The organism is Paenibacillus sp. H1-7 (assembly GCF_022354825.1).
GTDB lineage: Bacteria > Bacillota > Bacilli > Paenibacillales > NBRC-103111 > Paenibacillus_S.
Genome location: NZ_CP031168.1, coordinates 1,325,317 through 1,786,689 on the forward strand (window position 1 = coordinate 1,325,317; position 461,373 = coordinate 1,786,689).

Genomic DNA, 461,373 nt, shown 5'->3' on the forward strand with positions numbered 1-461,373 from the left:
CATGTATGTGAATACGATTGCCGATCCTCGAATGGTGCAGGAGGTACGCAACCGGCTGGAATCCATCGATATCGACGGCATTCTGGAAAGCGGGTATATCGAAGAGCTCATTCAGGATAAGAAATATACTCCTTTTCCTACCCTGTATAATACCGAAAGGCCGGATGCGGTGGCTGCAGCCTTACTGGAGGGGAGAGCGGCCATCCTTGTCGACGGTACCCCTTTTGTCCTGCTGGTGCCCGCCCTGTTCGTCCATTTCTTCCAATCGGCCGAAGATTATTATCAAAGGGCCGATATCAGCAGCCTGCTGAGGGTTATCCGCTATTTGTCCTTCTTCATCGCGCTGCTGGCGCCGTCGTTTTATATCGCTATTACCACCTTCCATCAGGAGATGCTGCCGACCAATCTGCTCATCAATTTAGCCGCCCAGCGCGAGGGTGTTCCTTTTCCGGCCTTTATTGAGGCTCTGCTGATGGAAACGACATACGAAATATTGCGTGAAGCGGGAGTCCGGATGCCGAGGACGGTAGGGCAAGCCGTATCCATTGTCGGTACGCTGGTTATTGGGCAGGCGGCTGTGGAGGCGGGAGTCGTGTCGGCGGTTATGGTAATCCTCGTCTCGATTACGGCTATTTCGAGCTATGTGATCCCGGCCGTCAATATGTCGATTTCCGTACGCATGCTTCGGTTTTTCCTCATGGGCCTCGCCGCATCCTTCGGATTATACGGCATCTTGATCGGGATTCTTATAATGGTCGTCCATCTGTCGGCCATATCCTCATTCGGAGTCCCTTACATGAGCCCCTTCGGACCCTTTAACTTGCGGGATCAGAAGGATACGCTGTTCCGGCTTCCGTGGAGGCAGATGAAGAGACGTCCCCAGCTGTTAAGCCGTGACAACAGAACTCGCCAAAAGTAGTTCAAGAAGCAAGGAGGCTGCTCATGAAAAAGACTGGGCTGCTGCTGCTCCTGGGAGTGATGATCTTGCTTCTGAGCGGCTGCTGGAACCGCCGTGAGCTTAATACGCTTGGAATCCAGCTGGGAACGGCTATCGATAAGAGAGGGAACGAATTCCAGGTTGCCGTGCAGGTTGTAGAGCCGTCTGCCGTCGCCGCAAAAAAAGAAAGCGGGACCTATGCCCCCGTTGTTATGTATAAGACAACCGCTCCGACGGTTTTTGAGGCCTTCCGCAAATTGACGGAAATCAGTCCCCGGAAAATATATGCTTCTCACATCCGAGTGCTCGTTCTGGGAGAATCGCTGGCCCGGGAGGGCATAGGCAAGGTGCTGGATTTGCTGTCGCGGGATTCCGAGCCGAGGACGGATTTCTATATTATGGTGGCAAGAGATACAGAGGCGGAGCAGATTCTGAAAATATTGACGCCCTTGGAGAAAATCCCGTCCAACAAATTGTATGCCTCATTGGAAGCCTCCTCCCGTGCATGGGCGCCGACGACCACCTTTACTCTCGATCAGCTGATCAATGAGCTTGTCGGGCCGGGGATCAATCCCGTTTTATCGGGAATTGAAGTGCTTGGCGACCCGCAGCAGGGAGAGAAGAAACAAAATGTGGAGCAAATTCTTCCTGCGGCTCGATTGCGGTTCTCCAACCTGGCTGTGTTCAAAAGGGACAAGCTGGTCGGCTGGCTGAGCGAAGACGAGAGCAAGGGGTACAATTACATAATGGATAATGTGAAAAGCACAGTAGGGCATGTCAAATGTCCGGACGGCGGCAATGTCGTAATAGAGACACTCCGGACCAACAGCAAAATCAAAGTAGTGATGGAAGAGGGGCAACCGGTTATTGAAATCGTGATGAAAAATCAGTCCAGCGTCGGAGAGGTGGAATGCAAGATCAATCTGGAAGATCCGGAAACGATTCGTATGCTGGAAACCAAGACGGAGGACATCATTACTGAACGGATGAAGAAGGCGGTATCCGTCACGCAAACAAAATTCAAATCGGATATTTTCGGCTTTGGACAGGCGATTTACCGCTCAGAGCCCAAGACGTGGAAACGGCTGCAGGCCGACTGGTCTGAACACTTTACTCATTTGAAGGTCCGGTACAAGGTGGATGTCATTATCCGCAAGCTCGGTACGGTAGGAAATTCGTTCCTAAACGATATAAAGGAGTAGTCCGGCATGATATTAACTCTAGTCGTTATTGGTGTGGCGGTGGTGATTGCCGTCATGGAGCTTCCGGCGTTAATCCGGAAACGGATGCTGAAGGAAACCATTGTATTTACGTCGATGCTGGCGGCAGGTACCGTGCTCAGCGTAGCTGCCGTTCGGATAGCTAATCTCCCGAGCCCGTTGAATATTTTGAAGATCATCTACGGACCGCTAAGCAACCTGGTTTTTCATTAAACATAGAATAAGGTGAGCGCCCATGCTAGAGAACGGAAAAATCAGCATCCAGCAGATGGCTGTGCTTGTCATATTCGTAACGATCGGCGATACGATCCTGATCCTTCCTTCCATAACGGCATCGGCTGCCAAGCAGGACGCATGGCTTTCAGGAGTTGTTGGCTTGCTCGGGGGAGCTTTTGTCGTGTGGCTTTTTTTAAGATTGATCGGACTCAAGCCGAACGAGACGATCATTCAACTGAACCGTTCCCTGCTTGGGACCTGGCTTGGCGGTACCATGTCGGTGCTGTTCCTGTTGTATTATTTGTTTAACCTGTCTGCTATGACGAGAGAAATCAGCGATTTCGTCACGTCGCAGATGATGACGGAAACTCCTATCAGGGCAATTCATGTCATGATTATTTTTGTGCTGTTCTTCAGCTTGAGAAGCGGTCTGGAGTCTATTGGCAGGGCCGGGGAATTATTGATTCCCTGGTTTTCGTTCTTTTTTATTGCCCTGTTCGTGCTGCTGCTTCCGCAAATCGAGACGGACAAGCTTTTGCCTATAATGGGGGATGGAGTAAGGCCGGTTCTGACCGGCTCGATTTACGCCGTTGTCTATCCTTTTACGGAGACGGTGATTGTGTTTATGATGCTTATGCCGTATGTCAAGCAAGGGAGTCACATGCGAAAGGATTTTATGGTAGCATCCATGATCGGCGCCGTCTGTATCCTTGCAGTAGTCTTGATCAGCATTCTGATTCTCGGCGCGTATATTACCTCTCATCAAATATATCCGGCTTATGGGCTGGCCAAGAAGATCAGTATCGGCAACTTTCTGGAAAGATTGGAGGCTCTCCTAGCCATCGTTTGGATTATGTCCACCTATTTCAAATGCACCTTGTATTTATATGCACTTGTCATGGGCTCGGCCCAATTGCTAGGTTTGAAGGAGAGACGCTTTCTCGACCTTCCTTACGCCTTGATTCTATTTGGACTGGCCTCGCTTATCTCCCCGAACATCTCCTTCTACACCGACCTGCTTCAGCATTATTGGCCTTTTTGGGATTTGACCTATGCGGTGGCGGTACCGCTGCTGCTGCTCGCGGTTTTCTATATGAGAGGCATGCGGAAGCCGAGCTGAGGGCTATGTATAGATGGTTGAATAGCTGCCGTCCAAGTAAAACAAAACATCCCGATTTCGCTCTTAGACGATGTTCGGGATGTTCGTGCGGCGCGGTGAATCAGCCTTGAACGGCTTCATTCAGCTGCTTCTTGTATACCCATTTGGACAAGGTAATGCTGAACTCGTACAGGATCAGCAGCGGCACAATGACCAAAATGTCTGAAATAAAATCGGGCGGTGTGATCGTAATCGAGATTACGACGAGAATGAAGTAGGAAATTTTGCGCATTTTGGACAAGCGCAGCGGGTTCAGGATGCCGAGCTTGGTCAGGAACATGACGACGACCGGCATTTCGAACAGCAGTCCGAACGGCAGCGTCAGGTTCAGCATGAAGCGGAAATATTTGTCCGCCGTATACAGCGTCTGCACCTGTCCATGGGCCATTTCCTTCAGGAAGGACAATACCATGGGGAAGAGCACGAAGTAGCCGAAGCAGATACCGACTGCGAACAGGACAGCCAAAGCGGGAATGTAAGCGAGCGTGGCCCGCTGTTCCTCCGGCGTCAGCGCCGGCTTCACGAAGCCCCATATTTGTCCCCCTGCAACCGGGATCGTAACGGCAATGGCAACCACGCCCGAGATCATCAGGTATACCCACAAAATGTCGGTCGGTCCGAGTACGGTGAGCATACCGTCCATATCGCGGACGAGCCACGCGTAAATCGGCTTCGCATACAGGAAAGCGGCGATCAGGGCGACCAGGAAAGCGCCGAACGTAAGGATAAGCCGTCTGCGCATTTCCTCCAGATGCCCTGTAAGCTTCATATCTTTGTCATCCATCATTTTAAGTCTCCCGTGTAAAAGAAATAGCTCCCGGAGGAAACGGCTTAGTATACAGTCCGTCCGGCCGGGAGCCTTGCAAATCTACTGGGTTAGCGGCTTAATGAGCCGTTTTGTCAGCTGTAACCATCGGCTGCTTGTTGTCCGCCGCTGCGGCCGTTTGCGTTTGCGCTTGAGCAGCGTCTGTCTGGCGTTGAGCGGCTGCTGTCTGCTCCGGCGCCTTGTCAGCCTTGTCCTCTTCTCCGTTGATCAGACCGCGGGTCGCGCTCTTGAATTCGCTGAGTGTGCGGCCGAAGGCGCGTCCAAGCTCAGGGAGCTTGGAAGGCCCGAAGATGATAAGGGCAATAATCAGAATCAGGATGAGACCGGGAATTCCTATATTTCCGAAAGGCATAGCTGTCAACTCCTAATTAGAATTGAAATCCGGTAATGGCTACTACGGCAGGACGAGGCATAGTGTCGCCTGGACGGTGCGGCCACATGCTGGTAGGCTTGGCGGCGTCCGTCGTATTTTCGCCCGGGTGCTGTACGGCAAGGAAGAGTGTGCTTTCGTCCGGTGTAAACCAAGGACCTGTCATTTCCGCATCCAATGGAGCGGAAGCGAACTGCATCGCTACGCCCATGTTAGGGCCTGTAGTCGGAATGACGTACATTCCGTTGTTGCCGAATGCAGTGAACAAGCCTTTGTTCATGCTGCTGCTTGAAATGTCCGTTACAGTCCACAGGTTGCCGTTGCTGTCGAAGGTCAAGTTGTCCGGAGCGCTGAAGCCGCTTTGACGTCCGCCTGCAGCAAAAATTTCAAAGTCGAAATCAAGGGCGCCCAAATCTCCGTCTTTCTCGAAGAAGCGGGTAATGTGCCCGTGGATGTTGCCATGATTGTCGTTGTTCGTATGGGCTACGAAGAACGTGTTGTCGAAAGGACAAATTTCGATGTCCTCAGGACGGTCCGTAGGCGTTGCGCCCAGCAGCATCGCCGCTTCATGAGTATTGACGAGCACGTCGGCCTGGGATTGATACTTGGCGGCCAGCTCTTCTTTTTTGCCTTTTACGGTCGAAGGAACTTTGAATTTCTCGTCGTTCAGCAGCTTTTGAACGGCTTCGATCGTCAAAGCGATCCATTTGCCTTTTTTCATATCGGCAGCATACAGCGTGCCATCTTCCAGCAAGGCGGAGTTAGCGCGTCCGAGCGAAGCGTTGTACATTTCCTTGGACACGAACTTATAAATACAGGCGTCCTTCTTGTCGTCACCCATGTAAACTACGATGCGTCCGTCTTTGGCAAGACCCATAGCTGTATTTTCATGGTTGAAGCGGCCCAAGTAGGTATGCTTGCGGATTTCGAATGCGGAATCGAAAGGATCGACTTCGACTACCCAGCCGTAGTGCGTAGCGTCAAGGCCGGCTTGTGCGCTTTGCTCCTCGAAGTTCTCTTCACAGGTAAGCACCGTGTTCCACAGCGTCATACCGCCGGAGCAGTTAGCGAACGTTCCTTGCACGTTAGCGGCACCGTTGACCGCGTTCGAGCCTGCTGCCGGTCCTACAAGCTTGATTGGCGTCAAGCCGGTGATGCGGCGAGCGTATTTGGACGTCGGATCCATGTTCCATACTCCGTTGGCGTCGCGATACACTTCAATAATGGAGCCGCCTTGATTGTACAGTGCTTTTTGGATTTGCTCCGTCGAATATTTGCCGTTGGCGTCAGGTGCGCCGTGAACGAATACGTCGCTGGAATATTCATGGTTAACCCAGAGCAAGCCTTTTGTATTGGAGCCTTCCATCGGGAAATACAGCGTGAAGTCGTTGTTGAAGCCGAAGGTGTCGCCAGCTTCATTGATTTTGTCGCCAAAAGCGGCTACAACATCATATCGGAAGCCTTCCGGTAAGAGCAGCTGGTCTTCTTTGGAGTGCTCAATCGGCTTGAAAAATCCGGACACTTTATTCGATTGGTAACCGAACAAGTGATTGGCCGCAGCGGCGCTTGCTTTATTGTCCGTCAAAGAGCCGAGTCCTGCAGAAGCGGCTGCCAATGCGGCAGTACCTGTTCCAAGATAAGATAGAAACTTTCTTCTGTTCATCGTTTCCATTATGAGCTCGTCCACCTTTTTCATAGATTGATTGTAGCCTTGAGCCCAGTGTATAGCTGAAATGTAAGGGATATATTAAGGTCAGATGGAGATTTTGTAAATTCATGGCTGTTTCATGAGGAGAATGGAGAAGTTCAAATTAAAAACAACGAAAGATATAAAAAAACAATTTCTTTACATGTATTTTATAGTTAGTTTACAAATCGTTATTATAGTTAAGCTATCAACGATTTGAAGGAGAGGAAATTTAGAATGAAAAGGCCTTTAGCAATGATCGCAGCACTTGTAATGTCCGTATCGCTCGCAGCATGCGGAAGCGCACCGAACGCAGCAAAAACCGGAGAAGCCGGAGCGGCAAGCAATACGAATCCAACCTCGGCGGAGTCTGCCGTTGATACCAAAAGCAAGGATCTGACCGTGTATACCGCGCTGGAGGACGATCAAATCAAATCGTACCTTCAAACGTACAAGCAAAAGTACCCGGACATTAAACTTAATATCGTCCGCGATTCCACTGGCGTTATTACCGCCAAGCTGTTGGCCGAGAAGGACAACCCGCAAGCGGACGTCGTTTGGGGACTGGCTGCGACAAGCCTGCTCGTACTCGATCAGAACAGCATGCTGGAAGGCTACTCTCCTAAAGGGGTAGAGAAGATTCAAGCGGATTTCAAGGATAAAAACAGTCCGACGCGCTGGGTAGGCATCGATGCCTGGGAAACGGCGTTTGTCGTAAATAAGAAGGAAATGGAAAAAAGAAACCTGCCGATCCCGCAATCCTATGAGGACCTGATCAAGCCTGAATATAAAGGAATGATCACCATGCCTAATCCGGCTTCATCGGGTACCGGCTTCCTGACTGTATCCGGTCTCGTTTCCTTGATGGGTAAAGACAAGGCGTGGGACTACATGAACAAGCTTCACGAGAACGTTGCTATGTATGTTCATTCGGGCTCCAAGCCGGCCAAAATGGCAGGCACCGGCGAATACCCTATCGGTATCGCCTTCGGCTACCGCGGCATTCAGGAGAAAAAAGGCGGCGCACCGGTTGAAGTCGTGTTCCCGAAAGAAGGCTCCGGCTGGGATTTGGAAGCGAACGCTCTAATGAAGAAGAAGACGATCAAGCAATCCGCTAAAGATTTCCTGGATTGGGCGATTACCGACGATGCCATGAAGGAATACAGCAAAAACTATGCGATTCTCGCTGTGAAGAGCGACACGAACACTATACCGGAAGGCTACGACAAGGATCCGTTGAAGCAATTGATCAAGCTGGATTTGAACGAATCCGCGAAAAATCGTGATTCGGTATTGGCTGAATGGAATAAGCGCTACGATTCGAAGAGCGAAGCCAAAAAGTAATAGGGATGGCGGCATGCGCGGGACTAATGGTTCCGCGCATGTTTTGTATTTGGGCGATTTTTTGCCAAGGCAAGGGAACGCATCATTTCTCGGGATTGATAACAAGCTCAATATTTCATTTAGAAGAAAGAGAAACAATTAAAACCAAGTAAAAGCAATTAATAACATAAAATTAACCTTCATTTAACAGTCGGATAACAAAAGTACTTTATACTGAACCTTATAAGTACAAACGAAACACAGATTCCAACGAAATCAACAAGCCGGTAAGGAGGCTCTTATGTCACAGCCATATTTGTCCGTCAGGGGCATTCATAAAACGTTCGGATCTTTTACAGCACTGAATAACATCCATATCGATATTCTGAAAAATGAGTTTATTTGTCTTCTCGGTCCCAGCGGGTGCGGCAAGACGACGCTATTGCGCATTGTCGCCGGTCTGGAAACTCCAACGGAAGGAAGCATTACGGTAGGAGGCAAGGATATTACTCAGCTGCCGCCCTCGAAGCGCAATTTCGGCATGGTGTTCCAATCGTATGCGCTGTTTCCCAATTTGACCGCTTATCAAAATGTAGCTTACGGCCTGCAGGGGAAAAAGCTGTCGAAGCGCGAGATCGACGAGAAAGTGCGCGAGGCTCTGGCGCTGGTCGATCTGGAGCACGCACGCAACCAGTATCCGGCACAGCTGTCCGGAGGGCAGCAGCAAAGAATTGCGCTAGCCCGCGCGATCGTTCTGTCTCCCGACTTCCTGCTTCTGGACGAGCCGCTGTCAGCGCTCGACGCCAAGGTCCGCGAGAAGCTTCGTACCGAGATCCGGGAGCTGCAGGAGAAGCTCGGCATTACAACCATCATGGTCACGCATGATCAGGAGGAAGCATTGACGATGGCCGACCGGATCGTTGTCATGAAGAATGCCGAGGTGATGCAAATCGGTTCTCCGCAGGAAGTATACGAGCAGCCGAGCTCACCGTTCGTCGCCGATTTCATCGGTGCGATTAATTTCTTCAACAACAACAACGGCGCAGGGGTGCGCGTGGACGGCGGGCAGCCGTTGGCGGTTCGTCCCGAGCATATCCGCTTGGCTTCCCAAGGGTCCATTAACGGAATTCCGGCGATTGTAAAGCATATCGAATTCCGCGGCCCGTTTTACCGCGTCACACTGCAGATGGTTCCTTGGGAATCGCAGCTTGTTACGGTTGACGTATCGGCCCATGTAACGCATCAATTGAAGCTTGCCAAAAATACTGCGGTGACGCTGGAACTGCCGGAAGAAAAGTTCATCTCGTTTCCAAACGAAGCGCTGGTGAGCGTATAAAGGAGCACTTGCTATGACAGCAGCTATTCGAGCTATAAGACAAAAATGGAATTCCGGGCAGTCGGTACAAAGCCTGCTCATCGCGTTACTTGTGTTCTCGCTGTTGATCGGCATCCTGGTCCCGCTGTGCACCCTGTTCGCCAAAGCGTTCGTGGACCGCAGTGACGCCTTTGTCGGCATAGCCAATTTCATGAACTACTTTTCTACGCCGTCCCTTTCCAGGTCGCTCGGCAACACGGTGTTTATCTCCGTCATCTCGACCGCCATTGCAGCGACTCTCGCCTTTTTGTATGCGTACGGGATTACCAGAACGGGGATCCGCGGCAAAAGCTTTTTCAAATACGCGGCGATGCTGCCGCTGTTCGCTCCGACCATGATGCACGGGATTGCGCTGACGTATTTGTTCGGCAATCAGGGTCTTGTTACAACCGGATTTTTCGGTACCCTGCCGGGTATCAAAATTCCTTTGTACGGGCCGGTCGGCATCATCATTTCCGAGGTTATCTATTTGTTCCCGCAGGCGTTCATGATCTTCGCCGCCGCCTTAGCCATGACCGATTACCGGTTGTACGAAGCGGCCGAGACGCTCGGGGCGGGCAAGCTGCGGAAGTTCATGACGGTCACACTGCCGTCCGTGAAATACGGCTTGATCAGTGCCATTTTCGTCTGCTTCACGGCGAGCTTCACCGATTTCGGAGCGCCGCAAGCCGTCGGCGGCCAGTTCAATGTACTGGCTACGGATATTTACAAGCAAGTCATCGGGCAGCAAAACTTCTCGATGGGAGCGACCGTAGGGATTTTGCTCACCATCCCGGCGTTCATTGCCTTCGCCGTCGACCGGTTCGTCGACCGGAAGCAAAAGATGATGCTGTCCGCCAAATCGACGCCTTACCGTATCGGGCAAGGGCGCATGCGGGACATAGTGTACACGGTCATCTGCTGGCTGTGCGCGATTGCCATATTCATTCCGCTACTCACGACGGTATTCGCATCTTTGGTGAAAGTTTGGCCTTATGAGATTAGTCTGTCTCTGAAGCATTACGATTTTTCCAGAGTGGCCGCATCCGGTCTGGAGCCGTTTTACAACAGCTTGAAAGTAGCTTTTCTTACAGCCATTATCGGAACGGTCATCACGTTCGCCTTTGCTTACCTGATTGAGAAAACGAGACAGTTGAACGGCTTGCGCCAAGTCGGCTACTTCCTTTCCATCCTGCCGCTTGCACTGCCTGGCATGGTCATCGGTCTCGCCTATATATTCTTCTTCAACGACCCGGACAATCCGCTGAATGTCATGTACGGCACGATGGCGATCATTGTTTTGGCCAATGTGGTTCACTTCTACTCGGTTCCTTTTATTTCGGCCACAACTTCGCTCAAGAAGCTGGACAAAGAATTCGAGCTCGTCTCGGAATCGATGAGAGTACCGTTTTACAAGACGTTTTTCCGGGTAACGGTTCCGATGTCGCTGCCGGTCATTTTGGAGATTGCGATGTACTTCTTCGTCAACTCCATGGTTACCGTATCGGCTGTCGTGTTTCTTCGGTCGGCGGATTTTAACCTGGCCGCCGTATCCATTGTGAATATGGACGACGCGGGGGATGTGGCTGCCGCTGCCGCGATGTCGAGCCTGATTGTGCTGACGAACATTATCATCCGGGCTATCTATGAACTGGTAGTACACAAGGTCAGAAAAAAAACCGATGCTTGGCAAACCCAAAAATAAGGAGATCATGAACATGAAAATTCAAGGCGTTATTTTGGACTGGGCAGGAACGACAATCGATTACGGATGCTTTGCGCCGCTTGCGGCATTTATCAAAGCCTATGAAAATAAAGGCATTGCAGTTACGGCGGAAGAAGCAAGAAAGCCGATGGGAATGCTCAAACGAGATCATATGCAAGCTATCGGCGAAATGGATAACGTTGCGCGCCAATGGCAGGAGAAGTACGGGCGTCCAATCAACGATGCGGATCTGGACGAGATGTATGCGGATTTCGAGCAGCTGCTGTTCTCCGTTCTGAGGGATTACGCCAAGCCGATTCCCGGGGCGGTCGAGCTCGTAAGCAGACTTCGTCAGCAAGGGATCAAGGTCGGCTCCACGACGGGCTATACGATGGAAATGATGATGATCGTGGCCGAGGAAGCGAAGAAGAACGGCTATTCGCCGGATTGCCTCGTCACTCCGGATGAAGTGCCGGCAGGCCGCCCGTATCCTTGGATGTGCTACGAAAATGCCATTCGTCTCGACCTGTACCCGATGAAGCACGTGGTGAAGGCGGGAGACACGATCAGCGACGTTCGCGAAGGCATTAATGCCGGAGCCTGGAGCGTCGGTATCTTGAAGGGAAGCAACGAGCTCGGCATGACCGAAGCGGAAGTGCAGGCCGGGGACAGCGCCGAATTGGCGGCGAAGCTGGAAGAGATCAAGCAGCGTTATCTGGATGCAGGCGCGCATTATGTCATTGAAACGATCGGCGACCTGGATCAAGTAATCGAGCAAATCAACGACCGACTGGCTAAAGGAGATCGACCATAATGACTACGATGACCAAACAAAACCACTACTTGCTGCTCACTCCGGGACCGCTCACCACGACGTCGACCGTCAAAGAAGCGATGCTGACAGACTGGTGCACCTGGGACCAGGAATATAACGGCCTGGTCCAGCAAATCCGCTCGGAGCTCGTAGCTTTGGCGACGGCACAAGCAGGCGATTACACCAGCGTGCTGATGCAAGGAAGCGGCAGCTTCTGTGTCGAATCGGTTATCGGCTCGGTCATCCCGGCGGACGGCAAGCTGGCCGTTCTCGTCAATGGAGCCTATGGAGCACGGATCGCTCAAATGGCGGGGGTGCTCAATGTCGCCCTGAACGTGCTTGATTTCGGCGAAACGACGCAAGCGGACGCCGCTCAGCTTGAGGCGCTGCTGAAGCAGGACGAGGCGATTACCCACGTTGCGGTGGTGCACGGGGAGACAACAACCGGCATGCTGAATCAGATCCGCGAGATCGGCGAGGTAGCCAAGCGGTATGGCAAGACGTACATCGTCGATGCCATGAGTACTTTTGGAGGGATCGAGATGGATGTGGCGGAGCTGCAAATCGATTTCCTGATCAGCAGCAGCAACAAGTGCATCCAGGGTGTGCCGGGCTTCGGCTTTATTATCGCCAAGCGTGATGAGCTCGAGAAGTGCAAGGGACGCGCCCGTTCGTTATCCCTCGACTTGTTCGACCAATGGGATACGATGGAGCGGCAAAACGGGAAATGGCGCTTTACTTCGCCGACTCATGTCGTTCACGCGTTTTATCAGGCGATGCAGGAGCTTGCGGCCGAAGGCGGCATCACGAAGCGTCAGCAGCGTTACGAGAACAATCATCGGCTGCTTGTGGAAGGAATGGAGCGGCTCGGCTTCCGCACCCTGCTTCCGTCGGAGCTTCAATCGCCGATTATCACCTCGTTTTACTATCCGGACAGCCCGGCATTTTCGTTCGACACGTTCTATCAACGGATCAAGCAGGAAGGCTTCGTCCTGTATCCAGGCAAAATTACATCGGCCATGACGTTTAGAATCGGCAACATCGGCGACGTTCATGCAAGCGATATAGAGCGGCTTCTGGATGCAATCGAAAGAAACCGCTTCTGGAGCTAGACGCGATTTGCTTGTCGACATCTATCAATTTTTGCGGTGAATGGTATAATTGCACTAAGTTGATCTTATTTCTACGGAGGCATGATTCCAGTGTCATTAGTCGGAGAGGAACGGAAAGATTATATTCTTAATTTGCTGAATCTTGAAGGCAAGGTGAAGACCGGAGATTTGGTCGAGCGTCTGAAGGTTTCCTCGGAAACGATTCGCAGGTATCTGGAGGAGCTTGAGGAAGAGAACAAGCTGAAGCGTGTGTACGGCGGCGCGATCAAATACAATCTCGACCGGGAGGAAGCATCGCATTTCAAACGCGAGGTGACGCGCGCCGAAGAGAAGCGCCGCATCGGACGGGCTGCCGCAACGCTTGTCGAGGACAATGACGTCGTCTTCATCGACGATGGAACGACAACGCTGCAGATGATCCCTTATTTGCAAAATAAGAAAAATTTGACCGTCATGACGATATCCATCGCTGCCCTGTCTGCGCTGATCGAATACAAGAACAAGGAACTGTTCTCGGGCGAAATTTATTTTATCGGCGGCAAAGTCGATACGGTGCATTTCCGGACGACCGGATCGATAGCGGAGAAAATGGCTGCATCGTTCTATGCGGACAAAACCTTCATTACGATTGACGGCATTATGATGGGCAAAGGAATTACCGGCTTCGACGCGGAGCGGGGACAGCTGGCCCAGAAGCTGATGGAGCAGTCCAAGCAAACCATCGTGCTGACCGACCATTCCAAATTCGGTAACGTGCAATTTTATAAATTGGCGGATTTGAGGGAGATCGACATCATCATTAGCGATGTGAAGGCTCCTAAGGAATGGGAGTCGTATTTGGCGGATAAGGACGTTGTCTGGATTCACGCGGAATAAGCCTTAAGCGGCAGCGATACCTGCTGCCTGCAAGGAGCAAACTCACGGATAAAGGAATTCCCGGCCGTAACGGCTGCGGAATTCCTTTGTTTTTATTGGAGCGGATTCCTCAAGTATGATATGCTGATATCACATAGATAGAAATTAGAGGTGAAGGCAGAGCATGTCGGAACGGAATTCCGTAGAAGGAAAGGCAAGCCGCAAGACATTTCGAATCAGGCTGGACGAAATGGCCAATATACTGCGGGAGGAAATCTTATCGGGCAAAAGAGCGGTCGGAGAATTTCTGCCTTCGGAGCTCGATTTAACAAAGCAGTTTCATCTTAGCAACAAATCGGTGCGCAAAGCATTGGACATTCTTGTCGAGGAAGGGCTGATCGAGAAAATCCCCAAAGTAGGCAACCGAGTCGCCTCCAGCACGCAGGACAAGAAGACGGTAGTCCGCTTCGGCTATCATCCGAGCACCAATGAGGAAACGGGCTTAGCCGCAATGATATCCGAATTTCACGAGAAATATCCGCATATACGGGTCCAGCCTGTTGAAATTCCGGCGACAAATTTCCGCAACTCGGTAAAGGAGTATGTGGATGCCGATTTGCTCGATGTATTTACGATCAATCAAGGGAGCTTCCGGGAGTTTATCGAGAACAGCAACGTCAATTTGCTGGAGCCTTGCCAGCCGAATCCCGGCGTGTATCCGTTTCTCTCGCAAGCGTTCACCCATGAAGGGGAGCTTCTCGTTCAGCCGTTCTCGTTTTCGCCGGTTATTCTGTGCTATAACAAGGAGCACTTCGCGGAGCGGGGGCTGTCGGAGCCTTACAGCGGGTGGACGTGGGACGATCTGTTGGAGCATGCCGGGAAGCTGGCGGTGGAGAACGAACGGTTCGGATTTTACTTTCATCTGCTCTCGAACAACCGCTGGCCCCTGTTTCCGCTTCAGAGCGGAATGTCCTTTGAGCGCAACGGGCAAGGAAACTACGAGGTGTACGGCAGCAGGCTGGCGGACAGTCTGGAAATGTGCCGCAAAATCATTTATATGCCGGACGTATTCCCCACCATGCTGTCGGCCAGCAATGCGGATGCGGAGGAGCTGTTCCTGAACGGCAAAGTCTCCATGATCATGACGACGTATTTCGGGCTTAATGAGCTCAAGGGAGCAACGTTCGATTACGACATAGCACCGCTGCCCTACCTGTATGAAGCCAGGACTCTGCTCGTGGTGATCGGACTGGCAGTCAGCCGGAAATCCAAGGTCAAGGAAGCGGCGCGGCAGCTGGTCAACTTTTTGCAGTCTCATTCCTCCCAGAGCATGATGAGGCAAAATACGCTAAGCATTCCGGCGGACAAAAACGCGGTGGAATGGAGAGGGGAAGAGAGCTTGTACAGACCTTCCCGGTACAATATGTTCCGGGAAATCGTTCCGACCTACAGACTGCTTAACGATCTAAGTCTGGATTCAAAGCAGCTCGGCATCGTCTTGCGCGAAGCGAAGCTGTACTGGTCCAAGCTGCAGAACATTCAGGTGACCTGCCGGAATATTGAAGAAGCGTTGAATGAAGAACAGGCCTGACCATTTGCTCCAATGGAGTATCGGACGGTGCAGGGTTAACAGGATGCATACTGGAATCACGGCTCTCCGTCCACGGCGGATTCGGATGGTTTCCGGTTGCATCCTTTTTATATTGTAGAAATAAATTAGAATTTGAGTTAATTATCGTTGACAGGGTTTAAAATGACGATTTATAATCTAGATATAAATTACAAATAAGTCATCGTAGTGAAATCTCTACCCTAATTCTACAGGCGAGGAGTTATGGATCCTTATGAAGGCAATCGTCAATCATAGAGGGAATGTGAAGGTGGCGGATGAGCCTTTACCGGTGCTGCAGAGCAGATTCGTGCTCGTGAAATCCGTCTATTCCGCCATTAGTCCGGGAACGGAGCTGACCGCGATTCGACGTATGCCAGAGCAGCAGGCTTCGCTCGGCTACAGCGCAGCGGGAATCGCAGTGAAGGTCGGAGCGGAGGTGGAAGGCATCCGGGAGGGCCAGCAGGTGGCCTGCTACGGAGGGCCTTACGTGAAGCATGCGGAGTATTTGCTGGTACCGAAGCATCTGGTCGTGCCCGTTCCGGATACGGTATCTTTGCTGGATGCGTCAACGGCCGGGTTGGGAGCTATCGCCATCCACGCGCTAAGGCAGGCGGATTTGAGGTTCGGCGAGTCCGTTGTCATTATCGGACTGGGGATCTTGGGCCAGATCATTGCCAGAATCGCTCACGCCGCTTGTCTGAAGGTGATTGCCTGCGATTTGCTGCCGGAGCGGAGGGAAGCGCTGGCGGGAATAGAAGGGATTCGGGTTTGCAGCAGCGTGGACGATATTGCGAAGGAAGCTGCCGCGGCCACATCGGGTCTAGGCGCGGATTGCGTCATTCATTGCGCTGCCGGACGTCAGATGCAGCTAATGGATGAAAGCTTCGGCTGGATTCGCGACCGCGGCAAAATCCTCATCGTCGGCGATATGCATATGGAGTTCACTCGCAGCAAGATGTTCCATAAGGAAGCGCAAGTGCTGATTTCCCGGGCCGGAGGACCCGGCAGGTACGATCCGTTGTACGAAAGAGACGGATACGATTATCCGCCGGGGTATGTACGATGGACGGAGGAACGAAATTTGGCGGAGTATATTCGTTTGCTTACCGAACGGCGAATCGACGTCAGCCGGCTGATTACGGATCAGGTAGCGATTGGAGATGCCTGGAAAGTATATGAGAAGTACAAGAACAATCCGGCGGATGTGCTGGGAGCCGTAATCTCTTATTCGAGCGGTTCGTAAGGAAGGCAGCGCGGATGAAGCAAAGTTTATCGTTTGTATCATTTGTGAAAGCGATTACAACGTGACGTTGTCTATCATGCAAGCTCGAAAGGACGGTGAAGCCGACGATATGAACGGTTCGAACGACAGGGAAGCTCTTCCGGAAGCCGTTCCGGAAACGTTAGCCGTAAGTGAGGAAAGCGTCGAGTATGAGCTGAAGAACTTGGGGCCGCAGGTGCATACCGTCAACACGCACCGGTGCGTATTCGGCCATGACGCCTCAGGCCGGCTGTTCGCGTACTCCGCCATGGTCGGGATACCGGCAATCCTGCTCGTCATTGACGTTGCCGAAGAGAAGCTGGTTGCCCGGATCCCGATTGAAGCGGACATGGGCGGCACGGTGCGCGAATGCACTATTGTCCGCGGCCTAGCGGCGCAGCCGGACGGAACGGTGTACATAGCGGGAACGCCAAGCCATCTATTCAAATACGTGCCCGGAAACCGGCATGTGGACTATGTCGGCAAGGTGCCGGGCCAGCAGGTATTTGACATGAAGAGCGGTCCGCAAGGAGTTCTCATCGGCGGAACCTACAGCAAGAGCGAAGCCTTCGAATTCTATACGGCAAACGGGGATACGGTATGTCTGGGATCCGTTTTGCCGGGTGAGTCTTACGCATACTCCGTCGCATACGACCGTGACCGCAATGACGCTTATTTCGGCATAGGCGCACATGCTCATCTCGTGAAATACGACCGCGATACGAAGCGGATGACGGAAATTGCTTTGCCGGAGCGGTTTCAAGGGAATCCTTTTGTATTTGACCTGACCGCTGCGGGCGGCAAGCTGTTTATCCGGTTGTCATCCGGTACGACGATTGCGATGGACCTCGACACGCAATTATTCGATGAGACGGAGGGATCGGTTACCTCGCGGTTCATGTCGCCGGAATCTCCTTCCGGGGAACGGATTTACTATACCTGCGATTCCCGATTAGGGTATTACGATATGAATTCCAGAGAGTATGTTGTATTGGATGTGCAGACCGGAGGGAATGCGAATGGGTTTACATTCTCCCGGCTGACGGATCCCGCCTACCCGGGCGACACGTTAATCGGGGTGACTCGGGAGGGGAGGCTGTTTAAGTATAACCCGTCAACGGGACATTCGAAGGTTGTCAACCTTGAGGTTGCCGGCGTTCCTACGGAGCTGCAGACCGTGAAGGCGACAAGCGGCGGTCACGTGTATACAAGCGGCTACTTGTCCGGCGGAATCGCGCTGCATGACCCGGAAGCCGGAATGACGAAGGAATTCACCAACGAAACGATGGGAGACGGGCAGCAGCTGCCGGGATCGCAAACCGACCGGATCTACGAATTCAACAAGAAGCTGTATTTCGTCAACTACACGGGAATGAACGTATACGAATACGATCCGAGCATTCCTTGGGACCGGCTGGACTCTGCCTCTCCCAACCCGAGGCTGCTTTTCACCGCATCGGATATCGGCTATCAGGACCGGGGGCTCGCGGGGATGATGTTACAGGACGGCAGACTCGTTATCGGCACCGTTCCGAAATACGGGCATTTGGGCGGCGCACTGGTCATATACGATCTGACATCCGACCGGCGGGAGGTTTACTGGAACATAGTGGAGCAGCAGAGCGTAACTGCTGTGGCGTACAAGAACGGGCTCATCTACGGAGGTTCTTGCGTTTGGGGAGGACTTGGCGTTCATCCCTCTGCCGAGGAAGCGAAGCTTTTCATATGGGATGCGGCCGCGAAGCAAAAAATATTCGAAATCACCCCGGTCCCGGGTACCCGGGCTATTACGGAGCTGATTGAGGGGCCGGACGGAAATCTGTGGGGCTCGGCCGAAGGCTGGTTGTTCATCTTCGATCCTGCGGCTCGTCAGGTAGTGTATACGAAGCAGCTTATGCCGCGCCGCTATTCCAGCACGGTATGGCGCGATACCCAGTTCGCAGTCGGCACGGACGGCAATGTGTATGGCGTTCAAGCGAACCTGTTTTTCGTTATTGATGCCAAGACCAAGGAGATGAAGGTCATCCGGAGCGGAGGCAAGCGGAACTGGTTGTCCCGGGACCGCTTCGGACACTTTTATTTAACCGAGGGGGCCGATTTGCTGAGGATTTCCATTCCAGGGCTTGTTCGAAAGCCAGATGAGAGTGCTCGTTAAGCTGCCGGAATATGGTGCTGTCCTATTACACTTTGCCGTTGCGATTATCAGGCAGCAGCCCGCATCCGCAGCGCAAGTAAAATCATGGAGAGGTGGAGTTTCTATGAGTACGAAAGTGATCAACGTCGGGATTATCGGGCAAGGGAGAAGCGGCCGCAATATTCACGGCAACCTGCTTGCCAAAATACCCGGTTATTACCGGATTGCGGCGGTGGCGGATTCGCTGCCGGAGCGGCAGGAGCTGGCCAAGGCGGAATACGGCTGCAGTGCCTACTCTTCCTGGGAGGAAATGGTAAGGAATGAGGAGCTGGATTTGGTCGTTAATGCATCGCCCAGTCATCAGCATTTTCCGATCACATTGGAGCTGCTGGAACAAGGCTTGAATGTGCTATGCGAGAAGCCGCTAGCCAAAACTGAGGCGGAGGTCGACCGGCTGATCGAAGCTTCGGAGCGCCGAGGCGCTTTGCTGGCTGTCTTTCAGCAATCCCGCTATATGCCGGCATTTGTGCAGATCCGCAAGGTGATCGAATCCGGCGTGCTGGGACGGATCGTGCAGGTTGACTTCACCAACAACGGCTTCACGCGCCGATGGGATTGGCAGACGCTGCAAAGCAATAATGGGGGCAATTTGATGAATACGGGCCCGCACCCGGTCGATCAGGCGCTGCAGCTGTTCGGCACCGATATCATGCCGCAAATTACGTGCATTATGGACCGGGCAAATACGTTCGGCGATGCGGAGGATTACGTCAAGTTGATCCTGAGGGGACAAGGTAGACCGACTATCGATCTCGAAATTTCCTCCTGCAGCGCGTTTCCCCGCGATACGTTCATTGTTCAAGGCACGAACGGAGGGCTTCGCGGCAGCGGCAGCAAGCTGGAGTGGAAATATTTCAAGCCGGAGGAGGCGCCGGAGCAGAAGCTGCAGCACGAGCCGTTGTTTGATGCGAAAGGGCTGCCCGCCTACTGCAAAGAGGAGCTTACCTGGCACACGGACCGTTGGGAGCTGGCGCTGCCGGAAGGCACAACCTTGTTCGAACATATGACGGAGCAGCTGTACATGATGCTGTACCGAACGATCGTTGACGGCGCTCCGCTTGAAATTACGCCTCAGCAGGTGCGTCATCAAATGGCCGTCATGGAGGAGTGCCGTCGTCAAAATCCGCATGTGTACGGCAAGTAACGATGGAATGACAGGAGGATACATCGGGAGGTGGAACGCATGATTTGGGACCGATTAGGCGTAATAACGGATGAAGTGTCTCAGCATTTGGGCGAAGCGCTGGACTGGGCCGCCGCCAACGGCTTGAAGCATGTCGAGATCCGCATGATCGGCGGCCGGAATGTGATGGAGCTTAGCGACGAAGAGGCAGACGGGGTGAGGCGCGAGACGGAGGCACGCGGGCTGTTCGTGTCGTGTCTGGCCTCGCCGGTGTTCAAGTGCAGCCTCGATCCGGCAAGACCGGCAGCTGCCGGCGATACGTTCGGACAAGAGGAGCAGAGCGTCCAAGCGCACTTCGCGAAGGGATCGCCAAGCGGCTCGGCACGCACCGAATCCGCATTTTCTCCTTCTGGCGGGAGGCGAAGCCAACCTTGCACCGGGCGGAGATTGTGAGCAAGCTTAAGGCGGCGGCCGAGGCTGCGGAGCGGGAGCAAATCGTGCTGCTGCTGGAAAATGAGCCTGCTTGCAACGGTGGCTATGCCGATGAGGTGGCCGGACTTGTCCGTGCGGTGGACAGCGTTTATATGAAGGTGCTGTGGGATCCGGGCAACGAAGTCTACGGAGGGCGTTTCGCCTACCCGGACGGCTATCGTGAGGTGAAGGATGTGCTTGACCAGGTCCACTTAAAGGATGCCGTAATCCGCGAAGGCGGTGCGCCGGGCTGTGTGCCGATCGGCAGGGGAAACGTTCCTATTAGCGAGCAGATCCGTGCTCTGGAAGCCGACGGCTACCAAGGGCTGTATACGCTGGAGACGCACTATATCCCCGAAGGGGGAACCGCCAAGGATGGCACGGCCATGACGCTGGAAGGCTTGAGAGCCGTGCTGAAATAAAGATGCTAAGGATGAATTATAAGGAGTGATATTCATTGCAATCTTCGTCATCCCGGCCAATATCGATTGGTCTGATAGGTCTGGATACATCGCATGTCGTTCATTTCGCCAAGCTGCTTAACGATCCCGGTCAGCCGTACCATGTTCCGGGAGGAGCGGTTACGGCCGCATTTCCGGGGGGATCGCCGGATTTTGAGCTGAGCCATACCCGGGTGGACGGCTATACCGCCCAATTGCGCGACGAGCTCGGCGTGCAAATTCTCGATTCGCCCGAGGCTGTGGCGGAAGCATGCGACGCCATTATGCTGGAGTCGGTGGACGGCCGCGTCCATCTGCAGCAGTTCCGTGCGGTCGCACCGTTCCGCAAGCCGGTCTTTATCGATAAGCCGTTGACCGTCCGTGCGGACGAGGCGCAGGAAATCGCCGCTATTGCGGAGGCGAACGGCATAACGGTAATGAGCAGCTCCGCATTGCGCTATGCGGAAGGGCTGCAGTCTGCTCTGGCCCATCAAGAGCAGGGCGAGATCATAGGTGCCGATACTTACGGCCCGATGGCTCTGCAGGAGACACAGCCCGGTTATTTCTGGTACGGCATCCATTCGATCGAAATGCTGTATGCGCTTCTCGGTCCGGGCTGTGCCGAGGTTACGGTCAAGTCCAACGAGGACCACGACATCATTACCGCGCTGTGGAAGGACGGCAGGCTCGGCACGGTGCGCGGCAACCGCAAGGGCAACAACAAGTTCGGAGCGGTCCTTCATCGCAGCAAAGGCTCGGAATTCATCGACGTTTACGCGAATCCGAAGCCTTATTACGCGAGCTTGCTGGAGCGGATCATCGGCATGTTTCAGACCGGCATTCCCGACGTCTCCATGGCGGAAACCCTGGAAATCATCCGGTTTATCGAAGCGGCTAACGCAAGCCGGGCCAACGGTGCAGCCGTTCGGGTGGAGAGGTAACCGAACAAGTACCGGTACCCGTACCTCCTGAACCCGTCTGACAAATCGCATAGAGTCGGCGTCCACTGACCCGGTGACTCCAAGCTGTTATAAGAATGCGTATTGAAACGCAACGCCTTTCACCCTGCTTGCTATGGCATTTGTTCCTGTTATGGAATTTATCTTTAAGGAGGGTTTTGAATGAAAAAGCAATGGCTTGCACTGGTCTCGACGGCAGCGCTGATGCTTACTGCCGCATGTAACGGCGGCGGAGGAGGAGGGGCCAAGGAGGGGACCGGCACTTCACCCGAGGAAGCCAAGACCAAGGTGGAGGACCGCAAGGCGGAAATTACGTTTTATCTAACATCCAACAACATTACGGAAGATACGTTCAATCAAAGATACGGCAACAAGATCCGGGAGAGGTTCCCGAATTATACGATTAAGTACATTATGCAAACGAACAGCCAGACGCTTCCCGGACTGATCACGGCAGGAAGCGTGGTCGACATCATTATTACCTCGGACGCTTTCACTCCTATCTTCATTACACCCTATAATCTTCAATACGATCTTACCGACCTGATTAAGCAGAACAAAACGGATTTAACGCAATTCGAGCCATCAACCATCGAGCTGCAGCGCGCAATAGCGAACGGAGGCATCTGGGGGCTTCCGTTCGGCATCAATTCCGCGAGCTTGATGTATAATCGCGATATTTTCGATAAATTTGGGGTCCCTTACCCAAAAGCCGGCATGACCTGGGACCAGGTCTATGAGCTGGCCCGGACAATGACGCGCAGCGAAGGCGGGGTGCAATACAAAGGCCTCGTTATGTCCTTTCAGCATCTCTTGTATATGAACCAGCATTCCGCCGCCAATGTGGACGCCAAGACGAATAAAGTTGCCATGACAGACGAAAATTTCAGGAAAGCGTTCTTGAATTTGGCCCGTTTTTACCAGATTCCCGGCAATGAGCTTCCGGACAACAAGTACGCTCTCGCTTCACAAACGGATGCTTGGGGCAAGACGAAAACGGCGGCGATGTATGCTTCTTTGAGCGGCGCCCCGGCCGAGGACTCCGGGCTGAACTGGGACGTCGTGCCTCTCCCGTATTTAACCGAAAAGCCGGGGGTAGGTCCTCAGGCCACTACGCAATACGCTTATTTGACCAGCTTGAGCAAGGATAAGGAAGCGGCGTTTAAGGTCATTGAATATTTGGCGGCGCCCGAATATCAGAAGTGGAAGCTGGAGAACGGCATGGGCTTCTCCGCATTGAAGGATCCGTCGCTGAACGGCAGCTACGGCAAAGGCAACCCGTTCCTGGAAAGCCGGAATACGAAAGCGTTCCTCCCGGAGAAGTATGCACCGGCGACGATCAAGTCCAAGCAGCAAAGCGCAGCGGATAAAGAAAATTATGCGGCACTCGAGGCTTATCTGACCGGGACTGATGTCAATACGGCTCTGCGCGAGGCGGCGGAGCGGCTGCAAAAGATCATTGACACCGATTCAAAGTAACCAGCTGAGCATCTATTTGGCCGGAAGACCATCCTGATAGGGAGGTTACATAATGAAAATCTATGTAAGCGTAGATATGGAAGGGATCGCCGGGATTGCGCTGCCTGAGCAGCTGAAGCGGGGGGACTACTTTTATCAGGAGAGCCGTCAGCTGCTGACCCGGGAAACGAACGCGGTCGTCGAAGCGCTGCTCGAAGCCGGCGCGACGGAGATTATCGTGAAGGACGCGCACGCATCCGGCTTCAACTTCGTACCGGATCTGCTCCACCCGGGAGCAACCTATTGTATGGGGGCCACAAGGCTGTCCGAACGGTTCCCGGGCCTGGACTCCACGTTCGACGGAGCCTTCCTGATCGGCTACCACGGCATGGCCGGGACGGAGAGAGCGGTCCGCGACCATACTTTTTCATCCGCGTCGTATCAGTACTTGAAGCTGAACGGCAAGCTTGTCGGCGAAATCGCGATAGATGCGCACTTGTTCGGGCGTCACGGAGTCCCTGTCCTTCTCGTTACAGGCGATGACGCGACATGCCGTGAGGCGGAGGCGACGCTCGATGGCGTGGCCGTATATGAAACGAAGCGCGCGGTCGGCCGGCACGCTGCCTTGATGAAAGCGCCGCAGCAGGTTCGGCAGGAGCTGCGAGAAGCCGTTCAAAAGGCCATTTTGCAGCAGGACCGCTGCAAGCCTTATGTTATTGAAGGGCCGTACGAGCTCGTTGTACGGTATGCCAGCACGGATATTGCCGAGCGCAAAGGCGGCGACGGGGACCGTTCGGTGAAGCTGAATGGATACGAGGTGCTGTTTCAAGACGACGATTTGATCCGCGTTCTCGGCCGGGGCATGTAAGGTCAAGGAGAGGACGGAAATTCATTATTGTGCAGTGATCCTATAAGAGATGAGGGAATACGCGCATGAGTGTACGACAGTGGAAGGTTTGGATACGTTTAATGCTGGTTTCGGTTCTTCTCTCAGCGGTCGTATGGCCAGGTACCATGACGGCAAGCACTCTGAATCAGAGTGCGACGGGGAATCTTTTGATCAATCCGGGTTTTGAAGCGCCTGGCGACGAGAGCGAGCCTATCCCCGGCTGGAAGCTATACCGGAGCAATCCGGGGATCCGAGCGGAGGTGACCGGCACTCTGAGCGCGGAGGGAGCGAACAGCCTCATCGTGACGGACGATTCGACTCAAAGCGCCGCAGTTACCTATAGCGATCCGATCGATGTAGCCCCCGGCAATATCTTAAAATTGCGGTTCAAGGCGACGAATACGACGGGAACCGTGTATGTGGGCATCCGCACGTACAAAAATGCGGGAGACGATGTTGTCAGCGGCTCACTCAGCAACAAATATGTGACCTTAACGCCATCGGCTGCATGGAGCGAGTTTACCGTCGAAGCCAATGCGCCTGCAGGGGCGGCTTACGCCAAAGTGCTCATTTACACCCAAAATGCAGCGAAAGGATCGACGGTCGTGGACGATCTGAACTTCAGTATCGAGCAGGTAGTGACCATTCCTTACGAGCTGACCAATCTGGGGCCGTTCGTACATAATATCAACATTTCCCGAGCGATCTTCCATACGGAACCGTCGGGCAGAACGATAGCTTACGCCACGCTGTCAGGCATCCCGGCCAAGCTGCTGGTCATCGATGTCGATTCGGGATCCGTGCTGAAGCAAATCGCCGTGGAGGACAAAATCGGGAGCACAACCTATACGGGCGAGCATCTGAGAGGACTTGCCGTTCAACCTGACGGTACCGTTTACATGGCAGGTACGCCGACGAATTTGTTTAAATACATACCGGGTGAAGACGAAGTGCATTTTGTGAAAAAATTGCCCGGCTCCTCCGTGTTCGATTTGAAAAACGGCCCGGAAGGGGTGCTTATAGGCGGCTCCTATAACAAAAACGAGTTTTTCGAGTTTCATATCCCGACAGGCGTAGTGACCAACCTGGGCGGGGCGACGCCCGAGGAATTTTACGCTTATTCCGTAGCTTACGACGGTCTGAGGAACGATACATATATCGGGATCGGCTCTCATGCCCATTTGATCCGGTACGACAGGGATACCGGCCAGAAAACGGAAATTCAGCTTCCCGCCAAATATGCTTCAGCTCAGTTTGTTTGGGATATGAGCGTCGTTGAGGATAAGCTGTTCATGAGGCTGTCTCCGGGAGCGACGGTCGCCATGGATTTGCAGACCGGCCAATTCGATGAGAGCGATGCCGCGATCACCTCACGATTGATTTCGCCGAAGTCTCCCGACGAGAACAAGGTTTATTTTACCGCCTCCTCCGATCTCGGCTATTACGATTTCGGGACGAAACAGTATACGCTGCTTCCTATCGATACGCTGATCGACGCTAACGGCCTTGCGTTCGCCCGGCTGAGCGATCCGCAGTTTCCCGGCAATTCGCTCGTCGGCATCATGGAAGGCAGACTGTTCAAGTACAATCCGCAGACGGGGAAAATCAAAAACGAGCTGCTTCCTATCGACGGAGAACCGAGCGGACTGCATACCGCAGCCAAAGCGAACGATGGCGTTATCCATACGAGCGCTTTTTTATCGGGCGGGAACGCCATGTATGATCCTGTGACCGGAAACCGGCAAGAGTACTCCAGGCAGACGGTAGGAGTCGAGCAGACGGTACCCGGCACGCAAACCGACCGGATCTACAGCTATAAGGACAAAATTTATTACGTCGCCTATACCGGCATGAGGGTGTACGAGTACGATCAGTCGCTGCCTTGGAACCGTCAGGATCCGAATCATCCGAATCCGAAATATATATTTACCGCCTCGGATGTCGGGAATCAGGACCGCGGATTGGCAGGCGTCATTATGCCGGAGGAAGGAAAGCTCGTTATTGGAACGATCCCGAAATACGGCTTCCTTGGCGGGGCGCTTGTCATCTACGATCTCGAGACGCGGGAGCGGGAAGTGTACTGGAATGTGATCAACCAGCAGAGCGTCACGGCTGTAACCTATAAGGACGGTTTGATTTACGGCGGCTCGAACGTATGGGGAGGTCTCGGAATCAACCCTACGGAGACGGAAGCCAAGCTGTTTATTTGGGATGTCGAGAAGAAGGAAAAGGTGTTCGAAACGGTACCGGTGCCGGGCAAAAAAGGGATTACCGAGCTGATTGTCGGACCGGACGGCATGATTTGGGGATCGGCGGAAGGCGACTTGTTCATCTTCGATCCGGTAACGAGACAGGTCGTTCACAGGCAAAATTTGGTCTCACGCTCGTACAGTAGCGCGGCAGTTTGGCGCGATGCCCAATTTGAAATCGGCACCGACGGCAATGTGTACGGCGTGCAGGCCAGCCAGTTTTTCGTTATCGATGGAGTAACGAAGCAGAAGCAGGTCATCCGCAATGCCGGCAAAAACAACCGGCTGGCTCAGGACGACTTCGGTCATTTTTACTTGACCGAGGATGCGGATTTGCTCAAGGTTACCATCCCGGGATTGATCGCCCGGCCGATCGGGGCTCAGCTGGACGTCTCGGCAGCCAGCCTGACGCGCAATCAAACGGCGGATGCGGCTGTAACCGGGCTGCTGGATAAAGGGCGCACGATCCCGAAGCTCGAACGCAGAGATCCCCAATATTTCAGCGATAACCCCGATGTAGTGAGCTTCGAGAACGGCAAGCTGACCGCGAAAAATCCCGGTACGGCACAAGTGTGGTCGAAGGTAGTGATGGATGGAATTTCCGTCGAAACAAACCGGGTCACGATGAGTGTAACGTCCAGCGTATACACGCTGGAGAATGAGTTGACTGCATTCGTTCAGGCAGGAGAGCTTCAGCAGCCTCTGGCCAGCCAGCTTACGAATTCGTTGAAGCAATCGAAGCATTTTCTGGATAAAGCCGAGCAGGATAAAGCCGCCAAGCATCTGGAGGATTTCCTGAAGCATATGGAAAAACCGGCCATGGCGGATCAGGCTGCTCCCTCGTCGCGGGAAATTCTTGCAGCCGATGCCCGGTGGCTCATCGCGGCATGGCGAATGAAGTGACGAATGGGGAAAATGAAATATGCTCTTAAGATGGAGCTGACTCCTTGAAATATAGGGTCAGCTTTCTCTTTTTTGGCAAAACCGCCGTGAAAACTTGATTCGTTCCAGCCTTTTCCTTATGATAAAGTGACGAATGATTTATAGATAGATATCCTTCACCGGATGATCCAAACAGGAGACAACATGCTGCAAAAGAAGATCAAACAACCGTCGGCGGTACAAACCATCGTTATCGCTTATTTCATTATTATTTTCGTCGTTACCGTATTGCTGCTATTGCCCATCAGTCTCGAGAAAGGGGTGAAGCTGTCTTTTACCGACGCCTTGTTCATTTCCGCAAGTGCCGTGAGCGTGACCGGTCTTACAACCATCAGTACCGCGGAGACGTTCAGCGGTTTCGGCACCGTCGTGCTCATGATCGCCTTCCAGCTGGGCGGCATAGGGGTAATGACCATGGGCAGCTTCTACTGGATTTTGTTCGGCAAACCGATCGGACTGTCCCAGCGGAAAATGATGATGATCGATCAGAACCGGTATCAATTGTCGGGAATGGTCCAGCTGATGAAGCTTATCATCGGGATGACGCTGCTGTTCGAGGGAGTCGGCGCCCTGCTGTTCGGGCTCTATTTTTACTTTACCGGCTACTTTGACTCGCTGTATACCGCCATGTACCACGGATTGTTTCATTCCGTCTCGTCCTATACGAATGCAGGCTTCGACCTGTTCGGCAACTCGCTTATCGATTTCTCCGGCGATGTGTTCGTGCAGGGCTTGACCATGATCCTCATCGTGCTCGGAGCGATCGGTTTTCCGGTCATTGCGGAAATTCGCGAATATCTTTTCGGCGGCCACAAGCGGTTTCGGTTCACGCTGTATACCAAGATCACGACAACCACGTTTGCGATTCTGCTTTTTGCCGGAGCGGCGGGCATATGGATTACGGAGGGCTCGCATTATTTTGCCGGCATGCCATGGTACGAGCAAGGCATGAATTCGCTGTTCATGTCGGTGACATCGCGAAGCGCAGGGCTGTCGACATTGAATCCTGCGGATATGACGGATGCCAGCCAGCTGCTAATCTCGCTGCTCATGTTTATCGGGGCCAGTCCTTCCAGCATGGGCGGAGGGGTGCGGACGACCACGGTAGCGATTATCGTGCTGATGATCATTACCTTTATGCGCGGCAGAATGGAGATCCAGGCGTTCGGGCGCTCGGTGCGCAATGAGGATATGATGAAAAGCTTTATATTCTTCATTACCGGCCTAATTCTCGTCACAGGCGGAATCTTCGTCGTTCTGTTGGCGGAATCCCACCGGTTCAGCCTGACGGCTGTTATATTCGAAATTTGCTCGGCGTTCGGCACGTGCGGCTTATCTACAGGCATCACGGCAGACTTATCGATAGTGAGCAAAATCACGCTAATTGTTCTCATGTATATAGGAAGGATCGGGATGACACTGTTCTTAACGGCGTTTTCTTCGGGGAAAGCGAAGGCGGATCTGCATTATCCGGAGGAGAAGCTGATTATCGGGTAAACGGGGGGATGCAAGGCATCGGGGATGTGGAGACGACGTCGATCTTTACACCTCCTGCCTCGCATCTTTTTCTTGTTGTTTGGATTTGAACTGCAGCAGGAGAAGAAGCACGTCCAGTTCCTGACTAAGGGCAATCACTTCTTGATCGCAAAAATTTTGTTTCATGTTCACGAGCTCAACGAGTCTCGCCCTAAGCACTTCCACTTGTTCTGCCAAGTCCATGATCAATAAATCCCCTAACCTTCAAAAATCTTACATCTATTCTAACATGCTTTTGAGCCTTTTGGGAAATTCTTCACCTATTTATAGAAAAATTATAGTTGTTTGGGAATGATTCGTTGCAAAGTATACCTGTTTCTATGGTGTTGTACAAGAGGGAGGCAGCCAATGAGAAACGAAATCAACGATTATCTTCGTGCTTATGAGCAAATGAATGCTTTCAGCGGTACGGTTCTGGTAGCCCGTGATGGCAATATCGTCTTACATGAAGGGTATGGTATGGCCAATCACGAGCATGAGGTGGAGAACGACGTGAACACCGTATTCCGCATAGCCTCGATCAGCAAAATGATTACGGCGGCAGCGATTCTGCTGCTCCACGAGCGCGGTGCACTGGATATAGATAAGCCTGTCGGATCTTATTTGCCTGAATTCCCTGTTGACGGCAGGATGACCATACATCATTTGTTAACCCATTCATCAGGCCTGCCTAATCCTGTAGGACTTAATACTAAAGCAAATATGAAGCTGGAGCAGGTGATTCGAAAGTTCATGGACAACCCTCTTGAATTTATCCCGGGAGAGAGGTTTCGCTATGCAAATTCCGGGTATATCCTGCTCACCTATTTGATCGAAGAGGTATCCGGACTAAAATACGGTGAATTTTTGGATAGGTATATATTCGAACCGCTGGGAATGAACCGTTCCGGATACGAAACGGATCGGCGGATTGTTAAGCATAAAGCATCCGGGTATTCGGCATATGAAAACAGCATGGTTAATGGGGAGTTCATGGATATGTCGACTCAAGCCGGTGCAGCGGGCCTGTACTCTTCCGCCTATGATCTGTATGTGTGGGATCAAGCGCTGTATTCCGACCGGCTTCTAAGCCGGGAAAGCCGAATGCGCATGTTTACACCGTATCTGCATAACTACGGCTATGGGTGGCATATCGATCAGCAGGTTATTGGAGGAACTGCAAGAGATCGCATGCATCATGGCGGGCTTGGCGAGGGCTACTGTACCCGGATCACACGGTTTCCACGGGAGCGGGTATGCGTCGTGACGTTAAGCAATTTCCTTTTATCACCACTTGAAAGGATAAATCGGGACTTGGCATCTATCATGCTGGGAGAGCCGGTGAGCCAGCCCGTCCATCCTCAACTGTCGGATACGAAGCAACGGATGGATTACAGTTCATTTGCCGGGCTATATGAAGCGTTCATGCCCGTTCCGGTTGCGGTGGAAGCGGGGCGGCTATTTATTACGATATTCGGATTTAAGTTGGAGCTATTCCTGGTATCCGAAACTCCGGATCAAGCCGATTTTCATGCTGGAGCGGTTTATGTCCGCGTTTCTTTCCACAAAAACGGATCGGACAAAGTGACCGGAGCTACCGTTTATTGGCTTGGAGAAGACGGATATGAGGCGAGAAAGAGTGGCTAAATACCGTGTAGCGGAATGAAGGATAAGGGAGGGTATGACCACTGCATGCATGTTGGATTGATACCTGTGATGCTTGGTGCTTATGCAGTAGTCAGGACTTTACAACCGGCACTGGACCGCATTCCATCGTCTTGCAAATTCTGTTTCCTCAGGAACGATGCAGGCTTGCTTAACCCCGTTTAACGCAAAATTCATTCGGATTCGGTACGTTTCTTGATTTCCGTTCGTTTGAAAAGTCACATCCGCCATTCCGTCCATCCGTTCCCGGTCGTAAGGAACTTTCAGGTTTGAATACTGTACAACGGAAAAATCCTGCTCCTGCAGCGTTTCCATCCAATCGATCCACTCGGTCTGATCGGCCTTGTCGCGGTTCGTCGATGCTGCCGTGCTGGTGAAATCGTTTTGTTGCAGACTGGTCATATACCGTTCGGCATGGTGTTGATGGACGGGAATCAGTACCCAGCCAAGGACACGGATAGGGTCCAGGATGAATAGGAACAGAAGGAACAGTATTGAAGCGACTGTGAAAAAGAGAGTGTAAGTAACGGGGCGCTGCCGGGTCATATAGAATCCCTCCGCTAAACGATAGAATTGATTACTTAAGGATAGACGCCGGCAAATGGAAAATGTTTCTATTTAACAAAAAATCCCCCGTTCCTGAATGAACCTTCAAGAACGGGGGATTCGCCGTTTTCCGCTTTCCGTCGCGGATTAATGAGTCCGTCTGCGCGTCAAGTGAATAAAGGTGATGGCGAGAGCCAGCACAAGCACGGTCCCTTTGATAATATCAAAGGCGTAATAAGGCAGATTGAGCATCGTCAGCCCGTTCAACAGAACGCCGATCAGTACGGCGCCGAAGAACGTTCCGATGACGTTCGGCTTGCCTGCGCCGAAGACGGAGAAGCCGACGAATACCGCGGCTACCGATTCCATCAGGATCGGCGCTCCGGCGTCAATCTGGCCGGAGCCGACCCGCGCGGCGAAGAGAATGCCGCCGATAGCGGCGAACACGCCAGAAAGCACGTACGCCAGCGTGCGAACCCGGCTGACGGAAATACCGGAGAGGCGGGCGGCTTCCTTGTTGCCGCCGGTAACATACAGCTGGCGGCCCCAACGGGTGTAGGTCAAAAAGATGTGGACGACGATGACCGCCACGATCATCAGCAGCACGGGCACCGGGAGGCCGAACAGCTTGCCTTGTCCGATCCACAGGAACGACTCCAGAAATTTGCCGGGAGCCTTCGTGCCATCCTGCATTTGCATGTTATTGTAAATGGAAAATCCTTTGGTGTACGTCTTGTGAACCCCGCCGATAATATACATGACGGCCAATGTGGCAAGCAGATCGGGAATTCTCACCTTAACGATAAGGAGCGAGTTCAATAATCCGATGACCGCCCCGATCAGCAGAGGCACGGTCAGCACGACGATAAGCGGAAGCTGGTACCAAACCATCATGGTGGCGACGACGACTGTAGTAAGAGAGACGGTAGAGCCTACCGACAAGTCGAAGCCGTCGACAATTTGCGAAAAGGTCACTCCAATGGCAACGAACGTAACGATCGAGATGGAGCGCAGAATGTCCGTCATGTTGTCATAGGACAGGAAGTTTTCGTTGACGATAGAAAATACGATGATGACCGCCGCGATAATAATTAGCGCTCCGTACTTGTATGAATAGTCGAGCAGTTTCTCTTTCACTTAAACCACAGCCTCCCCTGCGCTAGCGTAATACAATATTTGCTCCTGCGTAGCTTCCTCCCGCCGCAGCTCCTTGACGATTTGCCCATAGCTCATGACAAGGATCCGGTCGGCGATGCCCAATATTTCTGAGATCTCGCAGGATAAATAAATGATGCCTTTGCCCTCCTGGGCAAGCCGCCCGATCAGGCGGAAGATGTCGCTCTTCGCTCCGACGTCGACGCCCTTGGTAGGCTCATCGAACAAATACACCTGAGCTTCGGTCGGAAGCCATTTGCCCACGGCGACCTTCTGCTGGTTGCCGCCGCTTAAATATTTGACCGTTTGTTCCATATTCGGAGGCTGAATGCCGAGCTGGCCGATCATATCCTTCGCGTTCGCGATTTCCTTCGACCGCTGCACGAAGCCGAAGGTGCTGAACAGCTTAAGGAGCGGAAGCGACAAATTGTGCTTTACCGTTTGCTCGACCAAAATGCCCTGCTTGCGTCGCTCTTCCGGAATCAGCGCGATGCCTTCGCGCACGGCATCCGTAGGGCTGCCGAGCTTAAGCCGCTTGCCCCGCATGGTGAGCTCGCCTTGATCCAGCGGATCGGCTCCGAACAAGACGCGGGACAGCTCGGTTTTGCCTGCGCCGACCAGGCCGACGACGCCGACGATCTCGCCGCGGTGAACGGTCAGATCGACCCCGCGCACTTTGGTCGAGAACGTAACGCCCTTAGCCTCCAGCAGAGGCTCGCCGATCGGTACCGTCACCTTCGGGAACTCTTCCTCGAACGTTCGGCCGAGCATTTGCTCGATCACGGCCTGCGTGTTCGTATCCGGGGCCGCTTGAGTCGAGATGCGCTTGCCGTCCCGCATGACGGTAATCCGGTCACAAATGCGGAACACTTCGTTCAGACGATGCGAGATGAAGATGCAGCCTACGCCCTCGGCCTTGAGCCGTTCCATGATTTTGAACAGCTGATCCGCTTCTTCATTGCTGAGAGGAGCCGTCGGCTCATCGAAAATAATAAATTTGGCGCTCTGTGCGAGAGCGCGGGCGATAAGCACGAGCTGCTTTTGCGAAATGCTCAGCTCCGCGACCTGACGCCGCACATCGATAGCCAGGCCGATGTCGTTAATGATTTTCTCGGCTTCCTTGTTCATCCGGCTCCAGTTGATCAGGCCCCGGCCTCGCTGCGTGAATCGGTCGAGCATAATGTTCTCTGCAACGGTAAGGTTTGCTACAAGCGCCGTATCGACTTCCTGATACACACATTGAATACCGCCATGCATGGCATCGAGCGGTTTGGTGATCTGGAGCGGCTCCCCGTCGATGCTGATTTGTCCTTCATCGGGAATATAGGCTCCGGAGAGCACCTTGATCAACGTGCTTTTGCCTGCGCCGTTAGCACCGAGCAGCGCATGAATTTCCCCGCCGCGAACTTCGAAATCCACCTGCTGCAGTGCCTTGACGCCGGGAAACGACTTCGATATCCGGCTCATTTGTAGTAGGGCAGTGGCGTTAGACATCGGGCATCACACTCCTTATTTCAATGGAAAATCCCATCGGTCATCACCGATGGGACGTAGAGCTATTATTTCTTCTCGGCTTGCTTCAGCCAGTCGGTATAGCCTTGCTGGCTGTTGCCCCAGCCCTTGACGTGCTCGCTCAGCTGAGCTGTAGAAATTTGCGTTGTAGGCAATTGATCGCGGGATACGAATACCGGGTCGAGAACGACTTTATCCGGCGTTTGATCGCCTTTGATTTTTTGGTAAGCGTAACGGACTTGAATGCGTCCGATATCTTTAGGATCTACGGCTGCGGAAGCAACCCAAGGATTTTTCGGATCTTGAATCATCTGCAGGTCTTCATCGCTCATGTCGATACCGTAAATTTTGATCTCGGTACGTCCGGCTTGCTGAATCGCGCGGGCAGCGCCTTTGGCGAATTCGTCCCAAGCAGCCCAAACCGCTGTAATATCGCCCTTGTTAGGATATTTCTTCAGGATCGCTTCCATTTGGGATTGCGTATCCAATGCAGTGTTCTGGGAAGCAGCGCCGAAAGCGGCGATTTCTTTAATATCTTTATTTTTATCGAGGAAATCTTTATAAGCTACTTGTCTGCGTTCCATCGGAGCGAATCCGGCTACCCAGATTTTCACGATGTTGCCTTTGCCGCCGATGTCTTTGCTAAGCTTGTCCAGCGTCATTTCAGCCATCTTCTGGTCGCCTTGCTCAAGCACCGTTACGCCGGCTGTCTTGATGTCCGCATCGAATGCAACGACCGGAATTTTTCTCTCCAGCGCTTTCTTAATGCCGGCATCCAGCGCTTCCGCCGTACCATGGTCGATCAGAATCGCATCGAACTTTTGGTTGATGGCTGCGTCCAGGTTGGAGGACATTTTGGCCAAGTCGCCGTCAGCCGTAAATACAGTCACTTTACCGCCGAGCTTCTCGGTTTGTTCCTTCACGCCCTCTATGTATTGCGCGGAAAAAGTACCGAGGTTAATTTGCATGATCAGGGCGATCTTTTTGTTCGCGAAAGCTCCGCCTGCACCTGCATTGTCAGCCGGTGCCGCGCCGTTCTGAGGCGTAGCTTCCGGTTTCGCTCCGCATGCCGCCAGGCCGATCGCAAGAATCAGCACGAACATGAGAGCTATGCTCTGTTTCCATCGTTTCATTCTAGTTTTTCCTCCCCCAAAATATTAAAAAATATAATTCCAATGCGTTTACTTGGTAATTGTATTTTATCACTACATTTTGCAAACGGTCAATAATATTTTACATAATGATTCGATTCCGTTCGACAAAACATGACAATTCTGAGAACGCATCAAGATTATATTTTATCATAGGCCGCGCGGATTGGGAATAACTAAACCATGCTCTCCATGGGGATGCCGCCGGTGTCGACAATTCTGGAAAATATGCCCTGATTAAGGAAAAAGAATTTATGGAAATCGACGAAATTTAGTGACAAATGTGTGACATAGGAATTAGAATAAAGCTAGGCATTTATGCTCCGAAGAGCATTTTTGCATGACCAAATGACTATTTCTTCCGGTGAGAAAACCTTTATCGAGGACCTTTCAAAGATGAGCGACCGCGTTCAATTGTAAGTTGCAGGAAATCCTATCCGCGTGACAGGTAACAACCCGTTTATTGCTTATGCCTTAGGCTCCAAGGGGAGGGACCCGACGATGTTCTGGAAAGCATTCCGATTTCGACGCCGCAGCGTGGTGCTTACCTGGCTGCTTTCATATTTGGCTGTTCTGCTGCTTCCTGTTGTTATCAGCATTATTGTTTACAATTCGTCGAGCCATACTTTGGAAAGCGAAATTCATCAGGCTAACGACGCTCAGCTGAAGCAAATCCGGGAAATGATGGATAACCAGTTCCAGTCGATGGAACGGCTGAGCTTTGAAATGATGTGGAACGTGAAAATACAGGATCTTCTGTACTCGAATAAGTACCGTTTTCCGAACGACCACCGGTATGACCTGTTTCAGGTTACGCAGGATTTGAAGCTGTACAAATCGTCCTATCCTTTTTTGGATAGCTTCTATATTTATTACGCGTCCGAAGATATGCTGCTTCTGCCCGGCGTGACGTGGAGCTCTACGCTTGGCTACCAGCAAATGCATCAAGGAGGCGGCGTTACCTACGAGCAGTGGAACCGGTTGATGAAGCAGATCGATTATAAAGGGTATGTCGCCATGCCTTGGCTCGGTGAAGACGGGATCTTAAAGAAAGCGGTTGCATTCGTGAAAAGCTATTCAACCGGCCCGGGCCAGGAGCCGCTTGGCACGAATGTCATCCTGCTGGACCAGTCGCGCATCCTGAAACCGATCTCCAACATGCAATTCTATAAGGAGGGGCAAGTCCTCATTTTGAATAAGAACAATGAGGTGCTTGTCTCGAGCACGGAGGGCGCATTGGCTCCTGAGTTTCCATATGACCGGCTCGAGGGCAATTCGGGACTGTTTTATTTTACGAAGGACGGGCAGAAGATGGAGGGGCTCTATATTCATTCGGCCCTCTCCGAGCTGAAGTACGTCTCCGTTATCCCAAGCAGGCTGTATTGGAAAAAGGCTGAGCAGGTGCGCAATTTGACGTACATGAGCATTCTGATCAGCCTGGCGGGCGGCATCGTCCTGACGTATTTCTTTTTGCGCAAAAACTATGTGCCGGTACGCCAGCTGATGCAGGCTGTCGCCGGCAATAACCATAACGGCGGAGCTGTCGGCGAGGGCGGCAACGAATTCCATTTCATCGAGCAGTCCATTCATAAAACGCTGCGCGAGATGGATAAATATACGGCACAGATGAAGCAGCAGCGTCATGTGCTGAGGTCTCATTTCATCGGCCGGCTGTTGAAAGGGAAGCTGGATACGTCGGTACCGCTCGACGAGGCGCTGACGGCATATCATATGCAGCCGCTGTCCGATGATTATGCGGTGATGCTGCTGTACTTGAAGGAACGCGGAGCATTCTTCGAGAGCATTCAGGGAATGGACATCGGAGACAAAGACATGCTGCTGCAGTTCATTGTTACGAACGTAGTAGAGGAGCTGGCCAATCAGAAGCACCGCGGGTATGCCGTGGAAATCGACGAGACGTTCGCCTGCCTCATTAACTTTCGTGCCGGGGACGGCGAGTCGCGCGAGGAGGAATTGCTCCGAATCGCGCGGGAGGCGCAGCAATTTTTGCTGGAAAGGTATCAAATCCATCTCACGCTGTCTATCAGCAGTGTACATTCATCGATGTCCGGCGTTTCGGAGGCCTATTCCGAAGCGCTCGTGGCTATGGAATATAAGCTCGTGATGGGGACCGACGAGATTCTCGCGTATCCTACGATCCGCAAGGAATCCGAAGCCGACGGGCCCGTAGGCTATTATTATCCTCTGGCCGTCGAGCAGCAATGGATGAACGCGATGAAGATCGGCGACTTGGACCGGGCCAAGGAGCTGCTGGACGATATAATCGCCCGCAACTTTAACGGCCATCCACCGCTGTCGATCCCGCTGGCCAAGTGCCTCCTGTTCAATCTGGCGAGCACGATGGTCAAGACGACGAATGAAATCGGAGACGGGCAGGGGCCGTTTTTACGGAACCACCCGAAATCGATTGAACAGCTGCTGAGCTGCGAGTCGGTGAAGGAAATGCAGGGGATGCTGACGGAAATGCTCGAGAAGGTATGCAGCTACACCTCGGACAAACGGCAGCAAAATATTCAACAGGCGCGGCAGGAAACGCTCAAAGGGCTTGTTGCGGAAGTGACGGCCTATATCGAGGAACATTACCATGATGCGAATTTGAACATCTCCATGATCGGAGAGCATATGGATATGAAGGCGACTTACGTTTCGAAGCTGTTCAAGGATCAGACCGGAGGCGGGCTGCTGGAGTTTATAAACAAAGTGAGGATTGAAAAGGCGAAATCGATGATCGTCGAGCAAAAGAAAAGCGTAACCGACGTCGCGGCGCTGGTCGGCTTTAACGATCCGAACGCGTTTATCCGTACGTTCAAGAAATATGAAGGCATTACGCCAGGCAAATATAAAGAAGCTATCCAAGCTTAAGCGGCAGCTTCTCAAGTTTACAAGTTTATAGCGCTTCCTGTTCTGCTGCGGCAGGCCGGGGGCGCTTATTCGGCTTCCGGGACGAGCCGGTGCAGCTGCTTGTCGAAGCGTTAGGCTCGCTGACATGAGCTCGAATTAGCCGGGAAATGGGCTCATTTTTGGATAAGTATCGACATCCTTTTACCATAATATAGGAGGGATTGGCTGTTTTGCCGATGGTTTTGGAGTTTTTGCATAGTCTGAAATTGCATATTGACGATGGAATGTGAAAAATTGCCGATATCATTTTGTAAGCGTTGTCATTATGATAAAGCTATGAGTCACCACTCATTAAACGAAGGATGCGGGAGGTCACGAGCGATGAAAAAAAGAAGCAAAATCATCCCTATCGTAACGATCACCACCATGATGAGCAGCTTGGCAATAGCTTGTTCCAATCAACCGGCAGCACCCGCCGACAGCGGCAAAGGTAACACCAGCACCCCGGCCGCGGCAACGACTTATCCTATGAAAACCGACAAGACGCTCACTTATTGGGCGGAATTGACCGGAAATGCGGTGGGTATTAAATCTTCATTAGGAGAGATGCCGTTTTTCCAGGAATGGCAAAAGAAAACCGGCGTACCGCTGAAATTTACTTCACCGGTTGCCAATCAGGCGAAGGAAGGCCTGAACGTGCTGCTCGCATCGGGCGAGCTTCCCGACATGATCGAATACAACTGGCTGAACTTCCCGGGCGGACCTGAGAAAGCGATCAAGGACGGCTATATTCTGAAGCTGAACGATCTTATTGATAAGCACGCTCCTAACTTGAAAAAGTACCTCAAGGAGCATCCGGAAGTCGACAAGATGGTCAAGACGGACGAAGGCAACTATTTCGCGTTCCCGTTCATCCGCGGCGACGAGTATTTGAAAGTGTTCCAAGGACCGATTGTTCGTAAAGACTGGCTCGACGAGCTAGGGCTGCCTGTTCCTACAACGATCGATGAATGGTATACCGTGCTGAAAGCATTCAAGGAAAAGAAAGGTGCCACTGCTCCGCTGTCGTTCTTCAGCGTGCCGCGTCCATTGGAGCAGGTTTATAACGGCGCGTTCATCGGAGCTTACGGCGTGAACCGTCTGTTCTATCAAGAAAACGGCCAAATCAAATTCGGCCCTGCAGAGCCGCAATATAAAGAGTTCCTTGCTACATTCCGCAAATGGTACGCCGAAGGTCTGATCGACAAAAACATCGCAACCGTAGACAGCAAAACGCTGGACGCGAATTTGGCTTCGAATGCCACAGGCGCTACCATCGGCAACACCGGCGGCGGTATCGGCAAATGGATGCCGATCTTGACGGCCAAAGATCCGAAAGCGAAGCTCGTAGCAGCTCCATATCCGGTATTGAAAAAAGGCGATACGCCACGTTTCGGTCAAAAGGACCCTGCCTTCGCACCAGGCGGCATGGTTGCCATTACGGCTAACTCCAAAAATGCCGAGCTAGCGGCCAAATTGCTCGACTACGGCTACAGCGAAGAAGGCCACATGTTCTTTAACTTCGGAACGGAAGGCGTCAGCTACAAAATGGAAAACGGCTATCCGAAATATACCGATCTGCTGATGAACAACCCGGACAAATTGGCGCCTGCCCAAGCGATGTCGCTTCATATCCGCGCCAACTACAACGGACCGTTCGTACAGGATAAACGATACATCGAGCAATATTTGACCATGCCTGAACAGAAGGACGCCATCACGATCTGGCAAAAAACCGACGTCGACAAATACGGTCTTCCTCCGATCACAGCTACACCTGCCGAGAGCACGGAGCTTGCGAAAATTATGACCGATGTCAACACGCTGGTCGACGAAATGACGCTCAAAATTATTCTTGGCAATGAGCCTCTGGAAAACTTCGACAAGTATATGGCGAAGCTGAAAACGCTGAATCTGGATCGCGCAATTCAAATTCAGAAAGCGGCTCTGGATCGTTATAACAAACGGTAAACGATGATTGCAGGTAAGCATCGGGGAAGCTTCGAGCTTCTCCGGTGCCCTACCCATAATTTTTACCGTCTGCGCCGATGCCGGCACCGTGCTACGTGACCTAACGGAAGGAGGGGAATGATATGGCCAAAACCATTGCTGCAGAAACGACGACGAAGACTGGCGCAGTGAATCGCGCAAGCTTTTCTTCCCGGTTTGTCAAAGATTTTTTGCTTAATAAATATTTGTATTTGATGATGGTGCCCGTTATTGTCTATTACGCCATATTCCATTACGCGCCGATGTATGGTGCGATCATTGCCTTCAAGGACTATAGTCCGATGAAAGGGATTTTAGGAAGCCCCTGGGTCGGATTGGATCACTTTCGCGATTTTTTCAGCAGCTATTATTTCTGGCGCATATTGAAAAACACCTTGATTATCAGCGCCTATCAAATTTGCTTTGAATTTCCCGCTCCCATCATTTTGGCTATTTTGATTAACGAGGTTCGCAACGCAGCATTCAAGAGGATCGTTCAATCGATCACGTACATGCCGTATTTCATCTCGCTCGTTGTAATTTGCGGGATGATTAAAGATTTTACGAACAGCGGAGGCATCGTCAATCAGCTGTTTGTTTATTTCGGCGGCGACGGACAGGCGATGCTGCAAAAGCCGGAAATGTTCCGGGGCATCTACGTGATTTCGGAAATATGGCAAAAAATCGGCTGGGAGTCGATCATTTATATCGCGGCGCTCATGAGCATCGATCAGGAGCAGTACGAAGCGGCCCGAATCGATGGGGCAAGCCGCTGGAAACAAATTTTGCATATTACGCTTCCGGGAATTATGCCGACCATCGCGATCATGTTTATTCTGCGCATGGGCAACCTGCTGAATGTCGGCTTTGAAAAGATCATCTTGCTGTACAATCCGATTACGTACGATACGGCGGATGTTATCTCCTCGTTCGTATACCGCAAAGGCTTGCTCGAGTTCGGCTGGAGCTACAGCTCCGCGGTCGGTTTGTTCAACTCCGTCATTAACCTGATCCTGTTGATAACCGCGAACTATGTAAGCCGCAGAGTGAACCAAAGCAGCCTTTGGTAAAGGAGGAGAATCGCTATGAAGAGAAATACCAATATCATGGAACGTGCGTTCGATTGGGGTATTCACGGTATTTTGCTGCTGCTGGTTGTTATTACGCTGTATCCGCTGCTGCACGTGGCCTTCTCGTCCTTAAGCGATGCGAATCAGATCGTTGCTCACAGAGGGATTCTGTGGAAGCCTCTAGGCTTCAGCGTGGAAGCTTACAAGAGCGTGTTCGACAACCCGGATATTTTGAAAGGATACCGCAATACGCTGTTTATCGTCGTGTTCGGCGTAGCGGTCAATTTGCTCGTGACGGCGCTCGGAGCCTACGTGCTGTCGCGCAGAAACGTCATGTGGAATAAAGTGTTCATCTTTGTTATCGTGCTGACAATGTTTTTCAACGGCGGCTTGATCCCGATGTATTTGATCGTCAAAAATGTCGGCCTGATCGATTCCCTGTGGGCGACGATTATTCCTTTTGCCGTCAATACGTTCAACCTGATCATTATGCGTACGGCGTTCATGTCGGTGCCGGAAAGTCTGGAGGAGTCGGCCAAGATCGACGGGGCGAATCATTTCACGATTTTGTTCAAAATCATTATTCCGCTCTCCATGCCGGTCATTGCGGTTATGATCCTGTATTATGCGGTAGAGAAGTGGAACGGCTGGTTTTATGCGTCGGTGTTTCTTAAGGATCGCGAGCTGTTCCCGCTGCAGCTGATACTGCGTGAAATTTTGCTGGCGAACTCGACTGACAGCATGTCCTCGGGTGCCGATGCGGCCGACAGGTTCCAAATCGGGGAGACGATCAAGTATGCAACCATCATGGTAGCCACGGTGCCGATCTTGTGCGTGTATCCGTTCGTGCAAAAATATTTTGTCAAAGGCGTCATGGTGGGTGCTTTGAAGGGCTAACGCTTGGTTTGAAAGCTCTCGATGCTCTAAATGGATCGCATAGTCTCCTTTTTGGTAAAAGAGGAGGGATGCGGTCTTTTTGCTGTGCGCAAAAAAATGCAGGCGAATTCATATCATCTGTGCAACCTTTGGAAAGCTTGCTCCGTCTAGAGGGTAACTCCGGAGTTGAAAATGGAAATGATACCAAATGGTACTTATAAAACATACGCTACGGGAAGGTGACATTGATGATGAAGAAGAAGTTTGTGACGCTTGTTTCTGCCGCAGCCTTGCTGTGCACGGTTTCGGCCGGTTCGGTTTATGCTTTCACCGATCTGGATTCTGCGGACAAGGAGCCGGTTAACGCGTTGAAGGATAGAGGAATCGTGAGCGGGATCGACAGCCAGCATTTTGCTCCCCGCGGCCAAATCAGCTTTGCCCAAAGCATCAGCATGATCGTGAAGGGGCTGGATTTGAATCTGGATTTGGTGAAATTCATCAAAAAGCCGGAGGCGTCCGACTATTTTACGAATGTTCCTAACGATGCGTGGTATGCGGAAGCCTTTATTATCGCCAAAGTGAACGGCCTCGATATTCCGAAGGACGTCGATCCTAACGCGAAGGTGACAAGGGAGCAATACGCGAATTTGCTGCTAACCGCCATGTACACGAAGGGCGATTTCCCGACCGTTAAAATGTTTATCGCTTTGGCGGACGAAGATCAAATCGATATCAAATATCAAGGCGACATTCAGCGTCTATATTTGCACAAGATCGACAAGCTCGGTGAAGACCGCAAAGCTTACCCGAAACGAGAAATTACGCGCGGCGAAGCGGCAACCTGGCTGTATAACGCGATCAAGCTTGTAGAAGCGCAAGCGCAGAACCCGCAGCCGCCTCAGCAGCAAAGCGACGTCAAAGTGAGCGTGGAGAAGGTCAACGAAGAGGTGAACAAGGTCGTATTGTCGCGTGAAATGCCGCATCCGGGCTACGGTCTGAAAATTACCGGCATCCAGTTCCAGGCTGACAATACGGCGGTCATTCAATACGAAGTAACTCCGCCGAATCCGGACATGATGTACCCGCAAGTCATCACCGAAGTGAAGGCTGAAACTTACGTTGCTTCCAAATATAAGCCGGTGGCGCAGCCTGTAGCCGTTACGCTGCCAGGCGTCATCGGAGGCGGAGCGTCCCCGTCGGATTCTATCGCTTCACCGGCATCGCCGGGCACGGGCGCAGTGGCTGAGTAATTTGCAGCGGCGAAGACGATTTGCCGCTTTGCAGCGCAGAAATATCTCGATAAAACACCCTCATCGGTTAGCCAAAGGCTTTAGAGCCTGTCGGATTGCCGAGTAGGGTGTTTTTCTTTGCCGCGCTCGTTTGGGATCGGCTTGCATGTGGTAAAATAAGCCTATGAAATGATTTCATAATGATTCGTCGAAGGGAGCTGCTTTTTATGGATAAAAAGGTTGTCGAGCTGGACGGGCTGCGTCTGGCTTATCAGGAAAAAGGCAAGGGACAAGCCGTTGTGCTGCTGCACGGCTTTTGCGGGAGCTCGGCTTACTGGAACGAGCTGCTGCCGTTGCTGCCGGAGACGAGCCGCTTCATCACCCCCGATCTGCGGGGGCATGGCGATTCGGGTGCGCCGGAGGGAACTTACACGATGGAGGCCATCGCCGACGATATCGCGCAGCTCATCGAGCGGCTGGAGCTGGGCCGTACGATCGTGCTCGGACATTCGCTCGGCGGCTATGCCGCGCTGGCGCTGGCGGAGCGCCGTCCGGAGCTGCTGGCCGGCTTCGGCTTGATCCATTCCACCGCTTATCCCGACAGCGAGGAGGGCAAGCAGGGACGTCTGAAGAGCATCCAGACGATCAAGGAAAAGGGGCTGCCGACGTTCATCGACGGCCTGATCCCGAAGCTGTTCGCGCCCGCTCACGTGCAGTCGATGCCTGAAGCGGTCCAGGAGGCCATCCGCATCGGCAATGGCACCAGCCCCGAGGGTGCGGTCAACACCCTCGAAGGGATGCGGACCCGCCCGGACCGCCGAGCGGTGCTGGAGCAGGCGCAAGTTCCCGTGCTGCTGCTCGCGGGCGAGCACGATCAAATCATTCCGGTCGAGCGCACGTTTACCGCTAGCGGCGACCGGATTATCCAGCGCACGGTGGCCGGCGCAGGCCACATGAGCATGATGGAGTCGCCGAGTGAGCTGGCGACTGCGGTAGTGAGCTTCGCAGCGGCCGTGAAATAGCGGCCGCAGAGAGCCCGTCCATACCCCCGAGTTTGAGGGGGAGGGGACGGGCTTGTTTTTGCCCGCGCGCCGGCTGCGCGGGCGATTGGGCCAGCACGGAGCGGCGCAGCCCGTGCTGTGGATCTTGTGTGCCGGGCATTGGCCGCCGGCGCGCGGCTTTGCCGCGCTGTAAGTCGGATTTTCCGACTTTCAGCGCCAGGAACTGCTCCGGCTTTATGCTGTAAGCCGGAAAAACCGCGTTACGGCCTCGGTAGGCGGCTCGTAAGCAGGATTTCCCAGGCTGTAAGCAGGTTTTTCCGCGTTACAGGGCAAGGTTCAGCCCAGCGGTGAGTCTGTAAGCCGGAAAAACCGCGTTACGGCCTCGGAATGCGGTCGTAAGCAGGATTTGCCACGCTGTAAGGAGGTTTTTCCGCGTTACAGGGCAAAGTTCAGCCCAGCGGTGAGTCTGTAAGCCGGAAAAACCCGTTACCGCCTCGGAGCGCACAACCTGAACGATGTTGAAAAACGTGTCAGATAGAAACAAGCTTTCCTTACGCTGTTTGCTACATAGAGAACTACGTTCTAACGCGCACGCCAAGCCATGATAGCGCTGAAAAGCAATATCTGTCGATAGAGCTACAGCGATTCAAGCATCCTTCTGTTTGTTCCCACCGTTGGCTGCAAACCCAAGATGCCGCCAACGAGAGCTGCACGACAAAATTCCATCGACAAATAAGAGCAAGAGCATTGCCGGGGAGAGGAATCGGTGTTACGATACAAAAAACTAACGTAGTTCAACAATCATAAGAAGGTGCTCGAAATGGTGTCGGGAAAGATAAGTCTTCAGCCGAATCAACGTTTTTTGCTGCGAAGTGTGTCCATTATTGTACTCGGTCTTTTCATCAATCAGCTGCTGCAAACGGTCGGGAGCATTATTTTGGCGCGCGTGCTGAATGACCCCGCTTTATTCGGAGAAGTGAATTTGCTGCTGCAAATTTTCGGCATGGTGACGTTATTTCTTAATGTAGGGTTCAATTCCGCCTTGGTGTACGGTTTTTCGACCAACCGGGAGGAAGCGGTGCAAAGCAAGTTCCGCACGGCATTGCTCGGAAGTCTGGTGTTCGGGATTGTCGTCAGCGCAGTACTGGCCGTATTGGCTCCGCTGCTGTCGCATACGTATCAGCTGCCGTCACTGCAAGGGGCCTTGATCATAAGCTCACTTATGCTGGTGTTCAACTCGGTTATTAATATCGGGGTGGCGTCGTTTTCCGGCAATCGGGAATTCGGGACGCAGGCGACGTTTATGGTTATTACGACTGTTTTTTCCACGCTGGGCATGGTGCTCGGGGTGCTGTGGCCGATCGCCGGAGATCTGCTGTGGGGCGTCTCGTTTTGGATGGGGGTAGGCTCCCTGCTTACGGCTATTTTCATTTGCTGGAAGGCGGAAAAGGTACACCGTCCGCGGTGGCTGGGAGAAATCCGGCTGACGCAGATGAGAGAAATGATGCGGTACGGCGTGCCAGGCTGGGCGGGCAATATCGCGAAAGCTTTCCAGCAGCCGTTTCTCGTAATGATCATAGGGGCAAGCTCGGTGGTTGCTGTCGGCCATTTGGCCAATGCCTTTCGTATTACCGGGTTTATCGGGATTGTCACCTGGGCGTTTATGATCGTTACGTTCCCCTTTGTAGCGGAAAGCTCCAAAGATTGGGAAGAAAGCCGCCGGCGCGGAACGCTGTGCGTCCGGTACAACAATCTGATTTTGTACCCGCTGACCCTTGCAATTTGTATGTATCCTAACGAAATCAACGGATTTTTGTTCGGCGAAGGCTATACGACCGGCGATTCCGCCACCTACATCCGACTGCTGGCGCTCGGTGTCTTTTTTTCGTCCGTCGGACGGCTCGGGGGGAATATATTGGCCGGGCTCGGCAAAACGAAGGCTAATTTCTGGGTCATGATCGTGGCGGGCATTTTCGTTATTGCCGTTGCGCCGTTCATTAACTCCAGCAACTCTGTGCTGGCCGTATGGATGTACACGGGCGGCTGGGCGGTTTCTGCGCTGTCGATGTTCTGGTTTTTTTATCTCGAAGGGTTCAAGCTCAACTGGTGGAAGGCGTACGGGGAGCCGGTTCTTCCGACTCTGGCCATGGCTGTTTGTATGGTGGCAGGCCGCTTGACAGGGCCGCTAAACAGCTGGTTCGTTCTATTGGGACTTGCCTGCGTGGTAGTACTGACGTTGTATATTGAATCCACCCGGTTCGATCATTCGCGACTTCGCTGGCTGCAAGGCAAGCAGGCGAAGACACGGCATGAACACCATTGATCGGGCAGGGGATCATCGAACAGATGGCCATCCATGTCGGGGCGGATCATCGTCATGCAGCATTGCCCCGGAAATAATCGAGCAGTACGGATAACGCCCAAAACCGGCGTTGAGCCGATGGAATGTGAGTGAAGCATATCAGCCTACAAAAGTTATTACAGCGTTCCCGATTAAGGGGCGCTGTTTTTTTGTCCACATGGGAACGTTTAAAAGTTCAGTAAAGTGATAAAGTGTAATGAGGAGCTTTCCAATTATCATATGCAGTCTTGCGACATTGCCCAGCTTAACGAAATCCGGTCTTGAAGCAGGGACATGGTAAATCGCAAAACTTGAATTGCCCGGCTGCTAGGTTAAAATGTATATTAATGGTACTTTGCAGCTGTCTGTCATGGATTCCAGTCTTAAAGCAGACGGAATCGGGCCAGCAGCCTAGGAGAGACGCCTAATGTTACCTTATGACGATCGGCGGAGCGAAAATGTAAGATGGAAAGATCACCAAAGCACCTTCACGAAAGGAGCGGCGGCGTCCGACAACGATTGCATAAGTATGACTCCGGCATGAATACGCAATCTGGACGGCTCATCGAACGGATATCGACCGATAGGATCCCGATGGACGCAGGCGGAACGGTTCGTGCGAAGAGTATAACTTGAGAGAGATAGAGTGTCCGGACGGTGAGCGCCGCTTCCGCTCGGGCAGCTCCGTAAATTCTAAGTCACTGGGGGCGTACATCATTTCTACCTGGATTTATTGCTTGCTCTTCACCATATGGTTTGCATGGATGTACCGTTACATGAAGCAATCGGCGGCAATGGGCGTGCATCAGGATGAGATAAAAAACGGCTGGCTGCAAGCCCGTTATCTATATCCCGCTATACTTTGCACCGGATTGGCGGTTCGCCTGGCCATCGCATATGGCGTATACGGCTACGATGTGGATGTGAATACGTTCAAAGCGTGGGCTGATCACGCCGCGTCCGCAGGAATCACGCGATTTTACACATCCGATCTATTTGTCGATTACCCCCCGGGGTATATTTATGTATTGTATGCTGTAGGCTGGCTTCGCAGCGCGCTGCAGCTTGCTTACGATTCGCCGTTATTTTTGCTGCTGTTGAAAAGCCCGGCCATCGCCGCCGATCTATTGACCTCGTATTTGCTGTTTCGCCTCGGCTCCCGCTATACGGCGGTCCCGATTGCTTTGGGGGCTTCACTGATCTATTTGTTCAATCCGGCGGTTATCGTCGACTCGGCCGCATGGGGACAGGCGGATTCCTTTTTCATGCTGTGGATGCTGCTTTGCTTTGAAGCTATCGTCAGCGGGAAGCTGAGACGAGCGTCCGTCTTCTATGCCATTGCGTTATTGATCAAACCGCAGGCGTTGTTGTTCGGCTTCATCCTGCTGGTTCTGTTTATACGCCGAGGCAGCTGGCGTACGCTGCTGCAGTGCTTAGGGTGCGGACTGGCGGTGTTCGCAGCGTTAGCGGCTCCTTTTCTCGTTCATAAAGAGCCTCTATGGCTGGTTAGCCTCTACTTCGGGACGTTATCGTCTTATCCGTACGCGAGCTTGAATGCTTTTAATGTGATGAGCCTGTTCGGGGGCAATTTTGTATCTATCACAGATCCCATGGTTTTCTTCACCTATCAGACATGGAGCATGATCCTGATGGCGCTTGTGCTGCTGTACGCCGCCTTTCTGTACTTCAAGAGCAGCAAGGACGAGACGCAGCTCCTTGTCATTGCCACCCTGCTAATAGCAGGAGCTTTCATGGTTATCGCCAAAATGCACGAGCGGTATTTGTTCTATGCACTGCCGCTTCTCGCTCAGGCCTTCCTTCATTCCAGAGACCGCCGGCTTCTCCTTCTGCTGTACGGCTTCAGTGTGACCACGTTCATCAATGTGAACGAGGTTTTGCGCAGCAGTTTTCAAGGCGTGTATCATCTGCCTTCAGACGATAGTTTGGTCAGAGCCGTTTCTTTCGTCAACGTGCTGCTTTTTATCGCTTTGAGCATCGTGGCGTGGAAGCTGATCATCCGCGGGGAGACAAAGGAGCTTGTGCCGACGGAAAAAGAAGCGGGCCGGGAGAGTGGAGCCGGACGAAATAAACCGCAGCAAAAGGAAGCAATGGGCCAATTCAAGGCCATTGGCGCAGCCATAGGACAAACCATAGGGGCAAGCGGTCAGATTAGCTCAGCCAAACAAGACACGGCGTCCCTGCGTTTCGGCTTGCAGTGGCTGCTGCCCCGATGGCATCCGCTGAACTGGTCGCGTAAGGATACGCTGCTGCTCGGTGCGCTCATCATAGTCTATACAGTGCTGGCGTTCTACCAGCTCGGTTCGACTCAGGCGCCTCAGACTGCATGGCAGGCTACACAGAGCGGGGAGCGGATCGTATTCCGTCTCGGACAGACGGTTGCGATCGACCGGATCAACAGTTTTTCCGGGATCGGGGACGGCAGTTTCACGTATGAGATCAGCGAGGACGGCCAGACATGGAGCGCACCGATTTCCGTAGCGAGCGATACGTTTAAGGCGTTCATGTGGCAGCCGACACCGGTTTCCATGACGGGCCGGTATGTTCGGCTGACGGTAGACAAGCCTCCGTTTGCACTGTACGAGGTTTCGGTCTATGCGTCGGATAAAGAGACCCCTGTACCGATTGAGTCTGTGCAGGGGGATCGGGTCGATCCGTCAACAGTTGGCGACTTGACGAATTTGACCGATGAATCGGAGACGAGCGCATACAGCGCTACCTTCATGAATGGCACCTATTTCGATGAAATTTATCATGCAAGAACCGCTTTCGAGCATCTGCACAAGCTTGAGCCTTACGAGTGGACGCATCCGCCGCTGGGCAAGCTGCTCATTTCCGTCGGCATCATGGTTTTCGGCATGAATCCGTTCGGCTGGCGCATCGTCGGCACGCTGTTCGGCATAGCGATGATTCCGATTATGTATTTGTTCGGCAAGCGAATGTTCGGCAGGAGCGAGTACGGCTTTGCCGCAGCGTTCCTGATGACTGTGGACGGACTGCATTTTGTCCAGACGAGGATAGCTACTATCGACGTATACGGCGTCTTTTTCATTCTGCTGATGTTTTACTTCATGTACCGCTGCTGCACGATGAATTTGTTTGATAACGGTTGGCGGAAGTTCCTTGTGCCGTTTGGCTTGTGCGGTCTATGCTTCGGGCTCGGTGCTGCATCAAAATGGATTGTCCTGTATGCAGGCTGCGGTCTGGCGGCCTTGTTCTTCCTCTGGCTGCTGCTTCATTACGCGGAGTATAGGCGAGCGGTCCGCGGTTTGAAGAATTCGGGATATCAGGCGGATGTAGGGTTGTTGGAGCATTGGCAGCACATCCGCGCGGTATTTCCGCACCGTGCGATCGTGACTTTAGCATGGGCGTGCGTGTTCTACCTGCTGGTTCCGGCGACTATTTATGTGCTGTCGTATGCTCCGTTTATGATGGTCCCGGGTCCGGGGCACGGATTCAAAGAGGTGCTGCTGTATCAAAAATATATGCTGGACTACCACAGCCAGCTGCAAGGGACGCATCCGTTCAGCTCTACGTGGTGGCAGTGGCCGGTCATGAGCAAGCCCGTCTGGTACTACGGAGCGGCGGACCTGGCGCCGGACACGATTTCCAGTATTGCGGCCATCGGCAATCCTTTGGTTTGGTGGGTCGGCTTTGCAGCCGTTATACTGCTGCTGGCTTCGTCGGTGTTTCGCTACCGTAATGCAGCAGCCGTCTTCCTGCTGATTGCCTTCTTCTCGCAGTACATTCCATGGATGTTCGTGCCGCGCATGACATTTATATATCACTATTTCGCTATGGTTCCGTTCTCGATCTTGGCTATCGTCTACTTCTGGCAAAAGATCCAAGATCGGCTGCCCGGTGCCGCCAAGTGGGGGTATGCGTATTTGGCTGCGGCGGCTGTCTGCTTCGCGATGTTTTACCCTGTGCTATCCGGAATAACGGTAAGCCGGACATACGCGGAGCACATGCTAAAATGGCTGCCGCAATGGATTTTTTTCTAGTGAAAAAGTCTTTCCTCCATGAGGGAAAGTTTACGCTTATTGAGAGCCCGATTTCCCCGGAGATGCTAAATGGGGGAGTTGGGTTATCTCTGCTTACGACGCCAGTTTTCCTATGGAAAACTCTTAAGCGACCGCCTCTGTTTACACAGAATAACCGCAAGACTGCAATGAATTTGCAGAAAGCCGGAGGGAGTAGACTATCGCGGCACCCTTACCGCTACTGCAGTTTTAAGAGTATCAGGTCCGATGGCATCTGTTATCATCCCTAGCATTTGTAAGGGTATTGTACTAGCCGTTGGAGGCAGGCTATCGGACAGAGGATCCGCTATTCCTTGGAATGAGGCCTCTTTTTCACTGCGATCGGACAGAGAGGCCGCTATTTGTTATTTTTTCATGCGAAATTAGTGCATTTTGGCGGAATAAAGGATCCGTAGTCCGATCACTATGTAAATAATGCCGTTTTTGGATAAATAACGGATCTGCGGTCCGAAAGATCCTTTTTTCAAATGATTCGTTCCAGAGTGCCAACAACAAAGCTTTTTGTTTTAAGAAACTACCGCTAGAAAGCGATATACAAAAAACAGCAGCGGCTGGAGGGAGGCATTATGCCTGGCGTCCCTGCACCATTTTCAATAGCATGGGCTTTCTAAACAAAACAACCTTTCCTCCATAAGGGGGGAAGGCTTTTTGGCTTGATTTTCATTTTGCGCGTTAAGGCACTTTCACGACAAACGGAACGGTGAACACCTTGCCCTCATGCTGGAACTGGCCCCATATTTTATAAATCCCGCTTTTCGGGAACGTGGTCATAAATTTCGCATCCGGTCCGGTCGCTTTTTCTTCTGTCGGATGCACGTGAAGATATTGCTCCGCATCCTCGGATAAAATGACGACATGACCGACTGCGCCCAAATATTGCTGCAAATTCGTAATCGGCTTTTTGGTGCCGCCGTCTTTGATGTTGAAGATCAAGTTCACTTCCTTGCCGGCTTGCAGCTTATCGAAAGCGAGGCTGATCTCCTTGCCGTCGACCGTCTTGGTCAAATTCCCGTCCGGCTGGATGGCGGCAGGCTTGGCGGCGTCACCCTGAATGGTTGTCCATTGGCTTTTGGTAGTGCCGCTTTGGCCGCTCGGGACGAAATCGGCGAACAGCTTGTAATCCCCGCCGGCTGGAAAAGGATTGGCAATGGTGAATAAGCCTTTCTCCTTGTAATCCGGGTGAATGTGGTTGAAATACGACAAGTCTTTGCTGACGATGATCAGATGCATCGTTTTCTCATGGTTAATATCGAACTTCTCGACCGGCTTGTTGGCGCTGTCCGTTACCTGAAGCGAAATCAGCGTATCTTTCCCTGCTTGCGGCTTATCGGGGGAGAAGGTGAAGGCTGCCTTGACATCGGCCTCTTTCGGAGCAGGGGCGGCGCCGTGTCCCGCGTGAGCGTTTTGCTCCGGCTTGCTGGCTGCATCCTGAGCCGTGCCGGCAGGAGCCGCTTTGCCGCAGGCCGTCAGCAATAATGCCGTGATTACTATGGCTGCCGCCGCTTTACGCATGGCAAAAGGACGAGGCGACGGAGTCGAAAGTTTGGGTTTATTCATTATTGGGTTCCTCCTTGCAGGTACCGTAATTTGTATTCTGATGCTTGCAGCATCGCGTTTCTCAAGTAGAAGTATAACCGCCGCTTGTGAAGATCTCGTGTAGCTCCCTGTGCAGCTCATACGGGAAAATAAATTCGTACCGTCGTGCCGCGTCCCGGCTCGCTATCGATTTGAATCGAACCGCGGTGCGCCTCCGTCAGCTTCTTGGCTATCGTCAGTCCGATGCCGCTGCCGCCGGATTTGCGGTCCCTCGACTTATCCGCGCGGTAAAACCGCTCGAACAAATAGGGCAAATCGTCCTTGCCGATACCTGGCCCGGTATCTTTTACCTGGATCAGGATCGTCTGCTTGTCACGTTTCACATCCACTTCAACATGTTTGCCCGGAGGCGTGTATTTTAACGCATTGGACAGCACATTCAGTAAAATTTGACTGACGCGCTGCCGGTCAACAGAAGCGATCCTAGGTTCATCCTGTTCTTGGAGCCGCAGCTCCAAACGGACGCCTTTGTGCTCGAAGGCGGCCCGGATCGTCTCGACGCATTGGGCTGCGATAGCATCCATTCGTTCCGGCTGCACGTTCAATTGAAAATGCGGCGAGTCCAGCTGTGTTAATTGCTCCAGATCGCCGACAAGGCGAATCATCCGTTCTATCTCTTCATGGCAGCCCCGAAGCCGTTCGGGCGAAGCGTCCCAAACTCCCTCGATCATAGCTTCCATATGGCTCTTCAAGGTAGCGAGCGGTGTGCGGAGCTCATGCGCGACGTCGGCCGTCATCATTTTGCGCAGCTGCTCCTGCTTTTCCAATTGCTCCGCCAAATGATTTAACGATTGCCCGAGATCGGAAATTTCGTCGTTACCATGAAGCTTCGTTCGTATCCGCAGGTCGCCGCCCGCCATGCTTACCGCGGCCGACTTCATTTCCAATAGCGGGGAAGTCAAACGCTTGGCGACATACAGGCTGACGATGGCTGCCATAACGATGCCGATCATCAGTACCCAGATGACGGACTGCACCAGCGCCTGTTCGAAATGAGCGTTCAGCTGGGCCGTATCCGGTGCGGTGCCGGCCTGATGCTGATACATCGCAAAGTGATAGTGCGTTTGCCAGATGAAGACGATGCTCGCCAGAAACAGAATACCGCAGGTAATTCCGATAAACGTTACGGCAAAGCGCGAATAGAGTCCTTTCATGGCCGGGCTCCCCCGTCAAAACGGTAGCCTACCCCATACACGGTCACGATGAACTGGGGTTGTTTCGGGTCCTTTTCGATTTTTTGGCGAAGGTTTTTAATATGCTGGTCAATCGTGCGCGAATCGCCTTCAAAGTCAAAGCCAAGCACTTTTTCCACCAACTCTTCTCTGGAAAAGTACCGGCCCGGATGTCTCGCCAGCACAAGGAGAAGCTTGTATTCGTTAGGCGTGACATTGATCTGTGTGCCCCGCTTGTAAATTTCATGCTGGGAGCAATCGATAACGAGCTCATCCTGCCCGAAGCTTATCCGTTCAGCAAGCAGCGAATCTTCCTGTGTTCGGCGAAAAATAGCTTTGACTCTGGCAACAAGCTCGCGAGGACTGAACGGCTTCAAGACGTAGTCGTCGGCTCCCAGTGTTAGACCTTGGATCCGGTCGTCCTCGGTAATTTTGGCCGTCAGCATGAGGATGGGAATGGGGGAGGTTTGACGGATGCGGCGGCACACTTCTTCGCCCGACAAATCGGGGAGCATCAGGTCCAATATGATCATCTCGGGCTCCGACGTGCCTAGAAGGTGCAGAGCTTCGGCTCCTGTAGCGGCTTCGATGGTCAAGAAGCCTTCCTGCTGCAAGTACGATACAACGACATCGCGTATTTTGTCCTCATCATCGACCACTAGAACGGTTTTGCTCAAATCCGGGTCCTCCTCAAACGGCACTGCGCAGCGTTTCTATGGAAATGCGGTCGATGAACCGCGCGAACTTCTCTTTTTTCTTGCCGTGCTCGCAGTAATAATCGATCAGCTTGCGGACGACCGGGATGAGCCGGTCTGCAGTGATGCCGGACAGAAACAGCGTGCCGACCGCCGCCTTCAATGATTTGGGCTCGCCTCCGACGTAGATGTCGTAGGTGTCTTTCATTTTGACGACGCCGATATCCTTGAGCAGCGGTTCGCTGGTGCCGAGCGCGCAGCCGGCGTAGCCGACCTTGAGCGGACTTGGCGCGGCAATGCCGGCGATGGCGTCGTTTAAGGCATTGGCTATGTCGAGCCCCGCCTCCTCGGCTCCTTTGCAGAAGTTACAGGCGATCAGGCTTTTCGTATAAAAGCCGGCAGGGTAGAGGAGCAGACCGGCGTCCCGCAGCTGCTGCTTGGCTTCCTCGGCCCGCTCCTCGTCCATTTCGACGTACAGCTGCTTGAACGTCGTTAATTCGATTTTGGCGTCGCTGCCGACGATGGCGCCGAGTGCCGCCAGCTGCTCGGGCTTGAACAGGCTGCCGCCTTGTTCAAAGCCCGGCGTTACGGCGAATTTGGTTGTTGGCATGGGATCACTCCTTAAGAGTTTTGCGAAGCAAAACTTGCATCGAAAGCATAGGTTGAGTTTTGCGAAGCAAAACTTGCATCGAAAGCATAGGTTGAGTTTTGCGAAGCAAAACTTGCATCGAAAGCATAGGCTTGAGTTTTTCATTGCAAGGGTACCCCGGTGGGGTACCTCTATAGTAATTCAACGACACAAAACTTATAATTTTACACGCTGCAGGCGGAGCGCATTGAGTACAACCGATACGGAGCTCAGTGCCATCGCGGCTCCGGCGACCCATGGCGCCAGCAAGCCAATGGCAGCGATAGGAATACCGAGCGAATTGTAGGCGAGCGCCCAGAACAAGTTTTGCTTGATGTTCGCCATCGTCTTTTTGCTCATAAAGATCGCATCAGGAATGCTTGTTAATTCGCCGCGCATCAGGGTCACGTCCGCAGCTTCCATCGCGATGTCCGTTCCTGTCCCGATGGCAAGGCCTACATCGGCAGTAGCAAGAGCGGGCGCGTCGTTGATGCCGTCCCCGACCATGGCAACATGCTTGCCTTCGGCCTGCAGCTTTTTCACTTCCGCGGCTTTCCCCTCAGGGAGCACTTCGGCAAGAACGCGATCAATGCCGACCTGATCCGCGATAGCACGTGCCGTCCGCTCATTGTCACCGGTCATCATGATGACCTCGATGCCCATTGCTTTCAAGCGGGAGATCGCTTCCTGCGACGTTTCTTTGATCGTATCGGCTACGGCCACCAATCCGGCAAACTGCCGGTCAACGGCAATAAGCATCGCGGTCTTGCCTTCGGATTCCCACTGTTCCATACGTTCGACAGCAGGGGAGTAGTCGATCGATTCGCGGGTCATCAGCTTGCGGGTGCCCACAAGCACTTCTTTGCCTGTTACGTTGGCGCGGATGCCGTAGCCGGGAATCGCTTCGAACTGCTCCGCTGCCGGCAGCTCGATCCCTTTTTCACGAATACCTTCCACAATGGCTTCCGCCAACGGATGCTCGGATTGCTTCTCGGAGCTGCCGACAATAGCCAGCACCTCTTGCTCGTTCATAACCGGAACCCATACATCGGTAAGGGACGGTTTGCCTTTCGTTACCGTTCCTGTTTTATCGAGAACGATCGTTTGCACTTTGTGCATCGATTCCAGGTGCTCGCCGCCTTTGAACAGGATGCCGAATTCCGCCGCGCGGCCGGAGCCGGCCATAATCGATGTCGGCGTAGCGAGACCTAGGGCGCAAGGGCAGGCGATGACGAGGACGGCGATAGCTTTTTCCAGAGCGCTTGCGAAATCGCCAGGTTCTACACCAAAGTACCAAATAAAGAATACGATAACGGCGATTCCAACGACGATAGGGACGAATACGCCGGAAATTTGGTCCGCCACACGTTGAATCGGAGCTTTGGAGCCTTGGGCGTCCTCGACGACTTTAATAATTTGCGCGAGGGCGGTTTCTTTGCCTACTTTGGTAGCTTTAATTTTCAAGCTGCCGTTCTTATTGACGGTTGCTCCGATAACCGAATCCCCTTGCTGCTTCTCGACAGGGAGGCTTTCGCCGGTCAGCATCGATTCATCAACCGAGGAGGTGCCGTCTACTACTTCTCCGTCCACCGGAATTTTTTCGCCCGGTTTCACCAGGACGATGTCGCCCACAAGCACTTCTTCTACCGGAATGCTCATTTCCTGGCCGTCACGGAGGACGAGCGCGGTTTTCGCTTGAAGTCCCATCAGCTTCTTGATCGCTTCCGAAGTGCGGCCTTTGGCAAGCACCTCGAACAGTTTACCCAGCAGGATCAGCGTGATCAGCACGGCACTTGTCTCGTAATACATTTCCGGCATTCCATGATGCCCGCCGTCAGGGCTGAATGCCCATTGCAGCGTCAAATACAAGCTGTAAAAGAATGCGGCGGAGGTGCCTAATGCGACAAGCACATCCATATTCGCGCTTTTATTGCGAAGCGCTTTGTACGCTCCGACATAAAACTGCCAGCCGATAATAAGCTGAACCGGAGCGGCTAATGCCAGCTGCACCCAAGGGTTCATGAGAAGCTCAGGCAAGTAGATCCAGGACGTGAAGGAGAAGTGGCTGACCATCGCCCACAGAAGAGGGAACGAGAGCAGGGCGGAAATCCACATTTTCCTTTTTTGCGCAGCGATTTCTTTGTGACGATGATCGCCGTCAGCCGCTTGATCTTGCTTCACTTGAGCGCCGTAGCCGATTTTCTTCACCCGGGCGATCATGTCCTCCACCGAAACCTCGGCGGAGGAATATTCGACATGGGCGGTCTCGAGCGCAAAGTTCACCGTAGCGGAGCTGACGCCGGGAAGCTTGTTTAGTACCTTTTCTATTTTGGCGGCGCAAGCGGCGCAGGTCATTCCGGTCAAGACGAAATCTACGGAATCTTTGACGGTACCGTAGCCTAGAGCCTCGATTTTTTGCTCCAGATTCGTTAGATCGACTTTATTCGGATCATAGGTTACCGATGCCCGTTCCAGTGCGAAATTGACATTGGCGTCGGCTACACCGTCTATTTTTTTCAATCCTTTTTCTATCCGGTTTGCGCAAGCGGCGCAGGTCATCCCCGATATTTGCATCGTTGTTTGTTGCTGCTGCTGTTCCATAGGTACTTACCCCTCCCACATACCCCTTGGGGGTATATTTTTCACAAAAAAAATTAAATGATGCAAATTGCTTTATACTACGTCGTATCCTTGATCTTCGATCGCTTCTTTAATGGCTTCTATCGAAAGGCTCTCTTCATTATATTGAACGGAAACGGATTTGGCAGCAAGGTCTACTTTGCCTTGGGCTCCGATTTCTTTCAAAGCTCCCTCGATCGAGTTTACGCAGTGTCCGCAGGACATTCCTTCCACTTTCAATACAATGTTCGTCATAGTTATCTTCTCCCTTGGTTATAAATTTCATCCTGACATGAATCGGATGTTACTTCATCAATTTGTTCATCGTGGCCAGCAGCTCGTCGATAACCTCATGATCACCGGACTGAAGCCGTTCCGCCACGCAGCTTTTCATATGGCCTTCCAGCAGCAGCTTCCCGACACTGTTCAACGCCGATTGAATCGCCGCGATCTGGTTCAGCACGTCGTCGCAGTAAGTATCTCTCTCTATCAAGCCTTTGACGCCGCGAACTTGACCTTCGATCCGGTTGAGGCGGGAAGCCAGGTTCGTCTTCAACTGCTCGGAATGGTGGCTGCTTCTATGGGAAGTGTGTGTATGTGTATCGCAGCAATTCATTGTCGTAGTTGTTGTTGTTGCTGTTTCCATGGTTATCATCACCTCGTGAATTTAATATACTATACCCCCATAGGGTATGTCAACGGTAATTTGGAAACTTTTTTAAAATGGGCTTGCTGCAAAGGCAAAGGAGTCCGGATCGCAAATATATACCCCTCTGGGGTACCATCGGATTTGCCTTAAATGGGTCCGGATCGGCGTCATGATGTAAAAGGAGGCAGGGTCATCGGTCGGCTGAATGCGAATGGGATTCCTGCGGCCGTTATTTCGTATGTTTTTTAAGATGGATGGAAATGGAAAGTTATGTTACGATATGAGGAATTTAGGGTGATGAAAATATCTGATCTTGCGAAAAGAAAGGAGCAACCCATCATGCCCATCGTATCCGGAAAGCTGCATAAAGAGATTCGAAAGACCGTAAGCATCGGTTACCAGCTGTTCTTACCTGCATCATATGAGGAGCAAATGGACAAGAAGTGGCCGGTCATTTTGTTTCTTCACGGCATCAAGAAGCGCGGCGAGGATATTCATATGCTGGATCATTACGGGCTTGGGTGGATGGCGGACAAGATACCCGGATTTGAATTCATCGTAATTTCTCCGCAATGTCCGTCTCTGTCTTCATGGCCGATGGAGCGGGATGCCGTTCTCACGCTAATGGATGAGGTATTTGAGACACACCGGGTTGATCGCGAGCGGATATATTTGACCGGCTTCAGCTTGGGAGGCCATGGGGCTTGGGATTTGGCCGCTTATGCACCGGAACGGTTCGCAGCGACAGCGCCAGCGGCAGGATGGTTCGATCCGGAAAAGGCCGTGCTGCTGAAATCGATGCCGATATGGGCGTTTCATGGCGAAAACGACGACGTCGTTGAGATAGCGAGGGACAGAGCAATCGTAGATGCACTAAAAGAGCGGGGCGGAAACGTCGTGTTTACGACCTATCCCGGCTTACAGCATCAAGTGATGGATGAAACGTACGGCAACCTGAAGCTGTACGAATGGATGCTCAAGCATACAATTAAGCGCATGTAGTCTTGGTCAATAACCTTACAATCTGCAGGGATCTTCCAGATGAGTCAACCAGGCAAGCAATCACATATGGATAAAAAAAACCATGTCCAAAATGCTTGAAGCATCAGGAACATGGTTTTCTTCTGTGGGGCAGCGAGATGTCCGTAGGACACCGCTAAGGCTGGCGCTGCACGTTCATCGGCCGAATGCGAAGGCCCAGGTAGATCAGGAATACAAGCATGATCAGCCCTTGAACCATGATCGCCATCGAGATCGAGACTCCCTGCTCAACGATCACGTAATACACGCAGGAGCCGACCAGCATTAATATGTTTTCAATAAAATTTTGTACTGCGATCGTCTTCCCCGGTCCGACCAGGCTCATGCCTTCCTCCTGCAGCACTGTGTTCATCGGAACGATAAAGACGCCGCCCATGAAACCGACCGCCAGCAGGAAGACCACGGCAACGGCTGTGTGATGAAACCAGGGAAAAAGAAAGATCAAGGCCAGCATCATGATCCCGTATCCGATAGATTTGTAGAAGATACGAAGCTGGATCAACCGTGGCGCAAGAAACGCTCCGATAATGATGCCGATGGAGGTGGTGGCGAGGATCAGAGATACGCTCATATCGTCAGGGCGAAACCCTAGCGCCACTGGGATCCAGGCCAGAACGGCGGTGCGCAGTACGGCGGAGCTCATCCAGAAGGCTCCGGTACCCACTAAGGTAAATTGGGTTTTCGGATGCTTCATCAAGATCGCCACACTGCTGAAAAAGTGCCTTGCCTCCGCTGCGAAACGAATGGTCGGGTCGCCTTGAGTCCGCGGGATGAGCAAAGTGATAGCCGTTGACAATGCGTACAGCACGGCACAGATGACGGTTGATTGCACCGTAGACGTAGCTGCGACAATAGCGCCCCCTCCGCCGATTCCGGTGAGAATGGCCAATATCGTATAAGCCTCGATTCGCGAGTTAGCCTTGAACAGCTCCTGCTCGGAGGTTGTCAGCTCGGGCAGGATGCCGTATTTGGCCGGAGAGTAGACGACAGCGCCGATCCCGACGGTAAAGTAGCACAGCATAAGAGACCAGATGCTGGAATGATCGACGATCAATAGCGATGTGATCCCGATCCATTTGATCACATTGCCGATGATAAGCACGACGGCTTTGGGCATTTTGTCGGCAAAGGGCCCGACCAGCGGTGCAAGTAAAATGTACGGAAGGAAAAAAGCAATCGTAACGAGCGCCAAAGATTCCGGCGAAAATCCGTTATGCGTGAGCAGGCTGGCAATGACGAGCAACGACATGTTATCGGCAAAGGCCGATAAAAATTGCGTGATATAAAGGGAGGTTAACGCTCTACGGTTTACGACACTGTCCCTGTTCATGCTTTTGTCTCCGTTTCTTCTTGAGATGAGCCGGATTCGGCCCGTTGTTTCAGCGCAACGTAGTCTGTTTTGCCGCTGCCGAGCAGCGGCAGCTTCTCGACGGCGACGATCCGGGACGGCAGCAGCAGCGGCGAATATCCGTTGGCCGCGATGTAGGACTTGAGCTGCGGCAGAACGTAGCCGTTCCCCGTAACGTACAGCACGATGCGCTCTCCTTTGCGCTGGTCCGCCACGCTGACGGCGGCCAGCTCCAACGCCGGATCATTGTAGCAGGCGGCGGCCGTTTCCTCGACAAGCTGCAGCGAGATCATCTCGCCTCCGACCTTGGCGAAGCGCTTCAGCCGCGCCTTGATCGAGAGAAAGCCGTCGGCGTCCTCCTCGACTACGTCGCCGCAATCGTACCAGACCGGGCAAGGGACGAACCCTTTGCCATGTATGAGATAGCCTTTCATGACGTTCGGCCCATGAATATGCAGGCTTCCGCCGGTTTCGATACCGGGAACCGGCACAATGCGGCTGCGGATGCCCGGCAGCAGGCGGCCGACCGTGCCTTCCTTGTACGCGAGCGGCGTGTTGATGGATACGACCGGAGACGCTTCGGTCGTGCCGTAGCCTTCCAGAATGCGGATGCCGAACTTGCGGCTCCACAAATCCCTCACTTCATCCTTCAGCTTCTCGGCTCCCGTCACCACATATCTCATGGAGTGAAAATCATACGGGTGCGCCGCCCTGCCGTATCCTGCGAGGAATGTTGAAGTGCCGAGCAGGATCGTGGCGCTGCGGTCGTACGCCACTTCCGGAACGACCCGGTAATGCAGCGGGCTCGGGTACAGCATCACCGGCATGCCGGTGAGCAGAGGGAGCAGCGTACCGACCGTCAGCCCGAAGCTGTGGAACATCGGCAGCGCGTTGAACATTTTATCCGACGCGGTGAAGTCGAATACGGTGCGGGCTTGCTGGATGTTCGCATACAGCTGCTCGTGACCGAGGACGACGCCCTTCGGCTTGCTTTCGCTGCCGGAGGTGAACAGGATGAAGTCGCGGAAACCTTGCACCGCTTGCTTGCCAGTCATCCAGTCGATGAGGCCGATGAGCTGATCGGTCCGGCTTACCTCATCCTTTACGTCCTCCAGATAGACGATGCGGCACTGCTTCGCCAAGGAGGCGACGGTCGATTCGAGCTTCGCCTTCTCGACGAATTGGCGCGAGGTCAGGACGGTGCGCAGTCCTGCGGTCTCGCAAGCGTCCCGGAGGCTTTGCTCTCCGGACGAGAAGTTCAGCATCGCGGGCGTGACGCCGATCCGCATCAGCGCGAACAGCGCGATCGCATGCGCGGCCGTGGTCGGCAGCATGACGCCCGCGGCGTCATGCCCTGCAAGCAGCGGCTGCAGCTTGCGAGCGAATACATAGGAAGCTAGCACGAGCTTCCTGTAGGTCAGCCTCTGCGAGAGATCCTCGCAGATGACGGTACCCCAGCCGCTGCGGGAAGCTTGCCGCAGCAGCTCGTCGAACAGGTTGACGTCCGACTTCAACCTGCTTTGCAGCAGCTGCTCTTGCAGCGCGAGCCGGATTTGATCGGCGGCAGCTTCCTTCTGCCGCTTCATGGACACGTTCGGCTTCGGATTAACGACGAACGCGTCGCCGATGGCAATGTCAATCTCGGGAAACCAGACCGTGCGGATTTTATGGCTGATGTACGAAAATTTCGAGCGTTCCGCTCCATTGATGGCGATAGGGATGAGGCGAGCTCCGGTCCGGAAGGCGATATAGCCGATCCCGCTGTATATTTTCATCAGGCCGCCGGTCGTTGTGACCCTTCCTTCCGGAAACAAGACGAGAGGAACGCCGCTTTGGACGGTTTTGACCATCGTTCTTACGGAGTAAGGGTTCAATGGGTCTACGGCTATATGGTTGCGCAGCCTGAGCGCCCAGCGGAACCGTCTGGCGATATTCGTATTGACGACAAAAGCGGCCTCTTCCGGCAAATAGAGCGCCAGGAGCACAGCGTCGAGCAGCGAGACATGGTTAGGCATCAGGATGGTCGGCTGGCGGAAGTCGAGCTTTTCCAGACCGGATATTTTCAATTTGAACAACAGGGTGGACAACGCTTTTAGAACAGCGACCAGGACGAGCATTCGAAATCGACTCCTCTTCGGTTGGACTAGCTTTAATACCAGGTGCTAATCGTTGTTACTTGTATTGTAGCTGTAAACCACGCCAAAGAAGAGTACTAACTTTGTATAGTACCCAGGCTGTTGATACATTGGCTTTACCCAAACATGCCAATGTGAGGCTAGAGGCTATCTCCAGGAGGAGCGTGCCCATCCGCTGGAGAGCGTGGCCCAAGTTGATTCGGACCGTAGATCCGCTATTTTACCCAAAATGGTTCTATTTGCAGGGTGATCGGACTACAGATCCTTTATTTCGCAAGAAACCGTCATTTTTACCGCTAAAATGAGCAAATAACGGACTCACGGTCCGATCGCCCCTCCAAAACAGCGTCATTTCAGGAAATAACGGATCTCCGGTCCGAAAGATTCCGCCGCCGGTCTGAAAGACTCCGCCTTCTGTCCGATAGATTCTGCTCCAGCCCAATGTCCGACGGGAACCCTTGTGCCAAAAGGTTTTGAACCAACAAGTAAAAAGGAATCGATAGCAGCAACCGGAGAGGGGGATTCCCCATCGTCTCTTGTTTGATGCGAAAGGATAACCGGGAGCTAGTGCCGCGCCAGTCATATAAGTACGTGCGTGCGAGAGGCGGTCACGACTGCCCGATGCGCCATCCATATGCTCGCTCAGCTTACCGTCGGCTCGACAACCGTCAGAGTGGGAACGGGGCTTTGCGTGTCCATGCTGATTACGGCGCCGATAGGAACCGTCGCCTTATACATGCCGTGAGCGGAGGCGAGACCGGTTAACAACGGCTTGCCCAGGGGAACGATGAATTCGCTGATGAGATCGCTATACGTCTTGCCGTAGGAGACGGGGCAGTTCGTGCACTCTCCCATGACGATGCCGACGCAGTCATTCAGCTTCCCTGCCAGCTTCAACCGGTTGATCATCCGGTACACTTTGTTGATGGGCTCATGCGTTTCCTCAAGAAACAATATTTTACCTCGGGTATCGATTTCATACGGAGTGCCTAACGTATCCAGCAAAGAGGAGAGGTTGCCGCCTACGAGGGGGGCGGTCACTTTACCGGGAACCAGGCCGGTGAGCGGGATGTCCGGAGGGTTTTGTATCGATTTCGGAACGGCGGTTGAAGACACCATGCCGAAAAATTGATTGAAATTGTAAGGCGGGGCCTCGGCGCGGAAATCGATCAGCATCAAGCCGGAGAACGTCAGCAGATTACTGAACAAATACAGCGTGTTCAGCAGCACCGTAATATCGCTATAACCGGTAACGATTTTCGGGTTTCTTGCGATCACCCTGTAATCCAGATATGGCAAGATTCCGGCAACGCCAACACCTCCGCGGGCCGGGAGGATCATTTTGACCTCCGGATTGATGATCATGTTCATAAAGTCGGCCGCCCGCTGCTGGTCCGTACCGGCAAGAAAGCCGTTGCTGGCGTACACGTAATTTCCAACGACAACCGTAAAGCCCATACTTCGCAGCATCGTGATGCCGTTGTTGATGTCGGCGGCGGGAAGCGGGCTGCCGAGCGTGACGAGGCCGATCGTATCTCCTTGCTGCAGAAGAGGCGGATGAATTGCCATTTTGCTGCTCCTCCCATCCAGGCACGTTTATATCATCTATATGCGGAGCAGCAGGGAAATACGATCATGCCGGAGCGCTAAAAGAGTACTGGAGTTCCAGAGTACGGGGTTTACCCCTATGCGCTTCCAGACTTCGTGTTGCGCTTGAGCGAGATCCTGATCAGCATGACGGCGGACAAAAGGAGCGGAATCGCGATTTGAAAGATCGGAAATACCTTCAAACTGGTCGTGAGTCCTAATGAAATGTGATAGGTGTAGTTGGGCTCCAATAAAGCAACGGCGAAAATGACGGCTCCCGTAGGCAGCACCCAGAGCTTATAGCGTTTGCCGGTTAAATGGGACAAGGCTTGAACTGCGCAATAATAGAAAGCGCTCATCTTAATAAACAGACCGACGTAAATGAGCAGCGTCACGAAAACATCGACTCGTTCAAACACGTCGGCTACGGAAATTAGCTGAGAAGCTTGCAGTAATGGAAGCGCGGCCATGCCCGCCAACGTCGGACCGAGAATGACTAAATTCAGTATATTGACAAACACAAGGAAGATGGCGACCAGAACGTAAGCCAAGACGGACGTTTTGACCACCACCTTTTTCTCTCGCACCATCTGCCAGAACATCAGGAAGACGATCATCTGTCCGAACGGGAAGGAGACAATATCCGGAAACGATGCCTTCAAAATGGGCAGCAGACCGTTCTCCATAACGGGACCGAGACGCTCGAAATGGACGAGATCCCCGAGAAACAAGAGGAGGAACAAAATACCGTAGCTGACCAAAATAACCGGAAGCAGAATCTCCGCGATCCGGAAAAATACCTCCACGCCTTGATACACCCCATAAGCTGCGATGAGAATAACAATCAGCATGATGACAACTATGGGTGTTTGCGACAAAATCGTTACCGATATCAGCTCGCCGAAATCCCTTACGTTGCGCATGGATTCGTAGCCGAAATAGACGAAATACGACGCACCAAAGATGGAGCCGATAAACCGCCCGAAGTATACGTTCAATATTTGGATCAAATCGCGTTCCGGCTCTTTGCTCTGAATCCACAGGAACAGGCAAAGAAGAAGCAAGCCTATCACGGCGCCCATCAGCATCGCAAGCCACGCATCCTGGCCTACCTTGCTTCCGAAGAAGAAGAGCGGCGTGCTGCCGATTTCGAACAATATGATCACGAAGGTAAGCTGTGTAGCGGATATTTGCTGCCGTGTCCCGTCGGTCATGAGCTTTAGTCACCTCCCAGCCATTCGTCCAGCAAGCGTCCGACCGGATAAAATGCCGCATGAATCGGGGCGATGATATTAAAGAAGGGCCATTGGTACAGCTTCGCCAGGCTTAAATAAGCGCACCATACGACGATGGCGGCAAAGCACCAGCTGTCCCGTTTGCTTCCATGGGCGAGCATTGGACGTATTCCCCGATAGAGGAAATAGGCGTATACTGCCAGCACAGCGGCCCCTCTCATGATAGGATCATCCTTCCTCGTCTTTTGTAATAGCTTTGAACGATTTGGTACTGAGACCGATGCGCGACATCGTAATGTGAACCTTCGTTTCGATTTCAATGTCCTGAAATGCCGAATCCCATTGGTTACGCATCGTTTTCCAGTCCTTCGGAAATTTCCGGTGGATAATGTCTGCAAAGCCCAATATATCTACATGCAGACGCCGTGTAGCCTTCCATGACGTTTCCACCATGGTTTTGATCTGATTTTGCAGCTGCTTCTCCAGCTGCTTCACAACATCAGGCTTATTAAGCTCAAGCGGACAATCGGTTTCGAGAAGCATGCCGTTGCCTTTGATATTGATCTCCATAACAAAGCGGCCGTTCACTTTTTTAGGCACAATCTTTGTCTTGGATGTATCCAATCGATACGAGGAGTTATAGTTTTGTCCATCCGACGGCTTGCAGGCAAACGGCAGGACCGACGATTTTACTTTATTCGTAATCAGAGACACTCCAAGGCTCTCGTTTCTCGTCAGCCACCCGGTGAGCTTCCCGTCCTTGATGACGCCGAGCCTGCCCAATTTCAACACGGAAGTGACGCTGGTGTGGCTTAAGTCGTTCATCGAATCGACCTTTTTCGTCCCGCTGATAATAATTTCGGGAATCACCGCCCCTTTGGATGCGCTCGTCATGCCCATAGCCAGCTCATACAGCATGATGCTTGGCAGTGTGGAGGAATAGCGGGCCTCAATAGCCATTATTTCTCTTAAGCCTTGTCCTGGAATTTTCTCCAAATGCATCATCTGCTGGAGGACATCTCGGGCGTTTTCGGTTGTAACGAGCACGTTGACGGTCTCTCTCGCGTCGGGATTGCGAAAATAAAGATCGACGATCTGATTCAATCCGCCGCTGCGGGCTACTTGCTCGCTGATAATGATCACGCTGTTGTGAGCGAAAAAGAGCCAGCGAGGGCTCTCGAAGTTGCTGTTGGAAACGGCTTCCCTGATCGTTTTGCCGCGGGAAGTATGGACGGCTATCGGAGATTGCGAAGTGCCGCCGCCAACGGTTCCGACACCGGACGAAATGGCGGACGGGATGACGACCTGGAACGTGATCATCCATTCGCCATTCTCGTAATCCATGGCTGTAGCCGACGTGATGGAAAGCTTGTTCAGTTCGGTACGGTTCCAGCAGGCCGTAAGGCATAAGCTTACAAGCGTAAGAACAAGGAGAATGGCTGGTTTGCGCATGCTGCTACCTCCCTTTGGCTCTTGGTGCCCGGATTCCGGCAGCCAAGCAGCAGAGCCAAATGAGAAGCGGGATGACGACGTTGAATGTTAATAGATCCGGTGACAGCGAAAAACGGTTGAAATGATTCGTTTCGGTCGTCTTCGGCCAGGACCAGAGGGTATACAGAGCAGTGAGCAGACCGATCGCAGGCAAGAAGGGCCTGGTATTCTTGATGCGGCAGGAATGGACGAAGCAGTGCCAGGAGCAAAACATGAAAATCGACATTTTGATATACATGGTGCTGATCCATAAGGAAATAAACAGAACGTCGATCCGTTCCATTAAATTGCCTAGCTTCAGGATCCCGACCATATTAAACGTCGGATACGCCAATATGGTGATTAGCTCGGGACCGAAAATGACGATGGCGGCGACTACGAACAGAAGCAGTTCGATCCCGGAAGCGATCACGCTCCATATCCCGATAAGAGAGGCATGCTCCGGATGTTTCAAATAAGGCAGCAATACGAGCAGTATGGCGACTTCCGACAGCCAGGCGGTCGGCGGAATGCTCCCATGAATGATACTTCGAATCGAATGCTCGCCTATAGGCAGAAGAAACGGAAGCTGCACTTTGTTCAAGAGCAAGATGATGGTGACCAGAATCGTCAAAAACGTAATGAGAGAAATGATCATATTGATTCTGGCTATAACCTCGATCCCGTGGTTCGCGGAATACAACATGACCAAAAGCGCAACTGTGATTATTGCGTAGGCGGGAGTCCGCGTCAGCACATTTTCCGACATAAAGTTAATAAACTGACGGATAATAATCGTTTCGTTCGTGAAATAGTAGAAGGCAAGAATGAGCCCGAACAGCGATCCGGCCAAGCGGCCTAACCGGCTGTCCAGCCAGTCTATCAGCAGCATTCCCGGATTCATACTGCATATCGCTCCAATGAGCCAGGCAATCAATACGGCTGCCGCAATAGCCAGCAGGATCGACAGCCAGGCGTCCTGGCCTGAGGATTCGACTACAATGCTGGGAACGGTCAATATGAAGGTAGGGGTAATGGAGCTCATGATCAGCATAATGCATTGAATGGAAGTTATTTTTTGTACCATAAGTTAGTTACCCTGCCTCCTTACAGAACGGATCTGCATCGTCTCGTTCCCTTTCCATAATCGTAGCCGATGTACCCTGTCAGCTGTTGTTGTCATCGGGTGGAGACGGCTTGTGCATCCTGGGCTGCCTGTTCTGGTTCTGCGATAAAAAGAGGGGACGCTTGACCATCGCCCACCAAGGCACGCGAATAAAAATATCTTTCAAATTACCCGGAATCAAAGGAGAAATAGGAGCCAAATACGGCGCTCCGAACGACCGCAAGCCAGCCAAATGAATAAGCACCACCATCAAGCCGGACATAATGCCGAACAGTCCGAGCGTTGCGGCCAGAAGCATCAAAGTAAACCGGATCAGCCTTGCCGCAGCCGACATATTTACGGAAGGAATAACGAAGCTGGCGATCGCCGTGAACGATACGACGATAACCATGGCGGCCGACACGAGCCCGGCCTGTACCGCCGCTTGCCCGAGCACCAAAGCCCCGACGATGGAGATCGCCGAGCCGATAACGCGCGGCATGCGGACTCCCGCTTCCCGCAGTACCTCGAACGTAATTTCCATCAGCATGGCCTCCAGCAGAGCGGGAAAAGGCACGCCTTCCCTTTGGGCGGCAAGACTGATGAGGAGAGTAGCGGGCAGCATCTCCTGATGGAACGTTGTCGTGGCAATATAGAGCGACGGGAGCAGCATGGCGACGATGAACGAGACGAAGCGGATGATTCTCAAGAATGACGCGATATCGTATCGCTGATAATAGTCCTCGCTGGACTGGAAAAATTTGAAAAAGGTAAAAGGAGCTATCAAGACAAAGGGCGTTCCGTCGACAATGATGACAATCTGCCCCTCCAGCAAAGCGGCTGCCGCGGTATCGGGCCGTTCCGTATTTTGTATGGTCGGGAACGGACTGAAGGTGGAGTCCTGGATCAGCTCCTCGATATAGCCGCTCTCCAGAATGCCGTCGATTTGAATCGCATCCAGCCGCTTATGAACCTCTTCCACATAGCGATTTTTTACAACACCCTTTAAATATAGGATAGCGACATTCGTATGCGTCTGCTTGCCGATCAATTTGGTATCGATGCGAAGATCGGGCGATTTGATCTTTCGCCGGATCAACGCCGTGTTGGTCCGCAAATTTTCGGTAAAGCCTTCCTTGGGACCGCGGATGACCGTCTGGGTGCTCGGCTCCTCGACACCGCGCATTTCTCCGCCGATCGTATCGGCCGAAATGGCCAGGCGGTTCCCTTGAACCATAACGATCGTCGCGCCATTAAACATGCAGATGAGAAGCGACTCCATATCTTCGATTTCACGAAGGCCGCCGACGGTTAATTTCCGGTTCAGGAGCGACTGGTAGAAGCCGGCTGCGTTCATGGGTGAACCGGCCTCCAACTCGATTTGCTGGAACAACTCCGCGATCATGTGCTGTAAGGCGACGGTATCTACCAGCCCGTCAATATAAGCCAGCGCAAGGCGCAGGTCCGGTCTTTGGGGATGGCTCAAATGTCGCAGGATTAGATCCGGACTGGCTTCCAGCCGGGTTCGAATCCATTCCACATTCGCGTCCAGATCCATGGATAGCAGAGGCATCTGCTGCGCCTGACCGCCGGTCGGAGAGGGATCGTTCCCCGGTTGTTGCTGCTGTTGCTGTTGTTGATGTATGCGACGATGAGTCAGCCACTTTCTGAAGATTCCCATAAGTACCTCATAATTGGTAAAACGATGTACCCTTACTATTACCAAAATTCGCTATTCCATGCATGGCTAGAGCGCTTGCTTCCTGGGGAAGGGTCAAGTGGGCACAAAAAAAGCCTGCGAAGATATTCTTCGTCAGGCTGATATTGGGTCGGCTATGTAAAGCTTAGTTCCCGCTCTCCACAGAGCTGTCCTTTCGTTTCCATAGCTGTCTTGGCACGTATCGGAGGACCGTTGTCGCAATAGCTGCCCCTGCAAGCTCAACGAGAGAAAGAACGAGCAGCAGTCCGCTTAAAGAAACGAGAACCGCGAGCGGAAGCGTCCAAATATGATCCGGCTGTGCGAAAAATGGAACAAGCGCAATGGCCAGAACGGGTGGTGCGTTCAGCTGAAGCTTGCGGATCAAAATAATCGTGATGAGTGTCGCTGCAAAAAACGAGAGCATTCCTGTATGAGATAAGTATAAGGCCGAGCTGACCACCGATGCCGCACAAGCGCCGGCAATGAGCTTGATGAAGTCTTTCAAGGAAAAGCTCCGGCTAATGAATAGATAAGAGAAAGCGCCGAGAGTAGGGTAGAAAATCATCTTGATATCCGGTATATGACGGGAAATCCAATAAATCAGCAGCAAATAAAAGCATATGACCCATGTTTTCAGATTCACGCGGTATTTCGTCCTTTACATGTGAAGTTGAAGCGGGCACCATCCTCGAGGCATCGGGGAAGCGCACAGCCATGGACCATGTTACTACGAGACGTCCCGTTCGTCAATCATTAGAATAATCAGGAATGCTGTTTTCGGTACCGTCCCGGCGGCACGCCGACGATTCGTTTGAACATGCGGATGAAATTCGAATAATCGTTAAAGCCCGACAGCTCGCAAGCATCGGTAACGTTATGGCCCTCGTACAGCAGCTTTTTCGCGCGGGCGATTCGCTTGAGCAGAATATATTCGTGAATCGTGCTTCCCGTGCTTTGACGGAACAGCCGGCTCAAATAGTAGCGGTTCATAAAAAATTGCTGCTCCAGCGCCTCCAGCGACAAATCATAATCCAAGTGGTGATCGATATAATCGAGAATGGGGGCCAGCTTCTCCGGTACGACCGATGCGGGCAGCGGAGATTGGTTGTGCCGGAACGCGCGGTTAAGCAGGACGAGCAGCTCGATCATATACGTGGCCAGCAGCAGATCCGATCCGTCCGCCGGCTGGCGGAACAGGCAGTCCATCTTGTGGAACAGGCTGAACAGCTCATCCTGCTGGTGGGGAAGCAGATGAATTTTATTTTGCTCGCCCAGCGGGCGGTTCACGAAGCAGTCCAGCAGGTCGAAGGAGAAGGCGGAGGTCAGCTGCCGAATCGTTTCCGGATCGAAATGAATGACGATGTTTTCGTAAGGCTCGTCCGAGCGGAAGGTTGCCTTGTGCAGCTCCCGGTTGTTCATGATGAGCAGGTCACCGTATGCGAGCGGATATACATTTTTCTCGATGAAATAGTGGACGTCGCCGGACAGAAAAAAATAAATTTCAAACCGGTCGTGAAGGTGAAAATCCATTTTGGGCGGCTGTTCGGTTCGCCGGTGGATGTAATGGATTCCTTTCATTTCGTGATGGATTCGCATCGGTGCCCACCTCCGGATAAAAAGTCAAAAAAAGCAATAAAAACGGCAATTGAAGCAAGGAATTTGTTTTTATTATACTTCATTATAAAATGGAAATGAAAGCGTGTCTCAGGATGCGCCTAATTACTACGAAATCAGGTGAAACCATGAAATCATTGGGAACAGCCGTTATCGGCTGCGGGTCTATCTCAAGCGTCCATTTGAAAGCGATCGCAGGTTTGGAGCTGGCAGAGCTTAAAGCAGTCGTCGACATTAATGAAGAATTGGCGAAAAAGACAGCCGAGACGTACGGCTGCGATTATTACACCGACTACAAAGAGATGCTGCAACGTGATGATATCCAGGTGGTCCACATTTGTACGGGTCACTATTTGCATGCCCCAATGACCGTGGATGCCCTGAAGGCGGGCAAGCATGTGTTGACGGAGAAGCCGATGGCGGAGAACAAAGCGTCAGCTCATACGATGCTCGACGCGGCGGAAGAGAATAAAGACGTGCAGCTCGGCGTTATTTTCCAAAACCGGTACAACCCTTCGTCCATCCGCATGAAGCAAGCGGTCGATTCGGGAGAATTCGGCAAGCTGCTGTGCATGAAAGGTCTTGTCACGTGGTCGCGGACTCCCGCATACTACGAGACGGAATGGAAAGGCAAATGGGCTACGGAAGGCGGGGGCGTGCTGATCAATCAGGCGATCCATACGCTGGACCTGCTGCATTGGCTCGGAGGAGACGTGGCCAGCATCAAAGGGAGTATTTCCAACGATTCGCTGGAAGGAGTCATCGAGGTGGAGGACACCGCTCACGCGCATATCGAATTCCGAAACGGCGTGAAGGCGATCTTCTACGCGACGAATGCTTACGGCAGAAGCACTCCGGTTGAGGTCGAGGTTATTTTCGAGAAGGCGACTCTGCAGCTGCGCGGCGATACGCTGTATTTGCTGCAAGGAGATACGAGCACCGTTCTGGCCGAGCCGGTCAAAAACGACTTGGGCGAGAAAGCGTACTGGGGCGTCAGCCATCAGTTCCAGATTCGAGATTTCTATGCGCATCTGCTCGAAGGCAAGCATTTCTGGATCGACGGACCGGAAGGCTACAAGGCGTTCCGCCTGGTTATGGATATTTATGAGTCCTCCAAGCTCGGACAAAGAATCAATTACACGGAATAACGAATGGTTCCGTTTCATACGAGACAGTCTGTTGGCGCAGTCCTGCGTCGGCAGGCTGTTTTTTTGTTGTTCAGGAAATGGTGCAAAGCTTTTTTTCCGGGCTTCTTAGCCGGTCATCGCTTTGCGAGACTGTTCAAGCTGAAATATCCATTCATTGCCTGCTCCATTCATGGAGACCGCTGCGCTCAAGGTTTCATACCTTAGTAGTACAAGCGGGAAAAAGGAGGAGGGGCGATAGAAGGTGATCGAAGAATATGTGCTGAACGTGTGCTTCCTGCTTACGTTCTTATTTGTGTACGCAAAATGGTTCATATGCCGCCCCCTCACCGCCGCTTCACCTTTCCCCGTCCGACAGAAGGCAGCCATCGTTATCGTTGTGTTTGGCGCACTGCTTTTTCCACTCGCTTGGATCGATTGGAGCGCGGATGATCCGCTTAGCATGGACTTGAACCATGCGCTTGCGGCGCTCGCCGCTCTAATCGGCGGCATGGCAAGCAGCGCGGCAGCGTGCTTAGCCGTTTTGCGCCGGATCGATGCGATCAGGAATCGGCTTATGCTGAATGAACACCGCATGCTGAGAGATATGGAGCTGGCGAGACGGATTCAGCAATCGGTGCTGCCTGCCGCCGCAGAGAGTGCTTGCATTACCATCAAGGGGCTCCACATTCCGTCCGGACAGGTGTCGGGAGACATGTACATGTGGCGGCTGGTTCAGGGCGATAAGGCGCTCATTATTTTGACCGATGTCATGGGTCATGGTGTCTCATCCTCCCTGGTCAGCATGTACATTCACGCTTATTTGCAGTCGATGCCGGAGAATGTGATCGATCCTGTCGATATCGTGAAGCAGCTGAACATGCGGTTATGCGGACTGTTCCAAACAGAAGCCGAAGGCGGAGGGGCTATGTATTGTACAGCCGTATGCTTGCTGGCGGATGCCCGGAGACGGCAGGTGGAATATGTGAATGCGGGCCATCCTTACGGCATGATGCTTAGCGACGGCGAATCGTTTGACGAGCTGGTACAAGGCGGGATGACGCTAGGCATTGATGCGAAGGCCGATTTTCAAAGGGGGACGGCCGCATTCAGACGCAATGCCCGGATCATTTTATTTACCGACGGCTTGTTCGAAGTGTACGGCGCGTCTCCCGCGGCAACGTCACAACGAATGAGAGAGCTGCTGGAAGCGTGCGGCGGTTTGGATACAGATTGTCTCATCAGGGAGCTGGCTAATGAACTGAGCCAAGGATCCCATATGCCTGACGATATATGCGTTATCGCACTGGATATAAAAGAAGCGTGATGATGGAGAAGTCCATAAGCCTATAGGGAGTAAAAGGAGTGAGTAACATGGTCTTCATGATGATTGAAAGCCAGCCGTCGCAGAAATTCATCGATTTATCGGATGAAATGACGGAGAGCTTTCTGAAGTATACGGGAGTAGCCCAATACCGCAAGCTGTGCTTTGCCGTCCATGAATTGGTCATCAACGCAGTCGAGGCTGCCATGCATCACCAGCATGTCCAGCTGCGCGAAGGCAGAGAAGGCACAGGGAGGGAAGACGGGAGGACTGGGGAGATGTCCGGCTGCACCGTATCCGTGCGGATGGAGCTGAACGAGGGGGACATCGTCATTACCATTACTAACAATGCATGCCGGCACGCAGGGCAGACGATCGGCAGAAGAAGTCAAATGAAGCTGGAGGAACTGCTGTATGAGGAAAGGGGGAGAGGGCTTCTCCTCGCTAAACGGTTGTCCGACCAGTTGACCTATGAGCAGGACGATAGCGGGAGGATGACGATTGAGCTTAGAAAGAAGGGAGGTAATCAATATGAAGGGACCTGCGTACAACCCGAAGGGCAAGGATAGGGAGCAGCTTCATATTAGCGAGACGTCCGTAGGAGCGTACCAGCATTTCATGCTGTCGGGGAAGCTGACGTACGGCAATGACGGCAAGGCCAAGGAATGGCTGGGACGCCTCGTGAAGCCGTGTGAAGGCTACATTTTGGATCTGACGGAACTTACATTAATTGACAGTACTGGGCTAGGCGTGCTCATTTATTTCAAGAAAAGCTTCGACAAGGGGCAAGGCCGGCTGGTCGTCATCCTGCGGGATGAGCTGATGAAAGAGCTCGCAGCCATCGCCAAGCTGCATTTGGTTATTCCGTTATGCTCCGATCTAGAGGAGGCCGTCCGGCTTCTGGACAGTAAAAGACAAGAAGAATAAATCGAACAGCCGAAAGGAGGGAGGGAGATGAATCTTTGGCATGCTTTGATTGAAAAAATAAGCAAGAAAGACATGATTTACGGCTTTATCGTCTTTGATCTGATCATTGTCGTTATTACCGTCATGTCGTGGAAGTTCGATACGGCAAGAGAGCTTATCGATCAGATTACGTTCGGTTCGGCTTTGACGACGATCATGCTGGCCGTAGTAGCTATGATCTATTCCTATATTCAGGCCTTCGAGGCGTCTACGCATAATACGCTAGTCCGGCAAGCGCTGAATCAAATCAGCGATAAAGTGGAGGAGTTCAGCAAGATGAAGGACGAGTTGATTACCCTCCGCCACGATACCAAAACGTACAACGAGCATATTCTGGAATCGCTGAACCGGTTCGTGGAGGAGGCGTCCACTCATGTAGATTCTATCTTTGAGGTGCTCCGCGAGCGGGGGCTGGACGTGCCGGAGGAAGTGGAGAAGGATATATCTCTTGCATACCGCGACAAGTTCAATAGCGAGCTGTCGGACATCCGGTCCCGGTTCTTGCTCGACAAGGAAAAGCGGCTGATCAGGGAGCTCATTGCTTTGATTCAGAACAGCTTTCAAAGCGGCTATGAAGTCACACTGCTGGAAATCGTCGACCTGCTTGTGTATAAAGGAGTGGAATTCGAGGGAACGGATCTGATCGACGCCTTGTCCGCACTGGAGAGGAGCGGGCTGGTGCGCTTGACCGATACGCAAAGAGGGAAGGCGATACAAATTATGTAGCATAAAAAAAGCAGCTCCCGTTAAGTCCCCGGTTGGAGGAGCGGGAGCTGCTTCTTCTGCTTCTGCTTAGGCAATGCTTCGACGTACAAGCCGATCGTTACGGCTGCTGAAGCTTGCCGTAGAAGTCCAGCACTTTTTCTTCGTACTCCTTGGGGTGTACGGCGTGGCCTTTGACATGGTCGGCCCCCGAAATTTGCCACATTTCGAACCGGTCCTTATGCTTGGCCCACATCGATTCGCTGTTTTGCAGCGGGATCGAGTGGTCGTCCGAGCTGTGAATGAACAATACCGGTCGTGGATAAATCCGATCGACCGCGGTCAGTGCGTCTACCTGGTCCGGATCAATGCCGGTAAGCGGAGGCAAAATGCCGAGAATAAGCGGCGTAAACGGAAAATTCGGCAAATTGGACCAGGTCGGCAAGTTTTCCTCCAAATAGCGGGTCAAATGATTGAATGGGCTGTCCGCTACAATGCCGGTTATCGCGCTCTCTTCGGCAGCCGCCGTCAATGCGGTGCTGGCCCCCATAGAGAAGCCGTGAACCGCTATCGGCTCCGGATGGTTCGCTTTCACCCAATCGACGGCGCCAAGCAGGTCGTACTTCTCGAGGTAGCCGACGGAGGTCAGCTCACCGCCCGATTCGCCGGAGTTGCGGAAGTCGAACATCAATACGTTGTATCCCTGGTCAACGAGCGATTTGGTCAGCTTCAGCGTATCCGCTCCCGTCTGGAGACGGTTCTTCCGGTAACCGTGCGCCATAATAATATTCATCTTGGCCGGTTCGGACGAGCTCGGGATAAACCACCCTTGCAGAGCAACGTCTTTCGTTCTGCTTTCAAATTCCACCTTCTCGAAGGCAAGGCCGTAACGGTCCGGCGTTTCATCCAGTGCAACGCGTGCCGGATGGGTCAGCTTCCAGCCGACATACACCGATATGCCGACACTGGCGATCAGGAGCAAAGCAAGCAGAACGGCTGTCGACCATAGTACTTTTTTAGTTAATCTGCCACGGGGACGAGAGGCTCTCGTAATGGCTGGAGTGGGTCGCATGCTGATATTCCTTTCCGATAATAAAATGAATAAGCATGATCCATTATACGATAACCTGTTCATGTGCAACAGAGTGGAATTTCATGAATCTTTATGGATACGCCTGGAACTAGCGGAACCGGTGGTACAGCCAGGAAACCGCAACGCCAAGCAGGAGCAGGCCCGCGGCCCATAAAGGATTCGGGAGCGAAAAGCAGAGCGGAACAGCCATAAGCAGCAGGATGGCCAAATGAATGCGGAACCGGACTGCTCCGGTCGAATGCTTCAGCATCCCTTCAGGTATCGGATAAATCCGGTGCCATATATGCTCCCGGTAATACCGCTTCAGGTCGGACAATTGCAGCGCGGCGAACAATCCGAACAACGCATAGACGATCGCTGCGGCCCAGTCATTTTGAATCCAGACGATGAGGATGATACCGACTACAGCGAGTCTCACAGTGATGCCGAGCAGCTCGGAGCGAAGCCATACCAGAGTATACAAATAATGGTACGAGGATCGCTGCCGGAACGGAATCATACGACGAAGCAGGCCCGGCAGCGGAATGCTTCTTGCTTTGCCTTGAACCTGCGGCACATCGACGAACCAGTTCAGCAGCCGGTAGATGCTCGCTTTATGTCTTCGCTCCATTTCTATCAACAGCGTCCAATGCACCGTATATTTGTGCGGAAGCCGGAGAACGGCCAAGTACAATATTGCGCCGGCGCCAGCGGTCAAGATGCCGTATGGAAGCTTCAGCGCCATCAGCGCGTAGGAGGCAAGCGCGGCGAACAGCCAGCGGAGCAGGATGAACCCTCTTCGCGTACCCGGCTCCTGGAGCTGCAGCTCCGTCCATTTGCCGTTCAATAGCGCCCATTTCAGCAGCAGCAGCACGGCCAGCAGCACAACGAACACAATGCCGTCCGCTTGCGTCATCCGGCCGTACAGCGGCCATACGAGCAGCCAGGCGGCGATGGTAACCGCCAGCTGGAACAGGAGGGCGCGGCGCATGGCCGTTTGCAGATAGATGCTCATGCCCCGCTCCTGCGGCAGCAGAAACAACGTATCCGCCTCCTGAAGGTAAGTCCGGACGCGGCCGCTAGCGAGCGCGAGGAACAGGACGGCTGCGCAAAGGGGCTGCCAAGGGAACTCCGGCGTCACCCATTGAAGAAACAGGCGGTAAGCAATGGAGAACAGCAAGAAAAACACGATCGCAGCCATGGAAGCGCCTTGAAATGCATAATGTGCATAAGGCCGGATTTCCTTAAGAAATTCGGCGGTTCGGCGTTGATACAATGCACTCATGTCCATCAGCGGGAACCGTCCCTTGTTACCAGCTCGCAGAACACGTCATCGAGCGGAGCGGAGGGCATTCCGGCTGCCGCGCGGAGCGTCTCGACAGGACCGGATACGATAAGCTTGCCTTGATGCATGACGAGAAACCGGTCGCAATACCGCTCGATGGTGGCCAGAATGTGGGAGCTGATGAGAATGGAAGCGCCGCTTTCTTTCACCTGAACCATCAGCTCCAGCAAGGAGCGCATGCTTAGCGGATCCAGCCCGAGAAACGGCTCGTCTATGATGTAGAGCTCAGGCTGCACCAGAAAAGCGCACATGATCATGACCTTTTGCCGCATCCCTTTGGACAAATGCGAGGCCATCCGTCCGGTCAGCTTGCTCATCTGAAACTGCTCGAGAAGCGGCTCAATCCTTTGCCGGTATGAGGCGGAATCGAGGCCGTAAGCCATGGCGGTCAGCTCCAGATGCTCCTGTACGGTTAATTCCTCGTATAGTAACGGGCTTTCTGGCACGTAAGCGAACGTTTGCCGGTATTGCTCTTGCGATTCGGCCAATTGCTTTCCCTTCAGCCGGATTTCCCCTTGATGCGGAAGCATCAGACCGAGAATGTGTTTGATCGTCGTACTTTTGCCTGCGCCGTTCAATCCGATAAGACCGACCATTTCCCCAGGCTGGACATGGAAGGATAAATCGTGAAGCACAGGCTGCTGGCGGCTGTAGCCTCCGGTGACGTGTTCCACTTCCAAAATCGGCTGCACCGGTATTCCCCCTTTGCAATTCTTTTCCTTCTAGACTAGCGGATTTTCCGTTCCTTTTCCAGTCGGGGGGATGTGAGGTATCTCCCTGATAGCCAAGAGTACCGCTGCTGCACAGGATTGATGGCCCAAAAATCGGCGGCATGCAACCTAATCGTCAATGAAGCGTTACAATAAGTAAGCGATGTCTCTATAATCGAAAATGGGGAGGCAGATGTGCGTTATGAAATCTTTTTCTTCCATAACAGGTCTCGTGTCGGGAATCGGTTCGATTGTGTTGTGGCTCGTTATGATTTTTTTCAATCCATATTCCAGCCCAGTCCATATAGATACTAAAGTGCTCACGTTCGTTATGATCGGCCTTCCGGCTTGCCTCGCTATCCTCGCGTCATTATTGGCTAGAGCCGCGCTAATGCTTGCCGCATTTATTTGGTCGCTGCCGGTCAGCTTGTATTTGCTGATGACCCCTGGCATTTTTTCCCTATTCGGGGTAACATGCGCATTGTATCTTATCAGCTTCATCGTGATGGTCTCCGTTAGAGCGCGTTGAAGGGCGGGGATGCAGGATTCGGATACAAAAAAAGAAACCCTCCGGCACCAACGTTTCCATTGGTTTTGGAGGGTCTTTGGCTTGGATGGATTATCGCTAAGAAGCTCTATCAGGCTTCCGACAGCTTGCCGCTTCCGATGAAGGCCGCTTCTTCGTCAGCCGCCGCCGGAGCCGCAGGTTCCTCTAAGCCGAACTGCTTCTCGCTCTTGGCAATGACGACGGTAGCTACGCTGTTCCCGATCAGGTTCGTAATTGCGCGCGCTTCGGACATAAAGCGGTCTACGCCGAGCAGGAGCGCCATCCCTTCGATTGGAATCACATTGCCCGGAACGGCAGCAAGCGTAGCGGCCAAGGTGATGAAGCCGGAGCCGGTTACGCCGGCGGCGCCTTTGGACGTTACCATCAGCACGCCGAGCACGGTCAAGATTTGCAGCCAGGTCAGCTCGACACCGTAAGCTTGAGCGATGAACAAGGCGGCCATGGATAGATAAATCGAGGTGCCGTCGAGATTAAACGAATACCCGGTCGGAACGACCAGCCCGACAACGGACTTGGAACAGCCGTACTTTTCGAGACGCTCCATCAAGCGCGGCAGCGCCGATTCGGAGGAGGAGGTACCGAGTACGAGCAGTATTTCTTCTTTAATGAACTTGAGCAGGTTGAAGATGCTGAAGCCGTATATTTTGGCAATCGTGCCTAGAATTAATACGACGAACAAGAACATCGTGATGTAGACCGAGCCCATCATTTTGCCGAGAGAGAACAGCGAGCCGATACCGAACTTGCCGATTGTATAGGCCATAGCGCCGCCTGCGGCAAGCGGAGAGAAGCGCATGATGATAGCAACGAGCCTGAAAAATACATCGTTCATTTTCTCGAAGAACGAAGTTAGCGGCTTCGCCTTCTCGCCAAGTCCGGCCATAGCCAGACCGAAGAGGACGGAGAAGAACAGTACCGGCAGCATATCTCCTTTGGCCAAGGCGCCGACAACGCTATCAGGAATAATGCTGACCAGGAAATCGACGAAGCCGTGCGGCGTTTCTGCAGCCTGCTTTGCATATTTGGCAACATCGGCGGCATTTTTGCCCACATTGCTGATGTCCATACCGGCGCCCGGCTTCACAATAAACATGACGGCGATGCCGATTGCCATGGCGAAGGTTGTAATAATCTCAAAGTAGAGGAGCGCTTTGCCGCCGATGCGGCCGATTTTTTTCATATCGCCCATATTCGCAAAGCCGATGACGATAGTAAAGAATACAATCGGAGCGATGACCATTTTGATCATTTTGACGAAAATATCGCCTAATACTTTCAGCTGAATGCCGGTAGCTGGGAAAAACTGACCGATCAATATCCCGATCACGATAGCGATTAACACTTGAACGGTCAAGTTTTTAAAATTGATTCTCACTTAAGATCCCTCTTTTCTTGTATGTTGTCATTACCCGGTCTCTTGAATTTTTCGTACCGCTTCCCTTGTTGGAAACGTATACTGCAATCGCTTTCAGCGAAGTGTTGAATGGAATGAACTCATGATATCGCTTTCAAAAAGGTTTGTGAATCTTTTGGCCGTATTGGTGGTTTTGGTCTTTTTGGTCGCAAAAGCAAATACTAATTAGGTGAGCGCAGCATGTGGAGGAACACTTGACTTTTATACCCCATGGGGGTATATTGAGTTTATAAAAGAGAGGAGCGATTGACAATGCAAACGATAACGCTGAAGGTAGAAGGAATGTCTTGCAATCATTGCGTCAGCTCCATTGAAGGCGCATTGAAGGAGCTCGGAGCAAGCGGAAACGTGAGCCTGCCGAATAAATCAGTGACCGTCGCTTTCGACGAAAAGAAGCTGAACGAGGCTGCCATCAGGGAAGCCATTGAAGATCAAGGGTACGATGTCGTGAAATAAGGTGAACGACAGGTTCCGCTGTATCAAGCCCTTTGCGGAATGAATTGAATAAAGGCGCGGGAAGAAAACGTTATGTTTTCGGACCTGCGCTTTTTTTGCATATATAGAATTTATAATCGGGGCTCCCCGCAAAGTATCTGATTAACTTTGAAGCCAAAGCTCTAACGGGGTTATTTAGCTGCTTATGGAAGCGGATGGTAGGTCGGATGACGGATTGGATTCGTATCGGAATGTCCGTCCAAGGGCTCGGATACGGGCAGAAGAGGAAGCAGCAGCGCAAAGCCGGTATAATAAGAGAAATGGCTTTTGATCATAGGGAAGCGGAGGACGGTTGAATTGAGCACTAATAAGGCGACGGTAGCGATATTTACTTTGGCCGGACTTGCAACCGCGCAGGGATTTATGGATGTATTTCGGGACGAGCTGTCCAGGCAGCTGCACAGCCGCGGATTGGCGGTATCGGCATCGGCCTCGCTCTATCCATACGGGGACTGGTCGCGCAGGGCCGCATATCAATTGCTTGAAATCGCCCGCGACTTGACGGATATCCACGAGAAGGTCTGGCGGTCCGTCGGAGCGGGAGCAGCGCGAGAGCAAATTATGCAGGCAGCGCAGGCCGGGCATACGGTGCTGCTCATCGGGCATAGCGGCGGAGGCGTAACCGCTGTTCAGATCGCGAGGCAGCTTATTTCGGCAGGACATAAGGCACCGCTCGTCGTGCAGATCGGTTCTCCCAAGTGCCCGGTTCCGGTCGTTTGGAAGGACCGTGTGCTGTATTTATCGTTGGTGGGGGAGGATGGCAGAAGAAGCGATCCCGTGACCAGGTTCGGGCGGTGGGGAGGTTGGGTTTCAGGGAGGAGCAGAGTCGCTCTCTGGAAACGAAATGCGTATGCTCCCGGCGCCATAATCGGCCTTCCGCTCATCGGAAGCCATCCGGATTATTTTCGCATGCAGCCTCCCTATGTGAATGAGGAAGGACGTTCCAATATGAATCAAACGGTGGGAGCCATTATGGAGTGGCTTGAGCGGAGGCTGTTCTGACTTGAGAGATGAACGATTAATTCAAATACATAGTAAGGGGAGGCTGCTCAATAGCGGCGGTGATAGATGCAGATGGCGGCTCGCTGATACACGTTTCCGGCACGGATTTTTGGTGAAAAAATGATTGGCCGGATGCCATAATCAGGCTTTACAGCACTCACGATGTAGAGTATGCTTAGGATATAATTCCATTATACAAAACGTAGTTTCATTGTATGAAATGAAATGGAGGTTAGGATATGGATATCAAAGAGCAGGTAAGGCTTCAATTCGGCTCCAATGCCGCCCATTATGTCAGCAGCCCGCTGCACGCAGCAGGAGCTGATTTGCAGTTGTTGGCTGACTGGATCAAAGCCGAAAACGCAAGCAGAGCGCTGGATATTGCCACCGGGGGCGGCCATGCTGCACTGGTTTTGGCCCAGCATGCCGCGGAAGTGACCGCGCTGGATATGACGGAGCCGATGCTGCAGGTAGCCGAATCGTTCCTGAACAGCCAGGGCTGCAATCAAATCCGCTACGTTCAAGGAGATGCCGAGGCGCTGCGCTTCGAAGCGGGGAGCTTCGATATCGCCGTTTGCCGCATCGCGGCGCACCATTTCCCGAATGTCGATGCTTTTGTGAAGGAGGCGGCAAGGGTATTGAGAGCGGATGGAAGCTTGATCCTGTTCGATAACGTATCCTCGGAGTGGGATGAGCTGGACGCTCTGTACAATGAGGTCGAGAAGCGACGGGATCCGAGCCATTATCGCGCCTGGAGAAAATCCGAGTGGATAACGAAGCTCGAGCTCGCCGGCTTCAAGATTGAGCAGCTGGTACAGTCCCGCAAAACGTTTTACTTCGATTCGTGGTGCGGTCGGATGAACGTACCGGAGACGACGAAGCGGGAATTGGAGGCCTATATGCTGAGCCAGCCGGAAGAGCTGCAGCGACAGCTTGGCATCCAGACGGAGCAAGGGAGCTTGCTCAGCTTTCAGGGCGATTATATGCTGCTGAAAGCGCGGAAAGCAATCTGAGTGGCGGCCGGTAGCATGTGAGCGAGCGGAGCACTTGTAACGCGGAAAAACCGCGTTACAGCGGAGCGCGTGTAAGGTGGAAAAACCGCCTTACAGAGGCGTGACGCGTCGGAAGGCGAGCTTGTAACGCGGAAAAACCGCGTTACACGGCGGATTGACAGGTCGACGAAGCAAGTGGAGCGTGTGTAAGGTGGAAAAACCGCCTTACAGAGGCGTGACGCCGCGGAAGGCGAGCTTGTAAAGCAGAAAAACCGCGTTACACGGCGGATTGACAGGTCAACGAAGCGAGTGGAGCGTTGTAAGGTGGAAAAACCGCCTTACAGAGATGTGACGCCGCGGAAGCCGAGCTTGTAAGTCGGAAAAACCGCGTTACACGGTGGATTGACAGGTCGACGAAGCGAGCGGAGCGCGTGTAAGGTGGAAAAACCGCCTTACAGAGGCATAGCGCCGTAGAAGGCGAGCTTGTAAAGCGGAAAAACCGCGTTACACGCCGCTTCACTCCACTGACAACACATACTTGTTCACCGGGCGGCCGACTCCGTACTGCAAATCAAGACGGACTTTGCCGCTCTTTTCCAAATATTCGAGATATCTGCGTGCCGTTACCCTCGCGATGCCCACGCCTTCAGCAACCTCTTCAGCCGATAAAGCACCGGGCTGGCGAGTAAGAAAAAGCAAAATTTGCCGCATTGTCACGGCCTGGAGCCCTTTGGGCAGCTGTTCCGCGGCAAGGATGGCTGCAGCTGCATCTGCAGGAGCGACACTCCCGGCAGCCTCAGCTGAATCGACTCCGCTGCTTGTTCGTGCCAGCATGCGGTCAAGCTCCGTCTGGGAGACGGGACCTTCCGAATTCAGCGCCAGCTTCATCGAGCGGTAATGCTCCAGCGCCTGCCGAACCCGTTCAAATTTAAACGGTTTCATAATATAGTCTACTGCCCCATAACGCAGCATCCGCTGTATCGTCTTCTGATCGTTCGCTGCGCTTATAACCATAACGTCTACGTGCAGCTGCTCGCGGCGAATCTGCGTCAATGTCTCCATTCCGTCCTGCTGCGGCATATAGATGTCGAGAATGGCCAGGTCAGGCTTCAGCTCCCTGATTTTCTCCATTCCTTCTACTCCTGTGCCTGCGACTCCCACGATACGAAATCCTTCGATCTGCTCAACGAACTGCCGGTTCACCTCCTGAACCATGGGATCGTCCTCAATCAATAATACTTCCAATGGATGATTGTCCATAAAATCACCTCCTAAAAAGCTTTGCTAAGCCTCTTCCAACTGCTCCTACCAAAATTTTAATAAATATATCTCTGAGCAGCTCTATATAGACACCAGTCCAACCATCTTTTTTATGTAAGCGTAAGATATGGTGTGCTAAAGTACCGGGGGTAAATGACGGTGTTCTTAGCCTAAGCCAGCTATCAGCCATCTGTAATAAGCAAGAAAGCAAGAAGTATCTCAAATCACTCCTATTGGAGCAAAGGAGGAATTGGCTTGCCTGTTAAATCGAAGGTCAAACCTAAGCGGGATAACAAGAAAATGATCTGCTATACCGCTCTTGGAGATTCCATTGCAGTGGGCGAAGGAGCTACGGATAACTACGGTTATGTCAACTATTTCAGGGACTTTTTGACGTCGCTCACCCATCGCCGCGTGAAATTATCAAACCGTGCCGTTGCAGGTTTTACAAGTCCGGACTTGCTCAAACAGCTTCGACAAGATGCCGCCACCCGGAGAGATACCATGAAAGCCAAATTGGTCACAATTAGTATCGGCGGCGGCAATTTGTTAAATTGCGGTCTTCAACCGGAGGCATCCTGCTTAGAGAATGGAGTCGCCGCTTTCGCCAAAGATTGGCCGCAAATCTTAAGGGAAATTCGGAAATCCATTAAATCCAAGGCAAAAATTATGGTTATGACCGTGTTCAATCCATTGCAATGCAATGACCCGAATTATAATACGGCGGATTCTTTCATTCAGCAAATAAATCAGGTCATAAGAAAAGAAGAACTGCGCACAAAATTCCGCTACAGTATCGTCGGCACTCATTCCGATTTTCAAGGACAATTTTCGGATGGACGCTGTAAGGTGTGTACATGGACGCATTTTTGCGAAACACCGCCAGATCCGCATCCTACGGACGCAGGACATTTAGAAATTGCCCGCTTACACGAGCTAAAGTTCCTTAAGATCTCTGCTAAGGCAAAAAGAAAACGGCGGCGATAATCACTCCGTCTGCTCCGACATCGGAAACGATATCAAAAAGCTCGCCCCCTCACCAGGAGCGGAGTCGATGCGGACCGTACCGCTTCCTTTCCGCACGATGCCGGCGATCAAATAGAGCCCGATTCCGCGGCCGCTGGATCCTTTGGTCGTAAAACCCTGCTCGAATATCCGCTCCTGAACCTCTGAATCCATACCCGGGCCGTTATCCTCGACCAGAATAGATAATACGTCATCGTCCTGCTCGATGCTTACAAAGATCCGCTTCTCCTCCAGCTGAATCTGCTGAAGCGCGTCGAACGCATTCTCCAGCAAATTGCCGATCAACACGACGAAATCGTGATGATCCAGCCGCGCGGGGAACTGTTCAAGATGGCTTTGACGGTCGATCTCGACCGTAATGCCGAGCTCCTGGCCGCGGCTGATCTTGCCGAGCAGCAGACCGGTCAAGCTGTCGTTTTTGAACCGCTGGCTCAAAAAGCGCGTCAGCTCTTCCTTTTGCTCTGTAATTTCAAACACATACTCCAAGGCCTTTTCTTTGTTCCCCAGCTGAATCAAGCCGCCTATCGTATGCAGTTTGTTCATGTATTCGTGGTTTTGCACACGGAGCGCGTCGACGAACGTCTTGACGCCCGTCAATTCCTCCGCCATATGGGTAACCTCGGTCCGATCCTGAAAGATCGCGACGGCCCCGACGGTTTGCCCTCCGACAGTGATCGGTACCCGGTTGCTCATGATGAGAGTGGCGCCGATGAGCAGCTCCTGATTATAGATCGGATGGTTCAGCTCCAAAATTTCCGGCAGCCTCGTATCCGGAAGCACGCTGCGGATGGGTAGGCCTATGACGTCACGGCCGGGATCGATTTTCATAATTTGTTTGGCTTTATCATTGAAAATAGTGACCATCTCGTCTTTGTCGATGGCGATAACGCCTTCATGCATCGCATGAAATGTCGCGGTGCGCTCGACGAACAAGCGGGCGATTTCGTGAGGCTCCAGCTCGAACATTTGCTTCTTGATATGCTGCGCCAGCTTCCAAGAGCACCAGATGCCGAACAGGAGCGACAGCAGCAGGATAATATATGCCTGCCCGCTCAGGTTCAGCAGCACCTGCCCGAGGCTCGGCAGCAGCTGGCCGACCACAACAACGCCGACCTGGACGTGGTCGGCGTTCATGACCGGCACGAAAGCGCGCAGCGCCGTGCCGAGCTCTCCCTTTGCCTTGGACACGTACGTGTGCTCGGCAAAGGCGGACCCCTCATCGGCACCGAGCGAGATGGTGCCGATCTTCCCATGAACCGGATGCGACAGCCTCACCCGGTTCATGTCCATCACAACGACGTAGGTCACGTCGTTGATGATGCGGATGCGCTCGGCGGCCTCCCGGATCGCCGCTGCGCCGGAGGCGGGCGTGTCGCCGAGCCCGCCCGTAACCTCGGGCAGCTGCGCAACGGTGCGCGCTGTGACGAGCAGTCGTCGGCCGAGCTCCGACTCGTTCAGGCCGATGATCGTTCCCACTAGAATGGTGCCGCCGATCAGCAGCGAGAATAGCACGATGCAAGAGGACAAGACGGCGATCTTGCCGGTAATTTTAAGACGCTGCAGCATCCCGGGCCCGAGGCCTCCTTCCGCCGATGTTTACGTCTATGATACAACACCGGAAGCGGAATCGGTAACCCTCTAGAGCTCGGTGCTCTTCTGCAGCTTTAGGAAGACCGAGGCTCGTTCCCATCAGCGGTACTATATAATCAACTATTCTTCGTCGCTGCTGTCTTTGCTGCTGCCGCTGCTCGTACCTGACTCATTGCTGCCGCTCGTACCTGATTTTTTGCTGGTGCTTGTTCCGGACAAAATACGGGTTTGCTCCTTTTGCTGAATTTTCAGCACTTCCTCGCGGGATTTTTGCAATTTTTTCAGCTGCTCCTTATCGGCCTTGCGCACCTTCTCGGCTTCCTCATATTCAGCCTGCTTGATTTGCTTATACATATTCATCTGCTGCCGAAGCTGCGTGTCGAGCGGCTGCTCCTGCTGCTTTTTGCTTTGGGCTTTTTGTTTTTTTTGCTCTTCTTTTTTATTGCCGCATGCCGTTAAGGACAACAGCAGCACGATACATAGCGACACCAGCATTCCTTGCCTCCAGGGTACAGCTTTTGCGGCCCGGCCGGCAGTCCTAGTCTTAAAAGGAAACAACCATGAAATCATATCCTGACAGCTCCTTTTTGTCGTAGTTTCCTTAGTTTGTCCTAAACTTGGCAATACATGAAATAGAAAATTTTGATTTTTTGTATACATTTGAATACAATTAAATAGACAAAATATATTATAGGAGGATTAAAATGGCCGAAACATACCGCAAGTCCAAAATAGAGCATTATCTGGATCGGCTGCTGGTTCGCAAGCAGGCTCTTATTCGACAGCTTGAGCTTCAGGGTTTGGAGCAATCAAAGGAGTTTATTTGCGGTCAGCTGTCGGCAACGGACATGATCATTTGGGAGATTGCGGTAGAATTTGATTTAACCGATCAACTTAATGAAGGAGGCAGATTGAATGTCAGTGAACGTTGCACAAAAAAATCAATCGGAACCCACAGTTCCGCAGCACTCCAGAATCAGCAGACTCCAGCTAATTAAGCGCACCTTCTTTATGCTCCTTGGTGCAGCCTTCGTATCCGTAGGGCTGGAAATATTCCTCGTGCCTAACAAAATTATCGACGGCGGCGTTGTAGGGATATCAATTATTTTGTCTCATTTAACGAAACTTCCGCTTGGTATTTTTTTATTGCTCATTAACTTGCCGTTTTTATTCCTGGGTTACAAGCAAATCGGAAAAACCTTCGCGTTATCGACGCTCATCAGCGTTCTGTTCATGTCGGTGGGGACGACGCTGCTGCATCCGGTTCCGCCCCTGACCATCGATCCGTTGCTTGCCGCGGTATTCGGAGGCATCATCGTAGGTATCGGGGTCGGTCTGGTTATCCGTTCCGGAGGCTCCTTGGACGGTACGGAGATCGTAGCCATTTTGTTCAATAAGAAAACGCCGTTTTCCGTCGGCGAAATCGTCATGTTTTTCAACTTCTTCATTTTGGGCAGCGCCGGCTTTGTGTTTGGCTGGGATCATGCCATGTACTCATTAATCGCTTATTATATCGCTTTTAAAATGATCGATATTACCATCGAAGGGTTCGACGAATCCAAATCGGTATGGATTATCAGCGACAATTACAGGGAAATCGGGGAAGCGCTGCTCAGCCGGTTGGGCCGCGGCGTTACTTACTTGAACGGTGAAGGCGGGTTTTCCGGTGGGGAAAAGCGGGTTATTTTCTGCGTCATTACCCGTCTCGAGGAAGCGAAGCTGAAATCCATTGTGGAGGAGCACGACTCCACCGCGTTCTTGGCTATCGGCAACATTCATGACGTCAAAGGCGGACGCTTCAAGAAAAAAGACATTCACTAGCCAGGCTGCTGGCAAGCCGTTCCACACGAATTTCTGCACGAATTACGGAAAGCGGGCGTCGACATGATGAGATCGTATTTAGGCATTGCGGCTATCGTCCTGTTGGGTTTGGCCGTTGCATTGATCGTCGGTTTTTATCCCGTACTATCGCAAACGCCGGTCGTCTATGACGATGAGCAGGAGGATTTCGATCAGCAAATCGTGATCAAGTTCAGTCACGTAGTAGCGGAGAATACGCCCAAAGGCTTGGCGGCGCAGGAATTCGCCCGTCTCGTGCAGGTGAAGACGAACGATCGCGTCAAGGTCGAAATTTATCCGAACGGGGTGCTGTTCTCGGAAGTCGATGAGATTCAGGCGCTTCAGCAGGGAAACGTGCAGATGATCGCTCCTTCGTTTCCGAACTTATCCGAATGGCTTCCATCCTGGATGGCGCTCGATTTGCCCTTTGCATTCCTCACCCATGATGCGGTTCAAGAGGCATTCGAAGGGAAAATCGGGATGACGCTGTTCGGCCAGCTGGAGAAGGTGAATATGGTCGGTATGGCTTATTGGGGCAATGGATTTAAGCAGATGACGAGCAATAAGGGACCCATCATCCTTCCTTCGGATTTGAAGGGGCAGCATTTTCGGACGATGCGTAGCAAGCTGCTGGATGCGGAGTTCCGGATGTTCGATATGAGAACGACAGAGATGCCGTTTAACCAGGTGTACCGCAGCTACGAAACCGGGATGGTCGACGGGGGAGAGAATTCGATCTCGAACATTTATACGAAAAAGTTTTACCAGGTACAAAAGTATATGACCATCAGCAATCACGGTTACTTAGGCTATGCGGTATTGATGAACAGGGATTTTTGGCAGAGGCTGCCGGCCGATTTGCAGCGGCAAATTCAGGAAGCGATGAAAGAGACGACGGAATGGGCGAACCTGAATGCGGTCCGAATGAACGAGAAGCAGCTGGAGGAAATGAAGAGCGAATCGCGTATCCAGATCTACACGCTGACACCCGAGGAACGGATGAAGTGGATGAAAGCGTGGGATCCTATCTACGATCAGTACGAGCCGGTCATTGGGACTGAATTGATCAAGCGAATCCGACTGCTGCAGCAAAAATACGGCGGATCAAGCTGAAAGGCCGCGGTTTCCGGGAGAATATGCCGGAGGCCGTCGGCTTTTTGTTTTGGAGTAAAAGACGAATATTAACATGTTGTTTGGGGTGTAATATTCGTTATTACAACAAAAATAAGAAATATTTATGAAGGTTATAAGCAGTTATTGATTGTAAATTACGAATTTTTGCGATATAGTACAGTTATCTCATCAACATTATTGGTATGACATTTTAATGATATATATGGGGGAGAAGCTGAATGCGCAGGCTAGAAGGAAAACGCATTGCGATAACAGGCCCGAGAAAAGCGGCTGAGCTTAGCGTAATTGTGGAGAAGCAGGGAGGTATCCCGCTCATACGGCCCGCGCAAGGGACCGTGGCGATCGAGAAGGAGAAGGTGGAGGCGGAGCTCCGGCAGCTGCTGGACGTTGGCGGTGACTGGATCATCTTCACTACCGGCGTAGGTACCGAAATGCTGTATAAGGTTGCCGAGGAGATGGGAGCTGCAGAAGCGTTCGTAGAGCAGCTCCGGCGGATGAATATTGCAGCGAGAGGGTATAAGACGGTCAACTATTTGAAAACTCTTGGACTGGCACCGACGGTACGAGACGATGACGGTACGACGGTCGGTATCCTTCGGGCGCTCCAGCCATACGATATGAAAGGGCGCCGGGTAGCCCTGCAATTATACGGAGATCATGCGCCGCGCTTGGTACAGTGGCTGAAAGAGCAGCAGGCCGATTACTATGAAATTTTGCCTTATTTGCATGTGCCGCCGGAATTGGAGGTTGTCGATACGCTTCTATCGGAAATTGTGCGAAGAGAAGTGGATGCTGTGACGTTTACGAGCACGCCCCAGGTACGTTTCCTGATGGCTTATGCCCGTGAGAAGGGGCTGGAGGAGCCGCTGCTGGCTGCATTCCGGGAAAGCACGGTTGCAGTGGCAGTCGGCAAGGTGACGGCGGAAGCGCTTCGGGACGAAGGGATTGAGCGCGTTGTCGCTCCGGAGGAAGAGCGGATGGGCAGCATGATCGTAGCTCTGGGCCATTATTATGAACAGTAGCCGTATCTAGGCGGCAGGTTTGGTCTACAATGAGGGGTATGGTATACTTTTCCTGAAAAAGTTACCCTACTCTTTTTTCATTTGGAGGCTTTATGAATACTATGTCAGTAGTACAGCTTCGCAACGTGACCAAACGGATCGGCTCCAAGACGATCGTCGACGGATTGTCCTTCGACGTCATGCCGGGGGAAGTATTCGGCTTCCTGGGACCTAACGGGGCTGGGAAAACGACGACGATCCGCATGATCGTCGGCCTGATGTCGCTCACCGAGGGCGAGGTACTGGTGCAGGGCTTCAGCATCCGCAAGCAGTTTGAAGAAGCAATGCGGCGCGTTGGAGCGATTGTGGAAAATCCGGAATTTTATAAATTTATGACGGGGTATCAAAATTTGCAGCATTTCGCCCGGATGATTCCGGGTATTACCGAGGAACGGCTCGAGGAAGTGATCGAGCTGGTCAAGCTGGAGCACCGCATTCACGATAAAGTGAAGACGTATTCGCTCGGGATGCGGCAGCGGTTGGGCGTAGCTCAGGCGATATTGCATCGCCCGGCCGTATTGATTCTGGACGAGCCCACCAACGGCCTCGATCCGGAAGGGATCCGCGAGCTGCGCGATTATTTGCGCCAGCTGTCGCAGCAGGAGGGCATCGCGGTAATAGTGTCGAGCCACCTGTTGTCTGAGATGGAGCTGATGTGCGATCGGGTCGCCATCATCCAGAACGGCAAGCTGCTCGACGTGCGCTCCTTCAAGGAGACGCCGTCGGGAGAGCAATTGTTGGAGGTTGTCCTTGACGTGGATCGCGTAAGTGCGGCGGCTCAAGCCGCGATTCGCCTGGTTGGCGATAGCGCGGTCATCGGACAGCATGAAGGAGCGGAAGCTGCAGGCGGTTCGTTGTCTGGTGCGGACGAAGCGGCGGCGAATACGGAAGGGACGTTAACGGTCCAATGCCGCAGCCGAGAAGAGATAGCGGAATTAAACGTGCAGTTGGTTGCCGCGGGCATTCGCGTGTACGGCATCCGGACCCGGAATAAGTCGCTGGAAGACCAGTTCCTGGAGGTTACAAGGGGGAATCAAATTGTCTAATTTTATTAGCCTTGTCCAAAATGAGCAAATGAAAATATACAGCCGGGTCCGTACATGGGTCATGTTCGGCATCATATTGCTGGTCGTTGTTGCTATGGCCTCTATGTTGAAATATGTAATAGGCTCCGGACTAAGTCACGCCTTTTCCTTCGTGGCCATGTCCAGCAGCATGAGCTGGCTTGTATTCCTTTTCAGCGTTATTGTAGCAGGTGATATCGTTGCCTCGGAATTTACATGGGGGACGATCAAGCTTCTGCTCATCCGTCCGGCGACAAGGTCCAAAATTTTGGCGGCCAAATACATCTCCGTCGTGCTTTTTCTCGTGACGCTGCTATTGTTCCTATTGATTATTTCGTACTTTGTCGGCTTGATCTTTTTCGGCTTGAGCGGATCTGTCAGCGACCAAGAGGCGTTTCCGAACATTATGCAGTCGTATAGTATTAAGTTTATCGATTTGCTGATGTACGTCACATTGGCCTTTATGATTTCCGCCGCTTTCCGAAGCAGCTCGCTTGCAATCGGCTTGTCGATATGTCTTATGTTTACGGCGAATACGATTGTGCTGGTGCTCTCCCAGTTCAAATACAGTTGGGTGAAATATATTCTGTTCGCCAATACGGATCTGTCCCCTTACTTGCTGGGTGGTCAGCCTCCGATTCCAGGGATGACGCTCGGGTTTTCCGTCACGATGATCGTGCTGTATTGGATCTTGTTCTATGTAGTTTCCTGGCTGCTGTTTACCAAACGGGATGTGGCGGGGTAGCCTTCCCATTTGGAAGACCGATGCATAGCGGTGTGCGATACGTCCGCTGCTGCGTCGGTTTTTTGCCGTCTCCAAAATCAGACGAAGCGTCAGTCACTTTCGTTCCTTCAGTATAAGCCTCGCTATTTTACGCGGCGACCCGGGTCTATGTGTTCTCCCGGAAACCGCATTTTTGCGGTGCCACATTTCTTGTTTTTTTGCATTCCATGTGTAGTAAGATCAATGGATAGAGAGGCTTGTTTATAAAAGCAGGAGTCGGCTTCCAGCTGCGATAATCAGCCATTGGAACGTGTTAAGACACTTGAAACCGAGCTTAAAAGACAAACGATGCCTTGCTCGCAGCTATTCCAAGGGAAGCGGACCGTGGTTCCGCTATTGCCGCCAAAATGCACCTAGGGCAATGCTGGACGGGGGCAGAACCTGGCCTCATCGTGGACCGCTTCAAAGAACGGAACCAGCTATTCCAAGGGAAACGGACCGTGGTTCCGCTATTGCCACCAAAATGCATAGAAATACGGTGCTATCGGACCGTGATTCCGTTATTTGGCTGAATTCTGCTACATTTGATGGGAAAATCACCCAATAGCTGATCCTATGTCCGATAGCACGCACGGAATGCCCCTTTTTGAGGAAATAACGGATGCTGTGTCCGTTACGCTTGAAGTAGTTGTTTGGAGTTTCGATCTCCATGGCAGACTGGATATGCAGACTCAGCAGAAAGTAATGTTGAATCCGACTACGCTATTGTATTAGATTCGGAACGAATCGAGTTCGTGAGCCTTTTGCGATCCAAGTCACAAGTGCTCAAGGCTTCTTCCAAAAAGGCTCCACGAAGGACTTCCGGCTGCCGAATTTATGCTCACGGAATAATGGTTGCCGGCTGCAGACTTAGGGGGTTAACCCGCAAAAACATAGTTTCCGCGCGGAAGCACAGCGCATAGGATGAATAGGAGGTTGATCGTGTTGAACGATTGGAATCGGGAAAAAGCAATCCGGCTCTCCAGTCAGCCGCCGCTAAGTTTATATGCCTCCAGAGCCTTCTTCTATGGGGCGGTGACAAGCGGATGACGGATAAAGTGATTTGGGTCGCCGTGCTGACCCTTGTTATTCATGCGGTGGAGACATTGTCTTATGCGCTCCGTTTGGCCGGAGTGCGGACAGGCAAGCTGGCCGTAGCTTTGTCCTTGACCGGAATTGTAGTCCTCTTGTCGCGGACGTCCAATCTCGTCCAAGGGCCGATGATGGGCAGCGTCATCGACCAGGCTAAGCGCGATCCGAGCGTATCGCTGGAGGCGCAAATGCACGTAATGATCGCCGGGGCGTCGCTTGGCACTTTGCTTGCGATCGTCCTGTTCCCGACGGCGGTGCGCATCTCGGCCAAAATGATTACGCGGCTCGAGGTTACCGGCTCGCTGCCGAAGCTCGTCCGCGATTCGGTGTCCATTCGCAGCCTGAAATATGCCGGCCGGCAGTTCAAGCTGCCGACCTGGTCGATGCTGTCTCGCTTGCGCGTCGGCGGTGTACCCAAACGGCTGATGCTGCTGAATATGCTCATTACCGGGATTTACACCGTCGGGGTGCTGTCCGCGCTCTACGCCTCCTTCCTGATGCCGGAGTACAGCATTGCCGCCTCCCAATCGTCGGGACTGGTCAACGGCATCGCCACGATTCTGATGACGATGCTTGTCGACCCGCAAATCGCACTGCTGACCGACAGGGCGATGAACGGGCAAGCGAGCATGAGCTCGATCAGCAAAATGTATGGCTGGCTCATGTTTTCCCGATTTTGCGGCACATGGCTTGCACAGCTCCTGCTTGTCCCGTGTACGCTTTTGATCCAATGGCTCGTCCCGCTTGTATCGCAATAATTCCAATACATAGCACGTCGTTGTTGCCGTTCTCTCCATCCAGGGGGGCGGCTTTTTTGACTAATTCATAAAAATGGATGCATTATATTAAGCTTTTATGAAAACCATTGTAAAAAAGGAAATAGGAAATTTATGTCGAATTTTAAGGAGTAAAGATAGTCATTTTATACCAGAGGAGAACGTCGTTACCTATGATCCAATTTCAAAATGTTTCAAAGGTGTACCCCAATGGAACCATTGGTCTGAAACATATTAACTTGACTATTCATCCGGGTGAATTCGTCGTCATAGTCGGGTTGTCGGGAGCGGGTAAATCGACGCTGCTGCGGTCCATGAACCGGTTGCATGAGATTACCGACGGTCAAATACTGATCGACGGCAGGTCGATTACGAATGCGCGCGGTGCCGAGCTTCGGCGGATGCGCCGCGATATCGGCATGATTTTCCAAAGCTTTAATCTCGTCAAGCGTGTCAGCGTATTGCGCAACGTATTGTCCGGCCGGGTCGGCTACCATTCGACGTTACGCACGCTGCTCAGGATGTTCCCGAAAGAGGATATCGAGCTGTGCATGAAGGCGCTGGAGCGGGTAAATATTCGCGAGAAAGCTTATTCCCGTGCGGATGAGCTGTCCGGCGGACAACAGCAGCGTGTCTCGATAGCCCGGGCGCTCGCACAGGAAGCGAAAATCATTTTGGCCGATGAGCCGGTAGCCTCGCTTGACCCGTTGACGACGAGACAAGTCATGGACGATTTGAAACGAATCAATCAGGATCTGGGCATTACGACTGTCGTGAATCTTCACTTTATCGACTTGGCAAGAGAATATGCCACAAGAATTATTGGTTTGCGCGCCGGTGAAGTCGTATTTGACGGTCCGGTGGCCGAGGCGACGGACGAGAAATTCTCCGAAATATACGGCAGGGCCATCAAGAAGGACGAGCTGCTTGGGAGGGAAGACTGATGTCATCCGAGCAAGGGCTTAAGCCGCTGCGCAAGCCATCCCATACCAAATCGTACATGTCGACGCTGCTGATTATCGTCTTGCTCTGGTGGAGCGCGGTTAAGACGAATGCAACGATCGACCAGCTGATCATCGGTTTACCTGAGATGGGCAAGCTGCTCGTCGAGATGGTACCGCCCGACTGGAGTTATATTGACGTCGTATGGAAGCCGATGATGCAGACGGTGCAGATGGCGGTCATCGGGACGACCGTCGGCGGTATAGTCGCTATTCCGGTAGCGCTGCTGGCAGCAGGCAACGTAACGCGTTCTCCCTGGATTTATCATCCGGCGCGGATTATTTTGAATCTAATTCGTACAATCCCGGAGCTGTTGTTTGCGGCTTTATTCGTAGCTATTTTCGGTATCGGGGCTATGCCGGGGATTTTGGCGCTCTCTTTCTTCTCGTTCGGTCTGATCGCGAAGCTGACCTTCGAATCGATCGAGGCAATCGATCCGGGGCCTTTGGAAGCAATGACGGCTGTCGGAGCTAACAAATGGCAGTGGATTCATTTTGGCGTCGTTCCCCAGGTTGCAGCTCAATATATGGCCTATTTTCTCTATACGTTCGAAGTCAATATACGGGCGGCAGCTGTACTTGGGCTGGTCGGAGCCGGCGGGATCGGATTGTTCCTCGACCGGACATTGCAGCAATTCCGTTACGATCGTGCGTCATTAATTATTGTATTGACGCTGGCTATCGTCCTGATTATCGACTATGTCAGCACGAAAGTAAGGGAGAGGCTGCTATGACAAATCCATCATTGAAAAAACCGTTCCGCATCCGGTTTTGGCTTGTAGCGATTATTATATTTGCCATTTATGCATGGTCGATTCTCGGCATTGAATTCGAAGGGCTTACCGAGAACGCAGGCCGGGATTTTGCGGCTATTTTACGGGGATTAACCCATCCGGACTGGGGATACGTATATCTACCCGAGGGAGAGGATTTACTTAGAGGGCTGCTGGATACGCTGGCGATCTCCATCCTGGGTACCTTTATTTCCGCTTTGCTGTGTATCCCGTTTGCATTTTGGGCGGCGAATAATATGAGCCGATTCCAATGGGTTTCAGGCTCGGGCAAGTTTCTGCTAAGCTTGATCCGTACGTTTCCGGAAATTATTATGGCGATTATCTTTATTAAAGCAGTTGGTCCGGGTTCCTATGCAGGGGTATTGGCTTTGGGACTTCACTCCATCGGGATGCTCGGCAAGCTGTATTCGGAAGCCATCGAGAGCTTGGATCTGGGGCCGACGGAAGCGTTGGTCGCGTGTGGAGGCAATCGGCTGCAGGTGCTCTGGTTTGCCGTTATGCCGCAAGTGCTGCCGCATTTCTTATCCTTTGCCATGTACCGGTTTGAGATTAACATCCGGTCCGCAGCGATTCTTGGTTTAATCGGTGCAGGCGGGATTGGTACGCCGCTTATTTTCGCTTTGGAAGCAAGGGCTTGGAACCGCGTCGGCATCATTTTGCTTGGGATTATCGTGATGGTTACGATCATCGACTACATTTCCGCGGCGATCCGCAAGCGGCTGGTGTAATCATCGATTGAGAGAACTGATCACTAGCAAAGAGAAGCAAAATCATACAAAGAAAACCGTCTCGTAAGCTGAATCGTGCCAATCACGGCACCCTATTCAGCAAGGGACGGTTTTTTAGTATAAGCGTACGGAAGTAGCTGCCTATCGGTCAGTGCCGGACTTTCGGGCGGAGATGTATCACAACCCAAAAATAAAGCCACCCTGTTTATGGGTGGCTTCAATATGTTTACTTTTGGCCGATCAATTTGGAATATTCACGAACGACGTCGAACTTCTTATCGTCGGATTTCATGTAGCCGCGGTGCGAGTATACGTCGAAAATGATTTTCGCGCCTTCCGGATCTTTACCGATATCGATGAACGCTTGCGCAATTTTATCTCTCCACGCTTGGTCCATATCGTTACGAACGGTAATTGTGTCGTTAGGGATCGGGGCAGTGAAAGCAAGCACCTTCGTTTTGGAGAATACGTCCGGTACATCCTTCACTACCGTGTTACGAGCGTCTTGGAAGATAGCGGCAGCGTCCACTTGGCCGTTAAGAACCGCGAGAACCCCTTTATCGTGCCCTTTTACTTCAATGCCGGTAACGTCCTTCTCAGGGTCAACGCCGGCTTTCTTCATTTCGCTTGCCGGCCATACGTAGCCTGCGGAAGAAGTAACGCCTTGCCAAGCGATTTTCTTGCCTTTCAAATCTTTAATATCTTTAATCGGCGAATCAGCTTTTACGATGATCATTGCTTTGTAGAAGTCCACGAGATCTTTCGTGTCTTTGCCTGTTGCATCCTCGATGCCGAAGCGTTGCGCTTGAAGCAGCAGGTCTGCCGCCTTCTTCTCGTCATGCGCCAGCACATAGGCGTTCGGAGGCAGGAAGCCTACGTCCACTTGCTTGGAGGCCATAGCTTCGATAACGGTGTTGTAGTTGGTCGATACGGATACTTTAACCGGAATGTTAAGCTTGTCCCCTAGCAGCTTCTCAAGCGGCTTAGCTTTTGCTTCCAGCGTTTCAGCGCTTTGGGAAGGAACGAATTGAACTCTCAATTCTTTAGGCACGAACCCTTTGGCAGCCGTTTCTTTCTTGTCTCCAGGCGCCGGAGCAGCCGGTGTAGGCTCGGGTTTCTTGGCACAGCCCGCTGCAATTCCCGCGGATAGCAACAGCGTTAAACTGATAGCTGTCATTTTTTTGAACATTCTTTTTGACCTCCAGTTAATATTGGAATTTATTTCTTTTTATACTATAGCACAGAATACATGGAGCAACAGTAAAAAAAATGTTAAGGAGCACCGCGAAGTTCATAAAAAATGTTAATTCTTTTGTAGTAATTGATTGCATGATTGTATTTTTGATATAGTGAAAACAATCTAAACTTGAAAAAAATGGCGAACGGAGCTGATTCCTGTCATGACGAACCGTCAAAGCTGCACGATCACAATTTTGGAGACAAGCGATCTTCACGGGTCGATGCTGCCTATCCAGTATGCGAACAATGCCCCGACCGAAAGCGGCTTTGCCAAAATAGCCCGGCTGATTGAACGGGAACGCAGCGTTAACGAGCATGTCCTTTTTATAGATAACGGCGATTTGATTCAAGGAACGCCTCTGGCTTATCATCATGCCAAGAAGAACGACAAGGCGCCGAATCCGATGATCGCCTGCCTGAACGAAATGAAGTGCGACGCGGCGGTAATAGGCAATCACGAATTCAATTACGGCCTTCCTTTTTTGCACAAAGCGATACAGGAGTCGAGCTTTCCGTGGCTCAGCGCCAACATTGTCGATGCCGAGAGCGGCGAGCCGTTTTTCGGGCGTCCCTACCGTATGATGGAGCTTCCGGAAGGAGTGCGGGTAGCGATATTGGGGCTGACGACACATTATATCCCGAATTGGGAGAAACCGGAGCATATTGCAGGCTTGCGGTTTGAGGACGCGTTCGAGTCGGCTAAGCGGTGGGTCGCCGACATCAGAGAGCAGGAACGGCCGGATGTCATGATTGTTTCCTATCATGGAGGCTTCGAGAGGGATTTGGCCACAGGAGAAGCGATAGAGCCGCTAACGCGCGAGAATGTCGGATATGCGCTTTGCGCCGATATCGAAGGGATAGACGTGCTATTAACCGGTCACCAGCATCGAACGATTGCCGATTGCTTCATCCATGGGGTGGCGGTGCTTCAGCCGGGGAGCCAAGGGTCCTTCCTCGGAAAAATGCAGCTTCGCCTGGAGAAAAAGGAGGAGCGCTGGGAGATTGTGCAAGTCGAATCCGGGCTGCTGTCGCCGGTTGGGATGGAGCCGGTCGAAGCCATTACGGAGCTCGTAGCCCCGCATGAGAAGCTGACGCAGGAGTGGCTGGATAGCCCGATCGGCAAGCTGCTTGGCGATATGAGGATTACGGATGCGATGCAGGTGAGACTGAAGGAGCACCCTCTGATCGAGTTCATCAACCGGGTGCAGATGGACTTGTCCGGAGCCCCTATATCCAATACGGCTCTGTTTGATAATGTGTCTCCGGGCTTTCCGTCCGATATTACGATGCGCGATATTGTATCGAACTACATTTATCCGAACACGCTTCAGGTGATTCGAATAAGCGGGCAGGATATCAAGGATGCGCTGGAGCGCTCAGCCTCTTATTTCGAAACGTACGACGGGGGAGATGTCAAGGTACATCCTTCCTTCAACGAGCCGAAGCCGCAGCATTACAACTACGATATGTGGGAAGGCATCGAGTATAAGCTCGATATTTCCCGGCCACCCAGCGAACGGGTCGTGTTCCTGCAATTTCAAGGCAAGCCGCTCGACAGGCAAGCCCAGTACGATGTCGTTATGAACAATTACCGTGCGGCCGGCGGCGGCAACTACACGATGTTTCAAGGGAAGCCGATCGTGAAGGATATCCCGACGGACATGGCGGAGCTGCTTGCTACTTATATTATGGAAAAGGGAACGATCGAAGCCGAGCTCAATTCGAACTGGGAAGTGATCTGGTAGGTCAAGGTTTACGGCTAACTCAGCCTGTGAAATGAAAAAAGCTGGTGCATTTAATGCGCCAGCTTTTTCATTGGAGTAGGGCGATTACTTGCGTCTTTTCAGAAGAGTTAATTCGCTATGAACTAAACGGTGGGACGGGTTAAGGTTTCCTCTCGCCGTTTTCCCAAAAACGCCAAGCAATGCGCTGCCAAGGACTCTAATTCTGACTTCAAATTGAAACACGCTGGAGTTCAGGTCGGTAGCTATGAAATTTGATGATCCTGGCGGGACAGTGAGAAGTCGGTTGCTAATCAGTCTTTTGCTTCCATTTAACTGGAATACTAGTACTCTTACTCTCACGTTCTTGGTGCGACTGTTGTTTAACACTTTTGTAAAGACCGTCGTTGAACGATTGTTTGCCTGGTTCTCAAGTGGACCGGTTGAATACACTTTGATGCATGCCATTGTACATCGCTCCTTCATTTTGATAGGTACAATACAAGAGATGCAAGAGGATGTCTCTTTGATTGGACAAAGCATCTGGTATTATCGCCGGAATATTAACTGTCCTTCGTATGCAAATGGCGGGTATCGGCAAAGCTAACCCATTCAAATATCCTGCCCTTACAGCGTATCTCCGTTATAGAGCACTCTGCGATCAAGTGGCTTTGCTCCGCAATAAAATGAGGATGTCTAAGATGCAATTCCTCCTCGCAGAACACATTGACCAAAAAATCGGTTATCAGCCCGCCGTGAGTTACGACGATCAAGTGATCCTCCGGATATCGCTCGGAAAGCTCCGACAGGCAGGAAGACAACCGTTCGCCTGCCTTCCTCGCAGAGTCGCCGACCGGCGGGGAGTAGTCGCGGTCCTGGGTGCACCGCTCCCACATCGCAACAAACGCCTCGAACGATTGTCCCGGCAAATCTCCCCAGTTAGCACGCTCCCGCAGACGACGATCCTCTGAAACGGTAAGGTTTGTTGCTTCAGCAATCAACGCAGCCGTTAGCTTCGCTCTTCTCAGCGGACTGCTGACGATATGCTGTATGGGCAATTGGCGAAATCGCTCAGCCGTCTTCCGTGCCTGCTGTACGCCCTCGAGGGTTAGACCGACGTCCTGTGACCCCTTTTCTTTTATGGCATGTCTGACAAGGTAAAAAGTTGTGCTCATTATACCGGCTCCCGTCTTTTTCATGATGTAGTTCCAAAACTAATTTGATTATTATTAAATTTAAAAATCATCTAACTAGATAATACACTATTTTCCAATTGCTTAAAAGCTCCTGTTCATTACGACTCCTCATGTAGTGAATAATCGACAAATAGATCGGAGATTTGACTATGTCCATCTATCGTCAAGATGTCGTATATTAAAAGACAAGCTATGTTTTAGCGTATATCTTAAGCCATTCCATATTGCAACAGTTGTAAACGCTCCCATCGGAAGGCAAAAGGTATGATCCACCGCGAGCCCGATATGAACAAGGAAGGGCTCCAAGCTTCCTTATTACAACAATCATGTGCGAAAGGTTGGGATTGATTATGCGTAAAAAGGTTTTTCGCGTTCTCCAGTGCGTTTGCGTGGGGACCATGCTGCTGCCTGCAGGCATGGCGGCCGCTTCGGAGTCGACCGCTCCGGTTCAAACGGCTGCTTTGGTAAGCGCTTCATCGGATGCTTCCGTGCAGCAGGACAATGTCGTTCGTGTCACAACAACGGCTGAATTGACAGCCGCCATCAGCGCTGCTGCGGCGGGAACGACGATTGTGCTTGCCGACGGGGTTTATTCACATACCGGCGCCTTCAGCATTAGCGGCAAGAACGGGACGGCGTCCGCCCCGATTACGATTAAGGCCGAAAACCAAGGCCAGGCTGAACTGACGGCACGCGCCGGGTTTAACATCAGCAATTCCTCTTATATCGTCATTCAGGGCTTCAAATTTACGGGAACGGCGATCGCCGTCAATATGAACAACAGCAACAACATCCGCGTTACCCGCAATACGTTCGCCATGGCCGTCGTTAATAATCCTGCAGGGTGGAAGTGGGTTCAGTTCGGGGGCAACAACAGCCATCATAACCGGATCGATCATAATGAGTTCGGCCCACGCGGAGATTTGGGTCAAATGATCGCCTTCCAGAACGGCGTCATGTCCCAATATGATGTAATCGAATACAACTACTTCCATGATGCGGCGCCTCAGACGACCAACGGAGGCGAGACGATTCGCGTAGGCTTGTCCGGATCGTCCATGAGCAACGGTTATACCACAATCCAATATAATTTGTTCGTCAACTTAGACAGCGATCCGGAAGTCATTTCCGTGAAAAGCGGCAACAATACGGTTCGCTACAACACGTTCATTAACAATAAAGGGCAAGTAACCGCCCGTCACGGACATGCGAACAGCTATTACGGCAACTATTTCTTCCGTGTCGATGGAAAGTCGGGCGTAGGCGGCTTGCGTATTTACGCGAATGATCAAAAAATTTACAACAACTATTTCGAGAATATATCCGGTGCGATTCATATCGACGGCGGCGATTACGATGCCGGGCCGGACGGCAGCAATTACGACTCCAGCGTGCTGGCGAAGCATTGGCGCGTGTACCGGGCTCAAGTGACGAACAATACGATGGTGAATGCATCCAACGGCATCGTTGTCGGGAAGAGCTATACGTACGCGCCGGTCGACAGCGTAGTAGCGAACAATTTGGTGGTAGGATCCGGCGGTCCGCTGTACAGCGAGGTTAAGACGTCGAACACGTTCTTCGAAGGAAATATCGGCTACGGCGGAACGCTGGACAACGTCACGCGGGCTACATACGAAATACGCGAAGCGGATCCGCTGTTCGTGACTCTAGGCGGCTTGCAAAAGCTGTCTGCCGGCAGTCCGGCAATCAATACAGGAACCGGCAGCTATCCGTTCCTGAACGAGGATATGGACGGTCAGCCCCGGGATGCAATAGACGTCGGCGCTGATGAGTATTCGGCGGCTCCGGCGCTCCGCCAGCCGCTTACTCCTGCCGATGTAGGTCCGAATGCCGTGACCGCGATCAAACCTCAAGCAGCGGGCAAAGACATCGCAGAATGGTATAACGGCAGCGTGAACGTTGCGCTCAGTGCGATGAACACGGAGCCTGGAACCAGGTCTATTGAATACCGGCTGAACGGCCAGCAGGCGTGGGCATCCTATACAGGACCGCTCTCCATTACTCAGGAAGGCAAGCATACGATTGCTTACCGGTATACCAACGAAGAGGGTCTCACGGAGCCTGAGGGCTCGGTGCAAATCCAAATCGATAAAACGAAGCCAACCTATCAATTGACATTGAACGGGAAGCCTTATGCATCGTCGTTAAGCTTTGCCGACACGGATACGCTGAACGTGCAGCTTCAGGCACAGGACGGATTGTCGGGACTGGCCAAGCAAAGCTTTACGATTCTTGAAGCCACCTACGAAACCCAGGCGACCATTCCGCTGACAGCCCGGATCGGCCAGCAATCGATAAACGTAGAAATTGCCGATAAGGCGGGTAATGTGACAGCACAAACTTTAAGCTTCCGGGTGACGCCGACTCTAGCTTCTTTATCGGGACTGGTCGAAGGGTATGCCGCTTCCGGAGAGTTGACAGGCTCTCTGGTTCCTCAACTGACGAACAGCCTGAAGCAGGCTCAGCATCATTATGAAAAAGGCTCCATCGAGCAGGCGATCCAATTCGTTGATGACAACTTCCTGAAGCATCTTAACAACAAGGACGATCAGATCACCGCCGCAGCCAAGCAAGTGCTGCAAAATTATGCGCAGGCTTTGGTCGCCTTCTGGTCCAAATAATAAAAAAAAGAGTCGTGCCGTTAGCGGTACGGCTCTTTTTCGTGTGCCGGCTGCCCGTGACAGCCAGAAGATGGCCTCTCTGATGTCCTTGGGCGTAATGTGCACTTCCCTACCATGAGGCTGGAGGAAGACATCGGTTCTTATCTGTTGCCCTAAGGATAGGGCAGCGGTCTATCAGACATCGGACAGAGAATCTGCTATTTGCTGATTTTCAAGTGGGAATTTTAGCGATTTAATACTTTACTTAATTAATGCATTAGTGTAATATCGAATTATCGTAATAAAGTACCAATGAAGGGGTGTTTTCACCAATGAGTCCAAACGAATCACAAGTACAAGCACGTCAAGCTCTGAAAAACTTGAAGCCGTATTCCCCGGGCAAGCCGACGTGGGAGGTGCAGCAGGAGCTCGGAATCGAGAAGGTCGTCAAGCTGGCGTCGAACGAAAATCCGCTTGGAGCCTCGCCTAAAGCCGTCGAAGCGCTCCTCGCCTACTTGCCGGAAATTCACCGTTATCCCGATGCGGCTACGAAAGGGCTGAACGAGGCTATCGCTGCGCAGCTGAATCTGCAATCCGATCAGCTTATTGTGACGAATGGAGCGGATGAGCTGATCAAGCTCGTCGCGGAAGCCTATCTCGATAAGGGCGATGAGATTGTAATTCCTCATCCGACATTCAGCGAATACGAGTTCGGCGGTCATTTGATGGGGGCTACGCCGGTCTTGGTTTCGTTTGACGATCAGTTCCGTTATGATGTGGATCGGCTGCTGGCAGCCGTAACGGAGCGGACGAAGATTGTATACTTATGCTCTCCTAATAATCCGACGGGGACTTACTTGCCGAAAGCCGATCTGCAGCGTCTCCTGGACCGTTTGCCGAAACGGGTGCTTGTAATGTTCGACGCCGCCTACAGCCATTACGCTTCGGCCGAAGATTATTCCGACGGGCTGGAGTACGTTCGGCAGGGATATCCTGTCATTGTGCTCCAGACGTTTTCGAAAATTTACGGGCTGGCCGGCATTCGGGTCGGCTTCGGCGCCGCGTCGCCGGACATTATCCGAACGATTTTGCAGGTGAAGGAGCCCTTTAACGTTAACGCGCTTGCGCAAGCTGCAGCTACAGCGGCCATTACAGACACGGAGCATGTGCAGAAATCCCGGAAGGTCAACGAGGAAGGCCGAGAGCAGCTGTATGAAGCATTCCGCAGGCTGGGGCTGAAATTTACGGAGAGCATGAGCAATTTCATCTTGCTCGAGCTCGGTCCCGATGCCGGTAATTTGTATCAGCGGCTTATGGCGCAAGGAGTCATTGTCCGGTATGGCACCGGCTGGGGATTGCCGGAGCATATTCGCGTTACCGTAGGAACAAGAGAGGAAAACGAGTTTTTGATCGAATGTCTGGAATCGCTTCTCGTCCAGCAAGCTTAAACAGCTAGGTGTGAGGAGAAAAAAGATTGATTTTTCCAAACATTTCTTCAAGTATAACCCGGTGTATAGTATGATTTAAGCATGTACTCTTTTGCTTATTTTCATATCTATAGGAGGAATGCAGGATGAGTTTAGTATTATGGCCTGACGGCACGCCGAATGCTTTGGGGAACGAAGCGGAGGATGTACCGACGCTCGTGCCTTACCTTGTGGAAGGCGCTGAGCCTTCCGCAGCGATAATTGTATGTCCTGGCGGGGGCTATGCGCGTAGAGCGCAGCATGAGGGGGAGCCGGTTGCCCAGTGGCTGAATTCGCTCGGCATCTCCGCGTTCGTCGTTCATTACCGGGTGGCGCCGTACCGTCATCCGAACCCGCTGTCCGATGCGCAGCGCGCCATTCGTACGGTGCGCAGCCGTGCCGCCGAATGGAACGTGGATCCCGGCCGCGTAGGTATTCTCGGCTTCTCTGCAGGCGGCCACGTCGCTTCTTCCGCCGGTACGCATTTTGATTCGGGACGCCCTGACGCGGAGGACCCGATCGAACGCCAAAGCAGCCGTCCGGATCTGCTCGTGCTTTGTTATCCAGTCATCAGCTTCGGCGAATATGCCCATAAGGGATCGCTTAACAACTTGTTGGGTGAAGAGCCGGATGCGGCGCTCGTTGAGCTGATGTCGAACGAAAAGCAGGTGACGGAGCTGACTCCGCCTACATTTTTGTGGCATACAGCGGACGATGCCTCCGTTCCGGTGGAGAACAGTCTGCTGTTTGCTTCGGCGCTCAGCCGCAACAAGGTTCCGTTCGAGCTCCATGTATTCGAGAGCGGCCGTCACGGATTGGGCTTGGCTGCCGAACAGCCCGGCGTCAAAGCATGGACGGATGTATGCGCGTCCTGGCTTTGTCAGCGCGGATTTTAGCCGACGAACCGCAGCTATGGCCGGGCCCGGCTGGAACCCGCCGGGGCGGACGATCGAATAGCCTTGGCTCGGGCGGGATTGCCGAGACGCAGACCGGCAATGACCCGCTGGCTTTTCCCGGGAGCTGGCAGCTGATAGCCGAACGCAGATACGGCTGTTTGACCCTGAAAATGGGAGAGGCCGTCGCTGCTGCAGGCCGGAGACCGGGTGCGCTTCGAGCGGTACCAGAAACAGAATTTATTTGTTTGTCTGTCCCCCTCAATAATTCCAAGGACGGTGCCTTTCACGGCACCGTCCTTTTTGACGATTGCGGCCTCTGCGGCCGGATGGAATACCTTCATCTTCCTCCCTTTTTGCCTATCTCCAAAATCTCCGCAGCTGCCCGGATCTGCTAGCAGAACGAATAATTTTCCAATGAATTGGCATAGTAACCGTATGTCGAATTCTGAGATGGAATGGGATGGTCTATGGGCTTTCTGAGAAAATGGCTCACAGGGCTTATGCATAAAAGCCCGATTCAACAGCAAATCCAACAGCAGCCACAGCCGAACCTGATTAGCGGCGACCTGTCCCAAAATGTACTGAGCATTCGGGATATTTTCCGCGATACTCCCGATCTCATTGTGCGTCATCTCATTATTAAACAGACCGGCCAAAGAGCCGCACTCGTTTATTTGGAAGGATTAACGGACAAAAATTCGATCACAAACAACGTCCTCGATCCCCTTCAGCTTCAAACGGGGAGCAGTACGTCCGATCTGCCCGTCACAGTCGGCTCCGTAACGGAAATTACCGGCATTAACGATATCGAGCATGCGATACTGCACGGCCTTAGCGTGCTTATTATCAATGAAAGCACCGTAGCATACAGCTATGATACGCAAGGATGGCCGCAAAGGGCGATAGAGGACCCGCAGATCGAATCCTCGCTGAAAGGCGGACATCAAGGGTTCGTCGAAACGGCTTCGCAAAATATTGCTCTTATTCGCCGTTACATTCCCGATCGCGAGCTGAAAATGAAAAGCATCATCGTCGGACGGAGAGGCAAAACATCCGTTACCATCATGTATTTGGAGGATGTGGCGCATCCTGAGGTACTGCAGGAGCTGTATGACCGGATCAAGCTGCTCGATGTCGATGCCATATTAAATTCGGGAGAGCTGGAAGGGTTTATCGAGGATAACCCGTTTTCGCCGTTCCCGCAATTTATCTCCACGGAGCGCCCCGATGCGGTTGCATCGCAAATTTTGCAAGGGAGACTCGCCATTGTCGTCGATCGCTCTCCTGCCGTCCTGGTAGGTCCGGCGTCGTTTACATCGTTCTTTCAAAGCGTTGACGATTACAGCACACGATGGCTGGTCGCATCGTTCAACCGACTAATGCGGTTTATGGCTTTTCTGCTTGCGATCTGTCTTCCTTCGTTATATATTGCGGCCATTTCGTTTAATTACGAGGTGATCCCCGTAAAGCTAATCTTGTCTATTGGCGAGTCGAGGGAGCGCGTTCCGTTTCCGCCTTTTGTAGAGGCATTGCTCATGGAGATCACGCTGGAGATGCTTAGAGAAGCAGGTGTCCGGCTTCCGTCGCCGATTGGCCAAACGGTCGGCATCGTTGGAGGTATCGTCATAGGGCAAGCGGCCGTGCAGGCAGGAATCGTAAGCAATATCATGGTTATCGTTGTAGCCTCAACGGCCATTGCTTCCTTTATTATTCCGAATTACGACATGGCTTCGGCGATCCGCCTGCTGCGCTTCCCGATGATGCTGATGGCGTGGATGTTCGGCATCGTAGGGATTGTCATCGGACTGATGACCCTGATCGGGCACCTGATTGCACTGGAATCGCTCGGGACGCCTTACGGCAGTCCTTTTGCGCCGGTCCGCTTTTCCGATCTGAAGGATACAATCTTTCGTTTTCCGATATGGAAAATGACGAAGCGTCCTGTTAGTGCGCGGGCTACGCAAATGAGGCGGCAAGGCTCTAATCGGCCTAGGGGTGACGGCAAATGAAAAAGTATGCTCACAACGAAGTTACTTTTTTGCAATATATTTTCCTCATTCACGGTGCGCAGGTAGGCGTCGGACAGCTGTCTCTGCCGCGTATACTGGCGGAAAAGGGCGGTACGGACGGCTGGATAGCGCTGCTGATCGGTTGGGCCATCTCCCTGACGGCAGGCCTGTGTTTGATTCAGGCGGCGAAACGGTATCCGCAAGGAACTTTACTCGATCTGATGACGCATTGCTTTGGCAAAGCCGTCGGCAAGCTGACAGCCGTCATCTTCGCCATGATCTACATTGTCGGGGCAGCAGCGAATATGGTAGCGGCGGCTCTCATTATCAAGAGTTGGATTTTGCCGAATACTCCGCTCTATATTATTTTGCTGCTGTTCGCCTTGCCGTCCTTTCTCATTGCTAGAAACGGCTTTCGGATATTGGGCCGCTATGCGGAGTTCGTGTTTTTCTCATCGCTTCCGGTCATGCTGTTTTTGCTGATCCCGTCGCTCGAAGGCAATTGGCTTTATTTGCTGCCGCTGTTCAAGGATGGCTGGGGGCCGATATTGACGGCTGTGCAGCCGACGGCCTATTCATTTTTGGGCTTTGAGGTGGCGTTCTTTTTCTATCCGTTTTTACAAAAAAAACAATGGGCCGCAGCCGGAATCGTCATTGCCAATACGTTGTCATTGATCGTATTTTTGTATATTACGCTTGTGTGCTTCTTATATTTCAGTCCGGATGAAATAACGAATTACAACCAGCCTACGATCAATGTGTTGAAGTCCATCGAATTCCGTTTTGTCGAAAGGCTTGAAATCGTCTTTTTGTCCGCTTACCTGTTCGCCATATCAACTACCTGGCTTCCTTTTATCAGCTGCTACAAGTACATTGTCGGGTGGTTGTTGAACAAGCAAAACGATTCCGTCTATGTTGCGCTATTCTTGCTTTCACTCGTTGCGTTCGCCTTCGCTTTCGATCCATCGTTTTCGACGAATGAGGAATGGATCAAAAGGATCAGCCAAGCCGGGTTGGTCTATGCATTGGCGTTACCCGTATGCCTTGCGGTCTACATAAAGCTGCGCGACCATGTTCAGAGGAGGCTCGGCAGATGAAGCGTTTCTTACCGATACTGCTCGGGCTTATTGCAGCGGCTATGCTCCTGGTTTCAGGCTGCGGCGACCGGCGCGATCTTGAGGATTTGACCGTGATCCTTATGACGGGAATAGATCTGGATGAAAAAGGAAATTTGCTCATCTATGAATCGAGCCCCGTATTCAGCCGGGAAGCCAAAGATAAGGAAGAGGAGTATGGTATCAAGGCATTGACACTCCGTCAAGCAAGGGTAAAGATGGATGCGGTTGTAAGCGCGCTATCGGTAGGAGGCAAAACTCAGCTGGTGCTGTTAAGCAAAAAGCTCCTGGAGCAGAAGGATTGGTTCCGGCTGTTCGATTCTTCCTTCCGCGATGCGAAAAACAGTATCAATGCAAGAGTGGTCGCAGTGGACGGTCCGGTAGCGGAAGTCATCAAATTTTATCCTAGAGACAAGCCTCGTCTTCCGCTCCATTTGGTGAAGCTGATAGATACGAGCGCGCGGAGAAACTTAACCGTCAAAACGACGATGCAGGAGCTTCAGCGGCAAATGACGGATAAAGGATTGACTCCCTACATAACGGAGATCCGCAAAGAGAAGGAGATTAAGCTGAACGGAACGGCTCTTCTGAATGAGCAGGGGAACTATGTTACGCGTCTTGAGCCTCAGGAAAATATGCTGCTGCGCATGCTGCAAGGGCAGGGCAAGGGGGAAATGCCAATGACGGTTTCTATCCCGGACATACAGAGTACAGGACCCATTAAACTGAATGAGCTCAGCTTCGCGGTACGGAAGGTATCGACGAAGGTGAAGACGGGCTGGCAGGAAGACCGGTTCTCGTTTCAACTGGCGGTGAACCTGTCGGTAGTGCTGACCGAGAAGGTGATTCCGCCGGGAGAGAAGCTGGATGAACAGGAGCTGGAGCGTATCATACAAGAACAGATGCAGTACCAGCTGACGGCTTTTGTTCATAAAATTCAGAAGCTGCGAATCGATCCGTTCGGGCTGGGCAATTATGCAAGAGCCTACCAATACGATCATTGGTCCAAGATAAAGGAGCGATGGGGCGAAGCGTTTGCCGAGTCCCGGGTCAACATTGCTTTGAAGGTGCGGATCAAGGATCTGGGGCCAATCAAGTAACACAGCATACCATGCAGCTAGATAGAGGTGGCTCATTTGAGGAAATACACTTATAACGAGATCACGTTCATGCAATATATAATGCTCATCCATGGCGCCCAGCTGGGTGTCGGTATTTTACAGCTTCCAAGGGAGCTGGCCGAAAAAGCCGGTACCGACGGCTGGATATCGATCATCTTGGGCTGGGCAATGTCGATTGTTGCAAGCTTGATCATTATTCGGATCATGCAAAAAAATCCTGACGCCACGCTGCTCGATGCATTAGGCGTCTATTTCGGGAAATGGGGAAAAATCGTCGGCGGCGTGATCCTGATCGCCTATTTCGGCTTCCTGACGTTCATCATTATGGCGAGATCGCTGCTGTTTATTAAAACATGGATATTGCCGAGAACTCCGGATGTTATGATTATGCTGCTGTTTGCCATTCCGACTTATCTTATCGCCAGAAACGGACTTCGCGTGCTGGGGCGGTACGCCGAGCTTACGTTTTATTTATTTCTTTCGATGGCATTTGTGTTTTTTATTCCATGGGGGGAAGCGCACTGGCATTATTTGCTCCCGGTCGTTAAAGAGGGGTGGAAGCCGATCCTGCTGGCCGCACAAACGACAGTCGTGTCCTTCCTCGGATTCGAGGTCGCCTTTTTTTTGTACCCCTTTTTGCAAAAAAAGCATTTGGCGCCGGCAGGAATTGTCATTGCCAACACGATATCGATGTGCATTTTTTTGTTAATTACCATATCGTGCTTCACCTTCTTCAGTCCGGAAGGAATCTTATGGTTCATGCAGCCTACGCTTAATCTGCTAAAAGTGGTGGAGTTTCAGTTCATTGAACGTTTGGAAATCGTGCTGCTGGCCTTTTATTTGTTTGTTGTGTTTCGCGTATGGGCCTCGTACTTGTTCTGGACCGTATATTGCACGACACAGCTGCGGGGAAAGGAGGACCATCGGCTGGATTTGAAGCTGTATTTACTCGGGATGGTGCTGTATCCTCTGATTTTTAATTTTACGTTCACCCAAAACGATAATTTGCAAAAATTATACGGTATGCTTGGCATTATATTCGCATTTGTGCTTCCGGTTGTTCTGTGGCTGTACACCTGCGGGTATGATTACGTCCAAAGAAGGAGAACGGGATGATGCGGCGTGTAGGGATGATCGTCTGTATGCTGGCCGCGCTAGTATTAACAGGCTGCAGCGACAGGTTGAATGTAGAGGACTTGACGCTGAGCTTGATGCTGGGAATTGATCTGGACAAGGATAATCAGCTGGTTTATTTTCTTTCGAGCCCAGTCTTCAACAAAGAAGCGGCCATCAAGTCGGAGGAGATTGCCGTCCATGCCGAGACGCTGTATCAAGCTAGAAGCAAGTTTGATTTGACGAGCACGGGACTCACGATTGGGGGCAAGATTCAGGTTCTGCTGCTCGGAAAGTCGCTGCTGCAGCATGAGGATTGGTTTCCCCTGATCGATATCGTTTACCGGAATGCCAAGGTTGCGGTCAATGCCAGAGTCGTCGTCGTAGACGGGCCGGTCGCGGACATTATCAACTTCCATCCGTCGGACAAGCCGCGTCTTTCCCTGCACATATTGAAGCTGATCGATACGGCGGATCAAAGAAATATTACGTTGAAAACGACGCTGCAGGAGCTGCACCGGCAAATGTTCGAGAAAGGCGTCACCCCTTCGATGTCGGAAATCAAAAAGGAGAAGGCCGTTGAAGTTATGGGGACGGCGCTGCTTAACGAACGGGGAAAGTATGTAGACAAGCTTATGCTGCAGGAAAGCGCGCTGCTGAAAATACTCCAGCATAAGGAGCTGGATGAAATGATGTTTACGATAGCGATTCCTGAGAAGGATGAGCTGGACGTGATTCCCGACAACAAGCTCACTCTTACTCCTAGCACAGTGAAGACACAGATTAAGCCGTCGTATTCGCAGGGGCGGTTTCGCTTCGATATTACGGTCAACATTCTTTATAGCTTGACGGAACGGCTGTTTCCATTTAATGTGAAGGAAGAAAGGCCGAAGCTGGAGCGATGGATTAATGAACAGATGGAGCAGCAATTCCAAAGTATATTTGACAAAATGCAGAAGCATCGAATCGATCCGGTAGGGCTCGGTCTCTATGCCAGAGCGTATAAATACCAGCATTGGAAAGAGGTTCAGGATCATTGGGGCGACGCCTTGGCCGACGCCGTTATTAACATCAAAGTCAAAACCGAAATCAAGAGCATGGGTCCGATAAAATAACAAATAAGTAGGCAGCGCAGGTGACGATCGTTGTCCGCCCGCCGAAGATGAAATTTATCCCTTGGATGAAAGTGGACAGGAGAGATTCATTATAATGATTCTTTCGCTTGAGAATCAGCTGTAAAAAGAAGTAAAATAAATTTCGTAGCAGGCCAGCTAACACTCAAAGAAAGGAGTGATCGCAGCAATGATTACGAAACCTGAGGTGGTCTCTGCGTAAGCAGAGGCTCCATAACAAAGGGGAGGCCTTCAAGCCTCCCTCTACTTTTCAAAAATCACGAATAGACACGATGAGCTAACATAAGGTATAATCAATTAGGAAGTAATTGGATCATGACACTTAGACGAAAGGAGTGGCTTCGATGAGCACAACAACTAATAAAGGGTTTTGGCTGAACTGAATAAGCATTTTCCCACCCTCACCTGACGTCATTGACATGAACCATGACATATAGTATGGCACCCAGGCACGAGTCGGTAGATCGTGTTTTTTTGTTTTCATGGATGACCCTAACGTTAAAACTCTTAGGAGGTGTAAAGATGAAAATGCTTATCTCTTTCACGGCGGCGCTTGCAACTAATGCACGGAAGGAGGATTTCATCGATGGGTTACAAAAACGGAAAGGATATTCTTCCCCCTAGCCTGCTTAAGCAGCTGCAGGACTACATCCAGGGCGAGATTATCTATATCCCGAAGAAGGAACAAACCCGCGCAGGCTGGGGTGAAAATAACGGTACACGGTTAACGATCCAGCGGCGCAATCACGAAATATATCGGCTCTACGAGAACGGTTCGAGCGTTCACGAGCTGATTCAACAATACCATCTGTCCGAGGACAGCATTCGCAAAATTATCGTAAAAACCCGTGTAGCCGTTGCCCGTCAGCTTTAAGCTGAGGGGGCGGTACATGGGTTCCATATAAACGAGCGGTCGATCCGCTATGAAAAAACCTCGCTGGAGGTTTTTTTCTTTTCCGCCGGGTCAGATGGACCGCCCATACCCTATGCATCGGCGACAGCCCAAGGTCGCTGTATTGCGTACGTGCCGTGCGTTCCAGGCTCTAGCAGGAGGGAGTCGCCGTCCGGACGCCGGGATCAGATCAGCTTGAAGCCGCTGATTAAGATGATGGCGGCCATAATCGTCCGCAGCGGTTTGGCGGGCAGCTTCGCGGATAATCCGCTGCCGACGAGGACGCCGGGAATGGAACCGGCCAGCAGATTAAAGGCCAAGCCGTAATCGATGTTCCCGAAGCCGGCATGCATCAGGCCCGCTGCGCTTACCAGAAGGAACGCATGGGCGATATCCGTGCCGACCAGCTCGGCGGCTCCCAAGCGGAAGAAGAACATCATCGCCAGTGCAAAAAGCGACCCCGAGCCGATTGAGGTCAGCCCGACGATAAAGCCTAGCAGGATGCCGATGCCGATCGTCATCCATCGTTTCTCCTCCATCGGCTTCTCCTGCCAGCGGTTGCTGTCGAGCCGTCCGATCCATTGCTTGGCGATGCTCAAAATGGCTACGATGATAAGGACGATGCCGAGCGTATGCTTCACGATTGTCTCTTGAATGCTATGCAGCGGCGGATACAGCTCAAGCAGCAAAATAGCCGCTACGGCGCTCGGGATACTGCCGAAGGCTAAATATTTGGTCAACGTAAAGTTGATCGTCTTTTGACGGTAATGCTGAAAACTCCCGAACAGCTTCGTTACAGAGTTATAAAATAAATCGGTGGCAACGGCAACGGTCGGCTGAATTCCTAACAACACGAGAAGAGGCGTCAGCAATGCCGCTCCTCCAACACCGGTTAACCCGACAAGAAGGCCGACGAACAGCCCCATAATAGCAATGCTCCAGTCCATGTATTCCACCCCATGCATTCGTATGCTCTGAAAGTCTATTTGCTTTATTATAAAACCAAGTAAGATTATCGGCAATATGTGTTTTTGGATTTTGCCATATTTTTTTCCAGAACTACTATATGAGGGCGAATGACCATAGGTGAATCACATTCATAGATGGATTCGTGCCGGGAACAACGCCAAATAACCCGCGGAAGCGTTACGCAGGAGGAAATGGCGTCAGAAAGCTGAATTAAGCGAAAGCCGGACTGAATTTGGACAAGCCTTGCCCACAAAAAAAACGGCTTCCGTGAAGCCGGTACAGGCTGTCGACAAAACCGGTTAACCCTGAAGTACCCGCCATTGAAAATCTCAATAGCTTCCAGAGAGGGATACCTCAACGGAGCTTGAAGATGAATTCAAGCTATGTTTACTCGACAAGCCCCCGGCTTCCTTCAAGCCGAAGCGGCTCTTATTCCTCCGGTTGACCGGATGCTTTGCGAAGCTCATTGGCCAAACGATGAAACTCGGCTTGAGCTTCTTCCGAATCGGTACAGCCGTAGGCGGCGGATAAAAACAAAATGATTTTGTTAGCGTCTTCCGGACTTAACATTCGGAGCATCTCCCTTCGGGATGGTATGATGGTTTGGTACAAGCTGTAGCAAATGCTTGATGTAGTGTATCCTATGCACGATGCCGGCTGCCGGCCACGGCGGCCGTGGTGTTCAGCAGCTGGTAAAGGGAGGTGAAGCGGATGATTTGCGTCTTTGTATATGGCACCTTGCTGACGGGCGAGGTCAATCATCATATCGCCGCTCCGTATTTGCGCCATGTGGAGCCGGGAGCGGTTTGCGGCAGGCTCTATGATTTCGGACCTTATCCCGGGCTTGTCCTGGAAGGGGAAGAGCGTATTGAAGGCGAGTGGTTTCAGTTGGATGACGAAGCGCTCGTTCATCTCGATGCGTTGGAGGAATACTACGGACCGGGCCAGTCGAACGACTACGAACGGGTATGGGTCCGTGATGCTCTGAGGCCGGAGCGGGAAGGCTGGATCTATGTATGGAACGACTCTCGTGGATGCGCTCCGATACGTGAAGGCTCATGGCGCGTCTATGTAAAGAAGAAGAGCTAACCTGGCGGTTAAGCTCTCCTAGATCGGCTCCAATCGTCCTGCTCCGATTTTTTTATAATTTCGATCATCCGGGAAACGACGGCTTGAACGTCCTCAACCCCATACACTTCCTGCAGCTGTTCATACGTTAAGTCAGCGTGCAGCAGGTTGCGCCGGACGGTCGTCTCTTTGTACCAGGCTTCGGTAACGGCGAACAGCCCGTCTTTTTGCAGCCATGCCTCATAATAGCAAATATCCTCTTTATTGTGCAGCTTCATCGTCATATAACAGGCCGAGATGGGGATTCGCGGATCGGAAATTCTTTGGTTGATCACCGAACCGGCAGCAACAGGCTGACCGAAGGAAACGTGTTTCGACACTTTTTTTATGATAGGGTCTAAATTATCCAAGGAAGCTTTCATCGCCTTTCCATAGTTCTAAATGACTAACTTTTCTAAATATTATCTAAAGATGATGAACGGATTTATTGTAACATAGTTCCTTGTGCGGATAAATCATCGTTTTTGATTTTGCCACAGGCTTGGGATCAAATTTTCCACCGAATGAGGTCGGAAAATGGTATAATGGAGCAAATTGTCAACGGACTTAAGGAGAATACTACGATGGCCAACTACCGTGTTTTATTAGCCGACGATGAGATGGCGCTGCGATTTTTACTAACGGAAACGTTATCCGATGAAGGATACGACATTACGGAGGCGGAAGACGGCAAAGAGGCGCTGAATGAAATTCAAAACCAACGTTACGATCTGATTATTCTTGACTATATGATGCCGGAATTGACCGGGGTGGAAGTATGCGAATGGCTGCGAAATCACGATAATCCGAATCGGCAGGTTCCGGTGATTCTGTTGACGGCCAAAGCGCTGGAAAAAGACCGCGAGCGGGCGAAGGCTGCCGGTGTCAGCACCTATATCGTGAAGCCGTTCAGTCCGCTCCAGCTGGTGGATACGGTTCAGAAGCTGATAGAAGAAGGGCAATAATCGAACTTCTTTATATATTGAAACGACTGGAAGTGAAAGGTTTGCGTCAATTAACACCTGAGGATCGCTTGCAAAAGGAAGCCAGACTGATGAAGGAGGGGCGTAAGCGCTATGTGGAAGAGCTGCGAAAGCAGCTGACGGAGCTGAGCGGGCTGCTGGCGGAAGAACAGACGGATCGCTTGCTCGACACGGCAAACCGGATCTACCGGATTGTGCATACGATAAAAGGAAGCGCACCGATGTTCGAGTTTACACGGATCGGAGCGGTGGCCGAAAAGCTGGTAAAGGACTGGGAATGGACGCAGGTATCCGGCGTATGGACAGCGGAGCATACGGCATCCCGGTTTTACCGGTCGGCACTGGAAGGAACGCCTTCCATAAGCCAGCTGAAGCGGGAGCTCGAGCTGTATCAGCAGGAGCTGGAGCTGGACGAGCATCAGGAGCAGTACGGGAAGCAAACGCTTGCCTCGTCGGGAAGCCGGCTGCTGATTATTGATGACGACGAGGTGCTTCGCGCTTATCTCGTCCGCAGGCTGAAGCTGGAGGGCTATGACGTTGACGACGCAGCGGATGTGGAGACAGGACAGAGGCTGCTTCGCGAGCATAACTACGATCTTATTACACTGGACCTCATGATGCATCCGCAGTCGGGGTACGAGCTGTTCGAATTCGTGAAGGAAGACCCGACCCTGAAATGGATCCCGTTAGTGGTGCTTTCAGGCAGAAATGATCTTCAGGACAAGGTACGCTGCTTCTATTTGGGAGCCGACGATTTCGTTACGAAGCCGTTCCAATATGAAGAATTGAGCGCCCGCATTTACAGCCTGCTGAAACGAACGAAAAATTTTGAACAAATGGCTTTTCGCGACCCGTTGACGGGGATTTATAACCGGCGGTTTTTCGATCATCAGATTCAGGTGGAGCTGCAGCGGACCCGCCGTTATCCGGCCCCGATCTCAATGGTGTTTATAGATATTGACCGGTTCAAAAAAATCAACGACACGTACGGCCACCATGTCGGCGATTTGGTGCTGCAGGGACTTGCCCACCTGCTGCAAAAGCATGTCCGGTCCACCGACTTGATCGCGCGCTTCGGCGGCGAAGAATTCGTCGTCGTGCTGCCCGGCAGCACGGAGCAGGATGCGGTCAAATCGATCGATGCGATATTGCAGCTTGCCCAGACGGAGCCTGTAGCGCAGTTTGAGGGGCAGCCTTTCTATATTACGTTCTCGGCCGGGGTGACCGGATGGAAGGAAGGCTTGACGGTTGAGGATTGGATCAAGCGCGCGGATGACGCGATGTATGCAGCCAAACAGAGCGGCCGCAACCGGGTGCTCCTGTACGCTCAAGAGATGGATCAAAGCGAGAGTACGCCGGCAGATACGGCGGAGCGGAACCTCACGGTGCTGATCGCCGATGACGACCGGATCCTGCGCTCGATTCTCGTTTCCAAGCTGCAGCATTTGCCGGTAACGTTCCTTGAAGCCGAAGACGGCGAGGAAGCGTTCCGTTTGATTACGGAGCAGCAGGTTCATCTGTGTATATTGGACGGAGTGATGCCGAATTTGGATGGCCTGGATATGCTGGAAAAATTGCACCGAGAGGTGGGCAAGCCTTCCGACCTGAACATTTTGATGCTGTCCGGACGCAATCGGGACGACGACTTGTCGAGAGGCCATGCACTAGGAGTCGACACGTTTATGCATAAGCCGTTTTCGATGGTTGAACTGGAGTTTAAAGTGAAGCAGCTGCTTCAGCTGACCTAAAATGAGCAAGACCCCCTGTTCCGATGGGAATCAGGGGGTCTTGCTATATGCGGAGCAGGGTTACCCCACAGTACTAAACTTGGAGTTGGGGGTACCCTGCTCGTATGCTTCTTACAGATCGTCCCAGTTCATGTTGGACGATTTGCTGTAGTTGGTTACTTTTTGCTCGAAGAAGTCGGTTTTCATGCTGTTCATGTTGCTGAACGTCTCGACCCATTTCATCGGATGATCGACGATCTCCGGATACAAAATATCGAGACCAAGCTTTCTCAGACGCTCGTTGGACAAATATTTGATGTACTGTTCGATAATTTCGTTGCTGAGGCCGTTGATATTGTTGTTCGTAATGTATTGGCCCCATTCGACTTCATGCTGCACCGCCGTCTTCATCATTTGGCGAAGCTCTTCAATGAGCTCATCCGTGAAGACTTCCGGATTTTCCTTGCGGATTTCCCGGAAAATATTTTGGAACAACGCCAGATGAGTCAGCTCGTCGCGCTGGATATATTTAATCTCGGATACGGTTCCGAGCATTTTGCCTTGACGTCCCAAGGCGTAGAAGAAGCTGAAGCCGCTGTAGAAGTAAATGCCTTCCAGAATATAGTTGGCCATGATCGTCTTCATCAGGTTCGGCGTAGAAGGATCCTCGATGAAGTTCTCGTACAAGTCGGTAATGAACCGGTTGCGGCGAAGCAAATGCTTGTCCTCGCGCCATTGATTGTAAATATCGTCGCGGACCTCGGCGGATACGACGCTATCCAAAATGTAAGAGTAGCTTTGGCTGTGCACCGCTTCCTGGAACGTTTGCACGGTCAGGCACAGGTTCACTTCGGGAGCCGTGATGTACTCGTTAATGTTTGGCAGGTTGGCCGTTTGGAGCGAGTCCAGGAAGATAAGGAAGCTGATGATTTTGTCGTAGCTTTGGCGCTCCTCCGGCGACAGGAACTTGTAGTCCTTCGCGTCTTGAGCCAGCGGAATTTCTTCCGGAATCCAGAAGTTGTTCATCATAGTACGGTACATTTTCGTAGCCCAATCGTACTTCACGTTGTTCAGCTCGATCAGGTTCGTCGTATTGCCGCCGATCATGCGGCGTTTGCCCCAGTCACGGTCACCGTGTTCGTTAAACAGTTTTTTCTTTTGCAATTGATCCATGGAAGGCTACCCCCTAAATCCCCCTGCAAGGGGGCCTCATGGGGCTTTGCCCCCTGGACCCCCTTATCTGTGGGAGTTACTTGTTTTCGGTTCTGAGCGCTTACGTGCCCCGGATATCGGCTCCGGCTTATAGCCTTCGCTTTGTATCCGGGGCACACGCTTCACGTTTGATGCGATGGTTCGTTCAGTGTCAGGTTAGTGGAGCTGGGCGCTTACGCAAGTGCTTGACTCATTTGCTCCGGCAAATGAGAAGGGGCACCTGCACGCTTAACGTCTTGAGGGTGAGCGCGAGAAGAGGGGCAGATCGCTTATGCTGCTGCCCCTAAAAACCGAACCCTCAGACAGATTGCTTCGCTCCTGCCCAACCCTTGATTCAGCTTTGCTGACAAAGACAGAATCCCTATATAAGTACTTCATTATCATGGTTAAAAAATGATGTGATTATGCCGAGCAGCTTACGCAATCTTCCACTTCAAGGCTTTTGTTCCGCACGTAGTAAACGGTTTTCAAGCCGTTCTTCCAAGCCGCCATGTACAGCTCCAGGAACTCTTTCGCAGACAGCTCTGGCGTAATATACAGGTTGAACGATTGAGCCTGGTCGATATGGCGCTGGCGGGCGCCTGCCGCTTTGATGCTCCAATGCTGGTCGATACGGTGAGCTTCCTTGTAGAACCACATCGTCTCGGCATTCAGATTCGGAGCGGTTTGCGGGATCACCGCATTTTTCTTCTCTTCCACGAAAAACTTGTTGAAGATAGGATCGATCCCCGCCGTAGAGCCTGCGATGAGCGAAGTGGAAGCGGTAGGAGCGATGGCGAACATCCAGCCGTTGCGGACGCCATGCTTGGCTACCTGCTCTTTCAGCTCCAGCCATTCCGGGCTGTTGTAGCCGCGCGCTTCGAAGTAAGCGCCGGTCTGCCATTCGCTGCCCTCGAACAGCTTGAATGCGCCTTTTTCCTTCGCAATTTCCATGGAGGCTTTGATTGCATAGAAGTTCATCCACTCATAAACCTCATCGGCTTTGGCTACATGCTCATCGGACTCCCATTGAATTTTCAGCTGGGCGAGCATTTGATGATAACCGCTGGAGCCGAGGCCGACAGCGCGATACTTTTTATTCGTAATTTCCGCTTGCGGAATCGGATAGTAGTTCAGATCGATTACGTTGTCCATCATGCGCATTTGGGTTGTTACTACGCGCTCGATGTCTTCTTTCGTATACACGCGTCCCAGGTTGGTGGAAGACAGGTTGCACACGACGAAATCGCCGCTCTTCACCTGGTTGGTAATAATGCCGTCCTCATGGTGAGTTTGGATCAGCTCGGTCGGGCTCATGTTCTGGCAAATTTCCGTGCACAGGTTGGAGCAGTAGACCATGCCCGCATGCTTGTTCGGGTTGGCGCGGTTCACCGTATCGCGGAAGAACAGGAACGGCGTACCGGTTTCGAACGAGCTTGTCATGATGCGCTTCATAATATCGATCGCCGGAATTTCCTCTTTGGAAATTTTGTCGTCGTTCACGCACTCCCAGTAGCGGCGCTCCCATTCTTCGCCCCAGCTGTCCTCGATGGAGTAGCCTTTTGCTTTGCGCACTTCATGAGGATCGAACAAATACCACGTTCCTCTTTCTTCTACGGTTTTCATGAACAGATCCGGAATGCATACGCCAGGGAAAATATCGTGGGCTTTCATCCGGTCGTCGCCGTTGTTCGTCTTCAGGTTGAGGAAATCGAGAATGTCTTTATGCCATACATCCAAGTATACGGCTACCGCACCGGAGCGAACGCCCAGCTGGTCAACGGCGATAGCAGTATTGTTATAGTTTTTAATCCATGGCACGACTCCGCCGGCAACGCCTTTGTATCCGCGAATATTGGATCCGCGGCTGCGGACCTTGCCGACATAAATGCCCATGCCGCCGCCGTGCTTGGAAACTTGAGCGAAGCTTTGGTCTACATTGTAGATGCCCCACAGGTTATCAGGCACCGTATCGATGAAGCAGCTCGACAGCTGGTGAAGCGGCTTGCGGGCATTGGCCAGCGTAGGCGTAGCAACGGTCATTTCCAGGCTGCTCAGCACATCGTAGAATTGCTTGGCCCATTTCAGCTTGTCCTCTTCCTTCATCGCCAAATGCATGGCGACACCCATGAACAGCTCTTGAGGCAGCTCGAGCACTTCCTTATCCAGGCCGCGGATCAAATAACGGTCGGATAAGGTCTTGAGTCCGATATAATTTAACAGATAGTCGCGTTCCGGTTTAATATAAGCACCCAGCTCTTGAATTTCTTCTTTGGAGTAATGCTCTACTATGTATTTGCCGTAAAGCCCCATATCCGTCAAGTAAGTGATAAGAGAGTACAGGTCGCCGTAGCCGAAATGTCCGTATTTGCGGTTCGTGCGGGCTTCCTTATACAAATCGTAGCTGAGCAGCTTTGCAGCGACGTACTGCCAGTTCGGTTGCTCCACGCTTGTCTTCTCCACAGCAACCTGGATCAGCAGACGTTGAATTTCTTTAGTGGAAATTCCGTTGCGGAACAGCGGCAGCAATGCGGTTTCCAGCTCCAGCGGATCGCACTCCGGGTACGTTTCGCAAGCGAAATCGATAACCTTTTTCATTTTGGAAAAAACAAGCTCTTCCTTGGTTCCGTCTCTCTTTACGATAATCATCTAAAACCTGCTCCTTTATAAGAAAAGATGGGAAATAAAAGCACATTGAAGAAGCATGCAGGCCTGCTCGAATGTGTCGAGCGCATGCCGTCCGTTGAAGTATGCTCTATGGTTGTTCATCGGTTCGTCGAATTACTGCGGCGCAAGCCGTAATGTCTATCATATCAGAAATCCGCGAATAATGTCATATGGAAATCATGTGTCCACAAGATCTAGTTGTCTTTGGAGATGTAAATTGAATTTAACTCAATATATGGTGTCTGTCAATCTATTAATTATTCGACAAAACGCACGTCAGCGAACGAGATTCGGACCATTTTTAGCGTTGAAATATAATGTAAGCAAGGTACACGGGGCTTCCCGGGCTTCAGGCTTCGTTCGCTCCTCAACGGATCACTTTTGATTGCTTTGCGAAAATGGTTCTTTATACCCAATTTGTGCTGAGTAGTGATATTATTTTAGATAATAGGCGGGTTACTAGGGGATAGAGCGAGAGGAGGATGAATCATGAAGGTCATTTTTTTGGATATCGATGGGGTGCTGGAGTTGCAATCTATTTTTGAAATCAACGGAGTTCGCCATGTGGTTGGAATGACTCCCCTTATTGAAGGTGTAATCCGCGGGCAAGAAATTCAGAGCTATATGGATCATGCCAAGGGTACGGAGTTGGAAGTTAGAGCAATTTGTTATCATAGACGATGAAGAAGAAATGGGGGACTTGTAGCCGTATTTACTTGAAACCGAGTTTCAAACAGGCATCACGAGCCTAATTAGAGATAAAGCCATAAAAAAACTGATATGAGAGAATATGGCTTGTCAGATGTCTTATCATCGTGGTATTATTATCCTTGTGTATTAAACACAAACATTTTAAGTGTGGAGCCGTGGTGTAGAGGCCTAACATGCCTGCCTGTCACGCAGGAGACCGCGGGTTCGAATCCCGTCGGCTCCGCCATTTATGCCCATTCGGAATATCTTTCATATACTTGGAGAACACGAGCAGATCTATTGTCTGCTCTTTTTGTATTCTTTAAGGAGCGTGTGAGGATGACTCGACGAGGAAGATTTGCCCCAACACCATCCGGATTGATGCATATCGGCAATGCGTTCACCGCCCTGGCTTCATGGCTGCAAATGCGGCAAGCCGGCGGCGAATTCGTGCTGCGAATCGAGGATATAGATATAGCCCGCTCGCGTCCCGAGTATGCCGAGAAGCTGCAGGACGATTTGCTGTGGTTCGGCATCGACTGGGATGAAGGTCCACGGATCGTCGGGAGCTGCGCGCCTTATGAGCAGAGCCTGCGGCAGCACTTGTACCGGGAAGCGCTGGATACGCTGCACAGTGCAGGGCGGCTGTACCCGTGCTATTGCAGCCGAAGCGAGCTCGCTTCGATAGGCAACGCCCCGCACGGCCTGGCATCGGAAGGCGCCGCATACCACGGCGGCTGCCGCTCGCTCTCGCCGGAGGAGCGGCAGGCGAGGGCAGCGAAGAAGACGCCCGCCCTCCGGTTCATCATGCCGACTCATGCGATTGGCTTCCATGATGTGCTCGCGGGACCGCATACTTATGCAGGAGATGCGCTTAGCGACTTTGTCGTCAAACGCGCGGACGGCATGTTCAGCTACCAGCTTGCCGTGACGGTCGACGATGCCGCCATGGGCATCACCGACGTGCTGCGTGGAGCCGACCTGCTGGACTCGACGCCAAGGCAGCTTGCGCTGTACGAAGCCCTCGGGCTGAAGGCGCCGAGTTTCGCCCATGTCCCGCTGCTGGTCGATGCAAGCGGCCAGCGGTTGTCCAAGCGCGATAAGGCGCTGACTCTTGCTTCCCTGCGCGACACAGGAGTCACACCCGAGCGGCTTGTCGGCGCGTTCGCCTATTTGGCGGGCTGGACGGACCGGCCGGAGCCGTTAACCGCCCGCGAGCTGATCCCGTGCTTCGGTCTCATCCGCACGGCTGCCGACGGATTGACGACCGATCAGGTTCAGCGTCTGCTTGCGGTCGGGTAAGCATTATCACCGGCAAAACAGAAAAGAGCCGCGGCAATTGCGCCACGGCTATTTTGTATGTCCTTCTTGGCTTGGCTCTGGCTCGTATCGATGAAAATAAGTGAATAGGCTAGCCTTCGATTCTTGGCTTCGCCGGATCGCAATTCGGATCGGGAATTAAACCAAGCTGGGCCAGCTTGGTAAGATAGTAACACTCCTCCCGCATCATATGGTCAGGAATAAGCGGACTTAAACTGTCAAGGACTTCGGCTGACAATTCCAGTTCCTCAAGCTCCTGCAAAAAGGCCACAAAAAGCTTCATTTCAATATTTACGTCCGTGTGGAACTTCCGAAAAGCAGGGAAATCTTGCAGCTGTGTTCTCATATAACCGGCCATCTCGATGCTTTTTAAATAAAACTGATTAAAATGAATCTCGAACTGTGCACTTTTTTCAAGCAACCGGCTCTCGACCGCATCCAAATTGCTTGAGATGGAGGCGGCATGACCGGATGCATCCAACAGCCATAGCAAGTCGTGATGAATGGCATCGTAACGAGGAACAGGCCTTCCGGATACCAGTTCATTCAGAATGCGCAAATATTCCTCCAACTCGTTAAGCATATGATTCATAAACGTTGGCGTCAGCCCAATGGTAAGTTTGCCGGCCAGCATTCGTTTTAGCAAATCTAATGTAAACATCCGGAGTTGATTGGTTAGAGCAAGAGCCTGCTGATTCAGCGTCGTCAGCTCTCCTTCGGTTAACGAGCGCCGGGAATACTCCAGCAATATGTCGAAGGATTGCTTGAATTGCTGTGCCGTCTGAATAGATTGCGTTTCCTTGGGAGAGAGTGCGTTCCAGATGAAGCTGCTGTGGTCTCCTAATATTTGCAGCCAAAAACGGTGCTCGAATAATGCATCCTGAACCATAGACATACCTCCTCCATGTTCAATGTAAAAGTATGAGGGTGCAAACGGATATATACCTTCTCAAGAGACCGAAAGTGGGCTGCCCAGATATTGCAGCTTCGGAAGGAATCTTCAAAGAAATGGCGAATATATGTTCTTATATACCTGTTGAGGAGGAATCATCGGATGAACAACGAAACGAAAGCCAGCTTAGCCAAAGCTTACGATGCGGATGCAGCGAAAAGAGCAGCTGTGGTTCCCGCCGAATGGAAGGTGCAGGAGAGGGAGCGGTTCATAAGCAAGCTGCGCGAGGAGGGGAAGACGGCCGTGCTGGAAATCGGTGTAGGGACGGGAAAGGACAGCGAATATTTCCGTTCCGAAGGGTTCAGCATCACCTGCATCGATTTGTCCGAAGAGATGGTGAAGCACTGCAAGGCCAAGGGGCTGGATGCGGCCGTAATGGATTTTTACAACCTCCAATTTCCTGACCGGTCCTTCGACGCCGTCTACGCCCTGAACTGCCTGCTGCATGTTCCGAAGGCGGAGCTGGGTCAAGTGCTCGACGAAATCAAAAGAGTAATGAAAGAAGACGGATTGCTGTACATGGGGGTGTACGGAGGCAAGGACTCGGAAGAAATATGGGAGGACGACTGGTGCGAGCCGAAGCGGCTGTTCAGCATGTATACGGACGAATCCGTCCAGGAGGCTGTCCGCGTTCATATGGATATCGAATATTTTCAGACGGTTCCGTTGGAAACGGGTAAGCCGCATTTTCAATCACTACACTTGAGAAAGGTTAAGTAAGCCCGCACCGGGACGTGCCACAGCTATAGGCCATGCAGTGGAATGCCTGTAGCTGTAGCGCACTTGAAACCTATTGCTCCATGCTAATGCTGTCACTTCCTGCGATTGAGGGGACAGCAGGCAGTCTCCTCGAGCACATCAAGCCCCTCATTGCCTTCTCTATGTGACTCCCTGCATCCATAATATTTGCGCTTCCTCCGCCTGTCTCTTCTTCCTGTCCCGAGTAAGCCACGATACAAGCCGTTTTCTCCTGTCTCTTGAACGTTTAATAGAAGGTCCCTTCCTTCAGCTCGAATTGGCCCCAAATCAGTCAGCACACAAGCTTGGGACAGCTCCTATCCGTCCACCGAACTTGATTAAGCAAACATAAATCTTGGATTGCCCTCCGAGAGTTTGACATTACGGTGAAAAGTTTGGTTAGGGTCTGCCGAGTATGCTACATTAAAGAAAAGTACATTGATTACGGCAAGCCAAATGGGATCCATGCCTGTAAACAAGAAGGGGGACCGAGTATGACTGAAAAAGATTCCCTTGTCCGGTTCGGTATTTCGATGCCGCAATCGTTAATAGAGCAGTTCGACGCCATGCTGGAGGAGCAAGGATACGACAACCGTTCCGAGGCGATTCGGGACTTGGTCAGGAAGGCGCTTCTGGCTCCGGCCCAGATTTGTCCCGAGCAGTATGCTGCAGGAACGATCGTGATGGTGTATGACCACCATGTGAGCGATTTGCCTATCGTGCTTACGGAGCTGCAGCATGACTATCACCAGGAAATCAATTCTTCGCTTCATATTCATTTGAATCATCAGCAATGTCTGGAGGTTATCGTCGTCCGGGGAGTCGTTCAACGGTTAAGAGAGCTTCAGCAGCGCATTCAAGTATTGAAAGGCGTTGCCTACGCCGAGCTATCCGTTACCCATTTCGACGTTAACGGCCAAGACGGCCATCATACGGACCATCATCACGGTCATACGCATACACATTCGCTTCCTCACTCACACACGCATGAGCATCAGCACGAAACTTCGCATCGGCATGCTGACGATGCTGACGCCAACAACGCCAACGGCAAATAAAATACGATCGATCGGATGGTAACGGAGGTATCCATGAGCAAAACGTACTATACATTGGAAGAAGCCAACGCCATGCTCCCTGTTGTCAAACAGGAATTGGAGAAGCTGCAGGAGATCAAGCGCCAGTTCCGCGACAAGTACGAGGAACTGTACCAATTGAAAGCTTTTCACAAGCAAAACAGCATGCTCGTAGAGGGAGATCCTTATTTTACGCTGGAATGCGAAATGGATTTTTTGCAGGTGGAAGGCAATACGATACTGCAGAGCTTTGAATTGAAGGGCGTGCAATTAAAAGATATAGACAGCGGACTCGTTGATTTTCCGTCGATCCGGGACGGGCAGGAAGTGCTTCTGTGCTGGCGTCAGGGAGAAGCGAGCATAGAGCATTATCACGGATTGTACGACGGCTTTGCCGGCAGAAAGCGGATTAAGGGAGAGTAGCTGCTCCCCGTAATGTTGAGGAGGATTTTACGTCCATGAGTAACACGTTCACAGCCGAGGGGAGTCGGCTACATAGGATACAGAGACAATGGTTCATTCGTTTGCTCTGCTGCTTGATTTTGCTTGCCGGAATGATTGGAGCTGTGTTTCCGCACGGAGTATCGGCACATGCGGGCTTGCTGCAGTCGGTTCCTGCCGCTAACGATGAATTGAAGGACCCGCCGGATAAGATCGTCCTGACTTTTAACGAAAGACTGGAAGAAGGCGTCTTCTATATAAAGGTGTTTGACAGCAGCAAGAAGCAGGTCACGAACGACAAGGCACAGATGAGCGCCGATCGCTTGAGTGTAGAGCTGAAGCTGCCGCAGCTCGGCAAAGGAAGCTATATCGTTACTTATCATGTCATCTCGGCGGACGGCCATCCGGTGGAAGGGACGTACTTGTTCGCGGTCGGGCAAAGCTTAAGTCAACAGCCGGTCGAATCGTCGCCGATCATGGAGCATATGCATCCGCAGGGCTCTGGTTTATCTACCGGTCTCGGCGTTGTAGACATTTTGCAGTATATTTCGCGGATTTTATATTACATCTTTATGCTCGCGTTTACCGGGTGGCTGCTGTGGATGCGTTTTGGCAAGAGCAGTCTGAACGCAAGCGCCGAGACCAAAGTCCGGGAGCGCGGTACCCAGCTGCAGCAGGGCTATTTACTCGCCTTTCTATTCTTCATGTTTACGCACTTGTTTGCTCTTATCGGCGACGGGGGAACAGACGCATTCATCACTACGATTACAAAGACCAGCATAGGGTATGTGTGGCTGGCGTCTCTTGCTCTGTCGCTGCTTAGCTTCGTTATGCTGCACCGTTCGATAGGATTGGATTTGCTGTGGGTCGTTCTCATCTGGCTGACCAAAAGCTTCAACGGTCACGCGGCAGCCTTTCAGCCGTTGAAGCAGACTATTCTGCTTGACGTGATCCACTTGGGTGCTGCGGCGATATGGGTAGGCGGCGTGCTGATGCTGCTTTATTTGTGGAGTACGGATAAAGCGGCGGGGAAAGCTTTCTTTCCGCGGTTTTCCGGCGCAGCCTTTGCATCCATCGTCCTGCTTACAGTGTCAGGAATATTGACGGCTTTCGTCTTTTTGCCGAATATCGAATATGTGCTGGAAACGAATTGGGGTAAGCTGCTGCTGGTCAAATCCGGACTTGTCGTCCTGGTAGTTCTGGCGGCAGGAACACTGCGATGGTTGTTCCGCAAACGCGAGGACAGCACCAAGAGCCTGCTGCGAATCGACGCCTTGCTGGCGCTGCTCATCGCCGGGATTGTAGGGGTATTCACCTATATGACGCCGCTTCCGGCCAATACGCCGCTGAACTGGCACGACATGGGCGAAACGATCCATATGACGACGCAAATTTCTCCGACTACACCTGGGGTGAATGATTTTACCGTCAAAGTATGGCTTCCGGAGAAGCTGGGCAAGCCGAAGCAGGTTATTTTGAAGCTTCAGGATGACAAAGCACCGGACATCGCGCCTCTAGAAGTGCCGCTGGTCTATACGGAGGATAACGTCGTAGAAGATAATTTCGGCGGCTTAAAAAAGCATACGTACAAAGCGCGCGGACCGTATTTGCCGTACCCGGGGTATTGGAATATCGAGGTGCGCGTCATGGACAGCAACGACGATGAAAAAGTATATAAAAAGCAAATTCGCGTATTTTAGCGAATAACAAATAACCCCAATCGGACTTTGATTAGATGTCCGGCTGGGGTTTTGCTATTTGTACGGCCAGGCTTATCCGTTAGCCGATTTGGCTCCTTGCAGCGGGGCGGGCTGCTCTTGAGCTTCCGTCTCCTTGGACGCCCGGTATGTGAAATAGAAGAAGACGCGGCTCACGGCAATGATGATGAAGCAGCCCCACAACGGGAGGAACGATATCAAGGCTCCGGCTATGAGCGCACCTACGGCGTTCCCCGCATTCATGACGAGCTGGAAATCGGAGAAGTAAGCCATCTCCTTGCGATGCTTGGAGGCTTCGTTCATCATGATCGTCTGCGATGCAACCTCATGAACGGCCAGACAAAACCCGACCCAGCCCTGGATGACGACAAGCAGCCAGAACGATTGAACAAACCCGTAAGGCAGCACGGCCAGAGCCATCCCGATAACCGCGGTGCCGTACACCTTAAGAAGGCCGAACCGTTCCATGCAGCGGCGGGCGACAGGCAGCAGCAGCGTCGAGACGATACCTGCGATGATGACGAAATAGGCGATTTGCGAGTTGGTCAGCTTCAGTACGTTGACATGATAAATGACGAACAGCGGAGCGACCATGGCGATCCCGACATTGTTCAGTCCCATCCACCACGTTTTTCGGTCGCATTCCTGAAGCGGCTTCATCCAAGTCAGGCGGATCGGCTTCTTTTCCCGCGGTGCCAGCTCTGCGATGAGCGACATGCCGGCGAAGGTAGCGAGACAGCCTACGAGCATCGAGAACACGTAGTTTTTCGGAAACATCCAGTCGAAAGCGTCCAAATAATAGCCGATGCCGAAGCTCCCGAAGGTGACGATCACAATGCCGATAATTTTATTATTGCTAAAAATTTTGGGGAATTCGTCCGGCGCGACCCATTTGCGCATAATAGCCGGCTGCTGCGCTCCCGTTATCATGACGGCTACGGCATTGATACACCAGAAAAACAGCAGGAACGGGATAGGATGTGACAGCAGTGCGGCAAAAGCCATGCAGAGGAAGGCCGCCTGGCGGACGTAGCCGCTAACGAGAAAAACGCCTCTGGTTACAGGCAGCTGTCGAGTAAGAAAGGCCAACGACAATGCGCAGAACAGAGGCGGAAGAGAGTTCGATAAGGCGATTTCAAAATTGCTCGCTCCGAGACGGGCGATAAGTACTTGGAGAAAAGTAAAGAAACTGACGCTTTTCATATTTTGCAGAGCCGCGTCCATGTAAATTCGTGTCGTAAGCTTCATCGGTTTCAAGACCTTTCCTTTAGCTGGCTGTGATGGGTGAACCCCGCTTTGATGCGTTCACGAACTAGCATACCGCAACCCTGCAACCGAATAACATGGACGGTTCTGTCTAAAAACATGGATTTTTTTGCTTTGCCTAAAGCCTACTCTTTCCAGCTTTGCTTGTGCAGGTCGGACACAAATTCCGCCGCCGCTGCGTTCGAGATGACCTGCTCAGGGCTCTTGCAGCCCGGAATGACCGACGTTACGGCGGGATGCTTCAAGCACCAGGCCAACGCCCACGTAGCCATGTCCATGCCTTCAGGCACTTCGTTCTCGCGGATGCGCGCCGTTTCCTCCAGCTTGGCGATCGTTTGCTCCTTGTCGTGGCGGTTGCGCACATCGTTATCCGGGAATACGGCGCCCGGCTTGTATTTGCCGCTCAAATAGCCGCTCGCCAGCGGAACGCGCGCCAATACGCCCAAATCCTGCTCCTCGCAGGAAGGAAAAACCCGCTCTTCAGGGCGGCGGTCGAGACGGTTATAGACGACCTGAATCGCTTGGGAATTGACTTTCGTCGAAGCCGCGGTCTGATGGAGGTTATCGTTGCTTCCGATCGATGTGCCCAGATGGCGGATTTTGCCCGCTTGCACCTGTTTGTCGAGCAGCGTCCACAGCTCGTCCTGATCGAACGCTTCGTCCGAGCCCGAATGGAACTGATACAGATCGATATAGTCGGTTTTCAAAGCCTTCAAGGACGCTTCCAGCTGGCTTAACACTTCCTGAGGCGACCAATGCTGCGTGCGCTCCTGATGACCGTGAAAATGATGCCCGAATTTCGTGGCAATAACCCAGTCCTCGCGGCGGTTGCGTGCAACATAGTTCCCGATCAAGGATTCCGATGTATGGTCGCCATAGCATTCAGCCGTGTCGATCAAGTTGATGCCGGAATCTTTGGCTTGATCGAGTATCGCGTCCGCTTCCTCCTGCGTGAACGCCTTACCCCATTCTCCTCCGAACTGCCACGTGCCGACCCCGATCACAGAAACCTTCATATTCGTTTTGCCTAATCTGCGGTATTTCACATGAATCCCTCCCCGGAAATGGTTGCCTATCTCTTTCATATTAACGATAACACCGCAACGATGTCAAAAGAGCCCATTTGAATTCTCACTATAAGATGGAATAAAATAGGGCAAGCGGAACCAAATTAGGTATAAGGCAATTTAGGAGGTACTACGGTATGATGAAATTATTTTTGCGAGGGCCAGTGCTCATCCTTATCATCGCGGCTTTGGCATTGACTGCCTGCAATAAAGGCAATTCGGCGAATACGGGGAATCCGGCTGATTCCAAGCCGAACGATGCCGCGGCAATGACTGCGACGACCCTCCAGGGCGATTCGCCTCATTGGCGTGTCAAGCTGAACTATACGCCCAAGGGGAACAACAAGTTTCAGGAAGTTGTGGTCATAGAAAATAAGCTGGACGAGAACCTCGAAGAAGTAACGGTAACCATTGTCCGCAAAAACGGGGAAACCCAGAAAAACGATCTAGCCGAACCGTCGGTCATGAAACCGGGAGCATCCTTCACTCTGCAAAATATAAACGAGGTCGCAAGCTGGAAGGATACGGACCAGGTCCAAGTCGAATGGAAAGCCGATGGTCGCAGAACCAAAGAATATTTGACGGTTGACAATAAAACTGCAGCCGCGCCTGCCAAGTAGCGGGATTGTAAAAATTTTATGTTGCTTTAATCTTTCTTTTGCCGAATTGGTGTAGAGTGGACAAAGAGACGGCAAAAGGAGCTGAAGAGATGCAACGAGTGAAACGGTGGATCAAAGAGTGGGTCCCTACCTTGGCAATCGCTGTGGTTGTCAGCTTTACGTTCAATACCTATGTGGCGCAAGGCATGAAAGTGCCGACAGGTTCGATGCTGCCTACAATCCAGCTGGAAGATAAAATATTGGTGGAGAAAATGGTCAAGCTGACCGATTTTCAATTCGGCGATGTCGTCGTATTTTACCCGCCTCTTCCGGATCAGGCCGATCAACGCTTCGTCAAGCGGTTAATCGGGTTGCCTGGAGATACGATTGAAATCAAGGACGGCACGCTGATCCGCAACGGGCAGAAGGTAGACGAGCCTTATGTGCAAGAGCCGATGAGCTACACGTTCGGTCCTGTAACGGTTCCTGAGGATAACTATTTCTTCCTGGGAGACAACCGAAACGATAGTCTCGATTCCCACCTATGGCCGACGCCGTTTGTGGACAAAAGCCAGCTTGTCGGGAAAGTACTGTTCCGCTACTACCCGTTCAATCATATAGGCAGCTTGGACTAACAGACGGTATGCGCAGACCGCGCGAATAAACGAAGCACTTCCTGCCGGTAAGAGCACCGCGGGGGGTGTTTTTTGGTATAATGAACCAGTATGATTGGTTAGAAGAAAGGCGTTATTAAGAGCGAGTTGCGAGGATGGGATGCATGGAGCCGAATCAAATACTTACGATCCAATCTTTGAAGTACGGGGATCGTCTGCACTATGAATGGAACACTCGGCTGTTGGAGAGGACCGGGGAGCATTTATTTGTGTTAAGCGAAGCCGGACGGCAGTTGAAGCATTACACCAGGGGCAAAACATTTACAATGAACAACTGGACGATTGAGTTCTTTTCCTTCCAGTCCTGGTTTACGGTCAGCGCGGAAGTGATTGATGGCCAAATCAAGCAATATTACTGCAACATCAACCAGCCGGCCAAGGCTAACGGGGATGTGGTCTCGTTTGTCGATCTCGATCTGGATCTTATTTATAGAAACGGAGAGTGGAAAGTGGTCGACGAGGACGAATTTGCGCTTCATTCGGTGCAGCTCGGTTACCCCGACGAGTTGATCCGCAGGGCCAGAGAAGAGCTGGAAAGCTTGCAGCGCCGGATTGCGGCCGAGCTGTTCCCGTTCGACGGCACGCTAGAGCGTTTTATTCCGCTGATCCCGGTGTAACAGGGGATTTTCCTCTGGACAATGCCGGGGGAGAGGAATATAATGGGAAGTATCCGCTGAAACGGCGGAAGCGCTTGCGCGGGTGTAGTTCAATGGCAGAACTCCAGCTTCCCAAGCTGGTGGCGTGGGTTCGATTCCCATCACCCGCTTATGAGAAAAACCCTTTTATATAAAGGGTTTTTCTTTTTTATCTATGCTAAGTGCAATCTGCTCACCCCCCGATGTAATAGGACGTATTGAATGATGCAGCTAAATTTATTGGAAAAAGTTGTTATTTTATAAGGATTTCATCATTAGCCTCAACCAAAAAGCAGAAGATGGGGACAATACTTCAATGAAGCTACTTCAATCCATCTTGTATTGCATGGAGTGACTCCATGACGGAATGCCCCATTCCAGGACACTCCAAAATGGACTCTTTGAATTGAGACCCGGAAGGCACCGTATCACTTATTTCTTCTGGAAGGGAAAGATTATCTTGCTGACGGAATTCCGCAAGAACACTAATCAGACAAGCAAGTTAGAATTGCAACGGGCATTGGATAGAATGAATGATTGGAAAAAATGAAATCCTTAAGGAAGAAGTTCTTGGTCGGATGAAGGGCATCGCAGGGGCCACTCCGATCCCGAAATTGAACGACAGGAGGTGATTCACATGGATAATTATCAAGGTCCAATCGATTTCAGCGAATTAAAAAAGAATATGACAGCTATCAACGATACCGACAAGGAAGTCTTAGCTCAGATGGCAAGACTAGTTAACGAGATCACCCGCAGAAGGAAAGTACCGGGTTAACTCAGGCCGAGGTTGCAAAACGCGCGGGAATTACGCAAGCTCAAGTTGCACGTTTGGAAATTCACACACGGTTCCATCCATGGAAACAGTCATGAAAGTAGCCTTCGCGCTCGGCTTGAAGATCGGTCTCGAAGAAGCGGCAGCTTCCCAATACGTGCATGCTTAATTTATCGTGAACTTCATCACCTTCTAAATCATAACCCCTCTATGGAGAGCCTGAACCGGCTCTCCTTTTTTTTGTTAATAATAAAGATAACATCAACTTGGAATGGAAAATTGGTGGATAACACCCTTTGTGCATTGTTCTTGGAAGGAGAGAAGATGGATTTGCATTGAGAAAAGTGGAATAACGTATACATAGCCGTTACTGTCCATACCGTTTTTCCGTCACTTTTACACCAATCAAACCAAGCTTACAACTTGGAACGATTGGCGTTTTTTTTTGCATTGTGCATGGTCCACATACCCAAATTTACTAAAAATATATATTCAATTAACAATGGACGAACAAAACGAAATTACAATACAAGAAAATGCTATATAAAACAATGAAATAAATAATATTTTAATTGTTTTACATTGTTTTCTTTGAGGGGGAATATCATCCATATCGTGATGGCAATAGCAGAACGAGCTGATAATTATGCAAAACAGGAGCACAACTACATGAAACAACGAAAGACAGTAAAATTACGGATATTTTCATTATTGCTAGCTTGGCTACTATTTTTTCTTCCTAGTGGGGCAACGGCCCACGGACCGTCTTTTGGGTATTCGCATATAACACTCCAAGAGGAAGGGATGCGCTACGAACTGCTGCTTCTGCCGGACGAAATGAGCCCGCTTCTAAATCTCGATGTAGATCAGGACGGTTCATTCACAATCGAGGAAGCCAAGCAAAAGGAATCCGAAATGAAGGAGTTTGTATCGCGAGGACTGTCCGTCAAAGCGGACGGAGCCGAGTTGCAAGCGAAGCTTGGATCTATGGAAATGATTGAACAAGGGTTAGGAATTCCGATGATTAAGCTGAATTTTGACTACAATTTTGGGAAGGAAGTCAAGGAGCTGGCCATCAAGTACAATCTCTTGTTCACGAACGTCAGTCCGACACATCACAACTTTGCTACGATTACTTCGCTGGACGGTTCGACGAGCGAGCATGATTTTGATAGAAGTCATCCAATGTTAAAGCTGTATATGGATCCTCATAGTCCACAAGCGATCGTTGATCGGATGATCAAGATACCTTCATGGATCTTGCTCGTTTCGCTGTTGCTGCTGATTGCAGCGATTCTACTGGCAGTCCGGGGATTGTATCTGAAAAAAATGAAAACAAAAAGGAGAAGAAAATAATGGAAGTAGCAATTCCGGATTGGCTGTTTACATTGGGAAGTTATATTGCCTATGGGATGGAGCATCTGTTCACAGGGTACGATCATCTGTTATTCCTATTAGGCTTGGTCATTGTGCGTCTGAAGTGGAGTGAATATTTGAAAATCATCACTTCCTTCACGGTCGGACACAGTATCACTTTGGCTTTGGCAGCACTCGGAATCGTCCAGATCCCCGGGGCCATCATTGAGCCTTTAATTGCACTAAGCATTGTTTTTGTGGCAGTAGAAAATATGCTGCGCAAAGAGCATAAATGGCGCTGGCTGATTACGGCATGCTTCGGACTTATTCATGGCTTCGGATTCGCGGGAGTGCTGGAGGGCAGATTTTCAGGGAATGTTGCTCTTCCGTTGTTCTCCTTTAATCTAGGCATTGAGCTGGGACAGCTGGCTATTTTCCTTGTTCTTTTGCCAATCATCACTAAAATCGGGCGCACCCGCTGGAATGCTCCTACGGTCTATGGCATATCGGGCATCATCGGTTTGTTCGGTATTTATTGGTTCCTCGAGCGCGTGGTATAAGGCTTCATCTTAGTAGACTTCCCCTTCTTGTTTGCCATACTGTTGACTGTCGGCCAGCAGCATTGACGCTGTCTGTCGTTGTCGCCGCCACGATTCCGGCGATACCGAATCAGTCTCTATGCCGGCAGTCACACAACTGACCCGTCCCCCATTTCCTAGTCGCTGTCGTCCCCAATTTATGCAAAGGATTGTTCGTTAATTGAACTCTTTTACAGCTTCTTTTCCTATGCGAATGCTTACAATGGTTTGTCCATCGGTTCTATCGCTGCCCTATAATTCGTACTCGACTCTACTTATATTTTTAGGTTTGTTTCGTGATGTTTACAAAATCATTAGATTGAATTAACATTCCGCAAACAAACCGCGAATAAAATGCAATTGAATACTGCAAGAAAACAACTAATCAATGTAAATAAATTGTGGTTTTGTGTTGTTTTGTTGAACGAGGGAGGAATGCCTATCTTAAATCGCACGGAACCTTGTACCTTTGTCTTCTTAGTCACTGTTCAGTAGGCAACATGTCTCAAGTACTCACCATTAAGGAGGGCTCTTTTTGTTAAAGGCCAAGAAATTAATATCCGCATTAATGGCATGCACGATTGCCAGTACAGTCGTTCACTCAGCTGGAGCTGGCTATGTCCCGGTCGCATTAGCCGCAGCTGCGGTGGACACGCCGGTTGCCTCTTCACCTGCAGGACGCTATGAGCAATCCGTCAGTGTTGCGTTAAGCTCCAATACGGCGGGTGCGGACATTTATTACACGTTGGACGGCACAATGCCTGACGAAACCAGCCTGAAGTATACCGGAACGCCGATCGTCCTCACGGAATCGACGAATGTTTCGGTGATCGCCTTGAAAGACGGCGTCTGGAGTAAGGCCGCTACTTACGGCTATATCATCAAATCAACCGAAAAACCGCTGCTCAAATTCGCTGCGATGTCAGATATCCATATTGGTCCCGGCACATCGGATCAGGATGCGAAAACACGCGGTAGATGGGCGAGCAATTTCGATGTCATTTCCTCCATCTTTCCTAATCCTGACGCGATTCTTATCGCCGGGGACGTCATCAATGACAACGGCAATGGCTTGGGACCGCATCACCAGTTTGCACGTGATGTTCTCCAAGAGCAATTAACGCGTAAAAATTGGACAAACCTGACTGTTCAAATTGCAATCGGCAACCATGACGCTAGCGTAGCCGAAGTGAAGCAATATTACCCGACGGATTGGTTTACGGATCAGACGAATGGCTACTACGAGAAAACGATCGGCGGCTATTCGTTTTTCTTCCTGAATGCAAACAATTATAACGGCGACACGGGACAAAGAAACTGGCTGAAGGGCAGACTCGCAGCATTGACGGCGGATCCGGCGAATCTAAATAAGCCGATCTTCATCACTTTGCATCATCCCGTTACCGGTACCGTCATGGACGGTCAGCAAGCGGCCAATCCGAACCTGTATACGGATTTGAAAGATTATCCGCAGGTGGTTGTTTTCTCCGGGCATTCGCATTTAAACATTAACGACGATCGTTCCATCTATCAGAAGGATTTCACTACCGTGAATGTTGGATCCATGTCCTATGTTGAGGTAGATCATGGCTACTCCGCTGTGACGGAAGAGGGCTTGATCGATGGGCGGTTCGAATTTCCTGTACAGCAATCGCAATTTGTCGAGGTGTACAAGGACCGCATCGAGATTGAGCGCATAGAGTATAACGGCGATGCAGGCTCGGTCTATGTTGGTGGCGTGTGGCAAGGAGCGGGCCAGCAGACTTCCTTTAGAAGCGCCGGCGCATTAGCGGGCAATAAATGGGTCGTGAAATTAGAAGGCGGCACCAAAGAAGAAATTAAAAGCAATTTCACGTATACGCAAACTAACCGCAACAAAACAGCGCCTCAATTCCCGGCAAATCCGGACCTGAAGGTGCTGCCAGGAACCAATAACGTGCCTGTGCTCTCCTTCAACCAGGCTAAGGACGATCAGTCCTTGCATCATTATGAAATTAAAGTGTACAACCAACGAACAGCTCAAGTAGTGAAATCGTACAATGTGTTGTCGGACTATTATTTTTCTCCGATTCCGAACGAAATGAATATCCCGATGACGGGGCTGAGCCCGGCAACGTCGTACGTCATAACCGTGGCGGCTGTTGATGCATACGGCAACAAAAGCGCGCCGTTGCAATCGTTCTATCGAACCGACGGCACGCCTCCGGAATTGACGCCGATCGATCCAAACACGATGTGGAACCAGCTCGTATCCGACATGAAATTCGACGGCAATCTGAATGAAGATGCTGCCGGCGTAACCGGCTTGGCTACGATGGCCGGCAATGTCACCTATATCGCTGGTAAATCCGGCCAAGCGGCCAGCATTGCGGCAGGCAATGCCAACTATATCGATCTTGGCGGCAGACCTGACTTAAACTTCGGCAATGGAGACTTTACGGTATCGTTCTGGCACACCGGCAATTTGGCAGGCGATCAGACGGTCCTCTCCAATAAAAACTGGAATTCCGGCAAGAATCCGGGATGGTATATCGGGCCTGCGACTGCGAACAACATGACGCTGAACATGGCTGACGGCACCAATCGTATCGATTATTCGGCTCAAGGTGTAGGAACCGAATGGCACTACTTTACGATCTCGGTAGACAGAACGAACAAGATGGCCACTACTTATGTAGACGGGGTCATGAAGGCAAACAAGGATCTCACTGCATTAGGCGCGTCCAGCATGGACACTCCGTATCACATCATCCTTGGTGCAGACGGCAACAAAGGCAACGGTGGAGCAACCGTGACACTGGACGATTTGAAAATATGGAAACGCGCCTTGACGGCGACGGAAGCCAAAGCGCTATCCGACTCATATCAGTCGACAACGCTGTACACCTTCAGTCAATTGACAACGCTGATTCAGGAATCGGAACAGTTCGCTGCCTATATTGCTGCAACAACCGGTTTGTCTCTTCCCGATCAAGCGAAAAACGAGCTGACGGCCCGGACAGCTTCCGCAAAAGCCTTGACTGCCGGCGATAGTGCGGCTGTGATCGATCAAGCTTATCTCGATTTGATGTGGGCTGTGCAAACGGCCAAGAATGCCGTTATGTACACGTTCATTCCAAAAACGTCGTTCTCGATTAACTCTTTCAGTACTGTAGATTTGGAAAACAATGTGGCAAGCAACATTTTGGACGGACAGGAATCTACCATCTGGCACTCCAAATGGGAGACCCCGGCTGCTCCATTCCCTCATTGGGTTATTATCGATATGGAGAGCACCTATAAATTAAACGGCATCCAGAGAAAGAGCCGGTTAAATCAAAGTGCGATGGAGTTTCCGAAAAATTTTGAGCTGTACGCCTCCGACAACCTGGCTGACTTTAACGATTCTGCATTCCTGAACAATGCGGCCAACAAAGCTACCGGCACATTTGGCAAAACATGGACAGGGACGGTTTACAAGGACTATGTCTCTTTAGACAAAACCGTGCAGGGACGCTACGTGAAATTTATTGTTACCGGAACCTATAATACGGACTTATCCAAAACGTTTACCAGCATGAGCGAAATTGATTTTACCGGCGATAAGGTTGCAAGCGGGAACGCGAGCCTATCGGATCTCCAAGTTAACAGCGTTTCACTTGAAGGCTTCAAGCCTGATAAGCTTGATTACTCTCTGAACGTTCCAAATACCGCGACGAACGCCAATGTTACGTATACGGCTTCCGAGCCTCAGGCTGTAGTCGTTGTTACAGGCAATTCCAACCTGCAGGTTGGCGATAACATCGTCCATGTGACGGTGACGGCGCCGAACGGAAACGTCAAAACGTATGTCATTAACGTGAACCGTGCCGACATGCCGCCTTCCTTAAGCGATCTGCGCGTGAACGGAGTTACGTTAAGCGGCTTCGCATGGGACAAGCTGGACTATTCATTGTCGGTGCCTTATGAAACTACAGTTGCAGCTGTAACTTATACGGCAACCCATACAACGGCAACGGTAGCGGTAACTGGCGGCGACAACCTGATTGTCGGTGCAAATCCGGTTACCGTCACGCTTACGGCGCCAGACCAGCCGATGAAGGTTTATACGATTCTCATAACCAGGAATCCAAAAGCGTCATCGTCCGACAGCTCCCTGCTTGATCTGCGAGTAAACGGAACGACGCTGGAAGGCTTCGCTTCCAACAGGCTGCAATATTCGTTGTCGGTACCTTATGAAACTACGGTTACACGAGTGACGTATACGACATCCGATCCGGCTGCATCGGTACAAATTCATGGCGGCGAGAATTTGGTTGTCGGCGACAATCCGGTTACCGTCACGGTTACAGCCCAAAACGGGACTAAGAGTGTATACGGCATTCTGATAACCAGACAATCTCAAGCACAGTCGTCCAATGCAAGCTTGAGCGATCTGCGCGTCAATGGGACTACATTGAGCGGGTTCGCACCGGACAAGCTGAGCTACTCGCTGGATGTTTCCTATAGCACAACCGTGGCAGAGGTGACTTATTCCACCGAGCATGCCTCAGCCAAAGTAACTATTACGGGTGACCGTAACCTGAGCGTCGGCTCCAATCGTTTCACTGTCCTTGTCACTGCAGAGGACGGCGCTACTAAGGAATATGTTATTGCAGTCAACCGCTATAATCATTCGTCGAGACCATCGGGAGGATCCGGGTCTTCTGCAACGCCGCCGGTGAAGCCGGAGCTGCCGGATAACGCAGCTGCCATCAAGGATGAGAGCTTGAAGTCCGACCTTACCACCGTGTCCGTTGAATTGACGGAAGGGAAAAATCAGGTTGCCATTCCGATGGCTCAGGCGGATCAGCTTAACGGACGTCCTCTGATCGTCCAGGCACCGAATGTGAAGCTGAGCGTTCCTGCCGAGCTGTTGAAATCCGTTAGCAGCTTGCTGCCGTCCGCTGACGACTCTGCTGTAATTACGGTGAAAATCGATCCGATCGCAGCAGCTCAAACAGACCGGTCATTGAAGGAAGCAAGCCGCAAAGATAACGCTGCTTATACGCTGGGCGGGCAGGTGTTCGAGCTATCGATCTTCGTGACCGACAAAGACGGCAAGCAGTATACAATGAATGAGTTAACGAAGCCTGTAACGATTACGTTCCCGATTCCTGCCGGAATGGATCCGAAGCTGGCGGGTATCTACGAGATTCAGAAGGACGGCAGCCTTGTATACCTGGGCGGAACGAACGTTAACGGAAATACCGCCATCGAAGTCGGGGTTAACCGGCTCGGCCAATACGCTGTGTTGTCCTTGGATAAATATTATAATGACGTAACCAATCAGCACTGGGCATTCTCGACGATTCGTGAGCTCTCCGCCAAACATATCGTAAATGGAGAGACAAACTCGAGCTTTGCACCGAACAAAGACGTTACCCGTGCCGAATTTGCGGCATTGCTCGTCCGGACGCTTGGCCTCACTTCCGATGTATCGGCTCCGTTCGGCGATGTAGCTGGGAACGCATGGTATGCCAAGGAAGTATCGGCAGCTTATAAAGCGGGTATCGTCACAGGCGATTCGCAGCAGACATTCGATCCGAATCGCAGCATTACCAGAGAAGAAATGGCTATTATGCTCGTCCGTGCTTATGAGCTTCGGACAGGAAAGAAACTGGATCAAGCCACTTCGGCAAGCTCCGATGCTTCGGAGATCAGCGACTGGGCACGGTCTTACGTGAACAGTGCGATGAAAGCAAAGCTGCTGTCGGGGCGCCAGGAAGGGCTGTTCGTACCGGCTGAGCACACGACACGTGCGGAAGCGGCTCAAGCGGTGTACAACTTACTGAAATAATAAATAACAAAAAGATCGCCAATCCCCTGTATGAACAGGCCGGATTGGCGATCTTCTTCATTTCCTCAGCTTCCGAAGTACGGATTGCCATATACATAAGGGCTTGTAGGCACCTGCTGCGTTTCAATCGATTTTGCTGCGATAGTCAACACGCTCTTGCCGTCGATATTGCGTTGTTCTATCGTTCCGAGAACGACCACGAACATATCGTTGTTCCATTGCTCGGGGTTATCGGCTTCCACCATAATGGCCATCGGTACGGAATCGGCGACACAGCATCGCATGGCGAATCTTCCTACGGCAAATTGATTTTCTTTCATGCTGTCGAGACGGTAAACATATCCTGCAATTTGTACCTTCTTGCCTAGAAATTGTTTCTGATACAAATCCATCGATGTTAGCGACTCGATATAAATATCATCGTTAATCATAATGAGAGGCTGGCTGTACATATCCGCTGCCTGCTTGGCGTAAGGCTTCGTATAATCATTGGATGGGAACATTGTGCCGCTAGTCCCCGTATCGCCTGTAACGTTATCGGCATTGACCAATATGCTCGAGGGGGTTAAATTCAATCCTTTTTTGGTAGCCATCTGACTTCCCAATACGGCATCGGGCATTGAAATTGCAAGAACAAGCGGAATGATCAAAGCCCCATACATGACAACCACGCCAGGCTTCCATTGATCGTGACTGTGGGACGAGCAGGAGCAGCTGACTGAGGCTTTCTTTCGAGACACATCTCGAACCGCCAAGTACAGCTGGTGCATGGCCAACATGTACATGCCTAAGGCGAGACCTTTCACCCATAGATCCATTCTGGGAGCTACGTAATAAATCAGCGCGTCCGAGCGGCCAAGCTGTACGATGAACAACACGAATGCCAGCAAGATTAGAGCTCGAACCATTCGATGAGCGAATACAGACCCTATCTTCATGCGTTTCCTTCCTCCAATCCATAATTACGAATACAGATGATCGAATGCGACTGTACTGAGCAGCACGATGACAGCCGATATGGCCATCACGGTCGCAACGGTTTTGAAGCGGAATACTTTCAGCAGCATCAAGGTGCTCTTGATGTCCAGCATGGCGCCGAATACGAGAAAAGCGAGCACGGAGCCCAAGCTGAAATCGGGAATGAAGGTAACGCCGACAAAGGAATCGGCTGTGGAGCAAATGGATAGGACATACGACAGCCCCATCATGAACAAATGCGGAGTCCAATTGCCTTCACTTAACGCAACAATCCACTCCTTGCTCACGACGGTTTGCAGCAAAGCCGTAACAGTGGCGCCCAATACCAAGTATTTGCCGACATCGAACATCTCAATGACCGCGTGCTCCAGCGTGTCATGAAATTTATTTTTCCAGGCCGGTTTCGGAGCTTTGACGGGAATTTGCCGCTTTGAGCCGGCGCTGGCTGCGGCGACATGCTCATGAGCATTGTTCAATGGAGTACGAAGCGCAGTATCCCTTACTCTCCAAGCCGCCCAAAGACCAATGACGGCTGCAACCGCAAAAGCCAGTGCGATTCGGGCGATAGCCATCTCCGGATGCGTGCGAAACGCAACGAACGTGGACGTAAACACGACCGGATTGATGATCGGCCCGGCCATCATAAATACGATGCCGATATAGGGCGGCATGCCTTTACGAATCAGCCGGTGCACGACAGGAATGATTCCGCATTCGCAAAGCGGAAAAAGGATTCCCAGCAGGCAGCCGAACAAAATGCCGGGAATCGTTTTTTTGGGGATCCACCGCTGAAGTGTCTGATCGCTAATCAGCGTTTGCAGCAAAGCGGAAATGATGATGCCAAGCAATACGAATGGAAACGATTCCAGTAAGATGCCGATCATCATGGCGCGAAAATCGCTAAGAAAACTCATCAACTCATCCTCCTAAAAACTAAACAATCACAACTAATTGTTAATATTTTAATTTGTTTGTTGTGCATTCAGTTTTAAGTTTAGCGGTCGAATGTTATATCCACATCATCTCATTATTAAGTAATTATGAAGACATGTGCCCATAACTTTTTCATTTTCTAATCCGTTGTAATACTTTCGCCATGTTCGCAAGCTCCAATAGATGGGATGATACGTATCGAAGGCCGACACGACCTTCGAATAAGGTAAGCTTCAGGCTATTGCCATCCTTCCTTCTACTCCTAACCTTGAACTGTAGGGTGGCAGCTCTCCTGAAGAGACCGTCAGGCTATCGCATCTCTTCCTTCTCTTATATTTGGTCAATTATTGTAGAGATGCGAATTTCCTGATTCCATCCGATAGGGAGAGGAGGCATCTAGGCGTAGTACAGCCTAGAGTCATTCAATGCGAAACGTTATTTATCTCAAAACGAAAAGAAAATTAATCGTGCAGCGCGGAAGCCACGTGCTTCCGCCTAAATATTTGGCTACCGCGATGAAGAATATAGAGTACCTGGGCTTCACGTTCTCCAAGCAGCTGATGGACGCGGTTCGGACCCTATCCATAGAAGAATTCGCAGCGCTATACGATCAACTTGTAACCGATCTGAAGGCGATGATAGGAGCCGATGTGATTTACAAGCCGATGTACCCGAATTTCCCGCTGCAAGTGATGCTGGCGAGTGAAGCGGAGCTGTATATCCATGCGATCATTCACTACATAACGTTGGCATTGCCGGATTATGAAGCTCTAGACAGGTTTCCGTTGCTGGATCAAGTCGGTTTGAGCATTATCGATCTGGGAAGCGAAGAGGATTATGTCCAAATGATCCGCGGTATCATCCAAGCGAATAGCTCCATCTCCCAGCAGGATAAAGAAAATGTGGAATGGGTAATCGCCAATCACGACAGCCTGGAAGCATTTCTCCCCGAAGCGATACCCTTGAAAGAGAATGTAGGCTTTGTTGTAGGAGCCTTGTTGAAATATGGTAAGGCAGAAACCCATCTGATCGGCAGCTACGTAAAGACCGCTACGGATGTACTTCGCTTGGCAACAGCGCTATCGGACGGGGACGTGAGCCTAGCGGCGAACACGAAGTTCCGAAAGTTCAAGCGTGCGGAAAGGCGATTGCTGTTGGGGCTGCTGGAGCAGTCCGGCTCCGCCATCGTGGAGGATATGCTGCGGAACAAGAACCGTTGGATCCGTCTGGGTGAAATTCTTCACCCATCGGAGTACCGAAACCAATATCCTCGCTGCAATGAGGCTTTTGATATCTTGCGCAACAATAAGCCATACGAGACGTTCGGAGCGAAGGTAGAGCTGTCGCTGCAGTATAAGGATGCGTGGCTCGCGGCGGATCTGCTGAAGCATCGCGCGGGAGAATTCGCGAGACGGCTGGATCATCTGCTAAGAATTACGAAGGAGCCTCTGTTGATGGTCTATGCGTTCGAGGATGTGGCCGATCAAGTCTCGACCCCCGTGCTGCTGCAGGTTATGACTCATTTCACCCATAGGAATGAGCGGCATGAATTGCGGACCTTCTTCCCCAAAGGAAATGTGGCCAAGGCGGTGGCTATTCCGAATACGCTGCCTGTGCTGGATCCTGAAGTTTGCGAGGCTGTCGTCGAAACATGTAAAAATACGCTGCTGAACCGCTTCTCCAAGCTGCCTCCGTTGGGACGAGTGTACGTAGACGAGAGCTTGAAACGGTTTGTCGTACCGTTCTCCCAGAGATCGGCGAGCAAGGCGCTGCGGACCATCGTCAGGGGCAGCCGCCTCGAGATGCCTCCGGGAAGCACGATCCGCTTTTTTACATGGTGGAAGGAAGGAATGGTCCGCGGCACGCATACGGGGCGGGTGGACATTGACTTGTCCGCCGTTATGTACGACAAGAAATGGAACTATATCGAGCATATTTCATATACGAATTTGCGCTCGGGCAAGTACAAGGCGGCCCATAGCGGCGACATCACCTCGGCTCCTTCCGGCGCGTGTGAGTTTATAGATATAGACATCGCTTCCGTCGTTCAATACGGGGGCCGCTACATCGTAGCTTCTCTGAATTCGTTTACCGAGCAGCCGTACTGCGATTTGCCGGAATGCTATGCAGGCTGGATGATGAGAAAATACCCGAATGAAGGCAAAATCTTCGAGCCTTCGACGGTTGTCGATAAAATCGACATAGCGGCAGATACGCAAATTTGCATTCCCGTCATTATGGATGTCGTGGAACGAACGGTCATTTGGACGGATCTCGCCCTGCGCAAGCATCCCGACTATTACAATAATATAGAGGGCAATCAGAAGGGAATGACCTTGATGGGGAAAGCGATGACGTCCTTAGTCAAGCCGACCCTGTATGATTTGTTTAAGCTGCACGCCGCTGCCCGTGGACAGGAGACGGAGCGGGAAGACGACGCGCAAACGGTCTTTTCGGTAAAGCGGGGAGTGACTCCTTTTGACACCGGGACGATCTTGTCGGAGTATGTGGTGTAGGGGATAAGCTGGAGACAATCAGTATAAACAACAATACGGTTGACATATTATGGATGAAGGTATACGATTTCCGTATTCCAACATTTCGGTGAAAGGGGTCAGATGAACATGCAATCCATTCCAATGCAGAGCACGCATCAAGCGAATGATCAACGTGATCTTGGCGCAACCATTTCACCCGCATATCGAATGGATACTTCATCGCCCCATACAGGTTTATGATGTCGTCGGCTTGCTGTACGTAAGGCAGCAGGTTAGCATATCGACATATACCCGGCCATGGACGCTTGAGTCCATGGTCTTTTTTGTATCCCGTAACGGCTGCTGATGGCTTCTCGTAATACTTTCACCATGTTCGTATAAGCTGTTATCGATCAAAATAAGGTAAGAATTATAGATCAAAGGAAGGTGCATTATGGCTATCGTTCAATTAAGGTCCGCCAATCCGAGCTTTTCATTCCTTATTAAGAAAAATCCAAGCTCCGGCGCACAAATTCGTTCCATCCGCAAGGGAATTGCCTACGGCTGGTATACGAATGACTCCGCATTCAACGTCTATTTCAAAGACGCGGACAATGACATTTCCTATAAGCAGCACGAGCAGGAGGAGTTTGAATATTTGAACGTTTCCCGTTACAACACTCCTCTGTTTCCGCTGAATGCGATCAATGAATTTTTCAACGCTGCTCTGAAGGCACACGACCCGAGAGATATCGAGGGATATGAGCACACGTTCTACATCCATATGATTCATATTGAGCGGCTGCAGTATATAGCATTTTTCGAAAAGCATATGGACGGCTTCACCTTCGAGCTTCAGCATCGGGCCCACAAAAGCTACTCGCTTACGGTAACGACAAAGCAAAGCCTATACCGGCTGCTGCATACGGTTAGCGTGCTGTGTTTGTTTCTCGCTGTCTTCGGCAACGAAAATATCGATATTTCGGACAGCATTTTGGATAAATACATCAAGAGCATCCAAATCATCGACGCGCCTTTCTACATTAGAAGCTTGTTTGTGAGAAACTTTCTGCCATCGAGAGAGCGGTTCAAGAAATACAAGGCGGAGCTGGAAAAAACACCCCGTTACGATATCCAGTTCGATTTTGGCGGAACGGCGATGCAGCGCAGAAATTATATCACGAACGCGCTGCCGTTCGATAAATCCATTTTGGATGTCGGTTGCGGTGAAGGGTTTTATGCCATTCCTTTTGCAGGAAAAATCGACGGCACTTACTATGCGGTAGATATTAATGAAGAAGTACTGCAGTCCATGCTGCACAAAGCCGGGGCCAAAGAGATCGATAACATTGTCGGGTTCCCGTCCGTGGATCGTTTTCTGGAAGAGTACAACGGGGAGCGGGTCGATGTGATTATGACCGAGGTTATCGAGCATATGAGCGAGGAAGAGGCCCAACAGCTGATTCGGCATATTTGCAGCCATGTCGATTTCGATCGGTTTGTTATTACGACACCGAACTTCGATTTCAATCCGTTTTACGAACTGAGCGGCTTCCGTCATGACGACCATAAATGGGAGATGAGGCAGGAGCCGTTCAGACAATGGCTGACGGAGATTATAGAGCAATTCGACCTGCAATGCGAGTTTGTGGCAATCGGGGACGGAGTGAACAATATTCAGACGACGCAAGGCGCTATTTTGAGGAAAAAGGGGGCATAACGATGGAAATTCGCACTCAAGTTCACACCATTTTTATGATGATCGGGGCGACGGAATGCGGCAAGACGACCTTTGCCAAGGAGGTTCTCATCCCCCAGCTGAAAAGCTCGGATGTAACCCATAACGCAGTAACCAACGTGCAGTATATTTCCTCCGACAGCCTCCGCCAGGAAATTCTCGGGCACGATTACGACAAGTACGATCAAGTGATGCTGGAAGCCAGCGAGCAGGCGTTCCATCTGTTGTTCGAGAAGCTGAGGATGGTCACTTCGTTCCCCGTTAATGCAGAGTTTGTTGTGATCGATACGACCGGGTTGGCCGAGGAGTTCAGAAGCAAGGTCAGAAGCATTGCTCACGAAAACAACTACAATCTCGAAGTGGTATTGTTCGACTACCGGAACCGGGTAGATTACTACGCCTCGGAGCGTTCGAAAAAAATCATCAGCAACCATCTGAACCGGCTTAGAAAAGAGGTTCTCGGATCGCTGTCGAGAGAAGGGTACGCGAAGGTTCACAAAATTCGCAGCAAAGATTTTTATGGCGTTGAAGAGGGGACTGCCAATCCGGACTACAAGGTCGTGGTCGAGAATATCGGGGAATATAGGTCGACGATGCTTCCGCAGGATCAGAAATATATCGTAGTCGGCGACGTCCATGAATGCGTGAACGAGCTGAAGGGGCTGCTCCTAAGCCATGGCTTTCAAATCGAGAGCGGTAAGCTACTGGCGGCGGGGAAGGTGAGAGATACGAAGATTGTGCTCGTAGGCGACTGGATCGACAAAGGGCGGCAAACGAGAGAAACGGTGGAATTTTTATACGTGAACCGGGAGCACTTCTTGTTCATTATGGGCAACCACGAAAATTTGGTTTATAAATATTTGAACGATGAAGTATCCGGCGTTGATCAGGAGCTGCTTCATACGTATTTCGACTCGATTCAGGTGCTGGCGGACGATCCGGACCTGTTGGACAAATTCAACGCATTGGTTCACCTATCCAAGCCGTTTTATCGGATGACGGGCGGTTCGGGGCCGACGTATTACATTACCCATGCGCCGTGCAAGAACAAGTACATCGGCAAGCTGGATGCGGGCTCCGTCCGCCATCAGCGCAATTTCCGGGTGGATCGTTCCATGCCGCTGGAGGAGCAGCTCTCGTTCTTGAAGCAAGAGGCGGTCAGCAATCATCCGTACCATATATTCGGACATATTGCGGCCCAAAGCGCGTTCCGATTGAAAAATAAGCTTCATATCGATACGGGCAGCGTTCACGGCAACCTTTTGACCTCAGTGAGCCTGTCCTCCTTCAAGCCTTTTTATAAGTCCCATAAGTCCAGCCGGGCTGTGATGACGGAGGAATTAACGACTTTGTTCAAGGGGGAGCGCAAGGTTTCGATTCAAGATTTGGGCGAGGAAGAAATGCGCCGGCTGCACTTCTGCTCCCGCAACAAAATTAATTTTATTTCCGGTACAATGTCCCCGGCCGATAAGGACGAGGCGGCTCAGGAGCTGGAATCGCTGAAAGCGGGACTGGATTATTTCAAACAGCACGGCGTGGATGAAGTGGTGCTCCAGCCGAAATATATGGGCTCGAGATGCAACGTGTATTTGCATAAGGATGTGGAGCAATGCTTTGCCGTCAGCCGAAACGGATACAAGATCCAGAGGGTGGACCTGACGGGCGTCTACCGCAAGCTGCTCGAGAGGTTCGGCGGCTACATGAATGAGAATCGGGTCGCCATGCTCATATTGGACGGAGAGCTTCTACCTTGGATGGCCTTGGGAGAAGGACTTATCGAGAGGCAGTTCAGGCCGATAGAAAAAGCTTTGGAAAGCGAGCTGGATTTCCTGAAGCAAAACGGCTTTGAAGAAGCATTCGGCAAGCTGGCCGGCGAATATGAGGCAAGCGGGTTCGAGAAGGATCAGTTCCATATGTCCAAAGAGGCGCTTAGCGACAAGTACGGAGCATACGTGTATCAAAACTATAAATATATGCATGATATTTTGGCCGCCTATGTTCCGCTCGATGTCCATAGGGAAGCCTATGCAATCTATAAGAAGCAGCTGGAGATCTATGCGGTAGAGGGCGAGCTTGAATACAAGCCGTTCGGGCTGTTGAAAATGATCTATGATAACGGGGAAGAAACCATTCCGAGCTGGTGTACGTCCGAGGTGTACGGGTTTGTATCCGGGGACGAAGCGTTGACGATTCGTCTATCCGATCCGGGCAGCTACGAGCAGGCGGAGCCATTCTTCAAACGATTGACGACAGACCAGCAAATGGAGGGCGTAGTGATCAAGCCGGAGATGATGAACGGCAAATCGGCTCCTCATATCAAAGTTCGAAACCCGGAATACTTGTCAATCATCTACGGCTACGATTACCGGTTTCCGCACAAATACCGCAAGCTGGTGAAGCAAAAGAACACGAGCCGGAAGCTGCGTACGTCGATGAACGAATACCGTCTGGGGCAAAAGATGCTGTCCGTACCTTTCGAGGCTATTTCGCCGGATCATACCGCGTACAAGGAAATAGCGGCAAGCTTGTTATTCGAGGTAGCTCAAGAACGGGAAATCGATCCGCGGCTGTAATACAATAGATTTAATATCAGAAAGAGAAGTGAACAATGAATTCGCAATGGGAAACAAGCTTAAGCAAGTTGTTGACCAAAATGCTCCGGCATACGCCGGAGGATTTCGGTCTTATATTGGATCCGATGGACGGGTCATGTCCGTTGGAAAAAGTAGTAACCGCCGTGCAAGCAGCAGGACCCAAATGGTCCTGGGTGCAGCGCGAGCATATAGAGCAAGTCGCCGCCCATTCGGATAAGCAGCGATTTGAAATCACCGAGGACCGCATTCGGGCAAGGTACGGGCACAGTCACGATAAAGTGCGCTACCCGGCCGCGACCCCGCCGGTCCGTTTATATCACGGGACGAACCTCATGGCGCTGTCGGCTATAATGCGTGAGGGAATACGACCGATGGGGCGGCAGTACGTGCATTTATCTGCCGGAACCCACTTCGCCTCCATGGCGGGAAGCCGAAGAGGGGAGCTCGTCCTGCTTGCCGTAGATACGGTCAGGGCGCAGCACGCCGGGGTAACCTTCTACTTCGCGGGCAACGAGGTATGGTTGGCCGGCTTCATCCCTCCTGAATGCTGCTCCGTATTCGAAACGCAAGAAAAGGGGAATGATTCCAATGAATAATCTGCCAATGAATAATCTAATTGATATCGGAGTCAATCTGATGCACCGCTCGTTTCACGAGGACCGCGACCAGGTCGTGGCCAGAGCGGAGTCAAGCGGGGTGTCGCCGCTTATTATTACAGGAACAAGCTTAAGAAACAGCATCGAAGCGGCGCGTTACGCGAGCCGCATGCCGGGCAAATGTTATGCTACTGCAGGCATTCATCCCCACGATGCGAAGAGCTGCAATGCAGAGACGATACCGAAGCTTAAGGAGCTGGCTGTCCTCCCCCAAGTCGTAGCGATCGGAGAGTGCGGTCTGGACTACAACCGCGATTTCTCCCCTCGGGATATTCAGCGCAAATGGTTCGCGAGCCAGCTTCAGCTGGCGCAGGAGCTGAATATGCCGGTGTTTTTGCACGAAAGAGACGCCTTTCCCGATTTTGCGGCGCTGCTTCGAGAGCATAAGCCGGCAAGAGCGGTGGTCCATTGCTTTACGGGCAATGAGAAGGAGCTTATGACCTATTTGGACATGGGTCTCTACATCGGCATTACCGGCTGGATTTGCGATGAGCGCCGGGGCAAGCATTTGAAGGCGCTTGTCAAACGGATCCCGCTGGACCGTCTTATGATCGAGACGGACGCTCCGTTCTTGACCCCGCGGGATTTGCCGGCTAAGCCTGCCGATGGGCGCAATGAGCCTGCATTTTTGCCGCATATACTGCAATCCGTCGCCGGATGCATCGGCAAGTCCGTTGAAGAAACGGCCCGGGCGACTACGGAGACGGCGAAACGTTTTTTTGGCATATAGGCATATATTTGAAGCGATCAAATATAGATTCGGAGTGGATAACAGTGGCATACCAAACGATAGACGGCGTTCGCGTATGGGGATCGCCGGACGAAGGGGCTTTGTCCCAAGCGGTTACATGCGCCAGGCATGGGAACGTTGTTCAAGCATTGCTGATGGCGGATCATCATAAAGGGTACAGCCAGCCGATAGGAGGCGTCGTAGTGTACGACGGCCAAATCTCGCCGTCCGGCGTAGGCTACGATATTGCCTGCGGCAATAAGGCGGTGAGAACGAAGCTTATGGCATCCGAGGTGAAGCCGCATATAGCTAAGCTGATGGATCGGATCGCCCGGACGATTTCGTTCGGCATCGGACGTGTGAACAGCGAGAGGGTGGATCACGAGCTGTTCGATGACCCGGACTGGTCGGTCTATGCAGCGGTAGGGCGCCAAGAGCACGACAAGCTGAAGTCACTGGCCCGGGATCAGCTCGGGACTGTCGGAAGCGGCAATCATTACGTCGACCTGTTCGAGGAAACGGTGACAGGGCGGCTGTGGATCGGCAACCACTTCGGCAGCCGCGGCTTCGGACATAAGACGGCAAGCGGATTTATCAATTTGGCGGCGGGACGCAATTTCCTGGGCAATGCGCCGGGAGAGAAGATGGATCAGCCTCCGGTGCTGCTGGAGCTTACAAGCGAGCTTGGGGATATGTACTACCGGGCGATGAAGCTGGCGGGCCGTTACGCCTACGCGGGCAGGGATTACGTCATCCGGCAGGTGCTGTCCATTCTGGAGGCCGAGGCGGATTTGGAGGTCCATAACCACCACAATTATGCCTGGAAAGAGACGCACAACGGCAAGGAAACGATCGTCGTCCGCAAAGGAGCCACGCCTTCGGAACCGGGGCAGCTTGGTTTTATCGGCGGCAGCATGGGCGATATTTCGGTGATCGTCAGAGGCAAGGATACGGACGAGAACCGTGAGGCGTTTTACAGCACGGTACATGGAGCGGGAAGGGTCATGAGCCGAACACAGGCAGCCGGGAAGATGAATTGGAAAACCCGCAGCCGAACAGGCGGCCAAATCTCCGAAGCCCAAATGAAGGAGGCGGTCAAAGCCTTCGGCGTCGAGCTTCGCGGAGCGGGAACGGATGAAAGCCCGTTCGTATACCGCAAGCTGCAGCAGGTGCTGGACGCTCATGCGGAGACGGTCGAGGTGCTGCATGTGCTGAAGCCGATCGGCGTCTGTATGGCCGGAGCGGATGAATTTGATCCATATAAGGATTGACGGCGCCCGATTGGAACAAGCTAAGGGATGCAAGCTTTTGGTAATATCTCTAACGTTTGGCGCAGGTGCATGATTTAATGCAGAGAGGAGCTGGAGCCGTGAGCAAGGATGACTTCGGCAATCGGATGAAGCAATACGAGGACGCCTACCGGATGTATTTGCCGCGGCGTCTTCCGGTCGTTCTCCGCATTGACGGCTGCCACTTTCACACGTTTACACGGGGATGAATAAGCCGTTCGATGCTCAGCTTACAAGCGCGTTATGGGAAACGTGCAAATATCTCGCAGCGCAAATGATGGGCTGCAAGCTGGTCTATCACCAAAGCGACGAAATTTCCATCCTGCTGACCAACTATGACAAGCTGACAACGCAATCGTGGTTTGATAATAACTTGCAAAAGATGGTGTCCGTATCCGCGTCGATGGCTGCCGCCAAATTTAATCAAGAGGTCGGGAAGTATTATCCCGGCAAGGAGCTTGCCGTATTCGACAGCAGAGCGTGGGTATTGCCGCACGATGAGGTTGCCAACTATTTTATATGGCGGCAGCAGGACGCGACGAAAAACAGCATCTCCATGATGAGTCAGGCTCATTTTCCGCAGAAGGAACTGCAAGGCCTCGACGGCAAGCAGCTGAAGGATAAGCTTTTTACGGAGAAAGGGGTGAACTGGAACGATCTTCCCGTCTGGCAAAAACGCGGAGTGTGCATTACGAAACAATATTACTCGAAGGGGACCGTGCAAAGGAGCAGATGGGATGCCGATCCGGACACCCCTATCTTCACTCAAGACAGAAACTACATCAACCAACATGTGTACCTGGATAAGGATGAGTGACGGTGGAGTGTGTCATTTTTATAGGAATTCAGGCTTCAGGCAAATCGACCTTCTATAAGGAGCGGTTTTTCGATTCTCACCTACGAATCAACCTGGATATGCTTAAGACGAGACACCGGGAGGCTATTTATATCGCCGCTTCGCTCCAGGCCAAGCAGCCTTTCGTACTGGATAACACGAACCCGACGGCGGAAGACAGGAGCCGCTATATAGCGCTCGCCAAGGAGCATAAGTTTCTTATAACAGGCTATTATTTCGAGCCGGATGTCGCCGAGTCCCTGCGAAGAAATGAACTGCGGTCCGGCAAAGGCAGAGTACCCGAGGTCGGCATCTTCAGCGTAAGAAAGCAGCTGCAATTTCCCGATTTTCAAGAAGGCTTTGATGCGCTTTATACGGTGGTATCCCAAAACGGTGAGTTTCAAGTTACGGAATGGCCCGTGCCTTAACTCCGATCGATCGTCCTGAGGGCATGAACGCCGAAAAGCCTCTCACCGAAGTGAAAGGCAATAATCGTGAGCATCATCTGGCATTAGTCTACTTCCGGCCCGCAGCATAGCTGATATGTAGGTGGAGAACCGCTTGGAACAGATGGCATGACCAGTTGGAGAGGAAGCGAAGATGGGCTTCAACCGTTGATCAAGGTAGGATGCGGAGAGTGCCGTCGAGGGGAAAATCGTGAGGAAGGGTTCGGGCTAATTCATAAAATGCTTAAGACGCATCAGTAAATCTATTAAGGCTCCCCCAATAAGAAAATAACTGATAACAAAGCTTAAAAGGACAAGAGATACGCTTTTGAAGATTTTACCAATAATTTCAACTCAGCTCCAATTCGAATCTAGTAACAAGAGAGTGCTAGACAGCACTTTGTATAAGTTACAATATCTAGAAGATTTTCGCAAGTTTTGCGCGCCGTCGCGCTCTCTGGTAACAAATGAGCCTTGCGGCAAGCGCTGCAAATCTAGACTTTATTTAAGCAAGATGGTTAAATAGAATAGATGATAGACTGCGGCTTCATAGACGATCAGACCCTATTAAACATACCTACTAAACATAGAGGATTATCGAATGAAAAATAAATTTGAGATCGATTCCGCCTGCTTGATTCTCGGCTTGCAGCTGGAGCTGGCGCTCAAGCACTTGGAGGAGCGGCAAATCGAATACCGGCAGCTCGATAACAAATATTATACCGATGAAAACGGACTAGAAGAGCTGGAGAAGCTCAAGCATACGAACGGTTAGGTGCTTTCGGCTTCAGCCGTTTGCATGCTCATGCGGCTCGGGAGGTTATCTTCGGGGAAAGAGGGGACGAAATGCTATTTTACATTTTCGCCGTCTTGGCTGCGGCTGTCGATCAAGGCTCCAAACTATGGATCCGTGCCCACATGGAAGTCGGCGCCTCGACTCCTGTCTGGGATTCCGTCCTTCATTTCACGCATTATGAGAACAGCGGCATGGCTCACAGCCTGTTTCAGGGATACGGGCGTCTTTTTGCCCTCTTCGCGGTATTGTTTATAGCCGGTGTGCTGTATTATCGAAAGAAGGGCGAGCTGAAGGGAAGGCTCATAGATATCAGCATGGGGTTCCTGGTCGGCGGAGCCGCAGGCAATGCAATAGACCGGATATTATTCGGCAAGGTGACCGATTTTCTGGAATTTACGTGGAGCCATGGGATTATGAATCTGGCTGACGTGGCCATCAATATCGGTGTATTGCTGTTTATTGCAAGTACTATAGCCGGTGTTGTCAAAAGCAAAATAACCGACGCGGCATAACGGCAAGCAAATAAGCAAACAGGAGATAACAAGGATGGATAACAAGAAGCAAGTTCAAGCGATGTTGACCGAAAATCCGGATATGGTATTCGATGAGGTGATCCAAATAACGATTGCCGGCCAAGACATTGCGTTTTGGCTGAAATTCGCTTCCGAATGGGGCGGAGTCCTCTATTTTATGGACGACAAGAACACGAAACAATTCGAGCAGGGAATCATCGGACAGGGAGAGTATGAATTTTCCCGTAGAACGTACCGGCTCGGTCTTATAAGGGTTACCGGTTTGTACGACAAGCTGACGGCGTGGTCCAAACAAAACGGCTCCGGCGGAGACTATACGTACGGCATGGACTCATTGGAATGTTATTTCATTCCGGCGTATTTGAAGGATTACAGCGGAGCCAATGCCGTAGTCAAAAAGCAGGGCGAAGCGTACATTCAGTCGATACAGCAGGCGTTGGGACAGCAAGACAAGCTGGAGGATAAGCTCGGGAGCATACAGGAGCTGGTGCACGAATACATTGCGAATATGCATCAGTATGTGAAGTGATAAAGGGGCTTAACCGCCCCGGCTGATTACACGGAGATGAGCTTGTTGCTCGTGATGCCTAGAAATTGGAACGCCTTGGTGATCATCTCGCTCGGATCTTCTCCGTAAAAATGCTTGGATATGTGGCTCATGCCAGTCCGCTGGCCCAATCGGTCGAGCTGATTTTTCATCAGCTTCGAATTGCATAACACCGCTACCTTGAGGCAGTGCGGGAGCATCCACTTCTGCAGCTCCTCGATCTTCTCGTTCGCCTCCGGCGTAAATACGAACGGCTGGCCGTCGGCTCTCATGCCCCGGTTATCAATCAGCAGCTTGATGTGGCCTTTGGAAAGATAAGTGCAGGCCAGCTTCAGGTCGAACGCGATCTTGTTCACATCCTCTACGCTCAAAACCCCTTTGATTTGCCACGAAATAACTTGCTCGTCAAAATCGATATTGTAGACGAATCGCTCGCTCAATGCTTTCTTGAACTCGCTTTTCAAATAAGCGGAATGCATGGAAAATCTCTCGTTGTCAAAAAAATAGCTCATGTCTACATCCAATGCATTGGTCAACTTGTAAATGTTCTCGAGAGAAACGTTCCGCTCTCCGCGCTCGACGCCGCCGATGTAGGAGCGGTCCAGTCCGGCACGCACCGCCAGCGCTTCCTGGGACATCCCTGCTTTAAGCCGAAGCTCTCTTACTCTTTGACCAAAATTGGACAAAATGTCCATACGACAGACCCCCAAACCCTTGTCGGAAAATGGTTTTCCGGCATTCTATCTGAACTATTATAATGCTCATTATAATAAAATCTACAGCTTTAATATACCATTTTTTATGAAATTTCGTCGAATTTCGTCGTTTATTTTAGCGAGACGTGAAAAAGAGCTGTCCCTTAAACAGATTGTGGCCGTTTGCGGGACAGCTCTTTATCCAAACCGTTGTTACCTTCGGATTAGAGCTACAGTTTAAAAGCGTGGATCGTATGCTGCAAATTATCCGCCAGCTTGGACAAATGGGACGCGGATGCAGAAATCTCCTCCATGGAGGCGAGCTGCTCTTCGGTAGCTTGAGCGACGTTCTGCGAATTTTCGCTTGCGCTCTTGGCCAGCGATGCCGTAGACATGACCGAGGCGGTAATCTGTTCGGTCGCCGCAGCCATTTGCTCGGATGTCGCGGATACCTCCTGCACCTCGTGATTAATAAGCTGAATATCGTTCAAAATGTGAACGAACATATCTCTCGTCGTTTCAGCCACCTCAATGCCTTCGGTAACCTCCTTCGTTACGGAGGTCATTGATTCGATAGCCTGCTTCGTTTCGTGCTGGATTTCATTGATTAAGGAAGCGATTCGCTCCGCTTGCGCGCTCGATTGGGCGGCAAGCTTCTTGACCTCGGCTGCGACAACGGCAAAGCCTTTGCCGTCTTCTCCGGCCCGGGCAGCTTCGATAGAAGCGTTCAGCGCGAGCAGGTTGGTCTGATTGGCAATTTCCGCAATCATCGACAGCATTTCTCCGATTTCCTCCGAACGTATGCCGAGGCGCTGGATGATGCCGGAGGTCGTCCCTGCGGACGATTGGATGGAGCTCATTTGCCGGACGACCCGCTCGATGGAACCGTTGCCTCTTTCCGCATGGCTCGAGGTTTCGATCGTTCTCTCGGACACGGCGGACGACGTTTCGGCGATGCGCCCGATGCCGACCGCCATTTCTTCCATAGCCCGGGCCGTTTCCTCGGTGCTCGCCAGCTGCTCGGCGGAGCCGTTAGACACCTCCTGCACGGATGCGGACACTTGTCTCGAAGATTCCGCGGTTTGCTCTGCACCGGCAGCCAGTTCCTCCGACATAGCCGCCACCTGCGACGACGTCTCGGCGGTCAGAGCGACGGTATGGCGCAAGTTGGCAACCATCGTCCCGGCAGCTGCTGCGAGATCGCCGAGCTCGTCCTTGCTGCGTGCGGTAACGGGCTGGACGCTCAGATCCCCTTCGGCAACCTGCACGATATGCCCGGTCACTTTCTTCAGAACGACAACGATCCTTAGATGCAGGATCCAGAGTACAATGCCGGCAATAAGCAGGCTCGCCGCCATAATGCAATAGATGAAGATGCCCCCGCCTTTATGGGTATCGGCCACTTCTTGTCCTGCGGCCAAAGCGCCGTCATGGTTGTTTTTTTTCATCTCGTTAAAGATCAGCTGCATGTCGTCATATTTCTTCTGGCTGTCATTAAGCAGCTCCACCGCCCGCGCCGCATTGTTGGCCCGGCTTGCTTCCAGGGTAAGCCGGTTCGTTTCTTTAAACGCGTTCCATGAGCTTTTTAGCTGCTCCATCTCTTTCTTTTCCTGATCCGTTGTTACCGTAGCTTCGTACACGCTCAGGTTCGTATCGAATTTATTGTACAGCTGCGTAATGCTGTTACTGAGCATGTCCATGCCCGCGCCGTCTTTCTCGTCCCTGTGTCTGTAAGTCAGGTTAAGCACATGCTCGGCCTCGAAATTCATTTCGTTGATCGATTCGACCCCAGGCAGCCAAATCGTCGTGATGGCGTCGACCCGTCCTTTCATGTAATCCATTGTCTTGACGGAAAAGTAACCTAAAACAAATAGTAAAACCAGAACAATGCCAAACCCGAGCATCAGCTTCTTGCCGACTGTGAATTTCATGACCGTCACCTCATAGTATAGTAGAAAGAAAGTTATCTATATTATTATTCGACAAATATCATGCTACAGTTTACAGTAATCTTATTGATTTAGGTTGATTATCGTATGGGTGAGGCTAGTAAAGGGAATGATGGTAAGAAGAAACCTTGGATGTCGGGCAGGCTTGAATCCCCGTTTTTCGGAACTTGGGCGCGCAAAAGGAAGATCCTACTTGCAACGGCACCGCAATTTTCATATAATAATTTAAAGTTGCATACAGCAAAAATGCTTTGACGGAGAAGAGTACGCAGTGCCTCTTTACAGGGAGGAGCCGCCGATAGACTGAGAGCGGTTCTACAGATACAGGCTGCCGAAGTTCGCTCCCGAGCAGTTCTCTGAAACCACGGATGGACCGCGGCAAGTAGGGGATTACCGGCCAGAACGCGATCGCGTTTGGAACCGTTACATTCAATGAAGTGAGAAGGCATGATCTCCGCCCGGCGTCGAATGCTGCGAGCGTGAGGTACATAGGTCCTTCTAACAAGGGTGGTACCACGGCTTTTTCGTCCCTTATCCGGGATGGAAAAGCCTTTTTTGCGTTGGAGCGACGCAAGGGCTGTGCAGGCCGGGTAAGACGGCGGCAGGCGGGATAATGCGGAACAACCGCGTTACAGAGCATAAGCAAATCTTTGAAGGAGGATGACAGATGAAAGAGCGTTTGGAAGCTTTGAAGGTTGAAGCGCTTCAGGAGCTGGAGCAAGTAACCAATCAACAGCAGCTGGCGGAAATGAGAATCAAATATTTGGGCAAAAAAGGTCCGTTGACCGAAATTTTGCGCGGCATGGGTGCGTTGAGCGCGGAGGAGCGTCCTATCATCGGCCAAGTGGCTAACGATGTGCGCGGCGCGATTGAAGCGGTCATCGAGAGAAAGCAGGAGGAGTATCAGGCGGCGGAGACCGAAGCGCGCCTTCGCGCCGAAACGATCGACGTAACCCTTCCGGGCAGACCGGCTCCGGTAGGCGCAACGCATCCGATCAACAAGGTCATTCAGCAGATCGAGGACATTTTTATCGGGATGGGCTACACGGTTGCGGAAGGACCGGAGGTTGAGCAGGACTACTACAACTTCGAAGCGTTGAACCTGCCGAAAAACCATCCGGCTCGCGACATGCAGGATTCGTTCTACATTACCGAAGAAATCTTGATGCGTACGCAAACCTCCCCTGTGCAGGTACGCACGATGGAGAAGATGAAAGGCGAAGTGCCGGTCAAAATCATTTGCCCGGGCAAAGTGTACCGCCGCGACGACGACGATGCGACCCACTCCCATATGTTTACGCAAATCGAGGGGCTTGTCATCGACCGCAACATCCGGATGAGCGACCTGAAGGGGACATTGCTGCAGTTCGTGCGCGAGCTGTTCGGCCAAAATACGCAAATTCGTCTGCGTCCGAGCTTTTTCCCGTTCACGGAGCCAAGCGTGGAAGTCGATGTTACCTGCGCCATGTGCGGCGGTTCGGGCTGCCGAGTATGTAAGCAAACCGGCTGGCTGGAAATTCTCGGTGCCGGTATGGTGCATCCGAACGTGCTGGAGAAGGGCGGCTACGATCCTGAGGAATACAGCGGCTTCGCTTTCGGCCTCGGCGTAGAGCGCGTTGCGATGCTGAAATATGACATTGAGGACATTCGTCATTTCTATACCAACGATCTGCGCTTCTTGAAGCAGTTCGCCCATTTGTAATCGAGAGGAGTGTTAACAGGACATGAAAGTATCTTATCAATGGTTGTCTGAATATGTGGACGTGAGCGGATATACGGCGGATGAGCTGGCGGAAAAATTGACGCGCAGCGGCATCGAAGTCGACATTGTAGAAAAGCGCAACAAAGGGGTGGAGAAAGTATTCGTAGGGTTCGTCAAAACCCGCGAGAAGCACCCGGATGCGGATAAATTAAGCGTTTGTACCGTTGACGTCGGTCAGGGCGAAGACCTGCAAATCGTATGCGGAGCAAAGAACGTGGACGCCGGTCAAAAGGTTCCTGTAGCCATCGTCGGCGCGAAGCTGCCGGACGGCTTGGTCATCAAGCGCGCGAAGCTGCGCGGCGTCGAGTCGCAGGGCATGATCTGCTCGGCCAAGGAGCTTGGCTTGAACGATAAGCTTCTGCCGAAAGAAATTCAGGAAGGCATACTCGTGCTGCCTGAGGATACGAAGGTCGGAGACAGCATTTTGGATGTGCTGGCGATTAACGACGAGGTGCTTGACTTCGACTTGACGCCGAACCGTTCCGACTGCTTGAGCATGCTGGGAGCGGCGTACGAAATCGGAGCGATCCTGGGCAGACCGGTGCTGCTGCCGGACGCCGAGAAGGGAATGGAAAGCCAAGGCTCCGCAGGTCAAGCGGCAAGCAGCATTTCCGTCGAGATTACGGCCAAGGAGCAATGCTCCCGCTATGCGGCGCGTTATATCGAGAACGTGAAGCTGGGACCGTCCCCGCTGTGGATGCAAAACCGTCTGATGGCGGCAGGCGTTCGCCCGATCAACAACATCGTAGACATTACCAACTACGTTATGCTCGAATACGGCCAACCGCTTCATGCATTCGATGCGGATAAGCTTGCCGGCGGCCATATCGACGTGCGGATGGCAAAAGAAGGCGAAACGATTGTTACGCTGGACGGCGTGGAGCGCAATCTGGAGCCGCACATGCTGCTCATTACGGACGGTACGAAGCCGGTGGCGCTTGCAGGCGTTATGGGCGGCGAAAACTCCGAAGTAACGGACGGTACCGTACGCATTTTGCTCGAATCGGCCAAATTTGACGGAGGAACCGTACGCAAAACGTCACGTCAATTGGGTCTTCGTTCCGAGGCTTCCCTGCGCTTCGAGAAAGAAGTGAATCCTGAGGCGGTTATTCCTGCATTGAACCGCGCTGCTTCCCTGATGGCGCAATATGCCGGAGGACAGATTGCGGCGGGCATCGTTGAGGCGTCGACACAGCAGACGAAGCCGGTCCGTATCGAGTTGAGCGTTACCCGCATCAATCAATATCTCGGAACCTCGCTGTCGGCGGAAGAGGTAAATGCGATTTTTGAACGACTGAACTTCGCGGTAGAGGCGCAAGGCGAGACGTTCACTGTCCATGTACCGAGCCGTCGCGGAGATATTACGCGCACGGTCGATCTGATCGAGGAAGTGGCCCGTTTGTACGGCTACGACAACATTCCGACGACGCTGATGAGCGGAGTCACGACTCCGGGCTCTCTGACGAAGGAGCAGACGATCCGCCGTTTGACACGCCAAGTTTTGTCCGGCAGCGGCTTGCACGAAACGATCACGTATTCGTTCACCCATCCGGATCTAATCGGCGAATTTCCGGGCGCTTACCCGCAGGCGAAGCCGATCGCTCTGTCCATGCCGATGAGCGAGGAGCGCAGCACCTTGCGTACGAGCCTCATTCCGCATTTGCTGGACGTGGCTGCATACAACGGCAACCGAAATACGGCCGATGTAGCCGTGTTCGAGATCGGCAAAGTGTTCGTTACGGATGAAAGCACGTTAACGAATCTTCCGCAGGAACGCATGCTGCTGGCCGCTTTGCTTACCGGCAAACGCCACGAGACTCACTGGACCGGCAAAGCCGGCGATGTGGATTTCTATGATTTGAAAGGCGTATTCGAGCGTCTAGTCAGCTTCCTCGGCATTCAAGGCATCGGCTATAAGGCGGCCCAACAGGAAGGCTTCCATCCTGGCCGTACCGCTCACATTACATTGGAGACGGCTGAAGGGACCAAAGTCATCGGTACGATCGGCCAGCTTCATCCGGCATTGCAGCAGAAGAAGGATCTGGCGGACACTTATGTGCTTGAGGTGGAGTTCACGGAGCTTGCGGCTGCGGCTGATGAGCAAATTACCCATAAGCTGCTGCCTCGTTTCCCGTCCATCGGACGCGATATTGCGGTCGTGGTCGGCCGTGAGGTGCAGGTTGGCGACCTGATCGCCAAAGTCCGCGAAGTGGCGGGCAGTCTGCTCGAATCGATCCAAGTGTTCGACATTTATACCGGAGACCGTCTGGGAGCCGACAAGAAGAGCGTTGCTCTTGCTCTCGTCTACCGCACTCCGGAGCGCACGCTCACGGATGAAGAAGTCAGCGAGCTGCATGCCAAAGTTGTATCTGCACTGGAACAAACGTTCGATGCGGAGCTTAGAAAATAGCATTTTTCCGTTAACCCGGAATTTGTCATAAAGTGCCTTGCATACAGAAGGAAAAAGGGTTCCCCGTATCGAAATATTATGAGATACGGGGAACTTTTTTTGATAATTGCGCATTCAAAAAAGTCAGGCTTTCATCACCAAGAAGATGGGGAACGGCTTTTTTTGAAAAAACGCAATAAGTTTTGCCTCTGTAACGTTCGAAAGGAGAGCTTGCTTGTGAACCCTGATGATAAAATCCGGATGACGGTAGACATATACGGCACCCCTTATAAGCTGGTTGCCAAAACAAGCGCAACCAACTTGAAGAGAGTCGTAATGCAAGTGAATGACCAGATGCACAAAATAGCCGCGGGCTCCCCGCGTTTGGATACACCGAAAATTGCCGTTTTGGCGGCAGTACATATGGCTGACGATTATTTCAAAATGCAGGACGATATGGAGCAGCTGCTCGAAAAGCAGAAGCAGCTGGAGAAATCCCGCGAAGAGCTTTCCCATCTGAAGGAGCGGCATGCGGTTGTTCTTCAGGAGCTCGAGGTCGAGCGGGAAAAGCTGACGGAGCTCGAATCCGGACGAAGCAAGCTGGAGGAGGAAGCGTCCCGGGCGCAGGCGGAGGCCGACAGACTGAAATCGGCGCTCAACCAGTCGGAGCAGGAACGGCAAAGGCTGCTGACGCAGGTCAAGGCCGAGAAGGACCGGAGCGGCGCCTTCGAGCAGCAGCTTGAGGAGCAGCGCAAGACGGTGGCGGAGCTTGAGGAGCTGAGCCGGATCCAGGAGGAGGAGCTTGCCGAGCAGGCCGAGCGCGCGCGGGCCGAACAGGATTCGCTGCAAGCGGCCGTAGAGCAGTTGAAGCTGGAACGCGAGCAGTTCGAAGCTCAAGTATCGGCCGAGATGGATCGTCTGAAGGCTCAGACGGCGGCGGAACGTGAGCGTCTCGAAGCTCAGCTCGAGAGCGAGCGCGAGCTGCATGCGTCGGAAGTGAAGAGCGGACAGGAGCGGCTCCAAGCGGAGCTGCAGGCCGAGCGCGAGAAGCTTCAAGCGCTGATTCAGGCGGAGCAGGAGCGCAGCGGAGACCTGGAGCAGCAGCTCGAGGAGCAGCGGAAGACGGTGGCGGAGCTCGAGGAGCTAAGCCGGATGCAGGAGGAAGAGCTGACGGAGCAAGCCGAGCAGGCGAAGGCGGAGGCAGCCCGCTTGCAGGAGTCCGTTGAGCAGCTTCAGCAGGAGCGCAGGCGTGTTGAGGCTCAGGCTGCAAGCGAGCGTGAGCGTCTCGAAGCCGAGCTCGAGAGCGAGCGTGGAAAGCACGCCGCCGATATCAAGGCGGAGCAGGATCGTCTGCAAGCCGAGCTGGAAGGCGAGCGCGAGAAGCTGCAAGTGCTGATCCAAGCAGAGCAGGAGCGCAGCGGAGGCTTGGAGCGGCTGTTGGCCGAGCAGCGGACGTCCGCAGCGGAGCTGGAGGAGCTGTTCCGCCTGCAGGAAGCCGAGCTGACGGCGCAAGCGGAGCGTGCCCGGTCCGAAGCTGCAAGGCTGCAGGAAGCGCTGGCGGAGCTGAAGCAAGAACGCGAGGAAGCGGAGCTGCAGGCCGTAGCAGAGCGCGAGCGGCTGGAAGCCGAACTGGCGGCCGAGCGTGAGAAGCACGAGGCGGAGCTGCAGCAGGCGCTGGAGCGTCAGAAGCAGGTGCTTGAGGAAGCGGAGCAGAAGGTCGCAGCAGAACGCGAGCGGCTCGAAGCCGAGCTGGCGGGCGAGCGTGAGAAGCACGAGGCGGAGCTGCAGCTGACGTGGGATCTGCAAAAGCAGGAGCGCGAGGAAGCGGAGCAGCAAGCGGCAGCAGAGCGCGAGCGTTTGGAGGCGCAGCTGGCGAGCGAACGCGAGAAGCATGAAGCGGAGCTGCAGCAGGCGCTGGAGCGTCAGAAGCAGGAGCGCGAGGAAGCGGAGCAGCAGGCGGCGGCCGAGCGCGAGCGACTGGAAGCCGAGCTGGCGAGCGAACGCGAGAAGCATGAGTCAGAGCTACAGCAGGCGCTGGAGCGTCAGAAGCAGGAGCGCGAGGAAGCGGAGCAGCAGGCGGCGGCCGAGCGCGAGCGACTGGAAGCCGAGCTGGCGAGCGAACGCGAGAAGCATGAGTCAGAGCTGCAGCAGGCACTGGAGCGTCAGAAGCAGGAACGCGAGGAAGCGGAAAGTCAAGCCGCCAAAGAGCGCGGACGCCTGGAAGCTCAGCTGGCGGGTGAGCGCGAGAAGCACGAAGAGGAGCTGCAGCTGACGTGGGATCTGCAGAAGCAGGAACGCGAGGAAGCGGAACGTCAAGCTGCCGAAGAGCGCGGACGTCTGGAAGCTCAACTGGCGGGTGAGCGCGAGAAGCACGAAGCGGAACTGCAGCAGGCGCTGGAGCGTCAGAAGCAGGAGCGCGAAGAAGCGGATCGTCAAGCCGCTGAAGAACGCGTGCGGCTCGAAACGCAGCTGCGCAGCGAGCACGATCGCATTGCTTCGCTGGAGCGGCAGCTGGAAGAGCAGCGCCAGGCAGCGGCGGATCTCGAAGAGTGGAGCCGGATGCAGGAGACCGAGCTGATCGCCCAGTCGCAGCGGGCTCAGAGCGAAGCAGCCGAGCTGCAAGCGGCGCTGGCCAAGCTGCGTGAGGAGCATCAGGAAGCGGCAGCGCAGGCAGCCGCTGCTCAGGAGCAGTCGCAAGCGGAGCTGGATCGTTTGGTGGCGGAGGCTGTTAGCGAACAAGAGCGTCTGGAGGCGCAGCTTGCCGGCGAGCGCGAACGTCTGGAAGCAATCGTAATGAGCGAACACGAGCGTGCCAACGGCTTGGAAGCACAGCTGCAGCAAGAGAAGCTGTCGGCTTCGGAACTGGAAGAGCTGAGCCGGATGCAAGAGGAGGAGCTGACGGAGCAAGTGAAGCAGCTTCAAGCCGAAGCGGCCGGGCTGCAGTCGGAGCTTGCGCAGCTGAAGCATACACTGGAGCAAGCTCGAGAGCAGTCGCGAGCGGAGCAGGAACGCTTGACGGCGGAAGCCGCAGGCGAGCAGGCGCGGCTTGAGGGAATGCTTCGCGAAGAACGCGAACGTCTGGAAGCACAAGCGATAGACGAGCGTGAGCGGGCAGGAGCTCTGGAGCTCCAGCTTCAGAAGGAGCGGGAGGCTTCCGGAGAGCTGATGGAGCTGAGCCGCATGCAGGAAGCCGAGCTGACATCCCGTGCGGAGAAGCTGCAGGCTGAAGCCGAGCGGCTGCAGCTGGCGGTCGACCAGCTGGAGCAGGAGCTCGAGCGCGGTCTCGAGGAGCAAAGCGAGCTGCAGGCCCAGCTGGAGCTCAAGGACAGCATGCTGAGCGAGCGGCAGCAGCTGCAGGAGCAATTCGAGCAGCAGCTGGACAAGCAGCGTCAGGAGCTGCAATCGCTGCAGGCGCAGCTGAACGAACAGAAGAGCGAGTCGATGCAGCTGCAACAGCAAGCGGAAGAGCAGCGGAAGCGGTACGAGGAGCTTGGATCGCTGAACGAGCAGCTGACCGTACAAATCGAGCTGCAGCAGCAGGCTTACGAGCTGCAGCTGGAGCAAAATCAGGTGCTGCAGAAGCAGCAGCGCGCCGAGCAGCGTCAGGCCGCTTTGCTCGAGCAGCAGCTGCACGAGCAGCAAGAGCTGCAAAGTCAGCTGCAATCGGAGCTTAGCCGTTGTGCCGAGGAAAGCGGGCTGCTGGAGTCGCGCTTGCAGGAGCAGCAGCAGCTTGCCGACAAGGCAGCGGCTGAACTGCAAGCCGCACTAGAGAAGCAAGCCGACCTGCAGCGCGAGCTGGACGGTCAGCGTGAAGAAACCCAGCTTCATGAGGAGCTGTACAATGAGCTGCAAGCTCAGCACAGCGAGCTGGAGCGTCAGCTTCGCGAGCAGGAGAAACGCAGCCTGGAGACGCTGCGAGCCGGCGAAGAGCTGGCCGCATCGCTGAAGGAACAGCTGGAGCAGCGGGAAGCTCAGCTTGCACAGCAGCAGCAGCAGCTGGCTGCGCTGCAGGAGGAAGAGCGTACACTGCTTGCGCAGTTCCGCGAGCAGCAGGCTTATCAGCTGCAGCTGCAGGAAAGCGCGAGCCAGTGGCAGCGCCGGTGCGAGGAGCTGACGGCGCAGTCAGACGAGCTGCGCAAGCGGAGCGCCGACCAGCGTGAAGAGCTGGAGCTGCAAGAAGAGCTGTACAAAGAGCTGGAAGGCGAGTTCAATGAAATGAAATCTCGCATGAAGCAGCAGGAGAACGACAGCCGCGAGCAGATCAGTCAGCTGGACGCACGGCGTCATGCTCTTCAGGAGCAGCTTCAAGGGCAGGCCGAGGCAGCCGCAGCTCTTGAGGTACAGGTGCAGAACGGCGCGGAGCGTCTCTCCGAGCTTGAGAAGCTTTATCTTGAACAGCTGGAGCGCAATGAAGTCTTGATCGGTGAGCAATCGCAGCAGCAGCGCCGCCTGGAAGAACTGGAGAGCAAGTACGGCCAGAGCGAGCGGCATAGCGGGGAGCTTGCCGGGGAATTAGAGCAGATCCGTTCCCGTTATTCGGCTCACGAAGAAGAGCTGCAGCTTCAGACCGAGCTCTATAACGAGCTGCAAGCTCAGTTCAAAGAGCAGGCTGATGAACATCGGGCACTTCAAGAAGAATATAACGATCACCGTGAACGGGCTCAGCGCGTCTACACCGAACTGCAGGAGCTGAAATCGGAGTACGAAAAGCTGCAGGTCGAATATAACGAGTGGATTGAGCTGGTGGTTGATAATGATTAACGCTGACGGGCGGGGCCTGATAATATGAATGGACTGGATTGGACGGCAGCGGCGCTTGTCGTAGCGGGAACGCTGCTCGGCTACTACCGCGGACTTGTTAGCCAAATCGTTTCCGTTGCGGGGCTTATTATTGCGTATGTTGTCGCTTTTTCCTTCTACAAGCAGACGGCACCCTGGATCGCCGGGGTGCTTTCCCTGCCGGCCTACGAATCGTATCAGAAATTCGAATTTCTGGTTAAAGGGCTTCGTCTGGACACCTATATGTACAACGCTATTGCGTTTGCCCTGCTTCTATTCGGTGTCAAGTTCGCCTTGAGCCTGATCGGCAGAGTGCTCAACTGGATCGCTCTGACGCCGGGCCTTAAGACGATTAACCAATGGAGCGGAGCGCTGCTTGGATTAGCCGAAGCGGCCGTGCTGCTTGTCGTCGCCGTGCAGGTAATGACCGTTATTCCGAACGATGCCGTGCAGCATTTGTTAAAAACCTCCAAATCGGCGCCCTATATATTAGAAGCGCTGCCTACGGTATCGGATAAGCTTCACGAGCTGTGGAACAAACAAACGGCCTCCGTTTAGCAGCAAGAACAAACAAAAAAGGAAACCTCCGGGACCCGCTTAAAAAAGCGGATTCGGAGGTTTTTTCCTTTGAGCCTTATGTTCATCTTAAGCTTCAACAATCAGCTTGGCTTTCATGTTAATATGACCGGATCCGCAAGGGACCGAGCAAATGATTTCATAAGTGCCTTCTTTGTCGGCTTTGAACGATTTGGTTAGATTGCTTCCATCTAGCTTCACGCTCAACCCTTTAATTTCGACGCCATGAAGTCCTTCTTTGTTTTCCAGAGTGACCTTGATGTCTTGGCCTTTTTTCACTTTATATTCAGCCTGGTCGAATTTATAGTTCGAAGCGACCAGCTTCACCTCGCTGGAAGCTCCGGATCCTGCTGTAGCCGCTGCTCCGTTGGATGTCGATACCGGCTTAGCCTCCTCTTTTTTGCCGCAAGCGGACAATGCGAACACCAAGCTGACAGCCAGTGCCAATACGATGATTTTTTTCATCTGCGTTCCCCTCCATAAAATCTGGTAAAAGTGTTTACACCCCAAATCATACAGGATACCTGCATGGAATGCAGTGACAAACAGGTGAATTATGGAAGGCAAATTCATGAACTTATTTGTTGCTTGTGGCTTTGATCACATCAGAAATCGGCTTTTTGTGCTGTAAAGGGCGGCACAACCAAAAAAATCAGCCATGCGGTAGAAACCGCCGACTGATTTTTCCGGCATGGTCAGGCTATGGAACATCCGATGACAATGGCTTGTACAGCATTTTCCTACCGATCGATTCGCCCTTTGCTTATTGACGCGCTGCTGTCAACTAGCGTTCACCGGCGCCTTGCTCAAAAGGGGTTTTAACCGGAATGAACAAGTCGATGATCCCGATAACCAAAGCAGCCAGAATTGCACCGATAAAGCTCGTCGATACCCCGCTGACGACAAATTGGGCCAGCCAGATGATGACAGCACTCGTGATAAAGCCTACGATGCCTCGTCCGAACGGCGTAATTTTTCTTCCGAATATGCCCTCGATGACCCAGGCTGCGATTGCGATAACCAGAGCCAGGAAAAAGGCGCTCCAGAAGCCGCCGACTTTAAAAGCCGGTACGATAAAGCTTACAAACATCAGCACCAAAGCGGATACGATAAACCTGACGATATGTCCAAGCAAATGCATCGCCGATACCTCCCTTAGATTTGGCGAACTTGCGTCCGCAGCGCTTAAGTTTTAATGCCATGCTGTTCGACGAGTTACTCGGTGCAACTAGTATTATTGCCTTCGGCTGTCTGATTATGTGCACGGGGGACCAGCCAGTTTTAGGGATTGGGAACCATCCGCTATAGTGTTGGGCAATTAAACATTCCGGAACGAACCGGTATAGTAGAAAATTAGCTAATCGTTGGGGCTTCGGATATAATATAATGAGGAATGTCTGCATCGGAACAGAAAGGAAGGACAGATTTGAACACCAAAATTTTAAAAACATTGGATTATTCCTCCATTTTAAATAAATGTGCACATCATGCGGCCACAGGGCTCGGCAAAGAACGGGTCGAGCAGCTGCTGCCAAGCGGCGATTTTGAAGAGGTCAAACGTCGTCTGAAGGCAACCGATGAGGCCGTGAACGTGAATCGTCTCAAAGGCGGGGCGCCTTTTGGAGGAATCCGGGATATTAAAACGGCGGTACACCGGGCACGCATCGGCGGCATGCTGAATCCGGCAGAGCTGTTTGATGTAGCCAACACCATTTTCGGCGGCCGGAGGCTGAAGCGGTTTTTGCATGATGTGCATGAGGACTATGCCATTGAATCGCTGCTGTTTTTGACGGAGCAAATTGCCGAGCTGAAGACGACGGAGGATAAAATCAAGCTGTGTATCGACGACAACGCCCAGGTAGTCGATTCCGCAAGCCCGGAGCTGGCGCGCATTCGCCAGGAACTGCGCACAAGCGAGACCCGAGCCCGCGACCGGCTGGAGCAGATGGTTCGGACGCCGTCCATTCAAAAAATGCTTCAGGATAATCTGGTTACGATCCGCAACGACCGGTATGTAATCCCGGTAAAGCAGGAATACCGCGGCCACTTCGGCGGTATGATTCACGATCAGTCTGCATCGGGAGCGACCTTGTTTATCGAGCCGGAAGCGGTAGTGCAGCTCAACAACAGGGTTCGCGAGCTGAAGCTGAAGGAAGAGACGGAGATCGAGAAAATACTTCGGATGCTGACGGTACTCGTAGCCGAGGTGGCGGATGAACTGCTCGGTAATGTGGACGCCTTGTCCGAGCTTGATTTCACCTTCGCTAAGGCGGGCCTGGCTCACGATATGAAAGCGACGCTGCCGATTCTCAACGATCGCGGCTTTATCAAGATCAAACGCGGACGCCATCCGCTCATTCCAATAGAATCGGTAGTACCGCTCGATATCGAGCTTGGTAACCGGTATACGACCATTATCGTTACTGGACCGAATACAGGCGGTAAAACCGTCTCGCTGAAAACGATCGGTCTGCTGTCCTTGATGGCGATGTCGGGATTGTTCGTCCCGGCCGAGGAAGGCAGCCAGCTGTGCGTCTTCGACGCGATTTATGCGGATATCGGAGACGAGCAAAGCATCGAGCAGAGCTTGAGTACATTCTCCAGCCATATGACGAATATCATTCGCATTTTGCGCGAAATGACGCCCAAGAGCCTCGTGCTCCTCGACGAGCTCGGAGCGGGCACGGATCCTGCCGAAGGGTCGGCTCTCGCCATCTCGCTGCTGGAGTATATCCACAAGATGGGCTGCCGCATCGTGGCTACTACGCACTACAGCGAGCTGAAGGCGTACGCCTTCGACCGGCAGGGCATCATCAACGCCAGCATGGAGTTCGACGTCCAAACGCTGAGTCCTACGTACCGCCTGCTTGTAGGCGTACCGGGACGAAGCAACGCGTTTGCGATTGCCGAGCGGCTGGGGCTGGCGAAATCGATCATCGACCATGCCCGCGGCCAGGTCGGTGAAGAAGACCAGCGCGTCGAATCGATGATTGCGACGCTCGAAGAAAACCGTTTGACCGCGGAAGCGGAGCGTCAAACGGCAGAACAGCTCCGCCGCGAGGTCGAGAGCTTGCGGGTGAAGCTCGAAGCGCAGCAGCAGCGCTTCGAGGAGCAGCGCGACCGCCTGTTCGAGAAGGCGGAGCGCGAAGCTCAGGACGCGGTCGCCAAGGCGCGCCGCGAGGCCGACGAGATTATCGCCGATCTGCGGCGAATGCAGCGGGAAGCGAACGAGGTGAAGGACCATCACCTGAGCGATGCCAAACGCAGGCTCGATCAGGCCGTGCCTGAGCTGCGCAAGAAGAAGGCCGGATCGCAGCCGGCTAAGCGCAATCCGGATAAGCTGGAGGCGGGCGACGAGGTACTCGTCACCAACCTGCGCCAAAAAGGCCATATCGTTGAAATCGTCAGCGATACGGAAGCGATGGTCCAGCTCGGCATCATGAAGATGAAGGTGCAGCTGGCCGATCTGGAGCTCGTCAAAGCCGCAGCGTCGGCTCCCAAAAAGCCTCAGCAAACGGCAGCCAGCTTAAAGCGGACGCGCGACGAGAATGCGCGGATGGAGCTTGATTTGCGCGGCTCCAATCTGGAGGATTCGCTTATCGAGGTCGACCGGTTTCTCGACGAATCGTATTTGGCCAATTTCGGCCAGGTGTATATTATTCACGGCAAAGGCACCGGCATTTTACGTACGGGAATACAAGAATTTTTGCGCAAGCATAAGCACGTCAAGAGCTATCGCATCGGCAATTACAATGAAGGCGGTACTGGGGTCACCGTAGCCGAATTGAAATGACAAAATTTTATATTTCATTGCGATGAAACTCTAGCGCCTGTTGCTTCGTATGAATATATGTAAACATCGATGTTACTGAATCAAGTTTAACCAGCTTTTTAAATACAGTGAAATTCATGGGAGGAATTTACTAATGGGAATCTTTAAACGGTTGAGAGATTTGACTATGGCTTCGATCAATGATCTGCTGGACAAAGCGGAAGACCCGGTGAAAATGCTGAATCAGTTCCTCCGCGATATGGAAGAGGATATTAACGAAGCGGAAGTGGCGGTTGCCAAGCAAATCGCCGTAGAGAAAAAGTTCAAGCAGCAATACGAAGAAGCTCAGGAAATGGTGCTGAAGCGTGAGGAGCAGGCTTTGAAGGCATTGGAGCAAGGCAACGAGGACTTGGCCCGCCGTGCCCTTCAGGATAAGAAAGAGCATCAGGTTCGTTTTGAAGAAATGAAAAAGCAATACGATGTGGCTAAAGGCAATGCCGACCGTCTGCGCAATCAGCTGTCGGAAATGAAAGACGAGTTCACGAAGCTGAAGAACAAGAAGGACCTGCTCGTAGCCCGTGCCGAAGCCGCTAAAGCTCAAAAGCAAATTAACCAGGCTATGTCCGGCTTCGGAACGGATAATGCAGCCAAAGGCTTCGACCGCATGTCCGAGAAAGTACTGCAAATGGAAGCTGAAGCGGAAGCAAGCAACGAGCTTCGCTCCAAGTCCCGCAGCTTGGACGACGAGCTGGATCAGCTCGGCAAGAACGACGGCGTGGATGATGAGCTGGCCGCGTTGAGAGCGAAGCTTGCTGCGAAGAAGGAATCTTAATCGCCATAGCGAAATAAAATAGAAATCGACGAGATGAGAGACTGGGCTTACTGCCTCAGTCTCTTCAACCGTTAATGCAGGTTGATTCCAATCCCCATGCTTTACCTTAAGGGAGGTGTCAATAATGAATGAAGAGGTGGATGTGTTGTTAAGTAATCCTTACGTGGAAACGTTAGCATTTTTCTCTGTGGCCGTAGTGGCCCTCATTGTATTTTTGGCTATTTTTGAGCTGGTGACCAAATACAAGGACTGGGAAGAAATCAAGAACGGCAACCTGTCGGTAGCAATGGCTACAGGCGGTAAAATTTTCGGGATATGTAACTTGTTCCGGTTTGCCATTTTGAACAATGACTCCGTTCTTCATTCGCTGATTTGGGCGGGATACGGCTTCGTACTGCTGCTGGTAGCCTATTTTATTTTCGAATTTTTAACGCCTTACTTTAAAATCGACGAGCAAATCCAGAAGGATAATAAAGCGGTCGGCTTTTTATCGATGGTGATTTCCATTTCTTTATCTTATGTAATCGGCGCTAGTGTAACCTAATTGGTAGGACCGGCTGTTCATTCGGGAGGCATGCAATGAAGTACTTATGGGGCAGTTTGTTGGCCTTGGCTCTTGTATTTTTTGTCTGGGGCACTTATTATTTTATAAAACACGGCTGATAAGCCGAAGCGGAGGAATGTACGGTGTCTCAATCGAACGAGCAAGTGTGCCCATGGTGCCAGACCGAAATAGTATGGGACCCGGAAATCGGGCCGGAAGATAGCTGTCCGCACTGCTTTAACGAGCTTGGCGATTACCGCAGCATCAAGTTGAATCTGGGCGAAGATGAGAGGGATTCATCCGACGAAGAGGACGAAGAACCCGACGATCTGGACGAGGAGCTTGGTGATTTCGAAGACGATTACGGTGATATTGACGGCATGGATGATTACGAGGAAGGGGTTCAGCGCGTCTTGGATACGCAGGAGGACACGCCGGAATGCCCGACCTGCCACAGCTTTATGCTGCTGGCTGGAGCCGGGACGCTCTCCGACAATTATACGCCTGTCGTTCCGCAATCGTTGAACCAGCCTCTGTTGAAGCCGAAATTCGGCACGAGAGTTTTTGTTTGCCCATCCTGCTTCAAGGTCGAGCATGTGCTATCCGAGGCGGACCGCATGGCGATGGTCGAGCTGTTGAAGGAGCACGGCAGCAAATAAAACACCTGCTTAACCCAAAAGGGAATTCTCATTCGAGAATTTCCTTTTTTTTCATTTGGTCATGTTTTTCTCAGTTAGGGGAAGGTTAACTAGTACGTCATAATCCTACATAACAGGTGAGAAGCATGCATTCTGGAGTAAAAGATTTTCCGCACAAATGGGTGCGAAGCAAAGACCAGCGTCCTTCGTGGCGTTACGACGATCGGGAGCATTCCCCGTCCGGCAAGAAAAAGGGAGCATTGACGGGGCAGACCCGTCTGCTATTAACCGTCCAAGGCTTGGTGGCGGCAGCCAATGCTTTGTCCGGCACCTTCGTGAACGTCTATTTGTGGAAAGCGCGGCAGGAATTCGCCTTAATCGGCTGGTTTACGTTAATCAACCATCTGGCGATGGCGCTAACCTTCTGGATTGCCGGCAAATGGGTGAAGGAGCATAACAAGATGAACTGCTTGCGCGCAGGCGTGGCGGTATCGGCTTTGTTTTATTTATTGGTGCTGTGGTTTGGAAGCTCGGCCGTCAATTATTATCTGCTGCTGGGAGTCATTCAAGGCGTGGCGTCCGGATTGTTCTGGCTTGCCTTCAATGTCGTTTACTTTGAAGTGACGGATCCCGGCAACCGGGACCGGTTTAACGGCTGGGCGGGGCTGCTCGGCTCGGGAGCGGGGATGATCGCTCCTTGGATATCAGGCTTTTTGATAGTCCATTTGAAGCAAACGAACGGATACCGGGTTATTTTTACGATTTCGCTCGCTGTTTTCATTTTGGGGGTCATCTGCAGCTTTTTTCTGAAAAAACGCAAATCCGTAGGGCACTACGAGTGGTTTCTTACGCTGAGGTGTCTGAGGGAAAAGGGTACGATGTGGAGAACCGTATTCATGGGGCTTGTCGCTCAAGGCTTTCGCGAAGGGGTATTCGGCTTTATGATCGGCCTGCTTGTGTTCGTTCATACCGGCAATGAGATGAAGCTGGGTAACTTCTCTCTCATCACTTCCGCCGTTTCCCTGGTCAGCTTCATGATCGCAGGCCGCCTGTTGAAGCCGAAATACCGAAGAGGCGCGATGCTGATCGGAGCCATTGCGATGGTTGCTGTCATATTGCCTTTCTTCTGGAAAGTAAATTTTCTGACATTACTCATCTTCGGGATTGGAGTCGGCGTGTTTTTCCCGCTTTATTCGATTCCGATGACTTCATCCGTATTTGACCTCATTGGCGGGAATGCCGACAGCGTAAGGCTAAGGGAAGAATATATCGTTATGCGCGAGCTCGCGCTTAATATCGGGCGAATATCGGGGACCGCCATCTTTATTCTTATCGTCACCCTAACTTCGGCGCCGTCCGCCATGAACTGGCTGCTGCTCGGAATAGGCAGTACTCCGCTTGCCGCGTGGTTTTTCATGCGCAGAGTTGCTGGAGGTAAGGCGGCTCAGGCGGGGAACAAAGCCTAGCTCCTTAAGCTATGCTTCCTTATTCGGGTAAGCCTGCATGACCGCGCATGACATGAGTGCGCAAGCCTCTCGCCTTGACAAAATGAAGACCGCCGTTACAATTAGGACGATAAGGTGTTGCGTTCAGCAGGACGGAAAGGTACGGAAGGGGATTGGCATAATGACGAAAAACAATCGGATGGTTAATAGTATTACGGAGCTTATCGGAGACACTCCTGCGGTACGGCTAGGCCGGATGACGGGCGAAAACGACGCGGATGTATATGTGAAGCTGGAGTATTTCAACCCAAGCGGCAGCGTGAAAGACCGCGCGGCTTTCAATCTGATTTTGCAGGCGGAGAAAGACGGCATCCTGAAGCCCGGAGCGACGATAATCGAGCCGACCAGCGGAAACACGGGAATCGGTCTCGCCATGAACGCCGCGGCCAAAGGGTACAAGGCGATTCTTGTCATGCCTGACAATATGACGAAGGAACGTATTAACATATTGAAAGCATACGGCGCTAACGTCGAGCTCACTCCGGCGGAGGAAAGAATGCCTGGGGCGATCCGCCGCGCTTTGGAGCTGAGAGACGAAATTCCGAACAGCTTCATTCCTCAGCAGTTCGAGAACAAGGCGAATCCGGATATTCACCGGACGACGACCGCTATGGAAATTATCGAGCAGATGGAAGGCAAGCTGGATGCGTTCGTGGCGACGTCCGGAACGGGCGGGACGATTACGGGCACCGGGGAAGTGCTGCGGGAGAACATCCCCGGCATTAAGATTTACGTCGTGGAGCCGAAAGGCTCACCGGTGCTGTCGGGCGGTAAGCCGGGTCCGCACAAGCTCGTTGGGACAAGCCCTGGCTTCGTACCGGAAATACTTAATACGAATGTATATGATGAAATTATTCAGGTTGCCGATGAGGATGCTCTGCGTACGACCCGGGAGCTGGGAAGCAAAGAAGGCATCCTTGTAGGGCCTTCTTCGGGAGCGTCGGTATGGACGGCTTTGCAAATTGCCAAGAAGCTCGGCAAAGGCAAGCGTGTCTTGTGCATTGCGCCGGATACCGGAGAACGTTATTTGAGCATGGGCATTTTCTCATAAGGGAAGCCTGTGAAACTCGAAATGGACTGTAAGCTTCCGCGGCGGAGTATCAGTGGTGAATCTCCCATTTGCGCTGCTGTTGTGGAATCCTCTGGAGCGAATGTACAGAAATGTTTGCCCGTCGAACTAGGGCTAGGCGAACCTATCGGACAGGAAATCCGCTATTTATTGGATTGATGCTGCTTTTGCAGTGCTATCGGACCGAGAGTCCGCTATTTGCAGATTTCACCCCAAAAAACAGTAGTTTTTGGTAATATAACGGATCTGTAGTCCGATCGCCCTGCAAATTGATCACTTTTTGATGGAATAGCGGATCTACGGTCCGATAACCCTGCTACAGAGCGTTAGGATGTAATGGCGACATACGGTCTGTACTTGGGGTCAGCTTAAAGTATTGGATGCCAGCATCCCTCGCCACCCTAACACAAAATTTGCTCAAAGCTCAGCGCCTCGTTCGAGGTGCTGTTTTTCTGTGAAACCCTATGTACGGAAAAAGCTGCAAGGGTACCCGCGGGGACCTACCTCCAGCGGCAGCCTGCGCTCTTCCGGGAGATCCCCTTTTAGCATTTTCAGATAAACTGGGTTACTCTATAGATAAGTTTTTCGTAGGAAAACTGGTTTCGCAAGCGGAGATACCGCACGTCCCCTTGGGTAAAATGGGGATCTCACAGCACAGCGCCTCGTCCGGGGCACTTTTTTGCATTGAAAAATCGGGACGTAAACATTATGTAAATATGCTGAATAAGTATTGAATAAAAATTCATGTACATGTATAATTATAAACATAAGAACTCAGTAGGAAGGTGATTGTTTTGATCATTGCATTGGATAATGTGCTTCCTGCACAAGGACAGCTACAGGAGCTTCTGGCTTCCGTCGAGGAGAATGGCAGCGAATCCGGACTTGTATATGAAACGTATTGCCAAAGCCGCTGCGTCGTCGCCGCTTACGATAAAGGACGTCTGGTCGGATTAGGCAGGCTGGCCGACGAGAGCGGAGCAGGTAATCATTATGAATTTACCGTGCTTCAGGATTACAAAAACAGGGATATTGAAGCCTACATGCGCAAGCTGCTTTCCATTCAACGCATCTGACTTGTAACAACAACATCCCCATAAAATACAGCCCCGGGCCGCCGTGTCCGCGGGCTTTTTTGCTTGCAGAGGGCGCGCTCCGGTTGAGGTTGCCGAGCACGGTGAATTTTATTTTGCAAAAAGTCTGCGGTTGGGTGTAATATGAAGTAATAATTTAGTTTGTATTTTTTTAGCGAAAATTTGAGAGCATGCTTAACGGGGATAGTTCTATACCGGGTTGTGTGCCGGGTTCCCTGCAGCAAAAGGAATGGGCATCTTGTTTTCGCTTCGCAGGGTATATTTGAGGAGGGTTAACCACCGATGGAACAGTTTAAAATGCGTATTATTGAGCTGCTTAAGGAAGACGCGAGAAGAACGCCTGCTTTAATTGCGACCATGCTGGGAGCCTCGGAGGCGGAAGTAACGGAAGCGATCAAACAGCTCGAGGAAGCGCACGTCATTATTAAGTATGCGCCTATCGTAAACTGGGCGAAGGTAGACAACGAGAAGGTTACGGCCTTGATCGAAGTACAAATTACACCGGAGCGCGGCCGCGGCTTCGACGCTATTGCGGAGCGCATTTACTTATATCCAGAAGTCAAATCCGTTTACCTCATGTCCGGAGCGTACGATTTGCTTGTCGAAATCGAAGGCAAAACGCTGAAAGAGGTCGCAGGCTTCGTGTCGAACAAATTGTCTCCGATCGATCGCGTGTTATCGACCAAAACGCATTTTATTTTAAAGAAATACAAGCAGGACGGCATCACTTTTGAAGACCATGAGGACGATCGCCGTATGTTAATTTCACCGTAAAGGATGAATAGCGATGATCAACCAACAGCAAGGAACCACTTCCAAATCCATGTCGGATTACTTGGCGCCATTAGTAAGAGAGATACCGCCTTCGGGCATCCGCAAGTTTTTTGATCTCGTCAGCGCGAGCAAGGACATTATTTCGCTCGGCGTCGGCGAGCCGGACTTCTGTACGCCATGGCATGTGCGTGAAGCTTGTGTGTATTCGTTGGAGCGCGGCAATACGAAGTATACGCCCAATGCAGGCATGCCCGAGCTGAGGGAAGCTATCGCCGAGTATTTGTACGATTCGTTCCATACGCCGTATGAGCCGGCAGATGAAATTCTCGTTACGGTTGGCGGCAGTGAAGCCATTGACTTGGCATTGCGGGCTTTGATCGTGCCAGGGGATGAAGTGCTCGTGCCGGAGCCGTGCTACATATCCTATTCACCGATTACACGGATCGGCGGAGGGATTCCGGTAGGTATTGAAACGTTCGCCAAGGATAACTTCAAGCTGACGCCGGAAGCGTTAAAAGCGAGCATCACACCGAAATCGAAGGTGCTGATCCTCTGTTATCCAAGCAATCCGACCGGCGGAATCATGACCTACGAGGATTGGCTGCCGATCGCCAAAATCGTGGAAGAGCACGATTTGATTGTTATTTCCGACGAGATTTATGCCGAGCTGACCTATGAGCAAAAGCACGTGAGCTTCGCATCGATTCCGGGAATGCGCGACCGGACGATTCTCGTCAGCGGCTTTTCCAAGGCGTTCGCCATGACGGGCTGGAGAATGGGCTATGCCTGCGGTCATAAGGATTTGATTTCGGCGATGCTCAAAATCCACCAGTATACGGTAATGTGTGCTCCGGCTATGGGTCAGGTGGCAGCTCTGGAAGCGTTGAAGAACGGGATGGAAGAAAAGGACCGCATGGTGGAGTCTTATAATCAGCGGCGCCGTCTGGTTGTGCAGGGCTTCCGTGAGATCGGTCTGGAGTGTCATGAGCCTCAAGGCGCATTTTATGCATTCCCTTCCATTGCGTCTACAGGCCTAAGCTCGGAGGATTTTGCCCAGCGTCTGTTGCATGAAGCGAAGGTTGCAGCCGTGCCTGGACACGTGTTCGGACTGGGCGGGGAGGGCTTTGTACGCTGTTCTTACGCCACTTCGGTCAACCAGCTGCTCGAAGCAATTGACAGAATAGGTAATTTTATCCGTAAATTATAGTTTCGACAAAAGTAGTCATTTCCAACCTCGTGAAAAACTGGTATCTTTAATAGTATAGAAGGTTCATGCCATTATTCTTGTATGAGACTTCTGAGTCTAAAGATATGCTTTTGAAGGGGGGATGAAAATGGCTTTTCCTGAATATCGGCTTAGGCAGTATATGGATATTAGCTGGATTCGAGAGAAAGATGATCGAGCCAAGTGGATTTTTGGAAAAAAGAAACAGTCTTCATCTGCCTTATCTTTAGAAGAAGAAATTTATAATCTGCGTTTGGAGCTGGAGCAGCTTGTTCAGCGTGAGAAAAGTCTGACGTCTCCGAACGTCGTAGAGATCAGCATGATGCTGGATAAAAAAATCAATGAATATATGAATCAATACAAGAGGAACCGGTGAGGTTCCTTTTTCGTTGCTTGCGAAACGGTAAGGCGAAAGCGATTTGTGCAACACATATTCCCTTCTTATCTTTTTTGATACAACCTCGACTTTTATGATATGATGAGGGCTAGAAATAGAGAGGAATTCTCGCGTAAAGATTGCATAAGGAGAGGGATCATGAGAGGCAAAATCATGCTTATGCTGATGCTGCTGGCAGTGCTTGCCGGCTGTGGCGGAGGGCCGAAGGCCGACGTACCGATGTTTATGATGGGGTCCAATGGCATTCCTGCCGAGGTGGGAGACAAGCTGCAGGCGGCATTGCAGACGAAAGTCGGAACGGCGCCGACCGTTAGCATCGTGACGACACCGATTTTTTCTATGGAGAAATTAATAGTGGAAATCGCTGCGGGGGAGAACGGCATCATTGTCGTGCCTACGGAGCAATTCAAGCAAATCGGCCAGCAGGGCGGCTATGTCAGTCTGGACAATGTGGCGAAGCAGGAGGATTTCCCTGACGGTGTGCTGGAATTGCCGGTAGACACCAAAGACGGGGCTGCGAAAAAAGAAAAGCATCTGTACGGGATTCCTTTGGAGCAGTCCAAATGGTTCACGGAGCTGAAGCTGAACGGCAAAGATTTGGTAGCTTTCGTCCCGGCCAATGCCAAAAATCAGGATAAAGTGATGCAAGTGATGAAGATCATCGCTCAAAAATAAGCAAGCGACATACAACAGTGATAGTTCAAGGTGCTACCAAGTATCGGATTCATAATTTCATAGATTCGAAGAGGTGCCTGCGAGCAGGAAGCTTGCTTGCGGGTTAAAAGGGAAGCCGGTGACAATCCGGCACGGTCCCGCCACTGTATTTGGAGTGACCCTCATGAAGCCACTGTACCCTGTCACGGGAATGGGAAGGCGAGGCGTCGCAAGATCCATAAGTCAGGAAACCTGCCTCGTTCGAATACCGACCGACCTTTTCGAGGAAAAAAGGAGCGTCACGCACAAACGGTTCTCGGTTGAGAGCCTGATTGCCGTTTGATAAGCCGTAAGCCCTCTGATTCCTTTTCCACAAATGAATCAGAGGGATTTTTTTGCTGCTTTCCAAGCCGGTTTCCGGTTTTTAGTTAATAGCAATACAATTGATAAGATTCCGGGGTCATCTCGGAAGAGAAAAGGGAGTTATATGGATATGACAAGCAATCATTCACGTAAAAGCACGAAAAAATGGCTGGCCGCCGTACTGGGCCTTGCGCTGGTATTCAGCGCCGCCGGCTGTGCGCCGAAGCAACCGCAGCAAACACAGCCTCCGGCAACCGGCAATTTGGTTGATCCTCCCAAGGCGGGCGGGAATCAAACCGGTCAGCCGGCCGCTCAAGCCAAAGCGACGGTATATCCGATCAAGGTGAAAGATGCGACAGGCAAAGAGTTTACCTTCGAGAAAGCGCCGTCCCGTATCGTATCGGTATCCCCGAGTGAGACGGAGACGCTGTTCGCCCTGGGCTTGGGAGATAAAGTGGTCGGGGTATCCGATTTCTGCGATTATCCGGCGGAAGCGAAGTCGAAGCCGAAGATGGGCAGCATCGTGAAGCCGAATGAAGAGGCGCTGATCGGTGCTAATGCCGATGTCGTGCTGACGGGCGTATCGATGAAGGTTCCTGTCGTGGAGCAGCTGAGAGGCTTGAAGGTCAACATGTTCAAGGTGGAGCCGAAGACGATCGACGACGTAATGAACAATATTATTATGTTCGGCCAAATCTTCGATAAGCAGGAGCAGGCGGAGAAGCTCGTCGCTTCGATGAAAGCGGATCGTCAGAAGGTGACGGATGCCGTGAAGGATTTGAAGCCGGAGCAGAAGAAAAAGGTGTTTATCGAGTTCTCTCCGGGCTGGACGGTAGGAAAAGGCGAGTTCATGGATGAGCTGATCACGCTGTCCGGCGGCATTAACGTATCTTCCGACGTCACGGGTTATGCCAAGCTTAACGAGGAGAAAGTGATTGCGGACAACCCGCAGGTCATTTTGTACCCGAAAAACCTGATCGACGAGCAATCGAAAAAATCGATGGATCAAATTATTAAGGAGCGCAGCAGCTGGGCTTCGATCGACGCCGTCAAAAACAACAAGCTGTCCGGGGTGGACAAGGACACGATCAGCCGTCCGGGGCCGCGCATTACGGCAGGTCTGCTGGAGGTTGCCAAGGGCATCTATCCGGAATTGGTGAAATAGGATGAAACGGAGGCTAACCGTTTGGGGAGGAGCGGGAATTCTGCTCCTTCTTCTTTCCGTGACGATCAGCTTGTCGATCGGTACGGTTCATGTGCCCATTGTGCACGTGTGGAAAATATTGCTGCATCACGTGCCGTGGATCGGCACATCCGTGCAGCCGGACTGGCAGCCGGCCTCCGAGCAGATCATCTGGCGCGTCCGATTCCCGCGCGTGCTGTTAGGGCTGCTCGTCGGAGCCTCACTCGGCATTGCGGGAGCCGCCTTCCAAGGAGTGCTGCGCAATCCGCTGGCCGACCCGTATACGCTCGGCGTTTCCTCGGGCGCTTCGGTCGGCGCGTCCTTTCTCATTTTGTTCGGCTTGCAGTTTGCGCTGCTGGGCATCTGGACGGTACCGGTAGTGGCGTTTTTCACAGGCGTCCTGTCGCTGGTGACTGTACTCTTGCTGGCCAGGACCGACGGTAAGCTGCGCATGGAGGCGTTAATTTTGTCCGGCGTCGTCATGCAGGCATTTCTCGGCTCTTTCGTGTCGCTGATGGTGTCCATGTCGAAGCAGGTCATTAATGAAATCGTGTTCTGGTTAATGGGCAGCCTTGCGCTTCGGGGCTGGTCGTTCTCGCTTGTACTGCTGCCCTATTTGGCAGCAGGCGCGCTGATTTTGCTCGGATATGGCCGAGCTATGAATTTGCTTGCGCTTGGGGAGCAGCAGGCGGCCTACCTGGGCATCCGTGTCGAGAGGACGAAGGTGGTTGTGCTCACATGCGCAACGCTGGTTACTGCGGCAGCCGTGTCCGTATCGGGCGTCGTAGGCTTCGTAGGACTGATCGTCCCGCATTTGCTGCGACTGCTGGTCGGGCCGGATTACCGGCTGCTGCTTCCTTTATCGATCATTGGCGGCGCTTTCTACGTATTGTGGGCGGATACGCTGGCCCGAACGCTGCTCAGTCCGACGGAAATTCCTTTAGGGGTAGTGACCGCATTTATGGGGGCGCCGTTTTTTGCTTATTTGCTGAAAAGAAACAAGCGGATATCCGGAGGCTAGTCGATCGGATATCGCTGACGGAGCTCGCAGCTCTGCACTGCGACTGATAAGTGAAGGGGGGCGTAAGGGATGCCGAACGAGATCATCGAGGCAGATGATGCCGGTCTAGCCTATAACGGGCAGACCGTATTGAAGCAAATCCGGTTCTCCGTACAGCAGGGGGAATGCTTCGGCATCATTGGGCCTAACGGCAGCGGCAAATCGACGCTGCTCAAGCTCATTGCCGGCATCGAGAAGCCGGCATCCGGCCAAGTGCTGCTGGAGGGCAAGCAGGCGCATTTGTATCCGCGCAAGCAGCTCGCGCAATGGGCCGCCGTGCTGCAGCAGGATGCGCTGCCGCCCCTTGGCTTCACGGTGCGTGAGATTATCGGGATGGGACGGTACCCGTTCCAAAATTGGCTTGGCGACGAGAAGGGAGCTTACGATGCGGAGCAGCTGATCGACGGCATCGTCGAGCGGCTGCAGCTGCAGGAGCTTCAGCACCGCAGCATCGACCGGCTGAGCGGCGGTGAGCGGCAGCGTGTGGCACTTGGCAAGGTCATGGCGCAGCAGCCGCGGCTTTTGCTGCTGGATGAGCCTACCACTTACCTGGATATCGGATACCAGGTGCAGATGATGGAATGGATCCGGTCGTGGCAGCAGGAATCCGGGTTGACGGTGGTAGCCGTCCTTCATGAGCTGAATTTGGCGTCGCAATATTGCGACCGGCTGATGATGCTGCAGGAAGGGCTGGTCGTCGGCATCGGGAGACCGGAGGAAGTGATCCGCAGCGAGCTGCTGGAGCAGGTGTATCGGACTCAGCCGATCGTGCTTAAGCATCCGGTATCGGGTGTACCGCAAATTTTGCTGCAGAGCGCCGCAGAGGGCGCTGTGTCTAATAAAGCTAGGGAGAGGAGTCATACGGATGTCTAAAGCGTCATTGTATCAGCTTGCGGGCGAAATAGGGCCGCTGCATTCATCAGCCATCGAGGCGGCGGGCCGTCACCTCGATCAATTGACCAAGCCGCCGGGGAGTCTCGGCAGGCTGGAGGAGGTAGCCCGGCAGCTGGCGGGCATTACAGGAGAGACCGTACCGTCCTTAGGGAAAAAGGCGGTTATCGTCATGGCAGGCGACCATGGAGTGTGCGAGGAAGGTGTGAGCGCATTTCCGGCGGAAGTAACGCCGCAGATGGTGCTTAACTTCCTGAACGGCGGAGCGGCCGTCAATGTATTGTCGCGGCATGCCGGAGCGGATGTCGTATGTGTCGACATCGGCGTTAATGCCGAGCTGGATCATCCGCAGCTCTATTCGCGCAAAGTGCGCAAAGGGACGCGCAACATGGCGAAGGAAGCGGCGATGACGGAGGAAGAGGCTCTGCAGGCGATTCAAGTCGGCATCGATCTCGTCAAAGAGCTCGTCGACGACGGCTATTCACTGTTCGCTACAGGCGAGATGGGGATAGGCAATACTACGGCGAGCTCCGCTCTGTTAGCCGTGCTTACAGGCACGGATATCGGGACTGCGGTCGGCCGGGGGACGGGCATCAACGACGAGAAGCTGCTTCATAAGCAAGCGGTCATTGAGCGCGCGATTAAGCTGAATCAGCCCGATGCGGACGATCCGATCGATGTGTTAGCCAAACTGGGGGGGCTGGAGATTGCCGGTCTCACCGGCGTCATTCTGGGGGCTGCGCTGCATCGCCGCCCTATCGTCATCGACGGCTTCATATCGTCGGCTGCGGCTCTGATTGCCAGCCGAATCGCTTCGCAGAGCGTATCGTATATGATTGCCTCGCATCTGTCGCAGGAAACGGGGCATGCGCGCTTGCTGGAAGCTGTAGGCTTGTCGCCGATGCTGCACATGGATATGCGGCTCGGAGAAGGGACCGGAGCCGTACTGGCTTTCCCGCTCATTGAAGCCTCGGTGAAGGTGATGAAGGAGATGGCTTCGTTCGCTTCGGCGGGGATATCCTCATCCGATCAATAAGTGAGAAGGAGGAGGACTTATGCTCGTTTTGGTAACGGGAGGAGCGCGCAGCGGCAAGAGCTCTTTTGCCGAGGCTTACGCTTCGAGTCTGGCCGGGGAGGGCGTTTACATCGCCACGGCCCAGGCGTATGATGAGGAAATGAAGGATCGGATCGCATTGCACAGACAGCAGCGGGATGAAGCCGGCTACCGATGGACCACCGTGGAGCAGCCGTATGAGCTTGCGGGGGTTCTGATGCAATGGGCGTTGAATAAGGAAACAGGCTCGGAAAAAGCTGCCGGCAGCCCGAAGGCTCCGGTAGTTCTGATCGATTGTCTCACCTTATGGCTGTCCAACTGGCTGCTCCGTTATGAGCAGGAGCCGGATGCGGAACAGCGTGTGAAGGGAGAGCTGGATCAGCTGGTTGCCGCCTGCCGGCGTTTCGCCGATAGCGGCCGTAATCTCGTATTGGTTACCAATGAAGTCGGGTACGGTCTTGTACCCGAGTACAAGCTGGGCCGGCAATTTCGCGATTTGTCGGGCATCATGAACCAGCGGCTGGCACGCGAGGCGGAGCAAGTATTCCTTGTGACAGCCGGCATTCCGATAGAACTCAAGAGCCGGGCTTTTCGCTTGTAGCGGCTTTCGGCAATAGAGCGGGCGGTGGACGAAGGTGTTGTTTTATTCCTGGCAGGAGACGGCATGGATGCTTGTCGCTGCCATTGTTATTGATTGGTGGGTCGGCGATCCGCGCTGGCCGACGCATCCGGTTATCCGGATCGGACAGTGGATTCGCTGGGTGGAATCGAAGCTGCACCCGTCAGGGAGCTCCCGCGACGGTTCTCCCGCATCGCAGCGTCTGCGCGGGGTGATGCTGACCGTTTCCACTCTGGCGGTAGCATTTGCAGCGATAGGGCTTCTGCTATGGGCGGCCAGAACAGTTCACCCGTGGCTCGGTTATGCGGTTAACACATGGTTCATCTCGACGACCATTGCCATCAAAGGGTTGAAGGACGCTGCGATGAAAGTGTTCATTCCTTTGTCGGAGGGACGGATGGAGGAGGCCCGTACCTACACAGGCTACATTGTAGGACGGGATACATCGCAGCTGGGCGAAGCTGAACTGACAAGGGCTACGGTGGAGACGGTAGCCGAAAATACGGTGGATGCAGTCGTATCTCCGCTGCTCTATGCTTTAGTAGGAGCGGCTCCGCTTGCTATGCTGTATCGTGCGGCGAATACGCTCGATTCCATGGTTGGCTATAAAAATGACAAATACTTATATTTCGGCTGGGCGTCAGCTCGCTGGGACGATGTAATGAACTGGATTCCGGCACGCTTGACCGGATTGCTGCTTGTGGCGGTCGCCGCCTGCCGGAAAGGCTGCTCGGCGGTTAGGGCAACCAAGGCGGTGTTCCGCTTTGCCCGTCTGCATCCGAGCCCGAACAGCGGCATCCCGGAATCGGCGGTTGCGGGAGCGCTCGGCATTGAGCTGGGCGGCACCAACGTATACCACGGCCGGACCAGCGAACGGGCCCGGATGGGCTGGCCGCTCCGGGAACGGCGGATGGACGATATTGTCCAGACCGTACGTCTGCTGTACGGCGTAAGCATTTTGATTGCGGGAGGGCTGTTGTGCGCACTTGGCTGGACTTTATGGTAAAAGGGTTGGCGGGCTGTGCCGCAGCCTTTCAATTTTTGACCCGGCTTCCCGTTCCGGTGACACTGCATTACGACGATGCGCTGTTTCGCCGAAGCGTCGTATTTTATCCGCTTGTCGGAACGGTTCTGGGTGTGCTGCTCGGCTGCGCCGGATTGCTGTTTCAAGGCTGGCTGTCTCCGGGCGTTACGGCGGCGATTATGCTCGTATGCTGGATCGCTATGACCGGAGGCTTGCATCTGGACGGATTGATGGACACGGCGGACGGCATTTTCAGCTACCGGTCGCGGGAGAAAATGCTGGAGATTATGAAGGACAGCCGGGTGGGAGCCATGGGAGTCATCGCCTGCGTCCTGCTGCTGCTGTGCAAATGGACGCTGCTCCAGCAATGGCTGCCTCTGAGCTGGGAAAGCACCTTGTTTGCCCTGCCGCTAGCCACATTGTGGAGCCGTTGGTATATGGTCGTTGCGATAGCTTGCTGGCCTTATGCCAGACAAGGGCAGGAAGGCGGAGGAGGGCTCGGATCGTTTTTTCGCGGGCTTGGAGCGAAGCATTTGGCGATCCATACGGCGGTTGCGCTGCTGCTGTCTTGGCTGCTGGTGGTTTGCATGAGGGAGGCTCCTTTTTCCGTACAAGGACTGTTAATCGTCGGCTTGGCCGTGCTGACCAGTGGGCTAGGAGGAGCTATGATCAGCCGGTTTCTCAGCAGCAAGCTGGGAGGTCTTACCGGCGATACTTACGGGGCGATGAACGAAGTGCTGGAGACGGTGCTGCTGCTGGTGCTGTACGGCGTTATCCGCTATGTGTGAGCTTCGTTCGGCAATTGTCCGAGCCCGAAGTAAAGGATGAAGGGATATGCATAATAACCTATACGAGAAAGGGGGATTCACTATGCTGGAACGGCACGGTCATGGAGGCGATCTGTGGACGGCGGCGGAAATGTTCGGGAAAAGCAAGGACGAATTTCTAGATTTCAGCTCGAATATGAACCCGCTGGGGCCGCCTGCGGCTGTCCAGACGATTTTGCGGGACCGCTGGCGCGACGTGATCGCTTATCCGGATCCTGCGGTTCGCGAGCTTATCGGCAAGCTGGCGGAGAAGTACAACATTCCGACGGAGTCGATTCTGGTAGGCAACGGAGCGGCGGAGCTGATCGATCTTGCAGTACGCGTCATTCGCCCGAAGGTGACGGGATTGGCGCGGCCGTCCTTCTCGGAGTACGAGGATGCCGTGAACAAAACGGGCGGAACCATCCGTGAAATCCGCTTGGATGAAGCACACGCATTTACGCTGCAGCTGCAGGAAGTACAGGAGGCGCTTGCCGATTCGGATCTTTTGTTTCTCGGCTCTCCGAACAATCCGACCGGTCGTCTGCTGCCGCAGGATGTAAGAGAGCTGCTTGCAAGAACGGACAAGCCGGTCATTTTGGACGAAGCATTTATTGATTTCTGTCCTAATGAACAGAATATTTCGTTAATCCGCCAAGCCGCTCGGTCCAGGCATTTAATGGTCATTCGTTCGATGACGAAGTTTTACTCGATCCCGGGACTGCGGCTTGGCTTCATCGTTGCCCATCCGGATCGCATTGAGGAGATGCGCGCCCAGCAAGTACATTGGAGCGTCAATACGCTGGCTCAATTGGTTGGAGCCGCCGTATTGGATGACGACGAGTTCGAACGGCGCACGCATGCTTGGCTTTCGGAGGAGCGCCCATGGCTCGTGGACAGACTGCAGTCGCTCGGCTTGATCGTAACGCCCAGCCAAACGAACTATTTGTTGTTTTCGCTTCGTGGTCTGGGACTTCAAGTCAAAGAGCTGCAGGCGGAAATGGGAAAGAGAGGCGTGCTTATCCGCGACGCATCGCTGTTTCCGGGGCTGGACGAGACTTATGTCCGGGTTGCCATTCGTTTGCGGGAGGACAACGAGCGGCTGGTTCGCGAGCTTCAGGCATCGATTCTGGAGCTGCTCGGGCGTGGTGACGGAAAGCCGTTGCATGTGGAAGCTTCGGTTGTTTCGCTTCCAACGGCGCCGCCGATCGTTCAAGCCTATCGTGAGGAAGCCGCAGGGGCAGGCGGGGCTTTGGCAATACAGAGTGGAACGGGCTCTATCGATTCTGTTAGCGGGACGGAGCGGAGCGCGGGCCTTTCCCCGGCTGTCGTCGGTGCTGAATCGTCACTAGCTGCAACGCTTATGGTGCAGGGAACGTCCTCGGATGCGGGCAAAAGCCTTATTACTACGGCGCTATGCCGTATTTTGCTGCAGGACGGCTTGAGCGTAGCTCCCTTCAAATCGCAGAACATGTCGCTCAATTCGTACGTGACTCCCGACGGCAAGGAGATTGGGCGCGCTCAAGGGATGCAGGCCGACGCCTGCCGTATTCCCGCGACTACCGATATGAATCCGATCCTACTGAAGCCGAAAAAAGATATGGTCTCCCAGGTGGTCGTGCACGGGAAGCCTTACCGCGATTTGGATGCACGGACGTATCGCGAGAAATATTTGGACGAAGCGGAGACCATCGTCAAGGATTCGCTGCGAAGACTAAGACAATCGCATGATGTCGTTGTGCTTGAAGGAGCGGGGAGCCCTGCGGAGGTCAACCTGAAAAGCCGCGATATCGTCAACATGCGGCTGGCCGGTTGGGCCGATGCGCCGGTTGTGCTGGTCGCCGACATTGATCGCGGCGGTGTATTTGCTTCCCTTGTCGGTACGCTGGACATTTTGAGCGAGGAAGAGCGGGACCGTGTAAAAGGCTTTATCATCAACAAATTCCGCGGCGATGTGACGCTGCTGCAGCCTGGGCTGGATTGGCTCGAGAATCGTACCGGCAAGCCGGTGCTCGGCGTCGTTCCTTATTTGCCTGATCTGGAGCTGGAGGATGAGGACTCGGCTTCGCTCGACCGCAAGCTGGCTACAGGCGTGCTGACTAGGGGAAGATCAGCTAGTGCAGCCGGCGTTATGGAGACGGAAAGTGCGTCCGCATCGACTCTGGATATTGCAGTGATCCGTCTGCCCCGGCTGTCCAACTTTACGGATATCGATCCGCTGCTGTATGAATCCGACGTCAGCTTGCGCTTTGTCCAGACGCCGGATGAGCTGGGACAGCCTGATGCCGTTCTGCTTCCCGGCAGTAAAAATACGGTCGACGACCTGCTCTTTTTGCGCCAGACCGGGCTGGAGCAAGCGCTGCTGAACCATGTAGGGCAAGGCGGCCGGATGGTCGGCATATGCGCAGGATATCAAATGATGGGCGAGCGGCTGCTCGATCCGGAGCTGGTTGAATCGGACCGTCCGGAAACGGCAGGACTGGGCCTTTTTCCAACCGAAACCGTGTTTACCTCAGACAAGCGTACCGTTCGTGCCGAAGGCTGGACGCAGCTGTACGGAAACCAGGAAGGCATCTCCCCTCAGGAGGAGCGTTACCCGATCCATGGCTACGAGATTCACATGGGCCGAACCCGCTTTCTGCAGCCTGTAGAGCACCCGTTTCAGCTGCTGGACCCCGATGGGGGTGCGGGCGTCCATGCGGATGGCGCCGTAACCGGAGACGGCAAGTGCTGGGGGACTTATGTGCACGGAATTTTGCATAACGACGATTTCCGCCGTGCGTGGCTGAACGAGCTCCGCCTTAGCAAGGGACTGGAGCCTGCTCCGGCGGAGCTGCGGTTTCAGGCAAGACGAGAGGCTGCGTTCGACCGGCTGGCGGATCACGTAAGAAGCCACTTGGATATGGAGCGTCTCTATGAGATGATGGGAGTACGAAATTGAAGGAGGAGAACGTGTGAGAATTTATACGCGAACCGGCGATGCCGGACAAACCGGGGTCATCGGAGGCCGAGTCGACAAGGATGACGTGCGGGTGGAGGCCTATGGCACGGTCGACGAGCTGAATTGTTTTGTCGGTCAAGCGATGGGATTCCTTGATCCGGCGATATTCGCCGATTTGTTGGCTGACTTGCTGGAAGTGCAGCACGAACTGTTTGACTGCGGGTCCGACCTGGCGCTGCTTAAGCAGGAGCTGCGGCCTTACAAGGTGACGGCGGAGATGGTCGACAGGCTGGAGACATGGATTGATAAATATGACGCGGAGACGCCGGACATTAAAAAGTTCATTTTGCCCGGAGGGGTTCAGGCTTCATCCGCTTTGCACGTTTGCAGGACGATCTGCCGCCGTGCCGAGCGCCGGGTGGTGACGCTTGCCAGAACCCAGCCGATCAACGAGCAGGTTCGCCGTTATTTGAACCGGCTGTCGGATTTCTTCTTTACGGTCGCACGGCTGGCCAACGTGAGAAGCGGCGTTCAGGATGTGGAGTATGCGCGCAGCGCCGAGGTGTTTCGCCGTAAATGAAGCCTTACTATGAACCGCTAGTCTATCATGTCTCGCCTGAAGAAGAAGGAATTCTGCTCAAGACGATTTTGCAGAGCAGGATGGGGCTGTCGCGCAAGCTGCTTTCCCGGCTGAAGCTGACGGAGCAGGGCATCACGGTCAACGGGCAGCGCAAGTATATCAGCGTGCGTGTCCAAGCGGGAGATGTCGTGGAGGTTCGGATGGAGCAGGAGCAGTCCGACGATATTTTGCCGCAGGACCTGCCCTTGACCATCCTGTACGAGGACGACCATCTGCTGGTCCTGAACAAGCCTGCAGGGATGATCGTTCATCCGACGCACGGTCATTACGTGAATACGCTGGCCAATGCCGTCGTCTACTATTGGCAGCAGCAAGGCTGGAATTACCGGTTCCGGCCGATCCACCGGCTCGATCAGGAGACGTCGGGCACACTTGCCGTAGCCAAAAATCCGTTCATCCATCAGCAGGTTTCCGAACAGATGCAGGCCCATGAAGTGAAAAAGGAGTATCTCGCGCTGGTTCACGGAGCTGTCGCCAGTGACGAAGGTACGGTGAACGAGCCCATCGATCGAGACCCGGAGCAGCCGCATCTCCGCATCGTAACGGAGAGCGGGTATTCGGCGGTAACGCATTACCGCGTCGAGCGCCGATTCCGCGAAGCGACGCTTGTGCGGCTGTGGCTTGAAACAGGAAGGACGCATCAAATCCGCGTACATATGAAGCATTTGGGCCATCCGCTGCTTGGCGACAAGCTGTATAAGCTGGAAGCGGGCGGGTTGGGCCGCAGCATGGAAAGCCCGTCCGATGATGATCCGGCCTGCAGCGGAAATAAAGCTCCCGACGGAGAGTTAGGCACGGCGGCTCAGGAGGATGCCTTCGGGCTGGAGCGCCATGCGTTACATGCCTGCTCCCTGGGCTTCGTCCACCCTGCTACCAAGCAGTGGATCGAGTTTCACGCGCCTTTGCCGGAAGATCTGGAGCAGTGCATTCGCCTGCTGCATGATCTTGGATGAGGAGACTTTGCGGAAGCTGCAAAGTGAGCTTGTCGAGAAGTAGTATAATCCGGTGGGGTATGCTCCTCCAGCCGCTGTTGAAGCCTGTGAAGCTGATTAAATTTAGTTGTAATTTCGCAGGTTTCAAAGACGGACGTAAACTCCTCCAGGGTTTCTCGATAGCCTGAGACTTTGCGGAAACCGCAAAGTCTTTTTTTCGTATATATAGAGACCCGCGCTTCCATATTGGGGTCAGCTTGACAATAGACCGGCTTTAGCCGAAAATTTAATGAAAACCATTGTGTTCCAGAAGGAGTAATGACCACCATGAGCAAAACCGTTACCGTATACCAATATCCCAAATGCGGCACGTGCCGAGACGCTATGAAATCGCTCAAAGCCAAAGGGCTGGAAATCGAGCCCATACACATATTTGATACGCCTCCCAGCGTACAGGAGCTGAAAAGAATGATAGCCGACAGCGGCCTCGACATAAAAAAATGGTTCAACACGTCGGGTGAAGTGTACAAGGAAATGCAGCTGAAGGATAAGCTGCCGCAAATGACCGACGAGCAAAAAGTCGAGCTGTTAGCCTCCAACGGAAGGCTTATCAAACGGCCAGTCGTTACGGACGGCACCAAGGTGACGGTCGGATACAAAGAAGAGCAGTACGAAGAGGCCTGGTGCCGCTAATGGACTGTAGGAAGGAGGGAATCACTGTTGCAGCCTAAAAATCAAAAGAAAAATCCGTTATGGATGATCGGCGCGGCCGCAGCCTTTATTCTTGCTCAGGGCAAATGGGTTCTGTCGCTACTGAAGATGGGGAAATTCGGCGGTGTCCTCTTGTCCATGCTGCTGTCTATCGGAGCGTATGCGTTATTGTTCCCATGGGGCTTCTCCGTCGGGTTTGTGCTGCTGATTCTGATCCACGAGCTAGGGCACGTTATCGCCGCCAAGCAAAGAGGGCTGCCGGTCAGCGCGCCGGTATTCATCCCGTTCGTAGGGGCGATGATCAATATGAAGCGCCATCCGAGAGATGCGGTCACGGAAGCTTATGTAGCGATCGGCGGACCGGTGCTTGGAACGGTAGGCGCACTTATCGTCTTTGGTCTCGGCATCTATTTCGATTATACCTCCGTCGGCAAGCTGTTCTATTCCCTGGCGCTATCGGGGTTTCTCATCAATCTGTTCAACCTTCTGCCGATCCATCCGTTGGACGGAGGTCGAATCGCCACCGCAGTTTCCCGCTGGTTATGGCTCGTAGGCCTGGTCGGGGGCCTCGTTCTTATCATTTATCATTTTAACCCGATCCTGCTGATCATCTGGGTTATGTTCGCTTACGATTTGTATAAAAAATTCGTCAAGCAGCGCAAGCACGGGGAGCAGCGTCTGATCAACGCAAGCTTCCTCATTCCGGCCGAGCCTTTGATTGAACAGGGCTATTTAATTCCCGGCGAAGAGCACAAACGGGATTTGCCGTTCGTGACGTACTCCGATTTGGATGGACAGCAGTATGTTCGCGTTGTCTGGGATAGCTTGAGCTTTCAAGGGACAATTCCGCTGATGCAGCAGGGAATCATAAGACGAACGCACGTTACTCGGCTGGAAAGGATTCAAAAAGAAGACGGCCTGCATCTGATGATTCACTGCCAGGTCGATTATGAGCCTTTCGAAAACGACAAATATTACGAAGTACCGAATGCGGCTCGCTGGAAATTCGGCATCGCTTACTTTGCTCTTGCGGGCTTCCTGTTCTACATGATGTCGCTCGTTCATAAAGTCGGCAACATCTAAATGCCCGGTGAATTGCCATGGAATGTTAAGCAGAAGTTCATTATATGAGAGAGGTTACACAACCGATGAAAAACTACCAATCCAAGCGGCTATCCCAGTTGGGATCCGCTATTTTTTCTGAAATGGCGCAGTGGAAGGAAGAGGTCAGAGCGAGCGGAATGGACGTCATCGATCTCGGGATCGGAAGCCCTGATCGTCCTCCGTCCGATAAGGTCATTCGCGCCATGGAGCAGGCGGTCCGCAAGCCGGAAGTATACGGATACCCGACCTCCGAAGGCAGCCCTGCTTTTAGGGAGGCCGTAGCCCACTGGTACAAGCACCGTTTCGAGGTCGAGCTGGACGCCGAATCGGAGATTGTCACCTTGATGGGATCGCAGGACGGACTTGCCCACCTGGCGATGGCTGTGTGCGATCCGGGTGACGTCGCTATGGTACCGGACCCCGGCTATCCGATCTATTCGGCCAGTCTGGTGCTTGCCGGCGTCGAAGCGTATTTTTTGCCGCTTAGAGAAGAGAACGGCTATTTGCCGAAATTGCAGGAAATACCCGGGGAAGTATTGCGCAAGGCCAAATTCATCCTGCTGAATTACCCGAGCAACCCGCTGTCGGCTGTCGCAACGCGGCCGTTCTTTGAAGAATTGGTTGCTTTTGCGAAGCGGCACGAGCTGTTGGTCGTCCATGACTTGGCCTATTCGGAAATGGCGTTCGACGGCTTTCGTCCCATGAGCATTTTGGAAGTCGAAGGGGCCAAAGAAGTAGCGGTTGAGTTTCATTCCTTGTCGAAAAGCTTCAATATGGCCGGCTGCCGAATCGCCTTTATGGTGGGGCAGAAGGAGGCCGTTCGCGCGCTTCGCGTTTTGAAGTCCAATATTGATTACGGTGTGTTTTTGGCAGTACAGGAAGCGGGAATTGCTGCATTGGAGGAGGATATGGAGCAGCGGGAGTCTGTGGCGGGCTTGTATGAGCGCAGACGCAATATCGTGATTGACGGCCTTGCAGCAGCCGGCTGGACCATTCCCAGGCCGAGGGCGACGATGTTCATTTGGGCGCGAATTCCCGAAGGCTGGACAGCTCGACAAATTTCCCGGGAAATCCTGTATAAAGCAGGCGTTGTCGTCATACCGGGAGATGCTTTCGGCAAAGAGGGGGAAGGCTACGTACGAATCGCCCTTGTCCAGGAAGAGGATCGATTGCGTGAGGCTGTGCGGCGCATCGGGGAGTTTTTGCAAACGGTGAAGCCTTCGAAGTGAAGCTTTGCGGACGTCCGATACAGTGATTAGTCCGAAAGGGATCTTGTAAATGCACGCCATGGTTTCTCATAAGATTAGTAAAGTGAAATGTTTAGGAGTCACGTGGGTGGCTCCTTTTGTTATATTTAAGACAGGTTAGAAATATGGAAACAAACTTTCTAAAGCAGAATCTATTCGATGATCACCGGTAATTGGATAAAGTTCGTATCGTGGATTCGCGAAACGGTTCCTCATTTCTGAGATTGACATGATGAAGGGATTCCGCAGTTTTATTGCGTAGCGCAACTCTCAGAGTAGAACAAGAGTGGGAATGGGTGTGGGTTGGAGGAGCGGCAGCGTCCGCCTTTGAAGCTCGTGTTCCTACCGCGACAAGCCTACAATTCAAAGGAACACGACTTCAACAGCGGCCGCAATCCCATACCCTATTCCCTCCCCACGCACAAACGTACATTTTACATTAAGGACGCCATGAGGTGCTAAAGCTACCACAATAGAATCGTTAACGTTCCGAGGTCATCGGATGTAAATTTCTATTTGGCGATAAAAGCTACCTTGAAACGTTATCGCTCCGCTGTGAAATGACCTGATAGATGCTTTTCTCCATGTTAAAAAAATGTTTCCAGACGTCGCAATTTTGCACTTCTGCTTGTCATTTATTTGAAATTTAAACGATTTTTCAAACATGCTAAGATAAAGCCAAGTCGTTATTTCAAAGGAGAGATATCTGATGTCCGCAAAGCTAAAAGTAGGCATTATCGGCTGTGGAGGCATTGCCAAAGGCAAGCATCTGCCAAGTCTTGTGAAGCTGGAGCAAGTGGAGCTTGTCGCTTTTTGTGACATTATTGAGGAACGGGCTCAACAAGCAGCCGATAAGTACGGTGTCGCCGGAGCCAAGGTGTATGACAACTATACGGAGCTATTGAGCGACCGTACAATCGACGTAATCCATGTATGTACCCCTAACGATTCCCATGCTGAAATATCCATCGCTGCTCTGGAAGCGGGCAAGCATGTCATGTGCGAGAAGCCTATGGCCAAGACGGCGGCAGATGCTCGCCGGATGGCCGATGCGGCGGAACGTACCGGCAAAAAGCTGACGATCGGCTACAACAACCGGTTCCGCTCGGACAGTATGTATTTGAAGCAAGTATGTGATTCAGGCGAGCTAGGGGATATTTACTATGCCAAAGCTCACGCTATCCGTCGACGTGCGGTACCGACCTGGGGCGTATTCCTCGACGGGGAGAAGCAAGGCGGAGGCCCGCTGATCGATATCGGGACGCATGCGCTCGATTTGACGCTGTGGCTGATGAACAACTATGAACCGAAAGCGGTTTTGGGCACAACGTTCCACAAGCTTTCGCAAAAAGAAAACGCTGCCAACGCATGGGGCCCATGGGATCCTAAGAAATTCACGGTCGAGGACTCCGCCTTCGGCATGATTACGATGAAGAACGGCGCGACCATCGTCTTGGAATCGAGCTGGGCGTTGAATACACTGGACGTCAAGGAAGCGAAAAGCACGCTGTGCGGCACCGAAGGCGGCGCGGATATGGAAGACGGACTGCGCATTAACGGTGAAAAGCACAGCCGGCTGTTTATGAATAAGGTGAGTCTGGATGCAGGCGGCGTCGATTTTTATGACGGGAAAAAGGAAAGCATGCAGGATACGGAAATTCGCCTCTGGATCGATGCGGTATTGAACGACAAGCAGCCGATCGTGACTCCGAAGCAAGCTTGCGTCGTGTCGGAAATCCTCGAAGCCATTTACAAATCCGCCGAGACCGGCGAAGCGGTTTATTTCGATTAAAAATCCATTGCAGCTTCGATACCGAAATGCATTATACTTGAATAGACGGAGGTACATATCATGATCAGAGTAGCGATGTTGAGCTTTTGGCACGTTCATGCCAATGACTATGCCCGCCAAGCCACCGAGCATCCCGGCACCGAGATTGTGGCCGTATGGGATGAAATTACCGAACGCGGCCGTAAGCAGGCTGAAGAGCGCGGTGTGCGGTTCTACGACGATTTGAACGAGCTGCTGGCGCAGGACGATATCGACGGTGTCATCGTCGATACTCCGACGAATATGCACCGGGACGTGATGGTAGCGGCCGCCCAGGCCGGTAAGCACATTTTCACCGAGAAGGTCGTTGCGACTACATTGAAGGAATGCAATGAGATTTTGGCGGCCGTCGAGGAAGCCGGGGTCAAGCTGACCGTATCGCTGCCTCGATTGAATGCGGACTACACGCTGGCGGTGCAAAACATTTTGCGCGAAGGCGTTCTTGGAGAAGTGACGCTGGTCCGCACCCGCTTATCCCACAACGGAGGCGTGCCTTCCGAGCGCGGTCAGCAAGGCTGGCTGCCGGCTCACTTTTTCGACAAAGAGCTGTGCGGAGGCGGAGCTATGATCGATTTGGGCTGCCATCCGATGTATTTGGCCCGGCTGTTCCTTGGGGTACCGGACACGGTTTCGGCGAACTACGGTTATGTTACCGGCCGGGAAGTGGAGGACAACGCGGTTACGGTGCTAAGGTACTCGAACGGTGCTTTGGCGGTAGTCGAAGCCGGCTTCGTAAACCGTCACTCTCCGTTTGTGATCGAGGTGCATGGCACGGAAGGAAGCTTGCTGTACTCCACTCATGACAACAAGCTGCTAGTTCGCAGCTCGAAGCTTGGGGATGAAGCGTCCAAGGAATGGCAGGTGCAGCAAGGGCTTCCGGAAAACCGCCCTTCCGCGTTCCATCAATGGGTTAGCCATATCGAGAACGGCACGAATGCCGATGAAAATATTGAACTCGCCCTGGATTTAACCCGATTAATGGAAGCGTCGAACCTGTCGGCAGGCAAGGGCGAGCCTATCAAGCTGGCCGATCTCGCGCAATAATGCTGTAATGAAGCTTCGGGGAAAGGCTGTTCTTGCCTTGCTGCGGCAGGCTTGGACGGTCTTCCCCATCTATGCTTTTGCTTAAGGAGTGTGGATGCATTTGGAGTGCTCATCGAGAGTTATTTCTAAACCTTATGCTTTTGAGCTGATGCTGGAGCAGCCTTCCGCACTGGACCGGCTGGACCTCGAATTCCGTTGGGGGAATTACGGGATCCGTATGCTGCGGTTTCATCATACGAGCTTTCCTCCAGGCCGCATTATTAATTTCCACAAGCATTCCGATTACGAATTTCATTATATTCCCCGGGGAAAAGGCACCGTTGTACTGGGCGACATTCCATACCCGCTGCAGGAAGGCATGCTTTACTTGACTGGACCGAACCTGCTTCATTATCAGGAAGCGGACCCGCAGGAGGCGATGGATGAGCTGTGCCTGCATCTGGATATCGTCAAGCTTGAGCCGGGACATTCTCCATCCAACGGCGCTGCAAGCACGGAGGACTGGGGGATGAAATGGGAGATTGCCGAAGCCGAAGCATGTATCCAGCAGCTTCAGTCTTTGCCTGCACGACCGGCCGCCGATCAATACCGCGCGATGGATTGCTTCTTGACAGCGTACCGGGCTTGGTATGAGAATCAGCCTGGGCTGTTTACGGTATTGAAGCAGTCGATCATTCAAATATTGCTCCGTACCGCACGCTCCTATGCGTCTGTTCCGCAATCGGATTTGCCTTCGCGGGACATGAAGCATTACCGTTATCAGCTTGCCGTTCAATTTATTAAAGATAACTATATGGAGCCATTGACCTTGGAGGTAGTAGCCGAACGGGTGCAGATCAGCCCGCGACAGCTGCAGCGAATTTTCCGCGATCATACCGGATCCACGTTCAGCGAATATATCGAGCAGGTGCGCTTGACCCACATCTGCAGCGAGCTCAGCCTAAGTACGGAAACGATCGACCAGATCGCCTTTCACAACGGCTTCTCCAGCTCCAACTACCTGCACTATGTTTTCAAAAAGAAATTCGGCATGACCCCCATGCAATACCGCCAGCAGCACCGGATCTTGTCTCCATCGACTTCTTAAGTCGTCTGCCTTTTCAGTTGTATGAACCTGAACAGAGAGCACCGCTTATACGCTAGGTGTCCGCAACGTTTCTTCAAGGCGGCTGGAGCGAATGAGGGGTGTTTTTCGCGTGAAACTCCCCCATAACCGGCGGAGCCGTGTTATACTGGATGGGAGATTAACGATTGGGAGAGATACATAGTGACTATACATACGGAACAATCGGGACCGGTTCTGCTGGTGGACGGGATGGCCTTATTATTTCGCGCTTTTTACGCGACTTCTTATAGCGGTTATATTATGAAAACAAGCGCCGGGCTGCCTACGAACGCCGTATTCGGGTTCGTAAAATACTTTTGGGATGCGGTCCAGACGTTCAAGCCTGAGCACGTTATTTGCTGCTGGGACATGGGGAGCAAGACGTTCCGCAGCGAGAAATTCGCCGACTATAAAGCGAACCGGGGCGACTGCCCCGAGGAATTGATTCCTCAATTCGACCTCGTCAAGGAGGTTGTCGAGAGCTTCGGCGTGCCTAACGTCGGATTAGTCGGCTACGAAGCGGACGATTGCATCGGGACGCTGGCAGGTACATACGGCAAGGAGCGGGACGTATACATATTGACCGGGGACCACGACATGCTGCAGCTTTTGCAGGAGCGCGTCAAGGTCGTCATTATGAAAAAAGGGCAGGGCAATTACGCCGTATATACTCCGGAGCTATTGATGGAGGAGAAGCAGCTGACGCCGGAGCAGTTCATTGATCTCAAAGGCTTGATGGGGGATACGGCGGACAATTATCCCGGAGTAAAAGGAATCGGGGAGAAAACGGCGCTGAAGCTGCTGCAGGAGTTCGGATCGGTAGAGGGCATTATCGAGAATATGGCGCTTCTTCCGAAAGGCGTCAGGGCGAAGATCGAAGCCGAGCTGGAGATGCTGCACCTGTCGCGGGATTTGGCCCGGATTCGGTGCGACGTTCCGGTGGAGTGCGAGCTGGCGGCAACCAGCTGGGAAGTGGACCGGCCCAAGGTGATCGCGAAATTCGAGGAGCTGGAATTCAAAGGCTTGTCGAAGCTGATCGGCTAACCGGCGTACATAACGGAATCGCAGGCGGGACCGCAGCTGTCGTTTTTGACGGACTGCGGTCTTTTTATCCGGCCTTTCCCTGCAGGCGCAGCTGGAAAGGAATAGCCAAGCGTCCCGTTTATCAGGTATACTAGTACACGTTAGCAATGTTTAGCAATTATTTATGAAAGCGCTAAAAAAGAGGAGGCACATTCGGATGAGCAATATCGGAGTATGGGAAAATGCAGAGCCGGGCGTGAAACGGAAAATTTTCGAGCCGGGCCAAACGATTATGATGATGGAAGTCCATTTTGAGCAAAATGCGGAGGGCTATCAGCACAGCCATCCTCATGAGCAGTTTTCCTATTGCCTCAAAGGAAAGCTTGAATTTACGGTCGACGGGGAAAAGAAAGTCATTTCGCAGGGCGAGACGATCTACATTCCAAGCGGTGCCAAGCACGGCTGCCAAGCGCTGGAACCAAGCATCCTGCTGGATACGTTCACACCGGTTCGCGAAGATCTAGTAAAGCGCTGATTCTTATCGGCCGCATACATGACAAAAGACCGCAACAAGCTGATCGATTCAGCCGGTTCGGTCTTTTTCTTTGTTCCACGCTTGGTGAAGCTGTCCGTTAAATATCGGTAAAGTTAATAGCACCGACGATTTGCGATAAAAAGTGAGTCAGCTCAACAGCTTCTTCTTCGGTCAATTTGTACACGTGCTCCAAATAGCCCTCTTCTTCCAGGTCGTCAGGGCCGATGACCGCTGTGCGTCCGGATTGAAGATCGGTAACGAGCTTCTTGCCGTAAAAACGGTTCGTATTCGTAATGGCGAGGTCAAACCGCCGCATCGATTCGCCTACAAAGCACACGAAGCGGGTCGTCGTATCCTCGCTGGAATCGTATAAATAGTCTAAATCTGACATGTCGGGTCACTCCGTTCGTTGTTAGTTCGTTACCATTATACATGAAGAGAGGAGTGCCGGCAAAAGGCGGATAACCTGCTCCCAATCGACATGGAAAGAAACTCTCTCGATTATAACATTTTCATTTCTCGACAAACATGATAGAATTTAAAGAATGATAGAACGACGAAAGTCTTCGCCTTATATCGATACTACTAAACTGGGAGGCCTTACCACATATGTCTAAACCAAAAATGAGAAGCGACATGATTAAAAAAGGTTTCGACCGCGCCCCGCACCGCAGCTTGCTGCGTGCAGCCGGTGTTAAAGAAGAGGATTTCGACAAGCCGTTTATCGCGGTATGTAACTCCTACATCGATATCGTTCCGGGTCACGTTCACCTGCAGGAATTCGGTAAAATCGTTAAAGACGCGATCCGCGAAGCAGGCGGCGTTCCTTTCGAGTTCAACACGATCGGCGTAGACGACGGTATCGCCATGGGACACATCGGAATGCGCTACTCGCTTCCAAGCCGTGAGATTATTGCGGATTCCCTGGAAACCGTAGTATCCGCTCACTGGTTTGACGGTATGGTTTGTATTCCGAACTGCGACAAAATTACTCCGGGTATGATGATGGGCGCACTGCGCGTGAACATCCCAACGATGTTCGTTTCCGGCGGACCTATGAAAGCCGGTAGAACGAGCGACGGCCGCGCGATTTCCCTGACCTCCGTATTTGAAGGCGTGGGCGCATACCAAGTAGGGAAAATCGACGAGAAAACCTTGACCGAGCTGGAGCAATACGGATGCCCGACATGCGGTTCCTGTTCGGGTATGTTCACAGCCAACTCCATGAACTGCTTGGCCGAAGGCCTTGGCTTGGCACTGCCTGGCAACGGAACGATCCTGGCTATTTCTCCTGAGCGCAGAGAGTTCGTTAAACGTTCCGCTACCCAATTGATGGAATTGATCAAACAAGACATCAAGCCTCGCGATATCGTGACCATAGACGCTATCGATAACGCATTTGCATTGGATATGGCTATGGGCGGATCTACGAATACTGTACTGCACACGTTGGCACTGGCTCATGAAGCCGGTTTTGAATATCCTATCGAGCGCATTAACGAAGTAGCTAACCGCGTACCGCACTTGGCCAAAATTGCTCCGGCTTCCGATTACCATATCGAAGACGTGCACAATGCCGGCGGCGTGAGCGCGATCATCAACGAGCTGTTGAAAAAGCCGGGCGCTTTGAACGGCGACTGCATCACCGTAACAGGCAAAACGCTTCGCGAAAACGTAGCGGGCTGCGAAATTTTGGACAAAGACGTTATCCATCCATTGGATAACCCGCACTCCGAGCGCGGCGGTCTGGCCGTATTGTTCGGTAACCTGGCGCCAAGAGGCTCCATCATCAAAGTCGGCGCGGTTGACAAATCCGTAGGCGGCTACCATAAAGGTCCTGCTATCTGCTTCGACTCGCAAGACGATGCTCTGTACGGTATCGCCAACGGCAAAGTGAAGGAAGGCCATGTCGTCGTAATCCGTTACGAAGGACCGAAGGGCGGACCGGGTATGCCGGAAATGCTGGCTCCTACTTCGCAAATCGTAGGTATGGGTCTTGGGGCAAAAGTCGGTCTGATCACAGACGGACGTTTCTCCGGCGCATCCCGCGGTATCAGCATCGGACATATTTCTCCGGAAGCGGCCGAAGGCGGACCGATCGCTTTCGTTGAGGATGGAGACATTATCGAGCTGGACTTGGAAAACCGTACGATCCAACTGATGATCTCCGACGAAGAGTTCGAGAAACGCAAAGCGAACTGGAAAGGCTTCGAGCCGAAAGTAACTTCCGGTTACTTGGCTCGCTACTCCAAGCTTGTTACGAATGCAAGCACCGGCGGAGTTATGAAAGTGTAAGTTAAGCCTTGATCATAGAACAGGCAGCGAGAGAATCATCTCTCCTGCCTGTTTTTGATTATCGCACCGCAGCTTACATGCCCTCTTCTTCGTCTGTGCGATTGTCTCCGCTGGAATCATGGGTCGGATGAGCTCCAGGATAACCGCGTGAAATTCCCGCATGAAGCTCCCTGTTTTCGTAAGTGAAGCTGTTGGGGGAATGCTGGGATTCTCTCCATGGGGAGCTTTTGCCTAGTGTCTCCTCATGCAGGTTGGCGCCGTAAGGCCCTTCCGGAAACTCTTCAGCCGTAAGATCGTTGCGCTGGGATTCGACGGTTTTCAAATCAGTGTATTTATGACGGTCTTCCTCGATAAAGCCATCTCTTTCCAAATCGTTGTCTGCCATTGCTACTAGCACCTCCGTGTATCCATCGTTGGTTTTAGAATGCCCCTACGCAGGTTTTAGCTATTCGGTGTTGCTTATGAGGAGTAATTATGCTAATATGGTAATAATTTCAATGTACAGAGGAAGCACCTCTTCTACCGTGTGTAGGAGGGGTGCTTTTTGCGTTGAAATACTAATTTCTAACTTTTCAGGAGGGGTGTCGAATGAAGGTATTATTTTTGCACAGCTTGGAGAAGAAGGTGGGGGAGGATCGTACCCGTCAAGCACAAGCATCCATCGGAGAGAATAAAGGGCAATGGGTAGCCGGATGGCAGGAAACGAAAGAAGACGGCAGGCTATCGCACGAAACCTGGTTTGAAGGAGCCGCTTGGGACGAGATGATCGTAGCGTTTCGCGAGAACTTGCTGGCCAAGCAGCTCGGTGGGTTCCTACCGATTTTCGATATGGGCTGGCTGGCCGAAGGCGGATCGTTCGACACCAAGACGGCTAAGCTTCAGCTGCTGCAATATTACAGTGAGAATAATCCTAACGAAGCAATGTACGAGGAGCTGCGGCAGTGGCGGTTGAAGCAGGCGAGCGCGGAGGGCAAATCGCCGTTCCTGGTTGCGACGAACCGTCTGCTGCGGATGATCAGCACCTTCCTGCCGCAGTCGGAGGAGGAATTGCTGCAGCTGCCGGGTTTTGGCTCCAATAAAGTTGCTTTGTACGGAGCAGAGCTGCTCCGGTATACGCAAAGTGTGGAGCGGAGCACGTCGTTCCCTCTTGGATGGGTTCAAGATCAGATCGATCCCGTACAATTTTATGCATGGCAGCAGCAGGAGAAGGAGAGAAAGCGCCAAGCGGAGCAGAATAAGCGGGAAGTGAAGCTCAAGCTGTTGGAAGCTATTACCGGGGGAGATAGTCTCGAACAACTGCGCGAGCAGCTGCAGCTGCAGCGCAGAGACCTGATGATATGGTTAGAGGAGTTGGACCGGGAAGGCTACGATTTGGAATCCTACATTGAGAAAGGGCTGCAGCAAGTGCCGAGCGAGGAGCTGAGCCTTGCTTGGACGGCATTTGAGCTGAAAGGGGACCGCTATTTGAAGCCGATTCTGCAAACGCTGTATAATCAGGACGAGCTGGAAGGGAAAGACATTGACCACGTCTATGAATGGCTGCGCCTGCTTCGGATGAAGTTCCGCAGGCATCAGATGAATAAGGAAGCCGCGGCGGCCGTGTAATAGAAATCGGCTTATAGGCAGCCTATTGACTAGTCGACATAGCAGGAAAGCAGCAAAGAGGACGGCCTCGATCCATTACCCGGCTTTCAGGTATTGCAATAGGAGAGTCCGTCCTAAGGTGTTCCCTTTCTAAACAGCAGATAAGCTGGTTAGTTAATGGGGTTGGCAAGCTTATGCTTAGCGCGAGTTATTTAACGACAAGTACCGGCAGTTTGGCATGCTGAACGATGTCATAGCTTACGCTGCCGAGCAGCAGTTCCTTGAAGGTGCCCAATCCGCGGCTGCCGACAATGATCAGATCGAAGCGGTGATTGTCGGCATATTCCAAAATCACTTTTGCAGGAGCGCCTCCTTCGAGCAAGGTCGCCGTTGCAAGCGGCAGATGGGAAATGCGATGCCTTACTTCATCGACAACGTCCTCCGCTGCCGCTTGAAGCTCCTCCTGAACAACGGCAGCGCCGGTAATAAAAGCGTCGCCAACAACGACATTCGTGAGTTGAGCTACGTGAACGACTTCAAGAATGGTGCTGTCCAGCATCGTTTTTATCGAGATGGCTTTATCCAGAGCATGTCTTGCCGTTTCCGAACCATCGTAAGCAAGCAGTATTTTGCGGAACATCTCAATCACCTCGGTTTCCTTATGGAATTATGGATTTATTACACCGGGGCCTTGGCCAGTGAAACGGTAAACGCAAAAAAAATCTTGCCCAAGGGATGATCTAACGCCCCTGAACAAGATTTGGTTGTATAAATCGAATATAACATGGCTGGTGTCACAGCCAATCTTTTTTACGAAATAATACAAACATCGACACGCCGACAATGCACAAAATAATGACGGTTGTGAGTCCGCCATATTCCCAGTGCAATCCGGGAATCGACTCGAAATTCATTCCGTAAACCCCGGTAATGAAGGTGAGCGGCATGAAGATCGTCGTTAATGCGGTAAACACGCGCATGATTTCGTTCGCCCGGTTCGATAGACTGGACTGATAAGCTTCTCGTAAGTTGCCCATCAAATCGCGGAACGTATCGAACGTTTCCTGAATCTTCACGGCGTTCTCATAAATATCGCCGAAATATTTTTTAAGCGGCTCGCTAATGAACCGCAGCTCTTTTTTGTTTAAAGTCGCTATCACTTCTTTTTGCGGAACGAGCACTTTTTTCAGCCAGAGGATTTCGCTTCGCAGACCGATGATTTCATTCAGGTGCGATTTCTTCGTGTGCATTAATATATCTTCTTCAAGCTTTTCGATCTTCGCTTCGATCCGATCTCCGACATACGTATAATTATCGACTACTAGATCGATCAAGTGATATAGGAACCGGTCGGGCGCAGTTACTTCTTCTTCCCACAAGACCGGCTTCAACGCGCGCAGCTCGTTAATTTTTTGCCGGGTTACCGTAATGATGTAATGCTTGCCGAGAAATATATTCAAGCCGCGAAGGAAAATTTCCTCATCGTCGAATCGAATGCTGTTAACGACAATGAAATAATGAGTATCGTACAGCTCGATTTTCGGACGCTGTTCCTCTTCGGCTAAACAATCCTCTACCGCCAATTCATGAAGATGAAATAAGGGCTGTAAAATCGTTAAATCGTCCACATCCGCATCAATCCAATAAAAACCGTGCTCAGGCGGTTCCATCGTTCGGGTAATATCCTCAATTATAGTAAAAATGCCGTCCTGTACCAAACGTGCTTTCATCTTATCCACCCCTTCACATGGCTTGTGAAGAGCTCATTGTTGCAGGAACAAGAGCACTTCTGTGAGCTCGTGAGGAATGCAGACGGAAGAAACGTCACTCGTATCGGTACGAACGGAATTCACCTGTGCAGTCGTATAGGAAAACGGCTATTTCACATCATGCAAAGGAAAGTCCGGCGCATGCGAACGAGCAGCGTAAGCCGTTGGCATTCCAAACGAAATATTCAGTTGTAATTGAACGTAGATACTACTCCTCGGGTCTCCGTCCATTCGTTTGGTGCACCCCTTTGCTAGTGTTGTCGAATTACTTGTCTAGTATAACTGTTCAATTGCAGTGTATCAAGCTGATTTGTACGATTTCATTCTACAAAAAATCTATAAATTCGGTGAAGAGATAGATGTTTTTTGGCATATGTTACAGTATGCGAGCATTGTGAATTGGTGTGCTGGCTGCTTTAGGCAAGTGCCTGAAACTCATAAATTTACCGTCTTGACGGTATTGTATTTTTCGTATAGAGTATGACTATAACATTAACTGAATATTTCAGCTTCAAACTCTTATCAAGAGCAGGTGGAGGGACTAGCCCGATGATACCCGGCAACCGACAAACCTTACGGCATTTCTTGTTCTGCGGAACAACGAAATGGAAGGGATGCACGGTGCTAAATCTTGCGGAAGCGTACAGCTTCTGAGAGATGAGAGAGGACATTTGTTGAAACGACAAGGCCTTTCTCGTGTGCGCGAAAAAGGCCTTTTTTAGTGCCTTTTTGCAGGAGTTTGCGCAAGGACAAAACACCTACAAAAAAGGAGTGACTTACTATGCCTATCAAAATTCCCGATCATTTGCCGGCAAGAGAAATCCTACTGAATGAGAACATCTTCGTGATGGATGAGACGGTGGCTTTCCACCAAGATATTCGTCCGCTGCGAATTGCCATATTGAATTTGATGCCTACAAAAGAAACGACAGAGACGCAAATCCTTCGTTTGATCGGCAATACGCCGCTTCAGGTGGAATTCGTCCTGCTGCATCCGAAGACGCATACGTCCAAAAACACATCGGCGGAGCATCTGGAGCAGTTTTATAAAACGTTCGACGATGTCCGCAACGAACGGTTTGACGGCTTGATCATCACCGGTGCGCCTGTAGAGCAGCTGGACTTCGAGGACGTCAACTACTGGGATGAGCTGCAGCAAATTATGGATTGGAGCCGCGATCACGTTACATCGACTTTGCATATATGTTGGGCCGCGCAAGCGGGCTTGTACCACCATTTCGGAGTTCCGAAATACGGCTTGGAGCAAAAGATGTTCGGCGTGTTCACGCATATCGTCAGTACGCAGAACGTTAAGCTGCTGCGGGGCTTCGACGAAATGTTCTTCGTACCGCAATCCCGTCATACGGAGGTACGCAAGGAAGATATCGAGAAGCATCCGGAGCTTGAAATATTGTCGGAATCTCCGGAAGCAGGAGTCTATCTTGTCGGAACGAAGGACGGCAAACAAATTTTCGTTACCGGGCATTCCGAATATGACGCTTGTACATTGAAATACGAGTATGACCGGGATATCAATAAAGGGATGGAGGTAGCCGTTCCGAAAAACTATTACCCGAATGACGATCCTACCAAACCGCCGCTCGTATCGTGGAGAGCGCATGCGAACCTGTTGTTTTCCAACTGGTTGAACTATTATGTATACCAAGAGACGCCGTTTGATTTGCACAAGGAGGAGTATTGTATATGAGTGAACAGCATAACCAGTTGAAAATCGAGAGCCGGTTAGCCCAGATCGGCTCTCAGGAAGAGCCGGTAACGGGAGCGGTCAGCTTCCCGATCTATCAAGCGACGGCGTTTCGTCACCCGAAGCTGGGTCAGAGCACAGGCTTTGACTATGCCCGCACGAAAAGCCCGACGCGCAAGGTGCTGGAGGATGCCATCGCAAGCCTGGAGTCCGGTGACGCCGGATTCGCCTGCAGCTCCGGCATGGCTGCGCTGCAAACAATCTTCGCTTTGTTCAGCCAAGGCGATCACCTGATCGTATCGCTTGATCTGTACGGAGGCACATACCGTCTTCTGGAGAAAATCATGTCGCGTTTCGGCGTAACCGCTACTTATGTAGATACGAACGATCTTGACGCTCTGGAATCGCACTATAAGCCGAATACGAAAGCGGTTCTGATCGAAACGCCGACGAATCCTCTGATGATGATTACCGATCTTGAGCTGGTTTGCAGCTGGGCCAAGAAAAAAGGCATTTTGACTATCGTGGACAATACGCTATTGACGCCGTTTTTCCAGCGTCCGATCGAGCTTGGCGCCGATATCGTCATTCACAGCGCGACCAAATACCTCGGCGGTCATAACGATGTGCTCGCCGGTCTTATTGTGACCAAGGGCCAGGAATTGTCCGAGCAAATGGCCTTTTTGCACAACTCCATCGGAGCCGTCTTGAATCCGCAGGATAGCTGGCTGCTGATGAGAGGGATGAAGACACTGGCTATCCGCATGGAGCGCCATCAATATAACGCTACGCGTATGGCAGAATTTTTGCTGAACCATCCGCAGGTGGAATCCGTATATTATCCGGCACTGGAAAGCCATCCGGGTTATGAGATTCAAAAGAAGCAATCGTCCGGCAACACCGGTATTTTCTCTTTCAAAATGAAAGATGCCCGTTATATCGAGCCGATTTTGAGACACATTCAGCTTATCGCTTTTGCAGAGAGCTTGGGCGGCGTAGAATCGTTGATGACTTATCCCGCCGTTCAGACACACGCAGATATTCCGGAGGAAATCCGCCGTCAGGTGGGAGTGGATGACCGACTGCTTCGTTATTCGGTCGGCATCGAGCATATCGACGATTTGATCGCCGACTTGTCGCGGGCTATCGACTTGGCACAAGCCGAAATAGAGGGGGCTTAGAAGCAGCTGATGGCAGAGCACAATCACAACAAGGATCAACAACAAAGTCGTCAATTTGCTACGAAGCTGATTCATTTTGGCGCGGAAATCGATCCGAGAACGGGCGCATCGAGCGTGCCGATCTATCAGGCATCGACGTTCCACCAGTTTTCGCTCGACGATCCGCAGCAATACGATTATACCCGTTCGGGGAATCCTACCCGGCAGGCGCTGGAGGATTATATTGCGCTGCTCGAAGGCGGCGTGCGCGGCTTTGCGTTCGCATCCGGCATGGCTGCGATATCCGCGGCGTTCATGCTTCTCTCGGCGGGCGATCACGTTATTTGTACCGAGGATGTATACGGCGGAACGTACCGTTTGCTCAGTACGATCATGAACCGTATGAATATCGAAACGACGTTCGTCGATATGACGGATTTGGATAAAGTGAAGGCGGCTCTCAAGCCGAATACGAAGGTAGTCTACATGGAGACACCGTCGAATCCGACTTTGAGAATTACGAACATTGCCGAAATTACAGCTTGGGCGAAAGGGCAGGGGCTGTTCACCGTACTGGACAATACGTTCATGACCCCGTATCATCAGCGACCGATTGAGCTCGGCGTAGATCTGGTGCTTCATAGCGCGACCAAATTTTTGGGCGGTCACAGCGATGTGACGGCAGGACTGGCCGTTGCAGCCAATGAAAGCCTCGGAGATCAGCTGAAGCAAATTCAGAACGGGCTCGGCACCATTCTTAGCATATATGATTCGTGGCTGCTTATGCGGGGAATGAAGACGCTGCAGGCGCGTATGGAGGCTCACGAGCTGAGCGCGCGCCGCTTGGCGGAATGGCTGTCCAATCATCCGAAGGTAGAGAAGGTCTACTATCCGGGATTGGCCAATCACCCGGGTCGCGAGATTCACGAGCGGCAATCGAAAGGATACGGCGCCGTCGTATCGTTTGATGTCGGCTCCGGCGAGCAAGCCAAGCAAGTGCTGGGGAAAGTGAAAATTCCTCTCGTAGCCGTAAGCTTAGGGGCTGTGGAGAGCATTCTCTCTTACCCCGCCATGATGTCACATGCCGCTATGCCGCGCGAAGTACGGCTGGAGAGAGGCATCACCGACGGCCTCGTGCGTTATTCGGTAGGTTTGGAAAGCATTGACGATATCATTGCCGATCTCGATCAGGCTCTTCGATCCTAACCCGCAGACGGTCAAGAGTGACTGTAGGGAGTCGTCCTGCATAGTGATCAACTTGTGTCAGGAGATTGTCAGAAATGAGGCGAGCCTCTAACTGGCAGTCTCTTTTTTGATGACTAGGCCCATCGTTTGTGGTACGATGATTTTATAGAGTTTTTTCGTATGCAAAATAAATTTTCGGAATTGCTAGAATAAAGGAGTGAGCACAGGATGAGTTCAATCGACCGCATCCTTGACAGTGCGCTGGCCGGAAACCGAATCAGTCTCGACGACTGTATTCAATTATATGAATCCGATGAAATTGAAAAGATGGGCCATGTCGCAAACCAAATTATGTTGAGGCACCATCCGGATCCAATAACAACATTTGTTATCGGCCGCAATATTAACTATACGAATATTTGCGACGTCTACTGCCGTTTTTGTGCGTTTTACCGTTCGCCGGGCTCGAATGAAGGCTATGTATTGCCGGATGAAACGATATTCCAGAAAATCCAGGAGACCTTGGATGTTAACGGAACCGAGATCCTGATGCAGGGCGGCACGAACCCGAATCTGCCGTTTACTTACTATACGAATTTGCTTCGCGAGATCAAGAAACGCTTCAATATTACGATGCATTCCTTCTCGCCTGCGGAAATTATGAAAATGAAGGAAGTTTCCGAAGGGCTGTCTCTAGAAGAGGTTATGCGCGAGCTGAAAGCAGCCGGACTGGATTCACTGCCTGGAGGCGGAGGCGAAATCCTCGATGACCGGACCCGCCGCAAAATCAGCCGATTGAAAGGCTCTTGGCGCGATTGGATGGACGTGATGCAGATGGCTCACAAAATCGGCATGTCCACCACCGCTACAATGGTTATCGGCTTCGGAGAGTCAATGGAGGAGCGGGCGCTCCACCTGCTGCGTGTTCGTGACGCACAGGACGAATGTATTGCGAACAAGTGGAATTCCCCAGGATTCCTTGCGTTTATTTCCTGGACGTTCCAGCCGGACAATACGAATATGAAGGCTGAGAAACTGGGCCCTGATGAATATTTGAAAAATGTTGCGATCAGCCGCATCATGCTGGACAACATCCCGAACTTCCAATCATCATGGGTGACTATGGGACCGGAGGTCGGCAAAAAGTCGCTGCACTTCGGCTGTAACGATTTCGGCAGCACGATGATCGAGGAAAATGTCGTATCCGCGGCAGGCACGACGCACAAAGTAAATATCGGCTCGACGCTGGACATCATTCGTCAGGCCGGCAAAATTCCGGCTCAACGCAACACGAGATACGAAATTTTGCGTGTGTTTGACGATGTGAACGTGAAGGTCGATAACGACTTTATTATGCAAAACTAATAAGAACGGCCCTGTAACTTTGATCAAAGTTCAGGGTCGTTTTTTTTGCTTGTCCTCCTCCTTCCCTCTTCTCAATTTTGCGTTATACGCCAATGATTCATGGGAAATTGTTGTTTGTATATATGCACATCCGTGACCATATATTAAAAAAGAGAAGTAAGGGAAGGAAGGAGTGAATGGAATGAAGCTGTTTGCTTTGACCCTGGTGAAAACGTCGGAATCTGCCGCACACCGGCTGTACACGGCAGTGGATCATACGGCCCGGTCCTTTCAGAAGCATACTGTGGCTACAACTCTCCATCGGTTAGATAATGGCTTTGTCATTCAGGCGGATGGAATTTTGCCGCATTTTCAATTGGATAAACGGACGGACGCACTGTATAAACAGGTGGCGGATGTATTGGCGGACTGGATTGTCCGCGAAGATGAAGAGCGTTTGATGCGGACTCTGATCACTCGTGATTTTGACTATACGAAGGAAGAGGATATTCGTGCAATCTTAAGCTACTGCTTGCCGATGCAGCAGACGGATATGGCGGACGAGTCGATGTCGCAAATGGCGGATCGCCGTAAGCAGATTATTGCGGAAGCGGCCTACACCTACTTGCAAGAAAATTCCGATATGCATTTGCAGGGCTTCATGAACTTCCGGCTGCGTCCTTATATTGAGGAGCTTCACGAAATGGCGGAGTATGCGATTGATGAATTTTTGATGGATCAGCAATACCAGGAGTTTATTTCCTTACTGAAATATTTTGTCTATATTCAAGAAGCCAAAATTCCGGCTGCGCATTTGTTACATAAGGGCGGAAATGACTTTTTGCTGCTGAACGACCGGATGGAGCCGATAGATACAAGCCAGAACGACGCTACGTTGACGGTGGAAATGCTGGAGAAGGACATTAACTTCGAGGATGTTATCGTTAGCACTTTGATTTCCGTGTCTCCGCAGCATATATTCATTCACACCCGCGACCCGGAGGTGCAGGTCATCAAGACGATTATGCAAATATTCGAAAACCGGGTTCAGCTGTGCGACTATTGCCGGGTATGCCACAATCTTGACCGAATCGCTGCAGCTGACTATAATAAAGGGTAAGGCAGTAATCAGAGACAACAATGATTGAACGTCCTGTACAGAGAGAGGAGCCGCAGGCTGTAAGCTCCTTCAGTTACGACAATCGTTTACCCCTTTGTAGCCGGGTTATGGAACGTCGGGCGGTGGTTAGCCGCATGTCTCCGATCAGTAAATAGCCCCGAGTCATTCCCGTTACCGGATGCTGTGAGGATCCGCGAGCCTTCGTAACGTGGATCGAACTAGGGTGGAACCACGAGACCAAGCGCACTCGTCCCTTTCGGGATGATGCGCTTTTTTATTTGTTTACATTTTCAGGAGGTTGAAAACTATGGCAGTGAAAGTAACGTTTCCCGACGGCGCGGTCAGGGAATACGAGCAAGGGACAACAATTGAAGAGGTAGCGGGCTCTATCAGCTCCGGATTGAAGAAAAATGCGGTTGTGGGCAAGGTCGACGGCAAGGTTGTCGATTTGAACACGGCTCTGGAGCAAGATGCAGCCCTGGAAATCGTTACGCTGGACAGCGAGGCCGGTTTGGAAGTGTACCGCCACAGCACGGCTCACTTGATGGCTCAAGCGATCAAGCGAATCTACGGCGAGAAAGCTGTGAAGCTGGGTATCGGTCCTGTTATCGAGGACGGATTTTATTATGACATCGATCTGGAGACGCCGATTACACCGGAGGATTTGACCAAAATCGAGAAGGAAATGGAGAAAATTACGCAGGAGAACTTGCCGATCCGCCGCAGAGTGGTGGGCCGGGAAGAAGCGATTCGTATTTTCACCGAGCTTGGAGATCCATTGAAGCTGGAGCTGATCCGCGATTTGCCGGAGGATTCCGTGCTGACGATTTACGATCAGGGTGAGTTTTTCGATTTGTGCAGAGGCCCGCATTTGCCTTCCACAGGCCGTATCAAAGCGTTCAAGCTGTTGAGCGTGGCGGGAGCTTACTGGCGCGGCGATTCGAAGAACAAGATGCTGCAGCGTATTTACGGCACGGCCTTCCCTAAAAAAGCGGAGCTGGACGAGCATCTCCATTTGCTCGAGGAAGCGAAGAAGCGCGACCACCGGAAGCTGGGTAAAGAGCTGCAAATGTTCACGTTCTCCCGTGAAGTCGGACAAGGACTTCCGCTGTGGCTGCCGCACGGGGCGAAAGTGCGCCGTACGATGGAGCGCTATATCGTTGATCTGGAGGAAAGACTCGGCTATCAGCACGTGTATACGCCGGTATTGGCCAATGTGGAGCTGTATAAGACTTCCGGCCACTGGGAGCACTATCAGGAGGATATGTTCCCTAAAATGATCATGGACAACGAGGAGCTCGTCCTTCGTCCAATGAACTGTCCGCACCATATGATGGTGTACAAAAGCGACATGCGCAGCTATCGGGACTTGCCGATCCGCGTAGCGGAGCTTGGAACGATGCACCGTTATGAAATGTCGGGAGCATTGACCGGCTTGCACCGTGTACGTGCGATGACCTTGAACGACGCGCACATTTTCTGCCGTCCGGATCAGATCAAGGAAGAGTTTGCCCGCGTTGTCAATCTGATTCGTCAGGTTTACGAGGACTTCGGCATCACGGAGTACCGCTTCCGTCTGTCGTATCGCGATCCGCAGGATACCGAGAAATATTTCCCGGACGATCAAATGTGGGAAATGTCCCAGCGCATGCTGCGTGAAGTAGTCGAGGAGCTTGGCTTGCCGTTCTATGAGGCCGAGGGCGAGGCGGCTTTCTACGGTCCGAAGCTGGACGTACAGATCAAAACGGCGTTGAAAAAAGAAGAAACGTTGTCCACGGCACAGCTGGACTTCCTGCTGCCTGAGCGCTTCCAATTGGAGTACGTTGGCGAAGACGGCCAAAAGCACCGTCCGGTCGTTATTCACCGCGGCATCATCTCCACGATGGAGCGGATGACGGCGTTCCTGCTGGAAAACTTCGCAGGCAATTTGCCGACTTGGCTGTCCCCGGTACAGGCCAAAGTTATTCCTGTATCCACAGCCTTCGAAGCTTATGCGAAGCAAGTGGAAGAGAAGCTGCAGCTTGCCGGCATTCGCGTAGAATCCGATCTTCGTAACGAGAAGCTCGGATATAAAATCCGCGAAGCACAGCTGGAGAAAATCCCTTACATGCTCGTCGTGGGCGAGAATGAGATGAACAGCTCGAGCGTGTCCGTCCGTAAGCGCGGCGCCGGAGATCTCGGCACGCAGAGCTTGGACAGCACGGTAGAATTGATTAGCGAAGCGATCCGTACGAAGCAGATCGACTAAGCGGCATTTAAAAACGGATAAATTCCTTTGGGGATTTATCCGTTATCCGTTTTTGCTTATAAAGAAACCCATGATATTGAAAATTCTGCAGATCCCCCGGTGGGGTACTTCCTTCCGGCCGTTGTTGTTATCAGGAATAATTTTTAACTTATCACACTTTCTAGAGGTCATTTCCCGATAACAAAGGCGGCCACTCCGTTCCTTCAGGAGATAGGATTGCAGCTATGCCCGCTTTTCGGGAGTTATGCCGAGTGGAGTGCTTGCTCCAAGCAGGCAAGAGTCCCAGCAATATAACAGGGAGCGGATGCTTCGCAAGGGAAGAATATAAGGGAATGGAACGTCCGGGAACGGGCGTTTTTTTTCTTGCATTGCTGCAGGTTCGATTAATGCATGGATATTGCTTTTGGACGAGGATTGTATAATCCTAGCATGTTTTGGACAGCCTCTTATATTAAGGGGAGGTTTTAAACCAAGTATGTTACCAAAAGCCGCAAGTCATGTGAAGTGGATCTGTTTCATTGCCGTTCTGTTAGGATTGTTCATGGCACTTGAACAAGAGCAGCAGTCGCTGGCTCAAGACAGTCTGGTCGATCATGGTCAGTGGAATGAGGCGTTACCGACATTGTCGCACCAAACGAATTCGAATCCAGGCAAGGCGCCGGGCAAGCAGCCCGATAACGGAGCAGCTAATCAGCAGGATGCGACAACAGTGTCGACTGTAAGACAGTCCGCAAATGTAAACAAGCAGAGCGACAAATATACGTTTCTACCGAATATGAAAAAAGACATTGCCAAATATACCGCTGTCGAAGTGGTCGCTACAGGGTATTATGCAGGCAAGGAGTCGACCGGTAAAAACCCCGGACATCCCGAGTACGGCGTTACGTTTTCCGGGATGAAGGTGCAGAGAGACCGGAATTCGTTTTCCACCATTGCAGCGGACCCGTCCGTGTTTCCTCTTGGAACGGTGCTGTGGATACCGGGCTACGGCTACGGAATCGTGGCAGATACGGGGAGTGCGATCAAGGGCAAACGCATCGATTTGTATTTTGAAACGAAGGATCAGGTATACTCCGAATGGGGCAAGAAAACACTGAACGTGTTTATCGTCAAAAAGGGCGACGGGAAAATTACGAAAGCCATTTGGAGCCAGCTGGAAAACGAGATTTTGTTTTAAACTTCCAACATAATTGCTGTTCACCCCACCCATAATAAGCTTGGAAGGGGAGGTGAATACATCATGGCTAAGAACAAAAAACAAAAGCAGCAAAACGATACGGAATTTTCCCAAGAGGTTGTTGCTAAAAACGTGAAGCAAGCTGGGCAAAACAATGCAAATGAAGGTGCCAACAACAGTTCCAAATACTAATTCAAACCGTTGAACGGTTGTAAGCTGGCGTATCATGATGCGCCGGCTTTTTGTTATGCTGCGAATGAAGAAGACGGGTTACCCGTATATAAATGTTTGGAAAGGTTACATAGAAAGCGGTATCAGCCCTAAAGATACCCTAATTATCATTTGCTTGCTGAAATTTATGGTTTTCAACTTGCTGCTTTTAGTGTAAAATATAAATATTGTTATAAATGTTAACATTAAAAGATAGGTGATGTCCCATGTTAAATGCTTCGTGGACGGAGAGTATGAAACCGGTGAATCAACGAAAAGCAGCTGAAATATACCCTTTTCTAGAGGCGTATATCGCCCGCAAGGAAGAGCAGATCGCCGAAATGGAGCAAGGCATCGAGCGTTATGAGAAAAAACGGCTCATGGAAGAACGCAGCTATCAGTCGATGTCAGCTTTTCGCAGGATGTTTGCCGGAAGAAAGCCGGATCATCATTTGGCCGTCGAATATATCCACTACGTGAAGAAGCCGATGGAACAGATCAGGCAGCTTCGGCTCGAATTGGAGAATGCGCGGACGATCATGAGCAGCAGCAAACCATCGGATTTTGTATCGATCAGCGACGATCTGGAAAAGGAAATCGGCATGTAGCTGTAAGCATGCGGCGGATTCGTTCAGTTGGCTTCGGTAGGCAACGGCTCTTGATAAAGCCGCTGCTGGCGGGGCTTTTTTTGTTGTCTTCTAGTATCCGTTCGACTGGAAGCGACAATCTTTTGCTTTACGACAAAAAACTCGCTATAATAATGTCAGTCCGGCGGCTGCAGGCTCAATCTCTAAAGGATAATTGAAATAGGAGGGATTCGATGAAGCGCCAAGTACTCATCGCAATATTTTGTCTTAGCTTAGTAGCAACTGCAACTGCTTGTTCCAAATCTGCCGATCAGGCTGGAACAGCCAATCCAGGGAATACATCCACCCCGTCGCAAACACAAACACCGTCGCCGACGCCATCCGCTACGCCTACACCTGCACCAGGAACGGGGAACGGTGGAGGTGCAACGCCAACGGAAACTCCAAAACCGACGCCAACTCCTGTGGTGGCACCGCAAGGATCTAAAGATCAGCCGGTTGTGAACAAGGATCAGTTCAAAAATGTTCAAATGGGCATGTCCTTTGCCGAAGTGGAAAAAACAATGGGCAAAATGGGCAAACTTATTAACGAGTCCAAAAACGATGACGGCAGCACGCCTGCACAAACTTATGAATATAAATTCGAGGATGGCAGCTCGGTTAAAGTGACTTTTATCAACGGTAAAGTAACTTCCAAATCAGGCTAATGCCGAAAAACTTAAAAGGGCCATTCTCCTCAACAGAGTGTCTGTTGAGGAGAATGGCCCTTTTTTTGCTTGTTTTTTGAGTGATTAAGGTTGGGAACGCGGGTATTTAGCGGCCTTTCAGCTTTTTCAGTTCAATGAAATCGTGCTCCTGGCTGTAGGCAGGGACGCCATGAATACCTACGTCCAGTCCGACAAGCTCTTCGTCCCGGCTTACCCGTACGGGTACTAAGCGATTAATAAGCTTCAAGCTTAACCATGTGATGAAAAAGCCCCATATTGAGACGGTTATCAAGCCGAGCAGCTGAACGCTTAGCAGATTCCAGCCTCCGCCGTACAGCAAGCCGCTGTAGCCTTGGCCTACTCCTTCTGCCAGCTCAGGCTGCGCGAACAAGCCTACGGCCAGGGTGCCGATGCTGCCGCTGACGCCATGAACGGCGAAAGCTCCGACCGGATCGTCGATTCGTTTGGACTCAAGAAACTCGGTTGCAAAAACCATGGCAATACCGCAAATCGCTCCGATCAATATGGCTGCCGCATCGCTTACGAAGGCACAACCGGCCGTAATTCCGACCAGTCCTGCCAGCGAGCCGTTGATAACCATCGGAGGGTCCGCTTTGCGGTAGCGCAGCATAGTGAACAGGATACATGACGCCCCGCCGGCGGCTGCAGCCAGCATAGTCGTGACGGCGATATGACCGATCGAGCTGTTTGTAGCGCTAAGGGTACTTCCCGAGTTGAAGCCGAACCAGCCGAACCACAAAATAAACGCTCCGACGGAAGCAAGCGGAAGATTCGAGGGCGGAACGATGTTCGGGGTCCCATTATCCGCAAATTTCCCGATTCGGGGACCGATGAACAGCGCTGCGGCCAGAGCCGAGAAGCCTCCCATCGCGTGAATGACGGCGGATCCCGCGAAATCGATCATTCCCATGCTCCCGAGCCATCCTCCGACACTCCAGACCCAATGGCCGGCAATAGGGTAAATAAGCCCTGTCATAGCAATCGTATATAAAATATAAGCATGGAAATTAATTCGCTCGGCTACCGCTCCGGAGACGATCGAAATGACGGCGATGACGAATGCGCATTGGAATAGCCAGTACGTATCATTGGAGATGGACAGACTAATGTGTGTTAGGTCTCCTCCCATCATAAAGCCGCTTGTGCCGATCAAACCGGAAACGTCTTTGCCGTACATGAGTCCAAAGCCGATAAAATAAAAGACAAGTGCTCCGAAGGTAATATCGACAAATACTTTCATAATGATACTGACGGCATTTTTTTGCCTTACAAAACCCGCTTCCAGCAAGGCAAAGCCGCCTTCCATCAACAATATCATCGCGGCCGTCAGCACTACCCAAATCGTATCCAGGCCACTAGACAAAGCGGTTAAATCCATCGTTTCAACTCCCTTACCCCATACGATATGATCCATTCACGCCACTCATTATACGGTTGCAATGATAGTTATGTCAACGAATTACGTAAGATATAGTAACATTATTTGAGCATTATTCGTTTTTGGGATTTGGGATAATTTTTGCAATAGGGGCTCATTCTATTACTAAAACATCTCAGGAGGCCTGACGGATGATTCCTTTGGATTCGAGCCTGGTAAACCGTGAAGAAGCGTTTGATCAGATGCGCAATTATTTACAGCCTTATCAATTTTCGCTTGGCGGCAATTGGGAGTATGATCATGGTTATTTTGACCGGGCGTTGGACGACGATAACAAAGTATGGCTCCGCCTTCCGTTTAATGTGACCCACGGCGTATTGGATGGGGATACGGACGCAACCGACGCGATTATCCGATTCGGAACGCCGTTTGTATTGAAGCACTTATATAATGAAGGGCTTGACCGGGAAGCACGTATCAATACGGTTGGAGCTCTGGTCGACCAATTCCAGGAGCCCGTCGATAAAGATGCTCCTGTTGGTGATCCTTGGGTGGATAAGGCGAAAAAGGTCTTGCGACAAGTAGAGGAGGGGTCAATCCCCAGTTAATCAATCCCCCCACCCCCCCCTTACTCTTAAGGGGGGCCCGGGCGCTGGCGCCCCTGGACCCCGCAAAAAGTTGGTGGAGGGAGAGGACGTTGGCGACTTCGAAGGTACATAGGTGGGAGGAACGCGTCGGTCCGGACCGCTTTGCTAAAGCAAAGGCTGTCCGGACACGCTTGCCAGTAGTGCGGGAACGGGCTGGGGCTGGAAGTGAAGCGGCACGGTTGGGATCGCGTTCGTCCAGAGGCTGCTTTGCTGCGCAAAGTTTGCTCTGGACACGCTTGACGTTGGAGCAAAAATTAAAACATGAAAACACAAAACCCTCGTTCGAAGGTCTGTTTAATAAGAAAGGCTTTGGTCTTCCCAACCAAAGTCTTTCTTATTAAATGCGCTTCTCTCTCGTCGGCTGATCAATCCCCCCACCCCCCCTTACTCTTAAGGGGGGCCCCGGGCGCTGGCGCCCCTGGACCCCGCAAAGGTTGGTGGAGGGAGAAGGCGTTGGCGACTTCGAAGTGACGTTGGGTGGGAGGAACGCGTCGGTCCGGACCGCTTTGCTAAAGCAAAGGCCGTCCGGACACGCTTGCCAGTAGTGCGGGAACGGGCTGGGGCTGGGAGTGAAGCGGCACGGTTGGGAGCGCGTTCGTCCAGATGCTGCTTTGCTGCGCAAAGTGAGCTCTGGACACGCTTGACGTTAGTGCAAACATTAAAACATGAAAACACAAAACCCTCGTTCGAAAGTCTATTTAATAAGAAAGGCTTTGGTCTTCCCGACCAAAGTCTTTCTTATTAAATGCGCTTCTCTCTCGCAAGAATATGCTTCTCTATCGTGCCGCGTACCTATGAGTACTAGCCCGTTCCCGCACTCATGGAAACGTGTACCCTTTCTCTTTGCGAGGCAAAGCGAAAGGGTACGGACGCGATCCCACCACTAGCCCCCACATCGAAGTAACCCAGCGTAACTCCAACTCCAACTTACGGGGTCCAGGGGCGTAGCGCCCGGGGGCCCCCCTTGAGAGCAAGGGGGGGGATGGGGGGATTGATTCTTATGGGGGGATTGATTTTAGTCTCAATTTATTTAATTTTAAGGTTTCTTTAAGGTTACTTAGGCAATATATAGTCAAGGATAGCAAGTAACAATAATTCGTTGAAGCCTTGTGAATGGGAGGGTTCTTATATGGAAGACAACAAAAAAGAGAATGATGATTTCTATCGCCGTCAGGATGGCGATTCCAATGATACAACGTCCCGGGAGACCAAAGCGGAGCCCGGCGAATCGAAGCAGGAGCGGCCTTCTTACTATTACTCTTACGGACCTTATAACTCAGCTATGAATAATGAGGAATCGGCAGCCGCACATAATGCGGGAAATACCCAAGAGGATGTAGCTGTTGAAATGACCCCTCCGAAGCCGGTTCGTACGTTCTCTTACAACGGATCGGACAACGGCGCACAGGATCCGATGAGAAACTGGCAGTTCGAGCAGCCGAAAAAACGGGGTTCTTCCCTTAAAAGCACATTTATCGCCTTTTTGGCCGGAGCTGTTGTAGTCGGAAGCTTGATGTTCGCCTCGGACCGAATGAATCTGTTCACTGGAACAAAAGGTGTTATGAACAGCGGAGCGGGATCGTCTTCGGCTTCATCCTCCGGCTCGACAGGCAGCGGAGCCGTCAAGCCGACCGCTCTAAGCATGGGCAGACCGGATAACATCGCACAAATTGCAGAGCAATCCGGACCGGCCGTAGTCAAGATCGAGACCAAGGTCAAATCCAAGGCGACGAGCCGCGGCAACTCCTTGTTCGACGATCCGTTCTTCCGTCAATTTTTCGGCGATGAAATGCCTAATCAGCAAAAACCGAAGAGCAACACGGACCAGCTGGTGCCGGGAGGTATGGGAACCGGGTTTATTTTTGAAAAATCCGGCTACATCTTGACGAACGAGCACGTAATCGACGGTGCGGACGAAATCTGGGTTACGGTGCAGGGCTTCGAGGAGCCGTTCAAAGCTACGTTGCTGGGCAACAGCTATGACCTCGACTTGGCCGCTCTGAAGATTGAGCCGAAGGACGGCAAAGAATTCCCATGGCTGCCGCTCGGCAAAGCGGAAGATACGAACGTCGGTGACTGGGTAGTGGCTATCGGTAACCCTTACGGCTTCGACCATACAGTAACTGTCGGGGTGCTGAGCGCCAAAGAACGTCCGATCTCGATTCCGGACAGCCAAGGAACCCGTAACTACAAGCATTTGCTGCAAACCGACGCTTCCATTAACCCGGGGAATTCCGGCGGACCGCTTCTTAACCTGAACGGGGAAGTTATCGGAATCAATACCGCGGTTAGCGCACAGGCGCAAGGGATCGGTTTTGCGATTCCGACCAGCACGATTTCGAGCGTCTTGGATAATTTGAAAAATAACGTGAAAATTCCGAAAGAACCGGCTCCATTCATTGGCGTGACGCTTGCTCCTATCGACAAGGAGTGGGTGAGCGAGCTGAAGCTGGAAAACACGGAAGGCGCGATCGTCTCCGATGTCGTTCGCAAGAGCCCTGCATTCAAAGCCGGCATCAGACCCTATGACGTCATTGTGGAAGTAAATGGGGTCAAGGCCAAAACGACAGCCGAAGTACAGTCTAAGATCCAGGCGTTGAAGGTGAACGAAAAAGCGACTTTGGGTGTTATGCGCGACGGCAAAAAAGAGTCGATCACAGTTACCATCGGTGATAAAAACGCAGAGACGACCGAATAACTATAGTAAATAGAAAAAGGTTAGAGCAAGGTACAAACAAGAAGTAGAGCGAATCGTTTCGTGAAGCTCTGCTTCTTTTTGTATCCGGAGGCACGAATTTGATACAATACGGATAAGGTGGTGTTGCGAATGAGAGAGAAAATACTGGTGATAGACGACGACGAAAAAATTACATCGATGCTGCGGCGCTCGCTTGCTTTTGAAGGCTATACGGTCTTTACGGCGAACCACGGCATGGATGGATTGAAGCAAATATTGGAGCACGACCCGGACGCGGTCATTCTGGATGTCATGATGCCGCAGCTGGACGGCTGGGAAGTCGTACGCCGTATTCGCGAGGGCGGAGCGAGCGTTCCTGTGCTGATGCTGACTGCTAAGGACGAGGTGGCGGATCGGGTGAAGGGTCTCGACATCGGGGCTGACGATTATTTGGTCAAGCCCTTCGCATTGGAGGAGCTTCTGGCGAGAGTACGCGTCCTTTTGCGGAGAAAGAGCGCCGAGAAGGCGGAGCAGGAAACGAACCGGCTTCAATACCAAGATGTATTCATGGATCTCGATACGCGCGAAGTATTCCGCGGAGGCCAGCTAATCGAATTGACGACCAAGGAGTTCGAGCTGCTGCACCTGTTTATGCAAAATCCGAAGCGGGTTCTATCCCGCGATTTGATCATGGAAAAAATATGGGGTTACGACTACAGCGGCGAGTCAAACGTGCTGGAGGTTTACATCGCGCTGCTGCGACAAAAAACGGAGGAGCATGGGCACAAACGGATGATCCAAACCGTTCGTGGCGCCGGGTACGTACTGAGAGGAGAGGGCTGACTTGTCCATACGTCTTCGACTTACTTTATGGTATACGGGCATATTGTCGGTCACGGTGCTTCTGTTCGGCTTCGGTCTGTACGGGCTTCTCTACTATAATAATTATGATTATTACAAAGAGGAGCTGCAGAAGCAGGCCGACAGTGTATACTCGAGAATTCAATCGGTTGTCCGCATCACTTCAGGCGGAATAAGCTGGGATTTTGTGCTTCAGGGGAGAGATTTGCTCCGCGGCTCGAATACGTTTTTTCAGGTGGATAATTTTGAGAATGGAAACCAGGACAAATCGACGAATTTGAAGGAACTCAATTTAACGATTCCGCCGCTTTCTGAAAAACAAAAGCAGCAAATGGTTGAGGACTCTTACTTGATTCGCAAAACCAAGATTGAAAATCTCGATTTTCTAGTATACAGCAGGCCGATTATGGTGCAAAAAGGAAACCAAAGTTATATGGGGGGCTCTTTTCAAGCGGCGGTTTATATTGAGTCGTCCGAGAAAATGTTCTCGCTGTTGCGAATTGTTTTAATGGCGGCTTCTCTTGTGACCATCATGCTGGCGGCTTCTGTTGGTTGGTTCTTAGCGCGAAAAGCGCTCCAGCCAATCGAACAGGTTATCATTGCAGCCGATCAGATTGAGAAGGGTGCTGACCTGGGAAATCGCATCAATTACGATGGTCCGGAAGATGAAATCGGCAGGTTAACCAACACCATTAATGGCATGCTGGGACGGCTGCAAACGACCTACTCGGAGTTGGAGGAGGCGTACCGAAGACAGCGGAGATTCGTGTCCGATGCATCGCACGAGCTTCGCACGCCGCTCACCACGATACGGGGCAATGTCGATCTGCTGGAAAAAATGTGGAAGCAGACGGCGGCTATCGGAGACGGTAAAAATAACGGTCAGCTGGAGATATCGTTGGAGGCTATGCATGATATTGCAGGTGAGGCGGAGCGCATGTCGCGGCTGGTTAATGATCTGCTGGCTTTGGCCAGAGCCGATGCAGGCTTCCAGATCGAGAAAAGTGAAATTGAGCTGAAGCCTATTGTAGAACAGGTCATCCGCAGAGCGCAGCTGCTCCCTCGTTCGGTGGAATGGGTGGCAGGCGATTTGTCGGCATTGGAAGGCGCGTATGTGAAAGGCAGCAGAGATTATTTGCAGCAGCTGATTTTTATTTTCGTGGAGAATGCTTTTAAGTATACGGAAAAAGGTTACGTCAAGCTGGACGCGCTGCGCATGAACGACCAGATCGGCATTCGGATCGAGGATACCGGTATTGGTATGGATAAGGAAGAGATCCCGCTTATTTTTGAGCGGTTTTATAGAGCAGACCCTTCCAGGGGGAAAACGTCGGGAACCGGCCTAGGCTTGTCCATCGCCAAATGGATTATCGACGAGCATTACGGCTCCATCGAGGTCAAGACCCGCAAAGAGGAAGGAAGCATCTTCATTATTTGGCTCCCTCTATTACCCGATTCGACATCAATCGTGAACAGGCATTCCATACAAGAAGGGAATCAGGTATAATAGAAGGGAAGGGCAGGTGCAAGGATGGACATTATTAAAATTTCCCCGCGGGGCTACTGCTACGGGGTTGTAGATGCGATGGCGCTGGCCACGCAGACGGCGAAGAATCTGGATCTGCCGCGGCCTGTATATATATTAGGTATGATCGTTCATAATGCTCATGTGACGGATTATTTCGATAAAGAAGGCGTTATTACGTTAGACGGTCCGAACCGTCTTGAAATTTTGCAGCAGGTGGAGTCGGGGACCGTCATTTTCACAGCCCACGGCGTTTCGCCGGAAGTACGGAGATTGGCGAGAGAGAAAGGGCTTACGGTTGTCGACGCCACTTGTCCGGATGTAACCAAGACGCATGTTTTGATTAAGGAAAAGACGGCGGATGGTTATCATGTCATCTACATCGGCAAAAAAGGCCATCCGGAGCCGGAAGGCGCCGTAGGCGTAGCCCCGGATCGGGTTCATCTGATCGAGAAGCTGGAAGAAATCGAGCAGTTGGAGTTGGATTCGTCCAAAATCATTATTACTAACCAGACGACCATGAGTCAGTGGGATATCAAGCATATAATGAATAAGCTGTTGGCGAAATTCCCGGGAGCGGAAATTCATAATGAAATTTGTCTTGCCACTCAGGTTCGCCAGGAGGCGGTAGCGGAGCAAGCGAAGGACGCCGATCTTGTACTTGTCGTGGGAGATCCGCGGAGCAACAATTCGAACCGTCTTGCGCAAGTTTCCGAAGAGATCGCGGGCGTTAAAGCGTATCGCATTGCCGATATTACGGAGCTGAAGCGGGAATGGCTGGAGCCGGTCCGGCGCGTTGCCGTAACCTCGGGCGCTTCGACTCCAACGCCGATTACAAAAGAGGTCATCCAATATTTGGAGCAGTATGATCCGAAGGATGCCACAACTTGGGAAATCAAACGAACCGTTAATTTGGATAAACTAATACCGTCGGTAAAGCAGAAGGCAGGAAACGAATAAACCACGATAGGATGAAGGAATTATGCAGCTTAAGAGTATGCCCGTAAGCAAGAAGCCGTTCCACGTCCGCAATATACTTCGTTGGCTGAAATATAAATACGTGCTGCTGACGCGTGCCAAAGGCGGACCGGGCATGGTAGCGATGGGTTTTTCCATCGGTCTTGCCATCGAAATGTTCACACTGCCTACTGTCGGCTTGGCGTTTTTTCTCATATTTCCGTTTGTCTACTTGCTGCGTGGCAGCATGGCTGCCGCTTTGATAGGATTTGTATTCGGCAAAGTCATTTACATCCCGATGACGTATTTTCATATGAAGGTCGGAGGACTTCTCATGCCAAGGGAGCTCCGCAAATTTTTGACGGATTACTTGCCTGATTGGATGGATACGTTCATCCGTTCGAATTTGAAGCTCTTACTCGGCGGCATGGTTGACGGCATTATTCTCGGATTGATCGTTTACTTCCCGATCCGCTGGGCACTGGAATTTTATGAAGCGAAACGCAAAGAAAAGCGGAAGCTAAGAAAAGCACAATTACTGATAAGCTCTGAGTCAACCCAGTAGAAAGAGATTTCTACTTGACGAGGAGCTTTTCTCGTTGTATAGTTACTTTAGCACTTAAAAGCGTATAAGCGTCGAAGCGTTTAAGCATGTACGAGTTTATCGGGAAGTTCATTATATACATCTAACTATTATAGGGAGTGACTATTATGATCGCCATCGTCTCTAATAAAGTATCCGAAGAACGAATCCAAGAAATCGTCCATCTTATCGAGAAGCAAGGTGTGCAGGCTCATTTGTCCAAAGGGGTGGACCGCACCGTCATCGGAATCATCGGTCAGGCGGATCCGAAGCTGGCTGAGCAGCTGCGCCAGATGTCCGGGGTCGAGCAAGTGGTGAAGATTTCGAAGTCCTACAAGCTGGCAAGCCGCGACTTCCATCCGGCGGATACGGTTATCAAGATTAAGGACGTAGAGATCGGAGGAGATCAGCTCGTCATTATGGGAGGACCATGCGCCGTGGAATCGCCGGAGCAGATCGACGAGATTGCCCGTCTGGTCAAGGCAGCGGGAGCTCAAGTGCTTCGCGGCGGAGCGTTCAAGCCGAGAACCGGTCCTTACAGCTTCCAGGGCGTAGGTGTGGAAGGATTGGTCATGATGGCCGAGGCCGGGAAGAAGCACGGGCTTCTGACCATTACCGAAGTCATGACGCCGGAATACGTAGATGTATGCGCGCAGTACGCGGATATCCTACAAGTCGGAACCCGAAACATGCAAAACTTCGATTTGCTGCGCAAGCTCGGAACGATCCAAACGCCGGTTTTGCTTAAGCGGGGTTTCAGTGCAACCTATGATGAATTCCTGAACGCAGCCGAGTACATCTTGGCGGGCGGCAATCCTAACGTGATGTTGTGTGAGCGCGGAATCCGAACATTCGAACCTTACACGAGAAATACGCTCGATCTGGCCGCCATCCCTGTGCTGCAATCGTTAAGCCATTTGCCGGTTATTTCCGATCCAAGCCACGGTACGGGCCGCAGAGAGCTGGTAGAGCCTATGAGTAAAGCGTCCGTAGCGGCCGGCGCTAACGGTTTGATCGTAGAAATGCATACCGATCCGGATAATTCGATGACAGGAGACGGCGTTCAATCGTTGTTCCCGGACCAATTCGCGAAGCTGATGGTAGATTTGGAGAAGCTGGCGCCGTTGTGCGGCAAACGTTTTGATACGAAAAAAGAGACTATTACCATCTAACCTTACAAAGAAATAAGGAAAAAACCAGACTTGATCTCTCGATACAGCGGGGATCAAGTCTATTTTTGTCGAAATTATGAACGGAAAACCAAGGATGTGTAAGAATACCTTACACATTCGTAAAAAATACCTTACATAAGTATTGACGATTATTAATGATTAGTTTTATAATAACACCATAATCATTAAAAAACTTGAACAATGTACGAACAAACCACGAAGAATGTTCGGAAATTAGGAGGTTGACGATTCAATGTCAGTTCAAAACGTGTTAAACATCATCAATGAAAAAGGCATCGAGTGGGTGGATTTTCGTTTTGTAGATCTTTCCGGTAGAGCCCATCATATTTCTTTGCCAGCAAATGAAGTTGACGAAGCTACATTTGAGAACGGGGTAGCTTTTGACGGGTCTTCCATCCCAGGCTTTAAAGGCATCGAAGAGTCTGACATGGTTATGCTTCCTGATACCGAGTCCGTATATGTGGATCCTTTCACAGCGCATCCTACATTGATCGTTATGTGTAACATCCATACTCCGGAAGGCGAGCGTTATGATCGCGACCCGCGCAGCATCGCTCAAAAAGCGGAAGAGTATCTGCAATCCGCTGGCGTAGGTACAACGGCATTCTTTGCTCCTGAATCCGAGTTCTTCATTTTCGACGAAGTTCGTTTCGAGAGCGGACAAAACAAAGCTTCTTATTTTGTAGATTCCGAAGAAGCTCACTGGAACTCCAACCGTAAAGAAGAAGGCGGCAACCTTGGTTTCAAAGTCGGCCACAAAGGCGGCTATGTACCGGTAGGTCCTACAGATACACAACAAGATATCCGCAGCGAAATGTGTCGTTTGCTGATGGAAGCCGGTCTTCGCATCGAGCGCCATCACCATGAAGTTGCTACAGCCGGTCAAGGTGAAATCAACTTCCGTTTCGACACATTGACTAAAACAGCTGATAACTTGATGAAATATAAATACATCGTGCAAAACACAGCTAGACAATACGGTAAAGTGGCAACCTTCATGCCAAAGCCATTGTTCGGCGATAACGGTAGCGGTATGCACGTTCACCAATCCATTTTTGACGGCGACAAGCCTTTGTTCTTCGAAAAAGGCGGCTATGCTAACCTGAGCGAGCTGGCTCTGAACTACATCGGCGGTATCTTGTACCATGCACCGGCTTTGATCGCGTTGACGAATCCGTCCACGAACTCCTTCAAACGTCTGGTTCCTGGTTACGAAGCTCCGGTTAACCTGGTGTTCTCCAAAGGTAACCGTTCCGCGGCCGTTCGTATTCCTGTTGCAGCAGTTACGCCTAAAGGCTGCCGCATTGAGTTCCGTACTCCGGACTCCACAGCTAACCCATACCTTGCTTTCGCAGCAATGCTGATGGCAGGTTTGGACGGCATCAAGAAGAAAATCGATCCTCGTGCATTGGGCTACGGTCCATTGGACAAAAACATTTACGACCTGTCGGATGCAGAAAAAGGCGAAATCCGCAGCGTACCTGGTACTTTGGATGAAGCTCTTAACGCTTTGGAAGCTGACTACGAGTTCTTGACTGAGGGCGGAGTATTTACTAAAGACTTCATAGACAACTACATCGGCTTGAAACGCGGCGAAGCAAAAGCAGTTTCCATCCGCATTCATCCGCACGAGTATTCCTTGTACTTTGACCTGTAAGATCGGTTCTGTTCGGACTCATCTATATATCCATTTGCGAAAAAACCCGGTTTCCGGGTTTTTTTGCCGTATTAGGACGATTTGGCGCCGATGTCGGCAAAAAACGTGCCGTCGACAAGCATCGGGACGGCAGAGGATACGTCGAGCCGGGTCGAATGCAGGACGTCCTGCTTATATCCGCGTGTCCGCAGCTCGCGGCCGCTGCCGCAATCCCAGATGAGCTCGCGAAGCCTGCCGACCGTACGCTCGAAGGCTGCGGCGCACAGCTCGGCTTCGGGAGAGCGGCTGCCGGACAGCCGGGCAAGGATCGCTCCGGCGCCGAGATAATCCTCGATGGCGGGCCTGAGCCGCTGCCCGGCACCGCTGTCGTCGTCCCATTGCTCCCCGCATGGGACAACGGTAACGCTAGCTCCAGGAGGCGAAGCTCTCCGGAGCTGATCCGCTGCCTGAGCGGCGGCTGCGGCATTCCGGAGACAGCCGATCAGCAGGGCGGAGGCGTCGGACGCTGCCGATGTGCAGGCAGCCCCGTTCGAGGAGCAGACGACGATCCGTCGTCCCCGGTCTGCAAGCTTGAACGACAGCGGCGATAGGGAATAGCCGCCTAGGGCTGCCGCTTCGGCCCGGCTTAGCGCCAGCTCAGCGCCGATCGCCTCTGCGTAAGCTTTGGCCTTGGCCAACGGCGGCGGGGACGGATATACAACAGCTCCATGTTCCAGAGCCGTTACAACCGTTGTTGAGAAGCTGAGAACATCGACAATGATCGTAATATCTTTGCGCTTGGCGGCTTCTATTGCTCCCCGCAGCCCCCATTCGACGCGGCAATCGTAGGGAGCTTGAGTGAAATCAGTCATAGGTTTTTCCTTCTGCCGGCGCGGCCAGGCGATGCCATTGCTGCATCGGATACATATACACGATTTTCGGGGAAATCCATTCGAACCCGAATTTGGAGTATAGCGACCGCGCTGCATCATTGTCCAGGTCGGTTTCCAGCTGCATACGATGCGCTCCATGTGCTTCGGCAATGGCAGCGGCTCGCTTCAGCAAAGCTTGTGCGACGCCTTGACGGCGGTGCTCGGGAGCTGTGAACAAGGCTTGGATGTGGAATATGGGTAAGCCCTTGGAAGTGGAGAAGCCCCAGCTGTAAGATAAAAAGCCGACATATCCGTCATCGGTCCTGGCAAGCAGGCAGCTTGCATTGGGAAACGACAGGAGCCGCTCCAGCGCTTCTATGGATTGGGATTGAGCGGAGTCATCCATAGGGTCCATTTGTCTGTAAAGAAGCAACAGCCGGCTTGCATCGTGCAGATTGTGGCGGTCAAGACCCACTATATGTACTTTCATTTTCGAGCCTCCTTTGATTGAATGTCTTTCATGGAAATTGTTACATGTTTTTCCGGAAAAATATAGACTTATATGGATCGGTTTGATATGATGTTGAATGGGGTGCGTTCGAAATTCAGGACTCCCTAGACTTATCTAAATGATCAAGATCGCTGCTGCGGATAAGCAGTGGACCGCTTTTTGAACGAGGCCTTAGAAGATTAGGCTGCAAGGTTCAAGCTAGCCGGTTTACATGCTTAGGTTCCGCCTCACGCGGTCTTTTTTTTATTTCAAAGAAAGCCGTCTCCGTCACCTTTTTGTAATAAATCCCTATTATAATGAAGCTATAACCTATCGATGATGGGAGAGGAACGAATGGGAGCGGAATGGACGGAACAAGCAGCCGTGCATCTGTTAAGCCGTGCTGCGTTTTTTGCCGGAAAACAAGATGTGAGCGCTTGCATGGAGCTGGGTAAGGAAGAAACGGTCCGCAGGCTGATAGCCGGACAATCTTTGACGGGAGCTGCCTACGAGCATCCTCCGATAGAGCAGGTTAAGGCGGACGGCAAGGAGCTGAAGCCGGATTCCATCACGGATCAGCAATCGTATTGGCTGCAGCGGATGGTTATGACGGAAGCTCCTTTAATAGAAAAAATGACGTTGTTCTGGCATGGGCATTTTGCCACGTCCTATCAGAAGGTGAAGGAAATCCCGCTCATGATCCGTCAAAATGAGCTTTTCCGCAGCCATGCTCTGGGAAGCTTCCGCGATTTGCTCGTTGCGGTCGGCAAAGACCCTGCAATGATGCTGTATCTGGATTCCAACAACAATAAGAAGGGCAAGCCCAATGAAAACTACGCCCGTGAGGTCATGGAGCTATTCTCCTTGGGACTCGGCAATTATACCGAGCAGGATATTAAGGAAGCGGCGAGAGCTTTTACGGGCTGGACGTACAGCAAGCAGACGGAGGAATTGAAATTTAATCCGAAAAATCACGATAACGGCAAAAAGACGATTCTCGGACATACAGGCAATTTCAATGAAACTAGCGTAATCGATGTATTTTACGAGCAGGAAGCATTGCCAAGGTTTATGGCTGCGAAGCTGCTGAAGTTTTTTGCGGTCAACGAGCCGTCGCCCGAATGGATCACTGAAGTGGCTGACGATTTCATACATTCCGCGAATGTGGGGGAAGTGCTGTCGAAGCTGTTTTTGTCGGATACGTTTTATGATCCTGCGGTACAGGGGAGCTTGATCAAGTCGCCGGTGGAATATGTAGTCGGCATGCTGAAGGCTTTGCGAATTCCGATGTCCAAGGGCTTCGCACAAGCAACGCGGAAAATGGGGCAGGAGCTGTACCTTCCTCCCGATGTAGCGGGATGGAGAGGCGGTACGACGTGGCTCATGACGACGTGTCTGCTCGCGCGGTACCAATTCGCCGAATCGGTAGCCAAGCGGGTGAACATTGCACAATTCAGCGGCAAGGATTACATAATGGAAGAAGGAGAGTCCGCTGACAACGGAGTCGGTCCATTCGCGCAAAATGTAGGCGTTTGGTCCTTAAGCGATCGGACACGGCAAGTTCTGGCCCAGTATGCGGAGGAGACGTTTGTCCACTCCAAGCAAAAAATGACGGGGATGAAGGGCTTGCTTCATCTGATTATGATCAGTCCGGAAGCACAGATGAAATAAGAAGGGAGCGAACGGAGCCATGAAGCTGACCAGGAGAGATTTTTTGTTAAAAGGCACGGCGCTGCTTGCAACGCTTGGTCTTGGCGGGCCGATGATTTTTGCCGAGAACGGTTCGCTGCTGAAGAGTGCAGCCGCCAGCCCCGAGCAAGACGTCGATTCTCCCGTGCTTGTCGTCATCCAGCTGTCGGGAGGCAATGACGGGATTAACACGCTGATCCCTTACGGTATGGGGGGCTACTTCGATGCTCGCCCAACGCTTAAAATTACGCAGAACGAGGTTCTGGCGATTAATAATGAAGTAGGCTTGCATCCGAGTCTGGCCATGCTGAACGAGCTGTACAAGAACGGCAAGCTTGCCATTATCCAGGGTGTCGGCTATCCGAAGCCGGATCATTCGCATTTTCGCTCGATGGAAATATGGCAGACGGCGGAGCCGGAGCAATTCATCCGTTCGGGCTGGCTGGCCCGGTATGTGGAGTCGTCGTTGTCCCAATCGGCCAATCCGCTCAAAGCATTACAAATCGGCAATAATGCGAACAAATCGTTCGCTTCGGAGAAGGTGAACGTTCCGGTCATCCAAACGGTGGAAACGTACAATATGTTCGATCCGAAGACGCCGAAAACGGAGCAAAACCGTTTGGCCAAAGCGTTCATGGATATGTACGATCCGAATCGCCAGGGGACGCAAATCAAAGTAACATGCGAGCGTGGATCGGACGCTTACCAGAGCGTTGAAGCGATTCATAATCTGACCAGCGGCTACCAAAATAAGGTGGAGTACCCGAAGTCCAATATCGCCCGGGATTTGCAGCTCGTCTCGAAGCTGTTATCCGGCCAATCGGGCACGCGGGTGTTTTATGTCGAGCTGGGAGGCTTCGACGACCACGCGCAGGAAAAGGAGCAGCATGCCAAGCTGCTGAAGCAGCTGGACGAAGCGGTAGGCACGTTCTACAAGGATCTGGAGGCCCAGGGGCTGCAGGATCGTGTAGTGACGATGGCCTTCTCGGAGTTCGGACGCAGAGTGAAGGAGAACGGCAACGGCGGCACAGACCATGGAACCGCTGCGCCAGTCCTGGTTCTGGGCGGGAAAGTAATGGGCGGGATGTACGGCGTCATGCCGAGCCTGACGAATTTGGACAACGGCGACTTGAAATATGAAGTCGACTTTCGGTCGGTTTATTATACGCTGGTCGAAAACTGGCTGAAGGGCGACGCCCGTACGGTGCTTAGGGGCAGCTTCGAGAAGCTGGCGTTTATTTAGGCCTGGAGGCACTGGAAAAAGCGGCGCTTGGGGGTGCCGCGAGCGGGCCGAGCTCAGCTGTAACGCTGAAAAACCGTCTTACAGCACGCGAGAAACGCCTGCGCCATACTGTAAGACGGAAAAACCGCGTTACAGCGCGGCATGAAGCACGTTCAGGCGCCCCTGCAGCACTGTAACACTGAAAAACCGTCTTACAGCACGCGAGAAACGCCTGCGCCATGCTGTAAGACGGAAAAACCGCGTTACAGCGCGGCATGAAGCACGTTCAGGCGCCCCTGCAGCACTGTAACGCTGAAAAACCGTCTTACAGCACGCGAGAAACGCCTGCGGCCATGCTGTAAGACGGAAAAACCGCGTTACAGAGCGGCATGAAGCACGTTCAGGCGCCCCTGCAGCTTAACGCAGAAAAACCGTCTTACAGCACGCGAGAAACGCCTAGGGCATGCTGTAAGACGGAAAAACCGCGTTACAGCGCGGCATGAAGCACGTTCAGGCGCCCCAGCTCAGCTGTAACGCTGAAAAACCGTCTTACAGCACGCGAGAAGCGCCTGCGCCATGCTGTAAGCCGGAAAAACCGCGTTACAGCGTGACATGAAGCACGTTCAGGTGCCCCAGCAGCACTGTAACGCTGAAAAACCGTCTTACAGCACGCGAGAAGCGCCTGCGCCATGCTGTAAGACGGAAAAACCGCGTTACAGCGCGGCTCTATGCGCGACCCACCACGCCGCTCCGCATTATCCCCCGAGCACGAAGGTGTCCAAGGCCTCGTACATAGGCTGGCGCCCCAAGTGAGTGCGGTACAAGATCACATGCTCCGCCATCCACTCGGAGGGAGTGGATAACGCATCTGCAGCGGCGTTCCGGAGCTCAGCCTCCGGGAACGCCGCTTCGCCTTTATATTTCCGCGCCATCGTAATATGCGGGCGAAACGGCCTGTCCTCCGGGGCAAAGCCGAGCGGGGCCACCGCCGTTTCTACTTTGGCATGCAAGGCGGCCAAAGCATTCATATCTCCGCGGACGCCCATCCACAAAATGCTCGGAGAAGACGGTCTTCCGAACGTCCCCAGCTCATTCAAACCTAGAGAAAATGGCTGGCTGCCAGCCGTGATTTCTCTTAGCTTTTCCCTGACTCGCTTGGCTGTTACCGGATCGGTGTCACCCAGAAATTTCAAAGTTAAATGCAGGTCGTGCGGATGCACCCATTTGCTGAAAGGCAGGGCCGACTGGAGAGTATTTCCCAGCTGCTGCAGTGCCGTCCGCTGCGCTCCTCCGACCGGAATGGCGATAAAAAGACGGTCTGTGCTCATAAGCCAAACCTCCTGTCGAATTGTCTTACTGGATAAGGTATCCGGCAGCTTGTGAAATATGTATCAATGATGTGAAGAATACGCATTTCTACTTGATGGATAGGGACAAACTTTGCTATCATAGCCATATCATATCAAAAGATGCTGATGCTAAAAACAAGGTGAAGGTGGAAACCATGACAAAACGCGCGTACAATTTTAACCCGGGTCCGGCGGCGCTTCCATTGGAAGTTCTCCAGCAGGCTCAAGAAACATTTGTGGAATATAACGGAATCGGTATGTCCCTGATGGAAATTTCCCATCGCAGCAAAGAGTACGAGGCTATCAACTCGGAAACGCAAAGCCTGCTGCTCGAGCTGTTGGGGTTGGAATCCGGTTACCAGGTGTTGTTCTTGGGCGGTGGCGCCAGCACGCAATTCGCTACCATTCCTTTGAATTTCTTGAAGCCGGGTAAAGTCGGCAGCTACATCATCACCGGAAGCTTTTCCGAGAAGGCTTATGAAGAAGGTAAAGTGGTCGGAGAAGCCGTTATCGCGGCATCCAATAAAGAGGGCAAGTGGAGAAGCCTGCCGAAGCAGGAAGACCTCCAAATCGACCCGAACGCTGCTTATGTGCATATGACTACGAACAATACGATCGAAGGCTCGCAGTTCTCTTACATTCCGGAAACGGGCAATATTCCGCTGATCGGCGATATGACGAGCGGCATCCTGAGCCGTCCGATCGACATGAAGAAATATGCAATGGCTTATGCAGGCGCACAAAAAAATCTGGGTCCTGCAGGCGTTACGGTAGCCGTAATTCGCGACGATTTGCTGGCGGAAGAGCCTAAGCACATCCCGACGATGCTGCGCTACACTACGCATGCGAAGAACAGCTCCCTGTACAACACACCTCCGGTACACTCGATCTACATGATGAACCTGGTTCTGAAATGGGTCAAGAACAACGGCGGCGTTGCAGCAATGGAGAAAAGCAACATCGAGAAAAGTAAGCTCGTTTACGATGTAATCGATGCAAGCGGCGGCTTCTACAACGGAAATATCGACAAGGACAGCCGTTCCATCATGAACATTACGTTCCGTTTGCCTAGCGAAGAGCTGGAGAAGAAATTCGTTAAAGAATCGGAGCAAAACAACTTTGTCGGCTTGGCCGGTCACCGCAGCGTAGGCGGCATCCGCGCTTCCGCGTACAACACAGTACCTTATGAAGCTTGCAAAGCATTGGCCGAGTTCATGGTCGATTTCCAACAACGCAACGGATAATACGTTTCACAGGGCAGTCCTCCCCGCAAAAGAGGGCTGTCTTTTTTTGCCCTAATGTTGCCGGGGGTGACGAACCTTGGAGGCCTGTCTTCTCCGGAAAAAATAAAAAATATGAGCACCGTCCTACTTACGGCACTCATATTTTATCGAAAGGTTCGGATTAAGCAAGAGATTCCTTCATCACAGGCTCGGTCAGCTTATAGCCGACGTTGCGGATGGTTACAATATATTCCGGATTGCGTGCGTTGTGCTCAATCTTATCGCGCAAGTGGCTGATATGAACATCGACGATGCGCGTATCTCCAAGGAAATGATAATCCCATACGCCGTGAAGAAGCTGTTGACGGCTTAACACTTTGCCTCGATGCTTGCACAAGAACAGCAGCAGGTCGAATTCCTTCGGAGTCAGCTCGATCGCTTCCCCGCGGATCGTCACTTCACGCTGGTCCGGCTGAATCTCGATTTGGCCGATAGTCAGAGGAACATTCTCTGCGCTGGAAGGCAGCGTTTGAATGCGGCGCAAAATAGCTTGAATCCGGGAGATAAGCTCTTGCGGACTGAAAGGCTTGGTCATATAATCGTCGGCTCCGTTGTCGAGGCCGGCGATCTTATCGGACAAGTCCTGCATTGCTGTCAGCATAATAATAGGTACTAGATTGTTTTGGCTGCGCAGCTTTCTGCACACTTGAATTCCGTCCATTTTGGGCAGCATCAGGTCTAGCACGATGACATCAGGGCGAAAATGTTGAATAGCCTGGAAAACCGCTTCGCCGTCATATACGCAATGTACCTCGAAGCCTACCAGCTTCAGGTTAAACTCTATCAGCATCGAAATGGAAGGTTCGTCGTCAACAACAAGAATTTTCTTCTTCATCGCTCGAATCTCCTTTTGTGTTAGCACGTGATATACTTATTATGACAAGGCTCTATCATCCGCATATTAAGAAAAGGTAAAACGAGTGTAAAATTATCGGTGCGGAAAACATTGTAATGTATTGTAAAATTTAAAGAGGTGACCTATCAACATGGCGTTTCATATCGTATTGGTAGAGCCGGAAATTCCGGCCAATACAGGCAACATTTCAAGAACATGCGCAGCGACAGGCACGGTGCTGCACCTCGTGAGGCCGCTTGGCTTCGATACGGACGACAAAACTCTAAAAAGAGCGGGGCTCGATTATTGGCATTCCGTGACCATCGAATATCACGATTCGTTTCAGGAAGTGAAGGACAAATATAAGGACGGCCGTTTCTTTTTTGCAACGACAAAAGCGGAAAAAGTTTACACTGAGTTTACATTCCGGGACGGGGATTTTTTCGTATTCGGCAAAGAGACCAAGGGGCTGGATCCTGAAATATTGGCCGCCCACCCTGGCCAGCTCATGCGCATGCCGATGACGAATACGGTGAGGTCGTTGAACCTTTCGAACTCCGCTGCGGTGATTTTATACGAAGGGTTAAGACAAACCGGCTTTCCGAATCTTTCCTAATTGTTAAATCATAACAAATCGTATGGGTATGGCAGGAATTTTAACACATGTAACGAATAGGTATAAAGACAGGCTGCAGATACGGTAGTTTTTCCCGGCGGCTTGCGTGATACTGTTCTTTTTTGGGTGGAAAGAGAGGTGAATTAATAATGAAGCCAGCAGGTGTAGTAAGAAAAGTCGATCAATTGGGCCGTATCGTGCTTCCGAAATCGCTGCGCAAACGTTATCAGATGAATGAAGGGGACCCTGTTGAAATATTAGTGAGCGGAGATCACATCATTTTGGAAAGATACCGTCCTCGGTGCGTATTTTGCAGCTCGATGGAGCAGGTAAGCGAATTCAAAGAACGTCATATTTGCGCTGAATGCTTGGGCGAGATGAACAGCTTGAAGCAAAAAGCATAGCATAGAGCGTACAGTATAACTTGGTATAAAAAGCAGAAAGCATCACGTGGTTCTCCTGTCGGGAGAGACGTGATGCTTTTTTTTACCACAATAGAAAGGACCTCGATAGAGGTTTCTCATCTTGAGTATTTAGTAAGGCCGAAGAAGAGGCGAGCCCATTCCTACAGACCTTTTGTCTTGTCATCGTTATATGATGCAGTTAACATCGCTACGATAAACAGAAGAAACACTAAATTGATAATCCAAAATGCTGCTGACATTTGCCGCACCCCCTGCCCCTTATTATAACCAATGATTGCCCAAAAAAATGTTACTGAATTGTGAACATTTATTTAAAAAACAAGAAATGCGTCGGCAAAGGCCGCAATCTTCCGTCCGAAGGACGATTAATGATTTGCCCTTCGTAAATCAGGCTGGAGGAGCCGCCTCCGTCCAAATTATAGGCGTCCTTCACGCCAAGCTGCACAAGCTTCTCCTGCAGCTCGGCCAGCGTCGCTCCGGAATTGCCCCGCTCGTCGTAGCCGTCGGTAACAAGGAACAGCAGCTGATCGTTCTTAAAGTTGCCGACGACGGTACGCGGCGCTCGTGCAGGCGAGGTTTGCCATTGCGGCGGAATCGCCTGTTTCTTGCCGTTTTGCAGCAATACAGGAACGAACGTGGCACCAAACGCCGGCTTGAGCTTGTCCAAGTCCTCCTGCCGCGAAAATCGTCCGCCGATCAGCTTCTGGTCGGTGCTTAAGCCGATGAAGGCCAAATCCTCGAAGGTCGGCTCGAAGCCGTATACGTATTTGCTGTTGTATACGGTCGTGCTCAGCGGGAACCGCTTGCCCGTCTTGTTATCATCGGCAAAACCGCCTGCGTTGATACCGGCGACCGCTCCGTAGCGTCTTGCGGCATCCAGCGTTGTCTCGCTGCCGCCTACCGCGTCTTTGCCGAGCACCATCTTCATCGCTTTGTCCGACTTCATATTAACCTTAAGCGCGTAGCCTTTATAGTTGGCATCACTGAAATTGTACAGCTTTAAATCGATATTGCCGCTGTTCGTTTGACGGGCAATCTTCCCTCCCAGCTTCGTGCTGATCCGAGAGTCGAAGATCGCATTCGGCTTGGTGGAAGCCGCATCCGCCGTTGCCACCATGGCTGTCATATCGGAGGCGCTTTGCTCGTACAGCTGGAAAAAGCGCTCGATCGTCGATTTCGTCTGTGCCGCGTCCACTTTGGCTTTGTCGAGCTGCTGCTCGGACTTTTGCAGCTCCGCCTGGATGGAAAATTCCGTTTTGGCGAGCCGTTTCACTTCCGGCAGCTGAACAGTTGGGGGAGAAAGCAGTAAATAGATCATGAGTCCGATAAATGGCGCACAGGCAAGAAGCAAAGTACGGTTGATAAGTTGTATACGATTTGTCATGTCGATATCTTCCTTATAAAGCTGTTATTGCAGTACATCCAGGTTTTTCTTCAGCTCGTCCAGCTTCTTCTTCACTTCGTTAAGCTGGGTGTACAGCTGGTTGCTGTTGTCGGTTTTGCTGTTCGCACTATCCTTAGTAAAAGCGAGCAGCTCGTTCAGAGAATCGATCTTTCCTTGCATTTTGGATAAATCGGCACTTACGCTTTCCTTGAGCTGCCCAATCTGCTTCTGATAATCCTCCTGCACGGCCTGCAGCTGCACCTCGGTCTGCTGAGCGATTTCAGCAGCGATTTGCTGGCGCAAGTAATCCGTGTACATTTTGGCGCCAAGCACTCCCATAGCTATAAGCAAGGTCCAGCCCATAAACAAGAAGAGATAGATTCGCTTTCTTCCTCTCATAGGCTTGGCGTTTCGCACCAAGGGCTGCTCGTAAACGGCAGGTTCAATGGGCGTGTTCATGGTTGATTCACCTTCCTGTATTTGTTCGGTGAGAGGCCAACCATCTTTTTAAACACTTTGCTGAAATATTTCTCATCGTCATACCCGACCATGCCGGCGACCTGAGCGATCCGCAGATTCGGATTCAACAGCAGCAGCTTCGCCTTCTCCACACGAATATCGCTTAAATAATCGGATAAGTTGACTTTAAACTCTTGTTTAAACTTACGGGAAATATATTCACGGCTTAAATAGAAATGATTGGCAATCTCTTGAAGCGTAATATCCTGATGATAATGGTTTTGAATATACTTTGCAATCTCATAAATGACATTGTTATCCTGGTGCTGATGCTTCAGCAAATGCTTGGATAGCTCCGTCAAGCCCTCTGTTAGCTCCTTTTGCCATTGGTTAATGGATAAGGAACCGCCATCGTCCGAAGGGATGGCCAGCGGGGAAGAGGCGTTCAAGAGCGATTTCAGCTCCGGCTGCCGATCCCCGAACCAGTCGACGAGCCAGCGGTTGCGGACGACATGGTATTCGTTCCACCACAGCTCGAGCTGCTCCGGCGTGATGATCTCCAAGGTACGAACCGCATTGATCCAGCCTTCGGCCGCTTTGGCTATTTGCTCCGGGCTGCCGCTTTGGACAGCGAGTCGGATTTGTTCTGCATAATCGGAAAAAGAGAGCATTGGCTGTACAGCGGGAGGCGTGTTGGCCGTCTGATATATCTGCTTGTCTTTGGCGAGCAGGTTTCGGCGCCTTAGCGCCGACTTCGCTTCCTTGTAAGCGGCGGGAAGGCCGGCAGGAAACGGCCTGGTATCGCTCAGCCCGATGTCGAAGCTGGCGCGGAGCGCCGCCGCCAATCCGCGCTGAATCTCCCGCAGAACGGTAAGGGGCTCCGAAGCACCGTATAGCAAGATGAGGATTTCACCCTCGGTGTTCATATAACGGAAAGCGACGCCGCTGCGGGTCCCGCGCAATATCTCATTACATATGTTCGTTATGGAGAAGAACAATAGGTCCGAATTGGCTTCGAACTTTTGCTTCAGCTCCTTGTTCATCGTATCCATGCTGATGACGGCCAGCCGGCATTGGTTCATGCTGCGGTCCATGCCGAATTCCTGGGCTAACGCCAGGGCGGATTGCTCGTAGGCTGACGGCTCGGTCACCAGATTGGATAAAATCTTCTCCCAATACACCGGACGAATTTGATTCATCTCAATATTGCTCTGCAATTGGCGATTCCGCTCGTTTTCCTCGCGATGCCACGCTTCTATGGCCTTTTCGACCGCATCGTGAAGCTGATCCGCATCGATGGGTTTCAATATGTAGTCAACGCCGCCGTGCTTGACTGTATGACGAAGCAGCTGGAAATCGTCGTGGCCGCTGATGACGATCGTTTTGCCGCAGGCGTAATGCCGATCCAGCCATTCCAACAGCTCCGGACCGCTTTTGACGGGCATCATCATGTCGGTAAAAATAATCTGGGGCCGGTGCTCCGTGATGAGAGCGATCGCTTCTTCTCCGTCCTGCGCCTCCAATATCGTATCTATATGGAAATGCTGCCAATCGACGAGCAGCTTGACGGCCTCGCGGACGTGCTTCTCATCGTCAACTATGATGGCTTTCATGAAGTTTCTCTTCCTTTGTCAGCAATTGTGTATAAAATGATGCGTAATTCCTAATCGCTATGCTCGGAATCCGGCAGGGCGAGCGGGATCGTCAGCGTAATCCGCACACCGGAAGGCTCGGCTGCCTCCAGCTTCATCAACGCTCCGGGATAGTAGAGCTGAAGCCTCGACGATACATTGACGAGCCCGATACTTTCCGTCGGGTCGACAGGCAGCTCCGGGCGCCGTCCAAGCCTCCGCTGAAGCTTGCTCAGCAGCTCCGGCTGGATGCCCTTGCCATTATCCTCGACGACGAGCTCTAGCTCGCCGTTACCGGTAATGGCGGCTGCTATGTACAAGGCGCCTGTTTTTTCGCTCGGATCGAAGCCGTGCTTGAAGTAATTTTCCACGAGCGGCTGCAGGATCATTTTGGGCACGTGGATATTCAACGTGTCCGGCGACACCTTGTAAGACACAGTCAGCTCGTTCTCGAACCGCTGCATTTGCAGCTCCAAATAAGATTTCACATGGTCGATCTCCTGCTTGAGCGGAACCTGCGTTTCGTTCGTATTCATGCTGTAGCGCATCATCTTGGCCAGCGATGAAAGCAGCGAATACACCTTGGGGGCCTGATGCTGAAGGGCCAGCGTTCCGATGGATTGAAGGCTGTTGTACAGAAAATGCGGATTGATCTGCGCCTGCAGCGCCTTCAGCTGGTTCGTCTTATTCGCGATATCCAGCTTATATTCGCTCATGATCAATTCGTTTATCGTCTGCATCATAATCCGGAAGCGGCGGGCCAAAATCCCGATTTCATCATTGCTGGATACTTGGATATCCACATGCATATTCCCGGTCTGAATTTTGTTAATGTAGCCGATCAAATTTTTGATCGGGGCCGTAAACCGGAACGAAATAAACAAAGTCGCGGTTATTACGATAACCAGGAACAAACTGGAAATAATTGTATTGATCATGGTCAACTCTCGGGCGTTCTTGTACAGGCTCTCATACGGAATCCGTTTGACCAAGGTCCAATCCATGTAAGGCGTTTCCATCCGCTCATACATATGCATGCCGGCAAACGATTTGCTTTTCCACTCGAAGCTGCCTTTTCCGTCCGGAAGCTCCCTTAGATAATTCACCCAATCTTCATTCAATACTTTACCCCAAAGCGAAGGATCGGAGCCGTAGACGACCGTTCCTTCCTTATCCAGAATATAAAGCTCCTCTTCACCCAATGTGTACAGCTGCTTGCTGATCGAAGCAATGACATCGATGCTGAAATCAATGGACAGGATGCCGAGCTCCTGCTGGGTCAGAGCGTTGCGGATGGACCGGTGAAGGGTGATCACGGTGGAGGGAGGCACGTAAAACAAGCTGCCCATCTTATAATCGTGGCTTAGATGCGTCGGCTCCAGCCGCACCACAGACGAGCCCATATCGGGATGATATTTATCCGAAGATCCTTCGTTACGGCCCGGGTTCCCCTGGGAAATAAGGAAGGAGCGGTTGCTGCTCGCAATATACAGGTACGTTTGCTTAATTTCCTTAATCGAATTGGCTATCGTCAGCATACCGCGGAAGATTTCGCTTGTGCTCAAATAGTCGGTATCCCCATCCTCGATAATCGAATAAAGCACCGCATCGTTATAGACGGACAGCGAATTCTGCTCAATTACCCGCAAATAATTGATAATGTTCGCCTTTCCCTGAAAGATGAGATTCGAGTTGTTCTTCACCGCTTCGTTAGTTATCGACTGCTTCGTAAAAAAGTAAGAAATCACAATTGAAGTACCGATCGGGATAATCGTAGCGACAAGGAGGAAGACGATTAATTTGTTGCGGATGCTGTTGCGGATCATGGACGTCCCCCTTATTTTGTCTCGGTTAATCTCCGATCAGGTTGGGTATATCATTATTGTAGCAAGGCACATCAATAAATTCCACCTGATGGGTCACGATAGTCGGTGTTGCCGATTGAAGGAAGTTTTTATACTGGGGGTATACTATCAAGAGGGGGAAAGATGCTTATGAAAGCAAAGCGTCGCTTGTCGGATTGGATGCTTCAGACGGTTTTTGTCGGTCCGGCGATCGTCTTTTTCTCCATTATCGTTATCGTACCGTTTCTGATGAGCATTTACTATTCGTTTACAGAATGGAACGGGGTTACCTCGACGGTCAAATGGATCGGATTCGATAACTTCAAACACATTATAATGGATGATGAAGACTTTCATAAATCGTTCTGGTTTACCGCCAGATTTACGGTAGCTCAGGTGATATTCGCCAATTTGCTCGGTTTTTCACTGGCATTGCTGCTGACACAGGCCTTGAAAACACGGAACGTGCTCCGCACGGTGTTTTTCCTGCCGAACGTTATCGGCGGCTTGCTGCTCGGCTTCATTTGGGAGTTTATTTTCGTCAAAGGCTTTGCAACGATCGGTGAATTGACGGGGATCGGCTTCTTCCAGCTTCCGTGGCTCGGGGACGCTCCGACCGCCTTCTGGGGACTTATCATTGTCAGCGTATGGCAGACGGCCGGTTATTTGATGGTCATCTACATCGCGGCATTGGCCAACGTGCCCAAAGATATTGTCGAGGCCGCCTACATAGACGGCGCGAGCAAATGGCAAACGCTACGCAGCATTACGTTTCCGCTTATTATGCCGGCTGTAACGGTTTGTTTGTTCCTGACGATTTCGTGGGCGTTCAAAATGTACGATCTTAACGTATCATTGACCAAAGGCGGACCGTTCAACTCGACTCAATCCGTCGCTCTGAACATTTATGAGGAAGCGTTCCGCAACAACCGGTACGGCCTCGGAACCGCCAAATCGTTCATTTTCTTCATTGTCGTTGCCATCATTACGATGATTCAAGTGGGGATCACCAAGAAGAAGGAGGTTGAAGTGTAATGGAAACGAAGCACACTTACAATCTTCGGCTGCTTTCTCTGGAAGTGTTAGGTATCGTGCTCGGATTGCTCTTTCTGGTGCCGTTTTACTTCGTTATCGTCAACTCGATGAAAACGTTCGGCGAGCTGCTGATCAACTCGGCCAACCTGCCGCAATCGCTCAATTTTGCTAACTATGCCAGAGTATGGGATATCATGAAGTTTCCGAAAGTGTTCTGGAACTCGCTATTGATCACGGTATTCAGCAACATCGGGCTAGTCGTGATCAGTTCTATGGCGGCTTACCGCCTTGTACGTGTACCCAACAAGTTCAACAATCTTGTGTTTCTGGCTTTTGTCGCTGCGATGGTTATTCCGTTCCAGTCGATTATGATTCCGCTTGTACGCGTAGCCAGCGAGGTTGGTTTGATGGACAGCATCCCGGGCTTGATCATTTGTTATTTCGGCTTCGGTGTATCGTTGAACGTATTTTTGTACCACGGCTTTATTAAATCGATCCCTCTTGAAATTGAGGAATCGGCTACAGTCGACGGCTGCTCGCCGTTCGGCGTCTTCTGGAAAATCGTTTTTCCGCTGCTTAAGCCTATGACCGTTACGATCGTTATCCTAAACAGCTTGTGGATATGGAACGACTTCCTCTTGCCGATGCTCGTTCTGAACAGCCCTGATTTGAGGACGATTCCACTAGCGACTTACTCTTTCTTCGGGCAGTATACGAAGCAGTGGGATTTGGCCTTGGCCGCACTGGTGCTCGGCGTCATTCCAATTGTCATCTTCTTCCTGGCGATGCAAAAACATATTATCGAGGGGATTACGGCAGGTTCCGTCAAAGGGTGATCCATGGTACATCCCGCAAGGGTGTAAATGCTTACATGCATCAACAGGTTACACCTTTTCGATCAATATAGTCCGTGTTCTGCGGGCAAACTATTTTTTACAATGATCATGTAAACAAAGAAGATGAAGGGGAGGCTTTCACATGAAGAAAAAAATCGGAATTATCGGTATGACCACCGTCATGCTGGCATCCCTCTTGGTTGGCTGCGCAAAAAGCGAACCGACTCCAGGGGCAGGAGGCACTACCGGAGGGAATGCAGGGAATAAGCAGGTAACGTTGAAAATGTTCCAATTTAAAGTGGAAATTGCCGAACCGCTGGCAAAATTGGCGGCGGAATACGAAAAAGCAAATCCGGGCGTTAAAATTCAAATCGATACAGTAGGCGGCGGCTCCGACTATGGCGCTGCATTGATGGCGAAGTTCAACTCGGGCGACAAGCCGGACATCTTCAACAACGGCGGCTTCTCCGATCTGGATAAATGGATCGAGCATCTGGAGGACTTGTCCGACCAGCCTTGGGTCAAAGATATGGTGACCGTTGCCAAGGAACCTATGACCAAAGACGGCAAGCTGTACGGCCAGCCGTTGAACCTGGAAGGCTACGGCTTCCTGTATAACAAAGACTTGTTCGCTCAAGCTGGAATTACCGAGCTGCCTAAGACACTGTCCCAGCTCGAAGCAGCCGCTCAAAAGCTGCAAGCTAAAGGCGTAACGCCGTTCGTGAACGGTTATGGCGAGTGGTGGGTGCTCGGCAACCACTTCGTGAACCTTCCGTTTGCTTACCAGCCGGATCCGAACGCATTTATCGACAGCTTGAATAAAGGAACAGGAAAAATTCAAGGCAATGCAACGTTCGATAACTGGGTGAAGCTGTTCGATCTGCAATTGAAATACGGCAACAAAAACCCGCTGCAAACCGACTACAAAACGCAAGTGACCGAGTTCGCTACGGGCAAAGCGGCTATGACGCAGCAGGGCAACTGGACACAGCTGCAAATTACGCAAACGAACCCTAACATTAAAGTAGGCTTCCTGCCGATGCCGATCAGCGAAGATGCGGCTGCCAACGACAAGCTGCCTGTAGGCGTGCCTAACAACTGGGTAATCAACAAAAACTCGCCGAATAAAGAAGAAGCGAAGAAGTTCCTTAACTGGATGGTTACTTCCGATATCGGTAAGAAATATATTACGGAAGAATTCAAGTTCATCCCTGCCTTTACGAACATCCCTGCCGATGAGAAAATTTTGGGACCGTTGGCGGCAGACATTATGAAGTACAGCAAAGACAACAAAACGCTCAGCTGGAACTGGTTCAAATTCCCTGGCGGAGAAGCTAGCAGCAAGAAGTTCGCCGCTACGATGCAGGCTTATGTTGCGAAGCAAAAAACGAAGGATCAAATGCTTGACGAGTTCCAAAAAACTTGGGAAAGCTTGAAGAAATAAGCTTGAAGTTCACTAATGCCCTCGGCGGTAAGCCGGGGGTTTTTGTTTTTTTATACCTTGTTTGTGAGGCTGGAGGAAACAGTTACAAAATGCGGCAATGAGGGATGATTAAAGTTCTTTGAAGTAGAAGACAGCACAACCGTGGAAACGAAGAGGAGATGGGCAGGGGGTGGAAAAGCGGCAGCGGCCGCCTTTGAAATCGCAGGTATACCTATAACATTATTAATTAATTCAAAAATCCTGCGATTTCAACAGCGGTTGGAACCCTCTGCCCATCCCTCCCGCGCACATACGATGGGGTTTGTACCAGCTTTTATTTATGTCTAAGAGTTACTATTTTACACCGAAGAGAGCATAAGGAAGCAATGGAGACGAAAAGCCATTCAAAGCAGGAATAGGGAATGTTAAATGAGGTAAATCCGTCCACAACCCTCTACATAGCTTAAAGCAGCCGGATTAAGCATTTAACATGGAGGGGAAGCGCTGTTACAATGGTTATGATTGCAGATAGGGAGACGCTGACGGGGGATGGGTCATGATAACTAAGCTTTATTCGGGTGGCAGGCAGTGGGTTCAAGCAAGAAGACGTTATTTACCTGAGGATAAGCGGTTATCTAGGGATGCGGTAGTGTCGTTGTTTATTCATTTTTGTTTCCAGTTCGGGGCTTCCATGTCGGGTATTTTCCTTACCCTCTATTTATGGCGTCTCACGGAAAGCCTGTGGATCAACGGGATGTACTATATTTTCAACTATGCGATCGCTCCGCTCGCGTTTGCACTCGGAGGGCTGATCATCAAGCGGAAAGACCGGATGGTTACGTACCGGATCGGGATCGCACTGATCGCCATATTTTATCTGCTGGTTGTATTTGCCCAGGAAAAAGTCGTCGACTACTATATTCTGTTCGGGATCTTCGCCGGTTCGGCCTCGTCATTTTATTGGGCGGGTTATTTGACTTTAATGTACGATGTGTCGACGGAGCAAAACAGGATACGCTATTTGGCGATCAATATGATCGTCTTCACGCTGGCGGGACTGATAGGGCCGGCGCTGGCCGGAATCATCATCCGATATAATGAAGGCTTGCAGGGCTATACGATCGTATTTTCCATCGCCTTCTTCATGTTTTTGATCGCGACGTTAGGGAGCTTCAAGATCAAGACAGCCGTGTCCCATCATAAGGCTTACTACTTGAAATTCGTCGGGCTGCTGATGAACAAGAATAAGCAATGGTCCAAATCACTGTTCGGATTTCTCGTATTGGGGCTGTTCCAAGGCATTATGCTCTTTTTGCCGAACATTTTGCTCTTTCAAATCGTCGGCAGGGAGGATCTTGTCGGATATTTGGGCGTGCTGTACGCAACCCTAAGCATTATAACGGGCTTCGTTCTGACGAAGTACGGCAGGGAAGACCGGACGAAGCTGTTCCTTATTGTTTCCACACTCGGCTTTATTATCGGTACCTTATTCATTATTTGGCAGTTATCGTTAATCTCCGTCGTTTTATTCATGGTGCTGTACTCCATCTGCGCACCGCTGCAAGGCAACACGATTACTTCGGTTTATTTCCGTATTATCGGGGCTCTTCCCTTAAAAGGGCAGCTTCGGGTGGAATCGGTCGTCATGCGGGAAACGTTCGTGAATGTAGGGCGCGTCATTTCGATATTTACGCTAATTTTGCTGACCAAATATGGCGGCAACGGCTTGCTGCCATGGGTGCTGTTCGGAGCATCGATCTCGCAGGCGGGACTGGTGTGGCTGCTGCAACGATCACCGGATATCGCTACTGAGAAACAAAATCAATAAATTATAAAAGGAAGGGATGCCGGCAGGCAATGCCCTTCCTATTTTTGTTCGTAAGTAGGGCCTGGGCGTCCCGTGAAGAAAAGCGCATCGCACTCAGGCGGAATGGTTACCCTAAGGGCATTACGTATTTTGAAAGGACGGTTGTGCCGGATGGCGATCGATACGGGGACCAAGTACGACTGTATTGTCATCGGAGGGGGAATTGCAGGGCTGCAGGGAGCTATTCAGCTCGGCAGATACAAGCATCGGACACTGATAATCGATAAAGGAGTCGGCCGTTCTACGCTGTGCAGAAGCTACCACAATGTGTTGGGTTGGCCGGATGGCGTATCGGGCACGGAATTGCGCAGGCTGGGAAGACAGCATGCGGAGCAGCTGGGCGTGCAGTTCATGGAGGACGAGGTCATTAGGCTGCTTCGATCGGAGGATGGCTTTGTTGCGGAGACGAAATCCGGCGGCGACAAGCTGGCAACCGCAACGATCCTGCTGGCTACCGGTATTATGGACCGCTATCCGAACCTTCCGGGGCTTGAGCGCTGCTTTGGCTTAACGGTATACGTTTGCCCGGATTGCGACGGCTACGAAGTCAGCGGCAAACAAACCATCGTCATGGGGGCGGGAAACGTAGGCGCTTCGATGGCGTTAACGCTCCGCTATTGGACGGAACAATTGACCTATATCAACCATGAGCCAGGCATATCCCGCATAAGCACCGATGTTCGAGAGCAGCTGGCCGATCAAGATATCATGCTTATTGAGCAGCCGATAACGGAAGTTCTAGCTTCGGAAGCGGGCGAATTTCAAGGCGCGCGGCTTCAAGACGGGCAAATGGTGAAGGGGGAACGAGGGTTTATTGCTTTCGGAGGAAATGAGGTGCAATCCGGTCTGGCGGCTCAGCTCGGGCTGGAGCGTCTGGAGAATCGGCACATCGTCACAGACCCCCGATCCAAAATGACCAATGTACCGGGGGTTTGGGCGGCAGGAGATGTAGGAGTGCATGCGGAGCAAGTGACGATTGCAATGGGTGAAGGCTCCCAGGCAGCCATTTGGATTCATAAGGAGCTGTTGAAGCGCGGGAGCAAGACGCTGCACAGCTGCGGAACGACTTAAGGAATGAGAATGAGATATAAGGCGATCGTCCGCCACTTTTTCTTGGCAGGATGCACCATCGGAAGCGGCTGGACTACCATTTTTCTAATCTGTATATCCATTGATCGATATGCTCCTCTCCATTGACGAACACACGCTTAAGCTTGAGCTTATCCTGCTCGTGGGTCGTAAACCCCTGCTCGATGGTGAAGGCGTAGCGGAACCCGTGCTTTTTTAACAGATTGAGTGTCGTTTGATTGAATTGACCGTATGGATAACAGAATACATCGGCGGTCGTACCGAGCTGCTCTTCGATTTGCCGTCTTGCTTCCGTCAACTGATACTCCTGATCGGCTTGCTTAAGCCGGTTCAAGTAAGGATGGTTTATGCCGTGAGGCTGGATATCCCAGCCGGCCTGATGCATTTCCTTGACCTGATCCCAGTTCAGGAACCATCCGTCGTCTACCATGCCAGGTGACATAAAAAGGGTGGCGTGAAAGCCAAGCTTTTTCAATACCGGCATTGCGTGCACGTAATTGTCGGCATAACCGTCGTCGAAAGTCAGCAGAACGGGCTTCGCAGGAGCGCGCTTCCTGCCTTCGAGAATGCCGATAAACTGTTCAAGCGTTAACGTCGTGTAGCCGTTGGCGTGCAAATAATTCATTTGAGCTTCGAATTTCTCGGGTGTGATGGTGGCGCGGTTGCCGGGGTCAACGGTGATGCTGTGATAATTGAGCACGGGGATGCGGGGCGGAGGCCCGTCAGGCTTGTCTTCCAGGTTATCTTCGACAACGGCTGCAGGAGCCTCCTGCTGCTGGAATACGGGCTCGGCTGTCTGGGCGGAAGCGGAAGTAAGCAGCATCGACCAGACGACGCAAATGACACCGAGCATGAAGGCAAGCAGGGTGAAGCCAACACGATACGTTTCGGTGCTGACGAAATGAGACCGCATACATAATGGAACCGGCTGACTCATAGACACAGACTCCTTTACTAAGAAATCTAGTACTCTATTTATATCCTGAGCTAGACCGCAATATGACTGTAAGCCGGAAAAAGAGGGACGGCCCGCCGGAGAGCTCCAGCGGAAAAACGCGTCAGACCGTATCGGGCGGGACGGCGGCGGAAACGGGAACAGGGAGCCGCTCGATGACATGAGCGTACGTTCGCAGCGCTTCTTCGCCTTGCGGGGTCAATCGGTAAATGCCTCGTTCTACCCGCTGAAACCAGCGGTAATAATTTTTTTGCAGCAGCCCTGCGGCATTGGGGATACCTGTCTGATCCCGCAGCTTGCGCGGACTCATAGGACCGTTTTGCAGAAGCAGCTGCGCCATGAAAAGGGCTTTTTCACGGTAGGAGGTGACCAGCTTGCGTTTGGTGCTGCCGCCTACATTGTAATCGGCGCGCCGTTCCTTGAACTCGCGGACGAACCGTTCCGTTGCCCGTTTATTATGGCGGGGCAGGACGGTGGGAAGCGGCGGAGGAGACAGCGGGTCTTCCTGAGCAGCTGCAGCGGCGGCTTCAGGGTCAGCCGGTTCATGAGCCGGAAGCAGGGCGGCGACAACAGCATCGGCCGTTAGTCCCGAAGGGGAAGCGGAAGCGGTAGTGGCCGGAGGATGGCATTCTACCAAGACCTTCGGTTTCCTCGTTTTATAAAATTGCACGGTGATCATGCCGACACCGAGCATTTGGCAAAGCTTGCGCAGCTCGGGCCAGGTGGCTCCGTGCGGGGCGCGGCCTTTGTTCGGAAGCTCGAAGGCCACATAAACGTAGCGGGTTAGCCGCAATCGGTTGATTCCTTGCAGCAGCAAGGGGATGGAGAAGTTTTTCTTCAGCTCTACAATGACCGGAGGCTCCTCATCGCGGATGGCAACCAGGTCGCAGTGGTGCACTTCGCCCCGAACGAGGTAGCCTAGCTGCTCGAAGTAGCTTTTGACCGGCGCATACAGCTCCGTTTCGGTTTTGATCGCCACAGTCGTTTGGACTCCTTTTATAAAAATCAGTTGATGAAGGTTTGTTTTTATTCAAATTCACTGTAATTATAGCATAATTTTGCTAGTATTATAGGTATAGATAAATGGAGGGGACCTACGATGATTGCTGATGCCGGACGGATAGAACCGTGGCTTGGAAAAAGATTTCAATGCTCTTGCGGGAGGGAGCACGAAGCTCCGATCCGCAAGGTGACGATAGAGCGCGGCGCCTTGACCGCGCTCCCTAAGTATGCCGAGGAGCGCGGGTACCGCGAGCTCCTGCTGGTAGCCGACCGGCGCACGCTGGATGCGGCAGGGAGGGAGCTCTTGCAGCTGTGCGAAGCCGCTCAGCTGCAAGCGCGATTGTGCGTGCTCGAGGACGACGAGCACGGGGAGCTTGCCGCCGACGAGCGCGTCATTGTGCAGCTGATGCTGCACGTGACGCCGTCGGCGCAGGCGATCGTGGCCGTCGGCTCGGGCACGATCCACGACGTCGTCCGGTTCGTCGCGCACCGGACGAACCGGACGTTTTGGTCCGTACCGACGGCCCCGTCGGTGGACGGCTTCGCCTCGGTAGGCGCGCCGCTGATCGTCGGCGGCTTCAAGCAGACGGTTCCGGCCTGCGCGCCGGAAGCGATCTTCGCCGACTTGGCGCTGCTGGCCAAGTCGCCGCAAGCCATGATCGCCGCAGGCTTCGGCGACATGCTGGGCAAGTACACGTCGCTCGCCGACTGGCAGCTCGGACGGATCCTGTTCGGCGAGCCGTACTGCGAGCTCGCCGCCGAGATGACCCGGCAAGGTCTCGCGCTGTGCGTCGACCATGCCGAAGACATCGCCGCCGGCACGGAGCTGGGCGTACGCAAGCTGATGGAGGGCCTGACACTGTCGGGCATCTCCATGCTGCTTGTCGGCAACTCGCGGCCGGCCTCCGGCGGAGAGCATCATCTCTCCCACTATTGGGAGATGCGGTTCATTCAAGAGCGGCGCCGGGCGCTGCTGCACGGCGCCAAGGTCGGTGTAGCGGCCGTGAAGATGGCCGCGCTGTACGAATCCGCCGCCGCGCTGTCGCAGGAAGCGGCGGCAGAAGCGATCGCCGCGCGGCAGGCTCGCGGCGATGTGCCGACTCTTGAGCGGATGCGCGCTCAAATCGCGGAGGGCTACGGCAGCATAGCGGAGCAGGTGCTGGCCGAGAATGGCCTCGGGGCGGCGTCGGAGTCCGCCCTGGACGACGAGCTCCCGCGCCGCATCGTGGAGCGCTGGGACGACATCCGCTCCGTCTGCCGGAGCGTGCCGTCCCCGCAAGAGCTCGCGGCTGCGCTACGGCGGGCCGGAGGACCGGCCGCCGTCGAGGAGCTCGGCGTAGAAGAGAAGCTATTGCGCGATAGCTTGCAATATGCGATGTATGTGCGTAACCGGTATACGATCATCCGGCTTGCGCAATGGCTATAACCGCGACCCGGCGGCGCGTCTGCCTTGCCTCGCCTTCAAAGCAGTAACGCGGATTTTTCGTCTTACAATCCGCGGATTCGCAAATCCGCCCCGCTGTAAGGCGGTTATTCCGCGTTACAGCAGGAGTAATCGGCCCGCATTCTTTGCTTTCAGAGCAGTAACGCGGATTTTCCGCCTTACAATCTGCGGATTCGCAAATCCGCCTGCTTTAAGGCGGTTTTTCCGCGTTACAGCAGGAGCCATCCGCCCGTATGCTTTGCTTTCAGAGCTGAAAAGCGGATATTCCGCTTTACAACCAGCAACCCCGCAAATCCGCCCCGCTGTAAGGCGTTTTTTCCGCGTTAAAGCAGGAGCCATCGGCTCGCATGCTTTGCTTTCAGAGCAGTAACGCGGATTTTCCGTCTTACAATCCGCGGATTCGCAAATCCGCCCCGCTGTAAGGCGGTTTTTCCGCGTTATAGCAGGAGTATCGGCCCGCATTCTTTGCTTTCAGAGCAGTAACGCGGATTTTCCGCCTTACAATCTGCGGATTCGCAAATCCGCCTGCTGTAAGGCGGTTTTTCCGCGCTACAGCAGGAGTAATCGGCCCGCATTCTTTGCTTTCAGAGCAGTAACGCGGATATTCCGCCTTACAGCCAGCAGCCCCGCAAATCCGCCTGCTGTAAGGCGGTTTTTCCGCGTTACAGCAGGAGCCATCCACCCGTATGCTTTGCTTTCAGAGGATATTCCGCCTTACAACCAGCGCCCCCACAAATCCGCCCGCTGTAAGCCGATATTTCCGCGTTAAAGCAGGAGCCTTCAGCCGCACGCCTTGTCCACAGAGCTGTAACGCGGATATTCCGCCTTACAGCTCAGCAGCCCCACAAATCCGCCCGCTGTAAGCCGATTTTTCCGCGCTACAGCAGGAGCTATCGGCCCGTACGCCTTGCCCTCCGACCTGTTCCGCGAATTTCCCGCCGTACAACCAGAGGCTTCCCATCCGCCCGGCTCGCTCTCCAAGCTGTAACGCACAGATTATCCGCCCTGCGTCTATATGGGTTACAAGTACCATCGGACAACGGCGGCAATCACCGTCCTTGACGACCTCACAAGGGGAGTCAGGTAGGGATTGCCGCCGTTGTTTTTTCAAATCGTCTTAAAATTTCGGTCAACTTATCCCTGTGCCCTGCATAATTATTTAATACACTTCGTTTCTTTGATGTTGTGACCGCAAATGCACCGTACGGAGGAGGTTAACACTCATGGATATATTTAAAAGGATATCTGATTACCGCACAGAAACCGACAGACTTGCTTGGTCCGGAACCTTTGCCGACTATATCGCCTTGGTACGCGAGAACCCGCATCTGGCGATGACGGCGCATGCACGTGTTTACGAAATGATCGCTTCGCAGGGGATCACGAACGATAACGGAAAGCGGAAGTACCACTTCTTCGAAAAGGAAATATTCGGTCTCGATACCGCTATTGAAAAGCTGGTCGAGGAATATTTTCATTCGGCGGCAAGACGCCTCGATGTGCGAAAGCGTATCCTCCTACTGATGGGTCCCGTCAGCGGCGGTAAATCGACGATCGTTACGCTTCTGAAGAAGGGGCTTGAACAGTTTTCGCGTACGGATAGGGGCGCGGTGTACGCCATCAAAGGATGCCCGATGCACGAAGAGCCGCTGCATTTGATACCGCAAGAGCTGCGTGCGGAAGTGGAGGAAGAATTCGGGATCAAAATCGAAGGCAATTTATGCCCATCCTGCCAGATGAGGCTCAAAACGGAATATAGCGGCCGCATCGAGGAAGTGCTGGTGGAGCGGGTGCTGCTCTCCGAGGATAGCCGCACCGGGATTGGTACGTTCAGCCCTTCTGATCCGAAGTCGCAGGATATCGCGGACTTGACGGGAAGCATCGACTTCTCGACGATTACGGAATACGGCTCCGAATCCGATCCGCGCGCTTACCGGTTCGATGGAGAGTTGAACAAAGCAAACCGCGGGTTGATGGAATTCCAGGAAATGCTGAAGTGCGACGAGAAGTTCCTGTGGAATCTGTTGTCGCTGACGCAGGAAGGCAACTTCAAAGCGGGCCGCTTCGCGCTCATATCGGCAGATGAGCTGATCATAGCTCACACGAACGAATCGGAGTACAAATCGTTCATTGCCAACAAGAAGAATGAGGCGCTGCAGTCGCGGATGATTGTTATGCCGATTCCTTACAACCTGAGAGTGTCCGAGGAAGAAAAGATTTATACGAAGCTGATCAGGCAGAGCGACATGTCGCATGTTCATATTGCGCCGCATTCCCTGCGCGCCGCTGCGATCTTCTCCATCCTGTCCCGTCTCAAAGAATCGAAGAAGCAGGGAATGGATCTCGTCAAAAAAATGCGGATGTACGACGGAGAAGAAGTGGAGGGCTTCAAGGAAGCGGATCTTAAGGAAATGCAGAACGAGTATTTGGATGAAGGCATGTCGGGTATTGATCCCCGTTATGTTATCAACCGGATTTCCAGCGCTTTGATCCGCCAGGGACTTGAATTTATCAACGCTCTGGATGTGCTGCGCGCGCTGAAGGACGGATTGGATCAGCATCCTTCGATTACGAAGGAAGAACGTGAGCGCTATTTGAACTTCATCTCCGTTGCGCGCAAGGAATACGACGAATTGGCCAAGAAAGAAGTGCAGAAAGCGTTCGTGTACTCCTTCGAGGAGTCGGCCAGAACGCTCTTTAACAACTACCTGGATAACATTGAAGCTTACTGCAACTGGGGTAAAATCAAAGATCCGCTGACCGGTGAAGAAATGGATCCGGACGAAAGACTGATGCGTTCCATCGAGGAGCAAATCGGTATTTCGGAAAATGCGAAAAAAGCGTTCCGCGAGGAAATTTTGATTCGTATGTCGTCCTACTCCCGCAAAGGTGCCCGTTTCAATTATAGCAGCCACGAGCGTCTGCGTGAAGCGATTGAGAAGAAGCTGTTTGCCGATTTGAAGGATATCGTGAAAATAACGACGTCTACCAAAACGCCGGACGAAACTCAGTTAAAACGGATTAATGAAGTAATCAAAAGGCTGGTCGAGGAGCATGGCTATACTACCGCATCGGCCAATGAGTTGCTGAGGTACGTTGGCAGTCTGCTAAACCGATAAACCCTCAGTAGCTCTGACCACCTTGCGTTGATCCCAAAAAAATAATGGAGTGAATCATGAGGGGCCATCCGTTCGATGGCTCTTATTGTTTTGGCTCTACTATCGTTACCCGTACTTAGTGTTCTCGGATACGACAAACCCCTTCCGTATTCAAATGAATGAAGGAAGGGGTTGTTTATCATGTGTCATAGTTAGCATCGATATCATCGTATGACCGGCATATAAATTTCGACGACGGTTCCTTTGGTCACTTCACTCTGGATCGCCATCCGTCCGCCGTGATTTTCAATGATTTTGAACGTGACCATCAGCCCGAGGCCGGTACCTTTCTCTTTTGTCGTATAAAACGGCTCGCCCAAGCGGGGAATGCGCTCCTCGGGTATTCCACAGCCCTGATCGATAAAGCGGATGAGCAGCTGATTCTCGTCCCAGAGGCCGATTTCAATCCGCAATTGTCCGCCGTCGGGCATCGACTCGATTGCGTTGTTCAATATGTTGATAAATACTTGCTTGATCTGGTTTTCATCGCACAGAATCGCAGGAAGCCCTTCCTCGGCATGGACGACGAGCTCGACGTTATGTATCATCGCCTGCGAGCCGATTAATGCGATCGTATTGTGAAGGATAGCCTCCGCCTGCTTCGGTTGAGAGCGAAGGGATTGCGGCTTGGCGATGACGAGAAATTCGCTTACGATAAAATTAATCCGTTCCAGCTCGTCCATCATGATGTCGAAATACGATTCGAAGCCGGATATTTTCGTCTGCATCAGCTGCACGAACCCTTTGAGCGAAGTAAGCGGATTGCGGATCTCATGAGCGACTCCGGCCGCCATTTGGCCGACAATCGAGAGCTTTTCCGAGCGAAGGAGCATTTCCTCCGCTTTTTTCCGTTCGCTGATATCTTTTCCGATCATATAAACGCCCTTCATTTGACCGTTCACGACGATCGGGACATTCAGCACGCTCAGCTCCACGGGATGACCGTCTTTATGGACGAAGGTAATCTCATAATGGTGGGTTTGTCCCTGCAGCGTATCATCGAACCGTTCCTGCCATCGTTCTACATGCTCGGGCACGATCAGATGGTGAATGGATTTATGGAGCAGCTCTTCCTCCGTATAACCGGTGATCCGGAAGGTAGCGGGGTTAGCGCTCGTGCAGTAGCCGTAGCCATCGAAGGAACAGATGGGATCGGGATTGTTCTGGAACAGGGATTTGTAGCGCTGCTCGCTTTGCTCGAGCTTCTTCTCCGCCTTTTTCTTCTCGTAAATTGCTTGAATCATGGCGTAAGAACGGGCAAAACGGCTGTCTTCCTCCTGGTCGAGGATCGTGTCGAAGATGTCATCCTGAAAGTCATCCGGATCGCTGCTTCTGTCCAGCTTTTTGACTTCGTACAGCATGTTTTTGACATTTGCGACATGATCTTTATGAATCCAGGCAACGGATGCGGTTTTGGAGCCGGCCGCCCCTTCCGGACTTAAATAGACGATGCCTTTTTTGACATCGTATTCGGTGACATGGTTCATGTTGACCACGTTCATTTGATCGATCAGCCGAAACCCGTCCTCGTACATCCATTCTTCGAATGCTTCCAGCGTCGGAGTCCAGTAATATTTATCGTTAATCGTATGAATGACGTATTCTTTATTCCTCAGGCACTCGATTTTAACGACATCATCGGAATGGATGAGGATAATATCCGAGCCCTTTTTTCCGTCTCTGGTTACGGGGATTTTTTGCATGCCCAAGATTCACCTGCCTGCCTACATCATATCATTTTACCATAATAGTTAAAGTGTCGGGGCACTGGGTCTGAGTAGGAGCTATAGTTGTGCGAACAACAGGTTAAGTCATCGGATTCATGCCTGCAACTGAGAATAGCTTAGAATATCCCCTACCGGAAAATTAACACAATGACTCCATTATAGCGCTTGTGGAAATGAGAAGTAAATGCATTTTTTAGCAAAAAAGGAACCGCCTTTGCAGGCGGTTGCGGAGCTTCCCTCGTCAAGCTTCATCTATATACTCATCCTGATCGCTGCCCCAAATAAAATCTTTCGTATAATCGATCCCCGGCTCGCTTGGCTGTTCCTTGCTGCTCAGCTGGGCGATTTCGGTGCTCAATTCTTGCTGATCTTTGGACGGGGTTTGATTGCGCTGATCGGCCATAGTATCCCTCCTTTCTTCCTGACTTGTATACTTTGCCGCCAAGGGCATTATTATTCGATGGCTTAGCCGTGGAGGTTCGAGGGAGGTGGCATGTGGTCTTGTTTTCGAAATGGCTTGAGAAAAAACACGGCGTACATCAAGGCAAACAGTGCTGCGGCTATCGCTTCCTCGGCAAGCAGGTAGTAAGGGTATGGGCCCAAAGCATCCAGGATGGAGGCGGTAGCCGGCTTGTGCATAAGAAACATGTAATTCGATCCGAGCTTCTGATTAATGATCCAGACGATACCGGCGAGTACGTTCAGAAAAATCATAGCGAATCCGACGGATCGCCAAGTTGGCTTGCAGCCCTCGACCCACGTCATATAAAGGGCGGAGAGAATGATGGCGCCATGGACGATGAAAAAATGAAGAAAGCGGAAGTGTGGGAACGGATAACCGAGGCTGGGCGTTAACATGGCCTGTAATGCGCCGCCGATTCCTGCAAAAAACAGCAGCTGATAAAGAAGTCGGCTGCGGGTGACCAGCATGATTGCAGACAGCATGAGCGTGATACTGCACAGCTCAAGGGGCAGCGTGCTCTTAACGTCCCAAGTCCGTTCAAGTGCGTACCACCCATACAGCAGAGCTTCAGGGACAAGGAGCATCACCAGGAGCAATCCGCGTACGGCGGTTTGCCGGGAACGGTTGGCTCGAATCGCGCTTCTGCCGAAATACAGGAGTACTGCGAGCGATACCAGGATAACGATTGCCGCCAGATGGGACGGCGAAAATAGAAGGAATGCCGCCGTGCGCTCGGCAGACCAAAATGAAGCATTCATTGCAATCCCCCCTCTTCTTTTTGTCAATTGATGGGATACATCTGTAGTGTAAGAGAGGGACGCTGCATGGGGACAGTACTAACTTTATGTAGTACCGGGTGATTCACGAACCAGGTTTGTGTGCTACAAACAAAAAAAGCACCCGTAAAAAGGGTGCTCGCTTTCGTATCGCTATTTTTGAAAAGACCTTATTCAACATCGTAACAAAAGCTGAAGAAACAGTATGAGCACAGCTTCCTGGAATTTCGCTTCGGAGATAGCTACAGTTATTTAAGGAACGATTCATTAGATAGCAATCGGATGAAGTTTTACAAGCTATATCATCATATTTCCTGCACAGCGGGCGGATTAAAGCTGCTGCATCGGGGATTTCCCGACAAGCAGGCGGCACAGCAAATCGTCGATTATAATTGCGCCAGCGCCTTGAAATTTGCCCGTTCCATCAATTAACCTGCGGTCCATTCCGGATTAAAAAAATGATGTTCGCCGGAGGCGAAATTTGATACAATTTTACTAGGCAAAATTGAAAGCGTTTGAAATGAAGCGCAGGCCTTTCGTTTTGTACAGCATGAAGGGAGCAGGATGACCGATAATGTCCCGCAATTTTAGAATGAAATGGCTGCGCTATGCTATTTCGGTACTTGTAATTTTTATGATGATAACCTCATACAACATCAAGGTGGAAGGGGAGTCGACCAATCCGCGCTTTGTGTTGATGAGGCTTGAAGATATCGGGCCGGGGGGACAGTACGGTTCGATGGAGCAGCTGGGGAAGCTGAGGGCGGTAATGGAATACTTGCGGGATCAGCACGTAGCATATCATCTCGCGGTGATTCCGCGCTGGCTTGATTTTCCGGCGGACGGCTCTCGCTACGATGTCTCCTTAGACCAGGCTGACAATCCCTATGTTGCCGCTTATCAGACCTTGCTGAGACAGGCGGTCAACGACGGCGCCGTTCTCGGGATGCACGGATACACGCATCAAGTCGGGTTGGTGCGGCGGGATGACGGTCACCATGAATCGGGAATCGGCAACGAGTTTAACGAGACCGACGAGGATTACACGCGTTCCGCTTCGTTTGCGGAGCCGCGGTTGAAGGCAGGGCTCGATATATTAAGCCGTGCCGGGCTGAAGCCGCAATTTTGGGAATCGCCGCACTATCGCTCGACGCCGCAGCAGGATGCGGTGTTCCGATCCTATTTCGGATTAAACTACCAGGCGGACGTGCAGGCCAACCGCAACGCTTCATCCGCGCAATATTTGAATCAACGAAACGCGAGCTACGGCGAGCCGAATATGGGAGCAGCTTACATCCCGACGCCGTATGACTATATTCCATATAATAAGGATGAGAAATTCATTCTGGACCGGCTGGGCCGGACGAACAATATTAATTCCTTTTTTTACCACCCCTTCCTGGAATTCAAGTATTTGATTCCTGTTCTGGACGAGGAAGGCGAGCAGGTTGTCCGGGACGGATTGCCGGAGTTCCGGTACCCCGATCAAAACCGCAGCGTACTGCAAAAGCTGATCGCCGGATTGAAGGAGAAGCGTTACGTGTTCTACTCCATACAGGATTACGTACCGTTCACTCCTTCCCACAGTTTGAAGCTGAAGGATGCAGCTGCAGCTGAGCAGCAAGGACCGAAAGGGCAGCAGGCGCAACCGCAGCCGTCCTGGCAGACGAAATGGATGTTCGGCGATATTACGGGAGACGGGCAGGCGGATGCGGTTAGCTGGGATTTGAAGAGCGGCTCCATTACGGTTGCCGCAGGTGCTTTCGGCGGGTTGCGCAACGAGCCTCAGGGCGCGCCTTCGGTTTGGGGGAATTTATCGTACGCGCCGGGCGCGGCAGCAGCATTGGGGAGCGCGAAGGGAGCGGACAGCGCGAGCCTCTGGGTCGCCCAGCCGAACGGCGTGCTGGAACGGTTCATCCCCGACGGCGGCCGGTTCCAGCTGGCCAATCATTGGCAGCTGGAGGCGAAGAGCTGGGCGAATTTGCAGGTGCTGCCTCAGGCCGGCGGCGACGTGGTAGTGACCGGGCTCTCGGCGGACCGGATGCAAGTGAACGGCTACTGTATATCCAAAGGCGAAGCGAAGCCGCTCAAGCCCTACAAGCTAAAAAGCGAGTGGAAGTACGAGCTGCAGCCGCATGCTATGGAGGATGGAAGCAAAGCGTTGTTTTTGACCAAACCGTCCACTATCGGCGGGTTGGAATTATCCTTCGACAAAGCGTCGCTGTCGTGGAAAGCGAAGCGAATGCAGCTGAACGTGCCGGACGAGGACGGCGACATGCGACTCGGCGATTTTAACGGAGACGGCCAGGAGGACGTGCTGAGGTACCATCCCGAATCATCCCGCTATACCGTATATTTGCGAAAGGGAGCGAACGAGTTTCAATTGCTGTCAACCTTCGGACCTTGGGGGAAGCCGGGGATGAAGCTGATCATTACCGATTTTGACGGGAACGGCAAAAGCGATCTCGGATTGTACGACCGTCAGGACGGATTCCTGGATACGGCGCTTTCATTTGAACACCAATAATCAAGCTAAAGCTTCTAAGAAACGGACTTATTTCTTTTATTCATTTTATACATTCAGCTTGGACCTGGCAGTATGCCGGGTTTTTCTTTTGTCAAACGATTTTTCCCTTGAAAGGGAAAGCTGAATCCATGACAATGTGGATGGTGCCTTGCTTGCAATCAATCAAAGGAGCAGCAGTGAACCACGGGTGAGATCAACCTGAATAGGGTCGGACACATAGACGCACGAGCCGGACTACACGATTTTTTAACTTTGTTTGCAGTACCGATCATTTACGATTTTATCGGATGAATGGCAGGTACGGAGTCAACAAACCGGAGGGGTAGATTCAAGTGAAGCTGTTGAAAACAAGCGTATGGGCCGCATTGCTGGCTATTGGGGTCGTATACGCCATGATAGGCTATTCCAATGAAAAAGAGCCTGAACAAAAGCCGCATGAGCCTGCCGTTGCTGTGGCTCCTTCTAAGGCTCCTACAGCGGTGCCCGGCGCTCTGCCGGCCAGCGGGGAAGCTGCTACAGACGGCTCCGTTATGCCGGAGCCTGTACCGTCGCCTACAGTGCCGGCGGAGAATCAAACGGCCGTATCCAAGCCGGTTATTTATCTCGATCCCGGCCATCAGCGCAAAGGCAATAACGAGCTAGAGCCGGTAGCTCCAGGCTCCAAAGCGATGAAGCCGAAAGTATCCGGCGGAACGACCGGCGTCTCTACGGGGAAGCCGGAATATGTGCTGAATCTCGAGGTGGCGGTGCTGTTGAAGCAGATGCTGGAGGAGCAAGGCATGGAGGTGCTGATGACACGGGAGGAGCACGACGTCGATATCAGCAACAAGCAGCGGGCCGAGCTGGCTAACGAAGCGAGCGCCCGGTTGGCGGTTAGGCTCCACGCCGACGGCAACGAGTCCCCAAAAGCGGAGGGCTTCTCCGTGCTGTACCCTCACCCGAGCGTCATACCCGATGAAGCCGTCCAGGCAAGCAGCCTCAAGGCGGCCGAGCTTATTCACGACGCTCTGAAGGAGAGTACGGGAGCGAAATCGCGAGGTATCGTACCGCGGCAGGATTTGAGCGGCTTTAACTGGTCGACCGTACCGGTGGTTCTCGTCGAGATGGGGTTCATGACGAACCCTGCGGAAGACGTGCGCATGTCGGATCCCGACTACCAGCGCAAGCTGGCGGAAGGAATGGCTCAAGGAATCGTTGCCTATATACAAACTTCTTGACCTGAAGCAACCTTTTGTCTATTCTTGTATTAATTGGATGAGTGATATAATGTCTTGGTGGTGTGAGTATTCATGACAGGGCAAATGATATTGATTGTAGAAGACGATCAGGAAATTCGCGAGATCATGCGAACGTATTTGGAAGCGCATCAATTCCGAGTCATTTGGACGGATCGGGGCGACGATGCCATTCGGCTCGTCCGGTCGGTACAGCCGGATCTGATATTGCTGGATGTGCTGCTTCCCGGCAAGGACGGGTTTGAAGTGTGCAAGGAAGTGCGGCTCATGTCTTCGGCGCCGATTATTTTTGTCAGCTGCAAGCAGGACGAGCAGGATAAGATTACCGGGCTCGCTCTCGGAGGCGACGATTATATAACGAAGCCGTTCAGTCCCAATGAGCTCGTTGCGCGAGTGAAGGCTAATTTGAGGCGGCCGCTTCTGAGCGGAGGCTACACCGACTCATCGTCGAAGCTGCGCTTTGGCGAGGTCGAGATCGATCCTGTCAGCCGAACGTTAATGGTAAGCGGGAATGAAATCATCTTATCCAAGAAGGAATTCGAGCTGCTGTATTTCTTGGCGACTCATCCCGGCCGAACGATCACTCACGAGGAGCTGTTCCGGGAAATATGGGGGCAGGAAATCCTTAACGATACAAGAACCATCATTGTTCATGTGAGCAATCTGCGCAAAAAAATCGAGAGTGACCCCGCCAACCCGAGACACATCATTAACGTTCACGGGGTCGGCTATAAATTTTATATATAACATCCTTCCTTCGGTCCTGCGCAGTGATGCGGATGGATCGAAGGATTTTTTTTCGAGCGGATATGACATAAAAACAAACAGCGGACTGCACAGAAAATAGTCCGTTTTTCACTGTGCTCCTTTTTCCAATGTAATATAATATAACATAAATATCTCATTCCACATTGGTGTTATTGTTCCATATTTAAAGCAGGATAGAGGAGATGAGCGGCGATGTCGTTATTAGAGAAAAAAGTCATCAGCATCGGAACCGTAAGCCAACTGAGCGGGTTATCAATAAGGCAAATCCGGTATTACGAGGAGAGAAAGCTCATTTTTCCCGAACGCACGAATGGGGGGACCCGATTGTACTCTTTCCGGGATGTGGAGAAGCTGGTTGAGATTGTGGAGCGGATGGAGGAAGGCTTTCAAACCTACGACATACAGCAGCTGGAGAAGCGGGCAGTGATGAAGCGGGAGAGCTGTTCGTGATTCCGCAGTCTTGATGCTTTGGCAGCCAATAATTGGGAAACTGCGTACGGGCTCATTCCGTCGCCTAAGAAGCCCCCTCGTCTTTGACGAAGGGGTTTTTGAGTCGGAAACCGGGATTGCGTATTTGGACCTGCTTGCCTATGATGATTTTGTATGCAATTTGTAAACGTAATGGAAGCGGAGGGACAATAAATGAAAGCGTTATTAGTCGGCGTAGGCGGATTCGGCTCCGGATGGTACCGAAGACTGCGGAATCAATACGGCGAGGTGGCGTTGGCGGTTGCCGACAGGGATGAGAGCCATCGCAGCAGGATCGAGGGGGACGGCGTTCCCTTTTATACATCCATTACGGAAGCCATTGAGCAGGAAAAGCCGGATGTGCTTCTGAACGTAACCCCGCGCCATGTGCACAAAGAAATCAACAGCATTGCGTTCGACTACAAGCTGCCGGTTTTCAGCGAGAAGCCGATTGCCGATAATTATGAGGATGCCAAGGCGATGGTAGAGCGGGCGGAGCAAGAGCAAATTCCTTATATGATCGCAGAAAATTACCGCAGATTTCCCGTAGTCCGTAAGCTGAAGCAGCTGCTCGTTGAAGGGACGATCGGCGACATTGTAACGGTGGATGGAGAATTTTACAGAAATCTGGATAAACCGATAGAGAATAAGCTGGATGTGCTGGAGGAGCTTGTCGTTCATCATTTCGATCTGGTGCGCTATTTGACCGGACGGGAAGTCGGCAAAGTGTTCGCAACCTACCGTCACCAGCTGCACATCGTTATGGATATGCAGGCGGGAATTATCGCGACGTTCACCTGTTCGACCCGTTCCAAGGGCAAGCATACGGAGTGGGCCGGCAATTGGCGGATCGAAGGGACCGAAGGCTGTCTCGAGCTCATCGACAGTCAGATCGTTTTGACGAAGGATGGAGAGACGACGCTGTTTAACGAGTTCAGCGATGTGGAGTCCCCCGGCGCTTTCAGCGAGTTCTTGCTTGCATTGGAAGAGGGAAGAGAGGCGGAGACGAGCGCGAAGGATTATTTGAAAAATCAGGCGCTGGCCCACTACACCCGGCAGTCGATCAGGGAAAATCAGATGGTGGACACGTCGTCGAGCTGGGGCTACGGCCCGATGATTGTACGCAATTTTCTTGAGACCGAGTTCAGCGCACCGGGTGTAAGCCATAACGGAAAAGGCTTGACGCTGGGAAAAAGGCTGTTCAGCAAAGCTGACTTCGACACGCCGATCATGTTCCTCGGCTATACGGAAATTCCTCCAGGAGCCTCTATTGGCTATCACGGCCATCGCGAGGATGAGGAAGTATACATCATCTTGGAAGGGACAGGCGTTATGACGGTCAACGGCGAGCAGAGACAGGTCAAGCCCGGGGATATCGTACTGAATAAGCCGTGGTGGAAGCATGGATTGGAGAATAACAGTGAAGAACCGCTTCGCGCTATTATTTTTGAAGTGAAGAAGGGATGAGGAGATGAGCACAGTGCCGCATTCATTGTCTATGATGGATTATCGGGAGCATGTTTCGCGCGGTGACCTGCATTACGAGAAGACCGTGAAGCGAAGCGAAGGCGGATTGCCGATAGGAACGGGGACGATGGGAAGTCTGGTGTGGACATCCCCGTCGGCCGTTAAGCTGCAAGTGAACCGGGTCGATGTGTATGCCAACGATTGCTCAACAAACAGCTTCAATGAGAGACATTCCGACTATGCTTACGGATGCGGCTTTGTCGATATCGATTTTGTCGATTACGGAGCCGATGTGTTTACAGACGATACGATACAGCAGCATTTGAGTCTCTATGACGCTACGGCCGCTATCCAAGGAAACGGGGTACAAATGGAAGCGTTTGCGAAGTCAGGCGGCGACGTGTTCGTCTTCTTGGTGGAGGACCGCAGAGCCGAGCCGCAAGGCATCAATGTAAAGCTGAAAATGCTTCGTCCCGCCGAAGTATTGACCAAGCACCATCTTGCGGTGTCCACACTGAAAATGGTGAACGATATGATCGTTCTGAAGCAGGTGTTCCGCGAGGGAGAGCATTTTTGCTGCTCGGCCGTTGCTATCTGCTTGTCAGGCAGAGACGCGTTAGCCCGCATGAACGATGAATTCGGCGGAAGAGAGCTTGTAGGCAGCTTCCGCAAACGCCCTGTGCTCGGGCAGCCTAACGAGACCGAAATGCGGCTGTGCGTCAAGCCGGGAGCGGGAGCCTTCGAGCTGTTCGTTGCCAGTGCAGCCTCGTTCGACACGGAGGAGGATGTCGTCGCCTTGGCGGTGGAGCGTGCGGAAGCGGCGAGAAGCCAGGGCTATGCCGCGATGCTGGCGGAACACAAGGCATGGTGGAATGAATACTGGAGCAAGTCGTATATTCGCTTGAGCAGTGAAGACGGGACGGCTGAGAAGGTGGAGGCGCATTATACGTACTTTTTGTACCTGATGGCTTCCAATTCCCGCGGCGGACAGTTTGCGCCGAACTTCGGCGGCATGCTCCTTAGTCCTCGCGGCGACCGCCGCCATTGGGGGGCGATGCAGTGGTGGAACAACCTGAATCTGTACTACAACGCGATACTTCCCTCAGGGCATTACGAGCTGATGGAGCCTTACTTCCATATGTACTCGAACATGTACGATTCGTGCGCCAGAGCAGCCGAGCAGCAATGGGGCAGCCAGGGGATTTTTATTCCCGAGGTCGTCTGGTTCAACGGATTGGACAATCTTCCCGACGATATTGCCGAGGAAATGAGAGAGCTGTATTTGCTTCGCAAGCCGTGGGAAGAGCGTTCCGAAAGATTCAAGCAGTACGCCTATTCCAAGCATCCGCACGAGAGCCGTTGGAATTGGAAGTCCTACGAGTCTTGGGAGGAAGGACATTTGGTGTACCCCGACAGGGGATACGGGCCGTACGGCTTCACCACGCACATGTTCGCCAATCAGGTCGGCATTGCCTTCCATTACTGGATGTACTATGAGTACACAAAGGATGAGAGCTGGCTGCGCGAACGGGCTTATCCGATGATCAAGGGCGCGGCGGAATTTTTCCGGCATTTCCCTAATTTGCGCAAAGAAGAAGACGGCTTGTACCATATTTACCATACGATCAACGATGAGAAATATATCGGCGGCAAAGATTCCATGGATGCGATGTCCGCTATGCACGGCATCTTGCCGGTGCTGCTGAAGGCGTCGGAGCTGCTCGGTGTAGACGCTGATTTGCGTCCTGTATGGCAGGAGCTCTACGACCATCTCGCTCCGATCCCGACGAGCGACAATCCGGAGGCGGTATTGCGGACGGAAGAAGGCGCACCCGGCGTCTGGGTTGGCGCGCTGGAGCCTGTGCTTGATAATAAAAGCGGCATCGATCTTCGTCCGGCCCGCTTTTGCAATCTGTGCACGCTGGCCACGGAGGATGAGAATCCTTCCATGTACGAAACCGGCGTTGCATCGCTTCAATTCCAGGAGGAGCGCTTGAACGGCGATTGGGGCCGAAGCGCCTCGGAAATGTCCGCATCGGCGCGCGTATTGGCCGGGATGGGCATGGCGGAGCCGTTTAAGGAGACCGTGCTGGCCCAGCTGGACTGCATTAATGCGGAGAGGGAATACTGCTATATTACCGAGACGGGTCACGTCAAATTTTTTGACAACCGGCTGACGGTTCGCGAGGGCGTGAATGCGATCAGCGCGCAGCGGCTCGGTAATGCGGCCGCGGCCTTGCAGCTGGCGCTATGCCAAAGCCAGCCTGGCGCTCCGGCTAAGGAGCCGGCGATTCGCGTCTTCCCGGCGTGCCCGAAAGGATGGGACGCCGAATTCGCGCTGTGGTGCCACGGCGGGTTTGTCGTAAGCTCGGCGATCCGGCAGGGCGACGTCACTCGCTTGAGCGTCAAGTCTACGCTTGGCGGCGTGTGCCGGATTCACAATCCGTGGAAGGGCGAGAACGTCGCGCTGCACCGCAAGGACGGCAGCTCTGGCAGTTCCAGGGGCTCCAGCAGCTCTGGCAGCCCGATGCGGATGAGCGGCTCCATGTTCGTCTTCGACACCGTCGCAGGCGGGGAATACGAACTGGTTCGGGTCTGACTTGGAGTTGGGGTCAGCTATGGCGGCAACGGTATTTTTGCAGGTATGAAAAACGGCTGCCCTCTTATTTAAGAGGGCAGCCGTTCGTGTTGGGGGAAGCCAGGCAGTTGCAGGTAACAGATCTGATGACATAGCCATTCACGATCTCCCGCAATTTCCAAATATTGTCCAGTGTCCTTTAGTACAAGCGTAGAGAACAAGCTGCCCAAGGACGAGGTGGCGGTCTATCGGACAGAGATTCCGCTAATCCTTGGAATGGGGCTTCTTTTGACGTACGATCGGACAGTGAATCCGCTAATTGCCCATTTTTCAAGCGAAAATAGTAGTTTTTGGCGAAATAAGGGATCTACAGTCCGATCGCATTGAAAATAGTACCATTTTTGGTGAAATAACGGATCTGTGGTCCGAACGGAAATAATCGTGCTCTTCAATAGGTTCGTATATGAGCTCTAGCAACGAAACTATGAAGAATGTGCTTTGCCTACAAGCTAAACGGCTACCCTTGGAAGGCAGCCGTTTATTCGTCATAATGTGCATTTTCACTTCTCACAGAACCTAGAAAATGCTCCAATCGAACTCAGTGGACAATGTCTCCAGCAGATGGACACCGGCCGTGCTGTTGCCCTTGGCATTCAATGCGGGTCCTACGACCCCGATGCCGTATTTGCCGGGAACGAGCGCCAAAATGCCGCCGGACACGCCGCTCTTGGCCGGTAGGCCGACGCGAATCGCGAATGCGCCAGATTCATTATACATGCCGCAGGTAATCATGAACGACTTGGCGATCTGCACGTATCGTCTCGGGATGAGTTGGCGGCCCGTAACAGGATCCGTGCCGTCAAACGCCAGAACTTGTGCCATCCGCGCGAGCTGCGTGCAGTTGACTTCAATCGAGCAGTGCTTGAAATACACTTCAAGCACTTCCTCTACATCTTCCTCGAGCACGCCGTTCGCTTTGAGGAAGTAGGCGAGAGAACGGTTGCGGTGAGCTGTGGCCGTCTCCGAGCGGTAAACCGCATCGTTGTAGCCGATCGTCGGATCGCCGGCCAGCTGGCGGAAGAACGTGAGGATGCGCTCGCTTTTTTCGGCAGGATCAGCTCCCGCAATCAGGGACGAGACCGCTATCGCACCTGCGTTAATGAGCGGATTGAACGGGATGCCGGGGTCGACCAGCTCGAGCTTCAGCATCGAGTTGAAGTTGTCGCCTGTCGGCTCCATGCCCACTTTGGCGAACACGCCGCTTTCTCCTTTATCCATTAAAGCGAGCAGCAGGGTGAACACTTTGGAAATGCTCTGCAGAGTAAACGGAAGAGCAACGTCTCCCGCTGTTATAATTCCTGAAGCGCCGTTCATTATTGCAATGCCCAGTGCGTTTCCCGGTGCGTGCGCCAATTCGGGAATATAGGCGGCTACACGACCTTGGGCTGTATAGGCGCGGCTATCCTCCAGACGACTCGGCAATTCTGTGACTATTCGGTTCCATTCTTCGGTTGCCATCGGGAATTCCTCCAATACAAATATCTCCTACTCTTTTTCGACAAGGATGCCTATCCTCCTCCTGTCTTATGCACATGAAAAGCGAATGGCCGGCATAAATTTTTTACAAAACGCGTTTTGCTGGTTGTTGGGTTGCAGCAGCGAAATAGGCCATTCGCAGGAGGTGCCAGATGGACTTCAACCGGTTATTGAACATACCGATGCAGCACTTTACGAAGTCCGTTCCTTTGATCAATTCGTTCGGACCAATGTTTCCGGCTCTACAAGACGACATTCTCGCGGAATTGCTCGAGATCAAGCCCGAGGAGCGCGTGCTGGACATCGGCGGGGGAGCGCATCCGTTCCGTCGCGCAGATACGGTGACGGAGCCTTTTCTTCATCAATCCTCACACAGGTCGGGGCAGAGCGTCGTTGATCATGTACGCTATGTAGAATGCTTTGCCGAGCAGCTGCCGTTCGATGACCAGTCGTTCGATTTCGCCATCGCACGCCAGGTGTTCGAGCATGTGAACTCGCCAGGGGATGCCTGCAAGGAAATGATGAGGGTAAGCCGAAGAGGCTTTATCGAAACCCCGCAAAAAAATTTCGAGCTGCTCCTCGGCCCGAACCCTTCACACAACTGGTTCGTCACACTTCAGGACGGCGTGCTCTTATTCGAACGCCGAATGTTCATCCGGCATCCGTTCCGGCATATCAGCTTCAGTGCGGTTCCGAGCTCATCGGAAGGCCAGCTGCTGCAGCATCTGGAATTTAAGAATGTGACGAACGTGCAATTTTATTGGGAGCATCAAATCCGCTATGATGTAATTGACAGCGAGGATGGCTTCGATTACCGCAATCAGGAGCACGCCGCTCAGGCTCATCTTGATACTGCGTTGTGTTCGCTCCTGCACCGGGGGATTTTTCTGGAGGCGCGTGAGCATGACGTCAGAGAAGCGGTACGGCTGAAGCCGGGCTGGGCATTGGCGCGTAACACGCTTGGCATTTTATTGTGGAAGCAGCGGAAACGGGTGCAGGCGATTGAGCAATTCGAGACTGCAAACGCCCTGGAGCCGAGAGAGGAGTACCGCCATAACGCCCTGATCGAGCCTTTGGGAGAGGTGGAGCCCATACTGGTCGATTTTGAGGATACGCTTGAAATGGATGAGCGGTTTTATGAACGGTTTTCCCGCAAGGGCTGCTTCCAGATCGCCGACTATTTGTATGGCCCTCACGTCAAGTAAGCGGGTCGGGGGCTCCTTACAAATCGCTGTAAGTTCATTGGAATAAGGAGAGTATGGCGATATAATCTAGTATAGAGAGAGCAATTTATGATATACTTTTCTAAGCAAAAAATATGATTAAGGAGTAAGATGATGGAAAAAACATTGATTTTCGGTCACAAAAATCCTGACACCGATTCGATTGGCTCTGCTCTTGTGTACGCAGATTTGAAAACCAAGCTGGGTGCCAACGTAGAAGCAGTCCGCCTGGGTAATGTCAGCAGCGAAACGCAGTTCGTGCTGGACTATTTTAAAGTAAGTGCTCCTCGCTTGGTGGAAACTGTGGCGAACGAAGTGAACACCGTGATTTTGGTCGATCACAACGAACGTCAACAGAGCGCAAGCGATATCGATAAAGTACGTGTTACCGAAGTTATAGACCATCACCGTATCGCGAACTTCGAAACAAGCGGCCCGCTGTATTACCGCGCCGAGCCGGTAGGCTGCACTACGACGATCCTGAACAAACTCTACAAAGAGAACGGCGTAGCGGTTACGAAAGAAATCGCAGGCTTGATGCTTTCCGCCATCATCTCCGATACATTGCTGTTGAAATCCCCGACTTGCACGGAGCAGGATGTGGCAGCTGCCAAAGAATTGGCTGCTATCGCCGGTGTAGAGCTCGAGACTTACGGATTGGCTATGCTGAAAGCCGGCGCCGATTTGAGCGACAAAACGATTCCGCAGCTGATCTCCCTCGACTCCAAAGAGTTCCAAATGGGAGCAAGCAAAGTCGAAATCGCGCAAGTGAACGCGGTTGACGTGAACGACGTATTGTCCCGTCAAGGCGAGCTGGAAGCCGCTCTTTCCACTATCATCGCCGACAAAGGCTTAGATCTGTTCTTGTTCGTCGTTACGGACATCTTAAACAACGATTCCATCGGGATTGCGCTTGGAAGCAAAGCTTCCGCAGTAGAGCAAGCTTACAATGTAACGCTGGCTGACAACAAAGCGGTGCTTAAAGGTGTCGTTTCCCGTAAATCGCAGATCGTACCTGTGTTGACCGATATTTTCACGAAGTAATAAAAATAACAGGCTGTACTCTTTGTTGAGTACAGCCTGTTTTGTTGAGTTTTACAAAAACTTCCGGTTATGCTTCTTCCCGTCGTAGGTGAATAGCACCTGCTTCGATTCCACCGTCGTTTCGAGGTGGACGGTTTTGCCCCACAGCTTTTGAATATAAGGGAGCGTCCGCTCCACATATTTCAAATCGAGCTCCAGCCCCTCGAAGGAGTGCTTCAGGTACAGCTCCCCATTTTTCTCGTAGTCCCCGTTCTCGACCACAATGTAAGGGAAGCCGCCGTTGACGCGGGAGTAGACGAGCTGATCGCGGATGTTGCTCCACGATTTGTCGGTAATTTTCCACTCGGGGCCCTTTTTCTCGAAAATGTATAGATCCAGATCGTCTACAAGCTGCTTGTTCAAGTAGTTGCGGATGAACGACAAATCCGAATCATATTCGCGAACGTCGAATATTTTGCGCCGTCCCGATCCGGGCTCGCGGCCGTAGCGTTCGCGCTCTTCTTCCGTCGGATTATTCCAGCGCTTCTCGATATCCTCGAATATTTTCAAGCCGAGGTAGTACGGATTCAAGCTGTGCCTCGACGGAACGACAACCGATGAATTCAGCTTGGCGAATTCGATGGTCTCATCCTCGGTCAAATCCATCTCCCGAAGAATTCTTTGATGCCAATACGAAGCCCAGCCTTCATTCATAATTTTGGTCTCCAGCTGCGGCCAGAAGTAGAGCATTTCGTCACGCAGCATCGTCATGATGTCTCGCTGCCAATCGGTCATGTACGGTGCGTGCTCCTCAATGAACAGCATGAGATCCTTTTCCGGCTTAGCCGGGAATTTGCGGTTTTCATCCTCCTTCGAAGGCTTTTTATCCATTGACGCCGTGTCCAAATCCCACAAATCCTCATATCCTAGCTTGCGGTCTTTTATGATCTCGCGTTCGGACGATTTTTCGTTGTTTCTGCCGTATCGGGAAGCATTGTAGGGAGCAGAGATCAGCGGATCGACATGCTCTTGAATGGCCAGCACCGCATCGATAAACTTCTCGACCTCTTCTCTTCCGTACAAGATTTCGTACTGCCGGACGCGCTCCGCTGTCGCCGACATGCTTTCCACCATGTTACGGTTCGTTTTGGAGAAGCGGATGTTGTTTTTGAAAAAATCGCAGTGCGCCAAGACGTGCGCAACAATCAGCTTATTTTGAATGAGCGAGTTGCCGTCGAGCAGGAACGCATAGCATGGATCGGAGTTGATGACCAGCTCGTAAATTTTGCTCAAGCCAAAGTCGTACTGCATTTTCATCTTGTGAAACGTTTTGCCGAAGCTCCAGTGGCTGAAGCGGGTAGGCATCCCGTAGGCGCCAAACGTATAGATGATGTCGGCGGGACATATTTCATATCGCATGGGGTAGTAGTCGAGACCGAATCCGCTGGCGATTTCGGATATTTCGGCAATGGCATATTCCAGATCCTTGATATAGTCGGCGTTCATCGTGCGATCCTCCCTTCGGACTTAGGAAAAAAGGTGCGAAGCGCCTTGTATACTTCGCCTTTCTCGCGAATGACGTAATGCACGAACTTCGGATCATGAATGTTGCGGTAAGCGGACATGAGCGTGCTGCTGCGGTTGTATTGGTTCACTTCGCCGTAGCCGAACATATTCGAACGCTTCACGAGCTCGGTGATGAGCTTGACGCACCGCTCGTTGTCGGAGGTCAGGTTATCGCCGTCGGAGAAATGGAAGGGATAAATGTTATAGCGAGCCGGAGAATACCGGCGATCGATCAGGTCGACTGCGAGCTGATAGGCGGAGGAGCAGATCGTCCCGCCGCTTTCTCCCTTGGTGAAAAACTCTTCTTCCGTCACTTCCTTCGCCTCCGTATGGTGGGCGATGAAGACGATTTCCACGTGCTCGTATTTCGTGCGCAAAAACCGCGTCATCCAGAAGAAGAAGCTGCGCGCGATATATTTCTCGAACGATCCCATAGATCCGGACGTATCCATCATGGCTATGATGAGCGCGTTGGATTGGGGAACGATGATTTCATCCCACGTTTTGAACCGCAGATCGTCAGGGCTGATTCCATGGATGCCCGGAATGCCGGCGCCTGCATTGCGGCGAAGATTTTCGAGTATCGTCCGCTTTTTATCGATGTTGGACATGATCCCTTTTTTGCGGATGTCATTGAAGATGATGTCCTTGGTCATCACATTGTCTTTTTCTTTTTGCTGCAAATTCGGCAGCTCCAGCTCCTCGAACAGCATCGACTGCAGCTCCTCCATTTGTACCTCTGCGTCGTAATAGTCGTCTCCCGGCTGGTCGCCGGCGCCTTCTCCTTTGCCCGGACCTTGGGAGGGGGTCGGGTCTACGCCGAGCACGTCGCCAACCTGGCTGTCGCCGTCACCCTGGCCTACATGCTTGCTTTTATTGTAATTGTAACGAAAACGGTATTCGTCCAAGCTGCGAATCGGTACTTTGATGATCTGCTTGCCGTCGGACATAATGATGCTTTCGTCCGTTACGAGGTCAGGCAGGTTTTGCTTAATCGCTTCACGTACTTTTTGCTGATGGCGGGTCTGGTCCTGATACCCTTTCCGATGCAGAGACCAGTCCTCGCGGGATACGGTAAATAAAGGTTCAGTCATGTCGGACACCTCCTGATATGGGTTGGTTCATGCATACTATGAAACGGGCGGTAACAAGACAACTAGGGAAAAAAAGTGCTTGTTACTAAATATATTCAAGTGAAGGGGGGATATGTGATAGGGACGGGCACCTATTTTTTTGAAATCGCATTCATGAGTTGGAAATTGCAGCTGCATAGCGGACAAGAAGCAACAAGGCACGACAGCGTTTCCGCCGCTTTGGCAGAAGCAAAATAATGGTATAAGGACGGTAAGCTCATAATTCGGTTATTATGATTAATTTTAGGAGGACGGCATGGACTTTATTTGTAAAATTGTGCTGGACGAGCTTACACCTGCGGTTTGGCGCCGATTTCAGTTTCATTCTGAAATTACCTTTCATCAGCAGCATCAATTGTTACAGACCGTTATGGAATGGGACGATTACCAACGTACGAGTTTGTCTTCGAGGCTGCAGGAGGCCAAACAGGCTACTGCCGATTTTGAACGGCTGACAGGCAACGACAAATACAGCTTGGAGCTCAAGCTGTTTATGTCGAGATGGGTGTTTCCTATACCAACATCTACGGCGAGATAGATGGACGATTTTACAACTGTATGCTCCAAATGTATGCTGAAGTGATCCGTACCGACGATACGGGCAAGCTGATTGAGGAGTATGACGAGCGGATAGCTGCGATTGTTGCCGGCACGGTAGGCATCGGATGGGGATTCCATGATGTGCTGGCTGAGTTGTATGAGCAAATTCGTTAGTGAACGGTTTCCTTTATGGGATTACGTGGGGGACAAGGGTACGGAATAGCAGCACATCGGTCCGGGAGGCAGACTATCGGACAGGAGATCCGTTATTTCCTGGAATTAAGCCGCTTTTGCAATGCTATCGGACAAGGAATCCGTTATTTGCTAATATTACCGTATAATGTAGTTTGTTTTGGCTAAATAACGGATCTGTAGTCCGATCGACCTGCGAATTGAGCCATTTTTGGCAAAATAACGGATCTGCGGTCCGCATCAACCAAGTAAATGCTTGTATCGCTTTTTCAGCGGCAATTTCCAGAAACGAAAGAGGCTTTAGCGTTAGCGCTCCTTCTGAGATGCCTTACCAACCTTACCGCGCATTCGTTCTGACCGGTTAGGTCGTGGCACTAGCGTGGAGCACCATCGAGTGGCCTTGCTAGACGATTTCTCCTTATGGCTCAACAGCACCTCTTACGAAAAAAAAGGGCCGCTCCCCAGCGGAACCACACGCCAGAAGAACAACCCTTTATGAGAACTCGCTACTTCAAAATCGTGCTTATTCCGCTTGCGCTTGAAGAACGATTTTCCAAGCCGTGCCGATTGGAGGCAGGCTTCTCGTCAAGACACCGTCGTAGAAACCGATCACTTTCGCGCCTTGAACGAGCGTCGCTTTATCGATCGCTTCACCTTTCAAATCCGTAAGGACGGATTGCTCCGACAGACGCAGCACAACCTCGGAAGGGGACGTTTCGGTTAATCCAGTGCCTTTGATCCGCACGCTAACCGCTCCTTTGTCGTCGGTACGCACTTCCTCGATCGTTCCGGCTGTTCCGATAACGTCCTTTGCTTCTGCTTTATCAAGCACCGTAATCTTGAATGTCGGCGTTTGCGGAGGCAAGCTTAATGTCGCGGCCAAGGAATGCTCAACTTCTACCTTCATGCCCAGAACAAGGTCGGTAAACTTCAGCGGCGCTCCGTCGGCAGTCTGGTACGCTGTTTCATCGGAAACGTTCAGTACGAGCCCGTCCATGGCCACGCCGTTGATCTGAACCGCCTTGTGCCCGTTCGCATCGCGAATCGCTGTAATGACGCCGGTTGCGTTCACATGCTGCTGCTTCTTCTGTTCCGTAATGGCAACCGTCCCTCCTTCGGTCACGACATTAGCTCTTAACACTTCCTGCACGAAGGAAGCCGGGATATACATGGTGTTGTCTACCAGGGCAGGCGCGGTGCCAAGCGGCTTGTACATTTTATTGATCGTATAACGGTCTTCCCCGTTCTTCACCTTCGTCCAAATGGCATCCTTGCTCAAATCAACGGACAAATCTTCCTGATTCCACGTCAAGGTGAAACCAAGTGCTTCTGCTACGGCGCGAAGAGGCAGCATTGCTTCCTTGCCGTCGTATAATTGAAACCCATGGAGGGCTGCCGCTTTACCGTTCACGGTAATTTGAATGTCCTTTTGAGCGGTTGGGGCTTGTGCTTGAACGGCTGCTGGCGCATCGTTAGGCGCGGCATAAGCTGCTCCACCGGTTAGCGCAACGGAAAGCGCCAGGAGGGCGACCCCTTGTTTGACTATATTGGATTTGTTCGTACGTTTCGTCATCATCTGATTCTCCTTTTGTAGGGTTACCTTATGTAATAAAGTCGATTACAGTATCTCTGACGGGATTTATGTGCATTTTGTTGCAGTTGGTTGCAAAAAAAAGACTTCCGCTCTTCATAGAGCGAAAGTCTCTCCTACAGACAACTTAATGTGCGACCTGGTTGTAGGTCATGATCCAGATCGATCCGGCCACGATCGTCAGCAAGATGATGATGCCGAGAATCAAGGCCATAATGTTCCAGCGGGCGTTCTCGCCTTCTTTCAAATGCATGAAGAACACAAGCTGAACCGCGAACTGCAATATCGCCATCAGCAAAATGATCGCAATGCGGGCCGTTTCGCTGAACATCCCGTTCAATATGACGACCAGCGGGATGATCGTCAGTACGATCGATAAGATAAAGCCGATGACATAAGATTTCAACGACCCGTGAGACCCGGAATGCGAATGCTGGCCGTGCGAGTTCGAATTTGCTTGACTCATCTTACATCACCCCCATCAAGTAAACGACCGTGAAGACGAAAATCCATACGACGTCAAGAAAGTGCCAGTACAAGCTGATAACGTCGACTTTACGCTTTGTTACCGGCGTTATGCCGCGTTTTTTCAACTGTAGCATCAGGCCGATCATCCAGAACAAGCCGAGGGAAACGTGCAATCCGTGCGTGCCGACCAAAGTATAGAACGCGGACAAAAATGCGCTCGTCTGCATCGTAGCCCCTTCGTGCACCATGTGCACGAATTCCATAATCTCCAGCGTTACGAAGGACGCGCCGAGCAAAACCGTAACGCCCAGCCAGGCGATGAGCTGCTTCACGTTGCCTTTATGCATGGCCAGAACGGCCAAACCGCTCGTGAAGCTGCTCGTGAGCAGGATGAACGTTTCGGCGATAATGCCGGGCATTTGGAACAGCTCTTCCGGCGTAGGGCCGCCGCTGGTATTGCCGCGAAGTACGATATAGGTGGCGAACAACGTGCCGAATAGGATACAGTCTGTAATCAGGAACAGCCAGAAGCCGAACGTTTTGAGCGATTCATGGTCATGATGCTCGTGCTCGTGATGATCGTGAGCATGTGTTGCTGCCGAATGTGCCATTACGCTTTCGCCCCCCTTAATGCAGCTTCCGTCTGCTTAATTTCATCTACCGGAATATAGTAGTCCGTGTCATACGAGAACGAACGGACGATCATGCAAATCAATACGCCGATCATAGCCGGAATTGCCAGCCACATCCAGCCCCATACGAAGCCGAAGCCGGCGAAAAACCATAGAGTCGACTTGACGAACGGAATCGCCGAGTTTTTCGGCATATGGATCGGTTCCAGCGGCGTCTCAGGTGCAGGCACGATCCCTTGCTCACGCTGCTGCTTTTGCTCCCACCATTCGTCTACATGATTCACCTGAGGCACTCGCGCAAAATTATACAGCGGTGCAGGGGAAGGGATGGACCATTCCAGCGTGCGTCCGTTCCAGGCATCGCCTGTAACGTCGCGTTGATTGTGTTTAATGCTGTAGGCGATTTGCCATACTTGGAAAATGAACCCGATTCCCATCAAGAAGCCGCCGACAGTGGATACCAGGTTCAGAGGCCCCCAGCCCATATCGAAATCGTACGTGTACGTACGGCGGGTCATTCCGTCGAGACCCAAGAAATACTGCGGCATGAAACATACATAGAAACCGATGTTCCACAGCCAGAACGCCCATTTGCCCAAATGCTCGTTGAGCTTGAAGCCGAACATTTTCGGCCACCAGTAGTACAACCCTGCGAAGTAACCGAACGCAACGCCGCCGATCAGCACCTGGTGGAAATGCGCTATCAGGAAGTAGCTGTTATGGAACTGAAAGTCTGCCGGAGCTACCGAGAGCAGAACCCCGGTCATCCCGCCGATAACGAAGCATGGAATAAAAGCGACGGTCCACAGCATCGGTGTCGGATAGGATACCCGGCCTCGGAACATGGTGAACAGCCAGTTAAATACCTTTACGCCTGTCGGTATGGCAATAAGCATGGTTGTAACCGCGAAGAAGGCCGCAACATTGGCCCCGGAGCCCATCGTGAAAAAGTGGTGAGCCCATGTAAAGAAGGAAAGAACAGCGATACTGATCATGGCGAATACCATGGACGAATAACCGAATAGCTTTTTCTTGGAGAAGGTTGCCACGATTTCCGAGAAAATACCGAACGCCGGAACGACGACGATATAAACCTCAGGGTGCCCCCACATCCATATCAAGTTAATGTACATCATCGGGTTGCCGCCGCCATCGAGCGTAAAGAAATGCGCACCGGCGAAGCGGTCCAGGAATAGTAAGGCAAGGGTTACGGTTAAAATAGGGAAAGCGAATATGATCATGATGCAGCTGGAGAATACCGACCAGGTGAACATCGGCATTTTCATCAGCTTCATGCCTGGCGCGCGCATTTTCAAGATAGTGACGATAAAGTTAATCCCTGTCGCCAAGCTTCCGATACCGGATACTTGAATGCCCCAAATATAAAAGTTTTGTCCGACGCCAGGGCTATGCGACAGCTCCGACAACGGCGGATAAGCCAGCCATCCTGCGTCCGGCGAGCCGCCGATAACGAAGGAGACGTTGAACAGCATCGCGCCCCAGAAAAACATCCAGAAGCTGAGCGAGTTCAGGAACGGGTAAGCGACGTCACGTGCCCCGATTTGCAGCGGAACGACGATGTTGAACAAGCCGAACATGAGCGGCATCGCCATGAACAAGATCATAATGACGCCGTGCGTAGTGAAGATCTGGTTATAGTGCTCCGCCTCCAGAAACTTCATGTCGGGCATGGCGAGCTGAAGCCGCATGAGCAGCGCGTCGACGCCGCCGCGGAACAGCATAAGGATGGAACATAAAATATACATGATACCGATACGCTTGTGGTCAACGGTTGTCAGCCATTCGCGCCACAGCCAGCCCCATTTTTTAAAATAGGAGAGCGCGAACACGATGGCGACCATGGCCAGCCCGATGCTGACTTGGGCTCCGAGAATCAGCGGATCGCCCGTTACGAAAAACCACGATGCAAAATCTTTTATACTATCCAGCATGTGTATGCCCCCTTTCGTTAGTGATGACCGGAATGCTGTTGGGGTGTCTCTTGTGTTTTTGCCCCTTGGCCGGCTTTATTGTTGGTGTCCGCTTTTGGCTGCTCTTGATGGGCAGGAGCGGAAGTTTGTCCGCTGGAGCCGTGATTGGCGTGGCCGCCGACACCGTATTTCGTAACGATTTTGTTAAACAATCCTTCCGGGAACGCGGAGAACAGCTGCTTGCCGGACACACCCGGTGTCGCGAGCTGGTTATAGCCATCCATGGTTAAAGGATTGGAGCTTTCCTTAATGTTGCGGACCCAATTGTTAAATTGTTCGTCCGATGTGGCATGCACCTGGAATTTCATGTCGTTAAAATGCTTGCCGCTGAAATTGGCGCCCGTACCGTAGTAAACTCCTTGCTCATCGGCTTGCAGGAACAAGGTCATGGCCATGCCGGACATGGTGTACATTTGACCGCCAAGCTGAGGAATCCAGAACGAGTTCATCGGCGCATCCGACGTCAGCTCGAATTTGATCGGCGTATCCTCCGGAATCGCAATATAGTTCACGGTAGCGATGCCTTGCTCAGGATAAGTGAAGAGCCATTTCCAGTCCAACGAAGTGGCTTGCACCACGATGGGCTTTTTGTCTGATTCAAGAGGCTTGGAAGGCTCCAGCGCATACGTTTCTCTTACCGTAACAACAGCCAATATGGCGATGATAACGATCGGAATTCCCCACCAAACAATCTCCATTGTCGTGCTGTGAGACCAGTTGGGTTTATAGGAAGCTTTATTGTCCGGCTTGTCGCGGTAGCGCCAAACAATAAAAGCGGTCAATACGAGCACAGGAACCAATATGATACCGCACAATATCGATGCAGTAATAATGAGATCTCTTTGCCCTGCTGCTATCGGCCCCTTCGGATCCATGACCATCAAGGATTGCCCGCAGCCCGACAAGAGCACAAGCATGGCAAGGAAGAGCAGCGGTGCCGCTATTCGAGCCGCTTTTTTCGTGATTCGCATACATTATCATCTCCAGCTCTCTTAGTAATGCCGAACGTTCGAAACGGTTGTGAATTATGGAACGTTCTTATCTATTTCATACGATAACAGATATTAAACGAGATTTCGCCGCTGTTAACAAATACGTCAACGTTTCGACTTTTTTCTGTAAAACAAAGTTCACGAAAAAGATGATTATTAATTTTTGGCAAACAAAAAACCCCTCTTAGACGCTGCTTAGAGGGGTTTTACGGTAAAACGTTGTCACATATCGGACAAGTTATGATTGGCTGTTGACATCGTCTGCCTCTTGCTTACGAGAATGAACGAGATGAATCGCCGTGCGGATGACATAAATATGAACGCTTCCGACCATGAAACCCAAACCTACCATTAAAGAGGTGTTCCGGTCGCTGAAATGATTCAAATTAAACAAACACATTAAAACGCCGATTCCAAGAATAACCCATGCGGCGGCGGTCATCCAGTTGACAAGACGCTGTACATCTCGCTCATTGTGACGTACGCTGCTTACGGATGCGGTCTTCGTCGTCATAATGATCACTTCCATTTCCTTTGTAAGTGTTTTCTTGTAACCAGTATAGCATACTTTGCCATGTTCGTTCAATAAATGTTCAATATTTGATCGAAATTCGGACAAAATTGGGTGAAGGTGACCCTCTTATATAAGAATTGGTATATTATGGATTTAATCATGAAATTTCCCCATAGTAATCATAAAAAATGACAACTATCTTTGAAACTAACGCCATGGAAGGCATGACCATCAAGGTGTATGATGGATGGGGACCTTATTATCAAATGGAAGAAGGGAACAACTCGCATGTTGACTCATGAAGCATTCATGGAAGAGATTATGGGGTTTGACGTACTGGATACACACACCCATTTGGTGGGGGACCGCCTTGGGGCAAGAGATTTTTGGGAAATCGCTCACTATTTCTGGCTGAACCGCGAAATGCAAGCGGCGGGGTATCCGGATCAAGCTATGGAGCTGCCCGAGGATGAGCGTATAGAGGCCTTTTTGACAGCATATCAAAAATCCCGCAACACGCTGATGAACTGGATTTTTACGAATATTTTCAAAAATCTGTACGGTATCGAAATCAAGGATGCGGATTCGATCCGGAGAGCCGACGCCGCTGTCCGCGCGACGAGCGCACAACCGGGCTGGGCGCAGCAGGTTGCCGATAAGCTGAACATTCGTGCGTTTGTGACGAATATTCCTGAGCACGCCGAGTTTCTGAATATGGATCGCAATGCCATTCTAATTCCGAGAATCGACGGCAAAATTTTCGAATGGACAAAGTCGGTGCATCAGGCGGAGCAGCGAGAGCAAGCTTTGGAGGAAGTGCGCGGCGCCGTATTCAAGCTGGTATCCGATATTAAGGAACGCGGCTGTCCGGGGATTATGACGACGCTGCCAGGCTATGACGCCAAAGCGAATGCGACGTATGCTCTGGAGGAAGCGACCCGTGACCAGCTTATGATGAAGGTGCTTCATGTTGTGTGCGAAGCGCTGGAGGAACACGGCTTGTTCTTGCAATTATTCCTTGGCGTAGAGCGCTCCTGGTGCAACACGGCCGTGCCTGTCAACGACCCGCTGCGCATCGTGAAGCTGAACGGGCTCTTTGAGCGTTACAAGATTCAATTCGAGCTGGTCGTAGCTTCCGAGCTTAACAATCTGGACGTTGTTCAGGCGGCATGGAACTACCCTAACGTCCATGTCGGGGGCATGTGGTGGTTCAACTTCCGTGCCAGCACTTACCGGGACATGATGCAGTACCGTCTGGAGGCGCTTCCGGCAATCAAGAGCTCGCTGATCGTTTCCGATGCCCGCTGCATCGAGTGGAGCTACGGCAAAATTTTGATGGTCAAGAAGCTGATCGCCGAGGTATTGTACCAGCAAATGCAGCTGGGCTGGATCGATTACGATACGGCTATTCAGGTGGCCAAAGACTGGCTGTACCATAGCGCGGCCGAGAGATACGGATTTACACTGAACTAATTCATTCATTTATGCAGCCGAAGGGGAGTATTGCGATGAAAGCGATTTTGGTAGGGTTTGGCGTGGCGGGATTTTCCTGGTACAAAAGATTGAGAGACCGAGGGCTTCTTGCGGCCGTCGTAGAAACGGATCCTGCAATGAAAGAGAAGATGGGAAGCGACAATTTCCCGTTCTATACATCGCTTGCCGAAGCATTGGACAAGGAGCAGGCCGATTTCCTCGTGAACGTAACTTCCCCGATGGCTCATACTGTAGTCAACAATGCGGCTTTCGACCGCAAGCTGCCGGTATTGTGCGAGAAGCCGATTTCCTTTGACTATGAGGAATCGATTCAAATCGTGCAGCGCGCCGAGAGGGAGAACATCTCGTTCATGATCGCCGAGAACTACCGCTGCAACGCAGGGATTCGCAAGCTGAAGCAGCTGCTCGAGCAAGGAGCGATTGGACGCATTTCTACTATAGATATACTGTTTTACCGTTATCATCATGTTCAGCGCAAATATACGGTAAGCCTGCTGGACGACATCGGCGTACACCATTTTGATATGATCCGTTATTTGAGCGGCGCCGAGGGACAAAGCGTTTATGCGGAGCTGTACAATCCGATCGGCGGCTGGGAAGAAGAAGGAGCCGTAATCAATACGAATGCGATTATCGATATGGAAGGCGGCATCAAGGTCAGCTATACCGCATCCATCGCTTCCAGAGGGAACCAGACTCCGTGGGCGGGCAATTGGCGTATTGAAGGAACGGAAGGGACGATCGAATACATCGATCAGGTCATTTACCATATTCGCGACGGCGTTACGACCAAGATCGACGATTATTCCGATGTCCAAGCTCCGGATACGTTGAAGGAATTTTTGGCCTCGCTCGAGGAGCAGAGGGAAGCGGAAACTAGCGGGTCCGATTATTTGAAAACCCAGACGCTGGTGCATTTCGCGAAAATATCGAGTACGGAAGGGCGAAAAGTGGAGATTAAGCATCCGAATTAGCAGCTCATTCTTCGTATCAGGCAATCATCGGGGGCTGCTGCAAGGGAACACCTTGCGGGCAGCTCCTTTTTTTCAAACTGCCGGTTCAGTATCGTACCGTTGCGGCATGAGAGGAGAGAGCGTCCATGCAGTTGCTTATTGTTGATGACGAACCGATTATCCGCTTGGGACTGGTGAAGATGGCGGAGGTGTATGCACCTGCCTTTACGGGAATCCGAACGGCGGAGAACGGACTTGACGCCCTGGACAAAATTCGTGCTCTTGAGCCTGACATCGTCTTGACGGATATCCGCATGCCCAAGATGGATGGCCTCGCATTATGCCAGAAAATCCATGATGAGTATTCGCACATCCAAACAGCCGTCCTATCCGGCTACAGCGATTTCGAATATGCGCAAAAGGCGATCAGCTACAGTGTGAAGCAGTACCTTCTAAAGCCGCTGGAAGTGACGGAGCTCCATGAGGTGTTGAACAACCTGGCGCAACAGTCTTCCTCGGGCTATATTTCGGTATCCCGCTATATGGAATGGATAGATCGGATGGAGCAGTCGATTTGGTCGATGAAGATGAGCGACCTGAACGCGGTGATGAAGCAGTGGCGGGAATACTGTCTCTCGTCCAATTTATCGTTAAGCCAGGTGAAGGAGCTGCTGGTGGATTGCATAACGATGTTGGTTAAGCGCTTTCAAGACAAGCAGCCGGGCAAGGAAAAAGAGTTTGTGTATCAGAGTATCCATGGGGAAAGCATCATGGCTGCTCTCGAACGTTTCGACGGCGTCCTGCACCAAATCGCCGAGCACTTGCTCATCTCCCGTAAAGGAAATTACCGTGACCCGATGGAGGAGGCCAAAGCCTATATCGACAGCAGGCTGTCCCAGGAAATATCGCTGGATCAGGTAGCCGCCATGATCGGCCTGACTCCGACTTATTTTAGCGCATTGTTCAAGAAAATGACTAACGAAACGTTCGTCCAGTATCGGATTAACCGGAGGATGGAGAAGGCGAAGGAGCTGTTGTCGGTCCCCCATATTCGAATTGTCGATGTGGCCTCGCTGGTCGGCTATGAGGATTACCCGCATTTCACGAAAACCTTCAAAAAGATCGTCGGCATCTCCCCGTCGGAATATCGAAGCCAGCAGGGGATCAAATGATGTGATAAACTGAAGAAAAAGGCAGGTGACATCCATTATGAAACTATTGGTTCTTGGGGGCACAGGCGTAATCAGCCGCGCCATTGTGGCGGAAGCTCTGGCAAGACAGCATGAAGTGGCGGTATTCAACCGCGGCAGCAAAAACCATTTGTTCTCGGGCGAAGTCGAATGCATCGTCGGCGATAAAGCGAACCGCGAGCAATTCCGCGAAGTGATGAAGGACAGGCAGTTCGACGCCGTGATCGACATGATTTCGTTTGACGCCAAGGACGCGCAGTCAACGGTCGAAACGTTCCAGGGCCGGTCGGGTCAAATCATCGTCTGCTCCAGCACGGCGGCTTACAAGAGGCCGTTTCGGACCGTTCCCACGTCGGAGGATGCCGAGCAATTGGTTGAAGATGCGGCGTTTCCTTATGCATTCCACAAAGCGGAAATGGAGCGGTATTTGCAGCAGGTCATCGAAGCGGGAGAGCTTCCCGTGACGATCATCCGGCCATCCTTGACTTACGGCATCGGGGCGGCGAACCTGGGAGTGCTGCGCCAAAACTATAACATCGTCCACCGTATCCGCAGCCGGAAGCCGCTTGTCATGTTCGGCGATGGTACGATTCCTTGGAGCTTCAGCTTCGCGCCGGACGTAGCCAAGGCTTTCGTAGGCGCCGCAGGCAATGAGCGGATGTACGGGCAGCATTATCATGCAACCAATGAAGATATCCATGTATGGCAGGATCTGTACTTGGAGTTCGGCAAGCTGCTCGGAATCGAGCCGGAGCTCGTTCACATCAGCTCGAGCATGCTGAAGGAGGCGAACCCCGATCTATTCGCTCATCTGTACTATGAGAAAAGCTACTCCGGCCTATTCGACAACAGCAAGCTGAAGCTGGATTTGCCGGGCTATCAGGCGTCGATCTCGCTGTCTTCGGGACTTGCGATGATGCTCGAATGGTATGAAAGGGAAGGGCATTCGGTCGATGAATCGAAGGATCGGCTGGAAGACCGGCTGACGGCATTTTACACCGATGCGTGCAGCCAGTTAAAGGGTTTGTTTTAAGGTATAATCGTTCAAGAAATGAATCCATGAATCATGATCATATAGTTGGGAAGCGGAGGGATTGTGAATGAAATACAGACAACTGGGCTCGACGGAATTGTCGGTAAGCGAGGTCAGCTTCGGCACTTGGGCTATAGGCGGATCTTGGGGCAAGAAGAACGACAGCGAATCGCTGCGCGCCTTGGATCGTGCGATGGAAGCAGGAGTCAACTTCTTCGATACGGCTGACGTGTATGGCGACGGCCATAGCGAGCAGCTTTTGGCGAAGGCGACGATAGGTAAGCAGGATTCCATCCATATTGCAACCAAATTTTGCAGAGCCGGAGATATTCACGATCCTTCGATTTATTCGGAAGCTTCGGTTCGAGCGTATTGCGAGCAAAGCTTGAAGCGTCTCGAGCGCGAACGCATCGACTTATATCAGATTCATTGTCCGCCAATTGCCATTTTGCGGGACGGATCGGTATTTGAAGTGCTGGATAAGCTTCGTGCGGAAGGGAAAATCAGAGAGTACGGAGTCAGCGTCGAGACGGTGGAGGAAGGGCTGCTCTGTCTGCAATATCCCGGAGTGAAGGCGCTTCAGGTTATCTATAATCTGTTCCGCCAGAAGCCGGAGCAGGAGCTGTTTCCGCAGGCGCATGCCCGGGGTGTCGGCATATTGGTCAGGCTGCCGCTGGCCAGCGGGCTGTTGACCGGCAAATTTTCGGAGACTGCGAAGTTTGATGCGGATGATCACCGTACATATAACCGGAACGGGGAGAGCTTCAATGTGGGCGAAACGTTTGCCGGACTTCCATTTGAAAAAGGCGTATCCTTGAGCCGCAGCCTGCATTGGATCGCAGAGGGCAGAGGCAATATGACCCGTGCGTCGTTGCGGTGGATTTTGGACAATCCGAATATCACGTGCGTCATTCCCGGCTTCAAAAATACCGCCCAGGTCGAAGACAACCTCGGCGCGCTGGAGGTGCCTTCATTTACCGACGCGGAACGCCAGCGGATAGAGCAATTTTATAAAAGAGAGGTTCATGAGCATATCCGCGGGGCTTACTGAGTAATAGCGCAAAATTGCAAAAGTGAATAGTTTCCGACAAATGCCGCTTTTTATAGGAGAAAAGCGGTTTTTTTTATATAATGTCATTGTCATGATTAAATATTATGGAACAGGATGGTGCATTCATGTTCAAGACCCCTATCGGGCGTTTCCGTGCTGTCGGGTTATATGAGGGAATTTCCTACCTCGTGCTTTTGGCAATCGCTATGCCGCTGAAATATTTTGCCGATTTTCCGCAAGCGGTTAAAGTCGTCGGCATGCTTCACGGCGTGTTGTTCGTCCTCTACATGCTGGCTCTGGCACATGTCATTTTGGTTCACCGCTGGAATATCGTGAAAATTTTCGGAGCCATTATCGCGTCGCTTGTACCGTTCGGAACGTTCGTGCTGGATGCCAAGCTGCGCAAGCAATCTTAATCTTAATCGTGTCTACCATGGACAAGCTGACGCTGTAGAGGTGTCGGCTTTTTGCTTTTTTCGGGTGTCGGGACGTTTACCTTAGTTTTATGCAAAATCATGTGAGCATTCTACATGGTATTTAACGTCCAACTCTCTTACAATAGAAAAGATGTACTTAATTAGATTTGCAAATGCAACAACTCTATATAGTTGGAAGGAGTCTCATCATGACCAGTTTACAGAAAGAATCGGCAGCTCGCTCAACCTTATGGTATGAGCAACCGGCTAGCAAGTGGCAGGAGGCTCTTCCTATCGGAAATGGGCGTCTTGGCGGGATGATTTATGGGACGGTAGCCCAGGAGAAAATTCAATTGAATGAGGATACCGTGTGGTACGGCGGTCCAAAAAAGGCGAACAACAAGGAAGCGCAGCAGCATTTGGCCGAAATTCGCCGGCTGTTGTTCGAAGGCAAGCAGCAGGAAGCGGAGCATCTGGCTCGTATGGCTCTTATGTCCGCCCCCAAATATTTGCACCCGTATCAGCCTTTGGGCGACTTGCTGTTTTATTTCTTGAATCATAACCAAAAAGCAGAACATTACCGCAGAGAGCTGGACTTGGAGACGGCTGCCGCTAGCGTTAGCTATCAAATAGACGGGTACGATTATAAAAGGGAATATTTCAGCAGCACGGTAGACGGCGTCATGGCGATCCGTCTGACCACGAATAACCCGGGCGGGCTTACGTTCAGCGTTCATTTCATGCGCAGACCGTTCGACGGCGGCTCCAAAAGTATCGGATCGGATACGATCATGATGCTTGGCGAATGCGGCAGGGACGGCGTTCAATTCCGTGCCGGGCTGAAGGCGATCGTAAATGGCGGTTCGGTCCGTACGATCGGCGACTTCCTGTCTGTGGAGCAGGCGAGTGAAGTAACACTGCTTCTGGCGGCCAATACGACGTTCCGCTATGACGATCCGGAGAAGCATTGTCTGGAGCAGCTGACGCAAGCAGCGCACAAATCGTACGAGCAGCTGAAGCGCGATCACGTAGCGGACTATTCGGCGAAGTTCGGCCGTGTCCGTCTGGAGCTGACTTCTCCATCCGATTCTGCAGCACAAGCGCTACCTACCGACGTTCGGCTGAACAAAGTTCAGGAAGGGAACGACGACTTGGGGCTTGTACAGCTGTTCTTTGATTTCGGAAGGTACTTGCTCTTATCCTGCTCCCGTCCGGGCAGCTTCGCGGCGAACCTGCAGGGCATTTGGAACGATAACTATACGCCGCCTTGGGAATCGAAGTTTACGATCAATATCAATACGGAAATGAACTACTGGCCGGCCGAGCTGACGAACTTAGCGGAATGCCACGAGCCTCTCTTCGATCTGATCGAGAGCATGCTTCCGAACGGCAGAGTGACGGCACGCGACGTCTATGGCTGTGACGGCTTCGTTGCCCACCACAACACGAACCTGTGGGGCGATACGCATGTTGAGGGCATTTTGGTAACGGCGTCCATCTGGCCGCTCGGAGCCGCCTGGCTGTCGCTTCATCTATGGGAGCATTACCGCTTCGGATTGGACCGCAGCTTCCTGGCCGAGCGCGCTTATCCGATTATGAAGGAAGCGGCCCAATTCCTGCTGCAATATATGGTCGAGGATCCGAAGGGACGCCTCGTAACGGGACCGTCCATCTCGCCGGAAAACAAGTTCATCCTTCCGGACGGGACTCAGGGCAACTTGTGCATGGGACCTGCCATGGATATGCAGATCGTGTACACGCTGTTTACGGCATGCACCGATGCGGCGAATGCGCTCGGTATCGACCAATCGTTCCGTGAAGAGCTCGCCACTGCATTGGAGCGGATTCCGAAGCCGACCATCGGCAAGCACGGACAAATTATGGAATGGCTCGAGGATTACGAGGAGCACGATCCGGGCCACCGCCACATCTCGCAGCTGTTCGCGCTGCATCCGGGCGAAATGATTCATGCCCGTCATACGCCTGAACTCGCAACGGCAGCCAGACGGACGCTGGAGCGCCGTCTATCTAACGGGGGCGGCCATACCGGCTGGAGCCGTGCATGGATTATCAATTTCTGGGCGAGACTCGGCGAAGGCGATACCGCTTACGAGAATGTGCGCGCATTGCTGGCGAAATCGACTTACCCGAACTTGTTCGACGCGCATCCGCCGTTCCAAATCGACGGCAATTTCGGCGGCACGGCGGGTATTGCCGAGATGCTGCTGCAGTCTCACGGCGGGGAGCTCGCGCTGCTGCCTGCGCTGCCGAAGGCTTGGGCCGAAGGCAAAATCAGCGGCTTGCGCGCCCGCGGTGGGTACGAGGTTGACCTGGAGTGGAAGCAGGGCGTACTGACTCAAGCGGTCATCCGCGCGAAGCATACGGGCACGGTGCGCATTTATGCGGGCCTGAAGCTGCAAGCGCAGAGCGAGGGACAGCCGGTCGCAGCGGCTTACCAGGGCGACCTGATGGAGCTGCCTGTAGAAGCGGGAGCTGTGTACGTGCTTACGCCTAGCGTTTAATATAGGAAGAAGACCTGCCGTATCTTCGGGATCGGCAGGTTATTTTTTTGCCATCCTGATACAGGAATATGGACCTACATATAATGAAATATGCGAATGTGTAACAAATTTCACGAAAAGGCAATCATGAAAAAGCAGGAATAATGGCGGATTGCGTCGAAAATTTGGGAAAGCCGTGTAAATCCAAAGGAGGATATTCGATGCAATATTCCATTGTCCAATCCGTTAAAATTGTTGATATGAACGACGAGATTATGTCCGAGGTGCTGTTCCATCATGGGGAGCATGAATTGCTCGCACTGGCCGTCGGTTCATCGGTCATTACATATCAGTTGGGGCTGCGCCAGTTTGAGGTCGTCTATGATAAGAGGGAAGGCAAGCAGCAGCGCGTCAAAATCGTCGACATCGAAACCGATCTGATGGCTAGCCCGGCCGCTACCCGGGTGTATCTGGAGTCTGTGACGCTGATCATCGGCCAACATGATGTGGGTCAAATTTACTAATTCCTTTTGCAAGTCTATGTATTCATTATAGAGTGCGGTATATCATATCCGGCTGTTATCGCTTGAGGCGAGGCCGGTTTTTTGTTGGAGATTTTAGGCTGGGGAATTGCGGTGTAGGCCTTCCTCGTGTCGATCGGCGTTTTAAGCCAATGCGGAGGTAAGTCCATTTTGTGAACCCGGGCGCAGCTAGTGGAATCAGGTTGTGAAATCCATTATGATGGAGGAAGCGATTAAATTACCGTTTGGGTTGTGCGGAGGTGAGTATGATGAATTCACGCTTTGTTGCGATTGGAGCGATTTGCGCCTTCTTATCCGTAGCTATCGGAGCGTTCGGTGCCCATGCGCTCAAAGAGAGCATGTCGGCCGAGATGATGGCCATTTATGAAACCGGTGTACAATATCATATGATGCATTCGCTCGGTATTATTGCCATTGGCCTGGCGGCTGCCTTTATGCCGGAGAACAAGGCATTGGTACGGGCAGGCTGGTCGCTCTTGATCGGGATCATCCTGTTCTCGGGCAGTCTGTATGTGCTGAGTATTACCGAAATTAAGCCGTTAGGGGCGATTACGCCGTTCGGAGGCGTCGCTTTCCTGTTCGGGTGGTTTAGTTTGGCTCAAGCCGCGTTCAAGTTTAAAAAGCAATAGGGATCGGCGATCCCGTTCTCATGCGGCTGCGCTGCATGCCATCGTCCCATACCGACGCATATTCTGCGTGCGGTATTTTTTTTGCCTCAATAAGCAAGACTTGGCGTCTCTTCCGTTGCGGTGCCGGTTACAGCATTGATATCATGAATCGAAATAAGCTTCGCCAGTACTTTAACCCATGGTTCCCGAAGCGGTTCCGTTCAGGCAGATTGCAGAGAGCAGTCTGTTTTTTTTGTTATAGCTACCAATTCTAAGGGACACAAAAAAACGCTCATCAGAGTGCAGATCAAGCATAAAATGTAATCTGGGACTGCAATCCATCCTTATGTATTAGTGCAGAGGGCGGAATGCGTGCGAAAAAGCGATGCTACAGCGTAAGATGGCGCGTTGGGAGCAGTGAGTGGCGAAAAATGGCAAAATGATGTCAAATATACATGAATATTGCGTTTTTTGTGATGAGATGCAGGAAAAAAGACCCTTGACGTAGAAACAAGTAATGAAATTCATTGTCGAAAAAACCGTGAATAGGGGGGCAATGATGAAAAAGGGAGCGGAATTATTACCGGTCGGGAAGTGGGCAGGGATTGCAGCCTGCGGTTATTTCCTAGTTTTTCTCTATGTCGCCTGGAGTATTGACGTTCCGCTTGTTTGGGCGTTGGGTGCCTTGACGCTTGGAATTTATATGGCAAATTTGGCTCTGAAGGTGCGATATTTCCGATCCTCGGTTTCCGTATCACGGGCTTTGGAAGAAAAAGAACGGGCCTTCGCCTCGTTGTTCGAGCATAACCCGAATGTCGTGTGCTTGATGGACCGCGAGGGCGTCATCATGAGAGTGAATGCGAACACGGATAAGCTTCTCGGTTATACGCGACAGGAGATTGAGGATAAGCCGTTCCGGCAATTTATTGCCGAGGAGTACGCGGACGTGACGATCGAAGCGCTCAATCAGGTGAAGCAGGGATTGCCGCAAACGTTCCGCACAGGCATTATGCACAAGGACGGCTTCCGGCTGGACCTGGAGACGACGGCCGCACCTATTATGGAAGGCGGTCTGCTGAGCGGGATGATCGTGATCGGGCAGGATACCACGGCGGCCAAGCGAACCGAAGAACGCATCCGCTATATGGCTTATTACGATGATATGACAGGCCTTCCGAACCGGAGACTGTTTACGTCGCAATTGGTTGAAGCCATGACGTCGGCTCATCGCCACGGCCATTTGCTGGCGGTATTTTATGTGGATATCGACAGGTTCAAAATGGTTAACGACTGCTTCGGGCACGATTACGGAGATATGCTGCTGCTGCAGCTGGCCGAACGCTTCACCCGATGCATATCGGAGAATGATTACCTGGCACGAACCGAGGGCGACGAATTCGCATTCCTTTTTAACAATTTGCAGCACCGGGATCAAGTCCGCGATTTGGCTATGCGGGTGTTTCAAATATTGGATGAACCCTTTCAGCTTGAGCAGTATCAGGTACATGTAACGGCGAGCATCGGAGTTGCCATTCTAACGGAGGATGAAACCGATGCGAGCTCCTTGATGACCTGCGCGGATATAGCCCTGACCCGGGCCAAGGAGAAAGGGAAGAACAACTTCCAGGTATTCCACACGGATATGAAGTCCATATCGATGAAGCGGCTGACGCTCGAGAGCGATTTAAGAAAAGCTCTGAACAAAAACGAATTTGTTCTGGTATATCAGCCGCAAATGGATATCAAAACCGGGGCTATCGTCGGTTTTGAAGCGCTATTGCGCTGGCATCATCCGGAGAAGGGAATCATTCCTCCGAATGAATTTATTCCGCTGAGCGAAGAGACCGGAATGATTGTGCCTATCGGAGAATGGGTTTTGCAGGAAGCATGCCGGCAAAACAAACTGTGGCAGAGTCAAGGCCACGTTCATGTCCCGGTGTCCGTCAATTTGTCGACCCGCCAATTCCTGCAGTCCAACCTGCGGGATAAAGTAGCCGAGGTGCTCGAGCGCACGGGACTGGATCCGGCCTATTTGGAGCTGGAAATAACGGAAAGCAGCACAATGGACGTCGATTACGCGACGTCGCTGCTGCTGGAGCTAAAGTCGATGGGCTTGAAAATCAGCATTGACGACTTCGGTACCGGCTACAGCTCCTTGTCCTATTTGAAACGATTTCCGATCGATAAATTAAAAATCGACCAGTCGTTCGTCCGTGACATTATGACGGATCCGAATGACGCGGCCATCGTCGCTTCCATTATTTCGATGACAAGACACATGAACCTTAGGGTTATTGCAGAAGGTGTCGAAACTGAGGAGCAGCTGGGCTTTTTACATAACAATCATTGCAATGAAATTCAAGGCTACTGGTTCAGCCCTCCGTTAAGCGCGGATAAGGCGGAAGAGCTGATGCTCCGTAAACGCCAAGTGAATACAGCAGGCTCCTTTCATAATATACATACATAATTCGCATACATAACAAAAAAGGCGGAAAACCGGCAAGGGGATGATGAATCCCGATGCGGCTTTCCGCCTTTTTCTAGCTCGTCCTATCGGCTGACGGCAAAATCGTCGATTTCATTAATTTTGAACAAATACACTTGCTTTTCGTCGACATGATAAACGCTCACATTCCCGTTCGACGGGTCGAAGTTGAGAATACGGCACGGAATGTTCAGCTTGACGCCTTTGCCCTTCACAACGGTAAGTCTAACCAGCGAGTTGCTTTGTTTATATTGTTGAAGTTGATCCCAGATGGCCTGATGAGGATCGGGTCCGGCTGTCGGATTTTCCGGCTGTGTGACTCCGCCTCCATCGGGAGGAACGGCGGCTTCTTTCGGCTGCCCGCCCGGCTTCGTCGCGGCTTCGGTCGGCCTCGGCTTACTGATCGTCTCACGCAGCACGGCCTCTATGTAGGTACCTAATTCAACCCCCTCTTTGATCTGATAGTCCTTTACCTCATCTACGTTTAGCAGGTGAAGCAGCTTCTCTAGGGCTCGCCCGTTCGTCTCGTCTTCAATGAGAATGTCTACGTTGAAAAGATATTTGCGTTTGCCGATTCGGTGTTGGTCCGCCTCCATAACTGCCCTCCTTAAGACCTAGTAATCCTCCCTAACTATACCACTTTTTATGGGAATAAAGTAGGGGATAATCGCTTTTTGTATCTTTTTTATAAAATTGACAGGATTCCCCCGAGCTTGAATCACCTGTATCGGAGCAGGCTCATATAATGAATTGCATGCTGAATGAAAAAAGGAGATGCTGACGATGATGCGCATGGAACCCGTAACGCTTGACGGCTTCACCGCATTGGCTATCGAGGTTAAGCTGCCCAAAACGACCCTCCTTGCGGTGACAACCGATAAGGGATATATAATGTGCGGAGCGCTTGACGTTGGGCTGTTGAATGAAAGATTGAAGGACCGCCGCATTATTGCTGCCAGAGCTACCGGGGTACGCACGATTGAAGAGCTGCTCGAGGCTCCGTTGGAATCGGTCACGTACGAAGCGGAGGAGCTTGGCATCGTTCCGGGAATGAAGGGAAGAGACGCCGTTATCAAAATGTTTTAAGGCGGCAATCCTTGTGATCTGGACAAAACCGTATTCAAGCAGCGTATCCCTACAGGATTCGGCTGCTTTTTGGTTTTTCGGGGGAGTTCACTTCTAGCGTTTACGTCAAGCCCGATGGATGTATAATAGTAGCTACATACGGAATGTTTCCGGCCGGGACGGTGTGAGCCAAGCATGTTTTATTTAATGGTAGATATGTTCGAAAGAGTGGGCTTTCTGATTGCCATGGCCTTTGTGTTCTCCCGAAGCAAATGGATGAGAAGCTATATGAGCTACCAGGGTGACAGAAGGAATCATTGGCGGTTTCTTATTTTCTTCAGCTTGTATTCTATTCTCGGCACGTATTCGGGAGTTACAGTGTCTCAATATGACTATAAGCCAGCGCCCTGGATCGGTTATGTATCCCCAACTGCAGCGATTGCCAACTCGCGCACGGTAGGCGTAGTCATTGCCGGGCTGCTCGGAGGCGTCAGGAGCGGCTTCATCGTCGGAGCCGTGGCCGGACTTCACCGGTACAGTCTGGGCGGCTTCGTCGCCGTTGCCTGCATGATCGCACCGATGCTGCAGGGGATTCTTGGAGGCTTGTGCCGCAACGCCTTGAAAAGAAGGTTCAGGAACATGTCGACCGTTCCATTGGCGTTTATCGTCGGCTTCGTCGCGGAAATGATGCAGATGGCGCTGATTCTCGCTTTGGCCAGGCCATGGGATGAGGCGTTCGGACTCGTCATGATGATCGGGATTCCGCAAACCTTGGCCAACAGCACCGGAGTGGCGATGTTTTTCATGGTATATAACACGATCCAGCTTGAGGAGGATCGGATAGGTAACGAGCACGCCCGTAAAGCGCTCCATATTGCCGATCTGACCATGCCGCAGTGGAAGCTCGGATTTCACGAGGCGGTGCGGTCGGTTACGGCGACATTGCACGAGGAGACGCGTGCGGTTGGCGCGTTATTTTACTCCGGCGGCAGCGATCAGGTGATGGAGGGACGCAAGACACCTTATTGGATCGATCTCCCGTTGGAAACGCAAGGGAACAAAACGATAGGCCATTTTCGCCTGTTCTACGAGCGGCAGCAGGACGACAGCCCGTCCAGGCGGAGAATGCTCGGATCGCTTGCGCAGCTGCTGTCACAGCAGTATGCGTCGGCGGAGGGGGAACGCCATGCGCAGCTGCTGGCGGATGCGGAGATCCGCTCGCTGCAGGCCCAGATGAGCCCGCACTTTATGTTTAACGTGCTGAACACCGTGAAATCCTTTATCAGGACAAGGCCGGAGGATGCCAGGCAGCTGATTACCCATTTGTCCAAATGGATGCGCAGCAACATGAACAACAGCAGCAGGACGCTGATTTCCATCCGCGACGAGCTGGATATGGTGAAGGCGTATTTGACGCTGACCAAAGCAAGGCTCGGCGATCAGCTGGAATTTGTAACGGACATAGACGAGAGAGCGTTAAACCGCCTCATTCCTCCTTTTACGATTCAGCCTCTTGTAGAAAATGCACTGGTCCACGGGTTAAAGCGAATCGAGCGAACCGGCGTTATTATTTTGCGTATATGGCAGGAGGAAGAGGGAGAGCAAGCCAAGGTGCACATTACGGTTGAAGATAACGGAGTAGGGATGCAGCAGGACAAGCTTCGGACTCAGGAGGAGCATGCCGGTCTCGCACTTGAGAATATTGAGCAAAGACTGAGATATCACTATGGCATAGAGCAGGCACTTAGCATTGAGAGCCGTCAGAACGAGGGAACGAAAATAAGCTTTTGGGTGAGGTGAACCGGATGGGATGGAAGATTGTCATTGCGGATGATGAAGCGCCGGCAAGAGAGGAGCTTAGCTTTCTGGTCGGTAACATGAGCGAAGTGGAGACGGTTGTCGTGGCGACCGGAGGAATGGATGCCATCAAAAAAGTGCGGGAGACCAAGCCCGATCTGCTGTTCCTCGATATGGACATGCCGGATTTGAACGGGCTGCAGGTAGCGGAGCTGGTCGGAGAGCTGGATCCGCGGGTGAAGGTAGTATTTTCTACCGCTTACGATCAATATGCGGTGAATGCCTTCAAGCTGAGGGCATTTCATTATATATTGAAGCCTTATGACGACGAAGATGTGGAAGCAGTATTTCGCGAGCTGCGCCAAGTAAGTCAGAAGGAATCTGGCGGTGGCGGCGACACTGGCGCCCTCCTCCGCGAGCAGGAGCGGCAAGGACAGCCTCAGCCGCAATCGGCTTGTGTGAAGCTTGCGTTGGAGCTAGAGGACGGAATCAAGTATGTTTCACCCAAAGATATCGTATACATCAGTAAGGAAGGCAAGCATGTCCAGGTGCATACCTGGGATCAGGCTTATGAGGTTGCTTATACGCTTCAGGATTTGGAAGGGAAGCTTGGGCCTTACGGGCTGTTCCGCTGTCACAAAAGCTATCTGGTGCAGCTCGAATCGATAGCGGAAATGAAGTCCTGGGTCAACGGCGCCTACAATCTCGTGATGAACGATGCGGTGCACAGCAAGGTTCCGGTGAGCCGGAACTATGTCAAGGAGCTGCGTTTGAAGCTCGAAATTTAGCATCTTAGAAAGCCTCCCCGACATGATGCGCCTAAGCGGTTTTCAGAGGATTGCTGCGAGGGTATACTACTTGCAAGCGCTATCATGAAAGCGTTACCGCATTCTTATGTTATCCTTGGGGGGATTCCTAATGGCAAAAAGCATCAAGTCCATTTTCATTTGGGGACTTATTTCCGTACTCGGAGCCATAGGCTTTGCAGTACTTGCATTGAATCGGGGAGAATCCATCAATGCGATGTGGCTAGTTGTAGCGGCGGTTGCCTGCTATGCGGTCGCCTACCGGTTTTACAGCAAGTTTCTGGCTAACAAAGTATTCGGATTGGACGATAACCGCAAGACGCCGGCCGAGCTGAAGAACGACGGCAAAGACTACGTTCCGACGAACAAATGGGTTTTGTTCGGCCATCATTTTGCGGCAATTGCCGGAGCGGGTCCGCTGGTCGGCCCGGTTTTGGCGGCGCAAATGGGCTATTTGCCCGGTACGCTGTGGATCGTTATCGGCGTTATTCTGGGCGGCGCCGTGCAGGACTTTGTCATTCTATTCGCATCCACCCGCCGGAACGGCAAATCGCTGGGTGAAATGATCAAGGATGAGCTGGGGCCGGTGACAGGTGCGATTGCCATGGTCGGCATTTTGGGCATCATGATTATCCTGCTCGCCGTGCTGGCGCTGGTTGTCGTGAAGGCTTTGATAGGAAGCCCTTGGGGGATGTTCACGATCGCCGCGACGATTCCTATCGCCGTGCTGATGGGCTTCTATATGCGGTACATTCGCCCGGGACGCGTAGCGGAAGCCTCCTTGATGGGAGTCGTGCTGCTGTTCGCCGCACTTATTGCCGGCAAATATGTGGCTGAGACGCCTGCGCTATCCGCGATGTTCAATTTCAGCGGCGAAACCATCGCCCTGATGATGATCGCCTACGGCTTCATCGCTTCGGCATTGCCGGTATGGCTGCTGCTGGCGCCGCGCGACTACTTGAGCACCTTCTTGAAAATCGGCACCATCGTCGGCTTGGCGCTAGGAATTCTGGTTGTTATGCCGGATCTGGCTATGCCTTCGACAACGAAATTTATCGACGGAACCGGCCCGGTATTCGCCGGCAACTTGTTCCCGTTCCTGTTCATTACGATAGCCTGCGGTGCCGTATCCGGGTTCCATGCACTCGTATCGTCCGGAACGACACCTAAGATGCTGGAGCGGGAATCCCACGCACGCCCGATCGGATACGGAGCGATGCTGATGGAATCGTTCGTAGCTATCATGGCGCTTATCGCTGCGTGCGTCATTACGCCGGGCACCTATTTTGCGATTAACAGCCCGGCGGCGGCTATCGGCACGGATGCGGTAAAAGCTGCCGCGACGATCACGTCCTGGGGCTTCACCATTACGCCGGACGATTTGACGACGATGGCCAAGGATGTCGGCGAAACGACGATTTTATCGCGAACCGGCGGAGCGCCTACGTTCGCTATCGGCATGGCTCATATTCTCTCCAATGTCATCGGAGGTAAAGCTTTGATGGCGTTCTGGTACCATTTTGCCATCCTGTTCGAGGCTTTGTTTATCCTCACGACGATAGACGCGGGGACACGGGTAGGACGGTTTATGGTGCAGGAAATATTGGGCAGCGTCATTAAACCGCTTGGCAATACAGAGTCTATGGCAGGCAACGTCATCGCGACGGCCATTTGTGTCGCCGGCTGGGGCTACTTCCTGTACCAAGGGGTTATTGACCCGCTGGGCGGAATCAACTCGCTCTGGGCGCTGTTCGGCATCGCCAACCAAATGCTTGCGGGCATGGCGCTGCTGCTGGGCTCCACCATCCTGCTCAAGATGGGTAAAAAAGCTTATGCATGGGTTACGCTGCTGCCTACGACATGGCTGCTCATCGTTACGATGAGCGCAGGCTGGCAGAAGCTGTTCCATCCGGCTGCCAAAATCGGTTTCCTCAGCCATGCCGCACAGTATAAAGATGCGCTTGCAGCCGGCAAGCTGCTCGCTCCGGCGGCGAATGCCGAGCAGATGAGGCAGATTATTACGAATGATTATTTGGACGCCGCCCTGTGCGCGCTGTTTATGATCATAGTAATCGCCGTACTGATCGCTTCCATCCGGGTATGGTTCCGGGTGCTGAACAATAAGCCTGCCCCGCTCGTGGAAGCCCCTTACGTGGCTCGCGCCGGCGAGGGCGGAGGCGGCAGGGAGGTGCCGAAATATGTTTGAGGCGGTCCGCGAAGTGCTGAAGTACCGCAATCAATTTCTGGATTTGCTGGTCGGCGTGCCGAACTATGAACGGTATGTCGAGCATATGAAAGAGTGTCATCCCGGCGAGCCGATCCCGTCGCGGGAGCAGTTTTTCCGGGAAGCTCAGGACGCGCGCTACAATGCCAAAGGAGGCAAAGTCTCGCGCTGCTGCTAGGGGAAATAAGTGTAGCCGCAACCTTCAGTAGAGGGCTGCGGCTTTTTACTGTAGTGGTGCTTACTTCTCTTGCTTCCGTTCCAGCGTGTAGTAAGTGTAAGGATACAGGCTTGTTTCCACGCGCTGCTCGTATGTAACGTCAAACTGCTGCCAATCGAACGCAGGGAAGTAAATGTTCCCTTCGAATTCATGATCGATGACGGTCAAATAGATTTTGTCCGCATAGGGCAGTGCTTCTGCATACAGCTGGCCGCCGCCCGCTATGAATACTTCGTTCTCTTCCTGAACCGTTTGCAGCGCATCCTGCAAAGAAGTAACGGTAGTACACCGCTCTGCCTCGATATGATGGCTTCGTGAGACGACAATCGTGTTACGGCCCGGGAGAGGCTTGCCGATGGAATCGTACGTTTTTCTCCCCATGATGATGGTGTGGCCTAGCGTCAGCTCTTTAAACCGTTTTTGCTCGCCCGGGATGGTCCAGGGGATGTCTTTGTCCTGACCGATCACATTATTTTTATCGACTGCCGCTATCAAAGAAATGATCATGATGCCTGCCTCCACAACAAATATAGATAACGTCAATCATACCATATAGTCGGTTATGGGCAAGACAAAGACGGGTTATTGAATGAAAAAAGCCCTTCATGCTGCCGTAACGGCAAGATGAGGGGCTTTCGTGTGCAATGCTCACGCAACGCTATTTTTTCAAATCGGCTATCGCTTTAACAACGCCTTCCTCTACTTCCCGGAAGCCCGTATTAATATCCTTCTGATTCAGCGCCATCGGGACCAACGGAGCCCGGAACGCTTTTTCCGCTTCCGCATCGTATAAAGTTTTGGGCGAAATCGGCGCAAACTTGTTGTAGAATACCGATTTTAAATTTTTATCCTTGGCATAGCCTTCCTGGCCAAACGCGTTCTGCACGGCCTTGTCGTTTAGTACGGTCATAATGCCTTTCTTGGACAGCTCCATCTGGAATTCCTGGGAGATGAGATATTTGATGACTTCCATAGCCCGTTCTTTTTGCTTACTAATGTTGGTGATGCTGAAGTAAGTCGGATACGATTGCGAGCCGACTCCCGGGAGATCCTTGAACGTAGGGTAAGCTACCATATCCCAATTCATGCTGGACAAATCTCTCTGCACGAACATATACGACTGGTATCCGTACATGGCCAGCGTCTGGTCTTTCGTGAATAAGGCGTCGGATTCCGGAAGGGCCTTCCTTGTTTCAATACTGGTTTTGAAGGCGTCCAGCTGGGCCGGTCTCAGAATAGCCGATTCGTAAATTGTTTTCCAGCGCGGATCGCTGATTGTCGCTTTCTCCGTCTTCGGATCGACGTAAGGCAAAGAGTAGGAGTTCAGCCGGAAATAATGAATGTTGGACATGCCGAACCCGAGATACTGCTTGCCGTTATCGCTTCGAGTAAGCTGCTTGTTCAGCTCCACGACGTCATCCCACGTCATGCCGTCCTTCGGATAAGGGACGCCGAGCCGATCGAAAATATCTTTGTTGTAGAACAGCGCCATATTGTTATTAGACACGGGCAGGCCGTACATCTTGCCGTTCGAGATCATTTTCATCGCATCGATGGTTGTAGGCTCGAATTGGCTTAAATCGATTTTGTTCGCCTGAATGAGCGGGGTCATATCGTATTGCAGCTCGTATTTGAGCAGCCCGCCGACGAATTGGCCTACCGACTCCCAGTAAATGTCAATTGGTGTATTGGCCGCAAGAAGCTCTTCGAGCGACTGGCCTTTCGTCTTTTGAAAATAGGTAATTTTCCAGTTCGGAAATTTTTTGCGGAGCGCATTGCCGAACCGTTCGTCGAAGCTCTCAGGGGAGTCGCCGCTGTTGGAGAATAAAACAATTTCGGCAGGCTCGTTCAAATTAACCGCCGTGCTCGGCGCCTGTGCTTCTGTAGCCGGCTTGTTATTAGAGCATCCTGCCAGCAAGCTTGTCACTAACAAAGAACCGATCAAAGTCCATTTTCCGTACATAGTTCACCTCGAATAAAATGTTATCGTAAATAGGAAGAGTGCATCTTACGCATCCAATTGATTGCGCAAGCTCTCGATCACTTTGGCATGGGACTCCCATGCCCGTCGTCCGCTCAGCATCTGATTCGGAAACTGCTCCTTAAAGTCCGCACATGACTGTTCCAAAATATTGATGATCATGCGCAGCTCATGCACGGATACGGCATCGGGGTCGTTCTGCAGCAGCCGGATGCCGAAATAAGCGGCCTTATACTGCCGGAACAGCTCCTCCCATGCTTGGAGCGCATGTAGAGCTTCACGCCAAGTCTCGGCCAATTTTCTGCCGCCCCGGTTCATCATGGATGACAGCCTGTTCATATAGAAGGACGTTTTCTCGTCTTCCGCCCGCAGCTGAAACACCCATTCCTTAGTCGGCCGGTCGCACAGCTGCTCCGCCAGTCGGTCCACAGGCGAACCGGTCCATACGGGCAAGCGATCGGCATTGCCGTCCTTCAGGTGCTTGCGCGCATAGTCGAATGTCGGCAAATTGGAATGATCGGCCAGCCACAGCTTCTGAGGAAACAGCATTCGGCGGACAATTTCCGTCGATAACCCGACCACTTCCCAAGCCCCCTCGAAATGCTCCTTCTCCCAATCGGCTATGATCTGGTCCAGCTTAATATCGGGGTTGGCGGCGAACCTGGAGAATACTTGAAGCTCCAATTGTCCCCACGGCGTATACACGGCACTGTTCCCGGCGTCGGCGTCGTACCGGTCTAGCCGGAGACAGAACGTTTCAATTCCGAGAGTCCGGGCGTGCCGTGCACGGCGGAGCAGCAGCTCCGGCTCGGCGAACGGGAGCACCGTCTGCATCTCGTATTCATGCCCGAGATCGAACTCGATCCATTGCGGCTTCGGGCGAACCTGACTGAGAACGGGATTGTCTGGGTAATAAGGATGCCAATCGTGGGGCACACATTTGCTCATGACTCCCACCTCATCCGGCAGGCTGCGGATCGCTTTGAGCATATCGGCGATTTCATGGTCCCGGTATACAAAATCGCGGACGGTCAGCTTGGCTCCGTGCTTGCTGCAGCTGTCGAGCAGCCATTGCACCAGCTGCTTCGTTTTATTCGCCGCTGCCTCCGGACCTGTATAGGAGGACAGCACATTTTTGTCCTTGTATACCTCAAATTGGGTTTCAGCAAAGGTTAGCACCAAGCCTTCGAGGCCGGGGAGAAGTTCCTGAAGGAACTCGGCATATTTTTGCTCCAAATGCGGCTGCAAATCGGGGTGCTCCAAATCCAGCATGCCGTCGGTAACGCAGGCAGCGGGCGGCCTGTACATTTCGTGCGTCCAGCACCATACGTCGAGCCGCTGAGCTTTGGCCAGGCTGACAATTTTCCGAACTTGAGCCAAACGGTCCGGATTCGTCATCACATCGTCCGCATGATGGACCAAATGATGGCTTAAATGGATTGCACTTACGCCTCCGTAACGCTCTGCGAGCTTCAAAGTATGTTTCATGTAACGTTCATTCAGCGTTAAAGGAAGATAATGCAAATTCATCTGGATTCAAGCTCACCACCTTATTGAAGTTGAAAGGGTTTTCAAATATACTTTATAATATCGCAATTATGCATTATATTCTTGCTAATAAATTGCTTAAAAGTCTCATAATTCACATATATTGCGAATATTGCATCGATATAGGGGGCAAGAAATGCAGGAATACAGGCTGTTTCAATACAATAACGAAGGCCGCACGCTTCATTTCAGTCACCTGCTGCGCAAAAGTCCATACGATCAGAAGAAAAGCCACGTTCATGAAAAGCATTATGAAATTTATTTTTTGCTTTCGGGAGAGCGCAATTATTTTATTCAGGACCGGGTACTGGCGGCGCAAAAGGGCGATCTCGTCATCGTCAATAAAAACGAGCTGCATCATACGGCAGACCGGGGAGAGCCCGGGCATGAGCGGCTTCTCATTAATTTCACGGACGAGTTTATCCGTCTGCAGGAGGGGGAAGGGCCGGCGCTGCTGCCGTTTCCGAACGGTTCGGGGGTGCTTAAGCTGAGCTGGGACGATCAGGCCGTCGTCAAAACTCTCATGTTCAAAATGATGGAGGAGCTGAAGACGGAGCCTGTAGGGTACTCTTTGTTTGTTCGGTCCTTGCTGACCGAGCTGCTGCTGTTGATTTGCCGCTGGGGTGACCGCAAGGAGACCGATTCGGATTCCCGGAAGCCGCTTCACGAGAAAATTTCGCAAATCGCGCGACACATCATGAAGCATTACAAAGAAGAGCTGTCGATTGCTGCGCTGTCCGAGCAGTTTTTTATAAGTCCGTACTATCTTTGCCGCATGTTCAAGAAGCTGACGGGAGTCGGCATCGTCGAGTACATTCAGATCGCGAGAGTAAAGGAAGCGCAGCGGCTGCTTGTCGAAACGGATGAGAAAATCATCGCTATTGCGGAAGCGGTGGGGTACGACAATTTGGGGCATTTTAACCGGATCTTTAAAAAAATCGCGTTTATCAGCCCTCTTCAGTACAGGAAGAAGATGAGGGCGAATAAGTAGCACTCCAGGTAAGCCATTTACAAATTCTTTTTATAATTAATCAATTCATTTTACATATGCCCATCATAATAGTTATCATATCCAGCCGATCCCTGATCATCCAGGGTTCGGCCGCTATTATGATTGGAGGCTAATTCGAATGATGTTTACAAGAAAACGACGACGATTTACCGGTTATTTAATGGCTGTTGTCATGCTGCTCTCTTTTTTGCAGCTGTACACGCCGGCTCTGGCCAGCACACTCCCGGCGACGACATACGGCCAAGTGACCGATATGCGCCAAATGGAGCTCGCTCCGGGAGCAACCTACACGTGGTACGACATGAACATCGACCGCGGAAAGGAAAAGATGCACTTCGTCGAATTCGATCCTAAGAACCCGAATCTTGAACTGCAAGCCGGTACCAAATCCGGAAAAGTGTACGGCATGCAAGGCGTCACGGCGATGGCTAATTACGCGGACAAGCCAGGTAACCGTGTTATCGCAGGCATCAATGGCGACTTTTATGATCTGACCGGTTATTCGACCGGTGTGCCGAACGGTTTGTTCATGGACGACGGGCGGATTTTGAACAGCTCCACCAGTTCGTTCGCCTTCGGATTAAAGAGCGACGGCACCTCCGTTTACGGTTCGCCCAGGCTGACCAAGACCGTGACCATCGGCGGTGTGCCGACGAATCTGACACATATTAACCGTTATAGGGAGAATAACCAGCTTGTCCTTTATACTTCGGATTATAATACTTCTACGATGACGACGAATCTTGGGGACGAAGTGGTTTTGGACGTGATTCAAGGAGAAGTGAAAAGCGGCCAGACGATGCTGCTTAAGGTGAACTCGATCCGTAAAGATCAAGGCAGCTCCCCCCTGGAACCGGGGAAAGTCGTACTGTCCGCATCAGGCACGGCCCGTTCGTTATTATCAGCCGTTCAGATCGGTGATGAAATTACAGCAAGCTTCGCATTGGACGGCGAATGGCAGGACGTGACGGTTGCTATCGGAGGACAGGGCCCGTTGATTAAAAACGGCGCAGTTCAGACTAACGTTGGGCCGGAGGGAGTCCATCCCCGTACGGCCATCGGTACAAAGTCGGACGGAACGGTAGTATTGTTTGAAATTGACGGACGTGCTCCCGGATTCAGCGAAGGTGTGGAGACGGTGGAGCTCGCCAACATTTTGAAGGATCTGGGCGTTGTGGATGCGATGAATCTGGACGGCGGCGGCTCCTCTACGTTTATAGCCAAGCTTCCGGGTGAAACGGCAAGGAAAATGTTGAACCGCGGCTCCGACGGTGGGGAGCGGCAAACCGGCAACGGTCTGCTGCTTGTTAATAAAGCGCCGGAAGGTCCGGCGGCGAAGCTGGTTGTCCAGCCGGGGATGGAACGTATTCTGGCCGGCTCCAGCTTGACGTTCAAATCCGCAGGGATCGATGCAGGCGGACATCCTGCGAATTATTCGGAAGCGGAAACATGGAACGCGGATTCGGCTATCGGAACCATTACATCAGGTGGGGTTTTTACTGCCGGAAATCAGCGAGGCTCCGGTAAAATACGCGTATCTGCAGGCTCTTTGCAAGGGGAAGCCGATATTGAGGTTGTAGATCAATTAACGGAGCTCAAATTCCCGGATGAAGTGAAGACATTTAATAGCGGTGCTGTCTCGACTTTGTCGGTTGCGGCTTTGCGAAACGGACAAGTCATTCAAGCAAGCAACGACAGCTTTGAATGGAGAGTCGAAGGACCGATCGGAACGATAGATGCGAACGGCACGTTCCGAGCCACCAGCGCCAACGATCAATCCGGAACGATCTATGTAAAGCATGGCAGCGTAGAAACATCTATGAAAGTAACGGTCGGCGTTCCTCCTGTCGTATTGGAAGACTTCGAGAACGGTCTGGGCAATTACATGGCCGCCGGAGCGGCATATACGTCCGTAAGCATAGATGAGGAGAAAAATCAGGATTTTGTACGCTTAGGCAATGCGTCTTTGAAGCTGTCGTATGATTTTAGAGGAAAGACCGGCACTTCCGGCGCCTATTTGCAAGCAAAATCGACGGCTACACGCATACAGGTTCCCGGCTATCCCGAGAAAATCGGCATGTGGGTTTACGGAGACGGGGAAGCGCACTGGCTAAGAGGCCAGATGCGGGACGGCAACAATGTTGCCTTTGCCATTGATTTTACAGATCAGACTGCCGGAGTCAATTGGAAAGGGTGGAAATACATTGAGGCCGCCGTTCCAAAAGGGAAAGCTACCCCGCTGACGATGGACATGCCTGTTCGATACATGGAGACGAGCAATACCAAGAAGACGGCAGGCGCTTTGTATATCGATGGAATTCGTGCAGTGTACGGACCGCTAACCGAGGATCGGACTCCTCCGATTATCAAAAACGAATTTCCGGAGGCTAATTCCGTCGTCAAAACCAATATTCCGCAAATTCGTGCAATTGGAGAAGATGACGGCTATGATCCTGTGAAGCATCCGGGAACGACATTGATCGATCCTAATACGATTCGGGTGTATATAGACGGAACGCTCGTAACCCATGGATTGTATCCGCCGGAAGGACGCATTACTTATAAACCGGCCACACCGTTGGATGATGGGATTCACCGTGTGAAGATGGCGGTACGCGACCTTGAGGGCAACCAAACGATAAAAGAATGGGATTTTATTGTCGATACCGGATCGGCTAAGTTCAAATATGCCACTCCTGCAGATGTGTACGCCGGACATTCCTATTCGGTTGAATTAACGGGGGAAAGAATCGCCCAGCTTCGCGCCGGCCATCTGGAATTCGCTTTTGATCCTTCCCGGACGACTCCATTGTCCGTTGTCAAAAGCGATAAGCTGAGCGATAGTCACATTCAGCAGCAGATCGATCCGGCTACCGGTAATGTGAGAGTGACTTTCTCCGATCTGGACTCGATCGCCGGGTTAACGGATAGCGATGTGCTTGCCCGCATCACATATCAGGTGAAGGGGGACGCCAGCGGAACGAACGTCATTGCCTTCCGCTCCAGCTCCATCCTGTTGACCGGGTCGGCAGAATATAAAAACTACGTCGGTGCTTCCATGCAATCCGCCGTCAAGCAGGAGCTTCGTTTAAGCTGGGATGATAATTACGCTCAAGGCTTGACTACAACCTTTACGGTTACCGACGAAGGCGGGGCACCGGTAGAAGGCGCCAAATTGTTAGCGAATGGTATCGAAGTTGGCGATGGTTCCCTTAGAACGGATTCTAGGGGTAAGCTGTCGACAAATCGTCTGACGGAGACGTTATCTACTTATTCCGTCCAAGCGGCGAAGGGAGAGCAGTACAGCCTTGTCAGCACATTTACGGTTTCAAAACCGGCCGGTTCAGCGATACCGAATAACATCAGTGTAACGATGGGAGCGGATCCGGCCGTGTCACGCGGATTCACATGGCACACGAATCTGGCAACGGACAAAACTGTCGTAGAAGTCGTGAAAGCATCCGAATTTACGGATTTCAGCCAGAGTAACGTGGTTCGTTTCAATGGCACGAGCTACTTGTTCAACACGCTGGATATCGGAACGATTCGTGTTCATAAGGCTACCGCAGATGCTTTGGAACCGGGAACGGCTTATGTATATCGCGTAGGCGATGGAGAAGGCAACTATAGTGCGCAAGGCAGCTTCAAGACAGCACCGCGCACCGGAGATCAAACCGAGTTTCTTGTCTTCGGAGATTCGCAGGCAGCGGATGCGGCAGGCTTCAAAATTTGGGGAGATACCTTGAAGCAGGCGATGACAGAGCGGCCTCAGGCGGAATTCATCGTCCACGTAGGCGATATGGTCGATAGCGGGTTCAAGGAGCAGGAATGGAACTGGTGGTTCGAAAAGGCGCAGCCTCAGCTGATGAGCACTACAGCTATTACCGTAGTGGGTAATCACGAGGTGATGGGAACCAAAGGCAACGGAGACTTCCTGGCCCATTTCAATCATCCGCAGAACGGTTCGGATAGCCAAAAGGGAACTAATTATTCATTTGATTATAAGAACATTCATATTGCTGTGCTTAACAGTGAATACGTTGATGGCTCCGGTCAAACGGAATGGCTGCGTAACGATCTGATGCACACGGACAAACCGTGGAAAATCGTATTTTTCCACCGCGGACCTTACGGCAGCATCTACGATACGGAGAATGTGAGGACTGCATGGACTCCTGTATTCGACGAATTCGGGGTCGATCTTGTTATGAACGGTCATGATCACATCTATCTTAGAACATACCCGATGAAAAACAACCAGAAGGCTGTAGACGGAAAGGGAACAAGCTATATTATTCCCGGCGCGACAGGCCCTAAGTTTTACGAGTTGACTCCGAGACCTTGGCAGATGGTTGTGGATGATGAAAATACACAGATGTTCAGCTCTGTCGTAATTGATGGTGAGAAGCTGAAAGTTGTAACTAAAACGATTGGCGGACGCGTTGTTGATACGTTCGAAATCTCGAAGCGCGACGAGATTGCTTCTATTGAATTAAAAGGAAGCAGCTCCTTGAAGGTGGGACAAACCGATAAGGCGGTGACGGAGGCTGTATACGACTCCGGCCGAAGAACGGTACTGAGTGAAGGCGTCACTTATACAAGCAGTGTGAGTAGTGTAGCAACGATCAATGGCGCTGGCGAAATTAGCGCCTTGGCAGCAGGCGAGACAGTGATCTCCGCAACCTACGGCGGCAAGAGCGCATCGTACAAGCTGATCGTATCGGCGGAAGAGCCTGTACTGACCGGTATTACGGTTGAAGGTCCTTCGATACTGAAGATCGGTGGAATGGGAACGGCAGTGACCCAAGCGGTCTATAGCGATGGAAGTAAAGTTCCTGTAAAGAAAGGCGTTACGTACGCCAGCAGCGTGAAGAGCGTTGCGACGATCGATGGAGCGGGCACAATTAACGCCGTGGCAGCAGGTGAGACAGTGATCTCCGCAACCTACGGCGGCAAGAGCGCATCGTACAAGCTGATCGTTTCGGCAGAAGAGCCTGAGCTGAGCAGTATTACGGTTGAAGGTCCTTCGAAATTGAAGATCGGCGGAACGGGAACGGCAGTGACCCAAGCGGTCTATAGCGATGGAAGTAAAGTTCCAGTAACGAAAGGCATCACGTACGCCAGCAGCGTGAAGAACGTGGCGACGATCGATGGAGCGGGCACAATTAACGCTCTGGCTGCAGGCGAGACGGTAATCTCCGCAACCTACGGCGGCAAGAGCGCATCGTACAAGCTGATCGTATCGGCGGAAGAGCCTGTACTGACCGGTATTACGGTTGAAGGTCCTTCGATACTGAAGATCGGTGGAATGGGAACGGCAGTGACCCAAGCGGTCTATAGCGATGGAAGTAAAGTTCCTGTAAAGAAAGGCGTTACGTACGCCAGCAGCGTGAAGAGCGTTGCGACGATCGATGGAGCGGGCACAATTAACGCCGTGGCAGCAGGTGAGACAGTGATCTCCGCAACCTACGGCGGCAAGAGCGCATCGTACAAGCTGATCGTTTCGGCAGAAGAGCCTGAGCTGAGCAGTATTACGGTTGAAGGTCCTTCGAAATTGAAGATCGGCGGAACGGGAACGGCAGTGACCCAAGCGGTCTATAGCGATGGAAGTAAAGTTCCAGTAACGAAAGGCATCACGTACGCCAGCAGCGTGAAGAACGTGGCGACGATCGATGGAGCGGGCACAATTAACGCTCTGGCTGCAGGCGAGACGGTAATCTCCGCAACCTATGGCGGCAAGAGCGCATCGTACAAGCTGATCGTATCGGCAGAAGAGCCTGTGCTGATCGGTATTACGGTTGAAGGTCCTTCGGCTCTTGTAATTGGTGAACGAGGAACGGCAGTAACCAATGCCGTTTATAGCGATGGATTAAGTGTTCCTTTAGTTCATGGTGTCAATTACGATAGCAGCATGAAAAACGTTGCCTCGGTTGATGAAGCAGGACGTATTCTAGCACTGGGTGTCGGTGAGACGGAGATATCAGCCAAGTACGGAGACAAGACGGCTTCTTATAAGCTGACGGTATCCATGCCGCGCAGATCGAATAGCTCAGGTTCCGGCTCATCAGCACCGGTAGTCAATGAGGGAAGCAAGCCGGGTCGAGTGGAAGTAACTTATGAGATTTTAAATGCCGGCAGCGATCAAAATCAGGTTGTAATCAAAGTATCGGATCCATTGAATGAGATCGTCCTTCCGGGAAATGCCGCAGAGCTGCTTCAAAATAAAGCTCTCCAGGTCCAAGGCATGAACCTGGTCATTACCATCCCTGCCAATGTACTAAAAGCCATTGCGGGTATGGTGCCGGCAGAGCAGCAGGGCGATAGTACCATTAGCTTGAGCGTGACCGCATTGGATGCATCCAATGCTAACGAGCTTCTTGCCAATGCACAGCTTCTTGCGGAAGCAGAGCTTAAAGCAGCCGGCGACGTGCTGGAATTCCGTTTGACGCTTACTACAAAGCAAGGCAAGACAGTGTCGCTCAGCAAGTTTGAAGAGCCTCTTACGATTTCTCTTCCTTTGAGTGCCGGTGCAAATACAGAGTTGGCAGGCATCTATTATATTGCCGACGACCAAACCATTGAATATATTCCCGGCTCGATGAAAGAGGGAATGGTTACAGCACCCATTAACCATTTTAGCAAGTACTCCGTGCTGGAATATAACAAAACGTTTGAAGATGTGAAACAGACCCACTGGGCGTGGGGAACCATCAGATCTCTTGCAGCGAAGCATCTGGTTCAAGGGATGACCGCGGATCAGTTCGCTCCGGACAAGACAGTGACCCGCGCAGAGTTTGCAGCCATGCTGGTTCGGCTGTTAGGAATTAAAGGGTCTGTAAACGGAACGGCCGCATTTGTAGATATAGCACCGGATCAGTGGTATGCAGAGCCGGTTAGACTTGCCGCTCAGGCAGGGATCGTTAATGGCATCGGCGAATCGAAGTTCGCGCCGAACGCTGAGATCAAACGTCAGGAAATGGCGGCAATGCTAATGCGCGCCTATGCGTACGCCAATGGAGGAGAAACAAAAGGTGCCGCAGACTCCCGTTTCGAGGATATGACGAACGCACCGGATTGGGCCAAGCAAGCCGTAGGTGCAGCAGCATCATTAGGACTGGTGAACGGGCGCTCGGATTCGCTGTTCCAACCACACGGTGAGGGGACGCGTGCAGAAAGCGCACAAATCATCTACAACTTGTACAAAATCATAGAACAAAAGAAATCAACGGAGCAGTAAAAGTAAATTGCTACATCATAGGAGCAGAAGAGAAGAGAGGACACGACCCTTCGTGTCTTCTCTTTTTACTTGAAAAACCCCACAATGAGGACGAACGCTTTTTTTACATCGTTCAAAAAGTTTCCAGCACAACCATCTGGTGGCATTCCAGCTTCGGTACCGTATAAGATACGCTGCCGTTAACCGCGTCAATCGGAAGCTCTTCCATTTGCGGCGCCAAATACGCACGCTTAACCGGCTTGTCGAGCTTCAGTGTCACACGGACATCATACAGGGGAACGATATCCTCGATCACCTCTACGCCGGAGCCCCGTTTGACCGGAGTAGCGTAAAGAAGATGGTTGACGTAACGCTGCTCGGATGGCTGCTCCATCAAGGTGACGATGCCCTGAGCCGGTAAAGTGGTGCTGAGCGTCTTGTCGGTAAGCAGCCGGTTCAAGGCGAACAATACGCTTTCCTTCAAGGCCAGGCTGCCTTTCCCGGCATAATCGGCAAACACGTTCCAGGCAAAATAAATACCGTTGCGGCTTTCCACCATGCCCGGCCCGTTATCCTGCTGTGCGCTAGGCGTATGCTGGTGCGAGCAGAAGGTGAACACATCGCGGTTAAAGTACGGATTCTCACGGTGCCCGAGGGACGTACCGTCCGTCAACTGAACCTGTTGGCCGTCGGAGTAAAAGACGAAGGCAGCGTTTTGCAAACTTGCCAGCTCGAAATGAGGGCGGAAAAAGCTCGGCTTGTAAGGATTCTCGCCTTCCCAGGCAACGCCAAGGTCGATCGCGAAGCCGTCTCCCGCCTCGTTCAAGCCGGAACGCCCGGTAGCGAGCACCTTGCCGCCTTGGGCGAAATAATCGTTCAGCTTGGCCGCAAGCTGCGGATTCACAACGACTTGGTCAGGCAAAATGACGACTTTGTATTTCGTCCAATCGTTCTCCGTATCCACGACGTCGAACAGGATTTTGCCTTCCAGCAGCATCCGAACAGCACCTGCGTCCGAGGTGCCGGAACGATCCTCGCGCTTCTCTTCTTTTTGGGAAGCGACGGCTTCCACCGAAAGCAAAGCGACGTCGGCTATGCTTCTTACATCCCTGCACCACGCCTCTTTCTCGGCGACCTCGCGGTAAGCGGCACCGATCAGCTCATAGGTGGCGGGATCCATCAAGCCTTCCGGATGGAGCTGATCGCCAATGGAGCAGCGGGCGCCGTTAGCGATGCTAAGCGACGTTTCGTACCTCAACGCATTCGGGTGCTTGTAGCCGCCGAATTCGCCCCAGGTCGTATGGAATTTGCCGGTCATGCCGAGATAATTCATGCCAAGCCCTTGCGCATAGCGTGCGGACAGCGGGAAGTGATCGTATCCCCAGCCTCCGGTCGGCAATGATTCCAGCTCCAGGTGCGAGTTCATGCCCGCCAAATCCCGGCGTCCGCGGCGAATGTGGCCGCCGTTATGGAATACCGGCAGTCCCGGCTTGATCGCGTCGATCGCTTCGCGGACTCTCGATGCATAGTTGGCATAGGTTCTCTCGCCCAGGGCAATAACGGCTTCCTTGTTGCGGGGGTCCTGGCCTGCGTCTCTAAGCGTCTGAACGCAAGTATGGCAGTAGCACTGGCGAACGCCGACAATATCCAGGAAAATGCCGTCGGCATCATAATTGCGTACGACTTCCTCGATTTGCCGGATGAGAATATCCAGATAAGGCGTATTCAAGCAGAACTGATGGTAGCCCGGCTTCATGAACCCGTCGACCCAGTTCGTATTGTCGTTAATATCGCGGATGAGCCATTCCGGATGGCGGCGGGTCAGCTTCTCGTCCAATCCGGCGGATATGTACACCGGCGTCTTGACGTCGATTTCGTGAGCGGCTTCGATCATCGCGCCGAGCAGGTCGAATTCAAGCTCAGGATGAATTTCATTCGCTTCCGTAGGGTGATACGCCCAGCCGTGGTGGCATTTGGAGAAGATGGTGATGGAATCTACACTGCCTTTTTTCAGCATGTCTTGGAATTGCTGCTTGGAAAATTGTCTTCCGATATGCGGAATGGCTTCTGAAGTATGAAAATCGAGATGGACCTGGCGAAAACGCATAAAAATAGACACGCTCCTTTGAATGCTTGTTGATTTCAGATCACTTAAAAAAGCGGTTACATTATACACTATAGAACGGAATGGAAGCTTGGCATAGGTAAGAGGCCGACCATTTATAGCACAATATCGACCAAATTCGATTGTATTTTGCCAGTCCGTCCACTACACTGGAGTAGCATCGTTTGGTTTGCAGGGAGAAAGGAGTGCCCAATGGATATTTTACAGCTATCGATTCCGCCGCTGCCGCAATTTTTAACGGCCGGACACTCCGTATGGAGGAGCGGGATGCAGCATTTTGAGCGGTGCTTCGAGGTGTACGATCTCGTTCTGGTTTGCAGCGGCGCTCTCTATATGACCGAGGATGAGACTCCCTATGAGGTGGAAGCTGGCGAGGTCCTGCTGCTGGAGCCAGGCAAAACGCACTACGGACACCGGTCTTGCACCGGGGACACGGAGCTGTATTGGCTTCATTTCAGGCACAGCCGCCCGGTGGCGCGCATGGCGGAGAAGCACATTCCTTGGTCGACGCTTGTCCGCAGAGGAACCGATTTGGATCTTGCGCCGGCGGAGCAGTATTTATTTTTGCCCAAGTACGGCAAGGTGGACATGAAGCCGCTTATTCCGACCTTGCAGGATATGCTGCAGCTGCGCGACAGCTTGACGCTGGAGCATGCGGTCGATTTGCAGGTCGCCATGGGACGTTTACTGTCTCAGCTGCAGTCGGGAGTGAAAGAGTATAGACGCTCCACCCGTTCTTATACCGTCGCAGAGCAAGTAAAGGATTATTTGCAGGAACGGTACATGGAGCCGTTTCGAGCGGAACGGATGGCGGAGGAGCTGCATTTTCATTTCGACTATGCCGCCCGCTGCTTGAAGAAGCATACGGGATTAACCCCGCTGCAGTATCATCATACGCTTCGCATGGACAGGGCCAAACGGCTGCTCATTCACAGCACGATTCCGATTCCCGAGGTCGCCGCGGAGGTAGGGTTCAGCGATTATAACTACTTCATCCGGCTGTTCCGCAAAACGGTAGGGATGACGCCCGGACTGTTCCGGCAAACGTCGAAAGGATACGTGTAATCCCCCTCGTACTCACACTGTGATGAGCATGAAACGAAATGAGAAAATAACAGGTAACAATTGGCTTTCCGCCTTGCAAGCGGGTATAATAAGCGTGAGCTGATGGGCGGTTAGGGTTAGTAATCATGTTGATGCACAGGGGGCGGACGACTTGGAAATTCAGAAAATATCGTCGCGTAAAATATATGAAGTCATTGCGGATCAAATTAAAGAGCAAATAGTGAGCGGCGCACTGCAGCCGGGTCAAAAGCTGCCTTCGGCAAAGGAGCTGTCCGAACGGTTTCAGGTCGGCAGATCTACCGTCAGAGAAGCGCTTAGCGCTTTGAAGGCTATGGGACTGGTGGAAATCCATCAAGGCGAAGGAAGCTATGTCCGTAGTATCGAGTCGCAGGATGTGGATCTTCCCGTATTCGATTCGCTGTTAATGAGCCGCGAGACGGTCGTGGAGCTGATTGAAGCGCGGAAGGCGCTCGAAATTTCCAATGCGGCACTGGCAGCGGAAAAGCGCACAGACGAGGATATGGCGAAATTTGAAGCGGTTTTGCGCAATATGGAAGATTTCCTGGGCAATGAAGAGGAGGGGGAGCGTTCCGATATGTTGTTCCACCTTACCTTGGCGCAGGCAACTCACAATTCCATCATGGAGCGGATGATCGATTCGATCTCGACGCAAATGCAAACCGCGATCCGCGAAACGAGACGGATTCAAATGTATTCAAGCAAAACGGTTTCCAGCCAGCTGCTGAAGGAGCATAAAGCGATTTATGAAGCGGTGCGCGACCGCGATCCGGCCCAGGCAGAGGAAGCGATGCGCAGACATCTGTTCCATGTCGAGCAGGTGCTGTTGAAGTTTTTGAAAAAGTGATGCGCAGTTTTATTTTTACGAGATACGCTATTCAATAACCAGGGAGCAGACCGCCGCGGCAGCTGCTCCCTTTATCGTCTGTGCTGATCCGAGCGACAGAAAGGATAGCTTATTCCCTTCACGAATAGTATAAAGACAGCTTTCTAGCCATTCGCAGAAGCCCCTACAGGTGATTTGAAGTTAGTGACCTTGTTAGCTATTGATGTACTTCTCGTTGATACCGTTTAACACCATACTCGAAAAGATGTAGGATACATAGAATCCGAAAGGGGAGCGGATGACGTTGTTAAGACCTGGAGAATTGAAGGACGATGATGTTTGGGACATGCTCAGTGCAAGCCGGGACGGGGATTTGGAACGAGTGAAGAGACTCGCTTCGCATCGGCCCGAATTGAACCACTGCGAATACAACTACACTCCGCCAATCCACTTCGCGGTTCGTGAAGGCCATCTGGACATTGTCCGTTACTTGCTGGAACAAGGAGCTGATCCTGCCTATCGTACTTATCCGTTTCAAGACTCGCTTCTTACAATGGCACAGGATCGCGGATATCATGAGATTGCAAATATTTTATTAAACACCCTGTCTAAGCGGTTTCCTGTCATGGAAGGCCTTTCCGAATTTTTGGAGGCCGCTCGAAAAGGCGATGCCGATAGGATTCGATTTGATTTGTCACGCAATCCCCAACTGGCTTTTGTCAGCAACGAAACCGGCGAAACGGCTCTTCATCAGGCTGTAAGGGGTGGTCATCCGGAGATCATGAAGGTCCTGCTCGATGCCGGTGCAGCCCCGGATGCGATGCGTTCCGACGGTATACGCCCCATTAACTGTGTTGTGGACCGAGGCAGCAAGCCAGCGCCGCTAGCAGGCGTTCTTGCCGGTATGCTGCTAGCAAGAGGGGCAGAATACAACATCTATCTTGCTGCAGCGCTTGGTGATGACCACTATGTACGAGAGGCGCTTCGGCGCGACCCGAATTCGGCTAATTTTGAGGACTCTTCACATCGACGGCCCATTTCGGCTGCTGCACGGCGTAATGACTTCGAGATGGTTAAGCTGCTGCTCGAGCACGGTGCGAACCCGAGCTTGCCGGAAGAGGGCGCACCTCTCGGACAGGCTCTTTGGAACGCGGTGTATCAGCGGCAGCATGAAATGGTGAAGCTGCTGCTTGAATATGATGCGAACCCGAATACTGCGCCGGAATCGAGCGGCAGCGTGTTGTTCCAGGCGCGTAAAGATCCCGAGCTAGCACGCCTTCTTCTTGAATATGGCGCAGTAGATACAACCAGCGATTTGGATCACTTCCATACCTTAGTGGAAGATAACAAGCTGGAAGAGGTTGAACAGATAATTGCAGCGAACCCAGAGCTGCTGCGGCAAGCAAGCGCTTTTTGGGGAGAGGGCATACTATGTGGACCGGCGCGCGATGGCAAACGAGAGATGCTCGCGCTGTTAATCCGTTATGGCGCACGTGTTCCTGACGTTACGAAGTGGGGACGGTACTATTATTTCAAGCACTACGAAATCGCTGCCTTTCTTCTGCACCATGGCATGAATCCGAATCACATGAATTGGCAGCATGTTACTCTTCTGCACGATATGGCGCAGGAGGGGGATGTGGAGAAGGCGAGCTTGCTCCTTGATTATGGTGCTGCTATGAATTCCGTCGACGAGGAGTATCGTTCTACTCCGCTTGGTTTCGCAGCCCGCTGGGGACACAAGGAGATGGTTGCAATGCTCCTCGAGCGCGGCGCCGATCCGAATAAGTCGGGCGCACCGTGGTCGACACCTCTTGCCTGGGCGCAGCTTAAAGGGGATAGTCATATTGAAGCCGAATTGCGGCGGGCCGGGGCTAGATGAGGCAGGAATGATTGATGGATGCGAATAGTCACTTGGGGCCAAGCAGAGCAAAAGAGGGGGATTCCGCTTGACTGCTGGCCGATGTCATTGGCAGCAACGATACTCCATTTATATTCGCTTTCATACTACAAAAGGCAGCCCCACACAGCTGCTTTAGATTTGTGTATAAAGCATCGGCTTTTTCTAAATTTTTGCTCAATGGAGCCGTAGGGCGGATGTGTCCCGGCAAGGACTTCACCCGGATTATTGCTGATCTCCGCCAAGATCATCACTTCCTCTCAAGGCTGCTGCTAAAGGATGGAAACATGCACTGGATTTGCTGCCATTCGACAAATAATCCTTTTCAAAAATCAACTTATCTGATAACCTGATAACATAACTATTACTTTATGAATAAAGGAAGGGAACCCTATGCGAGTCTCTTTATTTATTACTTGTTTGGCCGACCAGCTTTATCCCGAGGTGGGGGAAAGCGTTGTCAGATTGCTGCACCGGTACGGCTGTGAGGTAGATTTTCCGGATGCGCAAGTATGCTGTGGGCAGCCTGCCTTCAACAGCGGCTATCAGGATGAGGCAAGGGAAGTGGCACGCGGCTTGATCCGTGCTTTTGAACATAGCGATTATGTCGTTTCGCCGTCCGGCTCCTGTACAGGGATGGTTCACCACTATTATCCTCAATTGTTCGAGAGCGAACCCGAATGGAAGCGCAAGGCGGAAGAGCTGATCGCTAAAACGTACGAGTTTTCGCAATTTCTTGTGAATGTTCTCGGCGTAACGGATTTGGGAGCGGTATTTAACGAAAAGGTTACTTATCACGCATCTTGCCATGCGACGCGGTTTCTCGGCGTGAAGGATGAGCCGAACAAGCTGCTGACGGGAGTCAAGGGGCTGGAGTACATCGATCTTCCGAAAAAAGAAGATTGCTGCGGCTTCGGCGGTACGTTTGCGGTCAAAATGGCGGATATGTCCGAAGCAATGGTATGCGAGAAGGCAGGCCACGTATGCTCAACCGGAGCCAGCGTGCTCGTCGGTTCTGATATGGGCTGCTTGATGAATATCGGCGGCCGTCTGAACAAAGAGAACAAGCCGGTTCGCGTAATGCATTTGGCGCAGCTGCTGGAGGAAGGAGTGAAGAACGGTGAATCAGGTCGATGAGAAGCAATTGATCGGTACGGGGCTGAAGAAAAGAACGGAAGAAGCGCTGGCCGACGAATTTCTGCGCAAAGCGGTCGCTTTTACGACGGATAAGCTGAAAACCGCCAAGCTGAAGGCGATGGACGACTTCGGCCAATGGGAAGAATGGCGCGAGCGCGGCAAGCAGATCCGCAAGCATGTCGTTGATAATCTGGATTATTATTTGACCCAGTTTACCGATAATGTGTCCAAAGCGGGCGGGCACGTCTATTTTTGCCGTACGGCGGACGAAGCCGTCAAAGTCTTTATGGATTTGGCGGAGCAGCGCAAGGCGAAGCTTGTGGCCAAAGGGAAATCGATGGTGTCCGAGGAAATCCATCTGAATCATCATTTGGAGGAACGCGGCATCGAAGCGATCGAGACCGATTTGGGAGAATATATTCTTCAATTGGCGAAAGAAACGCCGTCTCACTTGATCATTCCAGCGATTCATAAAAACAAGCAGCAGATCGCCGAGCTGTTCAACAACGAATCCGGCGAGCAATTTCCGCCGGAAACGAAAATACTGGCCGGCTATGCCAAACAGCGGCTGCGCAATTATTTCCTGGAGGCGGACATCGGCCTGACCGGATGTAACTTCGGCGTTGCGGAGTCCGGTGCGATCACGCTGGTATCTAATGAAGGAAACGGCCGTATGGTGAGCACGATTCCAAAATCTCACGTTGTCATCATGGGGATGGAACGGCTGGTGCCTACGTACGACGACCTGGAGGTCGTACTGAACCTGCTGGCGCGCAGCGCGACCGGTCAGAAGCTGACGACGTACACGTCGATGATTACGGGACCGCGCCGCGAGGGCGAGCTCGACGGACCGGAGGAGCTCCATCTGATCGTCCTGGACAACGGACGCTCGGCGCAGCTCGGCGATCCGGTGTTCCAGGAGGTGCTGCACTGCATCCGATGTGCAGCCTGTTTGAACGCATGCCCCGTGTACCGTCACGTCGGCGGACACACCTACGGCAGCGTATACAGCGGCCCCATCGGGGCCGTATTGACGCCGCTGCTGCAGCAGGACATGAAGGAAGCGGGCCAGCTGGCCTACGCTTCCAGCCTGTGCGGGGCATGCTATGAGGCATGCCCGGTGAAGATTCCGCTGCACGATATGCTTGTGCAGCTGCGCGCCCGCAAGGTCAAGATGGGCTTGACCCCGCTGGCCGAGCGCGTTGCCTTCAAGTCGTTCCAGACGGCGTTCGGGAGCGTGACGTTGTACAAAATGGCGACGAAATCCGCCTATTATATGCAGAAGCCTTTTATCAGCAAAGGCTTCATCAAGAAAGGGCCGGGACCGATGTCCGGCTGGACGCAGTCGCGCTTCTTCCCGATGAAGCCGAAGCAGTCGTTCCGCGACCGCTGGGAAGCGCTGCAGCAGGAGCTGAAATCGGCGCCGGTCATCGCCAAAGCGCCGGATGCGCCGGTGAATAAGGGAGGTAAGCCGCATGAGCATTAATCCAGGACAAATTCACGGCCGCGACGCGTTCATCGCCAACATTTCGTCCCGGCTGGGACGCCAAGCGCCTTCAAGCACCCCTCCGGAGCGGCCGTTCCGCGGCGCACCGGATTTCTATAAACAAATCGAGCGAACCACCGACGAGAAAATCGAGCTGTTCATCCAGAACTGGACCGCCTTAACGGGAAAGGTTCTGGTAGTGGAGGAAGCCGAGGCCAAGGAGAGCATCGGGGCCTGGCTTAAGGAAGTAGCCGCGGAGCTGGGCGTGACGCATGTATCGCGCTGGGAGCACGACGGCCTGATCGGCCTCGGCCTTGACGAGGTGTTGGCTGAAGCGGGCGTCGAAGTCGTGCCGTGGAAAGCGACCGACGCTGCAGACGGAGAGACTGCGGCCGACGCCAGCTCCAACTGGGCCAAACGCAGCGAGCTGCTGAAGCGCACGGAGCGCTGCCAGCTCGGCATCATTTGGCCGGACTACGCCGTCGCCAACACGAGCACGCTTATGCTGCAATGCTCGCCGCAGCGCGGACGCTCGGTCAGCCTGCTGACCGATATCCTGTTCGCGGTGTTCCGCGCGGATCAGCTGGTGACGCGGATGGGCGAAGGCTTCAGCAGCATCACGCAAGGCAAGTCGGACGGAAGCCATTATGCGTCGTCCTTGAATTTGATCACGGGTCCTAGCCGAAGCGCGGACATCGAGAACGATCTTACGATCGGTATTCACGGACCGGGCAAGGTATATGCCGTGATTATTAAGTAATATCAAAGCAGAGCCGCTCCAGTGGATGGGAGCATGCTCTGCTTTTCGCTTTATTCGGGGGCGGTATAGCGGCCCGCAAGAAATTGGCTAAGGCTTGCAGTAGGCGTATCGTTTCGTTTCGTTGAGGCTGTTCTCTTGTTAGGCTGTAACGCGGAAAAACCGCTTTACAGCGGCGGTCGCACGCCTCGAGCCCAGCTGTAAGACGGAAAAACCGTGTTACAGAGTCTCGGAGAAGCAGCATCGTGCCTGAGCCACCGCTGTAACGCGGAAAATCCGCTTTACAGTGACGGTCGAGCGCCTCAAGCCCGACTGTAACACGGAAAAACCGCGTTACAGAAAAGAAGCAGCGTCGTGCCTGAGCCATCGCTGTAACGCAGAAAAACCGCTTTACAGTGGCGGTCGAGCGCCCCAAACCCGACTGTAACACGGAAAAACCGCGTTACATAGTCTCGGAGAAGCAGCATCGTGCCTGAGCCTTAGCTGTAATGCGGAAAAACCGCTTTACAGCGGCGGTCGCACGCCTCAAGCCCAGCTGCAAGACGGAAAAACCGCGTTACAGAAGCCCGGCATAGCAGCATCGTGCCTCAGCCTTAGCTGTAATCCGGAAAATCCGCTCTACAGCGGCAGTCGCACGCCTCAAGCCCGACTGTAACAAGGAAAAACCGCGTTACAGAGTCTCGGAGAAGCAGTATCGTGCCTGAGACACAGCTGTAACGCGGAAAATCCGCTTTACAGTAGCCATCGCACGCCCCAAGCCCAGCTGTAAGATGCAAAAGCCGCGTTACAGAAGCCCGGCATAGCATAATCGTGCCTGAGCCACAGCTGTAACGCGGAAAAACCGCTTTATAGCGGCGGTCGCACGCCCCAAGCCCAGCTGTAAGACGGAAAAACAGTGTTACAGAAGCCCGGCATAGCAGAATTGTGCCTCAGCCTTAGCTGTAACGCGGAAAATCCGCTCTACAGCGGCAGTCGCACGCCTCAAGCCCGACTGTAACAAGGAAAAACCGCGTTACAGAGTCTCGGAGAAGCAGCATCGTGCCTGAGCCACAGCTGTAACGCGGAAAATCCGGTCTACAGCGGCACGACTCCGCACATCAGCTCCACCCATAACCCGCCGCGATACAGCCCCGCCTTCAGCCAGCTCTAACGCCACAAACCTGCGCCACATCAGGCTTCCCGCGCGCTCCACCGCATCGCCGTGATCCGGCTTAAAATTCCGTTGACATATACGTTGACGCGTTGTACGATGAAGTTGTCAAATATACAAAACTGTGGTTTTGTATACTAAACCGCAACGACAATACATTCGATAATTTACTGCAGAGGTCGTTGCAGATCGTACTATTTCATAGAGGCAATGCTAGACTAGCACCGCTAGTTTTGGTTTTTGGACCCGCCAGGAGGACGCATGGACAAGAAATATTGGGTACCCGCCTTAGAGAAGGCGGACGTTATTCTTCAAGCGATTTCCGGGCAGCCTTCCAAGCTGAAGCTGATGGATTTGTCGAAGCTGTCGGGTATTAACAAGAGCTCCATGTTTTCGCTGCTGAATACGCTCGAAGCGCTGGAATGGGTCGTCCGCGAAGCGGAAGGCACGTACTCGCTCGGCTCGAAGCTCGGCTTTCTCGGAAACGTATACTTTAAGCAGTTCAGCTTGATCGACCGGTTCCGCAAGGAAGCATCGATTACGAAGCATACGATTCAAGAGACGATTCAGCTGGCGAGACTCGAGCAAAGCGATGTGCTCTATTTGGCCAAGGAGGAGATGCCTTCTCCGGTAAGACTGGCCTCCGAGCCCGGGATGAAGCTTCCTGCTCACGCAACGGCGCTTGGCAAGGTAATGCTCGCGGCGCTTGATTCTGACAAGGTGAAAGCCATGTATCCCGACGAGCAGCTTCACAACGGATTGACCCAGCATACAATCAAATCGAGAGACGAGCTGCTAGGGCAGCTGACTCAAATTCGTGCGGAGGGCTTCGCCTGCGATTTGCAGGAAGCGGTGATGGGCTTTTGCTGCGTAGCCGCTCCTGTGCTGGACGCCCAGGGGAACACCGTGGCGGCAATCAGCTGCTCGATGTTCCAGCATGAATGGGAGCAAAAGCGAAGTCAGGCGCAGAAGGAAATTTGCGCTTTGGCCGCGAGGCTGTCCCAAGGCACTTGTAATTAAACATTTTAGAAGGGTGTGTAGGCAATGAGATTGCAAGATAAGGTGACATTGATTACCGGTTCCGGTTCGGGTATCGGCAAAAGCTCCGCTTTGTTGTTCGCGAAAGAAGGAGCGACGGTTATCGTCAATGATTTGCTTGAGGAGAAAGGCCAGGAAACGGTGGAGGAAATCAAGCAAGCCGGCGGTAACGCTATGTTCCTTCAAGCGGATGTAACGAATCCGGATTCCGTAAAAGCCATGGTCGATCAAGCGATCGCCGCTTACGGCCGCATCGACGTACTGTTCAATAACGCAGGAGTCAGCGGCGTAGGCGCCATCCACGAAGTGGAGCCCGACGCTTGGGACCGCGTTATCAACATCAACATCCGCGGCGTGTTCCTGCCTTGTAAATATGTGCTTCCTCACATGATGGAGCGCCGCAACGGTTCGATTATCAACATGTCCTCCTGCATCGCCGAAATCGGTCTCGCACGCCGCGCATCGTATTCCGCTACGAAAGGCGCCGTCCTTTCTTTGACCAAATCGATGCAAGTCGACTACGCTCCTTACCAAATCCGCGTGAACGCATTGCTTCCGGGCACAATTTTGACGCCGTTCGTAGAGGATTACTTGAAAAAATCGTACACGAACCAGGAAGAAGCCTACGCTTCGCTGAAAACGCGCCAGCTGAGCGGCGACCTCGGCAGACCGGAGGACGTTGCGAAAGCGGCATTGTTCCTGGCATCCGACGATTCGAAGTTTATGATGGGCTCCCCGCTCTATATCGATGGCGGCGTTGTATTCGGCAAGAACGCCTAATATAAAAGAAGACTTTCGATTAGGGCCGGTTAACGTCCGCCGGTCTTAGCAATCCGCAATAAAATCCAACAATTTTAATTGGAGGTATGAACTCATGAAGCTTCTTACTTTTATCGAAAACGGCCAGCAAAAGCTTGGCGTAAAAACCGAACAAGGCGTAGTACATATTGCCGCTGCGCTGCAGGCTGTTCCTGCTGCTGCCGGTCAATCCGTGCCGCAAAATGTACATGAGGTGATCGAAGGCGGAGCAGCATCCGTAGCCGCGCTTCAAGCTTATGTCGACCAGGCGATTGCTGCTGCGGGCGGCGCATCCGGATACATTTTGAACGAATCCGATCTGAATCTCGGACCTGCCGTTACCCACCCTAACAAAATCATTTGCGTGGGGCTGAACTACCGCAAGCATGCGGAAGAAACGAACGCTCCGATTCCGCAATATCCGATTCTTTTCAACAAATTCAACAATACGCTGACGGGCCACCGTGCGGACGTTCCTTTGCCGGTGAAAGTATCGAGCAAGGTCGATTACGAAGCGGAGCTTGTTATCGTTATCGGTAAAACCGCGAAATACGTTTCCAAGGAGAATGCTTTGGATCACGTATTCGGCTATTGCAACGTGAATGACTTGTCCGCACGCGATCTGCAGATGCGCACGCAGCAATGGCTGCTCGGCAAGAGCTGCGACGGCTTCAGCCCGCTCGGACCTTACCTGGTTACAGCTGATGAAGTCGGCAACCCGAACGATTTGTCCATCCGCTGCATCGTGAACGGAGAAGTACGCCAAAACTCCAACACGGCGGACATGATTTTCCATTGCGACGAGATCGTAAGCTACATTTCCCAGCACATGACGCTGGTTCCTGGCGACATTATTTTGACAGGTACACCGGAAGGCGTTGTGCTCGGTTTGCCTGAGGACAAGCAAGTGTATTTGAAGGACGGCGACGTTGTAACGATCGAGATCGAGAAGCTGGGCTCCTTGACGAACAAAATGGTAGCGGAGCAGGCTTAACCGGAAGCCGGAAGCTGGACCACGCTCGTTAAGATATTGGAACCGACCGGTACCGGGTTAGAGGGGAGAAGGCGTACAAGCTTGTGGCTTACAAAAAGCCGCTCCCCAGCCGGCCGGAGGATGAGGTTCAATGGAACGTTTTATACAGCAAGTGAGCTTCGCTCATGCATTACTTTTAGGAGGTCTAGGAGAATGGCAGCACATCAAATCGAAGCAGGTGCCGACGCATTGGTTATGGATGCCCGGGATCATGTAGCAACGGCAATCAAGGATTTACAGCAAGGTCAGAAAATTACGTATCGCGTTCAAGATCAGGTTCAGGAAGTCGAGCTGCTCGACAATGTTCCATTCGGCCATAAAATCGCGATTGTAACCGTTCCGGAAGGTACGGATATTCGCAAATACGGTGAAGTTATCGGACGTACAACATCCGAGATCAAAGCAGGCCAGCATGTGCACGTTCACAATGTAGAAGGCATCCGCGGCCGCGGCGATCAAGCGGTAAAAGCATAAGCGTCAACTTAAGGGAGGATATAATCATGGATCACATGATGGGATATAGAAGACCGAACGGCGATGTTGGAATCCGCAATCATTTGCTCATTATTCCAACCGTTATTTGCGCCAACCAGGTGTGCAGCCGTATTAACCAAATGGTGCCGGACACGGTGGCCATCCCGCATCAGCACGGATGCAGCCAGATCGGCGCGGATAAAGAGCGTACGTTCGAAGTTTTGGCAGGTACGGGTAAAAACCCTAACGTAGGCGGAGTTATTATTATCAGCTTGGGCTGCGAGGTTATCGACCCTAACGAATTGGCCGACGCTATTCGCCCTACAGGCAAGCCGGTCGAAGTATTCGACATTCAATCGGTCGGCGGTTCCGTAAAAGCGATTCAATACGGTGCCGAGCTGGCTAGAAAAATGCGCGCCGAACTCGATGCCATGACACCAGAGCCGATTCCTTTCAACGAGCTGATCATCGGTGTAAAATGCGGCGGTTCCGACGCGACGTCCGGCTTGGCTTCCAACCCGGCTCTCGGTGCGGCTGCCGATACGCTCATTCAACAAGGCGGCGGCGTCGTTATCGGCGAAACTACGGAAATTATCGGGGCCGAGCATGTATTGGCATCCCGCTGCGCAACGCCTGAAACGGAAAAGCAGCTGTACCATATCGTTGACCGCTTCGAGAAAGAGGTTGAACGGATGGGCGCCGACATGCGTGGAGGAAACCCTAGCCCGGGCAACATCGCAGGCGGCTTGACGACGATCGAGGAGAAATCGCTTGGCTGTATCAGCAAATGCGGTAACGCTCCGATCCAAGGCATCGTCGAGTATGCGGAGCAGCTGCCTAAGCACGGCTTGTACTTCATGGACTCCCCTGGTAACGACATTGAATGCGTATCCGGTATGGCAGCAGGCGGTGCTCATCTCGTATGCTTCACAACCGGCCGCGGTACGCCTACGGGCTCCGCAGTTATTCCGGTTATCAAAATTACCGGCAACAAACGGATGTTCGAGCGCATGAGCGACAATATGGACGTGGATGTCAGCGACATGCTCGAAGGTACTTTGAGCCTCGAAGACGCGGGCGACAAAATTTGGCAGGAAATTCAAGAAGTTGCAAACGGCAAGCTGACCAAAGCGGAAGTGCTGGGACATACCGAATTCAGTATTAACCGGATCGGACCGAGCCTGTAAGACAAATATCGTAAGCGCAAGCGTTTATAGCAGCAGGAGGATTCACAGATGGCTAGACTACAAGGCAAGGTTGCCCTGGTAACAGGCGCAAGCCGCGGGATCGGAGAAGCAATTGCGATTCGTCTTGCGGAAGAAGGCGCTCATGTAGCGGTAAATTACACTTCCGACCGTTCCAAGGAGCTGGCGGAGAAGGTGAAGGAGCAGGTCGAAGCTCTGGGCTGCAAAGCGATCACCGTTCAAGCCGACGTTGGAAACAAAGCGCAAGTGGAAGCAATGTTCAAGCAAGTCGAGGAGCAGCTCGGGGACGTGGAAATTTTGGTCAACAATGCTGGAATTGCTCCGTTCGAGCCATTTATGAAAGTGACGGAAGAAACATGGGACCGAACTTTCAATACGAACGTGAAGTCGATTTTCGTCGCCTCCCAGCTGGCTGCGATGAAAATGATTCCGAAGCGTTACGGTAAAATCATCAACGTATTGTCAACGGCAAGTCTTGTCGTTACCAGTCCGGTCATTCCGCACTATCAATCGTCCAAAGCGGCAGCCAACATGCTGACCAAAGGGATGGCCATCGAGCTTGGCAAATATAACATCAACGTCAACGCGGTAGGGCCAAGCACAGTGGATACCGACATGTGCACGGACTTCCTGGCCGATCCGGGCATTCGCGCCAAGGAGATCGAAGCGAATCCGATGAAACGCCTTGGCACAGCCCGCCAAATCGGCGACGCGGTGGTCTTTCTGGCTTCCGACGAAGCTATGCAGATCAACGGTCATTTGCTGATGGTAGACGGCGGCCTGACAGTCAAAGCGGCGCAGCCGGAAGATCATATGGAGCATTAATAGTAAGGATGCTTACTAAAAAACAATAGCAAGTCCTTCGATTGTCGAAGGGCTTGTTTTTATTTCCCAATATACGGTTAATAGGTTTGACAACGAATCGACACAATCGACATGGTTCGACTTATTTGGACATAAAATCTAATAGTCTCCTAATATTTGCCTCAAACTTTCTAAAAGTTTATCTCCTATAGTAGAACTATGATCAGCAAACGAGGTGATTTTTATGAAAGACATTCAATTATTGCACAAAGGCAAAGTATACCACGGGCAAGTAGGCTATGATCAGCCGGAACTGATGGAAGTAACCGTAATGGAGGAGCCTCATCTTCCGGACGGTGATTCGGTTTTGTGCTTTGATTTTAAACGGCGCCAAACGATGCGAGTTTTGCATAACTTCCAATCGAAGGTAATACTTGCTCCTTCGGATTCGGAGCTATTCCATATAAAGGCAAGCTCAGGCAGCAAGGCGGAGGAATGGCTTGTCGAGGAGAGTGCTACGTTCACGAATTTTAAGCTCAACACCTATGGAACGATTACGGACGATTTTAAAATTTCCGCCGTACGGATTTCCGATGTCAGCCGGTTTGGTATTGGGTTTGAGGTGAATGATTTTTCCATTAAAATGCACCACGTTTATAACAGCATGATCATTTGCGACGAAGAATGCATTTATCCCAAGCTTATTGTGCGCTATGCCCACATTCTAGAGAAGACAATCCGCTACGGTGCGGAAATTCACAGCATTTCGTCCGGAGATCTTAACAAATTACGCTACTACGTAGCCATGCAGCAGTTCAAGCATACGATGCTGGTGTAAATAGATGATGCCAAAACCCAGGCAGCCTTTACGAAGGCGCCTGGGTTTTTTCTTGGGAGGAATTCGTAATATCCGCCTTCATCAGCGTCCATTGATGGTACCGCCACTTCCACAAGGAGACGGCGCTTGCGACGGTATCGTCCGGAGAGATGCCTCCGATGCTTTGGATGCCGTGCAGCTCGAAGGCTCCATCGTTATCAACGTCCATGGGCATAAGCTCGCTATATGATCCTGCGACAATGCTTTTAGGCTTTAGCAGCCTGCCGTTCCGGTAAAAGCCCGCTGCATTGTAACGAGCCTTGTGCTGCTGAATATCGAGCATATACGATTGCATCGTATCTCTGATCGTCAGCTGCAATTTGTACGTATCCTTGAGCGAGCCGGTGACGTTCAATGGAGATGGGAGCGGCAGACGAACCGGTAACCCGCTGCTTAAGGAATATAGTGAGACAGACGCAGCTGTCCGATCCATGCTCACTGTGCTCACAAAGAGGTCGTTCACTTTGTCGGCATTGAAATCTGCGAGCAGAAACCGCGGATCATAGCCTCCTTCCGTCATGATGGAGGTGAGGGCGGATTCAGATTCGGCACCACCGCGCAATATCCGGATTGTCAGACGATGATAATAACGGCTGTCAGCATCATGCCTGGATCCGATCAATGTGATCGTATCGGCAAGTCCGTCTCCCGTTACGTCGTTCTGCTCCGTTTGCAAAACGGTCGTACTGCCTCCGGAGGCGGATAACGGCTCTATTCCCGTCATGCGGAGATCAGCGGGCGGCGGAAAGGCTCCAGCTATCGGCAGGGAAACAGCGCACATTCCTGAACCGGCCAAAAGAAGCAGGCTGATAACCTGCAGAAGTCCTGCAGCCGTCTTGAAACGTTGCAATTGAGAGCAGCTCCTTCAAATGATGTTAAGATCTCCTCTCTAGTATGGATAATGTTGCTAACAATATTAGCATCCCGCAAAGTTATTATTGCATCTGCTTATAACACGTGTTATGTTGTTCCTAGAGGTGGATGGATATGGCAAAAAGAGTAACCAGCTTCGACGTCGCCAAGCTCGCCGGAGTATCGCGAAGCGTCGTTTCTGCGGTACTGAACGGAACGCCGGGTATCGGGGTTAGCGAGGAGAAGCGGCAGGCGGTATTGGATGCGATCCGGGAATTAAATTACCAGGTCGACGCGCAGGCTCGGGGAATGAAGACCGGCCGCAGCTACTGTCTCGCGGCTTATGGGAATGTGACGAATCCGATGTTTTTGCAGGTGCTGGAAGGAATGCAGGCGGCGTGCGCCGCACATGGCTATCACGTGCTGCTGTACCCGTCAGGGACCGCGCCCGGGCAGCGGATCGAAGGGATGCTGGACTTGTTTTTGCAGCGTCGTATTGATGGGATTGTGGCGCTGGATCGGCCCCATTTGGTCAATGAGGAATGGGTGAAGGCCGTGCGGGAATATCGGCTGCCTTATATCTCCGTAGAAGGGTATCCCGACGAGACGGACATTCCTTCGGTACTGATGGATTACGAAGAAAGCGTCCGTCGCGCGCTGGATTATATGTGGAGCCGGACCGGGCTTGCCCCCGTCTATTTGGAGCTCCATCACGGGACGCCGCTCGGCTATGGCGATCGCCAAAGAAGACAAGCTTACGTGGCGTGGATGACATCGCACGGGCTGCAGCCTCAAGTACTTTCCGAAATCGACGGCTCCTGGAACGAGCGGGCGGACTTTTGGCGGCAATGGGTCAAGGAACGACGGCTCGGCTCTGCAGCTGTATTGACGAACTGGTCGCGTGGTGCGGTATATGTAAGCCGTGCCGCTCAGCTGGAGGGCATCGGGGTAGGACGTCAGCTGCATGTCATGGCTTGCGACAATACGGAGAGGATCAACCAGCATATGTTTCCGGCAATCACGTCGATGGAGGTTCCTTACCGCGAGATGGGGGAGCTGGCGGCGGCCCGGCTGCTGGAATCTATCGACGGACGAAGGCCGGTGCAGGACAAGAACGGAATTTGGGTTACCGCCCAATTCGCAGAAAGAGAAAGCGTCGGGAGTAATTCGGACAGTTCGGAAGCAAACGTTTAAGAGGAAAATAATAATTTTTTTTCAGTGATTATAACACGTGTTATAAAAGGGGGATTGCGACGATGTTATTTACGTTGGAGAAGCTGGCCGCACGTTTGCAGGAGCTGGCGGAGTTTAGATATAGGGATAAAGTGCGGATTCCCGTGTTTGAAAGCTTGGAGGATCCCACAGGGACGGTTGGAGAACAGCCTGTGATGCCTTTGTCATTGAATGAAGCAGCGGGAACGATGCGCCTTGGGGACCGCTGGGAAGGAAGCGACCGCTATGTATGGCTCGCGGCTGAAGCGGCGGTTCCTGTGGAATGGAGCGGCCGCCAGCCCGTAGGCCGGTTTGACTTCGGGAAGACCGGAGGGGGCAACAATTCCGGCTTCGAATCCTTGTTGTACGTCGACGGCAAGCCGTACCAAGGTGTAGATACGAACCATCAGGAAGTGTTTCTTGATAAGGGAATCATCGGGAGAACCGTCCAGCTATGCTTCCGGCTATGGTCCGGCATGGGCGGGTATCGATCGGGCGCGGTGCAGGAGCACCAGCTGAAGCGGGCGGAGCTGTGCTGGCTGGACGCGGATGCTGACGATTTGTACTATACAGCCCGTGCCGCTTTGGACATCGTTCAACTGCTGAATGAGCACGCAGCCGAACGCGCGATGCTGCTGTCTGCCGTTAACGAAGCGTTCCTGCTGATCGATTGGTCCGCACCGGGATCGGAGCCGTTCTATGCATCGTTAGCGTCCGCTTCCGCTTTCCTGCGTGCCTCCGTTGCGGTACTGCCGAAGTATCATCCGGTAACGGTCCGCTGCATCGGGCACACGCATATTGACGTAGCCTGGCTCTGGAGGCTCAAGCATACGAGGGAAAAAGCGGCCCGCTCCTTTTCGACCGTGCTGCGCTTGATGGAGCGGTTTCCGGATTATATCTTTTTGCAGACAATGCCGCAGCTATACGACTATATCAAAACGGACTATCCCCAAATCTATGAGCAGATTAAGAAACGTGTACAGGAAGGCCGCTGGGAAGCGGGCGGCGGGATGTGGCTCGAGGCGGACTGCAACTTGACCTCGGGAGAGTCGCTTGTACGGCAGCTCTTGTACGGCACCCGTTTTTTGCGGGCGGAATTCGGTGTGGAATGCACCTACTTATGGCTGCCGGACGTCTTCGGCTACAGCTGGGCGCTACCGCAAATTTTGCGCAAGTCGGGCATCGATACGTTCATGACGACCAAAATAAGCTGGAATCAGTACAACCGGATGCCTCATGACACGTTCCGTTGGAGAGGCATTGACGGCACGGAGATTTTGACGCATTTTATTACAACGCCCGATACGGCAGGGGGATGGCTGTACACTTATAACGGCGACGTATCCGCCCGATCGGTGGCAGGCATTTGGGAGTCGTATCGCGACAAGTCGTTGAATCGCGAGCTTCTCCTGTCCTACGGGTATGGCGACGGCGGAGGCGGCGTCAATCGTGACATGCTGGAGCTGCGCAGAAGGCTGAACGAGCTGCCGGGCGTCCCTCATGTAACGACAGGACGTGTCGACGACTATTTTGTCCAGCTGCAGCAGACGGTGGCCGAATCCAAGGAATATGTGCATACATGGGACGGGGAGCTGTATTTGGAGCTTCACAGAGGCACTTACACGAGCCAAGCTTACAATAAACGAATGAACCGCAAGCTGGAGCTGCTTGCCCGTGAAGCGGAATGGATGGGAGTGTGGGGCGGCATTCAGCGGGCGGACTGGTCTGTCGTTGCCAATATGGAGCTGGAGGAATCCTGGAAAATCATCCTGCGCAACCAGTTCCATGATATTATTCCCGGCTCCTCGATTCACCAAGTGTATGAGGATTCAAGACTCGAATATGAGGAAGCGGAACGGTTATTGCAAAGAGCATGGCATCAGGCTGAAAAAGCGTTGACCGGGGCACCGGCGGCGGAGCCGGAGCCGGGAGTATACACGGTCTGGAACAGCGCAGGCTGGCAGCGGGACAGTCTCGTATATGTGAGCGATATGGATCTGCCCGGAAACGTGCAGCAAGGAAGCTGGGAAGACGGGGACGGTCAAGCGATTGCGAGTCAACGCGATGGTTCCGGTTCCGGATGGTGGGTTCGGGCAGCCGGCGTGCCTTCCTTGGGGAATGCGGCTATCCGGTTCGTGAGTCAAGGCGATGCCCATGCCGTGCCGGAGCCAGTTAGATCGTTCCGGAAGCTGGATAACGGCAGCGGGATCGAAACGCCGTATTACAAGCTGCACTGGAACGGGGACGGGCAGCTGACGTCGATTTGGGATGTGTCGGCGGGGCGCGAAGTGTTGGCGGAGGGAGCTTGCGGCAACATGTTGCAGGTGTTCGAAGATAAGCCGAAAGGCCGTCACGAGGCTTGGGATATCGATATTTTTTATCAGGAGAAAATGGAGGAAATCCGTGAGCTGCGATCGGTTGAGGTGGTAGAAACCGGTGCGATTCGCGCCGTAGTGCGGTTTGTATGGGGATATAAAGCATCCCAGGTGCGGCAGGACATGATCGTGTACGCAAACTCCCGGCGCATTGACTTTCATACGACCGTAGATTGGCACGAGCAGCGCAAGCTGCTGAAAGCCGCGTTCCCGGTAGAGGTACGTTCAACGGAAGCAACCTACGATATTCAATTCGGCAATGTGAAACGGCCTACTCACTGGAATACGAGCTGGGATTACGCGCGCTTCGAGGTTGTCGGTCATCAGTGGGCCGACTTGTCGGAGCGCGGATACGGAGTCAGTCTGATGAACGATTGCAAGTACGGCTATGACATCAAGGACAACCAAATGCGCCTGACGCTGCTGAAATCGGCCATGGTGCCCGATCCGCAGGCGGATCAAGGGCTTCACGAGTTTACATACTCGCTGCTTCCGCACACAGGGGATTGGCTTGATGGGGGTACGGTGCAGGAGGCATGGGACTTAAATGCCCCGTTAAACGTCAGTATCGGAAGCACGGAAGCGCTCGATTCATTATTCCGGATCGAAGGCGGCTATGTGCAAGTTGACGCGGTGAAGAAGGCGGAGGATGAGGAGCGGATTGTGCTCCGGTTCCACGAATACGGCGGGCAGCGGGGAACAGTCGAGCTGACTAGCGCCTATCCGATTGTGAGCTGGGAGGAGTGCGATCTGATGGAGCGTCCGATAACGGAGCCGTCCGGTGAGCCGACCATCAAGCTCCATATCAAGCCGTACGAAATTAAAACGGTTTTGATCGACTTGAAGCCTTAAAACCTTACCTAATAAAAGAACCACCTTCCGAGGAAAGGCGCTACTGCCATAAAAGCAGTGCGCTGTTCCTTGATAAGGTGGTTTTTTCGTTTTGCATAGTAAATTAACTAGGTTTATCCGTCAATTGCTTCACCAGTCGTTTGGCAGGCCCATTCGCTGTCTCGATGGTTTCGTATACGTTGATCACCATGTTGTTATCGAACTGCTCGGTCTTGATATCCGAGAAAGTAACCTTTTGGCTGCCGGTAATAAGCTTGCTCGTTCCGGTGAAGGTCATGGACTGGGATCCGAGCACACGTCCTAGCGAATCTACCAGCTCGAACTCCATTTTCGAGAAGTTTTGGTCCACGACGACCGTCTCTTTGCGGTTCACTTCCAGATCCAGGTTCAGCTCATAGACATAGCCGGATTTGTACATTGTCGCTATGCTGAAGGCATGGAACGTAACTTCGAACGGATAGAAGCTGATCACTTTATCGGACGATTCATTCTGCACGGCAACCTGGTACGATCCGATCGTCAGTTTGTTCGGCGCCGCCGACTTCGGATCGATAACGTTCAGAGCGAGGTTGGCTCCGGTTTCGTTCGTAGGCAGCAAATAAGAATAGCTTACGATGTAGCTGGTATTCGGCATAATCGTCGTTGCGGTGGACGTTTGCTTGACTCCCGCAAAGGACTGCCCGCTGCTGTTCACCAGCTCGGTGCCGATATTCGGCATGGCGAGCGTTCCGGAACCGCGGTTCGTAATTTTATATTTGCCGATGGCCGTTTTATATCCGAGATCCTCGTTTTCGTGCATATGCAGCTCGACCAACGAGATTTCCAGATTCTTGTCAATCAAGCCGTTAGACGATAGCGTAAAAGGGGAACCCAGAGTATAAGGGCTTGCCTGCTGAGAGGCGCTGACGGATTGCTGAATGCCCTTCAGCTCCACCATCATGACCGGATAGCTGCTTACGCTAACGGTACTGCTTGTCTTATTGGTGCTGGTAGTATTGCTGCTCCCCGTCGTGCTGCTGTTAGCGGATGTATTGGAGCCGCTCGTATTGCTGGAAGAGCCCGATGCTCCGGATGCATTACTGTTGGAGCTGTTGGAGCTATTCGAGTTGCTCGAGCTACCGGAATTGTTGGAATTGCTTGAACCGGAGCTGGAGCCTGAGCTGGATCCCGAGCCGGATGAACCGCTCGCTTCCATCAGCGCAAGCTTCACCGAGTTCGGATCGATTCCTTCCGGAATGACGACGGAATACGTATAGGCAGCGGTCTGGCCGGGAGAGATGTAGCCGCTTGCGACGGACAAATCCTGCACAGCCGCTCCCAGGCTTTCGTCGCCTATTTGATACGCCGCATCCAGATCAGGAATAGCTAAGATCGCCGAGCCGTCATTACGAACATTGACGGTAGTCTGGATCATCGTGCCGTCCGTTTGCTTGACGGCAATCGCTTTGGCTGCATTGAGCTTCAGCCCGTTGTCCGTGCCGTACATCGAATACGGCTGCTCCGAGCCGAGCGGTACAGCCGCCGTCATTCCGGACAAAGGCACGCTGCCCAGCACACGTTCTTCAGCGCTGTTGGAATAGTAGGCTTCGAGAGTCATAGACTCCGATTCAGCATTGCTCGGAACCGCCGTACGGATCTTCAGCTTCGTCAGCTTATTCGGCAGCAGCGTCTCCTGGGAGCCGCTCACCAAGGCTCCGCTATAGGTCATCGAATCCGTACCCTTCAGGCGGAATAACAGGCTGGAAGGAATCTGGAAATTCGATGAGCCCGTATTTCTTACGTATAAATCCGTATATAGATAGGTCGTGCCGTTCTGCGTCACTTTGTAGCTTTGGCCGAGACGCATGGCGACGAAAGCGTCCTGACTGTAATCCGAATCCACGTCCTTCATGGAGAGAAGCATCAGCTTGGAAGGGTCAAGCCCTCCGGATACGGCGGTGGAAACCGGCAGGTCCCCGATCGTTTGCATAAAGGAAGGGGCGCCTGAGTCCCATGAGAATAGGCGGACCTTCAGGTCCGATGCCGACAGGCCGGCAGCCGTCTGCGCGATGAAGCTGAAGGACTGGTCTTTCCCCGCATCGACGCGTGCGCTTTGCTTGCTTGTTAATTTGGCCGGGAAGCTGTTTCCTTGCCCGTCCACAACTTGTACGCCATAGCCGTTGAAGTCAACGGAGCCGCTGCTGCCGTTATGCATTTTCAGCGTAAACTGCAGGGCGGAGGAAGCCGATCCTGCGGTAAACACAGCGTTGTCGAGCGTAAAGTAAGTATCGGCGGCTACGAAGATGCCAGGCTGTCCGGCGGATGCGAGCGGCGCATGAACGAGAAGCGTGGTGCATACGGCGAGCGTTGCGAGCAGCGACGCCTTTTTTGTTTTTCTATTGTTGTGTTTCGATAATTTCCACGAGTTCAAAAAGGATCTCCTCCTATTTCGTTGTTGGTTAATCGGTGCGAAGAGCGTCGATAGGCCGGAGCTTGGAAGCTTTGTTAGCCGGATACAGGCCGAAGATCATGCCGACGCCGACGGAGAATAAAAACGAGTACACGCCTACTTCCAGCGACAGGACGGTCGGCTGCTTCGGATTGAAGTAAGGCCATGCCAGCGCCAAGCCGCATCCGAGCAAAAGGCCAATGATTCCGCCAAGACCGCTAATGACGGTGGCTTCAATAAGGAACTGCATGAGAATGTTCCTCCGTTTGGCTCCGATCGATTTGCGTATGCCGATTTCTCTCGTTCTTTCGCTGACCGTGACGAGCATGATGTTCATGATCCCGATGCCCCCGACTAGCAAGGAGATGCAGGCAACGCTAATCAGCTGGTTCGTCAGAGAGCTGGAAGCCTCGACTCTTGCTTTCATCAGCTCATCCTGGTTTGAAATCGTAAAGCCGGATTCGCTCTTGAATTTGTAGGTCAAATATTGCTTCATCGTCGCCTGAGCCTGGGACAGCTGTTCCTTCGTCGGCGCCTCCATATAGGTGGTGCGGATGTTGCCGAGCTTGAACGCTCTGCGAGCGGTCTCGAGCGGTACAAAGACCGAGTTGTCGAGAGAGATGCCTCCGCCCAGATTGGAGCCTTTCTCCTTGATGACGCCGATGATGGTAAATACGACGCCGTCGATATTAATGTCTTCGCCGATCGGATCGAGCGAGCCGAAATAGTCTGTCGCGACCGTGCTGCCAAGGACGGCTACGGGATTGCGGAATTCCATATCCGGATCGGATATGAAGCGGCCGGCATTCATCTCGCCCTTCATTAGCGGCAAATAATTCGCGTTCGTGCCGACGACGGTATATTTCTCCTGGCGCCGGTCGTATTTGATATTGGAGCCGCTCTTGACCATCGTCGGAGCGATTGTCTCTATCTCGGGGAGCAGCTCCAGCTCCATCAATTCTTTATAGTCGAGCTGGGTGGCACGGCCATTGCCCAGCGTGTTGACGACGAGCAGGTTCGTACCGAGACTCTCGTACTGCTTCTCGATCTGGGCGGATGTGCCCTGACCGATAGCGACCAGCGTGACGACCGAGCTGACGCCGATGATGACGCCGAGCATGGTAAGCATCGTACGCATCGGATTGTTGACGACGGTACGCATCGCCATGAGTAACAGTTCATACAGCTTCATACGGTCACCTCGGCTGGCTGCAGCTTCGGCGGTTCCTGGAGCAGAGGTCGCAGCCTCTCGTCTTTGACGATGATGCCGTCACGAACCGAAATGACACGGCGGGCATTTTCCGCAATGTGATTGTCATGGGTAATCAGCACGATGGTGTTCCCTTGATCGTTCAGCTTGATCATGAGCTCTAGCACTTCATTGCCCGTTCTCGAATCGAGCGCTCCGGTCGGCTCATCGGCGAGAAGCAGCGACGGGGAGAGCGATAGAGCTCTTGCGATGGCGACCCGCTGCTGCTGACCGCCTGACAGCTCGCTCGGCTTGTGATGCCCGCGCTGGCCCATACCGAGCAGCTCCAGCATTTCCTGTGCTTTTTCTCTGCGCGCTTTTTTGCTGACGCCGGCATAAATCATTGGCAGCTCGACGTTTTCCAGCGCGTTTAATCTTGGAAGCAGGTTGAACTGCTGAAATATAAATCCGATCTTTTTATTGCGAAATTCAGCCAACTGGTTGTCGCTCATTTTCTCGGTAGCTACTCCATCCAGCAAATAGGTGCCGGACGTGGGAACGTCCAGCAGGCCGATGGTATTCATCAGGGTCGATTTGCCCGAGCCGCTCGGCCCGACGATAGCGACAAAATCGCCGGTGGTCACGGTCAGCGAAATATCGTTCAAAATACGCAGCTTCTCTACCCCTCGCTCGTATTCTTTGCAAATTTGTTGTAAGTCGATGATGGGTTTCATTCCGGGTCCTCCTTTCCGCAACAGCCTCTAGCGGTTACCGCCGCCGCCGGCACCTCCGCCACCGCCTTGGAAGCCTCCGCCCCCGCCGCCGCTTGGCATTATGATCATACCGCCGCCTGCGCCGCCACCTGCACCTCCGCCATTTTGGAATTGCTGGCGAATCCGGTCGATGTCGGCTTGGGTTCCGTTTTGCTGGGATCTGCGGACAGGTACCGAGACCTTGTCGCCTTCCTTCAAGCCTTCGGTAACTTCGATAAAGGTTTTGTTGCGAATGCCGATCTTGATCTCATGCTTCTCTTCCTTCGTTCCGTCCGGGTTGACCAGCGTCACGTACCGTTTGCCTTGCTGCTGCTGCAGCGCTTCGATAGGAAGGAGCACGATGTCTTTTTTATCCTGAATGATGATTTCGGCGGTAGCCGTCATCCCGTTGCGAAGCTGTCCGTCGTTTTTGACCGAGATGCCGACATCGAAGAACGTAACGCCGTTCGTAGTCGTACCGACGGTGGACACCTGATTAACCTCGCCTTGGTATACTTTGTTCGAAATCGAGTCTACTTTGACCGTTGCCTTCATGCCGACCTTGACATTGGTCAAGTCAAGCTCATCGACCTGGATAGGCAGCTGCATATAGTCGAGGCTGGCTACGGCGCCAAGCTGTGTTTGGCCTTCGATCTTGGAGCCGGCCGGGTAGCTTGCCAGCACATTCGTTCTCTTATTGGCGAAATCGGTAGAGAAGACGCCGTCGAACGGAGCGGTAACGGTCAGCTGCTTCAGCTTATCCTGAAGATCGTTAATATTGATTTTTTGTCTTTCGATGGCCGCTTGCTTGTTCAAAATATCGTTTTGCAGCGAATCGTTAGTAATCGAGAGGAGGAGATCGCCTTTGTTTATGTAATTTCCCGTTTTGACAGGGAGTTCCCTGACAACGCCGCTTGCTCCCGATAACACGTTCTCAACCTTGATGAAGTCCAATGTCCCTTTGTCGTACGATTGAGCTGTTCTTCCTCCGAGAACGACGCTGCCCTTTACTTTCATCCCTGTGTTCAGCGTACCGTCGTTTTTCACGGTTACTTCGACATCCAGCAGCTTCGAGCCTGAGGAATCTCCTTTAGGCTGTTGGCCGATGGACTGCACGACAGCGGTTTTGGTCAAGTTAAATCCGTCTACGGCCAGATCGATCTGGTCACCTGTCTTGAGCTGAACCGCATCCTCCAGCAGGAAAGGAAGCTTGGTCGTCATCGAGGAAAGATCGGAGATCGTACCGACTCGTCCGTTCTTGCTAATATTGGAGCCGACATCGGTATTGGTAGGCAAAGTCAGCGTACCGCTGATCGGTGCATAAACTTTAAGATGATTCGTTTGCTCCTGCAGATCCGATAGATCCTTTTCCAGCTGCTGCAAATTCACCTGAGCCTCCTGCAGGTTGGCTTCCAGGCTAAGGTCGGACATTTCGAACAAAACGTCGCCTTTTTTGACCTGCTGGTTTCTTGTCAAATTCATCGTACGGATCGTTCCATCAACTGGGGCAATAATATTTTGCACATCCCGCGCTTCAAACTGTGACGTACCTGATACGGAAGAGGTAATGGCTCCTTTTTTAATTTCCGATACCTTTTCCTGGGCGGCAGCCGCGGGCTTTTTTGTCTCTTTGGACAAGTAATAGTAGGTGCCGCCTCCGGCCAAAGCTAGTCCGATAATGACGGCTATCCATTTTTTGCTGCTCAGTAAAGCCATTTCTTACTTCTCCTTTCATACGGTTCAGCGTATGCTTGCTGTTTTATTCACTTTAGCAACGGTTTGTGAAAGAAGTGTGAATCCAAGCTTAAAACAAGATTAATTGTTAAAAATAGCGAAGAAAGCGCATACATGAACCAATAAAGGAAAAAACGGGCGAATGTGCCCGTATTTCATTCATGGAGTGCAAAAATAGAAAACCTGACTCTCCTGTTGGAGAAGAGAATCAGGTTGTTCGTTTTTACTACATAGGAAAGTTTAAGCTCGGTAAAGCGATAAAGCGTACCGAAGATCTTTCCTATCGGCGATAAAACTTGCCATGCTTACGAAGCGAGTTTTGCTAAAGCAAAACTTAAGGTCGCTCATCCTCAAAGTACTCCGATAGGAGTGTTTTTCTCATTGCTCAGCGAACAGCTTCTGCAAATTTTCCTTAAAAGGCGCCCGTACGATGCCTTTCTCCGTTATGATTGCCGTCACGTACTCGTTAGGCGTCACGTCGAAAGCCGGGTTGTACACCTTGACTCCTTGCGGAGCCGTCCGTTTGCCGAAGCCTTGCGTAATCTCGTCTTCATGCCGCTCCTCGATCGGAATATCCGCTCCCGTAGGCGTGTTCAGGTCGATTGTGGAGATCGGGCAGGCGACGTAGAAAGGAATGCCGTGCGCTTTGGCCAGCACAGCGACGCTGTAGGTGCCGATCTTGTTGGCGACGTCGCCGTTCGCGGAGACGCGGTCCGTACCGACGATGACGGCCTGCACCCAGCCCTTGCTCATGATCGCGCCGGCCATGTTGTCGCAGATCAGCGTCACGTCGACGCCGGCCTGCTGCAGCTCCAGCGCCGTCAACCGCGCGCCCTGCAGCACCGGGCGCGTCTCATCGGCATACACCTTAAGGTGTATGCCGCGCTCCTGCGCCAAGTACATCGGCGCTGTCGCCGTGCCGTAGCGGGCGGTGGCCAGGCCGCCCGCGTTACAGTGCGTGAGGACGCCCATGCCGTCCTCGAACAAGGTCAGCGCGTGCTCGCCGATGAGGCGGCACGTCTCTTCATCCTCGCTCTGGATGAGCTTCGCTTCATCCAGGAGCGCCTGCTTCATCGCTTCCGGCTCGACAGCCGAGGAAGCGAGATCCTGGGCGCGCTGCTTCATCCGGTCCAGCGCCCAGAACAAATTGACCGCCGTCGGGCGCGACGTCGCGAGATAATCGCACTGCTTGACCGTTTCGGCAAGCAGCTGCTCGAGGCCTCCGCTCACGTGGCGGATGCCGAGGTACACCCCATAGGCCGCCGAGATGCCGATCGCCGGCGCCCCGCGTACCGCCATTTGCTTAATGGCGTCCCAAACCTGCTCCGAGGTGGTAAGCTCGAGGTAGACGATTTGGTCCGGCAGCAGGCGCTGATCCAGAAGATCCAGTTGGTTGTCCGCAGAATTCCAGCGGACCGACTGCAGCCAATCGGCTTGGGTCGGTTTGTTCTCCGATGTGCTCATGATTGTTGTCTCCTTTGGATATAGCATGAAAAATGCGTAAAACTTCAAATCGTAAAAGCGGGAACAGCGGGATCAAGAAGCTGAAGCCGACAGTCCCCGCTTGAAGGTGTCCTTGGGTTGCTTAGCGAACCGCTTTCCAGGCGATATCGATCAGCTCGTCGATAGACTTCGCTTTACGGTGATGCTTGATAAGCGACGTGCCGATCTGCAGGGCGATACGTTGTGCGCGTTCTTTGGCAGCGGCATCCTCCAGCTTGTTAATGTCCGCCACCTGAGCGAGACCGTGAACGCGGCGAACCGTCTTGCTGCCTGTATAGCCGAAGGTGTCTTGAAGCAGCTGCTGCATGTACCAGTCCTGATAGCCCGGCGTTTTGGACACGCGGTCAACTCCATGCTGATCCCACAAGCTGCGGAATTCGCGTTCGAACACTTGCCATGTATCGCGGATCGTTCCCGTCAAATATTCACGGTAGTCGGTTCGGGAGGCTTCGTCCTTGCTCCAGCCTTCTTGAGCGGCGAAGTTCAGCAGCAGGTTGGCGAACACGGCGCCGATATCGAAGCCCATAGGTCCGTAATAGGCGAACTCCGGATCGATCACCTTAGTGGAGTCCGGCTTGATGAAGATGCTTCCCGTATGCAAATCGCCATGCAGAAGCGCTTGCGCTTTGGTCAAAAAGCCGTTGCGCAAAATAGCCACTTCCAGGTGCAGCTCATGGTCGTTCCAGACCGCTTCCACCGCATCCTGAATAGCCGGAGGCACGTCATTCGTATCCGCGTTGCGGTACGGATCGTCAAATATAAGATCCTCCGTAATTTTGCACAAATCCGGGTTAATGAACTGCTGAACGCGGAGCTTTTTGTCCTGCTGGTTCATGCCCAAATCGGAAGTGTAGAACAGCGTATGGGCAAGAAAATGCCCGATATGTCCAGCGAACAGAGGATAGCGGTTGCCTTCGATCAATCCGCGGCGCATGATGACGTGATCGCTCAAATCTTCCATAACGGTCAGCGCCAAATCCTTTTCAAAGGTGAAAACATGCGGAACGAGATCAGGGCAGAGCGACTCCTGGATCATTAAAGCTTCGCTTTCGATTCTGGCGCGGTCGAGCGAGAGCGGCCAAGATTCCCCGACCACTTTGGCGTAAGGAAGCGCCTGTTTCAGGATAATGCTTTTGCCGGTGGACGGCTCTGTAATATGAAATACAAGGTTCAAGTTGCCGTCGCCGATTTCACGGCTCGTCAGCTCGCTTCCGGCTGTGAACAAATTCGGAATGCCTCTTGCGTATTCCACCGCTTCAGCTTCGGTCAATGCGTGATATGAAGACATGGATGGATTTCCTCCTTAGAATAGAATGAAGCAAAACTCGGCTTTCTCAGCCATTGTACATAGTCCGTTAAACTATCACCCCATAGTATAGCAAATTGTAGGCGGTTGGAATAGAGTTCGCTTCGGATAATTCACCGCAAATTCATCGGAATTATTTGTATTAGTTCTGCAGCCGTTTTTACAAAACCTTCACATCCCGATAATGTGCCCTTAATATGGCATCGTTACTATAATGGTAACTTGTCACTTCGGGAGGTTGACCGGCTTTGCAAATCGTGACCAAACTTTTATTCGCGGCTTTATCGCTATGTATCGTGCTGGCCCTCGGGATGCTATCGGAGCCTGCTCCGTCGCCTGTCGCGTCCAATCCCATGAAATCCAACCAGCAGCAATATGATAGAGTACATGAAGCACCGCTTATGGCGAAGCAAACGGGTACCGTTATAGATGGAAAATAAAGCCGTTGTACAGACGGCCTGATGCAGATGGATCATATAATCGGAAATTAGCAGAAGCACTCCTAGTGGGGCGCTTCTTTTTGTTGTCCGGATATTGGACAAATGATAAGACGGGAAATGGAAATAATTTCAAAACATAGAAGATGGAGGTTTACTCGTGGGGAACAAATTCATGCTTACCTTGCTTGTCGGATTAAGCGCGGCGCTGTGTTTGCCGGCAGCAGCTTCCGCAGATGTGATCAAGTATGACCTTCCTGCAAGGTCAAAGGAACAAATTAAAGCAAAATGGAGGGCATACAGCCCGAACCAGTTTCAAGGTGAGCCTTATGCTGAGAAGCCTGTGTTAACGGTTCCTTTCAAGGCCGGCCGCATAGCTCCTTCCTATTTGCAGGGCGGGGTGGCGAGAGCGAATTGGTACCGGTTTCTTAGCGGACTTCCGGAAGATTTGGAGCTGTCGGAAGAGCTGTCGGAGTCGGCTCAGCATGCAGCCGTAGTTACAGCTGCGACTTACGGCACAACCTTTCCTATAAAATACGCTCCCGATGAGATGAAAGACGGATTTTACAAAATGGCCAACCGGCTGGCCGACAGGAGCCAATTCATTTGGACTAACGACACGATGCCGAATCTGCTAGCAACCTCGGTTGACTATTATATGGATACTTCGGACATGTTGGCTAAAGAGCCTAATGCACAGAAAGTGACCTCAGGGGTTCCTTTGCAGATTTTGAATCCGAAATTAAAGAAAATAGGTTTGGGGCTTGCTCCGGGTGAAGGCTTCAGATCGTATTCCGTTCTCTTTCTAGAGGATGACAGCCGCAACGCGGACTTCCGATATTCCTATATTTCATATCCTTCGCCGGGACATTTTCCTGCCGATCTGTTCCGGAACGACCAATCTTGGGCCATCCTGCTGAACTCATCACTGTTTCAACGGCCCATCCGACTTAACATCGAGCTGAAACGTCATTCCGATCAAAAAACATGGACTTTGAGGGAAGGGACATTAATTCTGGATCAACAGCTAATTGACGAAGCGTCCGGTACACAGCGCATCATGTTCAAACCGCGAGACTTGGATCCGATAAAAGAGGATGATACATTTACCGTCAAGGTAACCGGTCTTACAAAAGCGGACAAGGACGAAGCGGAGCTTAGCTACGACGTTCAGTTTTTCTATATCAACCGCCCGGCAGGCGAGCAAAATCCAGAATCCGCGGAACCGCCGAAGCCGGATGAAGCCGGGAGTGGAGCATCCAAACCGGAAACAAGCGGCAATCCGGGCACTGCCAAGCCCGGACCTTCCGTGAACCCGCCTGCGCCTGTAACGTTCAGCGATACGAAAGGGCACTGGGCCGAGGAGACGATACGATGGGGTGCGGAGAATAAGGTTGTCGACGGGTATCCGGACGGCACATTTCGCCCTGACCTCCAAGTAAGCGAAGAGGATTTTCTAAGAATGCTCTTAAAAACGTCAGGCGATGGAAACAACTCTGTTGATGAGCGTACAGAGACGGACCGTCTGTATGAAATCGCTGTGAAGAACAAGCTTCCTGTGAATGGAGCGAATGATGGATTGGTTCGCAAAGCGGCCATTACGCGGGAGAAAGTCGCCGAGCTGATAGCGGCAGCTACCGGCAATCCGGCCTTGAAGGATGAAGCCGTTGTCTACGTGTTGGCAAAAGCCTATGCGACCGGGAGAAGAGGGGCCGATGTCGATGGGTATGCCGGGCAGGAGCCTTTGACAAGAGCCGAGGCGCTCCAGTTTATTAAAAATTTGCACGATCAGCGGTCACCGTAACTGGAGGCATCTTTATAATAAGCTTAAGCAAAAACCCTGGCGGTATGCCGCCAGGGTTTTTGCATTTAATACATTTTGCCGTTTCTGCGGTGCTCGACCAGGTCGATGGCACCCAGCACGACATGTGCGAGGCCGAATCCGGCGACTGCAGCGGCAGCCATCGGATATTTGCCTCTCAGCGCAACACCCGAAGCCGTAACGGCCGTACCCAAAACAGCAGGAATGATTCCTTCTCTCATTGTTCATCCTCCTAGTATGTGAGTTATGTGCACGCACCTTTAGAATCGGCTTTTTGTGTCGTTTTATGACTGCCAACTGTTGCTTGATATTGAACATCATTTTATAATAAGTGTTTTAGGGATTAAACTCGGAGTTTGAAGGAAAGGATGGGATAATGGTGCAGACAATCCCTGTTGCTTTGAAAGAATGGGCTGTCGCCATCGAAGCGCTTCGGAGCGGCCGTCAGATCCTGATCATGCGCAAGGGCGGTATCCGTGAGGAAACCAAAGATTTTCAGGTGGAGAGCGACAGCTTCTATTTATTTCCTACATATGAGCATCAGAAAAAGCAGCTGCTTCAGCCGGAGTATGAATCCGATCTGGACAAGACACTGGAGAACTGGAGCGCTGAGGATACGGAGGTGACCATCCGCTGTTACGCCGAGCTTGCGGAAGACATTCTCATTGAACATAAGGAACAATTGGACCGGCTGTCGGGACTTCATATATGGACGGACACCTTTGCCGAGGAAAGATTGAAATGGAAGCGGACCAAGCCGCTGCACTTGATGCTGCTGAGGGTTTACGAGCTGGACGAACCGGTCAGCCTTCCTATTAAACCTGATTATATCGGCTGCAAATCATGGATCGGGCTGGAGAGCGAGGCGTTAAGTCATACCGGACGGAAGCCGGTATTGGACGATGAGGCTTTCAGGAAGGCCGTGCAAAGCGTAAAATCGGCATTGTCCCAAAATGAATAAGAGTTAACTTTTTAAACAAAGATGTTTAAAAAATATGCCTTTTGGGACTTTATTGATTTGCTTCATTACGATATAATATAGTAACATTGAGAATCATTGATAATCAGTTTAGAATGATTATTAATAAAAAAGAATTACAATATTGAACGATTTATTTCAAAATGGAGGCAGAATAACAATGGCAAATGCACCGGAATTTATTATAGACGGTTTGAAAGCGACTGTCGAAGGCAAAGAGATTTTGAAAGGCTTGAGCCTGACGATCAAGGGCGGCGAAGTTCATGCGATCATGGGACCGAACGGTACAGGGAAAAGTACATTGGCCTCTACTATCATGGGCCATCCAAAATATGAAGTAACGGAAGGCGCAGTTTCTTTGAACGGTGAAGACGTGCTGGAGATGGCGGTTGACGAGAGAGCTAGAGCAGGCCTGTTCCTTGCTATGCAATACCCAAGCGAAATCGCCGGCGTAACGAACGCCGACTTCCTGCGCAGCGCTATCAATGCACGCCGCGGCGAAGGCAACGAAATCTCCTTGATCAAGTTCATCCGCCAAATGGAAGGCAAGATGAAAGAGCTGGAAATGAACCCTGAGTTCATGCACCGTTATTTGAATGAAGGCTTCTCCGGCGGGGAGAAAAAGCGTAACGAAATCTTGCAAATGATGTTGCTCGATCCAAGCATCGTTATTTTGGACGAGATCGACTCCGGTCTTGACATCGACGCATTGCGGATCGTTGCTACCGGCGTTAACGCTATGCGTTCCGAAGATCGCGGCTTCCTGATCATCACTCACTACCAGCGTTTGCTGAACTATATCACACCTGACTTCGTACACGTTATGATGCAAGGACGCATCGTGAAATCCGGCGGTCCTGAATTGGCTCAGCGTCTGGAGAACGAGGGCTACGACTGGATCAAGGAAGAGCTGGGCATTGTCGACGAGACGGTGGGACAGGAAGAAGAAGAATTCAAAGTTCCAATGAACACGACAGCTCCGAAATACTAATAAAATAATCGATGACGGAGGAATTACTCATGAGTACACAAACTATTCTTCCAATCGATCGGCAAGCCATCGTGGAGCTGTCCCAATCGAGACAAGAGCCTGAATGGATGACCAATCTTCGCGCCGAGGCGCTGGAGTTGGCAGGATCGTTGGAATTACCGAAGCTGGAAAAAACGCGAATCGACCGTTGGAATCTTCGTTCTTACGGAAGCTATAAGCAAGAAGCCGCATTAAGCAGTCTTGCGCAGCTTCCCGAATCGGCCAAAGTGCTGCTGCAGGACGAAAATGCAGAAAATTTGCTGGTGCAAAAAAACGCTGGCATAGTGTATCACAAAGCTTCCGAGCAGCTCGAGAAGCAAGGCGTCATTTTCACAAGTCTCGAAGAGGCTTTGACGAAGCATGCCGATTTGGTAAAACCTTATTTCGGAACGGTGGTAGGCAAAGACGAGAATTTGCTGACAGCTCTTCATACAGCGGTATGGAGCGGCGGCGTGTTCTTGTATGTGCCGAAGAACGTTCAGGTTGAGGTTCCGGTTCAAGCCTTGTTCTTGACCGACGACTCCGAAGCGAGCTTCTCTCCTCACGTGCTTATCGTGGCGGAACAAAACTCTTCGGTAACCTACGTTGATAATTTCGTGTCTGAAGGCGACCTGAATCAATTGGTGCTGAACGGCATTGCGGAAGTTGTTGTGAAGGCTGGGGCTACGGTTAACTTTGCATCCGTTCATAATTTGAACAACACCATTACGGACCTGACTTACCGTCGCGCCGTTGTGGAAAATGATGCAATGATTAATTGGGTTATCGGCGAAATGAACTACGGGAATGCTATGTCGGATACCACTTCGGTACTGAAGGGTAACGGCTCCAATTCCGATGCCAAGATCATTTGCGTAGGCACAAACGATCAGAAGCTGAACGTAACGACTCGCGCCGTTCATTTCGGCAAAAGCTCTACGAGCGGCATGATTACACGTGCGGTTATGCGTGATGAGTCGACAGCGATCATTAACGGGATTACGAAGATTGAGAAAGGGGCTACAGGCGCAAACGGCGAGCAAACGGAGAAGGTGCTTATGCTTAGCCCGAAAGCCCGCGGAGACGCCAATCCGATTCTTCTAATCGATGAAGATGACGTTAAGGCAGGACATGCTGCGAGCGTAGGGCAAGTGAACCCGGAACAAATTCACTATTTGATGTCCCGCGGTATTACCCGTGAGGAAGCTCAACGTCTAGTCATTTACGGCTTCCTGGCTCCAGTTGTTTCGGAAATTCCTATGGAGAAGGTTCAGTCCCAGCTGCAAAGCCTGGTAGAAAGGAAGCTCGGACAATGAATACGTCGGAGATAAGGAAACTATTCCCCATTTTGCATCAGGAAGTCAATGGTCATCCGTTAGTTTATTTGGATTCGGCGGCTACTTCGCAAAAACCGGTATCCGTAATTGAAGCGGTAAAGCATTACTACGAGTGGGATAACGCCAACGTGCATCGCGGTGTTCATACGCTCGGCTCCCGTGCTACGGATGCTTATGAAGGTGCCAGAGAGAAGGTTGCCAAATTTATCAATGCGAAGTCGGCGGAGGAAATTATTTTCACCCGCGGCACGACCAGCGCGCTGAATTTGGTGGCATCGAGCTTTGCACGCTCCGCATGCGGCGAGGGAGACGAAATCGTCCTTACTCCGATGGAGCACCACAGCAATCTCATACCATGGCAGCAAGCGGCCAAAGCGACCGGTGCTGTCTTGAAATATATTCCACTGCAGCCGGACGGATCCATCCGTCTGGAGGATGTGGAGCAAACTATTACCGACAAGACAAAAGTCGTGGCCATAACCTATGTTTCCAACGTTCTCGGAGTTATTAATCCGATCAAGGAGATCGCGGCTATCGCTCATCGTCACGGCGCCAAGCTGGTTGTCGACGGTGCGCAAAGCACGCCTCACAAGAAAGTGGACGTACAGGATCTGGATTGCGATTTCTATGCGTTGTCGGGTCACAAAATGTGCGCTCCTACAGGCATCGGCGCCTTGTACGGCAAAAAAGCGCTGCTTGAGCAAATGGAGCCTGTAGAGTTCGGCGGAGAAATGATCGATCATGTGGACTTGTATGAGTCGACATGGAAGGAGCTCCCTTGGAAGTTCGAAGGCGGCACTCCGATTATTGCCGGAGCGGTTGGACTTGGAGCGGCCATCGATTTTCTGGAGAGCATCGGTATGGACGAAATTTTCCGTCATGAGCAGCAGCTTACCGCTTACGCGATCGACCGCATGTCGCAAATCGAAGATTTAACGATTTACGGTCCTCGGACTAACCGTGCCGGAACCGTAACGTTTAATTTGGGGGATGTTCATCCTCACGATGTGGCGACGGTTCTCGATGCGGACGGTGTCGCTGTTCGTGCCGGACATCATTGCTGCCAGCCGTTGATGCGTTGGTTGAACGTATCGGCTACGGCCCGCGCCAGCTTCTATCTATACAATACAGAAGATGACATTGACCGGTTGGTGGCTTCACTAATCAAAACAAAGGAGTACTTCGGTCATGCAATTGGATGATTTATACCGCAGAGTCATTATGGATCATTATAAAAATCCGCGCAACCGCGGTACGTTCGATGATGAAGCCGTTACTATCGACTTGAACAATCCTACGTGCGGCGACAAAATTCAGCTGCAAATGCAGGTGGAGGACGGCAAGGTGAAAGCTGCCAAATTCGTCGGAGAAGGCTGCTCGATCAGCCTTTCCTCTGCTTCGATGATGACCGACGCCGTCAAGGGCAAAACGCTGGAAGAAGCTTTTGCTATGGCGGAGAAATTTTCCGGTCTGATGAAGGGCGAAGCCGTGGAGTTTGAATATGAAGATATCGAGGCTCTTTCCGGAGTGAATAAGTTTCCTGCCCGCATCAAGTGTGCTACACTGGCATGGAATGCGCTTCGCAAAGGGATCGAACAGGCAAATACGAAACAATAACATAATCGAAAGCCGGAACAGACTGCATAAGCAGTGCTGCTCCGGACTTTTCACTTAAGGAGGTTGGCGAACCATGGCTAAGAAAATGCCGGAAATGGAAGATTATAAATATGGCTTTCGCGACGAGCATAAAGCGGTATTCCAAACGGGAAAAGGGTTAACCCGCGAAATCGTTGCCGAAATTTCCAAAATGAAGGGCGAGCCGGAATGGATGCTCGATTTTCGCCTGAAATCGTTGGAGCAGTTCGAGAAAATGGCTATGCCTCGTTGGGGCGGCAATTTGGACGATCTGGATTTCAACGATATCCAGTACTATGTAAAGCCATCCGAGAAGCAAGGTAAGACGTGGGAAGAGGTTCCTACGGAAATTAAAGAAACGTTCGACAAGCTTGGTATTCCGGAAGCGGAGCAAAAGTTTTTGGCCGGCGTATCCGCGCAATACGAATCCGAGGTTGTTTACCACAGTATGCAAAAGGATCTTGAAGAGCAGGGCGTTATCTTCACCGATACCGATACGGCTCTTAGAGAATATCCTGAGCTGTTCAGAGAATATTTCGGAACGGTTGTTCCTCCAAGCGATAACAAGTTCGCGGCATTGAACAGCGCAGTATGGTCCGGAGGCAGCTTTATCTACGTGCCGAAAGGCGTCAAAGTGGAAATTCCGCTGCAAGCTTATTTCCGCATCAACTCCGAGAACATGGGTCAGTTCGAGCGTACGCTGATCATTACGGACGAAGACAGCTTCGTACACTATGTCGAAGGCTGTACAGCTCCTATTTACAGCACGAACTCGCTGCACAGTGCGGTCGTAGAGATCATTTGTAAGAAAAACTCCCGTGCCCGTTATACGACGATTCAAAACTGGGCGCCTAACATTTACAACCTCGTTACCAAGCGTGCGGTTGCCGAAGAAAATGCAACTATGGAATGGGTTGACGGCAATATCGGCTCCAAGCTGACGATGAAATATCCGGCTGTTGTGTTGAAAGGCCGCGGAGCTAAAGGCATGGTGCTTTCCATCGCTGTTGCCGGCCGTGGACAGCATCAGGATGCAGGCGCGAAGATGACGCACCTGGCGCCTGATACGACTTCCACGATCGTCTCCAAGTCGATCAGTAAGCACGGCGGTAAAGTAACGTACCGCGGCTTGGCTTCCTTCGGACGCAATTCCGCAGGCTCCAAAGCGAATATCAAGTGCGATACGCTGATCATGGATAAGGAATCCACTTCGGATACCATTCCTTACAACGAAATCATGAACGACAACATTACGTTGGAGCACGAAGCTACCGTATCCAAAGTATCCGAGGATCAGCTGTTCTATCTGATGAGCCGCGGTCTGACGGAAGCGGAAGCGACTCAAATGATCGTTATGGGCTTTATCGAGCCGTTCACGAAAGAGCTGCCGATGGAGTACGCGGTAGAGATGAACCGACTGATCAAGTTCGAGATGGAAGGCTCCATCGGTTAATAGCATTTGACATAAGCACGGCACTTTCCCTTGGGAGAGGCCGTGTTTTTTTGCAATTTTAGCGTGTTTTCCAGCTTTCACATGGTATAGGTCTGCCTCCGTTTCCTCATATTATGACGTGAGGATTAGGATGGGAGGACCACAGTCTGATGAGATTATACGGAAAAAAGCGGGCTCTAGGCATACTTGTCTTGTCATGTACGGCTGTTATGATAAGCGCGGCTGTCGCTGGATGTACTGCGCGGAAGGATGCCATCGAGCAGCCGCCGAAAAGCGCTTCTCTGCAATATACCGGCGACCGGACTGCGGCGGGGAATGAGGGGCGAATCGGCGAGTTTATCCCGGTACACATATGGGATGGGAAAGAGTATGTGACGGGGAACGACCTGGCACGTAGTTTGGCATATCGAACGCATTGGGATGCGATACATAGCAAATTTGCGATGGGAGATTATGATGCGGCTTTCGTATGGACGGTGGACTCGGTACAAGCGGAGAAGGGAGGCGGAATCGTAACCCTCGCCGAACCTCCCGTATTAATGAATTCACTGTTCTATATTCCGGTTTCGGCATTACCCCTTATGTTTCAAGATGAATTGAGCTTTGAACGCAAAGGCGAAGGGATCCTATTTCATTCAACGGAAGACACATCTGAGCAGAAAGCGGATACGCGGGAGGCGGCTTTGAATCCGGATTGGGATTTTGCTGACGATCCGGGCGATCCCTTCAAAGAAGCGGAGGAGAGCACGGTAATGGCCGGAGAGTGGGCGATTAGCGATCCGCTGCCTTCATCGGAAGCTGCAGAGGGGACAGAGAGAGCGGGCTATGCCCTAACCCCGTCTCGCCACATGGAAGGGAGCAGAGCCATTACTGCCGCTTCCCGGTTAACCAATATGAATGAGCTTGTTGCCGATGCGAAGCGGTATCTAGGGACAGGCTTTGCCTTCGCTGCCCCGCCCTATCCGGAATCCGGCCAATTTGACTGCTCCTCGTTTACTCAATACGTTTATGCACGTCATAGTCTTTCGTTGGCTGATTCCGCCAGGGGACAAGCGGTTCAAGGAGAGGAAGTGAGTAGAGAACGGTTAAGAAAAGGCGACTTGCTGTTTTTTCATGTACCGGGGCGATATCGGGCGGCTCATACGATCGGTCATGTAGGGATTTATGCCGGAAACGGGCAGATGCTCCACGCGGCGCCTTCTCCTGAGCAAGGTGTGCAAATCACGGACATTCGTACGCCATATTGGAAACAGACGTTTGTCAAGGCGGTAAGGGTGGCAAATCGGAAGTAAAACAACAATGAGCCTTGCTCCTTATGGAAGGAAAGGCTCATTATGCTTGTTAACGCATGTATATTTCCTGAATCTCCAGCTCGTGATGATCGGATAAATTGATAAATTGGTTATTGATTTGAATCAACGGTCTAAAAAAGTCGGTAGGATGAGTCATGATTATGATACCGCTTTCACCGGTGTTCAACAAAACTTTTTTCCCGATAAAATTCGGTATCATATGACGGATGAATACTTGGGTGATCTTCGCATCCAGCTTGCCGAAGCTCAACTGATGCAATTCTTTCAGCACTCGCAACAGATCCTGCTTTTGCTGATAAACTCTGTTGGAAATCATCGCACTGTAAATATCGGCGACGGCAACGATTTTGGAAAACGGATGAATGTCTTGGCTGCGCAGAGCGTTCGGATAGCCGGATCCGTCCAGACGTTCGTGATGCTGCAGGGCAACCAGGGCAATGGGCTCGGGAAGCTGCGACTTCATTATCATCTCGTAACCGTATTCGGTATGCCGTTTCACTTGAGAGAACTCGTCTGCCGTTAATCGGCCGGGCTTTTGGAGAAGATTATTGTCGATGCGGCTCTTCCCGATATCATGCAAGTATCCGGCTTTTCCTACGAATACCGCTTCTTCCTCCGATTTCCCCATCCATTTGGCAATGTAATATGAAATCATGCCAACCTGTACGCTATGCTGGTACGTATAGTCATCTTTATTGTTCAAGGTAAGCAGTAAGGATACGACGTCTTTTTCCTGCTCGATATGATTAGCCAGCGGAGCGAAGCTTTGATCGACAAGCTCTTTGCTGATTTTGCCCTCTTGCAGCATTTGTTGGAACAATAGCTTGATGCCGCCGACCGCTTCTTCATAGGTTCTTGCTGTTTCGTTCTCTTGCGGGATCGCAGCTGCGGGCTTCTCCTCGGGAGATTTACCGTCATAACGAAGCATAATATCTACATAGTCGATGTCGTGCCGCTGCAGTTTATCGATATCGTCCGCATTTAATACGGTATTTGCAGAAACGACCAGAAGCCCGTTCCAATTAAACACGTCTGAACCGGTGCGATCCCCGACCTTTAAATCCATAACTGAAAATCTCAAGCCGTTTCCTCCCAACTTTCTTCATCTGCTTAACGCGTTAAACAAAATAGTAATTTCATGTTACCAAGAATGCATTATATTGGCAACAGATAACCCGGGATTTTGTCGAAAAGATGGGAGGAAAGGCCCAGTTTTATAATGGGTTTAATCTATTTTATATCCGTTACATCCCGATATAACGGCTGTACAGACTTTTGGCCGCTACCGGGTCATCGGTGCCCTGAACCATCAGCCGACCGTCGGAAAACAAAACAAGGGTCAGCGTATCGGTAGGATGGAACTTCAGCAGGAACGGATTCAGCTCCACCCGGCCGAGCGGTCTCCATTTGTCCGCCCATTCGGACAATACGAAGGCTGCGGGTTCAACCGGCTGGATTTGCACCGAGTTTCTGCCGCACAAGGTTTGAATCGTATCCTCAGCCGCTTCCTGCTGCAGGTATTCGTACCTGCCCTGTCCGCACGCAGGACAGTCGGCTTTGCGGGCCTTGCTTACGTCGACCGCGGCGTGCTGGTTGTACCATAAGTCCCAGTGAACCATCTTGCGGTTCAATTGGGCGTGCGCTCCAACCAGCAGCTTGAACGCTTCGGTCGCCTGATGCGAGGCGACCGTATGAATGATCGGCCCGATGACGCCGGCCGTATCGCACGTTTCGGTCGTTCCCTGAGCAGGCGCCTGCCCGAACATGCAGCGCAGGCAGGGCGTTTCGCCGGGAACGACGGTCATGGAAACGCCGCGGGAGCTGACCGCGCCGCCGTAAATCCACGGGATGCCGTGCTTCAGGCTCACGTCATTGATCAGAAAGCGGACGGCGAAGTTGTCCGTGCCGTCCAGAATAAGATCGACATCCGTAAGCAGCGTCTCCGCGTTGGCGGGATGCAGGTCGGCCACCACCGGTTCCAGCGTAACCAGTGAATTGGCCTGCTGCAGCCTTCTGGCTGCGGCCATCGCTTTCGGCTCCGATGAAGCGGCATCGGCTTCGTCGTACAGCATTTGGCGCTGCAGGTTGCTCGCCTCCACGAAGTCGCGGTCGATCAACCGGACGAAGCCGACGCCGGCCCGTACCATATGGTTGGCCAGTACGGTGCCGAGAGCGCCCATCCCTACGATGGCCACCCGCGATTGCATAAGCTTGGCTTGGCCCTGCTCGCCGATCGGGGCGAAGAGCAGCTGGCGGGAGTAGCGTTCCATAGCTGCAGGGGCGTCAAAAGCGTGATGTTGTTCCGAATGCTCCATCTGTCTAGATTCTCCTTTATGTCAGGGGGTTCCACGGACCTAATTGATGTCCCTTCCATTCGGAACCGTCCTCCCAAATTTCTTTTTTCCATATCGGCACGATTTGCTTGAGCCGTTCGATGGCATACCGGCTTGCCTCGTATACCGCGTCGCGGTGAGGCGAAGACACAGCAATAACGACGCTGATCTCGCCGATATCGACTTTTCCCAGACGATGGGTAATGGCGCAGAGCGTGCCGTTCCAGCGCTCGGCAATTTCGCCGACGATTTGCTCCATCGTCTTGAGGGCCATCGGCTCGTAAGCTTCATATTCAAGCAGGCATGTCCGTTTGCCATGCGTCCATTCGCGCGTCGTGCCTGTAAAGGTCAAGGCTGCGCCATGATGGGGGTGCAGCACCTTCGACGTGACCGATTCGACGGAAATCGGATCATAGGTGATCTCGACGCGGGCAGGCTGGCCTCCCGAGACGGGAGGGATGATGGCGATCTCGTCCCGTTCGCCGATGATCTGATCGTCCGCAGCATAACTGTGGTTCACGGCCACGAAAGCTTGCTCGAGCGACCCTGCGGCTTGCGGGTACAGCTCCATAAGCCGCTGCTTAAGCAGCGGCGGCGTTAACGGAGTGGCAGCGTCCCACTCCATAGCAAGAACCGCTCCGCCCAATTGCTCGGCCAGACCGGCAAAAATGTACAGCTGCAGTTTCATTTTCTTCACTCCATCGTTTTATTACAGCATACCATAATTTTAGCGGAAAATGGTATAATAGAGGGCGGCTGGACAACGGAGGGAATGAATCCAATTTGGGACTGGAGGGATTATAATGAAAATTAATATCTACGACGATCTTATCGGCTACGAGCAATGTTCTGTAGCGGAGATGAGTGAGCTTGCCCCGGTGCATCTGTCATTGGACGAGCGGGTGCCGGGAGTGCCGGGACGGGCTTTCGAATTGAAATCGTGGCATCGGGCATGGAAGCAGCGGCATGAAACGGACGAGTCTCGCGAGCCTGTGATAATGAAGGTCGAGGCTGTTGACGAGTTTCAAGCTGCCATTCCGTGGGAGCAATTGAACAAGGCGGTGTTCCTGTACGAGCTGGACGGGAAGCCGCTGCAAAAAGGATTTCCAATACGTCTCTATGTACCGGATGGCAGCAGCGAATGCCTGAATGTAAAAAGCGTCGTGACTATCCGTTTTCTCTACGCAGGAGCTGCCGGGGAAGCGACATACGGTTTCAAAAACAGCGTGCCCATAGAGGACCTGAGGCGGAAAAAATAGACGGATACGTGCAGAGGGAGCTGGCTTTTCATGAGTACACCGCATTTGCGGCTGCGTATCCTTCATTCCAACGACATCCACAGCCACTTTGAGCAGATGCCCGGAATTGCGGCTGTGTTTCAGAAGCTGCGGGATGAGGCGGGGGAAGAACATACGCTTACGCTGGATATAGGCGATCATATGGACCGGATGCGGCCCGAAACGGAGGCAAGCGGAGGGAAGTTCAATCTCGAGATCATGGCGGCGACCGGCTATGAAGCCGTTACCTTGGGAAATAACGAGGGCTTGACCTTTACGCGCGAAGCGCTTGCCGAGCTGTACGGCGGACAGAACGGGCCGGCAGTATTGGTTTGCAATCTGCTCGACGCCGAGACGGGAGCCGTACCGTCCTGGGGAGCTCCGTATCATATTACGGAAAAAAGCGGGCTCCGAATCGGAATGATCGGCGCAACCGCTTATTACGACAAGTATTACCGGCTCCTCGGATGGGATATACTGCAGCCGCTTCCGGTTATAAAGAAGCTGGTACAACAGCTGAGACCGCAGGTTGACGTCATCATTGTCCTGTCACATCTCGGCTTGCGCCAGGACGAGCTTATAGCTGCGGAGGTAGACGGCATTGACGTCATTTTAGGCGGACACAGCCATCATTTGCTGGAGCAGCCGCTGCACATTAACGGAGCTCTCGTTTGCGGAGCGGGCAAGTTCGGCCAATACATCGGCGTTGTGGACATGGAATTTCATCCGGAGACTCGCAAAGCGGTAAGATCGACAGGGTATGTGCGCAAAGTGGACGGGCAGCGGACGGACCCTGTAGTGGCGGAAACCACTCGCCGGTTACAGGACACGGCACGTCGAATGCTGGACGAGGAGGTCGCTTATCTGGAGGAGCCGATCCATATGGACTGGAACCGGGAAGCGCCTCTCGGGAATATGCTGGCGGCCGTTCTGCGGAAGTGGACGGATGCCGATATCGGTATCGCGAATGCCGGTCAGCTCCTGGATCACCTCGGCAGCGGGAAAGTTACCGCGGGTAGGCTGCTGGACATTTGTCCATCGCCCGTCAACCCGTGCCGGATCACGATTACCGGAGAGCTGCTGTTGCAAGCGCTGGAGGAATCGCTGCTGCCGGAATTTCAGGAGAAACCGATCTACGGCTTTGGCTTTCGCGGCAAAGTGCTGGGCATGCTGAATGTGGACGGCCTGAGCATTCATTATGACGGTACGGCCCTGCCGTACAGCAAAATCAAGAGCGTATGGATCGGCGGAGAGCCGTTGGTACCGGACAGGACTTATAAAGTGGGGACGCTGGACATGTTTACTTTCGGCATCGGCTACTTGTCCCTTTCGAAGGGCACGGACGTGAAATATTTCCTGCCTGAATTTTTGCGGGACATCATTCGCGGGGAGCTGAACGATAAGTCGGCGATACGGGACGGTGAAATAAGAAGATGGATCCCCGCTCATGAAAAAGACTGTTGAGACATGAACTCAACAGTCTTTTTTTCTTCCCATTCAATGAGGGCGAGGCTGACTTATAAGCTATATATACAAATAGATGATGAACAGCGCAGCCAGAATGAAGCGGTAATAGGCGAAATAAGTCAGCTTCATTCGGGAGACGAGCTTGATGAACGTGACTACCGCCAACAGAGCAACAATAAAAGATACTATAAAACCTGTGATAAAAAAGCCGATAATATCTGGTGTAAACAATTTATATGCTTTGAGCAAAGATAGGCCGGACGCGGCGAACATGAGAGGGATCGCTAATATAAAAGTAAAATCCGCCGATGCCCCTCTGCTTACTCCGGACAGCATACCGCCGGCGATCGTAGCCCCTGAACGGGAGAAGCCGGGCCAAATGACGGCCAATATTTGATATAAGCCGATATAGAACGCTTGCCGGTAAGTAATGTCGTCGAGCTCCTGCGCCGTTTTCTTGGAATCGGATTTTTCCGCCAGGATCAGCAGCGCGCCTCCGACGATAAGGCTCAAGATGACCGTCTTCGGAGAAAACAAATGCTCTTCGATCCAATCGTTCACCAGAAGCCCTGCGATACCCGCAGGTAAAATCCCGATGAGGATGTGGAGCAGGTTAAGCTTGTTTTTGCCTGACCGAGCCGGATCCTTCTTCAGCCCGAAGAGCAGCAGAATCCGATTCCAGTAAATAACGACTACGGCCAAGATGGCGCCAAGCTGTATGACGACCTCGAATGTCTTCATAATGGCATCGTCCTCAGGAATGCCGAGCAGCGCTTGTGTCAGTATCAAATGTCCGGTAGAAGATACAGGCAAAAACTCGGTAAGTCCTTCTACGATGCCCATAATGATCGAAACCCAGTAACTTAACATAACTGCCTCCTGCTTCAATTAATGCGAACTTCTTTATTGTAGCTTGTTGCTGGATGTCCATCAATACTAACGTTGGGGCCGTTTTCAGGTGCTTTTGAGGCCTCATCCAAGAGCGATAATGTCGAAAAATGTAAATTAATTATTGCTCTTTTGCAAGTTATCCGATACATTAGGCATAGAATATTTCTTTACTTTGAAGAAAGAAGACGTGGTTGAATGCGGTTGCTTCCTCTTGGCTTGGTTCGTCCCGGAATGAAACTGGGAAGAAAAATATATAGTGAAGACGGCTTGACGTTATTGGGTGAACGTGTCGAATTATCGCAAAGATTGATCCAGCGCTTGAGCGAGCACGGAGTCGATTTTGTATACATCGACGATCCTAGAACGAATGATATTAGCATTCAGGATATGATCAGCGATGAGACCCGGCTTAAAGCGACCTCGGAAATCCGTTCCTCGTTCCGCAGGATGATGGAGGGCGCCGTTCTCCGCAGTACATCCAACCACCTCCATCTCGGCAAAACGTTCGGGAATGTCATGAAAATGATTATTGACGATCTGAGCGGGCACCAGGACGCGATGATCATGTTAACCAACATTTGCGTAATGGACGATTATTTGTTTCAGCATTCCTTGAATGTTTGCATCTATACGACCATGCTGGGAATGGAATATGGCTATAGCCGGGAAGAATTAATGACGTTAGGGCTCGGTGCGCTGCTTCACGACATCGGAAAGACGCAAGTCCCTTTGGAGCTCCTGCGCAAAAACAGCAAGCTGACGGATGATGAGTTCACAAGTATCAAAAGGCATACCGAGTACGGGTTCAGAATATTAAAGGATGAGCCGAACATTCCGCTGCTTGCAGCCCACTGCGCCTTCCAACATCACGAACGTCTAAACGGGAGCGGCTATCCGCGCGGCATCGTCGGAACCGACATTCACGAATATGCCCGCTGGATCGGGCTGGTCGATTCCTATGACGCGATGACGACGCACCGGGTATACCGCAAGGCGATGCTGCCTCATCAAGCGCTGGAAATATTATTTACCGGTACGGATACGCTGTACGAGAAGCAAAAGATCGAGCTGTTCCGCGATAAAATCGCCATTTATCCCATCGGCGTTTCCATTACGTTAAGCACGGGTGAAAGCGGCACGGTCGTCGGCCTGAACAAAATGTTCCCGCAAAGACCGATTGTGCGGATATTGAAGGATGAAGAAGGTCAGGAGCTGAAGGCGCCGTTCGACGTAGATTTATCCGAGAAGCTGTCCGTTATGGTAACAGGAGTTAACGATACCGTTTAATCGTTTCATATAGAGGAAGCACGAACCGGCCCGGGATCCCCGGGCTATTTTGCATGGGGGACGGATTTCCCCGGTTTGGTTTCATTTTCATGCGTCATACGATACAATAGGTGGTAAAAATACTTTATACAGTCAGGTGTGAAATTGAAGCATGATAGATAATCAGATTCCCGTACTACCAGCATTAACGCCCGAAAACGACCCTTGGGACCCCATTCGATCTCTGGAGCGGCACGGCAAGCATAAGCTGACCAGCGTCGAATTGACGGTGACCAATCTGTGCAACATGCGGTGCGAGCATTGTGCGGTAGGCGAGACACTGACGATGACCGAGGGACCGCGTATTCCTGTGGCGAAGATTCTGCAGCAGCTGGAGCAGGTGGAGCATCTGGAGACGATCAGCATAACCGGAGGAGAGCCAAGCTATCATACAGCAACGGTACGGGATTACATTGTTCCGATTTTGAAATATGCGCGGGAGCGAGGCGTCCGTTCCCAGATCAATTCGAATTTGACGCTGGATCTGGCGCGGTACGAACTGCTTGCCCCATATCTCGATGTAATGCATATATCCTTCAATTATTTGAATGCGGACGACTTTCATCAAGTCGGCTTCGTCCGTTCGGGAAGGCCGGTTTCGAGCGAAACGGCTGCGAAGATGTACGAACGGATGGTGGAAAATACGATTGCGCTCAGCAAAGGCGGCATGTTCGTCTCGGCCGAATCGATGATCAACTACCGGACGCATGAGAAGCTGTCCGAAATTCACCAGCTTATCGTGGAGATGGGCTGCAGAAGGCACGAGGTGCACCCGATGTATCCAAGCTCCTTTGCATCCAATTTGCCCGTTCTGTCGCTGGAGCATTTCCGCGCTGCCATTCACCGGCTGCTGGATACAAGAAACCGCGAGCTGTGGATGCTGTTCGGTACGCTTCCGTATTATTCGTGCAGCACGAGAGAAGAGGATCAGCGCATGATTCGGAGATTGCGTGAAGAACCTAATGTTACGGTACGCAACGATCCGGATGGACGCAACCGGCTGAACGTCAATCTGTTTACCGGCGATGTGTATGTAACGGACTTCTCCGATGTGCCGCCGCTCGGCAACATTCATACGGATACGCTGGAGCAAGTATTCGAACGGTGGGGCCGCCATCCGCTTAACGGATCGGTTAGCTGCCATTGCCCCGCGGCACGGTGCTGCGGACCGAATTTGCTGGTTGTGGATACGTACTACAAAGAGATTGATTTTACGAAACGCAAGGCGGTTATATAACGCAGGCTTTACCGGAAAGGGCTTCGTATTGAAGCGGCGGCACTTGACGATCGTTTCGGGATTGCCGCCGCTATCCTAGCTTGAATAAGAAGGGGTATGAGGTTCAGTGGGCTTAGAATGGGGTTTAATCTTACTCAACGTCCTGCTGGTGTTGGTGCTGGTGCTGCTGAACGGCTTCTTCGTCGCTGCCGAATTTGCATTGGTGAAGGTAAGAACGACAAGGCTTCAGCAGCTGCAAAATGAAGGAGTGGGCAAAGCCAAATACGCCCTGGCCGTTACACGAAAGCTCGACGCTTACTTGTCAGCGACCCAGCTTGGAATCACTTTAGCTTCGCTTGGTCTCGGCTGGGTCGGCGAACCGGCCATTTCCCATCTCATTGTCGACCCGATATTTGCCATGCTAGGCTGGAGCAACGAGTGGTTCAGCTCGGCTCTCTCGGTATTTATCGGCTTTGCGACGATCACGTTTTTGCATATCGTGCTGGGGGAGCTCGCTCCCAAATCGTTTGCGATCCAGAAGTCGGAAGTGGCCGCTCTCTGGCTGTCCGGCCCGCTGCTGTTGTTCTACAAGGTGTTTTTTCCTGCGATTTGGGTGCTGAACGGCGCCGCGAACCGGCTGCTCCGCCTGATCGGGGTCCAGCCTGCGAACGAGCACGATGCGGTGCATACGGAGGAAGAGATTCGGATATTAATGAATCAGAGTGCGCGAAGCGGGCATATCGACAAGGACGAAATGGCTTTGTTCGATAACATATTCGAATTTTCCGATCGGGTCGCGAGAGAAATCATGCTGCCGAGGATGGATATGGAGTGCTTGTACGCGGAGCGGACTTTTGAGGAAAATTTAAAGACCGTGTACCGGACGAAGCATACCCGTTATCCGGTTGCCCGTAAAGACAAGGATACGATACTCGGGTTCGTACATATAACCGACTTATTGACAGCCGATCCCGATGAGGTTCACGACTTGACCGCGTTTATAAGACCGGTGCTTATGGTGCCGGAATCGATGGAAATCAGCCATGTGCTGAAGCTGATGCAGCGCAAGCATTCGCAGCTTGTCATTGTGGTGGACGAGTACGGCGGAACGGCAGGGCTTTTGACGGCCGAAGATATTTTGGAAGAAATCGTGGGAGAAATGCATGATGAATTCGACGAGAATGAACGTCCGAGCATTGAGAAGAAGGGTGAAGCATATTCTGTAGACGGGCGCGTATTGCTCGAAGACCTCGATGAGCTCCTGACGCTCGGCATCGAAGACGAAGAGATCGACTCGATTGGCGGCTGGCTGTTCACGCAGCTGGAGGGAGCGGTATCGAAGGGGAAGAAGCTTCTGTACGGATCGTTCGAATTCGAAATTGCCGAAGTGCGGAGGCTCCGTATTATGAGGGTACTCATCCGCCGTCTGGAGCAGGAGAACATTGCGGATTACGAGCTTGAATAAAGGGTAAAGGGGAATTGCCCGGGTATGTCGTTAAGAACGATTCTGTTTTGCGCTATCGGCGTCGTATTGCTGTACGGGGTGTTCACGATCGGTTTTCCTTTTTTGCTGGCTATGCTCATCGCCATCTTTTTGGAGCCTTGCGTTCAATGGCTTATGAAGCTGGTTAAAGTGAAACGGATGTGGGCCGCCGCGCTGGTATGCACTTTGTTCACCGGATTGATGCTAGGCTTTCTTTATTTGATCGGGTTTAAAATGGTTTCGGAGCTGATACAGTTTTGGAAAAATGCTCCCGACTATCTGAACAACGCCAAGCTGTTCTTCGAGGATACTACGGCAAAGACGAGATTGCTGTACGATTCGCTGCCGGCCGGTATGGCGGAGCAGCTCGAAGCTTGGCTCGAGTCCGGAGTCAGCACGATTACCGACAATGTGAAAGGCATCGTTACGGCCGTATCGGCTTACTTCCTGAACATTGCGAAGACGATCCCGAATTTGTTCATTTTCTTCGTTGTCTTCATTATCGGACTGTACTTGATATCGATCGGCTTGCCGGGCTTGTACCAGTCATTCCTCAATTTGTTCGAGAAGCCGTCGCAGACGAAGGTCGTATCGGTGCTTAATGACCTGCGAAGAGCCATCCTCGGCTTTCTGTTCGCCCAAGTGCTGATCAGTCTGTTAACCTACATCGTAACGCTTATCGGACTGCTGTTCTTAAGAGTAGACTACCCGCTGGCTATCGCCCTGCTGATAGTGATAGTCGATGTGCTGCCGATTCTCGGAACGAGCGCGGTGCTCATCCCTTGGGCGTTGTACAGCATCCTTACGGGCAATATTCAGCTGGCGATCGGCCTGCTAGTGCTGCTGTTCTTCATCATGATCTTCCGCAAGCTGATCGAACCGAAAATTATCGGGGATGCGGTAGGCATTAACGCTCTGGCGGCATTGATGAGCATGTATATCGGCTTCAAGCTCATCGGCGTGGTCGGTCTAATTTTTGGACCGATCCTGATTATTGTGTATCAGGCGCTGAGGAGAGTCGGCTTGCTCAAAATCAACATCAAGCTGGATTAAGATAAACGCTTACACGATAATCCGTTCTTTCATTAGATAAGCAAGCCGTTGAAGCCGGACTCATGGAGTAGACCGCATACATTAAGCGCCAAGCCGCTTAAGCGGACAATTCCTGCGGAGCCCGGCTTAAGCGGCTTTTTTCATCCAATGTCAATAGCGTCTCGCACCGAGATATTTGGGGCCCCAATAGCTGTTATCGAGCTTCTGTGTGTAGACCCCCATCGATCTTGTAGCCGATATGAATTCGCCGTTGCCGGTATACATTCCGACGTGGGATACGACGCCGGGCTCGTTCAATCCGAAGAAGACCCAGTCTCCCGGCTGGAGGTTTGCGCGGCTCACCGCGGTTCCCATCCCGGCCATTTGTTCCGAGGACGTCCGCTCGAAGGAGAGGCCGAACTTTTGGAACATGAAATAAATGAATCCTGAGCAATCGAATCCCGAAGGTGTAGTGCCTCCCCATACGTAGGGGACACGTAAGTAGTTGTTCGCGTCTTTGACTATCTGCTGCTTCACGACGGCGCGCGACAACGCTTCTTGAGTTGCGGCGTTGGCTGTGCCGGTGACGGGCAAGCTGTAGGCTTGCTGAAAGCTGCGAACCGCTTGCGCGGTGATCGTTCCGAAATAAGAGGTAATGTTTGGATATGTAAAGTACCCTAGAGCTTTCAAATGGCTTTGCAGCGTACCGACGGCATTTCCCGACATGCCTTGGGATAGAGTGGCGGTTTGTGCTTCCGTTGCCGCGGATGCAGCGGCTTGAGCAGACAGGTTGTGCAAAGGCAGACTGGAAGTAACAAGGATCAGAGCGGCGGCGAGACTTTTTGTAAACGCTTTCTTCACGTTGTCAATATTCCCTCCTTGGCGGTTTTTCCTGCAATTTCGGGTATTGTTCTATTTTATACTCATAATGGACAGGGCCTCAATGTATAAATATTGGTAGCAGTTCAACATAAGAAGGAGGCATCCATGTGCACACTTCTCAAGTAAGAGTATGGTATCCGTATCGGGGTCCCTGTGACCCGTGTCCGCCGATTGTCGCCAAGACGTATTCCACGCCGCCGCAACTGTTTATGTGTTTTCAACCGATGAATTTGCCCCAATTTTCGCCGCAGGAAGCATTGAAGCTAGGCACGCTCTGGCCCGCGCTCTACAGTCCTTACGAACCGGGATGCTAGGAGAGGGGAGATGAATTGGTATGGATAAACATAAACAAATGCCGGAGCAGTATTACGCGCTGCTGCAGGAGCTGCAGGCGGTAGATTTCGTACTGGTGGAGCTAACTCTCTATCTCGACACTCATCCGCTCGACAGCAATGCATTGAATCAATACAATCATTGCACGCAACAACGAATGGAGCTGGCTCATGAATTCGAAATGCTGTACGGACCGCTCCAAAGCTTCGGCCGCAGCTTTTCTCAATATCCTTGGCAATGGAACGACACCCCCTGGCCTTGGCAGGTGTGACGAGACCGTATCAGCAAAAAGCGAAGGGAGAGGAGCAACGGCATGTGGATTTATGAGAAAAAGCTGCAGTACCCTGTCAAAGTCAGCAAGTGCGACCCTCGTATGGCGAAGCTGCTGTTGGAGCAATACGGTGGAGCGGACGGTGAGCTGGCCGCAGCGCTTCGCTACATGAACCAGAGATATACGATACCGGACAAAATTATTGGTTTGCTGACGGACATATCGACCGAAGAATTCGCTCACCTTGAGATGATTGCGACGATGGTGTATAAGTAAACCATGAGCTGATATCTACCTTATTCTCGGTACAATCTTTATGCTGAAGTCGTCTCCTGACTGGTGTTTCTCCTTCGTGTACTCCACTCTTGCCAAAATGGATTTGATGTTGTTATTCTTCTTCTGTTGGTCCTTTGATCGTTTATATGATGCCAAGGCTTGTTCGATCGTAGGGATGACATCCTTCTTCGTATGTTCCTTTTTCCGCATCTCCTCAAGTTGTACCTGTGATTGCTTTAATTGCTCCTGTTTCTGCTGGATCCTCTCTGATAAGTTTTTCGAACGCTCCAAGAAAGTTTCCTCATCATATATCTTCCGTTCCAGAAAATCAAAAAGTGAACTTTTCTGCGCTTCGAGCTGCTTTAACTCCTCTTGCAATGTTTTGGTTACTTGCTCGTATACATCAAAATTCGTTTCCTTAGCTTTACGTTTGCTCACACTTAGTTTATATTGCTTAAGCCACTCCCGGGCAGCCTCAATAATTCGATTTTCTACCAGGTCAAAGTTAGAGCCTTTGCAATCACAATATTTATTGTTGCATAATATTGAATAACCCTTTGTCCTTCTATATTTAGGGAAAGCTTTCAGAACCATCGCTTTTTCACACTTGCCGCAAAATATTAGCCCTGCCATAGGGTTTACAATTTTAAATTCATCACGAACTGGATTACTCAAATTATTCTTCAGCTTAAGCGCAGCCCGCTCAAAGGTTTCATCGTCAATGAGAGGTTCATGCTTCCCCTCGACATTAATCCATTCCTCTTTATCGCGCTGCTTGATGTTATATTTACGGTCGCCGCTGGATGATTTCTGCCGGTTTGACTTCTTCCACTGGATTCGGCCAATATAAACTTCGTTTCGCAACATCTGAAGAATTACATTAAAACCCCACTTGGTTGTTCCTCGATATGTAGGGATCCCCAACGCGTCCAATCTTCGAGCGATTTTCACACCACCCATATCTGTTAGCTCCCCATTCTCCTCCAAGCCGTTAACGTACCAATCGAAGATCATCTTAACGACATTGGCCTGTTCTGGATGAGGCTCTAGGAAACGCTCCCCGCGTTCATTATAAGCCAGCTGATAGCCGTATGGCGGACGAGTCCCGATGTAGTTTCCTTCACCAGCGGAAGATTCCCGGCCGCGCTGCAAACGTCTCTTAATTGTTTTGTACTCGCGGCGGCTCATGAACAATCCGAATTCAAAGTATTCCTCATCAAATTCATTGTTTGGGTCATAGGTCTTATTAGGCGTTACGATGAGCGTAGAGCTTTGTTTAAATGCCTGAGCAACCATACCCTGGTCAATGGTATCACCACGGGCCAGACGCTCTACCTCGACGACTAATACACCTTTCCATTTGCCATCCTCTACATCGCCCAAAAGCTTCATTACTTCCGGCCGATCAGATATACGATCACCGGAAACAATCTCTTGATAAATCTGGGTTATATTTATTTTAAGACGCTTAGCAAGCGCAAGAAGCAGCCGCTTATGTTTAGCCAGTGTTTCTCCTTCGCCACGGGCTTCTGCGTCTAAATCTGCCCTTGATTTACGCAGATATATACAGTATTCCCCTGATGGTACTTGCATGCTGATCCTCCTATATAATTAAAATCCAATTGGGACGGAATATCACGGGTTTATGTGGTAATCATAGGTATCGAGGTGATCCTATGGAGATTCCAGTTTATTGTACCACCAATAAGAAAACGACGACAATTCATTTAGAAGATATCCTTTTTATCAATGTAAATAATAATAAAATTACGATACAAACAAAAGATGGTATTTATCGTCCTCTAATTGCGCTAAAAGAATATGCCGAATTATTTAAGGAACACGGGTTTGAGAAGCTCGAAAATTCGACACTTGTCCATGTAGATAAAATTACAAGATTCGATAAATACAGCAAAATAGCCTTTTTCGACAATGATGGGCATCCGACGAAGGCTTGTTATGTATCCAGAAGAAACTTAAAGAAACTCAAGCATTTGAAAAAATAAAGACCATTTTCATAGTGTAGATGGCGTTTTTTAGGCATCATAATTCGACACACAAGATGTGACATCATGTGTTATTGTATGGATAGGCCTTAAAACTTCACTACATAGTGAAGTGTCGCCCCCAGAGTAGCGTAAAACATCTACTCTGTTGATGTGCCTACCCCATCTTGCTGCTAGATTGTTTCCAAGTGTAGAGATCGTCAATTGGAATCTCCAAAGCTTCTGCAATAGTTTTAGCAGTGGATAAAGTCATCTGTCTTCGATTATGGGAGTAATCGGATATTGCAGTTTCACTTATTCCAGTTAGAAATGACAATTCTCTGGCGGACAATCTTCTTTCCTTAAGTATAGAGGGTAGTAGGCACTTATCGGGACGATAGGCCATCTTTTACCCCTAACATTTGTCGAATAATGTAGATTAATATACCCATTGATGGGAACGGGTGTTCGTAATATAATTAAAAAACCAAACAAGAATCGGAGATGATGTAATGACTGGAGATAATAAACGTGAGATTGTACTAGATATTATTAAAAACCAGTGTTGCGTTAATGCCGAACAGAAGGATGTACTTGATTATGTTGTATTAGCTTTACAAGAAGCTGAATTAAAGTCCTCTGATCTTCGCAGCAGTCTCAAGTAACTGCTCAATGATTTTATAATCCTCTTCCTTTTCTAAATCAAACCCAAACTTTTCTGCCACTTTTATCATGGCCGCTGCTTTTCGCTCAGCAACTGTTTTTTCCTTAGTAGCGGCCGGAGTAGGATCATCAGTCTTTCCGAGAATAAAATCTACTGATACATCAAGTGCAGACGATAGAGAAGCTAGGTCATCATCTACAGGCTTAGAATATCCACGTTCCCAATTAGAAATAACTTGTTTTGATTTATTAACTAAGACAGCTAATTGCTCCTGTGTAATCCGTTTCTCCATTCGTTTCTTCTTAATTCTATCCCCTGTGGAACTCAAATTAATAACACACTCCCTCCTATTGAAAGTTTACCACCCAGTAACGGTATTCGATACATGAGTAACGGATTATGAGATATATATGAAAATAAGTGTTGACAGTAACGGAAAGCGTTAGTATAGTATTAGTAACGGATGACGTTACTAGATTGATAGAAAGGAGGAACAAATATGGTATATGAAAATGTTGAGCGCATCAGAAAATCAAAAGGCGTTACTAAGACTCATATGGCAAAAAAGCTAGGAATGACACTTCAAGGATATCGTCACATTACTTCTGGTAGCACCAGACTTGATGTGGAAAGATTGAAGGTAATTGCTGATATTCTAAATGTAGAAGTCGGTATTTTTTTTGACAATAAACTAACGGAATCCGTTATTAATAAATCTGCCTAAGGAGATGATCGAATGAAACAGTTAAAAGTTATAAGTCAAAGTGGTCAATTGCTTGTTGATAGCCGGGAAGTTGCTGAAATGACAGGTGTACGACACGCCGATCTTCTCGAAAAGATCAACGGTTATGTTCGATACTTAACCAACGGAGAATTCCGCTCGTTAGATTTCTTCATTGATAGCACATATCAGGACAGCAAAGGCGAACTTCGTCCATGTTTTCATCTCACTCGAAAAGGCTGCGATATGGTAGCTAACAAGATGACTGGCGAAAAAGGTGTCCTATTTACTGCCGAGTATGTAACACGTTTTGAACAAATGGAAAAGCATCTGCAAAGCAATGTTGTTCCTCTTGATGAACGTCGTCAGCGCATTGAAATGTTGAAGATGAGTATCGAACATGAGGAACGCATTGAGAACACAGAACGCCAGATCATGCAGGTTACTGAAAAGGTTATGGAATTAGAAGTCAAAGTTGATGAGCAAATCACCTTAGATAGCGGCGAACAACGAAAAGTTCAAAAGGCTATCGCAAGAAAAGTCTACGAGCTGGAATCTGATAAGAAGATCAGAAGTGAGTACTTCCAACAGATTCATCGCGAGATCAAGGACCGCTGGGCAGTAAGCAGCTACAAAGATGTTCGCCGGCATGAGATATCTGGACTGCTTAAGTATATCGATGCTTGGAAGCCGAGACAAATCGCTTAAAAACAAGGTTAGTCCCACTCAATCAATCGCATACACATTAAGCGGAGGGGATGCACATGAAGGATATGAAAATCGGAAACACCAAGATCGTCTTCGACACATCTTATGTAGATTCACTTACTGAAGAAGAAATCAAGATTAACCGGATCAACTTTTCTGAATCAGTATGGGCCTTGATGGATGATGAGATGGAAGAGGCGGTATAGCCTCCCCATGATGGACAAGCACTCATAACCATTAGCATATTATACCAAAATTAATTCAATTGATAAATTAACTTTATATGGAGGGATGTAGCATGAAAGCAAATGCTGCGAAAACTGAAAAGGAAATGTTCGCATGGTTGGCAACACAAGTATCGATCCTGCGTTACCGTCCCAAAAATCGCGTTTATCTCCGTCAATTGATCGCAAAGGTTCGTGCTTATAAAAACGATCCGCATCGAGCAGAGCTTCTGCAGAAATACGCTGACTTTATAGAACCTCATCGTAGTAATCCTAATTTTCATTCGGCTTCGTTTGCTGGATTCTTTCATGTAATAGGCGGTGAATCCGCATGAGGAAATGGATCGGAAAACCGTCACCAAAAAGCAAACACGTTGGCACAGGATGGTTTGGTGAGTTAAACAAATCGTGGGTGGATGAAACCTACAGATATGCAGTCATGTCCAGAACCATCCAAACTGAATGGGGAACAGTTGAGCATGTATGCATGAGAAACCTAGATAACACCGACATACCTTGGGCCGAGAAACAACTCATTAAAAATGAATTATTTGGCACTGATCGTACCGCAATTGAGGTTTTCCCTACTGATGCTGAATTGGTGGATGAAGCGAACATGTACCACATCTGGGTGCTTCCTAAAGGGTTTGTGTTGCCGTTCACTCTGAAAGAAGGTGTGATTGCATGAACCACCCCATAGTCACCCAAATCGAACGCTTCGGCTATCCATTCCCACTGAAGCATCCTGGCACACTTGGCCGATGCCACTGCGGCTGCGGCGAGCTGCTCACGACAGAAGATGCATACATCCGCTGGGATGATCAATACTTCACGGATCGCAGCTGTGTGATGAAGTATCTCAAAAATAACTTCGACTTGGAGGAAATCGGATGAGTGAGTACAGAGTCTTAACTGAATGCAATCGCAACTTTATATGGTCAGCTCCGGACCTGGATTGGCTCATGCGCGAATTGGTCCGCAAAGGCTACCGCGCCACACTGGTCATGGAAAACGCGGAGTATGAACGCGAACAAGACACGCTTCAAAAAGAATGGAACTGGAAAGCAGAACGCGAGATCGAAGGGGAGAAGACGGCATGAGTAGGGAGATAAGATTTCGGGCTTGGGACGTAACTGATCAGAAAATGTTATACAACTTGGATACATGGCACATCCATTCAGGCAAGGTGGAAATCGAAGCTGACAATTGGGATTGGTACAAGAAAGACCGAATCCTTTTACAATACACCGGCCTGACTGATTGTAAGGGAAATCCGATTTATGAAGGGGACGTTATTGAATACGACAATGAAAAATATCAAGTGTACTGGTCAGAAGATTGGGCTATGTATGCAGTTAAGGGATGCCAAATACAAGCGCTTATGCGTTATGCATCTTATGGTGAAGTAATCGGAAATGTACATCAACACCCTCACCTACTGGAGGCCAATGCATAAGTGTTTCAATCGATTGACGACATCATCACCTACTATAAAACCCCAATAAAGGAGCGAGACCAAATGTGGATCGATCTACAAGAGAACGCTTTGCTGCAGATGAAAGATGTTGGACTAGCTAAAGAAATATCGCGATTTTCCACGCTGGAGAATGCCAAGAGTTATTACAGCAAGCAAGAAGGTAAGTATGCCGGTTATGTGAATCCAAGCCCTACAACGGCAATGGCAACGCCTGTGGTGGTCTTGCAGCTGCAGAAGGGAAGGAGGTGAGTACAGATGAGCCAATCCATGCTTAAGCTCCTATGGGATGCTTTGCGGAAGAATCAGCTAGACATGATGCAGTATCCCTTAAACAGTCCGGAACGTTGGATATTAATCCAGGATAACCGGGAAATAGAGAAGGCCCTTACGTTTGCAGACGTAACGGCCCGATAGGTTAGAACTCTGGGAAGAATTCTTTGTAATGCCATTATAGCACATCGAAAGGACTGATTATAGATGCAGGTCAAGACAAGATGCTTGATCGAGTCTAAACGCCATCCAGGTAATTTCCTAAACCGAAAGTGTGATGGGCTAACGGCTGACTTTGATGCAGCGATTCGATTTCACGATGAAGGACAAGCCAGTGAATGGCTTCTAAATGGAATGTACGCTCCAGAAGATAAAGAAAATTACACATATACATTGATCGAGATAACCACAAAGAGAAAGGTGATGGAAAACGAATGTGCAACAAAAGTGAATCCATTAAAAATATAGCTGCTGCGCTTGTGAAATTTAACGGCGAAGTAAAAATGATCGAGAAAGACGCACAAAATCCTCATTTTAAAAATCAATACGCCTCATTGGACACAATCATTGACGAAGTAAGGCCTTTATTAGCCAAGCACGGATTGTCCGTTCTACAGTTTCCTGGAGGCGATGGCGAGAGGTTTACACTGCGATCTATGTTGCTCCACGAATCAGGTGAATGGATCGAATCGGAACCCATTATCATGCGTCCTGTTAAAAACGATCCACAAGGAATTGGAAGCTGCTCCACCTATGCGAGAAGATATAGCCTCTCTGCCATGCTTTCTCTCAATACTGGTGAAGATGACGATGGAAATGACGCTACACAACCTAATATTAACCGTCAGAATGGCACTACAAGCGGTCAATCATATCAGTCAAACCAGTATACTCAATCATCCCAAACGGCTGTTCAGAGACAGTCTAGTTCGTCCACAGGAGAGATGGCAACTGAAGGACAAGCCAAAATGTTGAATATCAGAACAAAAGAAATCGGGTGCTCATATGAACGAATCTCTGATTTTCTTGGGTATGAGGTAAAGGCTGGGGCAGAGATAAAGAAAGCAGACGTAAATAGAGTCCTTGAATTCATTTCATCGATTAAAGAGCAGATTGCTGCATCGTGAGGTGACAAATGAACCTAGCACATCAACCAGTTAGATCATATACCAAAGAACAGCAGCTTGCAGCAAAGCGTATAAAGCCTACACAGCGGCAAATGGGCGCGATAAGCCCTAAGGTCGATAAGCAACTAAAAGAGCGCTCACAAGGCGTATGCGAGCTTTGCACAGTGGATAGAGCAACACAACGAGCACACATAACCGGATGGAAGCAAATTGATCATAAAACAACCGTAGAGGACCTGCTGCATGTCTGCGTAGTCTGTCACAAATGGCTGGATGAAACGGTAGAAGGCATACAGTACAAGAAAACATTACGAGGGGATTAGATTCCCCTCTCTATAGGAGGAAGAACCATGAAAGTACAAATCGAAAATAACCTATACATCGAATCGGACACATACGGATACCAAGTAAAGCAATACAACGGCACACGGTTTGACGAGAAGCTGCAGAAGGAAGTCGATATCTCTGTGACTCTCGGCAACTACACCACGATCAAGGGCTGCGTTAAGCACATCATGAACATGAATATCAAGGAATCCACTGCGGTGACGCTGCCAGAGCTTCTACAAGCGGTTGAACGGATCGAGGAATACATTGAGTCGAAGATAGCGGTATAGAGCCTCAGATATGCTGCTACACAACATAATGAATGAGAGGTGCCCATTTAAAATGGTAAAAGATTGTCCTCATTGTGGTGAAGATATGCTAGAGCTTTTGGATGATGATGTGTTGGTTTGTACTAATTATCATGATTGCGGTTATCAAATTAATAAGTGCCCTGGGTGCGGTTGGCATATGGTGCCGCAGCAATCAGGAGACGAATCACCTGATTGGGAAGAATGTCAGAATCCAAATTGTGATTTTGATGAAGAACAGGTCTGAATAGGTACGTGGTATTAAGTAATTCGATGAATAGGGGTGTTCGTGGGATGGACGGAAAATGTAAAGAATGCGGAACCATGTTACCTTGTGCATGGGGAGGAATTTGCTCGGAATGTAATGGTGCTGTATCAGAATGCTTAGCTTGTCCTACGAAGTGCAGAGAACCCGAAGAAATGAAAAAAGTTCATGAATGGATGGAAAGAGTGGGCAAGGTAATTCAATGAATAGCTTTGAACTTGGGACGCATGCGGGATGTATAGCATGGGCTTACATAGCAAGCGTGTGCAGCTAGCCTACAGGGTGGGAGGGGTTAGCACAGTTATTTTAAATCAATGGCAACACAACATAATGTAATAGGGTGAGTTCATGAAAAAGGAAAAAGATTGCTTATCATGTAGCCATTCAATGAGCGTAATTGGCGACGAACACGATGAACTATTCTGCGTCTTAAAGCAAGAGAAGGTCGAAGAAGACGATGTTTGTGAGGATCATAACTGAAGTAATTCGTTGAGTAAATTTGTCCATAAGGAGCGTTCGTATGAAAGCAATTATAACGGTGACAGCAGAAATTGAAATTGATGTGCCTAATGAATATTATCCGCCTGAGTGTGACACAGACGAAAAACGACTCGCTTACGAAATAGAAAGCTATGACAATGGCGAGGGTGATATTATGCAATTACTTTCAACCGAGTCAAAAATGACAATTGTAGGTAAAGTAATTCGATGAATAGGGAGCGTGCATTGAATGGAGAAGAATAAACTTCTTGAATGGTTACGGACAGAAGCGGAAAAAGAAGGTAATCTATCCGAAAATCATCATAACGAAGGGTATCGGTTAATTCACGCAGGATTCGAGGGTGCCTATAAAATGCTAATTGAGAAAATCGATGCAGGAGACTTCGATACAACATTTTGAATATTGAAGGACATGGGAGATAAAAAAATGAAACTATTTCGTCGTCTCGAACAAGACGGTCATATTGTTGAAGAATTTTGGTGTTTCGGAAGAGGAGTTGTTTACGTGGATAAACGATGGTCTCCCCTATCTTTCGATGACGCTTGTGATCTTTTGGAGCAAAAAAGCAATGAACATTCGTGAATATTGAGGAACATGGGAGGGATAGCATGAACGAAGTTACCATATCACGCCTACCAGACTCGGTTATAGAAGAACTGGAAGATGAGGTATCAAAGTTAGCCGATGAGCATGACATCAGCCCTGACATAATCCGTACTTTAAATCTATTAATCATGGGATACCATGTGGCATGGGATGCGTTGGACGGACAGGATTTAATATGAGGAACACGGGAGGATCGCAGAATGAAACACATTGTAAATTACTCCGGTGGTGTTGGTAGCTGGGCCGCAGCTAAACGAGTGATCGATCAACATGGAGCTGAAAACACTATTCTGCTATTTACTGACACACTCATTGAAGATGCGGACCTATACCGGTTCCTCCAGGAGACGGCAGATAAATTTGGTACTGAGTTAGTTTGGTTAAAAGATGGCCGTGATCCATGGCAAGTGTTTAAGGATGTGCGATGGATCGGAAATAGCCGCATTGCGCAATGCTCCCACTTGCTAAAACAGAAGGTCGCTCGTGAGTGGATAGAAACTAACTACAAGCCCGATGAAGCCATCCTGTACGTAGGCATCGATTGGACGGAAATACACCGCATGGCCTCCATTGTGAAGCACTGGAAACCTTACGAGGTAAAAGCGCCAATGTGCGAGGCTCCATACATTGATAAACCGGATATGATGCGGTTACTACAGTCTGAAGGCATTCAGAGGCCGAGTCTTTACGACCAAGGGTTCAGTCACAATAATTGCGGCGGGTTCTGCGTTAGAGGCGGACAAGGCCACTTTATCAATCTCCTTAAACAGAATCGGGAATTGTATCTGTACCACGAAGGCAAAGAGCAAGAAATGCGGGAGTACCTTGGGCGCAATGACATATCGATATTGACACGAATCGTTGATGGGGAAGAACAGACATTAACGCTTCGAACATTGCGTGAAGAATGGGAAAGCGGCCTGGGGATGCAAATAGATTTGTTCGACATCGGCGGCTGCGCGTGCTTTGCACAATATGAAACAGCATGAAAGAGAATCACCAGGAGGGAAGAACGGATATGCAACACAAACTGACATGGTATCAGCACATATACGATTTGATCAGATACGGACCGATGGCGATACGACAATATCTTGAGGATCGGAAATTGAAGTAGGGAGGGGTTAGGGCGATGGCACGTCCCAGGAAAGAGGGAATGGAATACTTCCCTCATGATACAGATGCTTCGGGTGATGAAAAGATTGATGCAATGCGAGCACTATTTGGAAATAACGGGTATGCCTTCTACTTCATCCTTTGCGAACGGATTTACCGCACAAGTGTAGCTGAACTGGACGTGTCGAAGCCGGTTCTGCTGCTCCCCTTGATCAAGAAGCTCTTGGTCAGTAAGGAACAATTTGAAGAAATGCTTGTTGCGGCTTTTGAGCTCAACCTATTCAGCCGATCTGACTATGAACAACGAGGTGTCATAACAAGCAGTGGAATTAAAAAACGCTTCGATGATGTCAATCAGATGCGGAATAGATGGAGAAAAAGCAAGGAAAAGGCACCTCAACAAGAGGTTTTCCACGAAGAAAACGATGCAGAAAAACATGAGGAAAACGCCGAAGAAACTCGGGAAAGTAAAGTAAAGGAAAGTAAAGAAATATATATTGCGCATTTTGATAAGTTTTGGAGCATCTATCCTAACAAAAAAGGAAAAGCGGCTGCACTCAAAAAGTGGATCTCGTACAAAGACACGATTGATATAGAAAAGGTGCTCGAGGGGACATTCGCATACATTGAGTACTGTAAGGCAACGGAAAGAACGTATAAAGACGGATCAACATTCGTAAACAACAAATCATGGGAAGATGATTGGACCATTCCAGCAAACAGACGATACCGGCACACAGAAAAGAATGTAGTTCAAATCGATTTCAAACCTTCTGAGGAGGAACGCAGGTATGTTGCACAAGCTTTCGCCAAACAAGGAAACGGACTACCGGCTGCCTACAACGAGTGAGGAAGTGCTGGGGATACTCCTAAAGGATCCTTCCTTGTTGAAGGAGTATAAGCGAAAACTGAGCCCCGGAATGTTCAAAAACTATGAAACTCTATTCACCAAAATGATAGAGCTAGACGATCAGGACTCATTCACGTTTAAAGATATCATCCTATCCTTTCCTATCCAGGCACCACAGATTCATGAGCTCCGAAACAGCATTGCATCAACCGGACGGATCGGACAACTCATCGAGCAGCTGAAAGAAGAGTATCTAGCCGAACAAATCCACCATGTTATCTCTCGAGCGAACTACGAACTGATCACCGAAGGAAGGAGCCCCAACGAAGTTTTACCGGGGCTCCAAGAAAAAGTACAGATGCTGACCAACACCGAGTCCACTGATCTGCATGATTCTGAATCGGACGTCGAGCAGTTTTACCAGTGGGTGGACGAGGTTATGGAGGACCCAAGCAAGGCGTATGGGATGATGACCGGCATTGAGGACCTAGACGCTTTAACATCCGGATTCTATCGAGGTGATTTCATCGTGGTCGGAGCTCGGACAAGCATTGGTAAGTCGGCCTTCATGATTGAGATGGCATTACGACTTGCAAAAGCCGGTCGAACGGTTGCGATTTATTCGCTCGAGATGAGTAAGAGGCAAATATATCTTCGGATGCTGGCGAATCTAATGAGTTTGGACCTCGGGATGTTGAAGACCGGAAGAATCCCAGCAAATCGAAGGCAAGACATGAATGACTATAAAGCATTTCTGAAGTCGATTTATGTGGACGATACTCGAGCCGTTAGCGCGGATTACATAACAGACAGCATGAGAAGGGTAAAACGGACCAGAGGACTTGACGTTGTGATGGTGGATTATCTCCAGGATGTTAAGGAGCCCGGGGAGAGTAACGATAACGGCGGCAGCGCACTTGCTCGAGTGTGTAGGAAGCTTCGAAAAGGAGCCCAAGAGTTTGATTGCGCAATGTTTGGGCTCTCCCAGGTTACTCGAGGCGTAGAAGAACGCAAAGACAAACGACCGCTTGCTAGTGACCTAGCAGGATCCACGGGGATTGAAACGAGTGCTGATGTGATCGCTATGCTTTACCGGGATGATTACTACGACCCAGCTACAGAGAAAAAGAACGTGATGGAAATAAACTTCTGCAAGCAAAGAAACGGACAAGTGGGAAAGGTGGAGATGATCTATGCAAAGAAATTCCAGCAGCTTAGACCACTCGAGACTGGAAGATACTGAAACGTTTTTGAGTCAGATGTACCCACGACTAGTTATTAAAGCGCACGAGCAGGGAGATATTCAGGAGAATATGCGGGACCATCTGTTGACTCGAGGGATGTTCGAGTTGGATGAACTTGAAGAATGCTATAACGAATTGGTGAAATGCATTAAAAATAAACAGTTTTACCAACTTGTTGATCGAATCGAAAAGGCAGAAGTGGTTATAGAGCAAGAAAAGGATTTGTACAAGAAACAATTCTATATCAAAAAAATGAAAGAGCTCGCTGCGCAGCTCGAAGGGATGGGACCGGCATGAGAGTTTACTTTGAGGGTAAAACGCCACGGCAGCACACGCCAGTAACTAAAAGCGATCTGTATGAATCCGGTAAACCAGTTAACAGTGAGCCGGTTGTATCGAAGTGGTCCAAAGAAGAGATCGACCGCTATTTCAAAACAAAGTACCCCAATCTAAAGCCGCCACGGAACAGTGAAGGGCAGAAACTCAAACGCCCGATCCTTGGTGCCAAAACTGACAAAGAAAGCCAAAAAAGACGTAAAGGAGCGATGTGAAATGTACAGAGTAACAGCAAACAAAGGGTTTGTGAGTGAAAAGATGCCAATCCATCGTGCAGTTATCTACGCGTATGACCTTGAGAAGCTCGGTAACGTTGACGTGAGGGTGGTGCCAGCATGAGTATAGTGTACGCTAACCGAGGGATGGGCCTTGAAACGCTGATCGAACACGCAAACGCACAGTACGCGTCCAAAGGAATAGCTCAGATCCAGAAGATAGCAACACCATGGAAAGTGATTCGCAAAGGAAAGCAAATCGTTAGCGCTTTCCCCGAGAAGAAAAGCACCGTGGACTTTATCGGAGTTTACGGAAAGGGTAGGGCGTTGGCATTCGATGCAAAAAGCACTCAGAACAAGACGAGAATACCACTAGCAAACTTTGAAGATCATCAGATTAAATTTCTTTTACAGTGCTGCAGGATGGGTGGTTCAGCTTTTTATATCATCGAATTTAAAACACTCGGGGAGATTTACTACCTCCACATACTGGACTTTTTTGAATGGTACTCAAGGTTTCGGAATGAAAGTTTGACGCTTGAGTGGATACGAAGAAAAGGCATCAAGGTCGAATCCGGAAACGGAATAGTGCTTGATTATCTAAAATCAGTTGAGGAGTGGAGTGCATGAACGAAACCCTTGAACAAGAAAAAGAACGTCTGCAGAAACGTCTGGAGCTGCTTAATGTGAACTCAAGAGGCAGGGATAGGATCGTGGAACGAATCAAGGCGATCAATGACGAGCTGGGGATCAATCATAAACCGCCGCCAGACGAACGAGAAGGTGCCAAGGAACGGTTTTCTTCGACAAATAATACAATTGGTCGTCCGACAGTGAACGCGTCTTAGATGGGCTTGTACGAAGTAGGAAAAGTACGTGATATGTGTAAAAGGGTTGTAAATTAAGTGTGTAAAATAATTAAATATATCATAAACATTGGGTAAAAGTAAAATATCATAATGCACCGAATTACTAGATATGGTATAATTAAACTATAAAATTCTCGTGAAAACACCAGATAACGGAGGAATACGAATGAATACGAAAAATGAACTATTGCAAGAAATTGAGCAGTTGGAGAAAGAATTGCAAACGGTGGGTGACCGGAACGAACATATGCGGATTTCAAATTTGATCAACGAGAAACGGGAAGAATTAAGCAAACTGAGTTTGGAGCAAGCTCACGAAGAACGGGTAACAACGGCTGTCGGGCAATTCGATCAACTTCTTGCAAGTCTTAATCTTGGTGGCATGAGCCTTCGTGAAGTAATTGGCGGGGAAAGTGAATACCAGCTTGTGTCGATTGAGCTGAAGAAAGTATTTGCTACACAAGCGGACAACTTTAGTCAACAGATCAATGACTTACAAACGAAGCACGCCGACCAGGAGCGCGCATCACTGGACCGCGAAGAACAATTACAGCGTCAGAACGAGAACCTGCAATCCACGGTTCGCAAGCTGCAGGTTGAGACGGAAGAAAACGGCCGGCTATTGAGCCAAGAACGATTGGAACGAGCTCATGCAGAGCAAGCCCGTGATAACGCGGTCAAGCAGCTGGACGAACACAAAGCAGAAATCGATCGATTGAAAAGCCATATCGACGACTTGCGTAAGGAAATCGCTGTTGGGGCGAGCGCTGCAATCAAAGTGGTGGATACGGAAGAGGAAGAACGCGAGAAGAAAGCACTTGCCGAAAAGATCCGGAGAGAACGAACGGTTTACAATCGTGATTGGGTTGATCCTATCCGCAAGGATCGTTATAAGGCATATCTCGCAGTGAGTGGCGAAGAAATCACATACCCTTGGACAGAGCAAAGCAAATACTTTGTTATTCCAGAATCCGAGGTGCCGCAGTTTCGCCAACAATACGCCAGCGAACAACAGTCTGTTGAGCCGGTTCATGGAGTGGATAAAGAGCCCGTTCAAGGTAGTGACATAACGGGCGGACAGTTTCAAAAGCTCCCAGCCCCAGAAGTCGCAGCAATCTCGACAACCAGACAACAGTTGGATCAAGGAACACCACGCGATACTGGAGCAGTGGGATCGGATGAAGAAACGCCGGTTACAAGAAGAGAGTTTGAAGAACTTAAGGGCAGAGTAGAAGCGCTGGAGCTAGGGAAGGGAGCTGTGGCGTAATGGAAGACGGATACGATTTCGCAAGTGCCATAAAGGATGTTGATAGACAGATGCCAGCAGCGGCATATCAGATTAGGAAATATATCGATCGATTGAAACGACAAATTAATCAGCCTGCAACAACAGACGAAAATAGGGAAACAGAAAATAGTAATTCCTAGGCCGAAGGGCATCGATATCGACCGAATAGGCTCAGCTTGCGGGGGCCGAATACAATAATCCAACGCCTCGTTAAACAAAGCGAGGCTTTCTTATAGGGAGTGGTAGTAGTGAAATTATACGAGTTCACACGGAGTAAAAACGGCAAGAAAGTATATATCAGGGACAGTGCAATTACAGCGGTATCGTTTGACGATGGAGAAACGTCGATATTTACGGTGGGCGATCCTGTCCCATTTACAGTGAAAGAAAGCATCGGAGAAGTATTACGAACCATCACGGAAACTCCATAAAAGGAGCTAAGAGAATGAATGAAATCAACGATATTATCTACTCATCGCTAAACGAAGTATACGGAAACCAACTAAGAACCATAGTAGAGCGCGATGTAATAAACGAGGAAGATTACAGATGCATTTCATTTGATGCATGGTATCAAAACGGCGATAAGGTCGGAATTTACGCCTACTACTCATTTGTTGAACAAGGTGTATTCCATATTTACGAAAGTGCTGGCGAGAATCTAGGGATGGTCGAGCCAATGCGAGGATAGAACTGAAACGGGCGAGGTGAATGACGATGAGCAAGGATAAGGTTACAGAGTTGCTGAAGAACTACAAGAGTTACAAAGCAGCAATCGAAGACTACGAACGACCATATGGCGAGGATAACTACGGTAAGTACATGGTCGCAGCACCTTGCAGAACGGCAGGATACTCAGATATGCCAATGGGCGGGAGCTACGGACCAAGAGTGCCAAAGCTAACGGGCGACTGGTACTACGAGGATTTCAAGGAGTACGAGGAATATCAATATGTGGTGAGACGGATCGGCATTGCTCTTGATGCATTGAATACGGATGAAAGAACGGTCATTACGTTGAAGTGGCTGGATGATTTCACACTTGACGAAATATCTCAGCGCAAACGCTTCAGCCTACCAACGGTGAAAAGGATCCATCGTCGGGCACTGGAAAAGCTAGAAATCAGCCTGAAGTTCGTTAGGCCCCCAGGTTGGAAGCATACTGACGAAGATGGCGTGAAAATTTACGATAAAAACGCAAGTTGATACTTTATTGAACCCCAAATGATACGTTTTACCTGTTATATTTGTATCATGGAGAATAGTTCGTGACGTTCAGATGGCTGCTTGATCAGTCTGCCGTCAAACTCTCTCTAATGGCGACGAAGAAGCTCATTACCTGATGCAACCGGGTGATGCAGCTTCTTTTTGCTATACCCGAGGTGAAATATGGACATATGGGCGCTACAGTTAGATACCGTAAGCATCATGTCCATATGTATTGTGTATTGGGTGAAAGTGTATGACTGGGCTTATAAGGAGCGAGAAGAGGAATGACTGCTCTAGGAATATTCTTTTTTACGATGGCTGTCTTATTGGCAGCTTATTTTATTTCATACAAGGTGAGGTGAATGGTCATGGCAGAACTGACCGAAAAGCAAAAGCGATTCGCTGACTACTTCATCGAGTCAGGGAACGCCACTGAAGCAGCAATAAGAGCTGGTTATAGTGAGAAGACGGCACGGTTTATAGGTGCTGAAAACTTAACAAAACCCAACATTAGCGCGTATATAGACGAAATGTTAGGTAAGAAAGATAACGAACGCATTGCCAGCCAAGATGAAGTGCTTGAGTTCCTGACCAGTGTTATGCGCGGTGAAGTCATTGAACGGGTGCCGCTCCTTATTGGTCAGGGTATGCAGGAGCTCGTTGACAATGTGCCGCCGGTGCAAGTCCGGAAGAGTGCTGCTGAACTTCTTGGCAAACGATACAGGCTATTTACTGACAACTTGAACCTAGGAGGTACAGTAGGCGTTCAGGTGGTCGATGATATATGACGCGGTTATCCGGCTGTATCGCTCCATCATTCCATGAGATCCACAGAGACATTAAGCGAGACGGTCATACGCATTATTGGTTAGGTGGTGGTCGGGGCTCCACTAAATCATCATTTGTGGCAATTGAGATTGTGCTAGGCATGATGAAGGACCCGAACGCTAATTGTGTAGCGCTGCGTAAGGTAAAGGATACGCTGAAAGATTCCGTTTATGAACAGTTTCAATGGGCTATTGATGTTCTGGGAGTTACAGCGTTCTGGCATACCAGTGTTAGCCCGTTAGCTCTGACGTACACGCCTACAGGACAGAAGATCATATTCCGAGGCGCTGATAAGCCGAAAAAGATCAAGTCGATCAAGTTCCACCGAGGTTATTGCAAGTTTCTGTGGTATGAGGAAGTTGATGAGTTCACCGGCATGGAAGAGATCCGGATGATCAATCAGTCTCTTATGCGGGGCGGCAAGAAATTCACCGTGTTTTACTCTTACAACCCTCCGAAGTCGGCTAATAACTGGGTTAATACAGAAGTGCAACTGACGCGGCCTGATCGGTTAGCGCATCATAGTACCTATTTATCGGTACCGCGTGAATGGTTAGGGGAACAGTTCATTGTTGAGGCTGAACACCTTAAACTCACCAAACCAATGTCATATGAGCATGAATACCTTGGATCGGTTACTGGTACAGGTGGTGAAGTATTTGACAATGTGCAGCTTCGAAAGATCAGCAATGAGGAGATAGAAGACTTCTACAACATTCGCCGCGGTCTTGACTTTGGTTATGCAATAGATCCGCTAGCTTACGGTGTTATGCACTATGACCGCAAGTACAAGCGGCTTTATATATTCCATGAGCTGTACAAGGTTGGAATGTCCAACAGGGCTGCATACGAGCATATTTCCGCTGAGAACAAGAATAACGAAATGGTGAAGGCTGACTCTGCCGAGCCGAAAAGTATTCACGAGATGCGGCAATATGGGCTTAAGATCACTGGCGTTAAGAAGGGACCCGACTCCATTGAATACGGGATTAAATTTCTGCAGGATCTGGAGGCTATCATCATTGACGATACACGGTGTCCAGAGACGGCCCGGGAGTTTTTGACTTACGAGCTGGAAAAGGACGCTAACGGTAACTTTAAAGCCGGTTTCCCTGATAGGAACAACCATGCTATTGATATGGTTCGATACGCGATGAATGATGAGGCTATGCAGTTTAAGGACCGCAAGAAGCACGAGAGCGACCCAGACAACCCAACGCCGCAAGAGAAGCATCAGAAGGCAGTTAAGGCGCTCACTGGCGGCAAGCCAAACACAAAGGCGTATACAAGGTGGTGAGGATATGGAATACCTAATCGGGGCACTGGGAACAGTGTTCTTTTTATTATGCTTGTATGCGGCCTACAAAGCCGGTCAGAGGTCACGTAAACCCGTTCTGAGGGAAGTGGACGAGGAGCAAGTTAGAAAGGCTCAGCGGCTTCGTAGTGGCTTTGAACAGCTTATGGGATATGACGTGTCCAAGGCCATAGGAAAGAGGTGAATTAGTTGGCGAACATGACGAAAGACTGGGAACTCTACGAAGCCGGGAAGAATTACAACAACCGGATAGAACCGAACTATTATGACACGGTTAATGCGAATATTGACTTTTACTCGGGCAATCAGTGGCGTAACCTTCCAGATAGTGAAATGCCGAAGCCGGTGTTTAACATTATCAAGCGTGTTATCACGTTCTTTGTTGCGTCTCTAACCACAAGCAAGGTGCAGCTGCACTATGAGCCTCTGATGCTGGCTGATAACACACCTGATCTTGAGATTGACGCGGCAGACGTAGCGAATGCACAGACGGCAACGCTGTTCGATAAGTTCAAGATGGAGTTTAAGACACGTGATGCATTGTTCGATGGTGCAATTACTGGTGATTATTGCGCACACTTCTACTTCGACATGAATAAGCGACCATATAACTATGCTCCTGGTATTAAAGGTGAAATCTGTATGGAGTTGGTCGATGGGACAAATGTTTTCTTTGGTAACGCTAATAACTCTAGGACTGATCCGCAACCTTATATCATCATATCCGGTCGTGATACGGTGGAGAACCTTCGAGCTGAAGCTAGACGATACCGCGAAATGGCAAGGCAAGATGCGATGGATGAGCAAGATCAGCAAGAAAGCGACGATTTTGAAAACATCCAGCCTGATAAAGAATACGAGTATCAAGCAGGTGAGAACGGGGAGATCGAGGTAGAGTCAGACGAGTCCGGTAAGGCTCTGTATATCATTGTTTACCGTAAGACGAAGAAGAATGTTGAAACCGGAAGAGATGATCTCACTGACGAGCCGATAATAGAAGAGGTTAGCACCATCACAGCTTCCAAAAGCGTACGAGGTACGTATATCTACAAAGACATCGATACTGGACTAAGCCATTACCCAATCGCTTGGGCGAACTGGGAGAAACAGAAAAATACTTACCGTGGACGAGCGCTGGCAACTGGTCTGCTGCCTAACCAAATCTTTATCAACCGCATGTTCGCCATGGTCATGTATCACCTTATGATGACTGCATTTCCAAAGGCTGTATATAACGCTGATGCAATCGGTCTATGGGATAACGCTATAGGCGAGGCAATCCCTCTATCTGGCGTAGGCTTTGAAACGAACATCAAGAATGTAGCTGCCTACCTTGAGCCGGCGAATATGTCTAATCAGATTGTTCAGGTAATCGAGCTTGTAATGCAGTACACGAAAGAAACGATGGGCATATCTGACGCGGCTCTAGGGCAGATCGATCCTAAGAACACATCAGCCATTATCGCGGTACAGAAGTCTTCTGCTATTCCGTTGGAGAATCCGAAGGCGAACCTGTACGAGTGGGTTGAGGACATTGGTCAGATTCTATTCGATATGATGGGCACGTATTACGGTATGCGACCGATCGTAAGGGAAGTTGATGTGCCAGACCCGATGGGTGGTCCATCAAAGACGCAAAAAGTATCGCAGATGTTCGATTTCACCGTCTTCAAAGACATGTGGCTTGATGTGAAGGCTGATGTTGGAGAGTCGTCGTACTGGTCGCAGATCGCAGCGAATCAGACGCTTGATAACATGCTGGCACAAGGTCACATCGATATTGTGCAGTACCTGGAGCGTGTGCCTGATGAGTATATTCCGCAAAAGGATAATCTCATTGCACAGGTACAGCAGCGCATGATGCAAGCGCAAATGCAAGCACAGTTATAGCAAGAAATGTTGATGCAACAAGGAGCGCAGCCGCAACCAGTCGGTTAGCGCTTCTTTCTATTCTGCCCTGCCATATGGCGTTAAAACTGGGCCACGCCAACCATAGCGTGTGGAGGTATAGATGGATGAGGATATGATTCTGCCTGATGATTACGTTGATACCCAACCACAGGACAACGAACCAGATGTGGAATTGCAAGAATTCGAGCATTCTGATAGCGAAGAAACAGATCTAACGGGAGAGGATACCAAACCACCTGTGGAGGATGTGGATCCAAATCAGGAGCTTACAACACAGTCGCAAAAGGTCAAGATCAAGTTTAACCATGAAGAACGCGAGATTGACTTAGAAGAAGCGGCAGCACTTGCTCAAAAAGGTATGAATTACGATAAGGCTGTTGAACGAGCGAGAGCAGAAGCAGCACAACAAGCACGTGATGCTGTAATTGCGGACATGGGCATGACATGGAATGATAAGCCCATTACAACCGAATCCGAATACAAGCAAGCACTGGCAGAGCAAGACTTAATTAACAAATATAAGGACAGGGACCTTCCACCAGAGGTAATTCAAGAGTTGGTGGAGAGTAGACGCGACCGGGAAGAACGGCAGCGTGAGAAGGCCGCGAAGGAAGTAGAATCGAAGCAACAAGATGATTTTGACGACTTCTTCCGTTACTTTGAATCGGTCAATGAACGTAAATTCGATTCTGAGAAAGACAAATTACCGCAAGAAGTGGTTGATGCCGTGAATAACGGTCAATCGCTCAAATATGCGTACATGGAACACCACAATAAAGAGCTACGCAACCGGCTTAAGATCGCAAGTCAAAATCAAGCGAATGTCAGAAGAGCGCCGGTCGGAAGCATCACAGCTGGCGGCGGAACAATAACAGAATCGGAAGATCCATTTCTACTCGGATTCAATGAAGAATAACAAACAATTAGGAGAGTGTATAAATTATGGCAATCAATTTGGCGAGTAAGTATAGTTCTAAAGTAGATGAGCGTTTTACGCGTCGTTCCTTTACCCAATCTGGTATTAACCGTGAGTACGAATGGTCTGGGGTAGCAACGATTCATGTATACTCCATTCCAACTGTCCCAATGAATGATTATACTCGTTCTGGTCTGTCCCGTTACGGTACGCCGACTGAGTTGCAAGACACTAAACAAGATCTGACACTTACCAAGGACCGGGCGTTCACGTTCACCATCGATAAAGGGAATGCCGAGGAGCAAGTAGGAGTTAAAGAATCTGGTAAAGCCCTATCTCGACAAATTAATGAGGTAGTTATTCCAGAGGTAGACAAGTATCGCCTGTCGGTAATGGCAGCGGCTGCGGTTGCTGCAGGTGGTGCAAGTTCGGTAGAGGTCATTGACGCAACCAATGCGTACAAGGCGTTACTGCTTGCTGGCGAGTACATGAGTGATTACAACGTACCGCTACTCAAACGTGTAGCTTATGTCACCAATAGTTATTACTCGTTCCTCAAACTAGATAACTCCTTTATTAAAGCGTCTGAAATGGGTCAAAAAATGCTTGTGACTGGTCAGGTTGGTGAAGTTGATGGTGTGGCAATCGTGCCTATTCCAGCATCGTACCTACCAGCCAATACTGATTTCATCCTTGCACATCCAGCGGCGACCGTTGCAGCTGATAAGTTGACGGAGTATAAGACCCATGACAATCCTCCTGGAATCAACGGTAAGCTGGTTGAGGGGCGTGTCATTTATGATGCTTTCGTGCTTGAAAACAAAAAGCGTGCGCTGTATGTTCACAAAAATGCTTAATGAGGTGACAGTATGAAATATGAAGCGCCGAACGGAGAGGTACTGATTGCTCGTGATGCTTTACAAGCCAGTGCCTTCGAAAAGGCAGGATTGAGGCTGGTCGAAGAAAAACCGAAGCCGGCAAGAACATCAACCAAACAGTAACAACCATCCATAGTAGGCGGGGCATATGGCTTCGCCTACTTTTTTTGTATAAGGAGGTGTGAATTGTGACGCTCCAAGAGATATTGAGCATGATTAGCTTGAAATTCCCGCATAATTACGCGGATCCCGACATAATCACGATGGTCAATGACGTACAAAGGCGAATCTTCCGGACGATGTACAAGCCGGATACGGGAACAACGTATGATTTGCTTGCTGGCAACCCGTTTTATCCAATCTCATTTGCACCCGAGAGCATTATTGATGTGGTGGTAAATGGCAAAGAGTACCCTTATCAGAACATCAAATATAATTCTCAGGGCTGTTATTATTACGTGACAGAAATTGAAGGAGATCTCTCCATTGGCATATATCCAACACCTATAGCTGATGTAGTCGGAGGTTTGATGGTATTTCGCTATATTGAACCACGAACATTAGTCGATGTAGACGACATTCCCGACCTTGATCCGGTGTGGCATATGCTGATCGTCTTGAACGTTTGTGAGGAACTGGCTGGCATCGATTCAACCAGAAGTAACATGCAAAATATCTTTAATGCCGAGGTTAACAAATTGGAGAAGCAATTCTACCGATCCAGACCAGCAAGGCCGCATCGTATTCAAGATGTCTATGGAGTTGGGAGAGGTGCAGTATGAGGCAAGCATCTGAGCAGATTGCAAATCAATTATCAGCCTTTTATCCGGATTACAACAAGCTAAAAACCCTAGTCGATGTGGGATTTTTCCTTGAAAACTACGTTGTCGAAGGTGGCGTTGTCACCAAGAACATCCAGCGTAACGATAAAATCGACGTAACGGAAATCGTTGTATCCTTGGACAATGACGTTACACGCCGTGAGGGAACGAGCTTCCAAACGAAAATAGCTAATGTTACCTATTACCTGGACTATCAATCCGGTGACTTCAAATGGGGAACATCGCATCCGAGCGGATCCTATTTGCCGATTTCTGAAGTGACCACAGACAGCTTCAAGAATGTCTCTGTGATCACAGATAAGCGCGGTCCTGTCGGCGGGTTTAGGTTGTTATCTGACTATGGATTGACAAATATCATGCGCGTCCTCAGCGTAAAGGATTTCGGAGCAAAAGGAGATGGAGTTGCTGACGATACGGCTGCTATCCAAGCAGCTGTTATACAAGGCATACAAACAGGTTCTACGGTATGGTTCCCGACACCAGCCGTTAAATACAGGGTTACAGATACCATCTATTTCAGAAATACTGACTATCTATTCCCGACCAAGCTCATTGGTAATGGCGGTATGAATACCATCATCGAATTTGATAACAGTGTTGTGATGAAGAACTTATTCTTTATCGATACCAATGTAAACTACCTAGAGTTCAGGAGTTTAAATTTTATCGATAAAAACCCGCGGACATCAAGAGCATTTTATTTCCGCGATACAATAAATGAGGTTCCAATTGCACCATCCTGGAAGCATTCATTTCATGATTTTCGAATCAACGGGTTCAAAGAGGGGATTCGTTGGGATGGTGATAGTAACCCAACAAGTGACACGCACTTAGATGGTGGTATTTATCAGCAAGGTAAATTCAGAAACTGTGAAACGAGCTTAATATTCAACAATATCCAGGCGGTAAACCACTTGTTGTTGAACATTGATTTCGAGAATGACGACCCTCTGGATGCAACACAGAAATGGAAACAAATTAAATTCGAGCGCGGATCGTTTGTGAATCATGTAGGTGGTTCAGTATTCGGTTACGGACCGTACGTATTTTATGAGTACCCGACATCAAGTTATTTTCAAGCCACGCATCAATTCAGCTCTGTTGGGGTACGGATGGAAGCAAAAGGACTTGGGCCGTTTATTCACCACAGCGAGAACAGTACGATCACACTTTCCAACTTTTTTAGAATCGTCATTACGGACATGGGGATTATCAGCAATCAGCCAAGTTCAGCAATCATTGAATTAGCAAGGTTTGGCGGTCGTTCCTACGCCGAATTCAATAATGTACGTTCGACCGTTACCGCTGATGTCAAGGGGATTGTTACAGCGAATTTGACATCTAACGGACAGACAGGACAGATCAAAATAAATCGCTGCAGACTTGTTCGGTATGTAAGAGTGACTAACGAAAGTGGTTATGGATCAGGGCTGCCAAGTGCTAGTAGCTTAGTCACTATACCCGGTGACGTATCAACAACTACTGATGATTCGGTATTTACAACCGACTCCAATGGATATGATTCGCCAAAAATTAGTGAATCTTCGTACCTTCCAACAAACTGGAGTGTTAACAATGTCAAAACATTAACGCTTCAACCATCTAGTACGTCCGGATTTGGCGCAGGTACTAATCCTTCTACAGCAAAGGTCTTATTGCCTCCAAACGGAAGGCCGATGAAATTTAAGATTATACGAGATGCTGTCAATGTAGGCATAGCACTTACACTGAATCTCAAATTTACAGTATCCGGGGTTGATTATACCGTTGCTTCTATCGCGTTTGCATCGAATGAATATGGATACAAAGAAGCTTCGATCATCCCTCCTGCAGCCGCAATGACCTTTATTATCAATGACGGTGTTGCATGGGATGGGAAAATGACACTTGAGAAGACAGGCAGCTCGAACGGATTGTCAGGAATCATCATGATCGATTACATGTAAGTTGAGGGGGGATCAAATGGCACTCTCCATCCAAGAAATCATAAATGAAGCTGATTTACTCGTAGCTAATGGATTGTCAACGAATGACAAGGTGCCATGGCTGAATGCGATCAATCAGGAATTTTTCGATGTGGTTAAAATACCGCAAATAGCTCAGTTTACGCCGACTATTGGGACAAAAACATATACTTTGCTGACGACAATCAAGGAAAAAAACATCGACAAAGTAATGATTGGGCATTTGAAATATCGGTCCTTAAATTACGAGGATGTCCAGCCAAAACAAAACTGGTTTACGTACACAGAGTCAAATAGAACGTTGACGCTTTCTACGGCCCCTTCTAAGGCTGGGGATTCTGGAATAGTCCGCTACTATCGGTCTGCTACAACAACGTTCACAACGGGCAATCTTGGGGCTGTGCCAGACGCACCAGATGAATACCATTGGATTTATGTTCTTGGGCTGGCTGAGTACATCGCCAAGGCAATCGAGGAAGATGCGAAGGCAGCTAACTATGGTGGACAATATCGGAATGCGCTACAGGTGGCCGCACAGAACTACAAGGGTGGTGTTCAGAATGCCACGTAATATTGTCATGCCACAGCAAACATGGGTACCGACTAACCGGAATCCGATCATTCAGAGGGAGTTCAAGGGGATCGACAAGCGCGATCCTTTTTCTATTTCACCTGAGTTTTCCCCAGATTTGGTGAATATTAGTCTCGATCAGTATCCATCGTTAAGCGTACGGCCCGGGTACAGTGTATTAGGGTCAGCAATTGGGTCAAAAGTACTCGGGTTAGGCGTATGGAAAGACAGTGAGTTACACGCGGTGTTTAACGATGGCACATGGCGAAAGTGGACCGGATCCGCATGGTCAGCAGCGTTGGTGTCGGGACTTGATACATCGGCACCTTATTCATTCTGTAACTTCAAGGGAAACCTGGGTGATTTCAACCTAATCGCATGCAATGGTGTTGGTGTGCCAAGGCGATATGATGGGAGTACGGTTCAAAATCTAACAGGAGCACCATCAGGAGCTAACTTTATTGATGAGCATGATAACCGATTGTATGCAATCGTTAATGGCATTGAAATTCATTACTGCGAATTGTCGGTACCATCGAACTGGACCGTTATCGCTCAAAACGACAGCGACCCGGGCACTATCATTAAGGAGATCAATACCGGTAAGAAGATTGTCGGGCTCAAAGCTGGCACCGGTCATGTAACGGTCTATTTCCCAACCAGCATGCATGAGTTGTACGGCACGAGCCCTTCTGATTTCAGCATGGTTGAAGCTGCCAACGATATCGGAGCTATAAACAATAATTGTGCGGTCAATTTAGACGGTGTGACGTACTTTGTAGGCGACCGAGGGATATACGTCTATGCAGGAGGCGCAAGGCCTAATAAGCGATTCTCAGAGCGTGTACAGTGGTATATCGACAATATGAATCAGGCAGCTAAAAACACATGCTGCATTGGTACAGATGGACTTAAGCTATACGTCTCCATACCGATGAACAGTAGCACAGCACCAGACACCACGCTCGTGTATAATCCCATGTTTGACACCTGGGAAGTATGGGGCGGCATTTCCGCGTTATGTATGGCGAAGGTGGACCGATCGTTCTATTACGGTGAGTCAAACGGTCGAGTGTTGTTGCAAGGTGGTACAACGGATAACGGGGCTCAGATTGCTTCCAGATGGGTTACACACTTGTTTAGTAATAATTCTCTCGCACAGAGACTTCGCGTTCATCGCATATGGTCCGTTTCAGATATCCAGCCTGGGAGCAACATGAATATATTCCTTAGCAAGTCGGTAACGGGAGACTCGGATTGGAATCTTGTAGGCAGCGTAAACAGCCCGGTAAAGCGCCTGATCGTGCCACCAAGCATTGCTTCAAAAGCAAACTGGGCGAGATTGAAAATCGAGTGTTTGGGTCAAGTGGCATTACATGAGCTATCATGGGAACCGAAAACGGGGCCGTTAGCGTAGGAGGGATATTATGCCAGTAGTTAAATTACCTAGCATGGATGATGTTCAATACAACGGCAATATCCAGCAAGCATTCGATAATATAGTTAACGGTGTTGAACGCATCAGGAAAACGCAAGAATGGCTGATGAATGGGAATGTTAACTTTCAAAACATTCAAGCGAATGGTATTACAGCAAAAAATATTAGCGCCAACTCAATTGAAACTGATGCTCTGGTGGCTGGTGCGGTTACTGCTGATAAGATATCCGTTGAGGAATTGTCGGCGATTACGGCCGATCTGGGGCACATCACAGCCGGACTCATAGAAAGTATTGAGATAATCAGTAGTACCATTATTGGGTCGGAGATTATGACACGCAATTTCGGGCTCTACCCACGTGCTCAGATGAGCTCAACTCAAAATATGTTCACTGCCGAAGCATCGTCAAATGAATATATAAGGTTGGTATCTGATTATTTGGGACAAGTTTCCTTGTTAATCTCCAGTAACTCCATGTTTGGGCAAATTAGACCTTTTGGTAATATGATGTTTATTAATACGTCCTCTGGTTCGGGCGGTATACAAATAAGCTCTGGAGGGGATTTAGAGCTATATGCAGATATTTTAGACTCATCTGCATTTGTTGTTACAAATAAATGGAGTCGTTTTTATAGTGACGGCGATAACGAGACATTACAGGACGCGCTCGATCGATTACAGAATCAAATCAATAATCATGAATCTAGGATTAGAGATCTAGAACCATAATTGATGTATAATAATTCCAAAAGGGAAAAGGCGGAATATTATGCGTAAGTACATTATAGGTGCGGTAGTTGGGGCTTCTATTACTTTATCAATCAATGTCTCAGCGGCAGTTGATTCAATTATAGGAAAATCTGTTGAAGGAGAATTTTCCGTTGTACTTGATGGAAAAGAACTTGGCAGTAAAGCGGCTGTCGTTAATGGTACTTCTTATTTGCCGGTTAGAGCGGTAGGGGAAACAATGGGATTGAATGTTAGCTACCAGGATAACAAAGTGGTACTGAACGATAATCGTACGGAGGAGGCTAGACCATTGCTGATAAAAGAGAAAACTGCCCAAGATTACGACAAAGCTATTCAAATAAAGAAAAGACAGATTCCTGTCATTGAATTACAGATCAAAGAGCTTAGAGCGCTTCATCCAGAAGAAACGGATAAGATAAAACAATTTGAAGCAAAGTTACAGGAGTACAATGATGAAATAGCTGGTCTGGAGAAGCAGAAGGCCGAGATATCACAGCCATAACATATAAGGTCGTCCACCTGGACGGCTTTTTAATTTGCCTAAAGGAGTGAACCGTATGGCAGTCCAATACCGCAAACCCGTTGACGATGAAGTTCCATGGCAGCAACGCCTTGCCAACTATGCTCAAAATCGTACCGCAGGACAGGACGAATACAAACGAGCTTTAGAAGTATTCCGCGGCAAGAGTGCTGCAGGAGATACAGAAGGCGCTAACTCAGCAAAGACTTGGGCCGACCAAGTAAATACGGCTATCGGCGGAACCGGCTCCCAGTATGGAGACGATGTACGCAGCCAATTATCCAACTTGCAGCAGAGAGCACAAACGCCAAATGCTGAACTATCCGCATTACAGCAACAAATCAAGGAGCGAGTAAATCGTACACCTCAACAATTCTCATACGACAAGGATAACGACCCAGCGTACAAAGCAGCGCTTGAATCGGCGCGGCAGAACACGCAAACAGCGGCCGGCAACATTGCGGCTGATATGAATAAACGTGGGTTGCTTAACTCGACCATCACACAGGACCGGGGCAATCAAGCTGCAGCACAAGAGTATAACAGGGTGACTAACGAGGTGTTACCTCAACTCATCAACCAAGCATACCAACGTTATCAAGGTGATCGACAAGCCGAAAATCAGCAACTCAACAATATGCTGGCTTACACGGATTACCTAGATCGCTCGGGACAACAACAATTCCGGAATGATTTCGATTTGCTGAGTACTGCTAACAACCTCAATCAACAAGATCTGGATAATCAGTATCGTAGCGAGGTGCTTTCAGACAAGCAGAAACAGGACCGGATTAACCTTGCCAACTATTTAACGACAACATACGGTATTCAAGCAGATCCTAAGATGGATTCTCAGGTTGCGTATGACCAAGTTAAAGGTCTTACACCACTAGCTATGCAGGAGTATTTGCAACGTGCAGCAGTTCAAAATGCAGGACTTACAGGTCTATTTAATGGTCAAGAAACGATGGACGCAAGAAAGTTGGCTGCTGACATCGAGGATCGTAAAGCACAGTTGGATATTTCCCGTATGAATGCCGGAACGTCTGCGGCAAGCGCGGCTAACTCCGCAGGAAATGCAGCAGCTCGTTTGGCATTCGATCGAGAAAAATTCCAGTTTGACAAAGATCAAGCGTCCGGTCAATCCCAACGAAAACAAATGAGCCAAGCTTCTTATAGCGAGTTCCTTCAGGATTTGCCGCGAATTGATAGCATTGATGAAGGGAACCAGTTGATCAGTTTATACCGTCAACAGGGCGTGGATGAAGCGACGATAGCAAATATGCAAAAGGCGATAAACAGTAAATTTAAGGAGTGATCCTATGAGTCTGCTTGACGAACTGAGAAAGAATAATAAGCCCACTCCTGATACATCTTCTAAGCCAATGTCAATGTTGGATCAACTCCGCAACGAGAAGCAATCGATCGACTCAGCGCATCGTATGAATCAAGAAGATATGGTCCAGACGGAGATCATGCGGACGCAACAGCCATTAACACCATATGTAGAACCTAAACCAGAGTTGCCAGGGCGTGATATCCCGGTAGTGGGCTCCATTCTCAAGGCGGCAGACTTCATTGCATCTAATCCTATTTCTGAAGCTTTTGCAGAATACACAGTACCTGATGCGCCGTATTTGAATGATCCTAGTGGAAAGAATGCCAGAGAAGCATTTCTCGAGCGATCCGGTCAAGAACCTGCAACTGGAGCATCAAAATTTATCGGAGCTGCTGGGGCTCCTTTTTTTGTTCCAGGGGCAGGATTAGGAACCGGCAACGCAGCCACAGAAGCATCCCGTGCAGCGCTACAAAAGGTTGCGCCAAAACTAACCGGTACTGGTCAGACGGTGGCGCGCGAAGCTCTAACGGGCGGCCTCATTGGCGCAGGAGCCGAGTTTGCGCAGGGAAGTGGTGATTTGTCCGATGCTGCACTAACTGGTGCAATTGGTGCGGCAGGAGGTGCAGCTCTCCCATTAGCAGGACGAGCAATTCAGAACACAAAATTTGGTCAGGCAATTACGGACTATTTCACCCGTCCAAATGCTGCCACGCCAGAGGTTGAGCAACCTTTTACTGAGTTGCTTGCATTACCATCGCCGCGTGTTGAAGCTAGAATGAGTGCTGCATTAGAGCGCGGTAATCTCCCTGCCGGCAGTGATATCGTTGTTCCTGCAGCTGACATTCCGGCAAACGCATTACCGATGGGGAATTACATTCAGCCGCAACGCTTAAGAGTTGAGGATCCAACTACAGTACTTAACAGTGTAATGCAGCGAATTAAGCCTGAAGTTGAAGAAACGATCAATGCATTACGTCAATCAGGGCAACCGTTTGACGTGCCACAAATCGCTTTTGAGACAGCCAGAAAGTATGGGTATGACTTGCCATCACTGTTAGACGGTAAAGCGCCTAACGTGTCTCAGAGAGTCTCACGCGATGCATCTGCACGGGTGGCTGGCGTTTACCCTGATTCACTGCCTAATATCCAGCAACCAGAAGGATTTAACATATCAGCTCGAGGTCAGGCAGAAGGTCCAGTACTGAGAACTGGTCTACGTCAAACAAACCAACAGCGTATAACACGTCAACAAACCGTACCAGAAGCATCAGTAACTGCAGCACCGGTAAACGAGACACAAGCAATTCCGCGTATAACAGAAGCGCCACGAAGTATGGCCGGCAAGCCACCGATGCAAGAACGTGGTTTCGCAGAGACATTGCGCACATCTGAGAAAACGCCTGAAACGTTTTCCGACCGACTCAAATCAATGTACCGGCCTTTAACGAATGAACAAACGTTGGCTGGGGCGAACAAGCGGATCAATAAAGACGTTGAAGAAGCGACATCGTATGTCTTGGGCAATAGCCGTTTCAGCGCGGACAAAGCTACGACAGCCCAAAGGTTGATAGACCATTATAACAGCACTGGCAACATCCAGAGAGCCGTTGATATTGCTGAGAAAGTATCTGAGGAAGCTACACGCGCAGGACAAGCTATCCAAGCTTTGTCGATGTTTAACAGGCTATCTCCTGAGGGTGTTCTAGTGTATGCCCAACGGTTAGCACGCAAAACAAATGAAAATATACCGGTCACAGCCAAAGAAGTAAAGGTGACTCCGGATATGGCGGCACAAATCACCAATTTGGCTCAAGTCTCACAGAAAATGACCGGGGTTAAAGATCTGGCTAACGATGTGATGAGCATATTGGATAAAGCCAAAACAGGTGAGAAGCTTACTGCCACAGAAGCAGCGGAGTTACGCCGGTTCGTGGACGAATCGAAAAAGTTCATTCAGGAGACCACACGCAAGCCAAAACCACCTAGACCTCCTCGAGAGCCGAAAGAAAAACGCATTAGAGATAATGTTGTATCTTTCTTGGATGCACAAGAGCAAGCAGCTAAAGATCGTTTGCGAGCTCGAGGAATCCAAATTAGTTCCACGCCTCTCGATGTCTGGGCTGACTATGCAATGATTGGTGCTGCCAAGATGGCAAGGGGAGTAATTAAATTTTCCGATTGGTCGGAACAAATGGTGAAGGAGTTTGGCGAGGAAATCCGGCCGCAGTTACAGCAACTGTACGAAAGGTCTGTTGAGGCATATGAACAATCCACCAAGAAAGTCACAAAGCAGTCTGTAAGCGAAGCGGAAAAGCTGACTGAGAAGGTGATCAGGAGCAAGCAACTGACACCCGCTGACGCTGATTCTCTTCGATCTTTAGCAAAAAAATTATCGGACCTTTCAGGAGAACAAAAGCGCCTTGCATCTCAGGATCTTCAGGCTATATTGCAACAACTCGAGAAGCCGGGAACATTGAAGCAAATCAGCTCTATCCAGACCATGGGACAGCTGCTTAATCCGAAAACTCAAGTCCGAAATGCATTGGGCAATGAGTTATTTTACCGTGTTGAGCGATTGAATAAGATTATTGCTACTCCAATCGATATTGCACGTTCAAAGATTACTGGCGGCGACCGAACAGTAACATTCCGGACTAACAATCAAGGCGAATACTGGAACAATTGGATGCGAGGATTGAAAGCCGGCTGGAAGGGTGTAAATGTCAATGGTTTAGAGACGCAATACGACCTTGCAAGCCCTGCATTCAAGAGCAAGTATAATCCGTTGACTTACATGGAAAAGTCCCTAGGAGCCGCTTTAAAGTCGTTTGACACAGCAGCTTACATGAGGGCTTACAACAATACGATCGGTGAAATGGCTACGCTAAAAGCAATCAATGAAGGTCAAGGCAGCAACAAAGAATTAATTCAAAAATACATTCGCGAAGCAGATAGTAACGTTATGAAAATTGCCGACGAATACGGACGTTACGTAACTTTTCAGGATAATAACGCAATATCTAAAGGTTTGGTCGCTCTGAAGAAGGGGCTTAACTTCAAAAAGGATTTCGGTCTCGGTGATCTGGTGTTGAAGTATCCGAAGACACCGGGAGCAATCTTAATGAGGGCTTTGGAGTATTCGCCGGCCGGCTTTCTGAGAAGCGCTTCTATTTTGGCACGACCATGGTATAAAAAGGAGCCCGATACAGCCGAAGTAACACAGGCGCTTTCTAGAGCAATGATAGGTACTTTTGGTCTTACGGGTCTAGGATACTACCTCATGGATAACGGTGTAGTGACAGGTGAAGCCAGCAAGGACAAAGATATCCGTGATCTTCAGAAATCAGCCGGCCAAGGTCAGTATCAAGTGAATTTGTCTGCATTAAAGCGGCTTATTTTTAGTGGTTTTGACCCGTCGGAAGCCAAGTTGAAAGAGGGCGATTTGCTCTATACTTACGATTGGATGCAGCCAATTTCAATCGCATTATCGATTGGGGCTAACATCGGCAAGAATATGAACGAAGGAAAAGAAAAACTGTCTGGCCTGGCAGGAACTGTGTATAATAGCCTTGAAGGTGGTCTGGGTACTCTTACCGAACAATCCGTATTACAGGGCCTAAAACGTGCTGCAGAAGGCTATCCAGGACAAACGATCACCGATAAGATAACTGACATCATATCCGATATTCCAGCATCGTTTGTGCCTACAGCTTCCAATCAAATTAAGCAGTTAACGGACAATGCCACTCGAGAAACCTATTCACCAAATAAGCTCGAGCAATCCATCAATAAAGCCAAAGCGCGTATACCAGGAGTAGCGAACGATTTACCGCAGCGTTATGATACCCTTGGCCGACCAAAAGAGACATTCCAGGATAACAATGCGTTTAACGTACTGTTTAACCCCGGTTTCTCGAGCCGTTATGAACTATCACCGGAAGCGAAAATGGTAATCGATCTAATCAACGAAACTGGTGATGAGACATTAGCGCCGCGGGTTCCAAGCAAATCAATCAACATAGACGGTGTGAATGTAAAGCTCACAGGAGACCAATTTACTCGATATCAGCAGTTGCAAGGGGAAGAGACGCAGAAAGCAATAATCAAGCGTTATAAGCCGGATGCAACGCTTAAAAATAGATCAAAAACGATGAGTGATATTTTGTTTGATGCAGGAACGAAAACTCGTGATCAGCTAAAAAAAGAGATCAAATAGGGAGCCCACAAGGCTCCTTTTTATATTGGAGGTGAAACATGATCCAACTTGCCGTTGATTACTGCAGCAAATGCAATATGCCGGCTGACACATGCGGTCACAATCCACCACCAGAACAGACATATGAGGTCCTTGTACCGGAGGAAGTGAGCGAAAATGCTCATACTGGAGTTCATCGATTGGGTGTTAGACAATCCGGGTGATGCAACGATATGGACCATACTGGCATTTGTACTCCGTAAGATTGTTTTAAGTGAAATTGCCCGGGTAATCCAAATGGGACGAGACGAGGAGCTTATATGGACGAGAGAAAGAGTAGAAGAACTGGTAGGTCAAAAGTGGAGTGGACCACAGCCTATCTTGAAGCGAGCACGGATCCAGTACACCGTGAAATATTATTTATACTTACTGCAGGGCACCGGGTTGGTGTACCTGTTAAGGAGGAAGAAACCAATGCAAATCAGTAAAGCATGGTTGGCTAGTGTGATTGCTTATTTTGCCGGTCAAGTCGCACTAAAATATGGCCTAACATTTAAAGCGGAATGGGCTGATATGATAGCTGAATTCCTTATTAACTTTGGGTTACCGCTTATTATGGCTGCATTAAGCCCATTCTTAAAAAGAATTGGAGGGTTCAAGAGTGAATCTAAGTATATCCCAGAATCTAATAAATAGCCTTGGAGTACAACCGATTGTTGATTGGCGCCGCGAGCTGCCGGTGAATAAAAATTATACGTGGGCACAACTGACAGGCGGTCCAAGGAATCTCAGCGATATCACAACGATTGCTCTTCATCATGATGGTGTGGCTAAATCCGGCACTCTTGAAAGGACCGACCTACAACTGGCTACAACCATCGCTAACAATCACATTAAGTCCACGAATAATGAAAAAAAGGGGGATGCGGGTTTTCCGTATCACATCTGGATCCGCAATGGATTTGTGTATTACTGCGTGAATCTTGAGGATATGACGTATGGGATATCATCAAATAATGGGTATACCGTTCATATATGTGTCAGCGGTGATTACTACAATTATGACTCCCTGACGGAAAAGGACCGCAATGCTCTTTACGCTGCAATATACACCGTACAAAAGTCTCTACCGGCGTTCAAAGAGGTTAAATCTCATGGTGAGATTAATCCGACAGATTGCCCAGGATACGACATGAAGCGAGTAAGAAGCGACATGGTTACCGTTCAAAATAAAATGGCCTATATGGATACGCCTGATTACGCTAAAACAAGAGCATATTCCATTGCCAATCAAATTCTATTTTTCTATAACTTGGCGCAGGGTAAGAATCCTGATGGTACTCAAGCAACTCCGGGCAATATCGAGTGGGGTAAAAACGTTCTACTTGAGCTTGATCCATTTATGACAGAAAGAGGCCTCCTTTAACGGGTGGCCTCTATTCCCGAACCTTAATAATCCTTGTAAGAATTTACATTGTGAGATATATTGATCCTTGTATACAAAAACTGGGAGGATCATTTGACGTGTTAAACATCTACAACCGATTTCCGCTTATACTCATACTTTCATCATTCGGACCGTATCTGCTACTACAATTGGGATTGCGACTAGAACAATTAGTCGTATATCCGTTAGCATACCTAATGGTCATGGTTCTTCTCTTTAAGAAGGCTAAAATCGTGCAACCAGCAATGATAATGTTAATCTTATGGGGTTACAGCTTTTTTTATTTGCTGGTTAGAAGCCTTATGAACGAGGCAAGTATTACTAGTATGCTTAACGAAGTCGATAACTTTTTACTACCATGTGCAGTGTTGGTTATTTTTTCAGGATTCATCACTCAAACCGAAGAAAGATTAAAGGACAAAATCATATCTGCAAGTAAATTAGTCGTATCACTCCTCAGCATAAATGCATGCTGGACAATCTTGGGGATGGTTACTGATTTAACTGCCATCAATAAACTGTTTTGGGGTGGAGATACGGCAATTAATGCAGCTACGATGGGGAGATATTCCGGAATATTTAATCAGCCTGCAGAAGCCGGGACAATGTATTCTATAGGTATTGTACTCTGGCTTTACATAGTAGACGTAGTTGGGTTGAAGACACGTCACATTTTTTCATTGATGCTCATGATTATTGGTGGACTATTAACGGTTTCAAAAGTCTTTTTATTTGGCGGATTACTACTATTGTTAATCGGAGTTGTTCAAACAAAAACGATTAGGAAACGTATCCTTAAGCTCTTGTTTCTTTTCTCTGTACTTGCGGTAGCTCCGTTTTATTACTTAACACAAACATGGAGTGGTCTTAATTACCTCCTCCGATTCTTGGATTTTGAATCCAGTGAAAACATTGTTAATCTGTTATCAGCTGGGCGATACGGTGAGGGCTCCCAACAAAGTCGATTTTTCAGTGAGATATGGTCAGAAAATCCTCTGATCGGTAAAGGATTTGGTCATCTTGTTACGTACGACAGTGGATTTTTTCACTTTTTCGGCAATGGTGGCATAATAGCTCTCGTTATGTACGTCGTAATCTTGCTATTTTTCGTTAGCATGTCGCTCAAATTCGCGAAACTATTTAATAACTCTGAGTCGAAAATGTTCAGCCGATTGACAATGCTTATTATACTTGGAAGCTTCGGAGTGCCGGTTCTTACACTAAACAGAATATCTGTTGTTCTCTGGGTAATGGTCGGGCTGCTCCTTCAATATTATTGGGTGCAAAAGAAAGCGGTTAGCCCAGTCACTAGTACTGCAAAACACAAAGAAAAAAGAGGGTTTGCACCCCAGCAAATACATAGTTAAAAGAACATCAAAAAGCCCTGCAGATAATATGCAGGGCTTAAATTATTCCTTAATCCTCATACTTCCATCTTCATCGATCAACATAAAGTATACCCTTCCATCATTCCGGTGGAACTTGCATACATAAGTTTCCGCGTTCCTGCCCTCTCGCCCAAAGTACTCTAATTTCCCGTGTTTCTCCAGTGCTGCTTTAGCTTCGTCGTATGATTTGTATTTATGTGGTAGTGGTTTGTACATTCATTGATACCTACTATTTTGAGGTTTGTCTTACCGAGATTTTCTTGGGTCAAAGGGGTTGAAATTCTTTAATTCAGATAAATCATTTGTTGATGCCATTCGCACATGAGTAGCATGGAGTTTTGTTATGGCGTAGTCTCGAGCCTTATCCTCTGCTTCTTCTTCCGTGTCCGCTTCTACATTAATTGAGTGTTTGATGTATTTAGCAGAAATACCAACCCGGTAATCAAACTCAATTTCAAATTGTCTCATCTTCATTCCTCCTCAAATATTTCTACGTATTCCCATCCTGTAGCCTTAATCATTCGCAATACATATCCGTGTGAAGGCGTACCTCGACCGTTAGACCAATCGCTTATAAGTTGAGAAGATACAGGATTATCAAGACCTTGCGATATTTGTTGTGCCAACCAAGCCTGTGTTTTATTGTCTCGCTTCAACAGAAACCCAATATTACATTTCACCTTGACTTTCATTTGGACAACTCCCATGTATTCTCATCACCTCCTAATTATGCTTGTACCTTAAGTGTAGCACAAGTATTGGAAATATAGTACTGTAATAACAGTAATAAAAGACAAGTAATTGCCCATACTATATAACATCAAGACTAACGAGGTGATTGACATGGGCAAACAGAAACGCGAGTACATGATGAGTCCGTTTCGTCCGCATCTAGACGACGATATCCGAGACAAATACTTCTCCATCCCCGAAGGTAAACGATCCGACGCTCTACGCGATGCATTCCGGCTATGGTGCGGCATCGACAAGAAGATTGTGTTTGAAGCCACAGAAAAGCCCATCACAAAACCAACACGCCCACTCATCTTTAAGGGGGCGAAGCGCTAATGGAAATGGCCTTTACGATCCTTGGCATGGGTGCGGTGGATGCGGTCGTAACGCAGGTTCTGAGGGAAGCAAAGCAGCAGAACAAGGTAATATTCGTCCGCGTCAGTATGTACCTTACCGTGGCGCTTATGAGCTTACGCGAGGTGGTGGAGCTGTTCCATCATTGCAAGGTGGTGTTCGGCATATGATCCTTTTCACGCTGGGGGCTGCTATGGTCGTCGGTAGTGCGGTAGGCTGCATAGTAACGTATAAGAAGCCCGATACGGAGCGCGATAAGCTGCACACCTGTTTTGCCCGGGCGAAGCTGTATATCAAGAATAGAGCCGATGATCAGTGGGTTTACACGTATCCTTCGGTTAACAGTCATGAGCAGTTTAAAGAGCATGAGGAATATACATTCACGCTGCCGATTGGTCTGGATCCGGAACGCATCTATAAGTACTATTGGGTATTCAAACAGGGATTCGGGGAGAACATCGACCTGATCGGGGACACATCGAAATTCACGTTGAAGGTGTATAACAGCGGCATCCACCAGTTTGATTACAACCTGTTAGATATCCCGTTAGATGGGTACCGGTTGCCTATCGTCGTTGGCCGGTCACGAGAGGGCTGGGAAGTGTACGACATGGTGGATTACCCGCATTTACTGGTGGCTGGCGAAACGGGCAGCGGTAAGAGTACGCAGCTCCGATCTATCATCTCTACTCTGATACTGAGTAAGCATCCGGATGAGTTGCAACTGTATCTTGCCGATATGAAGCGATCTGAGTTCCATCTATTCCGCGGTATCGAGCATGTCCAGGAGGTAGTGACGGAGGTTAAGGACCTGAAGAGAGTACTATCCTTTATTGCCGAGGAAATGCAGCGTAGAGGCGATTTGTGCGATGAACACGAGGTAAGTCACATTGATGATCTACCAGACCAGTTGCCGTACATTATTCTTGCTATTGATGAGGTAGCTTTATTAAAGAAGGAAAAAGCGTGCATGGCGATGGTCGAGGATATATCCAGCATAGGCAGGGCATTAGGCGTGTTCCTGATCGTATCTATGCAGCGACCGGACCATCAAGTGTTAGATGGGAAGCTAAAACAAAACCTTACCGCTCGCATGGCGTTTAAACACGCCGATGGTATTAATAGTAGGATTACGATCGGATGCGAAGGAGCGGAGGATATCAAGGCAAGCGAACGCGGTTTAATGCTGTTTAAGCTGGATGGTATCAAGAGGGTGCAGGGGCCGTACTTGGACTTGGAAGAGGCAAAGAAACTTTTGGGCAAATAAAAAAGCCGCATAACGGATGCTTTCCGATTAAGCGACTCGGTGTGAGTGGGCGTTTTAGATTCTCATCAAACTACTCCGCCCTCGTGGCGTAGGCTATGCAACTATGGCAATCGCCCCGTCGTGGGGTACGTGTTCGGACTTTAACCGAATTCACCGCAGTCACACCTATATTATAACAGAACTGGAGGAACCTGTACATCATGAATTGGGTGTTAGACATACTAATCACTCACAAACGTCTACGTGGTCTAACCGAATCCCAACTATGGGAGTTGATCGAGAAGAGCGATGATATTGAATCACTTCGGACGATTAAAGAGCACCTAGAGCGCAGCAGTTTCAAATATGCTCACATTCAGAATGTGGCGCCGCAGATGATTGAACGATGTGTTGAGAAGGCCAAGGGATTGTTATGGATGCAGCAGCTGGATGAGGTGAAGGAGTTGTTTATGGAGAATGTTGGGGATCCGTTCAAGTAACTATATGTTGTCCACAGGTTGGGGATATTATTTATAATACATAAGGTAGATATCATTTAATGGTTAATAAGCTTACGAAGGATGCAACGAGGGAGCAGATTAAAGCGGCGGGACTCGACCCGCATTATGTAAGCCATGACCGGGCTTTATTTTACGAGAATGCTTCGGGCGTTCCATGGACGGCGGCCTATATTCAAGCGAAAGGCGATCCTATAGCGGATTTGTACGAGGATATTGCCGCAGAGGAAAAGGCGAGAGCCACCTACCAGTGGCTGATCGATATGACGGACGACGTGGACCTGCAGGACGGATTGAAGTTTTTGCGCGAGAGGGAAATCGTACATTCGCTGCGGTTCCGCGAAGCGGTCGAAATTTTGAAAACGGAGCAAGGCGCCAAAAAAGTATTTTAATAACCGAGACGGAGCCTGGTTATTGCCGAACAAGCTGTGTAACGATTGCTTTGACGCAGGCTTGTCGGCAAGCCAGGGTTCAATCCCCTTGATAACCTACTCAACCAGCATGCACTGCCTCACTCCTTCCTCCCAAGCAGCACATTAGCAAAGCCCTCCTTTAGAAAGTCTTCATTGGTATGCTCTATCGGATCATCCAGCCCTTATCGGCAACTCCACATACGGCAAACGGCAAAAGAAAGAGCAGCCCGCAGGCTGCCCATGGAAGGGGATTACCTAGAAAAATAGACGATAATGCCGATTACAATCACCACAAGAATAAGGATGAACCAAAAGCTTCTTGCTTGCGACCCGGACGATGACGGCTTGCTCTTGTCGGCTGCCGCAGGGTCCTCGACGGAAGTCAGGAACGTTCCGCAGTGTATTTACAAACAATCTCTCCTTCACTCATCTTTTCATTACACTTTGAACAAAATTTCACCATATGCATCACTCGCAATCTGATGGGATTTTGTTGAAAGAAAAGCGTTCGTCGTTCCTTACATATGTATGGTTCGCAGACCATTTCATCCATATCGAAAAGTGAACAAATCAGCTTGTTCGGATTTCGCAATCAGATCGGACACCCCTTCTGGATTTATTAAGAAAGTATGTTTGACTTTGGGGGGAAATCGTGTTTGTATAAAAAGGAAATGACCACAATCAGGAGGGGACAAGCTTTGCAACCAACATTACAAAAGCCGGAAGCCATGCTGTTCGATCTGGACGGCACGCTGTTCCAGACGGAAACATTGCTGCTGCCGGCATACCACGCGACCTTCGACCAGCTTCGGTCCGAAGGATTGTATACAGGGGCTACGCCGCCCGAGAGCGAAATATTAGGCAGCCTGGGGATGCTGCTTGAGCATATTTGGCAGCGGGTTATGCCGGGTGTCGATGTGCAGGTGCACCGCCGCGCCGACGAGCTGCTGCTGGACTATCAGATCCGGGGTCTGGAGCAAGGGGAAGGGAAAATGTACGACGGTGTCGCCGAAACGTTAGCGGCGCTTCGCGAGCAAGGAATCCGTTTGTTCGTCGCGAGCAACGGGCTGGAGGATTACGTCAAGCGAGTTATCGAGCATAAACAGCTTGCTCCTTTATTTGAGGGATTGTATAGTGCGGGAGAATTCCGGACCCGCTCTAAGGTAGATTTGGTCCGCATGCTGCTGGAGACATACGGCGTGAAGTCGGCATGGATGGTCGGAGACCGTTCCTCGGATGTCGAGGCCGGCAAGATGAACGGATTGCCCGTCATCGGCTGCGATTATGCGGGATTCCGCAAAGAGGGCGAACTGGAGCATGCGGATGTTCGGATCGGCCGGTTTAGCGATATTTTGACTTTGTATTAATCATAAACAAGGGGAATGCACAGCTTTCGGGAGCTTCCCGACATGCAAAAGAGCCTGGGTTTACAGGCTCTTTTTCGTTTGCTTTTTTTGCCGGTTATTGCTTGAAATCACGCTGTTTTAAGAAAAATCGGCATTATAGCATACCTAGTTTGATATTACAACTTAAGAATTATTCATTTGGGAAAAATCTCTACGATCCAGCCGGGGCGAAAGCCGCATGACTGCTGGTTTTCTTGGGTGTCGAAGTGTGTCGAATTAAGTCGTAATTCCAATTTTTAGAGGGTTCTGTTAGCCCGAAGTTTGTATTTATAATACACGTGACACTAATAAGAGGAGTGAGTTACATGAAAAAAGGAATGAAAACAAAACTTCTGGTATTGGTATTGGCTATGAGCATGCCTATTACAGGATTCGTACAAAGCGCCGATGCAGCTACTTCCGCTGATGCGAAAAGAGATAAAATCGTAAAAACTGCGTTGTCTCTTGAAAATAAAGTTCAATACGTGAACTGGAGAGACCGTCAAGAAGCGCATGCACCATATAAAACGGACTGCTCCGGATTTACCGCTTTGGTGTACAAGCTGGCCAATGTCGGCGTAACCCTCGTCAACCGGGACGACGACGCTCAAGCGAAGGTAGGTCAAAAGATCGCATGGGGCAACTTTAAAAAAGGCGACCTGATTTTCTTCGGTAAAATGGGAAGCTCCAAAACAATAAGCGATGTCGGCCATGTAGGGATTTATATCGGAGACGGCAAAATGATTCATAATCTGAATTCTTCCCGTGACGTTACCATCACGAACATTTATACAAACAGCTACTACAAATCCAGATTTACTGTCGCTAGACGCGTCATTAAATAGTATCCGGGTGCTGTAGCTAATATAGAGCAGCCTTCGATCCTTCCAACAGTCTGCGATTCCTCACGGAATTGCGATTATTGGAAGGTTTCTTCATTTTAAATCATTTTAAACTCCGGAGGATCGGAATACTTCGTAATATGGCGTTTCACATGCTGATACATCGCCTTCATTCTCTCCGTTTCGCCGCTGCTGGATCCTATCTTCTTCTCCACCGCTTTGCCGAGAGGGACAACACGGAAGCCGTTCTTGACCGATTTGACCCACGTCGGAATGAAGTCTGTATTCATGATCTCGATTCGTCCGTCGTCATGCTTGCGGACTTTGATTCTTGTGATAAGACCCGTTAGCGTATGGTCGTTCCGGTACAGTCTGGTGGAGATGAAGTTCCCTAAGGAATAAATAGCGAATCTTCTTCTGGTAACTCCCGTATGATCCTTCACTTCTTGCATAATGGCCGGCTGAATGACATGCGAGTGCGCGCCGAGAACGATATCCGCCCCGTATTTAAACAGGATGCGCACCCAGTTTCTTTGCTCGTCTATCGGCAATTTGCGGTATTCTCTTCCGAAATGCATACATACGATAATAAGATCGACGTTTCTTGCCTTCAGCCGCTTCAGATCCGCAATCATTTTATTCGTGTCGATCAGGTTGACGGCCCACGAATGATCCGATGGAACGGGCATGCGGTTGGTCCCTTTGGTATACGCCAAGAAACCGATTTTGATTCCCTTCACATTCTTGATCAGCAATTCTCTCGATTCGTTATATGAGCGATAAGTGCCTGTATGGGCGATTCCCTTCGCATCAAGCACTTTTAATGTCCGTTTCAGCCCGCTGATCCCGCAATCCACACAATGGTTGTTGGCAGTGCTGAGTACGTCAAAGCCGAGGTTTTTCAAAGTACCTGCGAATTGATCGGGGCAATTGAACAAAGGCCATTTCGTCTTGGGATTTCTGCGGGGCACAAGATAGTCTCCTATACCGGGTCCGGAAAAGGTAGTTTCCAGATTGCCGATAGTCAGATCGGCTTCCCGCAAATAAGGGGCCACGGGCTCAAATATTTCATCAAAGGAAAAGTTTTTGTCGCCGGAAACTTTAGCTGATCGAATAATTCTCGTTTTGATCAAAAAGTCCCCTACCGCGGCGATCGTAATTTCCGTACTCATGACTCATCTCCGTTCTTATGACTGTAGTCGTCTGCAGCGCTCTCCGTAGTATGGAACCGCATAATATCATATGACTTGGAGTCTTGTCCGGGTTAAGCCGCAGCGCCCAATTTTACCTCAGGCGATAACACAGCCCGTCCGGGCGGGCATAATAAACCTATGCCTATCACTCTTTGTCAAAGGGGAGAATACTATAAATCACGTCTTCCTAGGAGGTTAAGACGTGCTACCGCTGTTAATCATCACGGAGGAGATCCCACAGTGAAAGGAAATTTGCTGAAATATCCAGGTAGGAAATGGTCGAAGCATGAGTCGCTTTGGAATGAAGAAGGCCTTCGCCCCCATTTGCCGGTTACGGAACTGTTTACGCCCCAATCTTTCAAGAAAATGATAGAACAGCATCCCGTCGTGTTTCTCAAGCCCGATCTGGGAATGAGGGGACAAGGCATTGTGAAGGTATCACGCGTTAAGGAAGGCGAATGCACGATTCAGACCGCCTCGAAGACCTACAAGAGGAGAGGCGCATCATCTGCTGCCCGCAGACTCAAAAAGCTGATCGGAGGCAAGAGGTACATTGTGCAGCAAGGAATTGACCTGATACGGATCAAAGGCCGTCCGGTCGATTTCCGTATTCTCTTGCACAAGACGAACGGGAAGTGGAAGTTTTTTGGCATTATGGGAAAAGTGGCGGCCAAAAACCGGTTTGTGACGAACTACGCGCGCGGCGGGAAAGCAATTAGGCTGCAGGAAGCACTTTCGAAGGCGTTCGGTAATGAAAAATTGGGAGACGTTAACTGGGATGAACGGTTGAAAAGCTTGTCGCTTCAGCTTGCCGAAGCTTTACAAAAATACTATCCTAACGTGACCGAGCTGGGACTCGATGTCGCAATCGATGCCGATCAACGTATATGGCTGCTGGAGGCGAACACAAGGCCTCAATACCAATTATTCAGGCATCATGCTAACCGGGGGCTTTACGCCCGTATAGCCTCATCTGTACGCTCCGTAAGAGCCGCTAAACAGCAAAGGTAGGAGAGACCCGATAGCGATCCTGAGCGCACTTGACAGCCAGCTGGTATTCCAGCTGGCTCGAGCCGCGAATACATAAGCAAAAAAAGAAACGCCGTTTGGATTCAAACGACGTTTTTTCGTCTACGGATGGATATACTATTCCGTAACGACTTTAGTATATTTGCTGTTCGTTGTTATGTATACCGTCTTGCCATTCCATTTGACTTGATACCAATAGGAATTATATTGTTTAATCAGTTCGGCTTTTTGTCCCAATTGCAATCGACCTACCGCGTCGGAAGCGGAGCTTGCGGATGCTTTAAACGATACCCAGCCGTTTTTCGTTACAACATATTTCTTCTGCTCAGCCGGCGGCTTCGGAGTCGGTGTCGGCGTAGGTGTTGGTGTTGGTGTCGGTGTCGGAGTCGGTGTTGTCGTGCCTGGCTTCCATGCCGGAACCGTTTTTTGCGGAGGCAGCACATACGATTTCGGAATGACAGGTGCGTTGGCTGTTTTGCCGGCCATACCGGTAAATGCCGCTTCAGGAAGAACGCGTCTTGCGGAATGGAACTTCTCTCCCCACCAATAAGACCAGCTGTCGATGGTTCCTAAGCCTGTAGGGTTGCCGTCATCTCTCGTGCCGAGAACGACAGGTTGTCCATCGCGATTTTTACCCATATAAATGGCTACGTGGGTAATATGATCGCTCTGCTGCCAGGTCAAGATGTCGCCGATCTTCAAGTTGTCCACGCCGGTCAGCTGCCATTTGCCGTTCACTTGTTTCTTGCCGACGCCCGCTACTTTCGTTCCTACGGAATCGTAATTTGCGGAAGTGCCGGTAATATTGAAGCCGAAGTCTCCGAATACGAGCCGGGTGAACCCGGAGCAATCTTCATATCCGTATTTGCCGTAGGCATCGGTTCCATGTCCATATACAAAATATCCGTTTTCCATATACCAAATAGCTCTATCTACGATTTGATAAGCCAGCGTTCCTTCGGAACCCGCGTAATTTTTACGGAAATCAGCGACATTGTAAAGCTCGTCCTTGACGTAACTGTCAGCGTTAATGTACTTGTTATATTTGGCAATGGCACCCGAAGTAGAGTAACTCGCACTAGCGGAAGCTATTCCTGTTATCCCCAGGGACAAAGCCAACGTTAAACTGATGATCCTTTTCTTCACTTTACCATCTCCTTCACTGAGTTGCATAACCTCTCCTGAATTGGGTTACTTAGCCATCATAGCAAGATTTGCTAAAGCTTTTCACTGGTATATAGTGCCAACCAACGCGAAATTTCTTCAATTTGGAAATCGGTTTATGAAAATAATGGACGGAAAGGGTATCCCTAGCCAAACGAGGAAATGGCTAGTCCCTTTGTCGGCGCTGATTGAAGCCAGGTTATATCCTCTTGTATTTATGAAAAACGGGCCGGACCGACTGTAATAAATTAACAATGCTATGTATCCCATTCTGCGGCCTCGGGAGTTGGGGCTTATCAGGCAGAACGGGCTGTTCGTCATTCTTGACCTCATTTGGCTTTCAGCATATGTCTCGCGTTCTGATACGGCAGGCGGAAGCTTTGCTCCCAGGCATTTTGGCCGTACACCATCTTCATGATCGATTTGCCCGGCTTAATATTGACCTCCAACAGCCATAGACGCCCGCTCGAATCGACAGCGAGATCGATGCCAAGCTCCGATAGGCGGGTATTATAGGATTTCTCCATATAGGGCGGAATGTAAGAAGCCACCTCGGCGATCGATTTCGTTAATGCCTCGGCCTTCTCGTTATTGAATTGCTTTTTCAGATAACGCTCCACATCGTAAGCGTGTCCTCCGCTTTTAATATTGGAGGTGATAACGCCGCGCTTCCCTTCCCGCACAGCGGTCCCTGTAGTCTGCCATTTCCCTTCGCCGTTTTTTTGAGCGAGTGCACGGATGTCATATACGCTTCCCTCACTATTGCGAATGTCAATCCATTTTTGCATAATATGGCGGCCTCCGCGGCTCAGCACACCGTGCAGAAAGGAACTGAGGCGGGACAGCGGCAAATGGACCGTCTTCTTGTTGTTCTGCTCCACCTGGAAACGGTTTTTATCCATCGTGACCCTGATAATGCCTCTGCCGCCCCAGCCGTTGATAGGCTTCAGCATCACGCTGCGGTGCTTTTCCAAAAAGTCGGAGAATTGCGCGCTCGTTTGGACGCGTTCGGTCGGCAGGAGGTAAGGCTTCAGAAACGATGAAGCTACCAAGTGCTTTTGTATTTTGCTTTTGTTGCCCAAACCGTAAGCGGTGAATCGCAGCTCTTTATGTGCCTTGACCAAGCTCGCTTTACGCAGGGAGGATGGGGGATAGAAGCCGATATCCAGATTGATCTTCGGATACGATGCGTTCTTCTTCGACCAGCCGCCATCCCGATAGAGATAGCCCCGGATTTGCTTGCTGTGTAAATCGACGCCTTGAGGGGTATACAGCAGCACTCCGTCAAACGATTCCCCTATTGCTGCCCGGGCATGGCGGCGGAAATGGTCCGGGTTCTTGATTGCGTGCGTCATAATGCCCAATATTTCGCTCATACTTACTCTCCCGTCTATGTTGTTCCGTCCTAGTTCATTTGGTCCCGATGCCGTCGTTTCCAAGCAGGGGCCGCAACATATTATATGAGCAGGTCACTTGTCCCGCGTAATGGTGTCAGCCCAAATTTACCCGTCTTTATCCGTTAGCGGAAGCTGTGAATGTTAACTTGGCCATGGTACTCATTGGCTATGGCTCGAATAGTATAAATAACGTTAGTGACAGCTAATGGAAGGCTTGCACCCGCTGGTATTCACACGGAGGAGATTGAGTTGAAAGGAAATTTGCTTAAGTACCCCGGAAGAAAATGGTTGAAGCACGAGGCGCTGTGGAGCGAGCCTGAGCTTCGCACCTATTTGCCGGAAACCGAGCTGTTCTCGCCGCAATCGTTCAAGGAGATGGTCGGACGGCATTCCGTCCTGTTTCTCAAGCCGGACCTTGGCATGCAGGGGCAAGGCATCTTGAAGGTAACCCGCGGCGGTGAAGACGCATGCACCATCCAAACGGCTTCCCATACGTACAGGTTCACCAGTTTGCATACCGCGGCTACGAAGCTGGAACAACGATTCGGAGAGAAAAGGTATATTGTACAGCAAGGCATCGACCTGATTCGATTCAAAGGGAATCCGGTCGATTACCGTGTGCTTCTGCTTATAAGTGCTAATGAGAAATGGAAATTTTACGGCATTATGGGCAAGGTTGCCGCCAAAAACCAGTTTGTGACGAACTACAGCAGCGGAGGCAAGGCGATCGGGCTGCATCAGGCGCTGGCGCATACGCTTCGCGTTTCCAAGAAAGACGCTCCCAAATGGGATGAGCGGATCAAGGTGATGTCGTTCAAAATCGCTGAAGGGATGAAGCGGCATTTTCCCAACATCACCGAGCTGGGGCTGGATCTCGCCATTGATACGAAACAGCATATATGGCTGCTGGAGGCGAACACGAAGCCGCAATTTCAGCTGTTCCGGTTTCACTCCGATCCCCAGCTGTTCGGCAAAATCGCTAGCTCCATCCGTTCCCTCAGATCGACGGATGAGGCAAAAGAAGAGTCATAGATCCCATCCGTCATGCCGGATTCCTTCGGCATGACGCCGTAAAGGAGAGAGCCCCGCGATAGCATTTGCTGTCCGGGGCTCTCATCTATTCTGTCGCCATGAATCCGGCAGGGAGACTTCAGTGGCTCTCTGTCTCCCGCCGGACGGTCATGGCGTTTATCTTGCTTTGGAGGTGGAGTCTTTAGCCGCGTTTCGTTTCACGGCACCGCTGGATAAGCGGGGGGCTTTGGTCGGCTGTTTGGCTAAATGGATGCTGTATTGGATCAGGTTATCCAATGATTTTTTCCGTATATGGGGCTCGTCGAACTTCATCGGTTTGGAGTTGGCTTCGAAGAACCAGATTTGGCCGTTGTTATCCACGCCCAAATCCATAGACATTTCGCCCAGCATCGATTGGCTGGCTCGCTCTATTTGCTTGGCGATGATCAGAGCGGACTTCTTGGCGCGGTTTAATATTTTTTTGCTGCCCGCGGGACCGAATCCCGACTCCAACAGCTTGACGGGATCGTCGATGGAGCCGCCTCGCGGAACATGAGTCGTAATGCTCATTTTGCCCGCAAGTCTTGCGCCTACTCCGGCAATGGTCCAGCGGCCTTTGCTGTTTTTTTGTACGAGAACCCGTAGATCATACGGACGCTGCTTGTAGTTGGCCAAGGTGATGCCCTGCTGGATAATGTAATCCTGCGATCCCATCATTTCACGGATTTGGTTCCATAGTTGGGGAATGTTCGAATACCGGGAAATATGGCTTTTCGTTTTATCTTGAACGCTTAGCTCGTATCGGCGGGCTTTGGCGTTTTTTTCATAGATTCGGCTTACCTTCATGATCCCCTTGCCCGCTTTCCCGCGGATCGGCTTGAGATAAAGATTGGGATGCTTCAGCAGAAGCGATTCCAAATCCGCATTCGTTGTCAGCTTTTGGGTGGCCGGGATTAACGATTGCGTGTTCTTCGATTTGTTCAACCATTCGAATAAAGTCCACTTGTTGAAGAAGGTTGGATTGAAAAAACGGATTTTTCTATGCTTTATGCATGCCTGTAATACTTGCTGAACTTCGGGAAGCAGCTCGTATTTGCGGAACGGAATCCGGTTATAAATGACGTGCGGGAGAGGAAGCAGCTCTTTTCTCCACTTATTCGTTTGAGAGTTATACGTATACCCGATCGCCTGATTGCCCATCAGCTTGAATTCGGCTGTCGTCATTACGTAAACCAGAACTCCATATTCTTCGCCGGTATGAATCAAATCGATAAAATTTTCCTGATTTCCGCGAAAAACCCGTTTTTGATCGGCGTACGTGAGAATGGCCATCGTAGGACGTTGGTTTTCGTGTAGTTCGATGTCCACTCAGGTCTCCCTCCTTGCTCGAAATCGGCTAAGGTACTGGCAGTAGTCATGAATGTACTGCACAGATGCCTTACCTTCTCCTTTGAGTGCCGGATGCTTGAAGATGGAACGTCCAGGCTTGGAATTCGCTTCGAACATCCAGATCCGTTCGTTATGATCAATACCGAGGTCGAAGCCAAGCTCGCCCAGCGTATGACGATCGTTATCCTCTATCGTTTCAGCCAGCTTGATCGCCGCTTCCTTGGCGGAGGTCAATACTTGGTCCGCCCGGGCTCCGAATATTTGCTTCATCACCTGCTCCGGAGTCATCAGCTGCCCGCCGGTGCGCACGTGGGTCGTCACGCTGCCTTTGCCGGCTTTCTTGGCACCGATCCCCGCAACCACCCACTGGTTGCTGATGTTCTTGGTCAGGTGGAAGCGAAAATCGATCGGGCAATTGTCGATTTCGATCAGGCGAATGCCTTGCTGCGCCACATAATTGCTAAGCTTGGCATTACTGCTTCTCAAATGCTGCATCAAGCCGTCGAATTTGTTGAACCGGAGCAGCACATTGCGGTTGCCTTGCCGGTAACGCGCGTAATAGCCGCGTTTCGGATTGTACGTAAGACGGTAGATCCCGAAGCCCAGACTGCCCGCTGTCGGCTTCAAATATATAAATTTGTGTCTATCCAACATCTCTTTTATTTGGATTGAGGAAGGATTGATGTGCGATTCAGGCACATATTTGAACGCATCCGTTCCCTCGAGCAGATTGTAGATATCCCATTTCTCGAAAAAAGCCCAGTTGAATAGCGGGATGTTCCGTTTGACAAAGCGCTGTTTGAATTCGTTCATGGATGGCAGTTTCTCCGATTTGCGGCTCGGCAGCCGGTTATAGACAACATCCGGCAGAGGCACGGTTTTGCGGTACCAGCCGCCGTCCTTTCGCGCGAACGTCCCGGTTACCGTAGCTTGATCCCAGTTCACGTCGCGCGGGGAGAAGCCGAAGAAGAACGAGCGGCCGGAAGCGACGCGAACGAACTGACGGACAAATTCCGTGCGCGACCCGAAAGGGTTGGAGCTGTTCGATACGCTGGTCAATATTCCGATCAACGGACCAATGCGGATGTCCTTGCCGTTATTGCACATGATCAATGTCGAGTCCAAGCTTGGAATTTTGAGCTGGGACATGATAGCGAGCGGCACATACAAATGGCTGCCTGGTTTTTTCAACAGCTTGAAACCTGTGGAGGCGGTTTTATTGCCCAGGTGAAGGGTCACGGTTCTTGTTTTCGCCAGCTTGAGGGTTCTCGCCAATTCACTAGTCAAGTAGATGACTCTTTCCTGTCTCTGCGTCACATGAATCGTGCAAGTTGTCAAACTCATGGGTATCCTCCTAAAAAAGCTTTGCGACAGCAAAGCTATCTCCGTGGCAGCGCGAGCGTGCGCTGCGATCCGGAGGAAAGCTTACTTCGTAAGCGATGTTTCGTCATCGGGCCGGCTCTATTGGGATTTAGCCGGCCTTGGTGTGTTCTTAAGGCTGCGCGCCGGATTCAACGTCTCTCGCGAGCGGATCAGATAACGGGCATACAGCACCGGATTGGCCAATGCTTTATTCCTTGCCGCATCGTCATTAAGATGGGCGAAGATGGCCCGGCCCGGCTTGGAGTTGACCTCCAATATCCATATTTGCCCATCGGTATCGACTCCGAAGTCGATGCCGAGCTCTGCGAGCCGCCCGTGGCATTGCTCGAGCGCCTCCGGAATTTGCATGGACAGCCGTTCCAGCTGCTCCCGGATGATCTTGGCCTTTTCGGTTCCGAATTGGCCTTCGATGTAGGCGAAGGCGGGTTCGACCTGGCCGCCGCCGTGCAGGTTGGAGGTCAGGCTGCCGGATTGCCCCTTGCGGACCGCCATGCCGGTCATTTGCCAGCGGCCGTTGCCGTCCTTTTGCACAAGGGAGCGTACGTCGAACGCTTCGCCGGAGCTGCCGTGCAGCTGCAAATACTGCTGCAGCAAGTAATCGCGCTTTGCCGTGAAGCGGCGCAGCCAGCGGAGCAGCTCCGCCTTGTCGGCGAAGCTGCGCTTGATGCGGCGATTGCGCGCATCGCGCCCGCGCACGGTAAACGCCGTCGGGGCGGTTTCCGCGCTCTCGGGCGCGACGGAGTCAGCCGCATGCAGCCGTGCTGTCGAAGCGGAAGCGGCGGTGCGCTGCACGAGCAGCACGCCGCGGCCTTGCGATCCGGCTTGCGGCTTCATGAGCACCGTGCCGTGCTCCTGAAGCCATTCGGCCGCAGAGCGCACGCTGCGCATCACTTCCGTTTTCGGCAGGTGCATATCGAAACGGCCGTCTTTCTCCAGCATTTGCTGGACTTCCCATTTGCCCTTGAGGCCGCGCCCGAGAAAATGGATGGACGGAAAGAGCTGCAGCCTCCGGACCGTTTCGCGGTATTCCACATATTGGCCCCGATTCGTAAAAAAGCAGCGGTCGTACACGACGCTCGGCATAGGGCATTCATGCGGTCTCCACCTACGGGTATTTTTATCGTACACAAAGCCTGTGACCGTGCCCTCGGCCCAGCGGATGCCTTGCGGTGTAAATACAAATACAGTGAATCCCGATTTTGCGCCTATCAGGCACAGCTTTCGATAAAAGTCACGATTGTAAAAGGGGGGATTCCCTTCCGTATGAGTGGTCATGATGCCCAATGCGTGTCGGGACGTCGGTGCCATCATGAGATCACCTCGATTTTAAAATTTGGCCGCATAACGGGAATACTGAATGACTCTTTTCACGGATGGACGTATTTTTATTTCGTCCGATAAAGCGGCATTGTCTTCCTTGGACGGCTTCGAGTTGACTTCCAGCAGCCACACATTCCCCTGCGTATCCATCGCAAGGTCGATGCCCAGCTCGGCAAAATGCGCAGGGATATTCGTTTCAATGCCCTTGGCGATAGCTAAAGCCGCTTTGCGCAGCTTCAAGGAGCCGCCGGTGCCTGTTGGAGAGTTCGAGCGGGCGAGCGCTTCCTTCACCGTCGACAGGCTGCCTCCGCGAGCAAGATTGGAAACAAAGTGATGGTTTCCGGCAATTCGGGCTACGGTGGATGTGACGACCCATTGACCCAGCTCATTACGTTGGACTACAGCGCGGAAATCAACTGGATGTCCGTCTACGGAAATGAGATTCACGCCTTGCTGGATTTGATAGCGTCTTTGTTTGATTTTTCCGGCAAAAGCGGAGAAGAGCTGAGACAAATTCGCATAGGTTTGTTTACGGGCGCCGTTAACATTGGTAATATGACAAATATAGGATTGGCTGCTGGTTCTCGTGATCCGGATGATGCCTTTGCCAAGGCTGCCGGAAGCCGGCTTCAGAAATACAACGCGGTATTTGCCGCACATATCCTTCAAGGTTTGATAATTCCGCAGATGATGGGATTCCGGCAAATACTGATGCAGTGAGCTTTCCTTGTTCAATGCTTCGAAGACCTCGGTCTTATTTAAATATTTTTCGTTAAACAGGGCTGCATTGTGATGCGTTTTGACATGACGAAAAAACTGCTGGACGCTGGCCATGTTTTCCAACTTGCGGGACGTCAAGCGGTTATAAACGACATGAGGCATCGGAAAGGTATGCTTCGTCCATTTGCCGCCGGTCAAGCGCCATCCCTTTATTGTATCGCCTGAGTTTCCCAGTTCGTTCGGGGTAATGAAATAAACCGAAGAGCTGTAAAGCTTGCTGGCATCGGTTAACTCACGGCAAAACGCAGTGACGGTACCGAAAGGCTTTTCGCTGTTTCCGGCATAATATCTGCTGACCAAGACGCCGATTAACGGACCCAGATACAGGTAACGGACGTTGGATTTATACTGCACGCACAACGAATCGCCGTTAATCAGGCCCCATTGGGACGCAAGGGTAGCATCGAGCCGAAGGATGCCTGCAGTGGACGTCGGAACGACTCTGACTTCATGTCGTGCAGCACCGTAGCGCAGCATGACAGGCGAATTGGGATTGATTTTCCATTTCTTCATCAATGCATCGCTCAGCATGATAGTCCGTTCGTCCAATTGAGTGCTTGTGCTGGCACTTGAAACTACAATGTTGACCTTCGTTCTTTTCACTGTTGTAACTCCTTCCCAGTGCCGACTCGCATGACTAATCCAGTGAACTAATTCATCATATGAGGGCGTTTTGACCTTGGTGAAAAGAAACTGAATGCAGAGGCGCAAAAGGAACAGAAACGGCGTTGTTGTAAACGGTTACAACGGGCGGGCTATCCAACTGCCTAAGCTGGAAAAAGGAGAGGATCGGCAGGCTCCAACCTACAAATTGCGACAAACCGGAATACGGGCTCGTACTTGTGCGTCTCCGCTTTACTAATCGGGCTGTCCGGCAGGTTTTGTACATCGCACCGGAGCAGAAGTTGAGAAATGCAGGGGAAAATGGGTAATATATACGATATGAAAGTGAGAAAAGCGTCTATCGACGTCCTCGGAATCTAATAAATTCTATTGTAGTAAGGAAGACGCCATTACAAGGTTTGTTCGAGTTCAATCTGATTCTAAGTTTGCAAAGGAGAGTGTAGTATGAGACAGGCAATTGCTTCGCGTTTTCTAATTCTGCTGTCTGTGTTCCTGTTAATACTGTCTGCCGGCTGCGAGAGCCGGTCTACTACTGCTAATACATCGCCATCCGGCTCCAATACATCCGAACAAAAAGCAGGAGAGCCGACGGAGGATGCAGCTGGAAAGCCGCCTGCGGATAATGCGGCACCGGGAGCAACTGCGACACCTGCACCTACAGCACCTACAGCACCTGCAGCTCCAAAGGATGGCAATGCAGAAGGGGCGGCCAAACCGTCGCAAGCCGGTGAGCCGGCTGCCCAAGAGGCGGCGGTATCGGCGGTTCAGTTCATCAGTCCGACGGAGGGCTGGGCAGGCGGTCCGGGAGCCGTGCTGCATACGAAGGACGGAGGAGTAACCTGGGAGAAGCAATATGGAGGAAGCGGGAACGTCGAATCGTTCTCCTTCCTTAACAGCTCGACGGGCTGGGCATTGATGAGGCCGCTTCAGGGCAGCGGCAGCCCGGCTCAGGATGGCAAGCCCGCCCCGGCCGTCCTGCTTCATACGGTCAACGGCGGAGCCAAATGGACGGAGCTGACCAACTCGGCGCCCATAAGCAAATCTTTTCGTTTTATTTCGGAGAAGGAGGGCTTTAGCGGAAGCCGGTATACCTCGGACGGAGGAGCGACATGGACTTCGCTGCCCGTCCCGGCAAACATCAAAGGGGAGCCGTTCTACGTTTCGAAGGATCTGGGCTGGGCGGTTACGATGAAACAGCCCGATTATCAGATTCAGCTTACCAAGGATGGAGGCAAGACGTGGAAGACCGTCTGGACGCATGCAACCGTAAGCCAGGTGACCCAGGCCGTGATTCAGGCAACGAATGCGCAGGACGTGTGGGTGCTGCTAATCGGTGAAAGCGGCATGAGCCAGACATCGTATACGCTGCTGCACAGCAAGGATGAAGGCAAGGCATGGAAGACGGTTGTAGCCCATTCGACAGCCGGAGGCGGCCCTGCGCCAGGCTACAAGACAGAAGAGCAGGTCGGACCGAAAGGGCCGGGAACCAAGCCGGGCCAGCTTGTTGCGATCAATTCGGATACGGCGTATTTGTTCGGCGAGTGCCCGCCTTGCGGTGATTACGGCACCGTATCTGCTGGGTGGACCCGTGACGGAGGGACGACTTGGACGAACGGGGAGCAGCAGATTCCCGGATTGAACGCCCAGGCTTCGTTCATCAGCGACAAGCAGGGCTTTCTCCTCGCAGGCAGCTCCAACATGACTTCCACCCTGTATAAGACGGAGGATGGAGGGAAGAAGTGGACGGCCGTTCAGTCGTTCGGCAAGAAAGGCTCGTAACTTATAGGGACAGGTGCCTCAAAAAGAAACAACGTGCCGAGAGCTTCATGCTCTCGTGCACGTTGTTTTTGTGTTACCTTTGCTTCAGGAAACGTTCACGAATTCTTAAGAGAGAATTTTGCTCACAATCCCTGATTCGTCAAGCGAAGCACATCCATCAGAGGCACTCTCTGCCGGGCCGGATCGTAAATCAGGTAGCCGCTCTTAATATGATCGACGAACAGCACGCCGTTCAAATGATCGATCTCGTGCTGAATGCAGCGGGCGAGGTAATCTTTGCCTTCTAAGATGAAGGCTTCCCCATGCCGGTTCAAGCTCTTGATCTTGACGTAATTGGCCCGTTTCACAACACCCGAATGATGGGGATAAGACAAGCATGCTTCGGGACCGGTCTGCTCGCCGCTCATCTCCAATATTTCCGGATTGATCAGTTCAATCAGCCCGTCCCCGCAATCCATCACGACGACTCTTCTTAAAATGCCGATTTGCGGAGCGGCTAATCCGCTGCCGTTCGCGTCATACAGCGTATCGGCCATATCGTCGAGCAGCTTGATGATTTTCTCGTTCATTTCCGTAACGGGCTTAGCTTTTTTCCGTAAAATCGAATCCCCGAAAGGGACGATCGTCTTCACTGCCATCGTGTCCTTAGCCTCCTTGCGCTACATTTCCGTCAGGGGTAAACACCCATAAATCGTTCGGCGTGCAATCGAGCGCGGTGCACAAAGCATCGAGCGTCTCCGCCTTCATTTGCTTCGGCTGGCTGGTGAGCAGGGCGCTAATCGACGGCGCAGATAAACGGTAGCCTGCCTTTTCCTTCAGCAGCCGCGCCAGTGCGGCGCCGGTCCAAACGCCTTTTTGCGCCATCACTTGCCTGAGCATCCATACGAGCATGAAATCACCTTACTTTGCGGATGTTATTAGGTAAAAGCTAACAATATTAGGTAGTACCTAATATAGCATGTTCAAGTGCCGATGCCAAGGCGATGAATGCAAAAGAGGCGGATGCCCGGCCTTAAGGAAAAGCAGAACCCTCCGTCCGCAGGGAAGGAGGATTGAGGAGGGTTGAGCGACTTTCACGGAGTGCCGAAATGTTCGCCTGGGAGTCACCAGGAGGGTCTCATTTTAGCAAGTGTGGCAATTATGACAGGTGTTGCATGCATGGCAAGGATGGGAAGTCAATTGCTGCTGTTGCGCAGGTTAACGTTAAGCAATCGATGGTAGAGAATAATGCTGCCAACGCGATTTAGGGTGTCTGAGCTTCAACGGCAGCAATGGAAACTATTGGATTGGGGGGGCGGATGAGCCGAACTTCCGAGAAGTATTCCGGTTCGATGCAATAGACAACAGGCGCACCATCGGCAAGATGTCCTTATCACCAATCCGGCATCGCATACAACTTGCCCGCCTCTTCATCGTTTCATCCAGATGCAAGAGCAATACCGCCAAGCAATGTCGGCGCTTTGTAAAGCGGATCGGACACAGAATCCGTTATTTCTCTTAAAATCGCCTGAAATCGCTATGCATCGGACAGGAGATCCGTTATTCGCTAGAAAACAATGGATATTCGTTGTATTGATGGCTAATAACGGATCCTGTGTCCGAAAGCGGTGCGTTTAGACTCTTTTTTTGGTGCAATAGCGGAAGTACGGTCCGATAGGGGCTGTTGCGCATATAGCGTGAATACTTGCTGACAGGACCCGGAGCTTCTGCTGCAGGAAGACGTAAAATGCCTTAGCTTTTTAAGTGAGTAATGCATGCGCCACTATCAGGTCGAGCTGTACTCCATAGTCTCGACCGGCTTCATCCTGGACAGCACAACAAGAAGGCATACCAGCAATATAGCCAAGACAACAAGGAACCACAGCGTGAACGCGATCGAAGCATGCTCCATGAACCGCCCTGTCAGCCAAGAGAAAGCCGCACCGCCGATGCCGCTTGCCGCAATCAGCTTGCTCGTCGTTTGCTCCGTCAATCCGGGGAACAAAGAATTACTATAAATAAGTGCGATAGAGAATAGGCCGGACATGAACAAGCCGATCAGAAGAATCATGGCGAAAGCACCGATAAGGTCCTTCATTAAAGCCAGGCCGATCAGGAAAAGCACTGTTGCCGTTGCACACCAGAGCAGATAGCGCGAGTAGCCGTACTTTTCGGCCAAAAATCCGCACGCGAGCCTTCCGAGCACCATCGTTCCCCAGAACAGGCTGACGCTGAGCGAAGCGACGGCGGCGTCGATAGGCATCGATTCGAGCAGGATGGACGGAAGGAAATTGACAATGCTCATTTCCAGTCCGACATAAATGAAGAAAAGCGTTATGCAGCATAGAAGCACCGCCAGCCCGAATCCCCGGAGTTTGCGCGGAACAGATACGGTAACGCCCGCAGAAGGACGGCCTGCCGTTTGAAGCAAGGCTTGGTTCGATTGACTGAACCGGATCCATAATACCGCAAGGACGAGCGCAAACAGCACCGTGCCGAAAAAGGTCAGCTCCCAGCGCCCGATCGTAATGAGGAAGCTGATCAAAAGCGGCATCAGCAGGGCGCCGGCACCAAAAAACACCTCCAGCCGGCTCATAGCGACGGCTTTCTTGTCTTCGACAGCGTCGATAATGAGCGCGCCTACCGTCGATTCAATGATCCCGGAGCCGAAGCCGACAAGCGGCAGGCAGAGCAGGACAACGTGCCATGGCGGCAGAAAGCCGATGATCAGGTAACCGAGCAAAATAAAACATAGCGTCAGAGTCAGCATGGTGCCTCGGCCGAACTGCCGCGACAAGCGGGGCTGGAATACGACCCCGAGCAGAAAGCCGAAAAATTGCACGAAAATTAGGTTCCCTCCGTCCGCATAGTCACGCCCGTAATGAGCCATCAGCTCAGGCAATAACGCAGCGGCGATGACGGAGGTACAGCCGATCAGCAAATAGAAGCAGCAGCAAATCCAGACAAGCCGGTTCATAGAGCGGCCTTCTCCCCGAGCGGATCGTCTTCCGCGGCCTGCAGCGCCCAGGCGACGGCGTCGGCCACGCTTGCAGCTTCCCGGGCTGCCTTTGCCTTCAGCTCCGGATGGCTGTGTGCCATGGCGAAGCTGTTGGGCGTAACCGCGAACATCGGCACATCGTTGAAGGAGTCGCCGATACAGACCGTTTCCTCCGGAAGGATGCCGAGATGCTGCTGCAATGCGCGAAGTCCGGTCCCCTTCGAGACGTGTCTCGGCATGACATCCAGGCAGTCGACATCGGAAATATACGCATCGATCCGTTCGCCATAGGTGCCGAGCAGCTGCTTTTGCAGCACAAGAAGGTGCTCGATCTCGCCCAGATAGGTGATCTTGCCGCACATGAGCTCGCTGCCCATCGCTTCGATTGCATTGGGCATAATATGCAGCGGCGCCAGCAAATTGTCCTTTATATGAGCGTTCCTTTCGTTCAGCTCGGTGAGAACGTAATGATCGGGGGCGCACATTACCGTAACCAGCGGCATGGCTAATGCGACGGTGGCCAGCTCTCTGATCAGCGCCGTATCGAACGTATCCTGCTGCAGCAGCTTGCCGTTCGATGAGTGAACGTAGGCTCCGTTTTGCGAGACGGAGTGCACTTTAAGCTGCAGCTCTTCCATTACATGCACGATTTCCGGGTGCATGCGGCCGGAGGCAAAGCACAGCTGAATGCCGCTTTCCAGCGCCCGGTGCAGCGCAGCACGGTCCTTGTCGTGAATATGATGGCCTCTTTGCAGCAGCGTTCCGTCCAAATCGCTTACGATGAGCTTAATCATCATCCCTCATCTCCTTTTGCTATCAAAATATCGATTTCATGCCGGTGAAGAGCCTCTTTCATTTCTTCATTCGGCTCTTGGTCTGTAATAATGATATCTATTTGCTCCAAACCGGATATGCGGTTGAACTGGCGTTTACCGAATTTCGTCCGATCCGCCAATAAGATGACTTGATCCGCACGCCGCATCATTTCCCTGACGAGAAATCCTTCTTCCTCGTATGGGTTCGTCAGTCCGTCGGTCGTTATCGCACAGGTGCCGAGCAGCAGCTTGTGAACATGGTAGTCCTTCAGCATCTCGAGCGCCCTGGCGCCGTAGATGAGCCGATGCTCGGGGTGCAGCTTGCCGCCAAGCAGATGAACGTCGATGCCTTCTTTACGGTTCAAAATGCCGGCGATATCGATCGAATTGGTTACTACGACGTGTCCTTGCGTGCTGATGCTTTCGGCAGCGCTTTGTACGGTTGTCGACGCATCCAGCAGCAAATAGTCGCCGTCATGAATGAGCGTAGCGGCCAGCCGGCCTATCGCCTTTTTGGACTGAGTGGTCGCTTCGTCGCTCAGCCGGTCGCTATAGTTGGCGACCTTATTCGTGAGCGTGGGCAGTATGGCGCCTCCTCGAGTCCGTAAAATGCTTCCCTGCTCCTCCAGCTTGATAATATCTCTGCGTGCTGTATCTCTAGAGACGTCGAACAGCTCGCAAATGTTCTCGATACTGATGCGCTGATGCTGCTCCAAATGCTGGAGAATTCCGATTAACCGTTCCTCCTGGTACAATGCGTTCGCTCCTCTCTGCAGAAAGTTAATGCAACATGAATGTATTATAAGGCATTGTATGCTGAATACACAATAATTTTTAAGTGATTTTAAGTAAATCTACGCAATATTAAGTTTTTGTGTAATATTTGATTGAGTACCCCTTACTTATGTTACAATGCATGAAGATCATCTTACATATTAAACAGAGAGCAAGACAAAGAGGTACATAAGCTATATAACGGAAGGATAGGGAATCAGTTGGCTGTTAAAAAAGCAAAATTATTGGAGCTGGATATCGTCAGAGCGTTTGCCATCCTGGCTGTAATGATTATTCACAACAGCTCGGAGGCTACGGTTGAGCTTCCCGGGGGCAGCACCGCGCAACTTATTTACTTGTCTATCAACAAGCTGAGCAACTTCGCCGTTCCCGTATTTATTTTTCTTAGCGGGATGGTGTTGTTTTACCGATATTACGACGACTGGAGCGGGAAGCAAGCGTTTACGTTTTATTTGAAGCGCGTCAAGCAGGTGCTGTTTCCTTATTTGATTTGGTCGTTTTTTTACTACCTGTACAATCAGTGGGTGTTCGATCCGAAAGGGCTGCACGTCAATTGGGCCGAATTCGCCGATTTGCTGCCATGGGCTGATGCCTCGTACCACCTGTACTTTATGATCATTATCGTGCAGTTTTATCTGCTTTTTCCGCTTATGCTGTGGCTGAGCCGCGTTTCGTCGTTGTTCCGGAAATACCTGTTTCTTATCGGCATCGCCGTTCAATTGGGCTTTTACTCCTACAGCCATTGGGTAGAGCCGATCGCGAACACGCCGTCGCTATGCGTCACTTATTTCAGCTTGTTTGCGCTGGGCGGATCTCTCGGCATGAATTATGAAGCGTTCACGGCATGGATCAACAAGCATATCGGCTGGGTGCTGCCGGTCAGCATCCTGCTCGGGTGCAGCTTCATGGGCTTGTTCGTACTCGAACAAACCCAGAAACGAGTGTTCGACAATACGTGGTACGAAATTATTTTCAATTTGTATCCGATGATGGCGGGGATGAGCTTCATCTGGATAGGCAGGCTGCTGCTTAAATTTGCACCTGCCGTGTCCAAAGTACTGCTGTCGCTCGGAGCCGTATCGTACGGCGTATATTTGATGCATCCGGCCATTTTGACCTACTGGCGCACGCGGTTTATTCCCGAGGCCGGCAATTTGCCGCAGTACATCCTGTATACCGTCATCGCGTTTGTGCTGAGTCTCGGCATTCCATGGCTGCTTGTTTACGTGTATGGACAAGTTATGCGCAAGCTGCGGCGGCCGTCGCCTAAGGCCAAGCTTTCCAAGGGGAACGCATAAGGCTTGAAGCCAAGCCGGCACGAATTATGTGCGGACATGCTCCGCGTGAAAAAAAGACGCATTCATCCACGACGATATCGTGGTAAGGAGGCGTCTTTTTCGTATAGGACTTCCCTTCTTCTCAAAAACGGAAGCCAAGCCTTCCTGCATTATTTCAGAAAGCGGACATTCAGCTCGCCCGATCCCTGCGTATTGGCGGGAAGCTTCAGCGAGAACGCGTTGCGCTTCAGCAGCTGCTTGACTTGGGATGGACTCAGCCCGGGGCGCTTTTGCAGCACCTGGGCGACCGTACCTGCCGTGATCGGGGCGGCGAAGCTGGTGCCGGACATGCGGATATAGTTCGCGCCGACCTTGTTCTGCGGCAGCGTCTGGTCCAGGACGGAGCCCGGCACGTTGATGGACACGATATTGCTGCCCGGGGCAAGCAGATCCGGCTTCGTCAAGCCGCCGGCGGCAGGGCCACGGCTCGAATAGGCGGCCACCCGATCGTCCGACTGGCGAACGGATCCCTGGTCGTTCACGGCTCCAACCGTGATGGCGTCGGGACTTGTGCCGGGGGAGGAGATGGTCTCCCGTCCCGGTCCTTCGTTGCCTGCTGCGACAGTGACGACAATGCCGGCTTTGACCGCGGCGTTGATCGCCCTGCACAGCGGATCGTTGGCGCACGGCTCTAGTGCCGGCTTGCCGAGCGAGAGATTGAGCACGCGGATGCCGTACCGCTTGCGGTTGGCGACGCACCATTCGATGCCGCGGATAATTGTGGAATCGTAGCCGGACCCTTCGCTGTCGAGCACCTTGACGCCGATGATTTTGGCCTCGGGCGCCGGCCCTTTATAGGTGCCGCCGCTCGAGAAGCCGTTGCCCGCCGCATCGCCGGCTACATGCGTGCCATGGCCGTTATCGTCATAGGGCTTCGTCCGCCCGTTGACGAAATCCTTGAAGGCCGCGATCCGGTTGGCAGGCCTCGTCAAATCGGCTCTGGGCGCGACGCCCGTATCGAGGATGGCGATGCCGACGCCTTTTCCGGTGGCGCCGCTTTTTTGCGCTTCCGCAGCCCCTACGGCCGGGGTCGCCACATTCAGGTTGGTGCGGTTCCTTCGGTCCAAATAGACTTTGGTCACACGCTTATGAGCGCAAATCGTCTGCAGGGAGGCAGGGGATACGCGCACCGCCCATCCGCCGATCAGCTTGAGGCGCCCTTTGTTCCGGCATTTTCGCCCCAGCTTTTTTTGCAGCTGGTCTGCGCTCTTTTTATGCGTCTTTCCCGTGAATTGCACGATGACCGGCAGGAAGGCTTTGCTTTTCCGCTTACGCCTGCGCAGAACGGCCTGATACAACGACGGAGTCATTTCTCGCCTTTTTTTCAAATCGGGATTCACTCTCCTTCTATCATCACAATATGCGGAGAGCCGTTAATGCTCTATAGCCCGTCTGCCCACATTTTGCCCAATGAATCCGGGAGATTAGGATGAGGCATTTCCTGCCGGGAGGTGATATTTTCGATTTCCGCCTCATACACTGTATCGTACAAGTTGTAAGAGGGAGGGACTCGCGTCATGAAAGGAATGAAACACGTCATTTATTTGGGACTGGCTCTGGCCATGCTGTTTTATGCAGTGCCCAGGCTCGACCTGCACGCGGAATCGATGCTTCAGACCGTGTTCGGTATCGTGTGGATCGTCTTCTCGCTTGTCGTCATTGCGGCTCATCTGCACGAGCTGATCGGGGTGGACGAAGAGTCGAAGCAGGAGATGGCGAAGATCAAGAAGATGAAAAAATGGCAGCTGGAGCAAATGGTGCAGGGCAAGCGGAAGGTGCTTCAGTTCAAAAAATAACGAAAAGAAAAGAGCCGATCCCACGTAAGGGCATTCGGCTCTTTCGTCGATGAATCAGACCAGCAGGGAAATAACCAGCAATTCATACAGCACCAGCGGCAAAATGACATCGTTGTAGTAATTGTTGAACGGGCTGAAAAATCCGCGCACGTGGCCGGGCATCGGTCTCAAGTATACATGGACGGGATCGACATGCACGATATAGCCGTCATAGGTTTGGCCGTGGAGCGTTTGAACGCGTACAGGATGGTTTAAGTATTGATTGCACAGATTCGTAATATGTTCTTTATTGCTGTGCAGAGACTGGATGCTGGAATGATCCATCTGATACAAGGTTTGCAGCCGTACTTCTTCGGGTTGGTTATACACAGAAGGCACCTCCAATTCAATATACAGCATTCTATGCGTTTGCCCAGTTCCTGGTTCTTTGGGAATGGGCTTTTTTTTGTGCGGGGAAGCGATTATAATGAAAGATAATACAGATTGGTACAGAATGTCGAATTGGGGTGTAACAGATTAGATGGATGATACGATTCAGGCGATGCAGGATGCGGCAACCAAGCACGAGCAAATATTGAAACATATCGAGAGCCTCAAGATCGGGACGAAAATATCGGTGCGCAAAATTGCCGAAAAGCTGGAAGTGAGCGAAGGGACGGCTTATCGCGCGATTAAGGAAGCGGACAACCTGGGGCTGGTCAGCACGAAGGAGCGGGTCGGAACCGTCCGTGTGGAAAAAAAGCTGCGCGACAACATCGACAAGCTGACCTTTGCCGAAGTGGTCAACATGGTGGACGGAGAAGTGCTTGGAGGCGTCGGGGGACTCCACAAAACCTTGAACAAATTCGTCATAGGCGCCATGCAGCAGGATGCGATGATGCGGTATATCGATGCGGGCAGCCTGCTGATCGTCGGCAACCGGAGCAAGGCGCATTCGTGTGCGCTGGAGCAAGGGGCAGGCGTGCTTATTACAGGGGGATTCTCTACAAGCGAGGAAGTAAAGAAGCTGGCGGACCAGCTGGAGCTCCCGATCATTTCGAGCAGCTACGACACATTCACCGTGGCGTCCATGATCAATCGGGCTATTTACGACCGGCTGATCAAGAAGAAAATATTGCTGATCGAGGATATCGTTCCGTCGCCGATGCAGGTATACGTGCTGAAAGGGCACCATACGCTGAAGGATTGGCAGCAGCTTCATGAGCGGACGGGTCACGGGCGGTTTCCGGTCGTCGACGAATGGAACCGGGTCATTGGAATGATCACTTCGAAGGATTTGATCGGAGCGGAACCGGAGCAAACGATTGAAAAGCTGATGACCCGCAATCCGTTGACGGGAAGTCCTAATACGTCTGTAGCGTCAGCAGCTCATATGATGGTGTGGGAAGGGATCGATCTGCTTCCGGTTGTCGATGCGAATCGGAAGGTGCTTGCCGTCATCAGCCGCAAAGATGTGCTCAAGGCGATGCAGCATATACAACGGCAGCCGCAGAACGGGCAAACGTTCGAGGATTTGATCTGGTCGGGCTTCAGCGAGGAGCGGACGAAGGAAGGGCAGATCACGTTCCGGGGCACGGTTACCCCGCAGATGATCAACCGGCTCGGCACGCTGTCCGAGGGAGTGCTCACCATTCTTGCCATACAAGCGGCCTATCATGTCGTGCAGGACGTGAAGAACGGAGAGCTCGTGATGGACAACATGTCTTCGTATTTCATCAAGCCGGTGCAAATTGACAGCGAAATCCAAATCGTGCCGAAAATGATCGAGCTGAGCCGCAAGTTCGGTAAAATCGATGTGGAAATTTACCACTCGCAGTCGTTAATCGCCAAGGCCATGCTGACGACCCAATTCATCGACCAGGCTTAATACCGGCCTGTTCGACCGGCGGGCAGCGGGTGCAGCGACACCTCATGGTCTGATGAATTAGGTGTGAAACGCGCTTGCAAGACCCTATGTCGCAAGCACGAGTCTCGCTATTGGCGCGTAAAGTAGCTGTGATTGCGCAAGCCTGCGAACAGGTTGAACATGCCGAGCAGGAAGCAGACGACTCCGAATACGCGACGGGTGTTGGAGTCGGTGAAGAAGAACAGCTGGCTCACCGCGATAATAATCAGCATGATGCCCATGGCGATATTCATTCTCGATGCGTACAGCCCTCTCAGCTTCGGATCCTGGCTTCTGCGGGACTTGAAGCTGTAGAACAGGGAGACGAGAAGAGTGAGAACGATAACCACGGGCAGTATTTTTTGAATCCATTCCATAATAACGGGCACATCCTTTAAACTAGTCGTTCGATCTCATCTAACTTTACCGATTTTCCCATGGAAAAGCAATGAAAGCGAGACGCCTTTTTCTTATAAGGAGCATGCCTCTTTATCAAAATCACATCACCGGTTTCTTGAACACCTCGGCGGTGACCCATACTTTCAGCTCGGTATGGATCAGCAGCATCGTCTTTATGTTAACGACATAATCTTTGTCGAGAATGTTGTGATATGTTTTTTTGGACAGCAGGCGCTGGTATACGTGCGGAGTTTCGGCGAAGGTGGCGATTTTCTGTCCTTTGATCACGCTTAATTCGTTGCGGACACGCTTTTCGAGCTCCTGCATGGTTACCTTATCCAACGGATTCAAGTCGCCGGGCTCGACGACGATATCGATTTGGTTGATCGTGCTCTGCTGGTTTCTCGTTTTTTTGAAATCGTTCAAATCCGTCAGCAGCTGCTCATTCTCTGCCTGAAGCTCCCGATTTTTAATGATGACGGTATTCAAATGATGATGGTACAAGCTCAGGAACAGAGCGCTTCCGATGATGATTCCCGAAATTACCAGTCCCGTCGATTTCAACAGTCCCGTGTAATGCTCAAAGGGTGGAACCTTCAACTCGTGCCGCCTCCTCTGCAGATCCATTGGATTAAGGCGGTGCCGGACTGCGCCCCGATGAAGGCAAAGACGATCAGCAAGATTTGTTTGATCGCAGGAGAAATGAAGCCTCCGGCCAGATTGCTCTCAATGACGCGCAGCGGATCGATCGTGCCGCCTACGGCAGCTACGAGCGCCCAGATTTTGATCTGCTCGGAGATAAGCAGCATTCGCTGTGTAGGCGGTTCCATCATCAGTACGGCGGCAATTCCCCCCAGCATCGTGCCCCCGAGCACGACTCCGAACGCTACGAAAAAATCGAACACACATTTCGTCAAAAAGCTGACCATTCCAGAATGCCTCCTTTTTCCACTGCGTGAACCTTTGACAACCCTACTTGTCTAATCTATGGTACAAGTGTTCGCATTATGATAAAATAAAAAGAAAGTTTTTCGGCAAAGGGAGGCGGCCTTAGGTGAGTGACTTCGTCCACCTGCATGTACATAGCGAATACAGTCTGCTGGACGGCGCGGCGCGCATCGACGATCTGGTTGGACAAGCGGCCGGGCTCGGCATGAAGGCGCTGGCACTGACCGATCATGGCGTCATGTACGGCGCCATACCTTTTTATAAAGCCTGCAAGCAGCACGGCGTCAAGCCGATTATAGGCTGCGAGGTTTACTATACGGCCGGGTCGATCCGAGACAAAGGAACAAGGCAGGAGCAGCCGATCTACCATTTGATCCTGCTTGCCAAGAACGAGACCGGCTACCGCAATTTGATGAAGCTGTGCTCCATCGGGCATTTGCAGGGCTATCATTACAAGCCGCGCATCGACGCGCATCATTTGGCACAGCATGCGGAGGGGCTTATATGCACCAGCTCGTGCCTTGGCAGCGAGGTATCGCAGCATTTGCTGCACGGACGGTACGAGGAGGCCAAGGCGGCGGCAAACCGGTACCGCGACATGTTCGGAGACGATTTCTTCCTGGAGCTTCAGGACCATGGTCTGATGGAGCAAAAGAAAGTGATGCAGAGCATGATCCAGCTGAGCGCCGAGACCGGCATCCCGCTTATCGCAACGAACGACGTTCACTACGTGAGAGAGCAGGACGCTCAGGTTCAAGATATACTGCTGTGCATCGGCACGGGCAAAACCGTCGACGATACGGAGCGGCTGAAATTCCCTTCGACCCAGCTGTATTTGAAAAGCGACGAGGAAATGAAGCGGTTGTTCCTGCATGTTCCGCAGGCTATCAAAAATACGCGGATCGTGGCGGAACGCTGCAATCTGGAGCTCGAATTCGGCCGTTCGATTTTGCCGCAATTTGAGCCGATTCCCGATCATGCGACAGCAGGGAGCTATCTTGCCGAGCTATGCCGGGAGGGGCTTGTGTCGCGGTACTCGCAACTGCCTCAATGGGAGGATGCAAGCTATCGGAGCCGTCTCGACGAGAGACTGGATTACGAGCTTTCCGTCATCGAGCGGATGGGCTACTCCGACTACTTTTTGATCGTGTGGGATTTCATCCGTTTCGCGCATGAGAAGGGCATCGTCACCGGGCCGGGAAGGGGATCGTCGGCGGGAAGCCTTGTCGCCTACGTGCTGCGGATTACGGATGTGGATCCGATCCGGTATCATTTGCTGTTTGAGCGGTTTTTGAATCCGGAGCGGGTATCGATGCCGGATATCGATATTGACTTTAACGACGTGCGGCGCGACGAGGTGATCGATTACGTCGTAGGGAAGTACGGCCATGAACGGGTGGCGCAGATCATAACGTTCGGAACGATGGCGGCCAAAGCGGCCGTACGCGATGTCGGGCGGGTGCTGAACCTGCCGTATAACGAGGTGGACCGCGCGGCCAAAATGATCCCGCATCAGCTCGGGATGACGCTGGCGGAAGCCATCGAGGCGAACCCCGATCTGAAGGCGCTGGCGGCTCGACAGCCCAAAACCGAAGAGCTGCTGCAGCTGGCGATGAAGGTGGAGGGCATGCCGCGCCATGCTTCCACTCACGCTGCGGGGGTAGTCATATCGCGCGAGCCGCTGACGCAGTACGTGCCGCTGCAGGAGGGCAATGAGCAGACGGCGCTTACGCAATACCCGATGGAGCATCTCGAGTCGATAGGCTTGCTGAAGATGGACTTCCTCGGCTTGAGAACGCTGTCCATTATCGAACGGACGCTGCAATGGGTCAAGGAACAGACGGGAGCCGACATCGACTTCCACAAGCTGCCGATGGACGACCCGGCGACTTATGAGCTCCTGAGCAGAGGGGATACCACCGGCGTATTCCAGCTGGAGTCTCCGGGGATGAGGAGAGTGCTCAAGGATCTCAAGCCTAGCGAATTCGAGGATATTATTTCGGTAAACGCGTTGTACCGGCCGGGTCCGATGGAATTTATCCCGCGTTACATTCAAGGCAAGCACGGGCGAATCCAGGTGGAGTATCCGCATCCGGACCTGGAGCCGATACTGCGCGATACGTACGGCATTATCGTCTACCAGGAGCAAATCATGCAGATTGCTTCCAAAATGGCGGGCTTCAGCCTGGGCGAAGCCGACTTGCTCCGGCGCGCCGTCAGCAAGAAGAAGCGCGAAGTATTGGACGAGGAGCGCGCCCATTTCGTCAAGGGCAGCGTGTCGCAGGGCTATACGGAAGCCGATGCGAACAAGGTGTACGATATGATCGTCCGCTTCGCCGATTACGGCTTCCCGCGCGCGCATGCGACGGCTTACGGGGTGCTGGCGTTCCAGACCGCCTACCTGAAGGCGCACTACCCCGTGCAGTTCATGGCGTCGATGCTGACGGCGGTGATGGGCAGCCACAACAAAGTGGCTGAATACGTCGACGAATGCCGCCGGATGGGCATCGCCGTGCTGCCGCCGGACGTGAACGAGAGCGGCGTCATCTTTACGCCTGTGGCGAACAGCGGAGGCGCCGGCTCGAAGGCCGCCGGGCAGCAGGACGCCATCGCCTCCGCTGCGGAGGCGGGCCGCGAAGGCAGCGCAACGGCTTCGGCGGCTGCGTCTGCCACGGCGCCAACGGCTGCGGCCGAGGCCACGACATCCGGCGCGGGCGCGGCGATCCGCTTCGGCCTAGGGGCGGTGAAGAACGTCGGCACGCATGCGATCGATTCGATCATGCAGCAGCGCGGCGGCGAAGCCGGCCCGTACGAGAGCCTGATCGACCTTTGCCGGCGTGTCGACCTGCGCGTGTGCAACAAGCGCGTGCTCGAATCGCTCATCCAGAGCGGGGCGACGGATACGCTGCCGGGCCACCGCGCCCAGCAGCTCGCGATGCTCGAAGCCACGATGGAGGCTGCCGTCAAATGGCGCAAGGAGCGCGACGATCTGCAGCTGCACTTGTTCGGCTTTGTCGAAGAAGTGAACTGGGAGGTCGAATATCCCGATATTCGGCCGTTCACGATGACGCAGCAGCTGGAGCTGGAGAAGGAGCTGCTCGGGCTGTACATTTCCGGCAGCCCGCTTGACGATTACGAGGAAGCGCTCCGTGCGCTGGACCACGATCCGCTGCATTATTTGCCGGAGCTGCCCGATCACAGCGAAGTCATCGTGGCAGGCATGGTAGTGACGAGCAAGACCATCGTCACCAAGAAAGGGCAGCCGATGGCGTTCATGGAGCTGGAGGACCGCGTCGCCAAGGTTGAGGTCGTCCTGTTTCCCGAGGTATGGAAGCAGTTTGCGCCGCTGGTGCAAAAGGGCAAACCGCTGCTCGTGAGAGCCAAGCTGCAGCATGGGGACGAGGACGTGAAGCTGCTGGCGGATCAGGTATTTGCCCTCGGCGATCCGGATCTCGCTAAGAAAGCGGCCCGGCGCCCGGCTGTGAAGGATACGGCGCGCAGCCAGCCTACCGCAGCCGCACAGGGCGGCGGCAAATCGGCGGTGCCGGTCACGGCTGCTGCCGTGCAGAGCGCTCCGAAGGCCGCTTCACCCGTGCAGCAGCGCAGAGAGCCGGCTCCATCCGGCAGCCAGGCGTCTGCAGGGACGAGACAGGCGCGGGAGCAAAGGGTGTACGTCAAAATATCGGCCGATCACGAACAGCCCCACGTGCTTGCGCGCCTCAAGGAGATGCTTCTGGATCACGAAGGTCCGCTCCCGGTCATTCTCTACTACGAGAAAAGCCAGAAGACGCTCCGGCTGAGCGACCAATTCAAAGTGAAGCCTTCTCCGAAGCTGTTTCAAGCAATGGAAGAACTGCTAGGTAAAGAAACCGTAAAAGTGAAATAATCAACGCCTCCTAAGCATACATTTAGTAACCCGGATCGTCTTTGGCATCGAATACGATTTCCCATGATCGTAAGCAACGGCAGCGGCTGCTTCCAAAGACGCCGTTCGTTGTCTTAACAGCTTGTCCTGACACTTACTAGGATGAGTTGGCACGAGTCCAGGGACATTGACTCCGGTTAGTAGATGGATTCCAGAGGAGGCGTTGTTTCATGTCGCATCAGCACATTGTCGAATGGTTGGAAAAACGGGGCGTAACGATCGAACGCATCGCCGATATCGTATGGAAGCTGCAGCTTCCGTACAATCCTCAATTGAAAAAAGAAGCCTGCGTCGACAGCGTGCTGGCCATCCTGAAGAAGCGCGAGGTTCAATATTCGTTATGTACAGGTATCGCACTGGATGAATTGGCTGAGAAAAAGCTGCTTCCCGAGCCGCTTCAATCGATAATGGAGCGGGACGAATCGCTGTATGGCGTCGACGAGACGCTGGCTCTCGGAATCGTTCATGTATACGGTATGATCGGTTTGACCAGCTTCGGCTATTTGGATAAGGAAAAGATCGGCATCATTCGCGAGCTGAACGACAATAAATCCCATATTCACGTATTTCTCGACGATCTCGTGGCAGGGTTGGCTGCGGCTGCGTCTGCCCGAATCGCCCACAAGCATCAGGACCGGCTCGACATGGAAGCGGCGGCATCAAGCGGCACTGACAAACCGGAGCCGGCTGCATCCGGAGATGAAGATGTCCAAGACGCAGCACCCTAACCGTTCGTTTCAGCCAATAATCGCACGAAAAAGCCCGAACATGGCACGGTTATATCTTCTGGTTGTCCGTTATAGCGCGGCGTAATAGGAGAAAGTTCGACCGGATTCGAATCGATCCGGAAGGCGCGCCATACCGCCCGCGAGGACGCTTGCAACCCTTTCTTGCGGGAAAAAGTGAAGATATGATATCATTAGTGCATTATGTTCGGGAGGTCTTTTTTCATGTGGACCGTTATATATATAGCTCCTACTACAAAAATTGCAGACAGAATCAAGCAGAAACTGACGGAAGAGGGCTTTCTTGTTCAGGTACGGGCCATTAACATGACGAAAAATCAATTTGAAATCTTAGTCCCGGAAGGTGAACTGGAAGAAGTTCAAGATGTGTTGAATTCCATACTGCATAGATCTTAAGCTCCGGAAGGACCGCATTTGAACATCAACCGCAAGCGAGGTGTAAACGTGTCATTTATAGATTTGTTTCAGAAGAAGAGAAAATATGCAACAATTCCTAGCGCAAACCGTACAGTTACCCAATCCGGTGACGGCGGAGAAATCATCCCCGAGGATAAGCCGAAGAGAGAAATTCCCGAAGGCTTAATGAATAAATGTCCTCGATGCGCTGCGATTCAGTTTACAAAGGAATTGGACAAAAACTTGAAGGTATGTACCTCCTGCGGGTATCACTTCAAACTTAGCGCGGTCGAACGCATTCAGATGGTGATGGATGAGGGCCGCTTTTTTGAATACGACGCCGAACTGGCTTCGGAGGATCCTTTGGGGTTTCCGGATTACGTAGGGAAATACCGCAAAGCGGTAGATGCCACCGGCATGAACGACGCTGTAATTACAGGCGAAGGAACGATTGGCGGATTTCCGGTCGTTGTAGCCTGCATGAGCTTCGATTTCATGGGCGGATCGCTCGGATCGGTTGTCGGCGAGAAGATTACGAACGCAATCGAGCATGCTATGCAAAAGCAATATCCGCTGATCATCTTTTCGACATCGGGCGGCGCAAGAATGCAGGAGAGTATTCTCAGCTTGATGCAGATGGCCAAGACGAGTGCTGCCGTAGCCCGTTTCAACGAGCAGGGCGGACTCTATATATCCGTAATTACCGATCCGACGTTCGGCGGGGTATCGGCAAGCTTTGCAATGCTTGGTGATTATATTATCGCGGAACCGGGTGCCGCCTTTGGTTTTACAGGTAAACGGGTTATTGAGCAAACGATCCGCCAGAAGCTTCCGGATAATTTCCAGACGGCGGAATTTAACTTAAATCATGGACAAGTAGATATGGTCGTAGTACGCAAAGAGATCAAGAACACGCTGACCCGACTGCTGGATCTGCATGTTGTAAAGGGGGATTTGGCAAATGGCCGGTGAATTGCCCTTTGAACAGCCGCTTCTCGAGCTGAAAGCGAAGATAGAGGAGCTGCGCAAGTTCGGGACGGAGAAACAAATCGATTTTACGGATGAAATCGCAAAGCTGGAGCAGCGCTACGAGCAGCTGGCCGCCGAGCTGTACAGCAATATGACGACGGCGGAGAAAATGCAGCTGGCCCGCCATCCGCAAAGGCCGACGACGCTGGATTACATTCAGCATATTTTTACGGACTTCATGGAGCTGCACGGCGATCGTCACTATGGAGATGATTTGGCGATTGTAGGCGGACTGGCGAGATTGAATGGCATTCCCGTTACAGTTGTAGGCCACCAGAAGGGGAAAGATACGAAGGATAATATCGCCCGCCACTTCGGTATGCCGCATCCGGAAGGATTCCGCAAAGGACTGCGCTTGATGCAGCAGGCCAACAAGTTCAAACGCCCGATCATCACGTTTATCGATACCCCGGGAGCTTATCCGGGCGGTGCGGCGGAAGAGCGGGGACAGAGTGAAGCGATCGCCAGAAACTTGATGGAGATGGCTTCCTTCGGCGTGCCGATCCTTTGCGTGGTTGTCGGCGAAGGCGGCAGCGGCGGCGCATTGGCCCTCGGGGTCGGAAACCGCGTGTTCATGCTGGAAAATGCGATTTATTCCGTTAGTACGCCGGAAGCTGCATCCTCGATTTTGTACAAGGATGCCTCGAAAGCAGGCGAAACGGCGGCCGCTATGAAAATTACGGCGGAGCACATCCATGCCCTCGGCGTCATAGATGAAGTGATTCCGGAGCCGCGCGGCGGAGCCCATCGTGATCTTGCCCGACAGGCAGAGGTCATTAAAGAAACCTTAACGAAACATTTGCAGGAATTGCTTCTTCTCTCAGAGAAGGATTTAATAGAAGATCGCTATAACAAATTCAGAAAAATCGGTAGGTTCACTTACATTCAGGAGGGTAATCACAATCATGCGTAAAACGAAAATTGTATGTACGATCGGACCGGTGAGCGAATCGCTCGACATGTTCAAGAAGCTCATTAATGCCGGGATGAACGTGTGCAGGCTCAATTTCTCCCACGGAGACTTCGAGGAGCATGGCAACCGGATCCGCAACGTGCGTCAAGCATGTGCAGAGCTCGGCAAGAACGTGGCAATTTTGCTCGACACGAAAGGTCCTGAGATCCGTACTGGCAAATTGAAGGACGACCAGAAGGTCGAGTTGGTTCAAGATAACTTTATTACTCTTACAACTGAGGATGTGCTAGGCGACGCCGAGCGTGTACACATTACTTATAAAGATTTGCCGAAGGACGTAAAAATTGGCTCAACGATTTTGATCGACGACGGTTTGATCGGTCTGGAAGTCGTTGACTTGACTAGCAACGAAATCAAATGCCGAATCGTTAACGGCGGTTTGCTGGGCGGAAAGAAAGGCGTTAACGTGCCGGGCGTGAAGATCAACCTGCCGGGCATTACGGAAAAGGACGCTAACGATATTATTTTCGGTATCGAGCAGGGAGTGGACTTCATCGCTGCTTCGTTCGTGCGCAAAGCGAGCGACGTCATTGAAATCCGTGAAATTCTGGAACGTCACAATGCCAACCACATTCAGATTATTTCCAAAATCGAGAACCAGGAAGGCGTAGAGAACCTGGACGAAATTTTGGAAGTGTCCGACGGCCTGATGGTTGCTCGCGGAGACTTGGGCGTAGAAATCCCGGCGGAAGATGTGCCTATCGTGCAAAAAGCGATGATCAAAAAATGTAACCAAGCCGGCAAACCGGTTATTACGGCTACGATGATGCTTGACTCTATGCAGCGCAATCCGCGCCCTACCCGTGCGGAAGCAAGCGACGTGGCGAACGCGATTTTCGACGGAACCGACGCGGTCATGCTGTCCGGCGAAACGGCGGCAGGGAAATACCCTATCGAGTCCGTAATGACGATGGCCAAAATCGCCGAGCGTGCGGAGACGGCTCTTGAGCACCGCGAAATTTTCATCCGTCAAAGCAATGCGCAGCAAAAAACCGTTACGGAAGCAATCAGCCAAGCTGTTGCCAACTCCGCCCTGGATTTGGACGCAAAAGCGATTTTGACGGCTACCGAGAGCGGTTATACGGCGCGTATGGTGTCCAAATACCGTCCGAAAGCGCCTATCATCGCGGTTACGCCTAACGAGCAAGTGCTGCGCCGCCTGTCGCTTGTATGGGGCGTTGTTCCGGTTAAGGGAGAGCACTGCCTAACGACGGACGAGCTGTTCGAGCATGCAGTGGACAGCAGCGTGAAAGCAGGCCATGTCAGCCTTGGTGATACCGTTGTTATTACGGCTGGCGTACCTGTAGGCCGCTCTGGAACGACGAACCTGATCAAGGTGCATCAAATCGGCGAAATGATCGCTAAAGGCCAAGGTATCGGCACGCAGATCGCTACAGGCAAAGTCGTAGCGGCTAATACGGCGGAAGAAGCGAACGCGAAAGCGGTCGAGGGCTGTATCCTTGTTACGGGAACAACGGATAAGGAGTACATGCCTGCCATTCAGAAAGCGGCGGCTCTGATTACCGAAACCGGCGGGATTACTTCTCACGCAGCGGTTGTAGGGATCAGCTTGAGCAAGCCTGTTATCGTTGGCGTCGAGGGCGCATTGACTTTGATCAAGGACGGCGCTGAAGTGTCGATTTATCCGGAAGTGGGCGTTATTTACTCCGGTCGTGCCCGCGTATTGTAATATAAACGGGGCGTGAATGGTTTTTGAATCTTGTAGTTGAAAATGCGAACAGTGAGTAAGGGAATGTACCGGAAAGTTTACGTGCTGCCTTTGAACATGGATTTCCCCCTGAAACTGCTCATTGAAAGAAATCCATGTTCAACAGCAGCTGGAGGTACATCCCTTCTCACGGAAGCCTAGTTTTCAACCATTTCTTTTTGAAACCATACACGCCCCATCCCCCAGAGTGAAGTCGACGTTCCTACATCGGTTTCACTCTTTTTTCATCCTACGGGCAATACTAGAATCAGGAGGGACAACATGTGGCTGCATCATCGTGGTTTGAGCATCAGCTAAGAGTACGTTACCAGGAGACCGACCAAATGGGCGTCGTCTACCATGCCAACTATTTAAACTGGTTTGAAATCGGCCGTACAGAGCTTATACGGTCACTAGGGATGCCTTATCAGAAGATTGAGGAGCTAGGCCTTCTGCTGCCGGTAATCGAGGCGGAGATGAAGTTTAAGCTGCCTGCGAAATATGACGACTTTATCACGATACGGACTCGTATTGAAGATTTTACCCATTTGCGTCTGCAATTCACATCGGAAATTTGGCGCGAAGAGGAGCTGCTCGTCAGCGGCGGCACCCGTCACGTCTGGCTAAACCGGGAGTGGAAGCCCGCGAGAATCGATAGAGCGGCACCGGAACTGTTCGCTCTTCTTCAAAAAGAAACGACGAATAAGGAATAGATACGGCGTCTTTACATAAAATTTACAAAGTTAATAATCTCCGATGACAATGTCGAACTACCATGAAATAAGTAGAATGTAAACGATATGGCGTCTGAAGCAAAAGAAGATTCATTTTCGCATCCGGACGAAATTGATGGAGGTTACGTAACGATATGAAAGAGATGACGCCGAGAGAAAGAGAAGCATCATCGAATTATTTGAATCGCGATTTAAGCTGGATTGAATTTAATTGGCGCGTGCTGGAAGAAGCGCAGGACCCTGAAACGCCGCTGCTCGAAAGAATGAAGTTTCTTTCGATCGTATCGTCCAATCTGGACGAGTTCATGAGTGTCCGCGTGGCGGGCGTGAAGGATCAGATCAAAGCGGGATATATTAAAAAAGATTTTACAGGTTATACCCCTGCAGGCTTATTCAAGCGAATTATGAAGCGTTCGTCAAAAATGGTTGCCGATCAGTATAAAACATTTCGGGATATTTCCCGGCAGCTGACCAAAGAAGGCATTATATTTACAGATTATGAAGATCTGAATCTTACTCAGCGCAAAGCGATGGACGAGTATTATCATGAAATTATTTTTCCGGTATTGACTCCGATGGCGGTCGACCAGAGCCGTCCTTTTCCGCTAGTTCATACCCAGGCGCTATATTTGGCGGTCGTACTGATGAAGGAGGGAGACGATCCCGAGGATGAGCCTTACTTCGCCATCGTCCAGGTTCCGTCGAATTTAGCCCGTTATATTGAGGTACCTGCCCGTACCAACAGTAAAAAGCATGAATACGTGCTGCTGGAGGAGCTGATCGAGCACCACATCCAGACACTGTTCTCCGGGTATATCCCTATCGCCGTTCATGGCTTCAGGCTTACGCGCAATGCCGACCTGACGCTGAACGAAGAAGGAGCGGAGGATTTGCTCGAGGAGATCGAGAAGGAGCTGCGCCGCAGAAGATGGGGCTCTCCGGTTCGTCTTGAAGTGCAGAAGGGGATACATCCGTATGCTCTGGATCAATTGCAGGACGAGTTTGAAATCGTTGACAACATTTTTGAAATCGACGGTCCTTTGGACTTGACCTACTTTATGAAGCTGTCAGGCTCCCTTAAAGGCTACGATTACCTTCGTTACAAGCCTATTGAGCCGAAATATCCTGCCGAGCTTTTGGAGTCCGACGATATGTTCGGTAAGCTGCGGGAGCAGGACGTGCTCGTGTACCACCCTTTTGAATCGTTCGATGCGATAACGGACTTTATATGCAATGCGGCTTATGATCCTCAAGTATTGGCGATCAAAATGACTCTGTACCGTGTCAGCGGCAACTCCCCGTTAATTCTGGCTCTAGCCCGTGCGGCAGAGTCCGGCAAGCAGGTCACGGTAGTCGTAGAGCTCAAAGCCAGGTTCGACGAAGAGCGGAATATCGCTTGGGCGAGAAAGCTGGAGCAGGCCGGATGTCACGTCGTGTACGGATTGGTCGGCTTGAAGACGCATGCCAAGATCACGCTGGTCGTCCGCCAAGAGCCGGATGGATTGCGACGGTATGTGCATGTCGGGACAGGCAATTATAACGATAATACCGCCAAATTGTATACGGATATCGGGCTGTTCACATCGCATTCCGTCATAGGCGAGGACGCCTCCGCCTTGTTCAACGAGGTGACGGGCTATTCGGCTCCGCACAATTGGAAGGCGTTCGGGGTTGCCCCTAACGACATGAAGGATAAGCTGTATGATAAAATCCGACGCGAGGCCGAGCACGCTTTGCAGGGCAAGCCGGCGCGGATTATCGCGAAGTTTAACTCCTTGTCCAATCAGCAAATGGTTGACGAGCTGTACGAAGCCTCCAAGGCCGGAGTCAAAATCGACCTCATCGTCCGCGGCGTCTGCTGCTTGCGTCCCGGTGTGCCGGGCTTAAGCGAGAACATACGGATCCTGAGCATCGTAGACCGTTTTCTGGAGCATTCGCGAATTTTTTATTTCGAGAACGACGGGGATCGGGAAATTTATATTGCCAGCGCGGACTGGATGACGCGGAATTTGACACGCCGCATTGAGCTGATGTGTCCTGTGTTCGATAAGGATATTCAGGAGTCGCTCATCCGCATATTGGAGCTGAGCCTCAACGATAACGTCAAGGCCCGGATTCTCCAATCGAACGGAATGTATCAGCGGGTCTCCAATGAGGAGAAGCCGCTAAGAAGCCAGTTTGAAGCGATGAAGATCAGTTCGTGGAAAACGAGGAAGCATCAAGAAGTGTAAGCTTGAGACCCCATATTTTCTTAAAATCTTTATTCAAGGCGGCGATCTCATTATATTCGATAGAGGGATCGTTTTGCGTTTGTACCGTAATGTCCAGCTCTTTATCCAGTGTGACGGCTGCGCTCCGGACCGGAAGCACCTGTGTTTCCGAGCTATCCATAGCAATGGCGAGCTGAAGCAGGCTGCCCAGCTTTACGATGACATCGATGTCCGTCTCAAGCAAAACATCCTTGAATTGAGCGTACAGCTGCTGAACCCTGCTCTTGGCCTTGTAGGAGGCGATGGCGGCGCACAGCACCGTTTCGCGGTGGGTCAGACCATCCAGCCGGCTGTGGGCAATCATATAGAACGAATGCTTGGAGAATTGGTAGTACGTCATGGAAACGCCGATCCGGTACAATAAAGCCGCGATATGCAGACATAGCCGGACTCTTGCGTCATAGCCGTGAGTCTGCTGCAGGGCATCGAACAACGTCAATGCGCTGGAGGCAACCTGCTCCAAATGAGCCATCGGAGAGCAGGAATGCAGAGCGAGCATATTGCGCGCGCTTCTCTCCGGCATATTCAACCCGATGGCGGAGTTATCCGTTAAATAGGCTTCTTGAAACAGCCCGTCCCGCAGCCCTGCACCGCTAATAACGTAGTGGCTGCAGCCGCTTTCCTTGAACAGAGTATCGAGGATCGTCAAGCCCGGCACGATAATGTCGAAACGGTCTTTGGACAAGCCGTCCACTTTCTTTCTTTTTTCCGCCGGGAGGGAGGGAAGCCAGCTCATCAATTCCGCCATTTCCTCTGCGGACATCGGATAATTGTGCGTGAGAGGCAGAGAATATTTGTGCTTCTTCTGGTTGATCTTGCACAAGCTGCGGATGGTACCGCCAAGGCCGATCATCGGGAGCCCGGGGTGCTCCGTAATCCAGCGCTCGCCGCCAATAGCTTCACGGACCATTTGCCGGATCGACAGCAGCTTCTCTTCGGAGAAATCGCCGTCCGCCGAAAACCGCCGCGTCGTGTTCACCGCACCGAAAGGGAAGGAGACGCTGCGGACGAGCTTACGCTGCCGGAATAAGGAGACCTCGGTGCTGCCGCCGCCGATATCGATCAATATCCCGTCGGGAATATCGAGTGAATGGATCATACCGAGAAAGCCGATGCGGGCTTCGTCTTCCCCAGAGAGCAGCTCTACCCGGATTCCGCTGTATTCCTGCAGCTCGCTTATAATTTGCTGCGAGTTGGCGGCATTGCGGATAGCCGCTGTGGCAGCGGCGCGAATCTCTTCCACCTGGTTAGCGGTGCAGATCCGCTGAAACTGCTTCAGTATAGCAACGATGGACTGGATGTCCTCGCGGCTTAGCGTATTGTCGCTGTTTATTCTTTGACTCAACCGTGCCGATTGCTTAAACTCGCCGATGACTCTATATGCTTGAAGGGAATTGATTTCGTAGATAACAAGTCGAATCGAGTTAGAGCCGATATCGATGATGCCGATTCTGCGGTTGCTTGACATGGTATTCCCCCAGTACTCTTGTGAATTTCAAAAATGTAAATTTCAAATATCATTATTTTACCATCGTTTTGCATAACCGCAAACTTTTCAGTATAATTTAACAGTTCATAACAAACAATTCTTATTATGCTGATAATGAACTTTTATGTCCGAATTTGTTCACTTTGATCGCCAAATCATTTATAGTAGTAATATGAAAATTTTTCATTGCTGGTTCGTCGTGCTCATTCGCACACGTTCGCAATGATCTTTGCATGATCAGACGGCGTTTTGGCTTAAATACAAGTACTGCTGTCGGATTGATGGGTATCCGCATGTTTTTTTCTGAATCATGTTTTATGATATAGTAGTTATATGAACTTGAACGTAAAGGAGAGATTTGCTTTGACTGCAACCAAAGGTTTAGAAGGTATTGTCGCTACGACTTCCTCCATTAGCTCCATTATTGACGGAGTTCTCACTTATCGTGGGATTAACATTGACGATCTGGCTGAAAACGCAACATTTGAAGAGGTTGCCTATTTGCTCTGGTACGGTAAATTGCCTAACCGTTCCGAATTGGCTCAGCTGGTGAACGATCTTAACACCTATGCTCCGGTGCCAAGCCAAGTGATAGATCAAATCAAATTATATCCTAAAGACACCAACTCGATGGCAGCTCTTCGTACGGCCGTGTCCAGTCTGGCGCTGTACGATAGCGAAGCTAACGATATGACACCTGAAGCGAACCTGCGCAAAGCAATCAAATTGCAAGCGCAGCTTCCTACGATTATTGCTGCTTTTGCACGCATCCGCAAAGGCGAAGAGCCGATCGCACCTAAAAGCGATGCTTCCTCCGTTGCTGAAAACTTCCTGTTTATGCTGACCGGCAAACAGCCGGAGAAAGTAGCTATCGAAGCATTGGATAATGCTTTGGTACTTCATGCGGACCACGAGCTGAACGCTTCGACTTTTGCAGCACGCGTTACGGTAGCAACCTTGTCCGATATCTATTCCGGCGTTACTTCCGCTATCGGCGCTTTGAAAGGACCACTTCACGGCGGTGCAAACGAAGCGGTTATGGCAATGCTGGAAGAAATCGGAACTGCCGACAACGCCGAGAGCTACATCAATACCAAGCTTGAGAACAAAGAAAAAATCATGGGCTTCGGACATCGGGTTTACAAAAACGGCGACCCTCGCGCGAAGCACCTGCAAAAAATGTCCCAAGAGCTTGGCAAAATTACCGGCAACATGAACTGGTATAATATGTCCATCAAAATCGAAGAGCTTGTAACCGGTCAAAAAGGTTTGAAGCCTAACGTTGACTTCTACTCCGCTTCCGTGTACACTTCGCTTGAGATTCCGCGCGACTTGTTTACGCCGATTTTTGCTATCAGCCGTACATCCGGATGGACAGCTCATATCCTTGAGCAGTACGAGAACAACCGCTTGATCCGTCCTCGTGCCGAATACACAGGTCAGTCCAACCAAAAATACGTTCCGATTGAAAATCGTTAATCGATTTATCAATAGAGATTGAAGCAACCATCGCAGCGGGTTGTTGCAGCGCAGCACCCCGATCCGTTCCGGGTCGGGACGAGCGCCGCGGCTCCCGTTCAATTTTGTGTGTACTCTTCACATTCTCACTACTATTTTTAAGGAGGCAAACAAAGATCATGGCTCAATTCGAAAACTACGCACTACCAACAGAGGGCGAAAAAATTTCTATCGTTGACGGCAAGCTGAACGTTCCTAACAACCCTATCATCCCTTTCATCGAAGGTGACGGAACGGGTCCTGATATCTGGGCAGCTTCCAAGCGCGTTCTGGACGCAGCGGTAGAAAAAGCATATAAAGGCGAAAAGAAAATCGCTTGGTACGAAGTATTTGCCGGCGAAAAAGCATTCAACAAATACAACAACTGGCTTCCTAGCGACACTTTGACAGCGATCCGCGAATACATCGTTGCTATCAAAGGACCTTTGACAACTCCGGTTGGCGGCGGTATCCGTTCCCTGAACGTTGCTCTGCGCCAAGAGCTTGACTTGTATGTTTGCTCCCGTCCGGTTCGTTATTTCAACGGCGTTCCGTCTCCGGTAAAACGTCCTGAGCTGGTTGACATGGTTATTTTCCGTGAAAACACAGAGGACATCTACGCTGGTATCGAGTGGGAAGCTGGTTCCGCTGAAGTGAAGAAGGTTCTGGAGTTTCTGCAAAATGAAATGGGCGTTAAGAAAATCCGTTTCCCTGAAACTTCCGGTATCGGCGTAAAACCTGTATCCTCCGAAGGATCCAAGCGTTTGATCCGTTCCGCTATCGAATATGCAATCCAACACGGCCGCAAATCCGTTACCTTGGTACATAAAGGTAATATCATGAAGTTCACCGAAGGTGCTTTCAAAAACTGGGGTTACGAGCTGGCTGAGCAAGAGTTCGGCGACAAAACCTTCACATGGGCACAATACGACAAAATCAAAGCGGAGCAAGGTACCGATGCAGCTAACCAAGCTCAAAAAGAAGCTGAAGCCGCTGGCAAAATCATCGTAAAAGATGCTATCGCCGACATCGCTTTGCAACAAGTATTGACTCGTCCTACCGATTTCGACGTTATCGCTACATTGAACCTGAACGGCGACTACTTGTCCGACGCTTTGGCTGCTCAAGTAGGCGGTATCGGTATCGCACCGGGCGCTAACATCAACTACGTAACAGGACATGCTATCTTCGAAGCAACTCACGGTACAGCTCCGAAATATGCAGGCTTGGACGTAGTAAACCCTGGTTCCGTTATTTTGTCCGGCGTTATGATGCTTGAGCACCTGGGTTGGCAAGAAGCGGCTGACCTGATCTACAAAGGTATGGAAACAGCTATCAACAACAAAACTGTTACTTATGACTTCGCACGTTTGATGGAAGGCGCTACGGAAGTTAAATGCTCCGAGTTCGCTAACCAAATCATCAAGCACATGGCTTAATAGAAGCTCCGACCCCCTAGTCCCCCTTGTAAAGGGAGACTAGGGGGTTATGTTTACCCTAGATAATCAACCCCCTAAATCCCCCTTACAAAGGGGGACCCCAGGGGTTACGCCCCCTGGACGAAAGGTTGTCTTAGGAGTTACTGAGTGGCTTCGAAGAGGCGGGGGATATAGGAACGCGTCCGTCACGAGAGCTTGAGCTAACGCCAAGCATCTCGCGACACGCTTCCATATTGGTGTTCTTACGTTTTCCAGAGGCGATAGATATCTGCTTGATCGAGGGAAAGGCTATTGTTTTTTGTGTGTTTCGAAAGGAAATCAGGGATCGAGTTCGGCAAATGATTGTTGTAAAATTTCTTCTTCTCTTCGGACATATTTGGAAGTGTGTTCCAGTCTTGTGTTATAATCAAAGAATACAGGTTCTACAGCGGCCGGAGGGATATCCGTTCGCACGTTAGGTTACACTTTCTACTATGCAACCAGAGCAAGCTTTTACAAATCAGCCACAACTACCAGAATCCCGATAATTCGCGTTAAGACACGCAAACTACTAATTACACTTTCAGGAGGCGTATCATGGGAATCCAACGTAAAAAGATTACCGTTGTCGGCGCCGGCTTCACCGGTGCCACTACCGCTTTGATGCTAGCGCAAAAAGAGCTGGGAGATGTCGTGCTTCTCGATATTCCTCAATTGGAGAACCCTACGAAGGGGAAAGCATTGGACATGATGGAAGCTTCCCCGGTTCAAGGCTTTGACAGCAACATCGTAGGCACTTCGAGCTACGACGATGCGGCTAATTCCGATATCGTCATCATCACAGCCGGTATCGCACGGAAGCCGGGCATGAGCCGTGACGATCTCGTCAACACGAATGCAGGTATTGTGAAATCCGTTTGTGAAAACGTGAAGAAGACGTCCCCGGACTCGATCGTTATCATCTTGAGCAACCCGGTTGACGCAATGACTTACGTTGCTTTCCAAACGTTGGGCTTCCCGAAGAACCGCGTCATCGGCCAATCCGGCGTATTGGATACCGCACGCTATTGCACATTCATCGCGCAGGAGCTGAACGTATCCGTCGAGGACGTTCGCGGCTTCGTGCTCGGCGGACACGGCGACGATATGGTTCCATTGGTTCGTTACTCCAACGTTGGAGGTATTCCTATCGAGAAGCTGATCCCTGCCGATCGGATCGAGGCCATCGTACAGCGTACACGTACAGGCGGCGGCGAAATCGTGAACCTGCTGGGTAACGGCAGCGCGTACTACGCTCCTGCAGCTTCCCTCGTTCAAATGACGGAAGCGATCATTAAAGACAAGAAACGCATCATTCCATCCATCGCCTTGCTTGAAGGAGAGTACGGGTACCAGAATCTGTTCATGGGCGTTCCTACGCTGCTGGGCGGCAACGGGATCGAGAAAATCTTCGAGCTGGAGCTGCTTCCTGAAGAGAAAGCGGCGCTGGACAAATCCGCTGAATCCGTACGCAATGTAATTAAAGTCGTAACAGGCTAACGATTATTGCGCACAAGCAACCATACAACACCAAGCAACCGGTCAAGGCTCAGTCGAGCTCGACCGGTTGTTTTTCTATCCCATAAGAACATGATCATCATCGTAGGACGGATCCAAAAATTTGCCCCCAAAAAGCCGTAGTAAGACGATGATCCGATGTTGCGTCCTCTGGATAATGATGTTAAAATCAAAAATGACTGACGAATCAGTCATAAAAGATGCTGCACAGGATAGGGGGAATCCAGCGGTGGGAGAGGATAAGAAGTTGAACATGATTGAAGCCGCTCTGAAGCTGTTTGAAGAGCAGGGATATCATCAGACCAAAGTTTCGGACATCGTTCGCGAGGCGGGCGTAGCGCAAGGAACGTTTTATTTATATTTTCAGAACAAAGAGGATATGTTCCGCAGTATCGCCTCGGCGTGCCTGGATGAGATTTCGGCTGCTCTCAAGCATAATCACGAGCACATGTGCGAGAACAATGAAGTCTACTACTGGATGATTCACAGGGCGCTGACGGTGTACTACCATAACCGGACTATTTTGACGATCATGTACCGGCATGGCGTAGCTTCCGAGGAAATGAAGGACATTTCCGAAGCCTTTTACCGTGAAATGATGCTGATCATTAAAGAGCATTTGAAGGAGTGGGGCGGTCTGCCCAACTATTCCGAGGAGCAGCTGGAAATTGCGGCTTATTCCAAGATCGGCATGGTAGAGATGGTTGCTTACCAATGGTTTGTCTTGAAAAAGGCGGGACCCGAGCATATCCAGAGGCTGGCGGAAGTCATTGTCGAGCTGGACTGCAAGGACGGGGAGCAGATGGATGTGAAGGGCGAATGATCGCGAAGCTGATCCGATACCGCAAGGTTACGCTGCTGTTCTTCCTGATGGCTATTCTGATGGGGATTGTCAACATATACACCTTGAAGCAGCGGGAAAATCCGGAGATCGATCTTACCGTTGCGCTTGTGAAGACGATCTACCCGGGCGCATCTCCCGAGAAGGTGGAGCAATTCGTTACCCGTCCGTTGGAAGAGAAAATCAAAGAGATGAGCGATATTTCGATATTGAGCTCCACATCCATGGCCAATGTCTCGGTCATTAACGTCGAAGTACGTGCAGATACCGATATTAAGCGGGCTTGGGACACGCTCAAGCAGAAGGTGCAATCGGCGGAAAGCGAGCTGCCCGACGAAGCGGAAAAGCCTGAAGTCAACGACGATCTAAGCAAAATCGCCGAGCAAATTTTGCATTTTTCCGTAGAGTCGCCAGAGCAGCTGGAGCCGCTCAGGCCGACCATGGAAATTTGGAAAAAGCAGCTGTCCACCATCAGCGGGGTAAGCAATGTAGAGATCGTTGGGCTGCCGGATCAAGAGGTGGCCGTTATTTTGGATACGGCCAAGATGGATACGCTCCATTTGCCTTGGGGTGTCGCAGCGCAGGCGCTGCTCAACGGTCATGACCGGGTGCCGATCGGAACGGTCGATAAGGACAGCAAGTCCTATTATGTGAATCTGAGCGGAGAATGGAAGTCCGCTGAGGACATAGCCAATATCGAGCTGCTGGGGCTCCCGGGCGGCAAAGCGCTGAAGCTGAAGGATATAGCGGATGTGAAGCTTCGTCCGAAGAAATCCGAGGTCAGCATTTTACATAACGGAAAGCCGACGCTGGACCTGGTCATCAATGCGGAGAAAGGGGCGGATATTCCGTCTCTGCAGAAGCGGATCGATGCCAAGGTCGCTGAGCTGCAGCCGCAGCTTCCGCAGCATGTGCAAATGTCCTCTTTATTTACGCAAAAAGAAAGCCTGGATCATTTGTTCAAGGAGCTGGGGCAAGAGCTCTTGATCGGCATTGCGGTCGTTATTGTCGTCTGCTCGCTCGGACTGACGTTCGGAACCTCGCTGATCGTTGCCTTGGCTATCCCGATATCGATAACCGTAGGCTTCATACCGGTCGAGGCGATGGGAGTCGACTTGAACCAAATCACGATCGTTGCCATTGTCATCGTGCTCGGCATCCTTGTCGACGACGCGATTGTCGTCAACGATAACATTCAGCGCCGTCTGCAGCTGGGAGACGATCCGGCCAAAGCGTCGCTGGAAGGAAGCCGCGACGTGGCCATCTCGATTTTGACGGCTACGATCGCTACAGCCGCCGCCTTTTTGCCGCTGTATTTCCTTAAGGGCAATATCGGCAGCTTCATCCGTCCGCTCCCGATTGTCATATCGCTGACATTGGCCGCCTCTATGGCGATGTCGCTCACGATCATTCCGATTTTCCGCCAATGGGTCGGAGAGCGGATTCTGAAGCGCGGAGGCTCGTTCAGCGGAGGCAAAGCGGCACCGGGCTTGCTTGGACAGCCGATCCAGCGGTTGAGCCAATATTACGGGAGGCAAATTCATAAGTTTTTGCGCCGCCCGCTGTTAACCGGGATAGTTGCGCTGCTTATCGGAACGAGCAGCTTCGGCCTGCTGCCGCTCCTGGGGGTACAATATTTCCCTCCGGCGGAAAAAGACGAGATGCTGATCGATTTCAAGCTTCCGACAAGCAGAGTGTTCGCCGAGACGGAATATACGATGGCCAAGGCGGCGGATTGGATACGTCAGCAGGAAGGGGTTGTATTCGTATCGGCTTATTCCGGGCGATCCACCCCGAGGTTCTATTACTCGGAATCGGATTATTCGGGGACGGGAGTCGGCCAGCTGTTCGTCAAAATCAATCCGAAAGTGATACGAACGAAGGAGGTCATTTCCGTCTGGCGCCAGGAGCTCAAAACGATGTTTCCCGCTGACGTAGAAATTACGCCGCGGGAGCTCGAACAGGGGCCGCCCGTCGGAGCACCCATTGCCGTCCGGATTAGCGGGGACGATTTGACTCAGCTGCGTATGCTGGCTGACGATGTCAAAGGGATATTGAGCGGCATTCCGGGAACAGTCAGCATTACCGACGACGTCGGTACGGACATGAATACAATCGAGATTGAAGCCGATCCCGACAAGCTGAGATTATTCGGGGTCAACGATAAGGATTTGTCTCAGACGCTCCGCATTGCTACGGAAGGTCTCAAAATTACGACAATGCAGCAGGGCAAGGAATTGCTGGATGTCTCGTTATATGCCAAGCAGCGTACGGCAGATCCGGTGGATACAATGAGTAAAATGTATGTCCCGACGCAGACCGGAGGCACGGTAACGGTACAGGAGCTGGGCGATATCCGCAGCAGCAAAATGATGAAGCAAATTCATCACCGCAATCAGACAAGAACGATCATTGTCCGCAGCTATGCGGAAGAACGGCTTCCCGATGAAATCGTGAAGGATTTGAAGCTGGAGATGAGCCAATATAAGCTGCCGGCAGGCTACACGGTGGAATTCGGCGGGGAGAACGAGGAGCGCAACGATGCATTTGCTTCTATAGGCAAGCTGTCGATCATCGTCGTACTGCTTATTTATATTATTATGGTCATGCAATTTCAGTCGCTGTCCATACCGGTTCTCATCTTGTCTACCGTGTACCTGGCGGCAGGCGGTGCGGTAATCGGTCTGTTCCTCACGAACTCTCCTATCGGGTTCATGGCCTTGATGGGATTGGTCAGCTTGGCTGGTATCGTAGTGCGTAACGGCATTATTCTCGTGGAGTTTATCGAGCAGGCGCGGGAGGAAGGACTGCCGTTGTATGAAGCCGTAGCCGAGGCGGGCAAAGCGAGATTGCGGCCGATATTGCTGACGATGGCAACGGCCATCGGAGGACTATTGCCCATGACGATTATGGGCGGCAATCTATGGCGGCCGATGGGGATCACGATTATTTCCGGTCTCATTTATTCCACTTTATTGACGCTTATCGTCGTGCCGTCGCTGTTCGTTATCTTGGCGCGGTTTCGCGACAAGCGTGCCGCCAAGAAAGGGGCTTCCGGTCATCATCATTCCAACGGACATAAAGGAACAGGGGCAGCAGAGCAAGCTTAAAAAGTGTTATGGCGCCTTCCATTATTTTCTTTCATCGACTCGATTCTAGTAGTATACTGAAAAGAAATAGAGGTCAGAGGAATGGGAGGCAGCCCCGTGATCCAAGTATTCGTATATTTGCACGTGCTTTCTGCAATTCTTATGGGTGTATACTTGATGTTCCCGTTTCTTTCCATGCGGATTCAGGCATTGACGGGATCGGCGCAATTCGGGTTCTTAAGCGTTCTGTTCGCGGCGAACCGGGCAGGACAGCTGGCCTTGGTCATCGCTTTGCTGTCCGGCGGATATCTGGTCAGCAAGCAGCCATACAGCGTCGTCTGGATGGTGCTCGCTGTAGTATTGTTCCTTGCGCTTGGCGGTGTTACCGGAGCGCTCGGCAGCGCAATGCGCAAGGCGCTGGACGATCCGTCCGGCAGCAAGATCCAGGACCAAATCGGAAAAATCAAATCGACGAGCGTAGTCTCAGGTATCTTGTTTTTCCTCATCGTCACCTTGATGAAATTTCCGTTTTATGCAGGCTGATCTGCGGAGTACAACGATAAAGCTCGGAGACTGTGTATCGTCTCCGAGCTTTTTTCCGTCCGTATGAGATTGCGCCTATTCCTCCGACAGCTCATCCAGCGTCTTCTCCAGGCTTGGGGCCAGATGCTGAAGGAAGTAGTCCACCTCCGGCATGTTCAGCTTGCTAATGGATTGCTCGATCTGCTTCTTGGCGCTGCCGAATTCCTTATTGCCCGCCGACAGCTCCGTAACGCATTTCAAGTAGGCGTCGAGCAGGTCGGCCGCTTTGACATACCGCTTCAGCTCCGGATCGAGCCCCGCTGCTTTGGTATCGATTAGCGGCTCGTATGCCGGGCGCAGCTTGGGCGGAATCATGTCCAGCAGCCGTTCGGCCGCCATTTGTTCAATGTCACGGAAATTGGACAAAATCTTCGGGTTGTGATGCTTGACCGGCGTGGGGATGTCTCCCGTGAATACTTCCGTCGCATCGTGGAACAGCGCCATGCTGACGATCCGGTCCGTCGGCAGCTGCCGGTTAAATTCCGTATTCGCAATCGTGCACAGGACGTGCGTTAGCAACGCGACATGAAACGAATGCTCGGCAACATTCTCCTTGACGATATTGCGCATGAGGCTCCAACGCTCGATATAACGCAAACGATACATATAAGCGAAAAAATGACTGTCCATTCCACTCATCCTATCCTGGTTACTTCTTTACCGCAGGCGACTGGCGTACGGCATAGCTCTGTACAGTAGGATTATACACGATTTGCGCCCCGATGACCGTTTCAAGATCCTTGATGCCGATGAGCACCTTGTTATTCTTTGTGTATAACGGCTTCTGCAGCGTAACGGTGGCTGTACCGTTCGTTAGACCGGCTCCATTGACCTTTCCCTGCCATTGAGCGCTTCCGTACAGAATCGTTACGGCCCCGCCGCTGACGGTAGCTTTGCCTCCCAGCTGACTCAACGTTTCCGCCAGAGGAACCTCTGCCGAAGGATTGCTTGCAGCAACGATGCGCCGCAGGATGGAATTGTGCAGCACCTCGGGGGTAATCATGCTATTGCCCGCATTGATGCGCGGTATTTGCATCGGATCGATATCCCGCGTCGCCATTTCCGGCACAATCGTAAAGGCGTACTTCATGCCTCCTTGACCGACGTAGTCGATCGCTCGGGCATCGAAATAGCCGAATGGATAAGCATATGAATCGATCGGCTCGGGATACAGCTCGCTAAGCCTAGCTACGCAGGCCTGCGTATCGCCGATGACGCGCTGCTTGTATTCCTCGTCGGTCTCTTTCTTTCCGTTCGTTACCATTCTTCCTATTAATGCGGGGCTTCCGTCCGGCAGCTTATAGTGGAAGTTGTTCGTATGGCATTGAGCGTCGATGAAATTCGTATCGCTCGTCATCTCTACGATCTCGTCCCGCGAAAGGGACGGAATGTAGCTGGCCAGCGGATTTTCCAGATCGTTCGTGATGACGAAGTTGACCGCCGGAATTCGCATGCTTTTTAGTACGGGATAAGCATTGATATAAAAGCTTTCGTATCCGTCGTCGAAGGTGACAAGGACTGCGTTGTGCGGGACGGATGCGCCCTGCATGAAATCCTTGAATTGGCGGAGTGTAATAAATTGGTAGCCCTTGCTTTTCAAATAAGTTAGCTGGTCTTCAAAAAGCTTCGTCGTGATCGTTCCCCCGCTTTTGGCATCGTCATCCACATGGTGGTACATGATCACCGCAACCTGATCCTTGTATAGGACATTAGTCTTGGCTGCCTGCAGGGAAGGAAGAATCACGGTAAGCCCGAGAATGCACAGGGCGAGCGCCTTCGTAACGAGTTTGCTCATAGTTCCCGCCGCTCCTTGTCGTATAGTCGTAAACTCCCAGATGATGTCTATATGTATTCGATTACGCAGGGGAAAATCCTGCTTCGCCATACGGCTGCAAAATAATATCTTTTGAGAGTAGACGAGTGCCTGACGGAGCCTTTAACAGACACAATGTTGAGCATATTTATCGGTTTTTGAACATGGCGGAATGTGCTATTATAGTAGTAGTGCAATTACTAGATTTGAAGCAGGGCCTAATCTGAAAGGAGATTTTATTCATGCAGCATTTTCAGGAAAGTGTGTATAAACTGATCGTAGAGACATCGACCAACCTGCCGGCTGACGTTCGACGGGCTATTCAATCTGCCCAGGACCGTGAAGACGCGGGAACGCGTTCGGCTATCTCGCTGTCCACGATCGCTAATAACATCGATATGGCGGAATGCAACGTTTCTCCTATTTGTCAGGATACAGGAATGCCGACTTTTATCATTCACTGCCCGGTAGGCGCGAACCAAATCATCATGAGAAAGCAAATCTTGGAAGCTGTTGCTCAAGCGACCAAAGACAGCAAGCTGCGTTCGAACTCCGTAGATTCGTTAACCGGAGCCAACTCGGGCGACAACCTGGGACCGGGAACGCCGGTCATTCACTTCGAGCAGTGGGAGAAGGACGATGTCGAAGTGAAGCTGATTCTTAAAGGCGGCGGCTGTGAGAACAAAAACATTCAATACAGCCTTCCAACCGAGCTTGAAGGTCTTGGCAAAGCAGGCCGCGATCTCGACGGGATCCGCAAATGCATCCTGCATGCGGTATATCAGGCGCAAGGCCAGGGCTGCAGCGCAGGCTTTATCGGCGTAGGCATCGGCGGCGACCGGACCAGCGGCTACGAATTGGCGAAGCACCAGCTGTTCCGCAGAGTCGACGACGTGAATCCGAACGAGGAATTGCGCAAGCTTGAGGATTACGTTTTGGAGAAAGCAAACACATTGGGTATCGGTACCATGGGCTTCGGCGGCCAAGTATCGCTGCTGGGCTGTAAGGTGGGCGTGATGAACCGTTTGCCGGCCAGCTTCTTCGTATCCGTTGCTTACAACTGCTGGGCGTTCCGCAGACAAGGCGTTCTGCTCGATTCGAACAGCGGCAGCATTAAGGAATGGGTATATCCGAACGGCGATGCCGTATCGATGAAGCAGGAAGCGACAGGTTCAGAAACGTCCGAGCGCCGTGAAGTGGTACTGCAAACGCCGGTAACGGAAGAACAAATCCGTCAGCTGCGCGTAGGCGATGTCGTTATCATCAACGGACCGATGTACACCGGCCGCGATGCCCTGCATAAATATTTGATGGATCACGATGCTCCGATCGATCTGAACGGTGCTGCGATTTATCATTGCGGACCGGTTATGGCGAAGGACGAGTCCGGCGAATGGCACGTTAAGGCGGCAGGCCCGACGACAAGCAGCCGCGAGGAGCCTTACCAAGGCACGATCATCAAGAAGTTCGGCATTCGCATGGTCATCGGTAAAGGCGGAATGGGAGCCAAAACGCTGGCAGCGCTGCAAGAGCACGGAGCGGTTTATTTGAATGCCATCGGCGGCGCGGCTCAATATTATGCGCAATGCTTCAAGAAAGTGAACGGCGTAGACTTCATGGAGTTCGGAACGCCGGAAGCAATGTGGCATCTGCAAACCGAAGGCTTCGCGGCTATCGTAACGATGGACTCCCACGGCAACAGCTTGCATGCGGACGTAGACAAAAATTCGCTGGAGAAGCTTTCCCTGCTTAAAGAGACGGTATTTGCCTAAGATGAGATTATACGGCTTGAAGCTTAATGCGATTATAGAAAAATATTTATCCCTCATTGTCCCGGTATCTCTGATACTTGGGTTTCTTTTTTCTGCCCAGCTAAAAGGATGGACGGCGTGGGCGCCGTACTTGTTCGCCTACCTGACGTTCGTCATGGCGACCGGCTGCAGCTGGAAGCAGATCAAGCAGGCGTTCCGCATGCCGGTTCCGATGCTGCTCATCTTTACGGCGGCGCACATTGTTGCGCCCGTCGTCTCTTATTCGCTCGGAAGCGCATTTTTCGGAGCGCAGTCGCCGTATGTGGTCGGTTTCGTCCTGTTTACCGTCATCCCGCTCGGGGTGTCGTCGGTCATTTGGGTCGGGCTGTCGAAGGGCAATATTCCGCTGGCGCTGTCCATGATCGTTGTGGACTCGGCGCTAAGCCCGTTCGTCATTCCATTAGCGGTGTCGTTGTTCTTCGGGGCTGAGGTCGAATTCGATCACGTCAAAGTTATGCTCGATTTGGTTAAAATAATCGTAGTGCCGACCATCATCGGTGTGATTGTCAATGAGCTGTCGCGGCAGCGGTTCAAGGAATGGTCGGCTCCGGTGTGCGGGCCGAGCTCCAAAATCGCCATGATCACCGTGGTAGCGATCAATGCGGCAGCCATTCAGCCTTATGTCATAGAGATGAAGCGGGATATGATCGTCGTGATCCCTCTCGTCGTGCTGATGGTCATATTCTGCTACTTGATCGGCTTTGCGTCCATGTTTATTTTGAAGCGGCACGAGCTCGTCATTACGGTTGCCTATTCATCGGGCATGCGCAATATTTCACTTGGTCTCGTACTGGCGCTTGCTTACTTCGAACCGTTGACGGCGGTGCCGGTCGTCCTCTCGATTCTCATTCAACAGCCGTTCGCCACTTTGAACTACTGGTGCCTGAAGAAGATGGCGCAATCCCGCCTTTACAAAAAATTAACTGGCATTCCTCCTGCAGAGACGCTAGGCTATTGAGTAGACTGTCTTTTTTACCACAATAGAATTTATAAAATTCCGAGATCATTGGGATGTAAAATTCTATTTGGCGATAAAACCTGTTGGGCAGCGAGCACCTCAAACGGAGGGACAAAAGGTCATTATGCAAAAATTTCGGGCAAGGCTAACTTTGATTTTTATTATCTTGATAGGCGCTTCGGTGCTGGCAGCCGGGTTATTCTCCGCCCGAACGCTGAGGGAATCCCATATTGAAGCATTGAAAACGAATATGGAGCGGGAGCTCAAAGTCATTTTGGTCTCGATGGAATGGAAACAGACGGGTACGGAAACGGAGCAAGTCCGCTATTTTACGGACCAAGCTGTGCGCCTTAAGGAATCTGCCGATGCCAGAGTCACCTATATTCGGGCCGACGGGAAAGTGATGGGGGATTCCGACCACAGCGTGGAGGATATGGAGAATCACCTGAACCGCAAAGAAGTGGTTGAAGCTGCGCAAACCGGGCAATTCGGTTCCGATATGCGCTACAGCACGACGGTACAGCGCAATATGCTTTATGTCGTTGTACCTGTAAAAGACGGCGCCGCGATCCAAGGCTTCGTACGTTTGGCCATGAGTCTGGAAGATGTGGAAGCTTCCATTCGTCAAGTATGGTACGTCATTCTGACGGGTCTGGTCACCGTGTTCGTTATCGCCGGATTAATCAGCTACCGTATCGCTTACGGGCTGACACGCCCGATTGAGATGATCACGAGAGTGGCGCACCAGATTACGAACATGAATTACAAGGCACGGGTACATGTGCTGAAAAAAGACGAGGTCGGCCAGCTCGGGCTTGCCATCAACGGGATGGCGGACAGCCTGCAGCTGCAGATGAACCGGATTATTGAGGACGAGAGCCGCCTGAAGAGCGTCCTTGAAAATATGATCAGCGGCGTCATGATGATTGACCGCGAAGGCAAAATCGTGCTGCTTAACCGTTCCGCCGAAGATATTCTCGGCTTCTCGACCCAGGAGCTGCTGGGCAAAAAATTCGACGAAGCGAAGCAGCAGTATGAATTCACGCAATTAATCCAGGAATGCATTGATTCTAAAGAGCATATTCGGGACGAGATGATCTTCTATTATCCTTCCGAGCGTATATTGGAGATAAACTTAAGCCCTTTGTCTATTGCCGAAGATGAATGGGCCGGCGTGCTGATCGTGCTTCACGATATTACGGCCGTCCGCAGGCTGGAGAGGATGCGCAGCGAGTTCGTGGCCAACGTGTCACACGAGCTGAAGACGCCGATCGCCGCAGTGAAAGGGTTTGCCGAAACGCTGCTGGCCGGCGCAATGAACGATAAGGAGACGGCGAAATCGTTTTTGCAGATTATTTTTGACGAGAGTGAGCGGTTGAACCGTTTGATCGGGGATATTCTCGAGCTGTCGAAAATCGAATCGAAGCGCATCCCGCTGCAGTTCTCTCCTGTCGATCTTCACACCTTCGTAGGCAATTGCATCCATGTGATGAATACGGAGGCGAAGAAGAAATCGATCGATCTGGATATGCAGGTGGATGAGGATATGTATATGGAAGCGGATGAAGACCGCTTGCGGCAAATTTTGATCAATCTGCTGTCCAACGGCATTAACTACACGCCGGAAGGCGGCAAGGTGAGAGTGAAGGTCGAGCCGATCATCGAAGGTTCGTCATCGGGGATGGAATATGACAAAATCCGCTTCACGATCTCGGACACGGGGATTGGCATCCCGAAGAAGGATTTGCCGCGGATTTTCGAACGGTTTTATCGCGTAGACAAAGCGCGCTCCCGCAGTTCAGGCGGAACCGGTCTCGGCTTGTCCATCGTCAAGCATCTTGTGGAGCTTCACAGAGGCACCATCCGGGTTGACAGTGAAGTCGGGATGGGGACGAAGTTTATTATCGAGCTTCCGGTTATCCATTAAAGCGGGTTATTTTTGAACACGTGCCTGCTCGCTTAGGCAGTCAGCACAATAATGCCTTATGGAATGATGTATTGCTTCCATAAGGTTTTGTTGTGCAATAATTTTAACGTTTTCATTAAGTTTTAAAAAAATTTACATTTTGCCAACAAAACCGTGCTATGATAAGCTTGTCATACTAGAAACGAATACGGGGGATTCCCATGTCGCAAAAAATCTTGGTCATTGAAGATGAGCCTACGTTAGCAAGATTGTTATCTTATAATTTGTCTCAGGACGGTTACGAAACGAAGGTAGTCGATCACGGCAGCGAAGGCTTGCAAACGGCGCTTCAGCAAAGCTTTGATCTGATTATTTTAGATATTATGCTTCCAGGATTGAACGGCTTCGAAATATTGTCCAAGCTTCGCCAGAAAGGTAACAAAACGCCGGTTATCATCCTGACGGCGCGCAATGCGGAGGAAGAGGTCGTGCAAGGCTTGAAGTACGGTGCCGACGACTACATTACCAAGCCGTTCGGCGTCGCGGAGCTATTGGCGCGGGTATCGGCCGTATTGCGCAGAACGATGTCCGAAGAGCAGCTTCAGGATAAGAGCACGACGGGAGAGAAGGTCATTACCGCCGGAGATTTGTTCATTTATCCGGAGAAATATGAAGTCATGCTGAACGGAGAATCGATCCCGCTCAGACCGAAAGAGTTCGAGGTGCTGCTGTACCTTGTTCAGCGTCCGGGGGTTGTAGTAACGCGAGATGATTTGATGAACATTGTATGGGGCTTCGACTACATCGGCGGTCAGCGTACGGTGGACGTTCACGTGAGCTCGCTCCGCAAGAAGCTGGAGATGAACCAGCAGAGTGTACAGATTGAATCGATCCGCGGCGTAGGGTACAAGCTGGTTACGTCCGTAGGCAAAAAAGCATAATTATCAACAAGAGAAGCACCATTGCGATGGCTTGCTTCTTTTTTATTTCCATTTCCCGGG

Annotated in this window: 410 protein-coding genes, 2 tRNA genes, 5 pseudogenes and 2 riboswitches (1 of these 419 only partly in view); of the genes and pseudogenes, 296 read left to right on the forward strand and 121 right to left on the reverse strand. The window is 51.4% G+C overall.

Features of this window, described 5'->3' with window-relative positions:
* The 4 genes in view from DVH26_RS06060 to DVH26_RS06075 are tightly spaced (at most 23 nt apart) and all read left to right on the forward strand, a layout consistent with a single transcriptional unit that may run on beyond the window.
* Positions 1 to 919, forward strand: the 3' portion of a protein-coding gene (locus DVH26_RS06060; RefSeq protein ID WP_239632223.1) for a spore germination protein. Its footprint begins 581 nt before the window's first position; 919 of the gene's 1,500 nt are visible here — the last part of the coding sequence; its start codon lies off the left edge, out of view; the stop codon is at positions 917 to 919.
* Between the two features lie 23 nt (positions 920 to 942).
* Positions 943 to 2,139, forward strand: a complete 1,197-nt coding sequence (locus tag DVH26_RS06065) for a Ger(x)C family spore germination protein (protein ID WP_239632225.1) — start codon at positions 943 to 945, stop codon at positions 2,137 to 2,139.
* 6 nt (positions 2,140 to 2,145) lie between these two features.
* On the forward strand, positions 2,146 to 2,370 hold the full coding sequence (locus DVH26_RS06070; protein ID WP_239632228.1) for a hypothetical protein: 225 nt from the start codon (positions 2,146 to 2,148) through the stop codon (positions 2,368 to 2,370).
* A gap of 22 nt (positions 2,371 to 2,392) precedes the next feature.
* On the forward strand, positions 2,393 to 3,493 hold the full coding sequence (locus tag DVH26_RS06075; protein WP_239632230.1) for a GerAB/ArcD/ProY family transporter: 1,101 nt from the start codon (positions 2,393 to 2,395) through the stop codon (positions 3,491 to 3,493).
* A gap of 100 nt (positions 3,494 to 3,593) precedes the next feature.
* Here DVH26_RS06075 and tatC read toward each other — a convergent pair whose 3' ends face one another.
* From tatC to DVH26_RS06090, 3 genes are all read right to left on the reverse strand, one after another.
* Positions 3,594 to 4,316 carry a twin-arginine translocase subunit TatC gene (tatC, locus tag DVH26_RS06080; RefSeq protein WP_239635291.1) on the reverse strand — a complete coding sequence of 241 codons (723 nt, stop codon included), beginning with the start codon at positions 4,314 to 4,316 and terminating at the stop codon, positions 3,594 to 3,596.
* 100 nt (positions 4,317 to 4,416) lie between these two features.
* Positions 4,417 to 4,710 (reverse strand): twin-arginine translocase TatA/TatE family subunit, encoded by a 294-nt coding sequence (tatA, locus tag DVH26_RS06085; protein WP_239632232.1) that lies wholly within the window; start codon positions 4,708 to 4,710, stop codon positions 4,417 to 4,419.
* A gap of 16 nt (positions 4,711 to 4,726) precedes the next feature.
* Positions 4,727 to 6,400 (reverse strand): PhoX family protein, encoded by a 1,674-nt coding sequence (locus tag DVH26_RS06090; RefSeq protein ID WP_239632235.1) that lies wholly within the window; start codon positions 6,398 to 6,400, stop codon positions 4,727 to 4,729.
* 252 nt (positions 6,401 to 6,652) lie between these two features.
* Here DVH26_RS06090 and DVH26_RS06095 point away from each other — a divergent pair, with 252 nt between their 5' ends.
* The 17 genes from DVH26_RS06095 (at position 6,653) to DVH26_RS06175 (ending at position 28,673) form a co-directional block, all read left to right on the forward strand.
* The gene (locus DVH26_RS06095) at positions 6,653 to 7,759 is read left to right on the forward strand and encodes a putative 2-aminoethylphosphonate ABC transporter substrate-binding protein (RefSeq protein ID WP_239632237.1); all 1,107 of its coding nucleotides are present in this window, start codon (positions 6,653 to 6,655) and stop codon (positions 7,757 to 7,759) included.
* 280 nt (positions 7,760 to 8,039) lie between these two features.
* On the forward strand, positions 8,040 to 9,074 hold the full coding sequence (locus DVH26_RS06100; RefSeq protein WP_239632240.1) for a putative 2-aminoethylphosphonate ABC transporter ATP-binding protein: 1,035 nt from the start codon (positions 8,040 to 8,042) through the stop codon (positions 9,072 to 9,074).
* 13 nt (positions 9,075 to 9,087) lie between these two features.
* Positions 9,088 to 10,797, forward strand: coding sequence for a putative 2-aminoethylphosphonate ABC transporter permease subunit (locus DVH26_RS06105; protein ID WP_239632243.1), 1,710 nt, complete (start codon positions 9,088 to 9,090; stop codon positions 10,795 to 10,797).
* 13 nt (positions 10,798 to 10,810) lie between these two features.
* The gene (phnX, locus tag DVH26_RS06110) at positions 10,811 to 11,611 is read left to right on the forward strand and encodes a phosphonoacetaldehyde hydrolase (protein WP_239632245.1); all 801 of its coding nucleotides are present in this window, start codon (positions 10,811 to 10,813) and stop codon (positions 11,609 to 11,611) included.
* Between the two features lie 8 nt (positions 11,612 to 11,619).
* The gene (phnW, locus tag DVH26_RS06115) at positions 11,620 to 12,723 is read left to right on the forward strand and encodes a 2-aminoethylphosphonate--pyruvate transaminase (RefSeq protein WP_239635292.1); all 1,104 of its coding nucleotides are present in this window, start codon (positions 11,620 to 11,622) and stop codon (positions 12,721 to 12,723) included.
* A 90-nt stretch (positions 12,724 to 12,813) separates the two neighbouring features.
* The gene (locus DVH26_RS06120) at positions 12,814 to 13,599 is read left to right on the forward strand and encodes a DeoR/GlpR family DNA-binding transcription regulator (RefSeq protein ID WP_239632247.1); all 786 of its coding nucleotides are present in this window, start codon (positions 12,814 to 12,816) and stop codon (positions 13,597 to 13,599) included.
* 163 nt (positions 13,600 to 13,762) lie between these two features.
* Positions 13,763 to 15,169 (forward strand): extracellular solute-binding protein, encoded by a 1,407-nt coding sequence (locus DVH26_RS06125; RefSeq protein WP_239632257.1) that lies wholly within the window; start codon positions 13,763 to 13,765, stop codon positions 15,167 to 15,169.
* Between the two features lie 253 nt (positions 15,170 to 15,422).
* On the forward strand, positions 15,423 to 16,433 hold the full coding sequence (locus DVH26_RS06130) for a zinc-dependent alcohol dehydrogenase (protein ID WP_239632260.1): 1,011 nt from the start codon (positions 15,423 to 15,425) through the stop codon (positions 16,431 to 16,433).
* A 76-nt stretch (positions 16,434 to 16,509) separates the two neighbouring features.
* Positions 16,510 to 18,606: a ligand-binding sensor domain-containing protein gene (locus tag DVH26_RS06135; protein ID WP_239632261.1), complete on the forward strand. Its 2,097-nt coding sequence runs from the start codon at positions 16,510 to 16,512 to the stop codon at positions 18,604 to 18,606.
* 103 nt (positions 18,607 to 18,709) lie between these two features.
* Positions 18,710 to 19,789, forward strand: coding sequence for a Gfo/Idh/MocA family protein (locus DVH26_RS06140; protein ID WP_239632264.1), 1,080 nt, complete (start codon positions 18,710 to 18,712; stop codon positions 19,787 to 19,789).
* A 39-nt stretch (positions 19,790 to 19,828) separates the two neighbouring features.
* Positions 19,829 to 20,221 (forward strand): hypothetical protein, encoded by a 393-nt coding sequence (locus tag DVH26_RS06145; RefSeq protein WP_239632266.1) that lies wholly within the window; start codon positions 19,829 to 19,831, stop codon positions 20,219 to 20,221.
* Complete coding sequence (locus tag DVH26_RS06150; protein WP_239635293.1) at positions 20,167 to 20,661, forward strand: sugar phosphate isomerase/epimerase family protein; 495 nt, start codon at positions 20,167 to 20,169, stop codon at positions 20,659 to 20,661. The genes DVH26_RS06145 and DVH26_RS06150 overlap by 55 nt, the downstream gene beginning before the upstream one ends.
* Positions 20,662 to 20,696: 35 nt before the next feature.
* Entirely contained in the window at positions 20,697 to 21,620 is a 924-nt protein-coding gene (locus DVH26_RS06155) for a Gfo/Idh/MocA family oxidoreductase (RefSeq protein ID WP_239632269.1), read from the forward strand.
* Positions 21,621 to 21,800: 180 nt separating this feature from the next.
* Positions 21,801 to 23,117, forward strand: coding sequence for an ABC transporter substrate-binding protein (locus tag DVH26_RS06160; RefSeq protein ID WP_239632271.1), 1,317 nt, complete (start codon positions 21,801 to 21,803; stop codon positions 23,115 to 23,117).
* 52 nt (positions 23,118 to 23,169) lie between these two features.
* Entirely contained in the window at positions 23,170 to 23,964 is a 795-nt protein-coding gene (locus DVH26_RS06165) for a M55 family metallopeptidase (RefSeq protein WP_239632273.1), read from the forward strand.
* 65 nt (positions 23,965 to 24,029) lie between these two features.
* A complete protein-coding gene (locus DVH26_RS06170) occupies positions 24,030 to 27,137 on the forward strand; it encodes an FIMAH domain-containing protein (RefSeq protein ID WP_239632282.1) in 3,108 nt (1,035 codons plus the stop codon).
* Positions 27,138 to 27,320: 183 nt separating this feature from the next.
* Positions 27,321 to 28,673, forward strand: coding sequence for a TrkH family potassium uptake protein (locus DVH26_RS06175; protein WP_239632284.1), 1,353 nt, complete (start codon positions 27,321 to 27,323; stop codon positions 28,671 to 28,673).
* A gap of 45 nt (positions 28,674 to 28,718) precedes the next feature.
* Here DVH26_RS06175 and DVH26_RS06180 read toward each other — a convergent pair whose 3' ends face one another.
* The gene (locus DVH26_RS06180; RefSeq protein ID WP_239632287.1) at positions 28,719 to 28,895 is read right to left on the reverse strand and encodes an aspartyl-phosphate phosphatase Spo0E family protein; all 177 of its coding nucleotides are present in this window, start codon (positions 28,893 to 28,895) and stop codon (positions 28,719 to 28,721) included.
* A gap of 165 nt (positions 28,896 to 29,060) precedes the next feature.
* Here DVH26_RS06180 and DVH26_RS06185 point away from each other — a divergent pair, with 165 nt between their 5' ends.
* A complete protein-coding gene (locus DVH26_RS06185; RefSeq protein ID WP_239632289.1) occupies positions 29,061 to 30,338 on the forward strand; it encodes a serine hydrolase domain-containing protein in 1,278 nt (425 codons plus the stop codon).
* Positions 30,339 to 30,437: 99 nt separating this feature from the next.
* On the opposite strand, the gene DVH26_RS06190 is transcribed toward DVH26_RS06185, so the two are convergent.
* The 4 genes from DVH26_RS06190 to DVH26_RS06205 all read right to left on the reverse strand — a co-directional run bounded on the left by DVH26_RS06190 (position 30,438) and on the right by DVH26_RS06205 (position 34,702).
* Positions 30,438 to 30,902 (reverse strand): hypothetical protein, encoded by a 465-nt coding sequence (locus DVH26_RS06190; protein ID WP_239632291.1) that lies wholly within the window; start codon positions 30,900 to 30,902, stop codon positions 30,438 to 30,440.
* A gap of 147 nt (positions 30,903 to 31,049) precedes the next feature.
* A complete protein-coding gene (locus tag DVH26_RS06195; protein ID WP_239632293.1) occupies positions 31,050 to 32,039 on the reverse strand; it encodes an ABC transporter permease in 990 nt (329 codons plus the stop codon).
* Positions 32,040 to 33,551 (reverse strand): sugar ABC transporter ATP-binding protein, encoded by a 1,512-nt coding sequence (locus DVH26_RS06200; RefSeq protein WP_239632295.1) that lies wholly within the window; start codon positions 33,549 to 33,551, stop codon positions 32,040 to 32,042.
* A 65-nt stretch (positions 33,552 to 33,616) separates the two neighbouring features.
* Positions 33,617 to 34,702 carry a sugar ABC transporter substrate-binding protein gene (locus tag DVH26_RS06205; RefSeq protein ID WP_239632297.1) on the reverse strand — a complete coding sequence of 362 codons (1,086 nt, stop codon included), beginning with the start codon at positions 34,700 to 34,702 and terminating at the stop codon, positions 33,617 to 33,619.
* Between the two features lie 519 nt (positions 34,703 to 35,221).
* On the opposite strand from DVH26_RS06205, the gene DVH26_RS06210 reads away from it, so the two are divergent.
* The 8 genes from DVH26_RS06210 to DVH26_RS06245 all read left to right on the forward strand — a co-directional run bounded on the left by DVH26_RS06210 (position 35,222) and on the right by DVH26_RS06245 (position 50,149).
* Positions 35,222 to 37,603: an AraC family transcriptional regulator gene (locus tag DVH26_RS06210; protein ID WP_239632300.1), complete on the forward strand. Its 2,382-nt coding sequence runs from the start codon at positions 35,222 to 35,224 to the stop codon at positions 37,601 to 37,603.
* A 360-nt stretch (positions 37,604 to 37,963) separates the two neighbouring features.
* On the forward strand, positions 37,964 to 39,592 hold the full coding sequence (locus tag DVH26_RS06215; protein WP_239632302.1) for a type 2 periplasmic-binding domain-containing protein: 1,629 nt from the start codon (positions 37,964 to 37,966) through the stop codon (positions 39,590 to 39,592).
* Between the two features lie 122 nt (positions 39,593 to 39,714).
* Complete coding sequence (locus DVH26_RS06220) at positions 39,715 to 40,680, forward strand: ABC transporter permease (protein ID WP_239632304.1); 966 nt, start codon at positions 39,715 to 39,717, stop codon at positions 40,678 to 40,680.
* A gap of 15 nt (positions 40,681 to 40,695) precedes the next feature.
* Positions 40,696 to 41,577, forward strand: coding sequence for a carbohydrate ABC transporter permease (locus DVH26_RS06225; RefSeq protein WP_239632306.1), 882 nt, complete (start codon positions 40,696 to 40,698; stop codon positions 41,575 to 41,577).
* A 227-nt stretch (positions 41,578 to 41,804) separates the two neighbouring features.
* Positions 41,805 to 42,806 carry an S-layer homology domain-containing protein gene (locus DVH26_RS06230; RefSeq protein ID WP_239632308.1) on the forward strand — a complete coding sequence of 334 codons (1,002 nt, stop codon included), beginning with the start codon at positions 41,805 to 41,807 and terminating at the stop codon, positions 42,804 to 42,806.
* 206 nt (positions 42,807 to 43,012) lie between these two features.
* Positions 43,013 to 43,807, forward strand: coding sequence for an alpha/beta fold hydrolase (locus DVH26_RS06235; RefSeq protein WP_239632310.1), 795 nt, complete (start codon positions 43,013 to 43,015; stop codon positions 43,805 to 43,807).
* 799 nt (positions 43,808 to 44,606) lie between these two features.
* On the forward strand, positions 44,607 to 46,109 hold the full coding sequence (locus tag DVH26_RS06240; RefSeq protein WP_239632312.1) for an oligosaccharide flippase family protein: 1,503 nt from the start codon (positions 44,607 to 44,609) through the stop codon (positions 46,107 to 46,109).
* A 794-nt stretch (positions 46,110 to 46,903) separates the two neighbouring features.
* A complete protein-coding gene (locus DVH26_RS06245; RefSeq protein WP_239632314.1) occupies positions 46,904 to 50,149 on the forward strand; it encodes a glycosyltransferase family 39 protein in 3,246 nt (1,081 codons plus the stop codon).
* 711 nt (positions 50,150 to 50,860) lie between these two features.
* On the opposite strand, the gene DVH26_RS06250 is transcribed toward DVH26_RS06245, so the two are convergent.
* The 7 genes from DVH26_RS06250 to DVH26_RS06280 form a co-directional block, all read right to left on the reverse strand.
* Positions 50,861 to 51,745: a hypothetical protein gene (locus tag DVH26_RS06250; protein WP_345774041.1), complete on the reverse strand. Its 885-nt coding sequence runs from the start codon at positions 51,743 to 51,745 to the stop codon at positions 50,861 to 50,863.
* Positions 51,746 to 51,861: 116 nt separating this feature from the next.
* Positions 51,862 to 52,938, reverse strand: a complete 1,077-nt coding sequence (locus DVH26_RS06255; RefSeq protein WP_239632317.1) for a sensor histidine kinase — start codon at positions 52,936 to 52,938, stop codon at positions 51,862 to 51,864.
* Positions 52,935 to 53,633 carry a response regulator transcription factor gene (locus tag DVH26_RS06260; RefSeq protein WP_239632319.1) on the reverse strand — a complete coding sequence of 233 codons (699 nt, stop codon included), beginning with the start codon at positions 53,631 to 53,633 and terminating at the stop codon, positions 52,935 to 52,937. The genes DVH26_RS06255 and DVH26_RS06260 overlap by 4 nt, the downstream gene beginning before the upstream one ends.
* Before the next feature lie 13 nt (positions 53,634 to 53,646).
* Positions 53,647 to 54,261: an NAD(P)/FAD-dependent oxidoreductase gene (locus DVH26_RS06265; protein ID WP_239632321.1), complete on the reverse strand. Its 615-nt coding sequence runs from the start codon at positions 54,259 to 54,261 to the stop codon at positions 53,647 to 53,649.
* A gap of 195 nt (positions 54,262 to 54,456) precedes the next feature.
* Complete coding sequence (locus DVH26_RS06270) at positions 54,457 to 56,880, reverse strand: heavy metal translocating P-type ATPase (protein ID WP_239632322.1); 2,424 nt, start codon at positions 56,878 to 56,880, stop codon at positions 54,457 to 54,459.
* Between the two features lie 72 nt (positions 56,881 to 56,952).
* Positions 56,953 to 57,153 carry a cation transporter gene (locus DVH26_RS06275; RefSeq protein WP_239632324.1) on the reverse strand — a complete coding sequence of 67 codons (201 nt, stop codon included), beginning with the start codon at positions 57,151 to 57,153 and terminating at the stop codon, positions 56,953 to 56,955.
* A gap of 49 nt (positions 57,154 to 57,202) precedes the next feature.
* Positions 57,203 to 57,514, reverse strand: a complete 312-nt coding sequence (locus DVH26_RS06280; protein ID WP_239635295.1) for a metal-sensitive transcriptional regulator — start codon at positions 57,512 to 57,514, stop codon at positions 57,203 to 57,205.
* Between the two features lie 372 nt (positions 57,515 to 57,886).
* Between DVH26_RS06280 and DVH26_RS06285 the strand changes: the two genes are divergently transcribed.
* Positions 57,887 to 58,549 carry a carboxylesterase family protein gene (locus tag DVH26_RS06285; RefSeq protein ID WP_239632326.1) on the forward strand — a complete coding sequence of 221 codons (663 nt, stop codon included), beginning with the start codon at positions 57,887 to 57,889 and terminating at the stop codon, positions 58,547 to 58,549.
* A 154-nt stretch (positions 58,550 to 58,703) separates the two neighbouring features.
* On the opposite strand, the gene lplT is transcribed toward DVH26_RS06285, so the two are convergent.
* The 10 genes from lplT to DVH26_RS06335 all read right to left on the reverse strand — a co-directional run bounded on the left by lplT (position 58,704) and on the right by DVH26_RS06335 (position 70,763).
* Entirely contained in the window at positions 58,704 to 59,918 is a 1,215-nt protein-coding gene (gene lplT, locus DVH26_RS06290) for a lysophospholipid transporter LplT (protein WP_239632328.1), read from the reverse strand.
* A complete protein-coding gene (locus tag DVH26_RS06295) occupies positions 59,915 to 62,053 on the reverse strand; it encodes an AMP-binding protein (protein ID WP_239632330.1) in 2,139 nt (712 codons plus the stop codon). Before DVH26_RS06295 ends, lplT begins: the two co-directional genes overlap by 4 nt.
* Before the next feature lie 660 nt (positions 62,054 to 62,713).
* A complete protein-coding gene (locus DVH26_RS06300; protein ID WP_239632333.1) occupies positions 62,714 to 63,640 on the reverse strand; it encodes a S66 peptidase family protein in 927 nt (308 codons plus the stop codon).
* 116 nt (positions 63,641 to 63,756) lie between these two features.
* Positions 63,757 to 64,872 (reverse strand): GerAB/ArcD/ProY family transporter, encoded by a 1,116-nt coding sequence (locus DVH26_RS06305; protein ID WP_239632335.1) that lies wholly within the window; start codon positions 64,870 to 64,872, stop codon positions 63,757 to 63,759.
* A 5-nt stretch (positions 64,873 to 64,877) separates the two neighbouring features.
* On the reverse strand, positions 64,878 to 65,114 hold the full coding sequence (locus DVH26_RS06310) for a hypothetical protein (RefSeq protein ID WP_239632337.1): 237 nt from the start codon (positions 65,112 to 65,114) through the stop codon (positions 64,878 to 64,880).
* A 7-nt stretch (positions 65,115 to 65,121) separates the two neighbouring features.
* The gene (locus DVH26_RS06315; protein WP_239632339.1) at positions 65,122 to 66,345 is read right to left on the reverse strand and encodes a Ger(x)C family spore germination protein; all 1,224 of its coding nucleotides are present in this window, start codon (positions 66,343 to 66,345) and stop codon (positions 65,122 to 65,124) included.
* Positions 66,346 to 66,349: 4 nt separating this feature from the next.
* Positions 66,350 to 67,450: a GerAB/ArcD/ProY family transporter gene (locus DVH26_RS06320; protein WP_239632341.1), complete on the reverse strand. Its 1,101-nt coding sequence runs from the start codon at positions 67,448 to 67,450 to the stop codon at positions 66,350 to 66,352.
* A gap of 79 nt (positions 67,451 to 67,529) precedes the next feature.
* The gene (locus tag DVH26_RS06325) at positions 67,530 to 69,149 is read right to left on the reverse strand and encodes a spore germination protein (RefSeq protein WP_239632342.1); all 1,620 of its coding nucleotides are present in this window, start codon (positions 69,147 to 69,149) and stop codon (positions 67,530 to 67,532) included.
* A 163-nt stretch (positions 69,150 to 69,312) separates the two neighbouring features.
* Positions 69,313 to 69,810, reverse strand: a complete 498-nt coding sequence (locus DVH26_RS06330; protein ID WP_239632344.1) for a hypothetical protein — start codon at positions 69,808 to 69,810, stop codon at positions 69,313 to 69,315.
* 119 nt (positions 69,811 to 69,929) lie between these two features.
* The gene (locus DVH26_RS06335; protein ID WP_239632346.1) at positions 69,930 to 70,763 is read right to left on the reverse strand and encodes an AraC family transcriptional regulator; all 834 of its coding nucleotides are present in this window, start codon (positions 70,761 to 70,763) and stop codon (positions 69,930 to 69,932) included.
* A gap of 146 nt (positions 70,764 to 70,909) precedes the next feature.
* Between DVH26_RS06335 and DVH26_RS06340 the strand changes: the two genes are divergently transcribed.
* The 5 genes from DVH26_RS06340 (at position 70,910) to DVH26_RS06360 (ending at position 74,921) form a co-directional block, all read left to right on the forward strand.
* Entirely contained in the window at positions 70,910 to 71,929 is a 1,020-nt protein-coding gene (locus tag DVH26_RS06340; protein ID WP_239632348.1) for a Gfo/Idh/MocA family protein, read from the forward strand.
* A gap of 241 nt (positions 71,930 to 72,170) precedes the next feature.
* The gene (locus DVH26_RS06345) at positions 72,171 to 73,232 is read left to right on the forward strand and encodes a PP2C family protein-serine/threonine phosphatase (protein WP_239632350.1); all 1,062 of its coding nucleotides are present in this window, start codon (positions 72,171 to 72,173) and stop codon (positions 73,230 to 73,232) included.
* A 47-nt stretch (positions 73,233 to 73,279) separates the two neighbouring features.
* Positions 73,280 to 73,798 carry an ATP-binding protein gene (locus DVH26_RS06350; protein ID WP_239635296.1) on the forward strand — a complete coding sequence of 173 codons (519 nt, stop codon included), beginning with the start codon at positions 73,280 to 73,282 and terminating at the stop codon, positions 73,796 to 73,798.
* Complete coding sequence (locus DVH26_RS06355; RefSeq protein WP_239632353.1) at positions 73,761 to 74,156, forward strand: STAS domain-containing protein; 396 nt, start codon at positions 73,761 to 73,763, stop codon at positions 74,154 to 74,156. The genes DVH26_RS06350 and DVH26_RS06355 overlap by 38 nt, the downstream gene beginning before the upstream one ends.
* Positions 74,157 to 74,183: 27 nt before the next feature.
* Positions 74,184 to 74,921, forward strand: a complete 738-nt coding sequence (locus DVH26_RS06360) for a hypothetical protein (RefSeq protein ID WP_239632355.1) — start codon at positions 74,184 to 74,186, stop codon at positions 74,919 to 74,921.
* A gap of 97 nt (positions 74,922 to 75,018) precedes the next feature.
* Here the strand turns inward: DVH26_RS06360 and DVH26_RS06365 are convergent, their stop codons facing one another.
* The 5 genes from DVH26_RS06365 to DVH26_RS06385 all read right to left on the reverse strand — a co-directional run bounded on the left by DVH26_RS06365 (position 75,019) and on the right by DVH26_RS06385 (position 79,967).
* A complete protein-coding gene (locus DVH26_RS06365; RefSeq protein ID WP_239632357.1) occupies positions 75,019 to 75,969 on the reverse strand; it encodes an alpha/beta hydrolase in 951 nt (316 codons plus the stop codon).
* 109 nt (positions 75,970 to 76,078) lie between these two features.
* Complete coding sequence (locus DVH26_RS06370) at positions 76,079 to 77,260, reverse strand: ABC transporter permease (protein ID WP_239632359.1); 1,182 nt, start codon at positions 77,258 to 77,260, stop codon at positions 76,079 to 76,081.
* On the reverse strand, positions 77,260 to 78,012 hold the full coding sequence (locus tag DVH26_RS06375) for an ABC transporter ATP-binding protein (protein ID WP_275590481.1): 753 nt from the start codon (positions 78,010 to 78,012) through the stop codon (positions 77,260 to 77,262). Before DVH26_RS06375 ends, DVH26_RS06370 begins: the two co-directional genes overlap by 1 nt.
* Positions 78,013 to 78,171: 159 nt before the next feature.
* Positions 78,172 to 78,525, reverse strand: a complete 354-nt coding sequence (locus tag DVH26_RS06380; RefSeq protein WP_239632363.1) for a hypothetical protein — start codon at positions 78,523 to 78,525, stop codon at positions 78,172 to 78,174.
* A gap of 137 nt (positions 78,526 to 78,662) precedes the next feature.
* Positions 78,663 to 79,967 (reverse strand): dicarboxylate/amino acid:cation symporter, encoded by a 1,305-nt coding sequence (locus tag DVH26_RS06385; protein ID WP_239632365.1) that lies wholly within the window; start codon positions 79,965 to 79,967, stop codon positions 78,663 to 78,665.
* Between the two features lie 291 nt (positions 79,968 to 80,258).
* Here DVH26_RS06385 and DVH26_RS06390 point away from each other — a divergent pair, with 291 nt between their 5' ends.
* From DVH26_RS06390 to DVH26_RS06400, 4 genes are all read left to right on the forward strand, one after another.
* Positions 80,259 to 80,462, forward strand: coding sequence for a copper ion binding protein (locus tag DVH26_RS06390; protein WP_239632367.1), 204 nt, complete (start codon positions 80,259 to 80,261; stop codon positions 80,460 to 80,462).
* A gap of 206 nt (positions 80,463 to 80,668) precedes the next feature.
* Positions 80,669 to 80,797 (forward strand): hypothetical protein, encoded by a 129-nt coding sequence (locus DVH26_RS37060; protein ID WP_275590455.1) that lies wholly within the window; start codon positions 80,669 to 80,671, stop codon positions 80,795 to 80,797.
* A gap of 1 nt (position 80,798) precedes the next feature.
* Positions 80,799 to 81,503, forward strand: coding sequence for a hypothetical protein (locus tag DVH26_RS06395; protein WP_239632369.1), 705 nt, complete (start codon positions 80,799 to 80,801; stop codon positions 81,501 to 81,503).
* A gap of 239 nt (positions 81,504 to 81,742) precedes the next feature.
* Complete coding sequence (locus tag DVH26_RS06400; protein ID WP_239632371.1) at positions 81,743 to 82,516, forward strand: class I SAM-dependent methyltransferase; 774 nt, start codon at positions 81,743 to 81,745, stop codon at positions 82,514 to 82,516.
* A gap of 495 nt (positions 82,517 to 83,011) precedes the next feature.
* Here the strand turns inward: DVH26_RS06400 and DVH26_RS06405 are convergent, their stop codons facing one another.
* Positions 83,012 to 83,755, reverse strand: a complete 744-nt coding sequence (locus tag DVH26_RS06405; RefSeq protein ID WP_239632372.1) for a response regulator — start codon at positions 83,753 to 83,755, stop codon at positions 83,012 to 83,014.
* Between the two features lie 255 nt (positions 83,756 to 84,010).
* On the opposite strand from DVH26_RS06405, the gene DVH26_RS06410 reads away from it, so the two are divergent.
* Positions 84,011 to 84,742 carry a GDSL-type esterase/lipase family protein gene (locus tag DVH26_RS06410; RefSeq protein ID WP_239632374.1) on the forward strand — a complete coding sequence of 244 codons (732 nt, stop codon included), beginning with the start codon at positions 84,011 to 84,013 and terminating at the stop codon, positions 84,740 to 84,742.
* Here DVH26_RS06410 and DVH26_RS06415 read toward each other — a convergent pair whose 3' ends face one another.
* Together DVH26_RS06415 and DVH26_RS06420 are read right to left on the reverse strand one after the other, a co-directional pair.
* On the reverse strand, positions 84,743 to 86,347 hold the full coding sequence (locus DVH26_RS06415) for an ATP-binding protein (RefSeq protein ID WP_239632376.1): 1,605 nt from the start codon (positions 86,345 to 86,347) through the stop codon (positions 84,743 to 84,745).
* 144 nt (positions 86,348 to 86,491) lie between these two features.
* Positions 86,492 to 86,866, reverse strand: coding sequence for an EMC3/TMCO1 family protein (locus DVH26_RS06420; RefSeq protein ID WP_239632378.1), 375 nt, complete (start codon positions 86,864 to 86,866; stop codon positions 86,492 to 86,494).
* Positions 86,867 to 87,075: 209 nt separating this feature from the next.
* On the opposite strand from DVH26_RS06420, the gene DVH26_RS06425 reads away from it, so the two are divergent.
* From DVH26_RS06425 to phnE (DVH26_RS06470), 10 genes are all read left to right on the forward strand, one after another.
* Entirely contained in the window at positions 87,076 to 87,369 is a 294-nt protein-coding gene (locus DVH26_RS06425; protein ID WP_239632380.1) for a hypothetical protein, read from the forward strand.
* Between the two features lie 13 nt (positions 87,370 to 87,382).
* Positions 87,383 to 88,192, forward strand: coding sequence for a YitT family protein (locus DVH26_RS06430; protein WP_379456870.1), 810 nt, complete (start codon positions 87,383 to 87,385; stop codon positions 88,190 to 88,192).
* Between the two features lie 63 nt (positions 88,193 to 88,255).
* Positions 88,256 to 89,323 carry a DctP family TRAP transporter solute-binding subunit gene (locus tag DVH26_RS06435; protein WP_345774043.1) on the forward strand — a complete coding sequence of 356 codons (1,068 nt, stop codon included), beginning with the start codon at positions 88,256 to 88,258 and terminating at the stop codon, positions 89,321 to 89,323.
* 239 nt (positions 89,324 to 89,562) lie between these two features.
* Complete coding sequence (locus DVH26_RS06440) at positions 89,563 to 90,366, forward strand: uroporphyrinogen-III synthase (protein WP_239632385.1); 804 nt, start codon at positions 89,563 to 89,565, stop codon at positions 90,364 to 90,366.
* Between the two features lie 92 nt (positions 90,367 to 90,458).
* Positions 90,459 to 91,451 (forward strand): ABC transporter ATP-binding protein, encoded by a 993-nt coding sequence (locus DVH26_RS06445; protein ID WP_239632387.1) that lies wholly within the window; start codon positions 90,459 to 90,461, stop codon positions 91,449 to 91,451.
* On the forward strand, positions 91,444 to 92,214 hold the full coding sequence (locus DVH26_RS06450) for an ABC transporter permease (RefSeq protein ID WP_239632390.1): 771 nt from the start codon (positions 91,444 to 91,446) through the stop codon (positions 92,212 to 92,214). The genes DVH26_RS06445 and DVH26_RS06450 overlap by 8 nt, the downstream gene beginning before the upstream one ends.
* A gap of 1,064 nt (positions 92,215 to 93,278) precedes the next feature.
* A complete protein-coding gene (locus tag DVH26_RS06455) occupies positions 93,279 to 94,082 on the forward strand; it encodes a lipid II flippase Amj family protein (protein ID WP_239632392.1) in 804 nt (267 codons plus the stop codon).
* Positions 94,083 to 94,273: 191 nt separating this feature from the next.
* Positions 94,274 to 95,044, forward strand: coding sequence for a phosphonate ABC transporter ATP-binding protein (gene phnC, locus DVH26_RS06460; RefSeq protein WP_239632394.1), 771 nt, complete (start codon positions 94,274 to 94,276; stop codon positions 95,042 to 95,044).
* Positions 95,044 to 95,835: a phosphonate ABC transporter, permease protein PhnE gene (gene phnE / locus DVH26_RS06465; RefSeq protein ID WP_239632397.1), complete on the forward strand. Its 792-nt coding sequence runs from the start codon at positions 95,044 to 95,046 to the stop codon at positions 95,833 to 95,835. Before phnC ends, phnE (DVH26_RS06465) begins: the two co-directional genes overlap by 1 nt.
* Complete coding sequence (gene phnE, locus DVH26_RS06470; protein ID WP_239632399.1) at positions 95,832 to 96,623, forward strand: phosphonate ABC transporter, permease protein PhnE; 792 nt, start codon at positions 95,832 to 95,834, stop codon at positions 96,621 to 96,623. The genes phnE (DVH26_RS06465) and phnE (DVH26_RS06470) overlap by 4 nt, the downstream gene beginning before the upstream one ends.
* Before the next feature lie 226 nt (positions 96,624 to 96,849).
* On the opposite strand, the gene DVH26_RS06475 is transcribed toward phnE (DVH26_RS06470), so the two are convergent.
* Complete coding sequence (locus tag DVH26_RS06475) at positions 96,850 to 97,812, reverse strand: phosphate/phosphite/phosphonate ABC transporter substrate-binding protein (RefSeq protein WP_239632401.1); 963 nt, start codon at positions 97,810 to 97,812, stop codon at positions 96,850 to 96,852.
* 211 nt (positions 97,813 to 98,023) lie between these two features.
* On the opposite strand from DVH26_RS06475, the gene DVH26_RS06480 reads away from it, so the two are divergent.
* The gene (locus tag DVH26_RS06480) at positions 98,024 to 99,607 is read left to right on the forward strand and encodes a bifunctional metallophosphatase/5'-nucleotidase (protein ID WP_239632404.1); all 1,584 of its coding nucleotides are present in this window, start codon (positions 98,024 to 98,026) and stop codon (positions 99,605 to 99,607) included.
* A 539-nt stretch (positions 99,608 to 100,146) separates the two neighbouring features.
* Here DVH26_RS06480 and DVH26_RS06485 read toward each other — a convergent pair.
* Positions 100,147 to 100,758, reverse strand: coding sequence for a histidine phosphatase family protein (locus tag DVH26_RS06485; RefSeq protein WP_239632406.1), 612 nt, complete (start codon positions 100,756 to 100,758; stop codon positions 100,147 to 100,149).
* Positions 100,759 to 101,129: 371 nt separating this feature from the next.
* Here DVH26_RS06485 and DVH26_RS06490 point away from each other — a divergent pair, with 371 nt between their 5' ends.
* From DVH26_RS06490 to DVH26_RS06500, 3 genes are all read left to right on the forward strand, one after another.
* A complete protein-coding gene (locus DVH26_RS06490) occupies positions 101,130 to 103,421 on the forward strand; it encodes a polysaccharide lyase 6 family protein (protein WP_239632408.1) in 2,292 nt (763 codons plus the stop codon).
* Positions 103,422 to 103,732: 311 nt separating this feature from the next.
* Complete coding sequence (hisC, locus tag DVH26_RS06495; RefSeq protein WP_239632411.1) at positions 103,733 to 104,848, forward strand: histidinol-phosphate transaminase; 1,116 nt, start codon at positions 103,733 to 103,735, stop codon at positions 104,846 to 104,848.
* Positions 104,849 to 104,973: 125 nt separating this feature from the next.
* Positions 104,974 to 105,762 (forward strand): alpha/beta hydrolase, encoded by a 789-nt coding sequence (locus tag DVH26_RS06500; protein WP_239632413.1) that lies wholly within the window; start codon positions 104,974 to 104,976, stop codon positions 105,760 to 105,762.
* Positions 105,763 to 105,776: 14 nt separating this feature from the next.
* On the opposite strand, the gene DVH26_RS06505 is transcribed toward DVH26_RS06500, so the two are convergent.
* Positions 105,777 to 106,103: a hypothetical protein gene (locus tag DVH26_RS06505; RefSeq protein ID WP_239632415.1), complete on the reverse strand. Its 327-nt coding sequence runs from the start codon at positions 106,101 to 106,103 to the stop codon at positions 105,777 to 105,779.
* Positions 106,104 to 106,229: 126 nt separating this feature from the next.
* On the opposite strand from DVH26_RS06505, the gene DVH26_RS06510 reads away from it, so the two are divergent.
* The 6 genes from DVH26_RS06510 to DVH26_RS06535 all read left to right on the forward strand — a co-directional run bounded on the left by DVH26_RS06510 (position 106,230) and on the right by DVH26_RS06535 (position 113,127).
* Positions 106,230 to 107,771: a spore germination protein gene (locus DVH26_RS06510; protein ID WP_481857575.1), complete on the forward strand. Its 1,542-nt coding sequence runs from the start codon at positions 106,230 to 106,232 to the stop codon at positions 107,769 to 107,771.
* A complete protein-coding gene (locus tag DVH26_RS06515) occupies positions 107,768 to 108,868 on the forward strand; it encodes a GerAB/ArcD/ProY family transporter (RefSeq protein WP_239632417.1) in 1,101 nt (366 codons plus the stop codon). The genes DVH26_RS06510 and DVH26_RS06515 overlap by 4 nt, the downstream gene beginning before the upstream one ends.
* Positions 108,865 to 109,986, forward strand: a complete 1,122-nt coding sequence (locus DVH26_RS06520; RefSeq protein ID WP_239632420.1) for a Ger(x)C family spore germination protein — start codon at positions 108,865 to 108,867, stop codon at positions 109,984 to 109,986. Before DVH26_RS06515 ends, DVH26_RS06520 begins: the two co-directional genes overlap by 4 nt.
* Before the next feature lie 36 nt (positions 109,987 to 110,022).
* Positions 110,023 to 111,123, forward strand: coding sequence for a GerAB/ArcD/ProY family transporter (locus tag DVH26_RS06525; protein WP_239632422.1), 1,101 nt, complete (start codon positions 110,023 to 110,025; stop codon positions 111,121 to 111,123).
* Entirely contained in the window at positions 111,120 to 112,235 is a 1,116-nt protein-coding gene (locus tag DVH26_RS06530; RefSeq protein WP_239632424.1) for a Ger(x)C family spore germination protein, read from the forward strand. Before DVH26_RS06525 ends, DVH26_RS06530 begins: the two co-directional genes overlap by 4 nt.
* Positions 112,236 to 112,839: 604 nt before the next feature.
* Positions 112,840 to 113,127: a CD3324 family protein gene (locus tag DVH26_RS06535; protein WP_239632427.1), complete on the forward strand. Its 288-nt coding sequence runs from the start codon at positions 112,840 to 112,842 to the stop codon at positions 113,125 to 113,127.
* 203 nt (positions 113,128 to 113,330) lie between these two features.
* Here DVH26_RS06535 and DVH26_RS06540 read toward each other — a convergent pair whose 3' ends face one another.
* Both DVH26_RS06540 and DVH26_RS06545 read right to left on the reverse strand, forming a co-directional pair.
* Entirely contained in the window at positions 113,331 to 114,092 is a 762-nt protein-coding gene (locus DVH26_RS06540) for a sulfite exporter TauE/SafE family protein (RefSeq protein WP_239632430.1), read from the reverse strand.
* Between the two features lie 451 nt (positions 114,093 to 114,543).
* Positions 114,544 to 114,684, reverse strand: coding sequence for an N-acetylmuramoyl-L-alanine amidase (locus DVH26_RS06545; RefSeq protein WP_239632432.1), 141 nt, complete (start codon positions 114,682 to 114,684; stop codon positions 114,544 to 114,546).
* Between the two features lie 141 nt (positions 114,685 to 114,825).
* On the opposite strand from DVH26_RS06545, the gene DVH26_RS06550 reads away from it, so the two are divergent.
* Complete coding sequence (locus DVH26_RS06550; RefSeq protein WP_239632434.1) at positions 114,826 to 115,203, forward strand: gamma-glutamylcyclotransferase family protein; 378 nt, start codon at positions 114,826 to 114,828, stop codon at positions 115,201 to 115,203.
* An 8-nt stretch (positions 115,204 to 115,211) separates the two neighbouring features.
* Here DVH26_RS06550 and DVH26_RS06555 read toward each other — a convergent pair whose 3' ends face one another.
* Positions 115,212 to 115,592, reverse strand: coding sequence for a hypothetical protein (locus DVH26_RS06555; RefSeq protein ID WP_239632436.1), 381 nt, complete (start codon positions 115,590 to 115,592; stop codon positions 115,212 to 115,214).
* A gap of 213 nt (positions 115,593 to 115,805) precedes the next feature.
* Here DVH26_RS06555 and DVH26_RS06560 point away from each other — a divergent pair, with 213 nt between their 5' ends.
* Entirely contained in the window at positions 115,806 to 116,186 is a 381-nt protein-coding gene (locus tag DVH26_RS06560) for a response regulator (protein WP_239632438.1), read from the forward strand.
* A gap of 41 nt (positions 116,187 to 116,227) precedes the next feature.
* A complete protein-coding gene (locus tag DVH26_RS06565; protein WP_239632440.1) occupies positions 116,228 to 117,952 on the forward strand; it encodes a diguanylate cyclase in 1,725 nt (574 codons plus the stop codon).
* A gap of 111 nt (positions 117,953 to 118,063) precedes the next feature.
* On the opposite strand, the gene DVH26_RS06570 is transcribed toward DVH26_RS06565, so the two are convergent.
* Positions 118,064 to 119,104: a ribonucleotide-diphosphate reductase subunit beta gene (locus DVH26_RS06570; protein WP_239632442.1), complete on the reverse strand. Its 1,041-nt coding sequence runs from the start codon at positions 119,102 to 119,104 to the stop codon at positions 118,064 to 118,066.
* Between the two features lie 441 nt (positions 119,105 to 119,545).
* Positions 119,546 to 121,771, reverse strand: a complete 2,226-nt coding sequence (locus DVH26_RS06575) for a ribonucleoside-diphosphate reductase subunit alpha (RefSeq protein WP_239632445.1) — start codon at positions 121,769 to 121,771, stop codon at positions 119,546 to 119,548.
* A gap of 507 nt (positions 121,772 to 122,278) precedes the next feature.
* On the opposite strand from DVH26_RS06575, the gene DVH26_RS06580 reads away from it, so the two are divergent.
* The 3 genes from DVH26_RS06580 to gluQRS all read left to right on the forward strand — a co-directional run bounded on the left by DVH26_RS06580 (position 122,279) and on the right by gluQRS (position 123,781).
* Positions 122,279 to 122,473 carry a hypothetical protein gene (locus DVH26_RS06580; protein WP_239632447.1) on the forward strand — a complete coding sequence of 65 codons (195 nt, stop codon included), beginning with the start codon at positions 122,279 to 122,281 and terminating at the stop codon, positions 122,471 to 122,473.
* Between the two features lie 176 nt (positions 122,474 to 122,649).
* Positions 122,650 to 122,726: transfer RNA gene (locus tag DVH26_RS06585), tRNA-Asp, on the forward strand.
* 92 nt (positions 122,727 to 122,818) lie between these two features.
* On the forward strand, positions 122,819 to 123,781 hold the full coding sequence (gene gluQRS / locus DVH26_RS06590; protein WP_239632449.1) for a tRNA glutamyl-Q(34) synthetase GluQRS: 963 nt from the start codon (positions 122,819 to 122,821) through the stop codon (positions 123,779 to 123,781).
* 109 nt (positions 123,782 to 123,890) lie between these two features.
* On the opposite strand, the gene DVH26_RS06595 is transcribed toward gluQRS, so the two are convergent.
* On the reverse strand, positions 123,891 to 124,688 hold the full coding sequence (locus tag DVH26_RS06595) for a DUF2935 domain-containing protein (RefSeq protein WP_239632451.1): 798 nt from the start codon (positions 124,686 to 124,688) through the stop codon (positions 123,891 to 123,893).
* 165 nt (positions 124,689 to 124,853) lie between these two features.
* Between DVH26_RS06595 and DVH26_RS06600 the strand changes: the two genes are divergently transcribed.
* From DVH26_RS06600 to DVH26_RS06615, 4 genes are all read left to right on the forward strand, one after another.
* Positions 124,854 to 125,471 carry a class I SAM-dependent methyltransferase gene (locus DVH26_RS06600; RefSeq protein WP_239632452.1) on the forward strand — a complete coding sequence of 206 codons (618 nt, stop codon included), beginning with the start codon at positions 124,854 to 124,856 and terminating at the stop codon, positions 125,469 to 125,471.
* Between the two features lie 512 nt (positions 125,472 to 125,983).
* Positions 125,984 to 126,547: a nickel-responsive transcriptional regulator NikR gene (nikR, locus tag DVH26_RS06605; RefSeq protein WP_239632454.1), complete on the forward strand. Its 564-nt coding sequence runs from the start codon at positions 125,984 to 125,986 to the stop codon at positions 126,545 to 126,547.
* 33 nt (positions 126,548 to 126,580) lie between these two features.
* Positions 126,581 to 126,988, forward strand: coding sequence for a DUF2203 domain-containing protein (locus DVH26_RS06610; protein ID WP_239632456.1), 408 nt, complete (start codon positions 126,581 to 126,583; stop codon positions 126,986 to 126,988).
* Between the two features lie 35 nt (positions 126,989 to 127,023).
* The gene (locus DVH26_RS06615) at positions 127,024 to 128,706 is read left to right on the forward strand and encodes a copper resistance CopC/CopD family protein (RefSeq protein WP_239632458.1); all 1,683 of its coding nucleotides are present in this window, start codon (positions 127,024 to 127,026) and stop codon (positions 128,704 to 128,706) included.
* Between the two features lie 72 nt (positions 128,707 to 128,778).
* Here DVH26_RS06615 and DVH26_RS06620 read toward each other — a convergent pair whose 3' ends face one another.
* Both DVH26_RS06620 and DVH26_RS06625 read right to left on the reverse strand, forming a co-directional pair.
* Positions 128,779 to 129,972, reverse strand: coding sequence for an MFS transporter (locus DVH26_RS06620; protein WP_239632460.1), 1,194 nt, complete (start codon positions 129,970 to 129,972; stop codon positions 128,779 to 128,781).
* Between the two features lie 143 nt (positions 129,973 to 130,115).
* The gene (locus DVH26_RS06625) at positions 130,116 to 131,036 is read right to left on the reverse strand and encodes an aldo/keto reductase (protein WP_239632462.1); all 921 of its coding nucleotides are present in this window, start codon (positions 131,034 to 131,036) and stop codon (positions 130,116 to 130,118) included.
* Between the two features lie 158 nt (positions 131,037 to 131,194).
* Here DVH26_RS06625 and DVH26_RS06630 point away from each other — a divergent pair, with 158 nt between their 5' ends.
* The 10 genes and pseudogenes from DVH26_RS06630 (at position 131,195) to DVH26_RS06665 (ending at position 141,492) form a co-directional block, all read left to right on the forward strand.
* On the forward strand, positions 131,195 to 131,677 hold the full coding sequence (locus tag DVH26_RS06630) for a hypothetical protein (protein WP_239632464.1): 483 nt from the start codon (positions 131,195 to 131,197) through the stop codon (positions 131,675 to 131,677).
* A gap of 89 nt (positions 131,678 to 131,766) precedes the next feature.
* A complete protein-coding gene (gene lepB / locus DVH26_RS06635) occupies positions 131,767 to 132,291 on the forward strand; it encodes a signal peptidase I (protein WP_239632466.1) in 525 nt (174 codons plus the stop codon).
* Between the two features lie 143 nt (positions 132,292 to 132,434).
* Positions 132,435 to 132,947 (forward strand): DUF402 domain-containing protein, encoded by a 513-nt coding sequence (locus DVH26_RS06640; protein WP_239632468.1) that lies wholly within the window; start codon positions 132,435 to 132,437, stop codon positions 132,945 to 132,947.
* A gap of 78 nt (positions 132,948 to 133,025) precedes the next feature.
* Positions 133,026 to 133,096: transfer RNA gene (locus DVH26_RS06645), tRNA-Gly, on the forward strand.
* Positions 133,097 to 133,332: 236 nt separating this feature from the next.
* Positions 133,333 to 133,515 (forward strand): type II toxin-antitoxin system RelE/ParE family toxin, encoded by a 183-nt coding sequence (locus DVH26_RS37210; RefSeq protein WP_481857576.1) that lies wholly within the window; start codon positions 133,333 to 133,335, stop codon positions 133,513 to 133,515.
* Between the two features lie 87 nt (positions 133,516 to 133,602).
* Positions 133,603 to 133,743: a hypothetical protein gene (locus DVH26_RS06650; protein ID WP_239632471.1), complete on the forward strand. Its 141-nt coding sequence runs from the start codon at positions 133,603 to 133,605 to the stop codon at positions 133,741 to 133,743.
* 23 nt (positions 133,744 to 133,766) lie between these two features.
* A pseudogene (locus DVH26_RS37215) lies at positions 133,767 to 133,838 on the forward strand (hypothetical protein); the annotation flags it as partial.
* A 571-nt stretch (positions 133,839 to 134,409) separates the two neighbouring features.
* The gene (locus DVH26_RS06655; protein ID WP_239632473.1) at positions 134,410 to 135,096 is read left to right on the forward strand and encodes a hypothetical protein; all 687 of its coding nucleotides are present in this window, start codon (positions 134,410 to 134,412) and stop codon (positions 135,094 to 135,096) included.
* Positions 135,096 to 135,656, forward strand: a complete 561-nt coding sequence (locus DVH26_RS06660; RefSeq protein ID WP_239632475.1) for a HupE/UreJ family protein — start codon at positions 135,096 to 135,098, stop codon at positions 135,654 to 135,656. The genes DVH26_RS06655 and DVH26_RS06660 overlap by 1 nt, the downstream gene beginning before the upstream one ends.
* Positions 135,657 to 136,209: 553 nt before the next feature.
* Positions 136,210 to 141,492, forward strand: coding sequence for a cadherin-like beta sandwich domain-containing protein (locus DVH26_RS06665; protein WP_239632478.1), 5,283 nt, complete (start codon positions 136,210 to 136,212; stop codon positions 141,490 to 141,492).
* Between the two features lie 65 nt (positions 141,493 to 141,557).
* Here DVH26_RS06665 and DVH26_RS06670 read toward each other — a convergent pair whose 3' ends face one another.
* Positions 141,558 to 142,430 carry a TIGR03943 family putative permease subunit gene (locus DVH26_RS06670; protein ID WP_239632480.1) on the reverse strand — a complete coding sequence of 291 codons (873 nt, stop codon included), beginning with the start codon at positions 142,428 to 142,430 and terminating at the stop codon, positions 141,558 to 141,560.
* A 24-nt stretch (positions 142,431 to 142,454) separates the two neighbouring features.
* Positions 142,455 to 143,384: a permease gene (locus tag DVH26_RS06675; RefSeq protein WP_239632482.1), complete on the reverse strand. Its 930-nt coding sequence runs from the start codon at positions 143,382 to 143,384 to the stop codon at positions 142,455 to 142,457.
* A gap of 444 nt (positions 143,385 to 143,828) precedes the next feature.
* Between DVH26_RS06675 and DVH26_RS06680 the strand changes: the two genes are divergently transcribed.
* The 11 genes and pseudogenes from DVH26_RS06680 (at position 143,829) to DVH26_RS06730 (ending at position 156,026) form a co-directional block, all read left to right on the forward strand.
* Positions 143,829 to 145,919: a TerD family protein gene (locus DVH26_RS06680; protein WP_239632485.1), complete on the forward strand. Its 2,091-nt coding sequence runs from the start codon at positions 143,829 to 143,831 to the stop codon at positions 145,917 to 145,919.
* Positions 145,920 to 146,334: 415 nt separating this feature from the next.
* Complete coding sequence (locus DVH26_RS06685) at positions 146,335 to 147,600, forward strand: class I SAM-dependent methyltransferase (RefSeq protein WP_239632488.1); 1,266 nt, start codon at positions 146,335 to 146,337, stop codon at positions 147,598 to 147,600.
* 2 nt (positions 147,601 to 147,602) lie between these two features.
* On the forward strand, positions 147,603 to 150,191 hold the full coding sequence (locus tag DVH26_RS06690; protein ID WP_239632490.1) for a metallophosphoesterase: 2,589 nt from the start codon (positions 147,603 to 147,605) through the stop codon (positions 150,189 to 150,191).
* Between the two features lie 35 nt (positions 150,192 to 150,226).
* Positions 150,227 to 150,808, forward strand: a complete 582-nt coding sequence (locus tag DVH26_RS06695; RefSeq protein ID WP_239632492.1) for an RNA 2'-phosphotransferase — start codon at positions 150,227 to 150,229, stop codon at positions 150,806 to 150,808.
* Positions 150,801 to 151,598, forward strand: a complete 798-nt coding sequence (locus DVH26_RS06700; RefSeq protein ID WP_239632494.1) for a TatD family hydrolase — start codon at positions 150,801 to 150,803, stop codon at positions 151,596 to 151,598. The genes DVH26_RS06695 and DVH26_RS06700 overlap by 8 nt, the downstream gene beginning before the upstream one ends.
* A gap of 44 nt (positions 151,599 to 151,642) precedes the next feature.
* On the forward strand, positions 151,643 to 152,869 hold the full coding sequence (locus tag DVH26_RS06705; protein WP_239632496.1) for an RtcB family protein: 1,227 nt from the start codon (positions 151,643 to 151,645) through the stop codon (positions 152,867 to 152,869).
* 98 nt (positions 152,870 to 152,967) lie between these two features.
* Positions 152,968 to 153,704, forward strand: a pseudogene (locus DVH26_RS06710) (tRNA(His) guanylyltransferase Thg1 family protein).
* Positions 153,705 to 153,706: 2 nt separating this feature from the next.
* Entirely contained in the window at positions 153,707 to 154,150 is a 444-nt protein-coding gene (locus tag DVH26_RS06715) for an ATP-binding protein (RefSeq protein ID WP_239632498.1), read from the forward strand.
* A gap of 619 nt (positions 154,151 to 154,769) precedes the next feature.
* Positions 154,770 to 154,943, forward strand: a complete 174-nt coding sequence (locus tag DVH26_RS06720) for a hypothetical protein (protein WP_239632500.1) — start codon at positions 154,770 to 154,772, stop codon at positions 154,941 to 154,943.
* A 71-nt stretch (positions 154,944 to 155,014) separates the two neighbouring features.
* On the forward strand, positions 155,015 to 155,476 hold the full coding sequence (gene lspA, locus DVH26_RS06725; protein ID WP_239632502.1) for a signal peptidase II: 462 nt from the start codon (positions 155,015 to 155,017) through the stop codon (positions 155,474 to 155,476).
* Between the two features lie 34 nt (positions 155,477 to 155,510).
* Positions 155,511 to 156,026: a hypothetical protein gene (locus DVH26_RS06730; RefSeq protein ID WP_239632504.1), complete on the forward strand. Its 516-nt coding sequence runs from the start codon at positions 155,511 to 155,513 to the stop codon at positions 156,024 to 156,026.
* A gap of 26 nt (positions 156,027 to 156,052) precedes the next feature.
* On the opposite strand, the gene DVH26_RS06735 is transcribed toward DVH26_RS06730, so the two are convergent.
* Together DVH26_RS06735 and DVH26_RS06740 are read right to left on the reverse strand one after the other, a co-directional pair.
* A complete protein-coding gene (locus DVH26_RS06735; RefSeq protein ID WP_239632506.1) occupies positions 156,053 to 156,739 on the reverse strand; it encodes a helix-turn-helix domain-containing protein in 687 nt (228 codons plus the stop codon).
* Between the two features lie 230 nt (positions 156,740 to 156,969).
* On the reverse strand, positions 156,970 to 158,670 hold the full coding sequence (locus DVH26_RS06740; protein WP_239632508.1) for a methyl-accepting chemotaxis protein: 1,701 nt from the start codon (positions 158,668 to 158,670) through the stop codon (positions 156,970 to 156,972).
* Between the two features lie 685 nt (positions 158,671 to 159,355).
* Between DVH26_RS06740 and pheS the strand changes: the two genes are divergently transcribed.
* The 4 genes from pheS to DVH26_RS06760 all read left to right on the forward strand — a co-directional run bounded on the left by pheS (position 159,356) and on the right by DVH26_RS06760 (position 168,176).
* Positions 159,356 to 160,390, forward strand: a complete 1,035-nt coding sequence (gene pheS / locus DVH26_RS06745) for a phenylalanine--tRNA ligase subunit alpha (RefSeq protein ID WP_239632509.1) — start codon at positions 159,356 to 159,358, stop codon at positions 160,388 to 160,390.
* A 22-nt stretch (positions 160,391 to 160,412) separates the two neighbouring features.
* Complete coding sequence (gene pheT, locus DVH26_RS06750) at positions 160,413 to 162,860, forward strand: phenylalanine--tRNA ligase subunit beta (protein WP_239632511.1); 2,448 nt, start codon at positions 160,413 to 160,415, stop codon at positions 162,858 to 162,860.
* 216 nt (positions 162,861 to 163,076) lie between these two features.
* On the forward strand, positions 163,077 to 167,600 hold the full coding sequence (locus tag DVH26_RS06755; RefSeq protein WP_239632513.1) for a hypothetical protein: 4,524 nt from the start codon (positions 163,077 to 163,079) through the stop codon (positions 167,598 to 167,600).
* A 24-nt stretch (positions 167,601 to 167,624) separates the two neighbouring features.
* Positions 167,625 to 168,176 (forward strand): CvpA family protein, encoded by a 552-nt coding sequence (locus tag DVH26_RS06760; protein ID WP_239632515.1) that lies wholly within the window; start codon positions 167,625 to 167,627, stop codon positions 168,174 to 168,176.
* Between the two features lie 87 nt (positions 168,177 to 168,263).
* Here DVH26_RS06760 and DVH26_RS06765 read toward each other — a convergent pair whose 3' ends face one another.
* Together DVH26_RS06765 and DVH26_RS06770 are read right to left on the reverse strand one after the other, a co-directional pair.
* On the reverse strand, positions 168,264 to 168,659 hold the full coding sequence (locus DVH26_RS06765) for a cytochrome c oxidase subunit II (RefSeq protein WP_239632517.1): 396 nt from the start codon (positions 168,657 to 168,659) through the stop codon (positions 168,264 to 168,266).
* A gap of 319 nt (positions 168,660 to 168,978) precedes the next feature.
* The gene (locus DVH26_RS06770) at positions 168,979 to 169,335 is read right to left on the reverse strand and encodes a phage holin family protein (protein ID WP_239632519.1); all 357 of its coding nucleotides are present in this window, start codon (positions 169,333 to 169,335) and stop codon (positions 168,979 to 168,981) included.
* Positions 169,336 to 169,620: 285 nt separating this feature from the next.
* On the opposite strand from DVH26_RS06770, the gene DVH26_RS06775 reads away from it, so the two are divergent.
* From DVH26_RS06775 to DVH26_RS06920, 30 genes and pseudogenes are all read left to right on the forward strand, one after another.
* Positions 169,621 to 171,987: an endonuclease MutS2 gene (locus DVH26_RS06775; protein ID WP_345774044.1), complete on the forward strand. Its 2,367-nt coding sequence runs from the start codon at positions 169,621 to 169,623 to the stop codon at positions 171,985 to 171,987.
* A 133-nt stretch (positions 171,988 to 172,120) separates the two neighbouring features.
* Positions 172,121 to 172,798 carry a PspA/IM30 family protein gene (locus DVH26_RS06780; RefSeq protein ID WP_239632523.1) on the forward strand — a complete coding sequence of 226 codons (678 nt, stop codon included), beginning with the start codon at positions 172,121 to 172,123 and terminating at the stop codon, positions 172,796 to 172,798.
* A gap of 124 nt (positions 172,799 to 172,922) precedes the next feature.
* Positions 172,923 to 173,342 carry a DUF350 domain-containing protein gene (locus DVH26_RS06785; protein WP_239632525.1) on the forward strand — a complete coding sequence of 140 codons (420 nt, stop codon included), beginning with the start codon at positions 172,923 to 172,925 and terminating at the stop codon, positions 173,340 to 173,342.
* 143 nt (positions 173,343 to 173,485) lie between these two features.
* On the forward strand, positions 173,486 to 174,001 hold the full coding sequence (locus DVH26_RS06790; protein ID WP_239632527.1) for a hypothetical protein: 516 nt from the start codon (positions 173,486 to 173,488) through the stop codon (positions 173,999 to 174,001).
* Positions 174,002 to 174,126: 125 nt separating this feature from the next.
* Positions 174,127 to 175,446: an MFS transporter gene (locus tag DVH26_RS06795; protein ID WP_239632529.1), complete on the forward strand. Its 1,320-nt coding sequence runs from the start codon at positions 174,127 to 174,129 to the stop codon at positions 175,444 to 175,446.
* A 160-nt stretch (positions 175,447 to 175,606) separates the two neighbouring features.
* A complete protein-coding gene (gene cysK, locus DVH26_RS06800; RefSeq protein WP_239632531.1) occupies positions 175,607 to 176,536 on the forward strand; it encodes a cysteine synthase A in 930 nt (309 codons plus the stop codon).
* An 812-nt stretch (positions 176,537 to 177,348) separates the two neighbouring features.
* Positions 177,349 to 177,630 (forward strand): hypothetical protein, encoded by a 282-nt coding sequence (locus DVH26_RS06805; protein WP_239632533.1) that lies wholly within the window; start codon positions 177,349 to 177,351, stop codon positions 177,628 to 177,630.
* Between the two features lie 300 nt (positions 177,631 to 177,930).
* Positions 177,931 to 178,422 (forward strand): Lrp/AsnC family transcriptional regulator, encoded by a 492-nt coding sequence (locus DVH26_RS06810; protein ID WP_239632535.1) that lies wholly within the window; start codon positions 177,931 to 177,933, stop codon positions 178,420 to 178,422.
* Between the two features lie 13 nt (positions 178,423 to 178,435).
* Positions 178,436 to 179,629: an aminotransferase class I/II-fold pyridoxal phosphate-dependent enzyme gene (locus tag DVH26_RS06815; protein ID WP_275590456.1), complete on the forward strand. Its 1,194-nt coding sequence runs from the start codon at positions 178,436 to 178,438 to the stop codon at positions 179,627 to 179,629.
* A gap of 127 nt (positions 179,630 to 179,756) precedes the next feature.
* Positions 179,757 to 180,023 carry an aspartyl-phosphate phosphatase Spo0E family protein gene (locus DVH26_RS06820; RefSeq protein ID WP_239632537.1) on the forward strand — a complete coding sequence of 89 codons (267 nt, stop codon included), beginning with the start codon at positions 179,757 to 179,759 and terminating at the stop codon, positions 180,021 to 180,023.
* Between the two features lie 159 nt (positions 180,024 to 180,182).
* Positions 180,183 to 180,719, forward strand: coding sequence for a hypothetical protein (locus DVH26_RS06825; RefSeq protein ID WP_239632539.1), 537 nt, complete (start codon positions 180,183 to 180,185; stop codon positions 180,717 to 180,719).
* 54 nt (positions 180,720 to 180,773) lie between these two features.
* Positions 180,774 to 180,972, forward strand: a riboswitch (cobalamin riboswitch).
* A gap of 219 nt (positions 180,973 to 181,191) precedes the next feature.
* Complete coding sequence (locus tag DVH26_RS06830; RefSeq protein WP_239632541.1) at positions 181,192 to 182,226, forward strand: ABC transporter substrate-binding protein; 1,035 nt, start codon at positions 181,192 to 181,194, stop codon at positions 182,224 to 182,226.
* 1 nt (position 182,227) lies between these two features.
* Positions 182,228 to 183,265, forward strand: coding sequence for a FecCD family ABC transporter permease (locus DVH26_RS06835; protein ID WP_239632543.1), 1,038 nt, complete (start codon positions 182,228 to 182,230; stop codon positions 183,263 to 183,265).
* 69 nt (positions 183,266 to 183,334) lie between these two features.
* A complete protein-coding gene (locus DVH26_RS06840; protein ID WP_239632545.1) occupies positions 183,335 to 184,177 on the forward strand; it encodes an ABC transporter ATP-binding protein in 843 nt (280 codons plus the stop codon).
* Positions 184,170 to 185,231: a nicotinate-nucleotide--dimethylbenzimidazole phosphoribosyltransferase gene (gene cobT / locus DVH26_RS06845; protein WP_239632547.1), complete on the forward strand. Its 1,062-nt coding sequence runs from the start codon at positions 184,170 to 184,172 to the stop codon at positions 185,229 to 185,231. Before DVH26_RS06840 ends, cobT begins: the two co-directional genes overlap by 8 nt.
* A 19-nt stretch (positions 185,232 to 185,250) precedes the next feature.
* On the forward strand, positions 185,251 to 185,850 hold the full coding sequence (gene cobU / locus DVH26_RS06850) for a bifunctional adenosylcobinamide kinase/adenosylcobinamide-phosphate guanylyltransferase (protein WP_239632549.1): 600 nt from the start codon (positions 185,251 to 185,253) through the stop codon (positions 185,848 to 185,850).
* Positions 185,851 to 185,884: 34 nt separating this feature from the next.
* Complete coding sequence (gene cbiB / locus DVH26_RS06855) at positions 185,885 to 186,874, forward strand: adenosylcobinamide-phosphate synthase CbiB (RefSeq protein WP_239632551.1); 990 nt, start codon at positions 185,885 to 185,887, stop codon at positions 186,872 to 186,874.
* Positions 186,847 to 187,680, forward strand: a complete 834-nt coding sequence (gene cobS / locus DVH26_RS06860; RefSeq protein ID WP_239632553.1) for an adenosylcobinamide-GDP ribazoletransferase — start codon at positions 186,847 to 186,849, stop codon at positions 187,678 to 187,680. Before cbiB ends, cobS begins: the two co-directional genes overlap by 28 nt.
* Before the next feature lie 130 nt (positions 187,681 to 187,810).
* Positions 187,811 to 188,755: pseudogene (locus DVH26_RS37220) on the forward strand (pyridoxal phosphate-dependent aminotransferase); the annotation flags it as partial.
* Between the two features lie 306 nt (positions 188,756 to 189,061).
* On the forward strand, positions 189,062 to 190,639 hold the full coding sequence (locus DVH26_RS37225; protein ID WP_239635300.1) for a cobyric acid synthase: 1,578 nt from the start codon (positions 189,062 to 189,064) through the stop codon (positions 190,637 to 190,639).
* Between the two features lie 13 nt (positions 190,640 to 190,652).
* Complete coding sequence (locus tag DVH26_RS06875; RefSeq protein WP_239632555.1) at positions 190,653 to 191,219, forward strand: cob(I)yrinic acid a,c-diamide adenosyltransferase; 567 nt, start codon at positions 190,653 to 190,655, stop codon at positions 191,217 to 191,219.
* On the forward strand, positions 191,216 to 192,232 hold the full coding sequence (locus DVH26_RS06880; RefSeq protein ID WP_239632557.1) for an RluA family pseudouridine synthase: 1,017 nt from the start codon (positions 191,216 to 191,218) through the stop codon (positions 192,230 to 192,232). The genes DVH26_RS06875 and DVH26_RS06880 overlap by 4 nt, the downstream gene beginning before the upstream one ends.
* Positions 192,233 to 192,538: 306 nt before the next feature.
* A complete protein-coding gene (locus tag DVH26_RS06885; protein WP_239632559.1) occupies positions 192,539 to 192,904 on the forward strand; it encodes an arsenate reductase family protein in 366 nt (121 codons plus the stop codon).
* A gap of 63 nt (positions 192,905 to 192,967) precedes the next feature.
* The gene (locus DVH26_RS06890) at positions 192,968 to 194,005 is read left to right on the forward strand and encodes a site-2 protease family protein (protein WP_239635301.1); all 1,038 of its coding nucleotides are present in this window, start codon (positions 192,968 to 192,970) and stop codon (positions 194,003 to 194,005) included.
* A gap of 65 nt (positions 194,006 to 194,070) precedes the next feature.
* Positions 194,071 to 195,255: an aminotransferase class I/II-fold pyridoxal phosphate-dependent enzyme gene (locus tag DVH26_RS06895; protein ID WP_239635302.1), complete on the forward strand. Its 1,185-nt coding sequence runs from the start codon at positions 194,071 to 194,073 to the stop codon at positions 195,253 to 195,255.
* 727 nt (positions 195,256 to 195,982) lie between these two features.
* A complete protein-coding gene (locus DVH26_RS06900) occupies positions 195,983 to 197,065 on the forward strand; it encodes a Gfo/Idh/MocA family protein (protein WP_239632561.1) in 1,083 nt (360 codons plus the stop codon).
* 60 nt (positions 197,066 to 197,125) lie between these two features.
* Entirely contained in the window at positions 197,126 to 198,148 is a 1,023-nt protein-coding gene (locus DVH26_RS06905; RefSeq protein ID WP_239632563.1) for a Gfo/Idh/MocA family protein, read from the forward strand.
* Between the two features lie 148 nt (positions 198,149 to 198,296).
* Positions 198,297 to 199,235, forward strand: coding sequence for an AraC family transcriptional regulator (locus tag DVH26_RS06910; protein ID WP_481857599.1), 939 nt, complete (start codon positions 198,297 to 198,299; stop codon positions 199,233 to 199,235).
* 228 nt (positions 199,236 to 199,463) lie between these two features.
* Positions 199,464 to 200,297: a 5'-3' exonuclease gene (locus tag DVH26_RS06915; protein ID WP_239635303.1), complete on the forward strand. Its 834-nt coding sequence runs from the start codon at positions 199,464 to 199,466 to the stop codon at positions 200,295 to 200,297.
* Positions 200,298 to 200,493: 196 nt separating this feature from the next.
* Positions 200,494 to 200,811, forward strand: a complete 318-nt coding sequence (locus tag DVH26_RS06920) for a cupin domain-containing protein (RefSeq protein WP_239632568.1) — start codon at positions 200,494 to 200,496, stop codon at positions 200,809 to 200,811.
* 97 nt (positions 200,812 to 200,908) lie between these two features.
* Here the strand turns inward: DVH26_RS06920 and DVH26_RS06925 are convergent, their stop codons facing one another.
* A complete protein-coding gene (locus DVH26_RS06925; RefSeq protein WP_239632570.1) occupies positions 200,909 to 201,202 on the reverse strand; it encodes a DUF3055 domain-containing protein in 294 nt (97 codons plus the stop codon).
* Between the two features lie 218 nt (positions 201,203 to 201,420).
* Between DVH26_RS06925 and ilvD the strand changes: the two genes are divergently transcribed.
* Positions 201,421 to 203,106 (forward strand): dihydroxy-acid dehydratase, encoded by a 1,686-nt coding sequence (gene ilvD, locus DVH26_RS06930; protein ID WP_239632572.1) that lies wholly within the window; start codon positions 201,421 to 201,423, stop codon positions 203,104 to 203,106.
* 73 nt (positions 203,107 to 203,179) lie between these two features.
* Here ilvD and DVH26_RS06935 read toward each other — a convergent pair whose 3' ends face one another.
* Positions 203,180 to 203,491 carry a hypothetical protein gene (locus DVH26_RS06935; protein WP_239632575.1) on the reverse strand — a complete coding sequence of 104 codons (312 nt, stop codon included), beginning with the start codon at positions 203,489 to 203,491 and terminating at the stop codon, positions 203,180 to 203,182.
* A 203-nt stretch (positions 203,492 to 203,694) separates the two neighbouring features.
* Here DVH26_RS06935 and DVH26_RS06940 point away from each other — a divergent pair, with 203 nt between their 5' ends.
* Positions 203,695 to 204,711, forward strand: coding sequence for an HRDC domain-containing protein (locus DVH26_RS06940; RefSeq protein ID WP_239632577.1), 1,017 nt, complete (start codon positions 203,695 to 203,697; stop codon positions 204,709 to 204,711).
* Positions 204,712 to 204,898: 187 nt separating this feature from the next.
* Here DVH26_RS06940 and DVH26_RS06945 read toward each other — a convergent pair whose 3' ends face one another.
* Both DVH26_RS06945 and corA read right to left on the reverse strand, forming a co-directional pair.
* Positions 204,899 to 205,330, reverse strand: coding sequence for a universal stress protein (locus DVH26_RS06945; protein WP_239632579.1), 432 nt, complete (start codon positions 205,328 to 205,330; stop codon positions 204,899 to 204,901).
* A gap of 154 nt (positions 205,331 to 205,484) precedes the next feature.
* Entirely contained in the window at positions 205,485 to 206,420 is a 936-nt protein-coding gene (gene corA / locus DVH26_RS06950; protein WP_239632581.1) for a magnesium/cobalt transporter CorA, read from the reverse strand.
* 555 nt (positions 206,421 to 206,975) lie between these two features.
* A riboswitch (SAM riboswitch) is annotated at positions 206,976 to 207,123 on the forward strand.
* A gap of 117 nt (positions 207,124 to 207,240) precedes the next feature.
* On the opposite strand from corA, the gene metA reads away from it, so the two are divergent.
* From metA to DVH26_RS06995, 10 genes are all read left to right on the forward strand, one after another.
* A complete protein-coding gene (gene metA / locus DVH26_RS06955; RefSeq protein WP_239632583.1) occupies positions 207,241 to 208,167 on the forward strand; it encodes a homoserine O-acetyltransferase MetA in 927 nt (308 codons plus the stop codon).
* On the forward strand, positions 208,164 to 209,345 hold the full coding sequence (locus DVH26_RS06960) for an aminotransferase class I/II-fold pyridoxal phosphate-dependent enzyme (protein ID WP_239632585.1): 1,182 nt from the start codon (positions 208,164 to 208,166) through the stop codon (positions 209,343 to 209,345). Before metA ends, DVH26_RS06960 begins: the two co-directional genes overlap by 4 nt.
* Positions 209,346 to 209,354: 9 nt before the next feature.
* Positions 209,355 to 210,530: a trans-sulfuration enzyme family protein gene (locus tag DVH26_RS06965; protein WP_239632587.1), complete on the forward strand. Its 1,176-nt coding sequence runs from the start codon at positions 209,355 to 209,357 to the stop codon at positions 210,528 to 210,530.
* Positions 210,531 to 210,737: 207 nt separating this feature from the next.
* A complete protein-coding gene (gene mqnC / locus DVH26_RS06970) occupies positions 210,738 to 211,874 on the forward strand; it encodes a cyclic dehypoxanthinyl futalosine synthase (RefSeq protein WP_239632590.1) in 1,137 nt (378 codons plus the stop codon).
* 181 nt (positions 211,875 to 212,055) lie between these two features.
* The gene (locus DVH26_RS06975) at positions 212,056 to 212,973 is read left to right on the forward strand and encodes a putative sporulation protein YtxC (protein WP_239632592.1); all 918 of its coding nucleotides are present in this window, start codon (positions 212,056 to 212,058) and stop codon (positions 212,971 to 212,973) included.
* 307 nt (positions 212,974 to 213,280) lie between these two features.
* Entirely contained in the window at positions 213,281 to 215,221 is a 1,941-nt protein-coding gene (gene thrS, locus DVH26_RS06980) for a threonine--tRNA ligase (protein WP_239632595.1), read from the forward strand.
* A 475-nt stretch (positions 215,222 to 215,696) separates the two neighbouring features.
* Positions 215,697 to 216,398 carry a 3D domain-containing protein gene (locus DVH26_RS06985; RefSeq protein ID WP_239632597.1) on the forward strand — a complete coding sequence of 234 codons (702 nt, stop codon included), beginning with the start codon at positions 215,697 to 215,699 and terminating at the stop codon, positions 216,396 to 216,398.
* A 63-nt stretch (positions 216,399 to 216,461) separates the two neighbouring features.
* Complete coding sequence (locus tag DVH26_RS37065; RefSeq protein WP_275590457.1) at positions 216,462 to 216,590, forward strand: hypothetical protein; 129 nt, start codon at positions 216,462 to 216,464, stop codon at positions 216,588 to 216,590.
* Positions 216,591 to 216,862: 272 nt separating this feature from the next.
* The gene (locus DVH26_RS06990; RefSeq protein WP_379454354.1) at positions 216,863 to 217,216 is read left to right on the forward strand and encodes a hypothetical protein; all 354 of its coding nucleotides are present in this window, start codon (positions 216,863 to 216,865) and stop codon (positions 217,214 to 217,216) included.
* Positions 217,217 to 217,428: 212 nt separating this feature from the next.
* Complete coding sequence (locus DVH26_RS06995) at positions 217,429 to 217,902, forward strand: hypothetical protein (protein ID WP_239632601.1); 474 nt, start codon at positions 217,429 to 217,431, stop codon at positions 217,900 to 217,902.
* 106 nt (positions 217,903 to 218,008) lie between these two features.
* Here the strand turns inward: DVH26_RS06995 and DVH26_RS07000 are convergent, their stop codons facing one another.
* Positions 218,009 to 219,301 carry an ammonium transporter gene (locus tag DVH26_RS07000; RefSeq protein ID WP_239632604.1) on the reverse strand — a complete coding sequence of 431 codons (1,293 nt, stop codon included), beginning with the start codon at positions 219,299 to 219,301 and terminating at the stop codon, positions 218,009 to 218,011.
* Positions 219,302 to 219,492: 191 nt separating this feature from the next.
* Here DVH26_RS07000 and DVH26_RS07005 point away from each other — a divergent pair, with 191 nt between their 5' ends.
* The 8 genes from DVH26_RS07005 (at position 219,493) to glnA (ending at position 229,401) form a co-directional block, all read left to right on the forward strand.
* Complete coding sequence (locus tag DVH26_RS07005; RefSeq protein ID WP_239632607.1) at positions 219,493 to 219,909, forward strand: YugN-like family protein; 417 nt, start codon at positions 219,493 to 219,495, stop codon at positions 219,907 to 219,909.
* A gap of 1,168 nt (positions 219,910 to 221,077) precedes the next feature.
* The gene (locus tag DVH26_RS07010; RefSeq protein WP_239632609.1) at positions 221,078 to 222,646 is read left to right on the forward strand and encodes a S1C family serine protease; all 1,569 of its coding nucleotides are present in this window, start codon (positions 221,078 to 221,080) and stop codon (positions 222,644 to 222,646) included.
* A 129-nt stretch (positions 222,647 to 222,775) separates the two neighbouring features.
* Positions 222,776 to 223,468 carry a response regulator transcription factor gene (locus DVH26_RS07015; protein WP_239632612.1) on the forward strand — a complete coding sequence of 231 codons (693 nt, stop codon included), beginning with the start codon at positions 222,776 to 222,778 and terminating at the stop codon, positions 223,466 to 223,468.
* Position 223,469: 1 nt separating this feature from the next.
* Entirely contained in the window at positions 223,470 to 224,993 is a 1,524-nt protein-coding gene (locus DVH26_RS07020; RefSeq protein WP_239632615.1) for a sensor histidine kinase, read from the forward strand.
* A gap of 24 nt (positions 224,994 to 225,017) precedes the next feature.
* The gene (locus tag DVH26_RS07025; RefSeq protein ID WP_239632617.1) at positions 225,018 to 225,971 is read left to right on the forward strand and encodes a 4-hydroxy-3-methylbut-2-enyl diphosphate reductase; all 954 of its coding nucleotides are present in this window, start codon (positions 225,018 to 225,020) and stop codon (positions 225,969 to 225,971) included.
* A gap of 22 nt (positions 225,972 to 225,993) precedes the next feature.
* Positions 225,994 to 226,533, forward strand: a complete 540-nt coding sequence (locus DVH26_RS07030) for a DUF2062 domain-containing protein (RefSeq protein WP_239632619.1) — start codon at positions 225,994 to 225,996, stop codon at positions 226,531 to 226,533.
* Positions 226,534 to 226,679: 146 nt separating this feature from the next.
* Positions 226,680 to 227,723, forward strand: coding sequence for a 3-deoxy-7-phosphoheptulonate synthase (aroF, locus tag DVH26_RS07035; RefSeq protein ID WP_239632621.1), 1,044 nt, complete (start codon positions 226,680 to 226,682; stop codon positions 227,721 to 227,723).
* Positions 227,724 to 227,976: 253 nt separating this feature from the next.
* Positions 227,977 to 229,401 (forward strand): type I glutamate--ammonia ligase, encoded by a 1,425-nt coding sequence (glnA, locus tag DVH26_RS07040; protein ID WP_239632623.1) that lies wholly within the window; start codon positions 227,977 to 227,979, stop codon positions 229,399 to 229,401.
* A 71-nt stretch (positions 229,402 to 229,472) separates the two neighbouring features.
* On the opposite strand, the gene DVH26_RS07045 is transcribed toward glnA, so the two are convergent.
* Positions 229,473 to 230,252 (reverse strand): 2-phosphosulfolactate phosphatase, encoded by a 780-nt coding sequence (locus DVH26_RS07045; RefSeq protein WP_239632625.1) that lies wholly within the window; start codon positions 230,250 to 230,252, stop codon positions 229,473 to 229,475.
* The gene (locus tag DVH26_RS07050; RefSeq protein WP_239632627.1) at positions 230,245 to 230,742 is read right to left on the reverse strand and encodes a GNAT family N-acetyltransferase; all 498 of its coding nucleotides are present in this window, start codon (positions 230,740 to 230,742) and stop codon (positions 230,245 to 230,247) included. The genes DVH26_RS07045 and DVH26_RS07050 overlap by 8 nt, the downstream gene beginning before the upstream one ends.
* Positions 230,743 to 231,096: 354 nt before the next feature.
* Here DVH26_RS07050 and DVH26_RS07055 point away from each other — a divergent pair, with 354 nt between their 5' ends.
* A complete protein-coding gene (locus tag DVH26_RS07055; RefSeq protein WP_239632629.1) occupies positions 231,097 to 232,413 on the forward strand; it encodes a DUF1800 domain-containing protein in 1,317 nt (438 codons plus the stop codon).
* Between the two features lie 19 nt (positions 232,414 to 232,432).
* Positions 232,433 to 233,674 (forward strand): DUF1501 domain-containing protein, encoded by a 1,242-nt coding sequence (locus tag DVH26_RS07060; protein ID WP_239632632.1) that lies wholly within the window; start codon positions 232,433 to 232,435, stop codon positions 233,672 to 233,674.
* A 734-nt stretch (positions 233,675 to 234,408) separates the two neighbouring features.
* Here the strand turns inward: DVH26_RS07060 and thpR are convergent.
* The gene (gene thpR, locus DVH26_RS07065; protein ID WP_239632634.1) at positions 234,409 to 234,981 is read right to left on the reverse strand and encodes an RNA 2',3'-cyclic phosphodiesterase; all 573 of its coding nucleotides are present in this window, start codon (positions 234,979 to 234,981) and stop codon (positions 234,409 to 234,411) included.
* 176 nt (positions 234,982 to 235,157) lie between these two features.
* On the opposite strand from thpR, the gene serC reads away from it, so the two are divergent.
* The gene (gene serC, locus DVH26_RS07070; protein WP_239632637.1) at positions 235,158 to 236,246 is read left to right on the forward strand and encodes a 3-phosphoserine/phosphohydroxythreonine transaminase; all 1,089 of its coding nucleotides are present in this window, start codon (positions 235,158 to 235,160) and stop codon (positions 236,244 to 236,246) included.
* 160 nt (positions 236,247 to 236,406) lie between these two features.
* Here the strand turns inward: serC and DVH26_RS07075 are convergent, their stop codons facing one another.
* A complete protein-coding gene (locus DVH26_RS07075; RefSeq protein ID WP_239632640.1) occupies positions 236,407 to 237,120 on the reverse strand; it encodes a response regulator transcription factor in 714 nt (237 codons plus the stop codon).
* Positions 237,121 to 237,271: 151 nt separating this feature from the next.
* Here DVH26_RS07075 and trmL point away from each other — a divergent pair, with 151 nt between their 5' ends.
* Positions 237,272 to 237,736 (forward strand): tRNA (uridine(34)/cytosine(34)/5-carboxymethylaminomethyluridine(34)-2'-O)-methyltransferase TrmL, encoded by a 465-nt coding sequence (gene trmL / locus DVH26_RS07080; RefSeq protein WP_239632643.1) that lies wholly within the window; start codon positions 237,272 to 237,274, stop codon positions 237,734 to 237,736.
* 149 nt (positions 237,737 to 237,885) lie between these two features.
* Entirely contained in the window at positions 237,886 to 238,140 is a 255-nt protein-coding gene (locus DVH26_RS07085) for an AbrB/MazE/SpoVT family DNA-binding domain-containing protein (protein ID WP_239632645.1), read from the forward strand.
* 328 nt (positions 238,141 to 238,468) lie between these two features.
* Here DVH26_RS07085 and DVH26_RS07090 read toward each other — a convergent pair whose 3' ends face one another.
* Genes DVH26_RS07090 through DVH26_RS07105 form a run of 4 tightly spaced genes read right to left on the reverse strand, consistent with a single transcriptional unit; the run spans position 238,469 to position 243,461 of the window.
* Positions 238,469 to 239,545: a phosphodiester glycosidase family protein gene (locus DVH26_RS07090; protein ID WP_239632647.1), complete on the reverse strand. Its 1,077-nt coding sequence runs from the start codon at positions 239,543 to 239,545 to the stop codon at positions 238,469 to 238,471.
* Between the two features lie 24 nt (positions 239,546 to 239,569).
* A complete protein-coding gene (locus tag DVH26_RS07095) occupies positions 239,570 to 240,004 on the reverse strand; it encodes a hypothetical protein (protein WP_239632650.1) in 435 nt (144 codons plus the stop codon).
* On the reverse strand, positions 240,001 to 241,617 hold the full coding sequence (locus DVH26_RS07100) for a response regulator transcription factor (RefSeq protein ID WP_239632652.1): 1,617 nt from the start codon (positions 241,615 to 241,617) through the stop codon (positions 240,001 to 240,003). Before DVH26_RS07100 ends, DVH26_RS07095 begins: the two co-directional genes overlap by 4 nt.
* 50 nt (positions 241,618 to 241,667) lie before the next feature.
* Positions 241,668 to 243,461: a cache domain-containing sensor histidine kinase gene (locus DVH26_RS07105; RefSeq protein WP_239632654.1), complete on the reverse strand. Its 1,794-nt coding sequence runs from the start codon at positions 243,459 to 243,461 to the stop codon at positions 241,668 to 241,670.
* A gap of 168 nt (positions 243,462 to 243,629) precedes the next feature.
* Here DVH26_RS07105 and DVH26_RS07110 point away from each other — a divergent pair, with 168 nt between their 5' ends.
* The 5 genes from DVH26_RS07110 to DVH26_RS07130 all read left to right on the forward strand — a co-directional run bounded on the left by DVH26_RS07110 (position 243,630) and on the right by DVH26_RS07130 (position 249,711).
* A complete protein-coding gene (locus tag DVH26_RS07110; RefSeq protein WP_239632656.1) occupies positions 243,630 to 244,514 on the forward strand; it encodes a carbohydrate ABC transporter permease in 885 nt (294 codons plus the stop codon).
* Positions 244,514 to 245,350, forward strand: coding sequence for a carbohydrate ABC transporter permease (locus DVH26_RS07115; protein ID WP_239632658.1), 837 nt, complete (start codon positions 244,514 to 244,516; stop codon positions 245,348 to 245,350). The genes DVH26_RS07110 and DVH26_RS07115 overlap by 1 nt, the downstream gene beginning before the upstream one ends.
* 142 nt (positions 245,351 to 245,492) lie before the next feature.
* Positions 245,493 to 246,794 carry an ABC transporter substrate-binding protein gene (locus DVH26_RS07120; RefSeq protein ID WP_239632660.1) on the forward strand — a complete coding sequence of 434 codons (1,302 nt, stop codon included), beginning with the start codon at positions 245,493 to 245,495 and terminating at the stop codon, positions 246,792 to 246,794.
* 535 nt (positions 246,795 to 247,329) lie between these two features.
* Positions 247,330 to 248,601: an MFS transporter gene (locus DVH26_RS07125; RefSeq protein ID WP_239632663.1), complete on the forward strand. Its 1,272-nt coding sequence runs from the start codon at positions 247,330 to 247,332 to the stop codon at positions 248,599 to 248,601.
* A 150-nt stretch (positions 248,602 to 248,751) separates the two neighbouring features.
* Entirely contained in the window at positions 248,752 to 249,711 is a 960-nt protein-coding gene (locus DVH26_RS07130; protein WP_239632665.1) for an NAD(P)/FAD-dependent oxidoreductase, read from the forward strand.
* Positions 249,712 to 249,784: 73 nt separating this feature from the next.
* Here the strand turns inward: DVH26_RS07130 and DVH26_RS07135 are convergent, their stop codons facing one another.
* Both DVH26_RS07135 and DVH26_RS07140 read right to left on the reverse strand, forming a co-directional pair.
* A complete protein-coding gene (locus DVH26_RS07135) occupies positions 249,785 to 250,666 on the reverse strand; it encodes a polysaccharide deacetylase family protein (protein ID WP_239632667.1) in 882 nt (293 codons plus the stop codon).
* 121 nt (positions 250,667 to 250,787) lie between these two features.
* Positions 250,788 to 251,663 (reverse strand): DUF2161 family putative PD-(D/E)XK-type phosphodiesterase, encoded by an 876-nt coding sequence (locus tag DVH26_RS07140; protein WP_239632670.1) that lies wholly within the window; start codon positions 251,661 to 251,663, stop codon positions 250,788 to 250,790.
* Positions 251,664 to 251,783: 120 nt separating this feature from the next.
* On the opposite strand from DVH26_RS07140, the gene DVH26_RS07145 reads away from it, so the two are divergent.
* Positions 251,784 to 253,112 carry a sn-glycerol-1-phosphate dehydrogenase gene (locus DVH26_RS07145; protein ID WP_239632673.1) on the forward strand — a complete coding sequence of 443 codons (1,329 nt, stop codon included), beginning with the start codon at positions 251,784 to 251,786 and terminating at the stop codon, positions 253,110 to 253,112.
* A gap of 798 nt (positions 253,113 to 253,910) precedes the next feature.
* Here the strand turns inward: DVH26_RS07145 and DVH26_RS07150 are convergent.
* A complete protein-coding gene (locus DVH26_RS07150; protein WP_239632675.1) occupies positions 253,911 to 254,123 on the reverse strand; it encodes a hypothetical protein in 213 nt (70 codons plus the stop codon).
* A gap of 230 nt (positions 254,124 to 254,353) precedes the next feature.
* Between DVH26_RS07150 and DVH26_RS07155 the strand changes: the two genes are divergently transcribed.
* Complete coding sequence (locus tag DVH26_RS07155) at positions 254,354 to 256,249, forward strand: PrkA family serine protein kinase (RefSeq protein WP_239632678.1); 1,896 nt, start codon at positions 254,354 to 254,356, stop codon at positions 256,247 to 256,249.
* Between the two features lie 203 nt (positions 256,250 to 256,452).
* Here the strand turns inward: DVH26_RS07155 and DVH26_RS07160 are convergent, their stop codons facing one another.
* The 3 genes from DVH26_RS07160 to DVH26_RS07170 all read right to left on the reverse strand — a co-directional run bounded on the left by DVH26_RS07160 (position 256,453) and on the right by DVH26_RS07170 (position 259,236).
* The gene (locus DVH26_RS07160) at positions 256,453 to 257,991 is read right to left on the reverse strand and encodes a PAS domain-containing sensor histidine kinase (protein WP_239632680.1); all 1,539 of its coding nucleotides are present in this window, start codon (positions 257,989 to 257,991) and stop codon (positions 256,453 to 256,455) included.
* A gap of 265 nt (positions 257,992 to 258,256) precedes the next feature.
* Entirely contained in the window at positions 258,257 to 258,418 is a 162-nt protein-coding gene (locus DVH26_RS07165) for a hypothetical protein (RefSeq protein ID WP_239632682.1), read from the reverse strand.
* A 62-nt stretch (positions 258,419 to 258,480) separates the two neighbouring features.
* Positions 258,481 to 259,236 carry a YwaF family protein gene (locus DVH26_RS07170; protein ID WP_239632684.1) on the reverse strand — a complete coding sequence of 252 codons (756 nt, stop codon included), beginning with the start codon at positions 259,234 to 259,236 and terminating at the stop codon, positions 258,481 to 258,483.
* Between the two features lie 300 nt (positions 259,237 to 259,536).
* Between DVH26_RS07170 and DVH26_RS07175 the strand changes: the two genes are divergently transcribed.
* The 7 genes from DVH26_RS07175 (at position 259,537) to DVH26_RS07205 (ending at position 268,318) form a co-directional block, all read left to right on the forward strand.
* Positions 259,537 to 259,686 carry a hypothetical protein gene (locus DVH26_RS07175; protein WP_239632687.1) on the forward strand — a complete coding sequence of 50 codons (150 nt, stop codon included), beginning with the start codon at positions 259,537 to 259,539 and terminating at the stop codon, positions 259,684 to 259,686.
* 142 nt (positions 259,687 to 259,828) lie between these two features.
* A complete protein-coding gene (locus tag DVH26_RS07180) occupies positions 259,829 to 261,781 on the forward strand; it encodes a DUF2334 domain-containing protein (protein ID WP_239632689.1) in 1,953 nt (650 codons plus the stop codon).
* A gap of 332 nt (positions 261,782 to 262,113) precedes the next feature.
* Positions 262,114 to 262,998 carry an N-acetylmuramoyl-L-alanine amidase family protein gene (locus DVH26_RS07185; protein ID WP_239632691.1) on the forward strand — a complete coding sequence of 295 codons (885 nt, stop codon included), beginning with the start codon at positions 262,114 to 262,116 and terminating at the stop codon, positions 262,996 to 262,998.
* Positions 262,999 to 263,070: 72 nt separating this feature from the next.
* Positions 263,071 to 263,763 carry a response regulator transcription factor gene (locus DVH26_RS07190; RefSeq protein ID WP_239632693.1) on the forward strand — a complete coding sequence of 231 codons (693 nt, stop codon included), beginning with the start codon at positions 263,071 to 263,073 and terminating at the stop codon, positions 263,761 to 263,763.
* Between the two features lie 213 nt (positions 263,764 to 263,976).
* Positions 263,977 to 264,234 carry a MerR family transcriptional regulator gene (locus DVH26_RS07195; RefSeq protein WP_239632695.1) on the forward strand — a complete coding sequence of 86 codons (258 nt, stop codon included), beginning with the start codon at positions 263,977 to 263,979 and terminating at the stop codon, positions 264,232 to 264,234.
* A gap of 192 nt (positions 264,235 to 264,426) precedes the next feature.
* Complete coding sequence (locus DVH26_RS07200) at positions 264,427 to 265,719, forward strand: cupin domain-containing protein (RefSeq protein WP_239632697.1); 1,293 nt, start codon at positions 264,427 to 264,429, stop codon at positions 265,717 to 265,719.
* 4 nt (positions 265,720 to 265,723) lie between these two features.
* Positions 265,724 to 268,318 carry a glycosyl hydrolase family 95 catalytic domain-containing protein gene (locus tag DVH26_RS07205; RefSeq protein ID WP_239632699.1) on the forward strand — a complete coding sequence of 865 codons (2,595 nt, stop codon included), beginning with the start codon at positions 265,724 to 265,726 and terminating at the stop codon, positions 268,316 to 268,318.
* Positions 268,319 to 268,873: 555 nt separating this feature from the next.
* Here the strand turns inward: DVH26_RS07205 and glsA are convergent.
* Positions 268,874 to 269,815 (reverse strand): glutaminase A, encoded by a 942-nt coding sequence (gene glsA / locus DVH26_RS07210; RefSeq protein ID WP_239632701.1) that lies wholly within the window; start codon positions 269,813 to 269,815, stop codon positions 268,874 to 268,876.
* A gap of 170 nt (positions 269,816 to 269,985) precedes the next feature.
* Here glsA and DVH26_RS07215 point away from each other — a divergent pair, with 170 nt between their 5' ends.
* Positions 269,986 to 271,038, forward strand: coding sequence for a class I SAM-dependent methyltransferase (locus tag DVH26_RS07215; protein WP_239632703.1), 1,053 nt, complete (start codon positions 269,986 to 269,988; stop codon positions 271,036 to 271,038).
* Between the two features lie 132 nt (positions 271,039 to 271,170).
* The gene (locus DVH26_RS07220; RefSeq protein WP_239635304.1) at positions 271,171 to 272,100 is read left to right on the forward strand and encodes a manganese-dependent inorganic pyrophosphatase; all 930 of its coding nucleotides are present in this window, start codon (positions 271,171 to 271,173) and stop codon (positions 272,098 to 272,100) included.
* 51 nt (positions 272,101 to 272,151) lie between these two features.
* Here the strand turns inward: DVH26_RS07220 and DVH26_RS07225 are convergent, their stop codons facing one another.
* Positions 272,152 to 273,585 carry a SpoVR family protein gene (locus DVH26_RS07225; RefSeq protein ID WP_239632705.1) on the reverse strand — a complete coding sequence of 478 codons (1,434 nt, stop codon included), beginning with the start codon at positions 273,583 to 273,585 and terminating at the stop codon, positions 272,152 to 272,154.
* Entirely contained in the window at positions 273,582 to 274,739 is a 1,158-nt protein-coding gene (gene yhbH, locus DVH26_RS07230; RefSeq protein ID WP_239632707.1) for a sporulation protein YhbH, read from the reverse strand. Before yhbH ends, DVH26_RS07225 begins: the two co-directional genes overlap by 4 nt.
* A gap of 295 nt (positions 274,740 to 275,034) precedes the next feature.
* Between yhbH and DVH26_RS07235 the strand changes: the two genes are divergently transcribed.
* Positions 275,035 to 275,316 carry an IS1096 element passenger TnpR family protein gene (locus DVH26_RS07235; RefSeq protein WP_239632709.1) on the forward strand — a complete coding sequence of 94 codons (282 nt, stop codon included), beginning with the start codon at positions 275,035 to 275,037 and terminating at the stop codon, positions 275,314 to 275,316.
* 20 nt (positions 275,317 to 275,336) lie between these two features.
* Positions 275,337 to 275,492 carry a hypothetical protein gene (locus DVH26_RS07240; protein ID WP_239632711.1) on the forward strand — a complete coding sequence of 52 codons (156 nt, stop codon included), beginning with the start codon at positions 275,337 to 275,339 and terminating at the stop codon, positions 275,490 to 275,492.
* Positions 275,493 to 276,033: 541 nt separating this feature from the next.
* Here the strand turns inward: DVH26_RS07240 and DVH26_RS07245 are convergent.
* From DVH26_RS07245 to DVH26_RS07270, 6 genes are all read right to left on the reverse strand, one after another.
* A complete protein-coding gene (locus tag DVH26_RS07245) occupies positions 276,034 to 277,086 on the reverse strand; it encodes a copper amine oxidase N-terminal domain-containing protein (protein WP_239632713.1) in 1,053 nt (350 codons plus the stop codon).
* 142 nt (positions 277,087 to 277,228) lie between these two features.
* On the reverse strand, positions 277,229 to 277,567 hold the full coding sequence (gene cyoD / locus DVH26_RS07250) for a cytochrome o ubiquinol oxidase subunit IV (protein ID WP_239632716.1): 339 nt from the start codon (positions 277,565 to 277,567) through the stop codon (positions 277,229 to 277,231).
* Position 277,568: 1 nt separating this feature from the next.
* Positions 277,569 to 278,180, reverse strand: coding sequence for a cytochrome o ubiquinol oxidase subunit III (gene cyoC / locus DVH26_RS07255; protein ID WP_239632718.1), 612 nt, complete (start codon positions 278,178 to 278,180; stop codon positions 277,569 to 277,571).
* Positions 278,180 to 280,153, reverse strand: coding sequence for a cbb3-type cytochrome c oxidase subunit I (locus tag DVH26_RS07260; protein ID WP_239632720.1), 1,974 nt, complete (start codon positions 280,151 to 280,153; stop codon positions 278,180 to 278,182). The genes cyoC and DVH26_RS07260 overlap by 1 nt, the downstream gene beginning before the upstream one ends.
* Before the next feature lie 17 nt (positions 280,154 to 280,170).
* Positions 280,171 to 281,163, reverse strand: a complete 993-nt coding sequence (gene cyoA, locus DVH26_RS07265; RefSeq protein ID WP_239632723.1) for a ubiquinol oxidase subunit II — start codon at positions 281,161 to 281,163, stop codon at positions 280,171 to 280,173.
* Positions 281,164 to 281,422: 259 nt separating this feature from the next.
* Complete coding sequence (locus DVH26_RS07270) at positions 281,423 to 281,698, reverse strand: hypothetical protein (RefSeq protein ID WP_239632725.1); 276 nt, start codon at positions 281,696 to 281,698, stop codon at positions 281,423 to 281,425.
* Between the two features lie 288 nt (positions 281,699 to 281,986).
* Here DVH26_RS07270 and DVH26_RS07275 point away from each other — a divergent pair, with 288 nt between their 5' ends.
* From DVH26_RS07275 to DVH26_RS07320, 10 genes are all read left to right on the forward strand, one after another.
* Positions 281,987 to 283,171: a glucuronate isomerase gene (locus DVH26_RS07275; protein WP_239632727.1), complete on the forward strand. Its 1,185-nt coding sequence runs from the start codon at positions 281,987 to 281,989 to the stop codon at positions 283,169 to 283,171.
* A gap of 35 nt (positions 283,172 to 283,206) precedes the next feature.
* Positions 283,207 to 284,166, forward strand: a complete 960-nt coding sequence (locus DVH26_RS07280) for a Gfo/Idh/MocA family protein (RefSeq protein WP_239632729.1) — start codon at positions 283,207 to 283,209, stop codon at positions 284,164 to 284,166.
* Between the two features lie 125 nt (positions 284,167 to 284,291).
* The gene (locus DVH26_RS07285) at positions 284,292 to 285,317 is read left to right on the forward strand and encodes a response regulator transcription factor (protein ID WP_239632732.1); all 1,026 of its coding nucleotides are present in this window, start codon (positions 284,292 to 284,294) and stop codon (positions 285,315 to 285,317) included.
* Positions 285,318 to 285,354: 37 nt separating this feature from the next.
* Positions 285,355 to 286,368: an NAD-dependent epimerase/dehydratase family protein gene (locus tag DVH26_RS07290; RefSeq protein WP_239632734.1), complete on the forward strand. Its 1,014-nt coding sequence runs from the start codon at positions 285,355 to 285,357 to the stop codon at positions 286,366 to 286,368.
* Positions 286,369 to 286,435: 67 nt separating this feature from the next.
* Positions 286,436 to 287,419, forward strand: a complete 984-nt coding sequence (locus DVH26_RS07295; protein WP_239632736.1) for an aldo/keto reductase — start codon at positions 286,436 to 286,438, stop codon at positions 287,417 to 287,419.
* 125 nt (positions 287,420 to 287,544) lie between these two features.
* Positions 287,545 to 287,835, forward strand: coding sequence for a DUF3817 domain-containing protein (locus DVH26_RS07300; protein WP_239632738.1), 291 nt, complete (start codon positions 287,545 to 287,547; stop codon positions 287,833 to 287,835).
* Between the two features lie 209 nt (positions 287,836 to 288,044).
* A complete protein-coding gene (locus DVH26_RS07305) occupies positions 288,045 to 290,357 on the forward strand; it encodes a glycoside hydrolase family 95 protein (protein ID WP_239632740.1) in 2,313 nt (770 codons plus the stop codon).
* A 200-nt stretch (positions 290,358 to 290,557) separates the two neighbouring features.
* The gene (locus tag DVH26_RS07310) at positions 290,558 to 290,860 is read left to right on the forward strand and encodes a hypothetical protein (protein ID WP_239632742.1); all 303 of its coding nucleotides are present in this window, start codon (positions 290,558 to 290,560) and stop codon (positions 290,858 to 290,860) included.
* A 266-nt stretch (positions 290,861 to 291,126) separates the two neighbouring features.
* On the forward strand, positions 291,127 to 291,507 hold the full coding sequence (locus DVH26_RS07315; protein WP_239635305.1) for a DUF423 domain-containing protein: 381 nt from the start codon (positions 291,127 to 291,129) through the stop codon (positions 291,505 to 291,507).
* Between the two features lie 535 nt (positions 291,508 to 292,042).
* On the forward strand, positions 292,043 to 293,953 hold the full coding sequence (locus DVH26_RS07320; RefSeq protein WP_239632744.1) for a putative bifunctional diguanylate cyclase/phosphodiesterase: 1,911 nt from the start codon (positions 292,043 to 292,045) through the stop codon (positions 293,951 to 293,953).
* Positions 293,954 to 294,036: 83 nt separating this feature from the next.
* Here DVH26_RS07320 and DVH26_RS07325 read toward each other — a convergent pair whose 3' ends face one another.
* Positions 294,037 to 294,567: a hypothetical protein gene (locus DVH26_RS07325; protein ID WP_239632746.1), complete on the reverse strand. Its 531-nt coding sequence runs from the start codon at positions 294,565 to 294,567 to the stop codon at positions 294,037 to 294,039.
* Positions 294,568 to 294,754: 187 nt separating this feature from the next.
* On the opposite strand from DVH26_RS07325, the gene DVH26_RS07330 reads away from it, so the two are divergent.
* The 5 genes from DVH26_RS07330 (at position 294,755) to DVH26_RS07350 (ending at position 300,041) form a co-directional block, all read left to right on the forward strand.
* Entirely contained in the window at positions 294,755 to 295,057 is a 303-nt protein-coding gene (locus tag DVH26_RS07330; protein WP_239632748.1) for a YunC family protein, read from the forward strand.
* Between the two features lie 174 nt (positions 295,058 to 295,231).
* Entirely contained in the window at positions 295,232 to 296,836 is a 1,605-nt protein-coding gene (locus DVH26_RS07335; RefSeq protein ID WP_239632750.1) for a LytS/YhcK type 5TM receptor domain-containing protein, read from the forward strand.
* 5 nt (positions 296,837 to 296,841) lie between these two features.
* Positions 296,842 to 297,621: a LytR/AlgR family response regulator transcription factor gene (locus DVH26_RS07340; protein WP_239632752.1), complete on the forward strand. Its 780-nt coding sequence runs from the start codon at positions 296,842 to 296,844 to the stop codon at positions 297,619 to 297,621.
* Positions 297,622 to 297,751: 130 nt separating this feature from the next.
* Positions 297,752 to 299,845 (forward strand): carbon starvation CstA family protein, encoded by a 2,094-nt coding sequence (locus DVH26_RS07345; RefSeq protein ID WP_239632754.1) that lies wholly within the window; start codon positions 297,752 to 297,754, stop codon positions 299,843 to 299,845.
* Positions 299,838 to 300,041, forward strand: a complete 204-nt coding sequence (locus tag DVH26_RS07350; protein WP_239632756.1) for a YbdD/YjiX family protein — start codon at positions 299,838 to 299,840, stop codon at positions 300,039 to 300,041. The genes DVH26_RS07345 and DVH26_RS07350 overlap by 8 nt, the downstream gene beginning before the upstream one ends.
* Before the next feature lie 60 nt (positions 300,042 to 300,101).
* On the opposite strand, the gene DVH26_RS07355 is transcribed toward DVH26_RS07350, so the two are convergent.
* From DVH26_RS07355 to DVH26_RS07365, 3 genes are all read right to left on the reverse strand, one after another.
* Positions 300,102 to 300,587: a dihydrofolate reductase gene (locus DVH26_RS07355; RefSeq protein ID WP_239632758.1), complete on the reverse strand. Its 486-nt coding sequence runs from the start codon at positions 300,585 to 300,587 to the stop codon at positions 300,102 to 300,104.
* Between the two features lie 151 nt (positions 300,588 to 300,738).
* Positions 300,739 to 302,043, reverse strand: coding sequence for an ABC transporter substrate-binding protein (locus tag DVH26_RS07360; protein ID WP_239632760.1), 1,305 nt, complete (start codon positions 302,041 to 302,043; stop codon positions 300,739 to 300,741).
* A gap of 45 nt (positions 302,044 to 302,088) precedes the next feature.
* On the reverse strand, positions 302,089 to 303,549 hold the full coding sequence (locus DVH26_RS07365) for a hypothetical protein (protein WP_239632762.1): 1,461 nt from the start codon (positions 303,547 to 303,549) through the stop codon (positions 302,089 to 302,091).
* Between the two features lie 196 nt (positions 303,550 to 303,745).
* Between DVH26_RS07365 and DVH26_RS07370 the strand changes: the two genes are divergently transcribed.
* Together DVH26_RS07370 and DVH26_RS07375 are read left to right on the forward strand one after the other, a co-directional pair.
* Positions 303,746 to 304,600, forward strand: coding sequence for a helix-turn-helix transcriptional regulator (locus DVH26_RS07370; protein ID WP_239632764.1), 855 nt, complete (start codon positions 303,746 to 303,748; stop codon positions 304,598 to 304,600).
* A gap of 139 nt (positions 304,601 to 304,739) precedes the next feature.
* The gene (locus DVH26_RS07375) at positions 304,740 to 311,858 is read left to right on the forward strand and encodes a phosphodiester glycosidase family protein (protein ID WP_239632766.1); all 7,119 of its coding nucleotides are present in this window, start codon (positions 304,740 to 304,742) and stop codon (positions 311,856 to 311,858) included.
* 112 nt (positions 311,859 to 311,970) lie between these two features.
* Here the strand turns inward: DVH26_RS07375 and DVH26_RS07380 are convergent, their stop codons facing one another.
* A complete protein-coding gene (locus DVH26_RS07380; protein WP_239632768.1) occupies positions 311,971 to 313,944 on the reverse strand; it encodes a beta-galactosidase trimerization domain-containing protein in 1,974 nt (657 codons plus the stop codon).
* A gap of 210 nt (positions 313,945 to 314,154) precedes the next feature.
* On the opposite strand from DVH26_RS07380, the gene DVH26_RS07385 reads away from it, so the two are divergent.
* From DVH26_RS07385 to DVH26_RS07445, 13 genes are all read left to right on the forward strand, one after another.
* Complete coding sequence (locus DVH26_RS07385) at positions 314,155 to 315,027, forward strand: helix-turn-helix transcriptional regulator (protein WP_239632770.1); 873 nt, start codon at positions 314,155 to 314,157, stop codon at positions 315,025 to 315,027.
* 151 nt (positions 315,028 to 315,178) lie between these two features.
* A complete protein-coding gene (locus DVH26_RS07390; RefSeq protein ID WP_239632773.1) occupies positions 315,179 to 315,892 on the forward strand; it encodes a FadR/GntR family transcriptional regulator in 714 nt (237 codons plus the stop codon).
* A 277-nt stretch (positions 315,893 to 316,169) separates the two neighbouring features.
* Positions 316,170 to 317,753: an ankyrin repeat domain-containing protein gene (locus DVH26_RS07395; protein ID WP_239632775.1), complete on the forward strand. Its 1,584-nt coding sequence runs from the start codon at positions 316,170 to 316,172 to the stop codon at positions 317,751 to 317,753.
* Positions 317,754 to 318,164: 411 nt separating this feature from the next.
* Positions 318,165 to 318,908: a (Fe-S)-binding protein gene (locus tag DVH26_RS07400; RefSeq protein WP_239632777.1), complete on the forward strand. Its 744-nt coding sequence runs from the start codon at positions 318,165 to 318,167 to the stop codon at positions 318,906 to 318,908.
* A complete protein-coding gene (locus DVH26_RS07405; protein WP_239632779.1) occupies positions 318,892 to 320,394 on the forward strand; it encodes a LutB/LldF family L-lactate oxidation iron-sulfur protein in 1,503 nt (500 codons plus the stop codon). Before DVH26_RS07400 ends, DVH26_RS07405 begins: the two co-directional genes overlap by 17 nt.
* Positions 320,384 to 321,154, forward strand: coding sequence for a LutC/YkgG family protein (locus tag DVH26_RS07410; RefSeq protein ID WP_239632781.1), 771 nt, complete (start codon positions 320,384 to 320,386; stop codon positions 321,152 to 321,154). Before DVH26_RS07405 ends, DVH26_RS07410 begins: the two co-directional genes overlap by 11 nt.
* A 1,408-nt stretch (positions 321,155 to 322,562) precedes the next feature.
* On the forward strand, positions 322,563 to 323,321 hold the full coding sequence (locus DVH26_RS07415; RefSeq protein ID WP_239632784.1) for an IclR family transcriptional regulator: 759 nt from the start codon (positions 322,563 to 322,565) through the stop codon (positions 323,319 to 323,321).
* Between the two features lie 24 nt (positions 323,322 to 323,345).
* Positions 323,346 to 324,119, forward strand: a complete 774-nt coding sequence (locus DVH26_RS07420) for an SDR family NAD(P)-dependent oxidoreductase (protein WP_239632786.1) — start codon at positions 323,346 to 323,348, stop codon at positions 324,117 to 324,119.
* Positions 324,120 to 324,213: 94 nt separating this feature from the next.
* On the forward strand, positions 324,214 to 325,131 hold the full coding sequence (locus tag DVH26_RS07425) for a fumarylacetoacetate hydrolase family protein (RefSeq protein WP_239632788.1): 918 nt from the start codon (positions 324,214 to 324,216) through the stop codon (positions 325,129 to 325,131).
* Between the two features lie 192 nt (positions 325,132 to 325,323).
* Entirely contained in the window at positions 325,324 to 325,644 is a 321-nt protein-coding gene (locus DVH26_RS07430; protein ID WP_239632789.1) for a UxaA family hydrolase, read from the forward strand.
* A 26-nt stretch (positions 325,645 to 325,670) separates the two neighbouring features.
* Positions 325,671 to 326,831, forward strand: a complete 1,161-nt coding sequence (locus DVH26_RS07435) for a UxaA family hydrolase (protein ID WP_239632791.1) — start codon at positions 325,671 to 325,673, stop codon at positions 326,829 to 326,831.
* Between the two features lie 48 nt (positions 326,832 to 326,879).
* The gene (locus tag DVH26_RS07440) at positions 326,880 to 327,674 is read left to right on the forward strand and encodes an SDR family NAD(P)-dependent oxidoreductase (RefSeq protein WP_239632793.1); all 795 of its coding nucleotides are present in this window, start codon (positions 326,880 to 326,882) and stop codon (positions 327,672 to 327,674) included.
* A 223-nt stretch (positions 327,675 to 327,897) separates the two neighbouring features.
* A complete protein-coding gene (locus tag DVH26_RS07445) occupies positions 327,898 to 328,491 on the forward strand; it encodes a hypothetical protein (RefSeq protein ID WP_239632795.1) in 594 nt (197 codons plus the stop codon).
* Between the two features lie 28 nt (positions 328,492 to 328,519).
* Here the strand turns inward: DVH26_RS07445 and DVH26_RS07450 are convergent, their stop codons facing one another.
* Complete coding sequence (locus DVH26_RS07450) at positions 328,520 to 329,380, reverse strand: hypothetical protein (RefSeq protein WP_239632798.1); 861 nt, start codon at positions 329,378 to 329,380, stop codon at positions 328,520 to 328,522.
* Positions 329,381 to 329,517: 137 nt separating this feature from the next.
* Between DVH26_RS07450 and DVH26_RS07455 the strand changes: the two genes are divergently transcribed.
* Positions 329,518 to 330,576, forward strand: coding sequence for a LacI family DNA-binding transcriptional regulator (locus DVH26_RS07455; RefSeq protein ID WP_239632800.1), 1,059 nt, complete (start codon positions 329,518 to 329,520; stop codon positions 330,574 to 330,576).
* A 62-nt stretch (positions 330,577 to 330,638) separates the two neighbouring features.
* Complete coding sequence (locus tag DVH26_RS07460; RefSeq protein ID WP_239632802.1) at positions 330,639 to 333,821, forward strand: alpha-mannosidase; 3,183 nt, start codon at positions 330,639 to 330,641, stop codon at positions 333,819 to 333,821.
* A gap of 103 nt (positions 333,822 to 333,924) precedes the next feature.
* On the opposite strand, the gene DVH26_RS07465 is transcribed toward DVH26_RS07460, so the two are convergent.
* From DVH26_RS07465 to mtnK, 6 genes are all read right to left on the reverse strand, one after another.
* Positions 333,925 to 336,231: a hypothetical protein gene (locus DVH26_RS07465; protein WP_239632804.1), complete on the reverse strand. Its 2,307-nt coding sequence runs from the start codon at positions 336,229 to 336,231 to the stop codon at positions 333,925 to 333,927.
* Between the two features lie 28 nt (positions 336,232 to 336,259).
* Positions 336,260 to 337,441 (reverse strand): ABC transporter permease, encoded by a 1,182-nt coding sequence (locus DVH26_RS07470; protein WP_239632806.1) that lies wholly within the window; start codon positions 337,439 to 337,441, stop codon positions 336,260 to 336,262.
* Complete coding sequence (locus tag DVH26_RS07475) at positions 337,438 to 338,172, reverse strand: ABC transporter ATP-binding protein (RefSeq protein WP_275590458.1); 735 nt, start codon at positions 338,170 to 338,172, stop codon at positions 337,438 to 337,440. Before DVH26_RS07475 ends, DVH26_RS07470 begins: the two co-directional genes overlap by 4 nt.
* 27 nt (positions 338,173 to 338,199) lie before the next feature.
* On the reverse strand, positions 338,200 to 339,906 hold the full coding sequence (locus DVH26_RS07480; protein ID WP_239632808.1) for an efflux RND transporter periplasmic adaptor subunit: 1,707 nt from the start codon (positions 339,904 to 339,906) through the stop codon (positions 338,200 to 338,202).
* Between the two features lie 396 nt (positions 339,907 to 340,302).
* Positions 340,303 to 341,388: an S-methyl-5-thioribose-1-phosphate isomerase gene (mtnA, locus tag DVH26_RS07485; protein ID WP_239632811.1), complete on the reverse strand. Its 1,086-nt coding sequence runs from the start codon at positions 341,386 to 341,388 to the stop codon at positions 340,303 to 340,305.
* A gap of 121 nt (positions 341,389 to 341,509) precedes the next feature.
* Positions 341,510 to 342,715 carry an S-methyl-5-thioribose kinase gene (gene mtnK / locus DVH26_RS07490; protein ID WP_239632813.1) on the reverse strand — a complete coding sequence of 402 codons (1,206 nt, stop codon included), beginning with the start codon at positions 342,713 to 342,715 and terminating at the stop codon, positions 341,510 to 341,512.
* A 266-nt stretch (positions 342,716 to 342,981) separates the two neighbouring features.
* Between mtnK and DVH26_RS07495 the strand changes: the two genes are divergently transcribed.
* Positions 342,982 to 343,173, forward strand: a complete 192-nt coding sequence (locus DVH26_RS07495) for a hypothetical protein (RefSeq protein WP_239632822.1) — start codon at positions 342,982 to 342,984, stop codon at positions 343,171 to 343,173.
* Between the two features lie 157 nt (positions 343,174 to 343,330).
* Positions 343,331 to 344,974, forward strand: a complete 1,644-nt coding sequence (locus tag DVH26_RS07500; protein ID WP_239632824.1) for an S-layer homology domain-containing protein — start codon at positions 343,331 to 343,333, stop codon at positions 344,972 to 344,974.
* 65 nt (positions 344,975 to 345,039) lie between these two features.
* Here the strand turns inward: DVH26_RS07500 and DVH26_RS07505 are convergent, their stop codons facing one another.
* Complete coding sequence (locus DVH26_RS07505) at positions 345,040 to 345,213, reverse strand: asparagine synthase (protein ID WP_239632826.1); 174 nt, start codon at positions 345,211 to 345,213, stop codon at positions 345,040 to 345,042.
* A 155-nt stretch (positions 345,214 to 345,368) separates the two neighbouring features.
* Here DVH26_RS07505 and DVH26_RS07510 point away from each other — a divergent pair, with 155 nt between their 5' ends.
* The 7 genes from DVH26_RS07510 to DVH26_RS07540 all read left to right on the forward strand — a co-directional run bounded on the left by DVH26_RS07510 (position 345,369) and on the right by DVH26_RS07540 (position 352,697).
* Complete coding sequence (locus tag DVH26_RS07510) at positions 345,369 to 345,953, forward strand: DUF1802 family protein (protein WP_239632828.1); 585 nt, start codon at positions 345,369 to 345,371, stop codon at positions 345,951 to 345,953.
* Positions 345,954 to 346,131: 178 nt separating this feature from the next.
* Positions 346,132 to 346,962: a Fe-S cluster assembly ATPase SufC gene (sufC, locus tag DVH26_RS07515; protein WP_239632830.1), complete on the forward strand. Its 831-nt coding sequence runs from the start codon at positions 346,132 to 346,134 to the stop codon at positions 346,960 to 346,962.
* Positions 346,963 to 346,991: 29 nt separating this feature from the next.
* Positions 346,992 to 348,296 (forward strand): Fe-S cluster assembly protein SufD, encoded by a 1,305-nt coding sequence (sufD, locus tag DVH26_RS07520; RefSeq protein ID WP_239632832.1) that lies wholly within the window; start codon positions 346,992 to 346,994, stop codon positions 348,294 to 348,296.
* Positions 348,293 to 349,519 carry a cysteine desulfurase gene (locus DVH26_RS07525; protein WP_239632834.1) on the forward strand — a complete coding sequence of 409 codons (1,227 nt, stop codon included), beginning with the start codon at positions 348,293 to 348,295 and terminating at the stop codon, positions 349,517 to 349,519. Before sufD ends, DVH26_RS07525 begins: the two co-directional genes overlap by 4 nt.
* Positions 349,506 to 349,934: a Fe-S cluster assembly sulfur transfer protein SufU gene (gene sufU / locus DVH26_RS07530; RefSeq protein WP_239632836.1), complete on the forward strand. Its 429-nt coding sequence runs from the start codon at positions 349,506 to 349,508 to the stop codon at positions 349,932 to 349,934. Before DVH26_RS07525 ends, sufU begins: the two co-directional genes overlap by 14 nt.
* A 73-nt stretch (positions 349,935 to 350,007) precedes the next feature.
* Positions 350,008 to 351,405, forward strand: coding sequence for a Fe-S cluster assembly protein SufB (gene sufB / locus DVH26_RS07535; protein WP_239632838.1), 1,398 nt, complete (start codon positions 350,008 to 350,010; stop codon positions 351,403 to 351,405).
* Between the two features lie 149 nt (positions 351,406 to 351,554).
* Entirely contained in the window at positions 351,555 to 352,697 is a 1,143-nt protein-coding gene (locus DVH26_RS07540) for a C40 family peptidase (RefSeq protein ID WP_239632841.1), read from the forward strand.
* A 49-nt stretch (positions 352,698 to 352,746) separates the two neighbouring features.
* On the opposite strand, the gene DVH26_RS07545 is transcribed toward DVH26_RS07540, so the two are convergent.
* The 3 genes from DVH26_RS07545 to DVH26_RS37070 all read right to left on the reverse strand — a co-directional run bounded on the left by DVH26_RS07545 (position 352,747) and on the right by DVH26_RS37070 (position 355,739).
* Complete coding sequence (locus DVH26_RS07545) at positions 352,747 to 353,799, reverse strand: HD-GYP domain-containing protein (protein WP_239632843.1); 1,053 nt, start codon at positions 353,797 to 353,799, stop codon at positions 352,747 to 352,749.
* A gap of 163 nt (positions 353,800 to 353,962) precedes the next feature.
* Complete coding sequence (locus DVH26_RS07550) at positions 353,963 to 355,033, reverse strand: ThiF family adenylyltransferase (protein WP_481857578.1); 1,071 nt, start codon at positions 355,031 to 355,033, stop codon at positions 353,963 to 353,965.
* Positions 355,034 to 355,049: 16 nt separating this feature from the next.
* The gene (locus DVH26_RS37070; RefSeq protein ID WP_275590459.1) at positions 355,050 to 355,739 is read right to left on the reverse strand and encodes a molybdenum cofactor biosynthesis protein MoaE; all 690 of its coding nucleotides are present in this window, start codon (positions 355,737 to 355,739) and stop codon (positions 355,050 to 355,052) included.
* Positions 355,740 to 355,854: 115 nt separating this feature from the next.
* On the opposite strand from DVH26_RS37070, the gene DVH26_RS07565 reads away from it, so the two are divergent.
* Together DVH26_RS07565 and DVH26_RS07570 are read left to right on the forward strand one after the other, a co-directional pair.
* Positions 355,855 to 356,310, forward strand: a complete 456-nt coding sequence (locus DVH26_RS07565; RefSeq protein WP_239632845.1) for a hypothetical protein — start codon at positions 355,855 to 355,857, stop codon at positions 356,308 to 356,310.
* Positions 356,311 to 356,340: 30 nt separating this feature from the next.
* Positions 356,341 to 357,792 (forward strand): bifunctional metallophosphatase/5'-nucleotidase, encoded by a 1,452-nt coding sequence (locus DVH26_RS07570; protein ID WP_239632848.1) that lies wholly within the window; start codon positions 356,341 to 356,343, stop codon positions 357,790 to 357,792.
* A 60-nt stretch (positions 357,793 to 357,852) separates the two neighbouring features.
* Here the strand turns inward: DVH26_RS07570 and DVH26_RS07575 are convergent, their stop codons facing one another.
* Complete coding sequence (locus DVH26_RS07575) at positions 357,853 to 358,665, reverse strand: undecaprenyl-diphosphate phosphatase (protein ID WP_239632850.1); 813 nt, start codon at positions 358,663 to 358,665, stop codon at positions 357,853 to 357,855.
* Between the two features lie 216 nt (positions 358,666 to 358,881).
* Here DVH26_RS07575 and DVH26_RS07580 point away from each other — a divergent pair, with 216 nt between their 5' ends.
* The 4 genes from DVH26_RS07580 (at position 358,882) to ytvI (ending at position 363,764) form a co-directional block, all read left to right on the forward strand.
* Entirely contained in the window at positions 358,882 to 359,973 is a 1,092-nt protein-coding gene (locus DVH26_RS07580; RefSeq protein WP_239632852.1) for an HD-GYP domain-containing protein, read from the forward strand.
* A gap of 151 nt (positions 359,974 to 360,124) precedes the next feature.
* Positions 360,125 to 361,249, forward strand: a complete 1,125-nt coding sequence (gene yfkAB, locus DVH26_RS07585) for a radical SAM/CxCxxxxC motif protein YfkAB (protein WP_239632854.1) — start codon at positions 360,125 to 360,127, stop codon at positions 361,247 to 361,249.
* Between the two features lie 106 nt (positions 361,250 to 361,355).
* A complete protein-coding gene (locus DVH26_RS07590; RefSeq protein WP_239632856.1) occupies positions 361,356 to 362,693 on the forward strand; it encodes a hemolysin family protein in 1,338 nt (445 codons plus the stop codon).
* 24 nt (positions 362,694 to 362,717) lie between these two features.
* Positions 362,718 to 363,764 (forward strand): sporulation integral membrane protein YtvI, encoded by a 1,047-nt coding sequence (gene ytvI, locus DVH26_RS07595; RefSeq protein WP_239632858.1) that lies wholly within the window; start codon positions 362,718 to 362,720, stop codon positions 363,762 to 363,764.
* Between the two features lie 150 nt (positions 363,765 to 363,914).
* On the opposite strand, the gene DVH26_RS07600 is transcribed toward ytvI, so the two are convergent.
* On the reverse strand, positions 363,915 to 364,604 hold the full coding sequence (locus tag DVH26_RS07600) for a C40 family peptidase (protein ID WP_239632860.1): 690 nt from the start codon (positions 364,602 to 364,604) through the stop codon (positions 363,915 to 363,917).
* A 128-nt stretch (positions 364,605 to 364,732) separates the two neighbouring features.
* Here DVH26_RS07600 and DVH26_RS07605 point away from each other — a divergent pair, with 128 nt between their 5' ends.
* The 3 genes and pseudogenes from DVH26_RS07605 to DVH26_RS07615 form a co-directional block, all read left to right on the forward strand.
* Positions 364,733 to 364,939 carry a spore coat associated protein CotJA gene (locus tag DVH26_RS07605; protein WP_239632862.1) on the forward strand — a complete coding sequence of 69 codons (207 nt, stop codon included), beginning with the start codon at positions 364,733 to 364,735 and terminating at the stop codon, positions 364,937 to 364,939.
* A gap of 20 nt (positions 364,940 to 364,959) precedes the next feature.
* Positions 364,960 to 365,229 (forward strand): spore coat protein CotJB, encoded by a 270-nt coding sequence (locus DVH26_RS07610; protein WP_275590460.1) that lies wholly within the window; start codon positions 364,960 to 364,962, stop codon positions 365,227 to 365,229.
* A 42-nt stretch (positions 365,230 to 365,271) separates the two neighbouring features.
* Positions 365,272 to 365,502: pseudogene (locus tag DVH26_RS07615) on the forward strand (manganese catalase family protein); the annotation flags it as partial.
* Between the two features lie 18 nt (positions 365,503 to 365,520).
* Here the strand turns inward: DVH26_RS07615 and DVH26_RS07620 are convergent.
* Positions 365,521 to 367,098 (reverse strand): recombinase family protein, encoded by a 1,578-nt coding sequence (locus tag DVH26_RS07620; RefSeq protein WP_239632865.1) that lies wholly within the window; start codon positions 367,096 to 367,098, stop codon positions 365,521 to 365,523.
* Between the two features lie 83 nt (positions 367,099 to 367,181).
* Between DVH26_RS07620 and DVH26_RS07625 the strand changes: the two genes are divergently transcribed.
* Positions 367,182 to 367,511 carry a LytTR family transcriptional regulator DNA-binding domain-containing protein gene (locus tag DVH26_RS07625; protein WP_239632867.1) on the forward strand — a complete coding sequence of 110 codons (330 nt, stop codon included), beginning with the start codon at positions 367,182 to 367,184 and terminating at the stop codon, positions 367,509 to 367,511.
* Between the two features lie 157 nt (positions 367,512 to 367,668).
* On the opposite strand, the gene DVH26_RS07630 is transcribed toward DVH26_RS07625, so the two are convergent.
* Positions 367,669 to 367,896, reverse strand: coding sequence for a helix-turn-helix domain-containing protein (locus DVH26_RS07630; protein WP_239632869.1), 228 nt, complete (start codon positions 367,894 to 367,896; stop codon positions 367,669 to 367,671).
* Positions 367,897 to 368,119: 223 nt separating this feature from the next.
* Positions 368,120 to 368,446: a helix-turn-helix domain-containing protein gene (locus DVH26_RS07635; protein ID WP_239632872.1), complete on the reverse strand. Its 327-nt coding sequence runs from the start codon at positions 368,444 to 368,446 to the stop codon at positions 368,120 to 368,122.
* A 207-nt stretch (positions 368,447 to 368,653) separates the two neighbouring features.
* Here DVH26_RS07635 and DVH26_RS07640 point away from each other — a divergent pair, with 207 nt between their 5' ends.
* The 45 genes from DVH26_RS07640 (at position 368,654) to DVH26_RS07860 (ending at position 402,098) form a co-directional block, all read left to right on the forward strand.
* Positions 368,654 to 368,878: a helix-turn-helix domain-containing protein gene (locus tag DVH26_RS07640; RefSeq protein ID WP_239632874.1), complete on the forward strand. Its 225-nt coding sequence runs from the start codon at positions 368,654 to 368,656 to the stop codon at positions 368,876 to 368,878.
* 12 nt (positions 368,879 to 368,890) lie between these two features.
* Positions 368,891 to 369,583: a Rha family transcriptional regulator gene (locus tag DVH26_RS07645; RefSeq protein WP_239632876.1), complete on the forward strand. Its 693-nt coding sequence runs from the start codon at positions 368,891 to 368,893 to the stop codon at positions 369,581 to 369,583.
* A 56-nt stretch (positions 369,584 to 369,639) separates the two neighbouring features.
* Positions 369,640 to 369,789: a hypothetical protein gene (locus tag DVH26_RS07650; RefSeq protein ID WP_239632880.1), complete on the forward strand. Its 150-nt coding sequence runs from the start codon at positions 369,640 to 369,642 to the stop codon at positions 369,787 to 369,789.
* A 92-nt stretch (positions 369,790 to 369,881) separates the two neighbouring features.
* Complete coding sequence (locus DVH26_RS07655) at positions 369,882 to 370,142, forward strand: hypothetical protein (RefSeq protein ID WP_239632882.1); 261 nt, start codon at positions 369,882 to 369,884, stop codon at positions 370,140 to 370,142.
* Complete coding sequence (locus DVH26_RS07660; protein ID WP_239632884.1) at positions 370,139 to 370,495, forward strand: DUF7694 domain-containing protein; 357 nt, start codon at positions 370,139 to 370,141, stop codon at positions 370,493 to 370,495. The genes DVH26_RS07655 and DVH26_RS07660 overlap by 4 nt, the downstream gene beginning before the upstream one ends.
* Positions 370,492 to 370,701 carry a hypothetical protein gene (locus DVH26_RS07665; RefSeq protein ID WP_239632885.1) on the forward strand — a complete coding sequence of 70 codons (210 nt, stop codon included), beginning with the start codon at positions 370,492 to 370,494 and terminating at the stop codon, positions 370,699 to 370,701. The genes DVH26_RS07660 and DVH26_RS07665 overlap by 4 nt, the downstream gene beginning before the upstream one ends.
* Complete coding sequence (locus tag DVH26_RS07670; protein ID WP_239632887.1) at positions 370,698 to 370,907, forward strand: hypothetical protein; 210 nt, start codon at positions 370,698 to 370,700, stop codon at positions 370,905 to 370,907. The genes DVH26_RS07665 and DVH26_RS07670 overlap by 4 nt, the downstream gene beginning before the upstream one ends.
* Positions 370,904 to 371,263 carry a YopX family protein gene (locus DVH26_RS07675; RefSeq protein WP_239632889.1) on the forward strand — a complete coding sequence of 120 codons (360 nt, stop codon included), beginning with the start codon at positions 370,904 to 370,906 and terminating at the stop codon, positions 371,261 to 371,263. Before DVH26_RS07670 ends, DVH26_RS07675 begins: the two co-directional genes overlap by 4 nt.
* 63 nt (positions 371,264 to 371,326) lie before the next feature.
* Complete coding sequence (locus DVH26_RS07680) at positions 371,327 to 371,533, forward strand: hypothetical protein (protein ID WP_239632891.1); 207 nt, start codon at positions 371,327 to 371,329, stop codon at positions 371,531 to 371,533.
* Positions 371,534 to 371,539: 6 nt separating this feature from the next.
* A complete protein-coding gene (locus tag DVH26_RS07685) occupies positions 371,540 to 371,698 on the forward strand; it encodes a hypothetical protein (RefSeq protein WP_239632893.1) in 159 nt (52 codons plus the stop codon).
* Positions 371,699 to 371,988: 290 nt separating this feature from the next.
* Positions 371,989 to 372,681, forward strand: coding sequence for an ERF family protein (locus tag DVH26_RS07690; RefSeq protein ID WP_239632895.1), 693 nt, complete (start codon positions 371,989 to 371,991; stop codon positions 372,679 to 372,681).
* Positions 372,682 to 373,031: 350 nt separating this feature from the next.
* The gene (locus DVH26_RS07700; RefSeq protein ID WP_239632899.1) at positions 373,032 to 373,298 is read left to right on the forward strand and encodes an FKBP-type peptidyl-prolyl cis-trans isomerase; all 267 of its coding nucleotides are present in this window, start codon (positions 373,032 to 373,034) and stop codon (positions 373,296 to 373,298) included.
* 52 nt (positions 373,299 to 373,350) lie between these two features.
* Entirely contained in the window at positions 373,351 to 373,563 is a 213-nt protein-coding gene (locus DVH26_RS07705) for a hypothetical protein (RefSeq protein ID WP_239632902.1), read from the forward strand.
* A 538-nt stretch (positions 373,564 to 374,101) separates the two neighbouring features.
* Positions 374,102 to 374,293 carry a hypothetical protein gene (locus DVH26_RS07710; RefSeq protein WP_239632904.1) on the forward strand — a complete coding sequence of 64 codons (192 nt, stop codon included), beginning with the start codon at positions 374,102 to 374,104 and terminating at the stop codon, positions 374,291 to 374,293.
* An 18-nt stretch (positions 374,294 to 374,311) separates the two neighbouring features.
* Positions 374,312 to 374,482, forward strand: a complete 171-nt coding sequence (locus DVH26_RS07715) for a hypothetical protein (protein ID WP_239632906.1) — start codon at positions 374,312 to 374,314, stop codon at positions 374,480 to 374,482.
* Between the two features lie 209 nt (positions 374,483 to 374,691).
* Positions 374,692 to 374,868 (forward strand): hypothetical protein, encoded by a 177-nt coding sequence (locus DVH26_RS07720; RefSeq protein WP_239632908.1) that lies wholly within the window; start codon positions 374,692 to 374,694, stop codon positions 374,866 to 374,868.
* 21 nt (positions 374,869 to 374,889) lie between these two features.
* On the forward strand, positions 374,890 to 375,678 hold the full coding sequence (locus tag DVH26_RS07725; protein ID WP_239632910.1) for an adenine nucleotide alpha hydrolase family protein: 789 nt from the start codon (positions 374,890 to 374,892) through the stop codon (positions 375,676 to 375,678).
* Between the two features lie 143 nt (positions 375,679 to 375,821).
* Positions 375,822 to 376,655 (forward strand): DUF4373 domain-containing protein, encoded by an 834-nt coding sequence (locus DVH26_RS07730; RefSeq protein WP_239632912.1) that lies wholly within the window; start codon positions 375,822 to 375,824, stop codon positions 376,653 to 376,655.
* On the forward strand, positions 376,597 to 377,898 hold the full coding sequence (locus DVH26_RS07735) for a replicative DNA helicase (protein ID WP_239632915.1): 1,302 nt from the start codon (positions 376,597 to 376,599) through the stop codon (positions 377,896 to 377,898). The genes DVH26_RS07730 and DVH26_RS07735 overlap by 59 nt, the downstream gene beginning before the upstream one ends.
* A gap of 106 nt (positions 377,899 to 378,004) precedes the next feature.
* Positions 378,005 to 378,196 carry a hypothetical protein gene (locus DVH26_RS07740; protein WP_239632916.1) on the forward strand — a complete coding sequence of 64 codons (192 nt, stop codon included), beginning with the start codon at positions 378,005 to 378,007 and terminating at the stop codon, positions 378,194 to 378,196.
* A complete protein-coding gene (locus DVH26_RS07745; protein ID WP_239632918.1) occupies positions 378,193 to 378,450 on the forward strand; it encodes a hypothetical protein in 258 nt (85 codons plus the stop codon). Before DVH26_RS07740 ends, DVH26_RS07745 begins: the two co-directional genes overlap by 4 nt.
* Positions 378,451 to 378,570: 120 nt before the next feature.
* A complete protein-coding gene (recU, locus tag DVH26_RS07750; RefSeq protein ID WP_239632920.1) occupies positions 378,571 to 379,080 on the forward strand; it encodes a Holliday junction resolvase RecU in 510 nt (169 codons plus the stop codon).
* Complete coding sequence (locus DVH26_RS07755; protein ID WP_239632922.1) at positions 379,077 to 379,298, forward strand: hypothetical protein; 222 nt, start codon at positions 379,077 to 379,079, stop codon at positions 379,296 to 379,298. The genes recU and DVH26_RS07755 overlap by 4 nt, the downstream gene beginning before the upstream one ends.
* Positions 379,299 to 379,485: 187 nt before the next feature.
* On the forward strand, positions 379,486 to 380,586 hold the full coding sequence (locus tag DVH26_RS07760) for a coiled-coil domain-containing protein (protein WP_239632924.1): 1,101 nt from the start codon (positions 379,486 to 379,488) through the stop codon (positions 380,584 to 380,586).
* Positions 380,586 to 380,747 (forward strand): hypothetical protein, encoded by a 162-nt coding sequence (locus DVH26_RS07765; protein WP_239632926.1) that lies wholly within the window; start codon positions 380,586 to 380,588, stop codon positions 380,745 to 380,747. Before DVH26_RS07760 ends, DVH26_RS07765 begins: the two co-directional genes overlap by 1 nt.
* A 108-nt stretch (positions 380,748 to 380,855) precedes the next feature.
* Complete coding sequence (locus DVH26_RS07770) at positions 380,856 to 381,038, forward strand: hypothetical protein (protein ID WP_239632928.1); 183 nt, start codon at positions 380,856 to 380,858, stop codon at positions 381,036 to 381,038.
* A gap of 14 nt (positions 381,039 to 381,052) precedes the next feature.
* Complete coding sequence (locus DVH26_RS07775; protein ID WP_239632930.1) at positions 381,053 to 381,298, forward strand: hypothetical protein; 246 nt, start codon at positions 381,053 to 381,055, stop codon at positions 381,296 to 381,298.
* Between the two features lie 26 nt (positions 381,299 to 381,324).
* Positions 381,325 to 381,813, forward strand: a complete 489-nt coding sequence (locus tag DVH26_RS07780; protein WP_239632932.1) for a sigma factor-like helix-turn-helix DNA-binding protein — start codon at positions 381,325 to 381,327, stop codon at positions 381,811 to 381,813.
* A 371-nt stretch (positions 381,814 to 382,184) separates the two neighbouring features.
* Complete coding sequence (locus DVH26_RS07785) at positions 382,185 to 382,604, forward strand: terminase small subunit (protein ID WP_239632934.1); 420 nt, start codon at positions 382,185 to 382,187, stop codon at positions 382,602 to 382,604.
* Positions 382,601 to 383,941 (forward strand): PBSX family phage terminase large subunit, encoded by a 1,341-nt coding sequence (locus DVH26_RS07790; RefSeq protein ID WP_239632936.1) that lies wholly within the window; start codon positions 382,601 to 382,603, stop codon positions 383,939 to 383,941. The genes DVH26_RS07785 and DVH26_RS07790 overlap by 4 nt, the downstream gene beginning before the upstream one ends.
* Positions 383,942 to 384,148: 207 nt before the next feature.
* Entirely contained in the window at positions 384,149 to 385,849 is a 1,701-nt protein-coding gene (locus DVH26_RS07795) for a hypothetical protein (RefSeq protein ID WP_239632938.1), read from the forward strand.
* Between the two features lie 121 nt (positions 385,850 to 385,970).
* The gene (locus DVH26_RS07800; RefSeq protein ID WP_239632940.1) at positions 385,971 to 386,786 is read left to right on the forward strand and encodes a hypothetical protein; all 816 of its coding nucleotides are present in this window, start codon (positions 385,971 to 385,973) and stop codon (positions 386,784 to 386,786) included.
* A gap of 26 nt (positions 386,787 to 386,812) precedes the next feature.
* Positions 386,813 to 387,643 (forward strand): major capsid protein, encoded by an 831-nt coding sequence (locus DVH26_RS07805; protein ID WP_239632942.1) that lies wholly within the window; start codon positions 386,813 to 386,815, stop codon positions 387,641 to 387,643.
* A gap of 12 nt (positions 387,644 to 387,655) precedes the next feature.
* On the forward strand, positions 387,656 to 387,787 hold the full coding sequence (locus DVH26_RS37075) for a hypothetical protein (RefSeq protein WP_275590461.1): 132 nt from the start codon (positions 387,656 to 387,658) through the stop codon (positions 387,785 to 387,787).
* Between the two features lie 65 nt (positions 387,788 to 387,852).
* Positions 387,853 to 388,446: a phage adaptor protein gene (locus DVH26_RS07810; RefSeq protein ID WP_239632944.1), complete on the forward strand. Its 594-nt coding sequence runs from the start codon at positions 387,853 to 387,855 to the stop codon at positions 388,444 to 388,446.
* Positions 388,443 to 390,452, forward strand: a complete 2,010-nt coding sequence (locus DVH26_RS07815; protein WP_239632946.1) for a glycoside hydrolase family 55 protein — start codon at positions 388,443 to 388,445, stop codon at positions 390,450 to 390,452. Before DVH26_RS07810 ends, DVH26_RS07815 begins: the two co-directional genes overlap by 4 nt.
* Before the next feature lie 16 nt (positions 390,453 to 390,468).
* A complete protein-coding gene (locus DVH26_RS07820) occupies positions 390,469 to 391,041 on the forward strand; it encodes a phage adaptor protein (protein ID WP_239632948.1) in 573 nt (190 codons plus the stop codon).
* Positions 391,031 to 392,458: a hypothetical protein gene (locus DVH26_RS07825; protein WP_239632950.1), complete on the forward strand. Its 1,428-nt coding sequence runs from the start codon at positions 391,031 to 391,033 to the stop codon at positions 392,456 to 392,458. Before DVH26_RS07820 ends, DVH26_RS07825 begins: the two co-directional genes overlap by 11 nt.
* 10 nt (positions 392,459 to 392,468) lie before the next feature.
* Entirely contained in the window at positions 392,469 to 393,209 is a 741-nt protein-coding gene (locus tag DVH26_RS07830) for a hypothetical protein (protein WP_239632953.1), read from the forward strand.
* A gap of 40 nt (positions 393,210 to 393,249) precedes the next feature.
* Positions 393,250 to 393,732: a hypothetical protein gene (locus DVH26_RS07835; RefSeq protein WP_239632955.1), complete on the forward strand. Its 483-nt coding sequence runs from the start codon at positions 393,250 to 393,252 to the stop codon at positions 393,730 to 393,732.
* 55 nt (positions 393,733 to 393,787) lie between these two features.
* On the forward strand, positions 393,788 to 395,068 hold the full coding sequence (locus DVH26_RS07840; RefSeq protein ID WP_239632957.1) for a hypothetical protein: 1,281 nt from the start codon (positions 393,788 to 393,790) through the stop codon (positions 395,066 to 395,068).
* A gap of 4 nt (positions 395,069 to 395,072) precedes the next feature.
* A complete protein-coding gene (locus tag DVH26_RS07845; RefSeq protein ID WP_239632959.1) occupies positions 395,073 to 399,305 on the forward strand; it encodes a hypothetical protein in 4,233 nt (1,410 codons plus the stop codon).
* Between the two features lie 453 nt (positions 399,306 to 399,758).
* Positions 399,759 to 399,980: a hypothetical protein gene (locus tag DVH26_RS07850; RefSeq protein ID WP_239632961.1), complete on the forward strand. Its 222-nt coding sequence runs from the start codon at positions 399,759 to 399,761 to the stop codon at positions 399,978 to 399,980.
* Complete coding sequence (locus tag DVH26_RS07855; protein ID WP_239632963.1) at positions 399,946 to 400,710, forward strand: peptidoglycan recognition protein family protein; 765 nt, start codon at positions 399,946 to 399,948, stop codon at positions 400,708 to 400,710. The genes DVH26_RS07850 and DVH26_RS07855 overlap by 35 nt, the downstream gene beginning before the upstream one ends.
* Positions 400,711 to 400,964: 254 nt before the next feature.
* Positions 400,965 to 402,098, forward strand: coding sequence for a hypothetical protein (locus tag DVH26_RS07860; RefSeq protein WP_239632965.1), 1,134 nt, complete (start codon positions 400,965 to 400,967; stop codon positions 402,096 to 402,098).
* 267 nt (positions 402,099 to 402,365) lie between these two features.
* On the opposite strand, the gene DVH26_RS07865 is transcribed toward DVH26_RS07860, so the two are convergent.
* Positions 402,366 to 402,587, reverse strand: coding sequence for a hypothetical protein (locus DVH26_RS07865; protein WP_239632967.1), 222 nt, complete (start codon positions 402,585 to 402,587; stop codon positions 402,366 to 402,368).
* Positions 402,588 to 402,589: 2 nt separating this feature from the next.
* Complete coding sequence (locus DVH26_RS07870) at positions 402,590 to 402,811, reverse strand: helix-turn-helix transcriptional regulator (RefSeq protein ID WP_239632969.1); 222 nt, start codon at positions 402,809 to 402,811, stop codon at positions 402,590 to 402,592.
* A gap of 151 nt (positions 402,812 to 402,962) precedes the next feature.
* Between DVH26_RS07870 and DVH26_RS07875 the strand changes: the two genes are divergently transcribed.
* The 7 genes and pseudogenes from DVH26_RS07875 to DVH26_RS07905 all read left to right on the forward strand — a co-directional run bounded on the left by DVH26_RS07875 (position 402,963) and on the right by DVH26_RS07905 (position 407,612).
* Positions 402,963 to 403,187 (forward strand): hypothetical protein, encoded by a 225-nt coding sequence (locus DVH26_RS07875; protein ID WP_239632971.1) that lies wholly within the window; start codon positions 402,963 to 402,965, stop codon positions 403,185 to 403,187.
* Entirely contained in the window at positions 403,187 to 403,375 is a 189-nt protein-coding gene (locus tag DVH26_RS07880; protein WP_239632974.1) for a hypothetical protein, read from the forward strand. Before DVH26_RS07875 ends, DVH26_RS07880 begins: the two co-directional genes overlap by 1 nt.
* Entirely contained in the window at positions 403,372 to 404,472 is a 1,101-nt protein-coding gene (locus tag DVH26_RS07885; RefSeq protein WP_239632976.1) for an FtsK/SpoIIIE domain-containing protein, read from the forward strand. Before DVH26_RS07880 ends, DVH26_RS07885 begins: the two co-directional genes overlap by 4 nt.
* 200 nt (positions 404,473 to 404,672) lie before the next feature.
* A complete protein-coding gene (locus tag DVH26_RS07890) occupies positions 404,673 to 404,951 on the forward strand; it encodes a hypothetical protein (RefSeq protein ID WP_239632978.1) in 279 nt (92 codons plus the stop codon).
* A gap of 59 nt (positions 404,952 to 405,010) precedes the next feature.
* Positions 405,011 to 405,361, forward strand: a pseudogene (locus DVH26_RS07895) (manganese catalase family protein); the annotation flags it as partial.
* Positions 405,362 to 406,110: 749 nt separating this feature from the next.
* Positions 406,111 to 406,749: an HAD family hydrolase gene (locus DVH26_RS07900; RefSeq protein WP_239635310.1), complete on the forward strand. Its 639-nt coding sequence runs from the start codon at positions 406,111 to 406,113 to the stop codon at positions 406,747 to 406,749.
* A 344-nt stretch (positions 406,750 to 407,093) separates the two neighbouring features.
* Positions 407,094 to 407,612 (forward strand): C40 family peptidase, encoded by a 519-nt coding sequence (locus tag DVH26_RS07905; RefSeq protein WP_239632980.1) that lies wholly within the window; start codon positions 407,094 to 407,096, stop codon positions 407,610 to 407,612.
* Between the two features lie 95 nt (positions 407,613 to 407,707).
* Here DVH26_RS07905 and DVH26_RS07910 read toward each other — a convergent pair whose 3' ends face one another.
* Entirely contained in the window at positions 407,708 to 408,781 is a 1,074-nt protein-coding gene (locus DVH26_RS07910; protein ID WP_239632982.1) for a CapA family protein, read from the reverse strand.
* A gap of 261 nt (positions 408,782 to 409,042) precedes the next feature.
* On the opposite strand from DVH26_RS07910, the gene DVH26_RS07915 reads away from it, so the two are divergent.
* A complete protein-coding gene (locus tag DVH26_RS07915) occupies positions 409,043 to 409,813 on the forward strand; it encodes a YheC/YheD family protein (protein ID WP_239632983.1) in 771 nt (256 codons plus the stop codon).
* A 135-nt stretch (positions 409,814 to 409,948) separates the two neighbouring features.
* On the opposite strand, the gene DVH26_RS07920 is transcribed toward DVH26_RS07915, so the two are convergent.
* Both DVH26_RS07920 and DVH26_RS07925 read right to left on the reverse strand, forming a co-directional pair.
* Positions 409,949 to 410,977 carry a C40 family peptidase gene (locus tag DVH26_RS07920; RefSeq protein WP_239632984.1) on the reverse strand — a complete coding sequence of 343 codons (1,029 nt, stop codon included), beginning with the start codon at positions 410,975 to 410,977 and terminating at the stop codon, positions 409,949 to 409,951.
* A gap of 347 nt (positions 410,978 to 411,324) precedes the next feature.
* Positions 411,325 to 412,371 (reverse strand): YheC/YheD family endospore coat-associated protein, encoded by a 1,047-nt coding sequence (locus tag DVH26_RS07925; RefSeq protein WP_239632985.1) that lies wholly within the window; start codon positions 412,369 to 412,371, stop codon positions 411,325 to 411,327.
* Positions 412,372 to 412,641: 270 nt separating this feature from the next.
* On the opposite strand from DVH26_RS07925, the gene DVH26_RS07930 reads away from it, so the two are divergent.
* Positions 412,642 to 413,424, forward strand: coding sequence for a YheC/YheD family protein (locus DVH26_RS07930; RefSeq protein ID WP_239632986.1), 783 nt, complete (start codon positions 412,642 to 412,644; stop codon positions 413,422 to 413,424).
* Positions 413,425 to 413,580: 156 nt separating this feature from the next.
* Here DVH26_RS07930 and DVH26_RS07935 read toward each other — a convergent pair whose 3' ends face one another.
* The 4 genes from DVH26_RS07935 to DVH26_RS07950 form a co-directional block, all read right to left on the reverse strand.
* Complete coding sequence (locus DVH26_RS07935; protein ID WP_379454356.1) at positions 413,581 to 414,765, reverse strand: YheC/YheD family endospore coat-associated protein; 1,185 nt, start codon at positions 414,763 to 414,765, stop codon at positions 413,581 to 413,583.
* A gap of 6 nt (positions 414,766 to 414,771) precedes the next feature.
* Positions 414,772 to 416,136 (reverse strand): YheC/YheD family endospore coat-associated protein, encoded by a 1,365-nt coding sequence (locus tag DVH26_RS07940; RefSeq protein ID WP_239632988.1) that lies wholly within the window; start codon positions 416,134 to 416,136, stop codon positions 414,772 to 414,774.
* Between the two features lie 117 nt (positions 416,137 to 416,253).
* Complete coding sequence (locus tag DVH26_RS07945; RefSeq protein ID WP_239632989.1) at positions 416,254 to 417,486, reverse strand: YheC/YheD family endospore coat-associated protein; 1,233 nt, start codon at positions 417,484 to 417,486, stop codon at positions 416,254 to 416,256.
* Between the two features lie 15 nt (positions 417,487 to 417,501).
* Positions 417,502 to 418,878, reverse strand: coding sequence for a YheC/YheD family endospore coat-associated protein (locus DVH26_RS07950; RefSeq protein ID WP_239632990.1), 1,377 nt, complete (start codon positions 418,876 to 418,878; stop codon positions 417,502 to 417,504).
* A gap of 465 nt (positions 418,879 to 419,343) precedes the next feature.
* Here DVH26_RS07950 and DVH26_RS07955 point away from each other — a divergent pair, with 465 nt between their 5' ends.
* Positions 419,344 to 420,678 (forward strand): WD40/YVTN/BNR-like repeat-containing protein, encoded by a 1,335-nt coding sequence (locus DVH26_RS07955; RefSeq protein WP_239632991.1) that lies wholly within the window; start codon positions 419,344 to 419,346, stop codon positions 420,676 to 420,678.
* Between the two features lie 122 nt (positions 420,679 to 420,800).
* Here the strand turns inward: DVH26_RS07955 and def are convergent, their stop codons facing one another.
* The 5 genes from def to DVH26_RS07980 all read right to left on the reverse strand — a co-directional run bounded on the left by def (position 420,801) and on the right by DVH26_RS07980 (position 425,225).
* Entirely contained in the window at positions 420,801 to 421,316 is a 516-nt protein-coding gene (gene def, locus DVH26_RS07960) for a peptide deformylase (RefSeq protein ID WP_239632992.1), read from the reverse strand.
* A gap of 7 nt (positions 421,317 to 421,323) precedes the next feature.
* Complete coding sequence (locus DVH26_RS07965) at positions 421,324 to 421,569, reverse strand: helix-turn-helix domain-containing protein (protein WP_239632993.1); 246 nt, start codon at positions 421,567 to 421,569, stop codon at positions 421,324 to 421,326.
* Between the two features lie 874 nt (positions 421,570 to 422,443).
* A complete protein-coding gene (locus tag DVH26_RS07970; RefSeq protein WP_239632994.1) occupies positions 422,444 to 423,634 on the reverse strand; it encodes an MFS transporter in 1,191 nt (396 codons plus the stop codon).
* The gene (locus DVH26_RS07975; protein ID WP_239632995.1) at positions 423,631 to 424,452 is read right to left on the reverse strand and encodes an HAD family hydrolase; all 822 of its coding nucleotides are present in this window, start codon (positions 424,450 to 424,452) and stop codon (positions 423,631 to 423,633) included. The genes DVH26_RS07970 and DVH26_RS07975 overlap by 4 nt, the downstream gene beginning before the upstream one ends.
* Positions 424,449 to 425,225: a DeoR/GlpR family DNA-binding transcription regulator gene (locus tag DVH26_RS07980; protein ID WP_239632996.1), complete on the reverse strand. Its 777-nt coding sequence runs from the start codon at positions 425,223 to 425,225 to the stop codon at positions 424,449 to 424,451. Before DVH26_RS07980 ends, DVH26_RS07975 begins: the two co-directional genes overlap by 4 nt.
* Positions 425,226 to 425,465: 240 nt before the next feature.
* Between DVH26_RS07980 and DVH26_RS07985 the strand changes: the two genes are divergently transcribed.
* On the forward strand, positions 425,466 to 426,563 hold the full coding sequence (locus tag DVH26_RS07985; RefSeq protein ID WP_239632998.1) for an acyltransferase: 1,098 nt from the start codon (positions 425,466 to 425,468) through the stop codon (positions 426,561 to 426,563).
* Positions 426,564 to 426,712: 149 nt separating this feature from the next.
* Here the strand turns inward: DVH26_RS07985 and DVH26_RS07990 are convergent, their stop codons facing one another.
* On the reverse strand, positions 426,713 to 427,930 hold the full coding sequence (locus tag DVH26_RS07990) for a S8 family peptidase (protein WP_239633000.1): 1,218 nt from the start codon (positions 427,928 to 427,930) through the stop codon (positions 426,713 to 426,715).
* A gap of 189 nt (positions 427,931 to 428,119) precedes the next feature.
* Between DVH26_RS07990 and DVH26_RS07995 the strand changes: the two genes are divergently transcribed.
* Entirely contained in the window at positions 428,120 to 428,398 is a 279-nt protein-coding gene (locus tag DVH26_RS07995) for a hypothetical protein (RefSeq protein WP_239633002.1), read from the forward strand.
* Between the two features lie 54 nt (positions 428,399 to 428,452).
* Here DVH26_RS07995 and DVH26_RS08000 read toward each other — a convergent pair whose 3' ends face one another.
* Complete coding sequence (locus tag DVH26_RS08000; protein ID WP_239633004.1) at positions 428,453 to 428,767, reverse strand: hypothetical protein; 315 nt, start codon at positions 428,765 to 428,767, stop codon at positions 428,453 to 428,455.
* A 151-nt stretch (positions 428,768 to 428,918) separates the two neighbouring features.
* Between DVH26_RS08000 and DVH26_RS08005 the strand changes: the two genes are divergently transcribed.
* On the forward strand, positions 428,919 to 430,265 hold the full coding sequence (locus tag DVH26_RS08005) for a DRTGG domain-containing protein (protein WP_239633006.1): 1,347 nt from the start codon (positions 428,919 to 428,921) through the stop codon (positions 430,263 to 430,265).
* Between the two features lie 107 nt (positions 430,266 to 430,372).
* Here the strand turns inward: DVH26_RS08005 and DVH26_RS08010 are convergent, their stop codons facing one another.
* From DVH26_RS08010 to DVH26_RS08020, 3 genes are all read right to left on the reverse strand, one after another.
* On the reverse strand, positions 430,373 to 430,660 hold the full coding sequence (locus DVH26_RS08010) for a YtpI family protein (RefSeq protein WP_239633008.1): 288 nt from the start codon (positions 430,658 to 430,660) through the stop codon (positions 430,373 to 430,375).
* Positions 430,661 to 430,781: 121 nt separating this feature from the next.
* Positions 430,782 to 431,282 (reverse strand): sporulation membrane protein YtrI, encoded by a 501-nt coding sequence (locus DVH26_RS08015; RefSeq protein WP_239633010.1) that lies wholly within the window; start codon positions 431,280 to 431,282, stop codon positions 430,782 to 430,784.
* Positions 431,279 to 431,611, reverse strand: a complete 333-nt coding sequence (locus DVH26_RS08020; RefSeq protein WP_239633012.1) for a YtrH family sporulation protein — start codon at positions 431,609 to 431,611, stop codon at positions 431,279 to 431,281. Before DVH26_RS08020 ends, DVH26_RS08015 begins: the two co-directional genes overlap by 4 nt.
* 125 nt (positions 431,612 to 431,736) lie before the next feature.
* On the opposite strand from DVH26_RS08020, the gene DVH26_RS08025 reads away from it, so the two are divergent.
* The 8 genes from DVH26_RS08025 to DVH26_RS08060 all read left to right on the forward strand — a co-directional run bounded on the left by DVH26_RS08025 (position 431,737) and on the right by DVH26_RS08060 (position 443,372).
* Entirely contained in the window at positions 431,737 to 435,516 is a 3,780-nt protein-coding gene (locus DVH26_RS08025) for a DNA polymerase III subunit alpha (RefSeq protein WP_239633014.1), read from the forward strand.
* A gap of 209 nt (positions 435,517 to 435,725) precedes the next feature.
* Positions 435,726 to 436,283, forward strand: a complete 558-nt coding sequence (locus tag DVH26_RS08030; protein ID WP_239633016.1) for a phosphatidylglycerophosphatase A family protein — start codon at positions 435,726 to 435,728, stop codon at positions 436,281 to 436,283.
* Between the two features lie 222 nt (positions 436,284 to 436,505).
* Positions 436,506 to 436,697 (forward strand): glutamate decarboxylase, encoded by a 192-nt coding sequence (locus tag DVH26_RS08035; RefSeq protein WP_239633018.1) that lies wholly within the window; start codon positions 436,506 to 436,508, stop codon positions 436,695 to 436,697.
* Between the two features lie 48 nt (positions 436,698 to 436,745).
* The gene (gene accD, locus DVH26_RS08040) at positions 436,746 to 437,669 is read left to right on the forward strand and encodes an acetyl-CoA carboxylase, carboxyltransferase subunit beta (protein WP_239635311.1); all 924 of its coding nucleotides are present in this window, start codon (positions 436,746 to 436,748) and stop codon (positions 437,667 to 437,669) included.
* Entirely contained in the window at positions 437,659 to 438,639 is a 981-nt protein-coding gene (accA, locus tag DVH26_RS08045) for an acetyl-CoA carboxylase carboxyl transferase subunit alpha (RefSeq protein WP_239633020.1), read from the forward strand. Before accD ends, accA begins: the two co-directional genes overlap by 11 nt.
* Entirely contained in the window at positions 438,632 to 440,389 is a 1,758-nt protein-coding gene (gene pyk / locus DVH26_RS08050; protein ID WP_239633023.1) for a pyruvate kinase, read from the forward strand. Before accA ends, pyk begins: the two co-directional genes overlap by 8 nt.
* 362 nt (positions 440,390 to 440,751) lie before the next feature.
* The gene (locus DVH26_RS08055) at positions 440,752 to 441,120 is read left to right on the forward strand and encodes an acyl-CoA thioesterase (protein WP_239635312.1); all 369 of its coding nucleotides are present in this window, start codon (positions 440,752 to 440,754) and stop codon (positions 441,118 to 441,120) included.
* A 155-nt stretch (positions 441,121 to 441,275) separates the two neighbouring features.
* Positions 441,276 to 443,372 (forward strand): RNA degradosome polyphosphate kinase, encoded by a 2,097-nt coding sequence (locus DVH26_RS08060; protein ID WP_239633025.1) that lies wholly within the window; start codon positions 441,276 to 441,278, stop codon positions 443,370 to 443,372.
* Here DVH26_RS08060 and DVH26_RS08065 read toward each other — a convergent pair.
* The gene (locus DVH26_RS08065) at positions 443,335 to 444,879 is read right to left on the reverse strand and encodes a Ppx/GppA phosphatase family protein (RefSeq protein WP_239633028.1); all 1,545 of its coding nucleotides are present in this window, start codon (positions 444,877 to 444,879) and stop codon (positions 443,335 to 443,337) included. The genes DVH26_RS08060 and DVH26_RS08065 overlap by 38 nt on opposite strands.
* A gap of 384 nt (positions 444,880 to 445,263) precedes the next feature.
* On the opposite strand from DVH26_RS08065, the gene citZ reads away from it, so the two are divergent.
* The 6 genes from citZ (at position 445,264) to DVH26_RS08095 (ending at position 453,845) form a co-directional block, all read left to right on the forward strand.
* Positions 445,264 to 446,379 carry a citrate synthase gene (gene citZ / locus DVH26_RS08070; protein ID WP_239633031.1) on the forward strand — a complete coding sequence of 372 codons (1,116 nt, stop codon included), beginning with the start codon at positions 445,264 to 445,266 and terminating at the stop codon, positions 446,377 to 446,379.
* Positions 446,380 to 446,537: 158 nt separating this feature from the next.
* A complete protein-coding gene (gene icd, locus DVH26_RS08075) occupies positions 446,538 to 447,836 on the forward strand; it encodes an NADP-dependent isocitrate dehydrogenase (RefSeq protein ID WP_239633033.1) in 1,299 nt (432 codons plus the stop codon).
* A gap of 576 nt (positions 447,837 to 448,412) precedes the next feature.
* Positions 448,413 to 449,354 carry a malate dehydrogenase gene (gene mdh / locus DVH26_RS08080; protein WP_239633035.1) on the forward strand — a complete coding sequence of 314 codons (942 nt, stop codon included), beginning with the start codon at positions 448,413 to 448,415 and terminating at the stop codon, positions 449,352 to 449,354.
* Positions 449,355 to 449,601: 247 nt separating this feature from the next.
* Entirely contained in the window at positions 449,602 to 450,195 is a 594-nt protein-coding gene (locus DVH26_RS08085) for a TetR/AcrR family transcriptional regulator (RefSeq protein ID WP_239633037.1), read from the forward strand.
* Positions 450,192 to 453,323: an efflux RND transporter permease subunit gene (locus DVH26_RS08090; protein ID WP_239633038.1), complete on the forward strand. Its 3,132-nt coding sequence runs from the start codon at positions 450,192 to 450,194 to the stop codon at positions 453,321 to 453,323. The genes DVH26_RS08085 and DVH26_RS08090 overlap by 4 nt, the downstream gene beginning before the upstream one ends.
* Positions 453,324 to 453,419: 96 nt before the next feature.
* Positions 453,420 to 453,845: a hypothetical protein gene (locus DVH26_RS08095; RefSeq protein WP_239633040.1), complete on the forward strand. Its 426-nt coding sequence runs from the start codon at positions 453,420 to 453,422 to the stop codon at positions 453,843 to 453,845.
* Positions 453,846 to 453,920: 75 nt separating this feature from the next.
* Here DVH26_RS08095 and yfbR read toward each other — a convergent pair whose 3' ends face one another.
* Positions 453,921 to 454,514 (reverse strand): 5'-deoxynucleotidase, encoded by a 594-nt coding sequence (yfbR, locus tag DVH26_RS08100; RefSeq protein ID WP_239633043.1) that lies wholly within the window; start codon positions 454,512 to 454,514, stop codon positions 453,921 to 453,923.
* Between the two features lie 19 nt (positions 454,515 to 454,533).
* Positions 454,534 to 455,679 (reverse strand): polysaccharide deacetylase family protein, encoded by a 1,146-nt coding sequence (locus DVH26_RS08105; protein ID WP_239633045.1) that lies wholly within the window; start codon positions 455,677 to 455,679, stop codon positions 454,534 to 454,536.
* Positions 455,680 to 455,939: 260 nt separating this feature from the next.
* Here DVH26_RS08105 and DVH26_RS08110 point away from each other — a divergent pair, with 260 nt between their 5' ends.
* The 4 genes from DVH26_RS08110 to DVH26_RS08125 all read left to right on the forward strand — a co-directional run bounded on the left by DVH26_RS08110 (position 455,940) and on the right by DVH26_RS08125 (position 461,313).
* A complete protein-coding gene (locus tag DVH26_RS08110) occupies positions 455,940 to 457,469 on the forward strand; it encodes a fumarate hydratase (RefSeq protein WP_239633047.1) in 1,530 nt (509 codons plus the stop codon).
* Between the two features lies 1 nt (position 457,470).
* Entirely contained in the window at positions 457,471 to 458,466 is a 996-nt protein-coding gene (locus tag DVH26_RS08115; RefSeq protein ID WP_239635313.1) for a bile acid:sodium symporter family protein, read from the forward strand.
* A 124-nt stretch (positions 458,467 to 458,590) separates the two neighbouring features.
* A complete protein-coding gene (gene pnpS / locus DVH26_RS08120) occupies positions 458,591 to 460,393 on the forward strand; it encodes a two-component system histidine kinase PnpS (RefSeq protein ID WP_239633049.1) in 1,803 nt (600 codons plus the stop codon).
* Between the two features lie 200 nt (positions 460,394 to 460,593).
* Complete coding sequence (locus DVH26_RS08125; RefSeq protein WP_239633051.1) at positions 460,594 to 461,313, forward strand: response regulator transcription factor; 720 nt, start codon at positions 460,594 to 460,596, stop codon at positions 461,311 to 461,313.
* Positions 461,314 to 461,373 lie beyond the last annotated feature (60 nt).

What these genes read in the sequence shown, in the direction of transcription:
- DVH26_RS06065 (WP_239632225.1), top strand. Translation starts at nt 943, where the DNA reads ATGAAAAAGACTGGGCTGCTGCTGCTCCTGGGAGTGATGATCTTGCTT.
- DVH26_RS06070 (WP_239632228.1), top strand. Translation starts at nt 2,146, where the DNA reads ATGATATTAACTCTAGTCGTTATTGGTGTGGCGGTGGTGATTGCCGTC.
- DVH26_RS06075 (WP_239632230.1), top strand. Translation starts at nt 2,393, where the DNA reads ATGCTAGAGAACGGAAAAATCAGCATCCAGCAGATGGCTGTGCTTGTC.
- tatC (WP_239635291.1), bottom strand. Translation starts at nt 4,316, where the DNA reads ATGGATGACAAAGATATGAAGCTTACAGGGCATCTGGAGGAAATGCGC.
- tatA (WP_239632232.1), bottom strand. Translation starts at nt 4,710, where the DNA reads ATGCCTTTCGGAAATATAGGAATTCCCGGTCTCATCCTGATTCTGATT.
- DVH26_RS06090 (WP_239632235.1), bottom strand. Translation starts at nt 6,400, where the DNA reads ATGGAAACGATGAACAGAAGAAAGTTTCTATCTTATCTTGGAACAGGT.
- DVH26_RS06095 (WP_239632237.1), top strand. Translation starts at nt 6,653, where the DNA reads ATGAAAAGGCCTTTAGCAATGATCGCAGCACTTGTAATGTCCGTATCG.
- DVH26_RS06100 (WP_239632240.1), top strand. Translation starts at nt 8,040, where the DNA reads ATGTCACAGCCATATTTGTCCGTCAGGGGCATTCATAAAACGTTCGGA.
- DVH26_RS06105 (WP_239632243.1), top strand. Translation starts at nt 9,088, where the DNA reads ATGACAGCAGCTATTCGAGCTATAAGACAAAAATGGAATTCCGGGCAG.
- phnX (WP_239632245.1), top strand. Translation starts at nt 10,811, where the DNA reads ATGAAAATTCAAGGCGTTATTTTGGACTGGGCAGGAACGACAATCGAT.
- phnW (WP_239635292.1), top strand. Translation starts at nt 11,620, where the DNA reads ATGACCAAACAAAACCACTACTTGCTGCTCACTCCGGGACCGCTCACC.
- DVH26_RS06125 (WP_239632257.1), top strand. Translation starts at nt 13,763, where the DNA reads ATGTCGGAACGGAATTCCGTAGAAGGAAAGGCAAGCCGCAAGACATTT.
- DVH26_RS06130 (WP_239632260.1), top strand. Translation starts at nt 15,423, where the DNA reads ATGAAGGCAATCGTCAATCATAGAGGGAATGTGAAGGTGGCGGATGAG.
- DVH26_RS06135 (WP_239632261.1), top strand. Translation starts at nt 16,510, where the DNA reads ATGCAAGCTCGAAAGGACGGTGAAGCCGACGATATGAACGGTTCGAAC.
- DVH26_RS06140 (WP_239632264.1), top strand. Translation starts at nt 18,710, where the DNA reads ATGAGTACGAAAGTGATCAACGTCGGGATTATCGGGCAAGGGAGAAGC.
- DVH26_RS06145 (WP_239632266.1), top strand. Translation starts at nt 19,829, where the DNA reads ATGATTTGGGACCGATTAGGCGTAATAACGGATGAAGTGTCTCAGCAT.
- DVH26_RS06160 (WP_239632271.1), top strand. Translation starts at nt 21,801, where the DNA reads ATGAAAAAGCAATGGCTTGCACTGGTCTCGACGGCAGCGCTGATGCTT.
- DVH26_RS06165 (WP_239632273.1), top strand. Translation starts at nt 23,170, where the DNA reads ATGAAAATCTATGTAAGCGTAGATATGGAAGGGATCGCCGGGATTGCG.
- DVH26_RS06170 (WP_239632282.1), top strand. Translation starts at nt 24,030, where the DNA reads ATGAGTGTACGACAGTGGAAGGTTTGGATACGTTTAATGCTGGTTTCG.
- DVH26_RS06175 (WP_239632284.1), top strand. Translation starts at nt 27,321, where the DNA reads ATGCTGCAAAAGAAGATCAAACAACCGTCGGCGGTACAAACCATCGTT.
- DVH26_RS06180 (WP_239632287.1), bottom strand. Translation starts at nt 28,895, where the DNA reads ATGGACTTGGCAGAACAAGTGGAAGTGCTTAGGGCGAGACTCGTTGAG.
- DVH26_RS06185 (WP_239632289.1), top strand. Translation starts at nt 29,061, where the DNA reads ATGAGAAACGAAATCAACGATTATCTTCGTGCTTATGAGCAAATGAAT.
- DVH26_RS06190 (WP_239632291.1), bottom strand. Translation starts at nt 30,902, where the DNA reads ATGACCCGGCAGCGCCCCGTTACTTACACTCTCTTTTTCACAGTCGCT.
- DVH26_RS06200 (WP_239632295.1), bottom strand. Translation starts at nt 33,551, where the DNA reads ATGTCTAACGCCACTGCCCTACTACAAATGAGCCGGATATCGAAGTCG.
- DVH26_RS06205 (WP_239632297.1), bottom strand. Translation starts at nt 34,702, where the DNA reads ATGAAACGATGGAAACAGAGCATAGCTCTCATGTTCGTGCTGATTCTT.
- DVH26_RS06210 (WP_239632300.1), top strand. Translation starts at nt 35,222, where the DNA reads ATGTTCTGGAAAGCATTCCGATTTCGACGCCGCAGCGTGGTGCTTACC.
- DVH26_RS06215 (WP_239632302.1), top strand. Translation starts at nt 37,964, where the DNA reads ATGAAAAAAAGAAGCAAAATCATCCCTATCGTAACGATCACCACCATG.
- DVH26_RS06220 (WP_239632304.1), top strand. Translation starts at nt 39,715, where the DNA reads ATGGCCAAAACCATTGCTGCAGAAACGACGACGAAGACTGGCGCAGTG.
- DVH26_RS06225 (WP_239632306.1), top strand. Translation starts at nt 40,696, where the DNA reads ATGAAGAGAAATACCAATATCATGGAACGTGCGTTCGATTGGGGTATT.
- DVH26_RS06230 (WP_239632308.1), top strand. Translation starts at nt 41,805, where the DNA reads ATGATGAAGAAGAAGTTTGTGACGCTTGTTTCTGCCGCAGCCTTGCTG.
- DVH26_RS06235 (WP_239632310.1), top strand. Translation starts at nt 43,013, where the DNA reads ATGGATAAAAAGGTTGTCGAGCTGGACGGGCTGCGTCTGGCTTATCAG.
- DVH26_RS06240 (WP_239632312.1), top strand. Translation starts at nt 44,607, where the DNA reads ATGGTGTCGGGAAAGATAAGTCTTCAGCCGAATCAACGTTTTTTGCTG.
- DVH26_RS06245 (WP_239632314.1), top strand. Translation starts at nt 46,904, where the DNA reads ATGAAGCAATCGGCGGCAATGGGCGTGCATCAGGATGAGATAAAAAAC.
- DVH26_RS06250 (WP_345774041.1), bottom strand. Translation starts at nt 51,745, where the DNA reads ATGAATAAACCCAAACTTTCGACTCCGTCGCCTCGTCCTTTTGCCATG.
- DVH26_RS06255 (WP_239632317.1), bottom strand. Translation starts at nt 52,938, where the DNA reads ATGAAAGGACTCTATTCGCGCTTTGCCGTAACGTTTATCGGAATTACC.
- DVH26_RS06265 (WP_239632321.1), bottom strand. Translation starts at nt 54,261, where the DNA reads ATGCCAACAACCAAATTCGCCGTAACGCCGGGCTTTGAACAAGGCGGC.
- DVH26_RS06270 (WP_239632322.1), bottom strand. Translation starts at nt 56,880, where the DNA reads ATGGAACAGCAGCAGCAACAAACAACGATGCAAATATCGGGGATGACC.
- DVH26_RS06275 (WP_239632324.1), bottom strand. Translation starts at nt 57,153, where the DNA reads ATGACGAACATTGTATTGAAAGTGGAAGGAATGTCCTGCGGACACTGC.
- DVH26_RS06280 (WP_239635295.1), bottom strand. Translation starts at nt 57,514, where the DNA reads ATGAATTGCTGCGATACACATACACACACTTCCCATAGAAGCAGCCAC.
- DVH26_RS06285 (WP_239632326.1), top strand. Translation starts at nt 57,887, where the DNA reads ATGCCCATCGTATCCGGAAAGCTGCATAAAGAGATTCGAAAGACCGTA.
- lplT (WP_239632328.1), bottom strand. Translation starts at nt 59,918, where the DNA reads ATGAACAGGGACAGTGTCGTAAACCGTAGAGCGTTAACCTCCCTTTAT.
- DVH26_RS06295 (WP_239632330.1), bottom strand. Translation starts at nt 62,053, where the DNA reads ATGCTCGTCCTGGTCGCTGTTCTAAAAGCGTTGTCCACCCTGTTGTTC.
- DVH26_RS06300 (WP_239632333.1), bottom strand. Translation starts at nt 63,640, where the DNA reads ATGGCAATTCATCCGCCTCTTCTGCAGCAAGGAGATACGATCGGCCTC.
- DVH26_RS06305 (WP_239632335.1), bottom strand. Translation starts at nt 64,872, where the DNA reads ATGACCGACGGGACACGGCAGCAAATATCCGCTACACAGCTTACCTTC.
- DVH26_RS06310 (WP_239632337.1), bottom strand. Translation starts at nt 65,114, where the DNA reads ATGAGAGGGGCCGCTGTGCTGGCAGTATACGCCTATTTCCTCTATCGG.
- DVH26_RS06315 (WP_239632339.1), bottom strand. Translation starts at nt 66,345, where the DNA reads ATGCGCAAACCAGCCATTCTCCTTGTTCTTACGCTTGTAAGCTTATGC.
- DVH26_RS06320 (WP_239632341.1), bottom strand. Translation starts at nt 67,450, where the DNA reads ATGGTACAAAAAATAACTTCCATTCAATGCATTATGCTGATCATGAGC.
- DVH26_RS06325 (WP_239632342.1), bottom strand. Translation starts at nt 69,149, where the DNA reads ATGGGAATCTTCAGAAAGTGGCTGACTCATCGTCGCATACATCAACAA.
- DVH26_RS06335 (WP_239632346.1), bottom strand. Translation starts at nt 70,763, where the DNA reads ATGCGAATCCATCACGAAATGAAAGGAATCCATTACATCCACCGGCGA.
- DVH26_RS06340 (WP_239632348.1), top strand. Translation starts at nt 70,910, where the DNA reads ATGAAATCATTGGGAACAGCCGTTATCGGCTGCGGGTCTATCTCAAGC.
- DVH26_RS06350 (WP_239635296.1), top strand. Translation starts at nt 73,280, where the DNA reads ATGGTCTTCATGATGATTGAAAGCCAGCCGTCGCAGAAATTCATCGAT.
- DVH26_RS06355 (WP_239632353.1), top strand. Translation starts at nt 73,761, where the DNA reads ATGAAGGGACCTGCGTACAACCCGAAGGGCAAGGATAGGGAGCAGCTT.
- DVH26_RS06360 (WP_239632355.1), top strand. Translation starts at nt 74,184, where the DNA reads ATGAATCTTTGGCATGCTTTGATTGAAAAAATAAGCAAGAAAGACATG.
- DVH26_RS06365 (WP_239632357.1), bottom strand. Translation starts at nt 75,969, where the DNA reads ATGCGACCCACTCCAGCCATTACGAGAGCCTCTCGTCCCCGTGGCAGA.
- DVH26_RS06370 (WP_239632359.1), bottom strand. Translation starts at nt 77,260, where the DNA reads ATGGACATGAGTGCATTGTATCAACGCCGAACCGCCGAATTTCTTAAG.
- DVH26_RS06380 (WP_239632363.1), bottom strand. Translation starts at nt 78,525, where the DNA reads ATGAAGCTGATAAGATACAATGCGCATGTTACCCCGAATAGGGAAAAA.
- DVH26_RS06390 (WP_239632367.1), top strand. Translation starts at nt 80,259, where the DNA reads ATGCAAACGATAACGCTGAAGGTAGAAGGAATGTCTTGCAATCATTGC.
- DVH26_RS37060 (WP_275590455.1), top strand. Translation starts at nt 80,669, where the DNA reads ATGACGGATTGGATTCGTATCGGAATGTCCGTCCAAGGGCTCGGATAC.
- DVH26_RS06400 (WP_239632371.1), top strand. Translation starts at nt 81,743, where the DNA reads ATGGATATCAAAGAGCAGGTAAGGCTTCAATTCGGCTCCAATGCCGCC.
- DVH26_RS06405 (WP_239632372.1), bottom strand. Translation starts at nt 83,755, where the DNA reads ATGGACAATCATCCATTGGAAGTATTATTGATTGAGGACGATCCCATG.
- DVH26_RS06415 (WP_239632376.1), bottom strand. Translation starts at nt 86,347, where the DNA reads ATGCTGCAGCGTCTTAAAATTACCGGCAAGATCGCCGTCTTGTCCTCT.
- DVH26_RS06420 (WP_239632378.1), bottom strand. Translation starts at nt 86,866, where the DNA reads ATGCTGGTGTCGCTATGTATCGTGCTGCTGTTGTCCTTAACGGCATGC.
- DVH26_RS06425 (WP_239632380.1), top strand. Translation starts at nt 87,076, where the DNA reads ATGGCCGAAACATACCGCAAGTCCAAAATAGAGCATTATCTGGATCGG.
- DVH26_RS06430 (WP_379456870.1), top strand. Translation starts at nt 87,383, where the DNA reads ATGCTCCTTGGTGCAGCCTTCGTATCCGTAGGGCTGGAAATATTCCTC.
- DVH26_RS06435 (WP_345774043.1), top strand. Translation starts at nt 88,256, where the DNA reads ATGATGAGATCGTATTTAGGCATTGCGGCTATCGTCCTGTTGGGTTTG.
- DVH26_RS06440 (WP_239632385.1), top strand. Translation starts at nt 89,563, where the DNA reads ATGCGCAGGCTAGAAGGAAAACGCATTGCGATAACAGGCCCGAGAAAA.
- DVH26_RS06445 (WP_239632387.1), top strand. Translation starts at nt 90,459, where the DNA reads ATGAATACTATGTCAGTAGTACAGCTTCGCAACGTGACCAAACGGATC.
- DVH26_RS06455 (WP_239632392.1), top strand. Translation starts at nt 93,279, where the DNA reads ATGACGGATAAAGTGATTTGGGTCGCCGTGCTGACCCTTGTTATTCAT.
- phnC (WP_239632394.1), top strand. Translation starts at nt 94,274, where the DNA reads ATGATCCAATTTCAAAATGTTTCAAAGGTGTACCCCAATGGAACCATT.
- phnE (WP_239632397.1), top strand. Translation starts at nt 95,044, where the DNA reads ATGTCATCCGAGCAAGGGCTTAAGCCGCTGCGCAAGCCATCCCATACC.
- phnE (WP_239632399.1), top strand. Translation starts at nt 95,832, where the DNA reads ATGACAAATCCATCATTGAAAAAACCGTTCCGCATCCGGTTTTGGCTT.
- DVH26_RS06475 (WP_239632401.1), bottom strand. Translation starts at nt 97,812, where the DNA reads ATGTTCAAAAAAATGACAGCTATCAGTTTAACGCTGTTGCTATCCGCG.
- DVH26_RS06480 (WP_239632404.1), top strand. Translation starts at nt 98,024, where the DNA reads ATGACGAACCGTCAAAGCTGCACGATCACAATTTTGGAGACAAGCGAT.
- DVH26_RS06485 (WP_239632406.1), bottom strand. Translation starts at nt 100,758, where the DNA reads ATGAGCACAACTTTTTACCTTGTCAGACATGCCATAAAAGAAAAGGGG.
- DVH26_RS06490 (WP_239632408.1), top strand. Translation starts at nt 101,130, where the DNA reads ATGCGTAAAAAGGTTTTTCGCGTTCTCCAGTGCGTTTGCGTGGGGACC.
- hisC (WP_239632411.1), top strand. Translation starts at nt 103,733, where the DNA reads ATGAGTCCAAACGAATCACAAGTACAAGCACGTCAAGCTCTGAAAAAC.
- DVH26_RS06500 (WP_239632413.1), top strand. Translation starts at nt 104,974, where the DNA reads ATGAGTTTAGTATTATGGCCTGACGGCACGCCGAATGCTTTGGGGAAC.
- DVH26_RS06505 (WP_239632415.1), bottom strand. Translation starts at nt 106,103, where the DNA reads ATGAAGGTATTCCATCCGGCCGCAGAGGCCGCAATCGTCAAAAAGGAC.
- DVH26_RS06510 (WP_481857575.1), top strand. Translation starts at nt 106,230, where the DNA reads ATGGGCTTTCTGAGAAAATGGCTCACAGGGCTTATGCATAAAAGCCCG.
- DVH26_RS06515 (WP_239632417.1), top strand. Translation starts at nt 107,768, where the DNA reads ATGAAAAAGTATGCTCACAACGAAGTTACTTTTTTGCAATATATTTTC.
- DVH26_RS06520 (WP_239632420.1), top strand. Translation starts at nt 108,865, where the DNA reads ATGAAGCGTTTCTTACCGATACTGCTCGGGCTTATTGCAGCGGCTATG.
- DVH26_RS06530 (WP_239632424.1), top strand. Translation starts at nt 111,120, where the DNA reads ATGATGCGGCGTGTAGGGATGATCGTCTGTATGCTGGCCGCGCTAGTA.
- DVH26_RS06535 (WP_239632427.1), top strand. Translation starts at nt 112,840, where the DNA reads ATGGGTTACAAAAACGGAAAGGATATTCTTCCCCCTAGCCTGCTTAAG.
- DVH26_RS06540 (WP_239632430.1), bottom strand. Translation starts at nt 114,092, where the DNA reads ATGGACTGGAGCATTGCTATTATGGGGCTGTTCGTCGGCCTTCTTGTC.
- DVH26_RS06545 (WP_239632432.1), bottom strand. Translation starts at nt 114,684, where the DNA reads ATGTTAAGTCCGGAAGACGCTAACAAAATCATTTTGTTTTTATCCGCC.
- DVH26_RS06550 (WP_239632434.1), top strand. Translation starts at nt 114,826, where the DNA reads ATGATTTGCGTCTTTGTATATGGCACCTTGCTGACGGGCGAGGTCAAT.
- DVH26_RS06560 (WP_239632438.1), top strand. Translation starts at nt 115,806, where the DNA reads ATGGCCAACTACCGTGTTTTATTAGCCGACGATGAGATGGCGCTGCGA.
- DVH26_RS06570 (WP_239632442.1), bottom strand. Translation starts at nt 119,104, where the DNA reads ATGGATCAATTGCAAAAGAAAAAACTGTTTAACGAACACGGTGACCGT.
- DVH26_RS06575 (WP_239632445.1), bottom strand. Translation starts at nt 121,771, where the DNA reads ATGATTATCGTAAAGAGAGACGGAACCAAGGAAGAGCTTGTTTTTTCC.
- DVH26_RS06580 (WP_239632447.1), top strand. Translation starts at nt 122,279, where the DNA reads ATGAAGGTCATTTTTTTGGATATCGATGGGGTGCTGGAGTTGCAATCT.
- gluQRS (WP_239632449.1), top strand. Translation starts at nt 122,819, where the DNA reads ATGACTCGACGAGGAAGATTTGCCCCAACACCATCCGGATTGATGCAT.
- DVH26_RS06595 (WP_239632451.1), bottom strand. Translation starts at nt 124,688, where the DNA reads ATGGTTCAGGATGCATTATTCGAGCACCGTTTTTGGCTGCAAATATTA.
- DVH26_RS06600 (WP_239632452.1), top strand. Translation starts at nt 124,854, where the DNA reads ATGAACAACGAAACGAAAGCCAGCTTAGCCAAAGCTTACGATGCGGAT.
- nikR (WP_239632454.1), top strand. Translation starts at nt 125,984, where the DNA reads ATGACTGAAAAAGATTCCCTTGTCCGGTTCGGTATTTCGATGCCGCAA.
- DVH26_RS06610 (WP_239632456.1), top strand. Translation starts at nt 126,581, where the DNA reads ATGAGCAAAACGTACTATACATTGGAAGAAGCCAACGCCATGCTCCCT.
- DVH26_RS06615 (WP_239632458.1), top strand. Translation starts at nt 127,024, where the DNA reads ATGAGTAACACGTTCACAGCCGAGGGGAGTCGGCTACATAGGATACAG.
- DVH26_RS06620 (WP_239632460.1), bottom strand. Translation starts at nt 129,972, where the DNA reads ATGAAGCTTACGACACGAATTTACATGGACGCGGCTCTGCAAAATATG.
- DVH26_RS06630 (WP_239632464.1), top strand. Translation starts at nt 131,195, where the DNA reads ATGATGAAATTATTTTTGCGAGGGCCAGTGCTCATCCTTATCATCGCG.
- lepB (WP_239632466.1), top strand. Translation starts at nt 131,767, where the DNA reads ATGCAACGAGTGAAACGGTGGATCAAAGAGTGGGTCCCTACCTTGGCA.
- DVH26_RS06640 (WP_239632468.1), top strand. Translation starts at nt 132,435, where the DNA reads ATGGAGCCGAATCAAATACTTACGATCCAATCTTTGAAGTACGGGGAT.
- DVH26_RS37210 (WP_481857576.1), top strand. Translation starts at nt 133,333, where the DNA reads ATGCCCCATTCCAGGACACTCCAAAATGGACTCTTTGAATTGAGACCC.
- DVH26_RS06650 (WP_239632471.1), top strand. Translation starts at nt 133,603, where the DNA reads ATGGATAATTATCAAGGTCCAATCGATTTCAGCGAATTAAAAAAGAAT.
- DVH26_RS06655 (WP_239632473.1), top strand. Translation starts at nt 134,410, where the DNA reads ATGAAACAACGAAAGACAGTAAAATTACGGATATTTTCATTATTGCTA.
- DVH26_RS06660 (WP_239632475.1), top strand. Translation starts at nt 135,096, where the DNA reads ATGGAAGTAGCAATTCCGGATTGGCTGTTTACATTGGGAAGTTATATT.
- DVH26_RS06670 (WP_239632480.1), bottom strand. Translation starts at nt 142,430, where the DNA reads ATGAAGATAGGGTCTGTATTCGCTCATCGAATGGTTCGAGCTCTAATC.
- DVH26_RS06675 (WP_239632482.1), bottom strand. Translation starts at nt 143,384, where the DNA reads ATGAGTTTTCTTAGCGATTTTCGCGCCATGATGATCGGCATCTTACTG.
- DVH26_RS06680 (WP_239632485.1), top strand. Translation starts at nt 143,829, where the DNA reads ATGCGAAACGTTATTTATCTCAAAACGAAAAGAAAATTAATCGTGCAG.
- DVH26_RS06685 (WP_239632488.1), top strand. Translation starts at nt 146,335, where the DNA reads ATGGCTATCGTTCAATTAAGGTCCGCCAATCCGAGCTTTTCATTCCTT.
- DVH26_RS06690 (WP_239632490.1), top strand. Translation starts at nt 147,603, where the DNA reads ATGGAAATTCGCACTCAAGTTCACACCATTTTTATGATGATCGGGGCG.
- DVH26_RS06695 (WP_239632492.1), top strand. Translation starts at nt 150,227, where the DNA reads ATGAATTCGCAATGGGAAACAAGCTTAAGCAAGTTGTTGACCAAAATG.
- DVH26_RS06700 (WP_239632494.1), top strand. Translation starts at nt 150,801, where the DNA reads ATGAATAATCTGCCAATGAATAATCTAATTGATATCGGAGTCAATCTG.
- DVH26_RS06720 (WP_239632500.1), top strand. Translation starts at nt 154,770, where the DNA reads ATGAAAAATAAATTTGAGATCGATTCCGCCTGCTTGATTCTCGGCTTG.
- lspA (WP_239632502.1), top strand. Translation starts at nt 155,015, where the DNA reads ATGCTATTTTACATTTTCGCCGTCTTGGCTGCGGCTGTCGATCAAGGC.
- DVH26_RS06730 (WP_239632504.1), top strand. Translation starts at nt 155,511, where the DNA reads ATGGATAACAAGAAGCAAGTTCAAGCGATGTTGACCGAAAATCCGGAT.
- DVH26_RS06735 (WP_239632506.1), bottom strand. Translation starts at nt 156,739, where the DNA reads ATGGACATTTTGTCCAATTTTGGTCAAAGAGTAAGAGAGCTTCGGCTT.
- DVH26_RS06740 (WP_239632508.1), bottom strand. Translation starts at nt 158,670, where the DNA reads ATGAAATTCACAGTCGGCAAGAAGCTGATGCTCGGGTTTGGCATTGTT.
- pheS (WP_239632509.1), top strand. Translation starts at nt 159,356, where the DNA reads ATGAAAGAGCGTTTGGAAGCTTTGAAGGTTGAAGCGCTTCAGGAGCTG.
- pheT (WP_239632511.1), top strand. Translation starts at nt 160,413, where the DNA reads ATGAAAGTATCTTATCAATGGTTGTCTGAATATGTGGACGTGAGCGGA.
- DVH26_RS06760 (WP_239632515.1), top strand. Translation starts at nt 167,625, where the DNA reads ATGAATGGACTGGATTGGACGGCAGCGGCGCTTGTCGTAGCGGGAACG.
- DVH26_RS06765 (WP_239632517.1), bottom strand. Translation starts at nt 168,659, where the DNA reads ATGAAAAAAATCATCGTATTGGCACTGGCTGTCAGCTTGGTGTTCGCA.
- DVH26_RS06770 (WP_239632519.1), bottom strand. Translation starts at nt 169,335, where the DNA reads ATGCATTTGCTTGGACATATCGTCAGGTTTATCGTATCCGCTTTGGTG.
- DVH26_RS06780 (WP_239632523.1), top strand. Translation starts at nt 172,121, where the DNA reads ATGGGAATCTTTAAACGGTTGAGAGATTTGACTATGGCTTCGATCAAT.
- DVH26_RS06785 (WP_239632525.1), top strand. Translation starts at nt 172,923, where the DNA reads ATGAATGAAGAGGTGGATGTGTTGTTAAGTAATCCTTACGTGGAAACG.
- DVH26_RS06795 (WP_239632529.1), top strand. Translation starts at nt 174,127, where the DNA reads ATGCATTCTGGAGTAAAAGATTTTCCGCACAAATGGGTGCGAAGCAAA.
- cysK (WP_239632531.1), top strand. Translation starts at nt 175,607, where the DNA reads ATGACGAAAAACAATCGGATGGTTAATAGTATTACGGAGCTTATCGGA.
- DVH26_RS06810 (WP_239632535.1), top strand. Translation starts at nt 177,931, where the DNA reads ATGGAACAGTTTAAAATGCGTATTATTGAGCTGCTTAAGGAAGACGCG.
- DVH26_RS06815 (WP_275590456.1), top strand. Translation starts at nt 178,436, where the DNA reads ATGATCAACCAACAGCAAGGAACCACTTCCAAATCCATGTCGGATTAC.
- DVH26_RS06820 (WP_239632537.1), top strand. Translation starts at nt 179,757, where the DNA reads ATGGCTTTTCCTGAATATCGGCTTAGGCAGTATATGGATATTAGCTGG.
- DVH26_RS06825 (WP_239632539.1), top strand. Translation starts at nt 180,183, where the DNA reads ATGAGAGGCAAAATCATGCTTATGCTGATGCTGCTGGCAGTGCTTGCC.
- DVH26_RS06830 (WP_239632541.1), top strand. Translation starts at nt 181,192, where the DNA reads ATGACAAGCAATCATTCACGTAAAAGCACGAAAAAATGGCTGGCCGCC.
- DVH26_RS06835 (WP_239632543.1), top strand. Translation starts at nt 182,228, where the DNA reads ATGAAACGGAGGCTAACCGTTTGGGGAGGAGCGGGAATTCTGCTCCTT.
- DVH26_RS06840 (WP_239632545.1), top strand. Translation starts at nt 183,335, where the DNA reads ATGCCGAACGAGATCATCGAGGCAGATGATGCCGGTCTAGCCTATAAC.
- cobT (WP_239632547.1), top strand. Translation starts at nt 184,170, where the DNA reads ATGTCTAAAGCGTCATTGTATCAGCTTGCGGGCGAAATAGGGCCGCTG.
- cobU (WP_239632549.1), top strand. Translation starts at nt 185,251, where the DNA reads ATGCTCGTTTTGGTAACGGGAGGAGCGCGCAGCGGCAAGAGCTCTTTT.
- DVH26_RS37225 (WP_239635300.1), top strand. Translation starts at nt 189,062, where the DNA reads ATGGTGCAGGGAACGTCCTCGGATGCGGGCAAAAGCCTTATTACTACG.
- DVH26_RS06880 (WP_239632557.1), top strand. Translation starts at nt 191,216, where the DNA reads ATGAAGCCTTACTATGAACCGCTAGTCTATCATGTCTCGCCTGAAGAA.
- DVH26_RS06885 (WP_239632559.1), top strand. Translation starts at nt 192,539, where the DNA reads ATGAGCAAAACCGTTACCGTATACCAATATCCCAAATGCGGCACGTGC.
- DVH26_RS06890 (WP_239635301.1), top strand. Translation starts at nt 192,968, where the DNA reads ATGATCGGCGCGGCCGCAGCCTTTATTCTTGCTCAGGGCAAATGGGTT.
- DVH26_RS06895 (WP_239635302.1), top strand. Translation starts at nt 194,071, where the DNA reads ATGAAAAACTACCAATCCAAGCGGCTATCCCAGTTGGGATCCGCTATT.
- DVH26_RS06900 (WP_239632561.1), top strand. Translation starts at nt 195,983, where the DNA reads ATGTCCGCAAAGCTAAAAGTAGGCATTATCGGCTGTGGAGGCATTGCC.
- DVH26_RS06905 (WP_239632563.1), top strand. Translation starts at nt 197,126, where the DNA reads ATGATCAGAGTAGCGATGTTGAGCTTTTGGCACGTTCATGCCAATGAC.
- DVH26_RS06910 (WP_481857599.1), top strand. Translation starts at nt 198,297, where the DNA reads ATGCTGGAGCAGCCTTCCGCACTGGACCGGCTGGACCTCGAATTCCGT.
- DVH26_RS06915 (WP_239635303.1), top strand. Translation starts at nt 199,464, where the DNA reads ATGGCCTTATTATTTCGCGCTTTTTACGCGACTTCTTATAGCGGTTAT.
- DVH26_RS06920 (WP_239632568.1), top strand. Translation starts at nt 200,494, where the DNA reads ATGAGCAATATCGGAGTATGGGAAAATGCAGAGCCGGGCGTGAAACGG.
- DVH26_RS06925 (WP_239632570.1), bottom strand. Translation starts at nt 201,202, where the DNA reads ATGTCAGATTTAGACTATTTATACGATTCCAGCGAGGATACGACGACC.
- ilvD (WP_239632572.1), top strand. Translation starts at nt 201,421, where the DNA reads ATGTCTAAACCAAAAATGAGAAGCGACATGATTAAAAAAGGTTTCGAC.
- DVH26_RS06935 (WP_239632575.1), bottom strand. Translation starts at nt 203,491, where the DNA reads ATGGCAGACAACGATTTGGAAAGAGATGGCTTTATCGAGGAAGACCGT.
- DVH26_RS06940 (WP_239632577.1), top strand. Translation starts at nt 203,695, where the DNA reads ATGAAGGTATTATTTTTGCACAGCTTGGAGAAGAAGGTGGGGGAGGAT.
- DVH26_RS06945 (WP_239632579.1), bottom strand. Translation starts at nt 205,330, where the DNA reads ATGTTCCGCAAAATACTGCTTGCTTACGATGGTTCGGAAACGGCAAGA.
- corA (WP_239632581.1), bottom strand. Translation starts at nt 206,420, where the DNA reads ATGAAAGCACGTTTGGTACAGGACGGCATTTTTACTATAATTGAGGAT.
- metA (WP_239632583.1), top strand. Translation starts at nt 207,241, where the DNA reads ATGCCTATCAAAATTCCCGATCATTTGCCGGCAAGAGAAATCCTACTG.
- DVH26_RS06960 (WP_239632585.1), top strand. Translation starts at nt 208,164, where the DNA reads ATGAGTGAACAGCATAACCAGTTGAAAATCGAGAGCCGGTTAGCCCAG.
- DVH26_RS06965 (WP_239632587.1), top strand. Translation starts at nt 209,355, where the DNA reads ATGGCAGAGCACAATCACAACAAGGATCAACAACAAAGTCGTCAATTT.
- mqnC (WP_239632590.1), top strand. Translation starts at nt 210,738, where the DNA reads ATGAGTTCAATCGACCGCATCCTTGACAGTGCGCTGGCCGGAAACCGA.
- DVH26_RS06975 (WP_239632592.1), top strand. Translation starts at nt 212,056, where the DNA reads ATGAAGCTGTTTGCTTTGACCCTGGTGAAAACGTCGGAATCTGCCGCA.
- thrS (WP_239632595.1), top strand. Translation starts at nt 213,281, where the DNA reads ATGGCAGTGAAAGTAACGTTTCCCGACGGCGCGGTCAGGGAATACGAG.
- DVH26_RS06985 (WP_239632597.1), top strand. Translation starts at nt 215,697, where the DNA reads ATGTTACCAAAAGCCGCAAGTCATGTGAAGTGGATCTGTTTCATTGCC.
- DVH26_RS37065 (WP_275590457.1), top strand. Translation starts at nt 216,462, where the DNA reads ATGGCTAAGAACAAAAAACAAAAGCAGCAAAACGATACGGAATTTTCC.
- DVH26_RS06990 (WP_379454354.1), top strand. Translation starts at nt 216,863, where the DNA reads ATGAAACCGGTGAATCAACGAAAAGCAGCTGAAATATACCCTTTTCTA.
- DVH26_RS06995 (WP_239632601.1), top strand. Translation starts at nt 217,429, where the DNA reads ATGAAGCGCCAAGTACTCATCGCAATATTTTGTCTTAGCTTAGTAGCA.
- DVH26_RS07000 (WP_239632604.1), bottom strand. Translation starts at nt 219,301, where the DNA reads ATGGATTTAACCGCTTTGTCTAGTGGCCTGGATACGATTTGGGTAGTG.
- DVH26_RS07005 (WP_239632607.1), top strand. Translation starts at nt 219,493, where the DNA reads ATGATTCCTTTGGATTCGAGCCTGGTAAACCGTGAAGAAGCGTTTGAT.
- DVH26_RS07010 (WP_239632609.1), top strand. Translation starts at nt 221,078, where the DNA reads ATGGAAGACAACAAAAAAGAGAATGATGATTTCTATCGCCGTCAGGAT.
- DVH26_RS07015 (WP_239632612.1), top strand. Translation starts at nt 222,776, where the DNA reads ATGAGAGAGAAAATACTGGTGATAGACGACGACGAAAAAATTACATCG.
- DVH26_RS07025 (WP_239632617.1), top strand. Translation starts at nt 225,018, where the DNA reads ATGGACATTATTAAAATTTCCCCGCGGGGCTACTGCTACGGGGTTGTA.
- DVH26_RS07030 (WP_239632619.1), top strand. Translation starts at nt 225,994, where the DNA reads ATGCAGCTTAAGAGTATGCCCGTAAGCAAGAAGCCGTTCCACGTCCGC.
- aroF (WP_239632621.1), top strand. Translation starts at nt 226,680, where the DNA reads ATGATCGCCATCGTCTCTAATAAAGTATCCGAAGAACGAATCCAAGAA.
- glnA (WP_239632623.1), top strand. Translation starts at nt 227,977, where the DNA reads ATGTCAGTTCAAAACGTGTTAAACATCATCAATGAAAAAGGCATCGAG.
- DVH26_RS07045 (WP_239632625.1), bottom strand. Translation starts at nt 230,252, where the DNA reads ATGACTGATTTCACTCAAGCTCCCTACGATTGCCGCGTCGAATGGGGG.
- DVH26_RS07050 (WP_239632627.1), bottom strand. Translation starts at nt 230,742, where the DNA reads ATGAAAGTACATATAGTGGGTCTTGACCGCCACAATCTGCACGATGCA.
- DVH26_RS07055 (WP_239632629.1), top strand. Translation starts at nt 231,097, where the DNA reads ATGGGAGCGGAATGGACGGAACAAGCAGCCGTGCATCTGTTAAGCCGT.
- DVH26_RS07060 (WP_239632632.1), top strand. Translation starts at nt 232,433, where the DNA reads ATGAAGCTGACCAGGAGAGATTTTTTGTTAAAAGGCACGGCGCTGCTT.
- thpR (WP_239632634.1), bottom strand. Translation starts at nt 234,981, where the DNA reads ATGAGCACAGACCGTCTTTTTATCGCCATTCCGGTCGGAGGAGCGCAG.
- serC (WP_239632637.1), top strand. Translation starts at nt 235,158, where the DNA reads ATGACAAAACGCGCGTACAATTTTAACCCGGGTCCGGCGGCGCTTCCA.
- DVH26_RS07075 (WP_239632640.1), bottom strand. Translation starts at nt 237,120, where the DNA reads ATGAAGAAGAAAATTCTTGTTGTTGACGACGAACCTTCCATTTCGATG.
- trmL (WP_239632643.1), top strand. Translation starts at nt 237,272, where the DNA reads ATGGCGTTTCATATCGTATTGGTAGAGCCGGAAATTCCGGCCAATACA.
- DVH26_RS07085 (WP_239632645.1), top strand. Translation starts at nt 237,886, where the DNA reads ATGAAGCCAGCAGGTGTAGTAAGAAAAGTCGATCAATTGGGCCGTATC.
- DVH26_RS07090 (WP_239632647.1), bottom strand. Translation starts at nt 239,545, where the DNA reads ATGACAAATCGTATACAACTTATCAACCGTACTTTGCTTCTTGCCTGT.
- DVH26_RS07095 (WP_239632650.1), bottom strand. Translation starts at nt 240,004, where the DNA reads ATGAACACGCCCATTGAACCTGCCGTTTACGAGCAGCCCTTGGTGCGA.
- DVH26_RS07100 (WP_239632652.1), bottom strand. Translation starts at nt 241,617, where the DNA reads ATGAAAGCCATCATAGTTGACGATGAGAAGCACGTCCGCGAGGCCGTC.
- DVH26_RS07105 (WP_239632654.1), bottom strand. Translation starts at nt 243,461, where the DNA reads ATGATCCGCAACAGCATCCGCAACAAATTAATCGTCTTCCTCCTTGTC.
- DVH26_RS07110 (WP_239632656.1), top strand. Translation starts at nt 243,630, where the DNA reads ATGAAAGCAAAGCGTCGCTTGTCGGATTGGATGCTTCAGACGGTTTTT.
- DVH26_RS07115 (WP_239632658.1), top strand. Translation starts at nt 244,514, where the DNA reads ATGGAAACGAAGCACACTTACAATCTTCGGCTGCTTTCTCTGGAAGTG.
- DVH26_RS07120 (WP_239632660.1), top strand. Translation starts at nt 245,493, where the DNA reads ATGAAGAAAAAAATCGGAATTATCGGTATGACCACCGTCATGCTGGCA.
- DVH26_RS07125 (WP_239632663.1), top strand. Translation starts at nt 247,330, where the DNA reads ATGATAACTAAGCTTTATTCGGGTGGCAGGCAGTGGGTTCAAGCAAGA.
- DVH26_RS07130 (WP_239632665.1), top strand. Translation starts at nt 248,752, where the DNA reads ATGGCGATCGATACGGGGACCAAGTACGACTGTATTGTCATCGGAGGG.
- DVH26_RS07135 (WP_239632667.1), bottom strand. Translation starts at nt 250,666, where the DNA reads ATGAGTCAGCCGGTTCCATTATGTATGCGGTCTCATTTCGTCAGCACC.
- DVH26_RS07145 (WP_239632673.1), top strand. Translation starts at nt 251,784, where the DNA reads ATGATTGCTGATGCCGGACGGATAGAACCGTGGCTTGGAAAAAGATTT.
- DVH26_RS07155 (WP_239632678.1), top strand. Translation starts at nt 254,354, where the DNA reads ATGGATATATTTAAAAGGATATCTGATTACCGCACAGAAACCGACAGA.
- DVH26_RS07160 (WP_239632680.1), bottom strand. Translation starts at nt 257,991, where the DNA reads ATGCAAAAAATCCCCGTAACCAGAGACGGAAAAAAGGGCTCGGATATT.
- DVH26_RS07165 (WP_239632682.1), bottom strand. Translation starts at nt 258,418, where the DNA reads ATGGCCGATCAGCGCAATCAAACCCCGTCCAAAGATCAGCAAGAATTG.
- DVH26_RS07170 (WP_239632684.1), bottom strand. Translation starts at nt 259,236, where the DNA reads ATGAATGCTTCATTTTGGTCTGCCGAGCGCACGGCGGCATTCCTTCTA.
- DVH26_RS07175 (WP_239632687.1), top strand. Translation starts at nt 259,537, where the DNA reads ATGAAGTTTTACAAGCTATATCATCATATTTCCTGCACAGCGGGCGGA.
- DVH26_RS07180 (WP_239632689.1), top strand. Translation starts at nt 259,829, where the DNA reads ATGTCCCGCAATTTTAGAATGAAATGGCTGCGCTATGCTATTTCGGTA.
- DVH26_RS07190 (WP_239632693.1), top strand. Translation starts at nt 263,071, where the DNA reads ATGACAGGGCAAATGATATTGATTGTAGAAGACGATCAGGAAATTCGC.
- DVH26_RS07195 (WP_239632695.1), top strand. Translation starts at nt 263,977, where the DNA reads ATGTCGTTATTAGAGAAAAAAGTCATCAGCATCGGAACCGTAAGCCAA.
- DVH26_RS07200 (WP_239632697.1), top strand. Translation starts at nt 264,427, where the DNA reads ATGAAAGCGTTATTAGTCGGCGTAGGCGGATTCGGCTCCGGATGGTAC.
- DVH26_RS07205 (WP_239632699.1), top strand. Translation starts at nt 265,724, where the DNA reads ATGAGCACAGTGCCGCATTCATTGTCTATGATGGATTATCGGGAGCAT.
- glsA (WP_239632701.1), bottom strand. Translation starts at nt 269,815, where the DNA reads ATGGCAACCGAAGAATGGAACCGAATAGTCACAGAATTGCCGAGTCGT.
- DVH26_RS07215 (WP_239632703.1), top strand. Translation starts at nt 269,986, where the DNA reads ATGGACTTCAACCGGTTATTGAACATACCGATGCAGCACTTTACGAAG.
- DVH26_RS07220 (WP_239635304.1), top strand. Translation starts at nt 271,171, where the DNA reads ATGGAAAAAACATTGATTTTCGGTCACAAAAATCCTGACACCGATTCG.
- DVH26_RS07225 (WP_239632705.1), bottom strand. Translation starts at nt 273,585, where the DNA reads ATGAACGCCGACTATATCAAGGATCTGGAATATGCCATTGCCGAAATA.
- yhbH (WP_239632707.1), bottom strand. Translation starts at nt 274,739, where the DNA reads ATGACTGAACCTTTATTTACCGTATCCCGCGAGGACTGGTCTCTGCAT.
- DVH26_RS07235 (WP_239632709.1), top strand. Translation starts at nt 275,035, where the DNA reads ATGGACTTTATTTGTAAAATTGTGCTGGACGAGCTTACACCTGCGGTT.
- DVH26_RS07240 (WP_239632711.1), top strand. Translation starts at nt 275,337, where the DNA reads ATGCTCCAAATGTATGCTGAAGTGATCCGTACCGACGATACGGGCAAG.
- DVH26_RS07245 (WP_239632713.1), bottom strand. Translation starts at nt 277,086, where the DNA reads ATGATGACGAAACGTACGAACAAATCCAATATAGTCAAACAAGGGGTC.
- cyoD (WP_239632716.1), bottom strand. Translation starts at nt 277,567, where the DNA reads ATGAGTCAAGCAAATTCGAACTCGCACGGCCAGCATTCGCATTCCGGG.
- cyoC (WP_239632718.1), bottom strand. Translation starts at nt 278,180, where the DNA reads ATGGCACATTCGGCAGCAACACATGCTCACGATCATCACGAGCACGAG.
- DVH26_RS07260 (WP_239632720.1), bottom strand. Translation starts at nt 280,153, where the DNA reads ATGCTGGATAGTATAAAAGATTTTGCATCGTGGTTTTTCGTAACGGGC.
- cyoA (WP_239632723.1), bottom strand. Translation starts at nt 281,163, where the DNA reads ATGCGAATCACGAAAAAAGCGGCTCGAATAGCGGCACCGCTGCTCTTC.
- DVH26_RS07270 (WP_239632725.1), bottom strand. Translation starts at nt 281,698, where the DNA reads ATGACGACGAAGACCGCATCCGTAAGCAGCGTACGTCACAATGAGCGA.
- DVH26_RS07275 (WP_239632727.1), top strand. Translation starts at nt 281,987, where the DNA reads ATGTTGACTCATGAAGCATTCATGGAAGAGATTATGGGGTTTGACGTA.
- DVH26_RS07280 (WP_239632729.1), top strand. Translation starts at nt 283,207, where the DNA reads ATGAAAGCGATTTTGGTAGGGTTTGGCGTGGCGGGATTTTCCTGGTAC.
- DVH26_RS07285 (WP_239632732.1), top strand. Translation starts at nt 284,292, where the DNA reads ATGCAGTTGCTTATTGTTGATGACGAACCGATTATCCGCTTGGGACTG.
- DVH26_RS07290 (WP_239632734.1), top strand. Translation starts at nt 285,355, where the DNA reads ATGAAACTATTGGTTCTTGGGGGCACAGGCGTAATCAGCCGCGCCATT.
- DVH26_RS07295 (WP_239632736.1), top strand. Translation starts at nt 286,436, where the DNA reads ATGAAATACAGACAACTGGGCTCGACGGAATTGTCGGTAAGCGAGGTC.
- DVH26_RS07300 (WP_239632738.1), top strand. Translation starts at nt 287,545, where the DNA reads ATGTTCAAGACCCCTATCGGGCGTTTCCGTGCTGTCGGGTTATATGAG.
- DVH26_RS07305 (WP_239632740.1), top strand. Translation starts at nt 288,045, where the DNA reads ATGACCAGTTTACAGAAAGAATCGGCAGCTCGCTCAACCTTATGGTAT.
- DVH26_RS07310 (WP_239632742.1), top strand. Translation starts at nt 290,558, where the DNA reads ATGCAATATTCCATTGTCCAATCCGTTAAAATTGTTGATATGAACGAC.
- DVH26_RS07315 (WP_239635305.1), top strand. Translation starts at nt 291,127, where the DNA reads ATGAATTCACGCTTTGTTGCGATTGGAGCGATTTGCGCCTTCTTATCC.
- DVH26_RS07320 (WP_239632744.1), top strand. Translation starts at nt 292,043, where the DNA reads ATGATGAAAAAGGGAGCGGAATTATTACCGGTCGGGAAGTGGGCAGGG.
- DVH26_RS07325 (WP_239632746.1), bottom strand. Translation starts at nt 294,567, where the DNA reads ATGGAGGCGGACCAACACCGAATCGGCAAACGCAAATATCTTTTCAAC.
- DVH26_RS07330 (WP_239632748.1), top strand. Translation starts at nt 294,755, where the DNA reads ATGATGCGCATGGAACCCGTAACGCTTGACGGCTTCACCGCATTGGCT.
- DVH26_RS07335 (WP_239632750.1), top strand. Translation starts at nt 295,232, where the DNA reads ATGTTTTATTTAATGGTAGATATGTTCGAAAGAGTGGGCTTTCTGATT.
- DVH26_RS07340 (WP_239632752.1), top strand. Translation starts at nt 296,842, where the DNA reads ATGGGATGGAAGATTGTCATTGCGGATGATGAAGCGCCGGCAAGAGAG.
- DVH26_RS07345 (WP_239632754.1), top strand. Translation starts at nt 297,752, where the DNA reads ATGGCAAAAAGCATCAAGTCCATTTTCATTTGGGGACTTATTTCCGTA.
- DVH26_RS07350 (WP_239632756.1), top strand. Translation starts at nt 299,838, where the DNA reads ATGTTTGAGGCGGTCCGCGAAGTGCTGAAGTACCGCAATCAATTTCTG.
- DVH26_RS07355 (WP_239632758.1), bottom strand. Translation starts at nt 300,587, where the DNA reads ATGATCATTTCTTTGATAGCGGCAGTCGATAAAAATAATGTGATCGGT.
- DVH26_RS07360 (WP_239632760.1), bottom strand. Translation starts at nt 302,043, where the DNA reads ATGTACGGAAAATGGACTTTGATCGGTTCTTTGTTAGTGACAAGCTTG.
- DVH26_RS07365 (WP_239632762.1), bottom strand. Translation starts at nt 303,549, where the DNA reads ATGAAACATACTTTGAAGCTCGCAGAGCGTTACGGAGGCGTAAGTGCA.
- DVH26_RS07370 (WP_239632764.1), top strand. Translation starts at nt 303,746, where the DNA reads ATGCAGGAATACAGGCTGTTTCAATACAATAACGAAGGCCGCACGCTT.
- DVH26_RS07375 (WP_239632766.1), top strand. Translation starts at nt 304,740, where the DNA reads ATGATGTTTACAAGAAAACGACGACGATTTACCGGTTATTTAATGGCT.
- DVH26_RS07380 (WP_239632768.1), bottom strand. Translation starts at nt 313,944, where the DNA reads ATGCGTTTTCGCCAGGTCCATCTCGATTTTCATACTTCAGAAGCCATT.
- DVH26_RS07385 (WP_239632770.1), top strand. Translation starts at nt 314,155, where the DNA reads ATGGATATTTTACAGCTATCGATTCCGCCGCTGCCGCAATTTTTAACG.
- DVH26_RS07395 (WP_239632775.1), top strand. Translation starts at nt 316,170, where the DNA reads ATGACGTTGTTAAGACCTGGAGAATTGAAGGACGATGATGTTTGGGAC.
- DVH26_RS07400 (WP_239632777.1), top strand. Translation starts at nt 318,165, where the DNA reads ATGCGAGTCTCTTTATTTATTACTTGTTTGGCCGACCAGCTTTATCCC.
- DVH26_RS07410 (WP_239632781.1), top strand. Translation starts at nt 320,384, where the DNA reads ATGAGCATTAATCCAGGACAAATTCACGGCCGCGACGCGTTCATCGCC.
- DVH26_RS07415 (WP_239632784.1), top strand. Translation starts at nt 322,563, where the DNA reads ATGGACAAGAAATATTGGGTACCCGCCTTAGAGAAGGCGGACGTTATT.
- DVH26_RS07420 (WP_239632786.1), top strand. Translation starts at nt 323,346, where the DNA reads ATGAGATTGCAAGATAAGGTGACATTGATTACCGGTTCCGGTTCGGGT.
- DVH26_RS07425 (WP_239632788.1), top strand. Translation starts at nt 324,214, where the DNA reads ATGAAGCTTCTTACTTTTATCGAAAACGGCCAGCAAAAGCTTGGCGTA.
- DVH26_RS07430 (WP_239632789.1), top strand. Translation starts at nt 325,324, where the DNA reads ATGGCAGCACATCAAATCGAAGCAGGTGCCGACGCATTGGTTATGGAT.
- DVH26_RS07435 (WP_239632791.1), top strand. Translation starts at nt 325,671, where the DNA reads ATGGATCACATGATGGGATATAGAAGACCGAACGGCGATGTTGGAATC.
- DVH26_RS07440 (WP_239632793.1), top strand. Translation starts at nt 326,880, where the DNA reads ATGGCTAGACTACAAGGCAAGGTTGCCCTGGTAACAGGCGCAAGCCGC.
- DVH26_RS07445 (WP_239632795.1), top strand. Translation starts at nt 327,898, where the DNA reads ATGAAAGACATTCAATTATTGCACAAAGGCAAAGTATACCACGGGCAA.
- DVH26_RS07455 (WP_239632800.1), top strand. Translation starts at nt 329,518, where the DNA reads ATGGCAAAAAGAGTAACCAGCTTCGACGTCGCCAAGCTCGCCGGAGTA.
- DVH26_RS07460 (WP_239632802.1), top strand. Translation starts at nt 330,639, where the DNA reads ATGTTATTTACGTTGGAGAAGCTGGCCGCACGTTTGCAGGAGCTGGCG.
- DVH26_RS07470 (WP_239632806.1), bottom strand. Translation starts at nt 337,441, where the DNA reads ATGAAGCTGTATGAACTGTTACTCATGGCGATGCGTACCGTCGTCAAC.
- DVH26_RS07475 (WP_275590458.1), bottom strand. Translation starts at nt 338,172, where the DNA reads ATGAAACCCATCATCGACTTACAACAAATTTGCAAAGAATACGAGCGA.
- DVH26_RS07480 (WP_239632808.1), bottom strand. Translation starts at nt 339,906, where the DNA reads ATGGCTTTACTGAGCAGCAAAAAATGGATAGCCGTCATTATCGGACTA.
- mtnA (WP_239632811.1), bottom strand. Translation starts at nt 341,388, where the DNA reads ATGAGCACATCGGAGAACAAACCGACCCAAGCCGATTGGCTGCAGTCG.
- mtnK (WP_239632813.1), bottom strand. Translation starts at nt 342,715, where the DNA reads ATGTCTTCATATCACGCATTGACCGAAGCTGAAGCGGTGGAATACGCA.
- DVH26_RS07505 (WP_239632826.1), bottom strand. Translation starts at nt 345,213, where the DNA reads ATGAGAGAAGGAATCATTCCTGCTGTTTTGGGTACGGCCGTTACGGCT.
- DVH26_RS07510 (WP_239632828.1), top strand. Translation starts at nt 345,369, where the DNA reads ATGGTGCAGACAATCCCTGTTGCTTTGAAAGAATGGGCTGTCGCCATC.
- sufC (WP_239632830.1), top strand. Translation starts at nt 346,132, where the DNA reads ATGGCAAATGCACCGGAATTTATTATAGACGGTTTGAAAGCGACTGTC.
- sufD (WP_239632832.1), top strand. Translation starts at nt 346,992, where the DNA reads ATGAGTACACAAACTATTCTTCCAATCGATCGGCAAGCCATCGTGGAG.
- DVH26_RS07525 (WP_239632834.1), top strand. Translation starts at nt 348,293, where the DNA reads ATGAATACGTCGGAGATAAGGAAACTATTCCCCATTTTGCATCAGGAA.
- sufU (WP_239632836.1), top strand. Translation starts at nt 349,506, where the DNA reads ATGCAATTGGATGATTTATACCGCAGAGTCATTATGGATCATTATAAA.
- sufB (WP_239632838.1), top strand. Translation starts at nt 350,008, where the DNA reads ATGGCTAAGAAAATGCCGGAAATGGAAGATTATAAATATGGCTTTCGC.
- DVH26_RS07540 (WP_239632841.1), top strand. Translation starts at nt 351,555, where the DNA reads ATGAGATTATACGGAAAAAAGCGGGCTCTAGGCATACTTGTCTTGTCA.
- DVH26_RS07550 (WP_481857578.1), bottom strand. Translation starts at nt 355,033, where the DNA reads ATGGAGCATTCGGAACAACATCACGCTTTTGACGCCCCTGCAGCTATG.
- DVH26_RS37070 (WP_275590459.1), bottom strand. Translation starts at nt 355,739, where the DNA reads ATGAAACTGCAGCTGTACATTTTTGCCGGTCTGGCCGAGCAATTGGGC.
- DVH26_RS07565 (WP_239632845.1), top strand. Translation starts at nt 355,855, where the DNA reads ATGAAAATTAATATCTACGACGATCTTATCGGCTACGAGCAATGTTCT.
- DVH26_RS07570 (WP_239632848.1), top strand. Translation starts at nt 356,341, where the DNA reads ATGAGTACACCGCATTTGCGGCTGCGTATCCTTCATTCCAACGACATC.
- DVH26_RS07575 (WP_239632850.1), bottom strand. Translation starts at nt 358,665, where the DNA reads ATGTTAAGTTACTGGGTTTCGATCATTATGGGCATCGTAGAAGGACTT.
- DVH26_RS07580 (WP_239632852.1), top strand. Translation starts at nt 358,882, where the DNA reads ATGCGGTTGCTTCCTCTTGGCTTGGTTCGTCCCGGAATGAAACTGGGA.
- yfkAB (WP_239632854.1), top strand. Translation starts at nt 360,125, where the DNA reads ATGATAGATAATCAGATTCCCGTACTACCAGCATTAACGCCCGAAAAC.
- ytvI (WP_239632858.1), top strand. Translation starts at nt 362,718, where the DNA reads ATGTCGTTAAGAACGATTCTGTTTTGCGCTATCGGCGTCGTATTGCTG.
- DVH26_RS07610 (WP_275590460.1), top strand. Translation starts at nt 364,960, where the DNA reads ATGGATAAACATAAACAAATGCCGGAGCAGTATTACGCGCTGCTGCAG.
- DVH26_RS07620 (WP_239632865.1), bottom strand. Translation starts at nt 367,098, where the DNA reads ATGCAAGTACCATCAGGGGAATACTGTATATATCTGCGTAAATCAAGG.
- DVH26_RS07625 (WP_239632867.1), top strand. Translation starts at nt 367,182, where the DNA reads ATGGAGATTCCAGTTTATTGTACCACCAATAAGAAAACGACGACAATT.
- DVH26_RS07630 (WP_239632869.1), bottom strand. Translation starts at nt 367,896, where the DNA reads ATGGCCTATCGTCCCGATAAGTGCCTACTACCCTCTATACTTAAGGAA.
- DVH26_RS07635 (WP_239632872.1), bottom strand. Translation starts at nt 368,446, where the DNA reads ATGGAGAAACGGATTACACAGGAGCAATTAGCTGTCTTAGTTAATAAA.
- DVH26_RS07640 (WP_239632874.1), top strand. Translation starts at nt 368,654, where the DNA reads ATGGTATATGAAAATGTTGAGCGCATCAGAAAATCAAAAGGCGTTACT.
- DVH26_RS07645 (WP_239632876.1), top strand. Translation starts at nt 368,891, where the DNA reads ATGAAACAGTTAAAAGTTATAAGTCAAAGTGGTCAATTGCTTGTTGAT.
- DVH26_RS07650 (WP_239632880.1), top strand. Translation starts at nt 369,640, where the DNA reads ATGAAGGATATGAAAATCGGAAACACCAAGATCGTCTTCGACACATCT.
- DVH26_RS07655 (WP_239632882.1), top strand. Translation starts at nt 369,882, where the DNA reads ATGAAAGCAAATGCTGCGAAAACTGAAAAGGAAATGTTCGCATGGTTG.
- DVH26_RS07660 (WP_239632884.1), top strand. Translation starts at nt 370,139, where the DNA reads ATGAGGAAATGGATCGGAAAACCGTCACCAAAAAGCAAACACGTTGGC.
- DVH26_RS07665 (WP_239632885.1), top strand. Translation starts at nt 370,492, where the DNA reads ATGAACCACCCCATAGTCACCCAAATCGAACGCTTCGGCTATCCATTC.
- DVH26_RS07670 (WP_239632887.1), top strand. Translation starts at nt 370,698, where the DNA reads ATGAGTGAGTACAGAGTCTTAACTGAATGCAATCGCAACTTTATATGG.
- DVH26_RS07675 (WP_239632889.1), top strand. Translation starts at nt 370,904, where the DNA reads ATGAGTAGGGAGATAAGATTTCGGGCTTGGGACGTAACTGATCAGAAA.
- DVH26_RS07680 (WP_239632891.1), top strand. Translation starts at nt 371,327, where the DNA reads ATGTGGATCGATCTACAAGAGAACGCTTTGCTGCAGATGAAAGATGTT.
- DVH26_RS07685 (WP_239632893.1), top strand. Translation starts at nt 371,540, where the DNA reads ATGAGCCAATCCATGCTTAAGCTCCTATGGGATGCTTTGCGGAAGAAT.
- DVH26_RS07690 (WP_239632895.1), top strand. Translation starts at nt 371,989, where the DNA reads ATGTGCAACAAAAGTGAATCCATTAAAAATATAGCTGCTGCGCTTGTG.
- DVH26_RS07700 (WP_239632899.1), top strand. Translation starts at nt 373,032, where the DNA reads ATGAAAGTACAAATCGAAAATAACCTATACATCGAATCGGACACATAC.
- DVH26_RS07705 (WP_239632902.1), top strand. Translation starts at nt 373,351, where the DNA reads ATGGTAAAAGATTGTCCTCATTGTGGTGAAGATATGCTAGAGCTTTTG.
- DVH26_RS07710 (WP_239632904.1), top strand. Translation starts at nt 374,102, where the DNA reads ATGAAAGCAATTATAACGGTGACAGCAGAAATTGAAATTGATGTGCCT.
- DVH26_RS07715 (WP_239632906.1), top strand. Translation starts at nt 374,312, where the DNA reads ATGGAGAAGAATAAACTTCTTGAATGGTTACGGACAGAAGCGGAAAAA.
- DVH26_RS07720 (WP_239632908.1), top strand. Translation starts at nt 374,692, where the DNA reads ATGAACGAAGTTACCATATCACGCCTACCAGACTCGGTTATAGAAGAA.
- DVH26_RS07725 (WP_239632910.1), top strand. Translation starts at nt 374,890, where the DNA reads ATGAAACACATTGTAAATTACTCCGGTGGTGTTGGTAGCTGGGCCGCA.
- DVH26_RS07730 (WP_239632912.1), top strand. Translation starts at nt 375,822, where the DNA reads ATGGCACGTCCCAGGAAAGAGGGAATGGAATACTTCCCTCATGATACA.
- DVH26_RS07735 (WP_239632915.1), top strand. Translation starts at nt 376,597, where the DNA reads ATGTTGCACAAGCTTTCGCCAAACAAGGAAACGGACTACCGGCTGCCT.
- DVH26_RS07745 (WP_239632918.1), top strand. Translation starts at nt 378,193, where the DNA reads ATGAGAGTTTACTTTGAGGGTAAAACGCCACGGCAGCACACGCCAGTA.
- recU (WP_239632920.1), top strand. Translation starts at nt 378,571, where the DNA reads ATGAGTATAGTGTACGCTAACCGAGGGATGGGCCTTGAAACGCTGATC.
- DVH26_RS07755 (WP_239632922.1), top strand. Translation starts at nt 379,077, where the DNA reads ATGAACGAAACCCTTGAACAAGAAAAAGAACGTCTGCAGAAACGTCTG.
- DVH26_RS07760 (WP_239632924.1), top strand. Translation starts at nt 379,486, where the DNA reads ATGAATACGAAAAATGAACTATTGCAAGAAATTGAGCAGTTGGAGAAA.
- DVH26_RS07765 (WP_239632926.1), top strand. Translation starts at nt 380,586, where the DNA reads ATGGAAGACGGATACGATTTCGCAAGTGCCATAAAGGATGTTGATAGA.
- DVH26_RS07775 (WP_239632930.1), top strand. Translation starts at nt 381,053, where the DNA reads ATGAATGAAATCAACGATATTATCTACTCATCGCTAAACGAAGTATAC.
- DVH26_RS07780 (WP_239632932.1), top strand. Translation starts at nt 381,325, where the DNA reads ATGAGCAAGGATAAGGTTACAGAGTTGCTGAAGAACTACAAGAGTTAC.
- DVH26_RS07785 (WP_239632934.1), top strand. Translation starts at nt 382,185, where the DNA reads ATGGCAGAACTGACCGAAAAGCAAAAGCGATTCGCTGACTACTTCATC.
- DVH26_RS07790 (WP_239632936.1), top strand. Translation starts at nt 382,601, where the DNA reads ATGACGCGGTTATCCGGCTGTATCGCTCCATCATTCCATGAGATCCAC.
- DVH26_RS07800 (WP_239632940.1), top strand. Translation starts at nt 385,971, where the DNA reads ATGGATGAGGATATGATTCTGCCTGATGATTACGTTGATACCCAACCA.
- DVH26_RS07805 (WP_239632942.1), top strand. Translation starts at nt 386,813, where the DNA reads ATGGCAATCAATTTGGCGAGTAAGTATAGTTCTAAAGTAGATGAGCGT.
- DVH26_RS37075 (WP_275590461.1), top strand. Translation starts at nt 387,656, where the DNA reads ATGAAATATGAAGCGCCGAACGGAGAGGTACTGATTGCTCGTGATGCT.
- DVH26_RS07815 (WP_239632946.1), top strand. Translation starts at nt 388,443, where the DNA reads ATGAGGCAAGCATCTGAGCAGATTGCAAATCAATTATCAGCCTTTTAT.
- DVH26_RS07820 (WP_239632948.1), top strand. Translation starts at nt 390,469, where the DNA reads ATGGCACTCTCCATCCAAGAAATCATAAATGAAGCTGATTTACTCGTA.
- DVH26_RS07825 (WP_239632950.1), top strand. Translation starts at nt 391,031, where the DNA reads ATGCCACGTAATATTGTCATGCCACAGCAAACATGGGTACCGACTAAC.
- DVH26_RS07830 (WP_239632953.1), top strand. Translation starts at nt 392,469, where the DNA reads ATGCCAGTAGTTAAATTACCTAGCATGGATGATGTTCAATACAACGGC.
- DVH26_RS07835 (WP_239632955.1), top strand. Translation starts at nt 393,250, where the DNA reads ATGCGTAAGTACATTATAGGTGCGGTAGTTGGGGCTTCTATTACTTTA.
- DVH26_RS07840 (WP_239632957.1), top strand. Translation starts at nt 393,788, where the DNA reads ATGGCAGTCCAATACCGCAAACCCGTTGACGATGAAGTTCCATGGCAG.
- DVH26_RS07845 (WP_239632959.1), top strand. Translation starts at nt 395,073, where the DNA reads ATGAGTCTGCTTGACGAACTGAGAAAGAATAATAAGCCCACTCCTGAT.
- DVH26_RS07850 (WP_239632961.1), top strand. Translation starts at nt 399,759, where the DNA reads ATGCAAATCAGTAAAGCATGGTTGGCTAGTGTGATTGCTTATTTTGCC.
- DVH26_RS07865 (WP_239632967.1), bottom strand. Translation starts at nt 402,587, where the DNA reads ATGAGACAATTTGAAATTGAGTTTGATTACCGGGTTGGTATTTCTGCT.
- DVH26_RS07870 (WP_239632969.1), bottom strand. Translation starts at nt 402,811, where the DNA reads ATGAAAGTCAAGGTGAAATGTAATATTGGGTTTCTGTTGAAGCGAGAC.
- DVH26_RS07875 (WP_239632971.1), top strand. Translation starts at nt 402,963, where the DNA reads ATGGGCAAACAGAAACGCGAGTACATGATGAGTCCGTTTCGTCCGCAT.
- DVH26_RS07880 (WP_239632974.1), top strand. Translation starts at nt 403,187, where the DNA reads ATGGAAATGGCCTTTACGATCCTTGGCATGGGTGCGGTGGATGCGGTC.
- DVH26_RS07885 (WP_239632976.1), top strand. Translation starts at nt 403,372, where the DNA reads ATGATCCTTTTCACGCTGGGGGCTGCTATGGTCGTCGGTAGTGCGGTA.
- DVH26_RS07890 (WP_239632978.1), top strand. Translation starts at nt 404,673, where the DNA reads ATGAATTGGGTGTTAGACATACTAATCACTCACAAACGTCTACGTGGT.
- DVH26_RS07900 (WP_239635310.1), top strand. Translation starts at nt 406,111, where the DNA reads ATGCTGTTCGATCTGGACGGCACGCTGTTCCAGACGGAAACATTGCTG.
- DVH26_RS07905 (WP_239632980.1), top strand. Translation starts at nt 407,094, where the DNA reads ATGAAAAAAGGAATGAAAACAAAACTTCTGGTATTGGTATTGGCTATG.
- DVH26_RS07910 (WP_239632982.1), bottom strand. Translation starts at nt 408,781, where the DNA reads ATGAGTACGGAAATTACGATCGCCGCGGTAGGGGACTTTTTGATCAAA.
- DVH26_RS07925 (WP_239632985.1), bottom strand. Translation starts at nt 412,371, where the DNA reads ATGAGCGAAATATTGGGCATTATGACGCACGCAATCAAGAACCCGGAC.
- DVH26_RS07940 (WP_239632988.1), bottom strand. Translation starts at nt 416,136, where the DNA reads ATGAGTTTGACAACTTGCACGATTCATGTGACGCAGAGACAGGAAAGA.
- DVH26_RS07945 (WP_239632989.1), bottom strand. Translation starts at nt 417,486, where the DNA reads ATGATGGCACCGACGTCCCGACACGCATTGGGCATCATGACCACTCAT.
- DVH26_RS07955 (WP_239632991.1), top strand. Translation starts at nt 419,344, where the DNA reads ATGAGACAGGCAATTGCTTCGCGTTTTCTAATTCTGCTGTCTGTGTTC.
- def (WP_239632992.1), bottom strand. Translation starts at nt 421,316, where the DNA reads ATGGCAGTGAAGACGATCGTCCCTTTCGGGGATTCGATTTTACGGAAA.
- DVH26_RS07965 (WP_239632993.1), bottom strand. Translation starts at nt 421,569, where the DNA reads ATGCTCGTATGGATGCTCAGGCAAGTGATGGCGCAAAAAGGCGTTTGG.
- DVH26_RS07970 (WP_239632994.1), bottom strand. Translation starts at nt 423,634, where the DNA reads ATGAACCGGCTTGTCTGGATTTGCTGCTGCTTCTATTTGCTGATCGGC.
- DVH26_RS07975 (WP_239632995.1), bottom strand. Translation starts at nt 424,452, where the DNA reads ATGATGATTAAGCTCATCGTAAGCGATTTGGACGGAACGCTGCTGCAA.
- DVH26_RS07995 (WP_239633002.1), top strand. Translation starts at nt 428,120, where the DNA reads ATGAAAGGAATGAAACACGTCATTTATTTGGGACTGGCTCTGGCCATG.
- DVH26_RS08005 (WP_239633006.1), top strand. Translation starts at nt 428,919, where the DNA reads ATGGATGATACGATTCAGGCGATGCAGGATGCGGCAACCAAGCACGAG.
- DVH26_RS08010 (WP_239633008.1), bottom strand. Translation starts at nt 430,660, where the DNA reads ATGGAATGGATTCAAAAAATACTGCCCGTGGTTATCGTTCTCACTCTT.
- DVH26_RS08020 (WP_239633012.1), bottom strand. Translation starts at nt 431,611, where the DNA reads ATGGTCAGCTTTTTGACGAAATGTGTGTTCGATTTTTTCGTAGCGTTC.
- DVH26_RS08030 (WP_239633016.1), top strand. Translation starts at nt 435,726, where the DNA reads ATGTCGCATCAGCACATTGTCGAATGGTTGGAAAAACGGGGCGTAACG.
- DVH26_RS08035 (WP_239633018.1), top strand. Translation starts at nt 436,506, where the DNA reads ATGTGGACCGTTATATATATAGCTCCTACTACAAAAATTGCAGACAGA.
- accA (WP_239633020.1), top strand. Translation starts at nt 437,659, where the DNA reads ATGGCCGGTGAATTGCCCTTTGAACAGCCGCTTCTCGAGCTGAAAGCG.
- pyk (WP_239633023.1), top strand. Translation starts at nt 438,632, where the DNA reads ATGCGTAAAACGAAAATTGTATGTACGATCGGACCGGTGAGCGAATCG.
- DVH26_RS08055 (WP_239635312.1), top strand. Translation starts at nt 440,752, where the DNA reads ATGGGCGTCGTCTACCATGCCAACTATTTAAACTGGTTTGAAATCGGC.
- DVH26_RS08060 (WP_239633025.1), top strand. Translation starts at nt 441,276, where the DNA reads ATGAAAGAGATGACGCCGAGAGAAAGAGAAGCATCATCGAATTATTTG.
- DVH26_RS08065 (WP_239633028.1), bottom strand. Translation starts at nt 444,879, where the DNA reads ATGTCAAGCAACCGCAGAATCGGCATCATCGATATCGGCTCTAACTCG.
- icd (WP_239633033.1), top strand. Translation starts at nt 446,538, where the DNA reads ATGGCTCAATTCGAAAACTACGCACTACCAACAGAGGGCGAAAAAATT.
- mdh (WP_239633035.1), top strand. Translation starts at nt 448,413, where the DNA reads ATGGGAATCCAACGTAAAAAGATTACCGTTGTCGGCGCCGGCTTCACC.
- DVH26_RS08090 (WP_239633038.1), top strand. Translation starts at nt 450,192, where the DNA reads ATGATCGCGAAGCTGATCCGATACCGCAAGGTTACGCTGCTGTTCTTC.
- yfbR (WP_239633043.1), bottom strand. Translation starts at nt 454,514, where the DNA reads ATGGACAGTCATTTTTTCGCTTATATGTATCGTTTGCGTTATATCGAG.
- DVH26_RS08105 (WP_239633045.1), bottom strand. Translation starts at nt 455,679, where the DNA reads ATGAGCAAACTCGTTACGAAGGCGCTCGCCCTGTGCATTCTCGGGCTT.
- DVH26_RS08110 (WP_239633047.1), top strand. Translation starts at nt 455,940, where the DNA reads ATGCAGCATTTTCAGGAAAGTGTGTATAAACTGATCGTAGAGACATCG.
- DVH26_RS08115 (WP_239635313.1), top strand. Translation starts at nt 457,471, where the DNA reads ATGAGATTATACGGCTTGAAGCTTAATGCGATTATAGAAAAATATTTA.
- pnpS (WP_239633049.1), top strand. Translation starts at nt 458,591, where the DNA reads ATGCAAAAATTTCGGGCAAGGCTAACTTTGATTTTTATTATCTTGATA.
- DVH26_RS08125 (WP_239633051.1), top strand. Translation starts at nt 460,594, where the DNA reads ATGTCGCAAAAAATCTTGGTCATTGAAGATGAGCCTACGTTAGCAAGA.